Origin of the sequence: Paenalcaligenes hominis, from assembly GCF_011927625.1 — a bacterium.
GTDB classification, from domain to species: domain Bacteria; phylum Pseudomonadota; class Gammaproteobacteria; order Burkholderiales; family Burkholderiaceae_B; genus Paenalcaligenes; species Paenalcaligenes hominis.
Genome location: NZ_JAATIZ010000001.1, coordinates 287,718 through 749,090, shown reverse-complemented (window position 1 = coordinate 749,090; position 461,373 = coordinate 287,718). Strand labels below are relative to the sequence as shown.

441 protein-coding genes, 3 tRNA genes and 5 pseudogenes (2 of these 449 running past the window's edge) are annotated in these 461,373 nt (G+C 48.2%); 164 read left to right on the top strand and 285 right to left on the bottom strand.

The genetic code is table 11. The features are described 5' to 3' along the window. Nucleotides 1-24: the 5' portion of an SDR family oxidoreductase gene (locus GGR41_RS03605; RefSeq protein WP_167660668.1), read on the bottom strand. The gene continues 753 nt to the left of window position 1, outside the view; 24 of the gene's 777 nt are visible here — the first part of the coding sequence; its start codon is at nucleotides 22-24; its stop codon lies off the left edge, out of view. Further along, nucleotides 21-977 (bottom strand): D-2-hydroxyacid dehydrogenase, encoded by a 957-nt coding sequence (locus GGR41_RS03600; RefSeq protein WP_167660667.1) that lies wholly within the window; start codon nucleotides 975-977, stop codon nucleotides 21-23. The genes GGR41_RS03605 and GGR41_RS03600 overlap by 4 nt, the downstream gene beginning before the upstream one ends. A gap of 114 nt (nucleotides 978-1,091) precedes the next feature. Between GGR41_RS03600 and GGR41_RS03595 the strand changes: the two genes are divergently transcribed. After that, nucleotides 1,092-2,987 carry a S9 family peptidase gene (locus tag GGR41_RS03595; RefSeq protein ID WP_167660666.1) on the top strand — a complete coding sequence of 632 codons (1,896 nt, stop codon included), beginning with the start codon at nucleotides 1,092-1,094 and terminating at the stop codon, nucleotides 2,985-2,987. Next, the gene (locus tag GGR41_RS03590; RefSeq protein WP_167660665.1) at nucleotides 2,984-3,595 is read left to right on the top strand and encodes a glutathione S-transferase family protein; all 612 of its coding nucleotides are present in this window, start codon (nucleotides 2,984-2,986) and stop codon (nucleotides 3,593-3,595) included. The genes GGR41_RS03595 and GGR41_RS03590 overlap by 4 nt, the downstream gene beginning before the upstream one ends. Before the next feature lie 37 nt (nucleotides 3,596-3,632). On the opposite strand, the gene GGR41_RS03585 is transcribed toward GGR41_RS03590, so the two are convergent. From GGR41_RS03585 to proC, 6 genes are all read right to left on the bottom strand, one after another. Beyond that, nucleotides 3,633-4,334, bottom strand: a complete 702-nt coding sequence (locus GGR41_RS03585; RefSeq protein WP_149026068.1) for an ABC transporter ATP-binding protein — start codon at nucleotides 4,332-4,334, stop codon at nucleotides 3,633-3,635. Then, on the bottom strand, nucleotides 4,335-5,102 hold the full coding sequence (livG, locus tag GGR41_RS03580; protein ID WP_167660664.1) for a high-affinity branched-chain amino acid ABC transporter ATP-binding protein LivG: 768 nt from the start codon (nucleotides 5,100-5,102) through the stop codon (nucleotides 4,335-4,337). It lies immediately after the preceding gene. Continuing rightward, on the bottom strand, nucleotides 5,103-6,323 hold the full coding sequence (gene livM / locus GGR41_RS03575) for a high-affinity branched-chain amino acid ABC transporter permease LivM (protein ID WP_167660663.1): 1,221 nt from the start codon (nucleotides 6,321-6,323) through the stop codon (nucleotides 5,103-5,105). Continuing rightward, nucleotides 6,323-7,249, bottom strand: a complete 927-nt coding sequence (locus GGR41_RS03570) for an ABC transporter permease subunit (protein WP_077733162.1) — start codon at nucleotides 7,247-7,249, stop codon at nucleotides 6,323-6,325. The genes livM and GGR41_RS03570 overlap by 1 nt, the downstream gene beginning before the upstream one ends. Before the next feature lie 182 nt (nucleotides 7,250-7,431). Next, entirely contained in the window at nucleotides 7,432-7,980 is a 549-nt protein-coding gene (locus tag GGR41_RS03565; RefSeq protein ID WP_167660662.1) for a queuosine precursor transporter, read from the bottom strand. A gap of 11 nt (nucleotides 7,981-7,991) precedes the next feature. Continuing rightward, nucleotides 7,992-8,831 (bottom strand): pyrroline-5-carboxylate reductase, encoded by an 840-nt coding sequence (gene proC / locus GGR41_RS03560; protein WP_167660661.1) that lies wholly within the window; start codon nucleotides 8,829-8,831, stop codon nucleotides 7,992-7,994. Between the two features lie 170 nt (nucleotides 8,832-9,001). On the opposite strand from proC, the gene ugpB reads away from it, so the two are divergent. From ugpB to GGR41_RS03540, 4 genes are all read left to right on the top strand, one after another. Further along, nucleotides 9,002-10,309 carry a sn-glycerol-3-phosphate ABC transporter substrate-binding protein UgpB gene (gene ugpB, locus GGR41_RS03555; RefSeq protein WP_167660660.1) on the top strand — a complete coding sequence of 436 codons (1,308 nt, stop codon included), beginning with the start codon at nucleotides 9,002-9,004 and terminating at the stop codon, nucleotides 10,307-10,309. A 139-nt stretch (nucleotides 10,310-10,448) separates the two neighbouring features. Beyond that, the gene (ugpA, locus tag GGR41_RS03550; protein ID WP_167660659.1) at nucleotides 10,449-11,330 is read left to right on the top strand and encodes a sn-glycerol-3-phosphate ABC transporter permease UgpA; all 882 of its coding nucleotides are present in this window, start codon (nucleotides 10,449-10,451) and stop codon (nucleotides 11,328-11,330) included. An 8-nt stretch (nucleotides 11,331-11,338) separates the two neighbouring features. Beyond that, nucleotides 11,339-12,184, top strand: a complete 846-nt coding sequence (gene ugpE / locus GGR41_RS03545; protein WP_077733165.1) for a sn-glycerol-3-phosphate ABC transporter permease UgpE — start codon at nucleotides 11,339-11,341, stop codon at nucleotides 12,182-12,184. 24 nt (nucleotides 12,185-12,208) lie between these two features. Beyond that, the gene (locus tag GGR41_RS03540; RefSeq protein WP_077733166.1) at nucleotides 12,209-13,294 is read left to right on the top strand and encodes a sn-glycerol-3-phosphate import ATP-binding protein UgpC; all 1,086 of its coding nucleotides are present in this window, start codon (nucleotides 12,209-12,211) and stop codon (nucleotides 13,292-13,294) included. Nucleotides 13,295-13,352: 58 nt separating this feature from the next. Here GGR41_RS03540 and GGR41_RS03535 read toward each other — a convergent pair whose 3' ends face one another. From GGR41_RS03535 to mltG, 5 genes are read right to left on the bottom strand one after another with little or no spacing between them, the layout of a single operon-like run. Beyond that, complete coding sequence (locus tag GGR41_RS03535) at nucleotides 13,353-14,126, bottom strand: ankyrin repeat domain-containing protein (protein WP_167660658.1); 774 nt, start codon at nucleotides 14,124-14,126, stop codon at nucleotides 13,353-13,355. 11 nt (nucleotides 14,127-14,137) lie between these two features. Continuing rightward, nucleotides 14,138-14,908, bottom strand: coding sequence for a TatD family hydrolase (locus GGR41_RS03530; RefSeq protein WP_167660657.1), 771 nt, complete (start codon nucleotides 14,906-14,908; stop codon nucleotides 14,138-14,140). Between the two features lie 13 nt (nucleotides 14,909-14,921). Beyond that, nucleotides 14,922-15,938, bottom strand: coding sequence for a DNA polymerase III subunit delta' (holB, locus tag GGR41_RS03525; RefSeq protein WP_167660656.1), 1,017 nt, complete (start codon nucleotides 15,936-15,938; stop codon nucleotides 14,922-14,924). 7 nt (nucleotides 15,939-15,945) lie between these two features. Then, nucleotides 15,946-16,569 (bottom strand): dTMP kinase, encoded by a 624-nt coding sequence (gene tmk, locus GGR41_RS03520; RefSeq protein ID WP_167660655.1) that lies wholly within the window; start codon nucleotides 16,567-16,569, stop codon nucleotides 15,946-15,948. Between the two features lie 4 nt (nucleotides 16,570-16,573). Then, nucleotides 16,574-17,575 carry an endolytic transglycosylase MltG gene (gene mltG, locus GGR41_RS03515; RefSeq protein WP_167660654.1) on the bottom strand — a complete coding sequence of 334 codons (1,002 nt, stop codon included), beginning with the start codon at nucleotides 17,573-17,575 and terminating at the stop codon, nucleotides 16,574-16,576. Between the two features lie 121 nt (nucleotides 17,576-17,696). On the opposite strand from mltG, the gene ygfZ reads away from it, so the two are divergent. Beyond that, entirely contained in the window at nucleotides 17,697-18,635 is a 939-nt protein-coding gene (ygfZ, locus tag GGR41_RS03510) for a CAF17-like 4Fe-4S cluster assembly/insertion protein YgfZ (RefSeq protein ID WP_167660653.1), read from the top strand. On the opposite strand, the gene GGR41_RS03505 is transcribed toward ygfZ, so the two are convergent. Beyond that, nucleotides 18,636-18,974, bottom strand: a complete 339-nt coding sequence (locus tag GGR41_RS03505; protein WP_167660652.1) for an RnfH family protein — start codon at nucleotides 18,972-18,974, stop codon at nucleotides 18,636-18,638. Nucleotides 18,975-19,000: 26 nt separating this feature from the next. Then, the gene (locus GGR41_RS03500; RefSeq protein WP_077733172.1) at nucleotides 19,001-19,432 is read right to left on the bottom strand and encodes a type II toxin-antitoxin system RatA family toxin; all 432 of its coding nucleotides are present in this window, start codon (nucleotides 19,430-19,432) and stop codon (nucleotides 19,001-19,003) included. Between the two features lie 56 nt (nucleotides 19,433-19,488). Here GGR41_RS03500 and smpB point away from each other — a divergent pair, with 56 nt between their 5' ends. Beyond that, on the top strand, nucleotides 19,489-19,947 hold the full coding sequence (gene smpB / locus GGR41_RS03495; RefSeq protein ID WP_077733173.1) for an SsrA-binding protein SmpB: 459 nt from the start codon (nucleotides 19,489-19,491) through the stop codon (nucleotides 19,945-19,947). Here the strand turns inward: smpB and GGR41_RS03490 are convergent, their stop codons facing one another. Then, nucleotides 19,948-21,252 (bottom strand): NAD(P)/FAD-dependent oxidoreductase, encoded by a 1,305-nt coding sequence (locus GGR41_RS03490; protein ID WP_167660651.1) that lies wholly within the window; start codon nucleotides 21,250-21,252, stop codon nucleotides 19,948-19,950. A 130-nt stretch (nucleotides 21,253-21,382) separates the two neighbouring features. Further along, entirely contained in the window at nucleotides 21,383-23,746 is a 2,364-nt protein-coding gene (ppsA, locus tag GGR41_RS03485; protein ID WP_167660650.1) for a phosphoenolpyruvate synthase, read from the bottom strand. Between the two features lie 143 nt (nucleotides 23,747-23,889). Between ppsA and ppsR the strand changes: the two genes are divergently transcribed. After that, nucleotides 23,890-24,723, top strand: coding sequence for a posphoenolpyruvate synthetase regulatory kinase/phosphorylase PpsR (gene ppsR / locus GGR41_RS03480; protein ID WP_077733175.1), 834 nt, complete (start codon nucleotides 23,890-23,892; stop codon nucleotides 24,721-24,723). Here the strand turns inward: ppsR and GGR41_RS03475 are convergent. The 16 genes from GGR41_RS03475 to rpsB form a co-directional block, all read right to left on the bottom strand. Next, on the bottom strand, nucleotides 24,720-25,508 hold the full coding sequence (locus tag GGR41_RS03475; RefSeq protein ID WP_167660649.1) for a TrmH family RNA methyltransferase: 789 nt from the start codon (nucleotides 25,506-25,508) through the stop codon (nucleotides 24,720-24,722). The genes ppsR and GGR41_RS03475 overlap by 4 nt on opposite strands. Beyond that, nucleotides 25,508-26,110 carry a ribonuclease HII gene (rnhB, locus tag GGR41_RS03470; protein ID WP_167660648.1) on the bottom strand — a complete coding sequence of 201 codons (603 nt, stop codon included), beginning with the start codon at nucleotides 26,108-26,110 and terminating at the stop codon, nucleotides 25,508-25,510. Before rnhB ends, GGR41_RS03475 begins: the two co-directional genes overlap by 1 nt. Beyond that, nucleotides 26,103-27,281, bottom strand: a complete 1,179-nt coding sequence (gene lpxB, locus GGR41_RS03465; RefSeq protein WP_229711149.1) for a lipid-A-disaccharide synthase — start codon at nucleotides 27,279-27,281, stop codon at nucleotides 26,103-26,105. Before lpxB ends, rnhB begins: the two co-directional genes overlap by 8 nt. Continuing rightward, nucleotides 27,278-28,066, bottom strand: a complete 789-nt coding sequence (gene lpxA, locus GGR41_RS03460; protein WP_167660647.1) for an acyl-ACP--UDP-N-acetylglucosamine O-acyltransferase — start codon at nucleotides 28,064-28,066, stop codon at nucleotides 27,278-27,280. The genes lpxB and lpxA overlap by 4 nt, the downstream gene beginning before the upstream one ends. Before the next feature lie 3 nt (nucleotides 28,067-28,069). Next, entirely contained in the window at nucleotides 28,070-28,522 is a 453-nt protein-coding gene (fabZ, locus tag GGR41_RS03455; protein WP_077733177.1) for a 3-hydroxyacyl-ACP dehydratase FabZ, read from the bottom strand. Nucleotides 28,523-28,524: 2 nt separating this feature from the next. After that, entirely contained in the window at nucleotides 28,525-29,625 is a 1,101-nt protein-coding gene (gene lpxD, locus GGR41_RS03450; RefSeq protein WP_167660646.1) for a UDP-3-O-(3-hydroxymyristoyl)glucosamine N-acyltransferase, read from the bottom strand. Between the two features lie 3 nt (nucleotides 29,626-29,628). Beyond that, complete coding sequence (locus GGR41_RS03445) at nucleotides 29,629-30,180, bottom strand: OmpH/Skp family outer membrane protein (RefSeq protein ID WP_077733178.1); 552 nt, start codon at nucleotides 30,178-30,180, stop codon at nucleotides 29,629-29,631. 44 nt (nucleotides 30,181-30,224) lie between these two features. Beyond that, entirely contained in the window at nucleotides 30,225-32,564 is a 2,340-nt protein-coding gene (bamA, locus tag GGR41_RS03440) for an outer membrane protein assembly factor BamA (RefSeq protein ID WP_167660645.1), read from the bottom strand. A gap of 50 nt (nucleotides 32,565-32,614) precedes the next feature. Then, nucleotides 32,615-33,946, bottom strand: a complete 1,332-nt coding sequence (gene rseP / locus GGR41_RS03435; RefSeq protein WP_167660644.1) for an RIP metalloprotease RseP — start codon at nucleotides 33,944-33,946, stop codon at nucleotides 32,615-32,617. 3 nt (nucleotides 33,947-33,949) lie between these two features. Beyond that, nucleotides 33,950-35,155, bottom strand: coding sequence for a 1-deoxy-D-xylulose-5-phosphate reductoisomerase (gene ispC / locus GGR41_RS03430; RefSeq protein ID WP_167660643.1), 1,206 nt, complete (start codon nucleotides 35,153-35,155; stop codon nucleotides 33,950-33,952). A 24-nt stretch (nucleotides 35,156-35,179) separates the two neighbouring features. Beyond that, nucleotides 35,180-36,043, bottom strand: a complete 864-nt coding sequence (locus GGR41_RS03425; protein ID WP_167660642.1) for a phosphatidate cytidylyltransferase — start codon at nucleotides 36,041-36,043, stop codon at nucleotides 35,180-35,182. An 18-nt stretch (nucleotides 36,044-36,061) separates the two neighbouring features. Further along, nucleotides 36,062-36,808, bottom strand: a complete 747-nt coding sequence (locus GGR41_RS03420) for an isoprenyl transferase (protein ID WP_167660641.1) — start codon at nucleotides 36,806-36,808, stop codon at nucleotides 36,062-36,064. A 19-nt stretch (nucleotides 36,809-36,827) separates the two neighbouring features. Further along, nucleotides 36,828-37,388, bottom strand: coding sequence for a ribosome recycling factor (gene frr / locus GGR41_RS03415; RefSeq protein ID WP_077733180.1), 561 nt, complete (start codon nucleotides 37,386-37,388; stop codon nucleotides 36,828-36,830). Nucleotides 37,389-37,401: 13 nt separating this feature from the next. Then, nucleotides 37,402-38,118: a UMP kinase gene (pyrH, locus tag GGR41_RS03410; RefSeq protein WP_167660640.1), complete on the bottom strand. Its 717-nt coding sequence runs from the start codon at nucleotides 38,116-38,118 to the stop codon at nucleotides 37,402-37,404. Nucleotides 38,119-38,220: 102 nt separating this feature from the next. Next, nucleotides 38,221-39,093, bottom strand: coding sequence for a translation elongation factor Ts (gene tsf, locus GGR41_RS03405; protein ID WP_077733182.1), 873 nt, complete (start codon nucleotides 39,091-39,093; stop codon nucleotides 38,221-38,223). 102 nt (nucleotides 39,094-39,195) lie between these two features. Beyond that, nucleotides 39,196-39,960 (bottom strand): 30S ribosomal protein S2, encoded by a 765-nt coding sequence (rpsB, locus tag GGR41_RS03400; protein ID WP_167660639.1) that lies wholly within the window; start codon nucleotides 39,958-39,960, stop codon nucleotides 39,196-39,198. 352 nt (nucleotides 39,961-40,312) lie between these two features. On the opposite strand from rpsB, the gene map reads away from it, so the two are divergent. The 4 genes from map to GGR41_RS03380 are packed head-to-tail and all read left to right on the top strand — an operon-like array spanning nucleotide 40,313 to nucleotide 44,910. Beyond that, a complete protein-coding gene (gene map / locus GGR41_RS03395) occupies nucleotides 40,313-41,128 on the top strand; it encodes a type I methionyl aminopeptidase (RefSeq protein ID WP_077733184.1) in 816 nt (271 codons plus the stop codon). Beyond that, complete coding sequence (locus GGR41_RS03390; protein ID WP_209279721.1) at nucleotides 41,125-43,692, top strand: [protein-PII] uridylyltransferase; 2,568 nt, start codon at nucleotides 41,125-41,127, stop codon at nucleotides 43,690-43,692. Before map ends, GGR41_RS03390 begins: the two co-directional genes overlap by 4 nt. A gap of 19 nt (nucleotides 43,693-43,711) precedes the next feature. Next, complete coding sequence (locus tag GGR41_RS03385; RefSeq protein WP_077733185.1) at nucleotides 43,712-44,428, top strand: MarC family protein; 717 nt, start codon at nucleotides 43,712-43,714, stop codon at nucleotides 44,426-44,428. A 5-nt stretch (nucleotides 44,429-44,433) separates the two neighbouring features. Further along, complete coding sequence (locus tag GGR41_RS03380) at nucleotides 44,434-44,910, top strand: disulfide bond formation protein B (protein ID WP_077733186.1); 477 nt, start codon at nucleotides 44,434-44,436, stop codon at nucleotides 44,908-44,910. Between the two features lie 62 nt (nucleotides 44,911-44,972). Here the strand turns inward: GGR41_RS03380 and purF are convergent, their stop codons facing one another. The 7 genes from purF to aceE all read right to left on the bottom strand — a co-directional run bounded on the left by purF (nucleotide 44,973) and on the right by aceE (nucleotide 55,439). After that, on the bottom strand, nucleotides 44,973-46,412 hold the full coding sequence (gene purF, locus GGR41_RS03375; RefSeq protein ID WP_167660638.1) for an amidophosphoribosyltransferase: 1,440 nt from the start codon (nucleotides 46,410-46,412) through the stop codon (nucleotides 44,973-44,975). A gap of 19 nt (nucleotides 46,413-46,431) precedes the next feature. Then, nucleotides 46,432-46,920, bottom strand: a complete 489-nt coding sequence (locus GGR41_RS03370) for a CvpA family protein (RefSeq protein ID WP_077733188.1) — start codon at nucleotides 46,918-46,920, stop codon at nucleotides 46,432-46,434. Then, nucleotides 46,917-47,714, bottom strand: a complete 798-nt coding sequence (locus GGR41_RS03365) for an SPOR domain-containing protein (protein WP_167660637.1) — start codon at nucleotides 47,712-47,714, stop codon at nucleotides 46,917-46,919. The genes GGR41_RS03370 and GGR41_RS03365 overlap by 4 nt, the downstream gene beginning before the upstream one ends. A 66-nt stretch (nucleotides 47,715-47,780) precedes the next feature. Next, entirely contained in the window at nucleotides 47,781-49,151 is a 1,371-nt protein-coding gene (gene folC, locus GGR41_RS03360) for a bifunctional tetrahydrofolate synthase/dihydrofolate synthase (protein WP_167660636.1), read from the bottom strand. 74 nt (nucleotides 49,152-49,225) lie between these two features. After that, nucleotides 49,226-50,986, bottom strand: coding sequence for a dihydrolipoyl dehydrogenase (gene lpdA, locus GGR41_RS03355; protein WP_167660635.1), 1,761 nt, complete (start codon nucleotides 50,984-50,986; stop codon nucleotides 49,226-49,228). Between the two features lie 11 nt (nucleotides 50,987-50,997). Then, the gene (aceF, locus tag GGR41_RS03350; RefSeq protein WP_167660634.1) at nucleotides 50,998-52,719 is read right to left on the bottom strand and encodes a dihydrolipoyllysine-residue acetyltransferase; all 1,722 of its coding nucleotides are present in this window, start codon (nucleotides 52,717-52,719) and stop codon (nucleotides 50,998-51,000) included. Between the two features lie 14 nt (nucleotides 52,720-52,733). After that, complete coding sequence (gene aceE / locus GGR41_RS03345; RefSeq protein WP_167660633.1) at nucleotides 52,734-55,439, bottom strand: pyruvate dehydrogenase (acetyl-transferring), homodimeric type; 2,706 nt, start codon at nucleotides 55,437-55,439, stop codon at nucleotides 52,734-52,736. 262 nt (nucleotides 55,440-55,701) lie between these two features. On the opposite strand from aceE, the gene GGR41_RS03340 reads away from it, so the two are divergent. From GGR41_RS03340 to GGR41_RS03320, 5 genes are read left to right on the top strand one after another with little or no spacing between them, the layout of a single operon-like run. Next, nucleotides 55,702-57,459 carry a PAS domain-containing sensor histidine kinase gene (locus tag GGR41_RS03340; RefSeq protein ID WP_167660632.1) on the top strand — a complete coding sequence of 586 codons (1,758 nt, stop codon included), beginning with the start codon at nucleotides 55,702-55,704 and terminating at the stop codon, nucleotides 57,457-57,459. 2 nt (nucleotides 57,460-57,461) lie between these two features. Next, nucleotides 57,462-58,085 (top strand): response regulator transcription factor, encoded by a 624-nt coding sequence (locus GGR41_RS03335; RefSeq protein WP_077733192.1) that lies wholly within the window; start codon nucleotides 57,462-57,464, stop codon nucleotides 58,083-58,085. 1 nt (nucleotide 58,086) lies between these two features. Next, a complete protein-coding gene (gene folD, locus GGR41_RS03330; RefSeq protein WP_167660631.1) occupies nucleotides 58,087-58,950 on the top strand; it encodes a bifunctional methylenetetrahydrofolate dehydrogenase/methenyltetrahydrofolate cyclohydrolase FolD in 864 nt (287 codons plus the stop codon). A 17-nt stretch (nucleotides 58,951-58,967) separates the two neighbouring features. Continuing rightward, entirely contained in the window at nucleotides 58,968-61,037 is a 2,070-nt protein-coding gene (locus GGR41_RS03325) for a M3 family metallopeptidase (protein WP_167660779.1), read from the top strand. A 5-nt stretch (nucleotides 61,038-61,042) separates the two neighbouring features. Beyond that, the gene (locus GGR41_RS03320) at nucleotides 61,043-61,624 is read left to right on the top strand and encodes an SCO family protein (protein WP_167660630.1); all 582 of its coding nucleotides are present in this window, start codon (nucleotides 61,043-61,045) and stop codon (nucleotides 61,622-61,624) included. On the opposite strand, the gene GGR41_RS03315 is transcribed toward GGR41_RS03320, so the two are convergent. Both GGR41_RS03315 and GGR41_RS03310 read right to left on the bottom strand, forming a co-directional pair. Then, entirely contained in the window at nucleotides 61,621-63,006 is a 1,386-nt protein-coding gene (locus GGR41_RS03315) for a dihydrolipoyl dehydrogenase (RefSeq protein WP_167660629.1), read from the bottom strand. The genes GGR41_RS03320 and GGR41_RS03315 overlap by 4 nt on opposite strands. A gap of 52 nt (nucleotides 63,007-63,058) precedes the next feature. Then, nucleotides 63,059-63,262 carry a heavy-metal-associated domain-containing protein gene (locus GGR41_RS03310; protein ID WP_077733196.1) on the bottom strand — a complete coding sequence of 68 codons (204 nt, stop codon included), beginning with the start codon at nucleotides 63,260-63,262 and terminating at the stop codon, nucleotides 63,059-63,061. 158 nt (nucleotides 63,263-63,420) lie between these two features. Between GGR41_RS03310 and cueR the strand changes: the two genes are divergently transcribed. Next, on the top strand, nucleotides 63,421-63,819 hold the full coding sequence (gene cueR / locus GGR41_RS03305) for a Cu(I)-responsive transcriptional regulator (RefSeq protein WP_167660628.1): 399 nt from the start codon (nucleotides 63,421-63,423) through the stop codon (nucleotides 63,817-63,819). Between the two features lie 4 nt (nucleotides 63,820-63,823). On the opposite strand, the gene GGR41_RS03300 is transcribed toward cueR, so the two are convergent. The 10 genes from GGR41_RS03300 to GGR41_RS03255 all read right to left on the bottom strand — a co-directional run bounded on the left by GGR41_RS03300 (nucleotide 63,824) and on the right by GGR41_RS03255 (nucleotide 74,972). Next, on the bottom strand, nucleotides 63,824-64,399 hold the full coding sequence (locus GGR41_RS03300) for a nitroreductase family protein (RefSeq protein ID WP_167660627.1): 576 nt from the start codon (nucleotides 64,397-64,399) through the stop codon (nucleotides 63,824-63,826). Between the two features lie 12 nt (nucleotides 64,400-64,411). Beyond that, entirely contained in the window at nucleotides 64,412-65,134 is a 723-nt protein-coding gene (locus GGR41_RS03295; protein WP_167660626.1) for a pyridoxine 5'-phosphate synthase, read from the bottom strand. Nucleotides 65,135-65,142: 8 nt separating this feature from the next. After that, complete coding sequence (locus GGR41_RS03290; RefSeq protein WP_167660625.1) at nucleotides 65,143-66,567, bottom strand: efflux transporter outer membrane subunit; 1,425 nt, start codon at nucleotides 66,565-66,567, stop codon at nucleotides 65,143-65,145. Beyond that, nucleotides 66,564-69,719: a multidrug efflux RND transporter permease subunit gene (locus tag GGR41_RS03285; protein ID WP_167660624.1), complete on the bottom strand. Its 3,156-nt coding sequence runs from the start codon at nucleotides 69,717-69,719 to the stop codon at nucleotides 66,564-66,566. Before GGR41_RS03285 ends, GGR41_RS03290 begins: the two co-directional genes overlap by 4 nt. A 5-nt stretch (nucleotides 69,720-69,724) precedes the next feature. Next, on the bottom strand, nucleotides 69,725-70,921 hold the full coding sequence (locus GGR41_RS03280; protein ID WP_167660623.1) for an efflux RND transporter periplasmic adaptor subunit: 1,197 nt from the start codon (nucleotides 70,919-70,921) through the stop codon (nucleotides 69,725-69,727). A gap of 135 nt (nucleotides 70,922-71,056) precedes the next feature. Continuing rightward, complete coding sequence (locus tag GGR41_RS03275) at nucleotides 71,057-71,851, bottom strand: ABC transporter ATP-binding protein (RefSeq protein ID WP_167660622.1); 795 nt, start codon at nucleotides 71,849-71,851, stop codon at nucleotides 71,057-71,059. Between the two features lie 5 nt (nucleotides 71,852-71,856). Then, complete coding sequence (locus tag GGR41_RS03270) at nucleotides 71,857-72,747, bottom strand: ABC transporter permease (RefSeq protein WP_077733202.1); 891 nt, start codon at nucleotides 72,745-72,747, stop codon at nucleotides 71,857-71,859. Between the two features lie 68 nt (nucleotides 72,748-72,815). After that, the gene (locus GGR41_RS03265; protein ID WP_167660621.1) at nucleotides 72,816-73,784 is read right to left on the bottom strand and encodes an ABC transporter substrate-binding protein; all 969 of its coding nucleotides are present in this window, start codon (nucleotides 73,782-73,784) and stop codon (nucleotides 72,816-72,818) included. 180 nt (nucleotides 73,785-73,964) lie between these two features. Further along, nucleotides 73,965-74,717, bottom strand: a complete 753-nt coding sequence (locus GGR41_RS03260; protein ID WP_167660619.1) for a spermine/spermidine synthase domain-containing protein — start codon at nucleotides 74,715-74,717, stop codon at nucleotides 73,965-73,967. A gap of 108 nt (nucleotides 74,718-74,825) precedes the next feature. Next, a complete protein-coding gene (locus GGR41_RS03255) occupies nucleotides 74,826-74,972 on the bottom strand; it encodes a hypothetical protein (protein WP_159436808.1) in 147 nt (48 codons plus the stop codon). Between the two features lie 225 nt (nucleotides 74,973-75,197). Here GGR41_RS03255 and xth point away from each other — a divergent pair, with 225 nt between their 5' ends. From xth to GGR41_RS03230, 5 genes are read left to right on the top strand one after another with little or no spacing between them, the layout of a single operon-like run. Beyond that, nucleotides 75,198-75,977, top strand: a complete 780-nt coding sequence (xth, locus tag GGR41_RS03250) for an exodeoxyribonuclease III (RefSeq protein WP_167660618.1) — start codon at nucleotides 75,198-75,200, stop codon at nucleotides 75,975-75,977. A gap of 30 nt (nucleotides 75,978-76,007) precedes the next feature. Beyond that, nucleotides 76,008-76,340, top strand: coding sequence for a hypothetical protein (locus GGR41_RS03245; protein WP_167660617.1), 333 nt, complete (start codon nucleotides 76,008-76,010; stop codon nucleotides 76,338-76,340). Between the two features lie 9 nt (nucleotides 76,341-76,349). Continuing rightward, entirely contained in the window at nucleotides 76,350-76,997 is a 648-nt protein-coding gene (gene gmk, locus GGR41_RS03240; RefSeq protein ID WP_167660616.1) for a guanylate kinase, read from the top strand. A 44-nt stretch (nucleotides 76,998-77,041) separates the two neighbouring features. Continuing rightward, complete coding sequence (gene rpoZ / locus GGR41_RS03235; RefSeq protein WP_077733207.1) at nucleotides 77,042-77,245, top strand: DNA-directed RNA polymerase subunit omega; 204 nt, start codon at nucleotides 77,042-77,044, stop codon at nucleotides 77,243-77,245. A 19-nt stretch (nucleotides 77,246-77,264) separates the two neighbouring features. Beyond that, on the top strand, nucleotides 77,265-79,535 hold the full coding sequence (locus GGR41_RS03230) for a RelA/SpoT family protein (RefSeq protein ID WP_167660615.1): 2,271 nt from the start codon (nucleotides 77,265-77,267) through the stop codon (nucleotides 79,533-79,535). Here GGR41_RS03230 and GGR41_RS03225 read toward each other — a convergent pair. The 3 genes from GGR41_RS03225 to GGR41_RS03215 are packed head-to-tail and all read right to left on the bottom strand — an operon-like array spanning nucleotide 79,532 to nucleotide 82,586. After that, nucleotides 79,532-79,885, bottom strand: a complete 354-nt coding sequence (locus tag GGR41_RS03225) for an AzlD domain-containing protein (RefSeq protein ID WP_077733208.1) — start codon at nucleotides 79,883-79,885, stop codon at nucleotides 79,532-79,534. The genes GGR41_RS03230 and GGR41_RS03225 overlap by 4 nt on opposite strands. Beyond that, the gene (locus tag GGR41_RS03220; protein ID WP_244951420.1) at nucleotides 79,882-80,595 is read right to left on the bottom strand and encodes an AzlC family ABC transporter permease; all 714 of its coding nucleotides are present in this window, start codon (nucleotides 80,593-80,595) and stop codon (nucleotides 79,882-79,884) included. Before GGR41_RS03220 ends, GGR41_RS03225 begins: the two co-directional genes overlap by 4 nt. Nucleotides 80,596-80,648: 53 nt before the next feature. After that, nucleotides 80,649-82,586 carry a SurA N-terminal domain-containing protein gene (locus tag GGR41_RS03215; protein ID WP_167660614.1) on the bottom strand — a complete coding sequence of 646 codons (1,938 nt, stop codon included), beginning with the start codon at nucleotides 82,584-82,586 and terminating at the stop codon, nucleotides 80,649-80,651. Nucleotides 82,587-82,743: 157 nt separating this feature from the next. Between GGR41_RS03215 and ugpQ the strand changes: the two genes are divergently transcribed. Beyond that, nucleotides 82,744-83,502 (top strand): glycerophosphodiester phosphodiesterase, encoded by a 759-nt coding sequence (gene ugpQ / locus GGR41_RS03210; protein WP_167660613.1) that lies wholly within the window; start codon nucleotides 82,744-82,746, stop codon nucleotides 83,500-83,502. Between the two features lies 1 nt (nucleotide 83,503). Here the strand turns inward: ugpQ and GGR41_RS03205 are convergent, their stop codons facing one another. Next, entirely contained in the window at nucleotides 83,504-84,238 is a 735-nt protein-coding gene (locus GGR41_RS03205; protein ID WP_149026072.1) for a pseudouridine synthase, read from the bottom strand. Between the two features lie 114 nt (nucleotides 84,239-84,352). On the opposite strand from GGR41_RS03205, the gene GGR41_RS03200 reads away from it, so the two are divergent. Next, the gene (locus GGR41_RS03200) at nucleotides 84,353-85,582 is read left to right on the top strand and encodes an MFS transporter (protein ID WP_167660612.1); all 1,230 of its coding nucleotides are present in this window, start codon (nucleotides 84,353-84,355) and stop codon (nucleotides 85,580-85,582) included. Here the strand turns inward: GGR41_RS03200 and GGR41_RS03195 are convergent. Together GGR41_RS03195 and GGR41_RS03190 are read right to left on the bottom strand one after the other, a co-directional pair. Next, complete coding sequence (locus GGR41_RS03195) at nucleotides 85,579-85,917, bottom strand: P-II family nitrogen regulator (protein WP_077733213.1); 339 nt, start codon at nucleotides 85,915-85,917, stop codon at nucleotides 85,579-85,581. The two genes, GGR41_RS03200 and GGR41_RS03195, sit on opposite strands and share 4 nt — an antisense overlap. Before the next feature lie 40 nt (nucleotides 85,918-85,957). After that, nucleotides 85,958-87,259, bottom strand: coding sequence for a mechanosensitive ion channel family protein (locus GGR41_RS03190; protein ID WP_167660610.1), 1,302 nt, complete (start codon nucleotides 87,257-87,259; stop codon nucleotides 85,958-85,960). Nucleotides 87,260-87,360: 101 nt separating this feature from the next. On the opposite strand from GGR41_RS03190, the gene argH reads away from it, so the two are divergent. Next, complete coding sequence (gene argH / locus GGR41_RS03185) at nucleotides 87,361-88,767, top strand: argininosuccinate lyase (RefSeq protein WP_167660609.1); 1,407 nt, start codon at nucleotides 87,361-87,363, stop codon at nucleotides 88,765-88,767. A 130-nt stretch (nucleotides 88,768-88,897) separates the two neighbouring features. On the opposite strand, the gene rlmD is transcribed toward argH, so the two are convergent. From rlmD to surE, 4 genes are read right to left on the bottom strand one after another with little or no spacing between them, the layout of a single operon-like run. Then, entirely contained in the window at nucleotides 88,898-90,256 is a 1,359-nt protein-coding gene (gene rlmD / locus GGR41_RS03180) for a 23S rRNA (uracil(1939)-C(5))-methyltransferase RlmD (RefSeq protein ID WP_167660608.1), read from the bottom strand. A 21-nt stretch (nucleotides 90,257-90,277) separates the two neighbouring features. Further along, nucleotides 90,278-91,138 (bottom strand): peptidoglycan DD-metalloendopeptidase family protein, encoded by an 861-nt coding sequence (locus GGR41_RS03175; protein WP_167660606.1) that lies wholly within the window; start codon nucleotides 91,136-91,138, stop codon nucleotides 90,278-90,280. Nucleotides 91,139-91,153: 15 nt separating this feature from the next. Continuing rightward, nucleotides 91,154-91,948: a protein-L-isoaspartate(D-aspartate) O-methyltransferase gene (locus GGR41_RS03170; RefSeq protein ID WP_167660605.1), complete on the bottom strand. Its 795-nt coding sequence runs from the start codon at nucleotides 91,946-91,948 to the stop codon at nucleotides 91,154-91,156. A gap of 28 nt (nucleotides 91,949-91,976) precedes the next feature. After that, nucleotides 91,977-92,720: a 5'/3'-nucleotidase SurE gene (gene surE / locus GGR41_RS03165; RefSeq protein ID WP_167660604.1), complete on the bottom strand. Its 744-nt coding sequence runs from the start codon at nucleotides 92,718-92,720 to the stop codon at nucleotides 91,977-91,979. Nucleotides 92,721-92,829: 109 nt separating this feature from the next. Here surE and plsY point away from each other — a divergent pair, with 109 nt between their 5' ends. Then, on the top strand, nucleotides 92,830-93,459 hold the full coding sequence (gene plsY / locus GGR41_RS03160; protein WP_167660603.1) for a glycerol-3-phosphate 1-O-acyltransferase PlsY: 630 nt from the start codon (nucleotides 92,830-92,832) through the stop codon (nucleotides 93,457-93,459). On the opposite strand, the gene tsaD is transcribed toward plsY, so the two are convergent. Then, nucleotides 93,456-94,490 (bottom strand): tRNA (adenosine(37)-N6)-threonylcarbamoyltransferase complex transferase subunit TsaD, encoded by a 1,035-nt coding sequence (tsaD, locus tag GGR41_RS03155; RefSeq protein WP_167660602.1) that lies wholly within the window; start codon nucleotides 94,488-94,490, stop codon nucleotides 93,456-93,458. The two genes, plsY and tsaD, sit on opposite strands and share 4 nt — an antisense overlap. A gap of 93 nt (nucleotides 94,491-94,583) precedes the next feature. On the opposite strand from tsaD, the gene GGR41_RS03150 reads away from it, so the two are divergent. Together GGR41_RS03150 and trxA are read left to right on the top strand one after the other, a co-directional pair. Continuing rightward, on the top strand, nucleotides 94,584-95,876 hold the full coding sequence (locus GGR41_RS03150; protein ID WP_167660601.1) for an NCS2 family permease: 1,293 nt from the start codon (nucleotides 94,584-94,586) through the stop codon (nucleotides 95,874-95,876). A gap of 104 nt (nucleotides 95,877-95,980) precedes the next feature. Beyond that, nucleotides 95,981-96,352: a thioredoxin gene (trxA, locus tag GGR41_RS03145; RefSeq protein WP_167660600.1), complete on the top strand. Its 372-nt coding sequence runs from the start codon at nucleotides 95,981-95,983 to the stop codon at nucleotides 96,350-96,352. Nucleotides 96,353-96,475: 123 nt separating this feature from the next. Here trxA and GGR41_RS03140 read toward each other — a convergent pair whose 3' ends face one another. The 6 genes from GGR41_RS03140 to GGR41_RS03115 form a co-directional block, all read right to left on the bottom strand. Next, nucleotides 96,476-97,831 (bottom strand): alanine/glycine:cation symporter family protein, encoded by a 1,356-nt coding sequence (locus tag GGR41_RS03140; protein WP_167660599.1) that lies wholly within the window; start codon nucleotides 97,829-97,831, stop codon nucleotides 96,476-96,478. 79 nt (nucleotides 97,832-97,910) lie between these two features. Continuing rightward, on the bottom strand, nucleotides 97,911-98,534 hold the full coding sequence (locus GGR41_RS03135) for an IMPACT family protein (protein WP_167660598.1): 624 nt from the start codon (nucleotides 98,532-98,534) through the stop codon (nucleotides 97,911-97,913). Between the two features lie 6 nt (nucleotides 98,535-98,540). Beyond that, nucleotides 98,541-100,145: an ABC-F family ATPase gene (locus tag GGR41_RS03130; protein WP_167660597.1), complete on the bottom strand. Its 1,605-nt coding sequence runs from the start codon at nucleotides 100,143-100,145 to the stop codon at nucleotides 98,541-98,543. Nucleotides 100,146-100,191: 46 nt separating this feature from the next. Further along, a complete protein-coding gene (locus GGR41_RS03125) occupies nucleotides 100,192-101,121 on the bottom strand; it encodes an LD-carboxypeptidase (protein WP_371019566.1) in 930 nt (309 codons plus the stop codon). Between the two features lie 2 nt (nucleotides 101,122-101,123). Next, entirely contained in the window at nucleotides 101,124-101,618 is a 495-nt protein-coding gene (gene tadA, locus GGR41_RS03120; RefSeq protein ID WP_077733223.1) for a tRNA adenosine(34) deaminase TadA, read from the bottom strand. Between the two features lie 115 nt (nucleotides 101,619-101,733). Beyond that, nucleotides 101,734-102,489 carry an SIR2 family NAD-dependent protein deacylase gene (locus tag GGR41_RS03115; protein ID WP_167660595.1) on the bottom strand — a complete coding sequence of 252 codons (756 nt, stop codon included), beginning with the start codon at nucleotides 102,487-102,489 and terminating at the stop codon, nucleotides 101,734-101,736. A gap of 61 nt (nucleotides 102,490-102,550) precedes the next feature. Here GGR41_RS03115 and crcB point away from each other — a divergent pair, with 61 nt between their 5' ends. Next, the gene (gene crcB, locus GGR41_RS03110) at nucleotides 102,551-102,934 is read left to right on the top strand and encodes a fluoride efflux transporter CrcB (RefSeq protein ID WP_167660594.1); all 384 of its coding nucleotides are present in this window, start codon (nucleotides 102,551-102,553) and stop codon (nucleotides 102,932-102,934) included. A 9-nt stretch (nucleotides 102,935-102,943) separates the two neighbouring features. Beyond that, nucleotides 102,944-103,933, top strand: coding sequence for a bile acid:sodium symporter family protein (locus GGR41_RS03105; protein ID WP_167660593.1), 990 nt, complete (start codon nucleotides 102,944-102,946; stop codon nucleotides 103,931-103,933). A gap of 36 nt (nucleotides 103,934-103,969) precedes the next feature. Here GGR41_RS03105 and GGR41_RS03100 read toward each other — a convergent pair whose 3' ends face one another. The 14 genes from GGR41_RS03100 to GGR41_RS03035 form a co-directional block, all read right to left on the bottom strand. Continuing rightward, nucleotides 103,970-104,773, bottom strand: a complete 804-nt coding sequence (locus GGR41_RS03100; RefSeq protein ID WP_167660592.1) for a TlpA disulfide reductase family protein — start codon at nucleotides 104,771-104,773, stop codon at nucleotides 103,970-103,972. A 45-nt stretch (nucleotides 104,774-104,818) separates the two neighbouring features. Next, nucleotides 104,819-105,463, bottom strand: a complete 645-nt coding sequence (locus tag GGR41_RS03095) for a phosphoribosylanthranilate isomerase (RefSeq protein WP_167660591.1) — start codon at nucleotides 105,461-105,463, stop codon at nucleotides 104,819-104,821. Nucleotides 105,464-105,528: 65 nt separating this feature from the next. Next, on the bottom strand, nucleotides 105,529-107,193 hold the full coding sequence (locus GGR41_RS03090; RefSeq protein ID WP_167660777.1) for a TRAP transporter large permease: 1,665 nt from the start codon (nucleotides 107,191-107,193) through the stop codon (nucleotides 105,529-105,531). Continuing rightward, nucleotides 107,193-107,822, bottom strand: a complete 630-nt coding sequence (locus GGR41_RS03085) for a TRAP transporter small permease subunit (protein WP_167660590.1) — start codon at nucleotides 107,820-107,822, stop codon at nucleotides 107,193-107,195. Before GGR41_RS03085 ends, GGR41_RS03090 begins: the two co-directional genes overlap by 1 nt. Nucleotides 107,823-107,924: 102 nt before the next feature. Further along, nucleotides 107,925-108,737: a tRNA pseudouridine(38-40) synthase TruA gene (gene truA / locus GGR41_RS03080; protein WP_167660776.1), complete on the bottom strand. Its 813-nt coding sequence runs from the start codon at nucleotides 108,735-108,737 to the stop codon at nucleotides 107,925-107,927. Between the two features lie 10 nt (nucleotides 108,738-108,747). Next, on the bottom strand, nucleotides 108,748-110,127 hold the full coding sequence (locus tag GGR41_RS03075) for a type IV pilus assembly protein FimV (RefSeq protein ID WP_167660589.1): 1,380 nt from the start codon (nucleotides 110,125-110,127) through the stop codon (nucleotides 108,748-108,750). Between the two features lie 2 nt (nucleotides 110,128-110,129). Then, on the bottom strand, nucleotides 110,130-111,251 hold the full coding sequence (gene asd / locus GGR41_RS03070) for an aspartate-semialdehyde dehydrogenase (protein WP_167660588.1): 1,122 nt from the start codon (nucleotides 111,249-111,251) through the stop codon (nucleotides 110,130-110,132). 28 nt (nucleotides 111,252-111,279) lie between these two features. After that, complete coding sequence (gene leuB, locus GGR41_RS03065) at nucleotides 111,280-112,353, bottom strand: 3-isopropylmalate dehydrogenase (protein WP_167660587.1); 1,074 nt, start codon at nucleotides 112,351-112,353, stop codon at nucleotides 111,280-111,282. An 18-nt stretch (nucleotides 112,354-112,371) separates the two neighbouring features. Further along, nucleotides 112,372-113,022, bottom strand: a complete 651-nt coding sequence (gene leuD / locus GGR41_RS03060) for a 3-isopropylmalate dehydratase small subunit (RefSeq protein WP_077733231.1) — start codon at nucleotides 113,020-113,022, stop codon at nucleotides 112,372-112,374. An 11-nt stretch (nucleotides 113,023-113,033) separates the two neighbouring features. Continuing rightward, complete coding sequence (leuC, locus tag GGR41_RS03055; RefSeq protein ID WP_167660586.1) at nucleotides 113,034-114,437, bottom strand: 3-isopropylmalate dehydratase large subunit; 1,404 nt, start codon at nucleotides 114,435-114,437, stop codon at nucleotides 113,034-113,036. 190 nt (nucleotides 114,438-114,627) lie between these two features. Next, nucleotides 114,628-115,455 (bottom strand): M48 family metallopeptidase, encoded by an 828-nt coding sequence (locus GGR41_RS03050; protein WP_167660585.1) that lies wholly within the window; start codon nucleotides 115,453-115,455, stop codon nucleotides 114,628-114,630. Nucleotides 115,456-115,466: 11 nt separating this feature from the next. Beyond that, nucleotides 115,467-116,543: a chorismate synthase gene (gene aroC, locus GGR41_RS03045; protein WP_077733233.1), complete on the bottom strand. Its 1,077-nt coding sequence runs from the start codon at nucleotides 116,541-116,543 to the stop codon at nucleotides 115,467-115,469. A 68-nt stretch (nucleotides 116,544-116,611) separates the two neighbouring features. Beyond that, nucleotides 116,612-118,075: a protein adenylyltransferase SelO gene (locus GGR41_RS03040; RefSeq protein WP_167660584.1), complete on the bottom strand. Its 1,464-nt coding sequence runs from the start codon at nucleotides 118,073-118,075 to the stop codon at nucleotides 116,612-116,614. 8 nt (nucleotides 118,076-118,083) lie between these two features. After that, nucleotides 118,084-118,470 carry a DUF2069 domain-containing protein gene (locus GGR41_RS03035; RefSeq protein ID WP_077733235.1) on the bottom strand — a complete coding sequence of 129 codons (387 nt, stop codon included), beginning with the start codon at nucleotides 118,468-118,470 and terminating at the stop codon, nucleotides 118,084-118,086. 76 nt (nucleotides 118,471-118,546) lie between these two features. On the opposite strand from GGR41_RS03035, the gene GGR41_RS03030 reads away from it, so the two are divergent. The 3 genes from GGR41_RS03030 to GGR41_RS03020 all read left to right on the top strand — a co-directional run bounded on the left by GGR41_RS03030 (nucleotide 118,547) and on the right by GGR41_RS03020 (nucleotide 121,458). Further along, nucleotides 118,547-119,890, top strand: coding sequence for a YihY family inner membrane protein (locus GGR41_RS03030; RefSeq protein WP_167660583.1), 1,344 nt, complete (start codon nucleotides 118,547-118,549; stop codon nucleotides 119,888-119,890). Further along, entirely contained in the window at nucleotides 119,874-120,326 is a 453-nt protein-coding gene (locus GGR41_RS03025) for a CBS domain-containing protein (RefSeq protein ID WP_167660582.1), read from the top strand. The genes GGR41_RS03030 and GGR41_RS03025 overlap by 17 nt, the downstream gene beginning before the upstream one ends. Nucleotides 120,327-120,390: 64 nt before the next feature. Further along, nucleotides 120,391-121,458, top strand: a complete 1,068-nt coding sequence (locus tag GGR41_RS03020) for an NAD(P)H-dependent flavin oxidoreductase (protein WP_167660581.1) — start codon at nucleotides 120,391-120,393, stop codon at nucleotides 121,456-121,458. Here GGR41_RS03020 and dusA read toward each other — a convergent pair. Further along, a complete protein-coding gene (dusA, locus tag GGR41_RS03015) occupies nucleotides 121,455-122,450 on the bottom strand; it encodes a tRNA dihydrouridine(20/20a) synthase DusA (RefSeq protein ID WP_209279739.1) in 996 nt (331 codons plus the stop codon). The two genes, GGR41_RS03020 and dusA, sit on opposite strands and share 4 nt — an antisense overlap. Before the next feature lie 152 nt (nucleotides 122,451-122,602). Between dusA and GGR41_RS03010 the strand changes: the two genes are divergently transcribed. Next, the gene (locus GGR41_RS03010; RefSeq protein ID WP_167660580.1) at nucleotides 122,603-123,580 is read left to right on the top strand and encodes a homoserine kinase; all 978 of its coding nucleotides are present in this window, start codon (nucleotides 122,603-122,605) and stop codon (nucleotides 123,578-123,580) included. A 3-nt stretch (nucleotides 123,581-123,583) separates the two neighbouring features. Continuing rightward, entirely contained in the window at nucleotides 123,584-124,354 is a 771-nt protein-coding gene (locus GGR41_RS03005; RefSeq protein WP_167660579.1) for a BPSS1780 family membrane protein, read from the top strand. Here the strand turns inward: GGR41_RS03005 and GGR41_RS03000 are convergent. The 10 genes from GGR41_RS03000 to GGR41_RS02955 are packed head-to-tail and all read right to left on the bottom strand — an operon-like array spanning nucleotide 124,335 to nucleotide 133,034. Beyond that, nucleotides 124,335-124,667 (bottom strand): hypothetical protein, encoded by a 333-nt coding sequence (locus tag GGR41_RS03000; protein WP_167660578.1) that lies wholly within the window; start codon nucleotides 124,665-124,667, stop codon nucleotides 124,335-124,337. The two genes, GGR41_RS03005 and GGR41_RS03000, sit on opposite strands and share 20 nt — an antisense overlap. Beyond that, nucleotides 124,652-125,494, bottom strand: a complete 843-nt coding sequence (locus tag GGR41_RS02995; RefSeq protein ID WP_167660577.1) for a type II secretion system F family protein — start codon at nucleotides 125,492-125,494, stop codon at nucleotides 124,652-124,654. Before GGR41_RS02995 ends, GGR41_RS03000 begins: the two co-directional genes overlap by 16 nt. Nucleotides 125,495-125,502: 8 nt before the next feature. After that, a complete protein-coding gene (locus GGR41_RS02990) occupies nucleotides 125,503-126,351 on the bottom strand; it encodes a type II secretion system F family protein (protein WP_167660576.1) in 849 nt (282 codons plus the stop codon). Nucleotides 126,352-126,363: 12 nt separating this feature from the next. After that, nucleotides 126,364-127,950, bottom strand: coding sequence for a TadA family conjugal transfer-associated ATPase (locus GGR41_RS02985; RefSeq protein WP_167660575.1), 1,587 nt, complete (start codon nucleotides 127,948-127,950; stop codon nucleotides 126,364-126,366). Further along, complete coding sequence (locus tag GGR41_RS02980) at nucleotides 127,934-129,307, bottom strand: type II and III secretion system protein family protein (RefSeq protein WP_167660574.1); 1,374 nt, start codon at nucleotides 129,305-129,307, stop codon at nucleotides 127,934-127,936. The genes GGR41_RS02985 and GGR41_RS02980 overlap by 17 nt, the downstream gene beginning before the upstream one ends. Continuing rightward, entirely contained in the window at nucleotides 129,291-130,187 is an 897-nt protein-coding gene (gene cpaB / locus GGR41_RS02975) for a Flp pilus assembly protein CpaB (RefSeq protein ID WP_167660573.1), read from the bottom strand. The genes GGR41_RS02980 and cpaB overlap by 17 nt, the downstream gene beginning before the upstream one ends. 11 nt (nucleotides 130,188-130,198) lie before the next feature. After that, complete coding sequence (locus tag GGR41_RS02970) at nucleotides 130,199-130,825, bottom strand: hypothetical protein (RefSeq protein WP_167660572.1); 627 nt, start codon at nucleotides 130,823-130,825, stop codon at nucleotides 130,199-130,201. Nucleotides 130,826-130,834: 9 nt separating this feature from the next. Continuing rightward, nucleotides 130,835-131,491 (bottom strand): hypothetical protein, encoded by a 657-nt coding sequence (locus tag GGR41_RS02965; protein WP_167660571.1) that lies wholly within the window; start codon nucleotides 131,489-131,491, stop codon nucleotides 130,835-130,837. Next, nucleotides 131,491-132,795, bottom strand: a complete 1,305-nt coding sequence (locus tag GGR41_RS02960; RefSeq protein ID WP_167660570.1) for a hypothetical protein — start codon at nucleotides 132,793-132,795, stop codon at nucleotides 131,491-131,493. Before GGR41_RS02960 ends, GGR41_RS02965 begins: the two co-directional genes overlap by 1 nt. A gap of 2 nt (nucleotides 132,796-132,797) precedes the next feature. Then, nucleotides 132,798-133,034 (bottom strand): hypothetical protein, encoded by a 237-nt coding sequence (locus GGR41_RS02955; RefSeq protein ID WP_077733249.1) that lies wholly within the window; start codon nucleotides 133,032-133,034, stop codon nucleotides 132,798-132,800. 224 nt (nucleotides 133,035-133,258) lie between these two features. Between GGR41_RS02955 and GGR41_RS02950 the strand changes: the two genes are divergently transcribed. After that, the gene (locus tag GGR41_RS02950) at nucleotides 133,259-134,494 is read left to right on the top strand and encodes a tyrosine-type recombinase/integrase (RefSeq protein WP_167660569.1); all 1,236 of its coding nucleotides are present in this window, start codon (nucleotides 133,259-133,261) and stop codon (nucleotides 134,492-134,494) included. A 385-nt stretch (nucleotides 134,495-134,879) separates the two neighbouring features. Here GGR41_RS02950 and GGR41_RS02945 read toward each other — a convergent pair whose 3' ends face one another. The 14 genes from GGR41_RS02945 to GGR41_RS13295 all read right to left on the bottom strand — a co-directional run bounded on the left by GGR41_RS02945 (nucleotide 134,880) and on the right by GGR41_RS13295 (nucleotide 148,121). Beyond that, a complete protein-coding gene (locus GGR41_RS02945; protein ID WP_167660568.1) occupies nucleotides 134,880-135,308 on the bottom strand; it encodes a hypothetical protein in 429 nt (142 codons plus the stop codon). Nucleotides 135,309-135,417: 109 nt separating this feature from the next. After that, complete coding sequence (locus tag GGR41_RS02940; protein WP_167660567.1) at nucleotides 135,418-135,849, bottom strand: hypothetical protein; 432 nt, start codon at nucleotides 135,847-135,849, stop codon at nucleotides 135,418-135,420. A 1-nt stretch (nucleotide 135,850) separates the two neighbouring features. Further along, entirely contained in the window at nucleotides 135,851-136,342 is a 492-nt protein-coding gene (locus tag GGR41_RS02935) for a hypothetical protein (protein WP_167660566.1), read from the bottom strand. Beyond that, entirely contained in the window at nucleotides 136,339-136,557 is a 219-nt protein-coding gene (locus GGR41_RS02930) for a hypothetical protein (RefSeq protein WP_167660565.1), read from the bottom strand. Before GGR41_RS02930 ends, GGR41_RS02935 begins: the two co-directional genes overlap by 4 nt. Before the next feature lie 61 nt (nucleotides 136,558-136,618). Then, nucleotides 136,619-136,942, bottom strand: coding sequence for an MFS transporter (locus GGR41_RS02925; protein WP_167660564.1), 324 nt, complete (start codon nucleotides 136,940-136,942; stop codon nucleotides 136,619-136,621). A gap of 64 nt (nucleotides 136,943-137,006) precedes the next feature. After that, the gene (locus GGR41_RS02920) at nucleotides 137,007-137,297 is read right to left on the bottom strand and encodes a hypothetical protein (protein WP_167660563.1); all 291 of its coding nucleotides are present in this window, start codon (nucleotides 137,295-137,297) and stop codon (nucleotides 137,007-137,009) included. After that, nucleotides 137,294-137,608 carry a hypothetical protein gene (locus tag GGR41_RS02915; protein ID WP_167660562.1) on the bottom strand — a complete coding sequence of 105 codons (315 nt, stop codon included), beginning with the start codon at nucleotides 137,606-137,608 and terminating at the stop codon, nucleotides 137,294-137,296. Before GGR41_RS02915 ends, GGR41_RS02920 begins: the two co-directional genes overlap by 4 nt. After that, nucleotides 137,605-139,308, bottom strand: a complete 1,704-nt coding sequence (locus GGR41_RS02910; protein ID WP_167660561.1) for a phage head spike fiber domain-containing protein — start codon at nucleotides 139,306-139,308, stop codon at nucleotides 137,605-137,607. The genes GGR41_RS02915 and GGR41_RS02910 overlap by 4 nt, the downstream gene beginning before the upstream one ends. A gap of 56 nt (nucleotides 139,309-139,364) precedes the next feature. Then, a complete protein-coding gene (locus tag GGR41_RS02905; RefSeq protein WP_167660560.1) occupies nucleotides 139,365-140,261 on the bottom strand; it encodes a hypothetical protein in 897 nt (298 codons plus the stop codon). Beyond that, the gene (locus GGR41_RS02900) at nucleotides 140,258-146,038 is read right to left on the bottom strand and encodes a phage tail length tape measure family protein (RefSeq protein WP_167660559.1); all 5,781 of its coding nucleotides are present in this window, start codon (nucleotides 146,036-146,038) and stop codon (nucleotides 140,258-140,260) included. The genes GGR41_RS02905 and GGR41_RS02900 overlap by 4 nt, the downstream gene beginning before the upstream one ends. A gap of 57 nt (nucleotides 146,039-146,095) precedes the next feature. Continuing rightward, entirely contained in the window at nucleotides 146,096-146,428 is a 333-nt protein-coding gene (locus GGR41_RS02895) for a hypothetical protein (RefSeq protein ID WP_167660558.1), read from the bottom strand. An 83-nt stretch (nucleotides 146,429-146,511) separates the two neighbouring features. After that, entirely contained in the window at nucleotides 146,512-147,357 is an 846-nt protein-coding gene (locus GGR41_RS02890) for a phage antirepressor KilAC domain-containing protein (protein ID WP_209279718.1), read from the bottom strand. Continuing rightward, a complete protein-coding gene (locus GGR41_RS02885; protein ID WP_167660557.1) occupies nucleotides 147,350-147,910 on the bottom strand; it encodes a hypothetical protein in 561 nt (186 codons plus the stop codon). The genes GGR41_RS02890 and GGR41_RS02885 overlap by 8 nt, the downstream gene beginning before the upstream one ends. After that, nucleotides 147,903-148,121 carry an Arc family DNA-binding protein gene (locus GGR41_RS13295; RefSeq protein ID WP_167660556.1) on the bottom strand — a complete coding sequence of 73 codons (219 nt, stop codon included), beginning with the start codon at nucleotides 148,119-148,121 and terminating at the stop codon, nucleotides 147,903-147,905. The genes GGR41_RS02885 and GGR41_RS13295 overlap by 8 nt, the downstream gene beginning before the upstream one ends. Before the next feature lie 82 nt (nucleotides 148,122-148,203). Between GGR41_RS13295 and GGR41_RS02875 the strand changes: the two genes are divergently transcribed. Beyond that, nucleotides 148,204-148,542 (top strand): Arc family DNA-binding protein, encoded by a 339-nt coding sequence (locus GGR41_RS02875; protein ID WP_167660555.1) that lies wholly within the window; start codon nucleotides 148,204-148,206, stop codon nucleotides 148,540-148,542. A 50-nt stretch (nucleotides 148,543-148,592) separates the two neighbouring features. On the opposite strand, the gene GGR41_RS02870 is transcribed toward GGR41_RS02875, so the two are convergent. Next, nucleotides 148,593-148,940: a hypothetical protein gene (locus tag GGR41_RS02870; RefSeq protein ID WP_167660554.1), complete on the bottom strand. Its 348-nt coding sequence runs from the start codon at nucleotides 148,938-148,940 to the stop codon at nucleotides 148,593-148,595. Between the two features lie 127 nt (nucleotides 148,941-149,067). On the opposite strand from GGR41_RS02870, the gene GGR41_RS02865 reads away from it, so the two are divergent. From GGR41_RS02865 to GGR41_RS02855, 3 genes are all read left to right on the top strand, one after another. Then, nucleotides 149,068-149,409, top strand: a complete 342-nt coding sequence (locus GGR41_RS02865; protein WP_167660553.1) for a type II toxin-antitoxin system RelE/ParE family toxin — start codon at nucleotides 149,068-149,070, stop codon at nucleotides 149,407-149,409. Continuing rightward, the gene (locus GGR41_RS02860; RefSeq protein WP_167660552.1) at nucleotides 149,369-149,707 is read left to right on the top strand and encodes a BrnA antitoxin family protein; all 339 of its coding nucleotides are present in this window, start codon (nucleotides 149,369-149,371) and stop codon (nucleotides 149,705-149,707) included. The genes GGR41_RS02865 and GGR41_RS02860 overlap by 41 nt, the downstream gene beginning before the upstream one ends. A 75-nt stretch (nucleotides 149,708-149,782) precedes the next feature. After that, the gene (locus tag GGR41_RS02855; RefSeq protein WP_209279717.1) at nucleotides 149,783-150,067 is read left to right on the top strand and encodes a HigA family addiction module antitoxin; all 285 of its coding nucleotides are present in this window, start codon (nucleotides 149,783-149,785) and stop codon (nucleotides 150,065-150,067) included. Nucleotides 150,068-150,226: 159 nt separating this feature from the next. Here GGR41_RS02855 and GGR41_RS02850 read toward each other — a convergent pair whose 3' ends face one another. The 21 genes from GGR41_RS02850 to GGR41_RS02750 form a co-directional block, all read right to left on the bottom strand. Next, nucleotides 150,227-150,499 carry a hypothetical protein gene (locus GGR41_RS02850; RefSeq protein ID WP_167660551.1) on the bottom strand — a complete coding sequence of 91 codons (273 nt, stop codon included), beginning with the start codon at nucleotides 150,497-150,499 and terminating at the stop codon, nucleotides 150,227-150,229. A 177-nt stretch (nucleotides 150,500-150,676) separates the two neighbouring features. Beyond that, nucleotides 150,677-151,243, bottom strand: coding sequence for a DUF4760 domain-containing protein (locus tag GGR41_RS02845; RefSeq protein ID WP_167660550.1), 567 nt, complete (start codon nucleotides 151,241-151,243; stop codon nucleotides 150,677-150,679). A 394-nt stretch (nucleotides 151,244-151,637) separates the two neighbouring features. Then, complete coding sequence (locus GGR41_RS02840; RefSeq protein ID WP_167660772.1) at nucleotides 151,638-151,946, bottom strand: DUF1799 domain-containing protein; 309 nt, start codon at nucleotides 151,944-151,946, stop codon at nucleotides 151,638-151,640. A gap of 5 nt (nucleotides 151,947-151,951) precedes the next feature. Further along, nucleotides 151,952-152,269 (bottom strand): phage tail assembly chaperone, encoded by a 318-nt coding sequence (locus GGR41_RS02835; RefSeq protein ID WP_167660549.1) that lies wholly within the window; start codon nucleotides 152,267-152,269, stop codon nucleotides 151,952-151,954. 52 nt (nucleotides 152,270-152,321) lie between these two features. Continuing rightward, the gene (locus GGR41_RS02830; protein ID WP_167660548.1) at nucleotides 152,322-152,969 is read right to left on the bottom strand and encodes a phage tail protein; all 648 of its coding nucleotides are present in this window, start codon (nucleotides 152,967-152,969) and stop codon (nucleotides 152,322-152,324) included. A gap of 64 nt (nucleotides 152,970-153,033) precedes the next feature. Next, the gene (locus GGR41_RS02825; RefSeq protein WP_167660547.1) at nucleotides 153,034-153,429 is read right to left on the bottom strand and encodes a hypothetical protein; all 396 of its coding nucleotides are present in this window, start codon (nucleotides 153,427-153,429) and stop codon (nucleotides 153,034-153,036) included. Beyond that, nucleotides 153,429-154,193: a KilA-N domain-containing protein gene (locus GGR41_RS02820; protein ID WP_167660546.1), complete on the bottom strand. Its 765-nt coding sequence runs from the start codon at nucleotides 154,191-154,193 to the stop codon at nucleotides 153,429-153,431. The genes GGR41_RS02825 and GGR41_RS02820 overlap by 1 nt, the downstream gene beginning before the upstream one ends. A gap of 153 nt (nucleotides 154,194-154,346) precedes the next feature. After that, entirely contained in the window at nucleotides 154,347-154,787 is a 441-nt protein-coding gene (locus GGR41_RS02815) for a hypothetical protein (RefSeq protein WP_167660545.1), read from the bottom strand. After that, nucleotides 154,784-155,194, bottom strand: a complete 411-nt coding sequence (locus GGR41_RS02810; RefSeq protein WP_167660544.1) for a phage tail terminator-like protein — start codon at nucleotides 155,192-155,194, stop codon at nucleotides 154,784-154,786. The genes GGR41_RS02815 and GGR41_RS02810 overlap by 4 nt, the downstream gene beginning before the upstream one ends. Further along, entirely contained in the window at nucleotides 155,191-155,811 is a 621-nt protein-coding gene (locus GGR41_RS02805) for a hypothetical protein (RefSeq protein ID WP_167660543.1), read from the bottom strand. Before GGR41_RS02805 ends, GGR41_RS02810 begins: the two co-directional genes overlap by 4 nt. Then, nucleotides 155,808-156,170, bottom strand: a complete 363-nt coding sequence (locus tag GGR41_RS02800; RefSeq protein ID WP_167660542.1) for a hypothetical protein — start codon at nucleotides 156,168-156,170, stop codon at nucleotides 155,808-155,810. The genes GGR41_RS02805 and GGR41_RS02800 overlap by 4 nt, the downstream gene beginning before the upstream one ends. Further along, a complete protein-coding gene (locus tag GGR41_RS02795; protein WP_167660541.1) occupies nucleotides 156,167-156,400 on the bottom strand; it encodes a hypothetical protein in 234 nt (77 codons plus the stop codon). The genes GGR41_RS02800 and GGR41_RS02795 overlap by 4 nt, the downstream gene beginning before the upstream one ends. 2 nt (nucleotides 156,401-156,402) lie before the next feature. Then, nucleotides 156,403-156,879 carry a DnaT-like ssDNA-binding protein gene (locus GGR41_RS02790; protein ID WP_167660540.1) on the bottom strand — a complete coding sequence of 159 codons (477 nt, stop codon included), beginning with the start codon at nucleotides 156,877-156,879 and terminating at the stop codon, nucleotides 156,403-156,405. Nucleotides 156,880-156,881: 2 nt separating this feature from the next. After that, nucleotides 156,882-157,193, bottom strand: coding sequence for a hypothetical protein (locus GGR41_RS02785; RefSeq protein WP_167660539.1), 312 nt, complete (start codon nucleotides 157,191-157,193; stop codon nucleotides 156,882-156,884). Between the two features lie 55 nt (nucleotides 157,194-157,248). Next, the gene (locus GGR41_RS02780) at nucleotides 157,249-158,205 is read right to left on the bottom strand and encodes a major capsid protein (RefSeq protein WP_167660538.1); all 957 of its coding nucleotides are present in this window, start codon (nucleotides 158,203-158,205) and stop codon (nucleotides 157,249-157,251) included. An 11-nt stretch (nucleotides 158,206-158,216) separates the two neighbouring features. Further along, nucleotides 158,217-158,969 carry a DUF6651 domain-containing protein gene (locus GGR41_RS02775; protein ID WP_167660537.1) on the bottom strand — a complete coding sequence of 251 codons (753 nt, stop codon included), beginning with the start codon at nucleotides 158,967-158,969 and terminating at the stop codon, nucleotides 158,217-158,219. Between the two features lie 129 nt (nucleotides 158,970-159,098). Continuing rightward, nucleotides 159,099-160,157 (bottom strand): hydrogenase nickel incorporation protein HypB, encoded by a 1,059-nt coding sequence (locus tag GGR41_RS02770; protein WP_167660536.1) that lies wholly within the window; start codon nucleotides 160,155-160,157, stop codon nucleotides 159,099-159,101. After that, nucleotides 160,157-161,587: a DUF4055 domain-containing protein gene (locus GGR41_RS02765; RefSeq protein ID WP_167660535.1), complete on the bottom strand. Its 1,431-nt coding sequence runs from the start codon at nucleotides 161,585-161,587 to the stop codon at nucleotides 160,157-160,159. Before GGR41_RS02765 ends, GGR41_RS02770 begins: the two co-directional genes overlap by 1 nt. After that, nucleotides 161,584-162,903 carry a terminase large subunit domain-containing protein gene (locus GGR41_RS02760; RefSeq protein WP_167660534.1) on the bottom strand — a complete coding sequence of 440 codons (1,320 nt, stop codon included), beginning with the start codon at nucleotides 162,901-162,903 and terminating at the stop codon, nucleotides 161,584-161,586. Before GGR41_RS02760 ends, GGR41_RS02765 begins: the two co-directional genes overlap by 4 nt. Then, nucleotides 162,900-163,424, bottom strand: a complete 525-nt coding sequence (locus tag GGR41_RS02755) for an HGGxSTG domain-containing protein (protein ID WP_276509328.1) — start codon at nucleotides 163,422-163,424, stop codon at nucleotides 162,900-162,902. Before GGR41_RS02755 ends, GGR41_RS02760 begins: the two co-directional genes overlap by 4 nt. A gap of 164 nt (nucleotides 163,425-163,588) precedes the next feature. After that, the gene (locus GGR41_RS02750) at nucleotides 163,589-163,798 is read right to left on the bottom strand and encodes a hypothetical protein (RefSeq protein ID WP_167660533.1); all 210 of its coding nucleotides are present in this window, start codon (nucleotides 163,796-163,798) and stop codon (nucleotides 163,589-163,591) included. 584 nt (nucleotides 163,799-164,382) lie between these two features. Between GGR41_RS02750 and GGR41_RS02745 the strand changes: the two genes are divergently transcribed. After that, nucleotides 164,383-164,673, top strand: a complete 291-nt coding sequence (locus GGR41_RS02745; protein WP_167660532.1) for a hypothetical protein — start codon at nucleotides 164,383-164,385, stop codon at nucleotides 164,671-164,673. Nucleotides 164,674-164,684: 11 nt separating this feature from the next. On the opposite strand, the gene GGR41_RS02740 is transcribed toward GGR41_RS02745, so the two are convergent. Then, nucleotides 164,685-164,852 carry a hypothetical protein gene (locus GGR41_RS02740; protein WP_167660531.1) on the bottom strand — a complete coding sequence of 56 codons (168 nt, stop codon included), beginning with the start codon at nucleotides 164,850-164,852 and terminating at the stop codon, nucleotides 164,685-164,687. A 169-nt stretch (nucleotides 164,853-165,021) separates the two neighbouring features. Here GGR41_RS02740 and GGR41_RS02735 point away from each other — a divergent pair, with 169 nt between their 5' ends. The 4 genes from GGR41_RS02735 to GGR41_RS02720 all read left to right on the top strand — a co-directional run bounded on the left by GGR41_RS02735 (nucleotide 165,022) and on the right by GGR41_RS02720 (nucleotide 168,416). After that, nucleotides 165,022-165,600, top strand: coding sequence for a hypothetical protein (locus tag GGR41_RS02735; RefSeq protein ID WP_167660530.1), 579 nt, complete (start codon nucleotides 165,022-165,024; stop codon nucleotides 165,598-165,600). Nucleotides 165,601-165,781: 181 nt separating this feature from the next. Next, a complete protein-coding gene (locus GGR41_RS02730) occupies nucleotides 165,782-166,117 on the top strand; it encodes a hypothetical protein (RefSeq protein WP_167660529.1) in 336 nt (111 codons plus the stop codon). A 25-nt stretch (nucleotides 166,118-166,142) separates the two neighbouring features. After that, nucleotides 166,143-166,508, top strand: a complete 366-nt coding sequence (locus tag GGR41_RS02725) for a hypothetical protein (RefSeq protein ID WP_167660528.1) — start codon at nucleotides 166,143-166,145, stop codon at nucleotides 166,506-166,508. A gap of 138 nt (nucleotides 166,509-166,646) precedes the next feature. Beyond that, complete coding sequence (locus tag GGR41_RS02720) at nucleotides 166,647-168,416, top strand: AAA family ATPase (RefSeq protein ID WP_167660527.1); 1,770 nt, start codon at nucleotides 166,647-166,649, stop codon at nucleotides 168,414-168,416. 239 nt (nucleotides 168,417-168,655) lie between these two features. On the opposite strand, the gene GGR41_RS02715 is transcribed toward GGR41_RS02720, so the two are convergent. The 11 genes from GGR41_RS02715 to GGR41_RS02665 all read right to left on the bottom strand — a co-directional run bounded on the left by GGR41_RS02715 (nucleotide 168,656) and on the right by GGR41_RS02665 (nucleotide 173,604). Then, the gene (locus tag GGR41_RS02715) at nucleotides 168,656-169,042 is read right to left on the bottom strand and encodes a DUF1492 domain-containing protein (protein ID WP_167660526.1); all 387 of its coding nucleotides are present in this window, start codon (nucleotides 169,040-169,042) and stop codon (nucleotides 168,656-168,658) included. Next, nucleotides 169,029-169,196: a hypothetical protein gene (locus tag GGR41_RS02710; RefSeq protein ID WP_167660525.1), complete on the bottom strand. Its 168-nt coding sequence runs from the start codon at nucleotides 169,194-169,196 to the stop codon at nucleotides 169,029-169,031. Before GGR41_RS02710 ends, GGR41_RS02715 begins: the two co-directional genes overlap by 14 nt. A 2-nt stretch (nucleotides 169,197-169,198) precedes the next feature. Then, a complete protein-coding gene (locus GGR41_RS02705; protein ID WP_167660524.1) occupies nucleotides 169,199-169,537 on the bottom strand; it encodes a hypothetical protein in 339 nt (112 codons plus the stop codon). Further along, nucleotides 169,530-169,895 (bottom strand): hypothetical protein, encoded by a 366-nt coding sequence (locus GGR41_RS02700; RefSeq protein WP_167660523.1) that lies wholly within the window; start codon nucleotides 169,893-169,895, stop codon nucleotides 169,530-169,532. Before GGR41_RS02700 ends, GGR41_RS02705 begins: the two co-directional genes overlap by 8 nt. Next, nucleotides 169,882-170,079, bottom strand: a complete 198-nt coding sequence (locus GGR41_RS02695; RefSeq protein WP_167660522.1) for a hypothetical protein — start codon at nucleotides 170,077-170,079, stop codon at nucleotides 169,882-169,884. Before GGR41_RS02695 ends, GGR41_RS02700 begins: the two co-directional genes overlap by 14 nt. Continuing rightward, a complete protein-coding gene (locus tag GGR41_RS02690; protein WP_167660521.1) occupies nucleotides 170,076-170,789 on the bottom strand; it encodes a hypothetical protein in 714 nt (237 codons plus the stop codon). Before GGR41_RS02690 ends, GGR41_RS02695 begins: the two co-directional genes overlap by 4 nt. Beyond that, a complete protein-coding gene (locus GGR41_RS02685) occupies nucleotides 170,767-171,639 on the bottom strand; it encodes a conserved phage C-terminal domain-containing protein (protein WP_167660520.1) in 873 nt (290 codons plus the stop codon). The genes GGR41_RS02690 and GGR41_RS02685 overlap by 23 nt, the downstream gene beginning before the upstream one ends. Continuing rightward, the gene (locus GGR41_RS02680; RefSeq protein WP_244951419.1) at nucleotides 171,636-172,037 is read right to left on the bottom strand and encodes a Ref family recombination enhancement nuclease; all 402 of its coding nucleotides are present in this window, start codon (nucleotides 172,035-172,037) and stop codon (nucleotides 171,636-171,638) included. The genes GGR41_RS02685 and GGR41_RS02680 overlap by 4 nt, the downstream gene beginning before the upstream one ends. An 80-nt stretch (nucleotides 172,038-172,117) precedes the next feature. Then, complete coding sequence (locus tag GGR41_RS02675) at nucleotides 172,118-172,588, bottom strand: DUF1367 family protein (RefSeq protein WP_167660519.1); 471 nt, start codon at nucleotides 172,586-172,588, stop codon at nucleotides 172,118-172,120. Then, complete coding sequence (locus GGR41_RS02670) at nucleotides 172,581-173,108, bottom strand: phage regulatory CII family protein (protein WP_167660518.1); 528 nt, start codon at nucleotides 173,106-173,108, stop codon at nucleotides 172,581-172,583. The genes GGR41_RS02675 and GGR41_RS02670 overlap by 8 nt, the downstream gene beginning before the upstream one ends. Before the next feature lie 214 nt (nucleotides 173,109-173,322). Continuing rightward, entirely contained in the window at nucleotides 173,323-173,604 is a 282-nt protein-coding gene (locus GGR41_RS02665) for a transcriptional regulator (protein ID WP_167660517.1), read from the bottom strand. Nucleotides 173,605-173,748: 144 nt separating this feature from the next. Between GGR41_RS02665 and GGR41_RS02660 the strand changes: the two genes are divergently transcribed. The 3 genes from GGR41_RS02660 to GGR41_RS02650 all read left to right on the top strand — a co-directional run bounded on the left by GGR41_RS02660 (nucleotide 173,749) and on the right by GGR41_RS02650 (nucleotide 175,992). Continuing rightward, nucleotides 173,749-174,522 (top strand): LexA family transcriptional regulator, encoded by a 774-nt coding sequence (locus GGR41_RS02660; protein ID WP_167660516.1) that lies wholly within the window; start codon nucleotides 173,749-173,751, stop codon nucleotides 174,520-174,522. A gap of 73 nt (nucleotides 174,523-174,595) precedes the next feature. Further along, nucleotides 174,596-174,736: a YHYH domain-containing protein gene (locus tag GGR41_RS13290; protein ID WP_167660515.1), complete on the top strand. Its 141-nt coding sequence runs from the start codon at nucleotides 174,596-174,598 to the stop codon at nucleotides 174,734-174,736. A gap of 128 nt (nucleotides 174,737-174,864) precedes the next feature. After that, nucleotides 174,865-175,992 (top strand): beta family protein, encoded by a 1,128-nt coding sequence (locus GGR41_RS02650; RefSeq protein ID WP_167660514.1) that lies wholly within the window; start codon nucleotides 174,865-174,867, stop codon nucleotides 175,990-175,992. On the opposite strand, the gene GGR41_RS02645 is transcribed toward GGR41_RS02650, so the two are convergent. Beyond that, nucleotides 175,965-176,552, bottom strand: coding sequence for a sce7726 family protein (locus tag GGR41_RS02645; protein ID WP_167660513.1), 588 nt, complete (start codon nucleotides 176,550-176,552; stop codon nucleotides 175,965-175,967). The genes GGR41_RS02650 and GGR41_RS02645 overlap by 28 nt on opposite strands. Nucleotides 176,553-178,850: 2,298 nt before the next feature. Between GGR41_RS02645 and GGR41_RS02640 the strand changes: the two genes are divergently transcribed. Next, a tRNA-Arg gene (locus tag GGR41_RS02640) sits at nucleotides 178,851-178,925 on the top strand. Nucleotides 178,926-179,008: 83 nt separating this feature from the next. Here the strand turns inward: GGR41_RS02640 and GGR41_RS02635 are convergent. Further along, entirely contained in the window at nucleotides 179,009-179,218 is a 210-nt protein-coding gene (locus GGR41_RS02635) for a cold-shock protein (RefSeq protein ID WP_167660512.1), read from the bottom strand. Between the two features lie 384 nt (nucleotides 179,219-179,602). On the opposite strand from GGR41_RS02635, the gene GGR41_RS02630 reads away from it, so the two are divergent. The 15 genes from GGR41_RS02630 to GGR41_RS02555 all read left to right on the top strand — a co-directional run bounded on the left by GGR41_RS02630 (nucleotide 179,603) and on the right by GGR41_RS02555 (nucleotide 189,485). Further along, a complete protein-coding gene (locus tag GGR41_RS02630) occupies nucleotides 179,603-179,941 on the top strand; it encodes a hypothetical protein (protein ID WP_167660511.1) in 339 nt (112 codons plus the stop codon). Continuing rightward, on the top strand, nucleotides 179,926-180,144 hold the full coding sequence (locus tag GGR41_RS02625; protein WP_167660510.1) for a hypothetical protein: 219 nt from the start codon (nucleotides 179,926-179,928) through the stop codon (nucleotides 180,142-180,144). The genes GGR41_RS02630 and GGR41_RS02625 overlap by 16 nt, the downstream gene beginning before the upstream one ends. Then, complete coding sequence (locus GGR41_RS02620) at nucleotides 180,122-180,433, top strand: hypothetical protein (RefSeq protein ID WP_167660509.1); 312 nt, start codon at nucleotides 180,122-180,124, stop codon at nucleotides 180,431-180,433. The genes GGR41_RS02625 and GGR41_RS02620 overlap by 23 nt, the downstream gene beginning before the upstream one ends. Then, entirely contained in the window at nucleotides 180,426-181,187 is a 762-nt protein-coding gene (locus GGR41_RS02615) for a recombinase RecT (RefSeq protein ID WP_167660508.1), read from the top strand. Before GGR41_RS02620 ends, GGR41_RS02615 begins: the two co-directional genes overlap by 8 nt. Continuing rightward, nucleotides 181,184-182,776, top strand: coding sequence for a YqaJ viral recombinase family protein (locus GGR41_RS02610; RefSeq protein ID WP_167660507.1), 1,593 nt, complete (start codon nucleotides 181,184-181,186; stop codon nucleotides 182,774-182,776). Before GGR41_RS02615 ends, GGR41_RS02610 begins: the two co-directional genes overlap by 4 nt. After that, nucleotides 182,776-183,294 (top strand): single-stranded DNA-binding protein, encoded by a 519-nt coding sequence (locus GGR41_RS02605; protein ID WP_167660506.1) that lies wholly within the window; start codon nucleotides 182,776-182,778, stop codon nucleotides 183,292-183,294. Before GGR41_RS02610 ends, GGR41_RS02605 begins: the two co-directional genes overlap by 1 nt. 8 nt (nucleotides 183,295-183,302) lie before the next feature. Further along, complete coding sequence (locus GGR41_RS02600) at nucleotides 183,303-184,112, top strand: hypothetical protein (protein ID WP_167660505.1); 810 nt, start codon at nucleotides 183,303-183,305, stop codon at nucleotides 184,110-184,112. 53 nt (nucleotides 184,113-184,165) lie between these two features. Continuing rightward, nucleotides 184,166-184,597 carry a hypothetical protein gene (locus GGR41_RS02595; RefSeq protein ID WP_167660504.1) on the top strand — a complete coding sequence of 144 codons (432 nt, stop codon included), beginning with the start codon at nucleotides 184,166-184,168 and terminating at the stop codon, nucleotides 184,595-184,597. 172 nt (nucleotides 184,598-184,769) lie between these two features. After that, nucleotides 184,770-185,885 carry a hypothetical protein gene (locus GGR41_RS02590; RefSeq protein ID WP_167660503.1) on the top strand — a complete coding sequence of 372 codons (1,116 nt, stop codon included), beginning with the start codon at nucleotides 184,770-184,772 and terminating at the stop codon, nucleotides 185,883-185,885. Beyond that, nucleotides 185,878-186,306 (top strand): DNA-directed RNA polymerase subunit alpha C-terminal domain-containing protein, encoded by a 429-nt coding sequence (locus GGR41_RS02585; protein WP_167660502.1) that lies wholly within the window; start codon nucleotides 185,878-185,880, stop codon nucleotides 186,304-186,306. The genes GGR41_RS02590 and GGR41_RS02585 overlap by 8 nt, the downstream gene beginning before the upstream one ends. 55 nt (nucleotides 186,307-186,361) lie before the next feature. Beyond that, nucleotides 186,362-186,721, top strand: a complete 360-nt coding sequence (locus GGR41_RS02580; protein WP_167660501.1) for a hypothetical protein — start codon at nucleotides 186,362-186,364, stop codon at nucleotides 186,719-186,721. A 13-nt stretch (nucleotides 186,722-186,734) separates the two neighbouring features. After that, nucleotides 186,735-187,628, top strand: a complete 894-nt coding sequence (locus tag GGR41_RS02575; protein ID WP_167660500.1) for a recombination-associated protein RdgC — start codon at nucleotides 186,735-186,737, stop codon at nucleotides 187,626-187,628. Between the two features lie 408 nt (nucleotides 187,629-188,036). Continuing rightward, the gene (locus tag GGR41_RS02565; protein ID WP_167660499.1) at nucleotides 188,037-188,255 is read left to right on the top strand and encodes a hypothetical protein; all 219 of its coding nucleotides are present in this window, start codon (nucleotides 188,037-188,039) and stop codon (nucleotides 188,253-188,255) included. 98 nt (nucleotides 188,256-188,353) lie between these two features. Further along, nucleotides 188,354-188,599: a DUF4224 domain-containing protein gene (locus GGR41_RS02560; RefSeq protein ID WP_077733314.1), complete on the top strand. Its 246-nt coding sequence runs from the start codon at nucleotides 188,354-188,356 to the stop codon at nucleotides 188,597-188,599. 100 nt (nucleotides 188,600-188,699) lie between these two features. Further along, nucleotides 188,700-189,485, top strand: a complete 786-nt coding sequence (locus GGR41_RS02555) for a tyrosine-type recombinase/integrase (RefSeq protein WP_229711158.1) — start codon at nucleotides 188,700-188,702, stop codon at nucleotides 189,483-189,485. A gap of 320 nt (nucleotides 189,486-189,805) precedes the next feature. Here the strand turns inward: GGR41_RS02555 and GGR41_RS02550 are convergent, their stop codons facing one another. From GGR41_RS02550 to GGR41_RS13065, 12 genes are all read right to left on the bottom strand, one after another. Beyond that, nucleotides 189,806-190,495: a fumarylacetoacetate hydrolase family protein gene (locus tag GGR41_RS02550; RefSeq protein ID WP_167660497.1), complete on the bottom strand. Its 690-nt coding sequence runs from the start codon at nucleotides 190,493-190,495 to the stop codon at nucleotides 189,806-189,808. Nucleotide 190,496: 1 nt separating this feature from the next. After that, nucleotides 190,497-191,027 (bottom strand): inorganic diphosphatase, encoded by a 531-nt coding sequence (gene ppa / locus GGR41_RS02545; protein WP_167660496.1) that lies wholly within the window; start codon nucleotides 191,025-191,027, stop codon nucleotides 190,497-190,499. A gap of 25 nt (nucleotides 191,028-191,052) precedes the next feature. Further along, the gene (locus tag GGR41_RS02540) at nucleotides 191,053-192,534 is read right to left on the bottom strand and encodes a heme biosynthesis HemY N-terminal domain-containing protein (protein ID WP_167660495.1); all 1,482 of its coding nucleotides are present in this window, start codon (nucleotides 192,532-192,534) and stop codon (nucleotides 191,053-191,055) included. A 2-nt stretch (nucleotides 192,535-192,536) separates the two neighbouring features. Next, nucleotides 192,537-193,871 carry a uroporphyrinogen-III C-methyltransferase gene (locus tag GGR41_RS02535; protein WP_167660494.1) on the bottom strand — a complete coding sequence of 445 codons (1,335 nt, stop codon included), beginning with the start codon at nucleotides 193,869-193,871 and terminating at the stop codon, nucleotides 192,537-192,539. Between the two features lie 24 nt (nucleotides 193,872-193,895). Continuing rightward, a complete protein-coding gene (locus GGR41_RS02530) occupies nucleotides 193,896-194,684 on the bottom strand; it encodes a uroporphyrinogen-III synthase (RefSeq protein WP_229711179.1) in 789 nt (262 codons plus the stop codon). Between the two features lie 11 nt (nucleotides 194,685-194,695). Next, nucleotides 194,696-195,637: a hydroxymethylbilane synthase gene (gene hemC / locus GGR41_RS02525; RefSeq protein ID WP_167660492.1), complete on the bottom strand. Its 942-nt coding sequence runs from the start codon at nucleotides 195,635-195,637 to the stop codon at nucleotides 194,696-194,698. 1 nt (nucleotide 195,638) lies between these two features. After that, complete coding sequence (locus GGR41_RS13160) at nucleotides 195,639-195,761, bottom strand: hypothetical protein (protein WP_268235109.1); 123 nt, start codon at nucleotides 195,759-195,761, stop codon at nucleotides 195,639-195,641. A gap of 184 nt (nucleotides 195,762-195,945) precedes the next feature. Next, nucleotides 195,946-196,194: a hypothetical protein gene (locus GGR41_RS02520; RefSeq protein WP_077733321.1), complete on the bottom strand. Its 249-nt coding sequence runs from the start codon at nucleotides 196,192-196,194 to the stop codon at nucleotides 195,946-195,948. A gap of 9 nt (nucleotides 196,195-196,203) precedes the next feature. After that, complete coding sequence (locus GGR41_RS02515) at nucleotides 196,204-197,355, bottom strand: Na/Pi symporter (protein ID WP_077733322.1); 1,152 nt, start codon at nucleotides 197,353-197,355, stop codon at nucleotides 196,204-196,206. Nucleotides 197,356-197,696: 341 nt separating this feature from the next. Then, nucleotides 197,697-197,948, bottom strand: a complete 252-nt coding sequence (locus tag GGR41_RS02510; RefSeq protein WP_167660491.1) for a hypothetical protein — start codon at nucleotides 197,946-197,948, stop codon at nucleotides 197,697-197,699. Between the two features lie 202 nt (nucleotides 197,949-198,150). Beyond that, nucleotides 198,151-199,155: an MFS transporter gene (locus GGR41_RS02505; protein ID WP_338112398.1), complete on the bottom strand. Its 1,005-nt coding sequence runs from the start codon at nucleotides 199,153-199,155 to the stop codon at nucleotides 198,151-198,153. Beyond that, complete coding sequence (locus GGR41_RS13065; RefSeq protein WP_229711161.1) at nucleotides 199,091-199,327, bottom strand: hypothetical protein; 237 nt, start codon at nucleotides 199,325-199,327, stop codon at nucleotides 199,091-199,093. Before GGR41_RS13065 ends, GGR41_RS02505 begins: the two co-directional genes overlap by 65 nt. A gap of 90 nt (nucleotides 199,328-199,417) precedes the next feature. Here GGR41_RS13065 and GGR41_RS02500 point away from each other — a divergent pair, with 90 nt between their 5' ends. The 3 genes from GGR41_RS02500 to GGR41_RS02490 all read left to right on the top strand — a co-directional run bounded on the left by GGR41_RS02500 (nucleotide 199,418) and on the right by GGR41_RS02490 (nucleotide 201,998). After that, entirely contained in the window at nucleotides 199,418-200,266 is an 849-nt protein-coding gene (locus GGR41_RS02500; RefSeq protein ID WP_167660490.1) for an AraC family transcriptional regulator, read from the top strand. 147 nt (nucleotides 200,267-200,413) lie between these two features. After that, nucleotides 200,414-200,875: an Ivy family c-type lysozyme inhibitor gene (locus GGR41_RS02495; protein ID WP_167660489.1), complete on the top strand. Its 462-nt coding sequence runs from the start codon at nucleotides 200,414-200,416 to the stop codon at nucleotides 200,873-200,875. A 151-nt stretch (nucleotides 200,876-201,026) separates the two neighbouring features. Beyond that, entirely contained in the window at nucleotides 201,027-201,998 is a 972-nt protein-coding gene (locus GGR41_RS02490) for a 2-hydroxyacid dehydrogenase (protein WP_167660488.1), read from the top strand. A 113-nt stretch (nucleotides 201,999-202,111) separates the two neighbouring features. Here the strand turns inward: GGR41_RS02490 and GGR41_RS02485 are convergent, their stop codons facing one another. Together GGR41_RS02485 and GGR41_RS02480 are read right to left on the bottom strand one after the other, a co-directional pair. Next, a complete protein-coding gene (locus GGR41_RS02485; RefSeq protein WP_167660487.1) occupies nucleotides 202,112-203,143 on the bottom strand; it encodes a methionine synthase in 1,032 nt (343 codons plus the stop codon). Between the two features lie 27 nt (nucleotides 203,144-203,170). Beyond that, nucleotides 203,171-204,148, bottom strand: coding sequence for a DUF1852 domain-containing protein (locus tag GGR41_RS02480; protein ID WP_167660486.1), 978 nt, complete (start codon nucleotides 204,146-204,148; stop codon nucleotides 203,171-203,173). Between the two features lie 304 nt (nucleotides 204,149-204,452). Here GGR41_RS02480 and GGR41_RS02475 point away from each other — a divergent pair, with 304 nt between their 5' ends. Next, complete coding sequence (locus tag GGR41_RS02475) at nucleotides 204,453-205,343, top strand: LysR family transcriptional regulator (protein ID WP_167660485.1); 891 nt, start codon at nucleotides 204,453-204,455, stop codon at nucleotides 205,341-205,343. Between the two features lie 167 nt (nucleotides 205,344-205,510). On the opposite strand, the gene GGR41_RS02470 is transcribed toward GGR41_RS02475, so the two are convergent. From GGR41_RS02470 to GGR41_RS02390, 17 genes and pseudogenes are all read right to left on the bottom strand, one after another. Then, the gene (locus tag GGR41_RS02470; protein ID WP_167660484.1) at nucleotides 205,511-206,074 is read right to left on the bottom strand and encodes a TrbJ/VirB5 family protein; all 564 of its coding nucleotides are present in this window, start codon (nucleotides 206,072-206,074) and stop codon (nucleotides 205,511-205,513) included. Nucleotides 206,075-206,101: 27 nt separating this feature from the next. Next, entirely contained in the window at nucleotides 206,102-206,527 is a 426-nt protein-coding gene (locus GGR41_RS02465; protein WP_167660483.1) for a type II toxin-antitoxin system VapC family toxin, read from the bottom strand. Further along, nucleotides 206,527-206,778 carry a FitA-like ribbon-helix-helix domain-containing protein gene (locus GGR41_RS02460; protein WP_167660482.1) on the bottom strand — a complete coding sequence of 84 codons (252 nt, stop codon included), beginning with the start codon at nucleotides 206,776-206,778 and terminating at the stop codon, nucleotides 206,527-206,529. The genes GGR41_RS02465 and GGR41_RS02460 overlap by 1 nt, the downstream gene beginning before the upstream one ends. A 401-nt stretch (nucleotides 206,779-207,179) precedes the next feature. After that, nucleotides 207,180-207,542 (bottom strand): annotated as a pseudogene (locus GGR41_RS13060) (tyrosine-type recombinase/integrase); the annotation flags it as partial. Between the two features lie 301 nt (nucleotides 207,543-207,843). Further along, the gene (guaA, locus tag GGR41_RS02450) at nucleotides 207,844-209,430 is read right to left on the bottom strand and encodes a glutamine-hydrolyzing GMP synthase (RefSeq protein ID WP_167660481.1); all 1,587 of its coding nucleotides are present in this window, start codon (nucleotides 209,428-209,430) and stop codon (nucleotides 207,844-207,846) included. A gap of 88 nt (nucleotides 209,431-209,518) precedes the next feature. Next, entirely contained in the window at nucleotides 209,519-210,979 is a 1,461-nt protein-coding gene (guaB, locus tag GGR41_RS02445; protein ID WP_167660480.1) for an IMP dehydrogenase, read from the bottom strand. Between the two features lie 42 nt (nucleotides 210,980-211,021). Further along, the gene (gene purL, locus GGR41_RS02440) at nucleotides 211,022-215,080 is read right to left on the bottom strand and encodes a phosphoribosylformylglycinamidine synthase (protein WP_167660479.1); all 4,059 of its coding nucleotides are present in this window, start codon (nucleotides 215,078-215,080) and stop codon (nucleotides 211,022-211,024) included. 122 nt (nucleotides 215,081-215,202) lie between these two features. Further along, nucleotides 215,203-215,781 carry a transcription elongation factor GreB gene (gene greB / locus GGR41_RS02435; RefSeq protein WP_167660478.1) on the bottom strand — a complete coding sequence of 193 codons (579 nt, stop codon included), beginning with the start codon at nucleotides 215,779-215,781 and terminating at the stop codon, nucleotides 215,203-215,205. 33 nt (nucleotides 215,782-215,814) lie between these two features. Continuing rightward, nucleotides 215,815-216,648: a PHP domain-containing protein gene (locus GGR41_RS02430; protein ID WP_167660477.1), complete on the bottom strand. Its 834-nt coding sequence runs from the start codon at nucleotides 216,646-216,648 to the stop codon at nucleotides 215,815-215,817. A 1-nt stretch (nucleotide 216,649) separates the two neighbouring features. Next, nucleotides 216,650-217,570, bottom strand: coding sequence for an alpha/beta fold hydrolase (locus GGR41_RS02425; protein WP_229711163.1), 921 nt, complete (start codon nucleotides 217,568-217,570; stop codon nucleotides 216,650-216,652). Nucleotides 217,571-217,628: 58 nt separating this feature from the next. Further along, nucleotides 217,629-218,921, bottom strand: a complete 1,293-nt coding sequence (locus GGR41_RS02420; protein ID WP_167660476.1) for a dihydrolipoamide acetyltransferase family protein — start codon at nucleotides 218,919-218,921, stop codon at nucleotides 217,629-217,631. Between the two features lie 3 nt (nucleotides 218,922-218,924). Next, nucleotides 218,925-219,947, bottom strand: coding sequence for an alpha-ketoacid dehydrogenase subunit beta (locus tag GGR41_RS02415; RefSeq protein ID WP_167660475.1), 1,023 nt, complete (start codon nucleotides 219,945-219,947; stop codon nucleotides 218,925-218,927). Beyond that, nucleotides 219,944-221,182 (bottom strand): thiamine pyrophosphate-dependent enzyme, encoded by a 1,239-nt coding sequence (locus GGR41_RS02410; protein ID WP_167660474.1) that lies wholly within the window; start codon nucleotides 221,180-221,182, stop codon nucleotides 219,944-219,946. Before GGR41_RS02410 ends, GGR41_RS02415 begins: the two co-directional genes overlap by 4 nt. Nucleotides 221,183-221,301: 119 nt before the next feature. Beyond that, nucleotides 221,302-223,800 carry a DNA internalization-related competence protein ComEC/Rec2 gene (locus GGR41_RS02405; RefSeq protein WP_167660473.1) on the bottom strand — a complete coding sequence of 833 codons (2,499 nt, stop codon included), beginning with the start codon at nucleotides 223,798-223,800 and terminating at the stop codon, nucleotides 221,302-221,304. A gap of 148 nt (nucleotides 223,801-223,948) precedes the next feature. Then, complete coding sequence (locus GGR41_RS02400) at nucleotides 223,949-224,782, bottom strand: TatD family hydrolase (protein ID WP_167660472.1); 834 nt, start codon at nucleotides 224,780-224,782, stop codon at nucleotides 223,949-223,951. After that, entirely contained in the window at nucleotides 224,776-225,462 is a 687-nt protein-coding gene (locus GGR41_RS02395; RefSeq protein ID WP_167660471.1) for an ABC transporter ATP-binding protein, read from the bottom strand. Before GGR41_RS02395 ends, GGR41_RS02400 begins: the two co-directional genes overlap by 7 nt. Next, nucleotides 225,455-226,726, bottom strand: coding sequence for a lipoprotein-releasing ABC transporter permease subunit (locus GGR41_RS02390; RefSeq protein WP_077733341.1), 1,272 nt, complete (start codon nucleotides 226,724-226,726; stop codon nucleotides 225,455-225,457). The genes GGR41_RS02395 and GGR41_RS02390 overlap by 8 nt, the downstream gene beginning before the upstream one ends. Nucleotides 226,727-226,740: 14 nt before the next feature. Here GGR41_RS02390 and GGR41_RS02385 point away from each other — a divergent pair, with 14 nt between their 5' ends. Further along, nucleotides 226,741-227,691, top strand: coding sequence for a hypothetical protein (locus GGR41_RS02385; RefSeq protein ID WP_167660470.1), 951 nt, complete (start codon nucleotides 226,741-226,743; stop codon nucleotides 227,689-227,691). Continuing rightward, nucleotides 227,673-229,376, top strand: a complete 1,704-nt coding sequence (recJ, locus tag GGR41_RS02380) for a single-stranded-DNA-specific exonuclease RecJ (RefSeq protein ID WP_167660469.1) — start codon at nucleotides 227,673-227,675, stop codon at nucleotides 229,374-229,376. The genes GGR41_RS02385 and recJ overlap by 19 nt, the downstream gene beginning before the upstream one ends. Before the next feature lie 44 nt (nucleotides 229,377-229,420). Here recJ and GGR41_RS02375 read toward each other — a convergent pair whose 3' ends face one another. After that, nucleotides 229,421-230,332: a DMT family transporter gene (locus GGR41_RS02375; protein WP_167660468.1), complete on the bottom strand. Its 912-nt coding sequence runs from the start codon at nucleotides 230,330-230,332 to the stop codon at nucleotides 229,421-229,423. A 332-nt stretch (nucleotides 230,333-230,664) separates the two neighbouring features. Here GGR41_RS02375 and infA point away from each other — a divergent pair, with 332 nt between their 5' ends. From infA to lysS, 5 genes are all read left to right on the top strand, one after another. Next, nucleotides 230,665-230,937, top strand: coding sequence for a translation initiation factor IF-1 (gene infA / locus GGR41_RS02370; RefSeq protein ID WP_077733346.1), 273 nt, complete (start codon nucleotides 230,665-230,667; stop codon nucleotides 230,935-230,937). Between the two features lie 107 nt (nucleotides 230,938-231,044). Further along, on the top strand, nucleotides 231,045-232,691 hold the full coding sequence (locus tag GGR41_RS02365; protein ID WP_167660467.1) for a methyl-accepting chemotaxis protein: 1,647 nt from the start codon (nucleotides 231,045-231,047) through the stop codon (nucleotides 232,689-232,691). A gap of 88 nt (nucleotides 232,692-232,779) precedes the next feature. Further along, nucleotides 232,780-233,884, top strand: a protein-coding gene (gene prfB, locus GGR41_RS02360; protein ID WP_209279715.1) for a peptide chain release factor 2 whose coding sequence is annotated in 2 segments (ribosomal slippage) — nucleotides 232,780-232,860 and nucleotides 232,862-233,884 — 1,104 coding nt in all. Because the reading frame shifts where the segments join, the coding sequence is not laid out codon by codon here. A 1-nt stretch (nucleotide 233,885) separates the two neighbouring features. After that, entirely contained in the window at nucleotides 233,886-234,638 is a 753-nt protein-coding gene (locus tag GGR41_RS02355; RefSeq protein WP_229711165.1) for an SDR family NAD(P)-dependent oxidoreductase, read from the top strand. A gap of 11 nt (nucleotides 234,639-234,649) precedes the next feature. Further along, nucleotides 234,650-236,167, top strand: coding sequence for a lysine--tRNA ligase (lysS, locus tag GGR41_RS02350; protein ID WP_167660465.1), 1,518 nt, complete (start codon nucleotides 234,650-234,652; stop codon nucleotides 236,165-236,167). A 64-nt stretch (nucleotides 236,168-236,231) separates the two neighbouring features. On the opposite strand, the gene GGR41_RS02345 is transcribed toward lysS, so the two are convergent. The 6 genes from GGR41_RS02345 to uvrB all read right to left on the bottom strand — a co-directional run bounded on the left by GGR41_RS02345 (nucleotide 236,232) and on the right by uvrB (nucleotide 241,388). After that, the gene (locus tag GGR41_RS02345; protein ID WP_167660464.1) at nucleotides 236,232-236,693 is read right to left on the bottom strand and encodes a MaoC family dehydratase; all 462 of its coding nucleotides are present in this window, start codon (nucleotides 236,691-236,693) and stop codon (nucleotides 236,232-236,234) included. A gap of 85 nt (nucleotides 236,694-236,778) precedes the next feature. Further along, on the bottom strand, nucleotides 236,779-237,102 hold the full coding sequence (locus tag GGR41_RS02340) for a HesB/IscA family protein (protein ID WP_167660463.1): 324 nt from the start codon (nucleotides 237,100-237,102) through the stop codon (nucleotides 236,779-236,781). A gap of 9 nt (nucleotides 237,103-237,111) precedes the next feature. Next, nucleotides 237,112-237,492 carry an iron-sulfur cluster assembly scaffold protein gene (locus tag GGR41_RS02335; RefSeq protein WP_167660462.1) on the bottom strand — a complete coding sequence of 127 codons (381 nt, stop codon included), beginning with the start codon at nucleotides 237,490-237,492 and terminating at the stop codon, nucleotides 237,112-237,114. Nucleotides 237,493-237,502: 10 nt separating this feature from the next. Further along, entirely contained in the window at nucleotides 237,503-238,699 is a 1,197-nt protein-coding gene (locus GGR41_RS02330; protein WP_371020603.1) for an IscS subfamily cysteine desulfurase, read from the bottom strand. Nucleotides 238,700-238,718: 19 nt separating this feature from the next. Next, nucleotides 238,719-239,222, bottom strand: coding sequence for a Fe-S cluster assembly transcription factor (locus GGR41_RS02325; RefSeq protein WP_077733354.1), 504 nt, complete (start codon nucleotides 239,220-239,222; stop codon nucleotides 238,719-238,721). A 138-nt stretch (nucleotides 239,223-239,360) separates the two neighbouring features. After that, nucleotides 239,361-241,388, bottom strand: a complete 2,028-nt coding sequence (uvrB, locus tag GGR41_RS02320) for an excinuclease ABC subunit UvrB (RefSeq protein WP_167660460.1) — start codon at nucleotides 241,386-241,388, stop codon at nucleotides 239,361-239,363. Nucleotides 241,389-241,455: 67 nt separating this feature from the next. Between uvrB and GGR41_RS02315 the strand changes: the two genes are divergently transcribed. After that, a complete protein-coding gene (locus tag GGR41_RS02315) occupies nucleotides 241,456-242,658 on the top strand; it encodes an amino acid aminotransferase (protein WP_167660459.1) in 1,203 nt (400 codons plus the stop codon). A 103-nt stretch (nucleotides 242,659-242,761) separates the two neighbouring features. Further along, nucleotides 242,762-243,385 (top strand): transcriptional repressor LexA, encoded by a 624-nt coding sequence (gene lexA, locus GGR41_RS02310; RefSeq protein WP_167660768.1) that lies wholly within the window; start codon nucleotides 242,762-242,764, stop codon nucleotides 243,383-243,385. Between the two features lie 91 nt (nucleotides 243,386-243,476). Here lexA and lon read toward each other — a convergent pair whose 3' ends face one another. The 4 genes from lon to tig form a co-directional block, all read right to left on the bottom strand. After that, complete coding sequence (gene lon / locus GGR41_RS02305) at nucleotides 243,477-245,909, bottom strand: endopeptidase La (RefSeq protein WP_167660458.1); 2,433 nt, start codon at nucleotides 245,907-245,909, stop codon at nucleotides 243,477-243,479. 150 nt (nucleotides 245,910-246,059) lie between these two features. After that, the gene (clpX, locus tag GGR41_RS02300; protein ID WP_077733358.1) at nucleotides 246,060-247,343 is read right to left on the bottom strand and encodes an ATP-dependent Clp protease ATP-binding subunit ClpX; all 1,284 of its coding nucleotides are present in this window, start codon (nucleotides 247,341-247,343) and stop codon (nucleotides 246,060-246,062) included. An 89-nt stretch (nucleotides 247,344-247,432) separates the two neighbouring features. Next, nucleotides 247,433-248,092 carry an ATP-dependent Clp endopeptidase proteolytic subunit ClpP gene (gene clpP, locus GGR41_RS02295; protein WP_149026085.1) on the bottom strand — a complete coding sequence of 220 codons (660 nt, stop codon included), beginning with the start codon at nucleotides 248,090-248,092 and terminating at the stop codon, nucleotides 247,433-247,435. Then, nucleotides 248,093-249,400, bottom strand: coding sequence for a trigger factor (gene tig, locus GGR41_RS02290; RefSeq protein WP_149026086.1), 1,308 nt, complete (start codon nucleotides 249,398-249,400; stop codon nucleotides 248,093-248,095). A gap of 176 nt (nucleotides 249,401-249,576) precedes the next feature. On the opposite strand from tig, the gene GGR41_RS02285 reads away from it, so the two are divergent. From GGR41_RS02285 to GGR41_RS02235, 11 genes are all read left to right on the top strand, one after another. Next, nucleotides 249,577-250,785 (top strand): CaiB/BaiF CoA transferase family protein, encoded by a 1,209-nt coding sequence (locus tag GGR41_RS02285; RefSeq protein WP_167660457.1) that lies wholly within the window; start codon nucleotides 249,577-249,579, stop codon nucleotides 250,783-250,785. Nucleotides 250,786-250,919: 134 nt separating this feature from the next. Then, nucleotides 250,920-251,004 (top strand) — tRNA-Leu (locus GGR41_RS02280). Between the two features lie 1,548 nt (nucleotides 251,005-252,552). Further along, nucleotides 252,553-253,014, top strand: a complete 462-nt coding sequence (locus GGR41_RS02275; RefSeq protein WP_167660456.1) for a PACE efflux transporter — start codon at nucleotides 252,553-252,555, stop codon at nucleotides 253,012-253,014. A 263-nt stretch (nucleotides 253,015-253,277) separates the two neighbouring features. Continuing rightward, a complete protein-coding gene (locus GGR41_RS02270) occupies nucleotides 253,278-254,285 on the top strand; it encodes a LacI family DNA-binding transcriptional regulator (RefSeq protein ID WP_167660455.1) in 1,008 nt (335 codons plus the stop codon). 22 nt (nucleotides 254,286-254,307) lie between these two features. Next, nucleotides 254,308-255,318 (top strand): ABC transporter substrate-binding protein, encoded by a 1,011-nt coding sequence (locus GGR41_RS02265; protein WP_077733362.1) that lies wholly within the window; start codon nucleotides 254,308-254,310, stop codon nucleotides 255,316-255,318. Between the two features lie 13 nt (nucleotides 255,319-255,331). Beyond that, entirely contained in the window at nucleotides 255,332-256,147 is an 816-nt protein-coding gene (locus GGR41_RS02260; RefSeq protein ID WP_167660454.1) for an ABC transporter permease, read from the top strand. An 8-nt stretch (nucleotides 256,148-256,155) separates the two neighbouring features. Continuing rightward, nucleotides 256,156-256,950: an ABC transporter permease gene (locus tag GGR41_RS02255; RefSeq protein WP_167660453.1), complete on the top strand. Its 795-nt coding sequence runs from the start codon at nucleotides 256,156-256,158 to the stop codon at nucleotides 256,948-256,950. Nucleotides 256,951-256,962: 12 nt separating this feature from the next. Further along, nucleotides 256,963-258,018, top strand: a complete 1,056-nt coding sequence (locus tag GGR41_RS02250) for an ABC transporter ATP-binding protein (protein WP_077734948.1) — start codon at nucleotides 256,963-256,965, stop codon at nucleotides 258,016-258,018. Beyond that, the gene (locus GGR41_RS02245) at nucleotides 258,015-258,854 is read left to right on the top strand and encodes a phosphodiesterase (RefSeq protein WP_167660452.1); all 840 of its coding nucleotides are present in this window, start codon (nucleotides 258,015-258,017) and stop codon (nucleotides 258,852-258,854) included. Before GGR41_RS02250 ends, GGR41_RS02245 begins: the two co-directional genes overlap by 4 nt. 211 nt (nucleotides 258,855-259,065) lie before the next feature. Beyond that, nucleotides 259,066-259,995 carry a 50S ribosomal protein L3 N(5)-glutamine methyltransferase gene (prmB, locus tag GGR41_RS02240; RefSeq protein WP_167660451.1) on the top strand — a complete coding sequence of 310 codons (930 nt, stop codon included), beginning with the start codon at nucleotides 259,066-259,068 and terminating at the stop codon, nucleotides 259,993-259,995. A 12-nt stretch (nucleotides 259,996-260,007) separates the two neighbouring features. Continuing rightward, a complete protein-coding gene (locus GGR41_RS02235) occupies nucleotides 260,008-261,942 on the top strand; it encodes an ATP-binding cassette domain-containing protein (protein ID WP_167660450.1) in 1,935 nt (644 codons plus the stop codon). A 9-nt stretch (nucleotides 261,943-261,951) separates the two neighbouring features. Here the strand turns inward: GGR41_RS02235 and GGR41_RS02230 are convergent, their stop codons facing one another. The 4 genes from GGR41_RS02230 to purN form a co-directional block, all read right to left on the bottom strand. Then, nucleotides 261,952-264,249: a UvrD-helicase domain-containing protein gene (locus GGR41_RS02230; protein WP_167660449.1), complete on the bottom strand. Its 2,298-nt coding sequence runs from the start codon at nucleotides 264,247-264,249 to the stop codon at nucleotides 261,952-261,954. After that, nucleotides 264,246-265,454: a DesA family fatty acid desaturase gene (locus GGR41_RS02225; protein WP_167660448.1), complete on the bottom strand. Its 1,209-nt coding sequence runs from the start codon at nucleotides 265,452-265,454 to the stop codon at nucleotides 264,246-264,248. Before GGR41_RS02225 ends, GGR41_RS02230 begins: the two co-directional genes overlap by 4 nt. 96 nt (nucleotides 265,455-265,550) lie before the next feature. Further along, nucleotides 265,551-266,813: an RsmB/NOP family class I SAM-dependent RNA methyltransferase gene (locus tag GGR41_RS02220; protein WP_167660767.1), complete on the bottom strand. Its 1,263-nt coding sequence runs from the start codon at nucleotides 266,811-266,813 to the stop codon at nucleotides 265,551-265,553. A gap of 98 nt (nucleotides 266,814-266,911) precedes the next feature. Continuing rightward, nucleotides 266,912-267,562 carry a phosphoribosylglycinamide formyltransferase gene (gene purN / locus GGR41_RS02215; RefSeq protein ID WP_167660447.1) on the bottom strand — a complete coding sequence of 217 codons (651 nt, stop codon included), beginning with the start codon at nucleotides 267,560-267,562 and terminating at the stop codon, nucleotides 266,912-266,914. Between the two features lie 41 nt (nucleotides 267,563-267,603). Here purN and GGR41_RS02210 point away from each other — a divergent pair, with 41 nt between their 5' ends. Genes GGR41_RS02210 through dut form a run of 5 tightly spaced genes read left to right on the top strand, consistent with a single transcriptional unit; the run spans nucleotide 267,604 to nucleotide 273,593 of the window. Further along, entirely contained in the window at nucleotides 267,604-268,569 is a 966-nt protein-coding gene (locus GGR41_RS02210) for a bifunctional riboflavin kinase/FAD synthetase (RefSeq protein ID WP_167660446.1), read from the top strand. Beyond that, complete coding sequence (gene ileS, locus GGR41_RS02205) at nucleotides 268,559-271,399, top strand: isoleucine--tRNA ligase (RefSeq protein ID WP_167660445.1); 2,841 nt, start codon at nucleotides 268,559-268,561, stop codon at nucleotides 271,397-271,399. The genes GGR41_RS02210 and ileS overlap by 11 nt, the downstream gene beginning before the upstream one ends. Then, entirely contained in the window at nucleotides 271,392-271,922 is a 531-nt protein-coding gene (gene lspA / locus GGR41_RS02200) for a signal peptidase II (RefSeq protein WP_167660766.1), read from the top strand. Before ileS ends, lspA begins: the two co-directional genes overlap by 8 nt. Before the next feature lies 1 nt (nucleotide 271,923). Next, nucleotides 271,924-273,126, top strand: a complete 1,203-nt coding sequence (gene coaBC / locus GGR41_RS02195) for a bifunctional phosphopantothenoylcysteine decarboxylase/phosphopantothenate--cysteine ligase CoaBC (RefSeq protein ID WP_167660444.1) — start codon at nucleotides 271,924-271,926, stop codon at nucleotides 273,124-273,126. A gap of 17 nt (nucleotides 273,127-273,143) precedes the next feature. Then, entirely contained in the window at nucleotides 273,144-273,593 is a 450-nt protein-coding gene (gene dut, locus GGR41_RS02190) for a dUTP diphosphatase (RefSeq protein WP_167660443.1), read from the top strand. 55 nt (nucleotides 273,594-273,648) lie between these two features. Here dut and GGR41_RS02185 read toward each other — a convergent pair whose 3' ends face one another. Beyond that, on the bottom strand, nucleotides 273,649-274,809 hold the full coding sequence (locus tag GGR41_RS02185) for an RNA-guided endonuclease InsQ/TnpB family protein (RefSeq protein WP_167660442.1): 1,161 nt from the start codon (nucleotides 274,807-274,809) through the stop codon (nucleotides 273,649-273,651). Nucleotides 274,810-274,918: 109 nt separating this feature from the next. Here GGR41_RS02185 and GGR41_RS02180 point away from each other — a divergent pair. After that, nucleotides 274,919-275,126 (top strand): annotated as a pseudogene (locus tag GGR41_RS02180) (transposase); the annotation flags it as partial. A 121-nt stretch (nucleotides 275,127-275,247) separates the two neighbouring features. Here GGR41_RS02180 and clpA read toward each other — a convergent pair. Together clpA and clpS are read right to left on the bottom strand one after the other, a co-directional pair. Continuing rightward, a complete protein-coding gene (clpA, locus tag GGR41_RS02175; protein WP_167660441.1) occupies nucleotides 275,248-277,590 on the bottom strand; it encodes an ATP-dependent Clp protease ATP-binding subunit ClpA in 2,343 nt (780 codons plus the stop codon). 94 nt (nucleotides 277,591-277,684) lie between these two features. Further along, complete coding sequence (gene clpS, locus GGR41_RS02170; RefSeq protein ID WP_167660440.1) at nucleotides 277,685-278,008, bottom strand: ATP-dependent Clp protease adapter ClpS; 324 nt, start codon at nucleotides 278,006-278,008, stop codon at nucleotides 277,685-277,687. Nucleotides 278,009-278,163: 155 nt separating this feature from the next. On the opposite strand from clpS, the gene GGR41_RS02165 reads away from it, so the two are divergent. Next, complete coding sequence (locus GGR41_RS02165; RefSeq protein ID WP_167660439.1) at nucleotides 278,164-278,403, top strand: cold-shock protein; 240 nt, start codon at nucleotides 278,164-278,166, stop codon at nucleotides 278,401-278,403. 79 nt (nucleotides 278,404-278,482) lie between these two features. Further along, on the top strand, nucleotides 278,483-278,884 hold the full coding sequence (locus GGR41_RS02160; protein WP_244951418.1) for a DUF192 domain-containing protein: 402 nt from the start codon (nucleotides 278,483-278,485) through the stop codon (nucleotides 278,882-278,884). A gap of 137 nt (nucleotides 278,885-279,021) precedes the next feature. Here the strand turns inward: GGR41_RS02160 and pcaF are convergent, their stop codons facing one another. From pcaF to xseA, 3 genes are all read right to left on the bottom strand, one after another. Beyond that, on the bottom strand, nucleotides 279,022-280,224 hold the full coding sequence (gene pcaF, locus GGR41_RS02155) for a 3-oxoadipyl-CoA thiolase (RefSeq protein ID WP_167660437.1): 1,203 nt from the start codon (nucleotides 280,222-280,224) through the stop codon (nucleotides 279,022-279,024). Between the two features lie 180 nt (nucleotides 280,225-280,404). Then, entirely contained in the window at nucleotides 280,405-280,983 is a 579-nt protein-coding gene (sodB, locus tag GGR41_RS02150) for a superoxide dismutase [Fe] (RefSeq protein ID WP_077733377.1), read from the bottom strand. 39 nt (nucleotides 280,984-281,022) lie between these two features. Further along, a complete protein-coding gene (xseA, locus tag GGR41_RS02145) occupies nucleotides 281,023-282,360 on the bottom strand; it encodes an exodeoxyribonuclease VII large subunit (RefSeq protein WP_167660436.1) in 1,338 nt (445 codons plus the stop codon). Between the two features lie 185 nt (nucleotides 282,361-282,545). Between xseA and GGR41_RS02140 the strand changes: the two genes are divergently transcribed. The 9 genes from GGR41_RS02140 to rpsT all read left to right on the top strand — a co-directional run bounded on the left by GGR41_RS02140 (nucleotide 282,546) and on the right by rpsT (nucleotide 288,995). After that, nucleotides 282,546-283,148, top strand: a complete 603-nt coding sequence (locus GGR41_RS02140; protein WP_167660435.1) for a MotA/TolQ/ExbB proton channel family protein — start codon at nucleotides 282,546-282,548, stop codon at nucleotides 283,146-283,148. Further along, complete coding sequence (locus GGR41_RS02135) at nucleotides 283,145-283,543, top strand: ExbD/TolR family protein (RefSeq protein ID WP_077733380.1); 399 nt, start codon at nucleotides 283,145-283,147, stop codon at nucleotides 283,541-283,543. The genes GGR41_RS02140 and GGR41_RS02135 overlap by 4 nt, the downstream gene beginning before the upstream one ends. After that, entirely contained in the window at nucleotides 283,540-284,595 is a 1,056-nt protein-coding gene (lpxK, locus tag GGR41_RS02130) for a tetraacyldisaccharide 4'-kinase (protein WP_167660434.1), read from the top strand. Before GGR41_RS02135 ends, lpxK begins: the two co-directional genes overlap by 4 nt. 9 nt (nucleotides 284,596-284,604) lie before the next feature. Continuing rightward, the gene (locus tag GGR41_RS02125) at nucleotides 284,605-284,769 is read left to right on the top strand and encodes a Trm112 family protein (protein ID WP_077733382.1); all 165 of its coding nucleotides are present in this window, start codon (nucleotides 284,605-284,607) and stop codon (nucleotides 284,767-284,769) included. Between the two features lie 2 nt (nucleotides 284,770-284,771). Next, complete coding sequence (gene kdsB, locus GGR41_RS02120; RefSeq protein WP_167660433.1) at nucleotides 284,772-285,536, top strand: 3-deoxy-manno-octulosonate cytidylyltransferase; 765 nt, start codon at nucleotides 284,772-284,774, stop codon at nucleotides 285,534-285,536. Between the two features lie 111 nt (nucleotides 285,537-285,647). Continuing rightward, entirely contained in the window at nucleotides 285,648-286,304 is a 657-nt protein-coding gene (gene adk, locus GGR41_RS02115) for an adenylate kinase (RefSeq protein ID WP_167660432.1), read from the top strand. Between the two features lie 54 nt (nucleotides 286,305-286,358). Next, nucleotides 286,359-287,117 carry a 3-hydroxyacyl-CoA dehydrogenase gene (locus tag GGR41_RS02110; protein WP_077733384.1) on the top strand — a complete coding sequence of 253 codons (759 nt, stop codon included), beginning with the start codon at nucleotides 286,359-286,361 and terminating at the stop codon, nucleotides 287,115-287,117. A 2-nt stretch (nucleotides 287,118-287,119) separates the two neighbouring features. Then, complete coding sequence (gene murJ / locus GGR41_RS02105; protein ID WP_167660431.1) at nucleotides 287,120-288,676, top strand: murein biosynthesis integral membrane protein MurJ; 1,557 nt, start codon at nucleotides 287,120-287,122, stop codon at nucleotides 288,674-288,676. 52 nt (nucleotides 288,677-288,728) lie between these two features. Next, a complete protein-coding gene (rpsT, locus tag GGR41_RS02100; protein ID WP_167660430.1) occupies nucleotides 288,729-288,995 on the top strand; it encodes a 30S ribosomal protein S20 in 267 nt (88 codons plus the stop codon). A gap of 191 nt (nucleotides 288,996-289,186) precedes the next feature. Here the strand turns inward: rpsT and GGR41_RS02095 are convergent, their stop codons facing one another. After that, the gene (locus GGR41_RS02095) at nucleotides 289,187-289,471 is read right to left on the bottom strand and encodes a DUF3579 domain-containing protein (protein ID WP_167660429.1); all 285 of its coding nucleotides are present in this window, start codon (nucleotides 289,469-289,471) and stop codon (nucleotides 289,187-289,189) included. A gap of 176 nt (nucleotides 289,472-289,647) precedes the next feature. Here GGR41_RS02095 and argF point away from each other — a divergent pair, with 176 nt between their 5' ends. Both argF and GGR41_RS02085 read left to right on the top strand, forming a co-directional pair. Beyond that, entirely contained in the window at nucleotides 289,648-290,580 is a 933-nt protein-coding gene (argF, locus tag GGR41_RS02090) for an ornithine carbamoyltransferase (protein WP_167660428.1), read from the top strand. An 87-nt stretch (nucleotides 290,581-290,667) separates the two neighbouring features. Further along, nucleotides 290,668-291,570, top strand: a complete 903-nt coding sequence (locus tag GGR41_RS02085) for an AEC family transporter (protein ID WP_167660427.1) — start codon at nucleotides 290,668-290,670, stop codon at nucleotides 291,568-291,570. Between the two features lie 662 nt (nucleotides 291,571-292,232). Here the strand turns inward: GGR41_RS02085 and argG are convergent. Further along, on the bottom strand, nucleotides 292,233-293,570 hold the full coding sequence (gene argG / locus GGR41_RS02080; protein WP_167660426.1) for an argininosuccinate synthase: 1,338 nt from the start codon (nucleotides 293,568-293,570) through the stop codon (nucleotides 292,233-292,235). Nucleotides 293,571-293,685: 115 nt separating this feature from the next. Here argG and GGR41_RS02075 point away from each other — a divergent pair, with 115 nt between their 5' ends. Further along, nucleotides 293,686-294,075 (top strand): NUDIX hydrolase, encoded by a 390-nt coding sequence (locus GGR41_RS02075; RefSeq protein WP_167660425.1) that lies wholly within the window; start codon nucleotides 293,686-293,688, stop codon nucleotides 294,073-294,075. 12 nt (nucleotides 294,076-294,087) lie between these two features. Next, nucleotides 294,088-294,681 carry a hypothetical protein gene (locus GGR41_RS02070; RefSeq protein WP_167660424.1) on the top strand — a complete coding sequence of 198 codons (594 nt, stop codon included), beginning with the start codon at nucleotides 294,088-294,090 and terminating at the stop codon, nucleotides 294,679-294,681. Between the two features lie 200 nt (nucleotides 294,682-294,881). Here GGR41_RS02070 and GGR41_RS02065 read toward each other — a convergent pair whose 3' ends face one another. From GGR41_RS02065 to GGR41_RS02035, 7 genes are all read right to left on the bottom strand, one after another. Further along, nucleotides 294,882-296,390: a tripartite tricarboxylate transporter permease gene (locus GGR41_RS02065; protein WP_167660423.1), complete on the bottom strand. Its 1,509-nt coding sequence runs from the start codon at nucleotides 296,388-296,390 to the stop codon at nucleotides 294,882-294,884. 10 nt (nucleotides 296,391-296,400) lie between these two features. Next, complete coding sequence (locus GGR41_RS02060; RefSeq protein ID WP_167660422.1) at nucleotides 296,401-296,871, bottom strand: tripartite tricarboxylate transporter TctB family protein; 471 nt, start codon at nucleotides 296,869-296,871, stop codon at nucleotides 296,401-296,403. A gap of 150 nt (nucleotides 296,872-297,021) precedes the next feature. Then, a complete protein-coding gene (locus GGR41_RS02055) occupies nucleotides 297,022-298,386 on the bottom strand; it encodes a sensor histidine kinase (protein WP_167660421.1) in 1,365 nt (454 codons plus the stop codon). Between the two features lie 11 nt (nucleotides 298,387-298,397). After that, a complete protein-coding gene (locus GGR41_RS02050) occupies nucleotides 298,398-299,090 on the bottom strand; it encodes a response regulator transcription factor (RefSeq protein ID WP_077733393.1) in 693 nt (230 codons plus the stop codon). 705 nt (nucleotides 299,091-299,795) lie between these two features. Further along, on the bottom strand, nucleotides 299,796-300,965 hold the full coding sequence (locus GGR41_RS02045) for an NAD(P)H-dependent flavin oxidoreductase (protein ID WP_373868058.1): 1,170 nt from the start codon (nucleotides 300,963-300,965) through the stop codon (nucleotides 299,796-299,798). 113 nt (nucleotides 300,966-301,078) lie between these two features. Continuing rightward, nucleotides 301,079-302,371: an aspartate carbamoyltransferase gene (locus GGR41_RS02040; RefSeq protein WP_167660419.1), complete on the bottom strand. Its 1,293-nt coding sequence runs from the start codon at nucleotides 302,369-302,371 to the stop codon at nucleotides 301,079-301,081. Between the two features lie 101 nt (nucleotides 302,372-302,472). After that, entirely contained in the window at nucleotides 302,473-303,027 is a 555-nt protein-coding gene (locus tag GGR41_RS02035) for a SecDF P1 head subdomain-containing protein (RefSeq protein ID WP_167660418.1), read from the bottom strand. A 339-nt stretch (nucleotides 303,028-303,366) separates the two neighbouring features. Here GGR41_RS02035 and GGR41_RS02030 point away from each other — a divergent pair, with 339 nt between their 5' ends. Together GGR41_RS02030 and GGR41_RS02025 are read left to right on the top strand one after the other, a co-directional pair. Then, entirely contained in the window at nucleotides 303,367-303,858 is a 492-nt protein-coding gene (locus tag GGR41_RS02030; protein ID WP_167660417.1) for a hypothetical protein, read from the top strand. Nucleotides 303,859-303,954: 96 nt separating this feature from the next. Further along, entirely contained in the window at nucleotides 303,955-305,976 is a 2,022-nt protein-coding gene (locus tag GGR41_RS02025) for a ligand-gated channel protein (RefSeq protein WP_167660416.1), read from the top strand. A gap of 34 nt (nucleotides 305,977-306,010) precedes the next feature. On the opposite strand, the gene nagB is transcribed toward GGR41_RS02025, so the two are convergent. Further along, nucleotides 306,011-306,769, bottom strand: a complete 759-nt coding sequence (nagB, locus tag GGR41_RS02020) for a glucosamine-6-phosphate deaminase (RefSeq protein WP_229711256.1) — start codon at nucleotides 306,767-306,769, stop codon at nucleotides 306,011-306,013. Nucleotides 306,770-306,932: 163 nt separating this feature from the next. On the opposite strand from nagB, the gene GGR41_RS02015 reads away from it, so the two are divergent. After that, nucleotides 306,933-314,417, top strand: coding sequence for a type I polyketide synthase (locus GGR41_RS02015; RefSeq protein ID WP_167660415.1), 7,485 nt, complete (start codon nucleotides 306,933-306,935; stop codon nucleotides 314,415-314,417). A 3-nt stretch (nucleotides 314,418-314,420) separates the two neighbouring features. Further along, entirely contained in the window at nucleotides 314,421-315,758 is a 1,338-nt protein-coding gene (locus GGR41_RS02010) for an aminotransferase class I/II-fold pyridoxal phosphate-dependent enzyme (protein ID WP_167660414.1), read from the top strand. 475 nt (nucleotides 315,759-316,233) lie between these two features. Here the strand turns inward: GGR41_RS02010 and kdsA are convergent, their stop codons facing one another. From kdsA to GGR41_RS01990, 4 genes are all read right to left on the bottom strand, one after another. Next, the gene (kdsA, locus tag GGR41_RS02005) at nucleotides 316,234-317,076 is read right to left on the bottom strand and encodes a 3-deoxy-8-phosphooctulonate synthase (protein WP_167660413.1); all 843 of its coding nucleotides are present in this window, start codon (nucleotides 317,074-317,076) and stop codon (nucleotides 316,234-316,236) included. Nucleotides 317,077-317,160: 84 nt separating this feature from the next. Next, nucleotides 317,161-318,729, bottom strand: a complete 1,569-nt coding sequence (locus GGR41_RS02000; protein ID WP_167660412.1) for an LTA synthase family protein — start codon at nucleotides 318,727-318,729, stop codon at nucleotides 317,161-317,163. Further along, a complete protein-coding gene (locus tag GGR41_RS01995) occupies nucleotides 318,719-319,489 on the bottom strand; it encodes an SDR family NAD(P)-dependent oxidoreductase (RefSeq protein ID WP_167660411.1) in 771 nt (256 codons plus the stop codon). Before GGR41_RS01995 ends, GGR41_RS02000 begins: the two co-directional genes overlap by 11 nt. Further along, complete coding sequence (locus tag GGR41_RS01990; protein ID WP_338112374.1) at nucleotides 319,479-320,687, bottom strand: capsule biosynthesis protein; 1,209 nt, start codon at nucleotides 320,685-320,687, stop codon at nucleotides 319,479-319,481. The genes GGR41_RS01995 and GGR41_RS01990 overlap by 11 nt, the downstream gene beginning before the upstream one ends. Before the next feature lie 435 nt (nucleotides 320,688-321,122). Here GGR41_RS01990 and GGR41_RS01985 point away from each other — a divergent pair, with 435 nt between their 5' ends. From GGR41_RS01985 to GGR41_RS01940, 10 genes are all read left to right on the top strand, one after another. Beyond that, nucleotides 321,123-322,085 carry a nitrilase-related carbon-nitrogen hydrolase gene (locus tag GGR41_RS01985; protein WP_167660409.1) on the top strand — a complete coding sequence of 321 codons (963 nt, stop codon included), beginning with the start codon at nucleotides 321,123-321,125 and terminating at the stop codon, nucleotides 322,083-322,085. A gap of 94 nt (nucleotides 322,086-322,179) precedes the next feature. Beyond that, on the top strand, nucleotides 322,180-323,121 hold the full coding sequence (locus GGR41_RS01980) for a DUF6963 family protein (protein ID WP_167660408.1): 942 nt from the start codon (nucleotides 322,180-322,182) through the stop codon (nucleotides 323,119-323,121). Beyond that, nucleotides 323,118-323,825, top strand: coding sequence for a TetR/AcrR family transcriptional regulator (locus GGR41_RS01975; RefSeq protein WP_167660407.1), 708 nt, complete (start codon nucleotides 323,118-323,120; stop codon nucleotides 323,823-323,825). The genes GGR41_RS01980 and GGR41_RS01975 overlap by 4 nt, the downstream gene beginning before the upstream one ends. Then, nucleotides 323,822-325,486 carry a thiamine pyrophosphate-dependent enzyme gene (locus GGR41_RS01970; protein ID WP_167660406.1) on the top strand — a complete coding sequence of 555 codons (1,665 nt, stop codon included), beginning with the start codon at nucleotides 323,822-323,824 and terminating at the stop codon, nucleotides 325,484-325,486. Before GGR41_RS01975 ends, GGR41_RS01970 begins: the two co-directional genes overlap by 4 nt. Nucleotides 325,487-325,488: 2 nt before the next feature. Next, a complete protein-coding gene (locus GGR41_RS01965; protein ID WP_167660405.1) occupies nucleotides 325,489-326,739 on the top strand; it encodes a D-amino acid dehydrogenase in 1,251 nt (416 codons plus the stop codon). Between the two features lie 69 nt (nucleotides 326,740-326,808). After that, a complete protein-coding gene (locus GGR41_RS01960) occupies nucleotides 326,809-328,401 on the top strand; it encodes an ABC transporter substrate-binding protein (RefSeq protein WP_229711254.1) in 1,593 nt (530 codons plus the stop codon). 11 nt (nucleotides 328,402-328,412) lie between these two features. Continuing rightward, entirely contained in the window at nucleotides 328,413-329,354 is a 942-nt protein-coding gene (locus GGR41_RS01955) for an ABC transporter permease (RefSeq protein ID WP_077733407.1), read from the top strand. A gap of 8 nt (nucleotides 329,355-329,362) precedes the next feature. Continuing rightward, nucleotides 329,363-330,208 carry an ABC transporter permease gene (locus tag GGR41_RS01950; RefSeq protein ID WP_077733408.1) on the top strand — a complete coding sequence of 282 codons (846 nt, stop codon included), beginning with the start codon at nucleotides 329,363-329,365 and terminating at the stop codon, nucleotides 330,206-330,208. Beyond that, a complete protein-coding gene (locus GGR41_RS01945) occupies nucleotides 330,208-331,905 on the top strand; it encodes an ABC transporter ATP-binding protein (RefSeq protein WP_167660763.1) in 1,698 nt (565 codons plus the stop codon). Before GGR41_RS01950 ends, GGR41_RS01945 begins: the two co-directional genes overlap by 1 nt. Then, a complete protein-coding gene (locus GGR41_RS01940) occupies nucleotides 331,898-333,358 on the top strand; it encodes an N-acyl-D-amino-acid deacylase family protein (protein WP_167660404.1) in 1,461 nt (486 codons plus the stop codon). The genes GGR41_RS01945 and GGR41_RS01940 overlap by 8 nt, the downstream gene beginning before the upstream one ends. Before the next feature lie 83 nt (nucleotides 333,359-333,441). Here the strand turns inward: GGR41_RS01940 and GGR41_RS01935 are convergent, their stop codons facing one another. Then, on the bottom strand, nucleotides 333,442-335,016 hold the full coding sequence (locus tag GGR41_RS01935) for an ABC transporter substrate-binding protein (protein WP_167660403.1): 1,575 nt from the start codon (nucleotides 335,014-335,016) through the stop codon (nucleotides 333,442-333,444). Between the two features lie 205 nt (nucleotides 335,017-335,221). Between GGR41_RS01935 and GGR41_RS01930 the strand changes: the two genes are divergently transcribed. Both GGR41_RS01930 and GGR41_RS01925 read left to right on the top strand, forming a co-directional pair. Next, the gene (locus GGR41_RS01930) at nucleotides 335,222-336,682 is read left to right on the top strand and encodes an NAD-dependent succinate-semialdehyde dehydrogenase (RefSeq protein WP_167660402.1); all 1,461 of its coding nucleotides are present in this window, start codon (nucleotides 335,222-335,224) and stop codon (nucleotides 336,680-336,682) included. A gap of 176 nt (nucleotides 336,683-336,858) precedes the next feature. Then, nucleotides 336,859-337,161: a hypothetical protein gene (locus GGR41_RS01925; RefSeq protein ID WP_167660401.1), complete on the top strand. Its 303-nt coding sequence runs from the start codon at nucleotides 336,859-336,861 to the stop codon at nucleotides 337,159-337,161. Between the two features lie 427 nt (nucleotides 337,162-337,588). Here GGR41_RS01925 and GGR41_RS01920 read toward each other — a convergent pair whose 3' ends face one another. The 4 genes from GGR41_RS01920 to GGR41_RS01905 form a co-directional block, all read right to left on the bottom strand. Next, entirely contained in the window at nucleotides 337,589-337,885 is a 297-nt protein-coding gene (locus GGR41_RS01920; protein ID WP_167660400.1) for a type II toxin-antitoxin system RelE/ParE family toxin, read from the bottom strand. Next, the gene (locus GGR41_RS01915; RefSeq protein WP_167660399.1) at nucleotides 337,878-338,099 is read right to left on the bottom strand and encodes a TA system antitoxin ParD family protein; all 222 of its coding nucleotides are present in this window, start codon (nucleotides 338,097-338,099) and stop codon (nucleotides 337,878-337,880) included. Before GGR41_RS01915 ends, GGR41_RS01920 begins: the two co-directional genes overlap by 8 nt. A gap of 204 nt (nucleotides 338,100-338,303) precedes the next feature. Continuing rightward, the gene (locus tag GGR41_RS01910; protein WP_167660398.1) at nucleotides 338,304-338,579 is read right to left on the bottom strand and encodes a helix-turn-helix domain-containing protein; all 276 of its coding nucleotides are present in this window, start codon (nucleotides 338,577-338,579) and stop codon (nucleotides 338,304-338,306) included. Between the two features lie 2 nt (nucleotides 338,580-338,581). Then, nucleotides 338,582-338,899, bottom strand: coding sequence for a type II toxin-antitoxin system RelE/ParE family toxin (locus tag GGR41_RS01905; protein WP_167660397.1), 318 nt, complete (start codon nucleotides 338,897-338,899; stop codon nucleotides 338,582-338,584). Nucleotides 338,900-338,959: 60 nt separating this feature from the next. Here GGR41_RS01905 and GGR41_RS13055 point away from each other — a divergent pair. Next, nucleotides 338,960-339,076 (top strand): annotated as a pseudogene (locus GGR41_RS13055) (helix-turn-helix domain-containing protein); the annotation flags it as partial. A gap of 85 nt (nucleotides 339,077-339,161) precedes the next feature. Here the strand turns inward: GGR41_RS13055 and GGR41_RS01900 are convergent. From GGR41_RS01900 to GGR41_RS01880, 5 genes are read right to left on the bottom strand one after another with little or no spacing between them, the layout of a single operon-like run. Further along, nucleotides 339,162-339,926 carry an ABC transporter permease gene (locus tag GGR41_RS01900; RefSeq protein ID WP_167660396.1) on the bottom strand — a complete coding sequence of 255 codons (765 nt, stop codon included), beginning with the start codon at nucleotides 339,924-339,926 and terminating at the stop codon, nucleotides 339,162-339,164. Nucleotide 339,927: 1 nt separating this feature from the next. Further along, nucleotides 339,928-340,707, bottom strand: coding sequence for an ABC transporter ATP-binding protein (locus GGR41_RS01895; protein ID WP_244951417.1), 780 nt, complete (start codon nucleotides 340,705-340,707; stop codon nucleotides 339,928-339,930). Further along, the gene (locus tag GGR41_RS01890; protein ID WP_167660394.1) at nucleotides 340,700-341,710 is read right to left on the bottom strand and encodes an ABC transporter substrate-binding protein; all 1,011 of its coding nucleotides are present in this window, start codon (nucleotides 341,708-341,710) and stop codon (nucleotides 340,700-340,702) included. The genes GGR41_RS01895 and GGR41_RS01890 overlap by 8 nt, the downstream gene beginning before the upstream one ends. Before the next feature lie 47 nt (nucleotides 341,711-341,757). Further along, nucleotides 341,758-342,330 (bottom strand): cupin domain-containing protein, encoded by a 573-nt coding sequence (locus GGR41_RS01885; RefSeq protein ID WP_167660393.1) that lies wholly within the window; start codon nucleotides 342,328-342,330, stop codon nucleotides 341,758-341,760. Between the two features lie 16 nt (nucleotides 342,331-342,346). Then, nucleotides 342,347-343,381 carry a porin gene (locus GGR41_RS01880; protein WP_167660392.1) on the bottom strand — a complete coding sequence of 345 codons (1,035 nt, stop codon included), beginning with the start codon at nucleotides 343,379-343,381 and terminating at the stop codon, nucleotides 342,347-342,349. Between the two features lie 195 nt (nucleotides 343,382-343,576). Here GGR41_RS01880 and GGR41_RS01875 point away from each other — a divergent pair, with 195 nt between their 5' ends. From GGR41_RS01875 to GGR41_RS01865, 3 genes are all read left to right on the top strand, one after another. Beyond that, complete coding sequence (locus GGR41_RS01875) at nucleotides 343,577-344,377, top strand: IclR family transcriptional regulator (protein ID WP_167660391.1); 801 nt, start codon at nucleotides 343,577-343,579, stop codon at nucleotides 344,375-344,377. 318 nt (nucleotides 344,378-344,695) lie between these two features. Beyond that, the gene (locus tag GGR41_RS01870) at nucleotides 344,696-345,931 is read left to right on the top strand and encodes a Zn-dependent hydrolase (protein WP_167660390.1); all 1,236 of its coding nucleotides are present in this window, start codon (nucleotides 344,696-344,698) and stop codon (nucleotides 345,929-345,931) included. Between the two features lie 33 nt (nucleotides 345,932-345,964). Next, nucleotides 345,965-347,389, top strand: coding sequence for a sodium:solute symporter family protein (locus tag GGR41_RS01865; protein WP_167660389.1), 1,425 nt, complete (start codon nucleotides 345,965-345,967; stop codon nucleotides 347,387-347,389). 128 nt (nucleotides 347,390-347,517) lie between these two features. Here the strand turns inward: GGR41_RS01865 and GGR41_RS01860 are convergent, their stop codons facing one another. The 7 genes from GGR41_RS01860 to GGR41_RS01830 form a co-directional block, all read right to left on the bottom strand. Then, nucleotides 347,518-348,192 (bottom strand): TetR/AcrR family transcriptional regulator, encoded by a 675-nt coding sequence (locus GGR41_RS01860; protein WP_167660388.1) that lies wholly within the window; start codon nucleotides 348,190-348,192, stop codon nucleotides 347,518-347,520. Nucleotides 348,193-348,301: 109 nt separating this feature from the next. Beyond that, on the bottom strand, nucleotides 348,302-349,498 hold the full coding sequence (locus GGR41_RS01855; protein WP_167660387.1) for an FAD-dependent monooxygenase: 1,197 nt from the start codon (nucleotides 349,496-349,498) through the stop codon (nucleotides 348,302-348,304). A 99-nt stretch (nucleotides 349,499-349,597) separates the two neighbouring features. Beyond that, entirely contained in the window at nucleotides 349,598-350,572 is a 975-nt protein-coding gene (locus tag GGR41_RS01850; RefSeq protein ID WP_167660386.1) for an asparaginase, read from the bottom strand. Beyond that, nucleotides 350,565-350,936 carry a RidA family protein gene (locus GGR41_RS01845; RefSeq protein ID WP_167660385.1) on the bottom strand — a complete coding sequence of 124 codons (372 nt, stop codon included), beginning with the start codon at nucleotides 350,934-350,936 and terminating at the stop codon, nucleotides 350,565-350,567. Before GGR41_RS01845 ends, GGR41_RS01850 begins: the two co-directional genes overlap by 8 nt. Nucleotides 350,937-350,966: 30 nt before the next feature. Then, on the bottom strand, nucleotides 350,967-352,490 hold the full coding sequence (locus GGR41_RS01840) for a tripartite tricarboxylate transporter permease (RefSeq protein WP_167660384.1): 1,524 nt from the start codon (nucleotides 352,488-352,490) through the stop codon (nucleotides 350,967-350,969). An 8-nt stretch (nucleotides 352,491-352,498) separates the two neighbouring features. Beyond that, entirely contained in the window at nucleotides 352,499-352,969 is a 471-nt protein-coding gene (locus tag GGR41_RS01835; protein ID WP_167660383.1) for a tripartite tricarboxylate transporter TctB family protein, read from the bottom strand. A gap of 80 nt (nucleotides 352,970-353,049) precedes the next feature. Beyond that, nucleotides 353,050-354,033, bottom strand: coding sequence for a tripartite tricarboxylate transporter substrate binding protein (locus GGR41_RS01830; RefSeq protein ID WP_167660382.1), 984 nt, complete (start codon nucleotides 354,031-354,033; stop codon nucleotides 353,050-353,052). A 298-nt stretch (nucleotides 354,034-354,331) separates the two neighbouring features. On the opposite strand from GGR41_RS01830, the gene GGR41_RS01825 reads away from it, so the two are divergent. The 3 genes from GGR41_RS01825 to GGR41_RS01815 are packed head-to-tail and all read left to right on the top strand — an operon-like array spanning nucleotide 354,332 to nucleotide 356,899. Further along, the gene (locus GGR41_RS01825; protein WP_167660381.1) at nucleotides 354,332-355,153 is read left to right on the top strand and encodes an alpha/beta fold hydrolase; all 822 of its coding nucleotides are present in this window, start codon (nucleotides 354,332-354,334) and stop codon (nucleotides 355,151-355,153) included. 30 nt (nucleotides 355,154-355,183) lie between these two features. After that, nucleotides 355,184-356,215 (top strand): 2,5-dihydroxypyridine 5,6-dioxygenase NicX family protein, encoded by a 1,032-nt coding sequence (locus tag GGR41_RS01820; RefSeq protein ID WP_167660380.1) that lies wholly within the window; start codon nucleotides 355,184-355,186, stop codon nucleotides 356,213-356,215. 60 nt (nucleotides 356,216-356,275) lie between these two features. Further along, entirely contained in the window at nucleotides 356,276-356,899 is a 624-nt protein-coding gene (locus GGR41_RS01815) for an N-carbamoylsarcosine amidohydrolase (protein ID WP_167660379.1), read from the top strand. A gap of 174 nt (nucleotides 356,900-357,073) precedes the next feature. Here GGR41_RS01815 and galU read toward each other — a convergent pair whose 3' ends face one another. From galU to GGR41_RS01710, 21 genes are all read right to left on the bottom strand, one after another. Further along, nucleotides 357,074-357,904: a UTP--glucose-1-phosphate uridylyltransferase GalU gene (gene galU, locus GGR41_RS01810; RefSeq protein WP_167660378.1), complete on the bottom strand. Its 831-nt coding sequence runs from the start codon at nucleotides 357,902-357,904 to the stop codon at nucleotides 357,074-357,076. Between the two features lie 126 nt (nucleotides 357,905-358,030). After that, a complete protein-coding gene (locus tag GGR41_RS01805; RefSeq protein WP_167660377.1) occupies nucleotides 358,031-360,058 on the bottom strand; it encodes a glycosyltransferase in 2,028 nt (675 codons plus the stop codon). A gap of 185 nt (nucleotides 360,059-360,243) precedes the next feature. Continuing rightward, a complete protein-coding gene (locus GGR41_RS01800; RefSeq protein ID WP_167660376.1) occupies nucleotides 360,244-361,083 on the bottom strand; it encodes a hypothetical protein in 840 nt (279 codons plus the stop codon). Between the two features lie 37 nt (nucleotides 361,084-361,120). Continuing rightward, on the bottom strand, nucleotides 361,121-362,662 hold the full coding sequence (locus tag GGR41_RS01795) for a heparinase II/III family protein (RefSeq protein WP_167660375.1): 1,542 nt from the start codon (nucleotides 362,660-362,662) through the stop codon (nucleotides 361,121-361,123). 2 nt (nucleotides 362,663-362,664) lie between these two features. Then, entirely contained in the window at nucleotides 362,665-367,683 is a 5,019-nt protein-coding gene (locus GGR41_RS01790; protein WP_167660374.1) for a glycosyltransferase, read from the bottom strand. 32 nt (nucleotides 367,684-367,715) lie between these two features. Next, the gene (gene wecC, locus GGR41_RS01785) at nucleotides 367,716-369,044 is read right to left on the bottom strand and encodes a UDP-N-acetyl-D-mannosamine dehydrogenase (protein WP_167660373.1); all 1,329 of its coding nucleotides are present in this window, start codon (nucleotides 369,042-369,044) and stop codon (nucleotides 367,716-367,718) included. 11 nt (nucleotides 369,045-369,055) lie between these two features. After that, the gene (wecB, locus tag GGR41_RS01780; protein WP_167660372.1) at nucleotides 369,056-370,183 is read right to left on the bottom strand and encodes a non-hydrolyzing UDP-N-acetylglucosamine 2-epimerase; all 1,128 of its coding nucleotides are present in this window, start codon (nucleotides 370,181-370,183) and stop codon (nucleotides 369,056-369,058) included. A 6-nt stretch (nucleotides 370,184-370,189) separates the two neighbouring features. After that, on the bottom strand, nucleotides 370,190-370,471 hold the full coding sequence (locus tag GGR41_RS01775; RefSeq protein WP_167660371.1) for a hypothetical protein: 282 nt from the start codon (nucleotides 370,469-370,471) through the stop codon (nucleotides 370,190-370,192). Between the two features lie 23 nt (nucleotides 370,472-370,494). Then, nucleotides 370,495-373,077, bottom strand: a complete 2,583-nt coding sequence (locus GGR41_RS01770; RefSeq protein ID WP_167660370.1) for a coiled-coil domain-containing protein — start codon at nucleotides 373,075-373,077, stop codon at nucleotides 370,495-370,497. Continuing rightward, a complete protein-coding gene (locus GGR41_RS01765; protein WP_167660369.1) occupies nucleotides 373,064-374,011 on the bottom strand; it encodes a glycosyltransferase family protein in 948 nt (315 codons plus the stop codon). Before GGR41_RS01765 ends, GGR41_RS01770 begins: the two co-directional genes overlap by 14 nt. Nucleotides 374,012-374,013: 2 nt before the next feature. After that, nucleotides 374,014-375,993 (bottom strand): glycosyltransferase family 2 protein, encoded by a 1,980-nt coding sequence (locus GGR41_RS01760; RefSeq protein ID WP_167660368.1) that lies wholly within the window; start codon nucleotides 375,991-375,993, stop codon nucleotides 374,014-374,016. Then, entirely contained in the window at nucleotides 375,990-377,342 is a 1,353-nt protein-coding gene (locus tag GGR41_RS01755) for an alginate O-acetyltransferase AlgX-related protein (protein ID WP_167660367.1), read from the bottom strand. Before GGR41_RS01755 ends, GGR41_RS01760 begins: the two co-directional genes overlap by 4 nt. A 51-nt stretch (nucleotides 377,343-377,393) precedes the next feature. Beyond that, a complete protein-coding gene (locus tag GGR41_RS01750) occupies nucleotides 377,394-378,902 on the bottom strand; it encodes a glycosyltransferase family 2 protein (protein ID WP_167660366.1) in 1,509 nt (502 codons plus the stop codon). A gap of 26 nt (nucleotides 378,903-378,928) precedes the next feature. Beyond that, nucleotides 378,929-380,713, bottom strand: coding sequence for a coiled-coil domain-containing protein (locus GGR41_RS01745; protein WP_167660365.1), 1,785 nt, complete (start codon nucleotides 380,711-380,713; stop codon nucleotides 378,929-378,931). A 32-nt stretch (nucleotides 380,714-380,745) separates the two neighbouring features. Then, complete coding sequence (locus GGR41_RS01740; protein WP_077733440.1) at nucleotides 380,746-381,405, bottom strand: ABC transporter ATP-binding protein; 660 nt, start codon at nucleotides 381,403-381,405, stop codon at nucleotides 380,746-380,748. Between the two features lie 14 nt (nucleotides 381,406-381,419). Then, nucleotides 381,420-382,589: a nucleotide sugar dehydrogenase gene (locus tag GGR41_RS01735; RefSeq protein WP_167660762.1), complete on the bottom strand. Its 1,170-nt coding sequence runs from the start codon at nucleotides 382,587-382,589 to the stop codon at nucleotides 381,420-381,422. A 31-nt stretch (nucleotides 382,590-382,620) separates the two neighbouring features. Then, complete coding sequence (locus tag GGR41_RS01730) at nucleotides 382,621-383,505, bottom strand: ATP-grasp fold amidoligase family protein (RefSeq protein WP_167660364.1); 885 nt, start codon at nucleotides 383,503-383,505, stop codon at nucleotides 382,621-382,623. Continuing rightward, nucleotides 383,502-385,568 carry a glycosyltransferase family 2 protein gene (locus tag GGR41_RS01725; protein ID WP_167660363.1) on the bottom strand — a complete coding sequence of 689 codons (2,067 nt, stop codon included), beginning with the start codon at nucleotides 385,566-385,568 and terminating at the stop codon, nucleotides 383,502-383,504. Before GGR41_RS01725 ends, GGR41_RS01730 begins: the two co-directional genes overlap by 4 nt. 12 nt (nucleotides 385,569-385,580) lie before the next feature. Next, nucleotides 385,581-386,381, bottom strand: a complete 801-nt coding sequence (locus GGR41_RS01720) for an ABC transporter permease (RefSeq protein ID WP_167660362.1) — start codon at nucleotides 386,379-386,381, stop codon at nucleotides 385,581-385,583. Then, entirely contained in the window at nucleotides 386,381-387,496 is a 1,116-nt protein-coding gene (locus tag GGR41_RS01715; RefSeq protein ID WP_167660361.1) for a polysaccharide biosynthesis/export family protein, read from the bottom strand. Before GGR41_RS01715 ends, GGR41_RS01720 begins: the two co-directional genes overlap by 1 nt. Before the next feature lie 3 nt (nucleotides 387,497-387,499). Beyond that, the gene (locus GGR41_RS01710; RefSeq protein ID WP_338112370.1) at nucleotides 387,500-388,498 is read right to left on the bottom strand and encodes a KpsE/RkpR family capsule polysaccharide export protein; all 999 of its coding nucleotides are present in this window, start codon (nucleotides 388,496-388,498) and stop codon (nucleotides 387,500-387,502) included. Between the two features lie 251 nt (nucleotides 388,499-388,749). Here GGR41_RS01710 and GGR41_RS01705 point away from each other — a divergent pair, with 251 nt between their 5' ends. Together GGR41_RS01705 and GGR41_RS01700 are read left to right on the top strand one after the other, a co-directional pair. After that, nucleotides 388,750-389,913: an MFS transporter gene (locus tag GGR41_RS01705; protein ID WP_167660359.1), complete on the top strand. Its 1,164-nt coding sequence runs from the start codon at nucleotides 388,750-388,752 to the stop codon at nucleotides 389,911-389,913. A gap of 174 nt (nucleotides 389,914-390,087) precedes the next feature. Continuing rightward, complete coding sequence (locus GGR41_RS01700) at nucleotides 390,088-390,570, top strand: hypothetical protein (protein WP_167660358.1); 483 nt, start codon at nucleotides 390,088-390,090, stop codon at nucleotides 390,568-390,570. Between the two features lie 49 nt (nucleotides 390,571-390,619). On the opposite strand, the gene GGR41_RS01695 is transcribed toward GGR41_RS01700, so the two are convergent. Beyond that, nucleotides 390,620-391,147, bottom strand: coding sequence for a hypothetical protein (locus GGR41_RS01695; protein ID WP_167660357.1), 528 nt, complete (start codon nucleotides 391,145-391,147; stop codon nucleotides 390,620-390,622). Nucleotides 391,148-391,421: 274 nt separating this feature from the next. On the opposite strand from GGR41_RS01695, the gene GGR41_RS01690 reads away from it, so the two are divergent. Next, nucleotides 391,422-392,234, top strand: coding sequence for an META domain-containing protein (locus GGR41_RS01690; RefSeq protein WP_167660356.1), 813 nt, complete (start codon nucleotides 391,422-391,424; stop codon nucleotides 392,232-392,234). An 11-nt stretch (nucleotides 392,235-392,245) separates the two neighbouring features. Here the strand turns inward: GGR41_RS01690 and GGR41_RS01685 are convergent, their stop codons facing one another. From GGR41_RS01685 to acnA, 3 genes are all read right to left on the bottom strand, one after another. Further along, on the bottom strand, nucleotides 392,246-394,291 hold the full coding sequence (locus tag GGR41_RS01685) for a capsular polysaccharide biosynthesis protein (protein ID WP_188372595.1): 2,046 nt from the start codon (nucleotides 394,289-394,291) through the stop codon (nucleotides 392,246-392,248). A gap of 391 nt (nucleotides 394,292-394,682) precedes the next feature. Continuing rightward, nucleotides 394,683-394,859, bottom strand: coding sequence for a hypothetical protein (locus GGR41_RS01680; protein WP_167660355.1), 177 nt, complete (start codon nucleotides 394,857-394,859; stop codon nucleotides 394,683-394,685). A gap of 278 nt (nucleotides 394,860-395,137) precedes the next feature. Beyond that, nucleotides 395,138-397,786 (bottom strand): aconitate hydratase AcnA, encoded by a 2,649-nt coding sequence (gene acnA / locus GGR41_RS01675; RefSeq protein WP_167660354.1) that lies wholly within the window; start codon nucleotides 397,784-397,786, stop codon nucleotides 395,138-395,140. A 113-nt stretch (nucleotides 397,787-397,899) separates the two neighbouring features. Here acnA and GGR41_RS01670 point away from each other — a divergent pair, with 113 nt between their 5' ends. From GGR41_RS01670 to GGR41_RS01660, 3 genes are read left to right on the top strand one after another with little or no spacing between them, the layout of a single operon-like run. Beyond that, on the top strand, nucleotides 397,900-399,072 hold the full coding sequence (locus GGR41_RS01670; RefSeq protein ID WP_167660353.1) for a 2-methylaconitate cis-trans isomerase PrpF family protein: 1,173 nt from the start codon (nucleotides 397,900-397,902) through the stop codon (nucleotides 399,070-399,072). Continuing rightward, a complete protein-coding gene (gene mgtE, locus GGR41_RS01665) occupies nucleotides 399,057-400,391 on the top strand; it encodes a magnesium transporter (protein ID WP_167660352.1) in 1,335 nt (444 codons plus the stop codon). The genes GGR41_RS01670 and mgtE overlap by 16 nt, the downstream gene beginning before the upstream one ends. A 52-nt stretch (nucleotides 400,392-400,443) precedes the next feature. After that, nucleotides 400,444-401,334: a LysR substrate-binding domain-containing protein gene (locus GGR41_RS01660; RefSeq protein WP_167660351.1), complete on the top strand. Its 891-nt coding sequence runs from the start codon at nucleotides 400,444-400,446 to the stop codon at nucleotides 401,332-401,334. Nucleotides 401,335-401,343: 9 nt separating this feature from the next. On the opposite strand, the gene GGR41_RS01655 is transcribed toward GGR41_RS01660, so the two are convergent. Further along, on the bottom strand, nucleotides 401,344-401,562 hold the full coding sequence (locus tag GGR41_RS01655; RefSeq protein WP_167660350.1) for a hypothetical protein: 219 nt from the start codon (nucleotides 401,560-401,562) through the stop codon (nucleotides 401,344-401,346). A gap of 237 nt (nucleotides 401,563-401,799) precedes the next feature. Between GGR41_RS01655 and GGR41_RS01650 the strand changes: the two genes are divergently transcribed. Both GGR41_RS01650 and GGR41_RS01645 read left to right on the top strand, forming a co-directional pair. Next, a complete protein-coding gene (locus GGR41_RS01650; protein ID WP_167660349.1) occupies nucleotides 401,800-402,087 on the top strand; it encodes a CopG family ribbon-helix-helix protein in 288 nt (95 codons plus the stop codon). Next, nucleotides 402,084-402,374, top strand: a complete 291-nt coding sequence (locus GGR41_RS01645) for a type II toxin-antitoxin system RelE/ParE family toxin (protein WP_209279713.1) — start codon at nucleotides 402,084-402,086, stop codon at nucleotides 402,372-402,374. Before GGR41_RS01650 ends, GGR41_RS01645 begins: the two co-directional genes overlap by 4 nt. Before the next feature lie 135 nt (nucleotides 402,375-402,509). Here GGR41_RS01645 and GGR41_RS13050 read toward each other — a convergent pair. Together GGR41_RS13050 and GGR41_RS01635 are read right to left on the bottom strand one after the other, a co-directional pair. Beyond that, nucleotides 402,510-402,672 (bottom strand): annotated as a pseudogene (locus GGR41_RS13050) (site-specific integrase); the annotation flags it as partial. Between the two features lie 100 nt (nucleotides 402,673-402,772). Next, a tRNA-Ile gene (locus GGR41_RS01635) sits at nucleotides 402,773-402,849 on the bottom strand. A 238-nt stretch (nucleotides 402,850-403,087) separates the two neighbouring features. Here GGR41_RS01635 and GGR41_RS01630 point away from each other — a divergent pair. Further along, complete coding sequence (locus GGR41_RS01630) at nucleotides 403,088-404,182, top strand: acyltransferase family protein (RefSeq protein ID WP_167660348.1); 1,095 nt, start codon at nucleotides 403,088-403,090, stop codon at nucleotides 404,180-404,182. Nucleotides 404,183-404,203: 21 nt separating this feature from the next. On the opposite strand, the gene GGR41_RS01625 is transcribed toward GGR41_RS01630, so the two are convergent. The 6 genes from GGR41_RS01625 to GGR41_RS01600 form a co-directional block, all read right to left on the bottom strand. After that, nucleotides 404,204-404,698 carry an MgtC/SapB family protein gene (locus GGR41_RS01625; RefSeq protein ID WP_167660759.1) on the bottom strand — a complete coding sequence of 165 codons (495 nt, stop codon included), beginning with the start codon at nucleotides 404,696-404,698 and terminating at the stop codon, nucleotides 404,204-404,206. A gap of 329 nt (nucleotides 404,699-405,027) precedes the next feature. Further along, nucleotides 405,028-405,237 carry a cold-shock protein gene (locus GGR41_RS01620; protein WP_167660347.1) on the bottom strand — a complete coding sequence of 70 codons (210 nt, stop codon included), beginning with the start codon at nucleotides 405,235-405,237 and terminating at the stop codon, nucleotides 405,028-405,030. A gap of 136 nt (nucleotides 405,238-405,373) precedes the next feature. Continuing rightward, nucleotides 405,374-405,673 carry a hypothetical protein gene (locus tag GGR41_RS01615; protein ID WP_167660346.1) on the bottom strand — a complete coding sequence of 100 codons (300 nt, stop codon included), beginning with the start codon at nucleotides 405,671-405,673 and terminating at the stop codon, nucleotides 405,374-405,376. 64 nt (nucleotides 405,674-405,737) lie between these two features. Then, nucleotides 405,738-406,499: a class I SAM-dependent methyltransferase gene (locus GGR41_RS01610; RefSeq protein WP_167660345.1), complete on the bottom strand. Its 762-nt coding sequence runs from the start codon at nucleotides 406,497-406,499 to the stop codon at nucleotides 405,738-405,740. A gap of 111 nt (nucleotides 406,500-406,610) precedes the next feature. Continuing rightward, nucleotides 406,611-406,847 (bottom strand): hypothetical protein, encoded by a 237-nt coding sequence (locus tag GGR41_RS01605; protein WP_167660344.1) that lies wholly within the window; start codon nucleotides 406,845-406,847, stop codon nucleotides 406,611-406,613. 65 nt (nucleotides 406,848-406,912) lie between these two features. Next, nucleotides 406,913-407,836, bottom strand: coding sequence for a LysR family transcriptional regulator (locus tag GGR41_RS01600; protein ID WP_167660343.1), 924 nt, complete (start codon nucleotides 407,834-407,836; stop codon nucleotides 406,913-406,915). Nucleotides 407,837-407,947: 111 nt separating this feature from the next. On the opposite strand from GGR41_RS01600, the gene GGR41_RS01595 reads away from it, so the two are divergent. Then, nucleotides 407,948-408,925 (top strand): Bug family tripartite tricarboxylate transporter substrate binding protein, encoded by a 978-nt coding sequence (locus GGR41_RS01595; protein WP_167660342.1) that lies wholly within the window; start codon nucleotides 407,948-407,950, stop codon nucleotides 408,923-408,925. 4 nt (nucleotides 408,926-408,929) lie between these two features. Further along, complete coding sequence (locus GGR41_RS01590) at nucleotides 408,930-410,513, top strand: sulfatase family protein (protein ID WP_167660341.1); 1,584 nt, start codon at nucleotides 408,930-408,932, stop codon at nucleotides 410,511-410,513. A 93-nt stretch (nucleotides 410,514-410,606) separates the two neighbouring features. Here GGR41_RS01590 and GGR41_RS01585 read toward each other — a convergent pair whose 3' ends face one another. From GGR41_RS01585 to GGR41_RS01560, 6 genes are all read right to left on the bottom strand, one after another. Then, complete coding sequence (locus GGR41_RS01585; RefSeq protein ID WP_167660340.1) at nucleotides 410,607-411,803, bottom strand: MFS transporter; 1,197 nt, start codon at nucleotides 411,801-411,803, stop codon at nucleotides 410,607-410,609. Between the two features lie 292 nt (nucleotides 411,804-412,095). Beyond that, nucleotides 412,096-413,397, bottom strand: coding sequence for a TRAP transporter large permease (locus GGR41_RS01580; RefSeq protein WP_167660339.1), 1,302 nt, complete (start codon nucleotides 413,395-413,397; stop codon nucleotides 412,096-412,098). Next, the gene (locus tag GGR41_RS01575; protein WP_167660338.1) at nucleotides 413,397-413,948 is read right to left on the bottom strand and encodes a TRAP transporter small permease; all 552 of its coding nucleotides are present in this window, start codon (nucleotides 413,946-413,948) and stop codon (nucleotides 413,397-413,399) included. The genes GGR41_RS01580 and GGR41_RS01575 overlap by 1 nt, the downstream gene beginning before the upstream one ends. 59 nt (nucleotides 413,949-414,007) lie before the next feature. Then, entirely contained in the window at nucleotides 414,008-414,976 is a 969-nt protein-coding gene (locus GGR41_RS01570; RefSeq protein ID WP_167660337.1) for a TRAP transporter substrate-binding protein, read from the bottom strand. A gap of 94 nt (nucleotides 414,977-415,070) precedes the next feature. Then, nucleotides 415,071-418,730: a hydantoinase B/oxoprolinase family protein gene (locus GGR41_RS01565; protein ID WP_167660336.1), complete on the bottom strand. Its 3,660-nt coding sequence runs from the start codon at nucleotides 418,728-418,730 to the stop codon at nucleotides 415,071-415,073. A 169-nt stretch (nucleotides 418,731-418,899) separates the two neighbouring features. Continuing rightward, nucleotides 418,900-419,835, bottom strand: a complete 936-nt coding sequence (locus GGR41_RS01560) for a LysR family transcriptional regulator (RefSeq protein ID WP_167660335.1) — start codon at nucleotides 419,833-419,835, stop codon at nucleotides 418,900-418,902. A gap of 108 nt (nucleotides 419,836-419,943) precedes the next feature. On the opposite strand from GGR41_RS01560, the gene GGR41_RS01555 reads away from it, so the two are divergent. The 5 genes from GGR41_RS01555 (at nucleotide 419,944) to GGR41_RS01535 (ending at nucleotide 427,168) form a co-directional block, all read left to right on the top strand. Beyond that, nucleotides 419,944-420,618, top strand: a complete 675-nt coding sequence (locus tag GGR41_RS01555; protein ID WP_077733467.1) for a response regulator transcription factor — start codon at nucleotides 419,944-419,946, stop codon at nucleotides 420,616-420,618. Next, nucleotides 420,615-423,074, top strand: coding sequence for a sensor histidine kinase (locus tag GGR41_RS01550; RefSeq protein ID WP_167660334.1), 2,460 nt, complete (start codon nucleotides 420,615-420,617; stop codon nucleotides 423,072-423,074). Before GGR41_RS01555 ends, GGR41_RS01550 begins: the two co-directional genes overlap by 4 nt. Before the next feature lie 86 nt (nucleotides 423,075-423,160). After that, nucleotides 423,161-424,258: an ABC transporter substrate-binding protein gene (locus GGR41_RS01545; RefSeq protein WP_167660333.1), complete on the top strand. Its 1,098-nt coding sequence runs from the start codon at nucleotides 423,161-423,163 to the stop codon at nucleotides 424,256-424,258. 73 nt (nucleotides 424,259-424,331) lie between these two features. Further along, entirely contained in the window at nucleotides 424,332-426,098 is a 1,767-nt protein-coding gene (locus GGR41_RS01540) for an ABC transporter permease (protein WP_167660332.1), read from the top strand. Then, nucleotides 426,095-427,168 carry an ABC transporter ATP-binding protein gene (locus GGR41_RS01535; RefSeq protein ID WP_167660331.1) on the top strand — a complete coding sequence of 358 codons (1,074 nt, stop codon included), beginning with the start codon at nucleotides 426,095-426,097 and terminating at the stop codon, nucleotides 427,166-427,168. Before GGR41_RS01540 ends, GGR41_RS01535 begins: the two co-directional genes overlap by 4 nt. 59 nt (nucleotides 427,169-427,227) lie before the next feature. On the opposite strand, the gene GGR41_RS01530 is transcribed toward GGR41_RS01535, so the two are convergent. Then, nucleotides 427,228-428,001 carry a 3-oxoacyl-ACP reductase gene (locus GGR41_RS01530; RefSeq protein ID WP_167660330.1) on the bottom strand — a complete coding sequence of 258 codons (774 nt, stop codon included), beginning with the start codon at nucleotides 427,999-428,001 and terminating at the stop codon, nucleotides 427,228-427,230. 22 nt (nucleotides 428,002-428,023) lie between these two features. Continuing rightward, entirely contained in the window at nucleotides 428,024-429,514 is a 1,491-nt protein-coding gene (msrAB, locus tag GGR41_RS01525) for a bifunctional peptide-methionine (S)-S-oxide reductase MsrA/peptide-methionine (R)-S-oxide reductase MsrB (protein ID WP_209279711.1), read from the bottom strand. A 403-nt stretch (nucleotides 429,515-429,917) separates the two neighbouring features. On the opposite strand from msrAB, the gene GGR41_RS01520 reads away from it, so the two are divergent. From GGR41_RS01520 to GGR41_RS01510, 3 genes are all read left to right on the top strand, one after another. Continuing rightward, entirely contained in the window at nucleotides 429,918-430,346 is a 429-nt protein-coding gene (locus GGR41_RS01520; RefSeq protein ID WP_167660328.1) for a LexA family protein, read from the top strand. Further along, nucleotides 430,310-431,617 (top strand): Y-family DNA polymerase, encoded by a 1,308-nt coding sequence (locus tag GGR41_RS01515; RefSeq protein WP_167660327.1) that lies wholly within the window; start codon nucleotides 430,310-430,312, stop codon nucleotides 431,615-431,617. Before GGR41_RS01520 ends, GGR41_RS01515 begins: the two co-directional genes overlap by 37 nt. A 67-nt stretch (nucleotides 431,618-431,684) precedes the next feature. Continuing rightward, on the top strand, nucleotides 431,685-431,927 hold the full coding sequence (locus tag GGR41_RS01510) for a hypothetical protein (protein ID WP_077733476.1): 243 nt from the start codon (nucleotides 431,685-431,687) through the stop codon (nucleotides 431,925-431,927). A gap of 80 nt (nucleotides 431,928-432,007) precedes the next feature. Here the strand turns inward: GGR41_RS01510 and GGR41_RS01505 are convergent. Beyond that, nucleotides 432,008-432,263 (bottom strand): annotated as a pseudogene (locus GGR41_RS01505) (transposase); the annotation flags it as partial. 21 nt (nucleotides 432,264-432,284) lie between these two features. Here GGR41_RS01505 and GGR41_RS01500 point away from each other — a divergent pair. Next, nucleotides 432,285-433,505 carry an RNA-guided endonuclease InsQ/TnpB family protein gene (locus GGR41_RS01500; protein ID WP_167660326.1) on the top strand — a complete coding sequence of 407 codons (1,221 nt, stop codon included), beginning with the start codon at nucleotides 432,285-432,287 and terminating at the stop codon, nucleotides 433,503-433,505. 84 nt (nucleotides 433,506-433,589) lie between these two features. On the opposite strand, the gene GGR41_RS01495 is transcribed toward GGR41_RS01500, so the two are convergent. Then, nucleotides 433,590-434,105, bottom strand: coding sequence for a FecR domain-containing protein (locus tag GGR41_RS01495; RefSeq protein WP_167660325.1), 516 nt, complete (start codon nucleotides 434,103-434,105; stop codon nucleotides 433,590-433,592). 352 nt (nucleotides 434,106-434,457) lie between these two features. Between GGR41_RS01495 and GGR41_RS01490 the strand changes: the two genes are divergently transcribed. The 5 genes from GGR41_RS01490 to rlmF all read left to right on the top strand — a co-directional run bounded on the left by GGR41_RS01490 (nucleotide 434,458) and on the right by rlmF (nucleotide 440,604). Beyond that, on the top strand, nucleotides 434,458-434,652 hold the full coding sequence (locus GGR41_RS01490; RefSeq protein ID WP_167660324.1) for a hypothetical protein: 195 nt from the start codon (nucleotides 434,458-434,460) through the stop codon (nucleotides 434,650-434,652). A 308-nt stretch (nucleotides 434,653-434,960) separates the two neighbouring features. After that, complete coding sequence (locus GGR41_RS01485) at nucleotides 434,961-437,537, top strand: ATP-binding protein (RefSeq protein ID WP_167660323.1); 2,577 nt, start codon at nucleotides 434,961-434,963, stop codon at nucleotides 437,535-437,537. After that, nucleotides 437,534-439,318, top strand: coding sequence for an EAL domain-containing response regulator (locus GGR41_RS01480; RefSeq protein ID WP_167660322.1), 1,785 nt, complete (start codon nucleotides 437,534-437,536; stop codon nucleotides 439,316-439,318). Before GGR41_RS01485 ends, GGR41_RS01480 begins: the two co-directional genes overlap by 4 nt. 3 nt (nucleotides 439,319-439,321) lie before the next feature. Beyond that, complete coding sequence (locus GGR41_RS01475) at nucleotides 439,322-439,714, top strand: YchJ family protein (RefSeq protein WP_167660321.1); 393 nt, start codon at nucleotides 439,322-439,324, stop codon at nucleotides 439,712-439,714. A 14-nt stretch (nucleotides 439,715-439,728) separates the two neighbouring features. Further along, nucleotides 439,729-440,604, top strand: coding sequence for a 23S rRNA (adenine(1618)-N(6))-methyltransferase RlmF (gene rlmF, locus GGR41_RS01470; RefSeq protein ID WP_167660320.1), 876 nt, complete (start codon nucleotides 439,729-439,731; stop codon nucleotides 440,602-440,604). A 52-nt stretch (nucleotides 440,605-440,656) separates the two neighbouring features. On the opposite strand, the gene GGR41_RS01465 is transcribed toward rlmF, so the two are convergent. Then, nucleotides 440,657-441,007 carry a DMT family protein gene (locus GGR41_RS01465; protein ID WP_167660319.1) on the bottom strand — a complete coding sequence of 117 codons (351 nt, stop codon included), beginning with the start codon at nucleotides 441,005-441,007 and terminating at the stop codon, nucleotides 440,657-440,659. Between the two features lie 219 nt (nucleotides 441,008-441,226). Here GGR41_RS01465 and GGR41_RS01460 point away from each other — a divergent pair, with 219 nt between their 5' ends. Continuing rightward, a complete protein-coding gene (locus GGR41_RS01460; protein ID WP_209279710.1) occupies nucleotides 441,227-442,381 on the top strand; it encodes an MFS transporter in 1,155 nt (384 codons plus the stop codon). 418 nt (nucleotides 442,382-442,799) lie between these two features. On the opposite strand, the gene GGR41_RS01455 is transcribed toward GGR41_RS01460, so the two are convergent. The 3 genes from GGR41_RS01455 to GGR41_RS01445 are packed head-to-tail and all read right to left on the bottom strand — an operon-like array spanning nucleotide 442,800 to nucleotide 446,430. Continuing rightward, nucleotides 442,800-443,525: an endonuclease gene (locus GGR41_RS01455; RefSeq protein WP_167660318.1), complete on the bottom strand. Its 726-nt coding sequence runs from the start codon at nucleotides 443,523-443,525 to the stop codon at nucleotides 442,800-442,802. 44 nt (nucleotides 443,526-443,569) lie between these two features. Beyond that, on the bottom strand, nucleotides 443,570-444,508 hold the full coding sequence (locus GGR41_RS01450; RefSeq protein WP_167660317.1) for a bile acid:sodium symporter family protein: 939 nt from the start codon (nucleotides 444,506-444,508) through the stop codon (nucleotides 443,570-443,572). Nucleotides 444,509-444,528: 20 nt separating this feature from the next. Then, a complete protein-coding gene (locus GGR41_RS01445; protein WP_167660316.1) occupies nucleotides 444,529-446,430 on the bottom strand; it encodes an FUSC family protein in 1,902 nt (633 codons plus the stop codon). A 197-nt stretch (nucleotides 446,431-446,627) separates the two neighbouring features. On the opposite strand from GGR41_RS01445, the gene GGR41_RS01440 reads away from it, so the two are divergent. Then, the gene (locus tag GGR41_RS01440) at nucleotides 446,628-447,428 is read left to right on the top strand and encodes a BUD32 family EKC/KEOPS complex subunit (protein WP_167660315.1); all 801 of its coding nucleotides are present in this window, start codon (nucleotides 446,628-446,630) and stop codon (nucleotides 447,426-447,428) included. On the opposite strand, the gene GGR41_RS01435 is transcribed toward GGR41_RS01440, so the two are convergent. The 3 genes from GGR41_RS01435 to GGR41_RS01425 form a co-directional block, all read right to left on the bottom strand. Continuing rightward, a complete protein-coding gene (locus GGR41_RS01435) occupies nucleotides 447,402-447,959 on the bottom strand; it encodes a gamma carbonic anhydrase family protein (RefSeq protein WP_167660314.1) in 558 nt (185 codons plus the stop codon). The two genes, GGR41_RS01440 and GGR41_RS01435, sit on opposite strands and share 27 nt — an antisense overlap. Before the next feature lie 144 nt (nucleotides 447,960-448,103). Further along, entirely contained in the window at nucleotides 448,104-449,264 is a 1,161-nt protein-coding gene (locus tag GGR41_RS01430; RefSeq protein ID WP_167660313.1) for a baeRF3 domain-containing protein, read from the bottom strand. Between the two features lie 24 nt (nucleotides 449,265-449,288). Further along, on the bottom strand, nucleotides 449,289-449,603 hold the full coding sequence (locus tag GGR41_RS01425; protein WP_167660312.1) for an HPF/RaiA family ribosome-associated protein: 315 nt from the start codon (nucleotides 449,601-449,603) through the stop codon (nucleotides 449,289-449,291). Nucleotides 449,604-449,826: 223 nt separating this feature from the next. Here GGR41_RS01425 and GGR41_RS01420 point away from each other — a divergent pair, with 223 nt between their 5' ends. After that, nucleotides 449,827-449,991 carry a hypothetical protein gene (locus GGR41_RS01420; RefSeq protein WP_159436826.1) on the top strand — a complete coding sequence of 55 codons (165 nt, stop codon included), beginning with the start codon at nucleotides 449,827-449,829 and terminating at the stop codon, nucleotides 449,989-449,991. 64 nt (nucleotides 449,992-450,055) lie between these two features. Here the strand turns inward: GGR41_RS01420 and GGR41_RS01415 are convergent, their stop codons facing one another. Continuing rightward, complete coding sequence (locus GGR41_RS01415; RefSeq protein ID WP_167660311.1) at nucleotides 450,056-450,631, bottom strand: HdeD family acid-resistance protein; 576 nt, start codon at nucleotides 450,629-450,631, stop codon at nucleotides 450,056-450,058. Nucleotides 450,632-450,817: 186 nt separating this feature from the next. On the opposite strand from GGR41_RS01415, the gene GGR41_RS01410 reads away from it, so the two are divergent. Then, complete coding sequence (locus tag GGR41_RS01410; RefSeq protein WP_167660310.1) at nucleotides 450,818-451,432, top strand: class I SAM-dependent methyltransferase; 615 nt, start codon at nucleotides 450,818-450,820, stop codon at nucleotides 451,430-451,432. A 58-nt stretch (nucleotides 451,433-451,490) separates the two neighbouring features. Here GGR41_RS01410 and GGR41_RS01405 read toward each other — a convergent pair whose 3' ends face one another. The 4 genes from GGR41_RS01405 to GGR41_RS01390 form a co-directional block, all read right to left on the bottom strand. Further along, complete coding sequence (locus GGR41_RS01405; protein ID WP_167660309.1) at nucleotides 451,491-453,563, bottom strand: PhoX family protein; 2,073 nt, start codon at nucleotides 453,561-453,563, stop codon at nucleotides 451,491-451,493. A 176-nt stretch (nucleotides 453,564-453,739) separates the two neighbouring features. Beyond that, a complete protein-coding gene (locus tag GGR41_RS01400; protein WP_229711105.1) occupies nucleotides 453,740-454,120 on the bottom strand; it encodes a DUF4168 domain-containing protein in 381 nt (126 codons plus the stop codon). Nucleotides 454,121-454,287: 167 nt separating this feature from the next. Next, nucleotides 454,288-455,352 (bottom strand): c-type cytochrome, encoded by a 1,065-nt coding sequence (locus tag GGR41_RS01395; protein ID WP_167660308.1) that lies wholly within the window; start codon nucleotides 455,350-455,352, stop codon nucleotides 454,288-454,290. Nucleotides 455,353-455,363: 11 nt separating this feature from the next. Beyond that, on the bottom strand, nucleotides 455,364-456,038 hold the full coding sequence (locus tag GGR41_RS01390; RefSeq protein ID WP_167660307.1) for a c-type cytochrome: 675 nt from the start codon (nucleotides 456,036-456,038) through the stop codon (nucleotides 455,364-455,366). 350 nt (nucleotides 456,039-456,388) lie between these two features. Here GGR41_RS01390 and GGR41_RS01385 point away from each other — a divergent pair, with 350 nt between their 5' ends. Then, on the top strand, nucleotides 456,389-457,543 hold the full coding sequence (locus GGR41_RS01385) for a benzoate/H(+) symporter BenE family transporter (protein ID WP_167660306.1): 1,155 nt from the start codon (nucleotides 456,389-456,391) through the stop codon (nucleotides 457,541-457,543). Nucleotides 457,544-457,607: 64 nt separating this feature from the next. Here GGR41_RS01385 and rpoD read toward each other — a convergent pair whose 3' ends face one another. Beyond that, nucleotides 457,608-459,914: an RNA polymerase sigma factor RpoD gene (gene rpoD / locus GGR41_RS01380; protein WP_229711103.1), complete on the bottom strand. Its 2,307-nt coding sequence runs from the start codon at nucleotides 459,912-459,914 to the stop codon at nucleotides 457,608-457,610. A gap of 270 nt (nucleotides 459,915-460,184) precedes the next feature. Next, nucleotides 460,185-461,373, bottom strand: partial view of a DNA primase gene (gene dnaG, locus GGR41_RS01375; RefSeq protein WP_167660305.1) — the 3' portion only. It continues 692 nt past the right edge of the window; the window shows 1,189 of its 1,881 coding nt (coding positions 693-1,881); its start codon lies off the right edge, out of view; its stop codon occupies nucleotides 460,185-460,187.

Genomic DNA, 461,373 nt, shown 5'->3' with positions numbered 1-461,373 from the left:
AAAATTGGGTGCAAACGAGCTCATGCGCTGACTACCTCATTGAGTACAATGCCCTCGCTATAGGCATTAATAATATTGATCACGACATCTGCCACATGCTGCATGGCCTGAAAAGACGCCCAAGCCACATGGGGCGTCATAATAAAATTCGGTTGACCCATTAAGCGCATATAAGGGTGATCTGCGGCAGGCGGTTCTGTTTCACAGACGTCTATTCCCGCCCCCCGAATTTGATGGTGCTGCAACGCTTGAGCCAATGCCAATGGGTCGATCAACCCCCCTCGTGCTGTATTGATAATTAACGGCTGCTTTTGCATTAGAGCAAACTCGGGCTCGCCCAATAAATGGTGAGTTTGCGCATTAAGGGGGCAATGTAAACTAATCACATCGCTTTGGGCTAAAAAATCAGTAAATGGTACCTGATGATGTTGAGTAGTTCCGTTTTTACGGCCTGCGAAAATCACCTTTAGCCCTAATGCTTGCGCTTTAGTAGCCAGTGCTTGCCCAATACTGCCCGCCCCCACAATGCCTAAAGTAGAACCTGTTAAATCGCGGATCGGATAGTCAAAATAACAAAACTGATTACTTTGTTGCCAACGCCCTGCTGCAACCGAACGGTGGTAATCCAAGACATGTCGCTGGAGCGCAAAAATTAACGCTAGGCAATGCTCAGGCACGGTGGTTGTAGCATAGTTCGACACGTTGCTTACTTGGATACCAAGCTCTTGGCATACAGCAACATCCACATGATTAAAACCCGTCGCGGGTATAGCAATTAATTTAAGTTGCGGTAACTGACGCAGTAGCTCGGCACCTAAGGGGACTTTGTTACTAATAATGATCTCTGCCTGAGCACAACGTGCAAGCAAATCGGATGCGTTGGTTTGATCAAACTCGTGCCATTCGTGTGCCTTTTTTGGCCTATTTAATTGCACCGTTGGTGCTAAGCTTTGTCTATCTAAAAATACTATTTTCATGAGAGTGAATGGGCAACCAAGGCCTCCCCGTCTGCAGTTTTTACTAAGCAACGTGTATGATAAAGCTCTACACCGTGCAATTTTTATCTATCGTAACGTATTTAGGATACCCATATGAATTTTAGTTTGGCGGCACCCCAAGACAGCCCAGCCCCACAGTACGAATTAAGAGATTTTTTCCAAAACCCGCAACGTAGTGCCTATGCGCTATCAGATGATGGGTCTATGCTAGGCTTTTTACAGCCTGTGGTAGTTGAACAAAGCACTCGATTAAATGTATTTGTACAGGCCGTTGAGCAAGGCAAACCTGTCGGGACACCCAAACAAATTAGCTTTGAAACAGAGCGCGATGTGGACGGCTTTTTTTGGAAAGGCCCTCATACTGTGGTGTATGCCAAAGACTTTCATGGTGATGAGAACTATCACGTCTTGGCAGTCAACGCAGAAAGCGGAGCCGTTAAAGACCTGACACCTTTTGATGGCGCTCGTGCAGGCATTCAAGATGACCTCGAAGATGATCCCGATCATTTATTAATTGCCCATAACGCCCGTAACCCAGAGGCGTTTGATGTGTATCGCGTCAATATTCACACAGGTGAACAAACCCAAGTCGCTGAAAACCCTGGCAATATTGTGGGCTGGCAAACTGATCACGCCGGGCGTGTTCGGCTCGCAATTATGAGCGACGGGCTACATACTGTACTTTTATACAGGGCCGATGAAAACTCAGCTTTTACCCCTATCATCCAAACAGACTTTCGCACAGATGTCAGTCCACAGTTTTTTGATAAAAATAACCACAAGTTCTATGCCCTCAGCAACCGAGGTCGAGATACCTCAGCCTTAGTGCTGATTGACCCTGATCACCCCGATGACGAACAGCTTATTTTTGAAAACACAAAATATGATTTGTTAGGGGCTGGCTACTCACGTTTACGTCACATCATTACCGCAGCGTTTTTCGAAGCCGATAAATTGCACTATCATTTTTTTGACGAGATTAGCGCTATTCGTAACGAGCGCCTTAAACAATTGCTGCCTGGTTACGAAATTAGCTTGCAAAGTGCCACACGTGATGAAAAAACCTTTGTGGTCGCTGCGTATAGTGATCGAACTCAAGGCCATCGTTTTATCTATAACGATGATACCCAAAGTCTCTATCACCTAGGCGAGATTAATCCACATCTGAATCCCGCTCACATGGCCCCCATGAAACCCATTCGGTTTATGGCGCGTGATGGTTTGGAAATACACGGCTATTTGACCTTACCCATTGGTGTTGAGGCTCGCGATTTGCCTGTTGTGGTGAATCCGCACGGTGGCCCTTGGGCGCGCGACAGTTGGGGGTTTAACCCCGAGGTGCAGTTTTTAGCTAACCGCGGTTATGCCGTATTGCAAATTAACTTCCGTGGCTCCACCGGTTATGGGCGCCAATTTTGGGAGGCCAGCTTTGGTCAGTGGGGCTTAAGCATGCAAGACGATATCAGCGATGGGGTAGCTTGGCTACTAAAACAGCGTATTGCTGACCCGAGCAAGCTCGCTATTTATGGTGGCAGCTATGGTGGCTACGCCACGCTCATGGCTTTATGTAAGACGCCCGATGTCTATGCCGCTGCCATTGATTACGTTGGGGTGTCCAACTTGCTGACCTTTATGGATACCATTCCTCCTTATTGGCGCCCCCTTCTAGAAAAAATGTACACCATGGTGGGGCACCCCGAGCACGACAAAGCGCGTCTAGAGGCCACGTCCCCTGCTCTAAATGCCCAGCATATTAAGACACCTTTATTTATTGCTCAGGGCGCTCAAGATCCTCGCGTTAATAAAGCCGAAAGCGATCAAATGGTCAATGCACTTAAAGCTCGAGGGGTCGAAGTGGAATACATGGTGAAAGACAATGAAGGTCACGGCTTTCACAATGAAGAAAATAAATTTGAGTTTTACGAACGCATGGAGCAGTTTCTGGACCAGCACTTACAACCTAACCCAAAAAGGAAGACGCACAAATGAAACTCTATTACCTACAAGGCGCATGCTCTTTGGCAGTACATATCGTCTTAGAATGGATTGGTGAGCCGTATGAATCAGAATCCATCGCACGCACAGCACTTAAATCCGAGGCATTTTTAGCGCTAAACCCCGTCGGTTCAGTGCCGGTGCTACGTGATGACGATTTCATTCTGACGCAAAGCACAGCTATCTTGCAGTACTTAGGTGAAAAATACCCTGCAGCAAACCTGGTGGGGTCCGATTTACATTCACGTGCCGAGGTACGCCGTTGGCTAGGCGTAGTGAACTCGGACGTACATCGTTTGTTTGGATTGCTATTTGGCTGGAAAAACTATGTAGCAGAAGCTTGTAAAGACGAGCTCATCGCTGGGGCCAAAACACAACTACAACGCTACTTTGCTCTGTTAAATACCCAGCTACAAGGCAAAAACTATTTAACCGGTACACGCTCTGTGGCGGATGCGTATTTGTGGGTCACTTTACGATGGGCTGGTCTGGTGGGGGTAGATATTAGCCCCTATGTCGAGTTAGTTCGTTTCTACGAACAACTCGGCCTTGATGCTGGGATACAGTCGGCCTTAACCCAAGAAGGACTTTCATTGGCTTAGGTAAAAAAAATCCCAGACCCTCAGGCTGGGATTTTTTCTACGCCCCTAGGTAGGCTTGGCGCACCGCATCGTTACTGAGCAAGTTGATGCCCGTGTCTTCCATAACGACCTTGCCGGTCTCTAATACATAGGCGCGGTCTGCAATGTGCAGCGCTTTGTTTGCATTTTGTTCGACCAAAAACACCGTTACCCCCTCGCTGCGGATGGTTTGAATAATTTCAAAGATTTGATTAATGATGAGCGGTGCCAGACCAAGCGTTGGCTCATCAAGTAAAAGCAAGCGTGGTCGTGTCATCAACGCACGCCCAATGGCCAACATCTGCTGCTCGCCCCCAGACATCGTCCCTGCACGCTGACTCGCTCGCTCTTTTAAACGGGGAAACAGATCGTATACGTGCTGCTCCCCTGCTTCGATTTCGGTTTTACTAAGGAAAAAACCGCCCATCTTTAGGTTCTCAGCCACAGTTAAGTCGGGAAACACACGTCGCCCCTCGGGTGACAAGGCCATGCCACTGCGCATAATCATGTGAGTAGGTTGCTGCGTAATATCGATGCCCTCGAACACAATAGAACCGGAGCTAGCACGGGGTGAACCGCATACTGTCATTAACAGGGTAGTTTTACCGGCCCCATTCGCACCAATAAGCGTAACGATTTCACCTTGATTGACCTTCACACTGACTTGATCTAGGGCTTGAATAGCACCGTAATATGTACTGACCGCATTAAGCTCTAACACTTACTCTTCTCCTAGATAAGCTTTAATCACACGAGGGTCGTTTTGAATAGCAGCGGGTTTGCCTACTGCGATGGGTTTACCGTACTCCATAACCAGAATCTCATCAGAGATCCCCATAACTAAACTCATATCGTGTTCAATCAGTAAAACGGCCACCCCTTTTTCGCTACGCAGCTGATTAATTAAGACCTGCAGATCGCGTTTTTCTTGGGGGTTTAACCCTGCAGCGGGTTCATCTAAGAGCAATAAACGAGGCTGAGTAATCATGCAGCGGGCAATCTCTAGACGCCGTTGATGCCCATACGCCAAATTTCCTGCTTCGCGATTGGCATAAGGGCGTAAATTCATGTAATCCAACCACCAAGCGGCCTGGACTCTGGCCTCTTCTTCGGCGCGACGGTAGGCGGGTGTTTTAAGCAAGCCCGCTAGCAGACGGGTATTTAAGCGTTGATGCTGAGCCACCAGTAGATTTTCAAGCACCGTCAAGTTTTTAAACAACCGCACATTTTGAAAAGTGCGCACCAACCCCATTTGCGCCACTTTATGACTGGGTAAGGCATGGATGGGCGTATCGCCCAGTTGAATATGGCCAGCGGTGGGTTTGTAAAAACCACCAATGCAGTTAAATACCGTGGTTTTACCTGCACCATTTGGACCAATAATGGCAAAGACTTGATCGGACTTGACCTCGAAACTGACGTGGTCTACCGCCAGTAGGCCCCCAAAACGCATGCAGAGATCGGTAACGGTTAATAAAGTTTGACTCATTTATAACTCCACATGAGGACGCTTTACAGGCAATAAGCCTTGGGGTCGCCATGCCATCATTACCACCATGACTAAACCGAAAATCAGCATACGGTACTCAGCAAACTGGCGTGCGATCTCGGGCACGACAGTTAATAAAATGGCCGCAAGAATCACACCCAGTTGTGAACCCATGCCACCTAAAACCACTACCGCTAAAATTAAGGCGGATTCAATAAATGTAAAAGATTCAGGGTTAACAATACCCTGACGCGCTGCGAAAAAAGCGCCCCCAAAGCCGGCAAACATGGCCCCAATAGTAAAGGCTGACAGCTTGATGCCGGTGGGGTTCAGACCCAACGAGCGACATGCAATTTCATCCTCGCGCAAGGCCTCCCAAGCGCGCCCCACGGGCATGCGAACGAGTCGATTAGAGACAAAAAGGGTAATCAACGCCAAAATTAATGCCAAGATATACAAATAAATAATGACATCGACGTTATTAAACTTCCACCCCATCAGATCATGAAAGGTGGTTTCCCCCTCGGGCGCACGACGAGCCATCACATAACCAAAAACGGTGGGCTTAGGGATACCCGCAATGCCATCTGGGCCCCCTGTAATGGGGTACAAGTTAATTAATAACAAACGAATGATTTCGCCAAAGCCTAGCGTCACAATGGCAAGGTAGTCGCCCCGTAAGCGTAGGACAGGAAAGCCCAGTAAATAACCAAACAAGGCGGCCATTGCCCCCGCCATGGGTAAAGACGACCAGAAGCCCCACCCTGCCCAGTGGTAAAGCAGCGCATAGGTATAGGCGCCCACAGCATAAAAGCCGACAAAACCCAGGTCTAATAACCCTGCAAAGCCCACGACAATATTTAAGCCCAGACCTAACATGACATAAATGAGGACAAGAGTAGCAATGTCAATTTCGGCGCGGCCGGCAAAAAATGGCCACACTAAAGCTAGCGCCACAATTAATAACAAGGCGGCTTGGCGTGTTTTATCGTTTATCGTGGGCAAGGTAAGACGGGTTTGCCGCCCAGACAGCCAGCGCGTTAGGTACGGGCGCAGCAACTGGAACACAAAGACCACTGCCATGCCCCACCCGATCATGGGCCAGTCTGACGCTAGGGTAGTTTCCGCACCCACGCGAAGAATTTGAAAGCCAAAAATAGGCGCAATAATAACACCCGCCAATATGGCGGCAAAAAAAGCATTCTGGAATTGTTTGGCCATTAGACTTTTTCCACTTCTGGTTTACCAAGCAAGCCCGTAGGACGGAACAGCAAGATTAAAACTAACAATGCAAATGCCACGATGTCTTTGTATTGCGAAGAGATATAGGCCGCCGCAAAGGTTTCAGCCAAACCAAGAATGACCCCGCCCAGCATAGCGCCTGGAATGCTACCAATACCGCCCAATACGGCTGCGGTAAAGGCCTTGATGCCCGCAATAAAACCAATAAAAGGCGTGAGTTTCCCAATGGCGAGCGCAATCAGCACCCCGCCCACTGCGGCCAGCATCGCCCCCACAATAAAGGTAAAAGAAATAATGCGGCTGGTATCAATCCCCAGCAAATTAGCCATACCGAGATCTTGGGAGCAAGCGCGTGAAGCGCGTCCCATACGCGAATATTTAATATAGAGGCTAAGTAGGGTCATTAATATGACCGTAGTCACAATAATGAGAATGCGCGAATACGGCGCATTAAAAACAAAGTCATCGCCCAATTGAATTTGTAATGCACCCGAGACTAAATTGGGCACGGCCATATCGCGTGCGCCTTGACCCAACGCTACCCAGTTTTGCAAGAAAATGGACATACCAATGGCGGAAATTAAGGGCACTAGCCGTGGACTGCCCCGCAAAGGCGCGTAGGCCACCTTTTCCACGGCGTAGCCATACACAGCGGTAACCAGCGCCGCCACAATCAACATAATGAGAACGATCAGCATGACCGGTATACCGGAACCCACCCCTATTGCTGATAAGGTGACGAGTCCGGTGTAGGCGCCAATCATGTAAATTTCGCCATGGGCAAAGTTAATCATGCCGATGATGCCATAGACCATCGTGTAACCAATGGCTATCAAGGCATAAATAGCGCCTAACGACAGCCCATTAAATAGCTGCTGCACAAGCTGCGGAAGAATATCGGCCATAATAAAATTCCAAAAAGCAAACTAAGTGGCTTGGTAAGCCACCTAATCGCCCATAAACAAAGGGCTGTTGATCTTGTAAAGAGCCAACAGCCTAAAAATTAAGTATTGCGTATTCTGTAACAGTCTTCAAGAATTGTCACTACGTAATAGCCCTAGAGCTTGAGCAGCGATGTGATCTAGGGTTACATATTGGAAGGCCGCGCGATATTCCACATCAGGGCTCTAAATGGTGCCAACATAAACGTGTTCAAACACAATTTAACGGCCAAATCGCCTAGCATTAGTGTTTGCCAAGGCATGTCAGTACCCGCAAATGCCACACTAAAAAAGATAAAGGTATCAACGACTGCACCGGCAATACCCCCTACAAGGGGTGCTTGCCACCAAGAGCGATGCCGTAAACGGTCGAAAAGATAAATATCACATAGCTGCGCCACCAAAAAAGCACTGCCAGAGGCCAACGCAATACGCGGTGTGGCCACAAAAACAGAAATCAGTAAGGCTGCAACAAAGCCGAAATACGCGACGCGTCGTGCTGATTGTGGCCCAAAGCGACGATTCAGTACATCGGCCACCAAAAAGGCAATGGGATAGCTGACCGCCCCCCAGGTGAGCCAATTATTAATGGGGTATTGCACCAGTACATTTGAGGCCACCACAATAATAATCATGGCACCAATAGCCGTGCATAACTGCCCTATGCGCATAGGGTCAAAACGAGAAATAGACATAAGTAAATAAATTAAGAGAACTCTTGGGCTAATTCAGCAGCACGGTGTTGTGCTGCGTCCATTGCTTTCTGAACCAATTCAGAAAAGCCGTTCTGATTAAATACATCTAATGCTGCTGCAGTCGTTCCGCCTTTAGAGGTCACATTATCGCGCAGATGGCTTAAAGGCAATGGAGAGAGTGCGGCCAGTTCAGTAGCACCGCTTAGTGTAGCAAAGGCTAATTTGCGTGCTTGCTCTGGGCTAAGCCCTTGATGCACAGCGCCCGCAATTAAGGCCTCGAGAAATAAAAACACATACGCAGGGCCACTGCCAGACAAAGCGGTTACCGCATCGATAGCTTGGTCGTTGTCTACCCACACAAACTCACCCACTGTTTTAAATACAGTTTCTGCAATGAGCTTGTCATTGGGTTCGACCGCTGCTAATGCCATTAAGCCTGTAGCGCCACATCCGATAAAAGCAGGTGTGTTGGGCATTGCACGAATAACACGCTGATGGGGTTTACCATGCTGTGCTAGCCATTGGGCAATGTTCTGTGCTGCAATACCTGCAGCCACACTGATAATTAACGTATCGTCTTTTACATACGGTTGACACTGCAACAGCACCTCTTTCATGTGTTGCGGTTTGACCGCTACGATCCAGATGCGCTGCTGAGCCAGTTGTTCAGTAACCGTTGCAGCCGTTTGCGTACCCAAGTCTTGCCAGCGTTGACGCACCGTCTCGACTGGATCAATGACTAAGACATCGCTCGCGGCACATCGCTTACCAATTAAACCAGCAGATAAAGCCGAAGCCATATTGCCACCACCAATAAAGGCGAAAGTTAATGTATGCTTTTCATTAATCATTTTTCTATTGTAATCCGAGAAATAAAGGTTGTCGTGTGTGGGTTATTTTATATTGACCAAACAACCGATTAGTGGGTACAGTCACGCCATTGTAATAAACAAGTCATATGCTTAGATTCGTTATCTAAATGACCGTTTATTACTTTCATACACTCTACAGGAGAGCGCTAATGCGTACTACGACATTTACTTTGTCTTTGGCAACTGCAATTGCCATGATGGGTTCGGCTCATGCTGCCACTGAGATCCAGTTCTGGCACTCCATGGAAGGAGCACTTGGGGATCGCGTCAATGAACTAACCGAAAAGTTTAACAAAAGTCAGTCTGACTACGTCATCAAGCCCAGCTACAAAGGCAATTACGGTGAATCCATGAATGCCGGTATTGCTGCATTCCGTGCGGGTAACGCCCCCGATATTTTGCAGGTTTTTGAAGTCGGCACCGCCACCATGATGAACGCCAAAGGCGCGATTCAACCTGTGCAGGAAATGTCTGAAAAAGTTGGCAAGCCCCTAGACCCAAAAAACTTTATTGGCGCTGTAGCAGGCTACTACTCATCGTCTGATGGCAAACTTATTTCCATGCCATTTAACAGCTCCACTCCTGTTTTGTACTACAACAAGGACGCTTTCAAAAAAGCAGGCCTTGACCCAGAAAACCCACCCAAAACATGGGACGAGGTCGCAACCGCTGCCAAAAAAATTCGTGATGCCGGCTACGAGTGCGGTTACACCACCTCCTGGCCTTCCTGGATTTTGCTCGAAAACTTTGCCGCCTGGCACAACCTGCCTTTTGCCAGTGAAGACAACGGCTTTGGCGGTTTGAATGCCCGTCTAGAGACCGATAAACCTCAATTTATCGAGCACTTAACGTTCTTAACGAACATGTCCAAAGAAGGAACGTTTACTTACGGTGGCCGTGGTGATACGTCCAATGCGCTTTTTACTAGCGGTAATTGTGGAATGTTTACCGGCTCCAGTGGTAACCGTGCCAATATTATTAAAACAGGCAAGTTTGAGTTTGGCACCAGCACGCTGCCCTACTACAACACCCTCCCTGATGCGCCGCAAAACTCCATTATTGGCGGTGCTTCACTTTGGGTGTTTGCTAACAAATCCGATGAGACCTATAAAGGGATCACTGATTTCTTCCATTTCCTATCTAGCCCAGAGCAGGCCGCAGCTTGGCACCAAGCCACAGGCTATGTACCCGTCACCACGGATGGCTACCGTTTAACCAAAGAAGCCGGCTACTACGATGAAAACGTAGGCGCAGACGTCGCCGTTAAACAGCTTGATGCGTTGACTACAGAAAACTCACGCGGTGTGCGCTTAGGTTACCTACCGCAAATTCGTGATATTGAAGACGGTGAAATGGAGAAAATCTTCTCTGGTCAAGTCAGCCCAGAGCAAGGTTTAAAAACCATGGTTCAGCGTGGCAATGAACTGCTCGAGCGTTTTGAGAAAAGCGTTAAATAATACGTTAATATAAAAAGCAGTCCTATTGACGAATTTCGTCTACAATTTATGCCGGAATAGGGCTTTACTCCTATTCCGGTCTTTATTTTTTCTCTTATTGTCGTGTGGCTGATCCCACCCGCTTCTTATATGTAATCTTATGGAAAAGCGTGTCGTTTTTAACCATAAAACGCTGCCTTATCTGTTGCTGGCACCACAACTTGCCATTACGGTAATTTTTTTCTTTCTGCCCGCCGGCCAAGCACTATGGCAATCGTTTCACTTAGAAGACCCTTTTGGTCTTAGCTCTGCTTTTGTTGGTTTAGACAACTTTAAAGAGCTTTTTGCGCAAAGCGCATATCTGGAATCATTTAAAATTACAGCCCAGTTTTCGTTATTGGTCGCTGTTGCTGGTTTAGCTATTTCGCTGTTATTAGCCGTGCTAGCTAACCGAGTCATCCGAGGCGCAAATTTCTATAAGACCATGCTGATTTGGCCTTATGCTGTCGCCGCTGCCGTAGCAGGTGTGCTGTGGTTATTTATGTTCTCCCCTTCGGTGGGAATCATTGCTGTCTTTCTGTTTGAGATGGGTGTTAAATGGAACCCTCGCTTAGATGGCAACGACGCCATGCTGTTAGTGGTCATGGCAGCTGTTTGGAAACAAATTTCGTACAACTTTTTGTTTTTCTTGGCTGGACTACAGGCGATACCGCGCTCATTAATTGAGGCCGCGGCCATTGATGGCGCAGGCCCCATGCGTCGCTTTTGGTCAATTGTATTTCCGCTTTTATCCCCCACCACGTTTTTCCTACTTGTGGTCAACGTCATTTACGCGTTTTTCGACACCTTCGCTATTATCGATATTATGACGCAAGGGGGTCCAGGTGAAAGCACATCCATTCTGGTCTATAAAGTCTATAGCGTAGGGTTTAGAGGCTTAGATCTTGGTGCCTCGGCAGCTCAATCGGTAATTCTTATGCTTATCGTTATTGCGCTCACTGTGGTTCAGTTCCGCTTTATTGATCGCCGCGTTAACTACTAGGTCTTGTAATGATTGAACGTCGTCCTCTCTTAGACTTTTTTAGTCACTTTATTTTATTGCTTGGCGTAGCGGTCATTGCTTTTCCGCTCTATTTGACTTTTGTTGCCTCCACTCAGACGGCAGCCGAGGTCGCGCAAGCCCCCATGTCGTTACTGCCAGGCAGTCATTTTTTTGAAAACTACCACCAAGCCTTATTTGGTGCGCCTGGCACGAGTGCGCCACCCGTGTTACGGATGCTGTGGGTCAGTACCGTTATGGCGCTAGTGATTGCTATCGGTAAAATCGCCATTTCCATGATTTCCGCTTTTGCGGTGGTTTATTTTCGCTTTCCTTTACGCATGCTGTTTTTCTGGATGATTTTTGTCACCCTGATGCTGCCGGTCGAGGTACGAATTGCGCCTACTTTCAAAGTCGTGTCTGACTTGGGCATGTTGAACAGCTATGCTGGCTTAACGTTGCCACTGATTGCCTCAGCCACAGCCACTTTTTTGTTTAGACAATTCTTTTTGACCATCCCTGATGAGCTTGTTGAAGCGGCGCGTATTGATGGGGCAGGCCCGATGCGCTTTTTTAAAGACGTGTTGTTGCCTTTATCAAAAACCAGTATTGCCGCCTTGTTCGTTATTCAATTTATTTACGGTTGGAACCAATACCTTTGGCCTTTAATTATCACCACCAACGAAAACATGTACCCCATCGTGATCGGTATTAAGCGTCTGATCTCAGGCGGTGATAGCGTCACCGAATGGAATATCGTGATGGCTACTGCTATGCTCGCTATGATTCCACCTGCTCTAGTGGTCATGTTGATGCAAAAATGGTTTGTAAAAGGTTTAGTGGACTCAGAAAAATAAGCCACGACTCAGGATTTAATAATTATGGCAACTCTTACATTAAATAATGTCACCAAAGTCTATCCCGGCAACATTGAGGTCATCCATGGCATCGACATGGAAGTCCAAGACGGCGAGTTTGTAGTGATTGTAGGCCCTTCGGGTTGTGGTAAATCCACGTTGATGCGTATGGTCGCAGGCTTAGAAAGCATTACCGGTGGGACAATCGCCATTGATGACAAAGTCGTCAATCAACTCGAGCCCGCTGAGCGCGACATTGCGATGGTGTTTCAAAACTATGCGTTGTATCCGCACATGACGGTTTACGACAACATGGCCTACGGATTAAAGATTCGTAAATTTAGCAAAGAAGAAATTCGTGAACGCGTTAATGTCGCAGCACAAATTCTTGAACTATCGCAGTTATTAGACCGACGTCCGCGTCAGTTATCCGGTGGTCAACGTCAACGCGTTGCCATGGGCCGTGCTATTGTACGTGAACCCAAGGTGTTCTTATTTGACGAGCCCCTCTCTAACTTAGACGCCAAGCTTCGGGTACAGATGCGTCTGGAAATTCAGCGCCTACACCAACGTTTAAAAACCACTAGCCTGTATGTCACTCATGACCAAGTCGAGGCCATGACGCTGGCCCAACGCATGATTGTGATGAACAAGGGGGTTGCGGAACAAATTGGCACCCCCATGGAAGTGTTTGAAAAACCAGCCTCTACCTTTGTGGCCAGTTTTATCGGTTCGCCCCCAATGAACTTAATTCCTGTACGCGTCAGTCAAGACGGTACCGTGTATAACGATCGCGATATGGCACTGTTTATTCCAAAGCATCTTGTGCATCCCGCGTTATACGGTAAAAACGTTATCATGGGGTTACGACCCGAGCATGCTCTACTGCACCAAGACGGTTTAACTATCGAGGTGGAGATGATCGAAATTTTGGGTTCAGAGCAATTAATTCATGGGCGTAATGGTGAACATGGGGTGGTGATTCGCACCTCTACCGAAACCAGCAAAGCCAACCCCATCGAGGTGGGGGAATCCATTCAGGTAGGCTTAAACGAGGAATACCGCTTGCATTGGTTTGACGCGGAAACCACCAAACGCATTGATGTGTAACGGTTGTCCATAAAAAAACGATCGCTGATAAAGCGATCGTTTTTTTGTCTTAAGCGAGCTAATCAAATCGCTTTAAGTCAAAATACTTTGAGGTACCTGTGTCTACACTGGGTTCAGGCGTAGCAGGGATGGAAGCACGAGGCGTAGAAGTCGATGCTTCATCAGTCAACCGAATACTATTGGGGCGGCTGTGATCATAACGTTGTTCAAGCTCTCGTAACTGCTCTGCTAAGCGTGTGTTCTGATTGGCCTCAGCCCAATCGGCTGCTGTCAATTGATTTAGGCTACGTACAGTGGGGTCAGCCCCTTTTTGTAAAAGCAGATCCACCATGGGGCGGCTTCCAGAGCGCGCGGCCATCATTAATGCGGTAGAGCCATCTGGAGCAGGCGCATTCACCAATGCGCCGTGTTTAAGTAATAACTGTGCCGTGCTGACATGCCCTTTAGACGCCGCATAGTGTAGAGGCGTCCAGCCTAAGCGTTGCACCTGGGCCCCTTTAGCAATGAGTTGCTCAATGCGTTGGTCTTCACCTAATATGGCCAAATACATTAAGGGCGTTTCATTGTTGGCATTGATGACATTAGGATCAAATTGACGGTGGGCGATAAGTAAATCATACACAGACCAAGATTGGTTCTGGATGGCCCACATCACAGCGGGTAACTCTTCACGACTTTTACTATTTGGGTTTATACCTTGAGCCAAATAATTTAATACCGCCTTAGCGCGGTTATTTTCCACATCTAGCCAAAAAGCATCATCTACGGCGTAGCTGGTATTGACTAACCCGACGCTTAAACCTAAAGCAATAACCCATGAGGAAATGCGCATTGTGTAATCCTTTATAGCGTGTGAGTCTTGGTGAATAACTGATAAAAGTTGTGCGTGCTGGCTTGAGCCACCTGCGCGGCCGATAGGCCCTTGAGCTGGGCAATACGCTCGGCCACATGAACCACCCAAGCAGGTTGATTGGTTTTACCTCGGTACGGCACAGGGGCTAAGTAAGGCGAGTCGGTTTCTATTAATAATCGATCTAACGGCACCTTTTGCGCGACCTCATGCACTTGGTGTGCACTTTTAAAGGTCACAATACCAGAAAGAGAAATATAAAACCCCAAATCTAAGGCCTGCTTGGCGGCGTCCCAGTCCTCGCTAAAGCAATGCATTACGCCACCCACAGTGGAGTCGGCTTCGCGCATGATGGCCAGTGTGTCGGCATAGGCGTTGCGTGTATGGATGATACTGGGTAGACCGCTTTGTTTACTGACCTCAAGGTGCAAGGCAAAACGGCGACGTTGCCAGTCTAAGGGCTCTTCGAGGCGAAAATAATCCAAACCGGTTTCACCAATAGCAATAACTTTAGGATGGCGAGCACGCTCGAATAAATCATCAAAGGTGGGCTCGGGAACCGTGTCGTATCCGGGATGCACGCCTACGGAGGCGTACAAGGCATCATGTGCCTCGACCAATTGAATTAAGCCAGGCCAGTCCTCTAGACACACGCTTACCACCAACGCCTTGTCTACTTGGTGCTGATGCATGGAAGCAAGAACCGAATCAATGTTTGCTGCCAAATCAGGAAAGTCGAGATGACAATGAGAATCTATATACATAATAAATAAGCAACTAAGAGCTAAAGCGATGCTGAGCAATACGCTCTAAAGCAGTGTGTATTAATAGTTTAGCGTTTAATGGGTGCTCGGCTTGCTTTTTTTGTGCAGCAAGCCATTTCCATTGTTGTTGAATGACAGCTAAAGTCAGGTGAGGACTTAGTTGTGCATAGGCCTGAGTTAGACCGGGATAATAACGCGGCGCTAATTTTTGGGCACAAAACTGTAAATCCACATAAAAACGCTGCAAGGTATCTAGCCAGCGCGCCGTCGGTTCCTTTTCAAGTTGATCGGCTAAGGCAATAATGGCCTTAGGCTGGCCTTGAGCCAATCGCTCGGCCAACTGACCTAACCAAAGAGGATACGGCTGCTCTTGGGCGCGAGACAACTGCCAAGCGGCCACCGGCGCCCCCCCTGCTGCTGCCAGCCAATTTTCGGGCTGTTCAAGCTGTTGAGTGCTTAACCAGGCTAACCCTTGGTCAGTACTAGGCGACAGAAGCGGCAGTCGTCTACAACGCGAGATAATCGTGGGTAATAAGGCTTGGTAATTGTGGCTAACCAGTAAAAACACGGTGTTAGCCATGGGCTCTTCAAGTATTTTTAGTAAGGCATTTGCCGAGACATGGTTGAGGCTTTCAGCGGGGTACAAAACCGCTACCCTAAACCCTCCTCGGTGGGTTGCAGTATGAAACCAGTCGGATAAGGTACGCAACTGTTCAATACGAATGTGTTTAGATGGGCTTTTGGTGCTGATGGATTCGGGGTCTTCGTCGAGCTGGTAGGTTTCGGGACGGATCCAACGTAGATCAGGGTGGTTGCCCGAACGTACCCATTGGCACGAGGTACATTGGCCGCAGGCCTGTCCGGCATGCGGTTGCTCGCACAATAAAGCAGCAGCCCCTGCTTTGGCAAACTGAACCTTACCGATACCGGGTGTGCCATGCAATAGCCACGCGTGGGCAAAGCGCTGCGTATCCTGCAGCCATTGCTGGGCGGTAGCCAATTGCCAAGGGTAATACTCTAAAGGAGACATGCTTTTCCTAAATGAACGTATCCATCTGTTGGGCTAACTGCTGTTCAATCACATCAATAGATTGACTGCTATCAATCAGTTTAAAACGCTGTGGAAAACGTTGGGCTCGTAAATGATAGAACTGCTGTGTGCGTATAAAAAAGTCTTCCTCTTCAGTTTCAAAACGGTCCATATCGCGTGTACGACGCAAGCGTTCCTGAGCCAAACGCAAGTCTAAATCAAAGAGCCAGGTATGGTCAGGCTGCAAATGAGGGTGGGTCCATTGTTCAAGCTGTTCAATGGGCTGAGCGCCCAATTGGCGTCCGCCCCCTTGATAGGCAAAGCTTGCATCCGTAAAACGATCACACAGCACCCAATTCCCTGCAGCCAATGCAGGCTCTATGACTTGTTCAATATGTTCATTACGCGCTGCAAACATTAATAACGCTTCGGTTTTTAGGCTCATTGGTGTATATAAAAGCATATCACGTAGCTTTTCTCCGAGCGGTGTTCCCCCTGGCTCGCGCGTCACAACCACTGTGATACCTTTACGTTCCAAATAGCGCGTTATGAAAGGGATATGGGTGCTTTTACCGGCCCCGTCAACCCCTTCCAGAGTGAGAAACAGACCGCGTTGTGATGTAGGATGCATAAAATTAACTTTTATTTAAAATGTATTTACGTACAGCTCGGTTGTGCTCGGTCAAATTACGCGAAAATTCACTGGTGCCATCACCTCGAGACACAAAATACAAAAAATGATGTTGTTCAGGATGTAAGGTCGCCTGCAATGCGGCTTTGCTAGGTGTGGCGATAGGAGTAGGAGGCAAGCCGGTACGTGTATAGGTGTTCCAAGGGGTATCGGTTTGCAGATCACGCTTACGGATTCGTCCTTCGTAAGCGTCACCCATACCGTAAATGACTGTAGGATCGGTTTGTAGCAGCATGCCACGGCGTAAGCGGTTAATGAACACACCAGCGACTCGCTCTCGATCTGCACTATGCCCGGTTTCCTTTTCTACGATAGAAGCTAATATTAAGGCCTCGTAAGGCGTTTTAAGCGGTAAGTCGGGAGCCCGCTCAGCCCACATTTTTTCCAGTAAATCCGTCTGAGCTTGATAGGCGCGACGCAAAATATCGTAATCTGTCGTGCCTGGCACAAACACATAGGTATCGGGGTAAAACAAGCCTTCGGGATGAGTCGCATTGGCACCAAGCTGCGCAAGCAATTCGGCATCACTTAGCTCGGTCAAGGTCTGTTTTACGTGCGAATTTTCGCTAAGCACGGTACGAATTCGCTTGTAGTCCCACCCTTCGATTAAGGTAACTCGGGTTTGGAGCATATCGCCTTGTGCCATACGCTCGAGTAAGGCCCAAAGGGTATCGCCACGCACTGCCTCGTAGGCTCCAGCCTGTAATTGTTTGTCTTTTTCCGTCAGACGAGCCAACCAAACAAACTGATTTTCATCCAAGCTAATCCCTGCCTCGCGCATTTGCCGTGCAATGGCTTTAGGCCCTGAACCTGCTTCAATAATGTAATCAATCCGCTCAGCCTGCATGGGCACTGCACGTTGCATTACCCACCACCACACGCCATAACCGGCAGCAGCGCTGACCAGCATCAGTAAAACCAATAGACCTAACGCTTTTCTTTTCATGCCTAACCAACCTCGTTTACCCTGTTTTTACAGGTGGAATAGCTTTCAAATCAAATCAAGACAGCTATTATATATACAATCCTAAGTAATACTTGTTATACCTTTTTACTGTATTTTTACTATGACTTTTCGTTCTGATTCGCTAGCCCCTCTTGATGACTTAGCGCTGTTGCACATAACGGGTGATGACGCCATCACTTTTTTGCAATCGCAATTAACCAATACTGTTGATGAACTACACGCGGATGAAGCGGTACTAGCAGGTTTTTGCCAAGCTAAAGGCCGTTTACAAGCTACGCTTATTGTATGGCCTGACCCGCAAGACATAACAGCACGCTATATGTTGGTGCATGCCTCTATTGCCGAGACCCTGCGCAAACGTCTTTCTTTATTTTTATTACGAGCCAAAGCTAAAATCACTCTGTGTGATGCGCGTGTGTATGGTCTCACTCATGCCCCTACTACGACATTCGCGTTGCCCCAAACCCGCTTTCCTGTCCAGCTGCATAATGGCTACACATTAATAGGCGCCCCCAACGCTGCCACAGAGCAACCCGCTCGCGCTTGGCTCGTTGATTACAGCGCCGCATCTTCTCTATCAGCCACTGCCAGTCCAGCTGCTTGGGCAGCGGCTGATCTCTACGCCGGGTTAGCCTGGGTTGATGAAAGCAATTATGAATGCTTTTTGCCCCAGGACATTAACTTAGATATTGTGGGCGGGGTCAGCTTTAAAAAGGGCTGTTTTCCTGGTCAAGAAGTCGTAGCGCGTTTGCATTACCGTACCACTGCACGTCGTCGTTCTGCATTAGTTTGGACATCGCAATCCAAGGCATTACCGCTTGCATCGGGCCAAGACATCTTTACTACGGCAGCACCAGATCGCCCATTAGGCCGCATTGTGAATCACGCCTATGACGCCGCACAGGCACGCCATGTGGCCTTAATAGAAGTGCTGATTGAAAATATCGACGAGCAGGCGCTCTATGTGGTGGTGAATGATGAGCCGATAGCACTGGAACTGGGCACACTGCCCTACCGCTGGGAAATAGCCAAGTATTAATTAGCCCCGATTTAAAATCATACTCGCTGCAATACTGGGTTTGCGGCGAGTTTTGCTTTGACTTTGGGTTTGACTACGATGCGCGGCACGACGGCGTCGCGACTCCATCGGGTCAAAAACGAGATCGCGATAGACTTCAAGCCGCTCGCCATTACGTAGCTCGGTTTGTGGCTGACATAACTCGCCAAATAGCCCCATAGCGAGACCTATGGCCTCGGGATGGGCATCATACAAACCACTGCTTTGTAAGGCATCTTGGGCAGTAGAATGAGCAGGAACAGACAAGGTGTGCTGCCAAAGTGTATTTTTTGCCGCAAACACAATTTCAATTGTTATCATAGAGTGTTGTGTGATGTAAAAGAGAGTTAGTCGTAGAGGTCGTGAGCGCGACGCGTAAACGAATCAATAAAGCTATTGGCCACACGATTAAAAATGGGACCTACGACCATCTCTAGGGCACGACTTGAAAAAGCGTACTCCATAATGAACTCTACTTTACAGCCGTCTTCACCCAAGGGCTTAAAATACCAGTCGCCTTTAAGGTCTGAAAATGGACCATCGATTAATAGCAATTGAATATGCTCGGGATACTGATGGGTATTTTGTGTGGTAAAGCTTTGCTTGATTCCAGCAATGCTAATGGTGACTGAGGCTTTCATACCGTGTTCATTATGATCATGTACTTGTGCGCCGCCACACCAAGGCATGAACTCTGGATAACGGGCTACATCGGCCACCAGATCAAACATTTGAGAAGCAGAAAAAGGAACTAATACGGATCGTTTAACAGTATGCATCGATTTGGGTTAGTGAGTAAAATAGATCGATTTTACCTAAAATAGGTTAGAAATTCATGAGTATTGTTGAGAATCGCAAAGCACGGCACGAGTATTTTATTGAAGAGCGCTACGAAGCCGGCTTGGTACTACAAGGCTGGGAAGTCAAAGCTATACGAAGCGGCCATGTTCAACTGGCTGAAAGTTACATTGTGATCCGCGATGGCGAAATTTGGGTCATTGGTATGCACATTAGTCCATTAGCCAATGCATCTACCCACATTGTGCCTGATACTACACGCACCCGTAAACTCTTATTGAAATCCGAAGAGATTAACAAACTCATCGGGCGTGTCGAACAGCGCGGCTACACGCTCGTTCCTTTAAATTTACATTACAGCCGTGGTCGCATAAAAATGGACATAGGCTTAGGTAAAGGGAAAAAGCAACACGACAAACGAGACACAACGCGTGAACGTGACTGGCAACGAGAACAGGAACGTTGGCTCAAACACGACACACGTCGTCGTGATTAATTAATGCAGCTTAATGCGCGGGGCGGAACGCTTCAATAATAACCGCCCCAGCACAATGCTAAACGTACGCATCACCCCCATTACGGCGGCATGGTGCATTAGGTGCAAGCTCATATACATGGTTCGCGCTATCAACCCCTCTACGAACCAGCTCTTGCCCGACAACACCCCCATCAAACTGCCTACCCCTTTAGTGTGGCCTACGGATACGAGCGAGCCGTAGTCTTTGTATTTAAACCCCGCCGGATAACTTTGCCCTCTGAGACGAGCTGTTAATACCTTGTAAAGGTAACTGGCCTGCTGATGCGCTACTTGTGCTCGGGCAGGTAGATAGCCATCTGATCCCACCCATGGGGCTTGAGCACAGTCGCCAATCGCATAAATAGTCGGATTAGCGGTTTCTAATCGTTCGTTGACTACTAACTGATTAATACGATTCGTTTCTAAGCCTAACGTAGACAAAAACGCAGGCGCTTGAATTCCAGCCGCCCAGACACAGAGATCCGAAGCATAACGCTGCCCTGTGGCGTCCAAGAGTTGATCGTGTTGTACTTCAGTGACACGGACCCCCGTACATACTTGAATACCTCGGCTTTCTAAAAGCTGGGTGGCACGTGCCGATAGCTCCGGAGGCAATGCTGCCAAAATTCGATCTGCGCCCTCTAATAATGTAATCGCTAGCTGGCGCTCGGGGGTAAGCGTATTAGCACCATAAAAATGAAAACTGGTGACGGCCTCGGTCAACTCTGCAGCCAGTTCCACACCAGTGGCTCCGCCCCCAACAATAGTAATGTGCAAGGGTTTGGGTGCGGTGTCTGCGGAGCCGCTAAACACAGTTTGTGTTAAGGCATGCAAGAGCTTAAGCCTAAAGTTTTCAGCTTGAGCCGTCGCATCCAGCGTAATCGCATGTTGCTCGGCACCTGCTGTATTAAAAAAATTAGACTTGCTACCCACTGCCACCACCAGTGTGCCGTAGTGAATGTCACGTGCTGGAAATAACTGTTGTCCTGCCTCGTTATAAGCAGGCGCAATATGAATGCATTGTTTGGCTTGGTCTAAGCCCGTTAATGCACCCAATATAAAGGTGAAGTTGCAATCCCGCGCTAGCATAAAATACGACAACCCCTCACGGTGAATGTCTAGTGTACCGGCGGCCACTTCATGCAAAGAAGGTTTCCAAATGTGATCGGTTTCTTTGTCTATTAAATAAACATGTTGGGCGCCATGTTTTCGTCCTAACTTTGCAGCTAGCTCTAGACCTCCTGCGCCACCACCAACAATAACAATGGGAGTGATTGATTCCATACCGTTCCCTCTTCAATGAATCCACACAATAACCGTTAGCTTGCTGCATCGCAACATAATTTGACTAAAGTTGTATAGGGAAAAAAATGCCACTTCGCAAGAAGTGGCATTTTATGATTAAATGTGCAAATTACTTAGCAAGACGCTGCCAAGTATCCACAACCGTATCAGGGTTTAGCGATAAGGATGCAATACCTTCATCACGTAACCATTCAGCTAGGTCAGGATGATCGCTAGGCCCTTGACCGCAAATACCTACGTACTTGCCTGCTTTGCGACACGCTTGAATAGCACGACTCAACATAAATTTCACCGCCGCATCGCGCTCGTCGAAGTCGTCAGCGAGAAGTTCCATACCAGAGTCACGATCTAGACCCAAGGTAAGTTGAGTCATGTCATTAGAACCAATCGAGAAACCATCAAAGTAGTTTAGGAACTCGTCAGCCAAGATTGCATTCGAAGGTACTTCACACATCATGATTAAGCGTAGACCGTTTTTGCCACGTTCTAAACCGTTTTGCGCAAGTAAATTCACCACTTTTTCTGCTTGTGTGAGAGTACGCACAAATGGAATCATAATTTCTACGTTGGTTAAGCCCATTTCGTCACGCACTTTGCGTAAGGCTTCACATTCCATGCGGAAACATTCTTGGAAGTCGTCCGACACGTAACGCGCTGCGCCACGGAAACCCAACATCGGGTTCTCTTCCTCGGGCTCGTAGCGAGAGCCACCGACTAATTTACGGTATTCGTTCGATTTAAAGTCGGACATACGCACGATGACGGGCTTGGGGTAAAACGCTGCCGCTAAAGTGGCTACGCCTTCGGCCAATTTTTCTACAAAGAATGCGCGTGGGCTAGCATAACCGCGTGCGGCTGACTCGACAGCCTTTTTCAAATCAGCATCCACATTGGGGTAATCTAAAACAGCTTTAGGGTGGATAGCAATATTGTTATTAATAATGAATTCAAGACGCGCTAGGCCAACCCCATGGTTTGGAATTTGAGCAAAGTCAAAAGCCAATTGGGGGTTACCGACGTTCATCATGACTTTCATGCCGATCTCTGGCATTTCACCCCAGCTGACCTCTTCGACCTCTGTCTCGAGTAAACCGTCGTAAATACGCCCCTCGTCGCCTTCAGCACACGACACGGTGACCTCTTGGCCTTCTTTTAGGAGATCGGTGGCATTGGCGCACCCTACCACAGCGGGAATGCCTAGCTCGCGCGCAATAATTGCGGCGTGACATGTACGGCCACCACGGTTCGTCACAATTGCCGAAGCTAGCTTCATGACGGGTTCCCAGTTGGGATCCGTCATGTCTGTGACCAACACATCGCCGGCTTGAACATGATGCATCTCGCTCGCATCACCGACCAAGCGCACTTTACCTGAACCAATTTTTTGACCGATAGCACGGCCTGTAACAAGCACATCGCCAGTGGCTTTGAGCTTGTAGCGCTCTTGGACGTCGTTATTACCCAATTGAGACTTAACGGTTTCAGGGCGAGCTTGAAGAATATAAATCTTGCCATCAATACCGTCGCGACCCCATTCAATATCCATGGGACGCTGGTAATGCTCTTCGATGATCATGGCATAGCGCGCTAGCTCGTTGACCTCGTCATCAGACAGAGAGTAACGATTGCGCTCGGACACGGGAACGTCGACAGTGCGAACGGCCTCGCCGCTTTCGCGCTTTTCATCGAACTCCATGCGCAAGAGTTTTGAACCAATGCGACGGCTAATGATGGCATCGTGACCAGCCGCTAGTGTCGGTTTGAAAACATAAAACTCGTCTGGGTTAACCGCACCCTGTACCACGGTTTCCCCTAAGCCGTAGGCAGAGGTAATAAACACTACGTCTTTAAAACCAGACTCGGTGTCGATGGTGAACATGACGCCAGAACTGCCTTTATCGGAACGTACCATGCGTTGCACACCAGCAGAAATTGCGACCTCAGCGTGCTCAAAGCCTTTGTGAACACGATAAGAGATTGCACGATCGTTGTACAACGAAGCAAATACAAGGTGAATTTTTTGTAATACGTCATCAATACCCACTACGTTAAGGTAGCTTTCCTGTTGACCCGCAAACGAGGCATCGGGCAAATCTTCGGCAGTAGCGGAAGAACGCACAGCAAAAGAACCTTTACCGTCAGCATCTAAAGCCGCAAACGCATCGCGAATTTGCTGTTCGAGCGCAGGAGGGAAAGGGGTATCGATAATCCACTGACGAATTTGTGCGCCAGCTTCGGCTAAAGCACGTACATCGTCGGGATCAAAGGTGGTTAAACGGGCTTCAATGCGTTTATCAAGGCCATCTGCTTTAAGAAACTCACGAAAAGCCTCGGCAGTGGTTGCAAAACCACCAGGCACACGCACGCCTGCATTGGCAAGCTGGCTAATCATTTCACCGAGGGACGCGTTTTTTCCACCAACCGTTTCAACGTCGCTCATGCGCAACGTCTCAAAGGGTAATACGTAAGACATAAAAGTCACCTTCAAAAAGTAAAAAGCAAGTTTGTGTAATACATTTAGCTAACTGTATTAGGCAAACCTGCCTTGCTTAGCGCCCCAATGGTTGTTACTCTTTGCGATTGTACCGTTTATCGACCTAGAGTGTGCTATTAAATATGACTACATCGCCAATTAACCGTACTGTGTTCGTGGTTTCTGACAGCACGGGGATTACCGCTGAAACCTTCAGCCATTCGGTTTTATCACAGTTTCAAGAGTTTGAGTTCCAAGCTGTGCGGGTGCCGTTCATCGACACCATTGAAAAAGCCCAAGATGTGACTGTACGCATCAACCGTTGCTTTGAGGAAACAGGAGAAAAACCATTGGTCTTTAGCACCTTGGTGGACCCTAAAATGGCGCGCACGATTGGTTCGGCCAATTGTATTTTTATGGATTTATTTGGCAGCTTTGTGCGCCACATCGAACGCGCACTAGGCACTAAAGCCGATCGGTCTGTGGGTCGCTCACACAGCAATGTAATGTCCAAGCAATACAGTAATCGCATCGAGGCCATTAATTTCAGTTTAGCGCACGATGATGGCCAACTCATTAATGGTCTAGAACAAGCGGATGTAATCTTGGTTGGGGTTTCTCGTTGTGGCAAAACGCCAACAAGTTTATATTTAGCCATGCAATATGGGGTGAAAGCAGCGAATTACCCTTTGATTCCCGATGACTTTGAGCGTGGTGCTTTACCTTTATCGCTTGTGCCTTACAGAAAAAAACTCTTTGGGCTTTCTATTCATCCCGATCGCCTAGCCGAGGTACGCCATGAACGCCGCCCTAATAGTACCTATGCCTCGCTAAAGCAGTGTATTAACGAGGTGGCCGAAGCCGAGCGCTTAATGCGTTTAGAAAATATTCCATGGTTATCTACCACCACACGCTCCATCGAAGAAATTTCCACCAAAATTCTTGATGAAGTGGGCTTAAATAAACGCATCTACTAGACGCGCACCCAATGCAATTGGCGCCGCTGCTCAAACAAGCACACAGCAGCAGCGGCCGCTACATTTAAGGATTCCACCTGCTCAACCTGAGGAATAAAAACGCGCTGTTGGGCTTGCTCGAGTAATTCAGTATGAACCCCTTGCCCCTCATTGCCAAATACCCACGCAATTGGCTGTGCTAAGTCTAGGCGGTACAAAGGTTCTGCGTGCTCTAAAGCCGTAGCATAGATAGGAATCTGCGCTAATTGTATGAACTGAGCACGTTCAATCTGCTCATGGACTTGCATAGCAAAATGCGCCCCTTGTGCGCTACGCAATACTTTTTGTGACCAGGCCCAGGCGCAACCGGGCGACAAAAAAGCGCGGTTGATCCCCGCTGCAGCCATCGTGCGCAACAACGTGCCTACATTGCCGGGGTCTTGAATCCGATCTAAATACACGCAGCTTTGCGTAATGGCTTGAGTTGCGATCGTAGGCGGGGCTTGCACGACCAGCCCAATGCCTTGGCCTTGTTCTACAGAAGACAGTGCTCGCATCAGGGATGGCGTCAAACTCATACAGATACGTTCATCTAAACGTTGTGCAAGCTGTTGGAGTTCATGCTGCTGAGTGAGTCGCTCTGCATCAAATGCCGCCAACACCACCTCGTAGCCCGCATCGAGCCAAGCTTGACTCAGGTGAATGCCCTCGAGCCAGACAAACAACTGACCTTCCGCTTTTTTACCTTGGCTAATACGCACTAATTGTTTGTATTGAGGATTTTCTTTAGATTGAATAAGACGCATTATTTTGCTTGGACTAAATCCCGTACCGGCGCAAAACTGCGACGATGCTCGGGGCAAGGGCCATAATGCAATAAGCGCTCTTTGTGCAGCTTGGTGCCATAGCCTTTATGTTGATCGAATCCATAATGGGGATAGTGTTCATGCATCACCATGCACGCCGCATCGCGGGCTGTTTTTGCAAGAATAGAAGCCGCTGAAATAGCAGGGATAAGGTCATCGCCTTTAATTACTGCCCGTGCTGGAGCGAGCAAATCGGTAGGCACCCGATTACCATCAATTAAAATCAACTCGGGGCTTAAAGCCAATTGCGCACAGGCGCGATGCATGGCTAACAGGGTGGCTTGCAAAATATTGAGCCGATCAATTTCTTCGGTATTCGCACTCGCAATACACCAAGCTAAGGCGTGTTCTTTAATTTGTAAGGCCAATGCATCACGTTTTTTTGCACTGAGCTTTTTGGAATCCATTAACTCTGGAAGCGGTCGCTCTGGATCTAAAATAACGGCAGCCGCAAATACAGGTCCAGCTAAGGGCCCACGACCCGCCTCGTCTACCCCCGCTACGCAGCGATGTTGCTGAAGTAATAGCTCCAAATCAACCATGACGGGCCACCTCTAGGATTTTAGCCGCGGCAATGCGTGGCGTATCTAAGCGTAGGCTGTGGTGAAGCGTCAAAAAACGTTGCGCAACGTGCTGGGACCAAACGCTATCAAACAACGCGCGCTGGGCGGCTTGTGCTAATTTTTCAGGCGTCGCCTCGTCTTGTAATAGCTCAGGCACCACAAAATCTTGAGCAAGTATGTTTGGCAAGCCTACCCAATCCGTTAACGGCCGACTTTGTCCCGATTGCCATGCCATGAGTTTTTTCATTAATGGCGTCAACACATAGGAAATGACCATAGGACGCTTGAACAGCATGGCCTCTAAGGTGGCAGTACCGCTAGCTACTAATAAAGCATCAGCGGCCTCCATGGCTTCCCAAGCGATGGGCCTATCTTGTTGAGAAAGATGAGGCTGGTCAAGCACATGTAAATGCTTAATCGGGTATTGCTGCAAAATCGCATCGAATTCGGCACGGCGCTGCGCATTGACCATGGGTACGACAACAACTAACTCGGGGTGCTGACGTTGCAATATCTGGACGGCCTGTAAGAATCGTGGACTGAGCAGCTGAACCTCACTGCGTCGGCTGCCAGGCAAAACGGCTAATACTGGCCCCTCTGTGTTTAAACCCAAACGTTGTCGTGCTGCAGCTTGATCTGGCTGCAATGGAATGTTTTGCGCTAAGGGATGACCCACACACGTGACAGGCACCCCTTCCTTTTCATATAAAGGCACCTCGAACGGAAACAACACCAGCATATGAGAGACGGCTTGGCGAATTTTATGAATGCGTTCATAGCGCCACGCCCAAATTGATGGCCCCACAAACTGTACAGTGGGAATGCCTAAAGGTCGTAAACGCGACTCCATACGCAAATTAAAATCAGGCGCATCAATCCCTACAAACACATCGGGTTTATTTTTTTTCCAATAATTTAAGCTGCCGTAGAATGTCTGCAATAGTGAAGGAAGCGTTTTGATTGCATCGGCATAGCCAAAAATGCTCAAGGTATCCATGGGATACCTTGACTCAAAACCTCGCTGCACCATTTGAGGCCCACCAATGCCAGTAAAATGGGCGGTGGGCTCTTGAGCTTGAATGCCCGACATGATGCGACTGGCTAGCAAGTCGCCAGAGGGCTCGCCTGCTACCATGGCTATTTGCTTCATGGACGTACAATACCACGCTGTGACAATGCCAGAAATTCAGTCAGCACATGAATGGCAGCTAACTCTACCTCGTTATGCGCTAACTCTGGCATTTGCTGTATGGCTTGCTCTACTGTTAACTGACGACGATACAGTAATTTGTAGGCTTCTTTGATGGCTCGCACAGTGCCTTCGCCAGCGCCACGACGCTTTAAACCTTCGCTATTGACGCCACTGGGTCTAAACGGGTCGCCTGCCCCGATCACGTATGGTGGAATATCCTGTCGTACAGAGCTTGTTCCCCCTACCATTGCATGGGCGCCAATACGCACAAACTGATGAAACGCAGAAGAGCCCCCTAATACTGCCCAGTCACCAATTTGAATATGGCCAGCTAATTGCACGTTGTTCGCAATAATCGTGTGACTACCTATCTGACAATCATGAGCTATGTGCACATACGCCATAATCCAATTGTCATTCCCAACGCGTGTTACGCCGACATCTTGGATAGTGCCCGTGTTAATGGTGACGTATTCCCGCACCATATTGCCATCGCCTATTTCCAAACGGGTGGGCTCACCGGCATATTTTTTGTCTTGGGGCATGCCGCCAATGGAACAAAAGCGGTAAAAATGGTTTGCTTTACCAATCGTAGTGTGCCCATCAATCACACAGTGAGGTCCGATTTTAGTGCCCGCACCCACTGAGACGTGCGGCCCAATAACACTATAAGCCCCCACCTCTACGTCATCCGCCAACACGGCGCCATCAGCGATTAAGGCAGTAGGATGGATAAGACTCATTGATTATTTATCCAAAATACGAATTGCACACATGAGTTTGGCTTCAGCCACCACTTGACCATCGACCAATGCTTTAGCAGTGTATTTACATAATGCTCGGCTAATGCGGTCTGCCACCACCTCTAGGCGCAACTGATCGCCTGGCACCACGGGTTTACGGAAACGGGCTCCGTCTACGCCAACTAAGTAATACGCGATTTTTTGGCTAGCAGGATCAATATCAGCATCGTCTTCAAATGAAAACAAAGCGGCTGCTTGCGCCATGGCCTCGATAATGAGTACACCTGGCATAACGGGATGGTGTGGAAAGTGCCCAGTAAAGAAAGGCTCATTCATACTGACATTTTTTAATGCCACGATGCTTTTTCCGGGTTCCATTTCAATCACACGATCGACTAACAACATCGGATAGCGATGCGGCAAGCGTTCCATGATTTGTTGTATATCGAGTTCCATGCTTATTCCTGCTTAGTGTTGGGTGATTCAACGTCACGCTCGAGTGAGCGTAGGCGTTTACGTAATTGAGAAAGCTGTGAAATCACAGCGGCGTTGTATTGCCATTGTTTATGCTCAGCAAAGGGATATACCCCACTATAACGACCCGTTTTCTTGATGGAGGCCGTGACCGCAGTACCGCCTGATATCTGTACGTCATCTGCAATATGTAAATGACCAGAAATCATGGCTGCACCGCCAATAATGCAACGCGCACCAATATGGGTAGACCCTGCTACCCCTACACAGGCAGCAATAGCGGTGTGATCCCCTACATGCACATTGTGGCCGAGCATAATTTGATTATCGAGTTTGACGCCATTGCCGACAATGGTGTTATCTAAAGCACCACGATCAATGGTGGTATTGGCACCGATTTCTACGTCATCGCCAATATGCACACTACCTAATTGAGCAATTTTAGCCCACCCACCTTGGGGATGTGGCGCAAAGCCGAACCCATCGGCACCGATAACAGCACCTGAATGGATAATGGCGCGATCCCCAACGATAATTTGGTGATAGAGCGTAACCCGAGGGTGAATCAGAGCGTGTTTGCCGATTTGGCTATGCGATCCCACCACACTCCCTGCCCCGAGTCGAGAGCCGTCACCAATTTGAGCATGCGCATCAATGACACAAAATGGCCCTATGCTTACCCCTGCGCCAATTTGTGCGCTTGGATCCACCACCGCACTGGGGTGGATGCCTTGAGGCAAGGCATCAAGACGCGATTGATCAAACCATTGTGCCAATAAGGCATAGAGCAAATAGGGTTGATCAAATAACACCACGGCAAACTGTGGCTGGGCAGGAAGTTGCTGGTAAACGTCAGGAGCCATAATCACAGCCGCTGCATTACACGTCTTGAGTTGATGCTGCAACTGAGGGTTGGACAGGAAGCTGATTTCTTGGGGGGTGGCATGCTCTAGTGAGCCCATTCCTTGGATTGGCAGCTTTGCCGCTGCCTGATCCACCAACTGTGCTTCCATGCCCTGCTGTTTTAAAAAGAGCAATAGCTCGGCCAATGTGGGAGCCTGAGCGGCCTCTAGTAACACAGGCATGAATTAACCACCTAGCGCTTTTAAAACCTCATCGGTAATGTCGACGCGTGGGCTAACGGTAACGGCATCTTGGATAATTAAATCATAGCCTTGCGTTTCAGCGATTTTTTGAATGGCGGCATCGGCTTTATCCACAATGGTAGAAAACTCTTCGTTACGACGACGATTAAAGTCTTCTTGGAACTCGCGACGTTTGCGTTGAAGGTCGGAGTCCAAATCAGCTAACTGACGCTGACGTTTGATGCGCTCGGCTTCGGATAAGGCTGGTGCATCTTTATCAAATTTTTGGGCTTCAGAACGCAATTTGTTGGTGAGGTTTTGCAACTCGTCATCACGACGCTTGAATTCTGAATCGATCTTTGCTTGGGCGGCTTTAGCAGGTTGTGAATCACGCAAAATACGCTCGGTACTGACAAAACCAATTTTAACTTGTGCTTGAACTACCGGTGTAGCGGCCATGGTCACACCTAATGTAGCAGCCAAAAGTAATGCACGATTGCTACGACCCAAATTGTGGGCCATGCGGGTAAGTGTTAATGCGAATTTAGACTTCATGAAAATCCACCTTGCGAAAAATGCTGCAAAAATAATAAGTATGACTAGAACCCAGCACCAATTTGGAACTGGAAGGCTTGTTTGTCGTCGCCCGCTTTGGCGTTTAATGCTCGGCCATAAGACAGCTCGAGTGGCCCGAGTGGAGACTGCCACGAGAAACCTACACCCGCAGCATACCGCCAACCACACGCATCGGATACGCGCTCGTTAGCACGCCCCGCACTGCATCCACCACTGGTATTATCGACACGACCCACATCACCAAATACAAACCAGCGTAGGGTTCGATCTCGCGTTGCACCAGGGAAAGGCAAGTAAAGCTGAGCGGTTCCCACGACGCGACGTGAACCACCTAGATAGTCGCCGGTAAGCGTATCACGCGGACCTAACGAAGCCCCTTCGTAACCGCGTACTGTACCTATACCACCAGCGTAGACAGTTTTAATGACTGGGTAGCTACGACCACCGTACGATTTACCCCAGTCAACTAAGCCATTTAATGCCAACGTGTAATTGGAGCCCAACGGTAAATAGTATTGTTGTTGTGCGCTAAGTAAGTAATAGCGTAAATCTAAGGTGGAGAAGTCGCCAGACAGACGAGTAAAACTACCTTTAGTCGGCGCAATCGCACTATCGCGGGTATCTTTTTCCCAACCCAGGTTAAAAATTACGGCGTTCGTGCTTTTGCCAAACTCTTTTACGAAGTCTTGGTAAGCAATAGGAGTACGTAGCGGATCCATGCGATCAAGGCGGTTGTACTCGTAGCTAGCGCCCATGTAAATCCGATCGTTCTCGGAAATAGGGACACCAAAGTTCAAGCCTGTACCAATCGCGGTTACCTCGTAGTCACCATCAGAGCTGTTGTTGTCATAGGGTGTGGTACGACGATAGTACAATGAGGTGGTTTTGCTAATGCCGTCTTTGGTCCAGTAAGGGTCGGTATGTGCTAACACAGCGGTACGATTAGACTTGCTGGTGTTGACCTGCAATGACAAACTATTGCCACTACCAAAAATGTTGTCTTGGCTAATGCCACCGGACAACATAACCTTATCAGTAGACCCATAGCCCACCCCAAGGTTAATCATACCGGTAGGTTTTTCCTTGACGTCGACTTTTACATCAACCTGATCAATCGTCCCGGGAACCGGTTCTGTGCTGACGTCTACTTCGTTGAAATACCCTAAGCGATCGACACGATCGCGGGATTCGCTGATACTGCCTGCATCGTACCAAGCGGCTTCTTGTTGACGCATTTCACGACGCACCACTTCATCACGCGTGCGTACGTTTCCACCTACCTCGATACGACGCACATAAACACGACGACCTGGGTCAATATAGAACGTTAAATCTGCGGTTTTGGCATCACGATCTAATACTGGGTTTGGGTTGATATTAGCAAAAGCATAACCCAAGCTACCTAGGTAATTGGTGATTGCCTCGACGGTTTGATTGGTTTTCTCTGCAGAAAACACTTGATCGGCTTTAACCGCAATGAGTGGCTCGAGCTGGTCTTGCAGGCCTAATAAATCACCCGCTAGTTTTACGTCTGTTAGGGTATATTGATTACCCTCGTCAATCGTCAATGTAATAAAAATATCTTTGCGATCAGGGGAAATAGAGACTTGGGGCGGCTCGATTTGGACTTCAAGATAGCCTCGGTCTAAATAGTAGGAACGAATACGCTCAATATCGCCCTCGAGTTTTTCGCGCGCATATTTATTGGTACCGGTGTACCACGTCATCATACCGGACGTCGTCAGCTGCATTTCACTAAGCAACGTGCTGGTTTTGATATTGTGATTGCCCACAATATTAATTTCTTTGATTTTCGCTAAATCGCCCTCGAACACATCAAAGCTGATACCCACGCGGTTACGAGGTAAAGGCGTAATAATTGGGCTAATTTCAACGCCATACTTGCCCTTGGTGAGGTACTGCTGTTTAAGCTCGAATTCCGCACGTTCAAGCATAGAACGATCAAAAACACGCCCCTCGCTAAAACCGACCTGGGATAGCGCTTGGGTGATGTTTTTATCGTTGAACTCTCGCATACCATTGAAGGTGATGGAAGCAATAGTGGGACGCTCTTGGACGGTGATGACCAACACGTTGTTTTCCACATCGATTTTTACATCGTTGAAGAAACCACTGGAATACAAGCGCTGTACGGCCTCGCTGGCTTTACCCTCGTCGAAGGTCTCACCTACTTTTACAGGCAAAAACCCAAATACAGCACCGGGGTCAACACGTTGAACACCATTGACTTGGATATCCTGGATCACAAACGGCGTGAAAGCATGGACTAATGGCGCAAGCATAGCGGCTAAGGCAGCCGACACAGCACGCAAAGCAAATGGTTTTTTTCGACTAAATGACATCCTTTGTAGTCCCTGCGTAATCAAAGAAATGAATATTATAAGACATGAGCTTAGTTTAATAACCGATTAAAGTCATTAAAAAATGCCAAAAACGTAAGCGCAGCCAAGAGACTTAGCCCAATACGCTGCCCTATGAGTTTTACCCCATCAGAGACTGGCCGTCCAGTTACTGCTTCGATGGCATAATACAGCAAATGCCCCCCGTCTAACATAGGTATAGGCAAAAGATTAAGTAAACCAATACTAATACTAATTAGCGCTAGAAAATGCAAATAGGCACTTAACCCAATACGCGCGGTCTGCCCGGCATAATCAGCAATAGACACTGGCCCACTGATGTTTTTCACGGATACATCGCCCGTGATCATGCGCCCTACCATCTTTAAAGAAAGCCAAAAGGTGTCAGCAGTCCGACTTAAGCCTTGTTGAATGCTAGCTATAGGGCCATAACGCACTGTAACCATTTCAATGTCAGCACCCAACATAATACCAATACGCCCTACGACCTGTCCTTGTCGGTCTTCATGGGAAGCAACCTGTACGGGCAACTCAAGCCGTTGACCTTGGCGTTCAACCTCTAGTGTTATGGTTTGATTGGCTTGGCTTTTTATCTGTTCAACAAAATACGCTGCATTCACAATAGGTTGGCCATTTAGCGCAATGAGCAAATCATTGGCCTGCAAGCCAGCTTGCGCCGCAGCCGAGCCCTCAACCAGGTCACGGATCTTGGGGGAAGGCGTTGCCAAGCTTAACCCAGTTGCTAACAATGGATCTAGCTCTGGGCTTAAAGAAGACGGTACTAATTGTAAGTAGCGCTCAGCTGGCGTACCAAATTGGTCCGTAACTGTTAGCTGAACCTCGCCTCCTGTTTGTACCGTGTCCATCAACTGCCAACGCAGTTGTGACCAAGACTGAATAGGCGTTTGGTTGACGGCAAGTACGCGATCCCCTGCGGTGACCCCAGCCTGAGCAGCAGGTGTATTGGCTGAAGGAGGCCCTAATAATGGGGCGGGCTCGTTTGTACCCACCACGCCAATTAAGGCATACAGTACCGCAGCTAATAATAAATTCGCTAAAGGGCCTGCGACGGTGATGGCAGCCCGTTGGCCCAACGTCTTCGCATCAAAAGTGGTGGCTTTGTATTCCTCGGAGGCGTGCTCTGAAGTTTGATTGCGCATCATGACATACGCGCCAATGGGTAAAGCCGATACGGCCCATTCGCACCCATTTTTATCAGTGCGCTTAAAAAGAACTTTTCCTATACCTAAAGAAAACCGCTCGACATGGACACCGTAATAGCGAGCCACTAAGTAGTGGCCTAGCTCGTGCACCATCATTAACACGCCTATAGCAACAGCAAACGCAAGCAGAGTGACTACCATAAATTAATGCACAAAAAATAAAGAATGGGCGTAGGACGTGGCCACCTGCCGCGATTGCGCATCTAGGGCAAGCACCGCCTCAATAGAAGCCAAGTCATGGCTGTGTTTTTCAACTTGTTCCATAGTGTGTTCAATAATAGAAGCAATGGCGGTATAGCGAATTTTCTCGTTTAAGAAAAAGTCCACGGCCACTTCATTGGCTGCATTTAAAGCAATACAGGCTGCTTGCGAACTATTTAACGCATCAAAAGCCAATTTTAAACAAGGAAAACGCGCAAAATCAGGAGGCGTAAAATCTAACCGCCCCAATTGCAAGAGATCCATCATCCCTACGCCGCTTGCAATTCGATCTGGATAAGCCAGACCATAAGCAATAGGTGTACGCATATCAGGTTGCCCAAGCTGCGCTAACACCGACCCATCGGTATATTCCACCATGGAATGCACAACGCTTTGTGGGTGAATCATGACCTGAATACGATCAGCAGGCATCGCAAAAAGCCAGTGGGCTTCAATCACCTCTAGCCCTTTATTTAGCATTGTTGCGGAGTCCACTGAAATCTTACGCCCCATCGACCAATTAGGGTGGTTGCATGCTTGATCAGGGGTAACGTTAGCTAACAAGGCGGGGTCAACTTCACGAAAAGGCCCACCCGAAGCGGTAAGAATCAAACGCTCGATGGTTTTATAAGGCGCTAACGGAGCACTAATTTGAGCCTCGGTAGGCAAACACTGATACATGGCATTATGTTCGCTATCAATGGGAAGCAGAACTGCGCCATGATCACGTACTGCTTGCATAAAAATATGGCCCGCAGCAACCAACGACTCTTTATTGGCCAGTAAAATACGTTTTCCAGCCTGTGCTGCCGCTAATGCAGGCTCTAGACAGGCCGCACCAACAATTGCTGCCATCACGGTCGTCACGGCGGTATCTGTGGCCACGCTGATTAAGCCTTCTTTACCTTGGCGAATCTCAGGACAGGGAGCCGAATAATGCCAGGCCTGCTCGAACTGCTTGCGTGCGGCACAGTCGGGAACCACAACCACAGCGGCCTGACAGGCGAAAGCTTGTTGAGCTAGCTCAGTCATACGACTAAAGGCTGTCAACGCGTACACGCTCATCTTATCGGGATGACGAGCTATTACATCTAAGGTGCTCTGACCTATGGACCCAGTTGAGCCGAGTATGCAAACAGATTGAATCATGAAAAAAAGTACGTCATTGAGGGCTTATTTTAAGAGTGCCTGCAGCCACGGCCCTGCCACAAAAGCAGCTAGCGGAGCGACTGGAATCAACGCATCAATGCGATCTAAAACCCCACCATGACCTGGCAAAAGTTGACTGGAATCTTTTACCCCAGCGCGACGCTTTAGTAAAGACTCGAATAAATCGCCTGCGATAGAGAAGAACGTCAAAAATACAGCCAGTACGGCAGCGCCAAACCATGACCAATTATGAATGAGTTCAGCACCAAAAGAGCCGGGCCACAACGCACTGATAAAGATCCAGAGAATGCCCCCCACCACAGCCCCACCGACACCGGCCCACGTTTTGCCCGGGCTCACTTTGGGTGCTAGTTTTCGTTTCCCGAATGCTTTGCCCGTAAAATAGGCGGCGATATCTGCCACCCACACCATCGCCATCATGGATAACAAATACCAAGCACCGCGGTACAACCACATATCCACTAACGCCAACCAAGCAACAGCAAGGCTAAGTACACCAAACAAAGATAAGCCTAACCGGTTTTGTCGCTGCTGGGTTTGTGCGAGCACTAACATTAACCCCACCCCAAGTATCCAATACGCAATAACGGCAGGACTAATTAAGACAAGCGGATTTTTCTGAATCAGGGTTAGGCTAGGATCTGCTATGCGTTGCTGTGCCAACACAAGAGTGCAGAGACCGAACGCAACAGCGGCTACGGCGGGAAGCCAAGATTGCTGACTATAACTAAGTCGCAACCACTCCCATAGGGCGCAACTGGCCATTAAGCATAAAATCAGCACGAGCAACCAAGGGGTGGGAGCAAAGATAGCGCCTACCAACAGCGCAATCAAAATGACGGCTGTAATCACGCGTTGTCTTAACATATAAAACCTAAGTAAGCATTAAAGCTGCGCACTGGTGCGACCAAAACGACGCTCGCGTTGAGCGTACCAGTCAAAAGCAGCCTGTAAGTGATCTGAGCCAAAGTCTGGCCAATAGACCTCGGTAAAATATAGCTCAGTATACGCCAATTGCCACATTAGAAAGTTGGAAAGACGTTGTTCACCGCCCGTACGGATAAACAGATCGGGCTCGGGGGCAAAAGCCATGGATAAATAGGGCGCAAAGGTCTGTTCTTCGATTGCGGCAGGATTGTGAGCGAGCTCGGGCTGATCTTGAAGTAACTGCTTGGTTGCATTGAGAATATCCCAACGCCCGCCGTAGTTCGCCGCAATGGTGAGGTGCAAATGATCGTTTTGAGCGGTTTTGGCCTCGGCTTCGTGAATGAGCTGCCGTAACTGATCATCAAAACGGCTTAAGTCGCCGATCACACGCAAACGCACCCCTTTTTTTTGTAACTTGTGGACTTCTTTTTCAAGGGCCTGGACAAACAAGCGCATGAGTAAAGACACCTCGTCTTCGGGACGGCGCCAGTTTTCTGAACTAAAAGCAAAAAGGGTTAGGTATTTCACACCTGCTTGACCACAACTTTCAACAATACGGCGCACGGTTTGTACGCCTTTCATGTGGCCTGCAGTACGTGGCAACAGGCGTCGGGTAGCCCAACGCCCATTGCCATCCATAATAATTGCTAGATGGCGAGGAACGCCGCTGGTTTCGGGTATAGTCTGAGTAGAACTAAGCTGCATCGCCGCCATCCAGACGGTATTAAACCGTCATAACCTCTGCTTCTTTTTCAGCAATTAATTTGTCAATTTCTGCGACAAATTTATCTGTTAAACGTTGAATGTCGTCCTGAAAACGGCGGTCCTCGTCTTCGGAAATTTCTTTATCTTTAAGTAAACGCTTGGAAGATTCATTCGCATCGCGGCGTAAATTACGCACAGCCACTTTGGAGTCTTCGCCTTCGGCACGCACTAAGCGCGTTAAGTCACGACGGCGCTCTTCGGTCAAAGCAGGCATAGGGACACGAATATTTTCGCCCATAAGAATAGGGTTTAAGCCTAAATCGGAATCGCGGATGGCCTTATCGACGATAGGTGCCATGTGTTTTTCCCAGACCTGAACACTAAGGGTACGAGCGTCGGCCACGGTAATGTTTGCCACTTGACTAAGTGGAACGTCTGAGCCGTAGTACTCTACGCTGACATGATCCAAAATACCAGGTGTAGCACGGCCAGTACGGATTTTGGACAAACTCGTCACTAAGGCTTCGATCGACTTTTTCATTCGATCATCCACTGATGCTTTAATCTCTGAAAGACTCATAACTATTCCTATATTAAACGTGCACTAATGTGCCCTCGTCTTCACCGCACACTGCGCGACTGAGCGCACCGAGCTTATTAATAGAAAACACTTTAATGGGGAGCTTTTGATCGCGACACAATGCAAAAGCCGTCGCATCCATGACCTCGAGGCGACGCACAATAGCCTCGTCAAAGCTGATGCGGGCATAACGTGTTGCACTGGGGTCTTTATTTGGATCAGCACTGTAAATGCCATCAACCTTGGTCGCCTTTAACACAATCTCTGCTCCCATTTCAGCACCACGCAATGCAGCGGCGGTATCCGTAGTAAAGAAAGGATTGCCTGTACCCGCAGCAAAGATCACCACTTTGCCTTCTTCGAGATAACGCAACGCTTTAGGGCGGATATACGGTTCTACCACTTGCTCGATATTTAGAGCCGACTGGACTCGAGCGTCCAAGCCACGATTTTTTAAGGCATCTTGTAAAGCAAGCGAGTTCATTACGGTAGCCATCATACCCATGTAATCGGCTGTGGCACGATCCATGCCTTGGGCGCCGGGCGCGATGCCACGGAAGATATTGCCACCACCAATCACGATGGCAACTTGAACACCAAGATTAGCGACTTCGGAGATTTCTTCAGTCATGCGCATGATGGTTGCGCGGTTAATTCCAAAGGCGTCATCGCCCATTAGCGCTTCGCCAGACAATTTAAGCAAAACGCGCTTATACAAGGGGGTGTTCATGTCTAATTTTCCGAGAGTGAAAACACTAAAAGTATAAAACAGAGCGCAAGGTATTGCCTAGTGGCAACACACCTGCGCTTTGTTAATTGCAACTAAAGTGAATTAGGCGCCAGTTACAGCGGCTACTTCAGCAGCAAAGTCTTCGTTACGACGCTCGATGCCTTCGCCTACCACATAGATAGCGTAGGAGCTGACAGCCGCGTTATTTTCTTTTAGCATTTGCTCAACGCTTTGTTTGTCATTTTTAACAAATGGCTGAGATAACAATGTAACTTCTTTGAGGAATTTGTTGACTGCACCTTCAACCATTTTCTCGACAATGTTCTCTGGCTTGCCGGACTCAGCTGCTTTTTGTGCAGCAACAGAACGCTCGGCTTCGATTTCCTCGGCTGCAACTTGCTCGGCAGATAAAGCGCGAGGCTTCATGGCAGCAACGTGCATAGCTACATCTTTACCTACTTCGTCATCGCCGGAGAAGTCAACAATGACACCAATTTTGCCACTGTGAACGTATTGGGCAAGTTTGGCATCGGTTGCGTACTGTTCGAAACGACGCACAGAAATGTTTTCACCGATTTTGCCTACTAACGCTGTACGTACGCTTTCTACGGTACCATCACGGAAAGGTAGCTCTGCCAAAGCAGCTAAATCTGCCGGTGCTTTTTCTGCAATTAGCTTGGCAATATCATCAACAAAGTTAATGAAATCTTCGTTTTTAGCTACGAAATCGGTTTCACAGTTTACTTCTACGATAGAACCAGTCTTAGCGTCATCAGCAATGTAAACTGTTACGAGACCTTCAGCAGTAATACGGGAAGCCGCTTTGCTGGCTTTGCTACCCAATTTAACGCGTAAAATTTCTTCGGCACGAGCCATATCGCCATCAGCTTCAACTAGAGCGCTTTTGCACTCCATCATTGGCGCGTCAGTTTTCTCGCGCAGTTCTTTAACCATCGATGCTGTAATTTGAGCCACGATTTTCTCCAATTCTATAAAACATGCCCCAGTCAAGACTGGGGCAAGTGTGATATTTAGTCGCGCTATAACTTATAGCGCTTTGCCCCCTAGAAGTAGGGATTACTCTTCGCTGCTGCTTTCTGTCTCTTCGACTTCGACTTCAACGAACTCTTCTTCGCCGCGGATTTCTTCGACCAAACCGCTTAGGGCTTTATTACGGCCTTCGAGAACGGCATCAGCCATACCACGAGCGTATAGAGCAATAGCTTTAGCAGAGTCATCGTTACCAGGAATAACTTTTGCAATGCCATCAGGAGAGTGGTTAGTATCGACCACACCTACTACAGGGATACCTAGTGTTTGAGCTTCGGCAATGGCAATCTTGTGGTAACCCACATCAATGACAAACAAAGCATCAGGCAATTTAGCCATGTCTTTGATACCACCGATGGACTTGTTGAGCTTTTCCATTTCGCGCTCGAACAACAGACCTTCTTTTTTGGTCATGCGCTCTAGAGCGCCTTCAGCCAACTGAACTTCCATGTCTTTTAGACGTTTGATAGAAGCTTTTACAGTCTTGAAGTTGGTCATCATACCACCTAACCAACGGCTGTTTACGTAAGGCATGCCACAACGCTCGGCTTCGGCTGCTACGATTTCACGGGCAGCACGTTTAGTGCCCACGAATAGGATGTTGCCACCACGAGCGGCTAAATCGCTGAGGTATTTTTGCGCCTCGACGAATTGCACAACCGTTTTTTCCAAGTTAATGATATGGATACGGTTACGTTGACCGAAAATGTACTGCTCCATTTTCGGGTTCCAGAAACGGGTTTGGTGACCAAAGTGTACACCAGCCTCTAGCATTTCACGCATTAAAGACATGAGAGTTCTCCAAGGGTTAGTTCTTGCATCTAATCAGTATCTAGTAAGGACTACAGCGTTAAGGCTACGGTTCCAGACACCCTGAGACGATTAAATGCGCGATTTACTGCAAATAAAAGTAAGACGCAGTCAAAAATAGGGTCTGATAAAATCAAGACACCTACGGTGCAACGTATTAAACTAAAGGCTTAATTAGTTGAATAACGTCTATAGCCACGCAGTGCTATTTACATATAGCAGTCTACGAATGGCTTTGATATAAGACCAAGCGCAGCTTTTTTGCTATAGCGTTAATTATGACATACGATAGCCCGTAATTATATTCCCTTTTTACTATTTAACTCAAGCCATTATGAGCAAACTTGTTACCGATCCAACAGATTTGGATAAAATGCGTGCTGCTTGCCAAGCTGCAGCACAAACTTTGGACTACTTAGGTCATTTCATTAAGCCCGGTGTTACTACGGCTGAAATCGACCAACTGTGTAAAGACTACATTCGCGATGTCCTTCACGTGGAGTCAGCAACCGTTGGATACGCACCCCCCGGTCATCCACCTTATCCAGGTGCCGTGTGTACGTCGGTTAACCATGTGATCTGCCACGGTGTGCCCAGCGACAAAAAGCTCAAAAATGGCGACATCATTAATCTAGACGTCACGGTTATTAAAGACGGATGGTTTGGCGATACGAGCCGTATGTACTACGTAGGCGAGCCATCCATTCTTGCCCGTCGTTTAACCGAGGTCACTTATGAATGCATGTGGCTAGGTATAGAGCAAGTTAAGCCCGGCGCAACCTTAGGTGATATTGGCCACGCCATTCAACAGCACGCTGAAAAAAACAACTACTCAGTCGTACGGGAATACTGCGGTCACGGTATCGGTCAAGTTTTCCACCAAGATCCACAAGTCCTGCATTACGGCAAGCCAGGTACTGGCTTAACCTTACAAGCCGGTATGATCTTTACAATCGAACCCATGATCAATGCGGGTAAGCGCGATTTGAAACTGCTTCCTGACCAATGGACAGTTGTCACGCGCGACCGCAGTCTGTCCGCGCAATGGGAGCACTCCATCTTAGTCACCGATACGGGGTACGAAGTGCTTACCGTATCGCCAGAGATGCCTGAACCCCCTGCTTTTGTTACGGGTTTTACTAAAGCATGAGTGTGCGCTCAGACTTAGACCAAATCCGTGATCGCTATGCACTGCAACGTCGTAAAGCGATCGCACGCTTTAGAGCAAGGCCTAAGCCTGAGCATTTGCTGCGGCGCTTAAGCACCTACACCGACCACTGCTTAGGCGACCTGTATGCCCTGTTACCTTTGCCTAAGCACTGCGCTTTAGTCGCAGTTGGGGGCTACGGGCGCCAAGAGTTGTACCCGTTTTCTGATGTGGATGTATTACTCTTACTCGCACAACCTCCTAGCTCTCAGGATACCTTGGAAATAGAAGGCTTTATTGCCGCGCTGTGGGATAGCGGTCTTAAAGTCGCAACTAGCGTCCGCACAATAGATCAATGCATTGAGGTTGCCGAGGCAGACATTGCCACCCAAACTGCACAGCTTGAAGCCCGTTTTATTGCAGGCTACGAGGCCCTTTTTAATGAACTGCAATCCACACTAGCCGAACAGCTCGATATAAAAAACTTTTACGAGGCTAAACTTGCCGAAATGCGCCAACGGCATGCGCATTACCAAAACACGCCTTACGCCCTAGAACCTAACTGCAAAGAGTCACCAGGCGCTTTACGTGACTTACAAGTCTTACTCTGGTTAGCTAAAGCCATGAATCTGGGTCAAACCTGGCGTGAGATTGCGCAAAGTGATTTATTAAGTCACGCCGAAGTACGAGCACTACAACAAGCCACCCAAGCCTTCATGCGCTTACGGATTGAGCTGCATTTATTAACTGGCCGCGCAGAAGACCGTCTTCTTTTCGAGTATCAACCCGCTCTGGCTACGATTTATGGCTTTACCCAGTTAAACGCGCAACGTGCTAGTGAAAAGCTTATGCAGCGCTATTATTGGGCAGCTCGACTAGTGCACCAAATGAACATGATTTTGATGCAAGGCTTAGAGGAATTACTTTTTAGCGCTAGCCCCACTCACATCACCGAGTTAGACGATGATTTTTTAATTCGAAACCAGCGCTTGCACTTGCGTGCCGCTGAACGTCTACCCCAAGACCCAACGTTAATTTTGCGTTGCTTTACCCTTTTGCAACACGATCCCACTATTCAAAGCTTAAGTGCTTACACGTTGCGTGCTCTTTGGCATCACCGTAAGTTAATTGACCAAAAATTTCGCTTAAATCCAGTTAACCAAAGTGCCTTTCTGGCTATTTTGCAAGCACCGCGTGCCGTGTTGCAAAGTCTCAGGCTGATGAATTTGCTTGGACTTTTACCACGTTATATTCCAGAGTTTCGTCATATTGTTGGACAGATGCAGCATGATCTCTTTCATGTCTATACAGTGGACCAACACACACTGATGGTCGTGCGCAATTTGCGACGCTTTAATTTGGCTGAATACACTGACGAGCATCCATTAGCCAGCGAGCTCATGGCGCAGTTTGAGCGCCCTTGGGTGCTTTATATTGCGGCTTTGTTTCACGACATAGCTAAAGGTCGCGGGGGCAACCATTCCGAGCTAGGCGCACACGATGCCCGCGCCTTTTGCCAACGCCATCGCCTGACCAACGAAGACACGGAATTAATTTGCTTTCTTGTGCAAGAACACTTAAGCATGTCTACGGTGGCGCAAAAGCGTGACATCAGTGACCCGGTTGTGGTGCAGACATTTACTGAACACGTGCAAAACTTACGCCGTTTACAAGCTTTGTACTTATTAACGGTAGCCGATATCAAAGGCACCAATCCAGTGATTTGGAATTCATGGAAGGCCAAGTTACTACTGCAACTGTACGAACAAAGCCGTGCAGCCTTACAAGGACACCACCCTGGCACCTCTGAGGTTCTAGCACAACGTAAAGCGCAAGCCTTAAGTGCACTGCTCGGGCAAGGCATTAGCGAAACAGCAGTACAGGCATTATGGGATGTGCTGGATATTAGCTATTTTTTACGTCATGAATGCGATGAAATTATCTGGCATGGCCAAGCCTTACATAGTGCGCTGCTTTATCCCGAACCCGTTATTAAATTACGCACAGTCGGCGCAGGTGAAACCGTACAACTTATGATCTACACGCCAGATCGTGATGATTTATTTATGCATATTTGTGCTTTTTTTGATCAACATCAGCTAAGCGTACAAGACGCCCGCATTTACACCACTTTACACGGCTGGGCCTTAGATAGTTTTATTTTGTTGCTTCCTAGCTATACGCATTACTCAGACCAATGGGCTCAGTCTATTCAACACGCCTTAAGTTGGCATTTACAGCATGCCTCTGATGCCACCCCGGCTAACGAATCGATTTACGTCCAAGCTCAATCCCGGCGCGCTCGCGTTTTTCCTATCCCGGCCACGGTAGACATACAAGCCATGAGCGAGGCCGACAAATGGCGCATCTCTATTGTCTGCGCAGACCGCAGGGGGCTCCTTTATAGCATTGCTCAGGTCTTCACAGCTGAACGCATTCGTTTAAAATCGGCTAAGATCATGACGCTAGGCGAACGCGTGGAAGACACTTTTATTGTCCATAGTGAAGACCTGCATCACAGCATTTTTCATAAACACCTAGAGCGCACCCTTCGAGCCGCTCTTTAACGGAACTGAGCCCGACCCCATGGACTTGAGTCTCTTATTCTCTGATTTCAGCCGCAGTTTTTTATTTACTGTAGCGACGGTATTACCTATTATTAACCCTCCTGCTATTGCCCCTATCTTTTTGGCATTAACCAAAGGGGTTAGCAATGCCGACCGCCAAAAATTAGCAAGTAAATTGGGCACCAATATTTTCTTTATGCTCTTAGCAGCCATGTTATCGGGCAATTTAGTTTTGGAGTTTTTTGGTATTTCACTGCCCATCATTCGTATTGGTGGCGGATTATTAGTGATTGCTACCGCATGGAACTTAGTGAATGCTACCAGCTCTGATACAGAGCAAGCAAAAGACATGGCTGAAGGCTACTCTTGGGCCCGAGTCCAATCCCAAGCTTTTTACCCTTTGACTTTTCCTATGCTGTGCGGCCCAGGCTCGATTGCAGCCACTATTACCGTCGGCGCCACCCTAAGCGACAGCAGTACTATTGGCAGCATCACTAAATTGACCGCTGCAATCTTAGCCCTGGCCGTAGTGGCACTGATTGTATTGTTTTGCTTACGATATGCTGCCCCCATTTTAACGCGGCTAGGCACCAACGGAACGGCTGTTTTAATGCGTCTCTCGGCATTTATCTTGTTATGCCTAGGGGTACAAATTGTCTGGGATGGTTTTTCCGAGGTGACTATTAATCTTTTAGTAGAAGCCGCCAAACACACCACTCAACTTCTCTTTTTATAAGTCTTATGCAGCCCCGTTTCTTTATTTATAGTATTTTTCTTAGCGTAAGCGCACTAGCAGTGGCACTGGTGTCCCAGCACGTATTTGCCATGCGACCTTGTGCTTGGTGTGTATTTCAACGCTTACTTTTAATTGGGGTGCTCGCTTTTTCTATTTTTGGTTATTTAGTAGCCACGTTAAAACAGCGGTTTTTAAGTCTACTCTTTGGTTTGTTAAGCTTATTAACTGCTATAGCAGGTGTGGTGTCCGCTTGGTATCAATATAGTGTCGCTGCCAAGATGTTTTCTTGCGACCTGACGTTTGCGGATCGCTTTATGACCGAATCGGGACTGGAGTCAGCGCTGCCTTGGTTATTTGGTATTTATAGTACTTGCATGGACGCCACTGTGCATGTCTTGGGCCTAGAATATGCGCTTTGGGCGCTATTGCTGTTTGTGGTGCTAGGCGCATTGATGCTGTACGGAATCGTTCGCGGCAACTAAGCTTTTTAACTCAGCCCTTTTGAAAACAGCCACTAGCGTAATCGCCGTGGCTGTTTTTAGTGCTAGTCCTGAGGCAACTGAGGTTGATGTATATCCCCAGTTACATAATCGCCATTAAAACAAGAGGACTCAAACCGGGCAAAGCGGGGATTTAAGTCCCAGAGGGCTTGTTCTAAGTCGGCTAAATCTTGGTAAATTAAACCATCTACGCCTATTTCTGCAGCCACTTGATCAATGGACTTGCCATAGGCAATGAGCTCTTCGCTAGAGGGCATATCAATGCCATAGACATTAGGATAACGCACAGGTGGCGCTGCCGAGGCAAAAAACACTTTATTGGCACCAGCGGAGCGCGCCATTTCTACAATTTCTCGGCTAGTGGTGCCACGCACGATTGAGTCATCCACTAACAATACATTTTTCCCTTTGAACTCCATGGGTATAGCGCTGAGCTTTTGGCGTACAGACCGCTTGCGTACGGCTTGTCCAGGCATAATAAATGTACGACCGATATAGCGGTTTTTAATGAAGCCTTCTCGGTAGTTAAGATTCAATTGTGCGGCTAGCTGCATAGCAGAGGGGCGCGCAGAATCTGGAATGGGCATCACCACATCAATATCGGCAAGGCGTAAGTTTTTAGCGAGCTTATCTCCTAAGTACTCACCCATTTTTAAACGCGCATCGTACACAGAGACGCCATCAATAGTTGAATCGGGTCGAGCAAAATACACATACTCAAACACGCAAGGCGATAACTGGGTTTGCTCTGCACATTGCTGACGTAGAACCTGACCGGCTAAATCAATTAAAATGGCTTCACCTGGGGCCACATCGCCAACCAAATCAAAACCACAACCGGTAACGGCGACTGACTCTGAGGCGAGCATCCACTCGGTACCCTTTGAGCCTTTATTTTCACCTAAACAAAGCGGACGAATACCATTGGGGTCTCGAAAAGCCACTAGACCGTAATGCGCGATTTGCAAAATCACTGCGTAAGCGCCCTTAACGCGGCGATGAACAGCGCGCACAGTATTAAAAATTATTTCCTCGTTGAGCTGTTCGCCTTCGGCCGCACGTTGCAGCTCGTGTGCGAACACATTGAGCAGCACTTCAGAATCTGAGTTAGTGTTAATGTGGCGGCGGTCGATGCTGAAAAGCTCTTGGCGTAATTGTCGCCAATTGCTTAGGTTACCATCGTGCACCAAGCTAATACCGAAAGGGGCACTCACGTAAAATGGCTGCATCTCATCGGCGTTTTCAGCACTGCCTACTGAAGGATAGCGCGTATGACCAATACCACTATTGCCAATTAAATTACGCATATTCCGTGTGCGAAATACATCGCGGACGAGTCCAGGGCCACGGTGTGTATGAAAAAAAGATTGGTTGTAGGTAGTAATTCCTGCTGCGTCTTGGCCGCGGTGTTGCAGTAACAACAAACTATCGTAAATCAATTGATTTACTGGCCCTTGGCCCACGACCCCTACTACTCCTGACATAATGTTTAACCCATAAGATTTAATAAGGTAGCCACGCGGCAATATCGGGTGGCAAATATAATTTTATACGCATTATGAGGTGGATGGCATTTTTTACCAAACTGGATTCAAGCCACCATGACTCTGTGGGCATTTGCGTGTAGCCAGCCACGGTCACTAAGACCAACACTAAAACAATACCGCGAAGCAGCCCAAACATCATGCCAAAACCATGATCTGCAGTGCTTAACCCCGTGCGCTCAATTAAGGCACTTAAGGCCATGTTGATTAAGCCAACGCCTAATAGCGCTAAGATAAAAACAATTAGGTAGGCCACGGCTGAGCGCACTAAGGGGTTGGCCACCCACCCCTCTATCCATAGACTGGCTTGAGGCCCCCACCAGACCGCTGCGGTCGCTGCCACAATATAAGCTACTAGCGACATGAGCTCTTTAATGAGCCCGCGAAATAACCCTAATATGCCGGAAAACCCAATAATAGCCAGGATTAAATAATCAAATTGATTCACTGGCCCGACACAAAGCTGTTTTCATAACCTAAGGAGCGAAGACGTGCTTGAGCAGCTTGGGCGGCTTGACGGCTAGGAAACGGCCCGACTCGTAAACGGTAAGCAGGTTTACCTGAAACCGTAGCGGTCTCTACAAAAGCATTAGATACACCTGAACTGGCAAGCTTAGCGCGACGTGCATCAGCATCGGCTTTAGAGGAGTACGCACCCACCTGAACCACGACAGAGCCTTGTTGCGCACGCTCGGTAGGCGTGGGCTTGCTTGGGGGAACGCGCCCTTCAAGCAACGCCAGCGCAACGGAACCATCGTCAGTGCGCTGTGATGGAGCCGGCTTAGGCTCGGGTTTGGGCGTAGGTTTAGGTTCCGGCTTGGGCTCGGGCTTGGGGGCAGGTTTTGGCTCGGGCTCGGGTTCGGGAAGAACCACTGGATTAATCGTATCACCCACTGCCAAAGGTAACTCGTCCGCAGGCTGGGGCTGAGATTCAATAAGCCCTGGGTCATTGCTGTGATCAATACGGTCAGTGAAAACAGGTTGCTCTAGGCTTTCTGTTAAACGGTATTGTTCCTCAGAAGGCGGGATAATCGAGGGAATAACACTGACTTGCTGCTCTACTTTGGGCTCGGAGTGATCCGTTAATAAAATAGGCACGACCACAATAGCAGTAAGCACAAGCACCACAGCACCAATTAACCGATGCCGCGCCTTATTGCGCATTTCAACTAATTGATCATCGCTAGAAGATCTACCCGTTTTTCTAGGCGTAGCCGTCTCTTTGCGTGAAAACAGTCCCATGTGTAACCTTATGTAAACAAAACTATAGTTATTTTAATCACACGACATGATGGCGTCGTCTGTATGTTATAGGCGTCCTAAATGCTCCAGCACTGGCCCAACTGCAAAAAACGAGCCAAATACTAAAATTCTATCATTAACTGTAGCCAGACCTTGTGCTTTTACAAACCCTTGCACCATGGAATCAGCAGTTAAAATTTCAATTTTTGTTAAGTCGACTTGGTTCAGCACAGGACGCACTTTGGGGCCACTTGCGTTTTCGGCTGGAGCAGTTGGTATTCCTGCATCCACTGCCTCGTGTAAAGCGTGCGCTAATTGTTCAGCCGACAAAGCACGTGGCCCTGTCAAAGGGGCACAGATCCAAAGATCCACCGAAGGCAATAAACGCTGTAACACAGCCTTAACGTCTTTATCTTTAAACATGCCCACCACGGCAATGGTTTTAGACCCAGGCGAAAACGGCATTTGTTGTAAATTTTGTGCCAAAGCACCGGCCGCGTGCGGATTGTGTGCCACGTCTAAAATAACCATAGGCTCGCCGGGCAAAATTTGCATACGCCCTGGCACGACGGCACGCAACAGCCCTTCTCGTATCGCGCTAGCTGGTACGACCAACTGAAAACGCAGCGCTTCGAGTGCTGCCAGCACCGCCGATGCATTAAGTAACTGATTCACACCACGTAAGGCTGGATAGGCCAGCGCAGAACGACGCTGCTCTCTTCCTGCAAACCCCCATTGCTGCGCATCGCCCGAATAGTTAAAGTCCACGCCAAACTGCCACAAATCGGCACCAATTTGCTGCGCGTATTCACTAATTTTGACAGGCGGTACGGGATCAGAACAAATAGCGGGTTTACCAGCACGGAAAATATGCGCTTTTTCCCAGGCAATCTGCTCTCGATCGTTACCTAAATACTCAATATGATCGATATCAACGCTAGTAATAATACTGCAGTCCGCATCGACCAGATTAACGGCATCGAGGCGCCCACCCAAGCCGACCTCTAGCACCATCACATCCACATTTGCCTCGGCGAATACCAATAATGCCGCTAAGGTGGAAAACTCAAAATAACTTAGGCTAATCTGACCACGAGCTGCCTCAATGCGTGCAAACTGCCTTGTGATAAGGGCGTCGTCAGCATTGACGCCATTAAGACGAATACGTTCGTTGTAATGCAAGAGGTGCGGTGATGTATATAACCCTACTTTGTACCCAGCTGCTAACAGTATGGCCTCTAGCATAGCGCACGTGGAGCCTTTGCCATTGGTGCCGCCCACGACTATTTTCACCCCAGGTAGGTCAACTACATGTAATCGGGCTGCTACCGCCTTGATACGGTCTAGGCCCAGATCGATTTCCTGGGGGTGTAGCGTTTCTAGATGGCTGAGCCATTGAGTTAGGCTGCTGTGTTCGTCTAAGACAAGTTGAGTCATGATATCGAAGTAAACAAAAAAAAGCGGTAGGCGCCCATAATAGCACCTACCGCGCAGAATAAAACGACTTAATGCTATTTACGACGTGCCGGGGGTATATCCGTACACGCCCCTAACGAAGCCGCGGCTGCCATACCTACAGATTCGCCCAGAGTTGGATGGGGGTGAATGGTACTGGCAATATCAACTTGATCAGCGCCCATCTCGATGGCTAAGGCAATTTCACTGATTAAATCACCGGCACCCACGCCCACAATACCACCACCAAGAATCCGCTTGGTTTCGGCATCAAAGAGTAGCTTGGTAAAACCTTCGTCGCGATTGTTAGCAATAGCACGACCAGAAGCTTGCCAAGGGAATAAGCCTTTTTCGATGGCTATACCCTGTGCTTTTGCCTCGTCTTCGGTGAGGCCCACCCACGCGACCTCGGGATCGGTATACGCCACGGATGGGATAACGCGAGCATCGAAGAACGACTTCTGGCCAGCAATGACTTCTGCCGCCACATGGGCTTCGTGTACTGCCTTGTGTGCCAACATGGGCTGACCCACAATATCACCAATAGCGTAGATATGCGGTACATTCGTACGCATTTGATTATCGACGGCGATAAACCCACGCTCGTCGACTTGGACGCCGGCTGCATCGGCACCAATTTTCTTGCCATTTGGAATACGGCCTACGGCTTGCAGTACTAAGTCGTAGCGTTGCGGCTCTGATGGTGCACCCTCGCCTTCGAACTGCACCCATATACCGTCTTCTTTGGCTTCAGCGGATACTGTTTTGGTATTTAGCATAACAGCATCAAACCGGTGTTTGTTCATGTTTTGCCAAACTCGAACCAAATCACGGTCAGCGCCCTGCATTAGGCCAGACTGCATTTCCACTACATCTAAGCGAGCCCCTAGCCCGGAGTACACCGTTCCCATTTCTAAGCCAATAATGCCGCCCCCAATAAGGAGCATTCGTTCTGGCACCGATTTGAGCTCAAGTGCTCCAGTGGAGTCCACAACGCGGTCATCGTCAGGCAAAAAGGGTAAATGAACGGCTTGACTACCAGCGGCGATAATGGCGGATTTAAAATTCAGCGCGATCTCACCGTCATCACTTTTGACGTGTAATTGATGAGGACCAGTAAAACGCCCAACTCCCGTTACGACGTCTACCTTGCGGGCTTTTGCCATGCCAGCCAGACCCGTAGTGAGTTTGTTGATGACTTTGTCTTTGTAACCACGCAGTTGGTCTAAATCGACGCGGGCATCACCAAAATGAATGCCCTGATCTTTCAAGCTTTGGGCTGCCTCATAAACGCCTACTGTATGCAGTAACGCTTTAGAAGGAATACACCCTACATTTAAACAGACACCGCCCAAGGTGCTGTAGCGCTCGACTAAAGCCACCTTTAAACCTAGGTCTGCGGCTCTAAACGCCGCTGAATATCCTCCTGGGCCTGAGCCAAGCACCACCACATCATACGCATCGCCAGAGGGAGCCGTCGCCGTTGCCGTAGCACCGGCTGATGCGGATGCGCTTGTGTTAGCTGCAGAATCCGTGTCAGTAGACGGAGTCATCTCTGCGTTAGAGGCAGTACTTGCTTCGCTGCTTTCAAGACGAATCATCACTGTACCTTCAGTGACTTGGTCTCCTACCTTAACCAAGACCTCGGTAACGGTGCCTGCGTGAGAGGAAGGTATTTCCATGGAAGCTTTGTCAGATTCAACAGTAATCACGCTTTGATCGACGGCGACCTCATCGCCAACCTGAACTAGCACCTCAATCACATCGACCTGGTCAAAGTCACCGATGTTGGGTATCACAATATCTTGTGCACTCATAGTCTGCTCCTTTAGAGGACGATGCGACGGAAATCAGCCAGCAACTGGCCTAGATACGCGTTAAATCGTGCCGCAGCGGCGCCATCAATAACACGGTGATCATAGGATAACGACAAAGGCAACATCAGACGTGGCTCAAAGTCTTTGCCATTCCAAATGGGCTGCATGCTTGAACGGGACACGCCTAAAATCGCAACCTCTGGGGCATTGATAATAGGGGTAAAGTCCGTGCCACCAATGCCGCCCAACGAGGAAATCGTGAAACATCCACCTTGCATTTGTGCCGCTGACAATTTGCCATCTCGCGCTAACGCCGCCAACTCGCCTGTTTCGTTGGCAATTTCCATAATACCTTTTTTATCGGCATCTTTAATGACTGGCACCACCAACCCGTTAGGCGTATCGGCAGCAAACCCGATATGGAAATACTTTTTCAAAACGAGGTTATCGCCGTCTAGCGAAGCATTGAACTCGGGGTATTTTTTCAAGGCGGCGACACAAGCTTTAATAATAAAAGCCAGCATGGTTAAACGCGTTGATGCACCGGATTTTTTACCCTCTGCATTTAACTGCTGACGGAACGCTTCTAGCTCCGTAATATCGGCCAAGTCGTTATTGGTGACATGAGGAATCATGACCCAATTACGGTGTAAATTAGCCCCTGAAATTTTCTTGATACGCGATAGCGGCTGGGCCTCTACCTCGCCAAAGCGACTGAAGTCCACCTTGGGCCAAGGTAATACCTGAAAATCACCCGACACCGTGGCTGCGGATGCACCACCTGCAGCGGCAGCCCCACCCGCTAAAGCTTGTTTCACAAAATTGCGTACATCATCAGGCTTAATACGGCCTTTACTGCCTGTACCCGTTACGAGATTTAAATCTACACCTAGCTCACGGGCAAATTTCCGTACCGATGGTGAGGCATGCGGCAAATTGCGTAGCGGCACATTGGCATCAGCAAACGATGAGGTCGGTGATTGACGTTGCGGCGGCACAGAAGCCATTTCACCCGCTGTGGTACTGACTACCGCAGGCGCTGCCGTTTTGGTGGACTCGGCAGGGGCAGACTCAGCTGGTTTAGACGCAGCAGCAGCCTGTGATGCAGCAGCGGCTTTAGGGGCTACATTGGCTTTTTTGTCGGACGACACACTAACAGTTAACTCAAGCAAGTCAGCCCCTTGTGACACCTTATCACCCACTTTCACAAGGACTTTTTGTACAGTACCTGCGTGAGTAGAAGGAACCTCCATAGAGGCTTTTTCTGTCTCAAGCGTAATAATGCTTTGGTCAACTTCGATTTGGTCACCGGCCTCGACTAAAACCTCTATCACATCCACATCGTGTGCATCACCGATGTCGGGCACCTGTACCACAAAGGTCTGCGTACTGTCTTCGGTGCGTGTAGGTTCACTTTGTTCTGCTGCGGCAGCTGTAGCGATTGGCGCAGCGCTTTGTTCGGAGGTGGTCTCGGTGGGAGCGGCCGCGGTGTCCGCTGCACCTAACTCAAGAATTAAAGAGCCTTCACGTACTTTGTCACCTAATTTCACGCTGATGGATTGCACTACGCCAGCATGAGAAGAAGGAATTTCCATAGAAGCTTTATCGGACTCAACCGTAATTAGACTCTGATCGACGTCAACGCTATCGCCTTCTTGAACTAAGATTTCAATAACATCTACATCCTCATCACTACCGATATCGGGAACAATGACTTGAATTGTTTCACTCATGATTATCTCCCCAATTAAACGTGATGTGGGTTAGGTTTATTTGGATCAATCGTGTATTTGTCCATGGCCTCGACCACTTTATCCATGCTGATTTTGCCTTCATCGGCTAAGGCTCGTAACGCACTTAATACGACAAAGTGACGATCTACCTCGAAGTGTGAGCGTAGCTTGGAGCGGAAATCGGAACGGCCATAACCATCGGTACCCAATACACGATAAGTGCGATCCTCTGGCACAAAAGCACGGATTTGATCAGCAAACGTCTTGATGTAATCAGTGGATGCCACAATAGGACCTTCGGTTTGTAGCAACTGTTGTGTCACGTATGGCACAGGAATATCTTTAGCCGTAGGATTTAGCAATGCATAGCGCTCGCAATCTAAGCCTTCGCGGCGTAGCTCGGTAAAGCTCGTCACGCTCCAGACATCGGACCCAATGCCCCAGTCTTTGGCCAATAAGTCTTGCGCTGCAATCACTTCACGCAAAATCGTGCCTGACCCCATCAACTGAACACGGTGCTCACCTTCGACGGATTTAAATTTGTACATCCCACGCAAAATGCCTTCCTCGTCGCCGTCTTTGAGGCCAGGCTGTGCATAGTTTTCATTCATTAGCGTTAGGTAGAAATACACATCCTCTTGGTTTTCTACCATGCGGCGTAAGCCATCCCGTAAGATGACGGCCACCTCGTGCGCAAACGTAGGGTCATACGACACACAGTTGGGGATCACAGAAGCTTGAATGTGGCTTTGACCGTCTTCGTGCTGTAAGCCTTCGCCATTTAACGTGGTGCGTCCCGCTGTACCACCTAATACAAACCCACGCGCTTGCATATCACCTGCTGCCCAAGCCAAGTCACCAAAACGCTGGAAACCAAACATGGAGTAGTAGATGAAGAACGGAATCATGATGCGGTTATTGCTGGAGTATGACGTCGCCGCCGCAATCCATGAGCTAAATGCACCTAATTCATTAATGCCTTCTTGGAGTAACTGCCCATTTTCGACCTCGCGGTAATACATCACCTGATCTTTATCGACCGGGGTGTATTTTTGACCTTCGGGAGCATAAATACCAATTTGACGGAATAAGCCTTCCATCCCGAACGTACGGGACTCATCGGCTAAAATAGGCACGACGCGTGGGCCGAGTTGTTTGTCACGCAACAATTGGTTGAGAAAACGTACAAAAGCCTGCGTGGTAGAAATTTCTCGCCCTTCAGCGGTAGGCTCTAAAATAGCTTTAAAGGCACCTAACTCGGGTGTAGGCAAGTGCTCGTCAGCTTTGACTCGACGCTTGGGCAAGTAGCCCCCTAAAGCTAAACGGTGCTCGTGCAAATATTTCATCTCGGGAGAATCCGGTGCAGGCTTAAAATAAGGCACCTCTTCGAGACGATCATCCGGAATAGGAATATTGAAACGATCGCGGAATTCACGAATGGATTCCACATCTAAACTCTTTTGCTGGTGAGTGGGGTTTTTGGCTTGACCCACTTGCCCCATGCCATAGCCTTTAATGGTTTTAGCTAAAATCACCGTAGGCTGACCCGTATGTTTAGTGGCAGAATCAAACGCCGCAAACACTTTATACGGATCGTGACCACCACGATTTAAGCGCCAGATGTCCTCATCGCTCATGCGACTGACCATTTCTAGCAATTTAGGGTGTTTACCAAAAAAGTGCTCGCGTACATAGGCACCATCATTGGCCTTATAGGCTTGGTACTCGCCGTCAATGGTGTCTTCCATAACCTGACGCAAGATGCCTTCCTTATCACGCGCAAGAAGGGGATCCCAATACCCGCCCCAAATTAACTTAATGACGTTCCAGCCACCACCACGGAATACCCCTTCGAGCTCTTGGATGATTTTACCGTTGCCACGCACAGGACCATCAAGACGCTGCAAATTGCAGTTCACTACAAAAATGAGGTTATCCAGATTTTCGCGAGCGGCTAAACCAATGGCACCTAAAGACTCGGGCTCATCCATCTCGCCGTCACCTAAAAACACCCACACCTTGCGATGCGAGGTGTCTGCAATACCGCGCGCGTGAATGTATTTTAAGAAACGCGCCTGATAGATACCCATTAGAGGGCCTAAACCCATGGAAACCGTGGGGAACTGCCAAAAATCTGGCATTAATTTCGGGTGTGGATACGAAGATAAGCCTTTGCCATCTACCTCTTGGCGGAAATTATCTAACTGCTCTTCGTTAAGACGTCCTTCGAGGTAAGCACGCGCATACATACCCGGTGAGGTGTGACCTTGGAAATAAACCAAATCACCGCCCTCGCCGTTTGCGTCAGCCTTCCAGAAGTGATTTTGGCCACATTCAATCATAGTGGCAAGTGAGGCGAACGAAGCAATGTGCCCACCCAATGACCCGCCATCAGGCGGTGTGACTTGGTTGGCTTTCACTACCATTGCCATGGCGTTCCAACGTATATAAGAGCGAATACGTTCTTCTAGTACGGGATCACCAGGATACTTGGGCTCGAGTCCTACTGGAATTGTGTTCACATAAGCGGTATGTGGAGAATAAGGAATTCGAGAGCCTGAGCGTCGCGCCACATCGGTCAAACGCTCAATAAGATAATGGGCTCGGGCTGGACCTTCACGGTCTAAGACTGCTTCTAAAGCCTCTAACCACTCTTGGGTTTCTAGGGCTTCATCATGACTTTCATTTGCCGAGTTGGGTACTTGATCTAGAGAGGACATAAAGCGTGTCTCCATGAGAATGAATATGAAGTCCGTATCAACAAGTCTTAACTGATTATTTTCACTATACCTTGTTATGTGCCACGAACCGCAAACACAAAACCATTAGCAGGATTATGTTTCAGTTATTCTAGGAAAGAAAACCTAAAGGCTCAAGCAAATTTTCATTTTATGATACGTGTTTTCACAATGTGAAAAAAGCACGGCAACCATTTCCCTGCAATTCCGCTTACAATACGGATTGGTCTTTATCTATGCTGCTATGCCTAATCATTCTAAAAAGTCGTTAATTCCGACCACCTTCTACGAGCAAGCTCGACAAAATCGGCGGGGCTTTTACTGGTTAACGCCTGTTATTGTGCTTGTCTTATACTTATGCGTAATGGGCGCTTTCTTTTGGTTGCAACGGCTCCAAAATGACAGCGTGATGTTTGTTACCATCGATCAAGAAATACGCCAGCAACGATTGTTCTTAGTCGTGCTAGCGCTGTCGCTTGTTATTATATTTAGCTTGCTGGCGCTCTGGCGTTATACGCGGTTTCGTTCTCATGCCGAAGCCGCCCTCATTGCAGAGACAGGCTTTAGGCGCGCTATGGAAAACTCCATGTCTACCGGTATGCGCGTGTTTGATATGTATGGTCGCATTGCTTATGTCAATCCCGCTTTTTGTCGCATGATTGGCTGGAATGAAGCAGATCTAATTGGGCGCACAGCCCCTTTTCCCTATTGGTTAGCGGGTCGCCACCAACAGCATGAAGACATTCTTGAGCTACTTATGTCAGGGCGCACCCCCAGCAGTGGGCTCGAGCTAGAGGCTCAGCGCCGAGACGGTTCGCGTTTTACAGCCCGTATGTATGTATCACCGCTGCGGGCACCAAATGGCGAGCAAATTGGCTGGATGACCTCCATGACGGACATCACCGAACCCAAACGTATTCGTGAGGCCCTCACCGCCGCGCACGAACGCTTTATGACGGTACTCGAAGGCTTAGATGACGCCATCTCTGTGGTGGCGGATACCCCAGAAGGTCTAGAGCTACTCTTTGCAAATCGTACCTACCGTCGTATTTTTGGCGCGCAGGCAAATGGTCATGCTGAACTAATGGGCGGACGCTTAGGTCGGTTTACGGATGAAACCGTTGAGCTTTTTTCATTATCGGCGCAACGCTGGTTCGAGGTCCATCATCGTATGTTGGCATGGACAGATGGACGACGTGTCCGTCTTCAAGTGGCACGCGACATTACTGAGCGTCGCGAGCACGAAGAAGCCTCTCGGGTGCAACAAGAAAAGGCCCAGCTAACTAGCCGCCTAACGACCATGGGAGAAATGGCATCCTCGTTGGCCCACGAGCTAAACCAACCGCTTACGGCTATTAGCAATTACAGTATGGGTGCAGTCGCTATGATAAAATCAGGGCGTTACAACCCTGACACACTAGTGGAAGCATTAGAAAAAGCCGCTCATCAGGCCGAACGCGCTGGCAAAATCATCAGCCGAATTCGCGAGTTTGTAAAACGCAGCGAGCCGCGGCGTCAACAAGTTCCGTTTCTGCCTATCTTAGAAAATGCTGTCGCGTTTGCAGACATTGATGCCCGTAAACGGCAAATAAGCCTAGAGCTTAGCTTGCCTGATCCATTGCCTGACGTCTTTGCTGACCCAATTCTTATCGAGCAAGTTTTATTAAATTTACTTAAAAACGGCATTGAAGCCATGGAGGACAGCGACTATCCTATTTTGCACGTTTATGTTACCCCCCAAGATGGTGACATTGTAGAAATAGCAGTGGTTGACCGAGGCTATGGCCTAAAAGATCCAGAACGTCTTTTTGAGCCGTTTTACAGTACAAAAAGCGAAGGTTTAGGTATGGGGCTAAACATTTGTCGAACCATTATCGAGTCCCATCATGGCCGATTATGGGCTACCGATAATCCAGAGGGTGGCACAATTTTCCGTTTTACCCTCCCTTGCGCTAAGCCCGCAGACCCAAGCCATCTCACTACTCACAACGAGGAGATTTAAGCATGAGCAGTACCCAATTAGCTTGTACTATTTTTATCGTAGATGATGATGAGGCCGTCCGTGACTCGTTGCGCTGGTTGCTTGAGGCCAACGGCTACCGAGTGAAATGCTTTTCCTCGGCAGAAGAATTTTTACAACATTACGACCCCGAACACATCGGCGTGCTTATTGTGGACGTGCGCATGCCGGGAATGAGCGGTCTTGAACTGCAGGAAACGCTCATTGCCCGTAAATCTACTCTACCCATGGTGTTTATTACGGGACATGGCGATGTGCCTATGGCAGTTACCACCATGAAAAAGGGTGCCGTCGATTTTCTTGAAAAGCCATTTAACGAGGCAGACTTACGCACCATCGTAGCACGCATGACTGATCAAGCCATCGAACAGGCTTCTCAAGCTGCTCAACTACGTAGTCACGAGGCGGTGTTATCTCGCCTTACCGCGCGCGAGCAGCAGGTACTTGAGCGCATCGTTGCAGGCCGCCTCAACAAACAAATTGCCGGTGATCTAAATATCAGTATCAAAACGGTAGAGGCGCATCGTGCCAATATCATGGAAAAACTTGAGGTCACTACAGTGGCCGACCTTATGAAAATAGCTTTAGCTAAAACGGGAGAAAACTAATATGAGTTCTAGCAGTGCGCGTCTTATAGATGGTAAAGCCTTAGCGCAGCGCGTTCGATCCGAAGTCGCCGAGCGTGTCACACAACTCAAAGACCAAGGTATTACACCCGGCCTAACCGTAGTATTAGTAGGTGATGATCCTGCTTCACACGTCTATGTGCGAAATAAAGCGTTAGCTTGTGAACAAGCCGGCATGAATTCGAACATTATTCGCTTAGCTGCTGATACCACACAGGCCGACCTGCTCGAACTCATCCATCAACTGAATCACGACAGCTCTGTCCATGGCATTTTGGTCCAGCTGCCCTTACCGGCCGGACTAGACGAACACGCTGTCATTGAAGCGATTGATGCCAATAAAGATGTAGATGGCTTTCATATTAGTAATGCAGGCTTATTATTGACAGGCAAGCCATTATTTCGCCCCTGTACGCCGTATGGGGTAATGAAAATGCTAGAAGATGCTCAGGTTTCCTTGCGGGGAGCCGAAGCCGTTGTTGTAGGCGCTAGCAATATCGTTGGCAAACCCATGGCTTTATTACTACAAGCCGAAGGGGCTACCGTCACCCTCTGTAACAGCAAGACCAAAGATCTTCGCGCTCACACATTACGTGCCGACATCCTTGTGGTTGCGGTGGGCCGTCCCCATATGATTACAGGTGACATGATAAAACCTGGTGCTACGGTGATTGATGTAGGTATTAATCGTCTAGATAACGGCAAGCTAGCCGGTGATGTGGACTTTGATTCTGCTCGCGCTGTGGCAGGTGCTATTACACCAGTACCAGGGGGCGTTGGCCCTATGACCATCGCTATGCTTTTGGTTAATACCGTCGAAGCCGCTGAACGTCTTTTAACCCATTAAATTCAAACGAGTTGTAGATTATGACTAACCCTTTGTTAGCTCCGATTGACCAATTAATTGACTATGCTGCTATTGAGGCCGCTCATATTGAACCGGCTATTAAGCAGTTGCTGGCGCAAGCTCGGTCCGCCGTCGATACCATTGCAAGCCAATCAACAGCCACCTGGGAGTCAACCGTACCGGCCCTGCATGACGCAACCGAGCAGTTGTGGCGCGCTTGGACTATTGTTGGTCATCTCAACTCTGTCATTAACAGCCCCGAGCTACGCGAGGCCAAAACGCAATGCTTGCCATTGATTACTGAGTTTTCAACCTGGCTGGGTCAGCATCATGGTCTCTACCAACAGTACGTGTCTTTGGCTCAAGCCCCTGCTTTTGCCAACTACAATGCTGAACAAAAACGCACCATTGAATTGGCTTTGCGCGATTTTCGTCTGGGGGGTGTAGAGCTCCAAGGCCAAGACCGCGTACGCTACGGGGAAATCTCTGAACAACAAGCGCTTTGCTCGCAGCGCTTTTCAGAAAATGTGCTCGACAGCATGGATCAATGGTCCTTGTATATCACAGACATTGATCAACTTTCTGGTATCCCTGCAGACGTCCTGTCGGCCTTTGCCGAAGCCGCTGCGGCAGAGCAAAAAGAGGGCTGGAAAATCACGCTAAAGATGCCCAGCTATTTGCCAGTAATGCAATATGCTGACAACCGAGAGTTACGCCACACGCTTTACAAAGCCTATGCAACGATTGCATCGGATCAGGCCGAAAAGCCCGAGTTGGATAACTCACGTGTTATTGAAGACCTCTTAGCTTTACGTGCCGAAGAAGCGCAGCTATTGGGCTACAACAGCTTTGCTGAGCTACGCCTAGAAACGCGCATGGCAGATAGCGCCGACGAAGTCATTCGTTTTTTACACGATTTGGCTCAGCGTGCGTTACCTTTTGCACGTCAAGACTTAAATCAGCTCACTGCATATGCGCAGACCTTAGGCATCACCTCGTTTCAACCTTGGGACGCGGCCTATGTATCAGAAAAATTACGCCAAGCCCAATATAACTACTCAGAAGATGAGGTCAAGCAATACTTTACCGAACCACAGGTATTGACTGGGTTATTTGATGTGGCCCAGACCTTATTTGACGTGCGCATTCAAGCTGCCACCCTTTCCACCTGGCACCCAGATGTACGCGCTTACGAGGTGTTTAATGCCCATGATCAACGTATTGGGTATTTATATATTGATTTATACGCTCGCGCCGGCAAACAGGGTGGGGCCTGGGTTAATAGCGAACGGAGTCGGCGTCGAACCGCAACGGGCTTACACTTACCCGTCACCTATTTAATCTGTAATTTTAGTTCGCCTCAAGACGGCAAACCAGCCTTACTCACTCATGATGATGTCATCACGTTATTTCATGAAAGTGGGCACGCTTTGCATAATTTGCTTTCCACCGTAGATGAGCCAGATGTCTCTGCGTTTGCAGCGGTTGAGTGGGACGCGATCGAGCTGCCCTCGCAATTCATGGAAAACTTTTGCTGGGAATACCCCGTGCTCACAACGCTCTCATCCCATGTCAACACGCACGAGCCCCTGCCCTTTGACCTCTATCAAAAACTATTAGCTGCTAAAAACTTCCAAAGCGGCATGCAAATGGTGCGTCAAGTCGAGTTCGCTTTATTTGATATGCTAGTGCATCATCAAAAGCAAGGCTTAGCCATTAGTGAAGTACTCGCTACGCTTGATCAAGTTCGCAAAGAGGTGGCGGTTATTCTTCCCCCAGAGTGGCATCGCTTCCCGCACGCTTTTTCTCATTTATTTGCTGGTGGTTATGGTGCCGGTTATTACAGTTACAAATGGGCAGAGGTCTTATCAGCCGATGCCTACGCCGCGTTCGAGGAAAACGCTGACCTCCTCGAAGACGGCAGTCGTAATACTTTAGACGCCGTCACAGGGCGCTTATTCCGTGACGAGGTATTGGCCATCGGGGGGGTACGTCCTGCTGCCGAAAGTTTTTACGCCTTCAGAGGCCGCCAGCCATCACCTGAGGCCTTATTACGTCACAGCGGGCTTGCCGAAACAACGGTTTAAACACCATGAAACGAATACTGGCTTCTCTTTTTCTCTTACTGGGTCTAAGCCTCGCACAGGTGGGGCTGGCAAACTCGCAGATTCATGCTGTACGCGGCTTTATGCCCGACCTTAAATTCACCTTAATTTCGGCGCACAAACCCGAGTTCACTGAAAAAGATGTACGGGGCAAAGTCGTATTAATGTTTTTTGGCTATGCCAATTGCCCTGACATTTGCCCTACTTCCATGGCACAGCTTGCGGATGTAATGGAAAAATTAGGTAATGATGCAGAAAAAGTACGCATCTTATTTGTTAGTGTGGACCCACACCGTGACACAGCGCCTATGCTGCAAGAGTACGTGGAAAACTTTGATGACCGTTATGCGTTAGGCTTAACAGGAACGCCACAGCAAATTGCAGACTTAGCCCGACGCTACCGCGTCGCCTATCAGATAGAAAAACCACGAGGTGACAACCCCAATGCCTACGAGGTCTCGCACAGTCGCGGCGTATACTTTTTTGACACCAAAGGCAAAGCCCGCTATTTGGCTTCCGACTCCGAGGAAGTGGAAGCCTTAGTGGAAAAGGTGCGCAGCTTGCTTTAGGTGTGGTTTTGGGCTGCGTCACGCAATGCGGTGCGTAGCCCTTCTTCAATAACGGGGTGATAAAACGGCATCGCTAACATCTGCTTGATGGTTAACTGCATTTGTAAGCTCCATGCTAATAAATGCGCTAGGTGTTCAGCAGCAGGCCCTACCATTTCTGCCCCTAAGAAACGCTGACTTTGCTTATCTGCGTAGACCCGTAACAACCCCGCGTTTTTTAATAAAATACGTGACCGGCCTTGGTTAGCAAAATCCACCGCACCAATGCGTATTTGGCTCGACTCGAGCTCAGCATAGCTCTGACCCACTTTTAAGATCTGTGGCTCACTAAATACAATGGCTAAGGGTGCGCGACGGTCTATGGTTTTTGGCTTTTGGGGCCAGTGGGCCGCATTCAACCCAGCTTGGTAGCCATCATCGGTGGCTTCGTGAAGCAATGGGTGTAAGGCGTTCACATCCCCAGCAAAAAACACAGGGGTATGGGTGATATTGAGCGTGTCTTTATCAAATTGCGGCATGCCTTTGTCATCGAGCTGTGCTGAGGTGTTTTCCAGACCGAGGTTGGCTATGTTGGGCTTGCGCCCTGCTGCACTGAGCACAAAATCGGCTTGCACCTGATGCGCTTGACCTTGGCGCCTGTAATGCACAATGACTTGGTCGCCACTGAGCTCTGTACCCGTCACCTGAGTATCAAGCTCTAGCTGCACGGTTTGCCCAACTATTCGTTGCGCATAGCTAAGAACTTTAGGGTCGCTGATACCGGCAATACGCTGACCACGATTTAATACAGTGACCTCAACGCCTAGGCGTTGCAGCGCGATGCCCAGCTCAAGACCAATGACACCAGCCCCCACCACCACAATGCGCTTGGGCAGGTCTTGCCAATAAAATACATCGTCGGTTTGCACCAACCTATCGCCGGCATCGAGAAGCTCCTTGGGAACGAACGCCGAAGAGCCTGTCGCTAAAACCACGCTATTAGTAGTAATGCACGTGTGATCGTCAACCTGTACCGTATGGTCATCAAGCAGCTTTGCTCTACCTTTAAGCTTGTCCTGGGCAGGAAATGAGTCGATATCATTAAGCACAAAGCTGACAAAGCGATCGCGCTCATCCCGCACACGCTGCATGACCGCTTTGCCATCCACCTGCATAGATTTAACGTTAATCCCAAATTTATGACTCTGTGCAACGGTGGCCGCAGTATCTGCTGCTGCAATAAGAAGTTTTGACGGCATACAACCAACCCGAGCGCACGTTGTGCCGTACTGATCGGCCTCTATTAATAACACTCGTTTATTGGCCTTCTTAGCTGTTTTGTATGCTGTCATGCCCGCCGTACCTGCACCAATGACGACAACATCCACCTCGCGTTGTTGCATAAGTCATACCTCGCTTGAGTTTGGGTTTAAAAGTGATCTAAAAAGTAATTGATTAAGCTAACTGGGGGTTAAAGCCAGCCGCTTGCAATTTCATCATGACCTCTTGTGCTTCTACGGTTTCAGCCTCTACAGTTAACCAATGCGTAGTGGTGTCTGCCGTTACTTTTGCTTCAGGAGAAAACGCGTGAATGGCTTCAGTAATCGTTTTAACACAATGACCACATGTCATATCAGGCACGATAAATTCTTTCTTCATTCTGGTATTTCCTTTAAAAGGTAGGTAAATGAGCGCCTACATCATTTATCTAGGCGATCGGTAATAATTCGTTTACTCTAGCCTAACATACCCGCGTTTATTAGCCTCTATTCTAGAGACAACAAAAACCGTTAAGTCGTAAGTAATTGATAAACATCATGAGCATTTATACTATTGGTCAAGCAGCCGCGCACAGCGGTCTAAGCAATAAGCAAATTCGTGATTACGAAAGCAAAGGGTTACTACAGGCCGCACAACGCACAGAAAATGGCTATCGTATGTATAAAGAACACGATTTGCATACATTATTATTTATAGCCCAAGCACGGAAGCTAGGCTTTTCTTTAGAGCAAGTTCGTAATTTATTAATTTTATGGCAAGATCACCATCGCTCGAGTGCCCAAGTAAAACAGCTAGCAGAGCAACATATTCACGAGTTAGAAACTAAAGCATTACAACTTCAGCAAATGGCAGCCACCTTACGTGAACTGGCCCAGCAATGTCACGGTGATGAACGCTCTGATTGCCCAATATTAAAGGGGCTCGAAAGCCCCTAGTTAACTACGATTCGCTAGGTTCCCAAATGGAAACATAGTCGGTCACTGCCGGCCGCTCTTTGGGTTTAAGCGGCTCGGATAAACTACCGATGACCACAAAACCTAAAAATTCGTATTCAAGTGCATCAAACCCTAGCGCCTCGGGTACGCCTTGAGTGTATGTGCCGATTCCTGTGCTCCAAAATGCGCCATAACCCAAGGCATGCACCGCATTTAAGATGTTCATCACGCTGGCCCCTGTCGCTAGCATGCGCTCATGCTCGGGTATACGTTCATTACTGTGGTCTACATAGGAAGCTACAGCTAACACCAGCGGTGCCCGAGCTAACCAGTCGCGCATCGTTTTTTCTTTGGTGGCATTCAGAGGTTTACCCTCTGCCTCTAGGGTCTTAACCGCCAAATCAGTGAGCTGCGCAATGGCATCGCCTTGAATACGTTTAAAACGCCATGGACGTAACCGACCATGATCTGGAGCACACATCGCCGTTGCTAAGATCTGCTGAATTTCTTCTTCAGACGGACCTGGGCCTTGAATTTGCTTTGTCGAGCTACGGCTTAATAAAGTAGATAAAACAGACATAATGCCTCTTGTTTAAGTCGCTGTGCGCAGTAGCGCTTTCATATCGCGAACGGCTTTATCCCAACCATCGAAAACAGCTTGGGCTACCACTGCATGGCCAATATTGAGTTCCGCAATGCCAGGAATAGCTGCGATGGCTTGGACATTCCCATAATGCAAGCCGTGCCCAGCATTAACACGCAAACCCAATTTAATGCCGTGTGCTGCACCCGCTTGGATACGCTCTAACTCATGCTGTGCTGCCGTATCGTCTGCTGCATCGGCGTAAGCCCCCGTATGCAGCTCGATCACCGTAGCGCCGGCGCGATGGGCCGCCTCGATTTGTTCTACACACGCATCAATAAATAACGAAACACGGATACCCTGCTGCTGCAGTTTTTTTACTGCGGCTTGGACAGAGTCAAAATGCGTGATGACATCTAAACCGCCTTCAGTGGTGAGTTCGTTGCGTTTTTCAGGCACCAAACACACGTCTTCAGGTTTAACATCGCAAGCAATATTCAGCATTTCATCAGTAATCGCGCATTCAAGATTCATACGCGTACGAATAGCTTTGCGCATGGCGTACACGTCTGCATCTTGAATGTGACGACGGTCTTCGCGTAAATGCAAAGTGATTAAATCGGCACCGGCGTCTTCGGCTCGAACTGCTGCCAAAATGGGATCAGGATAAGAAGTTAAACGTTGTTGCCTTAAGGTCGCAACATGATCGATATTGACACCTAATTCAATCATTAAAATTCCTATTCAATACTATCTAATTGCCAACCGCCCCCAAGGGCCTTATACAACATAACACGGTTTAACAACGACTCCATACCCGTTTGCACAAATCGCTGTTGCGCGGCGTACAAATTAATTTCAGCAGTTTGTACTTGTAAAAAGCTATCAATCCCAGTTTCATAGCGCAAATTAGCTAAACGTACCGTTTCTGCCGCTGCTTTTTCTGTGGCCCGTAAGGCATTTAACTGCTCGGTATAGGTTTGCTCGCCAGCCAGCGCATCCGCTACCTCTTTAAAGGCGACTTGAATGCTCTTTTCATACGTTGACACGGCAATAGACTGGCGGGCTTTGGCAAGGTCTAAGTTGCCTCTTAGGGCGCCGCCAGAAAAGATGGGTGTACTGATTTGTGGCGCATACTGCCAGAAAGTACGCCCGGAATCAAATAAGGCACCAAGTGAAGGGCTTGCAAAACCTAGCATACCCGTGATGGAGATATTAGGGAAAAAAGCAGCCCGAGCCGCCCCCACGTTAGCATAGGCCGCTTTAAGCTGATGCTCAGCGGCTAAGATATCTGGACGCCGCTCGAGTAAGCTTGAGGGCAAACCCACCGGAATATCGGCTACGACTTGCTCTTTACCAAACGCTGCAGCGGCTGGTAAATCGTCGGGAATCGGTGTACCCACTAATAATGTTAAAGCATTAAACGCTTGCTTTTGCGCTCGCTCCATTTGCTGTGCATCGGCTTTGGCGCTTTCTACTTGCATAATGGCTTGGTTCAGTTCTAGATCAGAGGCGCTTCCTACGTCATAACGCAACTTCACTAACTTGTATGAACGCTCGCGGCTGGCAAAAGTCGATTGCGTTAAGTCGTACAACTGCTCGGCCGTACGCATACGGAAATACGCTTCGGCCAACTGTGCGATAAGATTAATACGCACCGTGCGCTGTGCCTGCTCAGTCGCTAAAAACTGCTCGTAAGCGGCTTCACTTAAATTGCGTATCCGGCCAAAGAAATCCAGCTCAAACGAGGTAGCTGCTACCCCTGCTTGGAAATAGCGGCTGATCGCTGGTGAGTCAGGCCCACCTTGACGTAAATCAGCCGGATTACGTGTTACCTGAGCATTGGCTCCGGCCCCAATAGAGGGAAAGCGATCGCTTTGTACCACCCCAAACTGAGCCTGTGCCTCGGCGATACGATCTACAGCAATACGTAAATCGCGATTATTAACTAATGCCAGCTGGATTAACGCATGCAGCTGAGGATCAGTAAAAAAGGTTTGCCACCCCAATTGGTCCAAAGACGAACTCTCGACGCCGGGGGTGAGGGCATCAAACTGCTCAGCCACGGGTGCAGCTGGGCGCTCGTAGACGGGTGCAAATGAGCACCCCGCTAACACTAACGCAGCAGACAAAGCCGTCAAACTGGTCTTAATACCTACATTCATGCTTTATCTCCTGTGGACTCAATCTCTTTTGCTTGTGCGCCGAGTAGGCGAGGCTTGGTCTTAAAGACTTTAATTACCGCCACAAAGAAGGCAGGCACGAACATCACCGCTAGCGGTGTGGCTGCTAACATACCCCCTACCACGCCTAAACCCACGGCGTTTTGACTGGCCGCCCCTGCCCCAGTGGAAAGCGCTAAAGGTGTCACACCAAGAATAAATGCAAAGGACGTCATGATAATGGGGCGGAAACGCATACGGGCTGCCTCAATGGTGGATTCAATTAAGTCCCCACCTCGAGCCACAGCATCTTTAGCAAATTCAATAATCAAAATAGCATTTTTAGCGGACAAACCAATGACCGTGACCATACCGACTTGGAAATACACGTCATTTGCCATCCCCATCGCGGACACAAGCAGCACAGCACCTAACATACCAAGCGGTACCGCTAACATCACACCTAATGGGATTGCCCAACTCTCGTAAAGAGCCGATAGCAACATAAAGACCACTAAAATAGCCAAACCCATCAAGATTAAGCTTTGGCCTGAAGCTTGAATTTCTTGGTATGACAAACCTGTCCAGTCAAAACCAAAACCGGCTGGCAGTTGAGCCACCAAGCGCTCCATTTCCGCCATGGCCTCGCCCGTGGTGTAACCAGGAGCGGCAGAGCCACCAATACGGATGGATTCATAACTGTTGTAACGCACGACCTGAACGGGAGCCAGCTCAGACTGCGCTGTCACAAAGGTGCTAAGCGGAACCATTTCACCTTGATTGTTTTTGGCGTTCAGTCGTAAGACGTCATCAATATTCATACGGAATCGGTCTTCGGCTTGAACCCAAATATTTTCAACCCAGCCTGCGTTCGTGTACTTACCAATATACGCCCCACCTAATGCCGTGGAAATAAGCTTGGCGGCCTCATCGAAATTTACCCCTTGGGCAGCGGCTTTTTCACGGTCAATGGTGAGACTCCATTGACGACCTGGACTGAGGCCTGTGACACGAGTCTGTGCTAACACGGGGCTTTGAGCAGCCAATTGCAGCAATTGCTGGGTGGCCTCAAGTAAGCGTTCTTGACCTAAACTGGCTCGGTCTTCGAGGCGCATATCAAAGCCGGCCGCGTTACCTAAAGAGCTAATTGCAGGAGGCACTAGAGCAAACACCATTGAATCGGGCAAACCATATAGCAAATTTTGCATGGCTTTGCCAGAAATAGCTCCGGCTGAATCACCCGCTGCTCGACGCTCACTAAAGTCTTTAAGTGTCACAAAAGCAATGGCCGAGTTAAGCCCATTACCGTTGAAGCTAAAGCCTTGAACCGCCACAATATCTTTAACCTGTGGCTGATCTTTAAAGTATTGCTCGACGTGCTCGATGATTTCTACCGTACGGTTTGCCGTAGAGCCAGCAGGCAACTCGATATTCGCCAGCACAAAGCCTTGATCTTCCTCGGGTAAGAACGCCGTCGGCATACGCATGTACGTCCAGCCTAGCAAGACGACAAGAACCAAGTACACCAACATCATGCGACCAACGCCTTTTAAGCTAATACCTATAAAGCGCATATAGCCGTGCGTGATTCTGCCGAAAAAGCGATTAAACAATCCGAAAAATCCGCGCTTTTCTACACCATGCTGCCCTTTAGGAATGGGCTTTAAAATGGTCACGCATAAAGCAGGGGTAAAAGCCAAAGCTAAAAAGCCCGAAAACATTATAGAGACGGCCATGGCCACGGCAAACTGACGGTAAATGACCCCCACTGAGCCAGACATAAAGGCGAGTGGCAAGAACACCACCGTCAGCACCAACGTAATACCCACAATTGCGCCACTAATTTGCGGCATGGCTTTAATGGTGGCTTCTTTGGGGCTTAACCCCTCTTCGGCCATGATGCGCTCGACGTTTTCCACCACCACAATCGCATCATCCACCAAAATACCAATCGCTAGCACCATGGCAAACATAGTCAGTACGTTGATGGAGAAGCCCAAAGCGTTCATAACAGCTAGCGCACCTAAAATAGCAACCGGTACGACTAAGGCAGGAATAATGGTGTAGCGGATGTTTTGTAAAAACACATACATCACAATGAACACCAAGACCAATGCTTCAATTAAAGTATGGACGACCTGCTCAATGGAGGTTTCAATATAAGGAGACGTGTCGTATGGAATATCGTAACGAATGCCAGCAGGGAAGAATTCAGATAGCTCTTCCATTTTGGCTTTAATGCCCTTAGCTGTGGATAACGCATTGGCATCAGGTGCCAACGACACAGCAAACGCCGCGGTGGTGTGACCATTTAAACGCGCACCGAACTGATAGTTATCGGCGCCAACCTCTACGCGGGCCACGTCTTTAAGACGTACTGATGAACCATCGGGGTTGGCGCGCAACACCACATTACCAAACTCTTCAGCAGTACGTAACTGGCCATTCACTACAATAGGTGCCGTCACGCGCTGTGCTTTAGGGTTAGGCGGAGAGCCTAAGATACCCGCAGATACCAATACGTTTTGTTGAGCCAAAGCCGTATTGATTTCAGCCATGCTGAGGTTATAGCTAACGAGCTGTTCGGGATCAACCCAAACCCGCATCGCACGTCCAGCGGCAAACAGCTGAAACTTACCTACGCCTGGCACACGAGATATGGCGTTTTGTACATTGCGCTTAATGTAATCCGCCAGCTCTGTTTGGTCTAAAGTGCCATCAGTTGAAGACACGGCCACCACTAACAAAAAGCCTGCGTTACTTTTTTCAATTTTTAAGCCTTGCTGCACAACTGCTGCAGGCAAGGTAGATGTAATATTAGCCACGCGGTTTTGTATATCAACCTGAGCCATGTCAGGATCTGTACCTGGCTCAAACGTAGCAAGAATATTAGTTTGACCATATGAGTCACTGACCGACTCGTAGTACAAAAGACCAGGCGAACCGTTTAGTTCATTTTCAATCACACTGGCTACACTACTGGCAACGTCTTCGGCAGATGCGCCTGGATAAGTTGCAGTAATGGAAATAGTAGGGGGCGCTACCTCGGGATACTGCGATATAGGCATATTGGGCAAGGATAACAAGCCCAATAAGCTAATGCCCAACGCAACGACCCACGCAAAAATGGGACGATCAATAAAAAACTGTGGCATAAAATTTATCCGTTATCAGCAGTAGTAGAAGCCGCGGGCGTTTCTGAGTCAGCCCCATCCTGCCATGGCATCGGTTGCACTGGTGCGCCAGGACGAATTTTTTGGAAACCCGCAACTATAACGGTCGCCCCAGGCTCTAGCCCTTCGGTCACCATAATACGACCATCGACTTGGCTGCCTAGTTTGACAGGTACGGCTTTAACCACGCCTTCTTCGACCACCATGAGTGAAGCAGCACCACTAGTGGCATATTGCACGGCCTGGGTGGGCACCAATAATGCATTCTCGCTGATTGCTTGTTCTAGGCGTACACGTACAAACATACCTGGTAGTAAATCGTGATTGGGATTGGGAAACAAAGCACGCATATTTAACTGACCGGTTGAAGGATCGACAGCAACCCCAGAAAAAAGCAACTTACCTTGCTCTGCGTACTCGCTGCGATCATCGAAAATCGCTTTAACTGGGGCTTGACCTTGATCATCGGCTTTTAGCTTGCCCTCAGTGATGGCTTTACGTATAGCGAGCACTTCCCCCACGGGACGACTGATGTCCACGTAAAGCTCATCAATGCGCTGAATAGTCGCTAAATGGGTTGCTTGGGTCGCGCTGACTAATGCACCTTTAGTAATTTCAGCTTTGCCTATACGACCACTGATCGGGGCAGTCACTTTGGTATAGCCTAAATTAATGTCTGCCGTTTTCAAGCCAGCTTTAGCTAACTCAATATTGGCCCGGCTTTGTTGCACTTCAGCCATGGCATTGTCGTATTCTTGGCGGCTGATGGCATTTTCTTTAATTAATTTGCCATAGCGCTGTGCTAAGGAGTTGGCTGTTTTAGCCGCTGCCTCTGCGTTTCTTACTTGTGCTAAAGCTTGATCTCGTGCAGCCACATATGGAGCAGAATCAATAGTAAAAAGCAAGTCACCTTCTTTGACTTCGGCGCCTTGTTCAAAGTTGATGGCCTCTACTACCCCATTAACACGAGCGCGAACCTGAGCTTCTTCAATGGCTTCTACACGGCCTGGTAACTCGACAAAAATAGGAGTGACCTCAGGTTGTACCTGCACCACACTTACAGGTATTTTCATGCCCGCCATATCTTGCTGCTGCGGTTTTTCACCACATGCGGCCACTAAAAGTGTGGCCGAAATCAGAACTACACGTAGCGGATGCCACGCCACACGGCGAACATTAGACATGGATTAACTCCTGAGGTTTAGGTAAAACAACATAGTAATGACTTGAACACATACCCAAACTTGTTAATTAAAATTAATAATGATAAGGCAGAAAAACATCGGCGCCGTTATGGCGCCGATGCGAGTAATAAGCAATTAGCCGAGTAATAAAGCATCGTCGGTAATTGTTTCCCCCCTGACCTTTTCAAACATAGCCAGTAAATCGGGGACTTGCAGTCCTTGGCGCTCTGGACCGCTGACATCAAGCACGACTTGGCCTTGATGCAACATAACAGTCCGGTCACCCACCTCAAGGGCTTGCTTCATACTGTGAGTTACCATCATTGTGGTAAGTTGACCTTCAGTTACTATACGCTCGGTCAGCTCAAGTACAAAGTCCGCTGTACGTGGGTCTAGCGCAGCAGTGTGCTCGTCTAACAACAAAATACGTGAAGGTCGCAGCGCTGCCATCAATAAACTAACGGCTTGACGCTGCCCTCCTGATAATAACCCAATTCGATCTGTTAGACGATTTTCCAGACCAAGACCTAATGTTTCTAAACGCCCACGAAATTCATCGCGCATGGAGGCTTTAACCGCCCCACTTAGGCGTCTTGGAATACCCCGACATGACGCTAGCGCCATATTTTCTTCGATGGTTAGATCTTCGCAGGTTCCTGCCATTGGGTCTTGGAAGACGCGAGCCACATATTGGGCTCGATGCCAAACCGGCATGGATGTAACATCAACATCATCGATTAGGATCTTACCTGAGTCGACTTCTTGGTCACCTGATACCGCATTCAAAAATGTGGATTTTCCAGCGCCATTTGAACCAATCACTGTTACAAACTGCCCGCTTGGAATGTCTAGGCTCATGCCACGCAAGGCTTTAGTCTCGATCGGAGTGCCTGGGTTAAATGTTAATTTTAAATGTTGTGCACTGAGCATGGTCTTTATCCTTTTTTACCGGTACGTAAGCGCTTTTTCAGCAGAGGAATCACCAACGCAATGGTGACTAAAACGGCCGTAACAAGGTTGAGATCTTGCGCTTTGAGGCCGATAAAGTCCGCATTAAGTGCTAATGCAATAAAGAAGCGATACAAGACGGCGCCGATAATAACCGCCAAGGTGGCATAGACTAAACGACGTGACGGTAAGATGCTTTCCCCGACAATCACCGCAGCCAAACCAATAACGATCGTACCGATCCCCATTGAGATATCCGCCCCGCCCTGCGATTGCGCAAACAAAGCTCCGGCTAAAGCAACCAATGCATTCGATATGGCCATTCCTAATAAGATCATGCTGCCAGTCGCAACACCTTGGGAGCGCGCCATGCGTGCATTAGAACCGGTAGCGCGCATGGCTAAGCCTTTTTGCGTACCAAAAAACCAATCTAAGCCAAATTTAGCGAGAATCACCACGGCCAATAAAATCAACGGCCGCGCAATATAATCGCTAAGACCATCAGGCTGTAAAATAGAAAATACCGTAGGTTCCATAATAAGCGGCACATTAGGTTTACCCATGATGCGTAAATTAATGGAATACAGCGCAATCATCATCAAAATACTGGCGAGCAAATCCATGATTTTTAGGCGTACATTTAACCAGCCAGTGACCATGCCTGCACAAGCACCAATCAAAGTTGCAATTAAGGTAGCGCTAAACGGATCAAAGCCCTGAGTAATTAATGTAGCGGCGACAGCACCCCCCAAGGGGAAGCTGCCATCAACCGTTAAATCCGGAAAACGTAATATACGAAACGAAATCAGCACACCTAAAGCGACCAAGCCAAAAATTAACCCGATCTCGAGTGCGCCCCAAATAGAATAGATGGACATTGTGTGTCAGCTCATAAAGAAACAGGCGAGCCCCGCGTAAGGGTCGCCTGTTAAACATTTATTTTTATTTACTCAACGATTTTGGTGGCAGACTTGATAAAAGCATCATCTAAGGTCACCCCTTGTTTTGCTGCTGCACCTGGGTTAACGAATAGCTCGAGCTGATCACTGGTTTCAGAAGCCATGTCACCCGGTTTTTCACCCTTAAGAACGCGAACAACCATCTTGCCGGTTTGTACACCTAGGTCGTAGTAATTAACGCCTAATGCCGCAATTGCACCGCGACTTACGCTGTCAGTGTCTGACGCAATTATAGGGATTTTTGAGTCGTTACCTACTTTGACGAGCGCCTCGAATGCAGAGACCACGTTGTTATCCGTATTGGTATAGAACACATCAGCTTTACCTACCAAACTGCGAGCGGCTGCACCCACATCTACGGTACGCGCTGCCGTGGCTTCAACCAAATTCATGTTATTAGCCGATAGTAATTCACGTAAACGCTCAACCACAACCACCGAATTTGCCTCGCCCGGGTTGTAAACCATGCCTACCGTTTTCGCGTCGGGAGCTACCTTTTTGATAAGCTCGAGTTGCTTTTCAAGCACAAGCATGTCTGACACGCCACTGACGTTTGTTTTGGATGGATCCCAAGAGGGAACCAATTGGGCCGCTACGGGATCCGTTACCCCTGAGTACAGCACAGGAATACTTTTGGTCGCAGCGACCACTGCCTGTGCTGAAGGTGTGGAGATAGCGACGATCACATCCGACTTATCACCTACAAATTTGCGCGCAATTTGCGAGGCAATCGCTGTGTTGCCCTGTGCAGTTTGAAACTGCCACTTCAATCCTTTTTCTTCTGTGTAGCCAGCATCTGTTAGTGCTTGTTTAACGCCGTCTCGGATCGAGTCTAATGCAGGGTGCTCAACAATAGAAGAAACGGATACCAACTGTGCAAAGGCAGTGGTAGAGGCGAGTATACTGGCGCTCAAGGCCAAGCCCACTAAGGATTTAAGTGTTTTGTTGCGTTTCATAGTGAAGCTCCTAAACAGTTTTGGGATGCAATAAATGCAATTGCGGTCAAGTCTACCTGCTTTTTTTTAGAGTGGCCTCGGGTAATAACCCTGTTACGCCAGCAAAGAGTCGCCATTTTTTACTACATTTGGACTCAAGCGCTAAAATTGTATCTTTGGCGGGCAAAATTAGCATCAACTTTATGTAGGCTGGGCAGCGAGAATGGCTTTAGCCCACTGACGAGCTGGGATTTTATATACAGTTTGGACGTGTTCAGCGCTTTGCATGAGCGATGCCGCGGTGGTAGCGCCTAAATGGCCACCTTTGAAAGCCAACGCAACAATATTGCCCTCATCAATTTCTGGCAACAATAACACCTGCCCATCAAACGCAGCCATGATGTGGTCTATGTTTTCATCATAGCTATGATGCGCACCAAATAGATTGACGCTCATTATGCCGCGTTCAGCCAATACCGCGTAGCAGTGTTGATAGAAGGCTAAGGAAGAGCACACAGGCCCCTGTGCATGGGCATCGTACAAATCTACCATTAAGGCCGCATAACGCCCTTGATGTTCGGGCGCACAAACCCACTGTGCGGCATCGGCATGATAAATTGTCGAACGAGCATGATCCGGCAAGCGAAAAAAAGTTTTACACATCGCCGTGACACGTGGGTTTAGCTCCACGGTATGAAGGTTTGACGGGGTGTATTTCATGCAAAAACGCAATAAAGAGGCTGCCCCCAATCCCAATATGGCTAACTCGTCTTCGCGCTCCACCTCTTGGAACAGTAACCAGGCCATCATTTGTTGTGTATAGGTCAGTACCAAATCATGGGGGCGACTCATGCGCATTGCCCCTTGAATCCACTCCGTGCCGAAGTGCAAATAACGAATGCCGTCTTCCTCAGAGAGCGTTATGTCATTATTATCAATTACCGAATCAGGCATCGCGTCACCTTACTCCTTGCAGATCCATTCAAAACGGGTATTGTACTCAGTACAAAACAAAACGCGCAGGCATATTGCCTGCGCGTTTAGGTATACGAATACAAAAAGCTAGCTTTTGGCTGTTTTCTTGTTTTCCTGCTCTTGTTCATCAAGCTCGACACGCTCTTCTTGAGTAGCGCGTGCATCGGGTGCAACCCAGTTAAGGGGTTCAATTTCCAATTGCTGGCGACGACGTGTTGGTCGTTTTGTGGCCATGAAACACCTCCTGCTAAAAAATTAAGGGGGTAAGCCCTTTTACCCCCAGCAGAAATCATTATAACTGAAATCAATTAAAAAAACCAATCGATACAATAGTTTAGATAAATAGCAATAATCATGACGAGTGAGAAAACGCGGTCATTGCGCATGGCTCACGGGATATCGGTTATGATTTAGGAGCAGTTTTTTTAACCTAAATGTGTTTTTAATAGGGCTTTAGCAGTGAAATTTGCCACATGGAATGTCAACTCTCTACGTGTACGCTTACCCCAAGTACTGGATTGGCTTGAAACGCATCCCGTTGATGTGTTGTGCTTACAGGAACTCAAACTGCCCCAAGATAAATTTCCTCTTGATGCCTTTAAAGAGCTGGGTTATCAGGCACAATGGGCTGGTCAACCCACCTATAATGGTGTTGCTCTTATTAGTAAAACGGAAGGGACAGAGGTACAACGTAATATCCCAGGGTTCGAGGACCACCAACAACGACTTATTGCAGCCACCTACCCCAGCTCAGCGGGACCAATCCGTGTAATAAGCGCCTACTGCCCTAATGGCCAAGACCTAGATAGCGATAAATACATTTATAAATTAAATTGGTTTGCCGCTTTGCACGACTGGTTACAAGAACAACTCGAACAATATCCCCTACTTGCCATTTTAGGCGACTATAATGTTGCCCCAACCGATTTAGATGTGCATGATCCCAAAAAATGGGAAGGCAAAGTGCATGTATCTGCTCCAGAGCGTGCGGCTTGGCAAAAACTGATCGATTTAGGTCTTCATGATGCCTATCGATTATTTGACCAAGACTCCCCCGGCTTTTCTTGGTGGGACTATCGTCGCGGAGCCTTTAGGCGTGATGCCGGACTGCGTATTGATCACGCGTTAGTATCTAACGCACTCAAACCGCACAGTCAGGCTTGTTACGTAGACAAAGACCCACGCTCCAATGAACAGCCTTCCGATCACACTCCGGTTATTGTGCAATTTAATTTATAACCATTCCAACGCTCACTACGCGGAGGCCTTATGAGCCCAACCAACCACCTTATTGCTACCTTTGATGAAGGCGCTGTGCTGAGCCTTTACTTAGACGATTGCCCTGTGCAAGCTTACGTGGTCGTTAGCGAACCTAACATTGATCTGGTCGCGGATATCGTACCCAAAGAGCGTTTTGAAGCAGATGGCGATATTCACGTAATGGCTGTTGGTCAACCCGAAGACGCCGCAGCCATGATTGAAGACGTCAGTCAAAATATTAACCCTGATGATACCGTCGTCTTTTTGTGTTTAGACAAGGCCACTAAAGACGAGGTGTTGGCACAATTTGGCATTACCCCTGGGCATACCCAGCATCACTAAAGGAGCCTTATGTCCACCATTTCTACCGGCCGTATTTATCTGGTCGCCGCCCCAAGCGGAGCAGGAAAATCCAGCTTGGTTAATGCCCTATTAGCCACTGACCCCAGCATTATGCTGTCTATTTCATGTACCACGCGTCCTATGCGCCCAGGTGAAGAAAACGGCAAACACTACCATTTTATTTCTGTAGACGAATATCACCGTTTGCGCGACAGCAATAACTTACTTGAATCCGCCGAAGTCCATGGTAATTTTTATGGCACCCCTGCCCAGCCTGTACAACGTGCTTTGCAACAGGGGCGCGACGTATTACTCGAAATTGACTGGCAAGGGGCTCGTCAAGTTCGCAAGCATTTTCCTGAAGCCACTGGCATTTTTATTTTGCCGCCCTCGATCGAGGCCTTGGAAGAGCGTTTGCGTAAGCGCGGTCAAGACGATGACAAGGTCATTGCACGCCGTTTATTAGCAGCAGGGGGCGAGATGGCGCACGTGGGAGAGTTCCAATATGCTATTATCAATGATGACTTTGATGTCGCTCTCACTCAGCTGCAGTCCATCATACAGTCGAGTCGGTTGCACACACCAGCCCAAGCGCAACGCCACGCTGAATTATTTAATCAGTTAGGTATTAGCGCTGCAGCCACAGCCGCCTTATAATAAAGATATATTCAATTTATTTACTTACATACAGGTAGACACTTATGGCTCGTATTACGGTCGAAGACTGCTTAAACCAAATTCCAAATCGCTTTAATCTAACCTTGGTAGCGGCGTATCGTGCGCGCGAGCTTGCCCAGGGTCATGAGCCCCGTTTAGAAACCAAAAATAAACCCACTGTCACCGCTTTACGCGAAGTGGCTTCCGGCGCAACCGGTTTGGAAATGCTACGTAAAGTACCTACTTAAGTCGTTACGGAGTCAGGCAATGGCATTTTCTACACTCAAAGGTGCATCGTCCGGTTTACTCGCCGTACTGAAGAAAAGCTCTCGTCTAGGTAGGCGCAAAGCGGCTGTATCAGTACCTAAGCTTGAACCGGCTAAAAATACCATTGCCTCCTTAGCCCCCTTAACGAAAATTATTAACAAATACCTTGATGCTGCAGACGTTGAGCGAGTACGCGAAGCGTATCGTTTAGCCGATGAAGCCCACCTAGGGCAATTCCGCTCAAGTGGCGAACCCTATATTACTCACCCTATTGCGGTGACGGAAATTTGTGCAGGGTGGAAGCTCGATGCTGACTCACTCATGGCTGCACTGCTGCACGATGTGATCGAAGATCAAGACGTCAGCAAACAAGAGCTAGCTGAAAAGTTTGGCACCGATGTAGCGGAAATTGTAGATGGCGTCTCTAAACTTGAACGCCTACAGTTTGAAACCAAAAGCCAACAACAAGCTGAAAGCTTTAGAAAAATGCTGTTGGCCATGTCACGCGATGTCCGCGTCATCTTAATCAAATTGGCTGACCGGCTCCACAACATGCGCACGCTGGACGCAGTCAGTCCAGAAAAACAACGCCGTATTGCTAAAGAAACCCTCGAGATTTACGCACCTATTGCGCATCGCTTAGGTTTAAATGCGCTATTTCGTGAATTACAAGATCGCTGTTTTCAAGCTATTCACCCCAATCGTTACCGTGTTCTACGCAAAGCCCTTTTGGCTGCACGCGGCAACCGGCGTGATGCCTTAGGTAAGATCAGCGATGCCATCAGCACAGCCCTGCCTGCTGCCGGCATCGAAGCTAAAATTTCTGGACGCGAAAAATCGCTTTACAGTATTTTTTGCAAAATGGTAGAGCAAAAAAAATCGTTCTCCGATGTGCTCGATATTTATGGTTTCAGAATTATTGTCCATACGCTGCCCGAGTGCTATCTTGCACTGGGTACCTTGCATCAGCTCTACAAGCCTGTTCCAGGCAAATTCAAAGACTACATAGCCATTCCCAAAATTAATGGTTATCAGTCGTTGCACACCACCTTAACGGGCCCCTACGGCACACCCGTCGAGTTCCAAATCCGAACTCGCGAAATGGATCACGTTGCCGAGGAAGGCGTTGCCTCACATTGGCTCTACAAAGACGAAGATGTCTCTTTAAATGAGCTTCAAAAACGCACGCACCGTTGGCTGCAGTCCTTACTCGATATTCAAAGCCAAACAGGCGATTCCAGTGAGTTCCTAGACCACGTTAAAGTCGACCTCTTCCCTGACGCCGTTTATGTAAACACGCCGCACGGGAAAATCATTTCCCTGCCACGCGGTGCTACCCCTATTGATTTTGCTTATACTATTCACTCTGATATTGGCAATCATGCGGTGGCAGCGAAAATTAACGATGAATACGTTTCTTTACGCAGTGAGCTTAAAAGCGGTGATATGGTGGAAATTATTACTTCGCCTGCAGCTCGCCCCAGCGCTCAATGGTTAAATCATGTCCGAACCGGACGAGCACGCTCTGAAATTCGCCATTATTTGCGTACCGTTCAATACGAAGAGTCCGTGGCATTTGGCCGCCGTCTCTTGAAACAGGCCCTTAGCGATCTAGGCATTGATATGCTTAGCGACGAAGACCCCACTTGGTCTGTATTAATTAAAAGCTCTGGCGCAACCAATCGCGATGAAATCCTCGCCGATATTGGTCTAGGCAAGCGCTTAGCGGCTGTGGTGGCGCGTCGCTTTATTAATGATAATCCTTTACTTAAGACCACCGCCGCCGCTGTGGATGAATTCACCTCTAACGCGCGCGCTCCAGTCGTCATTCAAGGCAACGAGGGCCAAGCCGTTCAGCTAGCACATTGTTGTGGCCCACTGCCTGGCGATGCCATTATTGGTGGCATTCGCATGGGTCATGGTTTGGTAGTTCATATGGCGGATTGCGCTATTGCCCAACGACAGCAAAGTAAAGAACCCGAGCGCTGGATTCCAGTGATTTGGGATACAAAAACCGCTCGTCATTTATCGACCCGTCTAGATGTGACCGTTCTCAATGAGCGGGGTGTACTGGGTCGCATTGCGGCTGCGGTTACCGATGCCGATTCCAATATTTTACATTTAACGATGCCTGATGAAGACAGCAGCGCTACTGCTCTATTGCATTTAACATTGCAAGTTGACAGCCGTAATCACTTAGCTCAAGTCATCCGTACCATGCGCCAAGTGCCTCAGGTACAAAAAATAGCGCGTACCAAAGGCCAAAATTAAAGTTGGTTTTGTAGCATTAGCACTAAACCATACGTTACGACACCTAGTAACGTCGTAAGAATCGCATTTTTTTGCCAGTAACGGCTTAGCATCATACAACCTAGTGCTATGCCGATGCGTAACTCATCGGATTGAGCACTCCAGCGGTAAGCAGCGTCCGTCAATCCCATTAGCGATACCACCAACAAAGCCACAATGGCCGCCGGCCCCAGCGCACTGAGTACGTATTTTACTGCTGGCCGTTGAAATACTGTTTCTAGACTGGCATACCAGCGCATCGGTAAATACCGCAGCAAATACGTTCCAAGCCCTGCTCCGATTAGCAACACAAGCAGCGCACTACTGCTCATACCCTTTTCCTCTTTAATTGAGTGACAAGCGCCCAGCCGCAGCCCACCACCATGCCTATAATCAAACTGGTATGGGCTGCAAAGAACAGACTACTTAACCCAGTGCTTAGCGCAGCGGCAATCAATAGACGCTTGTCAACGCTGTTTATCATGTCGAGTAATAAAGCAAAAAACAAAGCAGGCAACACAAAGGCCAAGCTTTGCTGCAAAATAGGAAAACGACTTAGCCAGTCGCTAGCTAAATAAGCGCCTACCGCCGTGCCTATGACCCAAGAGCTGTACGCCCCCAGTTGTAAGCCGATATACCAGTAAGCTTTAGGCGCAACACGTAGTTGAGATAAACGCGCTCGTGCCGCAGCAAACACCTCATCAGTCAAGCCAAACGCCATCACGGCATAGGGTTTAGGCTCTAAGCTTGTACTGTTAAATTGGCTTAATAACGCGGGCCCATAAAACACATGGCGCAAATTAACGGCAATCACAATAAACACCATGCTCCAGACATCCGTTTGTTGCGCAATTAAAAGCAATAAAATGAATTGGCTGGCTCCTGCATAAATGCATACCGAAATTAATACCGCCATCCAAGGGGCTAAGCCCGCACTTATGGCGGCCACACCAAATGACACAGCCACAGGAAAATAACCCAACATAATGGAACTACTGTCCCACAGCCCCCTACTCACCGCTGATCGCATACGTCGACTCAAAGAAAAAGCCCCTAACAGCCGTTTAGGGGCTTAAAAATTAAAATAACAGCCGATTAATCGATTTCTGTTGCCATGGCTGTTTCCGCGGCGGGCAGCTGTTTTACATTTAATTGTTCACGTAAAGCTGCCATATAGCTGCGCTCTTGGACATCACTCCAAATTTGTTGCAGCTGTGCGTGAATCGCTTCGGAGATAAGAGGATCCAATTCCCCTTTTTCTTGGCCAATTACTTTAACGAGTTGATAGCCCTGATCTAACTCTACCCCCACATACGCAGGCAGCTGGCTGGTATCTACTGCCATCAAGGCGTCAAGACTGGCTTTGGGCATCTGCTCTGGCTGAATGCGACTGACGGCCTGTTCGTTGGAAAACTCAACCTCAGGGGTTTCGCCTGCTTGCAGGCTAGCTAAGAGGGCTTGCCCTGCGCTTTGGGCTGCCGCAACGGCTTTTTCTTGGCGCAGCATTTTTTCTACTTCATCATGAACTTGAGTCAGCTCGGGCACATGGGCAGGTACGAACTCGTTGACACGCACAGCCACAATCGTATCCGATGCAATTTCGACTACGCCAGCATTTTGCTTATCCTGCAGTGATTGAGGTGCATACAAAGCACGACGCACGCGTGGGTCTTCGAGCAGATCTTCGTGTTCGGAGGCTGTGGCTCCTAGTTGCTTAGCATCTAGGACTTGCTCACGCGCTACCCCTTGAGCCTTTAGGATAGGCAAACCCAACGCATCGGCGGCGGCTTGTAAGCTTTCAGGGCTTTCATAAACCATATGCGTTAGCTTAGTCGCCATTTCAGCAAAATTTTCTGCCGCTAATTGTTGACGCACTTCGGTGGTAATTTCGTCTTTTACGGCGTCAAAAGCCTGCCCTTGTTGCGGCTGGTAATCGTTGGCTTTAAAGATATGGTAGCCATCAGGACCTTCTATTACGCCTGAAACCTCGCCTTTCTTTAGGGCAAACACAGCATCTTGAAGTGCTGCAGGCCAATTGCCGTGCGTGATCCACCCGAGCTCGCCACCGCTGTTTGCACTGCCTTTGTCTTGGGAGTGTTCTTTGGCTAGCTCAGCAAACTGAGCGGGATTCGCCTGAGCTTGTTGGGCAAGCTCTTTAGCTTGTTGTTGTACCGATTGATGCTGAGCATTATCTTTACCTGGTTGCAGCAAAATATGGCTGAGATGAATGCGTGCAGGGGAAACGAACCGAGTTTTATTCTGTTCGTAATAGGCTTTTAAATCGTCCTCTTTGACCTCGGCCACGCTCTTAACAGCGGCCTCTTCGTTTAAGAGCACATAATCCACATTGACGTAATCAGGCAAGCGTAAGCTGTCTTGATTGGCTTGATACCAGGTTTGAATTTCTTCGTCAGAAACGGTTTGTTGATCAAGCAGATCTTGAGCACGAATCGTATGCGTTTGGGCGAGACGTGTTTCTACCAACACATTTTCTAGCTCTTTCACAACAAAATCGGGTAGTGTTGCACTTTGAACCACAGGACTAATGACGCGGCTTAGCGCAAGCTCGGCACGCTGTGACTGCTCGAAGTCTTTGCTGTTAATACCTTGTTGAGCTAACAACATGTTGTAGAGCTCGGGGGAAAAGACACCATTTTCCTGAAGATCTGGGTTAGCTGCAATGGCTTGACGTAAAGCCGTATCAGAGACGCTAAAGCGATCTTTCGTAGCAATCTCAATTAACGCTCTGCGATCAACTAATGAGTCAAGTAACTGCTGTTTGGCTGCTGGTGTATCGACAAGAGCCGGGTCAAAACCACCCCCCATTGAGCGTTGAAGCTGATTGAGCTGGTTGCGTCGGGCTAAATCGTATTCTTGGGCCGTGACAGCTTGGTCGCCCACCGTGACGAGATCCTCATCACCTGACACGTAGTTGGTATAGCCGCTGACACCAATCAGCACAAACGATGGCAAAATTAAAACCAATAACACCAACTGCATCAAGCGTTGATGTTTACGAATAAAATTGAACATGAATCACCTATTAGGGGCAGGCTGCATACACACCCTTTGATTAGTTACCTAGCCAAAGAGTTTACCACTTTAGCTGTAATATGCAGCCCCTAAACTAGAGAGCGCGCAGTAAAATACGGTTATTCTACTGTAAACCTTTTACTATTGAACAAGTTTTATGAACCAAATCATGACCCCCTGGCCTTACCCTACCTTAATTGCTCATCGCGGCGCCGGCAAACACGCACCGGAAAACACCTTATCTGCTATGCGGCTAGGTGCTCAGCACGGTTTTTCTATGATGGAGTACGACGTCAAACTGAGCCAAGACGGTGCGCCTATTTTATTGCACGACGATACGATTGACCGCACTTCCAATGCAACAGGTTTAGCCAGCACATACAGTTTGGCTGAGCTACTGCAGTTCGATTTTGGGTCTTGGTTAAAAGCAGACTATGTTGCAGAACCCATTGCTACCTTAGATGCGGTGGCCGCTTTTACTATAGCGCGACATATCCATAGCAATATTGAAATTAAACCCGAAACAGGCTTTGAAGCGGAAACGGGGGCAAAGATTGCACGTTTAGCCCAACAACTTTGGCAACACGCCACGCTGCCACCCCTGCTGTCTTCCTTTTCAGAGGTGTCTCTTGCTGCTGCTAAACTCAGCGCGCCTGAACTACCTCGGGCCTTATTAATCGAGGGCGAAGTACCACACGATGTATTTACACGCTTAGCGGCGTTAGATTGTGTGGCGCTAAATTTAGATCATCACTACACCACGCAAGACATCGTTACCGAAGCCAATGCTAAAGGGTATGCTGTTTGCGTTTGGACCGTGAATGATCCTGCCCGAGCCCGAGAGTTACTGGCGTGGGGTTGCAAAGGCATCTTTACTGACGCCATTGATACCATTACCCCTCAAAAACATTTTTAAATTAAAAAAACCGTTCACCGGGTTTAACGTAGCGCCACTGGCCTTCGGGAAGATCGCCTAGCACTACGTTACCCATGCGCACACGCTTTAAGCCCACTACACGCAAGCCCACCGCTTCACACATACGGCGAATCTGGCGCTTTTTGCCTTCGCGCAATACAAAGCGTAGCTGATCTTGGTTTAGCCAGCTGACTTTAGCCGGACGCAACTCATCGCCATCTAGCATTAAGCCATGATTCAACAATGCCAAACCACGCTCGTCTAGGCTGCCAGTGACACGAACCAAGTATTCCTTATCAATAGGCGAGTCTTCTCCGATGAGTTGACGGGCGATACGACCATCTTGCGTTAAAACCAAAAGACCTTGCGAATCAATATCTAAACGCCCTGCTGGAGCAAGGCCACGTAAATGGGCTGGGTCAAAGCGTGGTGCTTTTTTATCGCGCCCTTTGAATTGGTTATGAGCCTGAATCAATGACACGGCATTTTTATAACCCTTTTCTGCTTGGCCAGACACATAACCCACTGGTTTGTTGAGCACAATGGTGACGCGCTGCGTTTGCTTTTCTCGCGCCGTACGATGCAGAGTAATTTTAGCTAGCGGTGAGGCTTTTTGCCCCAACACCGCCTTTTGGCCGTCAACACTGACCCAACCGCGCTCAATAAAAGCATCGGCTTCACGACGCGAGCACATGCCACGATCGGCCATTATTTTTGAGATGCGAATTTCCATAATCTACTTTTAATTGGCTTATCCCTGTGATGAGTTGGTTTAAGCACTATTGTGGTGAGTTATAGCTTAAAGTTATAACTTTAATTCGAAGCCATTCATTAACCCAAAAAGATTACTATGAACACTTCACGTTTTAGTGGCCCACGCCGTCAAAATGCAAAACTACTGGTGGGGTTGCAAGCCCTAGGTGGTGCTAACCCAGCAGTAGTGGTTGCTTTAGGCGGACTAGTAGGCAGCCAGCTTGCGACCAACCCAGAGCAGGCCACCCTACCCGTTAGTCTTTTTAATTTGGGTCTGGCCTTAGGTATTTTACCTGCCGCATTCTTTATGCGTAAGCTAGGACGGCGCAATGCGTATATTATTGGCTCGTTATTAGGGATTGGAGGTGGTTTTGTGGCTTTTATGGGAGTCACACAAAGCTCTTTCCTGATATTTTGCTTGGGCACTATTTTAGCGGGATTCTACTCCTCATACGTACAAAATTATCGTTTTGCTGCCGCAGACAGCGTAGAAGCCCGATGGCGACCAAAAGTGATTGCTTGGGTAATGTTAGGAGGCTTAGTGGCGGCAGTGCTTGCCACACAAATCATATTGCACACACGCAATCTCTGGCCTGACACGCCTTTTGCTGCTACTTTTTTAGCTCAAGCGGGCTTAGCAGCGTTAGCATTGCCTTTCATTTTTTTCTTGCGTGACGAGCTCATGAGCCCAAGCACTGTGGTAAGTGCGCATCATAATCAGCCAGCACGCCCTTTATCACAGATTTTAAAAAACCCTCGCTTTTTAATTGCTGTCCTGACAGGAATGGTATCGTATAGCCTGATGAGTTTTATGATGACCGCTTCGCCCTTAGCTATGGTTAACGCAGGACATAGCGTAGAAGACTCCACACTGGGGGTGCAGTGGCACATTTTAGCGATGTTTGCGCCCAGCTTTTTCACCTCTAAACTGATTGAACGTTTTGGCAAGATTCCTGTTACGCTAAGCGGCATTGCTCTACTTGGTGGCGCTAGCCTAGCGGCCCTTAGCGGCCTTGAGGTGATGCATTTTTGGCTAAGTCTAATTCTATTAGGGGTGGGCTGGAACTTCAGTTTTATTGGGGCTACCACTCTGGTAACGGATTGCTATCAACCGGCTGAAACCAGCAAAGTTCAAGCCTTTAACGACTTTTTAATTTTTGGTGCAGTGGCCCTGTCGTCTTTTTCCTCGGGGAAACTACTAGCCCACTATGGCTGGAGCCAACTCAACCTATGGAGTTTTCCTGTGATTGGCGTGGTCAGCTTGGCCTTGCTATGGCATGGATATCTGGACCTACGCAAACCGGTATTGCGTTCACCACAGCCTTAAATTGCGGCGGCGCCGGTTTCGCCTGTACGAATGCGAATCACTTGCTCTACAGGCGTGACAAAAATTTTGCCATCGCCAATTTTACCGGTTTGAGCCGCACGGATAATGGCTTCGATCACGGCGTCGCACCGATCTGCTGTCACGATAATATCAAGACGAATTTTAGGTAAAAAATCGACCACGTACTCGGCACCTCGGTACAGTTCGGTATGGCCTTTTTGACGCCCAAAGCCCTTGACCTCTGTGACCGTTAACCCACTGATGTCTAATTCGCTGAGTGCTTCGCGAACCTCATCCAGTTTAAAAGGTTTGATAATGGCGGTGACTTGCTTCATCTTTTCCAATAGCAAAAATAAGTAATGGCATATAGTAGCATTAAGCGTCGCGCAACATCTCTTTTATGCGTTTTAAATCCTCGGTATTCGATTGAAAACCATACCGAAAATCAGAGCCTGCTGGCGCTTGATAAAGACGCAGTCCCATCTCAGGCAAAATAGCCAATAAATGATCAAAAATATCGCCTTGTAAACGCTCGTAATTTACCCAAGCCGTGTCTTGACTAAAACAATACACCTCAATAGGGATACCTTCAGCAGAGGGCTCCATCATACGCACCATCATAATCATATCGGGGTGCACGCCCTGCTTTTGTTTTATATAAGCGTCGGCGTAGGCTCTAAAAGTGCCAATATTGGTTAAACGGCGCTCGTTGACTGGATCCGTGTTTTCTTGAGGCAACTCTTGGTTAAACGCCTGTATATCTTGCTCTTTTTGGTGTAGATACTCGTCTAATAAAGCGAAGCGTTTTAAGTTTTTTAAATCCTCCGCATTCAAAAAGCGCACCGTACTAGCATCAATACGTAGACTGCGTTTAATACGGCGCCCACCGGATTCAAACATATGGCGCCAGTTTTTATAGCTTCCTGAAAACAGTTGGTAAGTGGGAATAGTGGTAACCGTTTTATCCCAATTTTGTACTTTCACTGTATGCAGTGCCATATCAATAACAAAGCCATCTGCACCTGTTTGAGGCATTTCAATCCAGTCTCCTATACGCAGCATGTCATTGGAATTGAGCTGAGAACTAGCAACCACGGATAGCAGTGTGTCTTTGAAAACCAAAAGCAACACCGCCGATAATGCCCCTAGCCCCGATATCATGAGCATAGGAGACCGATCGACTAAAATGGAAATAATCAAGATGCTGGCCACGCCCCAGACCGCTAACCGTGCCACTTGGATATAGCCTTTGGTCGAAGCCTTACTTTGATCTTGGTAGAGGTCTTTTATGTCTTGCCAACACAATAAGAGCCCACTAATTGCTTTAAAAAGAAAGTAACAGACAATGCTTAAGATAACGCGCACTAAAAAATGCAACATGTCTTGGCTTAAGGGCATCATACTGATGCCTGTAGCTGTGATAAGCAAAGGGATAGCCGTAGACAAACTATTAATAATGCGGCGTGCGACCAATAAATCTAGCCATTTGTTTTGCTTCATACGAATCAAGGCCTTGGTCACCACCGAACTCAATACGCGTTGTGTCACACTACGTAATAATATAAACAGCACACATAAAAACAATAGACCAGCTAAGACTTGCATCCATGTCTCGGGCAAATACTGATAAATCCAATCTTTTACAGGCCATGTGCTGACATCTAGGGTGTTTTCCATCAGGGCTCTTCTTTGCTACGTAAATTAAAAATGACAAAACGGGTAGAGGTAAAAAGGTTAACATAGTGCTATTGATTTGATCTTCACTTTACTTATCATCTATGTCTAACTCATCTAATAACCAAAACCAATTTGCGAACAAATCCCAAGCTTGGTCTGCGCGTTTTACAGAACCCGTCTCAGACCTAGTGAAACGATACACTGCCTCTGTCGATTTTGATAAGCGCCTTGCTCTATTTGACATTCAAGGCTCGTTGGCTCATGCCAAAATGCTTGCCACTGTAGGTGTCATCAGTAGTGAAGACCAAGACGCCATCGAACGCGGTATGCAGCAAATCATCGGCGAAATCGAAGCGGACCAATTTGAATGGCTGCTTGATCTAGAAGACGTCCACTTAAACATTGAAAAACGGTTAGTGGAAATTATTGGTGATGCAGGCAAGCGCTTGCACACTGGCCGTTCACGTAATGACCAAGTAGCGACTGACATTCGTCTTTGGTTGCGTAGTGAGATTGATCAAAGCGCAGAACTGCTTGTCGAGCTACAAAAGAACCTAGCCGCCCTGGCTCTAGAGCATGCCGATACGATTCTACCGGGCTTTACCCATTTACAAGTCGCGCAGCCAGTCACTTTTGGCCACCATTTGTTAGCGTACGCAGAAATGTTTAATCGCGATCACGAGCGTCTACTCGACTGCCGCAAGCGTGTTAACCGTCTTCCACTGGGCGCTGCGGCGTTAGCGGGTACCTCATACCCTATTGACCGCGAGCTGACCGCTCAATTGCTCGGCTTTGACGAGGTATGTCGCAACTCGTTGGATGCCGTTTCTGACCGAGACTTTGCAATTGAATTCTGTGCCGCAGCCGCTTTAATCATGACGCATATTTCCCGTTTATCCGAAGAGCTGATCATTTGGATGAGTCCACGCGTCGGTTTTATTGAACTTGCAGACCGCTTTTGCACGGGCAGCTCGATCATGCCCCAAAAGAAAAACCCTGACGTACCTGAATTAGCACGAGGCAAAACCGGTCGTGTTAATGGGCATCTTATTGCCTTATTAACACTAATGAAAGGCCAACCCTTAGCTTACAACAAGGACAACCAAGAAGACAAAGAAGGCTTGTTTGATGCCGCCGATACTATTCGCGACACCCTCACGATTTTCGTTGATATGGTCTCTGGCATTCGTGTGAAAGCCGATGCCATGCGCGCGGCTGCTTTACAAGGCTTTGCCACCGCTACGGATTTGGCCGATTACTTAGTGAAAAAAGGTCTTCCTTTCCGTGATGCGCATGAAACCGTTGCATTAGCGGTACGAGAATGCGAGCAAAAAGGGTGTGACTTAGCTGATTTGTCGCTAGCAGAACTTCAGGCTTTTCACCCTTCAATCGAAGAGGACATTTTTGGTGTGCTTACTCTAGAGGGCTCAGTTGCCGCCCGCAATCACCTAGGTGGCACGGCCCCTGAACGAGTCCGCATTGAGGCACAACGTATTTTAGATAACTAAGCATCGTGGCACCGTCTGCGCTACCTTCGCCCTGCATGACGAGGCTCACCGCGCAGACCATGTAAAAGCCATACTTTCATACCAAAATGCCCCGATAAGTCGGGGCATTTTGATAGCCGATTAGTAGCAGTTAGTCTGCGTCTTCGGCGACAACAGGTTTTAATGGCCCTGTTTGACCGGCCTCGAACACTGCAATGGACTCAATATGACCTGTATGGGGAAACATATTAATCACGCCCGCAGCCTTTAAGTCGTAACCCCCATGGTGTACCAAAATGCCTGCATCTCTAGCTAAGGTGGCTGGATTACACGAGACATACACGATGCGTTTGGGGCGCTCGGCTAAACTGAGTTCTGCATAGGCTTTTGCGACGGCAAACGCCCCATCACGAGGAGGATCAATCAGTACCCGATCAAAATACCCTAATTCTCGCAACCATTCAGCACCCACTTCAAACAAATTTAAGGTGCTAAATTTAGCTTGTTGGCTAAGACCGTGTAATGCCGCTGCCTGCGTTGCGCGTTGAGTCAGTGTGGCACTGCCTTCGATACCTACGACCTCTCTAGCAAAGCGCGCCATCGGCAAACTAAAATTACCTAAGCCGCAAAATAAATCAGCGACACGGTCCTGAGGTTGAATGGCCAGTAGGCGTAAAGCGCGACGAATTAGCTCGCGGTTAATCTGATGATTTACTTGGGTAAAATCCGCTGGTTTGAACGGCATTTTTAAGCCGTAATCAGGCAGATCGTAGTGAAGGCAGTCAGCATCCTCTGGGTTTAATGGGTGTGCTGTCTCTGGGCCTTTAGGTTGTAACCACCAAACAATATTATGCTGCTGGGCAAAGTCACGCAGCACCTGTAAATCAGCTGCGGTCAGTGGCTCCATGTGGCGTAACGTCAAGACGGTACAGGCATCACCCACCGCTAATTCAATCTGTGGAATCCGGTCAGGTCTGGATAAGGTGCTTAGGCTCGTGCGTAACGGGCGCAATAAATCAGAGACATGCTTTGGGATCACCAGACATTGATCCATATCCACGACATAACGGCCATTGCGCTCGCGAAACCCGACGAGCATGCCGCCTTTTTTCTGGACAAAGCGGGCAGAAAAGCGTGCCCTAAACCGGTAGCCAAAGTAGGGGCCGTGCATCGCCGCTAAAAGCTGTTTTGGCTGGACCTTACCAATATGATGGAAGGCGTCCTCTAGGGCGCGCTGTTTAATAGCGACTTGGGCGGTGGGCTCTAGGTGCTGCATTAAGCACCCACCACAAACGCCAAAATTAGGGCACGGTGGCTCGACCCGTTGTGAGGAGGGACGCACCACTTCGACCAATTTAGCACGATCGAAACTGGGCTTCTGACGTGTTATTTGTGCGCGGACGAGCTCACCGGGCAAGGCCCCATCAATAAATACCACCTTACCATCGGCTTGGTGTGCTACACCTCGACCTTCAAGGTCTAAAGACTCTACTTCTAATAAATCGCTCATAGTCGGCGTCACAACAGAAATTTAACGTTCGGGTAAGTAAGATAATGGGTTAACTGGCGTTCCACGACGACGGATCTCAAAATGTAGACGTGGTGACGAGGTATCACTTTGACCTAACGTCGCAATACGTTGACCTTTTTTAATCTCTTGCCCCGTCTTAACGATGAGGGAGTCATTATGGGCATAAGCCGTAATAAACCCGTTGCTATGACCTAGCAAAATGAGGTTACCTAGACCACGCACGCCATTGCCTGCGTACATGACTTTGCCATCGGCCGCGGCGTTCACTGCGTCACCCACATTACCTTCTAAGTCAATCCCTTTTGTGCTGGCCGTGAAACTTTGAATAATTTTCCCGTTGGTGGGCCAGCCCCAACTGATTAAATTCGCATCACTGGCGCGAGGCGATTTGGTCGATACACTGGCTGAACTCGTTGGGCTCGTGCTGCTAGATGTCGTAACAGGAGAGGTCGTGGCTGCGTTTGAGTCTGAACCAGGAACCGGCGTTGTACTAGGCCGTGGCGCAGGCGTGCTGGTTTGCGCGACTTGACTGGCCCCATTAACCACTAACACTTGCCCTACTCGTAGCTGAGACGGATCCGTAATATTATTTGCATTAGCGATGGCTTGAACAGTGGTGCCATGTTGCTGAGCAATTTTATAAAGCGTGTCCCCGACTTGTACGGTGTAATTACCGCCTGCAGTAGATTGAGGTGCACTGGGCGTAGAAGAATGAATATCGGTAATAGGAGCCGGTGTATTAGTGCTACACCCCGATAGCACCAAAGACGTTACCATCGTCCCAGCGACCAACCAGCGGATAGGTTGTCGTATCGATAAAATCGAAGCAGCGGGAGACATAGTCGTACCAGCTTGCTGCATGTTGCTCTCCTAAAGTTAAATTTGCGTTCCCGATTTTAATGGAACAAAACGCACGGTTTCGAGTTCATGACGCTGCCATTGGCTGACGCCGTATCGTCTAATGTAGACTAAACGTTGATATAAATCACCCTCGGGAGCCACTAAACAGCCCCCAATGGCAAGTTGTTCAAGTAGTTGCTTAGGTATTTGAGGGCCGGCTGCGGCCACAATAATGGCATCAAAAGGGGCGGCATCAGGCCAGCCCTGGATACCATCACCGAATTTTAAACGAACTTGCTCTATTACACCTAATTCTTGCAAGTTGCGCTGCGCGAGCTCATAAAGGGGAGCAATCCGCTCTAGAGCAAAGACCTGCGGTATAAGATGCGTTAGTACAGCGGTTTGATAACCGCATCCAGCCCCGATCTCTAAGACTCGTTGTGGCAGGTGGTCTTTTAGGAGCAACGCCACCATACGCGCTACGATCCAGGGTTGGGAAATAGTTTGTCCGTACCCAATTGGCAAAGCATCGTTTTCATAAGCGCGACTGGCTAAACCCTGATCTACAAATACATGACGCGGAACTTGACGCATGGCGTTCAGGACGCACTGGTCTTTAATGCCTGCTAACTCTAGACAACGGATCAAGTGCGCTTGAGCACGTTTTGAGGTTAAACCTAAGTTTTGATTGGCTGCAGGCGTATAAGTCGGTTCGATTTGTGTAGGACTAGGGGAAAACGAAAGAATTTTAGTATTGCTGTTTTTAGATGAAAACATGGGCTCAAACCGACTACGACCGAATCGGTTTAGTGCTTTACTGGTACTAACCATACACTGTTGAGCCCGCGCTTTTTTCATCTTAGCCTTGGATCCATGCTTCGGTACTGGCGAGCTGCTGATGATCGGTTAAATCAAAACGCAACGGCGTGACGGATACCTGCAAATTTTGCGTCGCTCCGAAATCGGTTTCAAGCGCAAAGTCAACGGCCTTTCCTACAGGACCTATCCAATAAATGGGATCACCGTAAGGCGTGGTGCTTTTTACCACGGGCTCGGCAGGATGACGCTTACCTAGGCGCGTTACCGCATAGCCGTTTAACGCTGTAAGCGGAACAGAAGGAATATTAACGTTCAACAAGGTGCCCGGCTCGAGAGGCTGGGTGCGTGTTTTAAGCACAAGCTCGCGAGCTACATGCGCTGCGGTATCTAAATGAGCCCACCCTTTTTCTATTAAAGAGAATGCTAACGCAGGAATACCAAACAAATGGCCTTCCATAGCCGCTGCTACGGTGCCTGAGTACAGAGTATCGTCGCCCATATTAGCCCCGTTATTAATACCCGAAACAATGAGATCGGGCCTGAAATCGAGCAAACCAGTTAATGCAATATGGATACAATCAGAAGGCGTACCATTGACATAATAAAATCCATTATGCGCCTTTTGCACAGATAAAGGTCGGTTTAATGTCAGTGAATTGGAAGAACCACTACAATTACTTTCAGGCGCAATGACTGTAATGTCGCCCAAATCGGCCAGCGCGTGATAGAGCGCCTCGATACCGGGTGCGTTGTAGCCGTCATCATTTGCAATTACTATTTTCATTAGTTAACTCATTATTTTCTAATACGACTAATTGTACCTGTTTTATTTTGATTATTACTTCAGTTCAAGTAGAATCGCGACTCTTAGTCTTTTCTTTACGGATCACGTTATGCTCTGGTTGATTGCTTTACTTACTATAGGCTGCGCGTATGCGCTTGGGTCCCTGCCCTTTGCCGTCATTGTGAGTCGGTTAATGGGCCTAGCCGATCCGCGTACATTTGGTTCAAGTAATCCAGGCGCTACGAATGTGCTGCGTAGTGGGAATAAAAAAGCCGCTGCACTGACGTTGTTGGGTGATTTATTAAAAGGCACCGTAGCGGTTTGTTTAGCTAATTGGGTCAGCACTTATTTTGATTTAAGCAGCTTGGTGGTCGCCGCCAGTGCCATTGCAGTGTTTCTAGGCCATGTCTTTCCTTTTACGCTTGGCTTTAAAGGGGGCAAAGGCGTCGCCACGGCGATAGGAATTCTGATTGCTCTGCAGCCACTTTTGGCCTTGGCTTGTGCCCTAACATGGCTAGCCGTCGCCTATACGTTTAAGTATTCATCTTTAGCCGCCATTGTGGCGGCCCTCTGTGCCCCACTGTATTATTTTCTAGGGGCAAACAGCCTTTGGCCTCTAGATAAGCCGGAAGCGCTAGCCATTGGCGTGCTAAGCGCATTATTATTGTGGCGTCATGCCGCCAATATACAGCGTTTAATGTTGGGCCAAGAAACACGAATTGGTCAGAAAAAGCGCTAGCTGGCTACGTCTTCGAGATCCCAGCGTGGGCGTACTTTAAAGCTGGGGTCCATTTCAGGATGTTGAATCCCCGCTTTAACACGTTGCGCTGCAGCAAAAGCAATCATGGCGCCGTTATCTGTACACAAGCTGACAGGTGGAAAATACACCTGCGCACCCATACGGCGTGTTTCACTAAGCAAATGGTCTCGCAAACGCTGATTCGCCCCGACGCCGCCAGCCACTACTAAACGCTTTAAACCGCTTTGTTTTAAGGCACGTAGCGATTTAATTGCCAATACATCCACAATGGCGGCTTGGGTGGCCGCTGCCAAATCGGCATGATCCTGAGGTGTGACCTGACCTTGGTCTTTTTCCATTTTACGTAGCGCCGTTAGGACTGCCGTTTTTAGTCCACTGAAACTAAAGTCTAAATCCCCGCTGTGCACCATAGGGCGTGGTAAAGCAATGCGCTCTGGGTCCCCTTTTTGGGCTAAGGCCGCTAAGGCGGGACCACCCGGATATGACAGGCCCAAGAGCTTGGCGCTTTTATCAAATGCCTCGCCAGCTGCATCGTCCAAGGTTTCACCTAACAAACGATACTGGCCTACCCCGTCGACTTGCATGATCTGCGTATGCCCCCCCGATACCAACAGAGCCACAAATGGAAAGGTAGGCGCTGGCTGGGCCAACAAAGGCGACAGCAAGTGCCCTTCGAGGTGGTGAATAGGAATAGTTGGTATACCGCGCGCCCACGCCAAGGCATTCGCAAAACTGGCGCCAACCAATAAAGCGCCATTAAGACCAGGCCCAGCGGTATAAGCAATGGCGTCAATGTCATCTAGCGTCATGCCCGCGTCCGCCAAAACTTGCTGGGTTAGCGGGAGTACACGACGTATATGATCGCGTGAGGCCAGCTCGGGCACCACCCCACCAAAAGCACGGTGCATAGCAATTTGACTATGCAAGCCATGGGCAATAAGCCCTTGTTCGGTGCATACAACGGCCACCCCGGTCTCGTCACACGAGCTTTCATATCCAAGTATCTTCATGTTGTTTCTACATCGTGCCATAGCATTCAAGTGTACTTATGGCATAAAATTGCGTGGTTATTCATTTACGTTTATTTCTAAACAGGAAGCCTTATGTTTGAGCGTTTTTTTAAGCTTAACGAACATGGTACCAATGTTAAAACCGAGGTCATGGCAGGTATAACGACCTTTTTAACCATGTCCTACATTATCATTGTGAACCCTAATATTCTGGCCACTACCGGCATGGATCATGGGGCTATTTTCGTAGCGACATGCTTAGCGGCTATTGTGGGTACGTTAATCATGGCCTTTGTGGCGAACTGGCCGATTGGTATGGCTCCTGGTATGGGCTTAAACGCCTTTTTTGCCTTTACTGTGGTGGCGTCTTTAGGCGCTACCTGGCAAGTCGCACTAGGTGCCGTTTTTATTTCCGGCATTATCTTTTTAATTTTAACAGCGACAGGCATTCGTGGGTGGATTATTGCAGGGATTCCTCGTTCATTGCGTGCCGCCATCGCAGCCGGTATTGGTTTATTTTTAGCCATTATCGCTATGATGAATGCCGGCATTGTCGTCGAGCACCCTGCCACTAAGATTGGTATTGGCGATTTAACTCAGCCTGCAGCTATTTTTGCTATTCTCGGTTTTTTCATTATTACCGCCCTAGATGCGCTTAAAGTACGTGGAGCCATTCTGATTGGAATTTTAGCCATCACGGCCTTGGCTACCCTTACTGGTCATAACGACTATCTGGGGATTTTTTCCTTACCCCCTAGCATTGCCCCCACTTTCTTGCAGCTAGATATCGTAGGCGCTTTGCATATGGGACTAGCTCATGTAATTTTAGTCTTGGTGTTAGTAGAGGTTTTTGATGCCACCGGCACCATGTTGGGTGTAGCCAAGCGCGCTAAACTTATTACAGATACCGATACTGGACGTTTAGGTCGTGCTTTATTTGCGGATAGCACAGCGATTGTGGCTGGCTCACTTATCGGCACTAGTAGTACTACCGCCTATGTGGAAAGCGCCTCGGGTGTCCAGGCAGGGGGTCGCACCGGCCTTACAGCGCTCACTATTGCCGCTTGCTTTTTATTGGCACTGCTTTTTGCCCCGCTAGCTAAAATGGTTCCCGCCTATGCCACAGCGCCTGCTTTGTTATATGTAGCAGGCTTAATGCTACGCGAAGTGGCTGAGATTGATTGGGACGACATGACAGAGGCTGCCCCTGCCGCTATTACTGCTATTACCATGCCCTTCACCTACTCGATTGCTAACGGTTTAGCGTTTGGTTTTATCAGCTACGTGGTGATTAAATTACTCACTGGGCAGTTTCGTTCCATTCATCCCGCCACAGCCATCGTGGCCATTTTGTTCATTATTAAATACGCGTTTTATCCTGATTAAGCCTGTATTTATTTATAAAACACGGTACACTATCCCTACTAGGTAGACATCTATACACAAAAAGGCGGCTTTATTAGCCGCCTTTTCATATTCAAGGAAGAATTATGAGCACCGTTGATCTTACTCAAGACACCTTCCAAGCAGCTGTTGAAGGCGATAAAACCTTAATTATCGATTTCTGGGCCCCTTGGTGCGGTCCTTGCCAACAGTTTGCCCCTACTTACGAAGCCGCCGCTGCTAAACACGACGATATTGTGTTTGCCAAAGTAAACACTGAGGAACAAGAGGAATTAGCTGCCGCTATGCGCATTCGCTCAATTCCTACTATTATGGTGTTCCGCGAACGCGTTTTACTATTCCAACATTCCGGTGCTTTAGCCGAATCTCAGCTCGAAGAGCTGATCGAGCAAGTCAAAGCTGTGAATATGGAAGAAGTTCACGCTGAAATTGCAGCACAACAAAACAACCAAGCCTAGACAGACTCATCCATTAGGCCCAAGCCCAGTGTTAAACTGGGCTTTTTACCATCTATCAATAGCTTGGTAATACTAAACGCCCCGTTAATACTTAACGGGGCGTTTGAGTACCAAACAAACTAATTATTTTTGTTCCGCAGGCGACGCAAAATAGGCTTTGGTTAATTTAAAAACCACCGGGCTTAAAAGCAATAAGGCAATTAAGTTAGGAATCGCCATGAGTGCGTTCAAGGTGTCTGCTACCAACCATAAACTACCTAAATCCATACCAGGCAACGTACCAATTGGAATAACAACCACCCAAATCAAACGGAAAGGAAAGTTAGAGCGCTCGCCAAACAAGAACTGAGCACACTTTTCACTGTAAAAACTCCAGCCGATAATAGTGGTAAATGCGAACAAAGCGACACCTATACTGACTATATAGCGCCCCACGGGCCCCAAACCATGAGAAAACGCATGGGCAGACAAGGTGGCACCATTTTCCCCGCTTTGCCACGCCCCTGTTACCACAATCACTAAAGCCGTAATGGTACAAACCACAATCGTATCTAAAAATGTACCGAGCATAGCCACCGTACCCTGACGGATTGGACTATCTGTTTTAGCGGTAGCATGAGCGATAGGAGCACTACCTAGACCGGCCTCGTTGGAAAAAATACCGCGTGCCACACCAAAACGAATCGCTGCCCAAACAGTAGCACCAGCAAAGCCACCCGCTGCGGCGGTAGGATTAAACGCATGATACAAAATTAGGGAAATGGCATCAGGAATGCGATCAATATGAAGGGCTAGCACCAACAATCCGCCCCCTACATAAAACACAGCCATTAAAGGGACAAGTTTTCCTGCCACGTCACCGATACGCTTAATGCCACCTAATAAAACCATTCCAACCAGTAAGGCAATAATAATACCCGTTAACAACGGTGGCACGCTAAAGGCAGACTGCATCACATCAGCGACCGAATGGGCTTGAATGCTATTACCAATGCCAAAGCCCGCAAACATGCCAAAAATAGCAAAAATTACGCCCAACCATTTCCAATTAGGACCTAGGCCATTACGGATGTAATACATAGGGCCACCTACATAATGGCCCTTGGCATCCACCTCGCGAAAATGCACCGCCAGCGTGGCCTCGCAGAACTTAGTGGCCATACCAATTAAAGCAATTAACCACATCCAAAAAATGGCACCTGGACCACCATAGAAAATAGCCGTTGCAACGCCAGCAATATTTCCCGTACCAATCGTCGCTGACAAAGCCGTCATTAAGGCATTAAATGGACTAATGTCTCCTTTTTCGGTGCTGCTGCGACCTTGCCAAAGCATTTTAAATCCGTAACCTAGCTTGCGCTGCGGCATGAATCGCAAACCGAATGTTAAAAACACCCCGGTACCTGCCAGCAACAACAGCATGGGAGGCCCCCATGCGATACCATTGATGATATTAATCCACTCTATTATTTTTTCCACTACGGACCCCTTGAGCTTATAAAAAAAGATCACTTTACAGCGATCTTAAATAAAACAACAAGCCTTTATAGGGAAATCGTCAGGTTTTGCCGTCGTGAAGCGACTGGCTATCTGTTTTTTCTAAGGTAGACCAAAACCCTTGGCCTCGAGTCCAGTTTGAAAAGCCTTCCTCAAAAGCCTGCACTTGATCTAAAGGCAAAGCCAATGTCCACTCTACCCCTGTCGCACCAAATACCTCGCTCAATACCTGTGCTTGATGCTGCGCAAACCGAGAACGTACTAAATCGCTATCACTGTAGTCGCACGAACATTGCACGGTTTGTAACGGCACAATGGGACTTTTAGGTGCTAACCGTAAGCACGACGCGGCCACACCACCATAAGCACGCATAAGGCCGCCCGTTCCTAGTTTGACACCCCCGAACCATCGAATCACCAAGACCACGACCCGGTCGCAATCTTGGCCCTCGATGGCTTGAAGCATAGGACGGCCCGCTGTTCCCCCAGGCTCGCCATCATCATTAAATCGGTACTCATCACCTAGTTTATAAGCCCAACAATTATGGGTGGCATCCGGTACGTGATGAGTTTGAATAAACGCCATCGCCTCTTCAGCACTGCCGATAGGCCCTGCTAAAGCCAAAAACCGACTTTTCTTGATGTCTTCTTCGTATTGATAAAAACCGTCTAATTGATAATGCATACTTATCTAGGCGTGTTGACTGTCACGGTAAGCCAAATAATCATCGTATGAACCGACATAGTCCACAAGCTTGCCATCAGGGAAAATTTCAATAATACGTCCGGCAACGCCCGAAACAAACTCGCGGTCATGGGAAACAAACACCAAGGTTCCTGGGTATTTCTCGAGCGCAATTTGCAACGACTCGATGGACTCCATGTCTAAGTGGTTGGTGGGCTCGTCCATCAATAAAACATTATTGCGTGTCAGCATTAAGCGACCAAAGCTTAGACGATTTTTTTCGCCTCCTGACAACACAGGCACGGATTTTTTAATGTCATCATTAGAGAACAACAACCGCCCTAACACCGATCGTAATGCCTGATCATCGTCGCCGGGTTGGCGATGCTCAAGAAGCCAATCGAATAAATTGACATCTTGCTCAAACTGTTCGGATACATCCTGAGCCATATAGCCTACATCTGCGTTTTCTGCCCAAGTCACTTTACCTGAGTCTGCCTCGAGATCACCTTGTAATAAGCGTAACAAGGTAGTTTTACCGACCCCATTGGCCCCTACAATAGCAATGCGCTCGCCCGCTTCGACGGTAAGATTCAAGTTATGAATAATAGGACGCTCAAAGCGTTTGCTAAGGGCCTCGGTGCTAACCGCCAAACGATGCAAAGGTTTGCTTTGCTCGAAGCGAATATAAGGGTTTTGGCGTGAGGACGGCTTGACCTCTACGGTATCGGCTTTGATACGATCAATTTGTTTGATACGTGAGGTAGCCTGACGCGCTTTAGACTTGTTAGCAGAAAAACGACGCACGAAATCTTGGAGCTCGCCAATGCGCTCTTTAGCCTTGGCATTCGCTTGGGTTAGACGTTCTCGCGCTTGAGCCGAAGCCAACATGTAATCGTCATAGTTACCCGGATAGACCCGAAGCTCGCCATAGTCCAAATCAGCCATGTGCGTACACACTTGATTTAAAAAGTGGCGATCATGACTAATAATAATCATGGTGCTGTCGTAGGAGTTCAACACGTCTTCAAGCCAACGAATAGTATTAATATCTAAGTTATTCGTGGGCTCATCCAGTAACAACACATCAGGATTAGAAAATAAAGCTTGTGCTAACAACACACGTAGTTTCCAACCAGGAGCTAGCTCACTCATTAATAGCTGATGTTGCTCGGTGGGGATCTCCAAACCCAGCAGTAGCTCGCCTGCACGCGACTGCGCGGTATAGCCGTCATACTCGGCAAACACCCCTTCTAGATCGGCAGCGCGCATGTAGTCTTCTTCGGTGGCCTCTAAGTTGGCATAAATGGCATCACGCTCTGTCATGGCTTGCCACATTTCAGTATGGCCCATCATGACGACATCCAACACCGTGTAGTCTTCAAAAGCAAACTGATCTTGACGCAACTTACCTAGCCTTAGCCCAGGGTCTAGCGTGACGTTGCCCGCTGAGGGTTCTAAATCGCCGCCAATAATTTTCATTAACGTAGACTTTCCGGAACCATTGGCACCGATCAAGCCGTACCGGTTACCACCGCCAAACTTGGCGTTAACATTTTCAAATAAAGGTTTTGGACCAAACTGAATGGTCAAATTGGATGTAGTAATCACAACAAAGCGTCTTTCAAAATTAATTAAACCACTCAAAGCCAACGCTTTAGTGATGTTCCTCAATAACCAAATAAGCCATATCGCTTTCAGTGGCTATACCTATTTTTTTACCAATGGGCAGTGTCACTTTGACCTCGGTGTGCCCATAAGGCAGGCCATGCACTACAGGCACCTTGACGGTGCGTCGCAACCACGCGATCACTTGGTTTAAATCAAAACCATTGTCTCGCGGCGCTAATTTATAGTCCGTAAAGTGGCCCAACACAATAGCCTGTTGACGTTGCAACACCCCTGCTTGCCAAAGCTGCATCAGCATACGTTCGATACGATACGGATGCTCGCCCACGTCTTCTAAAAACAAAATTCCTTGATCCACATGTGGGAAATACGGCGTGCCTAATAACGAACACACCATAGCTAAATTACCCCCCCACAGTACGCCACGCGCATCGACAGCATCGGACCCTTCGGACTCGAAGCTTAGGATCTCTAACTGATCTGTCATGGACTCATGAAATAAATCCAATGTGAGGTCATCGGGCTCGGCTACGCCAAAATCAAAGGCCGCGCACGGGCCGGCGTAACTAATAGCACCGGTTTGGGCTAATAACGCATTGTTAAACGCAGTAAAGTCACTGTGCCCAACAAAACGCTTGTGACTATCAGCCACCGCGCGCCAGTTGATAACCGGCAGTAAACGACTGAGGCCGTAACCACCTCGACTCGATAATACGACTTGATGAGGTTGCTCTAGCGCACGATGAATGGCATTCACACGCTGCTCGTCAGTGCCAGCAAAACGTTGAAACCGCGCTAACGCGTCTTGATCAAGGTCGACCTCCCAACCTAAGGCACGCAAATGCTGCTGTGCTAACTCTAGCTGTTCTGCTTTTTCAACGGCGTTGGAGGAAGAAATAATATAAATACCATGGGGCTCATGTCTGCAATGGGCATCGCAAGCATGGGGTGACGTCATTGTCATAATTCACGCTTTTTTTGTTTAGCGAGCAAACGTCGCTCTTTGAAAAAATCTCGTAAGAGTTGAGAGGCTTGGTCTTGGAGCAGACCCGCCTGCACCTGTGTTTGGTGGTTTAACGTGGGATGCTCGTGCAGGCATACTACGCTACCGCATGCCCCTGTTTTAGGATCGGGCGCGGCATACACAACCCGCTCGACTCGAGCATGTAACAACGCCCCAAAGCACATCAGGCAGGGCTCTAGAGTAACGAACAGCTGACTGCCGGGTAATCGGTAATTGGCTGCCGTTGCTGTGGCTTGACGTAAAGCGACTATCTCGGCATGTTGGGTAGGATCAGAACGCGTAATGACCTGATTATAACCCTGACCAAGTAAATGCCCCTGTGCATCAAGTAAAACGGCCCCGACAGGAACCTCGCCATGCTGCCACGCAATCTGGGCCAATTGTAGCGCTAATTGCATAGCCTGAGTATCGGCGGAAGAAAACTCACTCATCCTACGGGTGTCCTTCTGTGTGGCATTGTGCGCGTTTTGCCACACAGCGCAGCCAACAACACAAGCCTAGACCTAAACCAATAATTATAACGAAGCTTTGGGCGGCTCGGTAACTTTACGTATAGCCTAGTGCCTGTACGAGATGCGGCAAGACGGTGGCTGCAGATTGGCGCACATTATAGTCGCTGACTTCGTCAATCGCACTTTCATGGGGGTTTATTTGTATGACTTGGGCCCCCTTTTCTTTAGCCCAATAAGGGATGAGCGCTGCGGGCTGCACCACACCCGACGTACCCACTGCGATGACTAAGTCACAGTTCTCGGCGGCATAGATCGCAGCACGCAAGTCGGCTTCTATTAGGGGCTCGCCAAACCAGACGACACCCGGCCGCACCATACCCTGGCAGAGTGCGCATCGAGGAGGTGCTATACGACGCCCTTCTGCGGGTGCAGGCGTAGCAAGTGGATACAGCGAATAAGGCGTTTTACAGTCAATGCAATACGCTGCATGCAAATTGCCGTGCATATGAATCACATTGTAGCTGCCGGCGCGTTCGTGCAGGTTATCTACGTTTTGTGTCACGATGGTAACAGGGTAATGGGACTGCCATTGTGCAATAGCCACATGCCCTGCATTAGGTACTGCCTGTTCGACACGAGCACGACGCCATTCATACCAACCCCAGACTAGCTCAGGGTCTTTTAAGAACGCTTCGGCCGTGGCCAGCTCTGCTGGGTCATACTGTTGCCATAAACCAACCAAATCATCTCTGAATGTAGGAACACCGCTTTCGGCTGACATGCCTGCACCACTAAATACTACAATCCGACGCGCTTTTTTAATCGTATTAATAATGGGTTCACTAACCATGCTGATTCTCGTTATGATGTAAGCTCTTTATGTATTAACTATTAAAAACCAAGGAGGCAGGTTGCTAAACAGCGGCGTTTTTTTTGTTGCCCTAGGCGGAGCCTGTGGTGCCGTGTTGCGCTGGCTTTTGGGTCTTAGCCTGAACCACCTTTCGCCCGCCTTAGCCATTGGCACCCTCACAGCCAATCTTGTGGGTGCTTTTTTAATGGGCTTAACTGTGGGCGCACTGCATAAAGCCTTGCCCCTATCGCCGGCTTTGCAACTGTTTATTATGACGGGGTTTCTGGGTGGGCTCACCACGTTCTCGTCATTTACCTCTGAAAGCTTCACTTTGCTACATCAAGGCCAACATTTCTATTTTTTCTTTCATTTACTACTACATTTAGTAGGTAGTTTGTTGTGTTTTAGTCTAGGTTGGGTCATTTTTAAATCTTTTAGCTCATAGGTCACCACTATGTACGCCAAATTACGTCTTATTTTTGATAACTTCACGCTTATTTTAATAGGTGTCGTTATTGCCGCAACGGTGTTGCCTGCCGAAGGCAATGGCGCGGTTTTTTTTGAATGGCTCACACGCTTTGCCATTGCCCTGCTTTTCTTTATGCACGGTGCCAAGTTATCGCGTGAAGCCATCATCGCAGGCATGACGCATTGGCGTTTGCATATTTTGGTGTTTGGCTTTACGTTTATTGTTTTCCCTTTGATTGGCTGGATTTTTAAGCCCGTGCTTATTCCTTTGCTGGGTGTGCCTTTAACCATAGGGATGCTGTACTTATGCGCCTTGCCTGGTACAGTACAATCTGCCATTGCCTTTACCTCTATTGCTAAAGGGAATATTCCCGCCGCCGTTTGTAGTGCCTCTGCCTCTAGCCTAATTGGTATTGTTGCCACACCCGTCATTCTTAATATTATGCTAGATGCGAATGCTGGCACAGCAGGGATGGCCGACGCGATTATTGATATTAGCTTGCAGCTATTATTACCGTTTGTGGTGGGCCACCTTTCACGCCCCCTTACTGCGAACTTTATTACTCGGAATTCGCGCTGGTTAAAGAACGTCGATCAAAGCTCTATTTTATTAGTGGTTTACACTGCTTTCAGCTCTTCTGTAGTCAGTGGCCTCTGGTCCCAAGTCCCACCCAATGCACTGCTGGCGTTATGCGTCGTATGTATCGTGCTGCTATTGATCGTTTTGTGGCTAACCCGCTTTTTAGCCCAACGTTTAGGCTTTAACCGCGCTGATGAAATTACCATCATTTTTTGCGCCTCCAAGAAAAGCCTAGCGACTGGCGTTCCGATGGCTCAAGTTTTATTTAGTGGTGCAATGTTAGGGCCAGCTTTGCTACCCATAATGATTTTCCACCAAATTCAATTAATGGCTTGCGCTATGATGGCCAACCAATATGCACTTAAAGCACCCGATGCCGAGCCATCGTATAGTTAAGTTTCCCAGCCCTCATTTTGAGGGCTTTTTTATACACTAGCGCAATCGTTTTATATGGGCGGCTAAGCTGGCTTGGGATAATTCGCCCATACGCATATCCACCACTTGGCCTTGAGTATTAATAAATAATGTCGTGGGTAAGGCTCGGCCTTGAATGCTGTGTAGTAACGTGGATTGACTATCACTTAACACGTGCTCTAGCTCAAGATTTTGTGACTGTAAAAACTGTGTAATCACTTGAATACTTTCGCCTTGGTTCACAAAAACAAAATGCAAATCAGGATGGCGTTTTTGTGCTTCCGCCATGATCGGCATCTCAGCCCGGCACGGTGGGCACCAGCTGGCCCATAAATTCAGTACCAATGGCTTATCAGTGAATGCGTCTAAGTCAATTGGCTGCCCTTGAAGCTGAGTCAAGCGCAATGTCTCTGTATTTATTTGCTGTGGAGCAGGAAAAAAATACGCTGCTAGACTGGCAGTAAATACGCTAAACACAAAGCTAACCCCCACCAATTGAGCAAGGGCTCGTCGCCACGGTTTGTGTTGGTAAGCCTGGTACGCCAATGCCACAAGCAGCACACTTAGGGCTGCTACTAAATGAAAGCCCCCGTCTCGGATATTCGCCACACCCCAAAGGTTTTGCTTGTAGTCATCCCAATACTGCACCACAAAAACCAACCGGCCTACGCCTAATGCCCCCAGCAGTATCCACCAAAGCCACCGCTCTAACCCAAGCTGATAACGCCGATCTAAATACGCGGCCACTACAAACATACAGATAGCACTCAGAAAGCTTACAGCGACTGTGCTTGAGAGTGCTAACGGCCCGATGCTGACCATAGTCTCACCATTTTATTATTAAAAGTAATAAGACCGGTGTAATAATCAGAAGTTCAATGCTTTCATAAAAGCCTGCATTTTAGCGGCATTTTTCATACCAGGTGCGTCTTCTATGGCGCTACTCACATCTAAGGCATACGGATGAATTTGAGTCATTAACTGTGGTAAACGATCAGGTGTTACCCCGCCTGCTAAAATAATTTCAGGCTCGTCTGCTTTGCGGTGCGCTAACACATGCTCTAGAAGCTGTAGATCGAAGCGGGTGCCGCTTCCACCATATGCTGGCGAGTAACTATCAAAAAGCCACGCTTGAGCATTGCTGTAGCGGCGGCACTGTTCAAGGAGTTGCTCTGCGGTTTCTAAGCCAGGAGCACCAACTCGAAACGCACGCATATAGGGATGGTCGAACGATTCGCAATATGCGGGGCTTTCTTCGCCATGAAACTGCAACAAGTCGGGTTTTACGCTGTGCATGACGTCGCGGACAAAAGCCGGCTTTGCATTCACAAAGAGCGCCACACTTTGCACAAAGGCGGGCAAGTGAGCACGCAAATGAGCCGCTTGAGCAATAGACACATAACGCTTGCTTTTCTCGTAAAACACCAAGCCTACTGCATCAGCCCCTGCCTGTACCGCGGCCTTAATATCTTCTGTACGAGTAAAACCACACATTTTCACTCGAGTACGCATAATCACCTCTATGAACCAATAAAAACAGGCTGGAACCCCAGCCTGTCTAACCCTAGATAGCGTTGTTACTGAAATGGATTGCTATCACCGTAACCGTAGCCATCATCACCGTACATACTTTCTGTACCAAATTGAATTTCAGATGGGTCAATTTGGGTTTCCGCTGCTTTGTAGTGAGTGACCATTTGAGGGAAAGCTAAGACGGCAGCCACCATGATAAGCTGAATCACAATAAACGGCACAGACCCCCAGTAGATATCCCCGGTTGTCACACGACGGATGGGCTTGCCTGTAATGTGATCCACGTAATCCTCTTTGGCTGCCACAGAGCGCAAAAAGAATAAAGCGAACCCAAAGGGTGGATGCATAAATGAGGTTTGCATATTAACGGCTAACAACACCCCAAACCAAATGAGATCAATGCCCATTTTATCGGCAACTGGCCCGAGCAATGGCACGATAATAAATGCCAACTCAAAGAAATCTAAGAAAAACGCTAGCACAAAGGTCAGAATACTGACAGCAATCAAAAACCCTAACTCGCCACCAGGCAAGTCAATAAGTAAGCTTTCCACCCATAAGTCGCCGTTAATACCCCGGAAACTAAGACTGAATATAGTCGAGCCCACCAAAATAAAGACCACAAAACACGATAAGCGCGTCGTGGAACCCATAGCTTGTTTCAATTGAGTAAAGGATAAGCGGCGACGTGAAACAGCCATAATAATTGCCCCCACCGCCCCCATTGCTCCCCCTTCAGTCGGGGTCGCTACACCGATGAAAATAGTGCCTAGCACTAAGAAAATGAGGAACAAAGGCGGGATCATCACAAAGGTGACCCGTTCGGCAATCTTAGAAAGCAGGCCTAATTTAAAAAGGTTGTTGATTAAGGCAACCAGAAGTGCAACGCTACCCCAAATTAACAAACCAATGACGATGAGTTCGTCAATAGGTGCACTGAGGTGAGTTTCAAAGTAATACTCGGTACCCAAAAACGCCATAATGGCAGCAATAACAGTCAATACCATCAAGGATTTAAGGCCACGGCTGCCGTCCGGTTCTATATAAACCCGAGCTTCGGGCGGTAAAGCCGGCGCGCTTTTGGGCTTGATAATAGAAAGTATGACCACGTAACTGATATAGGCCAGCGTTAGTATTAAGCCCGGTACAATAGCACCACGATACATGTCACCAATAGAACGACCCAGTTGATCGGCTAAGATGATGAGTACAATTGATGGGGGGATAATTTGCGACAAGGTGCCTGACGCTGCAATCACACCCGTGGCTAAGCGTCGGTCATACCCGTAACGCAACATAATGGGTAAGGAAATTAAGCCCATAGAAATCACCGAGGCGGAAATCACCCCTGTGGTTGCCGCTAACATAGCGCCCACAAATACCACGGCGATGGCAAGCCCGCCCCGGATTGGACCAAATAATTGACCAATGGTATCGAGCAAGTCTTCTGCCATTCCTGACCGTTCGAGAATTAAGCCCATCAGCGTAAAAAATGGCACAGCAAGCAGTGTATCGTTAGCCACGATACCAAAAATACGTTGGGGCAACGCTTGGAACAATGCCGGCTGCATGAGGTTTAGTTCAATAGCCACTAAACCATACAAAATACCGGTAGCCGCTAACGTAAAAGCTACTGGAAAACCTAACAGCAAAAACGCTATGAGGTTAAAAAACATAATAGGCGCTAGATTCGCGATAATGAAATCCATCATACGTCTCCTTGTTGAGCACGTTGACGGTTCTGCTCTAGTGTTTCTTCCGCAATTATCATCATTTCCTCGGTGCTACTGCCCTCTGTTTTTTGTAATGCATCGGCATCAGACAAAGGATCGTTACAGCGCCCCATTAAAAAACCCACACTTCGGATCAAGTGAGAAATACCAGCCAAAATCAATAAGCCAAACCCAACCGGAATGAGTAATTTCACCGGCCAACGGATTAGCCCCCCTGTATTCGATGATTGCTCAAGCAATACATAGGATTTATAAAAATACGGTAGCGAGAGCCAAAACACTAAACCACACGCAGGCAAAAGGAAAAAAACCACCCCTATGATTTCTATGTACACTTGGGTTTTACGACTAAAGCGCTGAGCTAATACATCAACGCGTACGTGCTCATTACGCAAAAAAGTATAGCCGGCTGCCAAAAGAAAAATAGCACCAAACAAATACCATTGCAGTTCTAGCCAAGCGTTAGAACTTACACTGAACACTTTACGAACCACTGCATTGACTGCACTCACCACCACCACAATGAGCGTGAGCCAAGCCACAGCCCCACCGACCGTTTTATTCAGCCGGTCTATCCATGAGGAAATTTTTAATAAAAAAGACATAAGCGTTTATGTAACAAAAGGGGATTCGTAATAGATGCATTCTATCCGCACTGAGTCATGCACTACGGACGCAAACCTGTGAAATTGTGAAGCACATTTAGCTCAAAAGCCATTCCAATTTATACCTAGGAGACTGGAAGAAAGCACTAAAGAGCTTGAGGTAGGTAAGCCAAACTCTGGAGCGTAGTCCACGCCGGCTAAATACAGCCCCTCTGCAGAAAAAGTTGGCGCTGCACGTTTGCGATCTTTATCGCGCAAAAGCTCATCAACCCACGTTGAAGGTTGACGCCCCATTCCTATATAAACCAGTGCCCCCATCAGGTTGCGGATCATATGGTGTAAAAAGGCATTGGCTTCGAACTCGAATACAAACCATGGCGCATGATGATGAATCGTTAGCTGCATTAACGTACGAACCGGACTTGCTGCTTGGCATTCTGCTGAACGAAATGCGCTAAAGTCGTGCGTACCTAATAAACGCTGTGCTGCGTCTTGCATAGCGGCGTAGTTCAGTGGTTGAAACACCCAGCCTACCCGTTGATGCACCAAAGGAGAACGCACGCGTTCGTTACGTAAGACATATACATAACGCCGCCGTTGTGCCGAAAAACGCGCATGAAAATGCTCGGGAACAGCGTGAGCCCATTGCACCGACATACTGGATGGGAGTAAAGCATTTAAGCCCCGTATCCAAGACTCAGGCGTACGCTGGGCAGGTGTTTCTAGGTGTACCACTTGATTTAAGGCGTGCACCCCAGCATCAGTACGACCTGCACACACGGTGCTTACTGGATGGGCTAAAAACTGTTGTAGAACTTTTTCAAGTTGATCTTGTAAAGTACGACCTGACGGCTGGGTTTGCCACCCTTGCCATGCAGAGCCGTCATAACAAAGGCCTAAGGCCATGCGCTGCACTGCAACCACTTTATTTTATTTCCCTAAACTCAACATCATCCGACTGAGGCAGATCATTTTCTGTATTTTTGTCGAGCTTTTCGCGCATACGCACCGCGCTGGGAGAGAGCTCTTCGATAATATCTAACCGACTGGTATTAGTACGACGCAAAAACCAAGCAATAGCTAAAGCAAATAACACCAGTAATGACAGGGCTGCAAGCCACATTGTAGACAGCCAGCTAGAAGAGGCCTGCGCTGTATCCGAATCCCCTGCAACGGGACTGGCTTGAGCCGAGCCAACCTGATTAGCGCTGACCGTTGAGGCGGGCGTAGCAGTGACAACAGCAGATGCCTTGTCTGCGTTGGCATCAGCTGTTTGATTTTGATCGGTTTGAGCTTGGCCAGCATCGTTGGAACCGGCAGTGCCCTCGAGGTGGGCTAAACGTTCAGCACTATAAGCTAGCTCTTGGGCAACCGCTGTTTTTTGATCGGCTTCGACAGTAGAAGGATCGTCAGTAGCAAGCTGTAATCGATCTGTGAGGCTTTGTTCTGCGGACAGCTGAGAATCGACAGGGGCTGATGTCGTTGAGGCCGACATAGGCTCGATAGGTAGACCCTGAGCTAGACGTTGCCGGTAGTCGTCAAACCACTGCAGATGGGTTTGATAAAGTTGACTCGCCTGTTGCGTAGACACAGCAGCAATCTGCTGGGCATCTGGAATGGTTAAGGTAGCCCCTGCCCGTATTAAGTGTAGATTGCCGTGAATAAATGCATGGGGGTTGGCTTCGAGCACAGCCGCCATAAACTGGTGCTGGGAGTACTCATCCGAGCGGTAGTGGCGCGCAATACGCGACAAACTTTGACCGGAGCGCACTTGATAAGTAGGCGCAACCGGTGCGGTAGCTTTGGCAAGAACGGCTGCGCTCGCTGGAACAGCTGCGGTGGATTGAGGCGCTGAAGCGATGGCGCGTGTCTGAGCCAACGCGACTGGCGTAGGCTGCGGCGCCTGTAACACACTGACTTGATGACGTTGTGTTGAGCTATCGGTTTGAATATCGACCAACACATCAATAACGGTCGCTTCGGTACTTTGTGAGGACTCAAGCAGCAACTGTACGGTATTCGCTTGCGTGGCGGGAATGGTTTTTAATCGGAAAGTGGCTAAATCCACAGGCACTGACAAACCTGCCTCTTGCCAAGCTGCGCTGGGTGCAATTCGTGCGGTAAGACTGGCTTGTTCCACCGGGCTAATGTCTTTAATTAAGACAGAAATACGCAAAGGCTGATGCGGCAATGAAGTCACTCTAGAGTGCCCTAACACCGCTGCCTGCGTGCTAAGGGCACCTAACACTGCCGCCGCACCCGCACTCCATAAAATAGCCCGAGTTGGGCGACAGTGTGTAGTCATAGTTAGAGTTCCCCTAAGGCAATACGTAACATGCGACGTAGTGGCTCAGCAGCACCCCATAAAAGTTGATCCCCTACGGTAAAAGCGCTGAGGTAATCGTCGCCCATGGCCAACTTACGCATGCGACCCACAGGAATATCCATAGTGCCAGAGACTGCCACGGGAGTGAGCTCATGCATTGTGCGCTCTCGTTCGTTGGGAATGACTTTAGCCCATGCCGAACCCTGCGCGACCATCTCGTTGATTTCATCCAAAGGGATGGCTTTGGTTAATTTAATAGTAAGGGCTTGGCTATGAGAGCGCATGGCACCGATACGTACACATAACCCATCAACGGGCACATAGTTATCGGCATTGTGACCTAATACCTTGTTAGTTTCTACGCCGCCTTTCCATTCCTCGCGCGACATACCGTTGCCTAAATCTGAGTCAATCCAAGGGATTAAGTTGCCGCCTAAAGGCACACCAAAATGTTGGCGCTCGAGTGCCTCGTCACGCTGCTTGGCTAAGACCAAACGATCGATTTCCAAGATAGCGGCGGCAGGATCGGCCAGTAGCGGTTTGACAGACTGATTGAGTTCACCGTACTGATTGAGTAGCTCGCGCATATGCTGTGCGCCACCCCCTGATGCGGCTTGGTACGTCATGGAGGTCATCCACTCTACGGCATTGTGTTTAAACAGGCCACCTAAACCCATTAACATACAGCTAACCGTGCAGTTACCACCAATGTATTGCTTGATACCTTTGGCTAAGCCTGCATCAATGACATCACGGTTGATGGGATCCAATACAATAATGGAGTTGTCATCCATACGTAGTGTGCTGGCCGCATCAATCCAAATGCCATCCCAACCGGCTTCGCGTAATTTCCCATAGACCTCGGTGGTGTAATCGCCACCTTGAGCAGTCAGGATAATCGGTAGCTTTTTGAGGCTTTCAATGTCGTATGCATCTTGTAATGGACCAGCACCCTCGGCCCACTCTGGGGCTTTACCGCCGGCATTACTTGTAGAAAAGAAAACGGGCTCGAATAACGAAAAATCATTTTCTTCGCGCATACGCTGCATGAGCACAGAGCCCACCATGCCGCGCCAACCGATTAAACCTACTGCTTTTTTCATGAAAAATCACCTAAACAAATAAAATGCGTTAGCCTAATGCACGCAAAACCGCGTCGCCCATCTGAGAGGTGCCCACCACTTGTGTACCTACACTTTGAATATCAGCGGTGCGTAAGCCCTGCTCGAGAACGGCAGCGACAGCGCGCTCGATCTGCTGTGCCTGATCTTCTCTGGCAAGAGAGTAACGTAATAACATAGCAGCAGAAAGAATTGTCGCCAAGGGGTTGGCCTTGTTTTGGCCTGCAATATCAGGTGCTGAACCATGGCTAGGTTCATACAAGCCTTGATTGGAGGCATTTAATGAAGCGGAAGGCAACATACCAATCGACCCAGTCAGCATTGCTGCCTCGTCTGACAAAATATCACCAAAGATATTTCCTGTCACAATCACATCGAATTCTTTTGGTGCACGCACCAACTGCATGGCTGCATTATCCACATACATATGGCTTAATTCTACATCAGGATAGTCCTTAGCGACTTCAATAACGACATCACGCCATAATTGTGAGGTTTCTAACACGTTGGCCTTGTCTACACTGCACAGTTTTTTATTGCGTTTTTGGGCTGCCTCAAAGGCAACACGAGCAATACGGCGAATTTCGGTCTCGGCGTAAAGCATGGTGTCAAACCCTTGTTTATCACCCGCAAACGGGCCGTCTTCTAAAGTACGAACGCCTCGTGGTTGCCCAAAGTAAATATCACCAGTGAGCTCACGAATAATTAAAATATCTAAACCGGAGACAATCTCTGGTTTTAAGCTCGAGGCTTCTGCCAACTGAGGATACAAAATAGCCGGACGAAAGTTTGCAAACAACCCCATAGCCTTACGTAAACCCAAGATGGCTTGCTCGGGTCGTAGCTCGCGCGGCAATGAATCGTACTTCCAATCGCCCACGGCCCCAAATAGAATGGCTGCAGATTGTTGGGCTAACTCAAGCGTTTGTGGCGGTAAAGGATGGCCGTGTAAATCATAGGCGGCCCCCCCTACGGGAGCCTCGACTAAGGTTAAATCGGGTGCAACGGCGCTTAATACGCGTGCGGCTTGAGTCGTAATTTCCTGCCCAATGCCATCACCGGGCAATACAGCTATTTGTGTCATGATAAGTCCTTGATTGTTTTAAGCCAATGCATCTGCCACTAACCAGGGGTGACGCGCTAAACGTTCGGCTTCAAATTGTTTGATTAGGTCTGCTTTTTGTAAGGTGTGGCCGATCTCATCAAGACCGTTGAGCAAGGAGTTTTTACGTGATGCGTCAATCTCGAAATGGAACTCCTCGCCAGATGGACTGATCACGACTTGACGTGCTAGATCAATACGCAATTCGTAACCCGGGAAGGCCTTGACCTCATCAAATAAACGCGCAACTTCGAGTTCAGTTAATACAATGGGTAATAAGCCATTTTTAAAGCTGTTATTAAAGAAAATATCAGCAAAAGAGGGAGCAATAATGGCTCTAAAACCGTACTGCAACAAGGCCCAAGGTGCATGTTCGCGACTGGAACCGCAACCAAAGTTTTTACGTGCTAATAGCACTGAAGCCCCTTGATAGCGCGGCTGGTTTAAAACAAAGTCTGGATTTTTAGGGCGTGCCTCGTTATCCATCCCTGGCTCGCCATGATCCAAATAACGTAACTCATCAAACAAGTTAGGACCAAAGCCTGTGCGCTTAATGGATTTTAAAAACTGTTTAGGAATGATTAAATCGGTGTCGACGTTCTCTCGATCTAAAGGGGCGACTAAACCGGTATGTGTGGTAAATGCTTGCATCGAATTTCCTTTTAGTTGTAGTTACGTACGTCAACAAAATGGCCAGCAATCGCGGCGGCAGCAGCCATCGCTGGGCTAACTAGATGCGTACGCCCCCCCATGCCTTGACGCCCTTCAAAGTTGCGATTAGAGGTAGCAGCACAGCGCTCTCCTGGCTCTAGGCGATCCGCATTCATGGCTAAACACATAGAGCAACCTGGCTCACGCCATTCAAAGCCGGCTTCGATAAAGATTTTATCCAGCCCTTCACGTTCGGCTTGCAATTTCACTAAACCCGAGCCCGGCACAATCATGGCTTGTTTTACATTCGACGCCACTTTACGCCCTCTGGCAACCTGTGCTGCCTCGCGTAGGTCTTCAATGCGAGCATTGGTACAGGAGCCAATAAATACTTTATCAATGCGCACGTCGGTGATGGGTTGCTTTGGGTTCAAGCCCATGTATTCTAAGGCACGGATCATGCCATCACGTTTTACACTGTCTTTTTCTTGATCTGGATCAGGTATGGACTGGGTCACGTTCAATACCATTTCTGGAGAAGTACCCCAAGTGACTTGCGGCGCGATATCGGCAGCATTGAGCTCAATGACACGATCGAACTGGGCATCCGCATCTGAATGCAAAGTGCTCCAGTATTCGACGGCCTGATCCCACATTATGCCTGTGGGCGCATAAGGACGACCACGGAAATAATCAATTGTTTTTTTATCTACTGCTACCAGGCCTGAGCGAGCGCCAGCCTCGATGGCCATATTACAGACGGTCATGCGGCCTTCCATGCTGAGCTCACTAATGGCTTCCCCAGCAAACTCGATGGCATAACCTGTACCACCCGCTGTGCCAATTTGCCCAATAACATACAGAATTAAGTCTTTAGCCGTGCATCCAAAGGGTAATTTACCGTTAACCTTTACCAACATGCTTTTGCTTTTTTTCATTAGCAAGGTTTGTGTAGCTAACGCATGCTCGACTTCAGAGGTGCCAATACCAAAAGCTAAAGCCCCGACAGCACCATGTGTGCTGGTGTGCGAATCACCACACACCACCGTCATACCGGGCAAGGTTGCGCCTTGTTCTGGCCCAATAATATGAACAATACCTTGGCGTTGGTCATTCATATCAAACAGAGTGATACCGAATTTTTTGCAGTTTTTCTCTAGGGTATCTACTTGCAGTTTAGAAATCGGGTCGGCAATGCCATCTATCCGAGACGTTGTTGGCACGTTGTGATCTGCCACGGCCAAGTTCGCACTGACGCGCCAAGGTTTACGTCCAGCTAGCTCAAGGCCTTCGAACGCTTGAGGGCTAGTGACCTCGTGCAACAGCTGACGATCAATATAGATTAAACAGGTGCCATCGTCTTCTTGATGCACCACATGTGAATCAAATAATTTGTCATACAGGGTTTTAGCCATTTGAGTCTCGCCTAAAAAAGTGAATGCGTTTTATTTATTATGCCAAGCTTTTAAGCCGGTACAAGCCCAATAGATATCCTAGTATAAAAAGTAATAGGATTGCATAGTCTGCGACACGCTTTCCTAAGCCTAGATACACCAAGAGCGGCCTAAGCCGCTCTAGAATTACTATCAGCCAACACGCATGAGTTTAACGGCGTCGATTTTGCTCGTAGAGAGGCATTACACGCTCTGCTGCGGTTTGTAATTCGCTAATCCGGCTAGCCGGAGACGGGTGAGTCGATAAGAATTCAGGCGTGCCCCCGCTGCCTAGCGCATTCATTTTTTGCCATAAGCTGACGGCGGCACGTGGGTCGTAACCGGCTCGGGCGGCTAGCTCTACCCCGAGTAGGTCGGCCTCGGTTTCATGCGTGCGGCTATTAGGCAAATTAAACATGACGTCGGTCAGCGTTCCACCTAAATCACCTGCGGCAGAGTTTCCTGTCACAGCAGTCAAAATAGATAGCCCTAAACCCGTGACCATTTGCTGAGACATTTGTTCACGAGCATGTTCACGCAAGGCGTGCGCCATTTCATGACCAATCACAGCAGCCAGTTCATCGTCAGTGGCTTTGGTTTGTTTAATTAAGCCTGAATAAACCGCCATTTTGCCGCCTGGCATGCACCACGCGTTTACCTCGTTACTGTTAATGACATGAATTTCCCAGTTCCACTGCTGTGCATCGGGCCGAAATGTACCAACTTGCTGAATTAAACGCTGAGCAATGGCACGCACCCGTTGGGTTTGAGCGGCATCCACATCTAAGGCTTTTTGAGCGCGTGCCTGACCAATCATTTCTGAGTATTGCTGTAAAGCAGTTTGGTTCAGCTCGGCTTCGGATACAAGACCAGACATATATTGTTTACGCTCAATACCTACTGTGCCAGAGCTTGTGGTGTCTAAGGCGGTACAAGCGACTAACAAACTGGTTACACCAACACCAGCTACTATTTTTATTTTATGAAGCAAAGGAGGCATAGTTTTATTCCTTAACGAGTTAAACCAATATCACCACATTGACCACGTTGACGCAGTAACTGATCCATGATCACAATTGCCAATAAGCTTTCTGCAATAGGGGTAGCACGGATACCAACACAGGGGTCGTGCCGGCCCAAGGTCTGCACCTCGACCGGCTCATTATGTAAATTTACAGACGGCCGTTTGATACGAATGCTTGAGGTAGGTTTAATCGCGAGTGATACCTCAATATTTTGCCCTGTAGTAATGCCACCCAAAATACCGCCCGCATGATTGGTAGCAAAGCCTTCAGGGTAAATGGCATCCCCATGTTCAGAGCCACGCTGTGATACGGATTCAAAACCTGCACCGATTTCTACCCCTTTCACGGCGTTTAAGCCCATCATGGCATAGGCAATTTCTGCATCCATGCGTCCGTATACGGGTTCGCCTAAACCAGTGGGGACATTCTCGGCCACCACTTCAATGCGAGCGCCAATGGAATCACCGTCTTTACGTAATGCATCCATATACGCTTCGAGCTCTGGCACCACCTCGGCATTGGGTGCATAAAACGCATTTTCATTCACAGCATCCCAAGACTGAAAAGGAATCACAATAGGACCAAGTTGGCTCATATAGCCACGGATACGCACTTGGAAGTGCTCTGCTAACCATTTTTTAGCAATCGCCCCCGCTGCTACCGTTGGTGCGGTAAGGCGTGCAGAGGAGCGTCCGCCACCGCGTGGATCACGAATTCCGTACTTTTTCCAATAAGCAAAGTCAGCGTGCCCAGGTCTAAATGTGTCAAGAATATTGCCATAGTCTTTACTGCGCGCATCGGTATTACGAATCAGTAAACTAATCGGTGCACCAGTTGTTTTGCCTTCGTAAACGCCAGAGAGTATTTCCACCTGATCGGCTTCTTGGCGCTGGGTTACGTGGCGTGAGGTACCAGGTCGACGTCGGTCCAGTTCGTACTGGATATCGGCCTCGGAGAGTGCTAGCCCAGGAGGGCATCCATCTACCACTGCCCCAATCGCAGGCCCATGAGATTCCCCAAAGTTCGTAACGCGAAACAAAGTCCCTAAAGTGTTGGCCGCCATAACAAATTAAATCCAAAAATGAGTAAGCTGATTGGGCATAATCATACCCAAATTACTTTGTATAAACACTAAGAAGAACAACTTAAGGCAACAATTTGCTGTTCTGGGCTAGGCGGCTGCATTAAATCCTCAGCCCCCTCCTGCACCTCGAAGGGGTGGCTTAATACTTTGTACAGACGGTCTAGCGGTTTATAGTTACCTTGTTGGGCCGCAATAATGGCCTCTTGGGCAAGATGATTGCGCAACACATACAGCGGATTATGCGCATTCATTTGTTCAATACGGATTTGGGCTGAGTGATGATTCTGTTGACTGCGCAGCACATAACGCTCTAACCACTCGTGTGCTTTGGCGCTGTGATCAAATAACTGTAGCCAAAGCTCGGGTTGAGTTGGGGCCAGTGCTAAATGCCTAAAGCTTAAGGTGAAGTCCGCGTGGTGATCATGCAAAAGCTGCCACCATTCATTAATGAGTTGGCTATCAGTATCAAGCCACGTGTCCCACCCCATTTTTAGCTGCATATTGGCACGGTATTGCTGCAGGTAATCGTGCTCGTACTGCGCTAGTACCGTCTGCAGCTGATCTTCTGTGCAAATATCCAAAAAACAACTGGCTAGACGTGCTAGGTTCCAATGCACGATAGAGGGCTGACGAAACCACGCATAACGCCCCCCAGTGTCAGTGGTGTTTGGCACAAAATCAATCGCAAATTTATCGATAAAAGCATAAGGGCCATAGTCAATGGTAAGGCCAAGTATTGACATGTTGTCTGTATTCATGACGCCATGACAAAAGCCCACGGTTTGCCAATGCGCCACCATTTGGGCACTGCGTCGCACCACGTTGCGTAATAGGTTTTGCACTAGCTCAGCATCAGACTGCAATGCGGGCAAACCGCAATCAGGGTAAAAATGCTCGACCACATAATGCAACAGCTGGCTTAGCTGCTGCGGACGTCCAGCCCAATGCTCAAAGGAACCGAAACGGACAAAGCTGGGCGCAACACGACACACAATCGCAGCCGTTTCAATGGTTTCTCGGTAGACCTTATCGTCAGAGGCCACTAAAGCCAAGGCTTCGGTAGTTGGCACGCCCAGTGCTTTCATCGCATGACTGGCCAAGTATTCGCGTAGGGATGAACGTAACACTGCCCGACCATCGCCCATTCTTGAATAAGGCGTAAGCCCAGAGCCTTTAAGCTGTAGCTCAAGCGGCCCGTGTGCAGTTTCTATGGCTCCTAACAAATGGGCACGCCCATCGCCTAGTTGCCCCGCCCAGTGCCCAAATTGATGCCCACTATAGACCGCGGCTAAGGTCTGGCCAGGTTCAAGCGCTTGATTGCCTGACATGATTGCTAAGAACTCTGCATGCTGTACACACTCGGCGCTAATGCCTAAGCGTTGAGCTAAGTCCATGTTGACATGGAGCAATCGCGGTGCGTTTAAACCTTGAGGATCTAGCCGTGTATAAAATGCACTTCCTAGCTCTGCGTAGGTGTGACTGTAAGTCAACGCGTCGAAACAGCTTTTCATAAAGACTCCTAGCGCAGAGATTGCACTTTTTTATTTTGTTTAGCTGCTTTTTTTGCAGGCCATAAATAAAACATAGCGCACACGTAAAAAATCAAAGACAGCACAATTTCTATACATGCCATTTTCACAGACAATGGGTTTGGGTCGGACCAAGCCCGTGTCACCCCTTCCATAAAATACAATAGCATTAACATCGAGGACCATTGCAATGTATAAACGTTACCTTTTAAGACACCACGTAACGGCAACAGTAAAGGCAAGACTTTAAGCGCTAAGTACGAACCACCGGGGCGTATTGGCGCAATAAAAAGCTCCCAAGCAAGACAAAGAATAATTAAGCCTACGAGCGATAGCGCTGCAAGCCGATACAAAATAGGGTTTAATTGAACATTCATACTGGTATGATCACAGAAAGCAAAGCTTTTATATAAACGACTCGGGTCACTTTTTATTTGCTTGGAGTTTAACGTTATGACAACGCCAGAGCCTAGCGCTCAGTCCACTAGAAAACACACATCGCATACCGCTTGGTTAACTCAGAGTGTCGATACGCTGTTATTTATAGTGACACGAATACTGCAGCGTAACATTACGCAAGTGGCCTCCAGTCTAACCTTTACTACCATTTTAGCCATAGTGCCCTTATTAGCCGTAGTGTTGTCGTTATTCACTGCTTTTCCCCTTTTTGACGACTTTAGGGCGGCGCTCCAAGAATTTTTAAGCTCAACCTTAATGCCAGCGGCTGTGTCCAGCACAGTCATGGAAAACCTCAACCAGTTTGCAGCCAAAGCATCCAGTCTGACAGCCGTCGGTAGCTTATTTTTAATTGTGACATCCATCATGCTGATGTCCACTATCGATCAAACGTTTAATGACATTTGGTATGTCACGGAAAAGCGCCCTTTAATGCATCGTGTTCTGGTGTATTGGGCTATTTTATCTTTAGGGCCCATTTTGGCAGGGGCAAGTATTTGGGCTAGTACTGTATTAGCCCAGGATTCGTTAGGTCATATCAGCACACTGTCATTCCTAAGCTCTTTTGCGCTGTCCTATATCCCTTTTATTTTAACGGCCCTAGCGTTTAGCGCCCTATTTGCCTATGTGCCAAACCGACGTGTTTTGTGGCGTGATGCATTTGTGGGCGGTGTATTTACTACGTTTGCCTTAGAAATCCTTAAATCCGGATTTGCCTTTTATCTAAAACAGTTTCCTACCTACACACTCATTTATGGGGCTTTTGCTACTGTTCCTATTTTCTTAATGTGGGTATATTTATCTTGGTTAGTGGTGTTGGTCGGGGCCAGTCTCGTGGCTATTTTGCCTAATTTGCGCCGTCGAGCATGGACTACATCCAATCACGCTGGCGCCCCGTTTTTAAATGCCTTGTCTGTTTTAGAATTATTGTGGGAGCAACGTAACGCCGTGCCTTCTGGCCTCAACTTACATCAAATTAGCTTACAGTTGCGGCGCGATCCAGCAAACCTACACGAATTACTAAAAAACTTAAAAAAAGACGGGTACGCCGTTAATACCATAGAAAATGAAGACGAACGCTGGGTGCTCAGCTGTGACCCAGCTATTACCCCGTTAGCCCCCTTGGTTGATGCACTGCTTATTGACCGCGCCCAAGCCGATACCCCAGTGGCCCACAGCATAGTTAATCTGATTGATCTTACCGTCGCTAACCCAGACCTTACTTTAGAGTCGCTTTTTTCCGAGCCTAAACAACTCAAAAAGCTCAGCCAATGCTTAGAACATCACGTCTTTACTAGATCAAATCCCTTAGGAGTCACTACACATGCTGAAAGTCAGTGAAATTTTGCGCGTTAAAGGGGATATCCTTTACACCTCTACCCCCGACACCCCCATCAGCACAGCCATAGAAATCATGAGCGAGCAAGATGTGGGCTCGCTGGTCATTATGGATCACGGTGAATTAGTCGGTATGCTCACATTCAGAGAAATCATGCGTCATCTGCATGCGCATGGGACTGATGGGTATAACTACACCATTCGTAGCATTATGAATGATGCCCCTATTAGTGTGACACCCAACACAAGCGCCAACGAAGTGCAACGGTTAATGCTAGCCAAGCACGCGCGCTATCTTCCCGTGATGGATGGCCCACTATTATTAGGCGTTATTTCTTTTTATGATTTAGCCAAAGCCTTAGTCGAAGCAGAGAAGTTTGAAAACAAAATGCTTAAAGCCTACATTCGTGACTGGCCCACCGATAGCCTACCTGACTAATTTCATTCACCTGATAGGCCACTTTTAGCTTGCTCAAAGTGGCTTTTTTTTATAGCGAGTTCTCATGAGTCTCTTAGCGCAAAAATACCAATTATCCGCTCCTATCGTTCAAGCACCAATGGCTGGCGTCAGCACCGTTGAGTTAGCCACGGCTGTGACTCGTGCTGGGGGTATCGGCTCTTTGGGTTTAGGGCATTTAGATATAGAGACCGCGCGCGCTCACATTCAAGCACTCAAACTCGCCACAGACGGACCTATTAACGTTAATTTTTTCTGCCATCAACCTGAAACCCAAAACCTTGAACGCGAGCTACATTGGTTGTATTTATTAACCCCTTATTTCAACGAGTTCGACAGCGCGCCGCCCTCATCCCTTGGCAAAGGCTATGACAGCGCATGGCAGAACCCTGCCTTAATTCAAATGCTCTGCGAAGAAAAACCCACCATTGTGAGCTTTCATTTTGGCCTACCAGAGCCCAGCGCGATCATTCAATTAAAAGCAGCAGGTATCGATATTTGGGGTTGTGCCACTAGCTTAGCGGAAGCTAAGTTTCTAGAACAATCCGGAGTAGACGCTATCATTGCCCAAGGTATAGAAGCTGGCGGTCACCGGGGCTTGTTCAACCCTTTAATTGAATCAGAATTAAGTCTAACGAGCTTATTAGGGCAACTGCATCAACACATTCATTTGCCTCTGATTGCCGCTGGTGGTGTGATGACAGGCGCTCAGGTGGCGGCTGTGCAATTGCAAGGAGCCGATTTAGCTCAACTTGGTACGGCTTTCATTGCTTGCCCAGAATCGGCAGCTGACTCAGCATACCGCGCTGCCTTACTTAGCCAACGTGCCTATGACACGGCTATTACCCCTGTTATTTCAGGGCGGCCCGCGCGTGGCTTACGTAATCGCATGCATACTGAAATTGCGGCTTTGATTGCCGATCTCCCCGCATACCCTGTGGCTTACAATGCCGCTAAAGCGCTGCACCAAGTAGCAAGCGCAGCGGAAAATTATGATTTTGCAGCCCACTGGGCAGGTCAAGGCGCGCCGTTAGCTCGGGCTTTGCCAGCAACTGACTTGTTTAACCAACTGCGTACCGAATACATCCACGCAAAACAACGGTTGGAAGCCTAATTCGCACGCTGCAATTGGTGCCAAGCCTCTAGTAAGACCGTAGCGTCGTTGCGTTCCATTTGAACAGGGTCTGATAAATGGCGCCGCCATTGTCTGGCCCCTTGTTTACCATGCGCCCACCCTAACAGCGCTTTAGTAATCTGACGTGGCCGTGTTCCGGCTTGGATTTCAGCCGATAAATAAGCATGCATGGCGTCTATGACCTCTTCATCACTTAGACGCACCTCATTAGGCCAAATTTGATCATGAATAAGCCCCAAGATGGCTGGTGTGTGCCACGCGGCTCGCCCTAACATCACCCCCTCGAAGTGTTGCAGGTGTTGCATGCTGTCTTCGACAGTGTTGATCCCGCCGTTTAAGACAAAGGTTGCATCAGGAAAATCTTGCGTTAGTTGTGTTGCCATGTCATAGCGTAGCGGCGGTACCTCGCGGTTTTCTTTTGGCGATAAACCTTTAAGGACTGCATTACGAGCATGCACAATAAATACACGAACCCCAGCCTCGTACTGAATGGCGACAAAATCTTTCACAAATTCATAACTATAATCATAGTCTAAGCCCAAGCGGTGTTTTAAGGTCACAGGGATAGAGACCGTGTCTTGCATGGCTTTCACACAGTCAGCCACATGGTGAGCCTGACTCATTAAAATGGCACCAAATGCCCCTTGGAGCACCCGATCCGAAGGGCAGCCGCAGTTCAAGTTAATTTCATCGTAGCCCCACTGCTCGCCCAGCTTTGCACTGTAAGCCAGAGCCTTGGGGTCGCTCCCGCCTAACTGCAACGCCACAGGATGCTCGGACGGATCAAAGCGCAAATGACGACCCACATCACCATATTCCAAAGCGCCTGTGGTGATCATCTCGGTATAAAGGCGCGCTTTAGGGGCCAACAAACGATGAAAATAGCGACAATAACGATCTGTCACATCAATCATAGGAGCAACACAAAGTGCCCAAGGACTGGGGGCTGTTATCTGGCTGGCTTGGCTCATGGCCTGATTTGACTGTAGACTCACAACATACCTATATCTTTATAATCAAAAACCTAAGGTTTGCATTAGGTTTTATACGTGCTCTTTCTTATAATAGCGACTGCTTTTATTGTCACCACTTTTTATTCAATTAATTATTTTAACAACACAAGATGGCTGTTTTTACTACCGTAACCGATGCTGACGCACGCGATTTATTGCAACACTACCATTTAGGAGAGATGGTTTCTTTACGAGGCATCAGCGCCGGTATTGAAAACACCAACTACTTTCTAACCACTACAACGGGCGATTACGTATTGACCTTGTTCGAGGTGTTGACCTATGAGCAATTGCCTTTTTATATAGAGCTGATGCATCATTTAGCCCAAAAAGGCTTGCCTGTGCCTTCACCGCAAACCTTAAAAAATGGTCAGCGTTTGACACGGCTGCATGGTAAACCCTGCGCCATTGTATCGCGTTTAGCAGGCAGCTTTGTACCTGAACCCACAACTCAACATTGTGCGTTAGCCGCCACAACCCTAGCACAAACGCATCTGGCTGCCCAAGATTACCCCTTATTTCAACCTAATCTGCGCAGTCTAAGCTGGTGGGAAAAGACCATTCCGCTTGTGCTGGAGTTTTTAAATCCCACTCAAAAAGCATTATTAGAAAGCAGCCTCAAAGAACAGCAGGTGCTCTTTGCCAGTCCTTTGTATGAAAGCCTGCCCGCCGGCCCCGCGCACTGCGACTTATTCAGAGATAACGTGCTTTTTGCTGGCACTGCTGAAGCCCCTGTGATGGGTGGGTTCATTGATTTTTACTTTGCTGGATGCGATAAATGGCTGTTTGATGTAGCTGTCAGTGTCAACGATTGGTGTATTGTGCGTGACACAGGCGAGTTTCAGCTAGATTTAGTTAAGTCTTGGGTTAGCGCCTATAACGCGATACGTCCTTTTACCCAGGCAGAAAAAGACGCCTGGCCGTTATTACTAGAGGCCGCCGCCTTACGTTTTTGGGTATCACGTTTGTATGATTTTTATCATCCACGCCCAGCGCAAAGCCTCAAGCCGCATGATCCCACCCATTTTGAACGGGTACTAACTCAGCGCAAAGCCACTGTGTACTCACTTGACGAACTACTAGGGTAAGCCATGCAAGCAGCACGACTTTCCGCTGAATACGGTTGGGCCTGGTTGGTTCAGGGTTGGGCATTATTCAAACGCCAGCCCATGACCATGCTTTTCTGGAGCCTAATGACCAGCCTACTAATCAACCTAAGTTACTTAATCCCCATTTTCGGTCAAATTGCTTTAATTATTGCAACACCCGCCATTGGCTTTATTGCGCTGAATGCCTGTGTGCAAATCGAACGCAATCAACCCATGCAATTAGGGATGTGGTTACAACCACTCAAAGACCCGAATGTTAAGAAAGCCATGCTTAAACTGGGCATTAGTTACTTTTTTGTCTGCCTTGCTGCCGGCTTTCTTGCTGTGATGCCATTTAGTCAAACACTGATGGACGTGATGAGTCGTGACGAGGCCGACCCGGCTCTGGTGATGCAAGCAATTCAAGCGCCCATGTATTTGTTTGGGCTGTTTTATGCGGGCATTTCCATCTTATTTTGGCATGCCCCTGCCTTGATGGGCTGGCACGGTATTCCTTTAAAAAAAGCGCTGTTTTACTCGATGGTAGCCTGCTGGCGCACCAAAGGTGCTTTGCTTATTTTTGGTCTGTGTTGGGCCGCTATTTATTTTGGCGCGCAATATCTAGCTAAAGCAATGGTAGCTGTATTTGGGTCATCCTTTGCTTATTTTTTACTTACCCCATTAAATCTTTTCATGATGGCGTATTTGTATAGCTGTTTTTACCCCATTTACCGCAGTGTTTTTGGGCAAAGTGCTATAGAACCCACCGTTTAAATGGAGACGGTGCACAACTAAACGCCACCCACGCTTGGTGGCGTTTTACCTTAGACCCCCAACGCATTTCTAGCACCGCCTTTGCTTTTCGATTAAATAAAATCCGGTTTGGGGCTAAGTAATGCCAAGGGCCTATTGCTGTGTTGTTTACCCCAATAAACCGTACGGCTAAAGGCTGAGTCAGCCCAAAACTGTGCACCGCTTGGCAGCGCTCAAAATACAACATGTGCTGGGGATACGGAAAACGATGCCATCCCCAAAAACGCGCGCCAAAGCCCTGCGCTTGATACACGGTGATTACAGTTGCTGCCATAATTGAAAAAACAAAGGGTACGCAATAACGAAAAAGGTGCATGGGAAAATACACACGACTAATGGCAGCAGCATTTTCACAGGCGCCTCTAGGGCTTGTTTTTCGGCACGTAAAAACCGCTCTTGACGTCTTTGTTGAGCTTGCTGTCTAAGCGCAGGGGCTAGGCGCCCGCCTAATTCTATAGTCTGCTGTAACGCCGCCACAAATGCATACGCCTCGGGCAAATCTACCCGATCGGTGAAGTCCTTAAAGGCTTGCTCTCGGGTTAGGCCGGCACGCATCGACTCAAGTGTCAGTAAAAGTTGCTGCTTTAGTGCCCCATCAGGCAATTCAGCACTGCACATGAAAAGCGCATGCTGTATGCCATGCCCTGCCTCTATGCTTAAGCAAATCAAATCCAGCATAAAAGGGAAATCACGCTGTATGTGCTTTTTTGATTGATGGCGCTGCTGACGCGCTCGAACCAAAGGTAGCGAAAAAACCAAAACAGCTGCCACTATGCCCGTCACTACATAAGCAGGCTGTTGTTTTACTAAAGCCCATACACTGGCCATGCCAAAGCATGCCATAACACCTGCACATTGTTTAGCGAAAAAAGAGTCTGCCAGCTGTGGCTGCTGTGCTGCCGCCCCTAATTCACGTTGTAAATACCAACGATACCGCCATGATAATAATGGTGAACAGATCTGTACCCAGACTAGCCACCAAGGCTGCAGCCATGACACTGATTTAGCCACAGGATGAGCCTGCACCCAAGGCCACCAGACCCCCGCTACAATTAAAAGCATGGCAATGCCGGCGCTACATAGACTTAAAAACCACCACATAACGGCTCCTATAGAGGCACGGTCACCAAACGCTGAATCCACCACACGCCGATTAACTCTAACACTACCATCACCACTAACAAGATTTGTCCAGTACGCTCCTGCCATAACGGTTCAATTAAGCTGGCATCAATCACATACAAAGCCCCGCCGACCAGTGGCGGCAAGAGCACCATAATCCACGCCTGTAAACGCCCCTGAGCCGTTAAGGCATTAATTCGTCCCTCGATGTAAATACGTGTACTGATGGTCTGCGCCATGTTTTCTAAAAGATCAGCTAAGCCGCCACCACTTTGTCCGGCTACTACCAACGCGGATTTAAATAAAGCCGTTGACTCACACTGTGTTCGTCGATGTAACTGCGTAAGGACTTGTGCCAAGCTTAGCCCCATACGCAATTCCTTTAAACACAACTCTAACTCTTGGCGCACGGGCTCTTGGCTGTGTGGGACTAAGCGTTGTAAACCAATACGTAAACTGCTGCCCGCTCGTAAAGCACTGGCAAGGGCCAACATGAAATCTGGAAATTGTTTCTCAAAACGTTCTATTCTTTTTTTGTGCAAATAACGTAAAGAAAGAGGCCAGCTAATTAACACCACCAGCTCTAACACTGCTACTAGCACCATAGGAATGCCTAAGACTACCAACACAATAGCCATACAAAACAATACGGCCCATATCAGGCTCACCACCGCTCGACTTTGAATAAAGACAAATCGAGCGCTGAAAAACTGCTCTGTCTCAGAGGCCATAAAATGTTGGTGCTTTTTGCTTAACCCCCAAAACCATTTGGGCGCTAAAGCCATAATCAGCACAGCACAAACACCGAATAAAACTAGGCTTAGACCTAACCACATGATGACGCTCCGCTACACATAAAACCAAGTTGGATCTAAAGCATCGGGCTGCTTTTCAAAACACGAAGGAAAAATGCCAGTAGCGGTAAAGCATTGCGTGTGCGGGTGGTAGGTAAATAGCTCTTGCATTTGGATGCGTCCTGCCTCCATACCTGTAATTTCACTGATACTAGTAATTAGCCGTTGTCCCTGAGCCAGACGCGTTTGTTGCACGATAATATGAATAGCGGCTGCAATGTGCTCTCGCACTGCATTTAATGGCAGATCCAACCCTGCCATTAAAATAAGGCTCTCTAAACGTGCTAAAGCATCTCGTGGGCTGTTAGCGTGTAACGTAGTTAATGAACCTTCGTGGCCGGTATTCATTGCCCCGAGCATGTCAAAGGCTTCGGGGCCACGACATTCTCCTACTACAATACGATCGGGACGCATACGCAACGCATTGCGCACTAAGTCGCGAATGGTAATCATGCCTTGGCCTTCGGCATTCGCCGGACGCGCCTCAAGACTAACAACGTTTTGTTGCTGCAGCTGCAATTCGGCAGCGTCTTCAATGGTAATGACGCGCTCGTGGGACGGAATAGAGTTGGATAAAATATTCAGTAAGGTAGTTTTGCCGCTACCGGTACCGCCCGCTACCAGAATATTTTTTTTATGGTGTACGCAACGGGCTAAAAAATCGGCCATGGGTAGACTTAGCCCTTGCTTTTGCAGTAGGTCAGCTAAGCGCATGCGATAACGACTAAATTTACGTATGGTTAGCATTGGCCCATGCAAAGCAATAGGCGGAATCACGGCATTCACCCTCGAACCATCAGGCAGCCGTGCGTCAACCATAGGCGAACTCTCATCCAAACGCCGCCCTAAAGGACTGACAATCCGATCCAAAACCGCCATTAAAGCGGCCTCACTACTAAAGCAGTACGGTGTCAGCTCACAACGACCATGACGTTCCACAAAAACCGAGGTCGGCCCGTTAACCATAATTTCAGTAATGTCCTCTTGTTCTAGCAATCGCTCTAGAGGGCCTAAGCCAATGGCTTCATCGAGCACGGTACGCATTAGATCGGTTTTAGAACCCGTAATCACAATGCCCTCACGCTCAATAATTTTCTCTAGGTGCGTATGGGCATGAGCACGCAACTCGGTGTCACTCATATGAGTTAAGGATTGACGACGCAAATCTAAGGCGTCAATCAGCCATTGATGCATGCGGTGCTGAATGGCTACTGATACGGCGCTTGGTTCGTGATGAGTGAACGGTGCTTCGGAATGCGGTGCTGTGGCTAGGTCTTGGGCGTTGAGAGCCTCTATAGCCACTACAGTTACTAAGGCCGTACCAATTAGAATCTGATCTTGAACGTGTAACGGGCCAGCTCGACTAATGCGTTTATGGTTTAAATAGGTTCCACTTAAACTGCCAAAGTCCTCTAGGTAAATGGCTCCGCTCTCTTCGTACAAGCGCGCGTGCTGTCGTGCTACCTTCCACCCTGTTAGCGTCACGTCTTGATCACTGCCTTTACCTAACTGACAGGGTAAATGATGCCATGCGGTATGTTGGCGACCGTCTTGGTACAGGACATTAAGGTGTAACCGCATAGGTGGCCTCCTGTTGCCATTGTGAGCCTTCCCCTTCCCAAGGATTCCAATACGGGAGTTTGGAATGCAGGGTCTGATCGGGTTGCTGAAAAGGGATATTAAGTTCTGTAGGATGCAATTGTTGTTCTATGATGGTGCGGCCTAAGCGCACTCGTTCTTTATTGGTGGGGTGTTCGGCATCCATGACCACTGGCGTGACAAAAATCGCTAATTCAGTTTCGTTACGTTGATAACGCTTGGATTTAAATAATGCCCCCAAAATCGGAATTTGGCCTAAGCCTGGCACAGCTTGATGGGTTTGAGAGATTTCTTGCGAAATAAAGCCAGCTAAGACTAGGGTTTGACCAGACTGCACATTAAACTCTGTACTAGCTCGTCGCGTTTTTAACGAAGGACCTGTAGGAATGGACAAGCTTGGGTCAATTGAGCTGACTTCCACATCTACATGTGAACGTACGGCCCCATGACTTTCCAAATAAGGGGTAATTTTCAACGACACCCCATACGATTTGAACAAGGTCGTCGTGTTTCCGTTGCTGTCGCTAGATGAATAAGGGACCTCGCCCCCAGCCAAAAACTCAGCCGTAGCACCACTGCGTGCTAAAAGCTGTGGCTGCGCTAAAACAACGGCCTGGCCTTGTTGTAACAACGCATTGAGTCGTGCACTGAGCAGAGCATTCAAACCAAAATACCCAGCGAATGCACCCGGCTGAAACGGTACAGGCATCACGACCTGCCCAGGTCGATCAAGCAAACTTTTACTGCCCTGATCCCAGGCTAGGCCAGCATTAAGCCCACCCTCTGATTGCTCAGACCAACGTACGCCTAATTCGCGCAAAAAGTTTTTCGGAATTTCTAATACCTGTACATCTAAAAGCACCATGGATTCCCAAGCTTGGTGATGACTTAAGTCCACAATGGCGTCATAACGTTTTTTTAATTCTTCGAGCTGGGCACGATGATGCGCACTTAACTGATTGCCTTCCACCACCACTTTTTCACCAATTTCAGTCACTTGCAGCTGCGGAATACGTTGCAAGAGTTGTTTGAGTTCAGAGCGCTGATGTTGCTCTACGGGCTCTTGAACATGAATATGGTAGCTTTGGTAATGACCTTGTTTGAACCAAACCGTCAGTGTGCTGGTACCAACATTACGCGCAAAAACCAAGACCTCGTTGTCTTCGGAGGTAACGGCATTAAGTACGTGACCATCCCCTACGGCTACGCGTAACACTTCAGGCAAAGACAAAACGCGCATTTCACCTACTTGCATTTGCCACACCTCTGCGGCGTGGGCTTGGCCTAACCACACCCCCAACACACCAGCGATAACTAACTGACTAATTTTCAACCACATCGAGGCTCTCCTGTATAAAACTTAACTGTGAGGGAGTGTCTACATCGAGCACGGCATTTTTACTTGGTTTAGGTGTGGCCTCAGCACCCCTCACCTGCCGGTGTAATTTATTGCCATAAATAACAGGCACTGACTTATATTCAGACGGGGTAACATGCAGACCAAGTAAACTAGCTAAGTCACCACGAATCCCTTTATTTGAGATGTGGGCATCGTGCGGATTACGTAACATAGCCGTGATCATGCCAGCTTGACGCGCGGCGACGAGCTTGGCGCCTTCTTCGGGGCTTAAGTCAAAGGTAACGGTCGCAAACTGCCCGCCATCAGCCATGTTTGAATCCGTCTGTTCATCGGTAGCGATGACTAAAACACCTTGTAAAAGAGGGGCAGTTATCTTGCGACGCTGATGGTCAAAACTGACATATAGGTCGACCAAATCACCAACGCGTAATAACCCTGCTAAGGAGTTAATTTGGTCTACAGGCATAGTGACCGCACGACGTCCGTCCGCCAAACGCGCTGAAAAACTTGGCTCTGGCTCATATTCGGTATGCACACCCAAAATTAAATCACCGGCTGCAATTTGTGCCCGCAGTACCGTTCCTATCAATACGTTATATTGATTTGGCTCTACGCTATCTTTAGGAATGCTTTGCATAGGAAACTCTCTGATAGCCAGATGGGCTTCTGTAAGTACTGTTCCAGCCTCTAGCGTATAGGCAGCGACTACTCGTGGCACAGTAGGTAACTTTGTTTGCTCAACTAATAAATGGCGCTCTTGCTCTAAATGTTGATACGCAGCCCAGACTGCTAAGGCTCCGCTCAAAACCGAGCTAACCAACCAAATACCAAATTTATGATGTGCAGCTATTTTTTTCATATCAAGGCCTCTTAGGGATGCCACCACAAAATATGCCAAACGCCTTGTCGTGGCTCTTGCCATATCATTAATCGCTCTTGCTTTTTGCTCCACTCACAGGGAGCAGTCAGCACACAGTCTTGTACGCCAGCAATCCAGCCTTGAGCCTGTAAGCGAAGGCGTAAGCGTTGAGCACTTTTTAAAAATGGCCTATGCGCTTGTAATACAACATAACTAGGTGGCTGAGCCTGAGCTTGCATTACCCATTTGTGTTCATAAAGCCCATCAAACACAGCAGGTATTCGTAGCTGCCTGGTTTGAAAGCTCAGGCTTGATAGCCAGCCTGTAGCCTGCTGATGCTGAGCCGTTAAAAATAAAAGAAAATACTGTTCATCAGCAAAAAATTTCACTATCCAGTTAGAGGGCAAAGCCAGTGCGTTTAAATCGTAAGGCAACAAAGTCGGCAGCTGGTTGATTAGCTCAAGCGCAGAGCTTGAGCTTGTGAACGCCTGTCGTTGAATACGCTGCCCTTGCCAGTGCCACTGCTCTATGGGCTGCCACTGTACTGGCCATTGGGTTAAAGCTGGCAGCAGCTGTGCCTGAGCGCCACCGACCACAGCACAACATAACCACAACACCGCACTCATCAACCAGAACATGCCGTTCTCCTAAGGGAGTAAAGAAGGAATGGCATCTCGCCATGGAGCCAACCACTGAGTATTCGGCTCTGCCCGCTGCCAAGCTTGATCTACAGGTCGTAGTCGAGGCCCCCACTGCGAAAAGGCGCCTTTTGAGGCACGATACGCATTAGCCCAAAGCACTGTACTGCCCTGCAATCGCTCTATCATGTGTGCACTTGAGTGAGGAGCCCCTAGCCCCACATCTAAAAGGGTATGACTGGTTAATTGCAAAGCAGGCTGCACTACGGTATGGGGCATCCACCACGCTACCTCCGGCTGATACTGCTTACCATGCTGAGCCAGCGCCCTAAATTGCACTCGCTCTGTGACCCCGAGTAACGCGTCTTGATTTGCTACTACCTCGGGAGCCCAGTTTTTAAGAGGCTGCGTGGAGGAGTGCTGCAGCTGAATTGAATGTGACACAGGACTAAAGAGCCCGGCCATGTACGCAGGATGATAGGCACTAGCCTCTGGGCCGAGTAAATGCGTTTGCGTATACCTAAATGCAGCAAAGCCGGCATGATGTTGTGTCTGAGCTTTTACTTCTTGCCAGCGTTGCAACCACAGTAACGATGGAGCGGCCAATAAAAGTAGTGCACTGACCATCACCATTTCCACCAATGCTTGCCCCTGTTGTGTTTGCATCAGTGCTCTCCTAGTAATTGCTGTAACCGTTGCTCCCATTCACCATGTGCTAAGTTTGCCTGCCAATAAGGTTGAAATAGATTGGCTTTTTGTGCTGCAGGTGCCGATTGATTAGGTGGTGCTTCGTAGGTATTTTTTGCCTCGCTTTGGCTATGAATGACTTGGGCACCTACAGCACGTTGTAAAGCAAGACGTGTCTTAAAACGAAACACAGGAACAGCAAGCTTAGTAGAAAGAAAAGAATACAGTCCCCGACTGGGCCATATCGTTTGGTCACGGCGAGCCCATGCCTGGGCTATTCCATTCGCACTGCCTTCGGTGATATCCCACTGCGTGTGTTCTTGAACCCAACGCCAAAAATCTTGGTGAGAAAAATCGTCTGGGGCAGTGTCGTAATCGTCTGAAACCATTGCATCGCCTTGACCCTGCACCCATGCCCAGCCCATCGCGTACTCACGGTGGTAACAGCCGATCCAACGATTTGACCGTAACGCATGAAAAGATAAGGTGTCTTCGGCCTGCCAATGCCCGTCTGGACTTAACACCGTTGCGCCGCGTCTGCGTAGCTCATGGCGTTTATGGGGGCAACGCGCTTGCACTAACCACTTGTTTTTTGCAGTACTATGCCGTGGTTTCAAAAAATCGTAATAAGACATTAGTTCGGTGAGCCAAGGGCGCCACCCGCTTGCTGTATGCCAACCTAGTACAGTTTGCCAATTGTCTTCGGTAACCTCTAGCTGCATTAGCTGTGGCTGGCTTTGCAATGCGAGCTCGGGGTAGTTTTCATAAAGCACATCCCGTATACGTGCATCACGTTGGCTTGGCATCTGGTTATAAATAGCTTGACTATGAGGTTCAAACACCAAAGGACTAAATTGTTGATGCTGAGCGAAAAGAGCCTGTAGGGATTGCTGTGCCACCCCCGCAGACTGCGCCAACAAGGACGCTTGGTAGCTCAGCCCATAATGTGGTCCAAACATCATGCTAATTAAACTGGCAGGCGGATTTGCCATTTGCACCCGTTGTGCTTGAGTTTGAGCGAACTCGGCCCAAGAAGCCAGCGTCACTAAATGCGCCATAGCAATTTGATGGCCGGTATAAGCACGATTCATATAAGCCGCATAATTAAGCATTTGTGCTTGCAATAACGCCCCACTGTAAGTGGCTGCGTCTAACGCATAGCGTTGACGTAACGCTTGATAATTAATTTGGCCCACGTAAAAAAACTTCAACATAAGTGTGCTAAATACACCTAAAGCAAGTAAGGCCAATACCAGTACCTGTCCTTTTTGATGTGTATTCATGGTTAATTCCCACCCGCTTGTGAGGCGTTGCCCGTGAAGTTTTGTAAGCTTTTGCTTTCAGCCTGAACGGAGCCGAGCTGTGCGGCCTCTTGGGCTTTTTGGGACTCCGCTGTGCCATCCTCCCCGGCTAATTCCTTAGCCATTGCGGCCGTTTGTGACCGAATGACTTGACCGAAGATCTGAAAAACCGCGATGGCAGCCACAGCAATTAAAGCGACGATGATGACGTATTCAGTCAATAGCTAATAAAATTAACCTAACTCATTGATTAAAAATAATAAGTAGGTTTTATTTGTCTAATACCCTTTAGGTTTAGTTGAGCTGCAACACCTTGTTTTCATTGATTACTTAGATCGAGTTTTAGACAAAAACCCAAACCAAAAGGCTAGGTCTTATTATTCTTTTCTGGGCGGTTTAGTACCCTATTTAGTACCCTTAAATAGACAAATAAACAGGTGCCCTTATGTCTCAAAATCAGCTTTCGATTAAGCAGATTGATTCAGCTTTACCTTTAAAAAAAGAATATTTTCTTTCTGATGGAAACGGGCTTCACTTACGGATCCGGCCCGCTGGTGACAAGCTTTGGGTATTCAGATACACCAACCCCTTGGGCAAACAAGTCAAAATCTCACTTGGCCCATACCCTGACACCCCTCTAGAGCTAGCTCGAAAGCTAGTTGTGGAATACAGGGCCAAACTTGCTTTAGGAATAGACCCAAAAAGCATTAAAAACAATGCCCCTAATACTGTTCAAGACCTGTTTAATATTTGGATAGGCGAGGAACTGCCCAACCGTCGCACAGAACGCGGCGTCTATCAAACTCGCATAAGGTTTGCGAAGCACATTCTCTACTACATTGGAGACGCCAAGCTCATATCTCTAAAAAAATCTGATTTTTTAAATGTTTTTATGAGGGTGGTTAATCAAGGATCCAACGCACAAGCAAACCTGCTTCTTCGAGAGATGAGGCAAATGTTTGATTATGCTGTTACCAATGAGTGGCTAGATGCTAATCGAGTGAGGAGCATCAAAAAAGAAGAAGTGGGGGGACCGGAAAATATAGGAACAAGAATTCTTAGTAGAAAAGAAATTCGAGAACTTTGGATCAAGTGTAATCAGAAAACGGGGATTACTTTGCAATGCCATGCATCGATCTGGTTAGCCCTTTCAACCATGGCGCGTATTGAAGAAATAGTTACGGCCGAAGAGCAAGACTTTGATTTGGAAAACAACCGCTGGATTATTCCCGCTAATAAGAATCAATCCAAGCGAGAGCACGTAATCTATCTCTCCCCCTTTGCGCGTCAATACATAGACTTGCTAATCAGCGTACCTAGGGAAGGAAGCTCCTACCTATTCAAAAGCGTACGAAGTACCACTTACACTCGACCCAAAACTATCAATTTCCAAATCTCCCATAGACAAGACTGCGCTGAAACAGGTGATTTAACTAGTAAGCTTAACCCTGAGATTAAGAGCTCATTACGCATATCAGGAGGTCGATGGTCTCATCAAGATTTACGCAGATCAGCTGCCGCGCTAATGAGCTCATTAAAGATACCCTACGAAATTATTGAACAGTGCTTAAATCGGAAGCCAAAGCAGGGGCATATCGCTATATATCAACAAATCAGTCCAGCTGAACAAAGGCATGCCTTTTTGAAGCTTGGTAAAGCGCTTGAGAGGCTAACAAGATAAATCTGACTTAACTGTATAAATAATTAATTATCAATATAGATAGAGCTCACTATGTATGCAATCATCCTTGAAGACGGCCCTACCTCCATCACAGAGCAAGCCAAATTAAAAGCCGAATACCGTTTTCAGCGCGTGCTTGAGGATGCTTTTAGTGGCCCCGAGACTTACTGCACGGCTATCAGACTTGGCGAAGTGCGATGGAGTCAGACAAGTCAGAGTTATCTGAAGATGATAAAGCGCCGGCTAAAAAGTGGATGAATATTGCTAGCAAAGCGCAGCAAGAGGGTTTAGGGGAATGTGAGGCTTATTTTGAGATTCGTATCAATAGATAGAGTGATGCTTTGCAGCGATCCTATATGTGGATCGCTTTTATTCGTGAAAACACTTACTTCGCGTTTCTTCTAGCCTCATTCAGATCAGCAATCGCCTTATCTATATCTAAAGCGCCAATCGCCTGATCTATTGCTACCATATAATTACTATTAGCAATATTTGTACTAGGGGTATCATCCACCAGCGTTGAGTGCCCCATATTGTTAACCGCCACTATGCTGGAATCCGCGCCCTTTACAGAAACAACAGCCCACGTAACAGATTTTCCTCTTACCACCATCGCATTAGCAGATACCAAAAACTCTGCATTAGCAGCCCTCATTTTCTCACAAATCAAATCGTAATTATCATAACCCCAGCCTTGTTTTTTTAACTCATAAAGAACATCCTGCCTGCTATATATTTTAGTAACGCACTGAGAATCCGCATAAAGAGGCGCAGAAAAAACAAGAGCCGCAGTCACAATGGTTTTTTTGAACATACGATTTATCCTTTGGGCTTAAAAAACTTACATTTAGTAAAAAATAAAATTTAACAAAAAACATCAAATGTCACAAGAAAACTCGTTCTTAACATCGCTTATACGCTAGCTAACGAAACGCCTTAACATACCCCTGCAACCCATTCACTTTATCAGCGAGCCTTGCAGCCTCTGCTCCCATTTGCTCATAGTCTCCGATACACTCGATAAGTATCCCGATCCCGTCCGCTCCGGCGTCATTAGGTCCGCTGCCGGGGTCGGAAGCTTGGGCGTTACGTAAGTCGTTGAGCAGCCCGACAATACGAACACGCTGATCAGACACCAGCTTTTGAGCTGCTTCACGCTCGAGCACGGCTTGTCGATATTCTGCGTCTGCCCTATCTTTTTCATACTGCATCCCCTGCTCTATTGCTATTTGAGAAAGCACAGCATTAACTTTCTCAGCGTTAACGCCTTGCTTATATTGATACTGACCATACAGCCAGCCACCAAGAAAAAGAGCCGCTGTAATCGCGGCCCCTATTCCCACTTGCTTTAACATGTCACACCTCTTTTAACGCATCGGCGTAACACACTGTCCATGTGCGTAAATGGGGCTTACCCGGGCGCCACACTCGCATATACAAATCCCATGCGCCTTGCTCATCTCCTAACCGCGGCAAACTTCGTGGATCAGTCCACAGTAATAAACGGGCAAATGCCGCCGCTAAGATTTGATCGTGCTCCAGTTTTTCCCACACGTCTCTGGCATTAGGCTCTACGCCTCGAGCACGACACACAGCCAAAGCATGGTCTTTACTGGCTGCATGAGTCAAAACCCCATGCACCCCACCCATTCGCTCAAACTGCCACCAGCCGCGAGCAGGACCTTTAGCGCCGGGCTTACCTTGCACTAGCTGGTACGTGTGTACGAAGCGGCTTTCCTGCAGACCAATCGCCAACAGCATCACACTGGCTTCTTTGCTGCGCATGCGCTCCGGCAACAAGGAGAAGGCAGGCTCAATCGCTGTTTTTATTACTTCACTTAATTTCATTTATTCCACCATTTTTTAAGACGACACCAGGTCAGACGGTTTTTCAGTAGGATGTGACGCACGCACAACAACGCTAAAGCCACGTTCATCGTGACCTCTGCTGTACGCCCCGCTGAGTACGTCCCGTGCGGTGCAAAAATAACGCCCATCGCTGCCAAAGCAGCTACACCAAAGAGAAACCGACACGTTGGCCCACCTTGAATACGCTTTGACACCGCACACCAAGACGCCCAAATACAAATCAAGAGACACGAAAAAATATTGATATAGATCACCCTATTTCCCCCATCGACTCATGACTAATTGCCAGAAGTCTGATTTCACAATCGCTCTGATAATCGCTTGCGTCACCGTACCGCCAAAAAGCCCCAATAAAAAACCGATGCTGCCGGCATTTGCTGGTGACACTTCTAAATATGTCGCTATCGCCCCAGTCAAGAAGTGCGCAATAACGGCGCCGGCCATCGCAAAGAAAATAAAATCTTTTCGATGCTTTAAGTCTTCTCGACGAAACCAGCTCGCAACGAGAGCCCCGACAAGCCCAGCAATCCCCCACTGAAACGTGTCAGAGACGTCAATAATCCAGCCCCATACGCTCAAGACTGTCTCCTAATAAAAAAAGCCCACTGCAATGGCAATGGGCGTAAAAAAAGCGCGTAGTGCGCTATCTGTTGAGTAGTACTGCTACCAGAAAGACTGCAGCTGTGGGTATTAGTAAATCGAGCTTCGCATCAAGTGACCAACGCCATATGTCTAGCGCTTCATAACCCTTGAGTTGACTTGGGTCCCCGATCTTGTATTCACGCTGCGCGTGTTCTCGACCGAGAAACAGCGCTGTCACAAAGATGGCGCCGACCCAGGCACCGTGCTGCAGGCCTAGGAGATAGAAACCACCCACAAAAAAGCCTTGGATAACCAAGGCTACGATTAGATGCTCTACGTGCGTTCGATTCATAAGATGCCTCCTGCAAAGATTCGCTGAGGTTGGTTGGGAGCTTCGATTATTGGCAGTAGCGCCTCTTGCTCAGCGGTCAAATCAGCGCGTAGGTTGGCGTGATATCCCTCAACCGGCTTAATTTCAGGGTACTCCTCACCCTCTGTATCTAGCAACATGTGGCCGGTTGGTCGGTAAATCGTGCCAACGTAATCAATAGCTACGTCATGGGGTGTGACGGATTCACCATCTATATATGACAAAAGCCCCGCTGATTGCAGGGCTTCATCTATAATTTTCCGGCTATTAGCTCTTAAGAAATAGTCTTTCATGTTGTGAGTTCCTGTAGTTGCTCAGTTGTTAATGCACGCTCGTAAAAAGCGGCTGACTTTAACCACCTATATTTTGATTGAACATGTGTTGCGGGATGCAAATTAGCAAAAATAGCCTCATTTACAACATCCCTATCTGTTTCTATTTCTCTCACAACTCCGTCTGCAGCAACTACTATTTTATCGGGGAAGATACTTACACCCAGTTTTCTCAGGTCTTCCCAGTTACCAGGGATGGTTCGACTCATGTAAGAGCCGTTAGTGTAAATCCGAACCTGAATATTGTTAGAGAAGCCCGCAGCCCAAACCATAATGCCGTTCGTTGGTATATGTCCTGTTCTGCCCTTTCCCCAACTTAATATATAGAGCGTATTGTTATCTATCAGATTTCTTAGTAGCTCTAGGTCTATAACCACAGAACGCAGACGATCTGTTCTTATTGAATTAAGTACGCCGTCTGCCACCGTCACCTGGCTGGCTTCAGTAGGTATGTATGGGGTGGGGGAGATCCCTTCCTCCAACTGCATCCCAAAAACCTCCCATCCCTCACCCTCTTCGAGCATAGATCGGAGGGGCCAGGCTATCGGGGCCCAACTCGTTCCTGTAGTTGCTGCTTTGCCTGTCACCCAGATTCGATAAAACCCATTTCCGGCGGGATCACAGCCAACAAATGTTGCACCAGAACCTTTGCTTATTTGCCCATCAGGCGTTAATCCAACGTTACATTGGGATTCGAACATTTGCTGATGTAAGATAACTCTTATTGGATTATTCGAACTATTACTCGCCAACGGTTTAACATACAAACTAGCTGTGTACATTACCCCCTCTGTGTACTGCTGAACTGTAGCTGTCCTATGAAAATATGGAGAACCTGTAGTGTTCTCAGCTTGCTTAAATAAAGCAGATCTTCCCCAATTAAATGGGCTTTGTCCATAACCTCTAGCTAGAGAGGCGGCTGGGGCAGCGGACCACCCTAAAAAGTCTTTAGATTCCGTAAGTAAATTAGTCCTCACGCCACTTCCCCAAAGCCCTTTATCCGTAAGTACCGGCTCGTCAACACCGTACTCGTTGCCCTCCTCATCCCAATCTAAGCTAGCACGGGTAAACTGAATCCGTGGATCCAAATACTTAGCCCCAGCAAACTGGAAATCCAATATTGGATAGGGTCCATCACCATATTTCAACTGATTCTTCGCAACCCTCAACTGATCTGCCTGATACGCCAAATCCCGCAAAGCCTCTTGCACGTTCGTTGCAATCACAGTAGGCAAGGGGTCTGTAGCTACCGTCGTCGCATGAACGTTCGCGATTTTTTTAGCCTTCTCCTGCCAGTGAAGAGCAGAATACTTTCCTGGCACCACCTCCACATCTTCAGGCGCGTTCGCAAACCTATCTGACAGATCTGAATAATGTCGCGCAGAATACTTTCCAGAAGCCACCACAGACCCCGGCGCTTTATTCGCCCACTCATCAGACCGTGTTGCGCTATTTGCGGAAGCTGTTGCGCTTGCTGCAGCTGCTACAGCTCGGTTATTAGCATCAGAAGCACGGGTATTAACATACGTAGCCACCTCATTCATCTGAACGCGTCGTAGTTCTAAAGACGCTGCATGAGCATACGCCTTATCATCAAAAACCTCCTCGCTGTCTTCCGGCGTTGGCGCAGGAGGATACGGGTCAATCTTCGGTATAGACATACTTTCTCCAATAAAAAAGCCCGCACTAAAGCGGGCTATTTGTAATACTTGAAAACTTAGATAAAACCATCAAACTCAATCGAGCAATCAGACGTCGAAACGTTGGGTACGACAACCTCAAAATGCTTAATGAGACCGTACCCTGTAAACGCTTTAAATGAGTCAGTGGCAATCATCAAAACTGGCACAGAATCCACTTCGCTCATAAAGTCATACACTTGATCGACCTCCGTATTTCTAATCGCTAAATTAAACGTGCTTCGCTTAGATGAACGCCCTTTCCGAATATCGACCTCCCCTGAGTCGGAATCTCTACGCACGCGGCTATAAGACGTAATCCCTGCTCTAGCGCCATACTCTACGCCAATCCCAAATCGACGCTGCTGACCAAGCACAATAAGTCCTACACCCAGTTTTTCACCTCCCTTAATCTCTATGCAAATCTCTGCACGTGGGTAAGACGGCAAACGTAAAAAAAGCGCTTGGTTTCGCGCTTTTCTGTAGCCGTAGTACCAGTGCCACCAACTTGATTGAGGCGTGATCGGATTCACTTTCTGCGTTTTCTCATACACGCCTAATAGCGGGTCCTCGACACGAATTTTTACTTCCGTTGCGCCAGTTAAGTTTAAGATGCCTATTGAGTTCGCAGCACGCCCTGTTTTAATCCGATATGTGATTAAATTAGGTCGCATAGCACGCGAGCTGATTTGATCGTCAAAAGCGCGCCACCGATTCACTACGCCGGGGCTGAGCCATTTATCAGGGTAATTCAGCGGATCATTACCCTGATTTTCATCGGCTAGCGACTCGTAAATGTTGCGCCCAAGGACTACACGAGCGCCAACAGAGTAAGTCTCATCTGGGTCAAAAGGCAGGTAATCATCAACTGGCACGTTCGAGTCAATGAGCATCTCGTCAGTCACCACCACCGGCTTTACGATAACTAAACTCACGCCACCTCCTTTTTAATTTTCACAAAAACTGGATCACTAGGCATCTCCTCAATTCGCACTGGATAATCATCACCCTCCCAACGCTCCAAAACCCGCGCCATGCGCTGCTGCATCGCTATCATAGAGCGCATCATGCTTTCGTACATTTGACGCAGCTGTTGATTCTCGCGAATTAACCCCTGCATCAGACCCGAAATATCTGGCCCCGCTGACATATTGCGCAAGATATCCTGCGTTTTGCTTGCGTTGAAAATGCGGCTCGGGCCTGTCACCTCAAGCTCTGGGCCTAGCTCACCGACGAGACGTAAGCCGCCAAAGTGATCGCCACCGCGTGCATATTTTCGCAACGGCATCTCATGTCTGCCATATTGATCAAAATGCGACTGAGCAAAAGCAAGCATGCCTCGATCACCACCTGCGGCCCCACCGCTTTTCACTTCACGCAGGTAAGCCGTCATGACGTCTTGGTTAGCAGCTAAATACGCCTGCGCTTCTGACGTAACCCCAGGCTTGTGCGTTCGACCTTTGTTTTCACCGGGTTTGTCAGTACGGTTTTCAGCCCAGCCATAGCTGCTGTAATGAAGCTGAGCAAACTTCAAGTAATCAGTCGGTGATGCCCAGCCCTTGGCTACTTCTTCTGCAAAAGACCCTAGTAAACCGGTATTTCCGAGTAAGTAGTTTTTCGCTGCTGCCTGACTTTTAAACTCAAAATCACGTCCGCCGAACGCTTTTGAATTGCTGGGCTCCGGCTTCGCAACCTGTTCTGCTTTCATCGCCACTGCAAGCAAACGCATGCCTTCGTCTAACGACCCCATCGAAGTATTCAAGTCACGCAGCTGCTCGTACTGCGCTTGCATCGTGCCCAACTGACTTTGAATCGTTTCAATTTGCTTAGATGCCAACCGCTCTGCTTCCGTTGCTTTTTGCAAGTGGTCAATCAGCTCTGCAACGCTTTGCGTGCTGAGATCCACGGCTCGCATAGCATCAATTTGAGACTGACTCAAACCGTGCAATGAACTTGTTTCACTCTTAACGCCAAGGATGCCTTGAATCTGCTCACGCGTAAGTCCTTGCAAAGCCAGTGCCTGGGCGTTACCCGACTGCAGCGCAGTAATCTGCGACTCAGATAGCCCTAGCGCTTTGGCCGTTTTCGCATCAACTGACTTCAGTGCTGCAATTTGAGCATCTGTTAGCGATTTAATGACGTTAGCAACGCCTGTGTTTCGGCTTAGCTCTGCCAGCTGCTGAGCAGTTAGTCCGTGGACATTAATAACCTCAGATTTAACGCCAAGGATTCCTTGAATCTGCTCACGCGTTAGGTTCTGCAACACAGCACTGGCGTTGTTACCCGTGCGTAACGCCTCGAGCTGATCTTTAGTAAGGCCCACGCTTGCAGCCGTCTTATCATCAACCGATTTAATCGCAGCAATCTGAGCTTGTGACAAACCCGCAAGTTCGAACGCACGTTTCGTGCCTTCTCGCAATTCCGCAAGTTGGTCTTGCATCACCTGCAGCTGTTGCTCTGCAATCGTCAGTTGTGGCTTAGCTAGTGAATTAATGCTATCTAGCTGATTCGCTAGCACAAGCTGATCGCGCTGACGCTCAAAAATAGAGCCGTAATACCGGTCGTCCAAGTCTGCACGAATGGATCCCACTGCACTACGCAACTTGTCAGCATCTGGAAGAACACCTGTGCTAATCGTATTACCGATAACACGCCAGCCCTCTGCAGACTGCATTTCAAATAGCTTGGCACCGCCACGCAGCTCATTGAGCATGTCCGTTAACATCGAACTCACGGACGTCAGGGAGCTAATCTGCGTGTTCAGCGACTTTTGCAGTGCGTTTGCGACTTTATCTGTGGTCTTAGAGACTTGCTCTAATTCACGGATCTGCTTTTGCGCTAGCTCTTTGAATGCAGACATGAGTTTGTCTACATGGGACCGAGCTGAGTTATACGCTTCTTGCTCTAGGCGCTGACGCTCTTGATACGCCTCCGCCTGACGTCGCTCTAGCTCTGCGTAGTACTGATCTGCAGCGCTAGCAGCACCAAGCAATGCGGCAATAGTGTGCTGATTCGCCTCAGTGACTTCTCCAAGAGAATCTACTAGCTGCCTAAAGCCCTCACGGCTACTGGGCAGCTGTACATTCACAGCACCGAGCGTGTCGACCAGTTGTCTGTGTAGATGCTCTTGGCGCTCTGCTTCTGAGTAAAAGCCCTGGTAAAACGAAGCAACATTTGCTGATAAAGCATCTAAACCGCCAGAGGCCATACCCAAGCCATGCGTCACATCAAACGTGAGGTTTTTCAGATTCTCAAGCGGCATCTGATTAAACGCATCAGATAACGCATTCACCGCACCCACAGTATTGCTAATCTCTGCAACTAAGCCTTGGGCCTGCTCAGCCGTTAAACTGCGCACATCAACACCAGCAAGCATGTCTCGAATGACTTGCGGCATTTCAGTGCCAACGGCTTTCCATGCTTCTAGTGCCGCAAAATGCACCTCAGACTGCAAATTAGCGAACATTTCTTCTGCGGTACCGCTTTTACCGCCAAAGCCGTCGCCTTTTTTGCTAGTGCCAAAATCAACAATTGAACCATCAGCTAACTGAATCGAACCACCGGCAAACGTACCGCCTCGCCCCTTATCCGAGGACTCAAACATCCCGTGGAACCAGGCGGTTTGCGCTTTAGCGCCTACGCCTTCTAGGACCGAGTTAATCGTATCGACAGTCGAGCCAAATAACTGTGTTGCCGCGTCAATTGTTGCTTGGCCACCGTAGCCACCGCTTGGCCCACCTTTTGCCACAGCTTGCCTTGCAGCCAAGTCGTACTGCATGTACGCGCCGTGGCGTGTTTCGCCCTTCATCATGTTATGAGCCATCAGACCAAGCCCTAACACAGCTGCACCGCCCGTTATCCACGGCATCGCAGCAGCAAACGCGCCGCCTGCATTCACAGCACCCATTGACGCACTATAAGCACTATTTGCAATGGTTCCTGTACCTACTTGCGCACCTAGTGACGCGGCGTTCACAGCCCCAAGCTTAACCCCAGTAGCTGAAATGGATCCAAGTGCGCCGGTCATTCCAGAAGCAAAAGACGTCATGGCTGACGAGCCAAATGCCTCCCCTAGTGCGCTTACACCCTTGGCTAAAGAGCTAGTCATGCCGCCTGATATGCCCATATACGCTTGGTTAGCCTTGGTAAGCATATCTATGCCTGTCGCTACGCCGTAGCTACTCGATGCATTGGCCGAGCCCGCTAATCCCAACATGCCACCCACGCCTACCGCCACCTGAGCCACAAAAGGCCGCATGAACATTTTGTAAATTTCATCGGCAACAGCGGTTTTAAATGTAGTGGTAAGCGACTTAGTAAACGATTTCCAACTGTCTTCACCTCGGTTAAGCATGTCTGCAAAACCTTTGCGGAACACATCATCAATGTTTTCAATGGTCTTACGCCACTCTTGCTCGGCCTTTCTCTGCGCCTCATAACCCTCACGAGCGACATCATGCTCGCCGATGGCTTTTACTAGATCCTCGCGCACCACTAGCTGCTCTTTAAGAAGCTTGATTTCCTCTTCGGAACCTTTTTTGCCCTGTAGCTGGGCAATCTGTTCTTTAATACGAGCATTGGTCAGCTCTTCAAACGCAGCCTTACTCATGCCCATAGTGCGAGCTTGGTCGCGAATCCTCTGCGCCTCATCGCGGGTTTTCTCGGTGGACTTTTCTATACCCTCCAAATAACGAAGCCGCTCTTTGGCGGCCTCTTCGGTTAATTTATTGGTGCGTACTAACGCGCCCGCTTGCTCATTAAGTGCGGCAAGCTCCTCCAGTTTGGCCTTATTAGCTGCTTTGGTTTCTTTTGCGGCTAAGTTTCGCAACTGCATCCCGCGACGCTCAAACTCGTTTAATCGAGATACTTGAGCAATTGTGTTTTCTGCAGCTGCGGCAAAATTGTTTTCCTCTTCAATCCGAGCTTTTAAACGAGCAACCTCGGAGGCAAAGGAATTGTTGCCGCTAGATTTTTTCTCATAGCGCTTACGAATCTCTGCTTCCTCTCGATAAAAGGCCTCCATGATCGCTTTATAGCGCTCCGTGCCCTTACCGAGCCCTTCCGTTAACCTATTTACGTTTTCCCGAGCTTTCTGTAGCTCATACTCTAAGGTCTTAGGTTGGTTTTGCTCTAGGTATTTGGTTTGGTCTTGGGACTGCTTGAGTAGTCTATTTCTCTCCTCAACCCTCTTTTGGTCTAGTAGATCAATATTTTTTAATGTCTCTACCGCCTCTTGATGTATCTCAATCTCATTCTTAATTGCTTCGATATTCTCTTTACTTTGATTTATATCTCTTAGGTTAGGCCTACCAGTTTTCTCTCCTGTAGTCACCATCTCCTGTAAAAACGCCTCTTGCTGCCTTAACTCCTCCCTAAGCCCTGCCAAGACATCAGTTATAGGCTCCTCTTTACCTAGATTTGCAATTCCATCAGATATAGTTTGCCACGTACCTTGAATGCTTTTCTTAGCTTGTAGGTATGCGCGCTCTATGGCGCCAATATTTTCAATCACCTCATTGGCACGGATTCCCAGCTGTTCAGAGTGATGGCGCTGAGCTAAGGCCATTGCCTCTTCTTCACGACCCTGCTCTTCTAGCGCACGAACCTGCTCATAAACGGAAAAAGTTAAGTGATGGTACTTATCATTTAGCTCTAGTAACGCAGTAGACGGTGCTTCACCTAAACGAACAAACTCACTTACCGTCTGATCTACAGCCTGCCCAAAAGCCTGTTGCATTTGAATCGATGCAAGCGCTACATCTTCAATTGAATCTGCGGCAATTTTTCCTGTGCGGGCAATCTCCTGAACGGCTTTTGCCGTGTTAGCGGCATAGGTAATGTTCTCGCCAATACTGCGAGACATAGCAGTTAAGCGCTCGGTCGTAGCGCCAGCGGCATTCCCTGTTAACGCCAGTGAACGGTTAAATTCTTGGTTTTCGCGATAGCTTTGGTAGTACATATACCCCAAAGCGCCTACACCAGCCGTTACTGCACCAATACCCATTCCTACGCCAGACAAAGCAATGGAAAGAGCGCCTGAGCTACGGGTAATCTGGAACATAGAGCTTTGCACTTGACCCCAGTTTCCGGATGCTGCAGCACGCCCAAGATTTAATAGGTCTCGCTGTGATTCTCTAGAGTTTAAACCTAGCAGCTTAATCATCTCCGAGGCAAACCCCGCGCCTTCACCGATCTCCTTTAGCTGCTTTTCTACAATATCATTACGCTTTGCGCCTATTTTGGCTAAAGATTCAGCATACTTTTCTGCATCAATCACACCTGCGCGAAATGTCTTGTGTAGCTTCGCCTCTGCGTCGTCAAGCTTATTTAACTTAGCCTCTAGCGGGTCTATTACGGTCAAAAGTTTAGATAGCCCATTACGTAACTTTTCCTGCTCCTCAGCTAACTTACGTGTGCTGTTTCTATTGCGCTCTGCGGCTTGCATTGCCGCCACTTCTGCGCCAGCTGTTTTTGTGTAGGCACGGGCACGCTCAAGAACTTGGCCAATACTACGGCGCTCAGTCGCCTCATTAGCTTTGGCGGCTTTATCTAACTCACTCAGTCGCTTAGCTTGCTGCTTTGTAGCTCCGCCTAGCTTTTCTGCTGCTTTTTCTGCTTCTGCTGAAATTTGCGCCAATTGCTCTAAAGATTTAATGGCAATAACGGTTTCAGAGCTATCTACCGCTAGGTTTAATTTTGCTATATCACTCATGGCGATCTTCCATAAAAAAACCCGCCGGAGTGGCGGGTCAAACATAAACAATTAAAGTTAAGGCAATATTTTTTTAATGCAATCTAGGTATGAGTCATTCTCAAACTCTCGAACGGCTTTAGCTTTACTCTCCTCTCGATTAAACTGAGGCCGCTCATACGCAGCAACAGCTAAGCGCCTCACTAACACGCTATCCTTCCCTAAAATCTCCATCACCTCCTGCATCCTCATGCCATCTTGCCGAGCTTTCATTATGCTACTTGCTAGTTTTTCCGCCGAAGAGCAGAGCTCCAGCCTTTCCTTTTCCGTGGGCAGTTTCTTATTCTCCGCCTGCGCCCCTCCCCAAGCCAAGCCCAACCCAATCGCCACAACAGCTACTGCTTTTCTCATACTCACCTCCGCATTAGTCAATACGAAGATAGTACCAACAAAAACAGCCCGTATAAAACGGGCTACTAAGCGGCTTGGGATTGTTAGCCTCTAGCTTCTAAATAGGCGTTGGTAGCTGGCGGCACACTGCCTGTTGGAGGCATATTCAGCATTTCAGATAGTTTAGCTATCCCCTTTGGCGTAACCATAACCTGTTCTGAAATTTTGCTTTCACCAGTCTCACCATCTATATAAGCATTCACCTTGTGAGTTAAGCGCCCTGTTTGAATATGCTGCTGGTAAGCAGTCCATTGATTGCGCCCTAAGCGGCGATAAATCCACCCAATCGAATGCAGCCAATCGTTAAACTTGCGTGGCTGCTGTTGCAAAATTTTAGCGGCATTGGTTAAAGTCACTGCGCCTTCTGCCTCGGAAATTCGCTCTAACGCCTCAACCTTTGGCGCTTGCTCTTCAACTTTAGTCTCTAGGGCAATAACCTTTTCGCTGTACCCCAATAATGTCTGCCGAAGAACCGAAGGGTCGTTTAACAGCTCCATTGGGTCGCGGTTAACTAGCTCTTTAGCTTGGCGCTCACACTCAATAAAGTATTGTCGAGCCTGTCTGCCTTTCTCATTGCGCTCGACCATAGAAAGCTCTTTAGCCATGTCAATGGAAAGGGCGTACTCCTTGCTGGGCCTGCCTCCTGAGCTTTTCCCCGAAATGGGGGTAAAGTCCTGCCCCTCCACAAATCCATATTGATCTATACGCCCGGCTAGCCACGTATGAAAATCTCTACCAACCTCTAGGAATATATGCAGCTCACGAGCATCAACCGTTTGAATTAACTCGCCATCAATTTCGCGCTGACATAGGTTTAATAACACGCCCATTTGACTGCCCTCCACCCTTGAGTCGACAAGCCCGCCATCTTGTTTAATCAAACTAGACATTTTGCACCTCCGTATCTACAAAGAAGCTATCGCCCCATGAGTCTAATGTGTCGCATAATTCAGCAAAGGTATCGACGCTTGCTGTTAGACTTTTCAAATATCGGCCATATGCTGAGTCTTGAGTTGTTATGGAGTTGTAGGCGCACTCTGCAGCACCGCTTATTCCGTAAAACACTTCATCAAGACCTTTAAACGATTCAAATTTTTCGGTGAGCGCCAACTTAGCGCGCCAAGCTGCTAGTTGCATTACTGACGTTGCATGGCAATCTCCTACTTCACCTGTATCGTAAGGTGAGTCCGAGCCACTGTAATTCACGATCGAATTGAGATGACGGTTAATCATGTTTAATGACATGCGTACAGCCATCTGGAAGATCGGCAATGTCTGCTGTGTTTTAAGCGCCTCAACCTCTTTTTCAAGCGCTGAAACCTTGCGCTTTGCTTCTAAGTACAAAGCGCGCTCTTTGCTTTGCGGCGATTTCGCTACGGTTTTTGGTGCTTCCGCGACGATGCTATCTGTGTTGACAGCGCATACTGTGGTAGAATTAGTCATTATCTGACTCCTTAATTGAAACGTGGGTTTTAGATATCGACGCCCCAGAGCTCTCAACCTCTGTGGCGTTTTCTTTTGCCTGAGCCTTCCACTCCTGTAGAATGCATACAAGCTGGCTATTCATAGATCGGTTATTTAAGCTAGATAAGTCTTTAAGCCAATCTCGAACTTCCCTAGGAAGTCTTAGCGTTAAATTTACGGTATGCTCCATAAGCTCCTCTCGAAAAGACACCAAAATAGTGTCGACAGGTTTGATTATGCAATGACACCATTATGGTGTCAAGGGTTATTTTATGTCTGACAACGATTCAACTATTCGCATCACCTTGAGAATTCCGGCCGACCTACACGAAGACCTTGTGAAAGCAGCCTCTGAGGACAACCGAAGCATGAACGCTGAAATCATCCAAAGGCTGCGAGATTCTTTAGGCAGAGGTTTTGCTGTGCCTACGCATTCAGATCTTACGCATGCCCAGCCTTTGGTTTCGAAAAGCAAAAAAACGGATATAGACCTATACACCTTGGCCGAAGTTTTAGCTAAAACAATTGGGAAATGGGATCCGAAAACCATTGAAAACCTACAAAAAATAACTACCGAAATCACTAAATGGGACCCCGACAAGAAACAGTAGCCCATAAAAAAAACCCGCCGAGCTGGCGGGCATAAAACACAGTTCTTTTATTATCGATCGATGGCTTCTAATGTTCCGCGCACCCCTTGGTCGATGCAGGACTTAAAAGCCTCTCTTAAAGCAGGGTCATCTAACCCTTCAAGTTGGTAGCCCCTCTTGAATGACTCAACAAATGCTGGCGGTAGGTCAGGGCGTCCCCTAAAGAACTCTTCCATCATGTCCTTTAAATGCTTAGACTCATACCCCTTTAGTGTTTGATTTAACTCCTCAAAGCAAAGGTAAGCCTTTGTTTGCATAGCGCCGACCCCTAGCTCAACGCCATCCTCAAAATCATCAGCCTGCACCCCTCCCCAAGCCAAACTCAATCCAATCGCCACAACAGCTATCACTTTTTTCATATCTGCCCCATATTAATTACTCAATAATGAGCCTATGATAGCCAACGAGGAAAGCCCACGCTAGGTGGGCTATGTTTACCAATAAAAAATCATTGATAGCCCATTTAATTGGGTGTACAATTTATTCATGCGTACAGTCATTGAAACCCCGACATTCCAAAAACAAGCCGCTAGCATTTGGTCAAAAGACGAACGCGAAGCTTTTATAGACTGGATTGCTCAAAATCCTGATGCTGGTGACGTTATCCAAGATGCACAAGGAGCCCGTAAAGTTCGGTGGGCCCGAAAAGGGACGGGCAAGAGTGGCGGAGCTAGAATCATTTACTACCACCTTGTCGACGATCAAGTTATTTTGCTGCTCACGGCATACGCCAAGGCAGCGCAAGAGTCTATCAGCCCCAAAGAAATCAAAGATAAACGGAGAAACCATGAAATCCCTCAAAGACCTACAAAACCTAGATCTAGATAAAGTAGCCTCTGCTATTGAGGCAGACGCAGGCCACGCTATACCGGGTCTGCACGAATCCCTAAAACAAGCCAAGGATGGTGATTTCGCTCAGACACATACGCCTGATCAAATCATAGCCCGTCGTCGAGGTAGGCCGGTAGGAAGCAAACAAGCCATCACCAAAGAGGCTGTAAAAATCCGACTTGACGCCGATATTCTTGCCGCACTTCGCTCTAGCGGTGATGGCTGGCAAACTCGCATCAATGACACCCTGCGCGCATCACTTGCCTTAACCGGCAAGGTTTCCCCAAAGCATTGATAACCCAACCAAAGCTGCGTAGTAACGAAAAACGATTTGACTCGCGCTCTACTGTCTCGCTCTAGGAGAAATACCATGCGTATGAACAATCCAGCACACCCAGGTCTCGTGCTACGCGAGTACCTAGGCGATCTAAGTGTTACTGAAGCAGCGTCACGACTAAGTGTGACTCGTGCGGCACTATCTAGAATCCTAAATGGCTCAGCGGGTATCTCTGCTGATATGGCTCTGCGCCTAAAAGATGCCCTAGGCACAAGCGCAGAAATGTGGATCCAGATGCAGGGGCAATATGACTTATGGCAGGCTGAGCAGAAAGAACGGCCAGCCGTAAGGTCATTTCATGAGCCTGCTCACGCTTAGCACAACAAAAAAGCCTCTCGAATTGAGGGGCTCGGTGTCTTTCTGCTTTCTGGTTAGTTAGTAGCGGTAGGATGCAAAAAAGCGCCGAAGGGGCGCTTTGGTTTACTATCAAATACGATAGTCCAAAAGTACATCTAGGCACCGTTGGTCTCCCATGCCTTAAACGCAGGAACCAAACCCTGGGCTCACCTTCTCTCCATTAATGACCGTTTCATCGAAATTAGGAGAGCCTATGGGGTACTCTGTACACTCATATTTAACCGTATTCGGATGCTCGCATTGAGAACACTCTATCTCTGCCTCCCCAGCATAAGTAATCTCCACCCCCATTTGTCTTTCGTCAGATCCCACCTGCTGAACATCAAGCTCTTCATACTCTACGGTTAAGGCCTCATCACAGCCATCGCATTTAAAACTAATCTCATTAGCCATTTAGGGCACCTTCGCTTTTAATTTAGGGTTAATGTTATAAGCATTCTAACTAATTGAGATATTATTCGTGATATGGTTATCCCCACCTAAACAATTTGCAGATCCTGCCGTTATGGGTAAATAATAAAGCCCCCTCACGGGGCTTATCACATACATATAGAGAACTATAGACATTAACTAGCAACGTAACCAGTTTTTGAATTTTTTCGCTACCACCCTAATCATGCCCTTTATGCTCCAAAAATACACAGGCTCTTGCTTTTCCTTATCTAGCTCACACCACCTTTCAGCCATTTGGCAAAAATGATTGTAATAACGGCCATCTTCCTGCTTTTCTTTTATATATGGGTAAAGCTTAGTATGAGTGTCAATAACAAAGCCTCTATATGATCGAAATAGCAACTTCTCGTCATAGACTTTACTATCCACCCCAATTGAAACCCTCTCAAAAGCATTTAAGACAATCCTTATGTCTTTAATTGCCTTGACCTTGTCTTCTGGCTGCCCGTCTAATGTATCAATTTCTGCAAGCTCGGCCAACCACTTCGCGTCTTTGTGTTTTGCTACAGCGGCAACATTAACCATCAACGCATGCATTCTCTCACTAGCTAAGTAGTTGTTTTGCAAATCTATAGAGTTTTTTGCTCTAGCTAGTTTTCTTTGTATTCTTAAGCTAAAAAAAGCAAGTAGTGCTGAAACGACTAATATAGGAAGAGTTGGATGATTTCCTAAGTATTTCCACATATTGTCTCCATAAAAAAAGGCACCTTTCAAAGATGCCTTTTCATTGTAGCTTACAAATTATAAAAATTAGTAGCCGAAATCCTGTTCCATCGCAGCAGCATTAGTGGCCAGTAAATTAATCATATCCTCTCCTTAAGATTAAAACTCTAAGTCCATATGACTTATATATGGGCGCTAACCGCTCAATCAAGCACATCTTGAGAGCCTAACACCCTGCGTTGGGTTAAGAGCTACCATCCTACACCACATGATTGCAACCGGTCAAACATTTACTTCTAGCCTAGCCTTCCTACGAGTAGCCATGCTACTCGTAGGAAGGCTAGGCGTCAACTATTCTATAATTGTCTTTCCAACACCGCCGCATCCAACCCAAACACCGCCGCATCAAGCACCCCTACTCCTTCATAGCCCGTAGCGCTGCCCGCTCCATCACCATCACATCACCAAGCACACGTTTACGTTCTTTTTTAGGCACCCCAAGCTGCTTAATCATCATCGGCAACACGTTATAGTCCAATCCAACCGGCCCATTAAATCCCATTCGCCATTGCGTGCCCATCGCCTGAAAAACCTGCATAGGCAATAGGTTTTCAGGCCAAATCTCTACGACCTCTTGCTCGAAGTCATCAAGCGTTAGGCCAAAAGTAGCAAGCTGAGCAGCCTGCTCTTCTGTTGGCCCTGAGTCGTAGAGGGCTTGCGCAATGGCTTTTAGTTTCCCTCGCGAGCCCCGAAAATCTCACGCCAGTAAGTGTTGGTAATTGCTCGAGCGGCACCACCGTAGTTACTTAACAAAGTCTTTAAATTTTCCTCGTTAAAAGGCTCGCCAATATCCCAGCCCACAACAATCTCTGATACGGCATCAAAGTCTTTTTCTTTTTGGGCGCGCTTAAGAAAATCCTCCACCTCTTCCGCGGTTTTATGCTTAAACTCAACTTTAATTGAAGCCGTTTGCTCACCAGGTATGGCAAATTTCACTGTTGCTTGAAAAGTAGGATTAGGAATAAGAGAAAATACTTTTTTTGACATAGAAAAACCTTAAAAAACAAGAGAAAAGCCCCGCAGTCGCAGGGCTAAAGAATTAAGCAGAGTAACGGTTTACGCGGCCAATAATAGAGTAGCTACCCACTACGGCCATCACCTCACCTTTCGTCATACGCGGGGTTGGGTTCATGGCTGGATAGCCGTTGTAGTACAAGGTAGAACCATTAGGAAGCAATACTTCTAACGCTCGAATATCGCGCTTATCAGCTGCCGCCATCCATGCTTTATACCCAGGCAAAGACTCATCGTCGGCAATATTGATATTGATCGACTGTGCGCTGTACTTTGTAGGAATTTGATTTTCCACATCATCAGCCAAAAACTCATAAGTAGCGTACTGAGGCTCTCCGCCTTGGGCTTCAAATGTGAGAATCTGCTGAATTTCCTCCCATTTCTCGATAACACGAACGCTGCCCACGCCACCACCCGCCTTAAATCGACGAGTGTTTGTGGTATCTGCATTCACTGTCACCTCATCTGCGCTTACTAAATCAGCGCGGAAAACACGGTTGTGAATGCCACTCCAACCGGAATGCATCACAAAAAGATCACCCTCTTTAATGCCATGGCCAGTAGCCAATGTTAAAACCGCTTTTTTAGCGTTAGAAGCCGCAGTAACTGCAATTTCTTCGCCGTATTCAGCTGCTAGTGAAACTAGCGAACCATCAGGTAGTTGAACTGCCATCGTTCTCTCCAAATAAAAAAAACCTGCTCAGATGGCAGGCAATAAAAAACCGCCTATTTGGCGGCTAGTGAAAAGTTGGGTTGTGCCGTTCCACCTCTAGCTGAACGGCTGCGATTTCTGGTGCGATATCCTCCTCTGGGATAGAAAACCCCTCTAGCACAGCGCACCGGACGCCTAAGCAAGCTTGCTGAAAGCTCGGGTACTTATCGGCCCAATCAAGGGCAAATCCTTCCTCGTCGATCTCGTAGCCTAAAGCTTGCCCTATCTCGTCGGTCATGTCGGCAAAGATCAAAAACATGACGTTATCGGGTATAAACACATTGTCATGCAAAGCGGTTTTATTTTTAGTCGCGCTCTTGCGAATGCACGTCTCAATTTCCTTTTCGCTCAACCGAGCGCCGTCGTTTAATAGGGCTAAATGAAAAACGTGGCTCAGAGCATTTACGTAAAACCCTCTCATTACGCCGCCTTTGGGTAGACCATACTTAGCTGCCCTCCCTTTTTAGATACCAGCATCATGCGCGCTTCAAAGTCTTTTAAATCAGCCGATGAGTTAGCGATATTCGTCACAAGAGCGATCTGCTTGTCTAGCAGCTCTTGCCCTCCCTCTGTTAACCATTGATGCATCTTTTCTGATTTATGCTTCCTCTCCTTTAACTCTGCGTGGACATCACTAGGCAGTAGGCAGCCGTATACCCATTTTTCAGTTAGCTGGCCATATAAAGCTGGGGTTCCACCTGAATGACCTGTGTACTTTGTGTGCGTGGCACGAGCTAACGCTTGATAGTAACTAGGAGGAAAGCGCAGCTCCCATTCAGAAGCATCCTCACGCAAAAGTAACGGTAAGAAACTAGTGTTGCCCTCTGCGCGAATGCCGTTGCGGATAATGGCGTCTATTTGCAAATCACACCAAACAGCAAACTTCGCATCTAACCATTGAGCAAATCTAACTGCCAGCTTAGGGTGCAGCCACGTCCCACCTCCACGGTCTATTCGCGCTCTGCTTGTTTTTACATACCCGTGATTACGGGTATCTACAATCCCTGACTCGTTGCCAGTCAAAACCTCGTCCAGCGCTCGAATGTATTCCAGCGTCTCAGCGTTGTCCAGCCAGTGGTCTACGCGCTTTTTGCGCAGCTTCGCCGCCTCAGTCGCATTAAACCAACCGTCTAAATTGAAGCTGCACAAGTGCCCGTCAAAATCATATTTCAGAATCTTGCTCATAGCATTCTCCGCTCTCCTAATGGATACAGGTAGCGCTGGCGGGCAGGCTTAGGAGAAATCACCCGCTTTTCGGTAGCGAGCCTAGCCAACGCTGAAAACAAAAAAGCCCCAATTAAGGGGCTCTAAAACAATAAAACGGGCTATTAACCCGCCCTAAACCTCAACAACTCGACACTGTAGGTCTAACTCGAACCGGTACGCTAAAACGCTAGAACCGTTCAAATTGATTCGACGCCTTGATTTAACTGTTGCTGTAAAATACAGCTCTGTACCGTCCTCATGTGTTATTTGAAATGAATGAACCGGCTTGCGAAAAGCATCGAACAAAAGCTGCTGCCCCTCATTTCCTTTTAATCGCACAACCTCCCATGTCAACGTAGGCAAAATCTCACCTGCCCGCTCTTGGTAGCTATAGTCCAGCCCAATTAGCGACCTAGTAGAAGTCGTATGTTGCTCGGCAATATCACCAGCGTCTCTTAAGCCCTTAATTGGGGTATAACTAAGCCGATTGAACCCAGCTGCATCGTAAGACGCTGGCATGCTCTCGGAGATGCTGACAATGCTGCCAACGGCAAGAGATACTTGCTCTGTCATATCACATCCATCCGATAGTAAGAAGTCAAAGGCATGGCAACAAAACCGTCTTGCAGTAACTTTGGTCCCATGCTCATCACAGCTATGAGCTGCACAAACCCATCAGCCACAGGTAGCCGAAGATTTTTAGGAAAATGTGCAATAATCTGAGACGCTTTCCTTTCTATGTCTCCCATGCCCGCGCCACTAGCCATCACCAGATCAACTTGAAAGACACCTCGATACAGCCTGTGCTGTCCAGCTAAGTCATTACTATCCGAGCTAGCCGGTATAACAAACGCTCGTAAGTGCGACTGCCCAGCAATTGGCTTAAATGCTCTACCCTCCCATGCGATAGGCAGCCCCTCCTCTTTTGCAAAGGCATCAAGCCTTATTTCCAGGGCAGCCCGAATTTGAGATTGCATCATTTAGACGTAACCTCCTTAACAGCGTTATTGACCATCGTTTGAAACTCAGCCACCGTAATGCGCACCATGCCCTGAGGCGCTTGACTAGACCAAGACTCAAACTCCAATCGAGGGCCATAAGGTAGATTGTTGGTGATATTGGCGACTGAGCCTGCATAAATGCTTTCCACTTCTGCGGCTAAGCGCTTTTTGGTTGCAACGCCCTGTGCATCGATCTCATTCAGAATGCCCGTAGCGGGCTGATCTAATGCTATTTGCCAATTAGCTCTAAAGTGACCGCCTATATACCCCTTGGGGCCTCTAATGGGATAAGCCTCAGCCAGTTTTTTCTTACCCAAGCGTCGTGCCTTTTTAATCCCTCGTTTTAGATTACCCGACTTAGTTAAGTTTGCTGGGTCACTCATAATCTGCTGATTGATCTCATCCACCCATAGATTATGAGTTTCACGACCATATTTTGAGTGCTTGTTTACAGCCCAACGCTCTTTATCACCCACTGGGCTACGCTCTACAATCTCCGAAGCTAACTGCAGGACCACAGAGCGCTTCACCTCGTCCATATTTTCCTTGGCTTGCTCAACAAACTGGCTCACTGCTAATGAAAAATTTCCTTTCATCTCACACCTCGCACTTGCACATCGTGCAAAACCACCTTACCCGCAGGTGCTAAAGGTCGAGACACCACAACAGTAAAAAGCGAACCGTTAAAACTCAGCGTGTCGCCTGTTTCTGGCGTGACCGCTAAATCAGGGCTTAAATAAACACGTTGATCCCCCTGCTGAATTAACGAGCCATCTACGTCACGTTGCTCATACTCCAGCATCACGCCTGTAGCGGCATACTCTTGCGTCGCACTTGAGCTAGACCCAGTAGACGGGTCGTAATCACCCTCCACAGTTCGTTTCAGCGCCATTGGCGCCCCATATCGTTTTAACAAACGCTCTGCTGTTGCGGCTGCTCGGTCGTAAATGCTCATGTGATGGGCTCCACGACAACTTCGCCATATACGCGTCTTGTAATAACTCGCTTTTTCCAACGATCTAACCTAACAGGGTCGTCAGCCAACTCAGCTATGCCTTTTCGTCTATTTACCGCGGTCACGTGATTGATCTCAACACCATCCAAATAGACACGTAAAGGAGGTACATTGCCAGCTCTCAGCCAGCCTCGATTGTCTCGCTCAATACTTTGTAGTACTTGCTCCATCTCTATACCCTCTCCACTCGAATGCCTGTTACCTGACCTGTGGCCACCAACGGCCGCAGCAAATCATCAATAAGGGCATATTGCACCTGCCCACCGTTTTTACTCTCTTGGTAGACCGTGATAATTGGCCCAATCGTTTCGCTTTTGACCGCATCAGTAGGTGCTACATCGGTGTATAAGCTCGCGGTTAATGCACGAATAGCCAGCTCACACGTAGCGTCCAATACTCGCTTAATGGGCCAAGGCAGCCCAACGCGAGGCCATTCAAGCGATTGCTCCGGTTTTAGTGGCTGATTCTTGTACCGGTAGCGACTGTCTACATACTGAGTGGCCTGTCGTAGTGCCTTTTCCTTATCAGCTTGGGTTGCTGTAACCCATGCGTCATGCCCCATGCTAGCCATATAAGCATCCGCCTGCTCTATGCTGATATAGCTATCGGCTTGAGCTAGCCCGGTACCATCTTCAACCACTAAAGCCATAATCAGCCCTCCTTAGCCAACTCCAGTAACTGTTGTTTGGTCGCCTTAGCTGCAAACTCGACGCCCTGCTCAGTCAAATGGGCTTTGAGTTCGTCTAGGCTCATGTCGCTTAGCTCTTTTGTGGTTTCAACCGCCTTGTTATCCACTACCTCAACCGACGTGCCTTCTTTTTCATAGGCCTCGGCAATAACAGGATATTCGCCCTCAATAGTCACGTGCTTCGCCCCGTTTTCAGGTTTCAGGAAGTAATCGGGATTGCGAATAGAGAAGCCCTCAGGCAGTCCTGCAACTCGTTTTGTATATAAAAGACGCATTCACGCCTCCATAAAAAAAGGAGCCGAAGCTCCTTGTGACATCAGTGGCTGTAACTTAGGGCTCTACTGGGGCTGCTAAGTCGAGCAGGACGCCGGCAGTCATCTTGTTGCTACCTGCATGCTTCTGCCAGTTAGCGGATGCACCAATCGCTGCAAGCGTTGGGTTAGCGCCGCCTACGGTGTCTTTCCAGCTGTAGCCCATTAACTCCAGATTGAAGGTGCCTTCGCCACGGATACCCATAGCCAAGTTTTCCTCATCGTTAATATCCCAAGTACGGAAACCCGGGGCCTGAGACTCAACTACCTGAATCGCACCACCCTGTAAGCCAAACGCTTTATCGGTCGGCACTTGGTCGGTTACGAGAACAGGCTTACCCAAAGTGCCTGGCAAGCCACCGTAAACCACAATCTCAGACTCGCCATAGATCTGCTTGGTGATTGCGTCGTCAACAATATCGAAGTATGTATCAGAGTTCATAACCCAAAGTGCAATACGACCAAACTTGTCACCGAAGGTGCGCATTCCACGGGTTAACGCTTTGCGCCCGTCTGTCGCAATATTACCCTGAGCCACCATCGCAGCATTACCGCTAATCGCCGCATCCAGTGCCGCCAAAGCGTATTTGAGACGGCCCTCCATGAGCGCATCAGCCATATCTTGACCGATAAGCATGGCGAATTCTTCAGGGGTACGTGCACGACGCTTAAATGCTTCCTCTGTAGAAGCATAAGGACCGTACTTGTACGGACACTTCACGCCCACCGCTTCGCCAGCGCCAATTTTCTTAGGCGTGACCTTGTTTGTTGAGTTCACGTCTCGGTGCTCAATGCTACCACCCACCTTGTAGAACGCTTTTTTATCGAAATCGCCTTCAATGATTTCATTGCGGTATATGATTGCACCGTTTGATGCGGTGTTAAACACATCAAGGTTGTCTTGGAGGCGCTCTAAGTACGCCGTCTGTGCGAGACGGTTATAAATCACCATATCGCTATTAACTGTTGTTGCCATAGGTAAATCCTTTATTTAGAAAGTTTTAAATACGCATCCTGACCATGCTCTTTAATGAACGCGGCCTTGTCCTGTGTATTCATTTCTGAACGCTTAAACGCTTGACCACCATCACCACCTTGTCGAGCGCCACTGCCCGACTGGCCGGAGCCTTTTAAAATCTGGTCTTTGTGGGGGTAAGCGTTAACTAGCACCTCTAGCGCTTCATCAAAGCCTGCTAGAGCGCCTGGGTTTTCACGGCTATAGATCTTTTGTCCATGCCCGTCATAGGCAACCACTTGGCCGTCCTCGATCTTGAATGCCGAGCCAAACGCGGCCTGAACTAAGTCCACAGGAATCGCTAATTTCTCAGACACCAACTTGGAGCGTGAAAACGCACCGCCAATCTTTTCAGCATAGAGTTGTTGCTCTAGCTGCTCTTTGGCTGTTTTGATTTCATCAATCTGGCTTTGATACGCTTTGCTAATTTCCGCTTTCACCTGATCGACTTCACCTGCATCAATTAGCTTTTTGGAATCAAGATTAGCCACGGTACGTAACGCTTCGATGGCAGCTTTAGGGTCTTCAATGCCCTCGAAGGCTTTAACCTGCGCTTCTAGAGCCTGCTTACCCTCGCGGTGCTTTTGTGCTTCGAAATTTAGTCGAGCAATAGTTGCCGTCATTTCAGCCGCATCAAACGCCACCTCTTTACCATCTTCATGTACATACACAGGCTTGCCGTCTTGCAAAACCACGTTGCCGTTTTCATCTAACTTCAATTTCATGTCTGATCCTTTTGGGTATCCACCCATTGCTGTGAGCTATCCAGCTCTAACACCCCGTCTTTCCCGACCGCAGGCAATAAAAAAGCCGCCCTAGTTTCCTAAAGCGGCTTAAATCCATATCGTTTTGTACTACTCGTATTTTTCCCGTAGCTGTTTAAGCGTTAACGGGGTCCCTCGCAAATCCAGTAAATCGGCAAAAGTAATCTTGCCTTCACGCCATAATTCTGCCCGACCTTTACCTAACACCTCCTCTTGAAAGCTTTTGCTTTTACCCTCAAGCCATTGTTCAAAATTCAAATCTGAGCTAACAGGGCCATCCGTACTGGCTCGTTGTGAGCCGCGGAAACCTTGTAGCTTAACCCCGTTAATTTCAATGGGCTTGAGCACGGGCGACTCAATGCTACGACACCCCCAGTGAACAGGAACACCGCCGTTGTACGGCACTTTGTGGCCCACTGGCTTTCCATCCAGTGTCCACTCTAAGCCGTCACGCACTTGGCACTGAATCGTGGTGTGACTATCTAGTGTGCTGACCTGTCGTGTGCCAATCACGATATCGCTGTTTGACTGATACAGCGCTCGGCGGCCAGCTCCTAGTACGGCCTGAACACTGCTATGTACTAAGGAACGTGAGTCGCGCAGTGCCACATCCAGCACTCCTTCACCCGGCAATGACTCATCACTAGGGCCGCGTCCCACCACAGCACGTGCCATCTGCTCTACTGTTAACCCTCGAGCTATCCCAGTACGAACCACCTGAGCAAAACGCTTTTGCACCGTATAAGCTTGGCTTGCCCACCAATCCGTTGACGGTGCGCCTTGTATCAATACATCAGCTGCCTTGAGAGCAATACGCTTAGGCTGCTTTAGGAGTTTTGCGCCAATAGCCGTATTCACCGCTGCAGCCGTGCTCTTTGATGCAATAGGTACCAACGCCTCTAATGCCGCTACCTGCTCTACAGATATAGCGCCATAGCCTTGGTTAATGATTTTAGAGACTTCGCGAATCAGCTTTTCAGCATCACGCTTTGTCCGAATGTCGGCGTTAATCAGTGCTTTACGCACCTCTTTAAGTAAGGCGCGTATTTTGTACTCTAGGTCACTCCACTGGCCGGACGCATAGCGAAGTGAATCGATATTCGCGTCTGTTAACAGCTCGGCAAGCTTACGATCAATGTTATTAGGCATCAGTCACCGCCTTGAGTTTGCTTAAACTCGGCTAACAATCGAGCGATTTCCCCTGACTCTGGTCCATCACTTTCGATCTTGGCTTGCTCCTGCTCCCATGTCGCGTCATCGCTAATTAGACCGCGTCGCTTAGCTTCCTCAAACAAGCCTTGACGACTTAATGCGCCCACGTTGTACATGCCAATCAAAACACCCATGCTTTCAGCGGGCGCACTATCTGGATCAAGGTTAACGTGGACTTGCACATTACCAGGCTTAACAGCCAGCTTCATCCATTCGCCCATTAGCCCTAGCAACTGATCAATACAGTCCTCTAGATTTTGAGCAATCATGCCAAGCCGTGATACCTCTTTGGCGTTTTCCACTTTGGCTTGGGCTGCCGTCATGACGCTAGAGTCAGGCTTAAGCAAGTGGCCACCTGCAATCCGCATCTGCTCCTCAAGGTCTTTGAGGTCATTACGCCCTGACTCAATCGCAGCGCCTGAATGCTCCACGTACTTAATATCACCACCAAGCGGGATATCAATGCCTGATTTAGCCCCAATCACAATACCTGGTTTTTGATTTCCATTTTCATCAAACGTAGGCTGCACGCCAATGGTTGCAAGAATAGGCACACATGCTGTTTCAATCAACGTGTCGAGACTGCTTTGCTTTTGCCAGTGTTTGACGTTTAGCCATGCCAGCTCTAGCAACGGGGGTGTAGCCAACATAAAGCCTGTGCGATTCGCATAGAGCGTGATTAACGGAATCCGATCTAATGTGGTCTTGCCCTGTTTATGCACAAACCAAGCACCATCTTTATTTTTACGGTGAAGCTCATAGCGCCCAATCTCAAGCACACGGATTTGCTCGACCTCTTTCACTCCGTATGGCCCGTCCTCCTCCTCGATCACCTCACGTATGCGCACCTGCGTCAGCACAACACCGCCACCTTGTGTTTCAGAACGCCAGCCTAATATTTGGTCATGTTTAACCAGAACCCCATAAGGCCGGACACCCAAGGCCTTTTCTTCGGCTTGGGTCCTAGCCGTGTTAGGCGGCATATCCACCAATACATGGCTAATCCCGTAACTAATGGCATCATCCATCCAGTCACGAGCAAAAGCATGTAGGTTGCGGTCCTCTGTGTCCACATCCTCAAGTAACACGCGGATCTGCTCGGGCACGCTATCATTAATACCAATAGGCTTCGTAAAAACGCGGCCTACCATGCTATCCACCGCATCCACAAAGGATGGACTTAACGTTGCACGACCCAAACGCTCTTTATAGTCGTCTGGCTCTTCCATGCGTCGCTTTGGTAAATACTTAATGCCTGCCTGACGCATTGCAGCGGTACCACCACGCAAAGCGTCGATCACAGGCCAATTAACGGCCATAGCAGTCAATGCTGGCAGCCTTTGGTCTACAGGTTGTTTGTTGCTCATATTTGTAATGCCCTCTGAATGGCAACTTTCCTATCTAAAGGCCACTCATAATCAATGCAGTAGCCAATTGCGGTAGTAATGTGTTGATATTTGTTTTTATCGTCTTCTTGAAAACTAGAGCCCTCTTTCAACTGGACCGTAGATAAGCCCTTGTCGCACCACTTTGCTGTAACAGGATTCACGTACAAGGAAACAGAGCCATCAGCGCTACGAATCTTGCCTCGCACTGCGTTTTGCCTATCCTTAATAGCAGGGTGTGCTGGTTTAAGTTTGCGAATACACTTCCACCCATTAGCACGTAGCACTTGCTCAATATCCGTATAGTCAGAAGCGTGACCGTGTTTTTCCCCAGCTCTACCCGCCGGGTCCCCATACAAAAAAACCACCTTGTTTTGGTGGTTCTTAAATTTTTCTACAAACTCAATTGCGGACTGCCTTGATACAGCGCTTGTTAAGACAATCTCATCAAGCAGATACAGACTATTGCCACGCCTTACTCCAACTGCCGATGATAGTGGCGTGTAGTTCTGGTCGTGCATCCAAAGCAGGGCCTCATGTGGCTTAATGCGCTCATCCGTATGATTATCCTTTCCATAGTCCTCATAGATTCGACCTGCAGCCGTTTCAAACGATGCCTCAAACTCCTGCCTAAACTGTTTTTCCGACATGGCCCGCTTCATTGCCACAATGACATCATCAGGTAAAATCTCAGCCGACTTCCAGTGAAAAACAGCAAAGTTTGGGTCTTGCCCTGATTCTGCCCTCTGGCATAGGTCGTAGTAATGGTTCAGTCCGTCCGGCACGCCTAGCAGCCATGCCCACGCCCTGTAGTCAGGATTGGTAGGGTTAACTGTGTTTAGGGCTGGTAGTATATTTGCTTCCCATGCATCCGACTTAACGTCAGCGAACTCATCAATGCCGCCACCTGCCCATGGGATACCTTCAATACGCTGTGGCTTGTCTAAGCCAATGACATGAATCTCACTGCCATTTGGTAAATAGATAATGCGATCCGATTCACTAGGCCGCTTTGTATGCAATGACGATAACGTGAATGCCTTTAAATCATCCCAGAAAATCTTCTTCGCCTGGTCATGAGTTGGAGCTGCAGCAAAATACTGACCTATCTCTCTGTTGGCCTGCTTAACCAGAAAACGCTTGAAACGCTCTGTCTTGCCAGACCGTCGACCTGCTGGCACTAAAGGAAAACGAATACCATTTGGCACCGCATCTATTAACGCCAACTGCACAGGGTGATCTTTTAAGGGGTACCAACGCGCTAACTGGCGATCTAGTAGTAAGTTGCCTGTCTTCATGTTGGTAGCTTTTCAATTAACTCGGATAGCAATCCAGCCACATCATCTGAGTGGCCTGCTTTATTAGCAATATCTGCACGTTTTGCCTCTAGGTCACCAATTCGACCCAGTAAGCGATTAATAATATCCTCGTATGGGCGACGCTGACGCTGCACCGTTTTGCTCTTACGTGATGACTCTTCGCCACCTTCGGATTCATCCGCCTGCTCGATAGTAGTCGTGCTTTCCATATCGAGATCCAGTCCACCCTCAGCTTCAGCGGCTCTTTGGGCAATCATCGCCCGACGTAGCTGCAAATGAGCAATCCGAATCGCATTGTCCAGATTGCCAATTTCTACTTGCTCCCATAGCTCTTGCTCGTCTACATCAATTGCATCCGAGTAAATGCCATGGGTTCGGGCATGTTGATTGCCCTTATGTGTCACTGTGGCCTTGCCACCGTGCATGCGACAACGGCCGTTTGTCATAGCCCTGTTTTTGCACGGTAGGCCACTGCGGGTTTTGGCTCCGCAATGTGCCATATCCTTACTCCTCACAGGGTTTGCATGGGGTGTTTTGTTTTTGGGGTGTCTTTAGGTTAATTTACGACCACCGAGAGCGGTAACCGCCTTACGTTTAGTGGTCAGGTTTTATCCATAAAAAACCACCTGTAAAGAGGTGGCAATAAATACTACTAAATAACCTGTTAGATAAGACCTTTAATCGGCACTAGGCCTTTTGAGCTTCTTTTTTCTTTTTCTGGCAGGGGCGTAACTTGAGTCCATGAAATCTTACTCCCTTCCATTGCGTCATCTAAGCACCCATACCAAGCGGTGCCATCGTCCGCTACTGCATAAAACTCAGTTTCATTGTCAGCGCCAGCCAAAGGGGTTAGCTGCACAAATTTCCTAGTCATAAGTATCTCCATGTAACATTGTTATGGAATCTAAGTATAACAACTCAAGAAGCCCTTATGAGGAAGACCGAAATTGCAATCACAATATATGATCTAGAGGTTTATCGATAGCATGCCTCGATTTTTCAACCTCTCCACTAGTAGAGTATTTTTACAAGGCTGCTTATGATAAAAAAAGCAATCGCCAGTTTAAGATAAAAACCCGATGTCCCCTTTCGGAGCAAAAAGCCAATAAGCTCTACGAGTTTCATAAATATAACGCCGCACGTTATAAAAATGATGGATACCGCAGCCAAGCCAAGTATTGACATCAAGAGCATCTTTGGCTCTGTAAATATGATTTGTAGCCATCCTAAAACTAATGCCCCAAAAAACCAAAAACCAAAAATCGCTAAGCAAACACAAAATATAATCTCTATTATTTTTCCCACTACCTGACTCTCAAAAAAACTTTAGACTGAATCATACATAGTGTTATAAAAACAGTCGATCTGAGGAGACACAAAAGTCCATTAGACCTAATAGCGATTTACATTAAGCAACAGTGAGATACATTTAAAGCTCTTCATTTAAAAGGAGCAGAAATGGCTAAATACAAAATAGCTCATGTTAGAGAGCAGGGGCAGCAAATGATTATCGCTCCCCTAGACTCATCCTTTCACAACAAGTCGCAGCAAGCCCAAAGAGAGTTTATGAACGCCTTCCAACTAGCTGCGTCATCTGCAGGGCTGGCAGGATCCGTCGTTCTTATCTGGGAATATGGGAACTCGATTCACTTCATGGCACCGCAACAATGGCATCCTTTTTTCAGGAGCCCTGGAATCTATCAGATGGTTATGTCAAACCTTAACAAAGAGCTGACGATTCGAGTTTAAAAACAATGAAGCTACTCAATTAGCCCCAGCTCGTTTTTAGCAATCAAAACAGCCGACTCAAGAGCTGCAATAATTTCCTTAAGCTTTCCATCTTTACGGTGTGACATAAAAGTCATACCGATTTTTTCGCTTTGAGACCAAATAACCTCACCATTAGTATCAAGTATTCGAACTTGCATAGGTCACTCCATACATAAAAAAACCACCGACTTGCGGTGGCGTAATAAAAAAACTCAAGTAATTGACCCTCAATACAGCAATCCAGCCCCATAAACCCCTACATATAGAGAATATGGAACTGATAGTGAAGTGCTAAAAAAAAGCTTTCAATGTTTACTGGAGAGACCTTTGTTTGAAATAGTTGTTTGCCTTCTCACTGTAATTTCAATTCTTCTGACTGCTGCCCTGTTTTACCTAGGGTACATGTTTTCCCAGCATACTAAGATAAGAAAAATGGCGCTTCAGAAAAGACGACCTAACAGCCCATCAGCCTCCGAGCCTATTCAACAAGAATTTTTGAAAATCTGGCTAGAAAGTTACAAAAGCTTCTTGCTTCACTATGAAAAATTAACAAGTTTTTTACGCATCGTTAATATCGCCTGTATTGGCTTCACTCTTAGCCTAATTGAAAAAGGGAGAATTAAAGTATATGTACCATGGGCCGAACACAGCGAAGTATGGTTCAAAAGTGGCTCTATCTCCCTCTTTGCCTTCGCTTGTGCTCTTTTTATATTGGTGGGCCCTATAGAGGGCTTGGCTCACAACTCTCGAGATACAGCAAACCGTATAGCAAGCGACCTTAAAATGCACGCCTGCAGCTTTGAGTCTCTACCCGTCGTAAGGATTTCAACAAAACATTTCATTTTTTTAGGCTTGTCGTACCTAGCAACATTTGTCGGAATAGGTTTTTTAGTAGCTTCCCTCTAGGCTAAGAGGCCTTTCGGTAACATAAAAGTCCTTTATGCACTTTAGCCTGCTCATGACTAGGCGTGCAACCTGCTTCAGCGGGGATAAACCTTAAAAGCTTACTCACCACAACTCCAATAAAAACCGCCCTTCATAGGGGTGGTATAGTTCTTTCATTGCCAATTAAGCTAAGGGCCCAATTATGACAAACATCTTTCTTTTTACTTTCCCGGGTATTAAGCACAAAAATATCGAAAGGCTAAATTTTACTAAAACTGAAGATGGCTGGAATATATCAGGCACAACCCCTCATAGCGGGAACTGCGACCCAGATGGAGGTCAGCTGCTGATTTTAAATTTTCGACAAAACGATACGTTCTACCCTAATAGGATCGATCTCTTCTTAGAACGCATCTGGCAAGACCTTGAGGACAACTCAATCAATGAGACTCAAGCCCAAGCGAGATTTGATGATTTGGGCGCTTGGCTTAAAGGAGTCAACAGTAGTAAGCCACAATGGAAAGGCTACAACACTTAATTTCCGAATCACCAAAGGAAAAGCTATGTACGACAGAAATGAAGCGCTAAGAATTCTCAAATACCTAAATGGTTTACAGGAGGAGGTAGGCCTCCTAATGAAGCCATTACCGCTCCAAGGTAGAGCAGAGCTCCAGTCTCGGCTTGCAGCTCTAAAAGAAAAAGTGAAAAACGATCATAAAGAGCTAGGTCGGAAATCTACAAAGGGAGGTCTTACTCAAGCCGAACAGTTGTTTCTATCTACCGCCCTCCGACAAATCAACAGCGCCTTCATGATAAGAGCTAACACCACACCCCTCTCACCAAAATGGAACAGAGGGCTGCTGGCTATCGAAGGGGAGGTAAGCTACTTCATTTTCAAAGTCAACGAGCAGCTCGAAAAGGACGCGTAAAAAAGTCCACTCAAAGGCGGGCGCTGTTGCCACATACAGTTTCATTGGTTACCAAAGCGGGTTGAATTAAAAAAACCTAACCATTCAACTAAAACGCAAGTCAATCAAAGTCACTCTTAAGAACACGGATCTCACAGTATGAGTAAATTCCTTCAGGGACTAGCTATTAATAACTATAGAGGAATAGGAACTGCCGAACAGACGTTAGCCCCCCTCTCTAATATAAATCTTTTAATAGGGCCTAACAATTCCGGCAAATCAGCTTTCTTGTCATTTATCTCTGAGCATATCAGCCACTTTAAACCGATCCAGAACTCAATTTCAGCCAAAAGAAACCAGTCTTCACTTAAAAGCACTGATGTCCACCTGAGTGCTTTAAATCAGGAAATGAGCTTTCAAGTTGGGTTTGATCCGACCTCGCTCCGACAAGCAATTGTAGGCAAAACAAATCCTAAATCCCCGTTTACTCGTCAAAAAGAGCAGGCTAGAAATAAAGCCTTTGAGTCGCTAACAACAAACGGGCTGATTTGGCTTTCCTTCTATACTCGATCCCATATGTTTATTGAAAGCAGCGGCATCAAAGGGTTGACTTACCCCCCGCCAAAAAGTGGGGAAAGTGACATCTATCTGCTATGGCAAGCGCTTCATCCAAACAGATCAGGAGGGGACGTTACTGACTGGCTAAACGGAATAATTCAAACTCTTACTGACTTGGCCTGTTTTGCGTTTCCCGCTGTTGCCTACATTCCTGCTATTAGACAAATAGGTGGGCCTAATGAGGCCTACGAAGATATGTCAGGTAAGGGACTAATAGACAAGCTTGCCGAAATTCAGAACCCTAGTCTGGCGGAACGAGAAAAACTTGAAGACTTTCAAAAAATAAACTCCTTTGTTCAGGCGGTAACTGGAGATGTTTCTGCTGCACTAGAAATACCACACGACCGGGAGCATATTCTAGTTCATATGAATAGTCGCCTCCTACCCTTAGACTCGTTAGGCACAGGCATTCATGAAATTATTATGCTTGCGGCCTTCTGCACTTTAGCTAAAGATCAAATAGTGTGTATTGAGGAGCCTGAGATCCACCTTCACCCCACGCTACAGCGAAAGCTTATGAGGTATCTGGCTGCCAAAACATCTAACCAATACTTTATTGCAACACATTCAGCCGTATTGATTGACACCCCTGGCGCTGCTATCTTCCATGTTGCCCTAGACAAGGATAATCAAACCACTATTAAGTCAGCATCCACCCCATCCGAAAGATATGCTATTTGTTCTGATCTAGGGTACAAAGCATCAGATTTAGTTCAAGCCAACTCAGTAATTTGGGTTGAGGGGCCCTCAGACAGGATATACATAAAACATTGGCTCAACGCTATTGATCCAACCTTAACAGAAGGCCTCCATTACTCCATAATGTTTTATGGCGGCAGACTTCTTAATCATCTATCTGCCGATGACTCTGAAATAGATGAGTTCATTAAACTGCAAAAACTAAATAGAAATCTAGCCATCGTCATCGATAGCGACAAAGAATCTGCTAGAAAAAAGATTAACGAAACAAAAAAGCGGATAATTAGAGAGCTTCAATCTTCGGGCGGCATAGCTTGGGTAACGAAAGGCAAAGAAATCGAAAATTACCTATCGGAAAGTCTGCTAACTGAGGCCCTGATGCAGATTTATCCTGAAAAATTCGATGGTCTTTGTAAGACTGGCCCATTTGAGTACGTACTTCCTTTCAAGAACAAGCCAAGCCGGAAGAAGGGAGCAAAACCAATTACAGAAAATCCAGACAAAATAAAAATAGCCAAAGCTATTGCTAATCAAGACGCCGACCTAAATATTCTAGACCTAAAAGAGAAAGTAAATGAGCTAGCGCGTATGATCCAGATGGCCAACGCTTAAAAGCAACACGCATACAGCTAGAGTCTCGTTGAACGATTTTCCCCTTGATCTAGGGCCACGCTATTAGCCGTGCGCACAGCTACGTTCAATCCGAGTGGTATAGAGCAAAAGCCAAGACTCTAGCTGTATACGCAATAGGAAAAACCCCGCATCCGCAGGGCTCACAAAATCGGCTGACAACTCGACAGCCTACGTGTTTTATTATGATTCGGTCTAGACGATATGGCAACGAGTCTAGACTAAATAGATGCTGTAGGCTGTGTATATGTTTCTGGTCGGTGGTACCACATCTTGTGTCCTACTTGCTTCGTAGCAAAATCCAGTCGGAAAAAATACAAAGACCTGGATATACCTAAATCATCCATTTTGGCTTTTGCGGGTCCCGGCTTAACGTAATGAGCGGTAATTACCGCCCTAAAATCAGGGTGTAACTCATTGATCTCTGCATCAAGCCTACACAAATCATCATCTACCAACAGCACATCTGGTTCCGGCACTCTACCTGATCCATCCACCACAACATTATGAAACGCCGACTGACTAGGCAGCCCTAACGCTCTACGGTTCTCCCCACGCTTCCAAGCACCCCACTCACTCAACAGAATCTCGATATTACTTTTGCTCATTCGATGCTGCCCCATTTTTAAACAATTTTTCTAACCCCTCTTTAGCCTTATCAGCCTTATTGTGCTTTTGATTGGCCTCGTACTTGGCTCGCTCTCTACGCACAAAATCCACATGCTTACTTGGGTCGCCATAAAGGAATCTAGGTAGAGCCATCTCTACCCCTCCAACTGCGTAACTAGTACGCCAAAATGACCGCCTAGCTCTTTAGCCCTAGTAACTATTTCGTCAGTCGTTTTTCTTGTCTGTGGTGCAAACTTCAAGAACTCAACCTGATCCACCGCATAAGCAGCATAAAAATTTGCGAATACTTTATTTCCTGCCCTGGCTCTAGCCACCACATGCAAATACCCTTTCTGCTGGGCTTCAAAAACAGCCCTGCGAGCTTGCCCCTCGCTAAGTTGGGTTGCTCGAATGATGTCAAACACAGACATCGGCGCCGACGAAGTTTCTACTACCGATCGCACAAGCTCAGCGTTTTTTTGTGTTCTACGCATGCCCCACCTCCACCAAAACAAATCCTTTCTTCGCCGGATCCAAATCTACGTCAATGACAACAGGTCGAAAAATACTGTCATCCACGCCTAACGCCTTAGCAATGCCATCTAAGTGATGCTTAATCGCTCCATGCATGCCATCCACATCTCTACGTATGCGATTGGGCATGTAAAACGTAATGCGCAACGGCTCTCTTTCCGAAAACCCAACCTTGCGCGTACCTAATGCCGTTTTCGTCAGCATCAAGCCCACAGTTCGTGCTTTCTCCTTTTGCACTTGGAACGTGCCCCAGTGACGACCGCCCTTGGCATTCGGAAATAATGACTTGTGTGGCCACGGCAATTTAATTTCTAGCATCGAGCCACCCCTTACGTTTTTCGATCACATCAGCCTCGGCTTGGCTAAATCGGCTGCACCCATGTTCACGCATTGCTGGGTAGTACGAATGCCGGGCGTCATGACCGCACACGCCACAGCCTCGATGCGCCATCTGCCCTGCATCACGCAAGCTAAAGCTTTTGCACTCAACGCACTGAATCATGCCCCTGCCTCCATGCCTAGCGCAGCTTTAGCCGCGTTAACCGCAAACATCGATTTACCCTCAGGGTTTTCCAAAATACGTTTAGCCCACCGCTTATGGTCTTTGCCGTTGCTTGCCAAAGCATCGCTAGCCATGCTGCTAACCTTGCGTATTTGCGCCTTACCCTCTTCGGTCCGCGCTGGGGCCGGCAAGGCTTCTACCACTGGTGGAATCTCAGGCCATTGCCCTAGTGCCAACTGCTCACCAAAGGCTTTCTCCCAACGGGCTTTAAGCTGTTGGTAGGACTGGTTCATCATTTCGTACTGCCCTACTGCCAAAGCCGCGTAGAAAATGGCTGGGTGGGACCAGTCGCCTGTCTTTCCTGCGCTTCGCGCTTGCATGCCCCGAACTGCTTCAAAAAACGCTACATTCGGCTCTAAATGTGGTCGGCAGGCCTTTAAGAACTCCGGCAAGCTTGGTGGCCAGTTGAACATGCGAATGCAGTTTTTAAGACCAAGCGCTACGTCCTGAGGTGTAATGCGCTCATCTGCAAATGCTTCGGCCCACGCTTCTTTCCAGTTTGAGATAGCAGACACATCACGGAAATTAGCAGTGAATTTACTGGGATAAATGCCATCCAGACGGTTGTACAGGTGATCCATCATCGAGATACCGTCTAGTTTTTCACGAGGCTGTAGCCACACGTTTTCAAATGTCGATAAAACTTGCATCAGTGGCTCCTTGTTGTGCTTGTTGGCGGCTTATGCGATTGCGGTTTATGTACTCCGTTGGGTCGAACCTCCCCGAGCTCTGGCCGTTACTTGCGCCTTTGTTTGGCAATGGCTGCGTGAGTTGTCCCACGTAGTTGTCGTACTTCTTCGGACTGAACAACGTGCTTGGCCGCAAGTACTGCCGCATCTCTGGGTTTTGCAGCCACTCTGAGCATTTGCGGTCAATCACTCGGCACAGCTCATCCTCAGTCGCCCCGGCTTTTAATCGTGAGGCAATCAGACGCATGTGTGAGTCAGCATGACGGAATGCAGATCCGGTTTTCAGGTTTAGGTGGTCAATAACTCGTTTGCAGACTTGAGCTGTGCTATCGGGCTTTTCATCCCCAGGCGCATTGTCGGGCTTGCTCGACAAAGAGTTATTGGTAGATTCTTTTATTGGTATAAAGTCTTTTATTGGTTGTTGTAGGTTTTCCGACTTGTCGGTCGACCGAACTGTGGATTCACCGACTTGTGGGTTTTCCGGCATCTCGGTAATCACTGGCTCAAAATTCACAATAATGCGTCTGCCTGCTAGTTTCCCCGTCTCTTTGCAGCGATTGGCTTCATATTTAATTAAACCTAGTGCCTCTAGATGCGACATGGCTCTTGAGTAGCGGTCACGACCAATACCAAATCGCTTTTGCAACCATGTGCCGACAACAGTCCAGTTGTTATCTTTGGTCTGCAAAAACGTCCAAATAGCCAACGCATCAGGATTAGTGATTGCATCCACGGCTTTATTGCTGATTGTTGAGTACGGCTTCCCGGTAGCGTGAAAGAGCGTTGCAGAGCCTTTTTTAATGGTTGTCATAGCCTCACCCCACCTGCATTACCCAAAGCCTCTACAGCTGCCTCTGGCACGTCATATCCGCCATCACGTAGCAGACCATGACATGTCTGCAGCAAACTTAGCTCAGTACCATACTGCTGCTCAAAACGGGCTTTCCACGGATGCACAGCAATCAATCCTGGCACACCGGTACCATCTTGATGGTGCCCGGCACATAACGGAAGCACGAGCCAATGAGCATGCGGCTTAGTACGCCCATCTATGTGATGAATGCTCACCATCGGCTGATGATTGCCGTCTAGGCGGCAAGCGATACAGCCTAGGCTTGCTAACGCATCGTGATAACGCTTTTGCTCTGCTGTAGCTGGGTTACCTTTCATGCCTTTACTACTCATTTTGGCTTTAGGATTAATTTTCATCGGCTTGCTTAGAGCTGATTTTTTGAAAGGCGTACGCTTCATTGGCTTGCCGCGTTTTAGTGTTGAGTTGTGAGCTTTCATTATTCAAATTCCTGTAAAAGCGATTCCATTGCCTGCCCTGCTGCTACGTCCTCAACGTGAGGCCATAAAAAGCGAGTAGCTTGCGTAGAACGTAAAAAACTCACTGCTTTAGCGTGATGCTCAGCAAACTCCACATCGTCCAAACGGTCGTAAGCGATTGATTTGGGCAGCGCGACCATACGGCCATCAGGCCCAGGCACAAATAAGCAATGCCCTGCGCCGACCTCAACCCAATTACGAAAATCATTTGGGTGAGCAAATTGCTCTTGGTTGTCGAAAACCAAGCCAAGCATGGAAAAGTGACGGCGGTGAAAAGGGCCGCTACGAGGGAAGTGATGCTCAAAGCTAATTGTTTCCCCGAGCCGTAAGTCTTTGAGCTTATTTTTAAACCGTTGATAAGCACGTTGATCTACTGGGGTCAGTCCTTCTAATCGCCCTTGCTCATTAAGGCGTAGTGCAACCTTAGCCATGTCTTCCTATCTCCTTAACTCGCCAACGGGTCACGTTACGGATGACCCGAAAACACAAAACAATCAGCACGCGCGCCTTGGCTACCACGAGCTCACGCTCTTCCTCGGTAACTCGACCGTCTGCTGTAGTACTAGTAATTGCTGAACACATTTCACCTAGCTCAGAGATGGCTTTAAGCCCTTTGCGATTAAGAGCATCAGCCTCATCGTCAAAACCGCCCACAGGCTCAGTAGGCATTTCCACAACACTCAAGCCTAGCTGTTCATTTGCGGCAATCAGCCAGTCTTTAGCTGTGCTGTGGCTGCACACAAAGGCTTGTAACCACTCAGTTAAGAGAAAAGCCATATCCAGATCTAACTGCTCGCCACCTGTTAGTTTCCGACGGAGCGATTCAGGATGGATGGACGTATTACGGCGTTCAGTTAAAAACGCAGCGGCATCATTAATACCGCCTGGTGCCTGACGCACCGAGTTATAAAGCGCATCGCGCCAATTTAAAGAGGAGAATCGTTTTGTCATTGGGCTGAACCCTCGTACATTTCAACGTTTCGCTAACCGCGCTGGCTAACTATGATGAAAATGCCAACTTTCATGCATTGGGAGAACGTTATGTTGAAAATCACACCTGATACGGTGCTAACTAAATTTGAAAAATCTGAGCTTATGGAACGAGCTCTTGATCTAGCGTGTCGTTATTTTGAAAATCCAACCGATGACCACATTGACTGGGTGGCTAATCGGCTGGGGTGGAATTTGCTGCGCGGTGAGACTGAGGCTGGGGCTGTGACGATTCATTGACTACTAGCTCAGGCCAGATCTCATGCCAGTCATTCGGGCGGAGGTCTTTACGAGTAACCGCCCCTTGAGTCAAGCGCTCAATAACAGCGCAGCGCTCCACAGGAACAGGCCGTAGTCCGCGCATCCATTGATAGATATTTGCTATCCCGATATCCATCTCTTGCGCTAGCGCTCGCCTTCTCTCAGGGTTATCTTTTAAATAGGTCTGTATATCCATGAGATAAATAATAGCAAAGCTATTTATTAATAGCAATAGCAATGATAGTTGCCACTATTAATAGCATTGCTAAACTTTGCATAAATAGTAAAGAAGAGGCGTCTTCACTCTCTTTGTAAAAGGGTTGGCGATCTAATAAGCGGAATGGAAGAAAAGGAAATAAGCATGCAAACGGAGATGGCCACTGAAGCTGGACACATCGAACTTGAGGCCCAGAGCCTTAAACGCTTATTCGATGAGCGGGCCAAATTAAGCCAATCGGCTTTTGGGCATGAGTTTGATATCGGAACTCAAGGCATGGTTTCTCAATATCTGCTAGGGAGGAGACCCTTAAACTTAGCCGCAGCAATGAAATTTGCTAGAGGTTTAGGAGTAAGCATCGGTGACTTTAGTCCTCGATTAGCTAGAGAAGCTAGCGAGGCCGCTGCAATGACAAAAGAGCCTCTGCCCCTCCAAGAAATAGAGAGAACGAGATCGGAGAAAAAGAGACGTATCAAGATAGATATCTTAGACGTCACACCCTCAGCAGGACCTGGAGGGGTTCCAGTTGACTACCCCGTAGTTGAGGACTACCTGGAGGTCAACATAGAATGGGCGCAAAAGAATCTCGGAGGGCATCTAAAAGACTTTAGAGTTCTACCTGTATCAGGAGACTCTATGAGCCCTACTATCAATGATGGGGATCTGGTTTTTGTTGACACCTCGGTAAAAGCTTTTGAACGTGAAGGCATTTACGTCATCATCTGGAATGAGCGCCTGCTAATCAAGCGGCTGAGAGTTAATTTTGAAACTAACAAGATAGATATCATCTCAGACAACGTGAGTGGCTATGGGGCGTACTCCATTGATGCAACTAGTGTGAACGATTTACATATTTGCGGGCTAGTCAGACATTGGTGGTCACTTAGAAAGAGTTAAGCTGCAGCCCCTCGTGGGCTTTTTGTTTAGGCTTAAAGTAACAAAAATTATTATTTATTGTGGAGACGTAAGCATGAAAAAACTTTTCGCAGCAGCAACACTAGCAATTCTCTCGCTTAGTTTTGTAGCAGATGATGTTTGGGCGCACTCAGGTCGTACTGATAAGAATGGCTGTCATATGGATAGGAAGGCTGGGACAAGGCACTGTCACTAATCTAAAAGATTAAGGCCTCGTGGGATTTTACTTAGGTCTAAAGTAACGACACATAACGATTTAGAAGTAAATGCGCCATAAGTAGTTTTCTTTCTTAACGGCCGAAGGCCATTACCAAAGGAGTTAGGATGTACATACCATTAATTCAAGCTGCGCAGAATGATGTAAAAGCATTACTTAATCTGGAGGATAGCATTAAAGAAAAAGTCATCCCTCTTATGGATATCTGCGGCAAGGCAGATACCCACATCAGTAACTTTTGCAGCAAATGGCCTGAAAACCATTCTTTTTTTATTGATTGTTCTCCTGTAGGCATCGCTCTAAGCAAAGCCCCTAACCAGCAGCAAGAAAAGCATTTAATAACAGACTTAAATCTTGATGATCCGAGCAATAGTTTTATAGCTAGACAAAACTTTTACCAAGGCCTTAAAGCGATCCATAATAGCATTATCCCTGCGGTATCTTGGGAGGGGGTAAACGCTACCCGAAGAGATGTATCTCGTTTTGCTATAGACCTATTAGCAGACTTTAACGAGATAGCTGTTAGAGTTTGCCTTTGGAATGAAAAGTCAAATCACCTTGCCAACCTTGACTACACAAAAGCAATTTTAGATGCTGTTGATGACCAAGCAAGAGTTTGGTTATTAATAGACCAGGGCCCTCTGGATCACCCTAACGACTTAACGACATCAGCCAAAATCAACGATTACCTAGATGTGATCAACTCAACAGGCTTAAAAGGATGGGCTGTAATAAGCACTTCTTTCCCAGACAAAAGACCAAGCTCCGGCTCTCAACAAACGGCCATCTCAATAGATTTCGGCGCCCAATCCCTGCTTACTACACCTAATACTACCTCTATAAGAGCATATGGGGATTACGCCTCTTCCACTCTAGGCAGCGCCACTGCTTTTGTCATGGGCATGCATATAATTCCTTTTGCCAGTTATTTAAAAGATTTTGAATGGTGGCTTGCTAGAGAAGGCTCAAATATGGAATATGATAAATATATAGATCTCGCTAAGGATCTAGTTGCGCTTCAGCAATTTCAGGGGCCCCACTTTTGTTGGGCAAATGAGCAATATGACCGTATTTCTAAAATCTCTGATCCTGCAAAAAAGGGCTATGGGCATAATGGAACGTGGAATGGGTATAGAGCAAACCAACATATAACTGAAATCATACGTTGTATTGCATTTTATGGATTTCCAGCTCCTTTATCTAGTCCTCAGGATGAGGATTGCGACGATATTTGATATTCCGAATAGCGTCGTTTTAGCGCCTGCAGCACAGCTTCTCTAATTTTCGCCTCCGGAACCTTGTTTAGCATTTCCAGACGAGCTTCAGCGAGGCGCAAGCTTCTTTTTACCTTTTCCCCCGCGCTTACCAGCAATAAATCTACTTCAGATCTCCATAGGAGCTCTGCGTGCGCCTCTAGGCTCTGACTCTTGTTTTCCTTAGCCTCTTCCAGCACTACCACCCCGCCGTAATTATCTAGCACCATCAGGCCCACGCAAGGATTTAAAGCTTCATATGCCTTTTTTAGGTGCCGCGAGTGAACGCAGAGCCAAACCTTGTCAAAAACTGCTAAATAAGCCTTTTGCTGAGTCTCCCAGCGACTCATCCGGTCATTGGAAGACTTGACCTCAAATGCCGTTAGCTGTCCATTTGCTAAAACTAGGTCAGCTCGATTCTTTCGTTCAAAAAAGCACATCTCTGACACGAGAACATCCCCTTTAAGAACTGGCAAATGCGAAACCACCCACCTCCTAAGGGAGTTCGTTAAAAGTGATACTGAATTCAACTGATCACTCATTTTAGCCACTCCTTCAGTCAACATTTAAACTAAGAGCATTATACAGAAGGCATGTAGAAGAGCCAGAATACCTTAATCTTTAGAGCTTCTTTATTGCTACTGCTGACCTACCTTACAGCTGATGAATGACCTCTAGCCCTGCCCTCGCAGGGCTTTTTGCTATATATGCCCGCCCTAGAGCGGGTTTTTTGTGTCTGAGTGAGGCGCATCTTCATTATTAAACAGCAAACTAATAGCAAAGCTCTTTACTTATTTAAATAGCTTTGCTATTATTGATTCAACGCTACACAAAACGACACGCAAAACCAGCCACGGTCGAGCGAATCGGTAGCCTTAGATCTTTAACAATTGGGATAGCAATAGAGGGTGCGCTGGATGCACGCTTGAGGGTTTAGGTGCGAGACGCCTAGCGCCTCGCCTCCTCGGTCAGAGCAAAATAAATGTGAATACGGTCAACGCATAAATAATATTGGCCACGTTCACCTTAATACTTACCGTTACAACCACGTTCTTTTTCATGTTTAGCTCACGAAAAAGCCCGTACCGGTACGGACATTAATCCGTATGTATTTTGTTCGCGCCCTGGCTGGCGCTAGTGATTAGGCTTCTAGAACACCGTCTCACAACACAGCAAAGCATCTCGCCTTGCGGTGTTCGGCTTAACGCTTAATAAACGCATCCGCTAGGCCATCCGGCCGGTCCGAAATCCATCGGGTGCAACTTGCATTTACGCCCCGCCTCACCTTTAGCGGTTTATCAGTCCGCAACTAGAGCTGATGACTCTAGTTCTTCAAGTATAGCTGAAACGCACACCCTCTATTGCTATCCCCTGCGCGTCATAAAACGTTGCCAGCCTTAACTAGTGGTTTAGTTATTGAATGGGCAACCTGCCGACATCCTGCCGGGCAGAAGAAAAACGGACAGAAAACCCCACCTCCTATCAGGCTGTTAGAGTCAGCGTTAAGAGATAGTCCGGGTGGGCTTTCTAGTGATGTATAGCTAGACGCCTAACGCAGTGATGCGCAAACAACGGGACGGCGAGGTAGTCCTTAGTTTATTTTTGATGATTTACGTGGGCGCTCTGCTCTTCTTTTTTAATTTCTAAATATCTATGCTTTTGTGGAGCGCCAATCTAAATCATTGCTTATGACCGGTTCCTTTTAAAAGTGATTGTTGCGTGGAGACCCAATCGTAGTTAACTGGAGCTGGTCACCCTAATTTGTAGTCTTCCGCGAGGCTTTTGCAGGCCTCTTGCATACTAGCTGCGGTACGCGGAAAGCAGCGAACGGTAGTGAATAGTGATTCACAATAAGCGCCAGAGCTAGACAACTTAATTCAAAACATAAAGGGGTTGCCGCGTAAGAGCAGCCCCATCAATTCAGCGGCGGTGTGGATGTTATAGGCACTATGTATGAGTAAAATAAAATCTGAATGCGTGGTATGCGGGGCAGTCTTTTTCGTTAAGCCGTATGAGATAAAGCGAGGAAAAGGTAAATGCTGCTCTCTATCTTGCGCGTCGAGCTTATCAGCAAAAAACAGGGTGTGCCAAAAAGGAGAAAATAACCCCAACTGGAAAGGCGGCATCAGCAAAGACCTTACGGGAAGGCTAAAAGCTAGGAAGAAATATAGAGAAAGCGACCAAGTTAGGTATCTGGCTCATAGGGAGACATATAACGCAATACGCCGTGGAGATCTAGTGAGAGGGGATTGCGAGGTGTGCGGTAAGAGCAAGGTGGACGCGCATCACGACGATTACAGTAAACCGCTGGAAGTAAGGTGGCTGTGCAGAGAGCACCACATGCAACACCACGCTAGATTAGATGAAGAGCAGCTAGGTATCAAGCCCTAGCCCGCTGAATTGATAAGTCTTCACCTATCGGGCTGACATCCTATGTCATTAAAACGGGTTCCCCAAAGCGAGCGATTAGCAATGGGCGGCAGCCATAGCCGTAATGCGGCACTGACATGAGTGCGAGAGTGTGGTTTAGCGTATTACTAGGTTTGGCCCTAAAGGTTATTCTTGGTTTTACGTGGCATGTGACACCTCGGAGAGACGAGGGCTATCAATCGAGACGCAGCAGGCAGTTAGGTGCATCACCTAACAAGATCGTTCCGCAGCCCCTGCAGGCAGTGACCGGTTACGTAAACCCCTCTTAGGTTTGACAGCTAGGAAAGACAAGCCGTCTCGATTGATAGCAAGCGCACTGACTACAGTGTATTTATTGTTATCACGTCTGGGTCTGCTAGTAAGTTGGACGTAAAACAAGTAGCAGCGACTAGCCCGCGTAACGGGCATAAGCGCCCATAGTTAAATGGATATAACTCCCCCCTCCTAAGGGGAGATTGCAGGTTCGATTCCTGCTGGGCGCGCCAAAAAAAATAGGCCAAACCCCATATTCCAAAGGTTTGACCTACTTTATGAATGTGTAGCCCGTTCAATTAGAACGAGCTCAGCATTACGCTATTTCAATTTGTGTTGCTGCTGGGCCTTTTTGACCTGCGGCTTCAACGTAAGAAACGCGTTGATTTTCCTCAAGGGACTTGTAACCGTCCATTTGGATTTCGGAGTGGTGAGCAAAAAGGTCTTTACCACCATCTTCTGGTGCGATAAAACCAAAGCCTTTTTCGTTATTAAACCACTTCACAATACCAATTTGTTTTTTCAAAATAATAAATCCTAAATATAAAACCGGGGAGAAAAGCCCCTACACAACTATCGCACCTATGAGCTTGTAGCGATAGCTTTTTATGCAAAAATCACATAACTACAACAGTTTTTCGGAAACTACGTATATCTCTAGCATGACAAATCTCTTATCCTGTAACGACGTTTATAGGAGGCTGTCATGTCGGATCAAGAAATTATCGAGCTGCTAAAAGCTCTAAGAAAAGATTACACACCCACGGGGCCCATTTATTTCGGACCACCCCAGTAACACCCAGCCCCTACTTAACACCTAGGGGCTTTTTCATACCCAAGGCTAACGGTGCGCAACGCTTAGCTATCAATTCGCCGCAGCAACCGCTGCACACTTCAAAGGATATTCATTATGAACGTCGCTACCCAGCGTGACGCGGTTGACTGTGCGCGTCTGATTTCTATCGTTATGAGTCAAATACACGCTTGCTTGCAAGGAAAGCGTGAGTTTGTGTTTGTCACAACAACACCCCGATTTCGTCCAGTAGCACTGAATCGTCGCGAACCAATCGCTTGTATCCATGAAGCGATGGAGCCCTATGACGTTGGAGATTTACTGCTTTCATTGCGTGACGACATCATGCGAACCCGCCTGTACACAGCGCGCCAAGACGCAATTTCGAATTTTGCTCAATTTACGGTGGATCGTATGACGCAAGCGGAAAAGGATGCCCTATGCGCAAGCATCTGATCTGTTTTCTTGCAGCCCTCGGACTTGTCGCTGTTTATGGCCTAGCAGCCACGTCAGACGTGGATGATCTAGGGCTTACTGCCCAAGCCGTCCAAGAGCAAGCTGACCACATTCAAGCGCTGGTACGCACCAACGAAGCGTATCGCGACTTTTACACATTTAAACCAACCGGAGGTGGCTATGTATCCAGAACCCCGCTTTGATGACCCTTCACGCACAGCTGATTATGGCTATTTTCGATGGGAGCGCGAGCCGGCGCCAAAAATCACAAAAGACACTTTAGCTGATGCCATTGAAACGGGTATTGAGCCTTTGGGCGCGCCTTTCCGTGAGTGGATCCCGGCGTTATTTGAAGGTTGGCGTTTTGATGTCGATATGAACGAAGCGCGTCAAATCTTTAAAGCCATGTTGAATAACGATGAGACCTACGGGCTTGCAATGGACGTTTTAAGTGATGTCGCTTTTGAAAAATATGGAGCGGATTATGAGTAAGCAGTCAGCATTAACCACCTTGGCACAACAGTTAAACATCAATGAGGGCGAGGTACAGAGCCTAGTCACAAACACGCTAATGAAGGCTAAAGACGGCAAGCAGCCAACCAATGAAGAGCTGATTACTTTTCTAGCTATCGCTAGTGAGTACCGCCTTAATCCATTGACTAAGGAAATCTATGCCTTTGCTAACCGGGGTGCTATTCAGCCTATTGTGTCGATTGATGGCTGGTTAAAAATCATCAATCAGCACCCTCAGTTTGACGGCATGGAGTTTGTCGACAATGTAGCAGGCAATAGCAGCCTAGACTCCGTAACTTGCAAAATATACCGGAAAGACCGAAGTCGTCCTACCGAGGTCACTGAATACATGGCTGAATGCAAAGGCGTCTCAGAGCCATGGAAAAGATGGCCGGCACGCATGCTACGACACAAGGCAACAATTCAAGCTGCTCGATATGCTTTTGGGCTGTCTGGAATTGTAGATCCAGACGAGGCCGAGCGCATCCAGTCTAGCGAAGAAAAATACATGGGCGCTGCTCAAACAGTAAAAACAACCGATCAGGTGGCCCAAGCGCTCCCCTACTACCCCGCTGACGGGTTTGAAGAGCAGCTAGCAACATGGCAAAGCTACATTGACGCAGGACGAGCTACGCCTGAGCGAATCATCGCAACGGTTGAGAGCAAATATCAACTTTCCGAAGACCAAAAAGCCGCAATTAATGCTTTAGTATCGAATGAGGTCGCTGCATGAAATACCACAATCTAGCCCAGGGCTCTCAAGAATGGCACGCACTCCGTGCCAGTTTTTTTACTGCATCAGAAGCGCCTGCAATGATGGGCGCTTCTCCGAAAGTCAGCCGCACTGAGCTTTTGCGCATGAAAGCGACTGGTTCAGAGCGCGAGTTTAGTGAATGGGTGCAACGCAATCTATTCGACAAGGGCCATGAATACGAAGCCTTGGCCCGTCCAATTATCGAAGACACGATAGGCGACGAGTTATTTCCAACCACCGGCACCAAAGAGATTGAGGGGTTGTCATTGCTAGCCTCCTTTGATGGCCTAACAATGCTTGGTGACGTCGTGTATGAGCACAAGATGTGGAATGAGTCTTTAGCCCAGGCAGTACGAGATAATGCGCTCTCTGACGAATACAAGTGGCAGCTAGATCAGCAGTTGCTTATCTCAGGCGCAGACAAGGCTATTTTCGTTGTGTCTGATGGGGCACCAGAAAACATGGTTTATATGGAATATCAGCCAGACCAAGAGCGCTTTAGCCGCCTAATCGCCGGGTGGAAGCAGTTTGTCGAGGACTTAGACAACTACACACCTACCGAGCAAAAAGCCGAAGCCATTGGGCGCACACCAGACAACTTGCCGGCCCTACTGATTGAAATGTCTGGCGCTGTCACCTCAAGCAATCTAGCCGAATTTAAGGCGCACGCACTAGAGGCTTTGTCTGACATCAATCGAATTCTTGTTACCGACCAAGACTTTGCTGATGCAGAAAAAACCGTCAAATGGTGTAAAGAGGTTGAGGATAAAATCGCGGCCACAAAGTCGCATGCACTCAGCCAAACCGCTACGATCGAACAAGCCTTTCGGTTAATGGATGACGTTAGCGCTGAGGTTCGTAGCATACGCCTAGAACTAGATAAACTGGTTAAAGCGGAAAAAGAGAACCGCCGTTTACAAATACGACAAGCTGCAGCTGATGATTTTGCCAAACATATTAAAGCCATTAACGACCGCCTTGAAGTTGTAATCCTGCCTGAAATTATTTGTGATATCACGGGCGCAATGAAAGGCAAGCGTACTATTGCTTCATTAGAAGATGCAGCTAATACAGCAATAGCCAATGCCAAGATCGAAGCTAACCAATGGGCTGACAAAATCGAAGAAAACCTAGCTACCATTGCCGAATTAGGCAAAGGCCACCCTTACCTATTCTCTGATCGTCAGCGCCTAGTACAAATGGACGCCAAAGACTTAGCTGAGCTAATTAAGGCTCGTGTTGTGGCTCATGAGGCAACAACCAAAGCTCAAGCCGAGGCTGCTGCTGAAAAAGAGCGCGAGCGTATTCGCTTAGAGGAGCAAGCTAAAGCCCAGGCTGTTGTAGACACCACCAAGCCCGAACAAGTTAGCCCTGCTTTCATCCAGCCTTCAGCTACTGAACCAGCTCCTTGGCACCAAAAAGAGCGGTCCGCTTACGTATCTATCCCTCGCACTGAGTACGAGCTCTTGCTTAAAGACTCGCTGCTCCTAAATGCCTTGCGTAATGCAGGAGTTGATAATTGGGATGGCTGGGATATAGCCGTAGAGTCCATGCAGGAGTCAGCGTAATGGCATCCGTTAACAAAGTAATTTTAGTGGGCAATTTGGGAAAAGACCCTGAAGTCCGATACACAGCCAATGGCATGGCTATGTGCAACCTATCGGTAGCCACCACCCACAACAGCAAAAACCAAGCGGGCGAACGCATCGAGGAGACCGAATGGCATCGAGTCGTTATGTTTAATCGCCTCGCTGAAATCGCAGGTGAGTACCTACGTAAAGGCCGCCCTGTCTACATCGAGGGGCGGCTTAGAACGCGCAAATGGCAGGGCCAAGACGGCCAAGACCGCTACACGACGGAAATCATTGCTGATCAAATGCAAATGCTCGGTGGTCGTGGTGATAGCGATCAAAGCCAAGCCTACCAACAACCCGCCCCACCACAACAACAAAGCTATGCGCAACAGTCTGGTGGGCACACGCGCCAAGCCCAGCATAACTATCAAGCGCCATCATCTGGCACGTCCGACATGGATGGTGATATTCCATTTAACGCTTATTTTGTACGCAATGCTTACTGTATTTAAGGCAAGCTATGAAACAGAACCCCTATCCCGCCCAGTCTTTGCTAGGGAAGATTTTCGATTTATTAAAGATAAAAGAACGCCCGATTACAGTCACTAACACAGCTGTGGTCTTGGGCTCGACTTACGCAGCCGTCTATAGAGCTGTCTACAACGACAAAATCAAAGCCGTTAATTTCGAGCACCGCGATGGTGTGCGGCATATCGCTTTAAATGCAGAATTCAAAAACAAGGAGCCCGAATTGTCTATCAACGAAACAATCCAAGATGTAATGGTTAACGATGTTAGTGAATACGGCCTTCACGTTCACGAAATCGCCCAAAAAGCCCACGCTACTCAACCCGAGGTGAGAGCTTTCATCAAAGAGCAGGTTGGGCTTGGAAACATTGAAGTGAATCCAACTCAAGGTAAGCATGGGCACCGGTATCGCTGGGCGGGTCCAATCAACTCAAGCATTACAGAAGAAATGCTCGTAATCGCAAAAGAGGTTGAGGCTGAATCAATTAGTGAAGCTAAGCTCGATCCGATTGTCGAGGAGGATCTGCCCAGCGATACGCCCGAAACCGCCCAAGAAAAACCCACATTACAGGAATCAAAAGCCATGACCGAAACAACAGCAACCACCGCCCAACCTTTAGCCCCCAAAGTCCGCTACTTAATCGAAGCAGCTAAAGGTAAGCGTGAAACAGCCAATAGCGAAAAAAGTGCTGAACGCATTGCCGAGCGCTTCGCGAACGAAGGGTGTAAGAACATACGAATCAGCATGGTTCTCCCGTTCGCTAAAGTTAGAAAGGGTATTGAGGTGAAGCGAATATGGTAGCCCTACCCTCTTTCGCACAGCATGTAGCAATAAGTCGCGGTAAAGACGAGCCGATGGATCAAGAGACCGTACTGCATGTCACGCTACCCATCAAAATCAACATCGACGCAATCAAGAGGGCTAAAGCAACGCAGCTTCAAGTTTTTGAGTGCTTGGAGTTTTTTAGCTTGTGCTATGGCGCTGTATCTAACGCTTGCGACAAAAGCACAGAGGAAAGCAGGCTCTTGCTTGAGAAGCGCTGCAAAGCGCTTTTTCTTGCTGCAAATACGTCCAGAAAGATACTGCTACGTATAAGAAACAACGAGCCCGCAACGTGTAAGCCCGGGGAAATCACAGCACTAGATGATGGCTTTACAGCAGCCATTGAAGCCCATGAGGCTTTACCAGAGTGGGCTTTTATGCAGTCTGGATATCAGCTGATGCGATACGGAATAAAGCGCAACGAAAAACCAAAGCGAAAAACCAAAAGGAGAAAAAGGAAATGAGTAGGCATAAATCAAAACCCAATCCCCACGCCAAGCAGCCCAAGCTAAAAGACGGCGATAAAGACTGGGCTACTCCATGCTGCAACTGCAACCAGCTGCCTACGGTCTACCCTACTGATCTATGCGGCCCTTGCTGTTGGGGCGAAGCTGATACCGCAGGAGGTAATTGGTAATGACACAACACGTTTTAACTGATGCCGAGATGCACGCTTTAATCTGCGGAAACCCATCCACCATAGGCTTGAGCATTGCCCGTTTAAAAGACTTCATACGCCAAGTTGAAAAGGCTGTAATGGCTAAGCTAGTAGCAGAGCAAGAGCCTATAGCATGGGTACACCCTAACGATCCAACTCGCAGCATTACCCAACACCAAAAAGAAGGAGCAATAAAAGATGGGGGAGCCATAGAGAAAACCACTCGGGTTTTCAGTATCCCCGCGTATGCCCACCCCATGCCCAGCAAACCATACTTGATAGATAAAGACGAGGTTGGTATACGCGAGCTAGTGGCAAGCGCTATTACTGGAACGATTCACGCAGGCTTAGAGGGTGGAGAGGCCCCGCCAATAGGTCATTGGTTGAGTGAGTTTTACGAGTACGGGGCAGCGTATGAGCATATACAGACACAGCTTCAAAAAAATGAAGTAGTTTGCATATCATGCGCAACTAACAAAGCGGCTTGTGTATCAGAAAGCGGGGAAAATGATAGGCAACTAGCTAGGCAACAACCTTGCGGCTGTGTGGTTTGTTATTGCGAAAATCAAGAACGCTGCTTAGGTTGCGGCGCCAAATACTGCGGAACGCATGATGTAGGCGAAATACCAAACCCAGTTTACGTAGACCATATTGCTGACGCCAGCAAAATGGTTGATGCTGATCATATTCCCGACATCGGGCAAATGATAACACCCCTAGCTCAACGCAAAATACAGTCACTGCTTGATAAGGGCGAGTATCGAGTAATCGAAAATGCCACCGTTCTTGTGAACGAAAACGGGCATGCGGCTATCGTAAATAAAGGCGGCGCGTTTTACTGGGTTGATAATGAAGCGCTTGCGCGTGAGTTTGATGGCGTGGGTGTGGGGGTCGATAGCCACCATATTGCGGACATGCGCAAAAAGGTACCGGAGGGGTGGCAGCTGGTACCGGTTGAGCCTATAGAGGAAATGCTAAAAAAGGCTTTTCCTGAGATATTCGATATAGACGGCATATCAAAAAACGATCTAATAGAACGTTACCAAGCCATGCTAGCAGAAGCCCCTAAATATACAGGTGACAGCAATGAATAGTAAGTCGATCCTAGATCTTGGTGTAGCCAGCCTAAGCATCACCCATCGCACTTACAGCCTTCTTTGCACTGAAAACATCTGCAGCGTCGGTGACTTAGTCCGGTTTTCTGAGAGCCAGCTACTGAGGAGTGTAGGGTTTGGCCGTAAATCACTCAATGAAGTCAAGGAGGCGCTTTCCAAGCTTGGCCTTAGGCTGGGCATGGAGGGGCCTATCGAGAAAAGAGAAAAATCAATCGCAGCAGACCACCCTGATAAAACCTTACTTGATGAGTTTGCAATTGCAGCCCTACCTGCGGCTATGAAAATATGCCAGACACTAGAAGACCCTGATGAAGAGTATGGGGAATTTATTGATCGAGTAGCTGAGACCGCTTATGAGCTAGCAGGCGCAATGCTTAAGGAGCGCGCTAAGGCTCGTTAACGGCTCGCTAAGGCTCGTTAACGGCTCGCTAAGGATCGTTCTCGCACTATAACTTATGACTAAACCAATTCTTGTCGTCGCTGTAGGCAATATCGTATCCACAAGCTACAGCACCGGCCCTTATGTAATTACTCGCATAACAGGACCGCATACAACCCCTTCATTTTTGGACGAAATAAGCGGAAACAACGTGCCCTCTGAGCCGCACTACAACGTGACCTGTCAGCTTGTCGATCAACCCAAACGAGGCGACCACTATCTAAATGGGTATCGCTTAGATGGGACTAACGTCTGGAGTGGCGACTGCCTTGTTTTACAAGGGGCTGCAGCGGGACAAATAGAGCTTTTAGATACTTCTCATCAACTGACCCTTCCACCGCCATCACAGCCAGCCCTGCAGCTAGTTTTATTTTGACTATAGGATTTATATGCTATTCAAAAACGCCAAAATATTCCGACTCCACCCTGATTTTAATTACTCAGTGGAGCAAATCACCGAAGCCTTAGAGCGGCGCCCATTCACACCATGTGGCACACAAGAACCAGTCTCAAACGGCTGGTTTTTTGTTGATAGCCAGCCGCTGATTGGCATTGACCAACAAGTGCTTTTGCAAATGCGCACGGAAAAGAAGCTGCTGCCTAGCACTGTTATTAACCAAGTCGCCCGTGAGCGCGCCAAAGACAAAGAAGCCGAACAAGGCTACAAGGTAGGCCGTAAACAAATGAAAGAGCTCAAGGAAGATCTGATTACAGAGCTTTTACCTAAAGCATTCTCAGTACATAAAGACGTGTATGTATGGCTAGACCTTGAGAATCGTTGGCTCGTAGTAGATGCTGCGTCAGATACGCTGGGTGACGAGGTCATGGGCTTATTGGCCAAAACTTTTGCCGTATTTCCGGCGGTACCCATTTATACCGAACAATCACCTGCATCAGCCATGACTGGCTGGCTAGCTAGCTATGAGGTGCCCTACCCATTCTCGATTGACCAAGATGCAGAGCTCAAATCACACAGCGAAAACCGTGCCACTGTGAAGTACGCCAATCACAATCTAGATGGCGATGAGCCAAGACAGCATATAGCCGACGGCAAACAGTGCACACGCTTAGCATTGACATGGGCCGATAAGATTTCCTTTGTTTTAACTGATGGCCTTGAGATTAAACGAATCAACTATACCGATCTTGTTAAAGAGCAGCTAGAAACAGCCCAAGATGAGCATGATGCTTTCTTGGCAGAGTTTACCTTGATGGCGGGTGAATTTAACGGTCTGCTAAATGATCTGATAGAGGCATTAGGAGGTGAGAAGCATGTCATCTAGCATTCAATTCGATGCGCACGGGGTATGCGTTACCACCCTGACTTTCACCCAAACCAAGGCCGCTACTGGACGACGGTAGACCAGCAATTTCTTATTGATAATTACGCCCGTATTGGTCCCGAGGAATGCAGTCTAGCGCTAGGTCGCACGATCCATACCGTTATGCAAAAGGCCTGCTCACTAAGGCAAGCGGGCCTTATGCCAAAAACAACTCGGAAACTGCATTTTGGGCGTCAAATAAGGAGGTCTTTGTGCTGACACTCACTATTTGGCTGCTTATATCCACGTCACCTACTACCGGTGACGTTTTTATTGATGGGCACTTTGATTCGCTGCTGCAGTGCCTGCAAGTGGCCACACAAGAACAAGATTGTATTGAGGGCACTGTCATGCGCCCAAAGGATAGAAATGACACGTAAACGAATCGATGGACCCAAACCCCTGCCCCGACTTCAGCATATTGAACCGGGGCAGTTTTTTACCCTTTTAGAGCCCAAGCAACGGTTCATGCTGCTACGCAAAGATAGTATGTATGGCTATGTAGAAAATGGTCGTATTGGTCTGAGCGCCGAGCTAGATCCGGGCAATATGATTTTTGGAGATGGTAAAGGTTGGAGAGTGAAATGAATATCACATCTGAGGCTTCTAGAGCCGGAAAAGAAACTATTTGGGAACTATTTTTAAAATGGCTAGATAGCCTACCGTTCTAGATAAAAGGAGTTGTTATGTCTACACTTCTACTCTCCCCGAAGGAGGTTGCTGAAATCACAGGGAAAAAGCGGTACCAATCTCAAATAGAAGTGCTGCACGGCATGAGAATCCCTTTCAAAACACGTCCTGACGGCTCATTAGTTGTTCTACGCGCTGTAATAGAAATGGAGTTAGGTTATGCGCCCAAGGAAACAAAACAAACATCTCCCTCCTTGCGTGTACCAAAAGCACGGGGCTTACTACTACGTCAAAAACAATAAATGGACGCGACTGGGGGACAATCTACATGATGCGTTAATAGCATACGCTCGTCACGTAGCTCTGCCTACGGAGGGCGTCCCATCCCTTATAGATAAGGCCATGCCATTTATTCTTGAGAAAGTCTCTGAATCCACGCAAAAGCAATACCTTTACTGTGAGCGCATTTTGAAAGAAATGTTCGCTGAGTTCAGTCCAGCTCAAGTCACGCATGGCACAGTAATCAGAATGATGGATATGTGGCGCCACAGCCCATCCACTGCCAACCGTTTACTCACTGTGCTTAAACAGGTCTTTCAATGGGCGTTAGACCGAGAAATTGTAGATAGAAATCCGTGTGAGTCTGTGCGTCGCATTAGCCAAGAATCCAGAGACCGATTAATCAGTCCTGAGGAGTATCGTCGAATCTATAAAGAGGCCTCCCCCTGGCTACAAGTAACGATGGACTTATGCTACTTAACAGGTCAGCGAATTGGCGATATTTTGCTAATCAAGCATGAGGACTTACAACCAGAAGGCATTTATTTCGAACAAGAAAAAACAGGGCATCGGCTTACCGTAGCTTGGACTGAAGACTTAAAAAATGTGGTCCAGCGCGCTATACAAATCGCTGAAAGCTCAAGAGAAAGCCCTTATCTCCTTCCTACTAAAAAAGGCACTCCAAGATTCCACTCGAATGTTTGGAGACTTTTTAAAGCCGCATGCCGTAGAGCCCAAGTGGATGATGTGACTTTACATGATTTAAGGGCCATGTCCGGAACATATGCCGAAAAACAAGGTTTGGACCCAAGCGCGCTACTCGGTCACACAGATAAAAAAACCACGAGAATTTATCTACGTGATAAAAATGTTAAAGTTGTACTAGGCCCAGAAAAGGCGATCGACTAAAGCTAGGGGACTAGTTTTAAATGTAGGTCAAAAACAAGGAAAAAAGCCTAAAAGTATTAGACAGATTTTAGAATCTTAGACAAAACGTCTTTTTTCTCTTTTTAAATCAATTGGTTGTGAATTGATTAGCTAATCAGTCATCCCCTGACCTGACTGTTTTTGATTTTTTGCTGGCATACTTTCCCTCCTGACAGTTTGAGTCAAGTATGCGCTACCATCGGTTGGTAAAACTATTCGCAGAACTCACAACGGCTAAATTGGTCTTAGTGTAGACACAAAAAAAGCGCCTTCGTGGAGGCGCTTTTTTAAAGGTGAGATAGCTATTTCACGCTGATATGAAGTGGCGTAAAGCCATCAATTTCAGCTCGGAGCTGATCCCCTTTATGAATCGTGCTGACCCCAGCCGGTGTGCCAGTCATGAGGACATCACCCGGCAATAAGGTAATGTAACGAGACAAAAAGGCAATGGCTTCAGCCACTGGCCAAATCATTTGATTTAAATTGCCTTGTTGACGTAGCTCGTCATTAATATAAAGACGTATGTCACCTGAACCCAGCACCTGTGTGGTGGGTGCAATAGGGCCAATAATAGCCGCGGCATCAAAGCTTTTGCCTAGCTCCCAAGGCCGTCCTAGCTCTTTGGCTTGGGCTTGCAGGTCACGGCGAGTCATGTCCAAACCGACAGCATAACCATAAATGGCCTGAGCGGCCTGAGCGGTACTGAGATCACGGCCACCCTGAGCCAGTGCGACGACTAGCTCAACCTCGTGTTGGAGGTTCTTAGTTTGACTGGGGTAAGGCATCACACCTTTGCCGTCTGATCCAATCGGTAAAATGACTTGCGCCGGTTTACAGAAAAAGAAAGGGTCTTCACGTCCACTATGTCCCATCTCCTGGGCATGTTCGGCGTAATTTCGCCCTACGCAAAAGACGCGCTGCACAGGAAAACGAGCCGTGGAATCAACCACTTCTAAGTAACTGGGAGCCGGAGGCGTAAAGACCCAATTCATATTATTCTGCCTTAAAGCGTGCGATGCTGCTGGTGATTTCTTGTTTAGCGGCTTCGGCATCAGCCCAGCCTTGGACTTTAACCCACTTGCCTTTTTCTAGGTCTTTGTAGCGCTCGAAGAAGTGCTGAATACGGTCTAGTTCCTCTTGGGGCAGATCGCTTGGGCTTTGAAGATTACGGTAGGGAGGGTAAAGCTTAGTAACGGGTACGGCTAACACTTTTGCATCGCCACCAGCCTCGTCTTCCATATTGAGTACACCAATAGCACGACATTTAACCACGGCGCCGACTTGGATAGGAAAAGGCGATAGCACGAGTACGTCTACAGGATCGCCGTCTTCGGAAATGGTTTGGGGCACATAACCGTAATTGCAGGGGTAATGCATAGCGGCCAACATAAAGCGATCCACCATGACCACGCCTGTTTTATCATCCACCTCGTATTTAACGGGGTCGGAGTTCATGGGAATTTCTACAACTACATTAAACTCTTCAGGAGCTTTATCGCCGTAACCAATTTTAGTTAAGCTCATTTGTATGCCTTTAATCTTTAGTTAGTTAATTGCGTTTCCGATGGGTGCCATCGGATGTCATGGAGACATCCACCCCTGGTATCGGGGCAGTGTCAAAATACTGATGCTCAGCCTCTTCGTTATTTTCTGACGTGGCTTGTGGGGGCTCGGCCTGAGAGACAGGATCGGCAGCCGCAAACACAGCCGCATCAACGGCACTGGCTGCCACTGGTCTTGTAGTATCGACGTAAGTCGTGTCTTCTGGCAAGGCACCATCGACTAAAGTCGGATCGTCTTGAAGGTCAGCAGCAGGCAATAAGCGCTGCGGCGCCATAATGGGCAAGGCGCCTGCCGTGGCCGCCGCAATGCGCCAATGCTGAATGGCTTCGTCAGGACGCTCTAGTACATCGTAGAGCTGACCAAGCAACGCATGAATACGCAAATCATTCCGAATTGCCATACTCCGTTTAAAGTAATGTTCCGCCTGCCCCCACAGCTGCCCTAGCACACATAAGCGACCTAAAGTAACTAATAATGCCGGGTTATTAGGATGACGTTGCAGCCATTCTTCGGCTTTGGTTAAACGGCGCTTGTACTGCTCTGCTGTGGTGCTGGCATAGAGGTTGAGCAGCTCTGGCTCGGGCTCTTGTTGAATCGCTGCCTCTAAGACACGGGCTGCCTCGTCGAGCTTGCCTGCTTGTGTTAACCATTGGCCAGCCGCTAAGGCGACCTGTTGACGTGTTTTTTCCTCGGTGCGTAAGTCGCCCCAGATCGACTTAAACTGTTCTTCATTAGCCAGCTGTATACGACGCGCAGCAGCATATTCGATGTAATCCAAAGCTTGCTTTTTATCGATGGCACTGCGTCGTAATAATACACGTGTTAACTCATAAACACGCTCTGGGTTATCGAGTTGACGATAAGCGCGTAGCAATAACCGTGTAGCCTGAAAATGCCTAGAGCTAGCGTCTTGGACGGGCTGCAATAAATCAATGGCTTGTTGGGCTAAGCCCTGCTCGAGATACATTTCAGCTGCGGCTGTTGCATACGCCAATTTCAGCTGTGGGTCGTCGCCAGCATTTTGTTGGGCAACGTGTAGGGCTTCGTCACGACGTTGATATTCAGCCAAGTCTTGCGAAGCACGAGCGGAAGCTAAACCAGCTACCAGTTTTGTTTTACGGGATTTGGATTTAGCAAGGAGTTTAGTGAGCTCTTTTTCTGCTTGGGCTGAGCGCCCCTCAAGGATATGGATCCACCCTGTTTGCAACAAGTCTTGGTCGCGACGCTCAGCACGACGATGACGCCATAATCGAAAGCGCCCTGGGCTGCCTGTAAGCCAAGACAACCCATTTAAAAGCATATAGAACACAAAGAACAGCGCAATCAGCGCTATAACGCTGAAAGTGATAGAAAAGCTGATATGCCAAGGCGGCGCAATAATAAGCACGTTCCCACCGTGCTCGCGTAACACCAAAGCCAATGCTACTGCAGCGACAAAAACAAGAAAAGTCCAAATCCATGTACGCATAATTACACCGCCTGCTGAATTCGAGTCAGGTTGACCTTAGCACTATCACCCGGCTCAGAGGAAGAGGCCGGCTCGGTTTCAGTTGACTGTGAGTCAGGAGCTGCCTCGTTGTGGGTGTCAGGCTCGATTGGAGCGGGCTCAGAACCGCGATCAGTATCCTGAGGCAACTCGGAGGTAGGCTCGGGCTCAAAGTCATCCTCAGAACCTTGTTTTAAGCTCTCGATGACAGCTAAGGTGTTATCGATGGTGGGAAGTTTGAGATCAACATCGGTATCGGCTAATTGCGTAGCTAAGGCTAAGGCACGTTGAGTTAATGCTTTGGAGGCATCGAACCGGTCCTCAAGTGCTTTAACAATAAAAGCCATTTCAGACTGCCAAACTTTAGGCTGTTTAGTCATTAGCGCTAATTGAGCCATTGTGATGCGCAAACGTAAGTTCTCGCGTAAACGATCAGCTTGTTCAGGGGAAATTAGCAATGCAGCATTATCATCCACGCGGCGTACACTGACAAATTGCCCTAGATCTTGACGAATACTATTCCAACTTTGCTGGGTGAGATCCGCTGCAGTGCTGAGTACACGCTGCCACCAAGCGGAATCGTCAGCAACAGATGGCGTTGCCGCTGCGGTTTCATCGGCAGCAGTAGCCGAACCATTAGGCTCTGGCGATACGGTGCCAGCCTCTGTGATGTATAAGGGTGCCTGATTGATTAATTCAGTTAATCGTTCGAGCTGAGCGGTTAAGGTAGGTACATCAATGACTTGAGCGGTGCGTAAACGATCTAGATCACCATTTATAGTTTGAATTAGCACAGCAAAATTTTGACGATTGGCTTGGGTGAGCCGAGCCTGGGCAGTTTCTAGCGTTACGATGGCATTGGCGACGCTGCCCCCAACTTGCAACTGTTGTTGGGCCAACGCAGCCAACTGCTCTATGTCGTTTAACAACATAATTTCCGTGCCCGAATCGCTAATGGTCTGTACCGCTGTACTGACATCTTTTAGCTGCTCGAGGGCTTGGGCCAACTGATTGTTTATGCGCTGCAACTGCTGTGCTTGATTTTCCACCTGTGTCAGGGCTTGTTTAGCTGATTGCTCGTTTTTTCCTGCTTGTTGTACCAGAAGCTGCAGTTGCGAGTCGTAATGCTGACTGAGGTGTTGTTGATTGTTTTGGATATACCACACTGCCCCGCCGCCTAAAGCAAGAGCAACCAACGCAGTTAAAAGCACAGGGCCTTTAGCACTTTTGGTTTTCGTTTTAGCAGGCGTGCTTGCTGGGGAAGCTGTTGCTCCAGTGGCTTGCTGCGTCTGATTCGTATTATCGCTTTTCTCTTTCATGACGTAATTGTAATCCGTTAAGCATTATTTGGGCAGCGCCGCTCTAAGCAACGCCTCCTGCATCGCCGTTTGGCTAGGTGCACAGAGCTGAACTTGTTCCTGCATTTGCTCAGGAGTGAAACCACATAACTGTTGAATTTTTTCTGCAATACGCGGATGTATCGCCACAAACCGTGCGTGCTTCCAAGCCGAATCTAATTGTAAACGTACTAGGTTGTCATAGATAGCTTGAGTACTTTCTGAGCTGGTCAAAAGAAAGGTCACTGCTTGGGGTTTTACCAAATCATGTTGTAATTGTATAGCGCTGTCAGCAGACCACACTAAGGGTGAACGCTGATATATGCTACACCGTGTTAATTTTTTCTGAGCTTGTTCCAGTTGTTGACTAAGCCACTCTCGGCCCTGTTGACCTCGGACTAACAACACCTGCTCGAAATGATCTAAGCGCGGCTGTAAAAGCGCCCAAAGCGCTTCGGAGTCTTGGTAGGGATGATCGGCCGGGGGGTGAATAAGATCAAGCTGCGTGGCTAAGCCCGCTTCATAAAAGGGAACGGCGCTCGCTGCCCCAACCGTGGCAATAGCCTGATGGGGTGAGAAAGTTTGGCCTGTGTTTGCCAGCGCCTTTAAGTAAAACCGCACCGCCTGAGCACTAACAAAAATAAGCAACTGGAAATGCTGTGGCGTCAGCTTGGGCGGAAGCTGATCGATGGTTGAGGTGAGGGCTAAGGCGGGTAAGACTAACGGCTTGATACCGTAATGAATAAGCGCCTGCGCCAACGCCTCATTTTTTCCTGCTGGCCGTGTTAGAACCACCGTAGCCAAGACTAGTCCTCGTTTGGCAAACTGTGCTTGGCCAAAATTATATCGGCACCTTGGGCTAAAAGATCTTGCCCTACCACTCTGCCTAAGGCTTCGGCCTCGGCCACAGGACCACGGAGCTCGGCACGATACACCACAGACGCATCGGGCTCGGCAACTAAAGCGCGAATCCAGATTTGGTCGCCATCAAGCTCGGCATAAGCGGCTAAAGGCACCTGGCATGATCCACCTAGAACACGGGTAACAGCGCGCTCGGCCTTAGAACGGGCGGTGGACTGCGCACAAGCGAGTGGCGCTAGCCATGCTTTAAGGTCGGCACGGTCTTCGTGCGTTTCAATCCCTAATGCGCCTTGACCTGCTGAAGGCAGACTATCAACGACATCAATACTTGAACGAATACGTTCGGCCATTTTCAAACGTTTTAGCCCTGCGGTAGCAAGAATAATGGCGTCAAATTCGCCTGCGTCCAGTTTAGCTAGACGCGTATCCAAATTGCCTCGTAAGGGTTTGATCATCAAGTGGGGGTATTTTTCCCGCAACTGTGACTCGCGCCGTAAGCTAGACGTACCCACTACAGCGCCTGCGGGTAGATCGCTTAAGGCCTGATAGTGGTTGGATACAAACGCATCGCGCGGATCATCGCGCTCCATAATGACGGGCAAAGCAAACGGCGCAGGCACATCATAGGGCACATCTTTTAATGAATGCACAGCAAGGTCGGCACGGCCATCTAAAAGAGCCGTTTCGAGCTCTTTAATGAACAAGCCTTTCCCCCCGATTTTAGATAGGCTGCGATCCAAGATACGGTCGCCTTTGGTGCTCATGCTAAGCAGCTGTACATCGCACTCGGGGTAGAGCTGTTGTAAGCGCGCCTGCACGTGTTCGGCTTGCCAAAGCGCTAAACGACTCGCTCGAGTCGCAATCACTAATTTTTTTGGTGTGGACATACTAGCCTGCAAAATAACGTGCAATGGCTGCACCGATTAAACCTAAGGCGGCGAGAATGGCCAACCCTTGTAATAAAGAAAGGCCGCTTTCGCCTTTTTTCTGGGATTTATTGGGGGTACTCATAAAATTTCCTTTACTGTCAGTATTAACACCGCTTTAAGGCGCGAAGTCTAGAGAGACGATCGAGTTATAGCTAACAGAGCTCAAACAATACCGACAGTATAAAACGGATCAAGCCAAAACCCTAACTGCTGCCTACACGGCAACAAAGGTTTTGGCTAGCTAAGTTGTGGTAATACAAGCAGAATCAACGTTTTAAATGCTCGTCGTCTTTACTGCGTAGCTCGTCAAGCAAATGCTGAAAAAAACCTTTTACTTGATGCCATTGCACACCCGTGCGGCTATCAGGTAAACGTAAACGATCAATGGCCTCGTGCTGAGCATCAATTTTTCGACGCGTTAATTCAGCACGGATAGCAGTAATTTGTTCTTGTGCATCATCTAGTATCTGCTTTAACTCTTTGCGAGTCATACCACTGAAATCTTGATTGGGCATCGCAACTCCTTATAACCAAGTGGTCAATGCAATAAGGCACAAAGGCAAAAGCAAAAACACGCCAAAAATCCAAACTGCTGCGTACAGCTTCTTTTTAGAGGCGAGTCGGCTTAAGCGCTCTGCACCACGTAACGGTAACTCTCTCAGAAAAGGTACACCATAAATAAGCGCTACGGCAAAAAAATTATAAAGCACGTGCACCAACGCAATTTGCATGGCTGGCACTTCCATTGGGCCGGTGACTGCCGTCGCCGCTAATAAGGCCGTAATTGTGGTTCCAATATTTGCCCCTAGCATAAAAGGATAAATTTGGCGCAGTGTGAATGTGCCGGCTCCGGCCAAGGGCACCATAAGGCTAGTAGTGGTTGATGAGGATTGCACAAATACGGTGATCAATGTACCGGAAAAGATCCCGGTTAAAGGCCCCTTGCCGATGGCTTTATGCATAACGTCTTTGGCTTTACCGACCATCAGTACACGTAGCAATTTGCCCACATAGGTGATAGATAAAAAGATCAACACCAGACCAACTACTACCATCGCCAACCCAGCATAAGGGCTTGGCAATAACCGCGCGCCTGTCTCAATGCTATCGACTAAAGGCGCCGTCGCAGCACTTACAAAGTTAATACCCGACATGGAAACATTGGCATCACCCACTAACGCATTAGCGACTATCGCAGCAGAGCGCTCTATCAGGCCAAACATAATTTCTAGTGGTAAAAAAATCACCACAGCTAGCAAATTGAAAAAATCATGCACTGTAGCGGCCGCAAAAGCGCGTCTAAATTCATTTTTTTTGCGCATATGGCCGAGACTAACCAAGGTGTTAGTGACGGTGGTACCAATATTTGACCCCATCACCATGGGCACGGCGATGGCAACAGGCAACCCCCCTGCCACCATGCCAACAATTAAGGAGGTGACGGTAGAGGACGACTGAATCAACGCCGTTGCCACAATACCAATCACTAACCCCACATAGGGGTTGGTTGCAAAGGCAAAAAGCTCTTGAGCTCGACCTCCGGTGGCCTCTTGAAAGCCTGTACCGATTAAACTGACCGCACTAATTAAGACATAAATGAGAGCGAGTACGCCTAACCACTGCGGCCATTTATATTTGGCCGTTTTAACTGTATCTAACGAGTCTGCCTGTGACATCCAGCTGTCCTTTTGTAAAGAAAACAACGTACAGGCACAGAGCTAAATGGACTAAAAAGCAGGCGAGTTGCTATATAAGGTCTAAAGCCAATGGTGTGACTGTATAAAATTCCAACCGAATTATACCTGTAGGCTACAAACATAAAATATAAAAAAACATCTATTGCATCTGGGGCTAAAAAACGTTAGTGAAATATTAGTGAAATAATTACTTTTTATTTTGACAGCCCGCCCCGCCCTCAAGGGCGAGGTTTGCCGCGCACTTGATCAATGCGACCATAAAGCAAAAAGGCTAGCGAATAAATCAGCTAGCCTCTTGCATCGACATGGTCACCGTGGGATTAAAATCCGGCGTGCAACTCAAAACCCCATTTTACTTGCTTAGCTTTGCGACCGCGTGTGGTGGCTTGCGCCTCGAAAAACAATTGTGCTTTGCGGTCTATACGTTTAGCAACAGTGACTACGCGATGCCAAATCCCTTGCATACGGTTAGCAGCCAAACCTGTAGAAAGAGTGCTGTCTAATTGAATGCCGTTGGATGCTGCCAAGTTGTAGTTCACCATTTTGAAACCCTTCTTTGTAGAGTTAGTCATCAGTGATTACTATTATAGGGTAAACCCTAGGAAATAGCGAATTTAGGTAGCTAAGTTGTTGTAAAAGCGCGAGTAAACCAACTCATTAAATTTTAACTTTACAGCTATGGCGATTTAACGTTTAAACGTCGCGTTTAGTATTCTCTGCTTCTTTACTATAATCACTCCTTATTAACGAGTTGCCCCTAAAGATCCAGATCAGTTAGTCGTGCAATGTACGCGATCGCCCTGCTAAGCCACCCATCGTAGCCCCTAACACTGCCAGACAAGCAGCCAGCCATAACGGAAGCGTCCACGCCCCTGACCACGTATAAAGAGCCCCTATAACAACAGGACCTGCCGAAGCCAATAAATAACCAATGCATTGCGACATGCCAGATAAAGCGGTTGATTGACTCACACTGTTAGAGCGCAACCCAATAAACGCCAACCCTAAAATAATGCCAGACCCTGTGCCAAAACCAAACAAAACAGCCCAGAGCCAAGCCCACTGCGGCACATAAAGAAACCCAAGTAAGGCCACAGCAGATAACACACACACTATAAAAGCAATACGGCACTGGTCAGGCAAACGACGCAAAAGACTCGCTAAAACCAAACCGGGTACGGCGGTGGCGAGCTGCAATACACCATGGATTGAACCCGCCTCTACTGCCGAATAGCCTGAACTTTTTAATAACACCGGCAACCAACTTATTACTACGTAATAAATCGTTGAGTTCAAACCCAAATACAACGTTACTTGCCAAGCTAATGCACTACGCCATAAGCTAACTTTCTTAACCTCAGTAGCAAGAGCGGAAGAAGTCGATACGGCAGTCATCATTGGCCGCCACCATAAAATCAGAGCAACTATAGGCAAGAAAATAAAACTAAACAGAGCAAGCTGCCACCCAAGTCGCTCTGCAATAGGACTTACTAGGGTCGACGCCAACGCCGCAGCCACACCCATGCTTAATACATAAGCGCCTGTGACTGCTGTGATGTGATGAGAAAAATTGCGCTTAATAAGACTAGGCAACAATACATTTCCCAATGCAATACCAGCACCGATCAAGACGGTACCGCTAAATAGAGCTAGTTGCCCGCCGACTGAGCGGAGGCTAATGCCTAAGGCAATAATGAAAACAGCGCCGAATAAACTACGCTCCAAGCCCATTCGTTGCGCAAGACTTGCGCTTAATGGTGATACCAAAGCAAAAATCAATAACGGCAAAGCCGTAAGAATACCTACTCCGGTAGCGGTTAAAGCCCACTCCAGCTTGAATTTGAGTTAATACTGGAGGCAAGCCTGTAAACGGGGCACGTAAATTGGCGGCAATGAACACCACCCCTAATAATAAAAATACACTACGTTTAGTCAATACCGACTGATTCACTACGTTGAACTCCTTACATCATTATGTATTGACTATACCGCTACGTTGATCTTGTATAATATAGAAATAATGACTGTTTATCGCTAAATTATGACACCCACCTTATCTTTACGTCATTCGTTGAGTGAATTCGACCCAGACACTATTCCTAGACCAGCTGTTGCATTACGTGTAGAGGTGGCACATAACGGCGAAGAACAGCCTGAGCATCAGCACCAAAAAGGCCAATTAATCATGGCACTGCGTGGAGGTGTCACTTGCCAAGTTCCTTCTGCATTATGGATGGTGCCACCTCAACATGCCGTTTGGATCCCAAATCAAATGCCACACAGCAGTTTTGCCACGGCAAATGCAAAAATTTACTTTTTGTTAATTGAGGTAACGGCTGCCTCAATGCCTACCGAATGCTGTACTCTCGCTTTACCACCCCATGTACGTGAAATGATCCGCTACTTGGCTCAGCAAGATCCCCTTTATGAGCTACACAGCGCTACGGCACGGCTTGTTACGGTCCTATTGGAACAGCTGAGCTTATGCGACCGAGAAAGGCTTTGCTTACCTATTTCTACGCATCCTAAAATTCATTTGATGACACAACGGCTGTTAAACGATCCGTCTGATCGCAGCACCTTAGCTAACTGGGCGCAACAATTAGCCATGAGTGACCGGACGTTAGCCCGTCTAATTGTTAAGGAAACGGGATTAAGTTTTGGGAAATGGCGCCAACAGTTGCATCTTTTAATTGCTTTGCAGCTCTTAGCAGCAGGCACGGCCGTTCAAACCGTAGCAGGCCATTTAGGCTACGACTCCGTGACGGCTTTTATTACCATGTTCAAAAAATCACTAGGAAAAGCACCCACGCATTATTTTGCTGCATTGCAGGCCTCGGTCTCAGAACAAAACTTAGCCAGGATTTCAGAGAAAAACTCGCCCCTATAAAACGCTAGCAATACTAGAGCGATGCGGTATGTTTAATGCTAATGAGCTCGCCTTTAAAAACTAAATATCGCGGGTTTAGCGTTGTAACAGCATGGGAAGGGTGTCTCAGTTGCTACTTTTATTTTTTTATGGCCCAAAGGAGCTAAGATGAATAAAAAAATACGCTTAATCAGTCTATTATGCAGTGCTATATGGTTAGCCACACCAATCGCTTACTCAGCAGAAAAATCATTACCCACTTTTGAAAATCAATATCTAAGTGACATCACTGAGCAAAGCAAAGACCTCGCTAAAAGCTATACCAACTTGACCCAAGGCGCATCTAAAACCGCTACGTGGCTGCCCACCTATGGTGTAGCAACGCCAGGGGTTAAAGTATTGGTCAATGAAAAGGAGTACATTGCTTTTGGAGGTTGCGAACCCCATAACTGCCCTAACTCATCTTATGTGGTGGTGCTTGACCCTAGCACTCAGCAATTTATTAAGGGTGCAGTACGCTATGAAACCAAAACGGATGAAGCACCTCATCAAACGCAGTTAGTGTGGCTAGGGGACTATGACGAGGACTTTGTTCCCATCATTTGGAATCAGTTTTACCCAATGAATTAAGTTCACCTATGCGTTATGTATTAGTAAAACCAAGCCAGACCCAAATGAGCCGTCTGACTTTTTTATCCCTTAACAAAAAAGAGTTTGCTAAGCTTAACTAAATTCAAGCAACACACACTTAACCAAAATAATAAATTTATAGGATAGAGCTATGAATGCTGATGCCCCACAGGTCGCGATTACAAGCCGCATTTTTCCTGAATCAATCGCTAAGCTCAAAGCCGCTGGTTTTCGCATTGCTTATAACGATTCAAATCTGCCTTTAGAGCCCGATAAGCTGGTCTGCTTTGCTCATAATGCTAAAGCGCTACTCGTCTCCGCCAGCACTCCAGTCAACGCCGCTCTAATAGAACAGCTGCCTAATTTGCAAGTTATCGCCAATATAGGAGTAGGCTATAACAATATTGATGTGGCGGCAGCGGCAAAACGAGGGATTCAGGTCAGTAACACACCCGATGTATTGACTGAAACTACTGCTGATCTGGCTTGGGCCCTATTATTTACTGCGGCACGTCGCATCAGCGAGTCCGAACGGTGGTTGCGAGAAGGGCACTGGCAGGGTCTAACTCTAGACGGATGGTTAGGTCTAGACATTCATAGCAGCACCTTGGGTATTTTAGGCATGGGCCGTATTGGAAGCGCAGTAGCACGTCGCGCCCAAGGCTTCGGGATGCGTGTGCTGTATCACAACCGCACCCCTTTAGCGCCCGATCAAGCCAACGGTGCAACCTGGGTAGATAAAAACACATTGTTAAGCGAAGCAGACCACCTGATTCTGGTAGTACCGTATTCAGCTCAAACACACCATCTGATTGGCGCGGCGGAATTAGCCCAAATGAAACCCTCAGCTGTGTTGGTTAATATTGCACGCGGTGGCGTAGTGGATGATGTGGCGCTTGCTCATGCCTTAGCAAAAGGACAGATTGCTGCAGCAGGTATAGACGTGTTTGAAAACGAGCCCGCTATTGCCCCCGAGCTATTAGCAGCCCCTAATGCGGTGCTTACACCACATATTGGCAGTGCAACCAAAGCCACACGCTTAGGAATGGTAAATGTGGCCGTCGCCAATCTACTAGACTGGCATGCTGGACAGCGCATGCGCAATCTCATTCACATAAGCTAAACACACGGCATGAGTGACGATCTTTTATTAAAAAGACGTGCTCTCCATGAGACTCAACGAGGCGTAAAAAAACCCGCACGCAGCGGGTTTAAACACACAAAATTTATTTTGTATTATTTATTTAATAACTCTTGACGCACAATATCCGCTCCGGCGCTGAGAGCAAAAAGCTTGCCACGAGCCACATCACGTGGCAATGGTGCCATACCACAGTTTGTGCTGGGGTAAAGTTTATCGGCATCCACAAACTGGAGTGCTTTGCGCAAGGTGTTAGCCACCTCTTCGGCAGTTTCAATGGTGTGTGTCGCTACATCGATAGCACCTACCATCACTTTTTTGCCACGAATCAATTCAATTAAATCCATAGGCACATGCGAGTTTTGGCACTCTAAGGAAATAATATCAATCTTGGACTGTTGCAGTTTAGGGAAGGACTCTTCGTACTGACGCCACTCGGAACCTAACGTTTTTTTCCAGTCGGTATTGGCTTTAATGCCATAGCCATAGCAAATATGCACGGCCGTTTCGCATTTTAGGCCTTCGATAGCACGCTCTAGGGTAGCAATACCCCAGTCGTTGACCTCATCGAAAAACACGTTAAAAGCGGGCTCATCAAACTGAATAATATCGACCCCAGCTGCCTCGAGTTCTTTGGCTTCCTGATTTAGAATTTTGGCGAATTCCCAAGCCAGTTTTTCACGACTTTTGTAATGGTTGTCGTAGAGGGTGTCGATCATGGTCATGGGCCCAGGCAATGCCCATTTAATGGGCTGCTTGGTTTGCTGACGCAAAAATTTTGCGTCCTCGACAAACACAGGCTTAGTCCGTGATACCTCGCCTACTACAGTGGGGACGCTAGCATCGTAGCGATCACGAATGCGCACGGTTTCGCGCTTTTCAAAATCCACACCGTTTAAGTGCTCGATAAATGTTGTCACAAAGTGCTGACGTGTTTGCTCCCCGTCGCTAACAATATCGATACCCGCTAGCTGTTGTTCGTGCAAGGTTAAACGCAATGCATCGTGTTTACCTTCAGTCAGTTCATCACCTTCGAGGCGCCATGGCGACCATAACGTTTCTGGCTGAGCTAACCAAGAAGGTTTAGGTAAACTACCAGCTGTTGACGTGGGTAACAATTTTTTCATAATACAGGACCTTGTTGTTGTAGTAGATTAAAGCGCGTACTGAGCAGCCCATTGCTCTAGGATAGCCTGGTAGGGTTTGATGAAGTGCTCTTCTGTGAATTTGCCCTGCTCGACCGCAAGCTGGCTACGCTCTTCTCTGTCGTAAACAATTTGAGTCAATGAATGGTTTTGATTCGACAAGCTAGGCTGATAGCGCTTTTGGGCTGCTGAATTTGCGTTATAAATCTCTGGACGATAAATTTTCTGGAATGTCTCCATGGTACTGATTGTACTGATCAGCTCGAGGTTTGTGTAATCATTCAACAAATCGCCCTGGTGATAGAAAGCAAACGGCGCGACGCTATTGGGTGGCATAAAATACCGTACCTTTAACCCCATTTTCTCGAAGTACTGATCCGTTGGAGAAAATTCATTTTGCTGGTATTCAATACCTAAAATGGGGTGTTGATTACCGATTTGGTGGTAAATTTTGCTGCAAGCCACGCTTAAGCAAATAACAGGCGGTTTGCTAAAGTACTGTTTATAGGCGGCTGAATTTAAAAAGCATTTAAAAATCTTGCCATGCAAATCACCAAAATTTTCTGGCAAGCTGAATTCCGTTTTATTTTTATTGTATTCAGGCAACACCACACTGAAATCGTAATCGCGCACGTAGGAAGAAAAATTATTGCCAACAATTCCCTCGATACGCGTGTTGTGCTTATGATCCAAAATATTGGTTTTTAGAATTTCAATGGTAGGAAAAGTGCTGCCATTGCCTTCGACATCAATATCAACAGAAATAATCTCTAGCTCAACCGAATACCGATCGCCGTTCGGGTTATCCCAGTTGGCTAAATCATTAAAACGACTGTTAATCATTTTTAAGGTATTGCGCAAGTTTTCTTGGCGACTGGCTCCGCGTGCTAAGTTGGCAAAGTTAGTCGTAGCCCGTGTATTTTGCGACGGCTCGTAATTTTCATCAAAATTGATGCTTTTAATGCTAAAGGTGAATGCGTTATTCATTGTGATCTGAAGCCTTAGTTTTTGAGATAAATCTGAAATGGAATATGTGGTGTCTAGGGTTAAATAAGGGCCTTAACCCTGACGTACTGTTCTATTCATTATTTGGTTATACGACCCGGCCCAAACCCGACGGCTAAATCGTAGAAAGCAACGTCACGCCCCCTTTTACACATCCAAACGGTGACTTGTCGTTCTGTACTGCTCTCAAAAGACAAATGAATAAGTAACGTTTGTATTGTAAGAAAAGCAATCAATGAAGTAAAATGGCTTTATTTCAGCAATCTATGAATTTTACTCATAATATATGTTAGAACGCATTCATCTACTGGTCATCCAACAAGTCGAAAAACAAGGCTCGCTAACGGGTGCTGCCAACGTCCTGCATGTCACCCAATCAGCACTAAGCCACAGCATGAAAAAGCTAGAGCAACAATTAGGGGTAGAAATATGGCGCCGCGAAGGGCGTAGCCTGCAATTAACCCAAGCCGGTCATTATTTATTGGCAGTGGCAAATCGGGTTTTGCCGCAATTAGACCTTGCTGAAGAGCAACTGCTTCAGCTTGCCCAAGGTCAACGTGGCTCATTGCGCATAGGAATGGAATGCCACCCCTGTTATCAGTGGTTACTTAAAATCGTTTCGCCCTATTTAAATGCGTGGCCAGATGTCGATGTAGACGTTAAACAAAAATTTCAATTTGGCGGGATAGGCGCGTTAGTAGATTATGAAATTGATTTACTGGTCACTCCAGACCCCGTCTTTAAACCAGGACTGCGCTTTGAGCCAGTGTTCGACTACGAGCAAGTGCTAGTGGTGGCCAAAGACCACCCTCTGGCTAGCCAACCCCATGTCAACCCCCAAGACCTGATCACAGAAGTATTAATCACCTACCCCGTCGATATTGAACGATTGGATGTCTATAACCAATTTCTACTGCCCGCAGGTATTACCCCTTTGCGTCACAAAACCATTGAAACCACCGATATCATGCTGCAAATGGTAGCTAGCGGCCGAGGCGTTTCTGCCCTACCCCGATGGTTGGTTGAGGAATACGCTCACAAGCTCGACATCACTCCGTTAAGCCTGGGCGCTGACGGCATCGCTAAACATATTTATCTTGGCATTCGCGAAACCGACCATAACATTAACTACCTCCACGCTTTTGTTGAATTGGCGCGTACTACATCGCCGGAATAATCCACGGTTTAAATACCATGTTGGAACGGTGCTTTGCGCTTTTTTCTGCCGATACGTCGCATTTGGGTAGAAATAGAAAAGCCCTGTTAAATCAACATAAAACATAGCGTCTATACAAGGTACATACCCGGTTAATACATAAAAAGGGGAGTTACTCACTCATTGGGCTAGAACGATTTACCTCTGGCCGCCGTGTCACCGCTCGAACTGGATGACGAACCTTCCGAATCGCTGCCACCGCCCACAGCACTAGCAGCAGCACCCATCGCCATGCCTGCCTCTGCCATTCCAGCACCCATGATTGCGCCGGCACCAAAGGAACTACCCTCCGAAGCCACGCCACCACCAGGGATAAAGCCCACCATCACATTAGGAATCGTGTTGATCAGGATCACCAGAACAAGCAACACCACAAAAATTACTAGCAGCTCATCCATTGAGGCTTTAGCAGCAAGATTAGCGTGGTAGCCGTCAATAATAGATACAGCGGTACCTGCCAGTAGCGTCATTGTCATCAGCTTCAATCCAATACCCGCAACGTTTCTAAAGTAGTTCAGCGCCTCGATCATCTTGGTCATGGTCACTTGCGCCTGATCCCAGATATATGCAGCCGGTGCCATAGTGTTTTGCAGTATCAATAGTTGGAATACTCGCATAAATTGGGCAGTGATGTCTGTTGCGAGCGCAACGGCAAGTGCAGTTTTAGCCGCTAAAATACGAATACGATTCATACCGAGCACCTACAGTAAAATAAGTTGTTATTCGTCCTCACTCCAAGGGTTAATAACTTTCAATCCCGCTGCTTCAAACGGGCTGGTATCTCTTGTCGCAACAATAAAACCACCTTCGTGCGCTGTTGCTGCTATTACTGCATCTGCAGCGGCAATGCCACTACCGGACTTTTTAGCAGTTGCAAGTACCTCTGCATAAGCTCTGGTGCATGAGATATCAAATGACAACACTCGCCCTGCAAACAACGGCAACAGCCTTTCTTCAATCCTTGAGCTAAGCAGTTTTTTGCGCTTGCCCTCCGGCATCAGCGCAACGCCTGCACGAATCTCCGCAACGGTCATTGCAGACAAATACAGCGTCTCAAGTGGCTGTTCATTTAGCCAAGCTAAAACACGCTCATCAGGCTTAGCTCGGAACTGTTCAGATAGAACATTTGTATCAAGCAAAATCATTAAAAACTCACAGCCCGTGCCGGTGAGTGGTCGCGTTCAAAACCTGCTGCTTCTTCATCAGTCAGTTTTACTTCGCGCCCGATTTCGCCCAACAAATCCCCCAACTTGACGCGCCCTTCAGGTTTTACTGCTTGCTCAAAAATGGCTAACATTTCCGCCTGGAGTGATCTGCCGTGTTGCGCTGCGCGGACTCGAATCGCTCTATGTACTTCCTCGGGAACGTCCCGAACTGTTACTGCCCGTACTCTCATAATCAAATCCTCCTAATGCAGTCTATGCTTTCAATTATATGAAATGCTTTCAAAGCTGACAAGGACAAGCGCCTTTGAGTTTTTTCTTAGCGGTAGCCGATGGCCTTGCAGAGCAGGATTCAAGTTGAGAGGCGCTGGAAGCTCCACTCTTTAGCTTCGCGAGGCTATTCCATCATGCGATTATTACGAGAAGTGATTGATCTCCCTGTAGCTAGCTACATGGCGACGACTCCTGAATGTCATTCAGGCTTTGCTTCAGGTGTCGGAAAGGGAATGCTTTGTCATTACATTCGAATCTCTAATTGGGTTAGCGTGGGACTGTGGATCTAAGCAGCCAGTAAAACATAATGTAAAATTTTAGCGGTTAAAAATCCCTGACTCAGATTTAGCCCCAGTTCTGTCAGGCAGAAAACGACCCACTGTAGACATTCGCTAGCACTTGAGTTAAGCACGTGGGAGCCAGACTCATGCAAAAGCGTGCTGGCCTTGCGCCGTAAGTCATGCAGCCCAAACTTAGTAAGTGACTTCCCATCTTTCTGCGCTACTTTGTATGTCAGCGTCAGTACCTGATTGAGTGTGGCTCTGCTCATCGGCGCATCAGAGTCGTACCGCGACGGCAATACAAAATCTGAACCACCTGCAAAGGTCTTCAAAGCAATAAAAATATCCAGCGCCTGCTGAGACAAAAACACTAGGTGCGGATTGCGTCGCTTCATTCGCTCCTTTGGAATCGTCCAACGGGCTTCACTAAAATTGATCGCGCTCAATTGCCTAGCGAAAAACCTGAAGCATAATTTTTCGCGCATGAACGGCGGTTGCTGGTACGCCTCAGCCAGAGCGATACCACCGATGCCAGAACGTCCAAAGGTGATGGTCTCCTGCCTTCCGTTGAGCGAGTAGTTGTAGCGGAACGAGATAGTATCAGCTTTAATGCCATGCTCAAACCATGCTTAACGCTTCCTCCAGTTGCCAGATAATGCCCGACATGAAAACCAAAAAGCCCGCAATTACGCGGGCTTCAGAGCATTTACTGCTATTTATTGCCTGACTATACCAGACATGGAATTATTCCCACTCAATCGTCGCAGGTGGTTTGCTGGATACGTCGTAAGTGACGCGATTAATGCCGCGTACTTCGTTGATAATGCGGCCTGAAACACGTTTTAGCAATGAATACGGCAACTCAGCCCAGTCGGCAGTCATGAAATCCGAGGTTTCTACAGCGCGTAGTGCCACCACGTATTCGTAAGTACGGGCGTCACCCATCACGCCAACGCTTTTTACGGGTAGGAATACGGTAAAGGCTTGCGAAGTCAGGTCATACCAGTTTTTGCCTGTGGCTTCGTCAACGGTGTTGCGAAGCTCTTCGATGAAGATGGCATCGGCTTGGCGCAGTAAGTCGGCGTATTCTTTTTTCACTTCACCTAAAATACGCACCCCTAAGCCTGGGCCTGGGAATGGATGACGGTAGACCATTGCGGCAGGTAGACCGAGAGCAATGCCTAGTTTACGTACTTCGTCTTTAAAAAGCTCACGCAGTGGTTCTAGTAATGACAGGTTTAAGGTTTCTGGTAAGCCACCCACGTTGTGGTGCGATTTAATGCCGGTGGCCTTGCCAGATTTGGCTGCGGCTGACTCGATGACATCCGGGTAAATGGTGCCTTGGGCAAGCCATCTGGCATCGGTTTGTTTAGCGGCTTCGGCTTGGAAGATCTCCACAAACTCTTTGCCAATAATTTTGCGCTTGGTTTCAGGGTCGGTGACCCCGGCCAATTTGCCCATGAATTGGTCGCTAGCATCGACGTGAACAATGTTCATACCAAAATGCTCGCCAAACATGGCCATGACCTGTTTGCCTTCGTCTAAACGCAATAAGCCGTGATCAACAAACACACAGGTTAATTGATCGCCAATGGCGCGGTGAATAAGGGCTGCCGCAACCGATGAATCTACTCCACCAGACAGGCCCAAAATAACGCGGTCGGAACCAACTTGCTCACGAATGGAAGCAATGGCTTCTTCGACGTAATCAGGCATGTTCCAGTCGCCATCACAACCGCAGATATCACGCACAAAACGCTGGAAAATAGCTGGGCCCTGTTTAGTATGGGTGACCTCTGGGTGAAACTGCACCCCATAAAAGCGACGGGTTTCATCGGCCATGCCCGCATACGGGCAAGAGGCGGTGGATGCCATCACACTAAACCCTTCGGGCAGCACCGTGACTTGGTCGCCATGGGACATCCAGACATTCAACATGCCGTGACCTTCGGGGGTTTCAAAGTCTTGGATGTCTTTTAAGAGTGCAGTATGACCCTGGGCCCGAACCTGAGCGTGACCGAACTCGCGGCGCTCGGCTTGCTCTGTTTTACCACCCAAATGCAGCGCCATGGCTTGCATGCCATAACAAATGCCCAAAACGGGCACGCCCAAGTCAAATACCGCAGCAGGCACCTGCAGGGCATCGTCAACATAGACAGAGGCGTGACTGCCTGACAAGATCACCCCTTTTAGATTGGGCTGACTGCGTAAGAAGTCATCGCTGACATCGCCCGGATGAATTTCGCAATAAGCACCGGCTTCGCGAACGCGACGTGCAATGAGTTGTGTAACTTGTGAACCGTAGTCAAGAATAAGAATGCGTTGGTGCATGATAACTTTGTAGAGGTAGATGAAAATCGGCCAAGTCGCATGAAGCCACCTGGCCGATTAAAGCATTAAGTACAAAAACTAAACGCGTTTAGTCAGCCCGATAGTTAGGGGCTTCTTTGGTGATTTGCACATCGTGCACATGAGATTCGCGTACACCGGAGGCGGTGATTTCCACGAACTCGGCTTTGTCGTGCAAAGCAGGGATGGATTCTGCACCGCAATAGCCCATTGAAGCACGTACACCACCCACTAATTGGTAAATAATGGCGAGTACAGAGCCTTTGTAAGGCACACGGCCCTCGATGCCTTCGGGAACCAGTTTGTCTGCATTGCTGCCGGCTTCTTGGAAGTAGCGGTCTGCAGAGCCTTCGACCATAGCACCCAAGCTACCCATACCACGGTAGGATTTATAAGAACGACCTTGGTACAAGACCACATCGCCAGGAGCCTCTTCGGTACCGGCAAACATACCGCCCATCATGCAAGCTGATGCACCTGCGGCTAGCGCTTTAGACACGTCGCCAGAAAAACGAATACCACCGTCAGCAATTAAGGGAACACCGGTACCACGTAGGGCTTCGGCCACATCAGCAATAGCGGTGATTTGGGGTACACCCACACCGGCAATAATACGTGTAGTACAAATAGAACCTGGGCCAATACCGACTTTGACGGCGTCAGCCCCGGCCTCGACTAGCGCTAAAGCGGCGGCTGCGGTGGCAATATTGCCCCCAATGACTTGGATATGGGGGTAGTTTTGTTTTACCCAACGTACACGGTCAATGACGCCTTTGGTGTGACCATGTGCAGTGTCAACCACAATTGCGTCTACGCCGGCTTTAGAAAGCAGGTCTACACGCATTTCGGTATCGCCACCAACGCCTACCGCTGCGGCTACACGTAGCTGACCGTGTTGGTCTTTACATGCATTGGGGTGCTCGGTGTTTTTAACGATGTCTTTCACGGTAGCTAAACCACGCAGCTCGAAAGCATCGTTCACAATGAGCACGCGCTCGAGGCGGTGTTTGTGCATTAGAGCCTGGGCTTGTTCGAGGGTAGCGCCCTCGGGCATGGTAATAAGACGCTCTTGGGTTGTCATGACTTCGCGAATGGGAAGCTCGAGGCGATCCTCGAAGCGTAAATCGCGGTTGGTGACAATGCCCACTAGTTTGCCGTTTTCTACCACGGGCAAACCAGAAAAACCGTTTTCTTTTTGTAACTGAATAGCATCCCGCACTTTCATATCAGGGGTGACTGTGATTGGATCAATCACAATACCGAACTCGTGGCGTTTAACACGAGAGACTTCGCGTGCTTGTTGTTCTGCTGAAAGGTTTTTATGGATAACACCGATACCGCCTTCTTGGGCCATGGCAATGGCTAAGCGGGCTTCGGTAACGGTATCCATCGCAGCAGATACTAGGGGGATGTTGATTTTGATGTCGCGCGTAAATTGCGCAGAGAGATCGGTATCGCGAGGTAAGATCTGCGAGTACGCAGGCACTAGCAATACGTCGTCGAATGTGAGAGCTTTTTTGATAAGACGCATGTCTTTATATCCCGTCCAAAACCTGATTATACGCTGATTTTTTTAACCTAGCCAGACACGAGCGTTATAGAACAAACGCATCCACGGTGTTAAACCACCGTTTGTTGCGTCAGCACCACCCGCATCATGAGGCCCCCATTGCTGTGGTGCCCACGACAGCTGCACGTTACGAATCACGCGCTCGGGGTGCGGCATCATAATCGTAAAGCGTCCATCTGCTGTAGTAACCCCTGCAATCCCATTTACGCTACCATTTGGGTTATAGGGGTATTGCTCGGTGCGTTGACCGCGATTATCGGTGTAATGCAAGGCAGAATGAATTGCACTTGCATTGCCTTGGCGTTCAAAATTAGTGTAACCCTCGCCGTGCGACACCACGATAGGCAAACGGGTGCCAGCCATACCTTGAAGGAAAATCGAAGGCGAATCGGCAATTTCCACCGAAGCCAAGCGGGCTTCGTATTTCATGGACTGGTTTGCGGTAAACAAAGGCCAGTTTTCTGCACCGGGAATCATAGGCGCTAAGGCCGCCATCATTTGACAGCCGTTACACACACCTAATGCAAAGGTATCGTTGCGTTGGAAAAACTCAGCAAATTGCTCGTTTAACATATTGTTAAAGCGAATCGTACGTGCCCACCCCTGGCCCGCACCCAATACATCACCATAACTAAAGCCACCGGCTGCCACAATTCCTTTCAAGTCATCTAAACGACGACGGCCGCTGAGAAGATCCGTCATGGGTAGATCAATGACATCGAAGCCTGCTTGGGTAAAGGCCCAAGCCATTTCAAGCTGACTGTTGCTGCCTTGTTCGCGTAACACCGCAATTTTGGGACGCACCCCAGTTTGAATAAATGGCGCCGCAATGTTGTCTTGGGGATTAAAGTTAACCTTGGCCTGCAAACCGGGATTGTCTACGTCATCCCAGATGGCATGTTCTGCCTCTGCACTGACAGGGTTATCACGCAGCAACATCATTTGGTGATTGACGGCTGACCAGGTTTTACCTAGGTCTGCACGAGCCACCTGATAAATACACGCAGCATCGCGGAACACCTCGATGGTGTCGGTATGATTGGGTTTACCGATGACATGAGAGTGTGCGGATAACCCAGCGTCACGTAACTGCTGCAATACCGCGTCGCGTTGATCAGCCGGAACTTGGATAACAGCACCCACCTCTTCGTTAAATAAGGCTTTAAGGGTAAGCTCGTCGCGTTGTACGGCAACTTGCTCGGCACGAATTTTAAAATCGCCCCAGTCGGCCGCATGCGGATCAATCGTAAGCATATCAATATTCATTGAGACACCGGTGTGACCCGTAAAGGCCATTTCAGCCACTGTCGCAAATAGACCGCCGTCTGATTTATCGTGATAGGCCCAAATAAGGCCTTGATCGGCTAAAGAGCGGATGCTTGTAGCAAACGATTTTAATAACTGCGCGTTGGTGAAATCCGGTGCAGCAGTACCGACTTGACTAAATGCATGACACAATACCGAGCCAGCCATGCGTTGTTGCCCCTCGGCTAAATCAATAAAAATTAACACACTGTCTGCATCAGTGCGTAGTTGCGGCGTTAAGGTTTTACGCACATCCGCAACTTGAGCAAACGCCGTGACGACCAAGGAAACCGGTGCCACCACATCGAGCTCTTTGCCGTCTTCTTCCCAAGCAGTACGCATGGAAAGCGAGTCTTTTCCAACAGGAATAGACAAGCCTAATTCCTGACACCACTGACTTACTGCCGTGACTGTATCAAACAAGGCAGCATCTTGCCCTGCTACCCCACACGCAGCCATCCAGTTTGCTGAAAGCTTAACATCGTCGAAACTGCGTACATCACTAGCCAACAGGTTAGTCATGGCCTCAGTGACCGCCATACGACCTGAGGCAGGTGCATCAAAAATAGCAATCGGGCTGCGCTCGCCCATGGCCATGGACTCACCGCGTACTTGCTCGTAATCCGCTAAGGTGACGGCACAATCGGATACGGGAATTTGCCACGGACCCACCAGCTGATCGCGACTACATAAGCCCCCTACGCTACGGTCACCAATAGTGATGAGGTAGTTTTTGTTAGAAACGGTGGGGTGACGCATCACGCGTTGAACGGCTTCGCTTAGCTCGATAGCGGGTAAATCTAACTCGCCTGTAATGGGCTCGAGACGTGTCACATCGCGTACTGTGCGTGGCGCTTTACCTAAGATGACCTCTAGCGGCATATCAACCGGCGCGGGCGTCTGTGCTGCTGGGCTGGGTTCGGCGTATCCAGGGATACCTTCGCCATACGTTACACGTAACTGACGCTCTTCGGTGGCTACACCTACTACGGCCCATAAACAACGCTCACGCTCGGCAATGGCTTTAAAACGATCTAAGTCAGCGGGGTTAATCGCCAATACGTAACGCTCTTGAGACTCATTACACCAAATCTCAGCGGGTGAAAGACCCGATTCCTCTAGGGGCACATGGGTCAGATCAAAAATCGCACCACGTTCTGCGTCATTCACTAGCTCGGGGAATGCATTAGACAAACCACCTGCACCCACATCATGAATGGCAACAATTGGATTGTTTTCGCCTTGCTGCCAACAGCGATCGATGACCTCTTGAGCGCGGCGTTGCATTTCTGGATTGCCACGTTGTACGGAATCAAAATCCAGCTCGGCTAAGTTAACGCCCGAAGTCATACTGGATGCGGCTCCGCCCCCCATGCCAATCCGCATGCCTGGGCCGCCCAATTGAATTAACAAAGCACCGACAGGTAGAGGATCTTTATGGGTTTGACGATCGTCAATGGAACCCAAACCACCTGCAATCATGATGGGTTTATGGTAACCCCAGTGTTGGCCGCCAATGGTTTGCTCAAAGCTACGCATGTAACCAAGCAAATTAGCCCGGCCAAATTCGTTATTGAACGCTGCGCCACCCAACGGGCCGACGGTCATAATATCGAGAGCCGTTGCAATACGATCTGGGAAACCCAAGGAATCGTTATCCCAAGCCTCGGGTAAAGAAGGCAACTGTAAATTAGAAACGGTATACCCCGTTAAACCTGCTTTAGGTTTGGAACCGCGACCAGTAGCGCCCTCGTCACGAATTTCGCCACCTGAGCCTGTACCGGCACCCGGGTACGGCGCAATGGCCGTGGGATGGTTATGCGTTTCGACTTTCATGAGGGTGTGGATCAGACCTTGGTAGGACTGATAGGCCCCTTTGGCATCAGAGTCGGGTAATGAGGCATGAAAAACGCTGGCCTGACCGCCTTCCATGATGGCGGCGTTGTCGGCATAGGCTACGATGGTTTTTTTCGGTTGAGCAGCATGGGTTTCACGGATCATGCCAAATAAGGTTTTGCTTTGCTCAACCCCATCAATTACCCATTGAGCATTAAAGATTTTGTGTCGGCAATGCTCACTATTGGCTTGGGCAAACATCAAAAGCTCCACATCGTGCGGATTACGCCCTAGCTTTTGAAATGCCTCGAATAAATAGTCAACCTCATCTTCTGAGAGAGCCAAACCCATTGTTTGATTGGCTTGAACTAAGGCCTTGATACCTTGGCCTAGAATGTCCACCGACTGCATGGCTTTAGGAGGCAAATCTTGAAACAAAGGTGCCCCATCAAAGTGTTGGTCTACAACACTTTCCGTCATGCGATCGTGTAACTGCGCGGCAATGAGTTGCAACTGATCGGCTTTGATCGTTTTACTACCTAATAAACCACGGGTCGGATCGACCACATAGCGTACACCACGCTCGATACGACGTACGCCATGTAAACCACAATTGCGTGCGATATCAGTGGCTTTGCTGGCCCAGGGCGACACCGTGCCTAAACGCGGAATCACTCTCAATACCAATTGGTCTTTGGTCAGCGACTGGGGGTCATAGGTAGGCAACCCATCATCTAGCAAGGTGGCGAGCTGTTGCTGCTGCTCTGCGCTAAGACCTTCATCTGCTGTCCATACGTAGTATTCGTAGTAAGCGGCGATATGTTGAATAGGTAAACCAAGAGATTGGAAACGCTGGAGAAGACGCTCGCTTTGAAAAGCGGGCAAGGCCGAAGAGCCAGAGAAATAGAGTATTGAGGACACGATGTGAGCCAATGCAAAAGTGTTGTAAATGCACGCTATTTTAACCACAATCCGATGGGATGGGGGTTATTACGCAGTGCTTAATTCGATTTTGGTGTTTTCACACACCTAGATGCTGGTTTTTAGTCGTCATGACTACGTTCTGTGATCTCTGTCGGGTAATGAACCTCTAGAATATCGAGCTCTTGGACACCACCTGGCGTACGTAATGTGACGACATCGCCCTCTTGGGCTTTAAGTAATGCACGCGCCACTGGTGAAATCCAGCTGATTTTTCCATTCAGTGGGTCGGCTTCATCGACCCCTACGATGGTCACGGTGAACTCATTGCCGTCTTGGTCCGCATACACAATCGTGGCCCCAAAAAACACACGGTCTTTGTTGGGCTGCAAGGCAGGGTCTACCACCTCGGCAATTTCAAGGCGCTTAGTAAGAAAACGAATACGTCTGTCTATTTCGCGCAGGCGTTTTTTACCATAGATGTAATCGCCATTTTCAGAGCGATCCCCATTCGAGGCAGCCCATGACACCACCTGGACGACTTCGGGACGCTCGGTATTCAACAAATGCTTTAACTCTGCGCGCAAGGTCTTGTAGCCTTCGACCGTTATGTAGTTTTTTGTTCCTGCGGGTAAGGCCACGGCCTCGGGCACTAAATCGTCATCTTGCTGATCGTCTTCTTTGACAAAGGCTTTACTCATTTTATTACCTCGACATGGCGGCTATAGCGCCTGTTAGCTTAACCAACGATTCCAAACGGGGGTTAACCCAGATGGCAAGTCAGGTAAGCAACCTAAATCTAAACGCCCTTCAGAGGGGCCGTGAAAATCAGACCCCATTGAGGCCTCGAAGCCAAATCGCTTGGCGACCCGAGCGTACTCATTGTACTGATGGGGTGCGTGGCTGCCTGTAACGACCTCGATCCCTACCCCACCGCAGTCTTTAAATGAAGTAAACAAGTGGTCGAACTGCAAGGCATCAAATTCATAGCGTCCTGGGTGCGCAATAATCGCAATGCCACCTGCTAGTTGAATCCATTGCACCGCCTCGGAGAGGGTCGCCCATTGCATAGGCACAAACGCAGGGGCGTGATCACCTAAATACTTAGTGAATACCTCTTGGATGGTCTTGCAATAACCGTGATCAACCAAAAAACGGGCAAAATGCGTGCGTGACACCAGCTCGGGGTTGGTTGCATACGGCACCGCGCCCTCGAGCGCATTGTCGACCCCCATAGCAGCTAAAGCATCGCCAATACGTTGCGCACGTTGCCACCGCCCAGCGCGCACGTAGCGCAGTGAGTCAATCAGGCTTTGTGAGCGATAATCAATACCTAGCCCGACGATGTGCACGGTTTTACCTAAAAAAGTGACTGAAACCTCGACGCCCGGCACAAATGTCATGCCGAGATTCAGGGCCGTTTGCTCTGCCAAAGCCAAACCACTCACCTCGTCATGATCGGTTAAAGCCCAAAGCTCGACTCCGTTTTGGTGAGCACGGTAGGCCACTTGGTCGGGCGCAAGAACGCCATCGGAAACCGTTGAATGACAATGGAGGTCTACGATCATGTTAATCCTTCAGTAAAAACTGTGAGAGCACATGCAGCTGATCCGCTTGCATCAAAGTCGGCGCATGTCCTACCCCGGCGACTTGATAGAAGCCTGCTTTGGGCTGCCGTGTCAGCATTTCATGTGCCGTATCAGGTGATAATAAATCAGAAAACTCCCCCCGTACAATTAAGCAATCGTTTGGCAAGTGCTCGAAAGCATGCCACAAGGTTTGTTGGGCCAACTGGGTTAGCTGCCCATTTTGAGCCTGATCCAGCTCGAGCTGTTGCCGAAAGGCCTCGGCAATGCCGTGATCGTAAGCGTTAACCCAGTGGGAACCTTGCTGCATAAAAACATACCGAGCTAGATGCTCCCATTGTGTGTAGCTGTGGGGACCAAAGCTAGCCCAACGTTTTTGTGCGCCGATGACGGCCTGATGCCACGAGTCGAACCGAGGTTGATCACTAATATACTGAGCGATGCGCGCTAAGCCAGCCGGATCCAGCACAGGCCCCACGTCATTTAAAACAATTTTACCAAACTGCCACGTTGGCACCGTAGTAAATGAAGACGCTGACAACATGCTAGCCACACTGAGCGTAATTAACCCACCCATTGACGTACCCACCCAATCCACGCGTTCCGGTTGTAGGTGTTGCAGCAGAGTTAAGGTGTCTGCCACGTATTGAGGAATGGTGTAATAGCTTGGGTCGGCTAGCCAGTCTGATTTGCCCCTGCCTACGAAATCGGGGCAAATCACTCGGTAATGCGGGCTCAGTGTTTGCGCTAAAGCATCAAAATCGCGCCCAGTGCGCAACAGCCCATGTAGACAAAGTAAAACCTTTGGGTTTTGGGGGTCTCCCCACGCCTTGTAAGCCATCTGATGCACCCCAGCGGGGCTAACGCAGGCAACACGGTGGTCTGTTGAGGCTGGCACTGACATACATAAGTCCTTTATGGAAAAACGGGGCCTTAGCCCCGTTATACCGCATTCAGCTCGACTAATCGACCAGATAAACCTGAGGCTTTTCTAGGAAGGCACGCACAGTTTGAATAAACTCAGCCGCATGCATGCCATCGACAAAACGATGGTCAAACGACGAAGATAAATTCATCATCGTACGAATTTGAATTTGTTCATCGATAACCACGGGCATGCGAATTTGCTTGTTGACCCCTACGATAGCCACCTCGGGCGCATTAATAATTGGGGTAGCCACCACGCCACCCAAAGCCCCCAAGCTGCTTAGCGTAATCGTGGACTTGGCTTTAAGATCGCCCCCACCCGATCGGGCTTTTTGGGCTAAATCTTGGATTTGTGCTGCAATGTCCCAGAGGCTTAACTGCTGAGCATTTTCTAAGACGGGTACCATTAAGCCTTCATCGGTTTGAGTCGCAATGGCAATATGCACTGCATCATATTGGTGCAACACCTGTTGCTCGGCATCATAGCGCGCGTTCACCTCAGGGTGCTTTTGTACCGCTAAACACATAGCCCGCACCAGAAAAGGCAGCAAAGTCAGGCGCCCCCGTTGTTCTGCCCAGTGGTGATTTAATTGCTGACGCCATACCTCGAGCTCGGTCACATCAATGGCTTCTACATAACTAAAATGAGGAATGCTTTGTGATGACTCCAGCATTTTTTTTGCTATTTGACGCCGTAAACCACGCACTGGCACCGTATGAATTGCATCCGTTGCAGCCGAACGAGTCCGCGCACGTGAAGTATCCGAACCCGCCAAATGCTGATCTAAATCAGCATGGGTTAAGTGATTTTTTTGCAGCTGCAGCGCCAACTGTGACAAATCAATAGTCAAGCTGGCTGCTCGCTTGCGCACCGCTGGCGAGGCTTGCACTTTGTGCAACAAACGCTCGTGCGGTGTGGTGGCATGAGACAGCGTAGAGGGCGCAGGCGGTGCCTCGATCGCATTCACCTCGGGGGTTAATGAAGGGATCGAGTGACTGTTTTGCTCCTGAGCTACGGTGGCAATAGAGACGGGCTCGACGGCTGCTGACGTGGGCTGAGGCTCGTCCACCGGAGCCACATTGGCATCAGCCAAGGCTATATCTACCAGATTTGCGCCGACGGCTAATACTTCGCCGGCTGCCCCTCCTAGGGCAGCCACCGTGCCCGCCACCGGAGACGTGATATCCACCGACACCTTATCCGTCATCACACTGGCCACTTTTTGATCTTCTGCTACGGGCTCGTTAACTTGGACAAACCACTCTACGATTTCAACCTCGGTAATACCTTCGCCAATATCGGGGATTTTTATTGTGTAATGTGACATGGCTTATAACTCCTTCATAACTCGTTGATACGCAGCAATGACGCGCTGTGGGCCAGGGAAATAATCCCACTCGTGGGCATGGGGATAGGGGGTGTCCCACCCTGTAACGCGCTCGATGGGCGCCTCTAGATCAAAAAAGCAGTGCTCTTGAACCAATGCAGAAAGCTCGGCACCAAAACCGGAGGTGCGGGTGGCTTCGTGCAAAATCACGCAACGGCCTGTTTTATGCACAGACTGGGCAATGGCTTCCATATCAACCGGCCAAATCGTGCGTAAATCGATGACCTCTGCATCTACCCCCGAGTCAGTAGCTGCTGCCAACGCCACATGCACCATGGTGCCATATGCCAACACGGTGACATCGGCCCCCGCCCGTGCAATAGCGGCTTTATCTAGCGGAGTACGGTAGTAGCCTACTGGCACCTGAGCCAGCTCGTGATCGCGCCAAGACTGCAAGGCACGATCGTAATAGCCATCAAAAGGACCGTTATAAAGACGTTTGGGCTCTAGAAAAATAACGGGATCGGGGCTTTCAATAGCAGCAATCAGCAGCCCTTTGGTATCAATGGGATTAGAGGGCATGACCGTGCGTAAACCAGCAATATGAGTAAAGATGGCCTCGGGGCTTTGGCTATGCGTTTGGCCACCATAAATGCCTCCACCCACAGGCATGCGAATGGTCACAGGCGCCACAAAATCGTTCACCGAACGGTAACGAATGCGTGATAATTCGGAGACGATTTGGTCCATTGCGGGATAAAAATAATCCCCAAACTGAATTTCTACTACGGGTTTTAAGCCATACGCTGCCATACCAATGGCTGTACCCACGATACCGCTTTCCGAAATAGGCGCGTCAAACACACGCTGCGCGCCATATTTAGCCTGCAAGCCCTCAGTAGCACGGAACACGCCCCCAAAATAGCCTACGTCTTGGCCATAAATGACCATGTTGTTATCGCGCTCTAGCATCACATCTAGGGCATCGCGCACCGCTTGCAGCATGCTGAGTGATTGTGTATTCATAGCCCCTCCTTAAATTGCTGTTCTTGTTGTTGTAGGTGCCAAGGCTTTTCAAAATACACATCATCAAACATATGGTTTGCGTGACTACGGTGGGCTTCTTGCATGGTGCCACCAATGGATTCCGCTTTTTTCTGGGCTTCGAGCACCTGTTGCTCGACCTCAGATTGATAAGCGCTATGTTGGTCTTCAGACCAAATACCTAAACCAATAAGGTGTTGCTTTAATCGCGCAATAGGACAACCTAATGGAAAATGCTGCCATTCGTCTGCAGGGCGGTATTTACTGGGGTCATCGGAACTGGAATGCGGCCCGGCTCGATAAGTAACCCATTCAATCAGCGTAGGCCCCCCGTTTTGGCGTGCGCGCTGGGCAGCCCACTGCGAGGCAGCCAAGCACGCCAAAAAGTCGTTGCCGTCAACACGCAAAGAGGCAATGCCCGTCCCTGCGCCACGCGCAGCAAAGGTATTACCAGCCCCACCTGCAATGGCCTGAAAGGTAGAAATCGCCCACTGATTATTTACTACATTTAAAATAACGGGGGCATTGTAAACCTGAGCAAAGGTTAACGCCGTTTGAAAATCGCCTTCGGCTGTGGCCCCATCACCAATCCAAGAGCTAGCAATTTTAGTGTCGCCTTTAATGGCAGAGGCCATCGCCCACCCCACCCCAATCAAAAAACGAGTGGCTAAGTTGCCAGAGATAGAATAGAAGCCGTAGTCTTTATAGGAGTACAACGCTGGCAATTGACGCCCTTTCAGCGGATCGCAGCTATTCGAATACAACTGACACATTAAGTCGGAAATAGGCATGCCTTGAGCCAACAAAATACCTAGCTGACGATACGAAGGAAATTGCATGTCGCCATTCTGTAGCATCATGGTTTGGGCGGTACTGATGGCCTCTTCGCCGTAAGACTGAATATAAAACGTCAACTTTTTTTGCCGTTGGGCATGAAACATGCGTGCATCAAATGCCCGAATCAGCATCATGGTTTTTAAGCCGTGAATAAGTTGACTTGTGTCAATCGTAGGTGCCCAAGGGCCTATGGCTTGACCGTCGTCGTCGAGCACACGTATTAGCCCCTGTGACAAGGCCAGCATTGTGTTGGGTTCAGCTAAAGGATCGGGGCGTGCGGCGGCACCGGCAGGCTGCAAATGCAAATAGGAAAAATCGCTGGGCGCACCCGGTCGGGCAGGCGGCTCGGGCACACGTAGGTGTAGCGGTGTTTGTCTCATGAATACCTCTTGAAAAATCTTTTGGACATTTCAACTACTGGGTTTGTTATGTTGTTACTGAGCCTTGTGGGCTTTAGTTCACTTTAGCGCGCCATCAGAATTATGCAACTCAGGCTGTGCTAGTAATTACCCTTGGTTTGCCTACGAGAAAACGGGTTTTGCCAATACCTTGCATACCGGCTGCGTTGAGAGTGCAGACGTAATGCGTTGTGATGGGAGGTCACGATGACGGCCCCGTCACGATCGGTACGATAAAAATCGGTACCGGCCTGAAGCCAACGTTGTTCTACTTCGGGATGGGGGTGATTAAAACGATTCCACCAACCTACTTGTGCCACAGCAACACTGGCCTGAAGCGCTTCCACCCATAAGGCGCTAGACGAAGTTCTCGAGCCATGATGCCCCACGATCACCACGTCGTAGGGAGCTAAACCAGCCTCAAGCAACTGTTTTTCTTGAGCCACGCCGACATCACCTGTAAGGAGCGCGCGCTGGTGCGTTCCGTGTACCGCTAGCACACAGCTGTGAGCATTTTTATCGGTCGCCTCGGCTTTTTCGTAATGCACTCGGTCTGGCCAGATAAATGCCAGCTCAACGCCATCCACCTGCCACGCCTTGCCGCGCTGACAGGGCTGGGTGGGTAGCGTATCGATTAGAGGTAATGGATCTTTGTGTAAAAGACGGCGCTCACGGTGGAGATGGGCGCGCACATCAAACGAGCTATATATTTGCTGAATAGCCAAGCGCTCTATGACACTTAAGCTTCCCCCCACATGATCTAAGTCCGCATGCGATAAAATTAAGGCGTCTAGGCGCTGTTTACCTAAGCTATGCAAATACGGTACTACCGTGCGCTCGCCTTCGTCACTGTCCCAAGCGCGGCGGATACCGGTGTCATATAAAAACACATGGCGGGCGGTTTCTATTACTACCGCACTGCCTTGGCCTACATCTAGCACATGTAGACGCCACTCCCCGTGTGCTAACGGGGGAGCACGCCAAAATAAGGCCGGTAACAACAGCCCCCACCCGATTACAGACCAGCGCCACGCTTTGGGCCACAACGCCACGCCTACCCCTACCATTGCCAAGGCGACCACCCATGCGGGAGCCCGACTGGCAGGTAAGCTGGCTAAGTCCAATTGGGCCAGCCATTGCGTAGGGACCATTGTTAACTCTAGGCAAAAATGAGTCAGTTGTAATACCCCTTGCGCCGCGCTGTCCCACTGCAGAGCACAACACAATGCAAATAAAAGGGACAAGGGGGTAATAACTAACCCAATCATGGGTATGCCATAGGCGTTCGACAGCGGGGAAACCAAAGACATTTCAAAAAATAAAAACGCTAACGGGGGCAATAATGCCAAACTAATGACGAACTGCCACTGCGTGGCTAACCAACATTGAGCCCACCACTGCCGCCAACGTGACTGACTCGACACAGTAAGAGCCGTGCCAGTCCAGCCCGCGCAGGCCACCAACAACAACACCGCACCGAAAGATAACCAAAACCCACTGGCCAGCACGGACCACGGATCAAACAAAACAATCCCTATCACAGCCCAAGCGACAATAACCGTAATAGACAAGGGCAAACGCAAGCTTAGGCTTACTACCACCACACTAAACATAAAAAAGGTGCGTCGAGCAGGGACCTCCCACCCGGCGATTAAACTGTAAAGCCCCGCTATGATCCACGCTAACCACGCCGCCGCAATAGGAGCAGGATAATGTTGCGCCGCTGAGAACCGACCAATGGCTAAGCGTCGCCAACCCCAAGCAAAAACCCAAGCGCACACACTCGCTAAGAGCGTGACATGGCTGCCGCTGATGGATACCAAATGAGTGAGTCCAGTACGGTTGAACACACGCCAATCATGGGCATGGATGCTCGCCTGATCCCCGATAGATAAGGCTAACACCACACCCCCCCAACGTAATGACTCTAGATAAGGCAACATGGCTTGGCGCAGGCCATAACGCGCACGTTGTGCCCACAAAGCTAGGCTCCATTCCGTGGCTTCACTCGCTAAACGTTGTGGCTCACCCCGTACTTGAGCAATAGCGCGAATGCCTTGAGCAAACACATAGCCCTCGTAATCAAAACCAGCTGGGTTACGTGCCCCATGTGGGGTTTTTAAATACGCTGTGACGGCCCAATGTTGACCGGGGATGAGCTCGGGAAAGTGCTGTGGCTGAGGGGGCACATATGGCCCACGCCACGTACCGCGTGCCCAAACCAAGGCAATTTGCTTGGGGGCTCCGGCAGGATGTGACTGCAACACCGTGGCTGTCACATAGCGGCTATTCGGGCTAAGCCGTGCTAGGCCTTCAATTTGCACCACTAATTTAAAAGGTTGGTTTTCTTCGGCTGCAGGTAATTGCTGTGCTAGGCGCTGTTGGGCTTGATAGTGACTGTTCGTCAAAGCCAGCAAAGCGGCACTGAGCAGAAGACTTAACTGGAACACCCACTGCTGGCTACGGTAACACCATGCCAACCCAAGGCTGAATAAGCCTGCCGTGCCGACAATGGCCAAGATACGTAGACTCCAAAGCTCAGCCCATTGCTGTACCCACACGGTCACCGCCACCATTACTGCCGCTACCCAACGCACCATACTCCTCTCCTTAAAAGAAAAGAGTAATAAAAAAGCCGCCTTACAAGGCGGCTCTGGGCGAAAAAAGACCTAGCGGTATAACCCGTACGTGTTCAACACAGGTGACCTTAAATAGCCGTTGTGCCTAGATGGACGCGGCACTGACCGATTAGGAGTGCGTCTGGCACTGTTGATGCCAGTGGGCTAAGCGCGGTAATACCCGTAAAGCTGTGGCGGTAGTCTGGGCGTGGATGACCGATACGGGCTGCTGACGTAGATCAGCTAAGACTTGGGCGATAGCACCGAGTTCAGAAGGCCGATTGTATTGGTCAGGATGGCGCTTTGCATCTAGCCATGCTGGGCCTATGTCTGGCGCATCGGTTTCAAGCACTAGATGCGTCAAGTCTAGCTCTGTGGCAAGGCGTCGAATTTGCTTGGCACGAGTAAAAGTCATCGCACCGCCAAACCCCAAAGCAAAACCCAAATCAATAAATTGTTGGGCTTGTTGATGGCTGCCATTGAACGCATGGGCAATACCCGAAACAGTGGGGTAACGACGCAAGTATTTTAAAATGTGGTCTTGTGAACGACGTACATGCAGTAAGACGGGTAAATCGAACCGACGAGCCAGTTTAAGTTGAGTCTCGTAAAAGTAGGTTTGCTTTTCAACCATCTCGGGCGTTGTTAACTCGGGCACAAAAAAGTCCAGCCCAATTTCGCCTATGGCCACCAAACGCGGATCAGGCATAGCCTGTTCCAGGCGCTGTTCTAACTCGACTAAATCGGCTTCGGTTGCCTCGGGCACATAAAGCGGGTGGATGCCTAAGGCATACACCAGTTCGACGTGCTGAGTTGCCATGTGCTGCACAAGCGAAAAATTAGCATGCGTCACGGCGGGAATCACAATATGCCGCACGCCATTTGCGCGAGCTTGAGCCACCAGCTCTGCGGTGCTCTCAAGAAAGATCTCAGCATCTAAATGGCAGTGCGTATCGATTAACATCCGTGCAAGACTCCTTGTTCCATATTTAATTGTCTATGAGCCAATGCGGCCAACGCTGGGTCATGCGTCACAATCACAAACGCAATGCCTAGCTCTTGATTCATGGATTGCAATAACTCAAACATAGATTGTGCCGTTTCGCGATCCAAGTTTCCTGTGGGCTCATCGGCCAATACGCAGTCGGGCCGAGTAACGAGCGCACGCGCTAAAGCAATGCGCTGGCGTTCGCCCCCTGAAAGCTGCCCGGGATAATGCAACGCCCGCTGGGCTAGGCCGACCTGCTCGATGAGTTGTAAGGCGTGCTCTCTGGCCTCGGCTCGCGGTACTCGCCGCACAATCAATGGCATCGCCACATTATCTAGCGCCGTAAATTCTGGCAGTAAATGATGAAACTGATACACAAAACCTAAATGACGATTACGTATTTGACTACGGTTTTTCTCATTGAGGCGGTCCGCATTTTGCCCAGCCACCTTTAAGGTGCCCGCGCTGGCTTGATCTAATAAGCCTAACACATGCAGCAGTGTGCTTTTCCCCGAACCCGAAGCGCCCACAATAGCTACCATTTCGCCGGCGTGCACATGCAAATTGACATCACGCAACACATCGACCGTGTTGCCACCATCTATATAGCTGCGTTGGATGTGGTCAGCTTGAATGACTAACTCTTTTTTAATCATGGCGTAATACCTGTGCAGGTTGAAGTTTAGAGGCACGCCAGCTGGGGTACAGCGTTGCTAATAACGACAACACCAATGAGGTGACACCAATAATCACCATATCCATCACAGAGGGGTTAGACGGCATTTGACTAATAAAGTAGATTTGTTGAGGCAAGAACTCTTGACCTGTCAGGTTTTCTAAAAATGGCACGATGACATCAATGTTGTAAGCCACCAGCGCCCCTAAGCTAACACCAATTAGTGTGCCCAACACCCCGATTAATGCCCCTTGGACTAAAAAGATCAGCCCAATGCTTGAGGGGGTAGCCCCAATGGTGCGCAAAATTGCAATGTCACTGCGTTTATCTTTGACCGCCATGACTAAAGAAGACAACAGATTAAACGCTGCCACCGCCACAATTAAGGTTAGGATTAAAAACATCATGCGTTTTTCAGTTTGAACAGCCGCAAACCAGGTTTTGTTATTTTGGGTCCAATCGCTGACATACACACTAAGGGGTAAAGCCATACGCAGTTGCTCGGCCACTTGAGGGGCTTTCTGCATATCGTGGATACGCAAGCGCACGCCACTGTTACCGCTGTCTCTGAAAACACGTGCCGCATCCTCGTAATGGACAAAGGCCAAGGTCGAGTCATATTCATAATGGCCGGATGAGTACAACCCGACTACGGTAAACTGACGCATACGCGGCGCAAAACCAGCTGGCGAAATGCTGCCTTGGGGGGCCATAAGCATTAACGTGTCGCCCTCGCGCACCCCAAGCGTTTGCGCTAACTGCAGACCTAAAATCAAGCCGAACTGCCCTTCTTCAAGACTGTCTAACTGGTTTACTACCATCTGATCAGCGAGCTCTGACACTTGGTGTTCTAAAGCCGGATCAATGCCGCGGATTTGAACCCCATTAATTTTTTCACCGCGCACCAACATAGCCTGTGCCGCCACAAAAGGAGCCGCCCCAGCCACTTGTTTGTTTTCCTCAGCACTGTTCGCTAGAGCCTGCCAATGCGATAATACTTCTTGATGGGATTGGCTACGCACATATAATTCAATATGTGGTAACACCGACAGCATGCGGTCACGAACTTGGGTCTGAAACCCGTTCATCACCGAAAGCACAATAATTAATGCTGCTACCCCTAGGGCAATCCCGGTCATGGAACTGGCCGCTATAAATGACACAAAGCGATCTTTACGCTTAGCCCCCCGACCACTTCGCGCTAAACCTGCGTAACGCGCGCCTACCCAAAACTCATAAAACATAGACTTTACCGTTAATGACTGCTGCTAATTCCTGTATTGTATTAAGTGAAGCGCTGGCTCCGGCTCCGATGGCCGCCGAGCTAATAAAGCACCTCCCTACTTACGCGCCGAACTTAGTTCGCTATTTGGACCAATGCCAAAGTAAAATAGTTCGGCCTGCTCTAGACCAGACTCGTTGTACTGCACTTGAGGCGTGGCAGGTGGAGCAAGCAGGTTTTCCTGCTGCGACAGCAAAGCATAACGCAGCTTTAGCTCTTTTGTTAGCATCCAAGGCAGAAAAAACACCAACCATCGCCCCAGATAAGCCCTTTTGGTTAGCCGAGCTGGTGCACTTAGCCCCCTCTAGAGACGGAGCCGCTTTAATCCCAGCAACAGACTTACAGATTACCCCCGAGCAGAGTCATGAGCTACTTAACGCAGCGCAATTACTCTGCGAAGGCACTGGTTTTCGTCTAGAACCTTGGTCTGCCCACCACTGGCAACTGCATAGTGCAATAGAATTACCTGCCGTGTTTGCTAGCCCAGCACTTGTTAGTCGTAGTGCTGTAAACGACTGGTGGGATCAAAACCCGGCCACCCGAGAATGGCGGCGTTTTGTCAACGAGCTGCAAATGCTGTATTTTAATCATCCTGTGAATCAAGCCCGTCTTCATCACGGTTTACCTCCCATCAACAGTTTATGGCCCGTGGGTGGACTCGCTGGAAATGCGTGGCAACCTCAACCTCGTCCCTATCAGCTGTTTGATACATTGACCGAACCGTATTTACGCCAAGACTGGGGGCTTTGGTTGCAAAGCTTGCAGCAATTAGACCTTGAGCTCAAGACAGAGCTATCCCATCAGCCGGATCTCGTCTTAACTAATACCGAACAGCTATTGATTGCTAGTCCACGACCCACACGTTTTTGGCACCGTTTTATGCAACCCACCTCTACTTGGAGATCACATTGGCTCGTCCAGTCTTAAGTCCTCGTCCCTCACAGCCCGATATCGCAGATCAACTGACTCATGCTGGATTACATCCATTATTAGCACAATTGTTTGCAGCCCGTCACGTCACCGATGTGCAGCAAACGAGCTCCCGTTGGAACGCCTTACTAGCCCCGCATAGCTTGCATGATATTAATAAAGGAACACAGCTATTAGCGGATGCCATAGAGGAACAGCTACGCATTGTTATTGTGGCTGACTACGACTGCGATGGGGCAACTGCGTGTGCCATTGGGATGCGCGCATTAAGTGAAATGGGGGCCGATGTGGATTTTTTCGTCCCCAATCGATTTGAAACAGGATACGGTTTGTCCCCTGAGGTCGTTGAGCTGCTATTGCACCATCCAAACGGTAAACCCGATTTGATCGTCACCGTAGACAACGGCATTGCAAGTGTAGAAGGCGTTGCATTAGCAAACCAACTGGGCATGCAAGTGCTCATTACTGATCACCACTTGCCTGGCGACACCCTTCCTGCTGCGGCAGCTATTATTAACCCCAGCCATCCACAGTGTGCGTTTCCTTCTAAAAATCTTGCTGGCGTTGGCGTTATTTTTTATCTTATGTTGGCTTTACGCGCTGAACTGCGGGAACGCGGCGCATTTGATCTGGAGGACCAGCCCCGTCTTGATCAACTCGCAGACATTCTGGCTTTAGGCACCGTAGCCGATGTGGTTAAACTGGACGCCAATAATCGCTTACTGGTGGCTCAAGGTCTAAAGCAAATTCGTCAAGGCAACGCCCATGCAGGTATTCAAGCCTTATTTGCTATCGCAGGACGACAGCCCCAACTCGCCAATGCGTTTGATTTAGGCTTTGCGGTAGGCCCTCGTATTAATGCAGCTGGACGGCTCGAGGACATGAGTATCGGGATTCGCTGCTTATGCACTGACGACCCACTTGAAGCGATGGAGTTGGCTCAAGAGCTAGACCGTATTAATCAAGCGCGCCGTCAAATTGAAACCCAAATGCATCAAACTGCGCTGCGCTCTGTAGAGCAAATGATGCAAATGGAGCCACGCGCTAGTGTGTGCGTCCATCAGGCTGACTGGCATCAAGGGGTAGTGGGACTGGTGGCTTCCCGATTGAAAGAACGCTACTGGCGCCCTACTATTGCCTTTGCTCCCGGCGATAACGGAGAACTTAAAGGCTCAGGCCGTTCTATTCCTGATGTGCATTTACGCGACGTATTAGATTTAGTATCCAAAAAACACCCCGGATTAATTTTAAAATTTGGGGGACACTCGATGGCAGCAGGCTTAAGTATCCACCAAAACAGCCTAAGGCTATTTGAGCAAGCTTTTGATCAAGCGGTAGTGGAATTCACCGGCAAAACCCAGTTTGATCCTGTCATTGAGCATGACGGATCTTTGGCCGTTGAGTTTATGGATATTCCTACTGCCGCTTTGCTAAGCCAACAAGTCTGGGGGGCCGGTTTCCCTGCGCCTACTTTTGTAGACAGTTTTCGTGTTGTGCATCAACGTGTGCTTAAGGAAAAACATTTGAAACTGCGCGTAGAGCGCGACGGTTTGATCTTTGACGCCATCTGGTTTAATCAAAATCAACCCGTTCACGACCACATTGAAATGGCTTACCGACTGGATGTAAATCACTGGAATGGCCAAAGTCAATTGCAGCTTATGGTGGAGTTTGCCCACTAATACCCCGTGCGCCCTGCGGGACAGGGCGCACTATCTAGCACGTATTAAGCGGGAACGCTAGCTCTGGAGGCGTAGACAATTCCGCCAACGATTAATAAAAAGGCCAGTCCATGATACAGCTCTGGGGCTTGACCTAAAAAAACCAACGACAGCAACGCGGCAAATAACGGCATTAAATTTGCAAAAAAGCCCGCCATAGCCGGCCCTACCCGCTGCACGCCCAGACCCCAGCATCTAAATGCGATAATGGCAGGCCCGACTGCCACGTAAAACAAGGCTAACCCTAACCCCCAGCTCCACTCAATATGCCAATCGGTTAATGCCCACTCGCCAATAGAAAAAGCCCCTGACCACATCACACCAAAGGTAACCTGAGCAAGTAATAAGGTAGACCAGTTTTGTTTCATTTCGGGCTCGTGCCGATCTTGGCTTAAAAGCCAGCTATAAAATGCCCAAACAATCGTGGCGAACACCATATAAATATCGCCAATTACAAAACGAAAATGCACCAATTCGCTAAGATCACCACGAATCAAAATAATCGCCACACCTAAGAGTGACAATAAAGCACCACCTAATTGGCGCAATGAAATAGTGGAATTAAAAAACAAACGCCCAATTAACAGCATCCAAATAGGCATACTGGCATTGACCAGCGTGACATTAATTGGCGAGGAGCTGTGTAGTGCCATGTATTGCATTGCGTTGTATAGGCCGACCCCGAGTAAGCCTAATAACGCATAATGGCGCCAATGACGCCATAACGCACTGCCTGGCCGTAATATCTTGCCCCCAAACAGACACAAAATACCAAACGCAATGAACCACCGAATAAAATTCAATGTAATAGGTGGAATCATCTCGCTGATCACGCGCCCCACTACTGCATTTCCCGCCCATAAAAATGTCGCTATTACCAACAGCAAGACCGCCGAGGGCGTGAGTTTTTGATTCATGTTTTATCCTTGCAGAAGCTATTAAGCGGCTTCGTTCGTGTCTCCGAAACTGAAAATTATATAGAAAGCCATCTGATAAACCTAGGCGTCACCCTAACCTTACATCGTAAGTCCTTGACCAAAAAAGGCTTTTGGCCTATACTATAAATTGCTTAAAGTTGTTTTTCACCTAGGCATGTGCCTACGTCCACTGTCCCATCGGTGCCATAGCACCGGAGCCCAAGGCTCCTCTCTTTTATCGCAGTCAGTACTGCGACAGCGCCCTTGTTTCCTTTAACGAACTTGCATCTCGTTAGAGCATTAGGCTTTTTTAATTTAAAAAGGACTTTATTATGTCAAAAGAAGAACTATTGGAAATGCACGGTTCCGTTACTGAAGTATTACCTGATTCCCGTTATCGTGTTGTATTAGAAAATGGCCACCCTGTGATCGCTTATACAGGCGGCAGAATGCGTCGTCACCATATTCGTATTTTAGCTGGCGATGAAGTGACGCTAGAAATGTCCCCCTATGACCTAACTAAAGGTCGCATTACTTTCCGTCATTTGCCTAAACGCAATAACAACGCCCCTACTGGCGCTAGCAACCACCGTCGTCGTCGCTAAACACTGTTAAATCTTGCTAGCGTTCCTCGAACGCTATGACACGCTGCTGTCATATAAAAATGTAACCATAACCTACTTATTTCGCTTTTTTATTATGGTTATGTGTCATGTCAAAAACGCACTTTACGATTAAGAGCAGTTTTATTGTTTATTTTGTTCTGCTCGTCGTTTTTGCTTTACTTACGTACAGCGCTCTCATCCATTTAACGCGTACTATTACTCAGCTGCAACAGGCTCAAACCACTCGATTCCAAGTGGCGCATAGTATTAATGAGTTTACCTCTATCACTGAAGCCATGGCCCGCGATGCCATGGCTTTTGTTTCAAGCGAGCAGCCCGAGTTCAAACAGCGTTACGAGCAACACGCCTCTGTGTTTCATGGCGCTCCAGATCACCCTCAAAGCCTACGCTACTTAATTCAGACCAGCCCTCTTGCCGAAGCAGAGCAAAAGGGCTTCGAGCAAGCTTATGCGTTAGCTGCCGAGTTAAGCTCCGCTCAGAAAAATGCTCTAGCCATTGCATCAGGGGAGATAGAAGACGACGACGGCACGGTGCGTATTGCTTTGCCCAACACCTTAATGGCACAAGCGCTGTTATTTAACCAGGCCTATCAAGACACCACCCATCAACTCAGCGCGTTACTCGCACAAATTAACCAAAGCCAACGCGAACGAGTAGAGAATGATGTGAATGAGGCCACGCGCAAAAGTCGTAGTGCGTATGGTTTGGCTTTGATCAGCTTATGCGCCATGTTGTTAGGCAGTGGATTAGGTTTATGGCGGCTTTATGGATCCATTCGTCAGCCCTTACGCCAAAGCATGACACAAGCGCGTCGGCTTGCAGCAGGGGACTTACAGGCCCATATTATTCATCAACGTCACGATGAGCTAGGGCAACTACTGCATGCATTAAATGGAATTGGTACAGGCTTGCAACATACACTGCGCACCGTACACCAACATAGTGATGATTTACAACATGCTTCTCAACGCCTAGTCCAAAACCACAGCGATCTACGCGACCTAAGCGAAAAACAAAATCATCAACTTGAAAAGACCGAGCAGACGTGTCAGTTAGTGAGTCACAATATTTTTAACCAAAGCCAGCAAATAGCCCAAGCCCATGAATTGAGTCAACATGCAGCACAGCTTATGCAAGCCGGAAGCCTAAGCTCAGCCCAAATGACTCAAGCTATGCAAGCGATTCAGCAGAGCACGCAACAGATCCGCGGCATTGTAGAGCTGATACAAACCATCTCTTTTCAAACGAATTTATTAGCATTAAATGCCGCCGTTGAAGCAGCGCGCGCCGGCTCAGAAGGCCGAGGCTTTGCGGTAGTCGCTGCAGAGGTGCGGCAACTCGCTCTACGTTCAGCACAAGCCTCGCAAGATATCGAGCGCTTAATCACCACCAATGTTGAGCAAATAGAACGCGGCAGCAGTTCTGCACAGCAGGCCCATAACTTTAGCGAAAAAATAGCGCAGACTATGAATGAAGTGCAAACTATTATGACGCAGGTAGCTTACGGTTTTGCTGAACAAAAAGATCAAGTTACTCACATGCATCAAACCGTCACCGATTTGTCTCGTACTACGAATCAAAAACTAAGACTAATGGACCAAGCGGCACATGAAACCACAGTCCAACTCACTCAGGTACAAGCCTTGCATCAGCTCATTGACTGCTTTTCCTTTAGTTCACAAAAAACGCAAGATGTACACTCCCACCCCACCTCTACGCTCGCTCTTTACTGATTCTTGAATCCATTTTCTGCATAAAGCGTAAAATTCGCTAAAATAGTGCAAATGCATAATAAATCAAATTATTAACCAGGATACAAAGATGGAATCAGAACACATCAATCAAATCGAAGCTCAACTCGAGGATTACCTCGAACGCACCCTCGAACTGCGGAGGTATCTTTGACTACGATGAAAAAGCGCATCGCTTACACGTAGTCAATGCCGAGTTTGAAAACCCTCACATTTGGGATGACCACGAACGCGCTCAAGAGCTTGGGCGTGAGAAAAAAAGCTTAGAAACAGTGGTTCATGGCCTAGATGAAATCCATCAAGGTCTAGTTGATGCCCAAGAGCTGTTTGAGTTAGCTGCTATGGATAATGACGACGACACCTTAATGTCTATTGAGTCTGACATCCACCAATTAGGAAAGCGCATCGAGGAATTTGAATTCCGTCGCATGTTCTCAAACCCTGCTGACAATCTTAATTGCTTCTTAGATATCCAAGCGGGCGCAGGCGGCACCGAAGCCCAAGACTGGGCCTCTATGCTGTTACGCCAATACGTACGTTATGCCGAGCACAAAGACTTTAAAGTCGAAATTCTTGAACAGTCTGATGGCGAGGTCGCAGGCATCAAGTCGGCCACGATTAAAATCGAAGGCGAATACGCTTATGGCTTATTACGCACCGAAACAGGGGTGCATCGTCTTGTACGCAAAAGCCCTTTTGACTCCAATCACGGTCGTCACACCTCATTTAGTAGCGTGTTTGTTTACCCCGAAGTCGATGACTCCTTTGAGATCGAGGTCAACCCCGCCGACTTGCGTGTTGATACCTACCGCGCTAGTGGCGCTGGGGGGCAGCACGTTAACAAAACGGATTCTGCCGTGCGCTTAACGCACGAGCCCACCGGTATTGTAGTGCAGTGTCAAAACGATCGTTCACAGCACCGCAACCGCGCTGAGGCAATGCAAATGCTGAAATCGCGTCTCTTCGAGTTAGAAATGCGCCAACGAATGGCCGAGCAACAAAAACTCGAAGACTCCAAAAGCGATGTAGGCTGGGGTCACCAAATTCGTTCCTATGTGTTGGATCAAAGCCGCATTAAAGACTTACGCACAAACGTGGAAATTTCAAACACGCAGCGTGTACTCGATGGCGATCTGGACCCATTCATTGAAGCTAGCCTCAAACAAGGAGTCTAAATTGATTAATGAGGTCATTGTTATCACGGGCGTATCCCGTGGCTTGGGCTTAGCATTAGCTCAACAGCTTGCTCAGCCACAGCGTCTTGTAATTGGTATTGCGCGCAGTAACAACGCCCAGCTTGCTGCCCATTGTCATGCGCATGATTGCGCCTATCATTTTATTCAAACCGACCTAGCCCTACCCCAAGGCTGCGCTCATGCGGCCCATGCGCTAGGCGAACTGCTGCAGGCCCACCCTCAAGCTCGGTCTTATTGGCTAATTAACAACGCAGGCACTGTCGCGCCCATGGCACAGTCTCATCAGTTGACTGACCCCTATCCCATTGCGCACGCTCTACAATTAAACGTGGGAAGCCTAATCAGTCTTAGCGCTGCCTTCTTAACGCATGCTCCCGCTGCCTCGGATCGCCGCATTTTAAACATCTCTTCCGGTGCAGGACGAGGGCCCGTTCCAGGTTGGGGCGTATACGGTGCGACCAAATCTGCGGTAGACTATTTCACTCAGACCCTAGCCCTTGAACAGCCTCAAGTCCGTACGGTCGCTTTAGCACCCGGGGTCATCGATACCGACATGCAAGCTGATATTCGCCAAACCGAGCCGGAATCTTTCCCCAATCGCGAACGCTTTATCCAGCTTCATCAAAATCAACAACTTGCCTCAGCATCGTTTACTGCTGAACAGATTGCCCGTTATCTTGCGAATGACACATTTGGCACCAAAACCGTCGATGATATTCGCCATTATTTTTAATTGTTTTACTCATGACTTCTACTACTGAGTCAACTCACGTTGACGAAAATCATCTGATCGCAGAGCGTCGTACAAAACTTTCCGCGTTACGCGAGCATGGCAATGCCTACCCAAATGATTACCAGCCTGAGCACCATGCCCAACAATTACACCAGCTTTACGATGACCAAGACAAAGAAACGCTAGCCGCCGCACCTCAGCAAGCCAGCGTGGCTGGTCGTATGATGCTAAAGCGTGTCATGGGCAAAGCCAGCTTTGCTACGCTGCAGGACAGCTCGGGCCGTATTCAAATCTACCTAGATAAAAGCACGCTAGGCGAAGACATCTATGAACAGTTTAAGACGTGGGATATTGGCGATATTCTTGCGGTAAGCGGTGAAATGTTCAAAACCAATAAAGGCGAACTTTCTATTAAAGCGCACGAAATTCGCTTGTTGGTTAAATCACTACGCCCCCTACCAGACAAGTTCCACGGTTTAGCCGATCAAGAGCTACGCTATCGTCAACGCTACGTAGACTTGATCATGAGCGATGACACTCGCACTACATTTTTAGCGCGCAGCAAGGCCATTAACAGCATTCGTCAACATATGGTTGAAGCCGGCTTTCTAGAGGTCGAAACGCCTATGTTGCATCCTATTCCGGGTGGCGCAGCCGCCAAGCCGTTTGTTACGCATCACAATGCGCTCGACATGGAGATGTATTTGCGTATTGCGCCCGAGCTTTATTTAAAACGCTTGGTGGTGGGTGGGTTCGAACGTGTATTTGAAATTAACCGCAACTTCCGCAACGAAGGGGTTAGCCCGCGTCACAACCCCGAGTTCACCATGATGGAGTTTTACGCGGCCTATACTGACTACCACTGGTTAATGGATTTCACCGAAACGCTGATTCGCTCTGCGGCGGTGGCTGCGTGTGGTTCTGCAGAGATCTCTTATCAAGGGGAAGCCTTGCGTTTAGATCAGCCCTTTGATCGACTCACCATTGTAGAAGCCATTCAAAAATACTTCCCTCACTACAGCACAGAACAGCTTAACGACATGGATTTCCTTAAGGCCGAGCTTACGCGTAAAAAAGTCGATATTCATGCACCGGCTTTCTTGCATGCTGGGGTAGGCGCTTTGCAATTGGCTTTGTTTGAAGAAACGGCCGAAGCCAAGCTGTGGCACCCTACTTTCATCGTGGACTACCCTGTCGAGGTCTCACCTCTAGCTCGTGCATCCGATCACGACCCTGCTATTACTGAGCGTTTTGAGCTCTTTATTACAGGCCGTGAAATCGCAAATGGTTTTTCTGAGTTAAACGACCCCGAAGATCAAGCCGCACGTTTCCTTGCCCAAGTCGAAGCCAAAGACGCTGGTGACGAAGAAGCCATGTATTTTGATGCCGATTATATTCGCGCCTTGGAATACGGCATGCCGCCTACAGGTGGCTGTGGTATTGGTATTGATCGTTTAGTCATGCTGCTAACAGATAGCGCCAGTATTCGTGACGTCATCTTATTCCCACATTTACGCCGAGCTGACTAGCCGTCTAAGTCGATCACCTTGATCTCATCCGAACAGCACGCTTTACTTAGCGTGCTGTTTTTTATTAAAGCTCGATATTTTTACGACGTACAACCAGCTTTGACAGCATGCGTTGTACGATAGCGCCGTGTTGATTTTTAGTTAATGATTCGAGCAACACAATGCCTCGGTCTTTTTTAGTGCGCGAGGGGGTAATACTGATGATCTCAGACTGAACATGGAGGATATCGTCAGGGCGTGTGGCCTGAGGCCATGTGACTTCGCAACCAGCACCCACGAGGCCGCCAACAAAAGGGACACTTTCCACTAAGAGTTTCATTGTAATCCCTGCCGTATGCCAACCGCTAGCAGCTAACCCAGCAAAAAAACTCTGTTGGGCTAAAACAGGGTCCGTATGAAAAATCTGAGGGTCAAACTGTTTCGCATAAGCGATAATTTGCTCTGCATCCAAGGCGTGAGTACGACTGGTGTACTGATCGCCTTGCGTTAAATCCTCGAGATAATATTTAGCCCCTGCGTTAGACATAGCAATTCCTATTAGCTAAAACAATAAAAAAGCTGACTACCTGTCTAGAGCGGTAATCAGCTTTTAGTAGAACTAATGCGTCGACCTAGACCGTAAAGGACTCACCACAACCACATGCTGCTTTTTCATTGGGGTTGCGGAATTTAAACATTTCACTTAAGCCTTTACGTTCGTAGTCAATTTGTGTGCCATCGACAAAAGGCAAGCTACGTGGATCCACATACACGCGGATACCTTGGTCTTCGAATACATGATCGTTTTCTGCGGCCTCATCCACGTAGTTGACTTCGTAAGCCATGCCTGAACACCCGGTCAAACGTACACCTAAACGTAGACCTAAACCTGAGCCACGTTTTTCAAGGTGCTTGCTAATGTGTTCAGCGGCTTGAGACGTTAGTGTAATAGACATATGTACCTCTTAGTGTGTAACACTTGCTTCGGCCTGACGCCAAGCAAGTAATAATTGTTCGGCAGCCTCGGAGGCTAGCCAAGCGCAGTGTAATTTAATGCCAGTTAAGCCTAAAGCCGTGACTAAAGGCTGGGTATCAAAGTGTTCGAGCTGATCTACAGGAGTGCCCTCTAATAGCTCGCATACATAGTCGGCCGTGGCGATACATGCCCCACAACCGTATGCCTTGAAACGAGCAGCCTGGATGCGCTGAGCATCGATGGCAATATAGATCTCCATTACAGCACCCTGTTCAGGTGCGCCAACACGGGCTTGCAAAACTTGTTCCCCCTGAAGGGTGCCTGCAAACTGAGGCTGCATAAACCGTGCACGTACAGTATCAGAATACATTATTTATCCTTTAAAGAGCCACTGCCAAGTCGGACTCGCCCTGCCAAACGGGCGATAACGCGCGTAGACGTCGTACCTGGGTGACGATTTCAGATAAAGCGGTATCCAGATCCTGTTGAGTGGTTTGACGACCTAAACTTATTCGTAAAGAACTATGGGCAAGCTGCGGTGAACGTCCGAGAGCCATCAGCACATAGGACGGAGCTAGGCTGGCTGACGTGCAGGCAGAGCCGCTAGAGACAGCTAGACCAGTTAAAGACATCATTAGCGCTTCGCCTTCGATACCTTCAAAACTAATATTCAGATTATTAGGCAGACGGTGTTCGAGTGAGCCGTTAAGATGAATATTAGGAAGCTGGGCCTGTAACTGCTGCCAGAACTGATCGCGCAGGGTTTGAATATGAGCTTGTTCTGTAGCCATTTCCTGTTGGGCTAGCTCGAAGGCCGCCCCCATGCCCACAATTTGATGAGGAGCCAAGGTGCCTGACCTAAAGCCACGCTCGTGCCCGCCCCCATGAATTTGTGCGGCAAGACGAACACGCGGCTTGCGACGTACATAAAGCGCGCCGATCCCTTTTGGGGCATAGAGCTTATGGCCCGAAAATGACATCAAATCGGCCTGAATGGTATCTACATTTAAATCAATTTTACCCGCACCTTGGGCTGCATCAATATGAAAAATAATATTGTGTTCGGCACAGAGTGCCCCGATGCCCTCTAGATCTTGAATGACACCAATTTCATTGTTAGCAGCCATCACAGATACCAAGGTCGTATCAGGACGAATGGCGGCTTTGAGCTGATCGAGGGTGATGAGCCCTTCTGTGTTTACAGCTAGATAGGTAACCTCGAAGCCCTGAGTTTCTAAATAAGCAAAGGTATCGAGTACTGCTTTGTGTTCGGTATTAACGGTAATAAGGTGTTTGCCCTGCTCAGCGTAGGCCAAAGCAGCCCCTTTAATAGCGAGGTTGTTAGACTCGGTTGCCCCGGAAGTCCAAACAATTTCACGCGGATGAGCCTGCACCAACGTTGCTACCTGCACCCGCGCGCGCTCTACGGCTTCTTCGGCGTCCCACCCGTAAGCATGTGTATTTGAGGCCGGATTCCCATACTGGGTAGTTAACCAAGGCATCATTTGCTCTAAGACGCGAGCGTCTAAGGGGGTGGTGGCGGCATAATCTAAATAAACGGGATAGGTAGTAGACAAAACCAACTCCAATAAAAATCTAACAAGTCGCTTGTTCGGGTGTAATACGATGCGTAGGGTGTTGAGTGCTTTGTTGTTGACGCACGGATTCCTCTAATTGTCGCATACGTTGTTGATCAACGAGGTCTTGCAATGAGACCGAATCCAAGTAGTCCACCATTTTACGACTTAATGTGGCCCAAAGCTCGTGGGTCATGCACTGAATGCGATTGCCGTTCTCATCTTTTTCGCAATCGCCCTTGCCACCGCAGTTGGTTGCATCAAGCGGTTCATCTACAGCAAAAATAATATCAGCGACCGTAATATGTCGAGCTAGACGTGCCAAGCTGTACCCACCACCGGGGCCGCGCGTGCTATCTACGAGCTCGTGACGACGCAAGCGACCAAATAATTGCTCTAAGTATGACAAGGATATGCTTTGACGTTCACTAATTTTGGCTAAAGTTACTGGCCCGCTTTGTTGTCGCAGAGCCAAGTCAATCATTGCCGTAACGGCAAAACGTCCTTTAGTGGTTAAACGCATAATCTGTTCCTTGAGAGAAGCTGTTGCTGGCGAGGGATAGCCCTCATACCCGACTAATTTAGTCCAGTATAACAAATACCCATTATTTCAGTAAGGTATTAAGTACTTTTTTTGCATTTTTGTTTTATAAGCACCTGCTTAACTAAGTAAGGCTTGGTCTTTTAAGCGCCGTAACTGATCACGCGTTTGCGCAGCAGCCTCGAACTCTAAGTTTTTCGCTTGATCCATCATTTGTTTTTCTAGGCGTTTTAGTTCGCGCGCCAAGACTTTTTCATCGCGTATCAAATCAAAGTCCAAATCAGCAAGCTCGTTAGATGACACCTGAGCAGGAGCCAATACGCCATCAATTAAATCGCGCACGGCCTTGTTCACACCACGCGCGGTAATACCGTGATCAATATTAAACTGCAATTGCTTTTCACGACGGCGTTCGGTTTCATCCATGGCTTTGCGCATGGACTCTGTAATGCGGTCTGCATATAAAATAGCGTGACCTTTCAAATTTCGAGCTGCACGGCCTATGGTTTGAATAAGACTACGCTCTGAGCGCAGAAAGCCTTCTTTATCAGCGTCCAAAATAGCCACTAATGAGACTTCGGGTATATCTAGCCCCTCGCGTAAGAGGTTAATCCCTACGAGCACATCAAACACACCTAAACGTAGATCGCGAATAATTTCTACACGCTCTACAGTATCAATATCAGAGTGCAAATAACGCACTTTTACGCCGTGCTCCGCCAAAAACGCACTGAGATCCTCTGCCATTTGCTTAGTAAGCGTGGTGATTAGCACCCTTTCTTTTAAGGCGACGCGTTGAGTAATTTCCCCAAATACATCATCAACTTGGGTGGTAGCTGGCCGTACCTCTACGATCGGATCCACCAACCCCGTAGGGCGCACCACTTGCTCTACGACTTGATCAGCATGGGTTTGCTCGTAAGCAGCCGGTGTGGCCGATACAAATACGGTTTGCGGCATACGTTGCTCGAACTCGTCCATTTTTAAAGGCCGGTTGTCGAGTGCCGAGGGGAGTCTAAAACCGAACTGTACTAAGGTCTCCTTGCGTGAGCGGTCGCCTTTGTACATGCCGCCAATTTGTCCCATCGTGACATGGCTTTCATCAATAAACATAATCGCGTTTTTGGGCAAATAATCAATTAAAGTAGGCGGAGGATCGCCTGCTTTAGCGCCAGATAAATGACGCGAATAGTTTTCAATCCCTTTACAAAAACCCAGTTCGTACATCATTTCTAAATCGAAACGAGTGCGTTGCTCTAGGCGTTGGGCTTCGACCAGCATCCCTTGATCAATAAAGTAGGCTAAACGGTCTTTGAGCTCTTCTTTGATCGTTTCAATAGCGCGCAATACGGTCTCGCGTGGTGTCACAAAATGAGAACCGGGATACACCGTAAAACGCACTACCTCTTGAAGCACCTTGCCGGTTAATGGATCAAATAAAGCCAGGCTTTCTATCTCATCATCAAACAAAGTCACACGCAAAGCTTGTTCCGCATTCTCAGCAGGGAAAATATCAATGGTCTCGCCACGCGCTCTGAACATACCCCGCTCGAACTCAGTATCGTTACGCTCATATTGCATCGCTACTAGGCGCGCTAACAGCTCTTGGCGTCCGATTTCATCCCCTTGGCGCAAGGTCAACACCATGGCATGGTAGTCGGCTGGGTTACCTATACCGTAAATGCATGAGACCGACCCCACAATAATGGTGTCAGGGCGCTCAAGTAGGCTTTTCGTCGCAGATAAACGCATCTGCTCGATGTGCTCGTTAATAGACGAGTCTTTCTCGATGAAAAGATCACGTGATGGCACATAGGCCTCGGGCTGGTAGTAATCGTAATACGACACGAAATACTCCACCGCATTTTTAGGAAAGAATTCGCGCATCTCTGCATACAACTGAGCCGCTAGCGTTTTATTCGGTGCCAACACAATAGCAGGCCGACCACTGCGTGCAATAAGGTTGGCCATGGTATAGGTTTTACCCGAACCCGTTACCCCGAGTAAGGTTTGATACATCAAACCATCTGATAAACCCTCGTTTAGCGCCTCAATCGCCGTTGGTTGATCCCCAGCCGGAGCATAGGGTTGATAAAGTTGAAACGGACTATTCGGATACTGAACGAATTGCGGTGTAAAGGTTTGCATACGTCACCCAGATTGATAGATACTCTTATTATCTCATTATTTCTTAGCGCAATTTCTGTTATCTGTTATGAATACCTTGTTTTCACACGTTACTCAAGTTCCACGCGACCCAATTCTAGGGCTCAATGAATTATTCCAAGCGGACGCCCGACCTCATAAAATTAATCTAGGTGTCGGGGTGTATTATGATGAACAAGGGCAAATGCCGTTATTGAACGTCGTCAGAAAAACAGAAAATGACTTAGCAGAGCAAAGCGCTGCCCGAGGGTATTTACCCATCGATGGCATTCCCCATTACAACATGGGTGCGCAACACTTACTATTAGGTAGGGACGCTTTGCCCATTCATCAAGAGCGCGCCGTCACTATTCAAAGCTTAGGCGGTACCGGTGCACTAAAGCTGGGGGCTGATTTCCTTAAAACCGTCGTCCCTGATGCGGTGGTGGCTATTAGCAACCCAAGCTGGGAAAATCACCGCGCTTTATTCGAAAAAGCCGGTTTTACTGTAGTGGACTACCCCTACTACAACGCACAGACTCAAGGCCTCAATATCGAAGGGATGCTTGCGTTCTTACAGCAACTGGCGCCTCAAAGCATAGTGGTGCTTCATGCTTGCTGTCACAACCCCACCGGTATCGACCCTACCTTCGAGCAATGGCAACGTATTGCTCAGGTGCTAAAGGCCAATCAACTGATTCCTTTTATGGACATTGCGTATCAAGGCTTTGGGGCCGGTTTGGACGAGGACGCTAAAGCCGTGCGCTATTTAGCGGATCAAGGCATCCCCATGTTGGTTAGCTCTTCATTTTCTAAGTCCTTTGCCTTGTATGGCGAGCGTGTCGGGGCGCTCACCGTGATAACGAACCATGCCGATGAAAGCCCTAAGGTTTTAAGCCAACTCAAGCGTATGGCGCGTACAAATTACTCTAACCCGCCCACCCACGGGGCACAAATTGTCAACGTGATCCTAAATGACAACCAACGATTTGCCGAATGGGAAACCGAACTCGGCCACATGCGCCAGCGCATTCATGCCATGCGTCACCAACTGGTTACGCAGCTAGCTCAGCACGGTGTACAAAAAGACATGTCATTTATCCTGCAACAACAGGGCATGTTTTCGTATTCAGGCCTAACCCAAGCTCAAGCACAACGTTTACGTGACGAAGACGCGATCTACCTCTTAGATACAGGACGTATTTGCGTAGCAGCACTCAATGAACACAATATTTCTACAGTGGCGGCAGCCATTGCTCGTGTGGTGCAATAAACACCTCGCAAAAACTCAGTGAAACCGGCTTAAAAGCCGGTTTTTCTTGCTTTTTTGTTAGAGATCATTGACAATTAAACTGTATATAACCCCAGTCTATGGTATTGCCGTGAAACTTACTGCCCGCCAACAACAAATCTTCGACTTAATCCGTAGCGAAATTCAGCGCACCGGTTTTCCGCCCACTCGTGCTGAAATTGCAGAGCGCTTTGGTTTTAAATCTGTTAATGCTGCCGAAGACCACCTTAAAGCGCTAGCACGTAAAGGCGCCATTGAATTGGTTTCAGGCACATCTCGCGGTATTCGCCTACTCGTTGATAGCCATACTCCTACAAAAAACTACCAGCTTCCTATTATTGGGCGCGTGGCAGCGGGTCATCCTATTTTGGCGACCGAGCATATTGAGCGTGAAATCGGCGTCGAGCCCTCACTATTTTCCCAAGCTCCCGATTACTTATTACGGGTACGCGGCCTAAGCATGCGCGACGCCGGTATACTCGAAGGCGATCTCTTAGCGGTCAAACGTAGCTCCGAGGCGCGTAATGGTCAAATTGTCGTCGCCCGCTTAGGCGACGAAGTCACCGTGAAACGTTTACAGCGTCAGGGCAAAAAAATTGCTCTTCTGCCAGAAAACCCTGACTTTGAACCCATCATTATCCAAAAGCAAGACGAATTTTCGCTCGAAGGCATTGCTGTGGGTCTCATTCGCGACCAAGCCTTTAATTAACTCTACTCAAAAAATCTTGCCATAAAAAAAGCCATGATACATATCATGGCTTTTTTAGTTCGATCGGGCGCTAACCCGATCGAGATAGGTCTTAGTGCTTAATCACACCGCTGACAGCTGGCGTAGTTTTAGCTGCCACGGCCTCGGCAGTAATACGCGCTAGCTCTTCGTCAGACAACGGAGTTGGCATTTTCTCTAGAGCGACTTCAAGCACCCGATCAATCCAACGTACAGGAATAATTTCCAATGTGTTTTTTACATTGTCGGGGATCTCGGCCAGATCCTTCACATTTTGTTCAGGAATCATTACGGTCTTAATGCCACCGCGCTGAGCCGCAAGAAGTTTTTCTTTTAACCCGCCAATTTCCAGTACCTCGCCACGTAATGTGATTTCACCTGTCATTGCTACATCTGCACGAATAGGAATACCTGTTAGTGAAGACACAATGGCAGTGGTAATGGCAATACCCGCAGAAGGACCATCTTTAGGTGTGGCACCATCCGGAAAGTGAACATGCAAATCACGCTTATCAAAGATAGGATCAGCCACCCCCCATTTTTGAGCACGTGAACGGACCACCGTGCGTGCGGCCTCGACAGACTCTTTCATGACATCGCCAATCGAGCCAGTACGCTGAATAGTCCCTTTACCTGGCATGTCAGCGACCTCGATAGTGAGTAGATCACCACCCACTTCTGTCCAAGCAAGGCCAGTGACTTGACCCACTTTGTTTTCCGTTTCAGCAACACCAAAATCATAACGGCGTACACCAAGGAAATCGCTTAAATTGTCGCTATTCACCACAATGGTCTCGGCTTTAGTGCCTTTGGGCTGCACAAGAAACTTGTGGACGGCTTTACGACAAATCTTGCTGATTTCACGCTCTAGCGAACGCACCCCTGCCTCGCGGGTATAGTAGCGTACGACATCGCGAATGGCTTCTTCGGTGATCTCGAGTTCGCCCTTTTTCACGCCATTGTTAATCATGAGCTTAGGAATCAAGTGCTTAAAGGCAATATTCACTTTTTCGTCTTCGGTGTACCCGGACAACCGAATGACTTCCATACGATCAAGTAACGCAGGTGGGATGTTCAACGTGTTGCTAGTGGCGACAAACATCACATCGGAAAGATCGAAGTCCACCTCGAGGTAATGATCTTGGAAAGTGTGGTTTTGTTCGGGATCCAACACCTCGAGTAAAGCCGAAGACGGGTCGCCACGGAAATCAGCCCCCATCTTGTCGATCTCGTCGAGCAAGAACAACGGGTTACGCACACCCACTTTGCTCATGTTTTGTAGGATTTTACCTGGCATAGAACCAATGTAAGTGCGACGATGACCACGAATCTCGGCTTCATCACGTACACCACCTAAAGCCATACGCACATATTTGCGATTCGTGGCCTTGGCAATAGACTGCCCTAATGAGGTTTTACCCACCCCGGGCGGCCCAACCAAACACAAAATGGGCGCCTTAAGCTTAGAAACGCGCTGCTGTACAGCTAAATACTCGACAATGCGTTCTTTAACCTTTTCAAGGCCATAGTGATCGGCATCCAACACATCTTCAGCATTCGTTAAAGAGTTGTTAATACGACTGCGTTTACGCCAAGGCAGGCCAATTAAGGTGTCGAGGTAATTGCGAACCACGGTGGCCTCTGCCGACATAGGCGACATCATTTTGAGCTTTTTCAGTTCGGCTTCGGCTTTCTTTAGTGCGTCTTTAGGTAACTTGGACTCAGCAATACGCTGCTCAAGTTCTTCGATTTCTGCACCGTCCTCGCCCTCGCCTAGCTCTTTTTGAATGGCTTTAACCTGCTCGTTTAAGTAGTAATCGCGCTGGCTTTTTTCCATTTGTTTTTTAACACGACCACGAATCCGTTTCTCGACCTGCAGAATATCAATTTCTGTCTCGAGTTGGCTGAGTAAGGCTTCGAGGCGCTCAACCACTGGAACGGACTCAAGCATTTGTTGTTTTTGCTCAAGTTTTAATGGCAAGTGCGCTGCCACCGTGTCAGCCAAACGGCTGGCCTCTTCGATCGCATTCAAAGACGTCAAGATTTCCTGAGGAATTTTTTTATTTAATTTGACGTACTGCTCGAATTGAGCGACCACCGCACGACGCAAGGCCTCAGCTTCGGCTGGGGTCTCTGTGGCATTTTCTATTGTAATGGCTTTGCCACTGAAGTGAGTATCGTTGTCGATCACCGCTTCGATCTTGGCACGCTCAACGCCCTCGACCAGAACTTTAACTGTTCCGTCGGGCAGTTTTAACATTTGTAAAATGGATGCCGCACAACCGATTTCATACATATCGTCGGCGGTGGGCTCGTCTTTGCTAGCCGTTTTTTGCGCTACCAATAAAATGGTATTGCCCGACTCCATGGCGAGTTCAAGCGCCTTGATGGAGCGAGGACGTCCAACAAATAAAGGAATCACCATATGTGGGAACACCACCACATCACGTAAAGGCAATAGAGGGAGTTCTGTGGATTCCATAGATAAAATCTGGCTTGCAGACATAGTAATTTCCTTTTAATTACCTTAGACCACAAGGGGAAGCAAGATAGCTTCCCCTTGTGGTTCTAGCTTCTGACTTACAGATTGAGGCGAACTTGGCAATTTCAAGTAGGCGAAACGTAAAAACAGTGCTAACGGATAAATAGATGATGATTAGGCCACGGCATTATCGCCGGAGGCTTGAGTGAGGGCTTCGGCAGCATGCACCACAACGGGTTTAGCAGTGCCTTCGACGGCTTCTTTGGTAAGAATCACTTTGCTAACATCTGTCATTGAGGGAAGGTCGTACATGGTGTCCAACAAGGACTTTTCCACTATAGAACGTAAACCTCGAGCCCCTGTTTTGCGCTTGATGGCAGCTTGAGCTACTGTTTTTAATGCATCGTCTTCGATATCAAGCTCGACGTCTTCCATGCTAAATAGCTGCTGGAATTGTTTAATCAACGCGTTTTTGGGCTCGGTCAAAATACGAATCAACGCCTCTTCGTCTAATTCTTGGAGTGTAGTAACGACTGGTAAGCGCCCCACTAGCTCGGGGATTAGACCAAATTTAATGAGATCCTCGGGCTCGACTTCAGCAAAAAGCTCGCCCACGCCACGTTCGCTGCGCGCACTGACCTTAGCACCAAAACCAATGCCTGATTTTTCTGTGCGGTTTTGAATTACTTTTTCTAAGCCATCGAATGCCCCACCCACAATAAATAAGATATTGGTGGTGTCGACTTGAATAAAGTCTTGATTAGGATGTTTACGACCACCCTGTGGAGGCACAGAAGCCACCGTTCCTTCGATGATTTTTAATAAAGCCTGCTGTACACCCTCGCCTGATACATCGCGTGTAATTGACGGGTTATCAGCCTTACGAGAAATTTTGTCGATTTCATCGATATAGATAATAGCGCGCTGCGCTTTTTCTACATCGTATTCACATGCTTGTAATAGCTTTTGAACTATATTTTCTACGTCCTCGCCCACGTAACCGGCCTCGGTTAAGGTCGTTGCGTCAGCCATGACAAAAGGAACCTTCAGCATGCGAGCTAGCGTTTGTGCAAGCAATGTCTTTCCTGAGCCAGTAGGGCCAATGAGTAAAATATTACTTTTGGAAAGCTCTACATCGCCTGTTAGACCCGAATACTGGATACGTTTGTAGTGGTTATAAACGGCGACGGCTAAGTTGCGCTTGGGCTGATCTTGGCCAATGACGTATTCATCAAGAAACGCTTTGATTTCATGCGGCGTAGGTAACTCGGACCCGATGAGCTCAACAGCACTTTGCTCTTGCTTGTCCTCTAGAATCATCTCATTGCACAAACTAATACACTCATTGCAAATGTAGACTGACCCAGGACCTGAAATAAGCTTCTCTACCTCGCTTTGTGTTTTATTACAAAAAGAGCAGTGGAGCGCTTTATCGTCGGTCGGATGTTTATCGGACATAAATATATAAAATCAAAATAATGCGGCAAGCCGCAGATAGCAGGGATAAGGATGGGAGCGACAAAGCCTAGACTTTGCCGCCATAACCCTTAAATATCGTCGGTACGATGAGTGAGAACTCGGTCTAGTAGACCGTATTCCGTTGCCTCGGCAGCGTCCATAAAACGGTCACGCTCTGTATCGAGTGCGATTTGCTCAATGCTTTGGCCAGTGTTATCAGCCAAAATACGATTGAGGCGTTCGCGTAAGCTTAGGATTTCCTTTGCTTGAATTTGAATATCAGAAGCTTGACCTTGAGCGCCACCCGAAGGCTGATGAATCATGATGCGTGAGTTTGGCAACGCAAAGCGCTTGCCCTTTTGCCCAGAGGACAAAAGAAAAGCGCCCATGCTTGCGGCCATACCCGTACATAAGGTCGACACCTCGGGCTTTACAAACTGCATCGTATCGTAGATAGCCATACCCGCATACACTGACCCACCTGGTGAGTTAATGTAGAGCGAAATATCTTTATCTGGGTTTTCCGACTCTAAGAACAACAATTGCGCCACAATTAAATTGGCGGAATTATCGTTAACGGGCCCAACCAAAAAGATAATGCGCTCACGCAATAAGCGCGAATAAATATCGTAAGAACGCTCTCCGCGGCCAGACTGCTCAACCACAATAGGAACATAGCCGAGGCCAGTAGGCGTTACAGCATGTCCACCATTCATAGATGCATAGAAGTCGATAAAACGAGACGACATTTAGTTATTTCCCATTAATTGCTCAAAATCCACGTCTTCATCAGTCACTTTGGCTTGGGACACAATATGAGCAACCACATTGTCTTCCAATACAATCGCCTCGATCTCAGCACGACGCTGAGCATCGGATAAGTAGAAGCTAATGACCTCTTCAGGCTGTTCGTAGTTTTGGGCGAACTCTTCGATACGAGCACGGACTTGTTCTGGTGTAGCAGATAGCTCGGCGCTTTCTACTAGAGCAGATAACAATAAACCTAAACGTACACGACGCTCTGCTTCGTCCTGGAATACATCCTCGGGGATAGGCATATCATCGGCGTTAGGCAAACCACGCTGTTTGAGCTCTTGGCGAGCCGCAGCAATGCGGTTTTGGATTTCGCTTTGAACTAGAGCTTTAGGCACATCAAAGCTGCTAGCAGCAAGAAGCGCATCCATTACGCTGGCTTTAGTACGTGCGTTAACACGGGCTTTGGCTTCGCGTTCGATGTTAGCGCGAACATCAGCCAATAGGCTTTCGATGTTGCCTTCTTCTTGGCCAAGCTCTTTGGCAAAGTCATCGTTTAACTCGGGCAACACAGGCTCGGCAACTTCAGTGACCTTAATGGTGAACTGAGCGGTTTTGCCAGCGACCTCGGTACCACCGTAGTCTTCGGGGAACTCGAGAGGGAACTCTTTTTCTTCGCCAGCTTTCATACCTAAGGTGGCTTCTTCGAATTCAGGCAACATACGACCTTGGCCTAAAACAAAGGAGAAACCTTCTGCCGTACCACCATCAAAGGCTACGCCATCAATTTCGCCTTTAAAATCTAGGGTAACACGGTCATCGTTTTGGGCTTCGCGGCCATCACGGGCTTCGTAGTTAGCACGCTGCTTGCGGAGAATATCGAGAGTGCGCTCGACTTCGGCATCACCAACGGTGACATCGCTGCGAGTGACCTCTAGGGTGTCTAGTTCGGGCAAGGTGATTTCTGGATACACTTCGAAGGTCGCGCTAAATACCATTTGATCTTCAGCGGCGTCTTCCTTAGGTGTAATAGAAGGTACACCAGCGATGCGCAAACCGCTGTTTTCGATTGCGCTGTCTAATGCTTTGCCTAGTTCATTGTTAATTGCATCGTAACGGATGCTAGGGCCATGGCTGCGCTCTACGATAGATAGAGGGGCCTTTCCTGGGCGAAAACCCTGGATTTTGGCTGTACGCGCCACACGTTTAAGTTGTGCCTGGACTTCTTTTTCGACATCTGCTGTAGAGATAGCCACATCGATTCGGCGCTCCAAACCGGACAGAATTTCAACCTCGGGCTGCATTAGAGACCTATATAAATGAGTAAGTTAACAAAAAATACATATCTTACCGGAAAAAGTTCAAAAAATAACCGGATAGTCCTATAGTTTACTAGTAAGCAAGGTAAAGGTGTCTACTGATTTTTATACCTATATCACTATTTAACTATTTCACTGCGCAAGCGAAGGATTACGTCGTTATGGCAAAACCCTTGTCTGATATACGAGTTTTGGAGTTGGGACAGTTAATTGCAGGACCTTTTGCGGCAAAAATACTTGCGGAATTTGGTGCAGAGGTAATTAAGGTAGAACCCCCTCAAACTGGCGACCCACTACGAAAATGGCGTCTATTACATAAGGGTACATCGGTTTGGTGGGCGGTTCAATCGAGAAACAAACAATCGTTGGCATTAGACCTACGTCAAAAAGAAGCCCAAGATATTGTTAAACAACTCATTACAGAGTGCGATGTACTCGTAGAGAACTTCAAACCCGGTACACTCGAGCAATGGGGTTTAGGTTGGGATGATCTACAAAAAATCAACCCTCAATTAGTCATGTTGCGTGTGTCAGGTTATGGGCAAACAGGCCCTTATAAAGATCGGCCGGGTTTTGGCTTGGTGGGTGAAGCCATGGGCGGTCTGCGCCACCTCAGCGGCGAACCTGGCCGCGCCCCGGTACGGGTAGGCATATCAATTGGCGATTCTTTATCGGCATTACATGGGGTGATAGGCGTTTTACTTGCTCTACGCCAACGGGACAAAGACGGCTTAGGTCAATATATAGACGTAGCACTGTATGAGTCAGTCTTTAATATGATGGAAAGCCTTTTGCCTGAGTACTCTGTATTTAATGAAATACGTCAGCCAGCAGGCAGCGCCCTGCCGGGTATTACACCCAGTAATGCTTATTTAAGTAAAGACCATAAATATGCGCTGATCGCAGGGAATGGGGATAGTATTTTTCAGCGGTTAACACAAGCAATGAGTCGTCCTGATTTAGGCCAAAACCCCCTTTATGCCCATAACGATGGTCGGGCCCGCCATGCCGCAGAGATTGACCAAGCCATTGCAGAATGGGCCAGTCAATATACTCTTGACGAGTTATTGCATCGTTTGCACGAGCATCGTGTACCAGCGGGGTGCGTGTACGATATTGAAGACATCTATCATGATCCCCATTATCAAGCACGCAACATGATTGTTCAGACAGAGCTAGAGGATGGCACCCCCGTCGCCGTTCCTGGTGTGGTACCCAAACTAAGCCGTACGCCCGGCGCAATCACCACTAAGGCCCCACGCTTGGGGCAACACACGGCGCAAATTCTGTCTGACCTTGGCATAGACCCTGAAACCCAGAAAAAATTACTCGAAGCGGGTATTATTGCTACGGAAGATAAAAAAGACTAGACAAAGCGTTTTTTTAGTATTACTATCTATTTTTCGTTGATTGCAGTGCCCATGTGGTTGCAGCACACGAAAAAAAGCTTGACAGTAAAAATTAACTTATATATAATTTTTATCTTTTGGCAGTAAAGAAAAAAGCGAACGTGGCGGAATTGGTAGACGCACCAGATTTAGGTTCTGGCGCCGAGAGGTGTGAGAGTTCGAGTCTCTCCGTTCGCACCAAACATTGAAAGCCGTTGATTTTATGGGATCAAAATCCTTTAAAATCAACGGCTTTTTCGTTTTTGTTCAATCTACTGATAGCCTAATATCAAATATTCAACACCATAGGCCCCAAAAAAGCCCCATAGCACTACGCTGTTTACTAAAAGCCGTCTAGACAATACCTAATAACTAAAAACCTTTTCAATTTATTGCACTTTGGTAGCAGCGGCAGGTAAGGATTACACTCAAAGAAAGAACGGCTTTAGCGCCACGCTATACACCCTACTCTAATAGCAAAGTTTTTTCGGGCAAAACGCATAAAAAAACCTTCCGCCGCAAAAGAGGAAGGGTTATAATAATTAACTATAGCTGGTTTACACCGCAATTGGGCTACGCCCTACTATCTATTTGCCCTAACAAGCAAGGTAGTTTTTTATTCACTTAAATGTAGACAGGTCATGTATCTAGATGACCTAGATAACACCGTCCAATCAATATCTCTTCGTAAGGCCATCGGCATCTTGCTGCCGTATACTAACCGAATGAAATTGTAAAATAGTGTCAGAATATAGGCGTTTTCATTGCAATAAAGTGAAAACCTTGTATACTTACGACCTTTTGTGTCATCTACCAAGCGTTGGATTAGGTGTTACGACTGAGTTGGTGTTAGTGCCCAACTAAAACATTAAAAGTAAAGCCCTACTTTTGTGTCTTCCGAAACCCTGCTATATGGGAGCAGTCGTAACACCTAATCTAGCGCTTTGCGCCAATACGAATCGCTATTTGTTAATCTGCAGCGGTATCTTCTGAGAAAACGCTAGGCATTTACCTAGGATTGTTTTCATCCATCTGAATTTATTTAATACTAGCTGTTAATGACTTTCTATTAGCAGGTATTAGTATTACTAATTCATAGCGATTAAAAGATTGAATACAATCGTACCAAACTCCGTAACAAGTCGCAACAAGCAGATCGAATAATTAACCCTAATTATTTATCTAACAAGAGACTAATTGATTAATGTTAAATTAGTATGAATTCGTATTGCGGTACTTTACCGTTATAAAGTACCCAAGTCGTTTAATATGATATATCTAATCTTTTTTAATTGATTAAACTATACCTTGATCTGCTATGAGCTAGTGTAGGCATAGGCTATTGCTAGCGCAGCAAAGGCCATCTCAACTAAAAAGGCTACACATCAAACAGCATCTTGTCTATTGCTAATAAACCTAATTCTTCTCTTATACCTATCCATAAATAGGAATAAACCCTATTTATTTATTGCTACATTGTCTAAAGTAGTTATTAATTATTTAAATCGCTTTATGTATGGCAACGAACAAGCCTCCTCTGCCCTATAGGGGTTAAATAAGGGGCAAGTGCTCTAGGAAAACGGCCTACCTTTTTGATATACCTATCGCCGTCACCTAAGGCGGGCTTTTGACAGTAGCAACCTCGAGCCGTAGAATAATGGGGCAAGCGGAAACCGCGGCTTGTTAAGGATTTTTACTATGTTTGACCGGGGCGGGCCGGCTCTTTAATCAAGAGTCCCTTTTGGCTCAATGGAGTTTGCATTGATTACGCTTAGTCCCTTTAAACGTCGCTTAACTTACGTTACGGTTTTTGAAATTCTTGCAGTGGTTTTCTCTACGCTTATCTTAATGAATCTAAGCAATAGTGAGGCCCAAGATTCATTACCTGTTGCTATTATGGTGTCAGCAACGGCTGTCATTTGGAATTACACTTACAATACGCTTTTTGAAATGTGGGAACGCCGTCATCAGGTCATGAATCGTAGTTTGCGTCTACGGTGCTTTCATGCAATAGGCTTTGAAGGCGGTTTAATTCTATTTTGTTTACCCATTTATATGCTGTGGTACGGCGTAGGTGTGTGGGAAGCCTTTATCATGGAATCAATCTTATTGGCTTTCTTTTTGGTGTACACGTTTTTATTTACGCTGTGTTTTGATAAATTGTTTACTCTACCCCAACACAGCCTACCCAATACTGCATCCAAGGCCTAAACCCGCATAAAACGCTCTCGCCTCTGTTCTTACAGGGGCTTTTTTACGTCTGCATGGGTTATAGCTATTTTTAATCAGCCGTCACCGAGGCTAGGGATTCCCCCAAGTTAAAGCAAGCCGTTGATTTAAAAGACAATAGACCGTGAACTGTTTATTTATACAACAGTGACATCGACAGTTGTTTACGTATTTTCATTTTTTTGACATAATTTCATGCTTTAATGTAATCGATTACATTTTTACTTAGGCACATCACTAGGCAAATGAACATACAAAAAGTCGCTCAAGCTGCTGGCGTTTCTGTAGCTACGGTATCGCGTACGTTTAACTTTCCCGATAAAGTCTCGGCCACTACTCGCGCCAAAGTTGAAGCCGCTGCAGCGCGCCTTCAGTATGTGCCTAATGCCAGTGCTCGTAGTTTACGCACGCAAAACACACGCACCATTGGGGTGCTGTTACCCACATTAAACAACCCCGTTTTTACTGAATGCCTACAAGGAATTGCAGAAACCGCAGCCGAGCGCGGTTTTTCGATTATGCCTTTCACCACGGCTTATACCCTGGACCAAGAGCTCGAAGCCGTGAAAAAACTCCTTGGGTTTGGTGTAGAGGGCGTCATTTTAGTGGTCTCTGACCCAAAGCATTCGCCTGCGTTAGAGCTACTGCAATCGACAAACATCCCTTATGTGTTGGCATACAACTGGGATCCGGATCATCCGTGTGTTTCTGTGAATAACCAATTGGCTTTTTCTGAGATCGTGGCATTTTTAGCCGATCTGGGTCATCAACATATTGCGATGGTTAGTGGCCAACGTCATGCCTCTGACCGCGCCCAACAGCGTTATGAAGGCTTTGTAAAGGGTATTGAGCAAGCTCGATTACCGCTTTTACCCCTCATTGAAGTGCCATTCATTGATAACGCCGTAGAGGCGATTGCACAAGCACTACAAAAAGAGCGTACGGCAACCGCTTTAGTTTGTTCTAACGATTTAATGGCCATTCGAGCCATCCGTGCGGCTCATTTGTGTGGCTACCAAGTGCCACGCGACATGAGCGTGACTGGTTTTGACGGCGTACGTTTAGGTCAGGACCTTACCCCAAGTCTCACCTCTATCGCACAACCTAACGCCGATATTGGTCGCCATAGCTTAGAGCTTTTAATTCAACACTTAACACAACGCGCTCCTCTGCATGCTAAAGCTAGCCTTTTGTTGACGCACCAGCTTCAACCTGCCGAGTCCAGTGCACCTCCTTTTATACCGCATGACTAAGGTCATTTTTACAGGAATGATTATGCCATCCTTATTGAAACGCCTCGCATACACCAGTGTGATCGGCTTGAGCTTGGGCATCAGCAGTCTACAGGCTCAAACTGCCATTTGTTACAACTGCCCGACCGAATGGGCAGACTGGGGTACTCAACTTCGCGCCATTGAACAGGAAACCGGCGTTAAGATCCCCGCTGACAACAAGAACTCTGGCCAATCGTTGGCTCAATTGGTTGCAGAAAAAGCCAAGCCGGTGGCTGACATCACCTACCTTGGTGTGAGTTTTGCCATTCAAGCCGACAAAGAAGGCGTTTTAGACACGTACCAACCTGCCGGCTGGGACCAAATACCCGCTGACCTGAAAGACCCCGATGGTAAATGGTTTGCTATTCACTCTGGCACGATGGGTTTTATGGTGAATGTAGACGCATTAGACGGCAAACCCGTGCCCCGCTCTTGGGCCGATTTATTAAAGCCTGAATACAACGGACTGATTGGTTACCTAGACCCCACCTCTGCTTTTGTGGGCTACGTGGCTGCCGTGGCGGCTAACACGGCATTAGGCGGTACGCTTGATGATTTCACTCCTGCTTATGAATACTTTCAAGCCTTGCAAGACAATGACCCTATTGTGCCTAAGCAAACCTCTTATGCACGTGTTTTATCGGGCGAAATTGCTATTTTGCTTGACTATGACTTCAACGCCTACCGTGCTAAGTATAAAGATCAAGCCAATGTGGAGTTTGTCATCCCCGAGGAGGGAACGGTGATGGTGCCTTACGTGATCAGTCTGGTTAAAGGCGCTCCGCAAGCAGAAAATGCAAAAAAAGCGCTCGACTTTGTGTTGTCAGACGCGGGCCAGGAAATTTGGGCGCGCGCGTACTTGCGTCCCGTTCGCGCTGATGCTATGCCGGAAGACATCAAAGCCTTATTTATTGATGAAAGTGAGTACAACCGAGCCGTGTCTGTGGATTACGGCAAAATGGCGGACGTTCAACGCTCTTTCTCTGACCAATACCTAAAAGAAGTCCGTTAATTTAGTCTCTCTTATGTCAAGCTCTGCGTTTCATCAAAGTCAACGCACCATTCTATTAGCCTGTCTGGCACCAGCCACCGCTTTTTTTCTGGCTTTTTGGTTGCTGCCCATGGCACGGCTGCTGGCTCTCCCGGCCCAACAAGGTTGGGAGACCTATTTTGTGGTTCTGACGCACTCTCGGTATTTAACCAGCTTGGTTAATACGCTTGTTCTCTCTTTAGTCGTTACCGCTCTTACCCTTGTTTTAGGAGCGACTGTCGGTATTTATTTAGCCCGGACTCCTATTAAAGGCAAAGCCTTTTTGGTTTCACTATTGACCATGCCGCTTTCTTTTCCTGGTGTTATTGTGGGTTTCTTTGTGATTTTACTTGGTGGACGCCAAGGCCCAGTAGCGGATATTTTTCAACAGCTGGGTATGGGTAGAGTCACGTTTGCCTATGGCATGATTGGGCTTTTTCTGGCCTATTTATACTTTTCGCTGCCACGCGCCATTGCCAACTATACCGCGGCCGCTGAGGCCATGGATCCGGCATTGGAAGAAGCCGCTCGTACGCTTAATGCCTCGAAATGGCACATCGTTCGTGATGTATGGATTCCTCAGCTCGCCCCCACTACGGTAGCCAGCGGAGCTGTGATTTTTGCAACCTCAATGGGCGCATTTGGCACAGCCTTTACGCTATCAAGCAAAATAGAAGTCTTGCCTATCTCTATTTATAACGAGTTTACTAACTACGCTAATTTTGCGTTGGCGGCCTCACTGTCTATTGTGTTGGGCTTAATTACCTGGCTCGTGCTGTTTATTGCTCGCATTATGACTGAGAAGAAATAAAGACTGGTATGAAAAACTCACACTCATCACCCTGGCTACGCCTGACCACGTTGTTAGTCTGCCTCTTTATGATTGGCCCACTGTTTTTATCTTTATACGCCGGCTTGGTAAATAACTATGGCGCTGGTTTTAAAAGCGGTTTTACAACACGCTGGCTCCAAGAGGTTTGGTCTATTTATGGGGGTACAGTTGGCTGGTCAATTTTAATTGCCTTGGCTTGTGTACTTGGCACCTTATTGATTGGTGTACCTTGTGCGTATGCATTAGCTCGACACCCCTCGAAGTGGGCGCGCGCCTTTGAGGAGCTTCTGACCTTGCCCGTCGCTGTACCCGGCCTGGCTTCCGCGTTAGCCCTTATTTTGGCTTATGGTCAAATTAGTGCTTTTAGACAAAGCTTTTTGTTCATTTTAGTAGGCCACATTATTTTCACCTTGCCATTTATGGTGCGCGTGGTGGCCTCGGCCTTACAGAAAGACGAACTCTATGCCATCGAAGAAGCAGCAAGAACCTTAGGGGCTTCTTTCTTGCGTCGCTTTATCGGCGTCATCATTCCTGCCGTCTTTCCAGCCATTGTTGCTGGGGCCATGATGGTTTTCACGCTATCAATTGGTGAGTTTAATCTCACTTGGATGTTGCACACACCCTTAACTCGCACATTACCGGTAGGGCTAGCAGATAGCTATGCCTCAATGCGCGTGGAAGTGGGCTCTGCCTATACATTACTCTTTTTTATGGTGATTCTGCCCGTGTTATGGATCATGCAAGCCCTCGCTACTTTTGCGCAAAAAAAATACGGAAATTAAGTCAAAATCATGATGCAACTCGATCGAATTAGCGTTGATATTATTAATAGCGCTAAAACCTACCCGGATGGTACCCAAGGCTTAAAGCCCACAAATCTCCATATTCACCCTGGTGAAGTGCTAGCCTTACTCGGCCCATCAGGCTGCGGTAAAACCACTTTATTACGCATGATTGCTGGATTAGAAAGCGCCGATACAGGCAGCCAAATTCTCTTTGGGGATCAAGATGTTACCGCTAAGCCTGTAGAACAACGTAATGTAGGCATGGTCTTTCAGAGCTACGCTCTATTTCCACAAATGAGTGTGCAAGCCAATATTGGTTATGGCTTAAGCATTCGCGGCGTTCCTGCCGCCGAGCGTAAACAACGCGTCGGTGAACTCGTGGACTTGGTCCATTTAAATGGGATGGAACACAAACGCCCCTCCGAACTATCTGGCGGTCAGCGTCAACGTGTCGCTTTGGCGCGCGCGGTGGCTGTTCGCCCTCGTGTTTTGCTGCTGGACGAACCGCTTGCTGCGTTGGATGCCAAACTTAAAGAAACCCTTCGGGATGAGCTCGCTGACTTGTTACGGCAGCTAGGCATTACGGCTATTCACGTCACCCATGACCAACAAGAAGCCCTTGCTATTGCAGATCGTTTAGCGGTCATGCATGCTGGCCGCATCATGCAAGTAGGCCGTGGCGAAGACCTATATCGTGACCCAAGTCATGCCTTTGTTGCTGAATTTTTAGGTCGAGTGAATCGTATTAGCCGTAGCGCTGATGCCCGTCGTCGTCAGACCATCGAGCTAGGCACATTTACTCAAGCATGTCCCGACGTACTCAAAAACAGCGACACACTTTTTGTGCGCCCGGAAGACATACAACTGACGTTGCCTAACGCCGAGGTAGCGACCGGTAAAATCATTCAACGCACTTTTTTGGGTGAACGCATTGAATTTAAAGTGCAGCTAACCGAAACGCAATCTTTAATGGTAGAAGCTCATAACCAGTGCCCGTATCAGCTAGGCGATACGGTTGGCCTTATTATTCCCCCTACGCGCTTTTTGAATCCTGACGCAGAATGAATCAAACCTTATTAGTACAAATTAGCGATTTACATATTCGTGAACCGGGCCGTTTAGCCTATGGTCGTATTAACACGGCCCCGTATTTAGAAAAGGCCGTAGTAGCCATTAATCGTTTGCCGCAGACGCCAGATGCGGTAGTGATTACGGGTGATTTGACGGACTTTGGCCGCGTTGCCGAGTATGAGCATTTACGTGATCTATTGGCCCCCCTCACTGTACCCGTTTACATGCTGCCAGGTAACCACGATGAACGGCATGTGTTAACTCAATGCTTTCCTCAATTGGATTATTTAGAAAGCACATTAGCTAACCAGTACACTCAATACGTTGTGCCTGTGGGCCCCTTACGTTTGATCGCCCTTGATACCAGTGTTATTGGGCAAAGTAGTGGCGTTCTTTGCGCAGAACGTTTGGCTTGGCTTGAACAAGCATTAATTGATAACGCCGAGCATCCCGTAGTGATTGCTATGCACCATCCACCTTTTAATACCTTGATTGGTCATATGGATCAGATCGGGCTTTTGCAAGGTGGCCCTGAGCTGGAACAATTATTACGTCGTTTTAGCAATATTGAGCGGGTAATTTGCGGTCATTTGCATCGTCCTATTTCTACTCGTTTTGGCGGTACCATTGCTTCGACCTGTCCAGCCCCAGCTCATCAAGTGTGTTTAGACCTCAGCCCCACTGCGGAATCTGCTTGGTGTTTAGAACCACCGGCCATGCAAATTCACGCGTGGGATCATCAAGCCCGCCGCCTGGTGTCTCATTTAGCATTGATTGAAGATTTTGAAGGTCCTTACCCTTTTCATGAGGGTGGGAAACTCATCGACTAATAACAACACCACATGTACTACCCCTGTAAAAGTCGCCTGCTTAGGCCTTTTACTTTAAAGCCGTTATCACTAACGGCTTTTTTTTGTGGTGGCAGTCAAGTTAAGGATTTATGCTCTTAAAACCCAAACCAATACGACGAAGAGAAGCCCGATTAGCGACGGGTTCACTGATATAATAAGAAGTTAATTTTTTCGTTTATACAGGTTTTTTATGAGCGCTACGTCCCATTCATTCTATGCGGAAGCATTTACCGATTTAAGCACGGCACGCGATTTACTACGCTGGGCTTTAAGTCAATTTCACCGCCATGAGCTCAGCTTTGGTCATGGTAGCGACAACCCATCGGACGAAGCCATTTACTTGTTACTGCATACGCTGCATCTCCCATTAGATACCATTGATCCTTTTTTAGATGCCGCTTTAACACGCAGTGAAAAACACCATTTTTTAGATTTAGTGCGACGTCGTTGCGAGGAACGATTACCCGCTGCGTACCTGACTGGCGAGGCTTGGCTCCAAGGTCTGCGCTTTAAAGTCAGCCCAGACTGCATTGTGCCGCGCTCTCCCATTGCCGAACTGCTTAGCACGCAGCTGGCACCTTGGGTCGAAGACCCGATGGCCATTCACTCGGTGCTTGATGTGTGCACGGGTTCAGGATGCTTAGCGATTTTGGCTGCGCTCACTTTCCCCGAAGCTCAGGTAGATGGCGTCGATATCTCCCCCGCTGCACTCGCCATTGCCAAGGAAAACATTGAAACCTACCACCTGACCGAGCGGGTATGTGTGCTGGAAAGTGACTTATACAGCGCAGTAAAAAATAAAAAATACGACCTGATTATCTCTAATCCGCCCTATGTCAACGAAGACTCCATGCACGCCTTGCCCGCCGAATACTTGCACGAGCCACGTATTGCTCTGGCCGGTGGGGATGATGGCATGGACTTAGTACGTATTATTTTGGAGCAAGCCGCTTCCCACCTTAACGAAGGCGGTTTGTTAGTACTAGAAATAGGTAATGAGTACGATCACTTTTGTGCGGCCTTCCCCCAGCTCGACCCGGTCTGGCTCAGCACTGAAACCGCTGACGACCAAATCCTGCTCCTCACTTACGAGCAGTTACAACGCTTTAACCCCAACTAACAGGACTATTACGTGATTCGTGCCACGGATTTAGGTTTACGCCGAGGAACCAAAGTTCTACTCAGCAATACGCAATTTGTTATTAACCCCAAAGAGCGCGTAGGCGTAGTGGGCCGCAATGGTGCGGGCAAATCGACTCTCTTCGCTTTATTCCAGCATCTACTTGATGCGGATAGCGGGACATTAACGATTCCTTCAAGTTGGCGTATTGCCAGTGTCGACCAAGAAATCCGTGAGCGTGATCGACCTGCTCGCGAGTTCGTCATTGACGGCGATGTTCATTTACGCAGTCTTCAAGCGGAACGTGCTGCCACCCCTGATGAACAAGGCGAAGACATTGCGCGCTTAGAAAATGCCCTCATCGAAGCCGATGCATGGACGGCTGCTTCGCGTGCCGAACAACTCTTAGCCGGTCTGGGCTTTAAACCAGATCAGTGGTTATTACCCGTCGGCCAATTTTCCGGCGGTTGGCAAATGCGTATTGCCTTAGCCCGAGCGCTGATGGCGCCTTCTGATTTACTCTTGCTAGACGAGCCCACCAACCACTTAGATTTAGATGCTATGTTGTGGCTAGAGCGTTGGTTACAGTCCTACCCAGGTACCGTATTAACTATTTCCCACGATACCGAGTTTTTAGATGCCGTAAGCACACATATTTTGCATTTTGAGCAGCAGCAACTGACTAAATACCGGGGCAACTACTCGGCTTTTCTAAGCCAACGAGCAGAGCGCTTGCGTCAAGATCAATTAGCTTGGGAAAAACAACAACGCGAAGTGGCGCATTTACAAAGCTTCATTGATCGCTTTAAAGCCAAGGCAACCAAAGCCAAACAAGCGCAAAGCCGGGTCAAAGCACTGGCTAAAATGCAAGAGCTGGCACCCGTTCGATTGGATGGCTCAGTCCAATTTAGCTTGCCCACACCAGAACACATGCCCGACCCCTTGTTACGGCTTATTGAAACCGATCTGGGCTACAGTACACCTGAAAAGAAAATTATCCTACGTCAGGTAAGCGTCGATGTGCGCAGCGGCAGCCGTATTGGTATTCTGGGCATGAACGGCGCAGGCAAAAGTACGCTAATTAAAACACTGGCTGGCGAAATCGCTGCGCTTAATGGCGAGCTCGTTACCTCAGCACGTTTAGAGGTAGGTTACTTTGCTCAGCATCAACTGGATATGATCGAGGCCGAGCTCAGTCCTATTCAACATATGCAACGTATCGCACCCGACGTGCGCGAGCAAGAGCTACGCAATTACCTCGGTCGTTTTGCTTTTAGTGGTGAAATGGCCACCGATACCACGGCAGGTTTTTCCGGTGGCGAAAAGGCGCGTTTGGCTTTAGCCTTAATTGTATGGCACAAGCCGAACTTATTGCTGCTTGATGAACCCACCAACCACCTTGATGTGGAAACTCGTGAAGCCTTGGCGGCCGCCTTGGCCGAGTACGAAGGCAGTGTGTTGGTTGTGTCTCATGATCGACAACTTTTACGTTCTACGGTCGATAACTTTTGGATTGTGGCTGACGGTCAGGTTGCGGAGTTTGATGGCGACCTAGAAGACTACCGCGATTGGCTATTAGGGCGTGCAGCCCAGTTGCGTAGCGCTAAAAACTTATCTAGCGAGACCAATGAAGCTGAACCTACCGTAGATCGCCGTACTCAGCGTCGTCTTGAGGCCGAAGCACGTCAAAAAATGGCTCACTTACGCAAGCCACTCGAGAAAAAGATTCAGCAGCTTGAAAAGCACTTAGAACAACACAAGACACGCCTAATCGAGCTTGACGAATTAATGAGTGACCCCGCATTTTATGGTGACCAATACAAAGAGCAGCGCCCTGCTTTGCTTGCTGAGCACGGCGAGATCAGCAAGCAAATTGATCAACACGAAGAGCAATGGTTGGATTTACTTGAACAAATCGAGCAAATCGAAGCCGAATATAAAGTGTAAGCGTAGCGTTTAGCCGCCGGCTATGATGTCGAGCTTAGCAATACCCAAAGCCAACGTCTTTGTGCCCGCATCACGAAAATGAATCTGAGCCTGCGCCTCGTTGCCGCTACCGCTTAAGGTCAATACGGTGCCATCGCCAAACTTGGCGTGGCGCACACCTTGACCCACACGAAAATGCTGGTCGCCTACAATAAGACCGCTTTTAGCTACGGTTGAAGCCATGCCGCCATTAGAAGCTGGCGCACTGGAGCCATACTGTGCCCGTGCTTTATCCCAAGACGAACCACCTCGACCGAACCCACCTACCCATGAACTGGTTGCCACCGGCGCGGCTTGACGTGGCGTCAACCATTTCACGTTTTCATCGGGCAGCTCATCTAAGAAACGAGAGCGCGTTGCATAGCGCGTTTTCCCATGCAGCATACGACTTTGGGCCAAGGTCACATAGACACGCTTACGGCCCCGAGTGAGAGCCACATACATTAAACGGCGTTCTTCTTCGAGACCGTCTAGCTCTGCCAGACTGTTCTCGTGAGGAAAAAGCCCTTCTTCTAGGCCTGTCACAAACACGGCATCAAACTCGAGCCCTTTAGCGGCATGGATGGTCATGAGTTGAACAGCGGCTTGACCCGCTTGAGCTTGGTTATCGCCGGCCTCGAGTGAAGCATGCGATAAAAAAGCAGCCAGTGGCGACATAGCGGCCAAGACAGCATTGCCATTTTCATCGATGGACTTGGCTTCAGGTGTAACCGGAATACGCCCAGCCACCTCGTCAGCCAAGCCTTCTTCGGTGACAAACATTGCCGCTGCGTTAACTAGCTCTTGTAAGTTCTCGAGGCGATCTGCGCCCTCGCGGTCGGCCTTGTAGTGCTCAAGAAGACCACTGTCGTGCACCACTTGCTCGATCAGCTCGGGTAAGCTCAGCATTTGTGCCTGAGCGGCCAAGTGGTTGATGAGCTCGATAAATTTACCCAAGTTGGTACCGGCACGACCAGTCATATAGGGTACAGACCGGTACAAACTGCAATCGTATTGGCGCGCATAGTCACCCAACTGCTCGATTGAACGTGCCCCAATACCACGGGTGGGGAAGTTCACCACCCGTAGCCACGAGGTGTCATCATTTGGGTTGTCAATTAAACGCAAATAGGCCAAAACATGTTTGACCTCTTGGCGTTCAAAGAAACGTTGTCCACCGTATACCTTGTAAGGGACTGCCGAACTAAAAAGCTGATGCTCAATGACTCGCGACTGGGCGTTACTGCGGTACAGCACGGCGATCTCGTCATGAGGATAGCCATCGCGTAACAAGGCCCGAATTTCCTCGACTACCCATTGCCCTTCGAGGGTATCCGAGGCTTTTTCTACGATGCGTACTGCCTCGCCTTGGCCTGAGTCAGTCCAAAGCTTTTTTCCTAACCGGTCAGCATTGTTAGCAATGAGCGCATTAGCGGCATCTAAGATATGGCCGCTAGAACGATAATTTTGCTCTAGGCGCACCACATTGCCTTTGGCGTAATCCCGCTCAAAGCATTTCATATTGCTGATATCAGCACCTCGAAACGCATAGATGGATTGATCGTCATCCCCCACCGCAAACATGGCGGCGTGATCGCCAGCTAATAAGGTAAGCCACGCATATTGCAATGGGTTAGTGTCTTGGAACTCATCAATCAATATATGCGCAAAACGTTGCTGGTAATGCTGACGCAATGGAACGTTATGCTGCAGGAGCTCGTAGGCCCGTAACAGGAGCTCGGCAAAATCCACCACCCCTTCGCGTTCGCACTGCTGCTGATACAGCTCGTAAATTTCGACTAGACGTCGAGTATGCGGATCAAAGGCCTCAATGCGATCGGGACGTAAGCCTTTTTCTTTTTGTGCATTAATAAAACGTTGCACATCGCGCGGTACGAACTTTTCGTCATCAATACCATTAGCTTTAATCAAGCGCCGGATGGCGGCTAATTGGTCTGCACTGTCTAAAATTTGAAAGCTTTGTACCAACCCGGCGTCTTGGTGATGCAAGCGCAATAAACGATTACAGAGACCGTGAAACGTACCCACCCACATGCCACGTGTATCGATAGGTAATAATGAATTAAGCCGCATCAGCATCTCGCGTGCGGCTTTATTGGTAAATGTAACAGCTAAGAGCGCATAAGGGCTAATGCCCTGCTGCATCAACCACGCCATACGCGTGGTGAGCACTCGGGTTTTACCGCTTCCCGCCCCCGCTAGAATTAGCGTGTGGTGGGCGGGCTGGGTAACGGCTTGAGCTTGTTCTGGATTTAAGCTCTGGATCATGCTGCGTAACGACGCAGACGCAAAGCGAACTGCTCTAGGCTATCAATTCCACTTTGCTGGGCACGATGCACCCAAGCGCGTAAGTCGGTCAAAAGCTGATCGCTGGTCGCGCTGGAACTTTCCCATAGACGGGATAGCTCGACCTGCATTTGTACTACTGTAGAAAGCTTGCCCTCGTCCTCGAGCACTTTTTGTAACTGGGCGCGTTGCTCTTCGTTGAGAACTTGATCACCACGACCAATCCAGTCGCCGCAGCGTCTTAAGAGGGACAACTTGCCGTGGTCGTCTTTGTTTTTAAGACGGACGATTTCTTCGGTAGCGGTTTGGCGAATGACGTCAGCATAGCGCGCTAGAATTTCATAGCGGTGGGTAATGACCCCCTGAAGTGTATCTAGACCGATATCGGCTGACGCGGCTTTATTCGCTGGCTCTAGGCGCAGCTTAGGCGCTACTTTTTTTACATGAGCCAACTTGAAAAAGCGCAAGATGCTGATATAAACCCAACCCAAGTCAAACTCGTACCATTTGCTAGAAAATTTAGCGGACGTTCCATAGGCGTGGTGGTTATTGTGAAGCTCTTCGCCCCCAATAATAATGCCCCATGGAAACACATTCGTACTGGTATCAGGGCTAGCAAAATTGCGGTATCCCAACGCATGGCCAATGCCGTTAACAACCCCGGCCGCCCAGAAAGGAATCCAGGCCATTTGCACGGCCCAAACGGCTAGACCTACTAACCCAAACAGGGCCACATCAATACCCAGCATAATTAAAATGCCCAGGAAATTGTGGCGCGAGTACACATTGCGTTCCATCCAGTCGTCGGGCGTACCATGACCAAAGCGCTTGAGGGTTTCCTCGTTTTTGGCTTCCTCGCGATAGAGCTCAGCACCACGGAAGAAAACCATGCCTAGACCAAAAACCACTGGAGAATGAGGATCGCCTTCGCGTTCGCAACGCGCATGGTGTTTGCGGTGAATGGCAACCCATTCCTTGGTGATCATGCCCGTGGTAAGCCAAAGCCAAAAGCGAAAGAAATGCATCACAGCAGGATGCAAGTCAAGGCCTCGGTGGGCTTGGCTACGATGTAAAAACAACGTTACCGAAATAATAGTAATGTGCGTGACCACTAGGGTGAACAGAACTACCTGCCACCATGACCACTGCAATAGCCCGTCGGCTAGAAAATGAAGAATATTTTGCATAGACCTATTATGGATAAACCATGTGAGTCAATTACAACTAAAGAAATACAGCCATACAGTTTAAGCGCGTGCTGAAAAAACAGTCTTTGCGTTAAGTCAAACTGTGTCTGTTTTTCGCTGTAATACGGCCGCAAAGAAACCATCAGTATGATGATAGTCTGGGCGGAGTTCTAAGTAAGGCCCTGCCATAGTGAGGTCAGGACTACGTGGAGCTATTATAGGATTAACTTCCATAAGCTCAAAGTGGGGATGGTGTTGCAAAAACCAAGTAATTTGTTCTTGGTTCTCTTGGGGCAACACACTACAAGTAGCATAAACTAAACGGCCCCCGGGCGCGACACATTTTGCAGCACGTTCGAGAATTTCACGTTGTATTTGCACATAATGGTCAATATTGGGTGCGTGAAAACGCCATTTAATGTCTGGATTACGACGCAGTGTGCCCGTACCACTGCACGGTGCATCAACAAGGACGCGTTGTGCTTTGCCGTGTAAGCGCTTGATGCGCGTATCATTGGTTTCGGTAATGACTACAGGTACTATATTCGATAAACCGCTGCGTGCAAAGCGCGGTTTAGCACGCGCCAAGCGACTAGCAGAGGTATCAAACGCATACAACCGACCTGTGGAACGCATCAACGCGCCAATTAATAATGTTTTTCCCCCGGCGCCAGCACAAAAATCAATAATCATTTCGCCACGTTTAGGTGCAACTAAAGCGGCTAAAAGCTGACTGCCTTCGTCTTGAACCTCAATTTCACCTTTTTCAAACTGAGGCCAATTTGCCACAAAAGGACGACCACGCAAGCGAATGCCCCATGGAGAATACGCCGTTGCTTTGGGTTTAAAGCGTGCCATTTCCCCTTCGGAGAGCTGGGCTAACACTGTGTCGCGCTCGGCTTTTAATGGATTAACGCGTAAATCGAGCGGGGCCTCGGTATTCAGCGCTGCAGCCAAGGCCTCGGAATCCGGCATAGATAAAATTTGTTGGGCTAACCAATCGGGCAGGCTGTAGCGTTGTGCAAACGGCATTTCCATACCATCTAGGGTAATCACATGCTCGATCCAGCTTTGTTCGCCTGCATCCAACGCCTCGCGTACGTCTTTATCCCAGGTATTGATTAAGCCCAAAATAGCCAAACGTCGGCTGCCTGAACCCACCCCGCTTTCAGCCAAATAACGGTAACGACGTAAATGACGCAACACATCAAACACGGCATTAGTGACCTCGGCTCGATCGCGCCCTCCCATGTTTTTTTGCTTGCGCATCCATTGGGAAAGCACGGCATCGGCGGGGTGCTCCCACTGTAGCACTTGGCCCAATACCTCGGCGACCTGGTCAATGCGTCGAGCAATCATTGAGGCAGGGCTGTATTTTTGTGTGCTTTTTTGGCGCGTCGGCGCCGTTTTTTTACGTGGGGAACGTTGAGTAGACATAAACCAAAAATTGAAAAATATTAAAGCGCGAAGGCGCGATGAGAGACACCGAGTACCTGAACCCTACCATCGTCAAGTCGTTGCACTCGGCCATCAATTAACCACTGAATCACTTCATTATAAACGCGATGCTCTATATCTAATAAGCGTCTTGCTAATTGACTGGCATCGTCATCATGGTGTACAGGCACTATACCTTGGGCGATAATAGGGCCATGGTCTAAGACAGCGGTGACAAAGTGTACGGTACAACCGTGCCATTGCAGCCCGGCATCGATAGCCTGCTGGTGGGTGTTGAGCCCCGGAAATAAAGGCAATAACGAGGGATGGATATTAATTAACCGATCCTCAAATTGCGCTACAAACTCGGGTGTGAGTATACGCATAAAACCAGCTAATAACACATAGTCTGGACGGTATTCATGAATAACAGTGGCTAACTGTGCATCAAACTGTTGGCGATTTGCAAATTGCTTGTGCTCGAGCACATGGGTAGACAACCCATATTGCTCAGCCCACTGAATCCCTTGGGCTTCGGCTTTGTTTGCAATCACTGCTACTACTTCAGCATTTAGCTGTTTATTTTTTATGGTTTCTACTATAGATTGCATAGTAGAGCCGCGTCCCGATATCAGAATGACTATGCGGCATTTTTTATTTGAGTCCGTCAACTTTTGCTCCAACGTTTTTCAAAGACAAATTTGTTTTGCCCGTGAAACCTACTTTTTCCATCTATCGCAACTTGCCTCGCTATAACTCTAGCGCTGCCACTGCACTCACTATTGGTAATTTTGATGGCGTGCACCTTGGCCACCAAGCCATTTTGCATCGTCTACAAAAAGAAGCCCAACGCCGCGATTTGGTGCCCAGCGTCATGACCTTTAGCCCTCATCCGCGTGCTTTTTTTGCTGAGCGAGCGCAACGCCCTGAATTGTACCCTGCTCAGATCAATCCCCTAAGAGATAAATTGCAAAAGCTCGCAGAGCACGGTGCACAACAAATTATTTTGCAGCGCTTTAATCACGCCTTTGCCACCCTTAGCCCCCAACACTTTATTGAAGAGCTGCTTATCAAAGGTTTGCGGGTGCAATGGTTACTGATCGGCGAAGATTTTAAATTTGGTCATAAACGCCAAGGCAATGTTGAGCAGCTTAAAGCCGCTGGTCGCCAGCATGGGTTTGTGGTTGAAAGTATCGAAGATGTGGTGGATCCCGTGGGTCAACGCATTTCCAGCTCTGATGTACGCACGGCGCTTGCCCAAGGTAACTTAGCCGCAGCTCATGCCCATCTAGGCTACAGGTATTGCATTAGTGGCCATGTAATCCACGGCCAAAAACTGGGCCGTACTATTGGCTACCCGACTCTCAACCTAGCGGTACCTCCCCGCTGCGCCGCGCGTACTGGCGTATATATAGTAAAATTACATGGTTTAGCTGATCAGCCAATGGCTGGCGTAGCAAGCCTAGGGGTGCGACCTACTGTAGTAGATGCTGGACGTTTACTACTTGAGGTGCATCTTTTGGACCGTGACGTAAACGCTTACGGTAAACTAGTTAAGGTTGAGTTTCTCCATTTCGTTCGAAACGAAGAAAAATTTCCTGATCTTCAGACAATGATGGCTGCCATCGATAATGATGCCCGCAGCGCTCGTGAGTATTTTGCCTCCCATGGACTATAAAAACACATTAAACCTACCCGAATCCCCTTTTCCAATGCGCGGTAACCTGCCTAAACGCGAGCCCGCTTGGGTTCAAGACTGGCAAGAAAACAACGTTTACGCTGCCATTCGTGCAGCCAGCGCAGGTCGTCCAAAATTTGTTTTGCATGATGGCCCTCCGTATGCAAACGGGTCGATTCACATTGGCCACGCAGTCAACAAAATACTCAAAGACATTATTGTAAAAAGCCGCACCATGGCGGGTTTTGATGCTCAGTATGTCCCTGGCTGGGATTGCCATGGTATGCCCATCGAAGTCCAAATTGAAAAACTTTACGGCAAAAACCTGCCCGTTAAAGAGGTACAAGCCAAAGCCCGCGCCTATGCCTCCGAGCAAATTGACAGCCAACGTAAAGACTTTATTCGTTTAGGCGTGCTTGGCGAGTGGAATAACCCATACCTCACCATGAACTACAGTAACGAAGCCGACGAGCTACGTGTGCTGGGGCGCATCTTAGAAAAAGGCTTTGTCTTCCGTGGCTTAAAGCCTGTGAACTGGTGTTTTGATTGTGGCTCAGCCCTAGCCGAAGCCGAAGTCGAGTACGCGGATCGCACTGACCCTTCCATCCACGTGGCCTTTCCCTTTGCTGACAAAGCCAAAGTGGCTGCGGCGTTTGGTGTGACCGATGTCGCAGACGGCGCTATCGTTATCTGGACCACTACCCCATGGACCATTCCAGCCAACCAAGCGCTCAACGTACACCCTGAATTTGAATACGCGCTCGTTCAGCTTGATCAACCACGCGCCACTGGCAGCACCTTAATTCTAGCTAAAGACTTAGTTGAAAAATGCCTCGAGGAATGGGGGTTAAGCGGCCAGATCCTTGCTACGACTTTAGGTGAAAACCTCGAACACGTAGGCTTTACCCATCCTTTAGCCCAAGCCGACGCGGGCTATCAGCGGGTTTCACCGGTGTATTTAGCCGACTATGTCACGCTGGATTCGGGTACAGGTGTGGTGCACTCCGCCCCTGCTTATGGGGTCGAGGACTTTATCTCCTGCAAATCACACGGCTTAAAAGACGATAACATTCTAAAGCCGGTGTTGGGCAACGGGGTTTACGCGGAATCCTTACCCTTATTTGGCGGGCAATTTATTTTTAAAGCCAATCCCACGATTGTAAAAGCACTAGACGAGGCCGGTACCCTGCTCAAGGCCGTTCAATTCCAGCACAGCTACATGCACTGTTGGCGTCATAAAACTCCGATTATTTACCGGGCTACCAGCCAGTGGTTTGCTGGCATGGATATCGACAACAGCACAGGTCGTAGCTTGCGCGAGATGGCTCTAGAAGCCGTCGATAACACGCAGTTCTATCCCTCATGGGGTCGCGCACGGTTGCACGCCATGATTGCCAACCGTCCCGATTGGACCTTATCGCGTCAACGTCAATGGGGCGTGCCCATGGCTTTCTTTGTTCACAAAGAAACGGGCGAACTGCATCCACGCACTCCTGAGCTCATTGAGCTCATTGCTCAACGCATTGAAAAAGAAGGCATCGAAGCCTGGCAAACCATCGAGCCTGCCGATTTACTGGGCTCCGAGGCCGATCAGTACGAGAAAAACACCGATACACTCGACGTCTGGTTTGACTCTGGCACCACCCACGCCACCGTATTAGGCGGCGATAACGATCCGGGCATTAAAGGCTCTCACGCGTCCGAATTAACTTGGCCAGCCGACTTATACCTCGAAGGCTCTGATCAACACCGTGGTTGGTTTCACTCCTCGCTTTTAACTGGCTGTATGATGTATGGCCGCGCTCCTTACAAAGCCCTGCTAACGCACGGTTTTGTGGTCGATGGCAAAGGGCGCAAGATGAGCAAGTCCGTGGGGAACGTCATCGTTCCTCAAACCATTGCAGACACCTTAGGTGCAGAAATCCTACGCCTCTGGACCGCTGCAACAGACTACTCAGGCGAGCTTTCCATTTCCGATGAAATTCTAAAACGTGTGGTCGAGGCGTATCGTCGTATTCGCAATACGCTTAAATTCTTGCTGGGCAATATTGCCGATTTTGATATTGAAAAAAATGCAATACCTATCGACCGCTTGCTTGAAATTGATCGCTATGCCTTAGGCATGACGGCACAAATGCAAGAACAAGCGCTAGAGCACTACATGAACTACGAGTTCCATCCTATTGTGTCGCGCTTGCAAACCTTCTGCTCCGAGGACTTAGGTGCGTTTTACTTAGACATTCTTAAAGATCGTCTCTACACCACCAAGCCCGATAGCTATGCCCGTCGCTCTGCTCAAACGGCGCTCTACCACATTACGCGCGCGCTATTAAAGCTAATGGCCCCTATTTTGTCTTTTACTGCCGAAGAGGCGTGGAAAGACCTTTACCTAGGTAAAGCACAACCCTTAACGATTTTTACAGAAACCTTCCACACCATTCCGTTGGCTCGCGACAATGCGCCACTGATGGCACAGTGGGAACGTATCCGTGAAATTCGCGCTGAAGTCATGCGTCAGATCGAATTGGTTCGTAGTGCGGGCAAAATTGGCTCTTCTCTAGCTGCCGAAGTTGATATCTATGCACAAGGCGAAGACTATGCCTTATTGGCACAGTTGGCCGACGATTTACGCTTTGCCTTGTTAGTATCACGCGCCACCTTACACAGTGGTGATGAACTGCGTATTGAAGTCACCCCCACCGAGGCTGAAAAATGTGACCGTTGCTGGCATCACAGCAGTGACGTAGGCACTAATGAACAGCACCCCTCTTTATGTGGTCGTTGTATCAGTAACCTCGAAGGCACAGGCGAAGTCCGTGAGCATGCATAGTCCGTCGTCTGCCACACATAAAGCCTCCTCTCCCCAGCGAGGGGGCTTTATTTATTGGCTCTTAATTGCTTTGGGTATTGTGGTATTTGATCAGATCACCAAACAACTGGCAGAACAACACTTTGCGTACGCAGAGCGTTTGGCTGTGTTGCCGTTTTTTGACCTGACTTTGCTCTATAACCCTGGCGCAGCCTTTAGTTTTCTAGCCGATGGCTCGGGCTGGCAACGTTGGTTTTTTACAGGCATTGCGGCTATTGCTACGGTGCTAATTGTGCATTTGCTTCGCAAGCACCCCGAGCAAAAACTCTTTTGTGCATCGTTAAGTCTGATTCTGGGTGGTGCTATTGGCAATGTCATTGATCGTTTGCTGCATTCGCATGTCATTGACTTTTTACTGTTTTATTGGCGAGACGCCTATTTCCCAGCCTTTAACCTAGCGGATATCGGCATCACATGCGGGGCTATTTTGCTGATCGTAGACGAAATACTGCGTATCAGAAAACACAAAAAGACAAAGGAATAGTATGCAACGCTTAGCTCATAAACGGTTAATACTTGGCTTGACGGGTGGCATTGCCTGTTATAAAAGTGCCGAGTTCTTACGTCGTGCCCAAGACCAAGGCGCGCAGTTCGATGTGGTCATGACCGCTGGTGCGCAACAGTTCATTACACCTATTACCTTTAAAGCCCTTTCTGGTCGCCCTGTTCATACCGACCTCTGGGATAACAGCAGCACCGATAACATGGCGCACATCCATCTTAGTCGTGAAGCCGATGCCATTATTATCGCCCCAGCCAGCACGAATTTTATCGCTAAGCTGGCTCAAGGTGTAGCCGATGACTTGTTAAGCACGCTTTGCATAGCGCGTGGCCATTGCCCATTAATTGTGGCTCCTGCCATGAACAAAGAAATGTGGGCGCACCCCGCCACGCAACGCAACCTAGCTCAGCTCCAAGCGGATGGCGTGCATATTATTGGCCCAGGCAGTGGTGACCAAGCGTGTGGTGAAATCGGCGATGGACGCATGCTAGAACCGCATCAACTTTTGGCAGAAACCATTGCCTTTTTTGAGCCCAAAACACTAGCGGGTAAAAAAGTGCTCATTACGGCCGGCCCTACCTCGGAACCGATTGACCCCATCCGTACCATTACCAATCGTTCTTCAGGCAAAATGGGGTATGCCATTGCCGAAGCAGCCTTTCAAGCAGGTGCCGATGTGCACTTAGTGTCTGGCCCTGTCAAGCTCGATAGCCCCTACGGGGTCAAACGAATCAGCGTCGAAAGCGCACGTGAAATGCAAGCGACCGTCATGGGCCTAGCGCCCCATGCCGATGTCTTCATTAGCGTTGCCGCCGTTGCAGACTGGTACGTCAGTAATGCCAGTACGAACAAATTCAAAAAAGACGCTAACCAACAAGCTCCCGCGTTGGAATTTGCACCGAATCCAGATATTTTAGCGGGGGTAGCGGCTATGGATACGTCCGTACGCCCTTATTGTGTTGGCTTTGCTGCGGAAACAGAAAACCTATTAGCATTTGCCGAAGCAAAACGTGTGCGCAAAGCAGTGCCTCTGTTAGTAGCAAACTTAGCTCAAGTTGCCATGGACAAAGACGATACCGAGCTGCTATTGGTACACGAGCAAGGCCATGAACAATGGGCCCCTCAAAGCAAACAAGAAGCCGCCCAACACCTCGTGCAATACATTGCGCGCCAACTTCATTCCTAACCTTTTAAGCCTTACCTATGAAAAGCATTGCCGTTAAAATTTTGGATGCGCGTATTGAAGCGCTGCCTGCCTATGCGACCCCAGGCTCGGCTGGCCTGGACTTACGCGCCTGTATTGACGCTCCCCTAGAGTTGGCCCCAGGCGCTACCCATTTCATTCCTACCGGTTTAGCTATGCATTTAGCAGACCCTAATTACGCTGCAATGGTATTACCTCGATCTGGTTTAGGGCACAAACATGGCATTGTCTTAGGGAATTTAGTCGGCCTAATTGACTCTGACTACCAAGGCCCCTTGATGGTGTCCGTGTGGAATCGCGGCACAGAAAGTTTTACTATTCAGCCTATGGATCGCATTGCACAACTGGTGGTGGTACCTGTTATGCAACCCGAGTTCCATTTAGTTGATGAGTTTGAAACCGCCTCGGCCCGTGGCACAGGTGGGTTTGGCAGCACCGGCAAAAACTAAAGTGCCTCTGGCTTGACATCCTCCCCCGCCTAAAGGCCGGGGATTCCTACGGCACTCAAGGGAGGCGTTGAGCCGTCCCAGAGTCGCTTCGGTGGGTTCCTGCTGCTGGCGGCCTGACTGCACCGCTCACTTCACAGGCGAACTGGGCGTGTCCCGCCCTTAATACATTGATCGCACCAACCACATCGGCGTTTTCCTTAACGCCACATGCTACGCACACAAATTGCGCTTGCGTAGGGCGATTTGATTGACTGCAATGCCCACACTCAGGGCAAGTCTGACTGGTGTAATGCGGGGGCACAGCCACAAGCCAACCTCCTACCCACGCCAGTTTGTACTCTAGCTGACGGCGGAACTCGAACCACCCTTGATCCAAGATGGCTTTATTCAGACCGGACTTAGCCCGAACGTTTCGCCCCGGTTGCTCGGTGGTGCCTGCTGCCGACTGGCTCATGTGGCTTACCTTTAAATCCTCGATACACACCATCGCGTGGTTTTGGCTGATTGTGGTCGTGGCTTTATGCAGGTAGTCGCGGCGGGCGTTGCCGATGCGGGAGTGAATACGCTGGACGCGGGCTTTTGCCTTTTTCCAGTTGTGGCTGAATTTGATTTTGCGGCTTACTGCTTGCTGCGCTTTACGCAGGGCGGTTTCGTGCCGCTTGAAACGGTTGAGCGGTGCATAGTACGTGCCGTCCGATAGCGTGGCAAACCGTGCCACACCCATATCGATGCCAACCGCTGACGTGCCTTGCGGAACCGGTTGCTCGACGTCACGTTCGGTCTGGATGCTGATGAACCATTTGCCTGCCTTATGACTTACGGTGACGTTTTTCACCGTGCCCAGTACCTCGCGACTGTTGCGGTAGCGTACCCAGCCCAGTTTCGGCAGAAAGATACGGCTGTTTTCCTGATCGAGTTGGCAGCCTTGCGGGTAGCGGAAACGGTCTGACTGGCCTTTTTTCTTGAAGCGGGGAAAAGCGGCGCGTTTGGCAAAGAAGTTTTTATAGGCACGTTCTAGGTCTTTAAGCGCTTGCTGCAAACATTGACTTGGCGAGTGTTTCAGCCACTCTGTTTCCTTATCCTTCTTCCAAACGGGCAGGAAATTAGCCAGAACGGTATAGCTGAATTTCGTCGTGCTGTCGGCGGCATAACGGTCTTTTTGCCATGCCAACGCCCTATTGAACACGAAACGACACGCACCAGCAAAGCGGCGCATATCGCGTCGCTGAGCACCGTTGGGCTTGACGTCGTTTCATACTAACAATGATACGTGGCCTAGGGAGAAAAACAACGGCATTCGACGCGGTAGACACTGTGTTTTTAACATGCACGTTCACTTGGTCTTTGTGACAAAGTACCGCCGTGGTGTGTTCACAAAAGACGTGCTGGATGATTCGCAAAAAGAAGCATCCGAGTATTCACAACAAACTATGGGGCGGTGCTCTCTGGTCGCCGAGCTACTTTGCCGGAAGTTGTGGCGGTGCGCCTATCGAGATCGTCCGACAAGACATTGAGCAACAACAGACGCCAAGCGGATATGAAGACGCTAGCGCGTCCGCGCTATTCATCTCCGCCCTAACGGCGGGGTTTTCCGCGCGATTTGATAAAAAAAGCCCAACCAGTCGTGTTGGGCTTTTTCATGGGGTAATGGGTATTAATCAATGAGTTCGGCTTCGGGGTGCTGAGGTTCAGGTTGACCACTGGCTTTGTTGCCAGAGTCCTTGTCGTCAAACACCAAAACCACATTTTTATCGGTATCGAGATCTACCGTTACCATTCCGCCGTTTGTTAGGCGACCAAACAAGAGCTCATCAGCCAATGCCCGACGAATGGTGTCTTGGATAAGACGATGCATAGGTCGTGCCCCCATTTGCGGATCAAAGCCTTGAGCGGCTAAATGCTCGCGAACCGCATCAGTAAAGCTAATGTCCACACGCTTCTCGTGCAACTGCTGCTCGAGCTGAAGCAAGAACTTGTCGACAACACGCAAAATAATGTCGCGTGACAAGGGCGCGAAAGGAATAATGGCATCAAGACGATTACGGAACTCGGGCGTAAATAAACGCTTGATAGCCTCCATTTCGTCTCCGGTTTCGCGTTTGTTTGCAAAGCCAATGGAGTTTTTACTGAGGGCCTCGGCACCGGCATTGGTGGTCATGATAATGATAACATTGCGGAAATCTGCCTTGCGGCCATTGTTATCGGTTAAGGTGCCATGATCCATGACCTGAAGCAGGATGTTATAGACATCGGGGTGGGCTTTTTCAATTTCATCGAGCAGCAGCACACAATGCGGCTGTTTGGTAACGGCTTCCGTTAACAAACCGCCTTGGTCAAAGCCCACATACCCAGGAGGCGCACCAATGAGACGCGACACGGTGTGACGCTCCATGTACTCGGACATATCGAAACGCAATAGCTCGACCCCTAATACATAGGCCAACTGACGAGCGACTTCGGTTTTACCCACACCGGTTGGCCCAGAAAACAGGAATGACCCAATGGGCTTGTCAGGACGACCTAGACCCGAGCGCGTCATTTTAATGGCCGCAGCCAAGGCTTCGATGGCTTTGGATTGCCCAAAGACCACTGTATTGAGATCGCGTTCCAGTGTGGCAAGCTTGTTGCGGTCATCAGAAGAGACATTTTGCGGTGGTATACGCGCGATTTGAGCGACAATGGCCTGAATGTCGGTTTTACTGATGGTTTTCTTTTGGCGTGACACAGGCAACAAGCGTTGAGCCGCGCCGGCCTCGTCGATGACGTCAATGGCTTTATCGGGTAGAAAACGATCGCCAATATGGCGTGCGGATAACTCGGCCGCCGCGGTTAAGGCTGACTGCGTGTAACGTACACCGTGATGCTCTTCGAAATAGGGTTTCAAACCACGTAGGATTTGAATGGTTTCCTCGACGGTAGGTTCGGCCACATCGACTTTTTGAAAGCGACGGGATAAGGCTTGGTCTTTTTCAAAAATACCGCGGAATTCGGTATAAGTGGTCGCCCCTAAGCATTTTAATTGCCCCGACGACAAAGCTGGCTTGAGCAGATTAGAGGCATCCAATGCGCCACCTGAAGCTGAACCTGCACCAATTAAGGTGTGAATTTCATCAATAAATAAAACCGCACCGGGATTACGGTTTAGGTCTTTGAGCACAGCCTTTAGACGCTGTTCAAAATCGCCACGGTATTTTGTGCCGGCTAATAGCGCACCCATATCGAGCGCATACACCACCGTGTTTTGCAGAATCTCGGGGACCTGTTTATTCACAATGCGTAGCGCTAACCCCTCGGCAATCGCGGTTTTACCTACGCCGGCCTCGCCGACCAGTAATGGATTGTTTTTGCGCCGACGACATAGAACCTGTATGACACGTTCGATTTCCTTGTCACGACCAATAAGAGGATCGATGCGACCTTGTTGCGCCAATGCATTGAGGTTGCTAGTGTACTGATCTAGCGGAGACTTCTGGTCTGATGCCCCTGGAGCCGACTGCGCCGCACCTTGGGGCTGCTCAGAAGGAGCCTCTGATTTTTGCGCCATAGGTTGATGCGATGCATTTTTAGCAATGCCATGCGATAAGTAATTCACCACGTCTAAACGGGTGACACCTTGTTGATGTAAGTAGTAGATAGCGTGTGAGTCTTTTTCGCCGTACATAGCCACCAACACGTGAGCACCCGTTACCTCTGTTTTCGTGGTGGAGCTAGAGGACACATGCATAATAGCGCGTTGAATAACACGCTGGAAACCTAAAGTGGGTTGCGTATCAACGTCTTCTGAACCTTCGACCACAGGCGTGTTGTCGGCAATAAACTTACGTAGATGTTGGCGCAGGACAGGAATGTCGACCGCACAAGCGCGAAGCACATCGGCTGCCGCCGCATTGTCTAGTAAGGACAACAGCAAGTGCTCTACCGTGATAAATTCATGGCGAGCGGCACGTGCCTCTACAAAGGCCATGTGTAGACTGACTTCTAATTCTTCGGAGATCATGCATCCTCCTTCACGGTAAATAAGGTTTTAGTAACTTCTATAATAGTGCCAAATACGAATATTTAAAGGCCTTAACCTAAAAATAACACTACTTTCATGCATCTGGCACAGGTTCCATAATACACTTTAAAGGATGCTGCTCGGCTTGGGCCAGCAAATGCACCTGCTGAATCCGTGTCTGGGCGATGTCTTTTGGGTAGACCCCGCAGATACCTCGGCCCTGATAATGAATCGTCAGCATAATGCGTTCCGCCTCGTCCGCACTTTTATGAAATATGCCCATTAGTACCTTAACAACAAATTCCATCGTAGTGAAATCGTCATTAAGCATAATCACCTGAAATAAAGGTGGGGGTTTAATTTCAGTTTTTAGCTCTTCTTTTAACTCATCTTTATTAATTGTGATATTTAAACTCATAACTAAATACTAGGTAATTTCCATAGTTGACTGGTTTAGACTAAATTTAGCATCATATGTTTAGTCCTTGCCGTTAATAATACAACGGCATTTAATTGGATTAATTAGAAATTATCTAAATTTCGTTTTTTTAAATTCGTTAAGAGGCAGTTAGTATGTCTGATACAATTCTCACTAGCGGGGACAGCCCTAAATTATCCGGTACAGTTAAGTGGTTCAACGATGCCAAGGGCTTTGGGTTCATTACCCCTGACCAAGGTGGAGAAGACCTATTTGCACATTTCTCGTCCATTCAGATGAATGGTTTCAAAACCCTAAAAGAAGGCCAGAAAGTCCTTTACGAGGTAGCACAAGGTCCGAAAGGTCAACAAGCGTTGAATATCACTTCAGCCTAACGCCTCTTACGAAAAACAAAACATAATGATACATTTATTTACAGGGCGATATAGCCCTGTTTTTTATTTCCTACTTTCGTTGTCTATTTTATTCACTGTAGCCGATAGTTTTGCAAATGACAGCAAAAAAATAATTAATTTAGAACTAAATTATTATGCTATCTATGCGGAAATAGCTGCAGATGATGAAACGCGTGCCCAAGGTTTAATGTTCAGAGAACAGCTCGCGCCTGACAGTGGGATGCTATTTGTGTTTGAGCAACCCGCCATGCCGTGTTTCTGGATGAAGAACACCCCCCTTAATCTTAGCATTGCCTTTATTACAGACAAGGGCATTATTACTAATATCGAATCCATGCAAGCTCAGCAGTTAGACACCCACTGCCCTACTGAGCCGGTTCGTTACGCATTAGAGATGGAACAGGGATGGTTTGATGGTAAAGCCCAAGCAGGTGATCAAATTCATGGTTTAACGCCTTGATAACCCCTCAAGCCTTTAACTTCTCATAATGAATCACCGCCTGACACCGCCAGCCTGAAGGCCGAGGCGTTACGGTGGCATGGATAAAAAAGGCTCCTAAAATAGGAGCCTATATATACCATGACAGACAATGTGGATTAGACACGCTCTAATAAAATCGCAATGCCTTGCCCCACCCCTATACACATGGTGCACAAGGCATAGCGCCCCCCACTGCGCTGCAGTTGATTAACTGCCGCAAGCACAATGCGGGCACCGCTAGCACCCAGAGGGTGCCCCAAAGCAATGGCGCCCCCATTGATGTTGACGCGTGGGTCGTCATCCGCAAGACCCAAGCCACGTAAGACGGCTAAACCCTGTGAGGCAAACGCTTCGTTCAGTTCAATCACATCGATTTGATCAAGCGTTAAACCGGTTAATTTTAGGAGTTTACGCGTGGCTGGCTCGGGACCAATACCCATAATACGTGGCTCTACCCCTGCATTGACCATAGCAACTACACGCGCTTTAGGTGTAAAACCGTGCCTTTTAGCTGCGGCCTCGGAAGCCAGCACTAGCGCAGCTGCGCCATCGTTTACTCCCGATGCATTGCCTGCGGTAATGGTGCCATCAGCACGTACAAAAGCGCGCAATTTTGTTAAAGCGTCTAGTGTGGTTTCGCGGGGGTGCTCGTCCACGTCTACCCGTAGCGGGTCACCACGACGTTGCGGTACAAATACTGGCGTAATTTCCTCGGCTAAGATGCCGGCGGCTTGCGCGGCGGCAGTGCGCTGTTGACTACGCAAAGCAAAAAGATCTTGGTCAGCACGAGAAATTTGGAATTGGTCCGCCACGTTTTCAGCCGTTTCTGGCATGGAATCTACGCCATACTGCGCTTTAAGTAGTGGATTAATAAAACGCCATCCAATGGTAGTGTCGTACACGGCATTATCACGACTAAAAGCGGCAGTCGCTTTAGGCATTACAAAAGGCGCACGGCTCATGCTTTCTACGCCCCCGGCAAGCATGAGCTCGGCATCGCCCGCACGAATCGCGCGTGCCGCTGAGCCAATGGCATCAATGCCAGAACCACACAAGCGGTTAATCGTCATGCCAGGCACATCAATAGGCAGGCCAGCTAATAACGAGGACATGCGGGCAACGTTGCGGTTGTCTTCACCGGCTTGGTTTGCACAGCCATACAGTACATCATCCACTTGAGCCCAATCGGCATTGGGGTAGCGTTCCATCAGGGCACGCAGAGGGACAGCACCTAGATCATCTGCCCGTACGTGGGCTAAGCTGCCCCCATAACGACCAAAAGGGGTTCGCAAACCATCGCAAATATACGCCTCGCTCATAACGTCTCCAGAAATAATATGATTCAAATTAATTGTATTTTAAGCTTATACAGTATCATTTCACAGAATATCAGCGAAGTGTCCAGCTTATGGGCATATTTGCCCTAAGCACTTTCCCTAGGTTAAGAAAAAGCCCTGCTAAAAAGCAGGGCTATAAACCGACACACTAGGTGTTAGGTCTTAGGCAAAGTTTTTGCTGGCAAAATCCCAGTTGGCTACTGCCCAGAAGTTTTCTAGGTACTGAGGACGGGAGTTGCGTGTGTCGATGTAGTAAGCGTGTTCCCAGACATCACAGGTCAACAAGGCCACGTCATCGGTGGTGAGTGGTGTGTTGGCATTGCTGGTGTTTACGATATCAACCGAACCGTCTGCTTTCTTTACCAACCAAGTCCAGCCAGAACCAAAGTTGCCAGCGGCAGATTTGTTGAATTCGGCTTTGAAGTTGTCAAAGCTGCCCCATTTGGCGTTGATGGCATCAGCTAAAGGACCTGTGGGCTCGCCACCGCCGTTAGGAGACAAGCTGTTCCAGTAGAACGTGTGGTTCCAGACTTGGGCCGCATTGTTGAATACGCCACCCGAAGATTTCTTTACGATGTCTTCGAGGCTATCGTTGGCCATGTCTGTGCCTTCGATTAGGTTATTCAAGTTGGTTACGTAAGTTTGGTGATGTTTACCGTAGTGGTACTCGAGTGTCTCTTTGGAGATATGAGGTGCCAAGGCGTCGAGCGCGTAAGGTAATTCAGGAAGGGTAAAAGCCATGTTTAGTTCCTTCTAAGTTGTGCTAAATAGCGTTATTGTTTAAAGCAAATCGTGCTTTTGTTTTAACTTAACATGCAGGTGACCTTGAGCCAACTGCACATCTAAAGACTCATCAATATGTGTATCGTGGGAGCGTTTAATAATAACCCCATGCTGGTTACGTACAATAGCATAACCACGCTCGAGCACCGCGCTTGGGTTAAGCGCCTGCAAGGTATGCTGGGCCTGTGCCAAGCGATGGCGCTGGGTATGACGTTGCTGCTGCATGGATTGTAGCAAGCGGGCTTGCAAAGCCTGCAGCCTTTGCTGTGCGGGTTGAGTTTGGGGCCGAACACGACCCAAACGGTGACGCACATGCTGCAACTGCTGTTGATGCGATTGCACTGACAACGTTCTGGATAAACGCTGTACTGTATTTTGCCACTGTTGGCGCATATGAGCCAGACGTTGCTGGGGTGACTGTAACCGCCCCGCCGTGTGATCTAAACGCAAGCTTGCTCTGTCTATGATTCTAGCTTGGGCCTGAGCTAAACGGCGTAATACCCCTAACAAATCGGCGTTACTTTGTTGCCAGCTTTGACAACTGAGCTCGGCGGCGGCCGTGGGTGTAGGGGCACGTACATCGGCCACAAAATCAGCAATCGTAAAGTCTGTTTCGTGGCCTACGCCGCTAATCACAGGAATTGGACTGGCATGAATCAGGCGGGCTAAGCGCTCGTCGTTAAAGCTCCAGAGGTCTTCCAAAGTGCCACCTCCTCGCACAAGCAAAATGGTTTGTACAGCCTGATCCGCAATGGCCTGGCCCAACGCAATGCATAGCTGTTCGGCGGCGTCTGCCCCTTGGACAGCTGCCGGATACACATAGACCTCGACATGGGGGGCTCGACGCTGCATGGTGGTAAGCACATCACGCAATGCCGCAGCAGCTAACGAGGTGACGACGCCAATTCGTTTTGGCGTCGCGATTAAAGGCAAGCGTTGCCCCACATCAAACAGGCCTTCTGCATTAAGCTTAGCTTTAATGCGCTCGAACTCGGCATGTAAATCGCCAAGCCCTGCTCGCTCCATGCTATCAACTTGCAATTGAAAATCGCCGCGTGGCTCGTACATGGACACGGCAGCATAAAAGCGATATTTCTCGCCTGTTTTAGGCATAAAGCCTACGCGCACGGCACGCCCTCGAAACATCACTGCTTTTACCGCCGCGCGTTCGTCTTTAATGGTGAAATACCAATGGCCTGAAGCGGCTTGGGTAAAGTTTGAGATCTCGCCCTCGACCCACACACGCCCGATATGCTGGTCAAGCAATTGTGCTACTTGCCGGTTTAACTGGGTGACGGTTAACGTGTTTTGGGATGAGTTAGCGCTAGAATACACTTCAGACCTCCGCCATAAAATGAGCAAAACCTATACAACCTAGCCTTGTGCCGTTGTAATGCGGCTTTGCTCTGTTTTCAGATTGGGTTATCCACACAATCTGTGGATAACACCTAAAGCCTCTATACAGCCGTAGGTTTTCCCTTAAAATAGTGGCTATCTTTGACTAAAGAAAGGAATCGCTTGTGCTGAGCATTATTCAGGCCGCAGGGTGGCCCATTTGGTTTTTATTACTGTGTTCGGTGATTGGGTTGGCTCTTATTATAGAGCGAGCTTTTAGTTTACGCAGTGCCAAAGTGCTTAATCTGACACTGCGCGATCAAGCCTACGAGCTCGCCAAGCACCGCGACATCGTACCCGAACAATTGCAACGCCTGCGTCGAAACAGCGCCCTAGGTCAGCTGTATGCCAGCTTGCTTGAACACCGCAATGAGCCCGAGTTCATACGCCGCCAAGCCGCAGAGGAAGCCGGTTCACAGATTCACTTTCAACTTAACCGGTACTTGCCCGCTTTGGGCACGGTCGCTGTTATTGCCCCATTATTGGGGTTGTTTGGTACGGTGGTCGGTATGATTGAAATTTTTGCCGCGTACTCTCCCCAAGGCAGCGACCCCGCTTTGCTGGCTAATGGTATTGCCATGGCCCTCTACAACACGGGCTTTGGCATTATGATTGCTGTGCCTGCGCTTATTTTTCATCGCTATTACCGCTCGCGCACTGACTACTTGCTCAATAGCCTTGAGGTCGAAGCCGGTCGCTTTAATCGCTTTATAGATCAAATGCAATGAACTTCAGACGCCGACGTCATCACTCCACCGATGATATTGCAGTGGACTTTATCCCTTTGATTGATATTTTGCTGGTAGTGCTAATTTTTATTACCGCCACCACTACCTTTTCACGCGTACAGGAAATACCGGTTAACTTGCCCAGCAGCTCTTCTCAAACTTTGTCCACAGAAAGCCATGTGCTTGCGATTAGTCAAGATGGACAATATGCGTTAGATGGGCGTTTTTTGAGTCAATCCGACAATAGCGTTGCCGAAGCCTTGCTGGCTCTACAAGATAAAACCGCTTTGTTAATCTACGCTGATGCCAATGCGCGCCATTCCTCTGTGATTCACGCCCTCGAAGCAGCCCGTTCGGCGCAATTCGAAAAAATTAGTTTCGCCACCCAAGAATGAGTGCGCGCGCCTATCTAGAACAGTGGTTGCATCGGCAATGGATGAAGCGGGGGCTATTTAGCTGGCTGCTTCGCCCTTTAAGCGGGCTTAGTGCGTTATATATTTATCATAAACGCCAGCAACCACGCCACCCCCTCCCCCGTCAACGCCCACCTATTATTGTGGTGGGTAATATTATTATCGGCGGGGCCGGCAAAACCCCCGTGGTGCTGGCTCTGTGCCGTTATCTACAACAACACGGTTGGACCCCAGGTATTGTCAGTCGGGGTTATGGAGTCACTATTGCTGGTGCCGCCCGCGTAGGTCAAGGTCAACTGGACGCTATGCGTTATGGCGATGAGCCCAGCTTACTGGCTGAACAAAGTGGTGCGCCTATTGCCGTCCATCCTAAACGGGTTCAAGCGGTGCAGGCACTGATGCAGTACTACCCCGAGGTAAACGTCATCATTGCAGACGATGGTTTACAGCATCAGGCTCTGATTAGAGATATTGAAATTGTGGTGCAGGATCAACGCGGCGTGGGAAATGGGCTGGTGTTACCGGCAGGCCCATTACGCGAGCCACCAGAACGGCTTACGCAAGCAGATTGGTTAATCACTCAGACGGTAGCGAATAGTCCTTTGCCTTACACCCCTATCCCAGCTAAGGCTGATCGTTCAGTGCATATGCAGCTTGTTCCTGCCGTTTTTGAACAGCTCAGTACAGGTCAACGTATTGAGGCACCGGCCTGGCTGAAACAGCATCGGACGCAACGCGGTGCCGCTCTGGCAGCCATCGGTCAGCCGCAACGTTTTTTTCAAATGCTGAAAAATTCTGACCTACAACTGGATCAAGAACTGGCCTTTCCTGACCACGGACAGATTCCGGCCTCCATCTTTAGTCAACTAAAGGCGGATTTTCTACTAATTACGGCCAAAGATGCCGTAAAATGTAGCCAAAAGACAGACTCACGTGTTTGGGTAGTCCATGTTGAGCCCCAATTTACACCGGCATCGTGGTTAGATGCCGTGGGTCAACAACTGCAACACATCGCCAACACAACCCCTCACTAGAGAAACACTATGGATTCCAACTTATTAGACGTGCTGGTATGCCCACTTTGCAAAGGCAAACTCGAGCGTAAAAACGACCAGCTTATTTGTCAAAAAGACAAACTGGCTTACCCCATCCGTGATGGCATTCCTATCATGCTGGAAAATGAAGCCACGCCGTTGGCTGAAAAATAACCATGTCTTTTACTGCTATTATTCCGGCGCGTTTGGCTTCGACGCGTCTGCCTAACAAGCCCTTGGCCGATATCATGGGCAAACCCATGATCGTACGCACTGCCGAACAAGTAAAAAAAACGGAAGCCAAAGCCATTTATGTGGCCACCGATAGCATCAAGGTGGTGCAGGCAGTAGAACCCTACGGGTTTCATTCTCTCATCACTCGCGCCGATCACCCCACGGGCACTGACCGGCTAGCTGAGGCCGTTGAGCTATTAGGCCTAGACGATCATGAAATTATCGTTAATATCCAAGGCGACGAGCCGCTTATTCGCCCCGAACTGATCAAAGCCGTTGCCGATGAACTGCATCAGAAGCCCAGCTCGGCTATTGCCACCGTTGCCACGCCGTACACGTCCAGTACAGCGTTTTTTGACCCTAATAGTGTCAAAGTTGTCTGCAGTCTTAGTGGACAAGCCCTGTATTTTTCTCGAGCCCCTATTCCATGGGCTCGCGACGCACTACAACAACACCCCAATACGCTGGCCCAAGGTCTGACGCCCTTGCATCATATTGGCATTTACGCTTACCGCGTTTCGTTTTTGCGCCAATTTCCAAACCTACCGCGCGGTCCTCTCGAGCTCTTCGAGTCTCTCGAGCAGTTGCGTGCCCTAGAAAACGGTTACGCGATTAGCGTTCATGTCACCCCCAATGCCCCTGCATTAGGCGTCGACACCCCGGCAGATTTGGATAAGGTACGCGAATTATTTAAAAATCGGTTATAAACGAGGTTTTGCCTATTCAATTCGAGCCTAAAAAACACCGTCAGAGTGCATTCCTGGGTTCCAATTCGATAGGCTAAATTTATTTTTACAGGTATACAGGAGAATCACATCATGCGCCTGATTTTATTGGGCCCTCCCGGGGCAGGAAAAGGCACCCAAGCCGCTTATATCATCGAAGAATTTGGCATTCCCCAAATTTCCACCGGTGACATGTTGCGCGCAGCCGTTAAGGCACAAACTCCCCTAGGAGTCGAAGCAAAACAAGTGATGGACGCCGGTCAACTGGTCTCTGATGAGCTCATCATCGGCTTAGTACAAGACCGCTTAACTCAATCCGATTGCGAAAGCGGGTATTTGTTCGATGGTTTTCCACGCACAATCCCTCAAGCCGATGCACTGAAAGATGCCAATGTGGCATTGGATTACGTTATTGAAATTGACGTTCCAGCCGATCAAATTATTGAGCGTATCAGTGGCCGTCGTGTTCACCCAGAAAGTGGTCGTTCTTATCATGTCGTCTTCAACCCACCAAAAGTGGAAGGCAAAGACGATGTCACAGGCGAAGACCTCATCCAACGTGATGATGACAAAGAAGAAACCGTTCGCAATCGTCTAGACGTTTACCAAAACCAAACTCGCCCCCTAGTGGATTACTACTCTAGCTGGGCTGCGTCCGGAGACAGCAAAGCACCAAAATACATTCGTATCGAGGGCGTTGGCTCTGTAGACGAAATACGCAATCGCATTATGGCTGCATTAAAAGCCTAATTCGTTGTTTATTCAATCCGGCATCATGCCGGATTTTTCTTATGAGGGTTACCCATGGATATCAAAGATAAGGTCTTTATTGTAACTGGCGGAGCCTCTGGATTAGGTGCGGGCACCGTACGCATGCTGGTTCAACACGGCGCTCAGGTCGTCATTGCCGACATCCAAGACGAAGCCGGTCAACAACTCGCTGACGAGCTAAACCAACACTACATTCATACTGACGTGACTAATGCCGCGGCGGCCCAAGCCGCCGTCGATCACGCGCTTAACTTAGGTCCGCTCTATGGGCTAGTCAATTGCGCGGGCATTGCCCCTGCCGCCCGTATCGTGGGTAAAGAAGCCCCTCACGACCTTAGCCTATTTGACCAGGTGATTTCCATTAACCTCATTGGTACATTTAATATGTGCCGAGTCGCTGCGTTTGCCATGAGCAAAAATACGCCACTCGACACGGGGGAGCGCGGTGTCTTAATTAATACCGCCTCGGTTGCTGCCTACGATGGCCAAATTGGCCAAGCTGCCTATGCCGCAGCCAAAGCCGGCATTGTTGGCATGACGTTGCCTATTGCACGCGACCTTGCCCGTCTAGGGGTGCGTTGTGTTACTATTGCTCCCGGTATTTTTGCCACTCCCATGATTTTCGGTATGCCCCAAGAGGTCCAAGACTCCTTGGCAGCGAATATTCCTTTTCCGTCGCGTTTAGGCCGTCCCGAGGACTACGCCAAACTGGTTTACAGCATTATTGATAATGAAATGATTAATGGTGAAACCATACGCTTAGACGGTGCAATCCGCATGGCCCCTAAATAATTATGAGTTTATTGCGCTCAGCCGCTACGATTAGCAGTCTTACGTTACTATCGCGCATTACAGGTTTAGTGCGCGATATTTTGATTGCGCGCAGCTTTGGGGCTGGGCCACTTAGTGATGCGTTTTGGGTCGCCTTTCGTATTCCAAACTTGTTACGGCGCTTATTTGCCGAAGGCGCGTTTTCACAAGCCTTTGTGCCTATTTTGAATGAAGTGCGCAGTCAAGGCGCGCCCGACGAAGTCAAACGACTACTAGACCGAGTCGCCATAGCCCTAACTAGCGTATTGATGCTGGTGACCCTATTAGGCATGCTAGCCGCCCCATGGGTGGTCAGCGCCATGGCCAGCGGTTTAACCCACGCCGACAAGCAGTCCGAGTTCGAGGCCGCCGTTTGGATGACGCGCACTATGTTTCCCTACATTGTGTGTATGTCATTAGTGGCGTTGGCATCCGGGGTACTCAATACCTGGAGCCGTTTTGCCGTCCCTGCCTTTACGCCTATTTTGTTGAATGTGGCCATGATTTTGGCCAGTGTCTTTGCGGCGCCTTATTTTGACCCGCCCATTTATGCGCTGGCTGCTGGGGTAATGGTAGGAGGCATTGCACAACTTACGGTGCAATGGGTAGCGCTAGCGCGCTTAGGCTTAATGCCTAGTTTATCGTGGCGTGTGCATAAGGCGTGGGCGGACCCGCTCGTCAAACGCGTAGTGAAGCAGATGCTACCCGCTATTTTAGGCGTGTCGGTGGCTCAGCTCTCCTTGTTGATCAATACCAACATTGCAACCTGGCTACAAGCGGGTAGTGTGACCTGGCTGTCCTTTGCGGATCGGTTAATGGAGTTTCCTACTGCCTTATTAGGGGTGGCTCTGGGTACGGTTCTGTTACCTAAGCTGTCAGCGGCCTACGCTGAAGACGAACACGGCAATTACCAGTCTCTATTAGACTGGGGGTTACGTTTAGTGGTTATGTTGGGGGTGCCTGCTGCACTTGGCATGGCGCTACTCAGCGAGGGGCTAGTCGCCACATTATTTAATTACGGTGCCTTTTCTGCCCAAGACGTTCAACACACTCAAACAGCGGTAATTGCTTACTCCGTAGGCTTATTGGCGCTTTTAGCCATCAAAATTCTTGCGCCCGCCTTTTATGCGCGCCAAGACATTAAAACCCCTGTACGTATTGCAATAGTGGTGTTAATTCTGACTCAGGTCTTCAATTTATTTTTAGTGCCTGCCTTGGCCCATGCGGGTTTAGCGCTTTCCATTGGCCTAGGTGCCAGTATTAATGCGCTTTGTTTATTGTTTTTATTGTATAAACGCCACATTTATCGCCCCCAAGCAGGCTGGCTACGGTTTATACTACGGTTATTCCCTGCGCTTGCCGTGATGACCTCTATCTTGCTTGTAGCGAATCAACACCTCGACTGGATCGCTCTGGCACACGCACCGTGGCTACGCGCCTTGTACTTATTTTTACTTGTAGGTATTTGTGCAGCGTGTTACGGTTTTACCCTTATTGTATTTGGCTTTAGACTGCGCGACTTTACAAAGCCGCGCCCCTAATATATAGTATTAGTCTTTGCCAATTAAACCTTTTTCAATTAAATTACTAAATATGGCTAATTCAGCACAAGCACGTAAACGCGCCCGTCAATCCGTCGCGCGTAATTCCCACAACGCCAGCATGCGCTCCATGATGCGCACTGCCATCAAACGCGTACGCCAAGCCATCGAAGCTGGCGACCAAGCCGCTGCTAACGAAGTATTCCGTAAAGCAGCCAGCGCTATTGACCGCGTTGCTGACAAAAATATCATTCACAAAAACAAAGCTGCTCGCCACAAGAGCCGTCTAGCCGCTGCCATCAAGGCAATGGCCGCCTAAATCGGCTAGGTTTAATTGGCCGAGACAGCTTAGCCTTTCATTAGGCAAACATAAAGGGTGCATAGGCACCCTTTTTGTATAGATAATGCTTTGACGTTTTCCTCGTCCCAAGGGGCAAAGCTTGCCGCGCATTTCGATAAAAAAATGCCCGCATTGAACGGGCTTAGACAAAAAAAGCAGCCTAGCTGCTTTTAATCCATTTCCACACCTGTGGTTTGTAAATCGTTGTCTTTGGCAAAACCACACACGAACTTCCACGCTAAGGGTTCGAGGTCGCGTAAACGCGGATCCACCACGACACAACGTACGCCATCAATTAAACGAGGAACCACATACGGGGAGTAAGTAAACGGACCACCGACAGAACCGGCTGGCCTGTACTGAGAAAGCACCCCAGCTAGACGTTCCGCCCAGTCACTGGGTCTAAAGCGTTGACCAGCATTGGTTGTGCCATGAATTACAAGCATTGTCGACATAGAATTCCAAGAATAAACAACTTGTGACTGCAAAAACACCACTGCGACATTGTAGCCTATTGCGCAGAATCCACCTACCTGAATGTGCGCACAGCGCCTTATCACGGGGCTAGGCGTATGCCTGACTTTGCACTATTATATAAAATTGGCTTACATTTTTTTTGCTAAGGTTTAGTATGAACGCTACGGCACCTATACGGCACTATTTACAGTTTAATGATTTATCAAAAGACGAAACGCTTTATTTGCTTAATCGCGCACGCCTTATCAAAGACCGCTTCAAGCGCTACGAGCCACACCTAACATTACACGACCGCACGTTGGCTATGGTGTTTGAAAAAGCCAGTACTCGCACTCGGGTTTCTTTCGAGGCGGGCATGTATCAAATGGGTGGCTCTGTCATCCACCTTACCACAAATGATTCTCAGCTCGGTCGCTCCGAACCCATCGAAGACACCGCTCGTGTGATCTCTCGTATGGTGGATCTCGTCATGATCCGTACCTTTGGCCAAGAACGCATCGAATGTTTTGCCAAACATTCCCGCGTACCTGTTATCAACGGCCTCACCAACGAATACCATCCCTGCCAAATCTTGGCCGATATCTTCACCTTTATCGAGCACCACGGCTCTATCGAAGGCAAAACTGTCGCCTGGATCGGCGATGGCAACAACATGGCTTATACCTGGTTACAGGCAGCGGAAATGCTCGGTTTCACCCTACACATTTCTTCACCCCAAGGCTATACGCTCGACCCGGCCTTAATCGGCAACCCCTCACCCACTACCTTCAAAGAGTTCTCTGACCCCATGGAGGCCTGCAAAGGGGCTCACCTGGTCACGACCGACGTCTGGACCAGTATGGGTTTCGAAGAGGAGAACGAAGTCCGCCGCACTGCTTTTGCTGACTGGTGCGTCGATGCAGATATGATGGCGGTAGCTGCTCCCGACGCTCTTTTTATGCATTGCCTCCCCGCGCACCGCGGCGAAGAGGTGACTGCAGACGTTATTGACGGCCCCCAAAGCGTGGTGTGGGACGAGGCCGAAAACCGCATGCACGTACAAAAAGCCTTGATGGAATTTTTACTTTTAGGCAAACTCGACGCATAAGCCATTGCCGCTCACGACACACCCCAAAACGCAATGGGCTTTTGGGGTGTTTTTTATGCCTGTTCAAGCCATTACCGCCACGCCGCTATGTTCGCCACTTTTTTTCTCATTCTTCCCGACTTTTTACTGATGGCGCTAGGCTTGGTCTTGGTGCGTTTTCGCTTTCTGTTGCCAGACTTTTTTCATGGTGCGGAAAAGCTGGTCTATTACGTGCTTTTCCCGGCTCTACTGTTTTCTTCTATGGCTAAGAGTGAACTTAGCCTACAACAAATTTCTACGCTTGGCCTAGGCACTGCCTTGGTCATTTTGGCTGGTGTTGCCATGACCTATGTGGCTCGCCCTCTACTGCATCCCGATGCACTGCAGCATGCTTCTGTGGCGCAGTGTGGCTACCGGTTTAACTCCTATCTGGCCTTCTCTATTGCTGGCGCCTTAGGAGGTACAGCAGGTTTAAGCGCGATGGCTGTTATTGCTGTGGTTGCCGTGCCTTTAGGCAATATTGCTGCGGTATCAGGCCTTGCACAGGGTGGTAAAAGCGGCAATGTAGTACTCTTGCTTCTTAAAAACCCACTCATTATTGGCACCTTATCTGGTCTGGGATGGAATTTATTAGGATTACCACTGCCAGCAGCCTTGGATGTTACGCTTTCACGTCTGGGCTCCAGTGCATTAGCCTTGGGGTTAATTTGTGTGGGGGCTTCGTTCTCGGTGCATGCACTACAGGGCGCACAACGCTTGGTGAGCTGGATGATTGCCGTAAAGTTGTTGTTTTGCCCTGTGGTTGCATTAGTACTTAATGCTGTCATGCCTTTAAACCCGCTCGAGCAGCAAATGTTATTGTTATTCGCAACGCTACCTACGGCATCAACTACGTATGTGTTAGCGGTCAGGATGGGTGGAGATGGTCGATTAGTGGCCTTGACGATGTCGCTCTGCACACTGTTTGCTGCTGTCACAATGCCGCTGTGGTTAATGATTCGCTATGCGTAGGTTTTTTTGCTATTCCGTTACCGCGCTTTCATAATCAGCCATTCGCTTGGCAGTGCTCACTCGTTGCACTCGCTCCGCGCTGAATCGCTCATGGCTGTTTATGATGCGCAGCTAGGAAAGTGGGGGTTGAGCTGAAAGAAGGTTGCTGATGAGATGATGAAGCGGTTTATACAGGGGTTACTAATGGGGGGCTTAGGATATCTGTCATCGAACTGAAGCAACTACACCCTATCCATTTAACTCCCCTCACCCCAAATCAGCATAACGGTCGAACGGTTCAGCGCGGAGCGAACGCAGTGAGCGAGCACTGCCTAGTGAGAGCGTTAGGCTGAGGTGGGAAGCGAGAGCGTACTGCCTTGTGTTGCTTTTACCATTTCATTGCCGCGCTTTCATAATCAGCCATTCGCTTGGCAGTGCTCACTCGTTGCACTCGCTCCGCGCTGAATCGCTCATGGCTGTTTATGATGCGCAGCTAGGAAAGGTCGGGGTTATTCTGAGATAGGAGCGAGAGCATAGCAAAGCCTCATAGCTGTTTATGACGCACAGCTAAGAAAAGATGGGTTTAGCTTAAGAAAGACAGGTGTGAGAAGCTTGAGCGGAAACACCTAAAGCCGCAACGAACGAAGTGTCCTGCACCTCGCTCGTTGGGAACAGACAAACGATTAGTTATCGTTTTTTAACTGCGGTAACGCGGCACCTTCGGCTGGCGCGAGTAGGCCAGCTTGGGTGTAGGTAAAGAGCTTGTCACGTGTATCGACGATATCAAGATTACGCATGGTGAGCTGACCAATACGATCACGAGGGGTGAAGGTGTCATCGCCCTCTTTTTCCATCGTAAGACGCTCTGGACGGTAGGTAAGGTTGTCAGAGACGGTGTTCATGATGGAGTAGTCGTTGCCACGGCGCAGCTCGATGGTGACCTCGCCAGTGATGGCTCGTGCCACCCAACGCTGGGCGGTTTCACGTAGCATGATGGCTTGGGGGTCAAACCAACGGCCTTGGTACAACAAACGACCTAAGCGCAGACCATTAATGCGGTATTGCTCGATGGTGTCTTCGTTGTGAATACCGGAAACGAGGCGCTCGTAGGCGATATGCAACAACGCCATGCCGGGGGCTTCGTAAATACCGCGGCTCTTGGCTTCGATAATGCGGTTTTCAATTTGATCGCTCATGCCTAAACCGTGACGACCGCCAATGCGGTTGGCTTCGAGGATGAGTTCAACTCTATCCGTGTACTCGACACCGTTTAACGCAACAGGCACCCCTTCGTGGAAGCGGATAGTGACTTCCTCTTTGGCGATTTCCACGTCGTCACGCCAGAATGCTACACCCATAATTGGCTGCACAATATGCATACCCGAATTCAAAAACTCGAGGTCTTTGGCTTCGTGGGTGGCACCCAGCATATTGGAGTCAGTGGAGTAGGCTTTTTCAGCTGACATTTTGTAGTCAAAGCCGTAGTGTGTCATGTACTCGGACATTTCAGAGCGACCACCTAGCTCGTCAATAAACTGCTGATCTAGCCAAGGCTTGTAGATTTGCAGCTGAGGGTTGGTTAATAACCCGTAACGGTAAAAACGCTCGATGTCGTTGCCTTTATAGGTGCTGCCGTCGCCCCAGATGTTGACGTTGTCTTCTTTCATGGCGGCCACAAGCATTGTACCGGTGACAGCACGACCAATAGGTGTGGTGTTGAAATACGTTACACCAGCAGTAGTGATATGAAAGGCACCACTTTGAAGGGCGGCAATACCTTCGGCAGCCAATTGCTGACGGCAGTCAATTAAACGGGCTTTTTCTGCGCCGTATTCAAGCGCTTTTTTAGGAATGGCCTCGTAGTCCGACTCGTCAGGCTGACCCAAGTTAGCTGTATAAGCATAAGGAATCGAGCCTTTGTTACGCATCCACAAAATTGCAGCACTGGTGTCTAGTCCACCAGAGAAAGCGATACCAACCTTTTGGTTGACGGGAATGTTCTCTAGAATAGTCGTCGTCATAATGAGTCCAAATACACAATGTATGAATTAATCCGCCTATTATATCCTCCATTACAAAGGCTTTCAGCAAAGAATGTTATCCTTAGCCCTTTGTTCAACCAAAGTGCTCATGGTCATGCCTGAAATTTACATTGCTGCTGCGATTATTCTTGATCCCTCAGGACACATGTTGCTAGTGCGCAAGAAAAACACCGCGCGCTTTATGCAAGCCGGCGGCAAAATAGAAAAGGATGAGACCCCTTTAGCCGCATTACTCCGTGAAATGCGTGAAGAATTACAAATTGAACCCGATGCGAATCAGATTTTCTACCACGGTCAGTTCCTTGCTGCGGCAGCAAATGAACCCAATCACACGGTGCGCGCCCATATTTACCAATTAACGTGGCATAATCCTATACATATAGCTGCGGAAATAGAGGAAGCCATTTGGATTACGCCGACTTCTGCCTCTACATTACCTTTAGCGCCGCTTACCGAACATATTATTCTTCCGTTATTGATTTAGGCTCCCTAGAGCATGAACACACATACTACTCAAACCACGCATTGCTTTACCTTGCAACAATTACGCGCTGCCACCCAAGCGGGCGGGGTAGCAGGCGTCTCGCTCAAAGCCCAAGGCAGTGGTTTTTTTATTCAAATTCAACTGCGCACCGGTCAAAATGCGGTGCTTGTTACGGCGCGCAGCCGCTCGCCTCGAATGTTTAAAAACCCAGCCCAAGCCTTTGGGGTGTTAAAACGGGTGGGTATCGTGACGGGCAGTTTCGACGTCACGCATTATTCCCCTGAACAACAGCAAACCGATAACGACACCAAGAAAAAAGAAAAAAACACCGTATCGGCTAAAGCGCCTCGTGCCCCTAAAAAGCCTGTGCCCTCTACCCCCGAGCCTGCCCCTGCGGTGGTGGCTTCCGTTGCACCGGTCGTTGCACCTTCAGCTCCGGTTGTGCAAACTACCCCTACCGTCGAGCTGACTCCGGTAGCGGCGGCAGTGGCTACGCCTGCAACCACTCCTCCTCCTGCCCCTGCTGCAGCAGACACTAAAAAAACCCCATCACCCAAGGCCGAGCCATCGACCTCTACATTAGGTGTACAGCAGTCACTGATCTAGTCACACGTGTCTTATGGCGGGCCGCTGTCGCTTATATCTGCTGACACGTTGACGCCCTCCCCGCCCTAAAAGACAGTGTTGTCGTCCACGCTATTCTTGCTCGCCCTAAACGACGAAGCGTTACGCGCATTTTGTTCAATACATCGACCCAATAGCAAAAAGGGGCTTTTACGCCCCTTTTTACTGGTTGCTGCTGCCCTTTAATTAGACTGCACTTTAACTAATCCTTTTCTGCGAATCACACGACGGTAAATTACAAAGCCCACAATAATAAAGGCTACCGTCATGCAGACGCCGCTAATGGGTCGTGTCAAAAACACCGTCATATCACCACGCGACAACAGCAGTGCACGACGGAAGTTTTCCTCTACCATTGGCCCCAACACAATCCCTAATAGCAACGGGGCTGGCTCAAAGCCTAGACGAGAAAAAACAAAACCAAATACCCCAATAGCCAACACAATCCATACGTCAAACAAATTGTTGTTGGCGCTATATACACCTAAGCAAATAAAGAGCAATACCGCAGGGTAAATGAGACGGTAAGGAACAGAGAGTAAACGAACCCACATACCAATGAGTGGGATATTCAATACCAAGAGCAATAAATTCCCAATCCAAAAACTAGCAATCAAGCCCCAGAACACCGTGGGGTGCTCGGTCATTAATTGTGGACCGGGTTGAATATTGTGAATCATCATGGCACCCAACATAAGAGCCATAATGGCATCGCCTGGAATTCCCAGGGTCATTGTCGGAATAAAAGCCGTTTGTGCTGCAGAACTGTTGGCTGACTCGGGCGAAGCCACGCCTTCGATGGCCCCGTGCCCAAAGTTTTTGCTGTTCTTATTGATCTTTTTTTCCATGGCGTACGACATAAAAGAAGCGATCGTACCGCCAGTACCTGGCAAAATCCCAAAAAAGGAACCCACGCCGGCACCACGAAAAATACTGGATAGGGAGCTTTTAAATTCGCCTTTATCAAAGCGCAAAGAACGCCATCCGATTTTCTTGGAGCTGACTACATGCCCTTCACCTAGTCGGTTGGCATTGGAAATAACGTCCGCAATACCGAATAAACCCATCGCCACAGCCACGAGCGCTAGCCCGTCTTGGAGCTCAGGAATATTGAAAGTGAACCGAGAAATGCCCGTGTTAATATCGGTGCCCACCACCCCAAAAATCAAGCCAATAATCACCATTGCCACCCCTTTAATGGGTGAGCCGGTGGTTAAGGTCGAGGCGGCTAACAAACCAAGAAACATGAGTGAAAAATACTCAGCAGGCCCAAACTGGAACGCGACCTCGACCAATAAAGGGCCAAAAGCCATCATTAAGATAATGCCAATGGTCGCCCCCATAAAGGAAGACAGCATCGCGATTAACAAGGCAGAGCCGGCACGGCCTTGACGTGCCATGGGATGGCCATCTAAACACACCACCGCGTGCGAGGGCGTACCAGGCAAATTAAGTAAAATCGTCGTGGTAGCACCGCCGTAGGTCGTCCCGTAATACAAACCCGCCAGCATCATCAGTGCACCGGCAGGATCAATACCATAGGTAATAGGTAAAAGCATGGAAATAGCGGCTAGCGCCCCAATGCCCGGCAACACGCCTATAAGGTTACCCACAAACACCCCGATAAATGAATACATCAGGTTGTGCAGGGTTAAGGCGGTTTCAAAACCAAGAATAATATTATCAAACATGACTAAGCTTTTAACCCCAAGTGAATAACGGCAATTGCATTTGTAAACCGTAATGGAATACGGCTACGGTAAAAGCGGTTAAGGCCACGCCTACGGCCAACGCCACCTTGAAGGTGTTTTTATGATCTGCGAACGCCGCCACAAAGGTTAAGAAAAACGTAGCAGGCACCAAACCACCGTATTTACCTAAAATCGCAAATAACGCGACCGACCCAATCACTAAGCCCCAGGTCGTCAATTGCGCTTTGAGGCTAAGCTTGTCCAAACCATCGTCAGCTCCGGCTCGGTCTAGCTCTGGACTAATCAGCACTAACAGCCCCAGCACCATTAAAATCCCCCCCAACATCAAGGGAAAATAGCCCGGCCCCATTCGTGCTAACGAGCCAATTTGGTAATTTAAGCTGCCTAAAACGGTAGCCATACCGATGAGTACCAGCAACCCACCTGACCAGAGCTCCTTGGCATTAATTTTAAATTTCACTTTTTTCTCACTTTCAAATAGTCGTAGTCAGTACGCAGCACTAAATATAACGACCCCAGCGCAACCAAAGATTACAATTTAGTAATAAAGGCGCAGACCTAGGGTCTTCTACTAGACGAACGGGTTAATTTCCTGCTGTTTCTTTAGGGTTTACACTGAATCAAGGGTGATGCGTATGCCCAAACCGCCAAGCGCAGAACGATAAAACTCGCACTGGCCTTGGTGAAAGTTAACGATACTTAATACGCTGGTCAGCCCCAAACCCGTACCCGGAATATGTTCTGCCACTTGGTCACGGTAAAAATGGGTGCCCAATTTAGCCAAGGATTTATCACTTACGCCAATGCCGTCATCCTCTATTTCAAAAACGGTCAAATAGCCTTTTTTATAAAGCCGCAGCTGGATGAAGGTACGACCGTATTTGCAGGCGTTCTCTAAGAGGTTGCTTAACGCACTGGCTAACAGGTCGGCATCGCCATGCACCTGACAATCGGGGCTGAGCTGAGCGGTTAGCCGCATGGACTTTTCCTCGGCATAGGGACCATATAATGCCACCATGTCCTCGAGCAGCGCACTAAAACTGACGGCCTGTTTGCTTTGTCTATACACCCCCGATTCCAATTCGGAGATCTGCAATAATTTATCGAATAAGGCGGTTAAGGCTTCTAATTCCTCTAGCACGTGCCGAGCTTTTTCCTGTGCTGCCTCTGGCGGCACTGTGTCGTAAGCCAAAGGATACAAATGAGATGTGATCCGCATAATCGGAGTGCGTAAATTATGGGTGATGGTCTCTGATAAATAGCGTACCCCAGTAAGCGACTTTTCTAGATGATCCAACATGAGGTTTAGCTCTTTAATTAATAAATTAAGCTCGTCATCGGTATTTTCTACAGGAATTCGACGTTTGAACTGCCCCGCCCGAATATGCGCTGCCGTGCGTCGAATGACACTGACATTCGAGGCGATTTCAGCCCTAAACCAATAGGTACTAAGCACCACAAAAAACAACCCTGTCACGATGGTGATCAAACTAGCACGGAACATTAGCCCCCGGAATGCGTAAATATCACGTAAGTCTTTACCTACCAATACGATGTCACCGCCCAAGTTCACCCGCTGAAGCTTTGCCTCGAGGCTTCTTCCCTCTTTATGAATCGTCAGATCCGCAATGTAATCACTGCCCTCAAACGCCATGGGGTAATAATCCATATTCCCCACCACTTTACGATCGTTAAGATCCATAAAAAACCATAGATCCGGGGATTGACCTTGAATTTCATAGCGGATGTAGTCGATGACGGCATCACGGCCCTGAGTGGCGTACAAGGCCTCTACACGCTTTGCCATGGTGTTAATTTGTTTGAACTGCTGAGCATGCAATGCCCCCATCACCTGCAAAAAAATAAAGCCCAGCAGAAAAATAATAATCACCAAACCTAAAAAGCCATACAACAAACTAAAGCGCAATGTAAGAGAGGAATTAATGCGCTGTATAAGCCGAGGTAAAAAAAACATAGGCTGACTCGTTAGGCCTCGTGAACAAAACGATACCCCACCCCACGCACAGTATGAATAAAAGCGTGCTCGAAGGGTTTATCGATTTTGTTACGCAAACGGCTGATTTGCACATCTGTAAGATTGGTGTTGGGTTCAAAACGATAGCCCCAGACTTGCTCTAACAACATAGAGCGCGTCACGATTTGGTTTTTATGTTTTATTAAATACACCAATAGCTGCAGCTCTTTGGGCTGAAGCAATATCGTTTTGCCAGCGCGCTCGACTTTTGCGCTTAATAGATCAATGCGCAAATCCCCCACCACGAGTTCCGTGTTGTCTTCGGGTTTTTGCATTGCTACATAGCGTCGGATCAGGACTTCAACTCGCGCTAGCAACTCGGGTAAAGCAAAGGGCTTGACCAGATAGTCGTCTCCCCCTGCTTTTAAACCTCGTACTCTGTCGTCTAAGCCGGATAAGGCGCTGAGCACAAGGACGGGGTAACTTTTATGTAATGAGCGGATCGTCGTAAGAAGGCTTAAGCCGTCGAATTCATCGGGCAACATACGGTCTAGGATGACCAGGCTCCAGTCGTGGTGGAGCAAATGCTCGAGGGCAGTGGCGCCGTCTGCAACCCAAGTGACGTGGTAACCTTGTTTTTCCAAGGCGTGTTGGACAAACTTGGCGTTGACGGTGTCGTCTTCTACGAGCAGGCAGCGGATCACGGTTTACCTTTAAGTTGGGCTTTGAGTTAATGGTATTTTAGCGTAACCACTGCCTGTCGTCTTTTTTAGCTGTCGCGCTTGCTTCACTATTATGCGCTTGCCCCCCCTTTCCTGGCCGTGCGTCATAAACCGCTATGAGCGATTCAGTGCGGAGCGAGTGGAATGAGTGAGCACTGCCAAGCGAATGGCTTCTTATGAAAGCGCGGCAAAGGAATGCCTAAAGCCGGCAACGGAATGGTAAAAGCAGCATAAGTCAGTACGCTCTCGCTCCCACCTCAGCATAACGCTCTCACTAGGCAGTGCTCGCTCACTACGTTCGCTCCGCGCTGAACCGTTCGACCGTTAGTCTGAGTTGGGGTGAAGGGAGTTAAAGTGGCAGGCTGTAGCTGGCTTGATTCGATAACGGATAGTTAAGGCGATGAAAACAGTTAGCTTAGAGACTTTTAGATCAAGACATCCTGAGCCCCCCCATCATTACCCCCCTTTCAGTCCAACCCCCATTTTCCTAGCCGCGCGTCATAAAAAGCCATGAGCGATTCAGCGCGGAGCGAGTGGAACGAGTGAGCACTGCCAAGCGAATGGCTTCTTATGAAAGCGCGGCAAAGGAATGCCTAAAGCCGGCAACGGAATGGTAAAAGTACGGCAACGGAATGCTTAAGGCCCTACAGCAGAATAGCAAAAGAACAGCGACAGCCATCACAGGCGCTAAGCGGTTTGGGTCGAAGACGCAGGAGTAAGTGTGCTGAGCAAATACTCCATCAACTCCCTCACCGGAGCAATACGCTTACCTAAGGGGAGCGCTTCAGAGCCGCGGAAAAAGAGACCGCGGGCCACATCGCCAACCAGCGCATAGGCCAGTTGACGGTCAATGCAAAACTGACCGCTTTTAGCGACACCATCGCGTAAACCACAAAAAGCCAGACAATCAAAACCCTCAGAGCACTCGCGCTCTTTGGCAACCTGCTGCAGTTTGGATTCCTTGTGTAGGTATGCATCCAGCCATGGGGTGCGGACAGCGCGTGCAGGGAGGCCGGCCACACTCATGAAGGTGACAATGTCTTCCGGCTCGGCGTCAATCAATACCTGCTTAAAATTGGGATGCGCATCGCCCTCTTCAGTCACAGCAAACGCACTGCCTAGTTGTACTGCGCTGGCGCCTAAATCTAAAAGCTGCTGAACCTGATGCGGGTCGCTAATTCCTCCGGCTACAATTAAAGGAATCGGTGCAATGCCAAGCTTTTCAAATACAGCGAGGGTTTCTTTGATAGCCACCTCAAACTGATAGTTGGGGCTATCCATTTGTTCTACATGGGCTAAGCCTAGGTGACCGGCGGCAAACTTAGGATTTTCAATCACAATGGCGTCAGGCAACCGGTTTTTACGCATCCATTTACGCAAGACTAACTGAATACCGCGTGCGTCCGAGAGAATGGGAATCAACGCCACATCGGGAAACGCTTCGGTTAAATCGGGTAAATCCAAAGGTAAGCCAGCGCCAACCACGATGGCATCCGCACCGCTTAGGCACGCTTGGCGTACGTATTCTGGATAGGCTTCCACGGCTTTCATGATGTTTACCGCAATTGCCCCCTGCCCTGCTGCCAGTGCTTTAGCGGCGTTAATTTCACGGTCTAGGGCCTCTAAGTTGCAGGCATTGATATTGGCTTTGCTGGGGTCTTCACTGGAGCGAAGCATCAAATCGGGGTGATGGCGGCGTAAATCAACGCTTGAAATGGTGCCCATGCCACCCAGTTTAGCGACGGATCCTGCCAAGCGGTGCGCAGAGATACCCACGCCCATGCCTCCTTGAACGACGGGCAAGACTGACTTGTTTTTGATAGTGAAGCGTTGTGTTTGTAAAGTGTGCACCGCAATGTCCTTCATCAATTACTGAAACTCATGAAGATCTACTATGCCTAGAAAAAAGAACAGCGACCTTAATTTGCATCAAGGTCGCTGCATTTAAATCAAACTATTGGTGTTGTCAGTTAGTACATACCATGAAAAACCGCGTCTTCGGGACCAATATGAGACGGTGGGCTCCAGGTGACATCGCGCATGGAGTGTTGAACCAGATTTTCTACCCCCAGTAACACGGCAAAGATGGCCATGCGTACAGGAATGCCGTTGTCAGCTTGACGGAAAATAGCTAAACGGGGATCGTGATTCAGGTCGATGCTTAGATCGTGGGCGTCTTCGCGGCTATCGCGTGGTAAGGGGTGCATGATAATTACGTCTTCCTTGCCGAAAGTGTCGAGCAAAGCTTTGTTGATTTGGAAATCAGCACTGTAGCCCTCGAGCTGCTCGTCGCTGAAGCGCTCTTTTTGGACACGGGTGGCGTAAATCACGTCTGCCCCTTTGATGTCTGTCATGGAATGGGTTTGTTCCACTACATGATTGCCGCGCTGCGCCACGTGCTCGATGATGTCTTGGGGCATCTCTAAGCCAGGAGGCGAAATTAAGGTAAATTTCAGGCCTTTGTATAACGATAACATTTTCATTAGGGAATGCACTGTGCGACCGTATTTTAAGTCGCCTGTAATGGCAATATGCGAGCCATCCAGCAATTTCCCTAAGCGGGAAAATTCCGTCAGTATCGTGTAGAGGTCAAGTAAAGCTTGGCTGGGGTGCTCTCCGGCGCCGTCTCCACCGTTGACGACAGGAATATTAGTGGCCGCAGCAAATTCGGCCACAGAGCCTTGTTCGGGGTGGCGAATCACCATCGCATCGACGTAGCCGCTCATGACACGGCTAGTGTCGTAAATGGACTCGCCTTTGGCCATGGATGAAAAGGTAAAACCGGTGGTGTCACACACTGAACCACCTAGCCGACAAAACGCCGCACCAAAACTGACTCGAGTCCGGGTACTGGCCTCGAAAAATAAGTTACCTAATACGGCGCCCTCGAGGACGCGGGAGACTTTTTGACGACGGGCAATAGGCTGCATCATGTCTGCAATGCGTACCAGTTCCTCGACGGATTCGCGGGTGAATTGCTCGACGGATAGAAGTTGGTGTTTGCCGTGAATAGCAATGCGGTCGCGTAGTGGACCTCGTTGATTATTTTGTGCGTATTTTTCTAATAAGCTTTCGTTTTCAACAATTTCAGTGACGAAACGCTGTACGACCTCGGGCATACCGCGAAATTCTTGGGAGCCCTCGGGCAGTAACCACGTGTCTAGGGCGCGGCGCTTGACCCCTATACGCGCGGCAAACACGTCGCGTGTTAAATTTAAGCGACGCATTGCATCGCGCAAAAAAACCTGTTGTGAGACAGCCATGAGTTTTATTCCTAACAAACATACGCAATGCGTACATATTAAACCCAAAAGCGCTCAGAACAGGTTTTTTTGTGCAAATGATAAAAATTTACGACAACGAATTATTGGGCGTCTTCGCCTGCAATAATACGAGCGGCCATCATGGCGTTTTCACGTGAACCGACCATGAAGATTAAACGGCCTTCGGTGATGGGCTCGGAATAGCCAGGAATAGCCAATAAGGTGCCATCAACCACTAGCGCTAAACGTTTGTTTGGATTCTGTTGCGTTAAGCGAGTAAGGCGTTCTGCAGCGGCGGAATTTAAGGTTAAGGCCAACAAGCCCTCGCCTGTTTCCGAGGTGCCGGCTTCAACGGTATCAAGGTCGTTGCGCGTTAGGAAAGCTTCGGGTTCAAGATACAACACGTTGCTGGCGTCGATTTGAACTTCAGCCCAGTCCGCATGGGGCTGAGTATCTGCTAGGAACACCAATAAAGGTGCTGCCATTTGAGCCTCGGGTGCTTGGGTTGCATCGGAGGGAGACGCAGGTGTGGTTGCAGGGGCTGTGCCATCTGCCGGGGCCGCTGTACCTGGAGTGGTAGGTGGAGTTTGACATGCCGCCAACGCTAATAACGCCATCGGAGCAAGTAAACGACTAATAAGTTTTAATTTAGGCATAGTTCAGCACCTTCCTCTTATGAAATAGCTTTTTAATGCAACAAGTGTAGCAATATCTTTAAAAGAGCTCTATGGATGATTTATTAAATTAACAATTACTGCCTATTTAAACGCGTATTTAACTAACAATATGTGTCAAATATTTGGAAATTATATCTATTACTTCTCTTGATTAATGCCGTGTATAAGATTATTGCACTTTTCCAGATTCAAACCACAGCATAGCCCTTTAACAATTGCTCACTTGCCCCCACATTGTTATTTATATCAAAGCAGACTACGCTTAACGCTAACATGTTAGTGCGCCTTTTGCTTTGCCTAACTAAGGAAAACCACACTATGCGCCCCACCACTCTTGCTGAACTCGATCAAGCCCGCCAACGCTGTCAAAAATTAGTTTCGCGACGTGCTCTCGTCTCTGCCGCAGCGGCAGTGGTGCCTATTCCGGGCGTAGATGTCAGTACAGACGTGGCCATTTTGTTACAACTCATTCCGGCAATTAATGAAGAGTTCGGTTTAAGCCCTGCCCAAATCAATGCGCTTAGCCCTGAATTAAAAAAAATTGTTATTGTGGGTGGGGCGAACTTTGGGGTGGGCCTGCTGGGTAAAATCATCACCCCACAACTTGTTATTCAGGTACTGCAACGTATAGGCGTAAAAAAATTAGCGGGTAAATACGCCACCAAATACATACCTATAGTGGGTTCTGTCATCGCTTCTACTATTAGTTATGCCGTGCTCCGCAAGGTAGGTAACCAGCATATCAACGAATGTTACACCCTAGCTAAGCGGCTTATTGAGGCTGACAGCACCGCCTTAACAACCCTGTAAATTATCAGGTAATGCTTTATTTTTAACTTAACCTTCTCTATCATTCTTAACGATAATGATTATCATTATAGTTTTGATTGATAATAAGGTTGATACATGAACGCACACCCCTCTCATACAAGATGGCGACTAAGCACGTTATGCCTCGCCCTCTCCGCGGCTATTCCTTTAGCCCATGCCCAAGACAAGCCCGAAAGCGCAGTATCCCAACTGCAAAATATTGTGGTGACCGCCTCCGGTTTTGAACAACTGGTAGAAGACGCGCCCGCCTCAATTAGCGTGATCCCTCGCGAAGAACTTGAGAAAAAAGCCTACCGCGACGTAACCGATGCTTTGCGAGATGTGCCCGGGGTGGTTATTACCGGCGGTGGGAGCTCAAGTGATATTAGTATTCGTGGTATGGCAGCAGGATACACACTGATTTTAATTGACGGCAAACGTGTTAATTCTCGTGAAACACGTCCGAACAGCGATAACGCGGGGATTGAACAGGGTTGGTTGCCTCCAATTGAGGCCATTGATCGCATTGAAGTCGTGCGCGGTCCTATGTCATCGTTATATGGCTCCGAAGCCATGGGCGGAGTGGTTAATATCATCACGCGCAAAATAGCCGACACATGGACTGGGTCGTTGCGTACCGAAGCCACGCTGCAGCAACACTCCGACTCGGGCAATATTTATCAGGGTAATTTTTATGTAGCAGGCCCCATTAAGGAGGGTCTATTGGGTGTACAGATTTCGGGGCAAAAGTCGCACCGTAATGAAGACAAATTTCTACAGGGCTTTAACAAGCAAGACACCCAGTCCGGCAATATTAAATTTACCTTAACGCCTTCGGAAAACCACGACCTGATTGCCGAGGTGGGCCGCACAGATCAAAAACGCATTTCCACCCCGGGAAATACCATTGCTTTGGAAACGTGCGGCCGCAATGGCTGCACCCCTAACGAGGCCTCAGAAAGCAAATACACACGCGATAGTTATGCTCTGACCCATAAGGGGCGTTATGGCAACTTGCAATCGGAATCCTTCATACAACAGGACCGCAACAAAAACCCAGGGCGTAACATGTTCATTAAGAACACCGAGCTAAACTCGCAATGGAATACCACCCTAGGCAACCACCATGTCACGTTTGGGGCGCAGTATCTCAGTGAAAAACTGGAAGACCATGGCAACCAATACAAACCTGAGGTCAGTGATTTATCTCGATATCAATGGGCCGCCTATGCCGAGGACGAATGGGAGTTACATCCTAGTTTTAGCCTAACTAGTGGCTTGCGTCTGACTCACGATGAAAACTACGGCAACCACTGGACCCCTCGCCTGTATGGGGTATGGCACGCCAACGATGAGCTTAGTGTAAAAGCCGGGGTTTCCACTGGCTTTAAAGCGCCTAGCCTGCGGTCTGCCGTCGCAGATTGGGGGCAAATTACCGGAGGTGGTGGCGGTGTACCGGCCGTGATTGTGGGGAACCCCAATCTAAAACCCGAAAAAAGTATCAGCCAGGAAATTGGTTTTATTTGGGATAATCGCGAAAACCTAAACCTAGGATTAACCTTTTTTAATACCCAGTTTAAAGACAAGATCTCTGAAGTACGTCGTTGTACCGACCCCGACGGCCTACCGACCTGCCATGTAATACCAGGCGACCAAGGCTATAAATTCATCAGCGACCGCGTCAACGTAGACAAAGCTGTTATGCGTGGTATAGAAGCCGTAGCCAGCTGGAATATTACGGACGACTTGCTATTAAGCAGCAACTACACCTTTACGCATTCCAAACAAAAAAGCGGGGACTTCAGCGGTAGGCCCTTGAACAAAATGCCCAAACATATGTTCAACAGCACCTTAGACTGGGATTACAGCCCAGAGCTAAACCTGTGGACACGGGTTAACTTTCGCGGCAAAAGTTCAGACTACTTAAGTCGAACCTCGATGAGTGAAGGCACCCCATCCTTTACTTTCGTAGACATGGGCTTGGGCTATAAAATTAGTAAAAACACGCACGTGGGTGTGGGGGTTTACAACGTTTTTGATAAGCGTGTCACCACTGACACCCATGAGGCCGTTTATGATGGTCGTCGTTATTGGGCCCAGCTGACCGTGGGCTTTTAATACCACGGCAGCGTAAACGAAACAGCGTGGTGGTTTATACAGCCACGCCCTTGTTAAAAGCAGCGGCTGGCAAATGCTGAGCGGCTGCCTCATCCACCAAAATACGCACATTGGGGTGCGTTTTTAAAATAGACGCTGGCAAAGATTCATCGACGGCGCTGTGGTAGAGATCTGCCATAATTTGCGCCTTGTTTTCCCCCGTAGCTAGCAATAAAATTTGTTTAGCTAACATTATGTCGCCCAAGCCTAAAGTAATTGCCCGCGTCGGCATTTGGGACTTATCTGCAAAAAAACGGCTGTTATCTAACCGTGTTTGTGGCGAAAGGTCTACAACATGTACTTGACTGTCGAACGATGTGCCTGGCTCGTTAAAGCCTATATGCCCATTGGTGCCAATACCTAACAACTGCCAATCAATACCACCTAGCTGCTGAATTAAATTGTGATAGTGGGCACATTGTTGATCAAGACTGTCACATAAGCCATCAGGCAAATGAACCCGCTCTGGACTAAATGGCACTAAATCAAACAATTGCTGCTGCATATAGTAATGGTAACTTTGTGGATGCTCTGCGCCTAAGCCAATATACTCATCTAAATTAAAGGTAGATAATTGGTCCAGTGCAAGCTGCTGGTGACGCACTTGACGCACGAACTCTTTGTAGACGGGCTCCATGGTGCTGCCTGTGGCTAGGCCTAACACGGCCTTGGGATTGCGTTGAATTAATGCAACCCATTCGGCAGTCACATAGTCGGCTATGGCTTGGGGGCAAGTAAAGCGATAGAACATCATTCGTTTCAGTCTATATTAAGAATAAACACGTATTATTAATCAAAATTTCGTTACCGTGTGTATTTTTATCTAGCTATACATTAATTACTTAGCCCTATTAAATGTGCGATAATGTTAGATTCGCCCAATTAGCGTTTGTTATAGATAAATTAGATAAGTAAACATGGTTAAAAAAGTCGCTGTTATCGGATTTTCATTTCGTTTGCCCCAGCAAACTAATCAAAAGAATTACTGGGACAAACTTCTTGCAGGGCTGGACCTCGTTACACATGTCGCTCCCGATCGTTGGAGTTTCGACACCTACCTACACCCAAGCAAGCAAAACCCAGGCACCAGCTACACCATGGCTGCCGGCTCATTGGGCGATATTAGCCAGTTTGACGCGCAGTTTTTTGGGATATCCCCACGTGAAGCCGAGCTTATGGACCCGCAACAACGGGTCTTATTGCATTTAGCCTGGGAAGCCATTGAACACGCTGGGATCGCGCCGTCCGCATTACGCGGGCGTGACGTGGGCGTCTATGTGGGGCTATCAAGCAGCGACTATGCTTACCGCATGGCAGACGACATTCAAGCTGTTGACTCTTCAACCGCCACCGGCAATACCGCCAGTATTGCCGCCAACCGCTTATCGTATGCGCTAGATTTACGTGGGCCCAGTATGTCCTTAGACACCGCCTGCTCCTCGTCCTTGGTAGCGTTCCATCAGGCTTGTTTATCCATTCGCTCGGGCGAAACCAACATGGCATTGGCTGGCGGTATCAGTTTGCATCTGCACCCTTATGGGTTTGTGGGCTTTTCTAAAGCGTCCATGCTGTCGCCTACTGGCCGTTGTCAGGTATTTGATGCGTCGGGCGATGGCTACGTGCGCTCTGAGGGCGGCGGCTTGTTTTTATTAAAAGACTACGACCAAGCCATCGCCGATGGCGATCGAATCCTAGCAGTAGTTGTTAACAGTGGCGTTAACACCGACGGCCACAAACAAGGGATTACGGTCCCCAACCACCTTAGCCAAGCACAGCTTATTCAACGTACCATGAACGCTGTTGGGCTTAATGCCGATGATTTGCACTACGTCGAAGCCCATGGTACGGGCACAGCCATTGGCGACCCCATTGAAACGCGTGCCTTAGGCATCGCGCTAGGCCAAGACCGCGCCCAACCGCTGCCTATTGGCTCAGTAAAAAGCAACATGGGCCACTTAGAAACGGCCTCGGGGGCAGCAGGCTTAATTAAGCTGCTGTATGCATTTAAACATCGCCAAGTTCCCGCCACCATAGGCATCAAAGAACTAAACCCGCACATTGATTTTGTGGATCTTAATCTAGAGGTTAATCAAAGCCCTTTAAGCTTGCCCGTAGACCAAACTTTGCGCATGAGCATTAACTCGTTTGGCTTTGGTGGCTCGAATGCCCATATTATTTTAGAAAGCGCCCCCCCTACGTGCGAACCACAGCCTGTGGTTACTACTCAGCCCCTGCCCCTGCTTTTAAGCGCTAAAAGCGCAGAAAGCCTGCACAGCTACGCTAACGAACTGGCTGACTTTATTGAAAATGAGGGACATACAAACCTGTACGATGTGGCGTACCAACTATACAAACGGCGCGAGTTGCACCCTCAGCGCACCGTGTTGTGGGCCCAGACACCGGCCCAAGCCCTTGATCAATTAAGGGCTTTTTCTCAAAAACAAGCCAACTGGGCTCCGGTAGTGGCTCAGCCTTTAACCAAAGGCGACCAACCGGTTTTTGTGTTTTCGGGCAATGGCTCACAGTGGGAAGGCATGGGTCGGGCCCTATTAGAGCACCCGGTCTTTTTGAAAGCCATCCAAAGCATTGATACGCATTTTGCTAAGTACAGCACCTTGTCGCTGGAGCGCACCCTACGCGATACCGAAAAAACAGGTCAATACGCCCATACCGATGTGGCGCAACCCGCGCTGTTTGCTTTTCAAGTGGGTTTGGTTGCGTTGTTCGAGCACTATGGTGTGCGCCCAGCCGCAGTAATAGGTCACAGTGTGGGTGAAGTCGCGGCGGCGTGGGCCTGTGGCGCACTCAGCCTAGAACAAGCCGTCCAAGTTATTTTTGAGCGCAGTCGCCTTCAGGAAACCACCAAGGGCCAAGGCCAAATGACCGCAGTCAATGTCAGCGCCGACCAAATGCTAGCCTTAATTGCCGAGCACCAATTGCACCACCAAATCAGTCTAGCTGGTGCTAATAGCAGCACAGGCTGCACCATTGCAGGCCCCAGTGCCGCACTGGATCAGTTTGAACCACAACTTAAAGCTCAGGGCATTCGCTTCAAACGTTTGGATCTCGATTATGCGTTTCACAGTCCAGCTATGGATCCCATTCGCACCGAATTACTCCAGCGTTTAGCCGACCTAAAGCCACAAGCCAGTCGCATCCCCATGTATTCAGTCGTTAAAGGCAAAGTGATTGATGGTCAAACGTTGGATGCTACATACTGGTGGGACAATATCCGCGAACCCGTTCTGTTTGAACCTGCGATTCAGTCATTGGTGGCCGACCAGTTTGATCTATATATTGAAATTGGTCCACATCCTGTATTGCGTAATTATGTACAACAGGCGTGTCGCGATGCGGACCTAACAGCGCAGACGCTGATGCTCTGCCAGCGCCATAAAGAGCAACTAGAAAAAGTACAGCAGCGTATTGTAGAGGTTAAGCTGCTGGCCCCCACCCCCGATTTTGATGCCGCCTTTCCTTGTGTGGGGCAGTTTGTTGACTTGCCCCATTACGCGTGGGAACTGGAATCATATTGGCATCCTGTCACCCCCGAAGCCTACGACTTAATTCATCGTCACAAACTGCACCCCTTATTAGGGTACGCTCAGCCCCAACAAGACCATGCTTGGGAAAATCAGCTCGATACCCTGCTGTATCCCTATTTAGGCGAACACGTAGTGGGTGATGCCGTGCTTTTACCGGGCGCCGCGTTTTTAGAAATTGCTTTAGCCGCAGCTAAAGAGCACTACCAAAGCCACCATATTGCATTAGAAAACCTCACTATCAGTGCGCCATTAGTATTGCAAGAGCAACCCGCAAAAAAAGTACGAGTGCAAATCGATGAAACCGACGGCCGTTTGGTATTACGCAGTAAAACCTTGGCCCAGGACGAAAGCTGGACAGAGCACGCCCAAGCTCGGGTTGTTCAAGCCGCCAACCATCACTGGCAACACAGCGATCCTTTACACCTACCCGAACGGGCCGCCGACTTTAGTGGTGCCGAACACTACGCTCTGACTCAGCAGGTAGGCCTTAACTATGGACCGCATTTTAGTGCAATCCAACAAGGCTGGCATCTTGACGAGCAAACCATCCTTTCTGAACTGCAAGGTGACGATTACGTCGCACAAGACCTAGCTCAGTACCTACTGCATCCGGGTCTAGTCGATAGCTGCTTTCAATCCATTATTCACTTGCTAGTGGATCATCCACTTTTTGGTAAAGGGGTGGCTTTTGTTCCAGTACAACTTGAACACGCCTATGTACGCACAGACCTAGGTCGCATCCGCTATGCACGCACGCAGTTTTTACGCTTAAACCCGCATTCTTTGTGCGCCAACTTTGATTTTTATAATGCAGACGGGATACATCTGGCTCACCTAAGCGAGGTGCGCTTTAGAACGGCACGCCTGCAAAGTGCTGAACCTATTGAGCTAAGCTACTTAGATTATCAGCTTAGCCCTCGTCCCTTAACGCACACCCAAGCCCAATTTAAGACAGATGCTCTAGCCCAGCATTTGCAACACAGCTTTGATGTGATCGCTAGCTCGGCCAACTACGAACGGGTAGCTACCGAAATTGACCCTTTGCTTAATAGTCTGGCCGACCTCTACAGCAAAGAGGCGGTCTGGCAGTACCATCAACAACACCCCATCAATCGCGCCGCTTTAGCTCAACTCCAACACGAGCAACCAGAGCGCCATGCTATGCTCGCGTTAATGTTATTACGCCTAGAGCAGACCGAAGAGGTGGCGTGGCATAACGACGAACTACAAATTACTGCCCCCGAGCTGAACCCTAACGACGTCTGGTTTGAGTTATCTCGTGATTATAGCGACGCGTTTGCCTTGTTCCTTGTAGTGGCTCGAGTCGGCATGCACTTGCACGAAGCGCTAGTAGGTCAACACCAGCTTCATACGCTACGTGGCGCAACAGTGAGTCAGCCTAAACTTATAGAGGCTAGCCTAGGGGCGCACCAGCCATTAGCATTGCAACATCAATTGGCTCTGCATTTACAACAGCAAAGTCAGCAGCTACCTGCTGGACAGCGCCTACGTATTGTGGAAATCGCCCAGCAACAGCCTTGGTTTGCCGAACAAGCTCTGCATGAACTAGATGCCAATCAGTGCGACTACACTTTCTGGGACACCCACAACGATGCCTTAGAAAAAGCACAGAGCCTACAACACGAGTATCCTGCTCTCCATTGTGATGTACTCCAAGCCGATGCTTTGCCTACAGCAGGCTTTGATGTGGTTTTAATTAGTGGGGATTTTGACAGCATTCAACAAGCCGATCTCGCACTACTGGCCGCCGAACACGCCTTAGTAGACGATGGCACCTTGATGGTTTTTAGTCTGCATGCCAGTTACTGGCACTCTTTTATCCATTTAGATCAGCCTCAGCAGGGGCTTTTACCACAAGCCTACTGGCAACAACGCCTAGCACACAGCTATTTCAATGTGCAACACACACTGGAATTAGATGAAAACGCCCCTAGCGCCTATTGCCTGCTTGCTACTAAGACGGCCTCAGCAACGCCAACGGAAACCACAACTGAAGCCACTGCAGCACAGCAATGGTATGTATTAGCAGACACCCCTACTGGCGTGGCGCTTGCCGAACAGCTCACGCAGCATCTAGGGGCAGAGCACGTTATCTGTCGTACTCACTGGGATCTGGATGCGCTGCAGCCCGATCAGACTATTATTTACTTAGGCGGCCTGCAAAACGAAAGCGCTCCAGCGTTGGATGTACAGCAACAACGCTGCGCACAGCTAGCGCAATTAGTACAGCAACACCCCTACCAAAATCAAGCACTGTGGGTGGTGTGTACTAATGCAACGCCTTATGCAGTTGCTCCGCTCAGCGCGCAGTCTAGCCGTTTAAGCCAACTTAACGATGCCAGCACGTGGGGTTTTGTGCGCACGCTAATGAATGAATCCGATCGCCTACAAGTGAAAGCCGTGGATTTTGCGTGGTTAGACTCGACCGAGGCGATTGAACAAACTGCACACTGGTTGCACGATGAGCTAATCGCTCAAAGCAAAGAACAAGAAGTGGTATACAGTGCAACAGGCCAGCGCTACGCTCCACGCTTGCAGTTAGTTGAAGCGCCCAATGCCAACAAAAACACAGACCATCAAAGTGTACGTCTGGAGTTTAGCTACCCAGGCCAATTACGCAATTTACGTTGGCAACAGGTTAGCCTACCTGCACTTCAAGACCAAGACATTAAAGTGCGTATCCACGCAACGGGGCTTAACTTTCGGGATGTCATGTATACCTTGGGTATGCTTTCGGATGAAGCGGTTGAGCATGGTTTTGCTGGTGCTTCGTTAGGGCTAGAGTTTGCTGGGGTAGTCGAGTCAGTTGGAACTGGCGTCACTGACTACAAGCCAGGGGACCGAGTTGTTGGCTTTGGCTCACACAGTTTTGGTACCTACAGCATTAGCAGCAGCAGTGCCATGGCGCCATTGCCTGACTTTATTCAGTACGAAGCCGCCGCTACCATTCCTAGTACCTTCTTTACGGTGTACTACGCACTGAAGCACTTAGCCCACCTAGAAGCCGGCGAACGTGTGTTAATTCACGGCGCGGCAGGTGGCGTGGGTATAGCCGCCATTCAGCTTGCGACGTATCTAGGGGCAGAGATTTATGCGACGGCAAGCTCGCCCGAAAAACGTGATTTCTTACGTTTAATGGGTGTAAAGCACATCTACGATTCACGCTCTTTAGCTTTTGCCGATGACATCTTGCACGATACTGAAGGTGAAGGCGTGGATGTGGTGTTGAACTCGTTAGCAGGCGAAGCCGTTAATCGCAACCTACAAGTGCTACGTCCTTTTGGCCGTTTTCTTGAACTGGGCAAGCGCGACTTTTACCAAAACTCGCGCATTGGCTTACGCCCATTCCGCAATAACATTAGTTACTTTGGCATTGATGCTGACCAGCTTATGCAGGCCAAGCCAGCCCTGACTCAACGCTTGTTCCGCGAGGTCATGAGCCTAATGGCTGATGGGCAGCTCGCCCCTTTACCGTATCAGGCGTTTGATGCAAACCATATCGTGGACGCATTCCGCTATATGCAGCAAGCCCGCCAAATCGGTAAGATCGTGGTGACCTACGAGCAACCGCTACGTCATGTGCATGCGCCTGCGCTTACCAGCACACTGCAATTACGCGCCGATGCAACCTATGTGATTACGGGTGGCTTAGGTGGCTTTGGCTTACGCACCGCACAATGGTTAGTAGAAAAAGGCGCTCAACATCTACTGCTGCTTAGTCGACGTGGTGCCAGTAGCGAAGAAGCCACTCAGGCTTTGGCTGACTTCAAGGCTCAAGGTATTAATGCACAGGCCCTGGCCTGTGATGTGACGCAGGCCACAGACGTGGCAGCCGCTTTTGCCTATGCCGCAGCACACCTGCCCCCAATCAAAGGGATTATTCATGCCGCTACCGTCATTGACGACGCCTTGATTATGAACCTTAGCGAAGAACAAATTCGTCGAGTCTTAGAGCCTAAGATCAAAGGCGCTTGGCATTTACACGAGCACAGCCTACAACTGGCTGAGCCCTTGGATTTGTTTGTGGTGTATTCGTCTGCCACCACACTATTTGGTAACTTAGGTCAAAGTAACTATGTTGCAGCCAATCACTGGCTAGAGGCGTTGATGGGCTTGCGTCTACAGCAAGGGCTAGCAGCAACTAATGTACGTTGGGGGGCCATTGACGATGTGGGCTTTTTAGCGCGTCACAATCAAATTAAAGACGCGCTTAAAGACCGCATGGGTGGCGCGGCGCTACCCGCTGCCTTGGCCTTAGAGGCGTTAGAAGCCATGCTAGTGCATCAGCGCTCACATCTGGGGGTCATGGAATTAGATTGGAATGCCTTAGACCGCTTCCTGCCTACCGCCAGCAGCCCAAAATTCAGTGCTATGGCGCACTTAGCCTCCGAGTCAGAGCACGATGGTCAACGTGAAAACTGGTCTGAGCTGCTTGCCACCCTTAGCCCAGAAGCCTTACAAGAGCACGTCACGCAAATCATTAAAAGTGAAGTCAGTGAGATTCTACGTCTGCCCGTACCCCGTATTGATGCGCAACAATCTATTTACGATATGGGTTTAGACTCTCTGTTAGGTGTGGAGTTAGTCTTGGCCTTAGAAAACCGCTTTGGTGTGCGTATCCCTGTTATGTCTTTAAGCGAAAGCCCAACCATTGAACGTCTTTCGTTAAAGCTGATTGACTTACTTCAAGGCACCCATACCGAAAGTGGTCTAAGCGACAACATCCAACAAATCGTAGCGCAACACAACATTGACGTCAGCGCTGAAGCCATTGCCGAAGCCGCCCAACAATTAGAGTCGGATTTGCAGCAACCCCAGTCGCGTCTATTGCATTAATTTATGACAGAGCCAACCAAAAAACCCGGCCTTGCTGGCCAATTGAAACAAAAACTGATCCAACAAGGGCTAGAGCGCAAACTCAATAAAACGCAAAACGTGCCCTTGCGGGACCGGATCCAACAACAACTGGGCCCGCACATTCCGGAAAAGTTTTACCGTTTCCATCTACTGCCTGAGTACCAACAACTGCGCATCATGGACCAAGGTGCGCAGCAATTGGGGGTTAGCAGCCCGTTTTTCAAAATACACGAGGGCAGTGCTGGTGCCACCAGTCGCATTGGTGGGCACGATTACATTAACTTTTCCAGTTATGACTACTTAGGGCTGGCTCAACACCCTGCTGTGCGGCAAGCCGCTAAAGACGCCATTGACCAGTACGGCACCTCCGTATCAGCCAGCCGTATTGTGTCGGGCGAGCGCCCCATTCACCGCGAGCTTGAACAGCGTATTGCACAGGCCTATGGCACGGATGCGGCTTTGGTGTTTGTCAGTGGACATGCCACCAACGTCTCTACCATTGGGCATTTATTTAATCCGCGCGATCTGGTGATCCACGATGAGCTGATTCATAACAGCGTGCTCCAAGGCATTCAACTGTCTGGTGCGCATCGCCTGCCCTTTAAGCACAATGACTGGGCTCAAGTCGAACAAATCCTGCAGCAACAACGCCATCAATTTGAAAAAGTGCTGATCGTGGTCGAAGGTCTCTACAGCATGGATGGCGACTATCCTGATTTGGCTGAGTTCATTCGCATTAAACAAGAGCACTATTGCTTTTTAATGGTGGACGAAGCGCACTCCTTTGGCGTGATGGGCACGCAAGGTAAGGGTTTGGCTGAGCACTTGGGTTTGTCGACCCGTGATGTGGACATTTGGATGGGAACCTGCAGTAAAGCCCTAGCAAGTTGCGGTGGCTTTATTGCCGGGGAAAGTGCACTGATTGAGCATTTAAAATGCTTAGCGCCAGGTTTTTTATACAGTGTGGGCATGGCGCCTACGTTGGCAGCCAGTGCGTTGGCGTCATTGGACGTAATGCAAAAAGAGCCGGATCGCTTACGCCGTCTGCAGCACAATAGCCAGTACTTTTTACAGCAAGCACGCGCCGCTGGTCTGGATACGGGTTTAAGTCAAGGCTATGCGATTGTGCCTATTATTGTGGGCAGCTCAATTCGCGCGGCGCAGCTTTCTGCCCAGCTATTTGAGCAAGGGGTGAATGTGCAGCCGATTTTGTATCCTGCCGTGCCAGAGGCGCAGGCGCGCTTACGCTTCTTTATTAGCTGCGAGCATACGCAAGCGCAGATTGATGAGACGGTTCACAAAATGAAGGGCTTATTATAGTCAAGTGTTTGTGCGTCATAAACAGCTATGAGCGATTCAGCGCGGAGCGAGTGCAACGAGCGAGCACTGCCTAGCGAATGGCTGATTATGAAAGCGCGGCAACGGAATGGTAAAAGCAGACCAAGTTAGTTTGCTCTCGCATCCCACCTCAGTCTAACGCTCTCACTAGGCAGTGCTCACTCACTACGTTCGCTCCGCGCTGAACCGTTCGACCGTTAGTATGAGTTGGGGTGAGGGGAGTTAAAGTGGCAGGCTTGTAGTTGACCTAGAAGCCTTTAGATCAAGACGTCCTGAGCCCCCCATTATTAACCCCCTTTCAGTCCAACCCCCACTTTCCTCGCCACGCGTCATAAACAGCTATGAGCGATTCAGCGCGGAGCGAGTGCAACGAGCGAGCACTGCCTAGCGAATGGCTGATTATGAAAGCGCAGCAATGAAATGGTAAAAGCCCGGCAGTGGAATAACAAAAGCAAGATTAGGAAATAGCTAAGGGCTCAAAATTTTTCACTACGTCGTCGATGGCTTTGACCTGAGTTAAAAAGGGTTCAAGTAGGGAGAGAGGTAAAGCGCTAGGACCGTCGCATTTGGCTTGGTCGGGGTTGGGGTGCGCTTCAAGGAACAAGCCGGCCAATTTAGTGGCCATGCCAGCGTGAGCGAGCTCGACAATTTGCTGACGACGGCCGCCTGAGGCCGGGTCATTAGGATTACGTTGTTGTAAGGCATGGGTGACGTCAAAAATCACAGGGTGATTGTGGGTGACTTGCTTCATGACGCTAAAGCCCAGCATATCGACGACGAGATTGTCATACCCAAAGCAGGTGCCGCGATCGCAGAGGATCAGTTGATCGTTGCCTGCCTCTTTAAACTTTTCAACGATGTGTGCGGTTTGGGATGGGCTTAAAAACTGGGGCTTTTTGATGTTAATGACTTTTTGGGTTTTGGCTAGGGCCACCACCAAGTCTGTTTGGCGCGCTAAAAAGGCGGGTAATTGCAGTACATCCACGTGTTTAGCCACTATTTCAGCTTGATAGGGTTCGTGCACATCCGTAATGATAGGCACACCAAACTGTTGGCGCACTGCATCAAAAATCTGCATGCCTTTTTCTAGGCCGACTCCGCGGAAGGAGTGAATTGAAGAGCGGTTCGCTTTATCAAAGGAGGCTTTGAACACTAGCGGGATATTAAGCTTTTGGGTGACCTCAACAAAATGCTGGCATACCTGTAAAGTTTGCTCTGTGTCTTCTAATACATTTAGCCCACCAAACAGCACAAAGGGCAGGTGGTTGGCGACGTGAAGGTTTTGTATTTGAACAATCATCGTATCCCTTTAGGCATGACCTACGCATGCCATATGTAATAAGTTAGTTAATACGCCGCTAGGCGTGTGTCTATACGACGGATATTAACGGTGTTGACGCGAGCTAGCACTGATTTCCTTTGGCGCTTGGCCCGTAGTCAGCCCAGAGTCTGCATTAAAGCCCATAAACGATAGAAACGCGGGCCCTAACTGGGCTGCAGTCAGGCTATCGCTTACAGAGGCCTGGGGATGATCTACCGTGCTGTCGGTACGCCATAAAAGGTAATCAGTGCTGCCGTCCGGCTCGCCTAATTGTTGATAGACGCCACTCATAATAGGCACATGGTCACCAAACATACACAGCCCCGCTGGGCGTGGGGAAGCAGCTAGAGCCTGCTGCAACTGCTGCAATAGCTGATCGGTATGTTGAATATGGCGCACATAGGGAAGCAAATCCTCGGCCCCCTTGGGAACGGGCTGTTGCATCAACGCCTTGGCCTCGTTGGCGCTGACGGTTTCCCAATGCAAAGGCCCATGATTTTCCATGGTAATAACATGCACAAACACCGGCTGCTCTGTGTGTGCTTGCACCAGTTCGGTGACTTTGCGCCCTAGGGCCGCATCCGACACATAGGCCCCAAAATAATCGTCTTTAGTAAACGCACGAATATCAATGAACTCATCAAAACCTAACAACGGCATGGCGGTATTACGACGATAAAACGAGGCCGCATACGGATGCACACAAATGGTTTTATAACCTATGGATCGTAAATAATGCGCTAGGCTGGGTACACAATGCTTTGCTAAACGACGATACGGGTTGAATTGGTGTACGCCCAATAACGAGGGCTCTAGCCCTGACAACACCGCGTATTCCGTGCGTACGGTATTTGCCCCCCACGATGGTACCTGCAGCACACCGCACTGCCCCGCTGCAGCCATCTGATCAAACTGCGCTAGCACCTGCGGCTGTATGTAGTCTGCATAATAACGACGCGGATCAAAAAAGGATTCGCTTTGCAATAGCACCAAATGCGGTAACACAGCAGGAGACTGCCAAGCCTGCGCAAAAGGGGCTTGCTGGTGCAAGTCTAATACCTGACGCTCGGCCTGCGCATAGCGCCACAAAGCAGGCGTAAAGCCCATTTGCTGTATATCGGCACTAGGCTGCCAACTGGGTTGAGCACGAGCTAGCGCGCCACCTAAAAGCAGAGCTACCGCCCCCGCCCCAGCAAACAACAGCACGGCGGTGGGCCACTGACTGTAAGCCGACTCAAAATAAAACGCCAGTGCCGCTGCCGCACCATAAATGGCAAAACCCAACACCGTATTAGCTATACCAAAAAAAGGTAAATACAACCGAGGGTGCTTGATGGCATCCCAAAAATACTCGGTATCGGTATAAAAAAAGGGTTCGCGTAAAAAACGCTGCTTCATATTGCTAATAATAATCAACAGCAACTGCAGACCAAGCAAATTAAACAGGGCAAACCAAGGACGTTGAAACAACAACATCTCGAAAGCAAAGCCCATCAACCACAACCCGGCATGTACACAGAAATGTCGCAGATGACGCATCAGGCGCGGACGCGGCTTGACCGCATAATCCAACACTAGCGATACCTTGTAACCCAACATCGCCAAAGCAATTAGGGCAAAATTAATGCTCATAATCTAAACGACGCAAAATCCATGCGGAAACCGAAGGGTGCAACACGCTTAACCCCCAAGTGCCAAAATTCAAAGGAAACGGAAAACTAATACGTGGCGGATTTTTACGCAGACGCTTTTGAATGTAGGCGGCAGCCTTGGGGGCAGCCCATAAAAACGGCTTTGGTCCAGGCATGTCTTCACACATTTTAGAGCTGACATAGCCTGGCATGACAACGGTCAAACGTACACCCTGAGGAGCCAACCAGTCGCGCATGCCCTCGCCATACACTTTTACCGCGGCTTTGCTTGCGCTATAGCTGGGCGTAACAGGCAAGCCTCTATAGGCAGCTAACGAACTCATCAGCACTATTTGCCCCTGCGCTCGAGCGCGCATACTAGGCAGCACCCCATGCACGGTCGCAAACACGGCGTCCACATTAATCCGTAGCAACTGACGAATCTCGTCCCACTGCTCGCCGGCATTGTCCTCGCCATGATTAATGTTGACGCCCGCATTGGCAAACACCAAATCCACGGGGCGCTGCGCACAAAAATCCATTAACCACGTGCGCCAGCCCTCGGTATCGCTTAAATCAAAACGCACGGTTTCCACCTGCGCCCCTAGCTGTTGACATGCCTGCTGAATGCCGACTAATAGATCGGGATTACGCCCTTGCAACACTAAAAACACACCCGGTGCGGCATACGCAATGGCCAAGGCGCGCCCGATGCCTCCGGTAGCGCCTGTAATTAAAACCGTCTGAGGTTTAGGGGACATAATTCATCTCGATAAAAGACTGAGGCGCCAACAGTGCTGGCACCGCCTGCTGCACAGCCATACGCATACCTGCTGAGGTATAAAAACCACCATTTAGCTGCGTCGCATGAATCACCACATTACGAAAATGGTGAAATAAATTCATATTAGGGCGCTGTGAATCGCACCAAAACTGATCCAACGCGCCGTCGTAGCTTAGCCCCGCTATATCGTAAATGGCCTCGCCAAGCACTTTAGTAGGTAAAGCATGGTAGAGCGCTGAAGCCCCCACCGTACTATTGACAGTGACCACCCCAGTGGCTTGCCCCAATAGGGTTGGCATGGCCCCCGTCTGCAAAAACACCACACGATCAGCAAGATCATAGTGCTGCGCCAAGGCAGACGCATTTTTTTCATGATTAACTAGCCCCATATCTAGCGGGTGGTTTTTAATCACCAATACCGTGTCAGATGGCGCATGCTGCGCAAAGGACGCCAACACGGTATCCATGACCTGATACATGTTTTCAAAAGGCGAGTGACAGCGAATTTGCGCGTCGGAGTCCAACTGCAAAGGCAATAAATAAAATGCTTTGTCTTGGGCTAAAAAACGCCCAATGGTTTTGCTGTCTTGGGCTTGGCGCCGCACTATGCTTTGTTTGATCTGCTTTGCCAAATACGGCCAGTATTCCTGCCATGCCGTATGTGGGGCATGGTATTGGTACTGCGGAAACTGCCAACGATTAGCCAAGCTACAGAAATGGTAGGCCACATCAAACCAAGCGCGCATATAAAACGACGACCTAAACGATAAGCCATTACGGTAATTTGGCACCAACGGCCCCCACTCCTGATACCACAAGGGGTCTTTGGGTAACGCTGAGTTAGCATTGACACCGCCCCGCTCTAGCGTAAACCAATAGGGACGAAAATACCCCTCTTCAAACACATGAACCCGCACCCCCAACTGCTTTGCAATCTGGATGGCGGCTTGATGTACGGGACGCTCGTCACCGAACAACACCACATCGGTCACCGTGTGTGTTCTATAGAACTCGGCCACAAAAGCCGTCATTTGGTCCGCCGGCAACGTACAGCTATGCGCATTACCATTGCGACGCCAAAATACCTTGTCACCCACCGTAAAATTTAACCGCAATACACCATGCCCTTGTTTTTTCAAGGCCTCGGCCAAATCAGCAAAAAAGGGCGAATTCACGCCCTGAAGAAAAAGAAATTGGTGATTCACGTAACTAATTTATAAAAGCAACTCTACATTAAGACGGCTATTTTACGTCTTTTCGTAGTTAATTAGGGGTTAATGAAGCTAAGTTTTACGGAATCACGCTTTTGCTTGACATCAAGATGAAATAAAAAGCGCCCACCCCGCTTTTTTATCTGACACCCATACGCGAGCAAAGCCTTGTCTAGCCTGCCTTAAACGATAAAACCTGAATTTTCTAATTGTAGGTAGAATGAATTAGCCTAAGCGTTAGCCTCAGAGATCTGTGCTTGATACGGTAGGTTTGTCGGTCGACCTGTGAGCGGTGATAACCAGCCAATGGGGCCCCACCCCAAAAAAAGCAAATCCCTAAAGGCTAAAGCGCCTGGTGAAGCTGTATTACTCGTAACCACTCAACCACAGAAGAGAACAATGACACCTGTAATCACGATAGCTGGCGCTCAGATGGGAGCCACGCAAAAAAACGATACCCGAGAAAGCGTGGCCCAACGCATGCAGCATCTTATAGAGCAAGCCGCTAAACGAGGCGCGCAATTGATCGTCTTTCCTGAGCTTTGTTTAACGCCTTTCTTTCCACGCTGGTATTACGAAACGTTGGAAGAAGCCGACCAATGGTTTGAAGACCAATGGCCACCGCGAGGACTTGAAAACGCACTACAAAAAGCCAAAGACCTAAATATTATGGTCCAGATTTCCTACGCCGAAAAAACCTTGGACAACCACCGCTACAACACAGCTAGTCTTATTTCTAGCGCCGGCGAACACCTTATGAAATACCGCAAGATCCACCTGCCCGGCCATGCCGACTATATTCCCGAACGCCCTTTACAACACTTAGAAAAACGGTATTTTGAAGTTGGAAACTTGGGTTTTCCGGTAGAGCGTTTTTATTTAGAAAACGTAGGCGAATTCAACCTTGGGATGCTGCTTTGCAACGATAGACGATGGCCCGAAGCATGGCGCGTTTTAGGTTTACAAGAAGTGGATATTGTATTGATTGGCTATAACACGCCTGTAGCAAACCTTGATGTTACCCACCATCAGCCCCCACATCTAAAAGTCATGCAATCTAACCTAAGCGTGCAAGCCGGCTGTTATCAAAACAACTGCTTTGGTGTGTCCGTTGCCAAAGCAGGCGTTGAAGACGGTCACGCTATGTTTGGTAGCTCCATTATCGTCAACCCCTTTGGGGAAATTATTGCGCGCTCCTCGACGTGGCACGATGAGCTCATCATTGCCGACTGCGACTTATCCTTGTGCCAAGTAAATCGCGCTTCTACCTTTAACTTTGAAGCCCATCGCCGTCCCGAGCACTATCAGCGTATCGTCGAGCAAACTGGCAGCATTCGTCCCAAAAAAGTCGTTCAAGCTTAAGGGAATTTACTAATAAAACTCGACTACTCATACCTGCTACATGATGCTAGCATTTAAATGTGACCACTTGGTCACCTTTATGGAGCATAATGGCATGACGATAGGAATAGCTGCTGTAGGGCCTCACGCTGTATCGGTAGTGATAGATGCTTTACGCGCTACAGAAACCCTTGGTGCGGGGGCCATCGGCGGCTTTGCGGTACTAACCGTTATGGATCACAACGGCGTCACTCACTCTTGTGAAACGCAAGAGGGTGGCTCTACACAACTAGTAATCCCAGACTCATGGCTAGGCTATGAGCGTGCGGCTCTTATTTCTAGTGGTCCTCATCGCCCTACCCCGCTTAGCCAGTTTTTAGCTAGTCAAAACCACGTAGGTCTTGTCACCGGGCATCGCCTGCCCAACCGTGAAGTCAATGGCGCACCGCTTAATAAAACGGCTTTACAGCAATTAGCGCTGGGGCAAACCGCGCAGGAAGCGGTCACTATTGCGTTAGATGCCGACCCCGAGTGTGATGCAGGTTTAATTGCGTTAAGCGCAACCGGTGCACTTGCCTTGGCAAACAGTGCTCGGGTTCAAAGACGGCTTGATGTGTATACCGCAATGCATCAGCATGGCGACAGCAGCATAGCGTTGCTGATGAACTCAATTGCTTTTCCTGCCGTTGTAATGCGTACAGATCCGGCAACCTTAGTCGCTCAAATCGCGAGTCAGCGCTTCAATGCGCAAACTGCACCGGCCACGTTTTCTTTGGTGTCTATTGATGCACATTGCCAGTTAACCCAAGCAGACCATGACGTAATCGTAGTCCACGCCAGCGCCCGACGTGTACTGCGTATTGTTAGTGCTGATCAGTCGTTAAGTAATGCACGTGGACGCCGCACCATCATTCAAAACGGCACACCAGTGGTAGACACCGAAGGCGCTTTTCTAGGCGTAAGTTACAACGACGTCATCGCCAACGTAACCCTTTGTGCCTTAGACCCGCAGACCCATTTTTCGTCCTTAGGACTTGTTATAGGACCGCAACCATGACCTTATCCCGCAGAGAAAAAACAGAACAACGAATTATGCAAGCGCTTGAAGATCAAATACGCGCAACCGGGATGGTGGGAGTGGGCATAAACGCTATTGCAGAGCGCGCAGGGGTTAGCAAAGAACTGATTTACCGATACTTTGATGGACTGCCGGGCTTAATGATGCAATGGATGAAAAACCAAGACTTCTGGACCAGCAACTCCTCAACCCTCCGCGACCCTAGTGCAGAAACCAACACTCCTAAAGAGCTCATTTTAAAGATGCTGCGGGCGCAAATTAGCGCTTTGCAAGACAACGATGCGCTTAAAGAAATACGTAGATGGGAATTAATCGAACGCAATGAGGTCAGCGGCCAGCTGGCTGAGCGTCGTGAAATGGCGGCGCGCCCTTTTATTGACGAGCTAGCTGCCTTGAACGATGAAATGGACGTGCCTGCCATGGTGAGTGTGATGTTGGCTGGCGTATTGTATTTGTCCTTACGCGCCAAAACGGAAAGTCAGTTTTTGGGGGTGCCATTGCGTACCTCCGAGGGCTGGAAACGCATTGATAACGCACTCATCCAACTGACTCAAAGCCTGCCAGCGGAATTCCAAAACACCACGTTAAAAGAATTACGAGCTCATCACCCCCAGACAGAGACCAATGTAAAAAATCCCTCTGGCTCTGACTCACTACCCAAACATAATGAGGCATCAGAATGACAATTCGCGCAGCAGATTTATTAGTGCAATGCTTAGTCGCTCATGGGATTGACCATGTTTATTGTGTACCCGGTGAAAGCTACCTAAGCGTTTTAGACAGTTTAGTGGATGAGCAGAGTATTCAGGTGATCACCTGCAGACACGAAGGGGGAGCAGGTTTTATGGCACTAGGCGATATGCGATTACGTACAACGCCAGCAGTATTAATGGTCAGTCGTGGCCCGGGGTGCATGAATGCCGCCATTGCCATTCACTCGGCGCAACAAGATGCGGCGCCACTGGTGGTTTTTATTGGTCAAGCCGAACGAGAAAACCTACGACGTGACGCCTTTCAAGGCATGAACTATGAACGCGTATTTGTAGATGTAGCCAAGTGGGTGGTCGAAGTGAACGACCCTAATCAGCTAGCCGATACGGTGTGTATGGCATTTAAAATAGCACAGGCGGGTACGCCAGGCCCTGTGGTCATTTCGTTGCCGGAAGACATGCTAGAAGAACACTGTAACAGTGCGGCTTTCTACCCAAGACAGGTAGTCAAAAGCACATTGACTTTGGCAGATACCGAAGCCATTTTACAAAGTCTATCTACAGCCAAACACCCCTTAATCATAGCGGGTGGCCTACTCAAAAGCCAAGACGGCAAAGCGGCGTTACTGCAGTTTGCCGAGCAGTTTTCATTACCCGTTGCCACTACAGTGCGTCATGCCGATCTGTTCCCTAATGGCCATCCATTGTTTGCAGGTCATCTTACTGTAGGCTTACCTGCCGATTTGGCTACGATCTACGAAAAAATAGACTTAATTATTGCCGTAGGCACACGTCTGGGCGATGTTACTACTCAATCGTTTGCTTTTCCCGCCGCCCCTAAAGCGGCACAAAAACTGATTCATATTTGGCCCGATGCAGAAGTTGTAGGACGGTATAGACAGACGGATATTGGTATAGCGGCTGACCCAACCAGTGTACTGCGTAGCTTATGCCAAAATGCAGCGCCAACCACGGCATGGAATGAGTGGACCGCTCAATTGCACACCACAGTAAGTGAACTGCGCCACTGGCAGACCCGACCTGATGCGGAGGATGGCGTTATTTTTGGCAATATCGTGGCTCAAGCAGACCAAATGCTACCCGAAGACGCCATTCTTTGTTTGGATGCTGGGAATTTTGGTGGGTGGGTACAACGCTTATTTCGATTTTCCCCTACGCGAAAACTGATTGGTCCGTCCTCTGGTGCAATGGGCTATGGTGTTCCTGCTGCCGTCGCTTGCGCATTACTAGAGCCAGAAAAAAAGGTGGTGTGTTTTGTGGGCGACGGCGGTTTTCTTATGACCGGCAGCGAACTGGCCACGGCTCAACAGTTTGGTGCAGCCCCCATTATTATCATTTCAGATAACAGCGCCTACGGCACCATCCGCATGCACCAAGAGCTGCATTTTCCAAAACGTAAAAGTGCTACAACGTTGCTGAATCCCGATTTTGTCGCTATGGCAACCGCCTATGGTGCTAATGCTTTTCTAGTAGAGCAAAGCGATCAGTTTGCCTCTGCGCTGGAGCAAGCCTTACACAGCAATCAGCTGTGTGTGATTGTGGTACGCACCAGTCTAGAGCACATCTCTGTAAACGCTACCATTTCACAACTACGCCACGTCGACTCGGAATAACCATGACCCATTTTCTTGTTATTGGTGCAGGAATTGTTGGCTTGGCCACGGCTTATGAGCTACGGCAAAAAGGCTTTGAGGTGACTGTGGTCGAGGCTCAGTCTCAAGCTGGCCAAGAAACCAGCAAGGCGAATGGCGCTCAGCTTAGTTACAGTTTTGTGAGCCCCTTAGCCAGCCCTGCAGTCGTCAAGTCACTGCATAAGCTACTGCTAGACCGTCATGGCGCGCTACGTATTCGCCCCCATGCAGACGGCCAACAACTTCACTGGTTATGGCACTTTCTAAAGGCCTGCTCTGCCTCTAAAAGCCGTCAAACCTCTGAAGACCTACTGCACTTAGGCGCCCTCAGCAAAGACGTCTTAACCGCCCTACTGCAGCAGCACCCAATTGCGTTCTCGCATAACCAAAACGGCAAGCTCCTTGTGTTTGAATCCAGCGCTGCGCTTGCCGATGCGCGAATTCAAGCTGAGTTTTTGCGTAGCCATGGTGTCACACAAACCGAATTAACGGTAGAACAAACCTGCGCGCTAGAACCCAGCCTGCATCCCATTAAACACCGCATCCACGGCGCCATTTTCACTCCATCCGAGCAAGCAGGCGACTGTGAAGCCCTATGCCTTGGGCTTAGTGAGGTCTTAGCGAAGCAAGGCGTTAACTTTCGCTATAACACGCCCTTAACTCGCTTGGAAACTACTCCAACCGGAGGTATTCAAGCCTATACGCATCAGGAAGCTATACCAGCAGACGCTATCGTACTGGCCAATGGTATGGGGGCCCAAGCCCTAGCAAAAAACGTAGGTCTAAATCTGGGCATTTATCCATTACGTGGCTACTCATTGACGTATGCCGTCAACGATACTAGTGGCGCACCACAAACCAGCGTTAGCGACATACGAAACAAGGTTGTTTATGCACGGATCGGTGACAAGCTTCGTGTGGCTGGCATGATCGATATTGGTATTAATGACCCACAAACTATAGAAGACCGCACTCACACCTTAAAAGCACAAGTACAGGAATTTTTGCCCGCCTTAAAACCTTTGCATTCCCCTGTTTTTTGGAGTGGGCAGCGTCCGGCCCGTCCTGATAGTAAACCCGTGATCGGACGCACCTCCATCCCCAACCTGTTTGTGAATGCAGGCCATGGTGCGCTTGGCTTTACTCTTGCTTTTGGTTCAGCACGTTTATTAGCCGATGCAGTAGCCCAAAGCACCCAACCCCATTCACAGCTTGCTGCACGTTTTGAATTATAAAAATAGACCTTTTTATTACCCAGCTGCTCTACACACTACGCAGACTGGAGTAAGCCCTAGGAGACAAACATGAACACACACTACAAAAGACATTTTATGGTCCCCAATGTAGTCAAACACATCACCACTGCAGCTTTACTTTCGTTGCCGATCTTAGCCTCGGCCACTACAGTGACAGCGGTGATGCATGCTGACTTACGCGTCATGGATCCTATATTTAGCACCGCCTTTTTAACACGCGATCATGGGTATATGATCTACGACACCCTATTAGGGATGGACGAAGAGTTTAAAATACGCCCCCAAATGGCCGACTGGAAAGTCAGTGAAGATGAAAAGCAGTACACATTTTCCTTACGGGAGGGTCTACGTTGGCACGATGGTACACCGGTCACCTCTGAGGACTGCATTGCCTCAATTAACCGTTGGATGAGTGTGGACTCCACCGGCCAAGTCTTAAAGTCAATGATCACCACCATAGAGGCCATTGATGACAACACATTTACCATCACTTTAGCCGAACCCAGCGGACTCTTACTCTCAGGTCTAGCCAAGCTCAGCTCCAGACCTGCTTTTATGATGCCTAAAACCATCGCAGAGACGCCTGGGAGCCAAGCCATCACCAAACTGATTGGTTCGGGTCCGTTTAAGTTTGTCAGCGAAGAGTTCCGACCTGGCGTAAAAGTGGTGTATGCGAAAAATACCGACTACGTGCCACGCGCGGAGCCCGCTAGCTGGACCTCGGGCGGTAAAACCGTGAATGTGGACCGCGTTGAATGGGTCACCATGCCCGACCCCATGACGGGGGTGAATGCATTGCTTAATGGTGAAGTCGATCTACTGCAACAGGTGCCGTTGGACTTGCTACCCTTGCTTGAAACAAATAACGAAATAAAAGTAGACACCATCGACGAACTAGGTAACTGGACATATCTACGCTTTAATCACTTACACCCACCGTTTGACAACCCGCTTATACGTCAAGCAGCTATGTTAGCCATTGACCAGCAACAAGTGTTGGATGCATTAATAGGCAACGCGGATTATGCTCAACCCTGCGCTGCTGTATTGGGTTGTGGCAACCCATTTGAAAGCGACTACCGCCAAGACGACATCATTAAACCGCAATTGGACAAAGCCAAAGCGCTACTTCAGGAAGCGGGCTACGACAACACCCCCGTGGTCATTTTGCATCCTACAGATATGGCAACTGTTTCTGCACAACCTGTAGTGGTAGCCGATGCACTGCGTAAAGCCGGCTTTACCGTGCAGTTAAAAACCATGGATTGGCAAAGTGTAGTCATGCAACAAGGCAATCAGGCTGCGCCAACCGAAGGGGGGTGGAACATTTTTTCTACGTACTCCACGTTAGCTACCAGTGGCGACCCCTTTGGCAATACAACACTGGCAGCAAATGGCAAACAGGCTTGGGCCGGTTGGCCTGATGTGCCTGAAATAGAAGCACTGCGCAAGCAGTTTGCGCTTGCGTCAAGCGAAGCAGACCGGAAACGCATTGCTTTAAAGATCAACGAGCTGGCTCTTGACCAAGGCGTGGTTATGCCCTTGGGTCAATTTACTATTCCTGCTGCTTATCTCTCTACGCTGCGTGACGTCCCGCATTCGCCTATCACTGCCTTTTGGTCTTTAACCAAATCTAATTAGGGAGCACATTTATGCTGGCCTATATCGCACGCCGTATCGTAACGACGATTCCAGTCGTCGTCATGGTCGCCATCGTGATCTTTGCTTTATTACGCCTTACCCCTGGTGACCCGGCGGCCATCATTGCTGGAGACGACGCGTCACCCGCCCAACTAGAAGCCATACGGATTCAGATGGGGTTAAATTTGCCTATTTATGAGCAGTTTTTCCAATGGACAAGCGATCTGCTAAAAGGCAACTTAGGCACTTCATTATTATCGAATACGCCTGTGACCGCTCTAATTGCCGATCGCATGGGACCTACCATTGCCTTAGCCATCGCCACTCTTAGCTTTACCCTGCTTATTGCCATCCCTATTGGCGTCATTGCCGCTTGGCGTCATGGCAAAATTACCGACCGCTTTGTCATGATCCTCTCGGTATTAGGTTTTTCGATCCCTACTTTTGTGGTGGGTTATCTCTTGATCTATATATTCTCGATGAAGCTAGGGTGGTTTCCTGTACAAGGCTATCGCGACCTCAGCAGTGGCTTTTATGAGTTCGCTAGACGGCTAACTTTACCCACCATTGCACTGAGTGCAGTGTATACCGCTTTAATTGCTCGTATTACTCGAAGTAGTGTTATTGAGGTCATGAATGAGGATTTCGTTCGCACGGCACGGGCTAAAGGCGTAAAAGAAAGCACAGTGCTATTACGGCATGCATTACGTAATGCAGCCGTGCCTATTGTGACAGTAATAGGTATTGGCGCTGCCTCATTGATTGGTGGAGTTGTAGTGACTGAATCCGTATTTAATATTCCAGGCTTAGGGCGCTTAGTGGTTGAAGCGGTACTAGCCCGCGACTATCCCATTATTCAGGGCGTGATCTTGCTGTTCTCACTCACCTATATCGTCATCAACTTAATTGTTGATGTGCTCTACACCGTCTTTGACCCACGTATCACTTACTAGGAGCAGTGATGACTGAACGAACGCTTCTCACAGGTTTACTGCGTCGCTTATTAAGCCCCACTGCTTTTACGGCTTGCTTCTTATTAGTGCTTGTAATTGTGATGGCTTTATTAGCGCCATGGTTGGGAACCTCTGACCCTACACAAATTAATCCCGCTTCTCGACTTGCCCCTATCGGTGCCGAACATTGGCTTGGCAGTGACGCTTTTGGGCGTGATATTTATTCTCGTGTGATCTACGGTGCGCGGGTTTCTATTATTGTTGGCCTTGGAGCTGCCTCTCTTAGCCTACTTTTTGGTTTATTTATTGGTATTTTAGCTGGCTACTTTCGGGTGTTTGATGCCATCATCATGCGCATCATGGACGGCATTATGGCTATTCCAAGTATTTTATTAGCCATCTCACTAGTAGCATTGACTGGTGGTAGCCTACTCACTGTCTTAGTAGCCATCGTCATCCCCGAAGTGCCACGTGTTGTACGATTAGTCCGAGGCGTCATTTTATCGATTCGACATGAACCGTATGTTGAGGCCGCTGTCACTCTGGGCACCCGGACTCCACGCATTATTTTCCGCCATATTATTCCTAACACTTGGGCACCTTTGATTGTGCAAGGTACCTATATCTTTGCCTCGGCTATTTTAATTGAGTCCACTCTCAGCTTTTTAGGCGCTGGGCTACCGCCGGAAATACCCTCATGGGGCAATATGATGGCCGATGGCCGCATGTTCTTTCAGCTTTACCCAGGCTTAGTTTTATACCCAGGCATATTCCTAGCGCTTACTTTATTAAGCGTCAATATATTGGGCGATATTTTGCGCGATGAACTTGATCCTAAAATGGTGAAAAAATGATGAATGCAGCACACTCCTCGCAAGCTTCAGATGATAACGCCGTCTTAAAGATTGAAAACCTTTGGGTCAAAATCGCCAATAAAGACGAAAACAGCTATGCAATTTCAGATATTTCTTTTTCCGTTCATCCCGGTGAAACCGTTTGTTTAGTAGGAGAATCCGGCTCTGGAAAATCCGTGACCTCGCTTGCAACCATGGGGTTGTTAGCGAAATCTGAACTGTATTGCAGCCAAGGAAAAATTTGGTTAGATGGTGAAGACTTGCTCAACGCCACCCCCTCTCGTATACGCGCTTTACGTGCCTCTAAGATGGCGATGATTTTTCAGGAGCCCATGACAGCACTAAACCCTGTAGAACGTGTCGGTCCACAGGTAGAGGAAGTCCTTAAAGCCCATGGTATAGGGAACCCCTCACAACGTAAGCAACAAGTGTTAGAGATGTTCGAGGCGGTGCATCTTCCTGACCCAAAGAAAATGTATTCTGCTTACCCCCACCAATTATCAGGGGGGCAACGACAACGTATTGTGATCAGCATGGCGTTGATCTTAAAACCTCGTCTATTAATTGCCGACGAACCCACTACTGCGCTAGACGTTACAACACAAAAACAGATTTTGGCGCTTATACGAGAACTACAAGAAAAACAAAATACGGCCGTGTTATTTATTACGCACGACTTTGGCGTTGTAGCCGAGTTTTCTGACCGAATAGTGGTTATGAATCGAGGCAAAATGGTGGAAACGGGCACCCGCGACGCTATCTTAAGTAACCCCACTCAAGACTACACACGTATGCTGGTTTCCTCTGTGCCAAGCTTAATACCGAGTGAGGCGCGCGCCATTGCTCCAGATCCCATTCTGCGTGTAATCGACCTAAACAAAACCTATGAAGAAAAACATTTTCTCGCCCCTAACCGCAGTGTAGTGGCCGCTGACAATGTATCTTTCACCCTAAACAGAGGAGAAATCGTGGGTATTGTGGGGGAATCAGGCTCTGGAAAATCATCGGTAGCACGTTGTATTATGCGTCTAATTGAACCCTCCTCCGGACTTATCCAATTAGGCGATAGCGACCTAGCCAAAGCTAAAGGCGAAGCCCTACGGGATCTGCGTCAACGACTGCAAATTGTTTTCCAAGACCCGTATCGCTCATTAAATCCACGACTACGGATACACGATGCATTACTTGAAGGAATGGAAAACTTTGGTATTCCTAAAGCAGAGCGCGACAGACGGATTGCCATGTTGTTGGATTGGGTAGGCATGGATACGTCGGCATTAGAACGTTATCCACATCAATTTTCTGGTGGCCAACGTCAACGCTTATGCATAGCTCGCGCCTTGGCATTAGAGCCAGACGTGCTCGTCGCTGATGAAGCCGTGTCTGCTCTAGACGTATCCGTACAGTCACAAGTCCTCAAACTTCTTGACGATATGCGCCAGCGCATGGGAATCGCTGTGTTATTTATTACTCATGATTTACGCGTGGCAGCTCAAATTTGTGATCAAATTCTTGTCATGCAGCGTGGTGTAGTTGTTGAGGCGGGTCGCGCTGAAGAAATACTTGTCAACCCTCAGCACTCTTACACCCAAAGCCTAATTGAAGCCGCTCCTGGTCGTCATTGGGACTTCCAGAATTTCAGGCCTGTTGATACGGCCACCTCTATGAATCATCAAAGCGAGAGTCTCAATGTCTAAGCACGCAGATTTAATTATTCGCCATGCAGAAGTCGTGGACGGCACCGGGCGCGCCCGGTTTGCAGCTGATGTGGTCGTCAAAGAAGACCGTATTGTTATGGTGGGAGACGCCACTAATTGGACCGCAGAAAATGACCTCAATGCTGAAGGCCTATTGGTTACACCTGGCTTCATAGACACCCATACTCACGATGATCGCGTTATGCTCTCTAACGGAGCTATGTTGCCAAAAATCACTCAAGGGGTCACCACAGTTATTACTGGTAATTGTGGTATTTCACTGGCGCCTACCCCTCGACCTATGACACCGCCCATCACGCCCCCGATGAATTTACTAGACGGCGAAGGTATTTGGTTTAAGTATCCTACCTTTGCCAGCTATATAGCAGCATTAGGCGAATCACCACCAACGACCAATAGTGCTTTATTAGTAGGGCATACTACCTTGCGCATTGCCGTGATGTCAGACTTTAACCGTCCTGCTACTCCAGACGAAATCACAGCAATGAAAGCATTGTTAGTCGAGGCTATGAAAGCAGGTGCAATTGGGTTATCTACGGGACTAGCTTATGAGCCTGCCTTTTTATCAAGCACAGAAGAGATCATTGAGTTAGCTAAAGTAGCAAGTCAGTACGGTGGCCTTTACTGTACACACCTACGCGACGAAGGTGATGAAGTCATGGAGGCATTAGAAGAAGCATTTTTAATTGGGCGCGAGGCGGACTTACCAGTGGTTATCTCGCATCACAAAGTCGCAGGCAAGCAAAACTTTGGCCGCTCTTCTGAAACTTTAGCTTTTATTGAAAAGCAAATGGCTTTACAACCGATTTGCTTAGACTGCTATCCTTACTCTGCCTCCTCTACCGTCCTTGCTGCAAAAGCTGCCGCTTCCGCATTAAAAGTCACAGTCACTTGGTCTGTTCCCCACCCCACTATGGCAGGGCGTGAGCTTGCAGACATTGTTAAAGAGTGGGAAACAACTCAAGAGGACGCTATTAAGCGACTGTCGCCTGCCGGTGCTATCTACCACCGCATGGACGAAGCGGATGTATCGAGAATTTTGGCTTTTAAAGATACGATGATTGGCTCTGACGGCCTCCCTCATGACGAAGTACCACACCCTAGACTGTGGGGCAGTTTTCCTCGAGTACTTGGGCATTACTCACGCGACAGAGGCCTATTCAGTTTTGAGAAAGCCATTAAAAAAATGACTGGGTTAAGTGCTGAAAAATTTGGCTTAAAAGACAGAGGCGTAATACGCGAAGGCGCCTTTGCTGACCTAGTTATTTTAAATGCGGAAACGGTTGCAGAAGGCTCAAGCTTTGCACACCCTACTATTCCAGCAATTGGTATTGAGACCGTCATTGTGAACGGTAAAATAGCTTGGAAAGATGGAGCCGTAACAAGCGCACGTCCCGGAAGAGTATTACAAAGAGCACCAAGCGTAAGTTAAGCTCACCCTGTGTTAACACCTTAAAGAAAGTCATCGCTTGTCTTTAAGGTGTAGTACACAGACTTTCTTTATTAATTTAAAACTTAGCTATTTTTTTCGAGTCCCCAAAATACAGTGATCGGGGCTTCAGGGATATTTTGTAGCGTATTTCTAAAGGCTGCGGGGGTGCGAAACTGCCCTAATGGCACAATCACGCCTTCGTCCACTACGAATTCCTGAATTTTAGCAGCAGTAGCTTGTTTGCTTTGATCATCGGTCGCACGCGCATACTCTAAACGCAAAGCCTCGATTTCAGGCACGTCAGGCCAACCAAACCAAGCATCTTTACCATTGGCTGCAATAGTTGTGTTAGCAAACGGGTCGCCTGACGCTGCAACAATACCGTAAGTCGCAAAAATACCCCACCCGCCTTGCGCTGGCTCGTTTGCATTGGAGCGTCTCGTGACGACTGACTGCCAATCCATGGATTGCATATCAACAGTAAAGCCAGCGGCTTTTAATGCTGAGGCAATAACCACTGGCTGAGGCGAAGCCATCACATGATCAGTGGGGTGCAAGAGAACTACCGGCGTGCCATCATAGCTGGCCTCAGCCAACAGCTCTTTTGCTTTTTTGGCATTTGCCGAAATAATCATTTCTTTGCCGTAATCGGTCGCATTGGGTGTACCACAACCAAAAGGAGAAGCACACGTTGAATAGTAATCAGCGTTACCCACTAAAGCTTTCATAACGTCTTCTTGGCCTACAGCGTACATAGCAGCCTGGCGTACGAGTTTATTATCGAATGGCGGGTGCTTATGATTGAAACGATAATAGCTCCAGTTTCCTAAAGGATCGATCACCTTAGCAGTTATCCCAGGCATATTTTCCACTAAAGGCAATAAATCAAAAGGAAACTTTTCTATAAAATCGACCTCTTCATTAATTAAAGCATTCGCACTCGTCATTGCGTCAGGCATGCTTACCCATTCGACTCGATCTACATTCACCTGCTTGCCACCCGAAGTCCAGTCAGCAGGCTCGTCACGAGGCACATAATCGGTATTTTTTTCATAAACCACCTTAACGCCAGGGCGAAACTCAGACTGCACAAACTTAAACGGGCCAGAGCCGATCATTTCGCTAACAGCTTTTTCGTTAGCTTCTTCTACGATACGTTTAGGCATCATAAAGGCAGGACGAGAGCTGATTTTTGCTAAGCTATCAAGCATAAGGCTAGTCGCTTCGGTTAAGTGAAGCTCAAACACCTGGTCATCCACTATTTTGGTATCAGCTAAAAAGTCTTTTAATACAGGCCCTGTGTTGTCGTTATCTAGCCAGCGTTTAATTGACGCAATGCAGTCCTCAGACGTGACCGGTGTGCCATCGTGCCATTTCAAGCCATCACGCAATGTAAACCGGTACACCTTTCCGTCATCCAACACCTCCCAATCCGCCATTTGCGGCTGCACCTTGAAATTTGAATCAATGCCTACTAAGGTATCGTAGATCATGTAACCATGCTCACGAGTGATAAAAGCGGTACTTTGTATCGGGTCCATCATACGCAAACCCGAGTGCATCACCGCTGTTACGGTTTGCGCACTGGCTACCGTCATCCCCGTTGTGGCGGTGAACAACATTGCCCCCACGAGTCTTTTATTTCGCAGTATATTCATACCTATCCCCAGCTGAAAAATGTAAAAAGGAGCCATTTTCAAACTTAAATGTGACCACATGGTCACACTACAGATTAGCAGGCTTTGGGAAAGCCGCAATTAGTACAAACCTGCGCCTAATCTTGGCTTGGGCCTTGTCAAAAAAGCAGCTCATCCCCTAAGTCTGTGTTGTTGATGCTTATTAATTATTATTTAGAGACAAACTATGCCCCATACCACGGAACATTTTTTACGCAACGCCAACCTAATTAACGGAGAATGGGTACATGCGGACTCGGCTGACACCATCGCCGTCACCAACCCAGCAGATAACACGGTATTAGGCCATATACCGCGTTCAGGCAAAGCCGAAACACAACGTGCTATCGCAGCGGCCAGTGCCGCCCTAACCGAATGGCGTCGTACCTCGCCTGCTACGCGTGCCCAATTGCTACGCGACCTCCACGACGTTATTTTAAAAAACCAAAAAGTTCTGGCCGAGCTCTTAACCCTAGAGCAAGGTAAACCTCTTGCCGAAGCCATGGCAGAAGTCGCGTCCTCGGCAGCCTATGTACTTTGGTTTGCCGAAGAAGCACGTCGGATATATGGCGATGTCGTCCCTAGCCCATGGACCAGCAGAAAAATCCTAGTCACTAAAGAACCCGTGGGCGTAGTTGCCGCCATTACACCGTGGAACTTCCCTTCGTCGATGCTGGCACGCAAACTGGCCCCAGCCCTAGCCGCCGGCTGCACCATTGTGGTCAAGCCCGCCACTCAAACCCCCTACTCAGGCATTGCTTGGGGCATCCTCTGCGAAGAAGTCGGCATTCCTAAAGGCGTGGTCAACATCATTACTGGCTCAGCCTCTGAAATTGGCGATGAGCTTTGTGCTAACCCGGCTGTTAATAAAATTACCTTTACGGGCTCGACCCCAGTAGGAAAAATCCTCTTAAAAAAAGCTGCCGACACAGTCAAAAAAGTATCTATGGAGCTAGGCGGCAACGCCCCGTTTATTGTGTTTGATGATGCCGATATCGAGCTCGCCGTTGAAGGCGCTATCAACACTAAATTTCGTAACTCTGGCCAAACCTGCGTATGCACCAACCGCTTTCTAGTACAAAAAGGCATTTACGATGAATTTGTCACCCGCTTTGCAGCACACGTAAACCAACTAAAAGTAGGCAACGGACTAGAAAAGGGGACCCAACAAGGCCCGCTGATTGATGAAAAAGCCATTGCTAAAGTCGAAGCCTTTATTGCCGACGCCACGGCAAAAGGCGGAAAAATCACCGCAGGCGGAAAACGCCATGCGCTAGGGGGCCTATTCTTCGAGCCTACTGTTATCTCGAACGTAGACCCCTCTATGTCTTTTTTCAAAGAAGAAATTTTTGGCCCGATCGCTCCTATTTATTCTTTTGACACCGAAGCAGAAGCCATTCAAATCGCCAACGACACCGAATACGGCTTAGCGTGTTATTTTTATACTTCTAGTCTCGGCCGCAGCTTCCGTGTTATGGATGCGCTGCACTATGGCATGGTAGGCATTAACGAAGGCCTGATCACCGCTGTAGAGGCCCCCTTTGGCGGCTTTAAAGAATCCGGCATGGGCAAGGAAGGCGGCCGACAAGGCATAGAGGAATACATAGAAAGCAAATACGTGTGCATAGGTGGACTTGGCCTAGACTAAAGACACAAATCCCATCGCCTTAGAAAATTAGCCCCTACCATCGGGGGCTAATTTATTGCCTTCTGCTTTTTAAAGCCAAATAAGCAGAGGAAATAGTGATCTTGTTTAGAAAAATGCACATTGCAATTATAGGTAGAATAGAGCTAACGCATTCATCGATCTAAAAAGGAAAACACATGGGCACCGTTAGCATCTGGCATTACTACTTTGGGTTTATGGGGCTTAGCTTTTTTTGGGGCGTGCTGGCCTGGCTGGTTGGCGCCTTTTTAACCGGCTATGTCGCCAAAGAAAAAGGCTATTCCTTTGGGGCTTGGTTAATTGGTGGCCTACTGTTCCCGGGCATTACTTTATTGGCTGCTGTTGGACTTCCTACCAAATGGCTTGCACAAGCGCAGCCTAAAGAGCGCACTGTTACCCCTGTGCCTACAGCAGAAACAACAGAAAAAAACGAGCCGTATATTACTGTGGATACGATTTGATGGTTTGACTGTCTGTTGGCACTCATTTACGGTTGAGGCGCATTAATACCAATAAGTGTATATCTTGGTGTGCCTTGACCTACAGTGACCAACTTGCAGTCTATTTTTGATTCATTAAAAAGCCATTCCTGATAAATTGAGTCTATATCTTTAAGTTCGGGGCTTATTTTTCCTTTAATTATTTTATCAGTCTGACTAATTTTAAACTCAAACACTTTTGAGGCAGGTAAAACACCTAGCAAAATACCATTAAAACTTTGCTTTTGCTCTAAAATATTACCGTCTTTAAGGTGTTGAGCAGCCTGACTTAATTGCTCTAAGCTGTTGAACTGAAAATTATGCTTGCCAAAACTAAGGCCGCACCAAGCTTTGTTTTTTTCTAGCTGCTCTAGAAATGGTAGGTTGGGATTAGGGCTGAATGGCTGAGTTATTTATTAATGCTAGACTTAATATCTCTATAGAAATTTTCGTGGCTGCCTACATGTAATAATTCTAATGAAACAGCACCATCTTGGTAGCTGTAGCCTAATAAGGTGAGTTGCTTCACCATTTGAAACTTGTAAACACGCAGAAAAACGAGATCGCCTTTTTTCTGCTCACCCAATAGAGGATCAGCCATTATTGTTTTAATGGCTTGATCTAACTCTTTTTTTTGATTTTTCTGTAAACGCTTAACTGCCTTCTTAAAAGTAGGTGTCTGTAAGACCTGAATAATTTTAGTCAAAGCGGTAAACCTCTAACTCTCCTGCCTCTTTTTCAGCCTGAGCAATAATAGCTTGTTGAACAAATTCATAGGGTAGATCAGGATTGTCCTCCATCATTTTGCCTATTTTTGCCCAATGCTCAATTTGTTTGGGAGTAGTTCGGTTTAAGGCTTTACCCATGATTTCTGCTTTATCAAATAAAATTTGATCAATACGAATACTTGTAGTTGCCATAATTAACTCCTGTGTGACTTATGCACCTATTGTAGCATTACGCTACTATTGATGCAATATGCTTCGTGCGCGTGGCTTAAGTGCCCGCTTCGGCCTGCTTGAGACTCGTCATGACCTGACTGTCGGTGTAACGAGACTTTTTCATTGAATTTCCTATTCGGGAAACTTTACGTTATAGCACTGCGGTTTAGTGGGGGAATTACCTTACCGCCTTACTGACTGCAGCGTTAACTCAAACCCACAAGCATGCGCATACTTAACTAAAGTCTGCCAACTAGGATTACTATTACCACGCTCTAAACGACTAATATTACTTTTCTGTGTTTGCATACGTTTAGCGACTTCTTCTTGCGTTAAGCCAGCCTGACTACGCATAGTAAGTAGCTGGTTAATGAAGGCAAACTCTTCCGTAAGTTTTTCATATTCAGCTTTAACTTCAAGATTCTCTAATGCTCTTTGCTTTAAGTTGTGTAAGCTCATGATTAACCAACCTCTTTTTGACGTTTTCTAGCTAAATCTAGCTCTTTTTTAGGTGTTTTTTGAGATTTTTTTACAAAGGCATGCAAAACGTAAATACGTTTACCTTTTAAATAACAAAATAGGCCTCGACCAATACCCTCCTGCGCTTTAGCTCGTATTTCAAATAAGCCCTCGCCTAAAGACTCCGTGTGCGGTGGTCCTAAATTGGTTCCATGCTTTTCTATTAGCTCCAAAAGTTTGATCATTCGAGCTTGAATTTTAGGAGGCATGTCTAAAATCTCATCTTCAACACCTGTATAAAAATCAATTTTCCAGATCATTTATTACCTCTTTCTTGTTATCAAATATGATAACACAAGTAATTTAATGGCTGCTACACTTTGAAACAAGCTAAAGCCTGTACGCCGATTCCAGAGTTATGCTGTATGCATGGCATGAGCAATGCAACGTTTTATAAGTGGCGTGAAAAATACGGTCTTATGAATACTTCCGTAATGTAAAAATATAAGCGCCCGGTTAACACATTTTAACCGGGCGCTTACGCCTTAAAGATACGTCACCTTAAAAAGCAAGATAGATAGTTTAATGCTTTGCTGTTTGTGCTGACTCATGCCAAGGTATAACCACTTTACGCAAAGACCCCACTGCAAAATAAAGAACAAAACCAATCATAGCCAGCAGAATCACCACAGCAAATAAAGTATCAACCTCTAAATCTTGCAATTTGATCGTAGCCAAATAGCCCAGTCCTCGGGACCCAGCAACAAACTCAGACACAACGGCCCCAATAATAGCCAGCACAATCGCCATTTCCATACCCGTCAAAATATACGGCAAGGATGCTGGAACAACTAACAATCGGAACCTCTGCCAAGACGTAGCACGGCCTACATGAAATACCTCGATTAATCCTGTATCTACCGATTTAGCCCCTAAATAACTATTTGAAAAAACAGGAAAAAAGGCTAATAAGGCAGAGATAATGATTTTTGACTCAATACCAAACCCAAACCACAGAATAAACAAAGGAATCAAAGCGACTTTAGGTGTTAGCTGTAGTGCAATCACAAAAGGCTTAAATATTCTATCTAAAAGGTCAATACGACCTAGCAACTGCCCAAGTACGGTTCCCAAAATTACAGCTATACAAAAGCCGCCCAAACACTCTACCAAGGTGGTATAAATATGGTAGTAGGTATCATCACGCTGCATTAATCTGACTAACGCAGATAGCACATCTTCTGGAGGTGGCAGCACCAAAGGTGACACCTCGAAGAAAAACACATACCCTTTCCAAAGTAAGAAGAAAACAATTATTGAAATAATTGGAATGAAATGTCGGCTCACTTTATATCTCCAGGTGATGACGTAATTCATCACAAAACCGCATAAACTCCGGATCACTTAAAAACTTGGTACGTGGTCGATCTAATGTAATTGGGATTTCAGCTACTACCCGCCCAGGCCGAGCTGACATCACTAGGACTCGATCCGCTAAATGCACCGCTTCACTAATAGAATGTGTAATCAAAAATGCACCAAACTTTTGGTTCATCCAAATGGCCTCTGCATCAGCAATGATTTTTTCCCGCGTTAATGCATCTAAGGCCCCAAAAGGTTCATCCAGTAATAACAAGCTGGGTTTTGAAAACAAAGCACGAGCAAATGAGGCGCGTTGTCTCATCCCTCCGGACAACTCAGAGGGTCTTTTTTCCTCAAACCCTTTCAAGCCGACCATCTCACATAAAAACGTTGCTCTTTGCTCATCCTCTGCCGTGACGCTGCCTTGCATTAGCTTGGGCAAAAGAATATTTTTTTGGATGGTTAACCAAGGCAATAAACGATGCTCTTGAAACGCAACACCTATACCTGAATCGTTATTGACCTCTTTAGATAAACGGACCTCGCCTTGGGTAGGCTGCTCTAAGCCGCACAATAAACGCAACAACGTGGACTTCCCACAGCCTGAAGGGCCAATAACAGCCACAAACTCACCATCAGCAATAAACTGATTAATGTGCTCTAAGGCAATAACAGGCCCAGTGCGTGTTTCAAAATGCTTGCTTACATTATCAAAAACGACGACTTTTTGGCGTTCCTCTTGATGGGTCTTGTTTTGATCAGACAAGGCTTGCCTCCCAAAGGCTGTTGTCATACAGACGACGAGAAGTTTTTTTCATCAGACCAGCCTCAACGAGCAACTGCTGACCTTGTTCCCATTGCTCTGGAACATTACGTAAGATGTTGTCTTTACCTTGAGCTAGCCATAATTCTCGGTTGCCCTTCAAATCACTCAAAGCAATATTGGTTTGGTCTATACCGGGCACATCATATTTACTTCCAATAAGACGAATCACTTCTAGCAAATCTTGATCATCCATATCCATCATTTGCAAAAGAGCCTCGCGTACTCCTTTTAAAAAAGCCAAATGTTGCGCGTGGTTTACTTCCAAATCAGACTCACGAGCTACATACACCTGACCCGGTACACCATCATCTACACTCATAACATGCAGTGGATAATCAGCAGCACGTAATCGGGAAACGGTGCTGACATTACCAAAAAAGGCGTCAATGCGACCAGCCTCTATCATGGCAAATGAAGCTGGGCCATCAGCTACTCGCTCTCTTTTCACTCGCTTGGGATCTACCCCTGCTTTTGCAAGCATCAGGTTCAAGGTCGCTTCCATAGAGCCACCAAAAGAAGCTAAACCTATGATTTTCCCCTCTAATTCACTTACTTTATGAACCGCTTTTTTTTCTGACGAAATCACCACAAAAGGCGAGACTTGAGCAATGGTGGCAAAGGCAATAACATCGGAGTTTTCTTGCGCTCGAGCCGCCATGTAATTAGCGCCTCCGGTACGGCCACTATCCACTTGTTTTGCCGCAGTTAACTGAATGACCTGCCCAGCCCCACGTCCTACTTCAACTTTTACATCTAAGCCTAATTTTTGAAAAATACCGGCTGCACTCGGATATAAGACTGGAGCAAACGCCAGTGATAAAGTAATCGGAGTCAAATAAGTGTAAACACCAGCTGCCTGAGAAAAAGCGACATGTGAAGCAAAAGGCAAGCCTAATACACCAACAGTACCTAAACTATTAATCAGAAATTTTCTGCGGTCCATAACAAGTCTCCTACTATTTAAATTTTCTTTCCCACTATTTATGCAATCTAAATCCGCGCTTTTTTTGCAATAGTTAAGGGATGATCTTCAGGATATTCAGGTAAGTCGGGACGATTTGCCCCCAACATGACGCACATTAGCGCCTCCTCTTGGCTTTCATTACGTAACCCCCTATAAACTCCTGGTGGTACGGAAATGACATCCCGTTCCTTTAATACTAGTTCGCACGACTCGCCTCTGTACTCTAAAAAGAGTCGTATAGAGTCCCCTCGCAAAATAAAGAAGGCTTCTTCTACATCGTGATGCACGTGCAAGGGCCCTTCACAGCCAGCCGGAAGAATCATGGTAGAAAAAGTAAAATGCTCTGCGGGGATCGCGTTATCGTCCTGTGTTACGCCCGCAGCCCCTGTCCCAATGTAGCGAGTTTGAGCTCTTTTATAGATTGGGTTTACATCCGCCTGCCAACCTAGAGCGTCCCAATCGTATTGCCGAGTGCTCTTACGAGCCACCCGCGTTTCCATCCACTCTAATAAACTCTTATTTTTAGGCCGCTTCCAACTTTCAAACAAAGGGTTTTCCTGCTCAGGAACAGGGGTATTTTTCACTTTGGATTCACTCATTTTTCTCTCGTTTAGTTTAAAAAGAATGTTGTATGCCCATTCCTAGCTGATGCTTGCTGTGATTGGTTAACGTACTATGATTGCGTACCTGAAACGTATTTCCCATGGCATACAAATGGGTGCGCTTAGAGAGCCTGTAACGATATGCAGCAGCGAAACCATGGTTTTTCGATAAAGTAGCGCGCTGATAGCTCAGCATAGCTGTACCTACTTTTCCAGTAGGTATGGAAACACCTAGACTATAAGCACGATCTCGATCGTTACCGGCAGCTATATAACCTATTGCAGGATTTTTATTTATTTTTCTCTGCTCATTAAAACCAGCAAAAATCCTTACAATCTCAAAATCATACGAAAGAGCTAATTGATAGTTTTGAGAATTTCTCAAATTCGAATTCTTTTTGGCATAAAGTTGGTCATAAGTTAAAGCAGCTCGGAATGGCCCTTTGCTATAGCGCAGGCCAGTAGTTAACACACGATTATTATTAGAGTTACCACTTTGCTGACTATCCTCGGTAGAGAAACTGTATCCAACCCCTAGCTCTATCCCTCCAATTACGGGTGTTAAATAGGTAACAGCATTGTTAATGCGGCCATCCGGGCCATAATCCCCGCTTTTATAACCAAATGTTGACCCGACTGAGTTGCCTGACCATGCCACCCCAAAAGGGCTAGCTATAAAAGGGGTCCAGGAATAACCAAATACAGTTTGTCGCCCTAAACGTAGCTCACCAATCTCACCTTTCAATCCTAGAGTGGCTTGACGTCCAAACAGTCTGCCTTGGGTATGCGTCCCCGTTGTAGTCAAAAATCCGCCCTCTAGAGTGAAGGTTACCGAATAACCATTACCTATATCTTCACTCCCCCTTACGCCAAAACGTGACTGGCCCGCAATACCACTTGCTACACCAAAGTTTCTAGAACCGTTTACTGCTTTGTCATAACGTAAACCGCTATCAATTACCCCATACAACTCCACGGTATTGCTATGCGCATAGGCTGTTGTTGCAATGAGCGCCAAAAAAACTCCTACGCTAGTTCTTAATAACATGCCCCCTCCCATGATTATTCTCATAATTTTGTTCCATATATGAATCAATGATTTATACTAGAAACAAATTGAGTATAGGTACGTTCCAAGCTTAAAACAAATGGGGAAAAACCCTTTGCAAAGCAAAACACCTACCAGCTTGCTTCACCCTATACTTACCTCAAGAAAAACTTAATTTGAACGTTAGAGAGAACCATGACCGAGTCCTTCTCAAGATCATCCCAAAATCGTTACTCTGTTCCTGGATTGGAGCGAGGTCTACGCTTATTGTCAGAATTTAATAGGCATGACCAAGTACTCGCTGCACCAGAACTAGCCAAGCGCTTAGGTCTTCCGCGTACTACTACATTTCGCTTGCTCAACACCTTAGAAAGCTTAGGCTTTGTTAAACGAGTTGAAGGGGGACATAGCTACAAATTAGGAATGGCCATTCTTAGACTAGGGTTTGAATATTTAGCTTCTTTAGAGCTAACAGAGCTAGGTCAGCCCTTATTAGAGAAAGTCAGAAACGAGACTGGATTATCTTGCAATTTAGCAATCCGAGATGAAGATCAAGTAGTAATTATTGGCAAGGTAGCAGCGCCCACCCCTTTTGTAAGCACAGTACACGTAGGCACTCGTTTACCTGCACATGCCACGTTATTAGGGCGCGTTTTACTAAGCGACATGCAGCTAACCGACTTGCAACGTTTATACCCCGAGGACCATTTAGAAAAATTTTCTGAGCGCACACCAAAATCGGTGGAAGCTTTATATAAGCTAATCCAACAAGACGCTAAAAATGGCTATGGATTGGATGAAGGTTACTTTGAACCAGAGGTGGCCAGTGCTGCTGTAGCTGTACGGGATAAAAAAAATGAGCTTGTCGCTGCTCTAGGCGTAACTATTCCAATTAGCTATAGGAATAAAGGGGCGGTTAATTATCAAGAGCTAGTCGCTATTATAGAAAGCGCTGCACAAGAGCTGTCACAACTTTTAGGTTATCAATCTCCTTGACATCCTCCCCACCCTAAACGGCGAGGTTTTGCGTGCTATCTAAAAAAAACCATACTTATTTTTATCTACCACTGGTTATGAATACGCATCATATCGTAAGCATCAAAAAGCGAATTAGAAAAAAGCCATAAAACCTATTGCCAATGATTGATAACACCTCTCAAAAACAAAAGAACCACCTATCTCAATTTTTGATACAAAAAAAGCTTATTTATGAAATTTAAGGTGGTTAACCCTAATTGCTAGGCCGATCCTAGGGCTCCTACCATTAATCAAGTACCATTTTTTAATGCAAAAATACTACAAGGATGAGACAGCATGCAAAAAACAGTGGTAGTTAATCAAGAGAGGTTATGGAGTCGCTTAATGGAAATGGCGAAAATTGGGGCCACTCCATTAGGAGGCAGCTGCCGTTTAGCCTTAACAGAAGAAGACAGACAAGGACGAGATCTGTTCATCGAATGGTCTAAAGCATTGGGATGCGACATCAAGATCGACCGCATGGGAAATATCTTTGCAATTAGACCTGGAAAAGACCCTAAGCGCTTACCAGTCTCCTGTGGCAGCCACCTTGACACTCAACCTCATGGAGGAAAATTTGATGGTGTATACGGTGTCTTAGCTGGCTTGGAAGTTTTTGCCACATTGAACGAAAACAATATTGAAACCGCTTCTCCATTACAAGTATGTGTATGGACTAATGAAGAAGGCTCGCGTTTCTCTCCCCCTATGATCTCTTCGGGCGTATACGGAGGGGTTTATGAACTAGATTATGCTTTAGGCCGAGTAGATGAAGAAGGTATTACACTCGGAGAAGCATTAGAAAAGATTAGTTATAAAGGCGAAATCGACTGCGGCAGCAATCAAATGGGAGCTTTTATTGAGGTTCATATAGAGCAAGGTCCTATTTTAGAAAGAAACTCAGAAACAATTGGCGTCGTAACTGGGGTCCAAGGCTCTAGGTGGTATCAAGTTTGGTTTGAAGGTAGAGATGCCCATACAGGTTCTACACCTATGGCGGGAAGACAAGATGCACTATTAAGCGCAGCGCATGCTATTGCAAAGATTAAGGAAATTGCGCTAGACCATGCGCCTGATGCAGTCGCAACAGTAGGACGAATCGAAGCTTACCCTAATTCTCATAATACGATCCCAGGCAAAGTCTTTTTTACTGTAGACATGAGAAATCCAGAGGAAGAGACGTTGGATCAAATGGAAAAACAGTTATATCAAGTCATTGAAGCAGCAGCAAAAAAAGAATCAAATGATTTTAAAATAGAGGTTATTTCCAAAACACCACCCATTAAATTTAATGACAACTGTATAGAAATCATCGAAAAAGCCACGAGAAAATGCAATTTAAAACATAGGAGAATGATATCCGGAGCAGGTCACGATGCGTGTCATATTTCAAAAGTAGCGCCAACCGCTATGATATTTATTCCTTGTGCAGAGGGAATTAGTCATAATGAAACCGAAAGTGCTACGAAAGAGGATTTGGCAGCAGGTACTCAAATTCTTCTAGAAACATTAGTTGAATTAGCAGACCAATAAAACTATATATTCTCGGTATCTTAGGAGCATAAAATGGGATGGTATTTAACGTATGTAATTCTCTATTTTTCGTTTATGTTTGCCGTAGGAATATATTATTTCACAAAGATAAAAACCTTTGATGAATACTTAATTGCTGGCTGGAATATGAGCTTCCTAAATATTACAGGAACCATAATAAGCACTTGGTGTGGAGCAGCTGTATTTATCGGTTGGGTTGGGATGGGTTTTACGGTAGGTTTATCTGGATTCTTTAAATTTGCCTTACCTGGAATTTTATTTAGCCTAATTCTAGTCTGGTTTTTTAGTAAACCGCTTAGAAGACAAAAACTTTATACTTTGGCTGATTTGTTTAGTGAAAGATTCGGAACGGCTGCAGGAGTTTTCCCATCCATCTTTTCTGCTTTTGTTTACTCTGTACCTACCACAGCATTACAGATAGTAGGAATGAGTACTGTTTTTAATATTATTTTTGGAATTTCTATAACTCATGCCTTAATTCTCTCTTTTGCTTTAATTTTAGGTTTTACGATTCTTGGGGGGTTGGTTGCCACGATTGTTACTGATGCTATCCAGAGTGTGATTGTTATTCTAGGCATTATTGTACTTGCTATTGCTAGTGTTAAATATGCAGGGGGACTAGGACAAGCGATAGCTAACACGCCAAATGAATATGTTTCGCCTTTAGGTGCAAATGGTTTAAGTGATGTGCTGATTTTTGCCTTAACAGTGGGTCCATTTTACTTAGTTTGGCAATCCACTTGGCAGAGGATTTTTGCCTCTAAGAATGAAAGTGTTGCCATCAAAGCAGGCATGACAGGCTTTTCAATTGCTTTAGCAGTATCTCTACTTCCTTTTACAATAGGCGTCATTGCACGACAATTTGTTCCTTTAGATATGCGTCCAGATTTAGTTTTCTCTTATGTTACTTTTGAGCTACTATCACCTGAAATTGGAGGAATAGTCATTGTTGGGCTTTTAGCCGCTTTGATGACAGGAGCTGATTCCTTTATATTGCAGGGCAGCTCTAACTTAGCTCAGGATTTTTATCACAGATTAATTAACCCTGGCGCAACAGAGTCTCAAAAGCTTAATGTAGCCCGTTTAAGTGTTGTAATTATTTCTGTATTGGCTTTGATTGTTGCTTACTTCATAAACGACATCGTTGCTCTTTACCAATGGGCATTAAGACTTACAGCTACTACTTTAGTCGTCCCCTTCTTAGCTGTTATGTTCTGGAAAAAGGCCACAGGAAAAGGCTGTGTCACCAGTATGCTCCTTGCTTCTCTGGTCACCATTTTTTGGCCTTATCTAGGAACACATATCGATCCAGTTTTTCCAGGTTTTTTATCTTCTTTACTTAGTTTATGGATTGTAAGCACTTTCAGTGGCCGCTCGAAAAATGAGCACGTAGCAGCTGTGTATTGGGAGGACTTACCCTCTGCTAAACGAGAGTAAAATTTATATTTTGCTCGTTACTTTTATTCTTAGCGCCTTACGGCGCTTTTTTGATCCGGTTTTGTGGATTGCTTTATACATCAAAACTTGCGCGAGCTAAGTCGCTTTATAACGACTTAGCCCCTTACTTATTTTTTAGGGGCTGTGCCCATAAACCCACCTGAAACAAAAGCTGTCACTTGTTTAGCTAGCTCATCCGTATCATCTGGGTTACAAAGGCCGCCACTAATTTCCTCTAGACGATTCGTATCAGAGGCTGCATATAAATAGGCCCCGACCGTTAAGATATAGCGCCAGTAGATAACCTCTGGGGGAGTATCAGGAAGTGCAGCGATCAACGCGTCGGTGTACGCTTCGGTTGCCTCTTGGTACAGCTTGCGACGCAAAACAAACGCATACTCTGACGGCTCCATGTGTAACCAAGACTGTAGTTTTAAATACCGTCTTGTCGCTGGGGTTCGGCGCATTTCAGTGATGGGAATTAGGAAAGCTTTGACTAGATCTTCGGCTGTAGGCGGTGTGTCTTGAGATAAAAGACTTTTTAACCGCTCCATACGGTCCTTAGTAATGGCTTCTCCTCGTGAAAGGAGCAATGCTTCGATTAAGCCTAGCTTGGACTCAAAATAATAATTGATCAGCGAGGTGGTTGTTTTTGCTTTTTGCGCCACCTCTCTAAGAGGAGCGGAAAACCCTTTCTCAGCAAAAACATGCTCAGCTGCGGTTAATATTCCTTCACGTGTATGCGTAACTCCTTCTGGTCGACCAGGGCGTCTTGGCTTACTTTTTTGTTCAACAGAAAACATAGTTTAAATTAGTTATTATCAGCAATAAAACAGAATGAAAGTCATTAAGCTTAAGAAGACCAGATGAGAGAAAGAGATGGATCAAAACGCCGACCCATCTCTAGAAAAATTATGCTATTTCAAAATCAGTCGCATTATATTCATACACCCAATTTGCTTTAATACCACCTGCGTGCGGATCACGTTTTTGCTGCTCTTGATACGCACGATCACGCTCTTCGAGTTCCTCTCGGGAAGACACGTGGTAGGTACGTCCGCGTTCTCTGGCCTCAAGCTGTACTCGGCTGGTTCGGGGTATTCTCTCCGCTTCATAGTGCTCTAACGCTTTGGTCAGATCGTCTGGGCATTGAGCTAAAGCGCTAGCTAAAACATAAGCGTCCTCGATCGCCATCGCTGCCCCCTGAGATAGAAAAGGTAACATAGGGTGTGCCGCATCACCTAATAACGTTATTCGACCTTTAGTCCAAGTTTCGCTTGGGTCTCGGTCAAACAAGCCCCACCGGTAGACCTCTTGAGCATCTTCAAATAAATGTATCAGATTATCATGCCAACCTTCAAAATCCGCTAACATTTCCTCTCGGGTGCTGCGTGCGTTCCACGATTCCTCTACCCACTCTTCCGTTTCTTTAACCGCTACAATATTGACCTCTTTCCCACCACTTACGTAATAGGTCACTACGTGGCCTTTGGGGCCTAGCCAGAATGAGGATTCCGGTGTTACATACGAAGGCATTTGCTCGAAAGGCACTAAAGCACGGTAGCACATGTGCCCTGTAAAGCTGGGTTTGTCCTCACCAAATAAATGCGTTCGTATAACAGATCGTACCCCATCAGCCCCTATCAGTAAATCCGCCTCAAACTCAGAGCCGTCGGCAAACTCAGCAATAACCTTGTCGCCTTCTTGGCGTGCACCTACACATACCTTAGAAAAACTGACTTCTGAGTCACCTATCTTTTTAGTGAGAATACGATGTAAGTCGGCCCGATGGACATGATAAAAATCGGCGCCGTACAGGTCAGGGCATACCTCTTTTAAAGGAATGCGAAACAACTCCCTTGCATTCTCCCAGTTTCTGCCTACCAAGGCCTCTGGCAGAAAGCCTATTTCCTTTAAGTCCTCTGCAAGACCCAGCTCGTTTAGCACTTTGACAGCGTTTGGGGTAACTTGAATACCCGCCCCAATTTCACCAAACTCAGCGGCTCGCTCAAAAATATGGGTTTTCATCCCTTTTTGCTGCAAAGCGGCAGCCACCGCTACGCCCCCAATACCACCACCAATAATTGCAATCTTCATGCTTTTGCTCATCTTGAATTTCCTTTTATCCACAATAATTAATTTTACGTACAAATAATTTAAATCATAAAAAAATCAGCGTTTTTATGCGCCTCTTTCAAATAAAGGTATTTAATAGACCTGATAAAACATGTGCTTAATCTCCTCTCTGTTCTTGTTTTGAGCTAATAACACGATTAACAATAAGCGAGCCTTTAAAGGGCATAAATAACCTGCAGGTAATAACCCGTGGCGTAAAAGATCCCTTTCTGACCCTGGAAACCCGTAGGTTTGGGTATGCACCTTGCCTTTAGGCACGCGCGTGGCTAACACCACTGGCATTTTTTGAGCTAAGTCTGCTACGGGTTTGACCCATCTCTCGGGCAGGTGGCCTGCTCCGGTCGCCTCGATGACCAGGCCTTCGTAGCCTAACGCAGCGGCAGACTCTAGGAGTCTTGCGTCTTCGCCTAAGCTGGCTTTAATAAGACCCACTGCAGGGAAGGCTCTCTCGATAGAACTCGAGTTAGGAAAGCCAGGTAAACACGGCAAGGACGTGATGGTGACAACTCCTTCACTAATAAAGCCTATTGGCCCTACCTCGTACGACTCAAACGCCCCTAACGAACTGGTATGCGTTTTTGCCACGAAATACGGCGAATGAATTTCCTCATTTAAAGCAACCACTACGCCTACATGACGAGCGCTCTTGGCGCTGGCAATAAGAAAAGCATTCAGTAAATTAGCTGGACCGTCACTGCTTACGGCATCTGCTCCTCTCATCGCCCCTGTCACCACGATGGGTTTATCTAAACGGGTCAATAAACTAAGCAGAAAAGCCGTCTCCTCGATCGTATCCGTGCCTTGGGCCAACACGATGGCATCTACTTTTTCTAAGGCGCTATTGATTAGCTGGGCCATGCTGTGGATTAACTCCAAATCAAGTGACGCACCAGGCATCATCGGCGTCTGATACGTGATGACTTCGATATCACTTAATTGCGGCAGGGTTTGAAGCAAGCTCGAAGCGCCTAGCTTTGGGATTTGCCCCTGGGCGCTTTGCTCCATACTGATCGTCCCGCCCAACGAGATAAAACCGACTTTAGTCATACGTCGATGAATCCTTAGCTGCTGCGATTGCACCGATCTCTACTTTAAACTCGGGCGAAGTTAGCGTAGCACCTACTGTAATACGTGCTGGTTTATTTTCTGGATCGATCCAGTCTTCCCACACCGCATTTAGCACATCAAAATCCCCCACATCGGCTAAAGACACCGAAACAGATAATAATGAAGCTCGTGAACAGCCCACACTGGACAAAATGGTATCGATTAAATGTAGCACCTCTTTAACTTGGGCCTCAAAGCCCTGTGTTAATGTCTGTTGGGGAACCTGCCCAGAGATATACACCACGCCGTTATGAACGACGGCTTTAGACATACGCGGCCCCATTCCCACCCTTTTTATCGTCATACTGCCTCCTGTTTTTTTGCCTTTAAATGACTATGCACTTGCTATTTTTGCGCTATGGCCCTTTAAGCCGGCTCTTGCTCTTTTTATCAAAGGCGGCGCAACAATCGCTAAAACAATGGCCACAATCAAAGCCAAACTTAGCGGACGGGTAAAAAACAAACTATAGTCCCCATCACCCAACATAATGGCGCGTCGGAAATTTGTTTCAATCATGGGCCCCAGCACCACCCCAAGAATGATGGGCGCAGGATAAATACCGACCTTTTTAAGTAAATAACCGACAAACCCAGCAGTAACGGCGATGCCCACATCAAAAATACTATTTTGGATGGAGTACGCGCCTAAAATACACAAGACCATAATGGCTGGCAGCACGAGGTATCTAGGCAAAGCAATCAGTCGCGCAAAAGGTCGGGCTAATAACAAACCAAAAATCAACATGAACACCAATGCCACCATGTAGCCTAAATAAATACCGGACACAATCTCGGGGGCTTTGGTAAACAAAGAAGGACCTGGGGCAAGACCATGAATCATCAAGGCCCCTATTAAAACAGCCGTCATCGGGTCGCCAGGAATGCCTAAGGTCATCATGGGAACCAAGGCCCCACCTACACTGGCATTGGCTGCAGAGGTTGCAGCAGTTAACCCCTCTACAGACCCTTTGCCGTACTCCTCTGGATGCTTAGATGTTCGCTTGGATAAGCCATAAGCAGCGATGGTGGCCACTGATGCCCCTGCCCCAGGCAGCACACCGATGCCGACGCCTAATAGGCTACTTTGGATCAGCGATTTACCGCATCGCAATACGGACCCAACGGAAGAAAAAATCTTTCCTATCTTTTGTTTAATAGCCGGTCTTTCGGATTCCTCGAGTTGACTAAAAATCTCGGAGAAGCCAAACAACCCCACCATAAAAACAATCATATCGATGCCGCCAGCCAAGTCATCCGAGTTGAATGCTAAGCGTGGGTAGGCCGTCATTACGTCCGCGCCAACACACGCAATAAGCAAACCAATAACACCGCCGATCAGCCCTCTTAGCATAGTGGACTCGTTAATGAGCGCGATCATTGTGAGAGCAAACAAGCCTAAAAGAGCAAACTCCCACGTGCCAAAATAACTAGCAAGGCTAACTAAAAAGGGAGAAAAACCAATAAGAAAGATTAGACCTATCAGCCCACCTAATACTGAAGCCACCGTACTGACTCCGATAGCTCGACCTGCCTCGCCTTTTTTCGTCATTGGATACCCATCAAAGCCAGTTGCTATAGAAGATGGCGTACCGGGTATATTGACCAAGATCGAGGTTAAGTCCCCCGCGTAAACGGAAGAAATAAAAACCGCTATCAGAAAAACAATCGCCTCGCTGGGCAAGAGCCCGAATGTAAGAGGAGTAAAAATAGCGAGTGCCATGGTTGAGGAAAGCCCAGGCAAGGCACCAAAAGCTAAACCAACTAATGTCCCTAACGCTATATACAATAACGACGCTGGCGTAAACACATGGCCAACGCCAGCATCAAACACATGAAAAAAATTAGCGAAGATATCCATTTTTATACTCAATTAAACAAAGAGTGGGGTAAGCGACGCCCCGCAAAATCTTCGAAAGCTGTAGCTAAAAGCAAAGGCAAAGCAATAGAAACCACAATTAGTACGATGAGGCTTCGGGGTTGCACTTCTTTCCAGTTATAAAGGGTCAAAGCCGCCCCCAAACTTAAACCTGATGCCGTTAAACGAAACCCTAAAACATCTAAAAAACCAATAGCCGCCCCTAGCAGAACCAAAAATATAAGGGCTCTGATTACCACCCCTTTTTGTACATGTAAGGTGTGGGGTTGTTTTTCAAAAAACAGACCTATGGCCAAAATCGCGAGTAGACTTGCTAACAACTTGGGGTAAAAACCAGGAGGCCCACCAGAAGACCAAGGCACGTCGGGGTACGAGGCACTATCTAGAAATATAAATGCTATGCATGCGACTAACACCAGAATAAGAAGCACATCAGCCCATCTATTCTTAATAAACTGCATGAATCACCTAGATCAATGAGTATTGCACCAGCCGAGGCCTTAGTAAGTCACCCCACTAAGGCTCGGAAAACAAAGAGGAATTATTTGGTGGCCTTTAGACCGAGGCGATCTATAAGTGCCTCGTAACGAGGATTCCAGTCAGCCAACATAGCCTCTAACTCCTGAGAGTTTTTAAAGTCAGGCACAATAAAAAACTTGCTTAGTTGCTCTTTCAAGCTCTGGTCTTGGAACGCTTTTTCTAAAGCGGCCTCCCACGCTTGAACCACCTCTTTAGGTGCATCAGCAGAAATAAAAATAGCACCGGCTAAGTCACCGTCCTCAAAATCTACCCCTTGCTCGGCAAAAGTCGGAATGGCTTTGTGCAAATCATCTGCTTTCATTTGTGACACCGCAATAGGGCGTAACTTGCCAGCCTCGATTTGCTGACTGACGGCAATTAAAGGCATCATGACCGCATCGATTTCTTCATTTAATAAAGCGGTCACTGCGCTCGCATCCCCCTCGTAGGGAACGTGACGTACTTTGGCTCCGGTCATTTCTGCAAACGCGGCGGTAGAAATGTGATCGCCTGAACCATGCCCGGCATGACCGAACGTCAGCGGCTTGTCTTTAGACGCCTTAATAAAATCATCCAGCGTCTGAATGTCAGAAGAAGCATTTACGGTCAACACCACAGGGGATGAATACAGCAGTGCCACAGGTTGGTACTTCTCGAGTTCAAACGCGGGGATACGCGCCCACTGAGAAATCAAATGACTGGTCGACAACACGCCAACGCTATAGCCTTTTTTATCCCGTAATAGACTGCGAGCACCAATAATGCCGCCAGCGCCTGGTTTGTTTTCTACCACCACAGGCACATCGAACTCCTTGGCTAAATACGGTGCCCAGATACGAGTGGCTGCGTCAGTTCTGCCCCCGGGCGCCCACGTCACCACTAGCATGACCTCGCGGTCAGGGAAAGATACAGCCGGTGCAGCCGCAACCACCGCCGGCGCCCCAGCCATAAAAAGACTAGAACAGAACATCGCTGTCGTAGCAGCAATCTTAGAAAAAAAACGCATGAAAAGTCTCCTGAAGAAGTTTTATAAGTATCAACTTTTTATATTTAAAACGTATGCAGCAGCTAGACGACTCGGCAAGCCATCTGAAATTTATTATATGAACAAACAATTAAATAGTGCAAAGCCAAATAGAAAAAAAAGGGAAAACCCTCATATTCCCTCACTTTGCAGCAGAATCCCGCCTCGTGCGCTTGCGTTCATACTGAACGATGCTATTATTAAAAGACCGTTCAAATAATAAATTACCCACAGCTTGAACGTTCCCTTCACCTTCCCTTTAGGAGACAACACTTTGACAATGACGCACTACGGCGCGAATGTTCATGCGAACGGCATTCGCCAGCACTACCTCTATTTCGGCATGGATCAGGCTAAGGCCACCACAACCCAAAACCTCATCATTATTCCTGGCATCACTAGCCCTGCCATCACTTGGGCTTTTGTAGGAACGCAACTGGGGCGCCATTTCAACACCTATATCGTAGATGTCCGCGGGCGCGGCCTTTCTGAACAATCAGAGCAATTGGATTATGGGGTAGACGCCCAAGCAAAAGATGTGATTGACTTCACCGCGCAGCTAGGACTAAAAAATTTCATTCTATTAGGGCACTCTATGGGCGCACGCATAGCGGCGCGAGCAGCTCGCCAACAGCTTCCTGGCCTAGAGCGCCTTATCCTCGTGGACCCGCCAGTGTCTGGCCCCGACCGACGCCCTTACCCTGCCAATCTCTCTTGGTATGTAGACTCCATGAAAGCCGCCCGCAAAGGCTGCAGCGCAGAGGATATGCGTGCCTACTGCCCAAGCTGGACCGACGAACAGCTGGCATTACGTGCCGAATGGTTACACACCTGCGATGAACGCGCGGTGATAGAGAGTTTTAACGATTTTCATACAGAAGATTTCCACTCTGATCTACCGTCTCTACAAATCCCTACTTTATTAATGAGTGCAGAGCACGGCGATGTGATTCGCGATGAAGACGTACAGGAAATCACCTCGCTTGCCCCATCTATTACGGCTGTTTGCGTAGCTAATGCTGGGCACATGATTCCATGGGATAACGAAGCCGGCTTTTATGCCGCATTGGGCGAGTTTCTACAAGTCGATTTCGCTTCCTAAATGTTTTAATTCGCTGTTAAGGAGACACATATGGCAGTAAGCAATCACCAACTATTAGACGCATGGCTGCAAGTCCTGCACCTTTCCGAATTAAAGAAAGGCCAAACCGTCACCGTCTTGACTAACTCGACCAGCCACCCCCAAACCGTGGAAATGGCACTTATGGCAGCCCACTCATTTGGTGCCATAGTAAATAAATTAGAGCTACCGCACGTTAATGCAGAAAAATCGCTTAGCCGCGACCCGCTGGCCTACTTAGGTGCTACACCATTAGCCAACAACCCAGCAGCCATTGCCATGCTCAAAGAGAGTGACTTAGTCTTAGACCTAATGACCCTCTTATTCTCTAATGAACAAGTAGAGATTTTAAAAAGCGGCACCAAAATTCTACTGGCCATTGAACCCCCTGAGATTCTCGTACGTACCGTCCCCACCCAAGCCGATCGAGAGCGGGTCAAACGGCATGCAGCCCGCTTAACTGGCGCCAAAACAATGACAGTCACCTCTAAAGCGGGCACAAACATGCGCTTTCCATTAGGCGAATTCCCCGTAGTCAGCGAGTATGGATTTGTGGACGAACCAGGACGTTGGGATCATTGGCCCAGCGGCTTTCTCTTTACCTTCCCTAACGAAGGGGGCAGCACAGGTACGATTGTCATCGACGAAGGGGATATTCTGTTGCCTCAGAAATCCTACGCTAAAGAAAAAATCATACTCACCGTCGAAAATGGCTATGCCACCAAAATAGAAGGCGGCATTGATGCCCAACTACTGGCTGAATACATGAGCACCTTTAACGACCCCGAAGGCTATGCCATTTCTCATATTGGATGGGGCTTACAGCCACGCTGCCACTGGTCCACCCTAAGCCTATACGATCGCGAGCAAACCATTGGCATGGATGCCCGAGCCTACGAAGGCAACTTCCTGTTTTCACTGGGCCCAAATAACGAAGCCGGTGGCAGCCGCACCACAGCCTGCCACATTGATATTCCTTTACGCCATTGCACCGTCTGCTTAGATGGCGAAGAAGTGGTGCGCGAAGGAAAAGTACTGGATTAAAACCCAACAACCCTCGGCTCTTTTCTGATTCATTTTATTTTTACAACGGAATCCCTCGATATGAGTGAGACAAGTATTTACTCTTTACAAGGCTTTGGTGGAAAACTGGACCCCCTACCCCCGTACGGCTTGGTCATTATTGATTTTGTGAATGGTTTTGCGGCCCCCAACACCTTTGGAGGCGGCAACATAGCCCAAGCCATCACGAACACCGTGCCTTTGTTAGCCTTTGCACGACAACACAACTGGCCCATTGCCCATACACGCATTGTATTTGCTGACGATGGCGCTGATCATAATGTTTTTAGCCTAAAAGTCCCCACTATGCTGGGACTAACAGAAGACAACCCCAACAGCCATATTGTCCCAGAACTAGCACCCAAACCGGGGGAATTAGTGGTAAGAAAAACCGTACCCTCTGCGTTTTTTGGTACCTCGCTGGCGGCTTGGCTAACCCAGCGAGGTGTCAAAACCCTACTCGTAGCCGGCGCCGTCACAAGCGGCTGTATCCGCGCTAGCGTTGTGGATGCCATGCAGCTAGGCTTTCGGCCCTTTGTGATCTCGGATTGCGTAGGCGACCGCGCTCTGGCCCCTCATGAGGCTAACTTATTTGATATGAAAGAGAAATATGCCACGGTGATAAGTAGGGATGAGGTGATGGAAAGTATAAAAGGGAGTAGATAAAATTAGCTTCCCTTAAATAACCCATAACTTTATAAGAAGCCATTTATAAAGTTATGGATCCCATCAAAAGGCGCAGGCATCATCCAAGTTATTTTAATTATTCCATTGTCTTTGGATTACAGCTTAATAAGTGCCTTTTCTAAATAAACCATTTTAATTATTAATATATTAATACTAAAAATCATGATACTTTTTTCCGTAAGCCACTGTGGCCTGGAAAAAACCTGCCTTGCTGCCACAATCGTAACGCGTACCTTCGTAGCGCATACCAAATACGGGCTTGTCGCTCAACATCAAGGAAATTGCATCAGTTAACTGAATTTCCCCTCCTTTACCTGGCTGTGTGCGCTCTAAATAATTAAAAATCTCTGGCTCAAACACATAACGGCCTACTACAGCATCACAGCTAGGGGCTTGCTGAGGGATTGGTTTCTCAACAATCGACGTGATCGCTGTCACTTGAGCATCGACTTTGGAGCCTGCAATAATCCCATACTTATCAGTTTCAGTAGGGTCCACCGTTTGCACAGCCAAAATACTACCATTGTACTGATGCGCCGCATCAACCAGCTGACGAACAACTGCTACGTCAGAATCAATCAAATCATCGGCTAATATTACTGCAAAAGGCTCATTGCCTACGGCAGGCTTTGCACATAGTACCGCATGGCCTAAACCTAAAGGCTCACCTTGACGAATATAAATACAACTCACATTTTTAGGTAAAATACCGCGCACACAATCAAGCAACTCATTTTTAGCTTTGCTTTCTAATTCCGCCTCTAACTCTGGAAGTCGATCAAAGTGATCTTCAATGGCTCGTTTATTACGTCCCGTAATAAAAATCAGCTCTGTAATACCAGCAGCCACAGCTTCTTCTACTGCATATTGAATTAAAGGCTTGTCAATTATAGGGAGCATTTCTTTTGGCATCGCCTTTGTAGCAGGCAAGAAGCGGGTTCCCAAGCCCGCTACGGGGAAAACAGCTTTACGGATTGGTTTCATTTTGATTTTTCAAAACATTTAAATAATTATAATAGTCATATTAGATAAGTGCTTGCAGGCTTTTCAATAAAGTGAAAATCAAATAAGCACTTCACCCTATGAACAAAAAAATCAAGCTATAGAGAGCTATCCCCTAAGAGAATCATTGGGTAACGAAAAATCTAACCCAATCACTCGCTCGGAGTAAATCTCATTGCCATCAACAGAAACTGGCTGTTCTTGTATAGAGGACACAACATGATCTGATAACCTAATACGTCTTAAACGTCCCAATCCTTTTTCTAATGGAAGGTAATCCAACTCGAAGCCATAATCCTTAGCCCAGCGCTCACAAATATCTTGTTCCTCTTGGCGAGTTGTGTCGTCCATCCATACCTCCGCATGCACAGACAATTGACTAGCTAAGGTCGGTAAAGCTGGATAACGACTGTATAAACATGTTGCCCCAGGTAGACCACCCACCCACAGCAAATCGATATTATGGACACCCTCCAACAGTGAAACTGAATACCAGCGAGAGACCTTCTCAGCATCTGCAGGGTTCAGGTGTTCGCCCTCCCAGGCTTCCAGCTCGCCAATCCGCAGATCGACCCAGTCTTCCAGAGACTCCGCTTGCAGCGTGCTAAGAGTTTGGGCCCCGTAGTAGTGGCTATGCTCTATGGAGATAAGCTTGCCTATACCATTTTGGCGCAGGGCATCGGCAATCACTAGCGTAGAAGCACCGCTACCGAACTCGACAATGATTCGGGGACGTGTAGCCATGATGTGCGTCTGCAAGTGCAGCAACACGTCAGGAGAGGTCGCCCAACCCCGCAACGGAGGCAGCTGGCCCTTAATCCTCAAGCGTCGCTGCAGCCAAGAGAGGCTTTCCAGCTGTGCGTAGAGACGATTCTGAACAATGAGCAGGTCACGAGTGATCTTGGCTGCATTTTCTTTGCTCACAGCTAACAGTTTTTTTTCGAGCTGCTCAATATTATCTTCTGATTTCGTATCAATCTTCTTATTTTTTAATATTGCTAAACTATTTTCTACACCGGACGCCTCCGAAACGCTTCCTCCCTTACCTAGCGCATGAGACAAGATGACGAGACGATAAACACCCAACAGTTGCTCATGCACTTTCTGAGCATCAAAAAACTGTTGGATTATCTTAATACCGAAAGCACCGAGACCCGCTCGATAGCTTTTCGAGGTCAGGAGGCTACTCAGATCACTGTGCACCATTTCAGGCTTGTAGTCCCTGTGCTGATTCCCCACGCCGCCAAAGTTAGAATATACACCTTGCTGCCAAGTATTCGCGTTTACTAAACCACAGTAGCTCTTGCTGCCCACAGCAATAACGGGTACTCCGCAACTCATAGCCTCTAAAGCACAACGCCCAGGCGCAAAGACAAAGTCACTCGATTGATAAGCGCTGCGGAGTACCTCATCTTCAAGCCACCCTCTAAACTCGATAGTATTACCACCACGAACGACTTCCAAGCGGGATCGGAACGACTCCGTTTGTGTACCATCGCCTACAACAACCCAAGTTATCTCTCCTGAGTAATGTTTGCCAGCATACTCAACAGCATCGCAAAAGACATCTAAAATGAAGTCTTTGTCTTTATCGAGACGTGATACTAAAGCAGCCTTCAGCTTTCCCTCGTTACTTTGGGGCTTATCTAGGAGCGGCTGAAAAAAATCCGTATCGGGAACATTAGGCACTACTTGAAATTTTTCTGGGCTTCCCGCTTTCTCATTCAGCAAATAATCACGGACACCCGATGACACTGTTAACACTGTCGATACTTTATCAATATAACGAGGTAGGTTGTCAGTATATTTGCCATGAAACGTTAGCACTAAGGGCACGTCTAACTGTTCAGCTAATGCTAAACCGAACTTACGAGAAGCAAAGGGATGCGCATGTACCAAATCAACTGAGTCAGCAGCATGAAGCTTCAAAGCCTCATTAATTGTGGCATTAAGATCTGTGTAATCCGTTCGAATAACCCCAATACAATAATTTGCCAGCGAGTCAGAAAATGAACCAGCGGGACAAACAATCGTGGCTTTATGACCATAGTTGACCAAGAATCGAGCAGCTGCGAGAACATTCTCGTGCAGTCCTCCGTGTGAAGCTTTAAAAAAAACCGGTATTACAACATGCACGACCCAACCCCTATACTTTTACAACACAGCCTAGCCTACAGCCACATTAATTCTGTTCTCTTGGAGTAGCTCAATCAATTAACAGCTACCCAATCTCTAAGGAAAAACTCACGAAAGTGATTACACCGCGAAATGTCCACTAAATATGCCTCGTCCATCCTCAGGAGTCCTGTACATCCTAGGTGCTACCTATTTATTGCCGGATTGCAAGACTTAGATAAAATAGTTTCTATTATTTTTCTGGTGTCTTTTCGCGACGGAGGGGAGTGACCTGTAGCCGGATCTGCATAGGAAATTAAATTTATTTTACCAGCCACCAAAACAAGAGAATCCAGATTTACTAAATTATCTTGGACTTCACTTTTATGCACTATCTGAGGATGATTTATTAAGAGCTGGCCAGCATGATTAATAACATGATGATCATCACAAGAATTCTGAAATATATAATATTTCTTGCATCCAGAAGATATCTTTTCTTCATCGACGCTAAAACTAAACCTTTTATCTTCAGCACCTATTTCAGAAAAGGAAAAACCATAACTATATTTAAGCATAGGTTCTAATCTATGCCTAAGATATCGAGCAAGGTAAACTTGAGGATTGATCACTACCACTATTATATTATCAACATATTCAGAAGCTTTCAGAGCAGAAAAACCACCTGCTGAAGATCCAAAGAAAAAAACCTCAATATTTACAATGCCGAGCATCGCCTTAATTTTATTAATTAACTCAGGAACAGCGGTTACAGGACAGAACTCGCCGCGTCTTCCCTGAAACCACCCGGTAGAAATGTCATTTTCTTCATTAATCGTGGGATCAGATAATGAAATACAGTGCATTGCACTGGAATAGTCAACTAACCAACTAAACCTTTGATATTGAACAGCACCTTTTTCCCTATTATAAGCACCAGGAAAAAAAATAGCCAATTTCGATGTTGGACTTTTGCTTTCTTCATAATAAAAACTAAACTCACCATTAGCTACGCTAACTTTATTCTCGCCAGCCTTTAACTTCATACTATCTCCAGCACTCAAAAACTTTCATTAGCTAAAATTAACGTTCAAGATTTATGCGCCATTCACAAAACTCACCAGAGCTTAAAATAGCCTCAAAAACCCATGCTGGCTCAATTACACCATACTCTCTCGAGAGGCCAAAATCATTTCTCTTTAAAGTCACTTGACATGCACCATACAAAGTAACCTTCACACCCGAAGCTGGATCATGCAAAATATATCCAGCACCATTTTTATCGACTTTAAGGGAACCATTAAATTTTAGACGCGATGCATATAGGCCTTGCTCTCTATAAGCGATGTCTCTAATTAAAAGATAGTTTCCGGGACAATAATTTATATGACGAACATAAGCACCGTTTTTTTTATCATAAAACGCAACTGAAAAAGTAATTTTTTCCTCGTCATAACATAATCCAAGTTTGTATGACCCAGAATGAGAGAGTTTAACATCTGTAGGATGTAATGTTGTAGGGTATGAATCAATCACACCGTGCGAAATTGCCGAAACCACTCTGTCACGTTCTACTGATTTTCCGTAGATGTACTTCCCAGGATCCGAAAGAAACTGCACGCCTTTATACCAAAAAACAATCTGCCCTACATCAGCATGCTTATGCACATAGCTATGCCCAGAAAATGTTGTAGCGAAATAGTCTGGTTTTTCCATATTATTTCTAACAACCAGGAGACCATCTTCAGACATATCTTTGACGAAATGATCACCACTATTGCTTTTTATTGAAGCTTTCGAGTTAATAGTGCTAGGCCATTTCGATCGTGATGAGGTATCCCCAAAAGTAGCCAAACGGCCATCAGGCATAGCTAACCATTTTCTTATACTATTAGCTTTCTTTAATACACTCAACGGAAGCGACTGAGAGAACAGTTCGTCAAGCTTAAGCCTTTCAATCAAGTTTAAAACGAAGAAGTGATACTCAGGAGAGTTCTCGGTATGCAAACCGTTTTTAGTGAATTGAGAGCCCATGATCCTATCAAATCGATCGTTAGCATACGCCATGGCACTATTATCTTGAAGATAAGAAGCAAGTAATGCTAGACCATGGAGTTGAAAGATGCCATGGTTGCCCTTATGCAGATTCTTGTCTTTTGTTAGGAAGCTAACATGCTCTTTTGCCAGCTCATCTAGGCAAAAAGCGAGCCTATTGAGCTCATCAGAAGAAAAATGGTTTTTTGCCTCTTTTGTCACGGACAAATAGAACGCGATACGTGCCGCCCTGATCCCCGCCGACATGTCATACCACGAGTAATCAGAGGTGCCATGTTTTTTAACATGAAACCTATACCAGTCTTCAACGATAGGAAATGTCTTTCTTAAAGCATCAAAACTGCCGGTTTCAAAATACTCACGGAGCCACTTATCCCCCATCCTCCAACAGTGGAGCTGAAAACACCAATTAGAGTCGTTATGAGGATTTTGCGCCCAATCAAAAGGAACCCTAATCTTAAAAACCGGAGTTCCTTTTCGCAAACATGCTTCATCATCAGCCAGTGACGCTAACAGCTTTTTATCAATCCCTGAAAGCAAGTCATAGTTATAAAAATCAAGATTTTTCACTATTAAAGGTCCACAAGTTTAGTGTCAAATTCATCGGCCTCAACTTTGACTTGAGGGTTCGAGATGAAGTAGTCATCAGACTCCCCCCAAGTATGACCTCCTCCAGAAGCCCTAAACTGGATAAAATTGAACGGATCGGCTGCATAGATCTTGTATTTTTTCTCAATGACATTCTTGAGGAAAGAACTATCCTCACCGGTGTTTCGGCTCTCGAATCCTATTTCATCAAACACCGATTTCTTAATCACAAAGGTTGGGCCCGCGACAAAATTAAATTCCATATGCCTCTGACCAGGGAATCTGCGTATTAGTTTATTACTTCCAGAGAGATACATGAAGACCTCCCGCTTCCCTACCATTGCATAGTCCCCAAATGAGAAGGGAATCAGCATGTCAGACAGGTAATGCTCAAAATAGAAGTCATCATCATCCATCTTGGCAATGTAATCGCCTTTCGCCAACCCGGCTGCGGCATTAAACCTTTGACCAAGAGTCTTGTCGGAGTTGTCCTCGACTAGCTCTATCCTCTTGGCATTTTTTACTTTGCTATGGAGTAATGACTGTAGCTTCTCAACGTCCTGCGATGAGAAGTCCTGCAACCAAAGAATCAGCTCTAGGTTTTTATGATTTTGACGGGCTACATTTTCAACAAAGCGTTCACTCATGTGGGGTCTTCTGGTACAGGTCACGATACTAACAAGAGGTTCCGACAGGTTTTCTTTATAGCCGAGAGATTTCCTTATTTCCTGATACCGATGCGCATAGGTATGTTTTTTCATCACCTCACGATAACCAAGGTGTGATGTTCTATCCCAATAGTGTTCATCCGTCAGTAGCTTCTCGATGATCTCGTTAGCCTCTTGGGCATCGTTCGCCATATGGACGATACCTGAGAACTGCTCTTCAATCGCACGGGAGGGTGTAGACACAACAGGTGTACCACATGCCAGCAGCTCATAGACACGCCGAGACATCATCGTAGGCGAGTCGACAATAGTGTTTACATTCAAGAACACCTTAAACTGTTTATAGAGCTTCACTACCTCATCAAAGGGAACCGAGTCTCTGATGTAAGGCTGAAACTCTTCCGGGAATTTATATCTTTCGTTGTCCAGCTTGGAGAAACGGTCGTAGATAGCACCTTTGAACTCAATGATTGAAGGGAGAAGCGCATGCATTTGCCGCTTCCGTTCATCGTGACCTACACTGTAATAAGAGCCTGCGAAGCATACAGACTCAGGCTCAAAGCGAAATCTCCCAGAAGGGTTACAAATATTTTGCTGTGCCGCAAAAGGCACTGCATAAACCTCAGCCCCCGGAACGTCCCTCTTGTATTCTGGAACCTTGTTTGAGTCTGTGGTAAATATTACATCGGCATACTTGGCAATAGGCAAAAACTTCTCATAGTGCATCGGATCTTCTTTATTCCAGAAAAGAAGCGGCATTTTTTCTTTCACCTTCGGAAGAAGGTCCAGCAATGCTTTCGAGTTTTTATGCTTCAACCCTGGAGAAGTGAAGGCATACTGCCAAGCCCCCCTATTACCTTTCCAACAGCTTTCTATAAAGCAAAAATCTGCTTTGGAAGCCCTAACCTGATCACCATACTGGTTTCGACTGACCAAGTATTGCTTAAACTCGTACTTCCAGCACTCCTCAGATATTTCGTCAAGAATAGAAATAGCCGAGAGGGTTTTATCCGGATTTTTGATACTAAGCGCGCGCTTCGTCATGCTCGCTCTTGCACTGGATGCATCACTTATTACCTCTTCGATGAATCCAGCATAGCGGTTGCTCACATGCTTCCAGGTCCGTTGGCTCTCTATCCAACTACGGGCGGCCTGGCCTAGACGCTTGCGCTCCTCGGGGCTGTTGATCAGCGCCAGCAGGGCATCAGACAGAGCCTTGGCGCTGTCCTTGGTGAACAGTCGCGCACGCTCACCGTTCGGACCGGCCATAGTGGTGTGCGGGGAGACATCCGAGAGCACCAGGGCCTTGCCCATAGCCATGGCTTCAAGCGGTTTGAGGGCAGAGACCATTTCGGTAACCGCCGACGAGAGCCGTGGGATGGGCAGGATATCCATACAAGATAGATAGCGCGGCACCTGCTCGAAGGGCACGCGACCAATAAAGCGGCACTCTCCTTCAATGCCTAGCGCTTTTGCCTTGGCCTTGACGGTTTCAATCACCCTGCCATCGCCCACCAGCACAAAGGTAAAGACCTGGCCGATCTTCTTGAGGGTAGCCATGGCCTCCATCAGCAGTTCCAGACCCTCGTAGGCTACAGCGCTACCCGCATAGCCGATCACGGGAACGTCAGGTTTGAGCTTGAGCTCCTTGACAATGGCGGTATCCGCGGCCATGGGCTGGAAGCGCTCTGCGTTAACCGCGTTAGGCACCACTCCGATGCGCTCTCGGGGCACGCCCCAGTTGGCCAGCTCGTCAGCCAGCTCTTCAGTAAGGGTAATCACCAGATCCGCTTCGAGCGCTGCCTGCTGCTCCAGCTCACGCATCAACTGATAGCGTTCTGAGCCGGCCCACCCCGGCTGAATGGAAGCTTGGGTGACTTCCCACAAGCCGCGCACTTCATAGACGAACGGCAGGCCCAGACGACGCGCTGCTATGAGTGCCGGTAATGCCGTAATATGATTCGAGGCCGCAGCAATGGCTTCAGCTCCGAATTTTCTAGCCTCACTTTCAAAATGATCCGCCGTATTTCTCAAATACTCATCTAAAGCGGTATCTGCTAACCGAGTTCCGTCAGCCGCTACGTAAGTGACTCCCTCCAGCTCAGCCTTACCATTCTTCTGATCAAGACCAGAAACTCCCGCATCCCATGGGAACCCTAGCCGCGTAGTAACCCGCACCTTGAATCCTGATTGCTGCAAACCAACTGCGACGCCATGTGAACGTGTAGAGTAACCATTGGTTGTGTATGGAACTGATTGGTGCAAACAATACAATACATGCTTAGGTTGAGTAGAGGTAGCAATAGCAGGGCGGCGTAAAGGCACATGAAACCCACCCTGCAACCGAGAAAATCCTTGCAACTTTTTCAGCAAGTTAAGCTGACTTTTACCATGAAGTTTCCCACTTTGGTGCAACACTTCCATGACTTGCAGTGGCTCTTTCAGCCTTCCTTCATCGTTATACCACTGGCTAGCCGTGACATAGCTTACTTGGCTACCATCCTTTAGACTGCTTTCTTCAGATGCAGCCGTGCTGACTGGCTTCACGGAAAGTTCGTTGACGAAAACCTTTTCCCCATGCTTTATTTTAAAACAACACAGCCCCACCTGAATCCCAAAAACACCTTCAGGCACAGTCAAGGAGTGCTGCTTTTTAAGCGCTGCACCAGTATCCGGGAGATATTTAAAGCTGGCATGGAAGTAGCTTGACTTTGACATACCTTCAAAGGGCTTATCGGCCATCTCTCCCTTACTATCCAAGCCCTTAAGCAACAGAACGGCTTTTCGCCAATCTTTTTCCTTGATGTTAAGAAACTTCGTTGCAACGCATATCTCTAACCTCTGGCCTGGTTGTACCGGTATGTGATACCAAATAGGTGTACTACTTCCTGGCAAAACGACAGGAATAGCGTGGTGAAACTCACCGGTACCTGGCTTAACGTCAGTTGCAAAAACAGCTTGCGACTCAACAGCCGGTTTCTTCATAGGCGTCGCAGTAGCAGCCTTGGTTGCTGCTTGCAACTTTATCGACTCGGTCGGCTTGGCTTGCGCCTCAACTATCACCTTCTGCCCCATAGCACTCCCCTCCCCCTTCAGCGCCTTCACCATCAGCTCGGTATACGCGGAGAGCAGCTGCTCAGCACTCGGCTTCGGCCCAGGCAGCTTCAGTGACCTCTGAAGGGCTGTGGTCAGGCTTTTGGTACTGCCAGCCTCGAAACTCAACACGCCGTCGTATTTGGCAGCGTACTCGGCCAGCGGCTCCACATCCGAGACCACCAGTCGCTTGCTGTAGACCAGGGCCTCGGCGGCTTTCATGGGCGGCACCAGCTTACACACCGCCAGGGGCTTGCGGGGAATCACCACCGCATCCAACAGGGCGTAGTAGTCCACCACTTGGGCATGGGGCACCCGTCCGACCTGAATCAGCCACGGAGGGGCTGTCTTGAGACCGGCATCGGCTAGGTAGACAGCTGAATCACCTATGAGGGGCTGGCTATCCCCCACCAGTAGCAGCTTGAGTTTTTCGCCGTTTTGCACCAGTTCGGTGCAGGCATCGAGCAGTAGATCCAGACCTTCATAGGCGCTGAGGCTACCCACATAGCCAATCACCTTATCCCCAGCATTAATGCCAAGTTTTCGTTGCAACTCAGGGTCTGCTGGTTTTATTTCGGGTAGTTCACTCACACCGTTGGACACTAGCTGAATTTTGTTTGTCTCTACGCCTCTGCGCACCAACTCATCTTTCATGGGTTGGTTTAAAGTAAAGACGTGTACTGCCTGCTGCGCTACAAAGGTATCTCGTTCTTGTTCTTTTTTAAATGCCGCTGTGTTCGCGTAACCAGGTTCACGCGCATCTTTAGATAACTCCCAAAATCCGCGCACCTCATTATAAAAAGGCAAGCCTAAACGTTGTGCTGCTACCCACGCGGGTAAACCCACTTTGTAATTTGAGGCGGCAATCACCACTTCGGGTCTGTACACTTTGAACAGCTCTATATAGCGTTGAACGTCGTTCTCTAGTTCAGCTACTTCGTCACGGCTATCCGCAGTTTGGCGCGTATGGATATAACGCACTCCTTTTACTTTTACCTCTGGCGCTATCTGAATGGAACGTGTCTTGTCTACGCTCCATGGCCTACCTGGGCGTACAAAACACAAGGTCTCAAAACCGTGCTCATTTAATGCCTGCGCAATGCCTTGGGTTCGTACCGCATAGCCATTGCTGGCATAGCTTTGCCCATGGCTCACTACATACGCAATACGTTTAGGAATAGATAAAAAAGGCGCGCAAGCCTGCTGTGCAAGGTCTTGCGCGTGTAAAAGAAGAGAATCCATACAACGCCTACTTAAAACACCACAAAATTAACTTAAGCCACCAGCTCTAAGCTATCGCTCTTTACCCCTGAGGGTAATGCTTCTAATAGCCCTACCGCATCAATTACCGCAGAGGTTTTTAACGCCTGCAAGTTTAGCTGCGTCATAAACACACTGTGTTTGACTAGCACGCAAACCACATCGGCATCTGCCACGGCTGTCTCTGTGGTACTTAAGTGAATAGACGCTGCACTTAAGCTAGCTGGCAACTGCTCAATATTTGGTTCGACCACATGCACCTCACATCCTAACTGAGCAATTTGCTCTACGATATGCAAGGCGGGGCTTTCACGTAAGTCATCAATATCTGGTTTAAATGCAATGCCTAAACACGCTACTTTGATGTCTTTGCGGGCTTTTTCAGGGTGTTGGGTGTGTGCTTTTTCTAGTTCCTCTTTTACCCGACCTAATAACCACTGGGGTTTGCTGTCGTTTACTTGACGTGCAGTACGGATTAGTTTGGCATGCTCGGGGCAGGCATCGACAATAAACCATGGGTCGACCGCAATACAATGTCCCCCGACGCCAGCGCCCGGCTGAAGAATGTCAACACGTGGGTGACGGTTTGCTAAGGAAATTAATTCCCACACGTTAATGTCTAGCTCGTGGCATATCAAAGATAACTCATTCGCAAACGCGATATTGACATCTCTGAAGCTATTTTCTGTTAGTTTGGCTAGCTCTGCTGTGCGCGCGGTGGTGCTAATGCATTCCCCCTCTACCACGACTTTGTAGAGTTCGCAGGCTAGCTGTGCACATTTGGCTGTCATACCGCCAATCACGCGGTCATTTTCTACTAGCTCGCGTACGACTTGGCCGGGCAACACGCGCTCTGGGCAATGCGCAATACGAATATCAGAGTCTTCACCATGCGTTTGCGGAAAGGTTAAATCTGGACGGGCTTCGGCTAGCCATTGCGCCATTTTTTCTGTCGCACCAACTGGTACCGTGGACTCGAGCACAACCAAATTGCCCGGTTGCAGTACCGCTGCTAAGGCTTTACTGGCGGCTTCAATATACTTTAAATCGGCAGTATGGCTTTGATCGGCTTCGTTATAAATAAAGGGGCTAGGCACTGCCATTAAAAACGCATCGGCAGGCTCTGGCTGCGTAACTGCTTTTAAATAGCCCTCCGTAACAGCTGCCTGCACCAATTCCTCTAGGTGGGGCTCAACGATGTGGATTTTGCCCTGATTAATGGTGTCTACAGCGTGTTGGCTGACGTCAACCCCAATAATTTTTTTCTTGCGTGATGCAAACACGGCGGCGGTAGGCAAGCCAATATAGCCCAACCCAATAACGGAAATGGTTTCAAAACTCATAACTTTTACTCTTACAAAACAGAATTATCGATTAAAAAATCACGAATACGCTGACATGCCAACCCATCCCCATACGGGTTATGCGCTTGACTCATACGTTCGTAAGCGGTGCCGTCCGTTAACAACCGCGTTAGTTCTTGTGTAATTTGGTCTATATGGGTTCCTACTAATTTAACAGTCCCCGCTTCCACTGCCTCTGGGCGCTCGGTGGTGTCGCGCATCACCAAGACAGGTTTACCTAACGAGGGGGCTTCCTCTTGGATACCACCCGAGTCTGTTAAAATAATGTGAGCCTTGTTCATCAAATACACAAAGGGCAAGTAGTCCTGTGGCTCAATTAAATGAATGCTAGGACTTTGTCGTAAAAGCCGATTGACTGGCTCTTGAACATTGGGGTTCAGGTGCACCGGGTACACAATTTGCACTTCAGGGTGCTGCTCGGCTGTCTGGACCAGTGCCTGACAAATGCGCTCGAAACCGCCCCCAAAGCTTTCACGACGGTGCCCCGTGACCAAAATCAGCTTTTTAGTGCTATCTAAAAAGTCGAAGCGCTGCGCTAGCTCCGCCACCAAGTCGGTGTCATTTTCTATTTTTTCTTTTACCTGCAGCAAGGCATCAATGACGGTGTTGCCCGTGACCACAATGGTGTTGTCTTTTACGCCTTCTGCCAAAAGGTTTTGGCGCGATGCAGAGGTGGGGGCAAAGTGCAACGTGGTGATGGCCCCCGTTAAACAACGATTGCCCTCTTCGGGCCACGGCGAATACATATTGCCTGTGCGTAACCCGGCCTCAATATGCCCCACTGGAATTTGCTGATAATAGGCCGCCAATGCCGTCGCAAAGGTAGTCGCCGTATCACCATGCACCAAAACCATATCTGGCTTGAACTCGGCCAAAACTGTTTTTAAGCCTTGCAAGATACCCGTAGTGATATCGCTAAGATCCTGGCCGGGTTTCATGATATTTAGGTCATAATCAGGCTGTAGATTAAACAGCTGTAAAACCTGATCTAGCATTTCGCGGTGCTGCGCAGTAACGCAAACCTTTGCCTCAAAGCGCGCATCTTCAGCTAATTGTAAAGCGAGGGGGGCCATTTTAATGGCCTCGGGGCGGGTGCCAAACACCGTTAAAATTTTCATTACGACTTACCTTTTATCTACTAATTGATACTCAAGCTCTTGGCAACGGGTGTAGTAGTGCTCTAGTAGCGCCTGAGTCTGTGCTAACTGAACGGCTTCAGGTGAATGGACTACAGCGGCCACCTGCGCTTTGCCTAAGCGCAATTCACACAACTGGACGTTTTTAGCAAACAAGTGCGCCCCATAGCGGTCTGCAGCCTGTTGATAGCAGGCTTTTGCTTGCGCGTAGTCGCCGGCTTTAAAGTGCGCCATGGCTTGTTGCACAATAGAATCGTTATTCCTAGTCATTGTGTTTTACCTTATCCCTATTGCTAGGGTGTTACAGTGATCCAAAGGGCGCCTTTATCTGCCTCTAGCGTTTTTTCTTGCCACTCTAAGCCTCGCTCTGCACACAGTTCACGCCAGTGTTGCACCACGTGTTGCTCGCCATCGCGCAAGCTATCGTCCAACATAATATCCACGTGCTTTGAGGAAAAATACTGCAGCACCTGCGCCAAGGCAGGGGCGCGCACCAGAGGATCTGATTTAGGGCTAAATGGGCCATCGACCAAAACCAAAATACGCGCGGCGCGGCCCTCGTATAATTGGGCTACACGTGCTAATTGGTTTTCGCAGTCATAGAATAACGCCGCCTGATCTGCTTGCTGGCTAAACCGTGAGGGCACTAAAGGCGCTAAGACCAGTTCGACTACCCCGCTTAACCCCTGCGAAGCCAAAAGCTGTTTACTTTGCTGGAAATGGTTTTTATCTTGTTCAAAACTGAGAATACGACGCGGGAGCTCGTAATTTTCCAAACCTCGTGCTTGGTGCATTGCCTGACGCCCTGTTTTAGCTACAGGTGTGTCCACGTCTTGGTAGTTTAATTGCAGCTCTTCTGCATACCCATTGTTATGGCGCTGCATTTGCTGGCTGATGACTTTTGCCATTAATGCCGTTGACGTGCCACTGCCGAACTCAATAATTAAGTCATAGCTATGTTGCTCTAGGGCCTGCACCAAATGACTCGCCACATCCGCACCAATCGCCCACCCCCCGAATGCCAAAGGCTGCTCGCCGCTTTCTAGGTAATGCTGTAAGCCCAGCACGGATTGGTAGTGTTGGCGTTGCTGCACAAACGAACGGGTCACATGTTTGCCCAATGCATTGGTGGCTTGTTGAATTTGTGCGGTTTGCTGAGCAAATAACTGATTCATGCGATCTTCAATCTGAGCAAAGCCTACCTCGGCGGTAGTCTGAGTTTTAACTAGCAGTGCATTTTCTTGGCTTAGCTGCTGCGTTTTTTCTTGTTCTTTTTTTAGCTCTTGCTCTAACTCCATCACTTGCTTTTTACGGCTTGCGAACCATTCTTTTGTTTTTTGTAGTTCTTCTTGAGTGCCCTGTAGTTCCGCTTGTACTTTTTCTACTTCTTTATTTTTCTTTTCAGCGTCTGCCTGTGCGCGAGTTAAATCGCTTTGCAACGCAGCCAATTGTTGCGCTGCTTGTTCTTTTTGTTGGGCTAGTTCGTCGTTGGCTCTTTTTATCGCTTGAACATGAGCATCAACGGTAGCCTGCAAAGCTGCGTTTTGCTTGGCTAACTCGGCTTTTTCTTTTTCTAGCTGCGTCTGGCGTGTTTCCGCACTTTTTTGCGCTAATTGGGCTTGAGTGAGCTCTTCTTGCAGAGTTCCTTGCTGCACTAGCTGCTCTTTGGCCTTCTGTAGATCCTGAGCATGAGCCTGAACTGTAGCCTGTAAAGTTGAGTTTTGCTTTGCTAGCTCGGCTTTTTCTTTTTCTAACTGTGCCTGCAATGTTTCTGCACTTTTTTGAGCCAATTGGGCTTGAGTGAGCTCCTCTTGCAGAGTTCCTTGCTGCACTAGCTGCTCTTTGGCCTTCTGTAGACCCTGAGCATGAGCCTGAACGGTAGCCTGCAAAGCTGAGTTTTGCTTGGCTAACTCGGTTTTTTCTTTTTCTAGCTGCGCCTGGCGTGTTTCTGCACTTTTTTGAGCTAATTGGGTTTGAGTGAGTTCTTCTTGCAGAGTTACTTGCTGCACTAGCTGCTCTTTGGCTTTCTGTAGATCCTGAGCATGAGCCTGAACGGTAGCCTGCAAAGCTGCATTTTGCTTGGCTAACTCGGTTTTTTCATTTTCTAGCTGTGCCTGGCGTATTTCTGCACTTTTCTGGGCTAATTGGGTTTGAGTGAGTTCCTCTTGCAGAGCATTGACGGTGTATTCCGCGTGACTATGCTGTTCGGCTAGCTCTGTTTCTATTTGTTCGAACTGCTGCTGCAAACGCTGTAGCTCGTCTTTTAATGGGTCGCGCTGCAGCAGCCATTCGCCCCAGTCAGAGTCGATGGCTTTAGTGCTCTTTAGCTCGTAGCCCGCGTCCTCGAGTTTTTTTACTAGTTGGGATGCTGGCTCTGCCCCTTCGTAGAGGGGCTCTATACTGGCTTTAAGGCTAATACTTAGGAAACATTCTAGTTGATCACTTTGCAACAAGGCATCAACCAAATCGGCCTCTTCGCCAGCGGCCGCAATAATCAAATGCGCTTTTTGCTCTGGGCTAGGCCCATAATGGTTGACTATCTGCGCTAAGCGGCATGTGACGACTGTATAGCGCTGAGCCAACTGCAAGCCTGGAAAGATCTGTTTTAAACCAGTAGGCTGACGCAGACTGGCCAAACCGGAAATAGTGTAATCGTACAACTCGGAAAGCTCTGCCCTTTCCGTTATGGCACTTTCTACTACTTTTACTTGAGGAAACTTTCGGCTACGTAGCCGTAACTGGTTCGCAAGAACGGGGTGTGGTTCTATTAATACGATTGACGCAAAACCTTGGTTAACCCAATTTTCTAATTCCGTCGCCTGACCGGCACCTATATGTATAAGAGTAGAAATACCTGAGAGTTTAGACGACATCATTCTTATTTACGCTATTTAAAATATACTGACTATTTATTACGGTTTCCTGCGCCTTTTTTAACATTTCCTGACGCATTTTTTCATTTTCAATTAATTCTATTATGCTTTTCACCCATATTTCTTTATCCATGGGTAATAAATAACCATTTAATTGGTGTTTAATAATAGAACCATATACAAAATGGTTTGTATAAATCCCTACTGCACCAGCATGAGTGATATCAAAGACCTTGGTAACCGAGCGAGCTTGGTTGAATGGCGTATCGAGTAATGGGGCCAACCCAATACACCGATTGGAAGAGCTAATTAAAGAGCGATAACTATACCACGACATAGGGTGCAATACGTGAACTCGGTCTGTATTTTTAAAGAGTTTTCGTATTTTTTTTGCACCAATTATTTCGAAATTTAAATTAGGTTTTAGTTTCAATACTTGTTCTATTACAGGTACTAGCCATTGAATTTCGGCTTCATGCGAGGCAGACCCGTGGTAGAAAATGGTGTAGTGTTCTGTGATGTTTGTATAGGGGCTTTGGGGGGGCACATAGGTGGGATTCCAATCTTGATATTTTTGCATTAACCATGGAGTGGACACCCATAGTTGCACCTCCATGTTTTTTAGCCACTTTTTATGCCTAGCGGCATAGATATATAGTTTCCATTGATAACGAAACGGTAAGCCTTTATGTGTAGATGTATCCAGCACATCATCATCCATAAAAAACACAATATTGGGCCGGCTTGGCGCGGCTAACCGCTGTAAATACCGCCGCCATTTTGAATTAATATAACGAATAAAAACCAGTGTATCGGTGGCATCAAACTCTAGTTGGCTAGGGTCGTCATCCCAGTGGATGTCGTGATCGTGTGATCGCGCAGCAAAGTAAAAGTCCGAGGTCGGATTCGGCCCAGAATGAATTAAGTACGTAGGCATGTTTAGCTCCAGGGCCAATCAATTCGCGGTACTTTAGATAAACTAAAGTCAGGCTGGGATCCATTCAAATTTGGGTTGTAATACGGGTCGCCTGTATGAATCACTGGCCAGCGTTTACGCATGTAGTTGGCTTCAGCTTGGGCTCTGGCCTTTTTGACAGGGTCATCGTCCTTGCCCCGTGAAACCGATTCGTAGTGGTAAAGCTCAGCATAAGGTGTATACACCACGTTATAACCCGCTTCTCTAACACGTAAACAATAGTCCACGTCATTAAAAGCCACTTTTAAATGTTCCTCGTTTAGCCCACCTAGTTGCTCGTAAAGCCTTTTAGGGGTTACCAAGCACGCGGCGGTAACGGCAGAAAGGTCCTGTGCAGCCATGGCTCGACCCATATAGCCTAGGTCTTCTTGTTCTAAAACCCCATGCAAATGCGTGGCACACCCCCCTACCCCAACCACATCGCCGGCATGTTGCACGCGCCCATCCGCATAATAGAGCCGCGCACCAACCACACCGACTTTTTCTTGGGCTAACCGAGAAACCATTTCCTCTAGCCAGTCTGGTGAAATGACCTCGGTGTCATTGTTTAACAAACAGATCACACTGCCTTTGGCTTGCTTTACCGCAAAGTTATTGACTGCCGAATAGTTAAAGGGGTAGTCATAGCTTATAACGCGAACATGGGGATGCTGAGCAACCAGCTGCTGAAAATACGCCAACGTTTGCGGATCCTCACTTTGGTTATCCACAATAATAATTTCGTAATTTTGCCATTGCGTTATACGCACAATACTTTCCACACAAGGCTGCAAAAAATGCAACATGTCACGAGTTGGGATAATAATGCTGACCAATGGCGTTGGCTGTGGTGCCGCATAGCGCACACGTACTACTCCGGTCTTATCCAGCTGCACTTCTGCTTGGATGCCAGAACGCTGTAAATGCGTAGAAAGTACCTGCACATGTTGACTGGCATCCATTAACGCTCTATTTGACGGTGCAGACCAAAGCAAAGCTGGGATATGCCCAATTTGGGCTGAGGCCTGTGCTCCTATCTCTAACAACAATCCATAAACGGAAAAATCGTGGGCGTGATAGCGACAATTTTCTTCATACGCCGTTTTTTTTACCCACACCACCTCGCCCACATAAGCAGTACTGTATTGCAACTCCAGCGACCAGTCTGGCTTAAAATAAGGCGTTTTCATTTCACCTTGAGCCGTGTGGTGATCGTGATCACTGTAAATGCAGTCAAGGTCGGGCTGCTGCTGTTGTTGCCACAAAAACCAAGCCACCGCCCACGGTCGCAGAACACAACCCGCTTTCATATGCAGCACATAATGTGTGGTGATTTCAGGCACCTGCTGTCGCCAAATCAGAGGCTCACAAGCAAAGCCCTCTTGGGCATGTACAGATGTTAGGCTTTGTTCTATTTCTATTGCCGAAGCGCTTCTGGCATCAATTACCACGCTATAGCTAGAGTGCCTTGGCAACCTTGCTTTAAATCGTTGAATTGCCTTTTTATGTGAAGGCTGTAATTGCCAATACCGTGCTAACCACTGTGCATAGTCAGGAGCTGGGTAATGATAACGAAAAGAGCTAAGTAATCGATACCCTTGGTAAAACGAGCGTTTTAATGCGGGCATAAAGCCCATACGGCGTCGCAAACTGGCGGGCATAATATGCCACATAAAGGCCACTCGGTGCCACATCCAGTAATAAGCCTGGGCTACCGAGATCGTCTGGATCTGAACCGGTTCATCCGTACCTTGCCCGTCCACATGAATGTCAACTCGAAGTAGCTGCTGCCCTGCACTTAAACGCACTACCTCAAACAACCTGCCTTTATGAGTAACGGACAAGGGCAAGCGTTGTAGCTGGCTGTGATCTTGGTAAATCAACTCGGCGTGAATACCACTGTGTCTAACAGGCAACTGCGCTTGTATTAAAAACCACTGCGCTGAAAACGATGAAAAACTCATAGCACAGGTAAATAGAGGTCTAGACCCAGCTGAGCAATCAGTTCGCTCCCCTCTGGTTTTTCTATGACGGTTAATGCTTCTTTTTGCTCGGCAGTTAAGGCGCGGCTTTTCTGTTTGACTGTAGCGCTAACACTATGCTCAAAGGTCGGAGGCCGCACCATAAAACGTGCATTCGTTTGGGCAATTACATAAGTGGGCTGCGTGGCATTTAACATCGCTAAATCAATATGTCCTGCCGTATGGGCCACCAGCACACGTTGGAAGATTCGACACAAATAACTTAATAAAGAATAACTGGACGAGGAACCAAAAACCAGACAAAGCGCATCGTGTAATGCATTGTGATTTTGCATCAAGACCACACGGCCAAAATTAGGCAGCGCGTTATCAAATACCACCCATTTTTTGTAATGCATGCCTGTCAAAAAAGAGGCAGGCTGAGAAAACGGTGGTGTGAGTTTATTGCCCAAATCACCCACATGTTCACGTGTTTGATAGGTGTCTTGGACAAATACGGCTTGCACCTCGCAACCATCTAAGCCCAAACGTTGCGCTACCGATTCCACGACACGCTGCGCCCCCTGATGCGTCCAATGGGTGTCTGTTTTGTAATACGACGCATCTCCCAACGCTTGGAGCTCTTGGGTAGGGTACAAGTACATGTCTGACGGCATCTGCGCAAACACCTCATCAAATAAACCCGAGGCTGCAGCTTGGTACGGGTAATAGTGGCTAAGCACACTTTCTTTGGTAGGCGCAATTAAAAACAAGGCACGGTTATCCCAGACCGCCATGTGTGTTTGCCAGTCTTGAATGTAGCGCTGCCAATCCGCCAAGCACTTTTTACTTAGCCGCAACAGCCCACGATGCTGATCTACACTGAAATTCGTATCGTTATCTAAAAACAGCCAATCCTGATGGCCCTGCAACACTTTCAGAGGCTCTGGCTCCGCGTCATTTTCCGGTGTTGCCACGGGTAAGCTCAAATCAATCAACGCATAGCTTTGATCATTAATATGCAGCCGCAATTGCAATTTTGTGCCCGACAAAGGCAAAGCAAGGCGAAAGCCACACTGTTCTTGGGCCTGAGCATGCTTAAACGTCGACACCACATCCGGTCGATTCCGATCTAAAGGTATACAACGCTCTAGTTGTTCGTTTAGCTTTACGCTTAAATACGGCGGTTGCTTTAAGTCACGATACACCTGCGGCTTTACTAACACCCAACCTTGTACTACCCAGCCTGTTTTTTCTTTGGGTTGACCGTGCTCGGTACTGGGATAATCCAGATGGTATTTCCATACGGGTGACGAAGCGGCGGTACTGCGCCACCATTTTTTAATATTCAACACATATTCCTGAAAAATAGGCCAAAATCAACGCGTAGGCTAGCCTGACCATTACGAATGATCGGGCTTGCGTAACATTCTAGCGTCAACCTCAAAAACACGGGTATCCATGTGTTGCGGCATGTAGAGATACTGCTTTTTTAGGCAGCTTTCATGCCAGCGGTGATAGGCTTTGCTGTAATCGTGTCTCAAGCCTGAAAAAATAGTAAAAATATGCGTAGCAGAGCGCTGCGTTAAGGAGTCTTCACGCACGCGCCCAAAGGCAAGCGGTAACCCCGGGTGCACTTCGTAAACAGCAGCGGCGCCATAGGCTTTAAGCACCCGATAGTAATACTCGGTATCCGCACTACACACCACGTCATCCCAAAAGCCTAATTCGTTAAATACAGCTCGGCGCATTAGTAACGACGACACATTGCGATGCACCAAACCGTTCCAATCCTCTGGCGAAGACCAGTTACCTAGTTGTAAATCGTCGCTGGCACGTACCCAATGTGACAACGTCACTTGTAACGCGGGCTGCTGTAATAAAGGACGCAACTGCTGCTCAATTTTCTGAGGATGAGACCAGTCATCGCTATCGTGCACAGTAATAAACTGGCCCTGACTTTGCGCTAAACCCACATTACGGGCGTGATATGCCCCTTTATTTAGGGCTTGTGCGATTAAGCGAATACGTGGGTCTTGTAGTGCAAGCTCTGCCACCAAGGCGGCCGTGTTGTCACTAGAGGCATCATCTACGACGAGAATCTCTAAGTAAGACCACGTCTGTGCCTGCAGCCCTTTTAAGGTCGTCAGAATCGTTTTTTCAGCATTATAAGCAGGGACGATCACGCTAACTAAAGGCGGGGGCTCAACGCTCAGGAAGTCGTTACTGGTCGTGCGTAATAACCCCGTACTTTGTAACCCATCAAACAAACTCTGATCTCCAAGAGGATGACTACATACCCCCATTAAGCCAGCGGCATCATAATGTTGATTTAGCTCTTTCCAGTGCAGTGCATGATCTTTAGGTTGGGCTAAATGATTCATACGCGTTAAGATCAGTTCTACCCGGTCGCCATAGCGAGCCTTTAGCTGCTCCAGATATGCCAATGTATGAGGTGTATTTTTTTGCTTAGCCAAGACCTCTACCCACAATAAATGCGGAGCCATCAGGCCAGGCATGGGTCGGGCAGAACCTACATAGAACGACAAGGCTTGATGTACCTGCTGCCACTGCCCCAGTGCCGCATACCAACGAGCTAAAAACCACGCTGCACTTGTTTTTTCTGCCTCATTGCTACTTTGAGTTAACTGCCACAGTTGCTGCTCAGCCTGCGATTGCGTGGCCTCTGCCCACACCAGCGCTTCGGCTTGCACCGCTTTCAGTTGACAAGGCCAACGGCCCTCTTGATAACCGTGGTGATAAAAATGCTCCCAGGCAGGCATACCCGCCTGCGCTACATCGGCATAGGTCGCTAAATAGTAGTCACTATCAAAATAAGGCGGTGCCACAGGAAGCTGTGGTTTTTGTAGGCCTTTCTTTTTTTTAAATACTGAGGCAATACGGCTGAGCATCGCTTTGTTTATCCTTTCCCTAATTACTAAGGATGGGGCTGACGCCCTTCTGCTTGACCATTGCGCAAGAAATGCCATAACGGGTTAATACCGGTGATGGCCACATCCGGGTTTGATTCAAGGTAAAAACTGGAATCAAAATAAGGGGAAGGATTTCGTCCCTCAAAACCGCCTAAACGTATGTAGTGCAATGCAGGGTTAGCAGACTGCACAGGATCCTGCGCTACATCGGGATACTGCTGCAAATACCACTGCGCATCAAACCAAGGACTTTGCACAATGTGTTGGGCTCGCTCTTTGTCTTTACGCAGAGCGTCACGTCGCGCTTTTCGAGCAGCACGACGCTCAAAGAACGATCTGGGTGGAACGGTATGCTCAGGCTCGTGTACACGTACCTCAGAAACCACTACCAAATCGGTACTGGACTCTTTGTTATGATCAAGTACCACAGGCACTTGACGGTCAGGCGCCGTAGTTGCGTCTTTATCTTTTAGGTAAATTCGCTCTAACTCCTCTTGATGCGAATGAAGCTGCTGCAACAATAAAGTATTTTCAGCGCCCAGCTCTTTTTGTAGAGCAAGCGATGTCTCTTTAGCCAACATCAGGGTTTCTAACTCTGCTTGTACCGTAAGCAGCTGCTCTATTACAAGCTGGTTTTCTTGAGCGAGTGCATTTTTTTCTAGCTGTAGCTCTACAACTTTCTTCTCTGATTGATCAACGTCACTTTGTGCAGTATGTAGCTGAGCTTTTAGCTCGATCAATTGTGCATTCAACGTTGTTTTTTCTGCCTGAAGCTGCTCTTGATTAGCCTGATTTGATGCTAACTCTTCGGCCAGTTTCGTTTCTAAAGCTGTAATTTTCTTAAGCTGTGTCTGCGAGTTGCGCTCTAGGGCTACGAATTTTTGATGAGTTTGCCTTAGCTGGGAAAGCTCTTGTTCCGTGTTTTGCAGCGCTAAGGATTTTTTTTCTAGCTCCTCTTGGGCGACAAAAAGCTGCTCTAACACCAACTGGTTTTCTTGACCTAATGTATTTTTTTGCTCTTGGGCCACAGAAAGCTGCTGTAAAACCGACTGATTTTCTTGAAGCAGGTTTTGTTTTTCCTCATGCTGCGCGGCTAGTTTGGTCTGAGTGTATGCCAGTTCTTTTTCAAAAGCTGAAGCTGATTGTAATTGTCGCAATACAGCCAATGCCCCTACAGAGTCGGAATCAGGGGCAGCTGAGCTTTCGCTTGTTAAAGGCCAAGTCATCGCTTTTGTATATTGAACAACCTGAGCTAAGTCGGGGTCTTGTAAAAGTATTTGTTGGGCTAGCGTAGACGCCCACGGTTTAGCAGCATCATGCACCACAACATCCACTGCAGCAGTATCTAGCGTAGACACCCCATGTTGCTTGCATACCTCTACAAAGTGATGAGGGTGGCTTAGTACCTGACTTAAATCAAACAAAAGCGTTTGCTTACGATGCATACGATAGAAGTCTTGCAATGCAAGCAGATTGGTTTTCCACTGCTCTAATGCCTCGGCTATATCGTGATCTGTCGTGATCAACCCAGTTAAAAGCTGAGGTAAATCACTGTAGAACAAGATCACTTTCTGTTGTGGGTACTGCGTGAGCTCTTGGGCAAGTAATTGTAGTTGCTCTGTGCTTTGTAAAACCACACTGTAAGGCTGAGCTAACGCCTGACGCAATGTATCTTGAGTCAAATTTAACTCTATGGCCCGAGCTTGGCCCTCGTTAAAGCCCACCACAGCTAGTACCGGCAGCGCTTCTATCCAATTACAGTAGGCTCCCGCCCCAAGTACCAATGACATGCAACTTTCCTTGTTTTTCATTAACCCAATTTTTACAGGTTATCGTAATAATCAATACCAGCTTCAATATCTTCAAAAAAATGCACGTGCCCTTTTTCAAGCACCAGCACCATATCACACATATCCCGCACTTGGCTCATACTATGCGTGACCATAATAATATTGGCTTTACCTATTTTTTCATCAAAAGCGGCGCGGGCTTTACGTTTAAAATGGGCATCCCCTACTGCCATGGCCTCGTCGACCAGATAATAATCAAAATCAAACGCCAAGCTAATACCAAATGAGACGCGACTGCGCATCCCTGAGGAATACGTACTAGAAGGCGAATCAAAATACTTGCCTATTTCAGCAAACTGCTCGACAAAATCGACTTTTTCACGTAATGCCTCGCCTGAAAACCCCTGTACCCGAGCCACAAACTGCGCATTTTGTCTGCCTGTTAATGAGCCCTGAAACCCACCTCGTAGCCCTACAGGCCAAGAAATACGTTTATCGGAAATGATTTTGCCGCTGTCTGGCGCATCTACACCCGATAAAATATTCATTAGCGTTGATTTACCGGCACCGTTTTTCCCTATGATTGCCAAGTTACGCCCAGCAGGAATGGTAAAAGACAAGTTTTTAAATACAAATGACCGGCCTGTCTTGTGGTGCAGGTAAGATTTGGTTAGGTTTTGAATTTCAATCATCGTTTGATTCCATTTTAAGAATCGCTACCGAATAAGTCTCTAGTATAAACTTTTTCTTTTACATCACTGAGCTCGTCGCTAAACCTATTTGCGACAATCACGTCGACCTTTTCTTTAAAAACAGATAAATCGTTAATCACTTGGGAATTAAAAAAATGGGGCTCGTTTAGTGTAGGCTCATACACTAAAACCTCTATGCCTTTGGCTTTAATGCGTTTCATAATCCCTTGGATACTAGACGACCTAAAGTTATCCGAGCCAGCCTTCATCACTAAACGGTAAAAACCCACTACCTTTGGTGCCTTATTTAAAATATCGTCAGCAACGAAGTCTTTACGGGTACGGTTTGAGTTCACAATGGCCGACATTAAATCTTGAGGGGTATGCGAATAATTGGCCAATAATTGCTTTGTGTCCTTTGGCAAACAGTAGCCACCGTAACCAAACGAGGGGTTATTATAATGAGAACCAATACGTGTATCCAAACATACACCCTGAATAATTTCACGCGTGTTTAGCTGGTGCGCTAACGCATAACTATCGAGCTCATTAAAAAAAGCGACCCGCATAGCTAAATACGTATTAGCAAATAGCTTGATGGCCTCTGCCTCGGTATTATTAGTTAGTAATACATCGGTAGAGTCATTTAAAGCCGCATGGGTAAACAAGGTAGCTATTTGTTCAGCTCTGGCGGATTTTTCTCCGACAATAACACGTGAAGGGTATAAACAATCATGCAGCGCATGTCCCTCTCGTAAAAACTCGGGTGAAAAAATAATATTTTCTGTTGAGTAAGTTTTTTTTAGTTTTTCGGTAAAACCAACTGGCACAGTGGATTTAATTACTATAAGTGCCTGCTTATTCACACCTAATACATTCTGCACTACTTTTTCTACAGATGAGGTATCAAAAAAATTGTCTTTGGGATCGTAATTTGTTGGTGTGGCAATAATCACCAAATCTGCATCTACATAAGCCTGAGCAAAATCTGTGGTGGCATGTAGATCTAATTCCTTGTTTTGCAAATAGTCTTCGATTTCCTTATCTGCTAAAGGGGAAAGTCTTTTATTTAGCAAACCCACTTTCGCCGTATCAATATCTACCGCAACAACGCGATGATATTGCGCTAACAATACAGCATTAGCTAACCCTACATACCCAATTCCTACTACTGCAATTTTCATTTTATTCACACTATAATTTCTCTAGGGTGAGCTAATAAATAACTCTACACACTTTCCCTTTTAATTTAACCTCATACGGCACAGTTAAAAGTGGAATGTCTTGCTGCACTTTTTGATAGGCCAGCCGCCAGTAACGGCCTAGCTCTAACTCAAAGCTATCTGAAAAATAATACATACGTTGAAACCACGGGCCGCCTGGTGTATGCGTTAGCTCGCCTAAAATGGCCCCATCCGGAGTGGCGTAACAATCCACGGAAATGAATGTCGCTTTTAATTTTTTTGTTAGGTCAGAGGCTAAACGTAGCATTTGATCCGCACACTCAGGCACACGGGGTATCGCTGCAGGCTGTTGCGCATGGCTAGACGCCTGAACACGATCATCCTTAATCACGTTGAACTGCCCATCGAAAAAGCAAAACCGGGCCGGCGTATAGTTTCGATCCACTTGTAAAATAAACTCGACCCGATCATAAAAAGTAAATAGCTTATAGTCCAACGGAATGATGTTTTTAGCTTCTTCGTCAATCACCCGTTGCTCAATAAAAAAAGTTATCTTTTTATTACGTTTAGCTTCTAGCTCTAAGGCTGCTTGAATAATCTGCTCTTCAGATACTACACGCTGGCTTTTTACGTCATAAAACAAATGAAGCCCCATAATTTTATGAAGCACATATACGCCTTCGCTAGACCACAACCCCTCTGCCTTCAGCACAAAAGCGTCTGCATTGACGCTATCTAACTTGATCTTGCTTGCCGAATCAAAACGCCCAAGTACTTTTGGGCAGGCAAAACCATGTTTTTCCGCGTACTGCTGTAGTTTCAGCTTTCCTATCCTAGAGGCGGGCTTTTCAATGCCGCTCCATCGCAATGCGCTAAAATCCGACCAAGTAAGGGGCACACGTTGCGTCATTTTCATACTGAGTTAGGCCTGTTTTCGAGTAGTTGCCACGACTCTGATTTATTCCATAAAGGATAAGCATCTAGAGGATAGTGAACTAATGAGTTATTGGTTAAGTAGTAATCTACTGCCTCGATGGGCTGACCGCTGACTATAGGCTCAACGTTAGGCCTGCCTACCAACTCAAAATACAACGCACACAGTTTACGCTCGGCATGACCGAACGCGGGCCAGTGAAATAAAGCGACTTTTTTATGTGGATGCGTTTGAATGAGTTTGGCCGCTGCTAACACGTCTGCTAAATTGGAATAATCACCTGCAACGCATAGATCGTAATGTTCTGGACCTGTCTGTTTACGCCACATAGGTATGGGAGCATTAAACGCGCGTTGTGCGTCGGCTGCTGGCAAAGACAACACAGCAGACTGACTATGCCACCACTCGGCAATCTGTCTATAAATATGCCGCAAGCCAAAGTAGACCGTACGCACATGCGTTGCTTTGGTGCGTGTCAATGAAGACGCCTCATCCAGGGCAAAAGCGAGTGGTAGTTCGGGATGAATTTTAGCAAAAGAGTCTTTGCCGTAGTGTGCCTGCATTCGCCAGATATACTCTGTATCGCCCCCAACACGCACTTGATCCCATTCACCTAGCGTCTCTTTCACCTCTTTTCTAAACATAAATGAAGAGTGACTCCAATGCGTTATGCGGTTTTCGGGACGCCAGTTTTGAGTAAAACAGAGATCAGCAGTAACTCGAGCCCAGTGAGTGACACACCCCATTACCCTTGGGTGTTGCGTTAAATACATCACCTGAAGAGCAATTTTTTGTGGGTGCGACCAATCATCACTATCGTGAGTGGTAATAAAATCGCCGGTAGCCCTGTGTAAACCATAATTACGAGCTGCATAGGCCCCCCCATTAACTGAAACTTGCAATGCTTTGACCCTGTGATCTTTTTGTTCTAGTTTTTTTAAAACAGCATAGGTCTCATCCGTAGAGCAATCATCAACCGCAATAATTTCCAAATTCACATAGCTCTGCGCAAGCAATGACTCGATAGCCGTTTCGATCTGGTGCTGTGCATTGTATATGGGCAGTATGATCGATACTTTTTGATCGCCATTTACAGCCGGTGTTGGCTGCCCTTGAATCGTAGCTAAGCCCAACGACTTCTCTGCTGTTTTCAACTGCAGCCCAGTCAAACCGTGTAAGGTAAAAGCTTGATTAATGAGCTGTAAGCGAGCGGCATCGTCAGATGCTGAGTTAGCTAAGGCCAACATAGCATCGGCATCTTGGGGAAAAAGGTCTAGGTAGCGCCTAAGCAATTTATACGCTGCTGCTTTTTGCTGAGTTAACACCAAACAAAAATACTGCAAGTACCATCTTTCTTTACGAAGGCTATTCACAGCCCCGAGCTGCTCCATAGCATTGCCTAATGCCAATGCCTTTTGGTAGTCACCCGTAAAATAATACCAGCGGGCTACATGCCACATAGCCCACCAGCGTGTATGGGCATCAAGCTCGGTATTCGTTGCTATAGAATGCAATTCTATTAGGGCGGTAGCTGAGTGCCCGCCCCAGAGCTGTGCACTTAAATCTATGTCTTTTCTATTAGACTCTTCTTTTTCTTTATGATGTTTTGGTAATAGGTAATCAATGAGCGGGCTGCGTGGTCTAAGTGCTTTTCTATGGGTTTGGTTGGTAGCCTGCTTAGATGCAAATTGGGCACTGGGCTCGTAGCCTAACGCCCAACCCAAAGCTAGATAATGCAATGCAGCAGGCACATCTGCGGGCAGCCCCAGATCGACCTGACTTTTATAAAACGGCTCGTCAAATAAAGCGGTAAACTGCATTAACTCCATGGCGGCATTTAAAGAAATAGCATGCTGGCGACTAAATAACTCTTTTAGCACGGCTTGCCTTTTCTCCGCAGCCACACGTCGCAAGGCTAAATCCAAATTAAACGCATACGATTTAAACTCTGGGTTTGCCAAAAAAAGCCGTTGATAAAGCTCGATGGCCTTGTCGTGGTTCTTGTTAATCAAATGCTGATTAGCTTGAAGTAATAAGTTTCCCATTAAACCAAGACCTTAACGGCTTAATAAATAATCTTTACGTACCCTATAAAGACCTAAGGCCAAAAATAACATAATTATTGTTACAGAAATGGGATAGCTATAACTAATGCCGGGTGTTTCTGGATGCATTAAAAATACACTGGTACGGATGTTATCAATAATGTGTAGAAAGGGATTCCACAACAGCCATGGTAAAAACTGCTGCGGCAAACTCCAAATAGGAAAGATCACACCCGATATAAAATACAACGGCATAAAGAGTAATCGAATAAAAGTAGCCGAATTTGGCATGACCTGCACAATCACACAAAAAAACATGCCTAATGAAAATGCAAACAAAATGCCTATCGCTAAACTAGCAATCCACCGCAAAGGGTACGCCACACTTACGTCATAGCCAAACCAAAAGCCCAATATAAAAACTAAAATGGCATATACCGCCGAGTAAATCATGAGCTCGACCAAAAGCCGCGCTACAAAGGTATCAAAGATTTTTATATTAGGATATGCGAAAAGCGCTCGGTTAGCTGAAACCGTATCCATAAAGCGCAAAGCAATATTGCGCATTAAAAAAAACGGCACAATCCCTGTTAATAACCACACAGGAAAATCCATACCCGGAACTGTTCGTAGCCGAATTACCGTGAACATAAACATCATAAAAGCGATGTGTATCATCGGCTCGAACAAAACCCAAAACGCGCCCATACGTCGGCTACCAAAGCGCGTCTGGAACTCTCTTAGCATTAGTGCAAAGATAACGGCTTTAGTAATTTGCCATGAGCTGCGTTTAGTACGGCTTACAGCATTCATTACAGATTCCCAACCGTTCTACCTAAGACCAACACCTGAATAATGGGCGAGATCAGTTTTTGGAACTCATACGCATGGGCATTGGTGACGTACACGGCGTCTTCGGGGTGAACGAGGAACTGGCGCGCTAGGAACATAGCGGTGGGGTCGCGCATGTCGAGATGAAACACCAATGGTTTTACCTCGGACACGACGCGATTGCTTTCGCTGTCGTAGGCAATACTTTCTGGTAGGCGGAAGATAAACACACCACGTGCGTCAGCCTTGGCCTCGTTCAAGCCCCCTACACTGCCCAATACCTCGAGCAAGCTGGGGCTTTGGGATGGGAAATCGTGCAAACCCGGGGTGTTGACGGCGCCCATGGCCACAAAGCGTTTACGTGCGCGTTCGACCACAATTTCCGCATTGGGTGGCACAGGTTGGTTAAGACCATTGAGTAATTCTTGGTAGCTAAAGCGTTGCGCTGTTTTACCGGTGCGCACCACCACATCCACTAAATACGGCTCGAGTTTGGGACCGCCGGCTTCATTGATGGCGTCTAGCAGGGTTAATGGCCCCTGCAAGGTGGAAAATCGGCCTGGTTTGTTCACGTCGCCAGCCACCAAGACTGAGCCCGCTAAATCACCCACTAAGCTTACATGGACCTGAGGAGAGGTGGTATAGCGCGCGATTTTTTTCAGGATGAGGTCTTCGGTTTGCGTTAGGCTTAGACCGCTGACCTTGATACGCCCGGCATAAGGCAATGAAATCATGCCTTTTGCATTGACACGTACTGCGTCAAATACCGTCCCACCTACTGCCAATGGCGCAAACAAGGCCCCTTCTTCCGCACTGTCGGCCATCATGACTTTCAGTACATCGCCGGTCACTAAAGTGAGCTCGGGCAAGGCGGTTGCAGAGACCTCGGGACGTGGTGTGGGCAACGCTGGGCGCATGTACGGCGCAATGGTTTGCGCTGACAGGCTGACTAAGCGGTAATTGGCGTCTTCTGCGGCGGCATCGCTTGTTATTGTACTTTTGGTTGGGCCAGCCCCTGAAAAAATACTGCTGGCACATCCGCTTAACGCCGTTGCCAAGGCTATCGATCCAATCAACTTAATGGTTAGGGATTTCATGTTTTACTCTCGGTGATCTTCGATAGAGGCCAAAACAAATCGTGTAATGCCATACAGCAAACACAAGGCAATAAAGATAGTAATTAGGTTATAAATGCGGCGTGGGTAGACGGGGTCTTCCGGCATATTGGGCTGCACCACGCTAACTAAGCTGCGTATTTTTTTACTGGCCTCGAGTTTGGCATTTTCTACTACGGCTATGCTGGTTTTATAAAATTCCTCGGCAATAGCCACATCAATTTCATGGCGACGGTATTCGGCTGCCACCACGTTTAATTTATCGCCCGCCCCGGCTGAAATTAAGCGCTGGTTTTCTGCCTGCAACTGCTGCTCTAGGGCGCGGATACGACTGCGTTGCGCACGCACCTGTGGCGAGCTGCCGTCTAGAGTGGCTGTTAGCGTTTTTAGGCGGGCATTTTCTTTCACAATCTCGGACTCGAGATTGGCAATGATGGTAGCGCGCGAGATGGCCGTGGCCTCTGCATTCAGTAGATTGCTGCGGCGTTGAAATGATAACATGGCTACTTTACTTTCTTCGTACCGATTCGTAGCATCGACTAATTCATTTTCCGCAAAGTTTAATTGATCTTTTGCAATTTTTTGTGATATTTCATTTACAAAACGTTCACTTTTTTCCAAAATCAGTTTCAATGTACTTTCCGCAAATTCGGGCGTTAAGGCTTGAACATCCACTAAAAGCAAACCGGTGGTTTCATCGTAGGTGGCTTTGACTAAACGCTGGTAGAATTTCACCCTGTCCTCGAGTGGGGCGTCTGCACTCAGCCAGTAAATGGGGTCGTTTAAGCGCCCAGAAAAGTGTTCAGACCATTGGTTTTCTTGCTCTAGGTACTGCAGCATGTCGGGCGAGGTAATGTATTCACGTAGGTACAAGGTTTCCTCGCGGGATACAGGATCTATACTGCTCATTAACAGTGCTAGCCCGGGAATACTGGCTTGGGAGCTACTTTCAGCTTGGCGTACTACCACTTGAGCCGAACTCACATATCGATTTGATGCAAAAAAAGCATAATAAAGAATTGCGATGATCATTGGCACGATTATTATAAAAAGTGACAATGATTTGGTTTTGATTTTCATTTTAAAATTTCTTTATTTACGTAATGACTAAACACTTAGAGCTGCAAAGAAGCCAACATTCTATTCTAACCGAAGCCAAAGCTCCACAGCTAAGTACATGTTGTGTTATTTGTATCAAATCCCCTCTATCCTTTTCTTAATTGCAGTGCCTATCTATGTCTTCTAAGCCCTTTTCGTTGTTTTGGGCCATCCTCGCCCTCGCCCTTGGTGGTTTTGGTATTGGTACGGGCGAGTTTGTGATTATGGGTCTGTTGCCGGATGCGGCCTCAGATTTAGCTATCAGTATTCCCCAAGCCGGTCATTTAATCAGTGCCTACGCATTGGGTGTAGTGATTGGCGCGCCGCTATTAGCTGTGCTGGGTGCACGTATTCCGCAGCGTCGTTTTTTAGTCTGGCTCATGGTGTTTTTTGCTGTGGCTAATTTTGTGAGTGCGATGGCGCCGACTTACCACAGTATGTTGGTGGCGCGTTTTGTGACGGGTTTTCCACATGGGACGTATTTTGGGGTGGCAGCCTTGGTAGCGGCTAATTTAGTGGGCCAAGGCAAACGCACTCAGGCCATTGGACTAGTGATGCTGGGTTTGACGGTAGCCACCTTAATCGGGGTGCCGTTAGCAGCGGCGTTAGGCCAGTGGCTAAGCTGGCGTGCTGCTTTTGTTTTTGTAGGCGTGGTTGGTGTGCTGAGCTTTTTAATGGTGGCGCGCTGCGTACCCTATATTCCGGCTAATGACCACGCCAGTCCTTTGCTAGAGCTAACTGCATTAAAAAATAAGCAGGTCTGGATCACTTTAGGTATTGGGGCGATTGGTTTTGGGGGGCTGTTTGCGGTGTTTAGCTATGTAAAACCCACTATGATGCAACTAGCTGGCCTAGGCGAGCAAACCATTCCTTGGGTGTTGGCCTTATTCGGCGTGGGCATGATTGCTGGTAACTTGGTCGGTGCAAGATTAGCCGACTGGCATTTAAGCAAAACCATCCGCGGTATTTTATGGTGGGGGGTGTTGGTACTCAGCGCCTTTTACTGGACCTCGCACCATCCCATTTTAGGCCCTATCAATATTTTACTGATTGGTACGCTGGTGGCGCTAGGCCCAGCCCTGCAAGCGCGTTTGATGGATGTAGCCGGTGAGGCGCAGACCTTGGCCGCTGCGTTAAACCATTCGGCGTTTAATGCGGCCAATGCCTTAGGGGCCTGGCTGGGTGGTGTGGCCATTAGTGCAGGGCTAGGTTGGGACTCAACGGCCTACGTGGGCGCACTGTTTGCCCTGGGTGGCATCGCCATGCACAGTTGGGCGCGGCGCATAGCGCGTTCGGCCTAATGCACACGTTGGGTGGCAATCAAAGTGCGCGAACCTGCACCTATTGAGTGTTCGGCCTAATGCACACGCTGTGGTCGCACAGGTTCATCGGGTGGTAGAGATCGCTGGGCACAGCTACCTTTTCGTAGCTGTTGCAGGTATGCTTTGTGGATCATTCACTCTTTGGTTTGTGTTATGGCCTCTTCAACCTCTTCTTTGTCTGTACGCTTGCGTCAACTGGTTTGCTTAATTTATTTTGTAGGTGGCTGGGTAGGCTTGTATTATTTACTGCCTCAATTGGGCTTGTTTACCACCAGTTGGTTAGCGTTGACGTTGTTTGGTTTGTTAGTTTTTCAAAACCTAGTCGCCATTGGCGGGTCGGTGATGTTCTGGAAAAACGACCCCAAAGGGGCTGAATGGCTTTATTGGCTATCGTGGACCAGTGTCCCTGTGTTTAGCTCTGCCTTAATTTCCTACCACAGTATTATTGGTCTAGGTATTGTGCCGTTGATTCGCCTAGAGCCAGATAACTACGGGGCAGACATTCTTTTTCGTTGGGGGTACGCAGGGGTATTTAAATGGTTTCCCACGTTGGATCTATACCAACTGGGCTTTAACCTAATCCCCCTGATTTTTATTGCTATTTTGCGACAATATCTGCCCCGCGCTGCCGACTAGCTGCCTGCATCGGAAAACGCGGAACGACCTATTGTTTAGGCCAGGAATATCACAAGCTGCGTACTGCAGAGATATTCGCGGTTTTAAACCATTCCTCGACCTGTACGGTTTGTGTGGCATTGCGCGAGTGCACAATCAGCGACCAACGCCCTTGGCGCTTGGCCTCTTTCACGCCTTGGATCACCATAAGGTGGTCAGGGCGCAAGGTTAAAAAGCCACCTAGCAATAAACCGCCACTGGTAAACACAAATAAGAAAGGGATCACACTAACAACGGGCGATGACACAATCATCGGGATGCCAGACCAGTACAACCCTGCCCACAGCCCCAACCCCACTAGGAAACCAAGGATCCCAAATAACGTATGGGCTCGAATCGCGGTCTGAAAAATGCCCTTGGACTCGGGTTCGATCTTTCGGCTGTAACGCCGGTCATGAGGGGCCACGACCGTGATCTGGTTTGGATCATAGCCCGTCTGCTCCAACGCGGTTTTACATTGCTCTAACTCCGATTGGGTGTCAAAGACGGCCAGAAATTTAGTATTAGACTGCTCACCAGATATAGGATTTGTGCTCATGTATGCTCTCCTAATGTGTGCTGCGAATAACGAAGTCCATCTCAATCCACTATACGCTTTGATAAAAACCTATCCGCTTAAAATGCAAGCAAGGGTTACGAAGTACGTCTTGCAAGGCGGCGTCTAAGCACTTGAATGCGCGTTTTATTTTTAAATCGCTGGCTTGACTTGTTACATTTAGATGGAATCTGACCTTTAAAAAGCGTCAAGTTACATTGCTTTTCAGCGCTAGCCCTTGGAAAATGAAGTGGTTACAAACCCATAAGGACATGCTATGAAACGCAAATTAACTTTTTTAACCGCAGCATTTGCTACCGCCGGGCTTGCCGCTTGCAGCGCTCCCTCTACGACTGTAATGACTGACTCAGGAAAAAAAGTCACGCTAAGTCCTGCCGAGACTATTCAAGCGTATCACTGGGATTTAGTAAATGTGGTGGAGCCAGATGGCGCCAGTAAAAATGTAGGCAAGACCCTTGACCACCCATTGACGCTGACTTTCTTAGATGATGTGGTGGCGTTACAAAACCTATGTAATAACCTAAACGCGTCGTACAACCTACAGGAAAACAGCATTGCCTTTTCACAGGTGGTAGGCACTATGAAAATGTGTAATGACCCCGAGTTAATGCAATACGAGCAAGAGGTCGCTCGCCTATTACCTACTGCTAGCACCTGGTCTTTAGCCACGACCGACCAAACAGCCCAAGACGCCCCCGCCCCTGTGCTTAGCCTACACTTTGACAACGGGCAAATTTGGAGTTTTGCTGGGAAACAAACCAACGAAGCTAAATACGGTGGCCAAGCAGAAATGGTTTTCCTCGAGGTTTCGCCCACCCCCGAGATGTGCCCCCAAAGCGGCAATATGTGTTTAAAAGTACGCCCAGTACATTATGACCAAAACGGCGTCGCTACGGGTACTGGCGATTGGATCTTATTCCAACCTAATGCGATCGAGGGTTACGAACATGTTAATGGCGTAGGGACTATTGTTCGCACTAAACGCTATGCCATCCCGAACGCGCCGGCTGGCAGCGCAACGGATGCGTATGTGTTAGATATGGTGGTGCAGTCCAACACCGGTCTGTAACGCGTTTTCATTTAGCTACGAAGCAACTGCCATAGTGCAGTTGCTTTGCGTTTTTTATTATTAAACCACCCCGGCGCTGCAGCGCTATTTTTTTGTTGATCCGCCTGCTGACTTAGCCAAGCCAACACCGACTCGGGTGCTGCAAAGCCGCTTGTGCCAATTTTACATGGCATGCTGTAACGGGGATACTGAAAAATGGTGGTGTACACCAGCTGAGCTAGGCTTAGCTTACGCTGCCGATGCGGCAAGGCGTAATGGTCGTATGTCAGCCCCCATCCCGCATAAAAGGGCCCGCCATAGCAATGCACGACTTTACCGTGTAACAACGCCTCGAAGCCCGTTAACGACGTCATCGTGTGGACTTCGTCGGCCAACCGCAAACACTCCACAATATTGGCATTAACCACCACGTGATCCACCTGGTGCGCGAGCACTTCGGGCGGCACATGCCCTTTGCGATTGCCCACTACGACATCAGGGTGAGGTTTATAAATGATGTAGGCATCAGGACACTGCTGGCGCACTGCCGTAATAAGCTGGGCGTTGGTTTGGATCACTGGCGAGCCATATTGCACCGAGGCATCGTCCTCGACCTGCCCCGGGATCAACACAATACGTTTGGACTGATTAGTGACTTGGATGCTTTGCCCACCTAAGTTGTATTTACTAAGGCCTTTTTGGGTAAAGGCGGTGATGTAATCCAAGGCGTGTTGCTCTTGGGCTGCTGTCCATTGTCCCTGCAATAGCATCTGCTCTAGATCACTTTGGGAATGGGGATCGTAGTACATGCCGGAACGATCCACCACCAACGACAAAGGTCGGAATAAATCGGACCCTAAGCCCACCGAGCGTACAAATCCGTCCTCCATCCGCCAATGTGGGAGGTTTTTTTGCTGTGCCAACTGCTGCGCCTGCATGAGGTCGCGACTGCCCCATGTCACTAGCTTGGCATCAGCGGCCAATGTCATACGATTCAATTTAGCCAATGACGGCACAAACACGAGCCGATTGGTGTGCGCACGCAAAAAAGGCCTAACCGTGGCCTGCTTCCAAAAACTCATGCCGATGCAATATAGCGTTCCGCTCAGCTGTTGCGCCGCATCTCTATTGCGCACTAGCCATGGCATCACGTCCATAATGGTGCCAGCACAACCTAAATCAGGATGCAGGTAGCGCACGTACTGCAAATACGCCGCCGCAAAGAGCTGCCATACCGCTTTAGGCGTAGGGCGACGCGCTTGCAGCAGCTGGTGATCGGGGTGTCGGTCGCGCGTGACGCCCCACCCCGCATACCACGGCAGCCCAAAGCACTGCACGGGCTTGTCCAGCATTAAGGCCTCAAAGCCCATTTGAGAGGTGTACACATACACGTGATCCACTTGGGACAACAACGGCAACGGGGCGCAGTCTTTAGCCCAAATTAAAACGCGTGGGTGCGCTAATAATGGGTGATCTGTTAAGTAGCCCTGCTTTTTACCCGTCAGCACATCGGGGTGCGTTTTTACTATGATTTGCGCGGTGGGATGGTCATGGAGCGCGGCGTCTAGCATGGCGACGACCCCGTCTTCACCGCCCCCGTTCACCACCGACATATCACCCCGTGTTTGATCTACCACGAGCACGCGGTGGGTGAAGTCAGCCGGCAAGGCAGGTAACGCCATGGCTGGCGCATGGTTGTATTTAGAAAGCTGGTGCTGCACCAAATACGCTTGTGCCGTTTGAGCCTGGCGTTTTAGCTCGTGATCCTCCGCCCGCGTTTGCGCAATGAGCTGTTCTAATTTTGATGGGTGACGCGCATCGTAATAAATACCTATCTCATCCACCACCATGGACAAGGGCGCCGCCCCGTTCACGCCTAAGTCTACCGAACGCAAAAAGCCGTCTTCTAGCGCAACATACGGTAAGCCATGTTTGCGCGCATACGCTCGCGCTTTGACCGTCGTGGGGCGCTGTCCCCAGCCTAGTACGATGGTAGGGCCTAGGTGGTCTAGGTCGGCTAAAAATTCGGTTAGGAAGGGCAGCTTACGTAGGGCTTTGGAGGAGTAGATGTACTTCACGCGTGGGGGCTCGTTGTTACTGTTTTGCTATTAATCGTTTACAGTCCTGTCTTGCTCTGTGCTTTCATTGGACAGTTTTACTTTCAGCAGATGGCTATTCTGTTTTGCTCTGTGCTTTCATGATCATCGATTCGCTTGGCAGTGCTCGCTCGCTGCGCTCGCTCCGCGCTGAATCGCTCATCGTTGTTCATGACGCACAGGCTAAGAATATAGCACTTTACCATCGGTGTTACGCTCTGATTCAAGTTAGTCCCTCTTCAGCCCACCTCAGAATAACGCTCGAACGGTTCAGCGCGGAGCGAACGTAGTGAGCGAGCACTGCCTAGTGAGAGTGTTATCTGAGACGGGCAGCGGGAGGAGTAAGGCACACAGCACAAGACACTAGTCGCATCTACCCAATGGCTGCCTGATCGTTGCGAGCTAGCAATGCGTCAGGCTGAGGATGGCTGGGGACTTGCTGTTGATCGTTTACAAGTCTGGTTTGCTTTGTGCTTTCATGATCATCGATTCGCTTGGCAGTGCTCGCTCGCTGCGCTCGCTCCGCGCTGAATCGCTCATCGGTGTTCATGACGCACAGGCTAAGGATGAAGGCTTTGCCATCGGTGTTACGCTCTGATTCAAGTTGTTCCCCCTTCAGTCCGTCTCAGAATACCACTCGAACGGTTCAGCGCGGAGCGAACGTAGTGAGCGAGCACTGCCTAGTGAGAGTGTTATCTGAGACGGACAGCATGAGGAATACTACCTGCCAAAGAAAGACAAATGTGAAAGCGCTATCTGAGGTGGGCAGCGTGAGGGCTAAGGCACACAGCACAAGACTCCAGCCTCAAGCCAGCGCTCAACAAAGCATCACAAATAACTACGCCACACACGCGGCAGAATACCGCCGTGCTTCCAGTACTCGACATCCTCTACGGTATCTAAACGCGCCACGAGTGGCACAGAAAGTACCGAGCCGTCCAACCGATGCACGCGTAGCTCCACTTCGGAATGCACGCCTAAATCATTCTCCAGTCCGATCACATCAAAGACTTCCGAACCATCTAGGCCTAAGTCATCAATCTCTGTGCCGGCTTTAAACTGCAGCGGCAAAACGCCCATGCCGACTAGGTTGGTACGGTGGATGCGTTCAAAACTTTCAGCGACGACGGCTTTCACCCCCAACAAGGCAACGCCTTTGGCAGCGGAATCGCGCGAGGAGCCACAGCCGTAGTTTTTGCCGGCGAGAATAATAAGGTCTTGTTGGCGTTCTAGGTAGATTTCAGCGGCATCAAACACGCGCATTTGTTTGCCTTCGGGCATTAAGCGCGTGATGCCTCCTTCGATGCCGGGCGTCATTTTGTTGCGCAGGCGAATGTTAGCAAAGGTGGCGCGCATCACTATCTCGTGGTTGGCGCGGCGCGTGGTGTAGTTGTTGAAGTCTTTTTGTGCTACGCCGTGTGCGAGTAGGTAATCGGCGGCGGGTGTACCTAGGCTAATGGCTCCGGACGGCGAGATGTGATCGGTGGTGATGGAGTCACCTAGGATGACCAATGGGCGCAGATGGGTAAGGTCTTGGGTAGGTAGCGGTTCGCGGCTAAGCCCATCAAAGTAAGGGGGCTTTTTAATGTAATTGCTATCAGGGTTCCAAGTAAAGGTGGCCCCCGGCGCCGAGGCCAAGGCATCCCATTGCGGCCCACCATCGTATAGCTCGCTATAGCGATGAATAAATAGCTCTCTGTCGTAAGCCGTACCAACCAAGGCGGCAATCTCGGCGGCGCTAGGCCAAATATCACGTAAGTACACTGGGTTACCGTGCTCGTCTTTACCCAAGGCGTCACGTACCACATCAATATTCATGGAGCCGGCAATCGCGTAAACCACCACTAACGCGGGGGAAGCCAAGTAATTGGCCCGCACGCTGGGATGAATGCGCCCATCAAAGTTACGGTTACCAGACAGCACGGCGGTGGTGACTACGTCGTGCTCGGCAATGGTTTTAGCAATGGCGGGCGGTAACGGCCCCGACCCCCCGTTACAGGTGGTGCAGCCAAAACCGGCTATGTTAAAGCCCAGCTGATCTAGGGCGTCTTGGAGGCCGGCTTTTTGCAAAATGTCTGCTGTGACTTGGCTGCCTGGCACTAGCGAGGTCTTGACCCACGGCTTGCTAAATAGCCCTTTTTCTATGGCCTTTTTTGCTACCAGACCTGCGGCCATCATGTTGGTGGGGTTGGCTGTGTTCGTACACGACGTAATAGCGGCAATCACCACATCGCCATCGCGTAGATCAAACTCCTCGCCCTGAACGGGATAAATTTGTTCTAAATCGACGGGACGGCCGGCGATACGTTGGTGGTGATGCTCGAACTCCATGACCGCGTGATCTAAGTCAAAGCGGTCCTCGGGATTGCTAGGGCCAGACAGGCTAGGAGCAATGGTGTCCAGATCGATGCTGAGCGTGCTGTCAAACACCGGATCGGGCGTATTGGCATCGCGCCAAAGGTGTTGGGCTTTGTTGTACTGCTCGACCAAGGCAATTTGCTCGGCGCTGTGGCCGGTGGTGTGCATGTAATCTAACGTGTGCTGATCCGTAGGGAAAAAGACCACGGTAGCGCCGTATTCGGGTGCCATGTTGGCAATCATGCCGCGATCGCCAATGGACAACTGATCTAAGCCCTCGCCGTAAAACTCGATGAATTTTCCGACTACCCCCAGTTCACGCAGTTTTTCTGTAATAGCTAATACCAAGTCGGTGGGCAAGACGCCATCGCGTAACTTGCCTTTGAGCTGAATGCCCACGACTTCGGGTAATGGCATGCTGACCGGCAAGCCCACCATCACGGCTTCGGCCTCGATGCCCCCTACCCCCCACCCTAAAATCCCAATGCCATTTACCATGGGCGTATGGCTGTCAGTGCCTACGCAGCTATCGGGGTACAGCCACGGTGTGTCGGCGTTTTTATCATCGTGCCATACCACCTGCCCTAAATGCTCGAGGTGCAACTGATGCATAATGCCTTTACCAGGCGGGATCACACTGACCCCTTCAAAGTTCGCCCCACACCAACGTAAAAACTCAAACCGCTCGCCATTACGCTCGAACTCGCGTCGCAAATTTATTTCTGCCGCTAAGGGGTTGGCCCAACTGTCGACTTGTAAGGAATGATCAATGACCACATCCGTCGCTACGGTAGGACGTACCCGAGACGCATCGCCCCCAGCCTCGTATACGGCTTCGCGCATAGCCACCATATCCAACAGCATCACTAAACCTAAAATGTCATGACCAAATACACGTGCCGGATAAAAGCTAATGCCTGCATCCACCTGCCGCTGCCTAATCGCGTCGAATTCGGCCTGAGCGGTATCACCAGTACGTAATCCATGCCGCACCACGCTTTCTAATAAAATGCGTAAGGAAAAGGGCAAGGTGTGAAGCTGTTCAATGGAATGAATGGGGGCGTAGGAGTACGCTTTACCGTTAATGTGCAACTGAGGATACGTTGACTGTGGCTGCATGGAGTACGCTCTCTAAAGAATGGAAGGTGACCGTTGGAAGTAATTCACTGTGTTTTACCTTCTGACTTGAATACAATTCATATAATTAAGACACTTTACCAAAGGAGAGACCCATGTCCCAAATTTCTATTGATGCCGTGTTCATGCGGGGGGGTACAAGCAAAGCGTTAATGATTCAACCCAAAAGCTTGCCTAGCCAGCGCGAGGACTGGGACCCGCTCTTTTGTGCGGCCATGGGCACACCTGACCCGTATGGGCGGCAATTAAATGGTATGGGCGGTGGTGTATCGTCACTATCTAAAATATGCATTGTGGGGCCGTCCTCGCACCCTGATGCCGATGTGGACTACACCTTTGGTCAGGTCGCTATTAAAGAGCGCAAGGTCAGCTACCAAGGCAACTGCGGCAACATGAGTTCCGCTGTGGGTCCTTTTGCGGTGGATCAAGGGCTGGTCGCGGCCCATGGCGACACCACCACCGTGCGTATTTACAATACCAACACGAAAAAAATCATTCACAGCACCTTTGCTACCCCCAATGGGCAAACACAATACGCCGGGGAACTCAGTATTCCTGGGGTGGGCGGTACGGGTTCACCCATAAAACTCGAGTTCATTGAACCAGGCGGCGCCACTACGGGTCAGCTGCTGCCTACAGGTCAAGTTAAAAACACCCTGTCTATTCCCGAGCTAGGCGACCTCGAAGTCTCGATGGTGGATGCTGCTAATGCCGCTGTGTTTGTGCGTGCAGCCGATATTGGTTTGACGGGACTTGAGCTACCTGACGAGCTAGAGCGCCGTCCCGAGATGTTAGCTAAGCTCGAGCTAATCCGCACTCATGCGTCAGTCGCCATGGGGATCACGCCCGATCTTGAAACAGCCAAAACGGTTACGCTTGTTCCTTTTGTGGCCTTTGTGAGTGCAGCACAAGACAACCCGACCTTATCTGGCGAGGTCGTGCGCACTAGCGACATGGATATCGTCGCGCGGGTTATTTCCAGTGGCCAACCTCACCGCGCCCTGCCCCTGACTGTGTCCCTGTGTACTGCCGTGGCGGCACGGATTACAGGCACAGTAGTGGCCGATCTGTTATCACCCGAGGTTCGCACTGATGCGGCCTTACGTTTGGGCATGCCCTCTGGTGTGCTCACTGTCGATGCCTCTGTCCATCAAAACCAAGGACACTGGCACGCTCACTCTGGCGCCTTTTATCGCACCGCCAATCGTCTATTCGAAGGACGCGTTTGGATTAACCAGGACGATATCAAACCATGTTTGCCTCTATAAAAAAATTACAATCTTTTGATCACGTTGCTGATGCAGTCAGTTATTTAAACCAGTTAAAAAGCGCTGAAGCGCTAAAACTGGCGGCACAGTTGGATGCAGAAACTCTGATTAACTTGCTGGAAAGCCCCGAGCTAAAACATAGTCATGAGATCACCTTACTGTTGATCAGCAGTGGCCGCGCCGATGTGCTTGACTGCCTTGCCGAAGACCGCATGGCGGATCTAATGACCGGGTTTAATCCCCATGTGCAGCAACAAGGTTTAGCTTTACTCAGCCCATCTAGCAAAGCCTCGATTTTGCGGTTGATGAGCTACCCCCAAGGCACGGCGGGCAGCATTATGACCACCGAATTCATTCAAGCCCCTATGACGTGGACGGTAGCTCAAACGTTGCAACATATTCGTGAAGTGGAAAGCACACGGGAAACGGTCTATGCCATTTATGTGGTGGATATCTATAACCGCTTGCAGTTTGTGTTGCCGCTACGTCAATTGGTCATTGCCGATGCCGAGCAGCCCCTGACCGAATTGTGGACAGGGCAGACGCCGGTAATGGTCGACCCGTATACCGATCGCGAAGAGGTCGCGCGCCTAATTCGTCTGTATAACTTTTTAGCTTTACCCGTGGTGGATGATGACGAGCATGTGGTGGGCATCGTGACCGTGGATGATGTGATTGACGCCCTCATGGACGAGGCGGCCGAAGACTTAGGTCGCTTTGGTGGGGGTGAGCATATTGGTAAGCCCTATCTGGATGTGGGCTTTGGTACCATGGTGCGCAAACGCGGAGGCTGGCTCGCTATTTTATTTTTAGGGGAAATGCTAACGGCTAGCGCCATGCAATTTTATGAAATGGAATTGGAAAAAGCCGTGGTCTTAGCCATGTTTATTCCACTTATTATGAGCTCGGGCGGTAACTCAGGGTCGCAAGCTACATCGCTTTTAATTCGTGGCTTAGCCTTGGGCGAAGTGAAATTAAAAGATTGGTGGCGCGTCATTTTACGTGAATTCCCCACCGGCTTTGTGCTGGGTGCAGGACTAGGTGCTATTGGTTTTTTGCGTATTGTTGCCTGGCAATATCTGGGCATTTATGACTATGGCGAACACTATGCCTTGCTCGGCTTTACGATTTGGGCCTCGCTGATTGGTATTGTGTGTTTTGGTTCTAGTCTGGGCTCGATGCTGCCCTTTCTGTTGCAACGCTTTAACTTTGACCCGGCCAGCGCCTCGGCTCCGTTGGTAGCAACGCTGGTTGACGTACTGGGGCTGGTCATTTATTTCTCGGTGGCTGCGCTGATTTTAACGGGCACGATTCTTTAATATTTCCCCGTCCTAAACGACGGGGATTTACACGCTATTTTGGTAAACGGTTATGAATCTACGCCAGCTGACCCCCTCTATGCCTTTGTTGGTGGCCTTCGAGGCCGCCGCAAAGCATGAAAGTTATACCTTGGCGGCCCAAGAGCTTTTTCTAACGCAAAGCGCCATCAGCAAACAAATCCAACAGTTGGAACGCCACCTAGGGGTCAAGCTGTTCCAACGCGTTGGGCGCCATGTGGAACTGACCACGGCAGGACGCAAGTATTATGGGGAAATAAAAGACGCCCTCGACCGTATCCGTCGCGCCAGCCTGCAGGCCATGACCTCGGACACGCGTGATCACACCTTGCATCTCGCCACCCTGCCTACCTTCGGTTCTAAATGGCTACTGCCTAGCTTGCATGATTTTTATGCGCACAATGCCCACATCACCCTACATATTCACTCCCGCATCGGGCCCGTGGATTTTAGTGATCAAGAAATTGACGCTGCCATTACGGTGGGCTCGGGCAACTGGCCGAGTTTGATTGCTCACCCCATTCAAAACGAGCAGTTAATTGCTATTGTAAGCCCCGAAAAGGCGGAATCCCACGCGCTAACTAAAGAATGGGTCGCCCAACAAAGTCTATTGACCGTCGCCAGCAACCCTGATGCGTGGCACGACTGGTTTTTGTATAACGAGCTTGACCCCCATACCATGCACCCAGGGCCTAGCTTTGAGCTGACCTCGCACCTCACACAGGCCGTGCATGCCGGCTTGGGCGTTGGCTTGGTGCCGCATATTTTGGTGAAAGATGAAATTGCTCGGGGCGAGCTAGTGGCTATAGGTACACCGCGCCAAAGTTTGCGCAGCTACTATTTGGTGTACCCACCCCAACACGCCACCCTGCCTGCGTTGGTGGCGTTTAAGGAGTGGGTGTTGAGTTTAAAAAGCCCAGATTAGACCGAACACCTAAGCCGTCACGTGAACCTGTGTGCCCACTGCGCCCGAGTGCGCTAGCGGCTGAGGCCCGGTTTTGGGTGTCACAGCGGCGGCATCTAGCAAGCTCATGATGGTTTGCTCTTGGTTAGCTAATACCTTTTTTAAGAGCAAGTTATCTTTTTCTTGGGCTAAGGCGTGGCCCTGAAGGGCAATGGATGCACTGACAACGGATTCAACTGAACCAGACATGAAATGGCTCCTTTGTGATTTATAGATAAAGCAACGGCTTACCTTACATCGTAACACGGTGCCTGGGGGTTGTAGCTGGACTAATTATCTAAAACTGATGCATGTACTACTACTGTACTGCTGGTGATAACAAATTTCGGTACAGCCCTCCGTCTAGTAATGAAGAAAATCTGATCCAGACGAGTTCAATCGGAAGTGCTACACTGTACTATACACGTAACACATAGAGGTGATGCCATGAGTGATGCTACTTTTACTTTCCGTGTTGATAAAGGCTTGAAGGCTGAGTTTGCTAATGCCGCCAAAGCCCATGATCGTACCGGAGCTCAGCTTCTTCGCGACTTCATGCGCAGTTATGTAGCCCAGCAGGAGGAAACGCAGCAGTATGATGCTTGGCTAGCGAAAAAGGTCGAGCAATCCCGAGCCTCTGCCGAGGCTGGCAACCTGATTCCCGCTTCTGATGTCGAGGCTCGCTTTGCCGCCCGCCGCGCAGCGACCCGCGCCCGCATGGCTGCCTCTGAATGATAGAGCTGCTATGGACGCCTGAAGCTGTCAGAGATCGTGAAAGTATTTACGACTACATCGAAGAAGACAACCCGCTTGCTGCCCTAGCTCTTGATGAGCTGATAGCACAGAAGACAGCTGTTCTCCAAGACTTCCCGAGAATGGGACGGCCTGGGAGAATCGTGGGCACCTTTGAGCTGGTCGTTCATAACAGTTATATGGTTGTGTATGACATTGTGGAAAGGCAGGTGCGAATATTGAATGTCGTGCATACGACGCGGCAGTGGCCGCTGCTACACAATAAGTAATCTGTCGAGCCCTTCGGAAAGCAAAGACACGCAGTCTCAATCGCAAAGTCGACGATTACCTTTTGGTGGTGTTTTATGTTTTTTTTAGCCTTACTACGCGTCGATTAAGATCTACCTGCCCTACGTAAGGTTGTTATCGGTGAGGTAGCGCATCAGGGCTGCCTCGATAGTGTTCAGACGCTGCTCTTTGAATATAGACACCACGTACCATTTCATCCTCGATACGGCGTGCCCAACCTTCGGCATCACGTTTAGTTCTGAAAGTTTTGGCTGTGGTAGGCCATCCGGTTTTTCGAATGACGGCTTTCTAAGTGCCTGAAGGGATCTTAACAATTGTAGCCATCGGGCCACTCGTGCTCATGTACTGCCACTGTACCGAAATGCTAAATAAGAGAAAATGGTGGGCCCAGCTGGACTTGAACCAGCGACCAACGGATTATGAGTCCGCTGCTCTAACCAACTGAGCTATAGGCCCTTTGATGAACGACATCAAAGACGTGATTATGACATAGTTTATTCGGTTTTGGCTAGACTCCTTTGCATTGCCCACGCTTGTTAGCGTTTTATTCGTCTTGTAATGAATTACTAAGAGACAATGCCAATCGGCTTATCTAGGCAATGACTCGTAACCTATCGTGCTTTTTGGCTTACGTGCCTGTGCTACGGTAAAAGTCGTTCTTATACGCTTTACAGTGCTACAGGTAGGAGGCTGCATGATTAAGAGTGTGCATTATCTGCGTGGATTAGCAGCATTGCTGGTGGTCTTTTTTCATTTTCGGTATTACCTAAATGATTATTATGCGCATTCACGTTTGGGCGATTTGCTATTTGCTAATGGCGCATTTGGCGTTGATCTATTCTTTATTATTAGCGGCTTCATTATTTGTTATGCCACGCAGCGCCCTGAGCCGAAACCCTTAGTTTCGTATGCGTTAAAGCGTATTTTCCGCATTTATCCCCTTCTTATTGTTAGCCTAGTGGTGTTTTATTTGCTTTTTGGGGATAACAACACCTCGGTGCTGCGCTCGTTATTGCCCTTGCACGCGGATTACTCCCAATCAGGGCCCTTTTTTGGCTACAACATGCTTAGCCCGGTCTGGACCCTGACCTATGAGATTTTCTTTTACGGGCTGTTTTTCATTGGTTTAATGCTGTCACAGCGCTATAGAAAAGTCTTGGTATTAGGGTTGATTATGGCGGTGTTTGTTGCCTCGCAGCTTGCTGTAAACCAAGAACTAGAGCTGTCAGCCTATACCCAATTTGATTACACATCTAATGCATTACTGCAGCCACTGATTGCCTTGGTGTCCTCGCCCATGCTGCTAGAGTTTGGTTATGGGATCATTTTGTATATGGTGTTTCAGTCGTTGCCAGAGTGGTCAGCACCTACGCAGCGCCGGCTACTGCCTTGGGTGATATTGCTAGCGGTATTAGCGGCCATCGCCCTATATTTACCTAGCTTTTATGGTCATGGCCCATTGAAATGGGGCTTGGCCGCCTGGGTCTTATTATTTGCGGCCTTGCTCTATGAGCGCATTCAAGGCATCCCTACCCTGCCCGTTTTGCATTTCTTAGGCGACATTTCCTTTTCCCTGTACCTCACACACATCATTATGATTAAAGTGATTCGTAAGTACGGCTGGGACTTTGGCCTAGAAGGCGGCGCTGCATTTATATGGGCGGTAGTGGCTTCTCTGGTTGTAGCCACTGTGCTGTTCTATGTAGTAGAAAAAAATGCCATTGTAGTGTGCCGCAAGCTGCTGCAACGCGTTAATACGGCATCGGCGAGGCAGGTGGTTTATGCTTAGGGCACTCGGGGTTAATTCTGTCTATTTTTCATTATTTGGTAGCTGTCTTTTCTCCAGCCCTCCCAACACAGCCAACACAAACAAAGCCACTACTGTACTAGCGACGGCAGTGGCTTCGCGCCCATAGCCAGCGGCAATCCCTACTGCCGCCGCCACCCATATACTGGCCGCTGTGGTCAGCCCAGCCACGATGTGCTCTTTTTCTTGTTTTAGGATGGCTCCTGCCCCAAGAAAACCAATGCCCGAGATAATGCCTTGCATGACGCGGCTGGCGTCAGCTGTGGTCATGTCGCCGGTAACAGGGACTAAAATGAAAATGGCAGCCCCTAGGGCAACGAGCATGTGGGTGCGTAGCCCAGCGTCTTTGCCGCGGCGCTCGCGTTCGTAGCCAATCGCTGCCCCTAATAGTGCGGCCACGCTTAGCCTAACCCCAATGACGGTGGCCTCTTTCATATCGGCAATATCAGAGAACTCATGAATTATGGTTTGCCATACATCTGCGAGTAGTGACATGATGCTATCCCTATTTTGGTTACGTTATAGGATCAGGATGAAATAATCGTTTTTCTATCTCATTCACTTTGCTGATTACTATACCTGGCAAGATGACAGTGGATATATCTGCATTAAAATTTAATTATTAGCAGTCGTAACACTGGATGCATTCTAAATACTATTTTTTGTCTTGGCTGATACAGGGGAAAACATCAGCAGAGCGCAGTTAAATACCAAGCTTTTATGTGTAGGGTTTAGGGCTAAGATCAGAACTTAAAACAAAAAAAAACCGAACTCATCACAAGTTCGGTTTTTTGTTTAACGGCGTCTTTAAAAGACGCTAGGCTTAATTAAGCGACTTCAATTTGTGTGGCGCAAGGTCCTTTCTGACCACTGCCTACTACAAAAGAAACGCGTTGATTTTCGTCAAGTGACTTGTAACCAGCCCCTTGGATTTCTGAGTGGTGAGCGAAGAGGTCTTTGCCGCCGTCTTCAGGCATGATGAACCCAAAGCCTTTTTCATTATTAAACCACTTCACAATACCGAATGTCTTTTTCAATGTAGATCCTAAATATAAAAACGGGAAACATATCCCTTCATCTACATTGACAGGAACGAGGCAATAAAGCGAGCGCTGTTACAATTTAGTTGATAAACACGACAAACTTATAGAACGCCATCCTGTAATTATCAGCCTAACGTTTAAACCACGCGACGAGTCCAGCCACTAAAAATACCGCCACAGTAGGAACAAAAAAATCGAGCTGCGCATCCAGTGACCATCGCCACAAGTCTAAGGCCTCGTACCCCACTAACTGGCTGGGATCCCCTATTTTGTATTCGCGTTGGGCATGCTCTCGGCCTAAAAACAATGCCGTGACAAAAAAAGCACCATACCACACACCATCGGGTCGTTTTAAGGCGTTAAAACCCAACACGAACAGACCCTGAATCACCAGACCAATGATTAAGTGTTCTAGATGCGTGATGTTCATTGTGTAGGCAACACAGGGTGGTTTGCGGTAATAGTTTGGGTGGTTTTACTTTGATTTTTTGCTCTTAAAACCATTCGAGCTCTGGATTTTTTGCATCCGCCTCGAAGCTTAGTACCATGTACTGAGGCTGATCACTGTCATGGGTTTGCACACGCAGATCTAAACGCGCGCCATTAAGTGTGCATTCGACAAGTTGCGCTGGCTCGTCATCGACCCATACTTCGCCTATGACGTCTTGGTATTTTTGCTGAAGCTCTAGGTGATAAATGCAGCCATCTACCCCTTCCCATTGCCATGTACCTTCGACCTTTGCTGGGATAACCCATTTGTAAAGCGTGATGCCGCCTAGGCTTTCTTCGACGTCCGCCCGCCAGTCGCCCATGTCAAAGGCGTGAGACACAATGCGTGTGCCAGGGCGTAGCTCGTTAAGAAGCCGAGGGCGTAGCATGACGTTGACGGAGTCCATCAAATACATCGTCACCACCGAAGCAGAGCTAAAGTCAGCTTTAAACAGATCTTCCTCGAGAAAGTCGACTAAATGTTCGACCCGAGCATGCGCTGCGTCCTCCATGGCCTCAGATACACGTAAGGGATCAAGCTCGACGCCTATGGCACGTATGCCAAATTTCTGTGCTGCGGTAATCACAATACGACCATCGCCCGCCCCTAGATCATAGAGCGTATCCGTTTTCTTGATGTCGACGAGCCTTAGCATGGCCGCAATCAGGGCATCGTCTGTTGGCACAAAGGGGACATCTAGAAAAAATTTAGGCTCGATCGAATACCCATCTAGATCATCCATATCGTCCATCAAATCACTAAACAAAAGCGGCTCCTAAAGCTGGTAAGTACGCTGACTGAGTCTGAGCCCAGCCTACTCTAAGCCCATGAAAAGTCAGCTATTTACCATAGCACAAAACACCATTTTATTGCATTTTTACCACCAACTGCCGCGGCGCTTTATCTTGCGCGCGGACGCCTTATTGAGTTCTTTAGCGCGTTGTTCGGCATAGGCTTCTTCATCGTATTCATACGCCCCCTCGTACATACAGCTTTGTGGGTTCAGTTTGCATTGATAGCGTTGTGTTTGGGTGGTTGATTTAGGGCTAGATGCGCAACCCGCTAATAGAAAGAGCACTAGACCTAAGCCTGCCCATATCGTGGTTTGTCTCATGAATTGACCTTAAAACTGGGCATTAAACATGCAATGAATGAGAGTACCACTATAACAAACACGGTTTAATACGCACTAAAAAGTTGGCGCATTAAGCCGAGTGCTAGCTCTAATGGAGGTGTTTTTACTTTCTCTTTACGCGTTAGGACCTGAATGGTGCCAAAGTTCACATGAGTGTCAATAGGAAAAATGGTGAGCGCTTGCTGCTGCACAAAGTGTTCTGCCAACATGCGCGGCATCACCCCCACCCAGGGATGCTGATTAAGCAAAGCCACTGTTGCCAAGGTAGCGTTGGATTGAATGTGGTGTTGCGGTAAGGGGAGCTCCAAGCGGCTAAACATCATTTGAATGTGTTCCTGTAACACGGAGTCTTTGGGTGGCAATACCCACCAATGGTGCAGCAAATCACCCAGCTCAAATTGTGACGCATGTGGGGCTAAGGACTGCTGGCTGCCGCACACCACACAGGCCGGGTCCTCGTATAAAAATAATGCCTCTAGGTGGCTTGAGTCCACATGCGCTGAGGTGCGGCCAATCACACAGTCCAATTCATTGTTTTCTAGCTGTTCAATCAGACTGGTGAGCAAGCCCTCGTGCAAGGCGATATTCAATTTGGGCTGAGCTGCCACCAACGCACTGATTAACTGTGGGGCAATATGCACCGTGGCCGAGGGCAAAATGCCAACGTTAAGCAAGCGTTGGTCTTGTAGAGCGATGGCATCTAGCTCTAGAGCTAAGCGCTGTGCCGCCCCCGCTTGATTTTTAGCATAGTTGATGACAATTTCCCCAAGCTCGGTGGGCTGCATACCGGTACCACTACGTTGAAATAGGGTGTAACCCAGGCTGCTTTCCATTTGCGCTAATGCTTTAGAGGCGGCAGGCTGGCTCATGTGTAGCGCCAAAGCGGCCTGACCTAGATGGCGTGTTTTATCAAGAGTGAGTAATAACTGAATATGACGCTTTTTTAAATAGGTGGCAGCAATGTGCATAGCTGGGGTTATATATAAATAGTTATGGATTCGCTAATTTTATTCATTTTACATTTAAACCCTAGCACGCGACACTGTAAAAAATCATAAAACAACGACTATCCAGGAGACATGATGCGATACCTACGCACGCTTTTTACCCCCTGTGCTCTAGTAAGTCTGGCTTGCTCCATGCCAGCTTGGGCACAAGCCGACTTTCCTACCAAAGCCATTACTATCGTTGTGCCTTACGCTGCCGGCGGCGCCTCGGATGTAGCAACACGTCTGATTGCCGAGCAAATGAGCAAAGAGTCCGGCTACACTTTTATTGTAGAAAATAAGCCTGGTGCTGGCGGTAGTCTGGCTGCCAACTATGTGGCACGCGCTAAACCAGATGGCTACACCTTACTTTTGGGCACCTCTAACACCCATGGCATTAATTCCTACATTTACCCTAACTTGTCCTATGACCCAATCACAAGTTTTGAGCCAGTCGGCATGATGGTAGAAACCGTTGTGGTGCTGTTGGGTGGGGCGAATTTTCCTGCCGATAACCTAGAGCAAACCATTGAAGAGCTTGCGAAACAGCCTGATCACTACAGCTACGCGTCACCAGGCGTGGGTTCGGTGCATCATTTAGCTATGTCATTACTGAATACTACACAACGGCTTGATGTAATGCATGTGCCCTACCGCGGCGCAGGTCCGGCCATGGTGGACTTAGTTGCTGGAACTGTGCCCCTTATGGTGGGCGGAATTGCTCCAGCCCGCTCGTATATTGAATCGGGCCAAGTTAAATTACTTGGGGTTGCTAACAACCGTCACTTTAACTCCGTACCCGGCACGGCTCAGTATTTTAGTGAGATCGCCCCTGAAACAGCGGTGAGTTCATGGTTAGGCTTGTTTGCTCCAGCTCAAACACCTGAAGCAATTGTTGATGATTTAACTAAAAGCGTAGACAAAGCCCTGCAATCTGCCTCTTTGCAACGGGCTTTAGAGGAGCACGGCCTACAAGCACAGTATCAGTCACCCACCGACTTTAAACAAACCCTAACTGCCGATATGGAATTTTGGCGTAAAGCCGTCGAATCGGCAGATGTAGAGATGTAATCGTATGCCTGCTCAGCCTTTGAATTTCTTATTGATTATTACCGATCAACAACGCGCCGATCATTTAGGCTGTTATGGCAACAGCGTCGTGCAAACGCCAAATATTGATGCCCTGGCACAAAAAGGCATGCGTTTTGAGAATATGCATGTGGCAACGCCGATTTGTATGCCAAATCGAGCTAGCCTAATGACGGGGCGCTACCCCTCAGTGCATGGTGCACGCCATAACGGCATTCCTTTGTCGTTGCGCTCGGCTACTTTTGTAAACACCTTACGTGAAGCAGGCTATCAGACCGCGTTGGTGGGTAAAGCCCATTTACAAAATATGACCAATATTGCCCCCAGTTGGCCTGTGAATCCTCTAGACCGTCATCAACGCGAAGCTCGTGAACCCGAGTCCGGTAATTACGATCAAGAAAAACGTCATTTATGGCTGAATCAAGACGACTATGATTTAGAGTATCCCTACTACGGCTTTGAACAAGCCAAACTGGTGGATGACCACAGTGATGATGTGCATGGGCATTATCGTTATTGGTTGCGTACGCATCACCCAGAGTTTGAAGCGCTGATTGGGCCGGAACCCGCTACTCCTGCGCCCGATTATGAGTTAACCGCTATTCGTCAGGCTTGGCGCACTCGTATTCCTGAAGAGTTATACCCTAGCGCTTATATTGCTGATCAAACTATGGAGTATTTAAATACATTTGCTCAAAGCCAAGCGCCTTTTTTTATGCAATGCTCTTTTCCCGATCCGCATCATCCTTTTACGCCCCCAGGTAAGTACTGGGATATGTATGACCCCGAGCAAATGGAGCTACCGCCCTCTTTTTACTCTGATCATACTCCGCCACCCCATGTGCAGTGGTTGCGTAACCAGCGTGATACCGGCCAAGCCATTAAACACACGCCGGCTATTTTCGCTTGCTCTGAACGCGAAGCCAAAGAAGCGCTTGCCCTAAACTATGGCTCTATTTCCAATATTGATCATCAGATTGGTCGCGTTTTAGCCGAGCTAGAGCGTTTAGGCTTAGCTAAAAATACGGTGGTGATTTTTACCAGTGACCATGGCGACTATTTAGGCGATCATCAACTATTATTAAAAGGGCCCATTCATTATCGCAGTGTCACGCGAGTGCCTTTTATTTGGTGTGATCCCCAGCAGTGTACTTCTTCCGACCACACAGGAAGCTTAAGCAGTACCATTGATATTGCACCGACTATTTTAGCGCGTGCGGGCTTGGAGCCATTTAATGGTATCCAAGGTCAAAGCCTTTTACCCCTGATCACTGGCGCAACCCAACGCCTACGTGAAGCCCTAATGATTGAAGAAGAGGGACAACGTGTGATCTTAGGCTTTGATACGCGTATTCGCTGCCGCACGTTGCTAACGGAGCAATACCGTTTGACCATCTACGATGGCGTAGAGTGGGGGGAAATGTATGACCTACATGCCGATCCACACGAGCTGGTTAATCTGTGGGGGCAGGCGCACACCGCTACGCTCCAGGCCAGTCTTATGCAGCAATTAACCTATTTAATGCTAAATCATGTGGATACCTCCCCATACCCTACGGCTCAGGCGTAGTGCCACGTAAAAAGGCTAGGGTAAACCTAGCCTTTTTTGGTTTTTGCTCATGACACACCGCCCCCGTCTTGAGCGGTGTGCCGTAGGGGATTTCTACTTTTTACTTAGCAGCCACACTAGCACCAGCCCCACCACCGCAAAGGATACCGTTGCCGTCCATGCCCACTGCCAACCACCCAAGCTATTCACGGCCAAGGCTACAGCGGGTGGGCCAAAAAACTGCCCTAATGATGAAAGCTGCTGCACCCAACCCACGGTAGACGAGGTGGTCTGCGGGCTAGGCGCCACGTTTACTGCTAAATAAAAACACGTAGCAGGGATAAGCCCCCCTACAGCAGAAAAGGTTAAAATTGCTAGAAACTGCCACAGCAGCCCAATCTTTACCCCAAACGCTAAAACGGCACACACCATCATGGTAGTAAAGCCAAAAAATAATAACTGCTGTGGAGCAATTTTTTTCTGGAGTAGCCGCCCTGCCCCTAAATTTCCTAAGATATTAGCCCCTGCCACCATCCCTGTTAGAAAGCCTGCTAGCGTTCCAGAAATATCCCCTGCAATATAAAACGTAGGTAAAAAACCAATCACCCCGGCCCATTGGGCGGCATACACACAAAAGACCAAGGCCACTAACCACACCTTTTTGGTGCGCAGCGTAAGGCTGACCATGTTCAATAGCGCATGGTCATTGGTACGCGATGCGTTGGCTGAACGCGAATCTGCAGGAATAATCAACCCTGCTAGCACCGTCATAAACAGGCTTAGTCCGCCTAAAATTAACCATAAAAAACGCCATGACCCCAAAGTTAAAAACCAGGAACCTGCCAGTAAGGTAATGACTGCTCCCATGGGCATGTAGCACCCCCATAGTCCCATAACCTGGCTTAACTGTTGTGGTGCCACAAGGCGCTTTATGAGCGCGGGTACAGGTAACACCACCATTAAAAAGCCACACCCCTCTAAAGCCCGACATAGCAGCACCACACTCTTATGATCAGTCAAGGTGCTAGCAATAGAGCCCAGAACCAAGATGCTCATCCCAATCACAATGCAACGCTTTAAGCCTATACGTTCAGCAAATAGGCCAATAATTAACCCTAAACTCATGCCCCCTATTTGCACACTAGAAAGTAAAAAGCCAGACTCAACTAGACTGAGCTGTAATTCGTTCTGTAAAGCGGGTAAAGCAGGGGCAAGTTTCCATACATGTAAGGCGGCACTGATGCCAACTATCACTAAAAACAACGCAATCTGAAACGGTGAAAGCCCCACTTTAGCCTGAGATAAGCCCATAAAAATACCTATTGATGCCGCACGCTGTGCGTAAAAACCAAGATGAAGCGCCAGACAGCGCTAGCTATTGTTGTAACGGGTCTAGTTGGCCTTTTGCACCCTATGCGTCTCCTTTTTGTATTTTTCGTTATTTTTTTGTCCTGTAGCTTGAAAAGGTTTACCACAAATTATGGGCAATGCGAACCACAGCACGACGACTTTTAAGCGTATTGTCCATGGGTTAGTGAAGCCATATGAAAAAACCCGATTCTACCGTGGTTGAATCGGGTTTAACTAGCAGGAACTGATGACATTAGTTGTACATCAGCTCGGGCAAGGTCAAAATAATTTGCGGAAAAATAATCACTAACAATACCCCTAGCACCAACATCAGGAAAAACGGAAATGACGCTTTAGATAAGTAAACAATATCACGCCCCGTCATGCCCTGTAATACAAACAGGTTTAGTCCAACAGGTGGAGTGATCTGAGCCATTTCGACCACCAACACCAAATACAAGCCAAACCAAATGGGATCAATCCCCACTGCTTGAACGGCAGGCAACAAAATCGCCGTGGTTAGGACCACAATGGAAATACCATCTAAAAAACTACCTAAAACAATAAAAAAGACGGTCAGTACAGCTAATAAGGCATACGGACTCATGCCCATGTCACTGATCCAACGTGCTAAGTTCATAGGGATATTGGAATACCCCATGGCAATGGTTAAAAACGCCGAGCCAGCCAAAATAAAAGCAATCATTGACGAGGACAAGAGCGCCGCCATTAGGCTTTCTTTGAACGTTTTCCAGTTTAAGTCACCAAACGCCCAGCTTAAGAGCAATGCCAACACTACCCCTACGGCGGCTGAGTCGGTTGGGCTAGCAATACCGGTGTAAATGGAACCCATTACCCCTAGAATTAACAAAGTCACTGGCAATAACGTGCGGGTAGCTTTAATTTTTTCTTTGAAACTAAGGGGTGGGTCTTTAGCGGGAACTTTGTCAGGATGACGGGCCGACCAAATGGCCACATAGCCCATAAACAAACCGATCATCATGACGCCCGGCAAGACGCCAGCGACAAACAAGCGGGCAATAGAAATTTCAGCCGCTACGCCATACACAATTAAAATAATGGAAGGCGGAATTAATAACCCCAAGGTACCCGAACCAGAAATCGTCCCTAAAATAAGCTTTTCATCGTAGCCGCGTGCTTTGAGCTCAGGCACAGTGACTTTGGCAACGGTGGCACAGGTCGCGGCGGACGAGCCACTGACGGCGGCAAAGATCCCCGAGGCTAAAATGCCCACATGCCCTAGGCCCCCCGGCAACGAACGCATCCACGGTGCCAAGCCTGTAAATAAGTCTTTAGACATTCTGGAACGAAAGAGAATTTCCCCCATCCAGATAAATAATGGCAACGCCGCCAACGACCACTCGGCCGATGAGCTCCAAATGTTTGTCGCTAATACGTTGACCAATGGGGCATTTGAAAACAACAAAATGCCGACTACCCCTGTCACAAACAAAGATACCGACACCCAAACCCCTAAGGCTAAACAGCCAATCAGGGTAAAAACCATAATAAGTGACAGGCCAACATCAGACATTACATGACCTCCTCGACAGGATCTATAGCACGCAATGCTGTAGACTGTTTATATCGCAGCATGTCAACCAAAGTATCTAGCGCTGAAATAAAAAAAACGATAGCACCCAACGCTAAAACACTTTGGGGTATCCACAAGGGCAAACGCACTAAGCCTGTAGCTGTGTCGCCCCACATCCACGACTGCCATGCTAAATCCACCAAGCTATAACTGATCAACGCCCCCAGCAAGGTTCCTATAAAGGCTACCAAAGTGAGGGTATAACGACGCGCAGCAGGTTTAAGCGCGGTTTCAATTAAAGTGACGCGTATATGTGCGGCTTTTCTAAAGCCCAACCCCAGGGATAAAAATGTCGTAAAACCCAATGCATACCCAGAAAACTGTGCGTACGATGGGATCAAAAACCCATAGCTCTTGCCTATAAGATGCAGTGCTATAAAGTCGATGGTATTCAACATCACTTGCCCAAAGACTATAAGCATAATCATGAACAAAGAGAATGCCGCCACAGCCCCACTTAGCCCATATAACCGATCGAGACTTTTGCGCATTGAGATTCCTTACACAACGTGGCGCAGCCGAACCGACTGCGCCTCTATTTTTTTACTAATTATTGCTGGAAAGCGTTAATAATGGTTTCGCCTTCTTTGCCGGCCTCTTTACTCCATTCAGCAGCCATTTTTTGACCGACTTCGAGTAAAGCAGCACGTAGCTCATCACTACCCGAGCTCACTTTAATGCCGTTGTCTTCGAGCAGCTTGGTTTGTTTGACACGCTCTTCACGTGAGCGCTCCCAACCGCGTTTTTCTGCTTTGGCGGCGGCGTCCAACACCACTTTCTTGGTCTCGTCGTCGAGTGCATCAAAGCTGCGCTTGTTCACGACCACCACGTTTTTAGGCAAGAAAGCAGCCACATCGTAGTAATGGCTAAGGAAGTCCCAAGCACTGGAGTTCACCCCGGTAGATGCCGAGGTAATCATGGCGTTGACGCGGCCTGTGCTAAAGGCTTGAGCTAAGTCAGCGGCCTCAATTTGCGTTGGCACCGCGCCTGAAAGCTGCGCTAAACGCTCGGTTTGAGGGCTGTAGGCACGCATGCGCAAACCTTTTAAGTCATCAATAGTGTTGATTTCACGGTCGGTGTACATCCCTTGTGGCGGCCAAGCCACCGAGTACAACAACTGCATATTTTGCCGACCGAGTAGGTCTTCAAGATAGGGTTTAGTGATTTCATACAACTTTTCGGAGTCCTCGTAAGACACCGCTAGGAAAGGCACAGAATCCACAGCAAAGATGGGGTTTTCATTGGCCAGACCGGAAATAATGAACTCGCCTGTTTCTACTTGGCGGGAACGCACCGCATTTTTTAGCTCGCCCGGACGAATTAATGAACCGTTGGCATGGACCGTGATATCGAGTTTGCCATCCGTTGCGTCTTTAATCTCATTCACGAACTCTTGAATGTTGACGGTGTGAAAGTTCGTTTCTGGGTAGGCCGTTGCCATGCGCCACGATTCTGCGTGGGCAGCTGTCATGGAACAGGCAACCACTGCGGCTGCAGTCATGTATTGATGTAGTTTCATAATTCCTCCGTGAGGGACTTAATCTGAGATTAAGGTCATTCTTTTTTAATTAATAAATCACAAACAAAAACAGTGTTTATAGCCCAAGTAGAAATTAATTGCTTTGACCAAAGCCACCCCCACCTGGAGTATGAATCACAAACACATCCCCTGCTTTCATTTGTACTGAAGCGGTTGCACCAAGTGATTCTGTGGAACCGTCGGCGCGCTCCACGTAATTAGACCCAACCTCGGCGGGTTGGCCTCCTGCTGCCCCAAAAGGAGCGATACGACGACGATTAGCCAAAATAGAAGCCGTCATCGGTGTTAAAAAGCGAATACGACGGGTGCCGCCATTGCCACCTACCCCTTGGCCTAAGCCCCCACTGTCTGGGCGAATGGAAAACTCTTCGAGCACAACCGGATAGCGCCACTCAAGGATTTCTGGGTCGGTTAATCGAGAGTTAGTCATGTGGGTTTGCACCACGTCAGTACCATCAAATACCTCGTGTGTGCCATCGGTATGTAGGATCATCCCTGCGCCCGAGCCCCCGGCAATGGTTTCATAGTATTGGTACTGCTCATCGCCAAAGGTAAAGTTGTTCATGGTGCCTTGCGAAGCCGCCATTACCCCCAATGCCCCATATAGCGCATCAGTAATACACTGCGAGGTTTCCACGTTGCCTGCTACCGTAGCGGCAGGATAAGACGGATTGAGCATACATCCTTCGGGGATGATGACCTCGATAGGTTTTAAGCACCCCTGGTTCATGGGAATTTCATCGTTAACCAAGGTGCGGAATACATATAACACGGCGGCTAGGCACACAGCCTTGGGGGCATTAAAGTTGCTCTCAAGCTGTGCCGAGGTGCCGGTAAAGTCGACGGTGGCGCCACGCTGGGCTTTGTTCACCCGAACAGCTACCTCGATGTGCGCCCCGTTGTCGAGCTCGTAACGGAAATGCCCGTCTTGAAGCACATCAATCACACGACGCACGGATTCCTCGGCGTTGTTTTGTACATGTTGCATGTAAGCCTGCACCACGTCTAGGCCGAACGTTTGCACCATGCGGTGTAACTCCTGTGCGCCTTTTTCATTGGCAGCAATCTGAGCGCGTAAGTCGGCGAGGTTTTGGCTGATATTGCGCGCGGGGTACGGACCGCTTTGCAGTAATTCGCTTAGGGCGTCGGCCCGCATTTCGCCTTTTTCTACCAGTTTGAAATTATCAATCAGCACGCCTTCGTCCATTACCGTTTTGCTATCAGGGGGCATGGAGCCAGGTGTGAGCCCCCCTACATCGGCATGGTGACCACGCGATGCCACAAAGAATAGTATCTCTGTTTGGGCATCGTTAAAAATAGGGGTCACTACCGTAATATCGGGTAAATGGGTACCACCGTTATACGGGTCATTAAGCACATAGGTATCACCCGGGCGCATTTGGCCTGCGTTTTTCTGAATCACGGCTTTAATACTTTCGCCCATAGAGCCTAAGTGCACGGGCATGTGCGGTGCATTAGCAATTAAATTACCTTCGGCATCGAACAGCGCACAAGAAAAGTCGAGGCGTTCTTTAATATTGACTGAGAACGCCGTATTCGCCAGCGTCGCCCCCATTTGCTCGGCAATGGACATAAAGAGGTTATTAAAGATTTCGAGCATCACCGGGTCTACATCGGTGCCGATGGCGACTTGTTTGGCTTTGGGTTTGACTCGGCTTAAGAGCATTTCCCCTGCACTTAAGACATCCAGCTGCCATTCGGGTTCAATAATTGTGGTGCCATTTTGATCAAACACAATGGCTGGCCCCACCACACGATTGCCCGCGACCAATTTATCGCGGTTATAGACAGGGGTCGCTTGCGTGGTGTCATGGGTGAACATGGCAACAGTGGCTTCGGGGGTATCCGCCACAACGGGATCCAAATCGGCGGCAGAACGGGCGAGCTCCTCGCCACTTTGACCAATCACTTCTACTGATGCAGCCTCTACAATCAGTTTCTTATCGCGCATTAAAAAGCTATAGCGCTGCAGGTAACCTTCGTTAAATTGCTCTTGCATGGCTTCAATTGAAGCAAAGTCCACTACCAATGCGGAGTCCGTGCCATCGTAACGCACCAATAAACGTGGCAATACCTGCAATTGTGTTGGGTCTACGCCTTGCGCCACGACTTCGGCAGCCGCCTGCTCTGTTAATTCGGCCAAGCGTGCTTCACAAGCGCCAAGATTTTCTGCTTTGAGCTCTACCTCCATGCTGATCTCTCGCATGGCCGTGATATCGGCTAGGCCCATGCCATAGGCAGATAACACCCCCGCAAAAGGATGGATAAGCACGCGGCTCATGCCTAACGCATCGGCGACCAAACACGCATGCTGGCCCCCTGCCCCGCCAAAAGAGACTAGGGTGTACTTGCTGACGTCGTAGCCCCGCTCAATGGAGATTTTCTTTACGGCGTTGGCCATATTGGCGACCGCAATCTGAATAAACCCCTCGGCAATTTGCTCGGGGCTGGACTCAACCCCAGTTTGCGCGGCGATCTCTGCCGCCATGGCGTTAAATTTTTCTTGGACTAATTTCACATCCAAGGGTTGGTCGGCCTGCGGGCCAAAAATATGTGGGAAGAATTGCGGTTGCAACTTGCCTAGCATGACATTGCAATCGGTAACGGTTAGCGGCCCGCCATTGCGGTAGGCCACCGGCCCAGGGTAAGCGCCCGCCGAATGAGGCCCTACGCGCATACGATGCCCATCAAAATGCACAATCGAGCCGCCACCAGCAGCCACGGTGTGAATATTCATCATGGGAGCACGTAACCGCACCCCCGCCACGACCGTTTCAAACACACGCTCAAAGTGGCCCCCATAGTGGGAGACGTCGGTGGAGGTACCGCCCATATCAAAACCAATTAATTGATCTGAACCTACGGCGGCGGCAATGCGTGCCATGCCAACAATACCGCCAGCTGGCCCCGATAAAATGGCGTCTTTACCCTGAAAATGTTCAGCGGCAGTTAAGCCCCCATTGGATTGCATGAACATCAGACGGACTTGATCCAGTTCACTGGCGACGCGATTCACGTACCGGCGTAGTACGGGAGATAAGTACGCGTCCACAACAGTGGTGTCGCCGCGCCCAATCAGCTTCATTAAGGCGCTGACCTGGTGAGAAACAGAAATCTGCTCAAAGCCGATTTCCTTGGCCCACTCGGCAATATGGAGTTCGTGCTCGTGGTAACGATACGCATGCATCAATACGATGGCGAGAGCGCGATAACCGGCGTTATACGCGGTTTGTAATTGGTGTTTCACTTGAGCCGGCTCTAGGGCTTTTTCCACGGTGCCATCCGCCAACACACGCTCGTGTACTTCTTCGACACGACCATACAGCAACTCGGGTTTGACGATGTGGCGATTAAATAACTGAGGGCGCGCCTGATACCCAATATTTAGCGCATCTTTAAACCCTGCGGTAATGAATAACACCGTGTCATCGCCCTTGCGCTCTAGCAGCGCATTGGTCGCTACGGTAGTACCCATTTTGACCGCAGCAATGCGATCCGTTGGAATAGGTTGCTCGGCGGTAATACCTAATAAATGTCGAATTCCCGCCAATGCCGCATCGGCATACTGCTCGGGATTATCAGATAACAACTTGTGTGTGACTAGATTGCCTTCGGGACTTTTGGCGACGATATCCGTAAAGGTACCGCCTCGATCAACCCAAAACTGCCATTGAGGTGTTGTTGTGTGTGTGCTATCTGTAGAGCGCTGCATGATGAACCCTATAAAAACCTAAACCGTATCTTAGTGTGCGTAGCTAGCACGCAGACATCAAGCAACTAATTACTGGTTTAATTGATAAGTAAAAGTTATCAATTGACAAGGCAAGTATTAACAATGCCTGTACCGGTCAGATCAACACAAGAATGGGGATAAACCCCAATTAGCCTACAAACACGAATCCATCACTGGCTGTAACAATATCAGAATGATTCTGAGCGTACTGATCCATCACCTTTAAACTCAGGTCAATCACGGTAGAAATCGTGGCATAGACGGGCTCGGGACGCCAGCTAACGACTAGATGCATGACTTCGAGTACAGGCAATTGACGTACCGCTTTAAATTGAGCACGTCGCGCTTCGGAGAGCAACAAGGTAGCGGGCATTAGCCCTATGCATTGCCCTGTGCGCAGTAACTGCAAGGCAGCCTCGATGGATGAGGCAAAGTGAATACGGGAAGGCTCATTTAAGCCATGCTGTTCTACTAACTCTAATAGTTGCAAATGAGGCTGCGAATACCGTGGAAAGGTCACTATGGTCCAGTCTTGAATAACCTGAGCAAGCGTTGTCGGTAAGCTAGCCGCATCCTGTGCCACTAACCAGCGCATTTGGTATTTACCCAAAGGGGCGTTGCGGATGTTTTTATCAATAACGGGATGCGTTTGTAATGCGACGTCGATCAAACCACTTTTAAGCAAACCATGTAGCCGCCGGCTCGACTCGACGGTAATTTCCAGCTCGACATTGGGGTGATGCGCTTGCAACTGCGCCAGAAACTCGCCAAACCACGTGTACACAATGGTTTCCATCACACCTACACGTACACGACCTCGTAGCTCGGCGGGAGCCGATAAGTCCAAACGTAACGCTTGCTCGGCTTTTAATAGAGCTTCGGCATGATGCAATAAGGTTTTGCCTGCGCCACTTAACCGCATTTGTCGCCCTTGACGCACAAAGAGCTTGGTCTGCAGGTCTGTTTCCAACGCGGTCATCCGCCCAGAAACAGCAGCTTGCGTTAAGTGCAGCTTGCTCGCTGTCGCCCTAAAGCTACCCAGCCGGGCTACCCAAACAAAGGTTTCTAAAAACCGCAAATTCACGACGACTCCTAAACAGGGGCGTTTACTTTTATGGCGCTAGCGAGGATTACCCCTAGTGTCCTCATGGCGTGGGCCTCATAAAATCATACTCCACAACTAAAGGTAAGCATGCGTATATTATTAATTGAAGATCATCCCGAACTGGGGGCGGTTATCCAACGGCGTTTGCAACGTGCTGGTCATGTAGTGGAATGGGTCACCACGGGCAGCGCGGCATTGCAATACATTGAGCATGGCTCGTGGGATGTATTGTTGCTGGATATTATGCTGCCCGAGCACGATGGCTTTTCCATTCTCGAGTCGCTGCGCCAACAACATATTACTACGCCCGTGTTGGTGATGACGGCACGCACAGAAATCGAAGACAAAGTCAGTATGCTTGATTTGGGGGCGGATGATTACTTAGTGAAACCCTTTGATTTGCGCGAGCTCGAGGCGCGTATTCGCGCCTTACATCGGCGTCCTTTAGGCCAAGCCTCCAACACCTATATGGTAGGGGCTTTGCAAGTCGACAGTAAAAGCCGTCGTCTTAGCGTAAATGACCAGAGTGTGGATTTTGGAATTCGCGAGTTTTGTTTGCTAGAGCTGTTACTCAGCCGGTTAGACCATACCGTTTCCAAAGAACGGTTGGTGATGCAGCTCTTTAATTTTGATGAGGAAGCGTCCACCAACGCCGTCGAGCTTCATATTTCACGGCTACGCCGTAAACTGCAACCCCTACAGCTCGAAATCCAAACCATTCGCGGCGTAGGGTATAGCGCTAATTTCATACCGCCCCCATGACGCCACGTACCCATTTATCTATTAAGAAAAATATTTTAGGCGCTGCCCTCTTTTTACTTTTGCTGTGTTCACTCGTCTTTAGCTGGGTGACCTACCAACAATCCACCCAAGCCGCCCAACGTACCTACGATCAACTGCTTAGTGCGTCGGCCCTGACCATTGCGAATGCGATTCAACAAGATGCGGGCGAGTTGCAAGTGGAAATCCCCTTTGCAGCAATGACGTTGCTGCCTCAAAATGAGCGCTTGTTTTTTGCTGTGCGCCATCAAAATCAAGTCATAGCGGGGTACGATGACTTGGCGTTTGCCTTGCCCCTCGTGCACAGTACTACCCCTAGCTTTATGACCATGCCGTATAAAGACACCACGGTGCGTGTGGTCAGCGTGGGACGCTTTACAACGGGCTCAGCCGCTAGCTCGGGCTGGACCACCATATATGTCGCCGAAACACTCTCTACGCGCGACGCATTAAGTACGCAGTTATTTTTGCAGGGTTTACGGCCTCTGTTTTTATTAGTGGGCGTTACCTTTTTATTGATCTTGTTTAGTATTCGGTATGCGCTAAGCCCATTGGCGCAGATAGAGCAAGCTATCGAAGCCCGCTCCCCCACCAATTTAGAGCCCATTCGTACGCCCGCCCCGATTGAGATTCATGGCTTAATCAGCACCTTAAACAGCTTTATTCAGCGCCTAAGCAAGGCCCTCACCACCCAGCAGCATTTTGTGGCCGAGGCGGCCCATCAAATCCGCACCCCATTAGCTTTACTCCAAGCCCAAACGGAAGACGCTCTTGAAGAAAACGATCCGGTTCAGCGCGAGCTCACCCTGCATGCTATTCATCGTCATAGCCAAGATCTAAGCCAACTGGTGCATCAGCTTTTAATGCATGCCACCATTACCCACCGCCAAGACACCACCGAGCATCAACGTATTCGAGTGCCTGATTTAATTCGTGATTCGTGCCAACGCTTGCTTGAAGAACAAAAATCGCGTTTGCGTATTCATATTACGCCCCCGGCTCAGCGCCTACAGATAGACGGTGACCAAATTGCCTTACGGGAGATGGTGCGTAACCTCATCGAAAACGCGCTGCTATATAGCTTGGAGGCGGTAGAAATTTGGGTGTATGTCAATTATGAAAAGCAAGTGGTTATTGATATTCAAGACCGAGGCCCAGGTTTAAGCGCTGAAGAAAAACAGCATGTCACCACCCGCTTTTTCCGTGGTCAAAGCAGTGCGAATACGATTGGTTCAGGCTTAGGCATGAGCATTGCCGCCCAAGTGATTGCGCATCATCATGGGGCCTTGCATTTACGTGACCGTCGCAGCGGCAGTGGCTTGACAGTGCGGGTGCAATTGCCTGCGGTAGCCACTACGCCTATTCAAGGTGGATTAGGCACCGGGCTGATTGCCGCCGTGCTAGCCCTTGGGTTATTTTTGCCTAGCCATGACACGCAGGCCACGACGCACCGGTATGCCCTAGATGGCGCCACCACCCCTTTACGCATTGCAGGGCCGACGGATACCGCTATTTTCGGCTCGCTAGCCCAAGCGTTTATTGAGCGTCATCCGCAGCTTGCTATCCATTACACCGAAATTGACACCCAAGAACTCTATCACCAAGTCAGCACCCATCAATTAACTGACATTGATTTAATTATCAGCTCGGCCACCGATCTACAGGTACGGCTTGTTAATGATGGCCATGCCCAGGCGTATCATTCCGATCTCACTACTGCTCTGCCCGACTGGGCTAAATGGCGTAATAAAATTTTTGGCTTTACGCTAGAGCCCATTGTATTGGTGTATCAGACTCAATTGCCCGATCACTATAAAGCCAAAACCCGGGCCGAGTTTTTACAGCACATCGAAGACCAGCCCCAGTTCTGGCGCGACCGTATTGGCACCTACGATATTGAGCACAGTGGATTAGGCTATTTGTTGGCGGTATTTGACGAGCGCCTGTCTTCTAATTTTTGGGGAATGACCAATGCACTGGGACGCGTGGGAGCAAAACTCTACACCAGTACGGCTGGAATTTTGGACGGGGTGGATTCGGGCGAGCTGTATGCAGGCTATAACGTTCTGGGTTCTTACGCCCTTGCCAAACAACAAGCGGGGGCAGCCATTGAGGTAGTGATCCCCGACGACTATGTATTGGTGTTTTCACGCACCGCTTTTATTCATAAAAACAGCCCGCAGCCGCATTATGCTGGGCTGTTTATCGATTACCTCCTTTCCGATGCAGGCCAGCAGCATATTGCCCAACAAGCTCAACTGGGTTCATTAATTAAAAATCGCGACAACAGTTGGCCCGAAGAGCATTTATACGAGTCGCTGATTGCCCCCATTCAACCCATTCGTATTGCCCCCAGTCTGTTAGCGGGGCTCGATCGCACCCGCAAAAAACGATTTATTCAAAACTGGATTCGCCTGATTACCGACACGCCCCCTTAACCCTTCCATGACAGGTTGATGACAGCAAGCCAATAGATAATAGAGATGAGTCATACCCATTACCACAATAACTATTGGAGACATTCATGAAAAAATCGCTATCGTTCAGTACGTTAAGCTTGGCTGTGGCCAGTGTGTTTGCGGCCTCTGCCGCATGGGCGGTCACGCCGGATTCGTATCCTGACAGCTACAAGGAGTTAACCACCGCTGCCGAAAAACAAGGCAAGGTCATTGTTTATTCCACCACTGATACCAAAGCGGCGGATCCGTTGCTTAAAGCCTTTGAGCAGCAGTTCCCTGGCATCAAGGTGGAATACCACGACATGAACAGCACCGAGCTGTACAACCGCTTCATCAGTGAACAAGCATCGGGCGCAAACAGTGCAGACATTGTATGGAGCTCGGCCATGGACTCGGCCATGCAGCTAGCCACCCAATACGCCGCCGAATACACCTCGCCAGAAACCCCTTCCTTACCGGACTGGGCCTCATGGAATAGCCGTGCTTATGGCACCACATTTGAGCCCACGGCTTTTATTTACAATACACGCTTAATCAAAGCCGAAGAGGTGCCTACTTCTCATGAGGGTCTAGCTAAACTTGTATCTGACAACACGGATCGTTTCCGTAATAAAGTCACGACCTACGACATTGAAAAGTCTGCCGTGGGTTACATGCTAGCGGCTCAAGACAGCATTCATAACAAGACCTACCTCGATTTTATTAAAGGCGTCGGGTCAGCCAACTTGGTATTACAGTCATCCACCGGCACCATGATGGAACGCGTTTCTTCTGGTGAAAACCTAATTGGCTATAACATCCTTGGCTCCTACGCCGAGACCCGTGCCCGCACGGACACCTCCATCGGTGTGGCCTACCCCGAGGACTACACGCTAGTGCTGTCACGCATCGCCTTTATTAGCGAGCGTGCGCACAACCCCGAAGCCGCCCGTGTATTTCTAGACTTTATGCTCTCTAACAATGGCCAAAACGTATTAGCCAATCAATCTGATTTGGCCTCTATACGTGCTGACGTCGAAGGTGACAACGATTTGGATGGCATGGAGAAAAAACTCGGTAAAGCCATCACACCTATCCCCGTTAGCGATAGCTTACTCAAATTCCTCGAACCCAAAGAGCGCCTCGAGTTCATTAAAAACTGGCGCGCTGCCGCAAACAAATAAGCCCTTAACGCTTTATGTATTAACGAAAACCACCCCAACCCTGCGTTGGGTTGGTTTTCTTTAGGAGCTTTTCATGCGCACCCTGCAACACACTTGGCAACGCATGCCACGCTTTGTGGTGGTTTTGCTGACGGCTTTGGCTATTTATTTGCCACTTAGCCTCATTGTTTATCAAAGTTTTTTAGATCAACCTTTTTTCGCCCCCAACAAATCATTGGGGCTGGATGCGTTTCGATTTATTTTTGACGACCCTGACTTTTATAAAGCCTTACGCAGTGGGTTTTATATGGCATTTGGGTTGGCCATTATTTCTATTCCCCTAGGGGGCGTATTGGCGTTTTTGATTACCCGCACCGACTTGCCCGGGCGGCGTTGGCTCGAGCCGCTGATCTTAGTGCCCATTTTTGTTTCGCCTATGGTGCTAGGTTTTGGCTATATTGTGGCGGCGGGCCCAGTGGGCTTTTTTTCCGTGTGGACCCAAGAGCTCATTGGCTCTGTTCCTTGGAACGTGTATTCGTTTACCAGTATTGTCATTATTGCGGGGCTTACTCATGTACCGCATGCGTATTTGTATATTTCTGCTGCCTTGCGCAGCATGGGCTCAGATGTAGAAGAAGCCGCACGTGTAGCGGGGGCTAACCCATGGCAAGTCATGCGCACGGTCAGTTTGCCTATGGTGCGCCCTGCTATTTTATATGCCACGGTACTGCTCTTTTTCCTGGGGCTTGAGGTCTTTGGCTTGGTGCTGGTACTGGGTGACCCCGAAGGCAACCTCGTCTTAGCTACGTATTTATACAAACTAACAAACAAGCTTGGGATTCCGTCTTATCACCTGATGGCGGCTGTAGCCATGGTGTTAATTGCCATGACCATTCCTCTGGTGATGCTGCAACGTCGGCTCATGCATAATGCGAACCGCTTTGTCACCTTGAAAGGCAAAGCCACGCAAGCCCGTGTTTTACCACTTGGGCGTTGGCGTTGGGTTGCAGCTTTAGTGGTGGGTATCTGGCTTTTCCTCGCTATTATTTTGCCTTTGTCTGGCATTGTGTTGCGCGCCTTTGTTTCCAACTGGGGCTTTGGCGTATCACTGTTTGATGTGTTGTCTGTGAATGCGTTTACTCAGGTTTTCTCGCAAACCAATTTAATGCGTGCCATTTTAAACTCGGTTCTCATTGGCGTATTTGGGGGTGCCTTAGCCGTGGCTGCCTATACCTTTATTGGTTTGGCTATGCACCGTAAACCCGATAACGTGACACGCTTTTTGGATTACAGCGTGCTTGTACCCCGTGCCGTACCCGGTTTATTAGCCGGTTTGGCTTTCTTATGGGTGTTTTTATTTGTGCCTATGTGGCTAGAGGGCGCACTCACCAAAGGGTGGTTGTCGTTTTTGCCCTTTAAAGACACGATCAAAGCCGTGTTCATTGACCCAATACGTACGCTGCGCAGCACTATTTTTAGTGTGTGGCTCGCCTATAGCGTGGTGTGGATGGCGTATGGCTTGCGATTGATTTCCTCTACGTTGCTACAGGTTGGCCCTGAGCTTGAGGAGGCAGCGCGCAGCGCCGGTGCTAAGCCTTCCCAAGTCACACGCCACATTACGATTCCATTAGCTCGTTTTGGCTTAATCAGCTCGTGGCTCTTGATGTTTTTAATCTTTGAGCGTGAGTATTCCACTGGGGTGTATTTGCTTACCCCCGGCACAGAAACCATTGGGTCTATGTTGGTGTCTTTATGGGCCACGGGTGCCATTGATATTGTGGCTGCCCTTTCCTTTATTAATATTGTTTTAGTTGTTATCGGCTTAGCCATAGCATTACGCTTTGGAGTGAAATTACGATGAGTGAGTTAATAGTTAATAACATCCATCTTGCTTACGGGGACAACCCCGTTTTAAAAGGGGTGTCGCTCAGCATTGCTAAAGGCGAAGTGGTTTCACTGCTCGGCGCGTCAGGGAGTGGAAAAACTACCTTGCTTCGTGCTGTGGCCGGGCTCGAGCAACCGCATACCGGCTCCATCCACATCTCGAACAACACCGTTTATGACAGCGCACAAAAACTTGAGGTCGCCGCCGAACAACGTAATCTGGGTTTGGTCTTTCAATCGTACGCCCTCTGGCCCCACAAAACGGTGTTTGACAATGTGGCCTACCCGTTGCAATTGCGCAAGGAAAGCAAAAGCCACATTAAAGAGAAAGTCGATGCGGTGTTAGACCAGCTCGGGCTAGGTGGTTTACAAAGTCGCTATCCCAACCAGTTATCAGGCGGTCAGCAACAACGCGTCGCGATTGCACGAGCTTTGGTGTATAACCCACCCGTGATGCTGCTTGATGAACCCCTGTCTAACTTAGACGCCAAACTGCGTGAGGAAGCCCGTTCGTTTTTACGTGAACTGATTCTAGAGCTGAACATTTCTGCCTTGTTGGTCACACACGACCAACACGAGGCCATGGCTATCTCGGATCGTATTTTGCTGTTAAACCAAGGCACTATCGAACAGCAAGGCACACCCGAAGCCATTTATAGTCGGCCAGAAACGCTTTATACGGCGGAGTTCATGGGCAGTAACAACCGGCTGCCAGCCAAGGTGATACGCACTGAAGGCCATCAGGCAGAATTAGACTTTTACGGTCATCGGTTGTGGGGCAGTACTCAACATGACTTAGCCCCAGACAGCATGGCACAAGCCGTCTGTCGCGTGGAGCAAGCTATCGTGCATGAACACGCTGTGCCAAATAGCTTAGCACTTAACCTTAGCACCAGCATGTACCTAGGCGATAAGTGGGAATACGTGTTTCGTCATACCTACGAAGATACCCACACTCAGCTGCGTGCGTTTGGCTCTAAGCCATTAGGGCCCGGGCGCTACTTTGTCGAGTTCCCTACCGAGCAACTTTGGGTCTACGCTGGCTAAAAAAAACCTCTGCCCTTAACACATCAGTTAATGGCAGAGGTGCTAGGTCTAGACGACGGTTAACCTTTAACTAGGCCTCCATCCACAATCAAGTTTTGGCCTGTCACAGCGCTTGACCACGGGCTAGCAAATAGCAACGCAGCCTGTGCAAACTCGTGCGGAGTGGTGACGCGTCGCAATGGCGTACTGGCCGCAATCAAATCAAAGACGGCCTCGGGGGTGGCCGCCGAGGCATCCGTGGTTCGCAATAATCCGCCAGAAATCATATTGACATTAATGCCGTATTCGCCGAGCTCATGCGCCAAGGTGCGCGTTAGAGAAAGTAAGGCGGCTTTGGCTGCGGTGTAATCGTGATAAGGCACCACTGGGTTTTGGAACAGATTGGTACCGATATTGATGACTCGCCCAAAGCCAGCCGCTTTCATCCCAGGCAATGCGGCTTGAACCGTGTGCAAGGCTCCCGCCACAATGCCATGCATTTGCTGATGCAAATTATGCCACGTCAACGTGTCCACATGCGGACGTGCATCCCCATTGAATTCAAAAGTGGGCAACGCATTGTTCACAATGGTGGTGCAAGGGGCTTGAAAATGCGCTTGCGCTGCGGTCAGCATAGCCTGGACTTGAGCCACATCGGTGACATCCGCTTGATAAGCAAATGCCTGCTGAGGGTGGGCAGCGACCAGACGTTGCGCTGCCTCGGCACTTTGAAAGTAATTTACAATCACGCGTGCGCCCTGCTCGAGAAACACACGCGATAACTCGGCGCCCAGCCCTCGGGCTGCACCGGTAATTAACACCACTTGTTGCTCTAAGGGTATAGAGGTAGACATAAGGCTCCTTGAAATTAAGCGGTTATTGAACCAAATCCAACCACGGCGCGTAGCCCTGTGCTGTCATCTGAGCCGCAGGAATAAAGCGCAAACTAGCCCCATTGATGCAATATCGCAAACCGCCTCGGTCTTTGGGCCCATCTGGGAAAACATGGCCCAAGTGCGAATCCGCTAACGCGCTACGCACCTCGATACGACGCATGTTGTAGCTTAAGTCCTCGTGCTCGGTCACGGCATCAGGGCGAATGGGCTTCACAAAGCTGGGCCAACCGCACCCTGAATCGTATTTATCCGTAGAACTAAATAAGGGCTCGCCACTGACCCGATCCACGTACAAGCCGGGCTCAAAGAGGGCATCGTACTCATGACTAAAAGCGCGCTCGGTGCCACTTTGTTGGGTGACTTGGTATTCTAATGAGCTTAGCTGCTGGCGCAACTGGTCGGCTGACGGTTTCGTAAATTGTTTAGGATCAAACACGGGTGTAACGGCTGCGGGTGCAGCTAATGGCTTGTTAGCTAAGTTTAAATCCACATGGCAATAGCCATTCGGGTTTTTAGTTAAATAGTCTTGATGGTAGTCCTCGGCCTCGTAGAAATGGGTAAGCGCTTCGTTTTCTACCACGATGGGCTGACGGTATTCAGCTTGTAATTGCGCCAACGCCGCTTGCGCTACGGCTTGGTCGGCGGGGTCTGTGCTGTAAATGCCTGTACGATACTGCGTACCACGATCATTGCCTTGTTTGTTTAAGGTAGTGGGATCAATAATGCGGAAGAAATGCCAAAGAATATCGTGCAAACTGATGATGTTTGGGTCATAGACCACTTTGACGGTTTCAGCATGACCCGTGTTGCGGTAAATAACGTCTTCGTAACGGGGATTAGCCGTGGTGCCATTTGCATAACCCGACACCGCATCCACTACCCCATTAATGCGTTCAAAATAGGCTTCTACGCCCCAGAAACACCCACCCGCTAGGTAAATGGTTTTGCTTTGGGCGGCGCTGGCAGGTTGGGCTTTGGCTTGCGGCGCAACGACTTGGGCGGCCTTTAAGTCGGCCTGAGGGTCAAGCACCAGCTGTTGGGCTTGGCTATAGGTAATAGACCCTTTGACTACGCGCTGTACCGTGCCATCGGTACCGATCACCGCCCAGCTGGGATAACCGCGCACCCCTAATTGTTGAACTAGGTGCCCTTCGGTATCCATCAATACGGGGAGCTGCTGGTACGGTAAGCCTTGAAACCACGCTTCGAAATCAGCACGGTTTTTTTCACCCAGTTGACCGGGCGATACCACCGTTACTAAATTAGCGTCTAAATTGGCCTGTTTTACCCAGCTTTCGGTCATTTCCAGTTCGGATAAGCATAGTGGGCACCAACTAGCCCAGAGCTTGACCAATGTGGGTTTGTTGGGGTCTAACACAACTGTTTCGGCTCCTAGATGGGGAAGTTGCTGCAGTGAGGTATAAAGTGCATCGGTTGATGCCTGAGCTTGTACAGAGGATGAAGTAAACATAAAGCACCACGCTAAAAAAGCACTCACGATTTTTAGACTAATGAGTGGGAAAGATAAAGCACGCCTCATAGGGATGTTCCTGCAAAATTTGCTTGGCATTTATTGGGTTATGGCACATGGATTGTAGCTTGTCAAACTAGGTCAATCGATGTGTGTAGAGTGGCGCTGTACATTGCAAAAGCGATGGCGCTCTGCCTAGCGCGCTCGACCAGAACCTATTTTACTGCGGCCGCCTCTATTACATAGACTGTCTGACGCAGACGATGGTTCCATAATAGTTAATGAATTATGAGGCTCTCTGCCTTGTCGTAAAGCTCAAGGTGTACACCCCGGTCAGGTTAAGGCTTGACCTTCAGAGAAAAAGCCCTAAAATACTGTATAAACAAACAGTTATTTTTACGCCATGACACCGCAACCCTTTGATGCCTCTACCCGTTCGCTTTGGTTTGTATCGGCCACCGTCCAAGGCGGCTTCCCTAGCCCTGCCGAAGACTTTTACCAGCCACGTGTAGACCTCAATACGCTGCTCATTCGTCAGCCCGAAGCCACTTTTTTTATGCGTATTCGCGGCACATCAATGCGCGATATGGGTATTGATGATGGCGACTATGTCATTATCGATCGCTCCCTAACGCCCAAACACGGCAACCTAGTCGTCGCTATTATCGATAACGAATTCACGCTGAAACAACTCTACCAAAAACACAATCGACTTCAGTTGCTTAGCGCTAATCCTGACTTTGCTCCTATCGAGCTCAAAGACCAACAACAGCTTCACATTTGGGGGGTGGTGACATGGACATTCAAAAAACACCATCACGTATTGCCTTAGTCGATGGCAATAGTTTTTATTGCTCATGCGAACGTGTGCTTCAACCCCAGTATGCCCAACGCCCATTGGTCGTGTTATCTAATAATGATGGCTGCGCCATCGCACGTACCGCCGAAGCCAAAGCCCTAGGCATACGCATGGGTGCGCCTTGGTTCCAAATTCAACATCTCGTGCAGCAACATGGCTTAATCGTGCGTTCCGCCAATTTCAGTTTATATGGCGATATAAGCCAACGCATGATGAGCATTTTTTCTCAGTTCACGCCTCATCAGGAAATCTACTCCATTGACGAGTCCTTTCTTGATCTCAGTGGTCAGCCCCAATCAGGGCGCGAACTGGGTCTAGCTATTCAACAACGAACCTGGCGCTGGATTGGGATCCCTACTTCTGTCGGTATTGGCGCCACCAAAACCCTTGCCAAGGTAGCCAATCATCTTGCTAAACAACTGCCCCGCCTTCAGGGTGTGTGCGATCTTAGCCCTTTAGACCCACCCGCTCTGTGGCGGGCGTTACGCCATGTGGCCGTCGGCGATGTGTGGGGCATTGGCCACCAGCTGGGGCCTAAACTGCATGCCTTAGGCATCCACACGGCAGCTGACTTAGCTCAAACCTCGTCCCAGTGGCTACAGCGGCGCTTTTCTATTGTGTTGGCGCAAACCGCCCAAGAGCTCGCCGGGGTGCCTTGTCTGGATTTAGACGTATTACCTGCCCCTCGCCAGCAAGTCATGTGTTCGCGTTCTTTCGGCGATGCCGTGTATACCAAGGCCGATCTCGCCCAAGCACTTGCTACCTTTACCACTCGTGCCGCTGAAAAGCTGCGGCTGCAACACAGTCAAACCCAAGCCGTGTATGTGTTTATACGCAGTGGCCGCTATCACAACGGGCCGCCGTATGCGGGCTCGTTGGTGGTACCTTTGCTGCACCCCACCCAAAGCACATTGCAATTACTGCGTGTGGTGCACCATGCCCTTGACCGTATTTATCAGCCGGGCATTCGTTATGCGAAGGCGGGTGTGTGTTTGCTGGAACTCAGCCCCTATCAGCCCACCCCACGGCAAGGTCAGTTGTTTTCCACCCAAACGTCCTGTGCCAACTCGCACCACAAACTCATGCAAACCCTTGATCAGATCAATCTACGTTATGGGCAAAATCGTATTGGGCCGGCCTCCACGCTGGTACAGCGCCCTGCACCGTGGCAAATGCGTCAGCACTTCAAAAGCCCTAACTTCACCACTGACTGGAATCAACTGGCCATACTGAATTGTAATTAGCCTGAGCTTAACTCTAGATTTACCTATAGAATAGAACGCTCTATTATCCTTTCAAGGAGACTAATGCATGCGTTCATTATTTGGAATTCTGGATCATATTATTCAGCAGGCTCCCGACGAACAACACGCCACTGCCACCTTAAATGATGTAGACGCTATTGTTCGTCTAGCAGAGAAAATGGATATGGAAATAGATAGCGACCAAGCCATTAGTATCCAGCAAACCGGGCTTGAATGGTTGAAACATTACTCTCAAGGTGCTAATTGGGATCAATGCCGTGAAAAGGCCCAACTAACATTGGATAATTAAATCTTTTATCAGACTGCGCGGAAAACCCCGCCGTTCAGGGCGGAGATGAATAGCGCGGACGCGCTAGCGTCTTCGTATCCGCTTGGCGTCTGTTGTTGCTCAATGTCTTGTCGGACGATCTCGATAGTCGCACCGCCACAACTTCCGGCAAAGTAGCTAGGCGACCAGAGAGCACCGCCCCATAATTTGTTGTGAATACTCGGATGCTTCTTTTTGCGAATCATCCAGCACGTCTTTAGTGAACACACCACGGCGGTACTTTGTCACAAAGACCAAGTGAACGTGCATGTTAAAAACACAGTGTCTACCGCGTCTAATGGCGTTGTTTTTCTTCATAGACTACGTATAATTTTTAGCATGAAACGATTGCAAGCCTATCAATACGAGCTCACGCCTAACGGCGCTCAGCGACGCGATATGCGCCGCTTTGCCGGTGCGTGTCGTTTCGTGTTCAATAGGGCGTTAGCGTGGCAAAAAGACCGTTATGCCGCCGACAGCACGACGAAATTCAGCTATACCGTTCTGGCTAATTTCCTGCCCGTTTGGAAGAAGGATAAGGAAACCGAATGGCTGAAACAATCGCCAAGTCAATGTTTGCAGCAAGCGCTTAAAGACCTCGAGCGTGCCTACAAGAATTTCTTTGCCAAACGCGCAGCTTTTCCCCGCTTCAAGAAAAAAGGCCAGTCAGACCGTTTCCGCTACCCGCAAGGCTGCCAACTCGATCAGGAAAACAGCCGTATCTTTCTGCCGAAACTGGGCTGGGTACGCTACCGCAACAGTCGCGAGGTACTGGGCACGGTGAAAAACGTCACCGTGAGTCATAAGGCAGGCAAATGGTTCATCAGCATCCAGACCGAACGTGACGTCGAGCAACCGGCTCCGCAAGGAACGTCAGCGGTTGGCATCGACATGGGCATCGCCCGCTTTGCCACGCTCTCAGACGGCACCTACTACGCACCCCTTAATAGCTTTAAGAAGCACGAAGTTGCATTGCGTAAAGCACAACAAGCATTAAGCCGCAAAATCAAATTCAGCCACAACTGGGAGAAGGCAAAAACCCGCGTCCAGCGTATTCACTCCCGCATCGGCAACGCCCGCCGCGACTACCTACATAAAGCCACGACCACAATCAGCCAAAACCACGCGATGGTGTGTATTGAGGACTTAAAGGTAAGCCACATGAGCAAGTCGGCAGCAGGCACAACCGAGCAACCGGGGCGAAACGTTCGGGCCAAGTCCGGTCTGAATAAAGCCATCTTGGATCAAGGCTGGTTCGAGTTCCGCCGTCAGCTAGACTACAAACTGGCGTGGACAGGGGGTTGGCTTGTCGCTGTACCCCCGCACTACACCAGTCAGACCTGCCCTGAGTGTGGGCATTGCCATAAAGCAAATCGTCCTACGCAAACGCAGTTCCGATGTGTTGAGTGTGGTGTCGAGGAAAACGCCGATCTTGTCGGCGCAATCAATGTTTTAAGGGCGGGACACGCCCGATTCGCCTGTGAAGTGAGTGGTGCAGTCAGGCCGCCAGCAGCAGGAACCCACCGAAGCGACATAGAGGCGGCTCAATGCCTCCCTTGAGCGCCGTAGGAATCCCTGCCCTTTAGGGCGGAGAGGATGTCAATAAATTACGTCAATATTTTCTTCATTTACAGCAGAAAAGAGTTATTCAGGCAGGGGCCACGTAAAACGCTGCCCTGCCTGCAGCTGATAGTGTTTGGGCCACCAGCGGCCCACGACTAACTGCGCTGCACCCGCCACGAGTTGAACGTCTATTCGGTTATGACTGGGGTTGTGTTTGGCAATAACGTGTGCGCCCTGCGTGTGTATATGCACCGGCCCCATCCTAAGCTGAAAGGGGCGATCAGTGTGGGGCTGAACGACAACCTGTGCCGTGCCAGAGACCAGCTCTGCAGTACGCCGGCGCTCAAAGAGCCGTACCTGCATGACGCCGTGTTGGTGTAGTTGCACGGTGGTGCCATCAGGCAAGTGATAGCCCGCAGCAGTATGTGGTGTAGTGTAAAAAGTATGAAAATAAGGCTGCGTGCTTTGATAACTATAAAAACCTAATAACGCAATAAAACCCGCCCCTGCCAATACTAGCACCCAATGCAGCCAAACCCAGCGCTTTGTCGCCATAGCCTGTTGCACACGTGAACCACTTAATAAAGACTCGAACATAACTACACTGCCTATTTGATGCCACCTCGTTCCGAAAAAGCACCACAGATCTCTTAACCCATCCATCGAAAAATGAAACTAAATACTACTGGGGTTCAATCCTGCTGTGCATAATGACCTACGAATGCAATGACAGCCTATTAGAGAATAAGCTTATGTTAATTTTATTAAAGTACAAGTGAATAACGTTGCCTTTAATTATTTTAAGGATAAAATAATCACTACATTAATAATTAAATATTAACTAATTCAATAAAATACACAGCAACATTTTTATTATTTACTAATATAAATTCTCAATGTGTTCTGTAGGGCTGCGTTTAATTTATTATTTATTAGGCTTGAGTCAACCATGCATAGACGGCAAATGCCTTGTGCTTTGATCTGTAATGACTGTAATTGGAAAAAATATATTCCTAGCAGTCCTGATACCCCCTCTGCTCGTCTTCACTACCGGCAGTGTCCAGAGTGCGCTACAGAAAATATTCGTACAGTCGTAGGTTTGAATCTTCCTCACTTACTTTGGCGCTTAAAGCAAACCAAATAAATACGCGCCAATCATTACAACTTTTATCAGTTTAGTATTGGTTTTTGCTTCGTTAGAGCCCAAAACTAAGCATATTTTTTCATTTAATTGGCTCACCCCCATACCAATGGATACAACTTTAGCCCTTAGATGCATTTGAATCAGGTGGGTTTCTAGGTATAAGTAAAGATCAGACTTTAAAACTAGTGAAATACTAGTAATAATAATGAATAAGAAATAAATAGAAAAAATTTATTGCCTTTTACCTTGCACAGAACACCGATTACTCCTAATCTCATAGGATCGGTTCGTACCCATACGAGGCGTTTATGTCACTCGAGCCTACTCTTACGCTACTGCCATCTCCCGAGCCAGCCTTAGCACTTCCTTTAGGCACTGAATTAGCTTTTACAAACTTAGCCCAGTTGGCTGCCTCGGTGTTTCAGTTGTCCTATGCTTGGATCTGTGTACGCAATTATGACCAATTTGTCCTTAAAGCTATTCATGGTTTAGAGCAAACCGAGTTAACGTTTTCGTTATCTTTATGTCAAAACACACTCAATACTGGTCAGCTTCACGTTTTTTACGACGCCTACCGTCAACTCGACGCTGACTCTTCGCTGTTAAAAATCGCCCCCCCTTTGCTTTTTTATGCCAGTGCTCCTTTACGCAAACCCTGCGGTCAAGTCATTGGCAGCCTCGTGGTATGCGATGCGCAGGTACCGTTGTGGGATGCCACAAAAAAACAGCAGTTGCTTTTGTTGGCTAGCCAAGCCGAGCACCTCTTGCTTTTCGAGCACCATTACACCGAGTTTCTGCAGCTACAACAAAGCTATTTACACGTAGCCTCTAGTGCCTCTGCCGCTGTACCCCATGCTGCCAAAGGGGTGATGCAGCTTAGCTCTCAAGGCCATATCCAGTATCTGAATGATTACGTGCTGCAGCTTTTAGGCTACACACAGCAAGAGCTTGAGGGTCGGTCTTTAACACAGCTCTTGTACGACGTGACGGCCACCTCAATGCCCTTAGACCTCAACACAGACTTAACTGCTCTTGCTATAGGGCGTACGCTTGAATTGCGTCATAAAAACGGCAGTGCGCTTCCCGTTCAAATTAAATCCTACCCTTTACACGCTTTTGGTGATCAGCCTCATGCGTTTATGCTGGTCGTCAATGACCTACGTGAAGTCTTAACCCAACAAGAACATCAACGTCAAGAGCGCAACTTACTGCACGTGCTGCATCGGGGCTTAACCGACTATAAAGCCCTGTTATCGGGCAACAAGCTTTGGTCTTTTTTAAAAGAGGCGCTTAAGCAACTGACTCACAGCGAATATGCCCTGATTGGCGAAGTGGTGCATCAATCTGATGGCACCATGGCACTAAAAGTGCATGCCATCAGCAGCCTACCTGAAAGTCCTGAGTCCCAAGCCTTAATGCAACAACTGCGTCAAGACAACATGCTTTTGCATTCTGATAACAACTTGCTGGCCAATGTCTTTAGACAAGGGCAGATTGTGATTCATAATGAAATGAATGCCACTACGAACCAGCACGCCTTGCCTATGGGTCATGCCGTGCTAAGTCGTTATTTAGGTGTACCCATTTACGATAATGGGCAAGTCATTGGTATGTATGCTATTGCCAATAGTCCACGCCCTTATGATCAAGATCTAGTGCAATGGCTCGAACCATTTACCTCTACCTGCGCCTTGCTGATTAATCTTTACCGACAATTTACCGAGCAACAGCGCATTCACGAGGAACTGCGTCAAGCCAAAGAAATTGCCGAGCAAGCCAGTCAAGCCAAAAGCGATTTTCTTTCTGTGATGAGCCACGAGCTACGCACACCGCTTAATGCCGTATTGGGTTTTGCTCAGTTACTGAGTAATGGTCGCAACACACTCACCGAACGCCAACAGCGTCAAGTCACCCAAATCACCGGTAATGGTCAACATTTGCTGAGTCTGATCAACGAGCTATTAGACTTGGCCCAAATTGAGGCCGGCCACACACAAGTGCGCATGGAAGCCGTTCCGGTCGATTCCGTACTCAACGAGGCGCTAGAAGCCATCCAAGTTTCCACCGAAGCGCAAAAAATCCGGGTGTATGTGCATATGGACTGCGCGCCCGAGTCCTACGTAAGGGCCGATGCACTACGGCTAAAACAAATCCTGCTAAACCTACTAAGCAACGCCGTCAAATACAACAAACCGCAAGGTGCTATTACTATACGGTGTACGCAACACCAAGACCGTTTACGTATCAGTATTAAAGATACTGGCATAGGGATAGAGCGGCGCTATTTCAAAGACATCTTCGAGCCATTTAACCGTCTCTCTTTAAAGCAAACTCAAGTCGAAGGCGCTGGGGTGGGCTTGGCGCTTACGCATAAGCTCATTCAACTTTTGCGCAGTGAAATCCATGTGGAGTCCACGGTAGGCCAAGGCAGCGAGTTTTGGTTTGAGTTACCACTATGGCAAGACGCCTCCGCCCCCTCTGATTTTACGGCCTCTACCGTGCCAACCCAACGTGTACTTCTTATTGATAGCGACGCCGATGCGCCGCACACCCTGGATTTACTACAAGGCGAATTACCTGACGTCGCCTTCCATTATGCTAGCTCAGCAGCAATGGGCTTCGAACTGGCCTGCTCACAACCTTTTGCTCTTATCTTACTTAATATTGATCTACGCGATATGGAGGGGTTCCAATTTTACCGGCTACTACAGCAAAATGCGCTGACGTCACACCTGCCTATTACCCTATTACTTAGCCATGCCGATCCTATTTTATTGGCACGCGCTCAAAAAGCAGAAAGTAATGGTTTTTTTATTAAACCCTATCCTATGTTGAACCTCTGTGCGCATATTCAACGTATCCTTCAAACGGAGACTGAATCATGATGTATTCAGGCGTATTTTACGAGGCCGACATTTTGGTAGTGGATGACAACGCTGTCAATGTAGAGGTCGTACTACACTTACTCGAAGACGTTGGGTATGTGAATGCCGAAGGCATGACGAATCCGCTCTTAGTTGAACAACGGGTTCGCACCCAACGGCCCGATCTTATTTTGTTGGATTTACGCATGCCGACTATTGGTGGGCTGGAATTACTGTACCGACTTAAAAAAGAACACAACGAGCTCTTGCCGCCAGTCATTATTCTTAGTGCTTTGACCGACGAAGCTACGCGCATTCAAGCCCTTAGCCTAGGTGCTCAAGACTTTTTAAGCAAACCATTCAATCACATTGAAGTCATACAGCGTATTCACAACACCCTGCACTTACAGCGCTTGATCAAAGAACGCACCCAAAAAAATATTGAGCTAGAAACGGTAGTCCAGGCCCGTACCCACGAGCTCAGCCAACTTTCTCGTCAGGACCCTGTCACCGCTTTGCCTAATCGAGTGGTTATTCTGGAAACGCTAGATCAGCTTTTACAGCACTCTCTCTCTACCTTTACCTTTTTTATCGCCTTAGAAGGCCTTGAAGAGCTCGCCAGTTTGCATGGCTATGAAATCGCTGACGAAGCCTGCCGTCTACTTGCCAACAACATTCAAATGGCAGGAGAGTCTTTTATTCAACAACTTGGTGTCTGGTCTTCAAGTCAATGGGTTGTATTAATTACAGGCGATGAAGACACGCTTAATACGGCACAGTTAGCTCAGCACCTTATTGAAACGATCCACACGCCCTTGTACTTGAAGCAACTTAAGCTGCATGTACGCGCCAAGATAGGGGTTAGTGGATCCGTGGTGCAGAGCACGCCTGAACGTCTTATCCGCCAAGCCGCTTTGGCGGTGCCGCACCAAGAGGGCGGTTGGCAAATTTACAGCAAATCCATCGAAGGTGCGTTGTTACGCAAAGTGCAGCTGCGCGATGCCCTCCACCAAGCTATCGAACGGGATGAGTTTTATTTACTCTATCAGCCCCAAATTCACTTACAAAGCCGAAGAATTATCGGCGTAGAAGCTCTATTACGCTGGGAGCACCCTTCTCTGGGTCGCGTTATGCCCTCAGAATTTATTCCCGCTGCTGAAAGTAGCGGCGATATCATCACCATAGGAAAGTGGGTGATTCAACAAGCCATTGCCGCCCTAAGCCGTTGGCGTGATCAAGACCATGTGCCACGGGATTTCACCATAGCGGTAAATGTCTCCAGTATGCAATTAGTTCAGCCCGATTTTGCGCATTGGCTCATTAAAGCTATTCAGCAATCGGATCTGCCTACCGCTGCCCTCAAGCTAGAAATTACCGAGTCAGACTTAATGCTGGATATGGAGATGGCACTTAAACAACTGAATCGATTAAATGCGGCAGGCTTTAGGATAGCCATTGATGATTTTGGTACTGGCTATTCTTCTTTGGCTTATCTAAAATCGCTACCTGCACATATTCTTAAAATTGATCGCGCCTTTATTTCTGAGTTACAGCGAAATATCCAAGATCAACGCATTACCGGAACTATTGTTGATATGGCTCGGCATTTGCGCTTTACCACTATTGCCGAAGGGGTAGATGAGCCGGAACAGTTGCAGCTTTTACAAGAAATGGGTTGCGATATGGTGCAAGGTTTTCTTTTTGCGCCCCCATTATCTGAGCCGGTTCTGCTTAAAATGATTCAAGAACAGCCTAAAGGAATGGTACCTTTTCCTGCTGTGACGTCTTTTATAGAGAAATAACTTATGAGCTTACAGTGTCCTTGTCAGAGCGCTTTGTTGTATGAACAGTGTTGCGCACGTTGGCATACTGGGGACTCTTACCTTCAGGCTCCTAGCGCTGAACTTTTAATGCGGTCGCGCTACAGCGCTTTTGTCTTAGATAAACTCGATTATTTGCTTGCCACGTGGCACCCAAGCACCCGTCCGCAATCCCTAGAGGCTAATCCGCCTAATTTAAAATGGTTAGGCCTAGAAATCCGCAATCACTGTACAGCCGATAGCCAGCATCACTATGTCGAGTTTGTCGCTCGCAATCGTTTTGCTGGGCGCGCTACCCGTCTGCATGAAATCAGTCACTTTATTCATGAAAATGGACAGTGGTTTTATGTAGACGGCGAGTTTATCGAACGTCCTTAACTAGCATTGTATTTATGTCGTTATTCCACCCCCGCAACCGCCACACTGGGCGTTATGATTTTGATCGGCTCTATGCTGCCTGCCCCGAACTAAAACATTACACCCGTCTTAATCCAGCCGGACGCTATACCATTGATTTTGCTGATCCAGTTGCAGTCAAATTGCTTAATCGTGCGCTTTTACATACCGATTATGGCGTTAGCTTTTGGGATATTCCCGAAGGGTATTTGTGCCCACCTATTCCAGGTCGAGCTGACTATATACACGGCATCGCCGATTTATTAAGCCAGGGCTCCACGACACCGATTCCTACGGGGTCTACCGTACGGTTATTAGATATTGGAGTAGGCGCTAATTTAATTTATCCTTTGATCGGTCAAGCCGAGTACCAATGGTCTTTTGTGGGGGCTGATATTGACCGGACTGCGCTTAATGCCGCGCAATGCCTGATTGATGCTAACCGCTTACAAAAAAAGATCCAATTGCGTGTTCAACCAGACCCAACTCATTTGTTTCAGTCAGTGATTCAACCTAAAGACTATTTTGCCGCCACACTCTGCAATCCCCCTTTTTTTCACTCCGCGGAACAAGCGCAATTACAAAATCAACGCAAATGGAAAAACTTAGGTAAAAAAAACGAGCAGCGTAATTTTGGTGGGCAAAGTAATGAGTTATGGTGTCCAGGTGGTGAAGCCGCTTTTATTGGGCGTATGATTGAAGAAAGCGTGCTCTTTGCTAAACAAGTCGGCTGGTTTACTACGCTTGTATCCAGAGAAAATAATTTAGACCCTATCTATAAACAGCTAAAAGCGGTGCGCACTAAGGAAATCCAGACGGTAGACATGGCACAGGGACAAAAGAAAAGCCGCTTTGTGGCGTGGCGTTTCTAGGGCGCAGGCAGGCGTTTACGAAAAGGCGAGTGGTTTGCTCGCCTTTATTTCGTTAGCTAAATGGGCCTTTAAAAATAAAAAAAGCCCCTGCAAAAATAAATGCAAAGCCAATGACGTGGTTAAGGGTAAAACTTTCTTTTAAGTACCAAACAGAGAAAAAAGCAAAGACCACTAAGGTAATAACTTCCTGGATGGTTTTTAATTCCGCTGCACTGTAAACGGCGTGCCCTATACGGTTCGCAGGTACAGCCAAACAATATTCAAATAAAGCCACTCCCCAGCTAATTAAAACCACTTTAGTGAGTGCACTTTGGGGAAATTTTAAATGACCATACCATGCTATGGTCATAAATACGTTTGAGCAAAGCAAGAGTAGGATCGGGCTAATTTTCTGTATCCACATAATTAATTCAAGAGCATCGGTTTTTTTATTTGGCGCGGTTTACTGGCCTAATACCCAAAATGTGGTATTGATGGCACGTTAAACACCTAGTATTAGTGTTTACCATGATAAAATGGCTTTTTCGTTCTAAGCGGCCTGTTTTTCATGCACACCCCTTCCCTACACTCAAAACTGGTTTCACATATACAGTCTAACTCGTACCTTTGGGTTTGCTTTGCCATGATTGTCGGTGTCATGGGTACCGCTTTAGCTAGTCCGTTATACCCCCTTTACCAACAGGCTTGGCAGCTCAGCACCGGCGCCATCACTATTTTATACGTAGTGTATATGGCATCTGCTCTTAGCAGCCTTTTATTTTTAGGCCGCATCAGTGATCAGCGTGGGTTTATTATTGTGCTGCGTGGGGGCCTCATTCTGGTCACAACGGGCATTGTGTTCTCAACCCTTGCTTGGGACTACTGGTCTTTTATGCTTAGCCGCATTGCCATTGGCCTGGCCTCAAGCCTTATTGTGACCTCGGCTTCCATCGGGCTTACCAAGTTAAATCGCTCTAAAGACTTACAACGTGCTGCCGCTACCTCCAGCTTATTAATTGCGTTTGGGTTTGGATTGGGCCCAGTTATTGGCGGCCTCATTGCACAGTGGCTGCCCTATCCATTACGCAGCAGTTATATTCCCTCGATTATCATGGGGCTGATGGCTATTTATGCCTTGTTTATTGTCCCTAATCATGCTCCCTCGGTGTCTGTTAATGCACCTCGCAAAGCTTTCTGGCGGCCTAGTTTATACATACCCGCCGGTGCCCAACGCTTACCCTTTTTAATTGGTGCGCTCAACGCCTTTACCGCTTTTGCCATGTTTAGCTTATTTGCTTCTTTGGCGCCCAGTTTTATGAATAGTATGGTGCCTTGGCATGGGCCAGCCGTCAGCGGGCTCTCTATTGGCGTCATCCTTTTCTTGTCCTCAGGCTTTCAGCTGTTGGTACGTCAATGGCCGTTAAAACGTAACTTGATCATCGGGCTAAGCAGTTTTTTTATCAGCAATATTCTATTAGCGCTTAATACTCAGCATGCTTCGCCGTGGCTGTTCATTTCTTGTTTGTTGCTATTGGCATTAGGACATGGCTTGTGCTTAATAGGTGGCATGAGCATTGTGAATCGCGTGGCTTTACCCGAACACCGTGCAGCCACTACTTCCAGTTACTTGGTTATTGCCTACTTTGGTGCCATTATTCCTATCCTAGGGATGGGTTACTTAGCCGATCAATTTAGTATGACAACAGCCTTATTTAGTTTTTGTTTTAGCCTAAGCAGTTTTTCTGCTGTGCTCTTATTTTTCACTATCCGTAAGGTGAAAATACCGCATCAATTATGACAGAGGTGTTAATTTCTATACAAAGAACCTCGGTTGCGCCATTAATGCGGTTTTGCGCCATATCTCCACAACTTATTCACAAGGTTATCCACAGCTTTTGGGGATAACTTTGTCGTATCAAGTGTCTTTTTTTTCTCACCCATATCTTGACAAATCAAGAAAGTAAAACTATTTAGCTTTGCTATAAAAACCACATACTTTTTTAAGCAAAGCCATAAAAATGATTGTAATCAAGCACTTATGGAAAAAATAAAAAAGAGCGCTGCCTGCACTTGTTTAATTTGATGTACTCAATTAAGTCAGCCAAAGCCTTGTTTACTGCGGCCTTCCTGTGCGTGACGGCGGAATTATCCACCTCGTGGGAAAAAGATATCCACTTTTTTTAGTTGACTTTTTTAAAGCCTTAATTTCTTAATTTTTAGCGACAGATACGGTCAATTAAGTTGGGCTGTGATACAAAAGGATTAGTGTTGCCTTGAATAGCAGCGACGCGTTGATTACGAATTTGCTCCCAACGATCGACCGGATACGCCTTGGCCCAAACACAATATAAACGGCGTTCCTGAGCGCTTAAATTAAGCCGGTATTCATTGACCATATAAAAGGTAATGCGGGCAATTTTACCGCGCACCTGTTCGGGAGGCTGGACGCGACGTGCTTTAAAGTCGACCAACATGCCACACTGCCCATACATGCGTGGTGGGGACTGAGTCCATACGCTAAACCTAAAGTTGCCTCGATCGTTGTTGACCTCGCCAATGGCGGGCACAAGGTTATGCATATCGCCTTCGGCTTTGGCATAGACGGCATCATTTTTAGAGCAATTTGCTCGACCCCCGTTTTGCCAACATTGGCGCTGATGGCCAATTGCCCAAGCAGGCACTACGTGCTCCCATTCGACGCGCCCTGCACGCCGCGGGTCTTTACGAATACGGTATCCACATGAATTTAAATCCACGGTTTTGTCCGTATAAGAACAGCCGCAGTAAAAGGTTTGGTTTAAGCCATTAAACACCTGAGGCAATAAGGTTTTGGCACGGTTGAAATTGCGATGGCCCACTTCATTTTTGCGAGTAACAAGATCTGCCGCTAAACTGGGACCAACTAGACAAAAAAATAAAAAGACGGTGACTAAGCGTTTCATAGCGCTTAGTTTAACCGTCTTTAGCTAGGAAGGTAAAAACTTAACTAGGACTCATCTGTTTTTCCAGCCCAATAGGTCGCTAATAAAGGCCCTGAGATATTGTGCCAGAAGCTAAATATCGCGCTGGGCACGGCAGTAACGGGGCTGGCGGCAAAATGTAAACCAGCTAGCGCAACACCTAAACCTGAGTTTTGCATACCAACTTCGATCGCCACGGCTTTGCGGTCAGCATAGCTAAGATTAAACACACGCGCTGCCGTATACCCCAGTAAAAAGCCTAAGCCATTATGAAGGATAACCACAGCAAAAATTAGCAAGCCGGATTGAATGATGTTGGTCTTGCTGACGGCCACAACGGCAGCTACGATCAGCACAATAGAGACCACGGAAACTAAAGGCATGACCTCACTGTAGTTTTCTGCTTTGGCCCCCAAAATCATGCGCGTGATAAGACCTAGCAAAATAGGAAATAACACGATTTTCAGTACAGATATCAGCATAGCGGACGCATTAATCTCTAGCCACTGGCTCGCTAATAAATAGAAAATAGCAGGTGTTAGTACCGGAGCCAATACCGTCGATACGGCGGTACAGCTTACGGATAAAGCCGTGTTACCGCGCGCCAAAAATGTCATGACGTTAGAAGCCGTACCACCCGGGCAGCACCCAACCAAAATGACCCCTACCGCGATCTCGGGTGGCAAGTTAAATAACTTCGCCAAACCGTAGGCTAGCAACGGCATAATCCCAAACTGAGCAACGGTGCCAATAAATACCGCTTTAGGGTGTTTAAGTACCCCTTTAAAATCGGCGACAGTCATGGTGACACCCATGCCGAACATCACAATCCCCAACAACCACGGAATGTATTTAGCAAGGGGCGCATACACACTGGGGCTCATAAAAGCCAACGCCGCCAAGAGCAACACCCAAAACGCAAAGGTTTTTTGTACAAAGCGACTAATACGAATTAAGAAAAGCATAGGTAACCCAAAAAAATAAATTATTGACCCGGGGTTTGTTGCCAAAATAGCAAAACGGGTTTGGCTTCTACAAGCGCATCTGCCATATCGTATAAAGCATCTGCAAGCGTAGCGTCATCAAGCTGCGCCGCCACACGTAATAAGACTTGTTGACTGTGATCAGGGTGATGAGCAAAGTCTGCCAATGCAGATAATACAACTGAATGGTCAAAATTTGAATTTTTAGCCGCTGCTGAGAGCCGTTGCCAAGCAATTAAGCCATAGCCTAGGTTAAATAGCCCCAAACTGCCTGTTGGTGTGTCTGATCCCATCCATTGTGATAAGCGCAAGATATGTCGCGCCATCCGCGCCCGCCACTGCCCTACGGGCTGTGCCTGCGCAGAGGACAGAATGCTTTGCACTGTTTTAATCATCTCACCAATTAAAAAGCGCGCCCATTTATCGGAATGTTGGGTCAATAATTTGTAAGCACCGCAAGTTAATACCACACCCGCTATTAATGCACTGGCGCCTTGCAGCACCACATCGATAGACGCCGTTGGCCCACCCAGCTGACTGACAATCAAAAAACACATAATGGCATCCAAAGCATAATTAGCAATAGAAGGAATCACACGCCCTATGCCTGCCAATACCACAAAAGGGATTAAGCTTATGCAGACCGCCACGGGGGTAATGAAATAGGGTTGCAAGCCGATCCGATAAAAGGCCGCCACCACTGCCCCTATACATGCGCCTGTCATAACAAAGCGAATAAAGGCTTGAGGGCGCGGCATAGAGCCTAGAATCATAGAGAAAATACAAATGCCTGTCGCTGCGAGCTCAAAGGCCACATTTTGCGTGAAGTAAACGGCCAAGGAAGAAGTGAGTGCAGCGCCCCCTGCAATGAGAGCTGCGCGTCGGGCTAATACCCAATTACGTGCTGGCTCGAATCGGCGTACTGATACGCCCTTGCGCCACCAGGGATAGCTTTCAGCAAATAAGGCTGCCTCGGCGCGAGCCACTTGACCAAGGGCTCGCCGTAACCGAGCCAGACTAACTTTATCTGGATAGCGCTCGGGCGCTTGACGGCGAATCGGCTCTAGCGCTTGACCAACCTTAAAACGCTGCACGACATCTTCGAGCTGTTGCAGTGCCGCCGGACTGATCACCATGCCGCGCTGAATTTGATAATGTAAATGCTGAGCTGCCGCCACCGTTTCCAAGGTAGCAAATAACAGTGCCTCGACATAAGCATTGCGTTTATGCCCATCTACGGAACCTGCAGCCATGCTGACTGTTTGTGCCTCGAGCGCCGATAGATCTAAGTGAATTTGACTGAGTTTTTGCTGCCATTGCTTTGGATTTTGACTGGTCAGTAACAGCAACGCTGTTTCGGCGGCATCTACCGCTAGCGTCCGTACTTTTAAATAAAACTCATCCCGTGCGCTTTTGGGTGTACCAAAACCTGTAATTAAGGTAGTGACGCTGACCCCGATTAGGGTGCATTGCACGCGCGCCCACGCCAACTGCATACCGTCTTCAAAATACAGTAAAGCGGGCATCACCACCACAGCAATGGTAATACCGAGCATAAGCGCCATGTAACTGCGCACTCCGTGCAAACTATGCAATAAGCCAATGCTACAAAAAACAGCCAATGCCATCCATACCGGCTGCCAAAGGGTTGGGCTGAAGCTAATGATGAGTAGCCCTATTAGGGCACCGGCCCCAGTACCCACCAGGCGATAAAAAGCACGTTCAAACACCAAGCCCCGCGTGGCTTGAGCCAATACCCAAACGGGCATGGCCGCCCAATAGGCGTGCTCCACCCCCAGTACGGTTGCAATAACAAAGGAAAGCCATGAAGACAAGGCTAATAAAAAAGCATGGCGCCATGCCGTTTTATCTAAGGCTGTCAAAGCCGCAAACAGAGAGCTCATAATTACCTTAATTAAAGAGATCAATAGGGATGACTGTCACACCCTCGCACTTACAGTCTATGCTGCACTCGACCAGATAGATGTTAAAACATCGTGCTTGATTCATTTGTAGCGAAATACCCATCCATGTTGCCCCTTGATTGACTTTACATACATTTTGGGCGATAACGGTTGAGTTACATTTTGTTTTGCCATTCATGAGTTTTTACTTTCCCTCATCCCATCGTTTGGCGCTTCAGGAACAGATTCAATCACTAGGCGCTCACTCACTGTCTACCCCAATGACAATCGAGGTAGATGGGCGCTTGTACGTGGTTAAGTTTAACCGACGCGAATCCGGTCGGTGGTGGCGTGAAAGTCTCAGTGCAGCCCTATGCGGTGTGCTTTTTGGGGTATGGGTAAAACCGTCTGCTTTACGCGCTGGCGACACCGCCTACGAGGCTCAGCGTTTAACCCACCTACGGCACCACCACATTGCTGTACCCAACGTATTTTTACAACACAATGATTACATTGTGATGGAACACGCCGGGCAGTCAGTCGAAGCCTTACTGACCCAAGCCGATCAGCGCGATGCCTTACTGATTCCTATTATGCAAAGCTTGGTTGATTTACACGAAGCTGGCCAGTGGCATGGTGGCGCGCAGGTGCGCAACCTAACATTAAAAGATAATCAATTACACCGCGTTGATTTTGAAGAAAAAACAGGCGATGTCCTGCCTTTGCATTTAGCCCAAGCTTATGATCTTTTGCTGTGTTTTAATTCACTCACCAAATATTTGGCTTTTGATATCGAATTAGGTGAAAAACTGTTGAGGCATTATTTAACACGGCGTCATCAGCCTGCACTGCAGCAGACTTTACAGCGCGTATTAACGCTTTTGCTTAAACTTAAAGCTACCTCGCATTGGTTCACGCAAAAACAGCGTCATCGCTCGGACTTACAACGTACGCTATTTTTCACTACGGTCTTAGAGCGCACCCTGGCTAGATATTGATTCAGCCAAATACTCGTCTTTTAGTCTTACGTAGTTGCTCGCTGTATAGGAAAAAAACGCTTTTTCCTCGGTACGTAAAGCACGTACCGCTTTAGCAGGACTGCCTACATATAAATAGCCCGACTCAAGCCGCTTGCCCGGTGGTACTACGCTACCCGCCCCTAAAATGACTTCGTCTTCAATGACAGCGCCATCCATAACAATGCTGCCCATGCCCACCAAAATGCGGTTGCCTAGCGTACACCCATGCAAAATGACTTTGTGGCCTACCGTTACCTCATCCCCAATAGTTAAAGCAAAACCATCTGGATTAAACGGCCCTGCATGGGTAATATGCAGTACACTGCCATCCTGAATGCTACAGCGTGCGCCAATGCGAATGCGATGCATATCACCCCGAATCACCGCAGCAGGCCATACTGAGCCGTCGTCGCCCATCTGCACATCACCAATCACAATGGCACTGGGGTCAACCCAAACACGTTGACCAAACTGAGGGGTATACGTTTTAAAACGACGCACTGCTTGCATAACAATTCCTTTAAAGACGATGACTTTAGCTGTTAACTCTATTGTAATAGCGTTAAGCCACGTCGCTGCGCGCCACCGTTTTTTATGACAAAAAAAGCGCAAAACCCCGCTAAAGGGCTTTGCGCAGCGTTAAGGCAAACGTAATCAGTAGCGATAAATCGCTGCAATACCAGTTTGCGTAGGCATGTATTGGCTAGGCACCACCATCACTTTACCACCACGACGCACCACCATTTCGGCGACGTCATCTAAGACATCTTCGACGTCTGGCGCATCAAAATTGGGTTGGTATTGAATCGTCTGCGTTTCTCGGCAGACTCGGCCTGCGATGCGTTGATCGGCATCGACTAGTAATGTATCGACCCGATCCTCTAGGGTAGCAGGCAAAATTAAATCCAAATTGTCCGAGGCCAGACCCGTGCCGTGGTCTTTCTTAAAACGCGCTACGACGTCTTGAACACGTTGAGCCGCCACAGGCTGCATGATTTCCCAAGCGCGTTGGCTAAGTTGTTGTACAGTTAAGGCGCCCGGATCGATGCTGATACCCTGCTCGACCAGATGCGTATTACGCGAGACCTTTCTGAAAATGCCTTGGTGCTCGGGTAAACATACAAGCAGTAACGGCAAGCCGCTATGTTGGCTAACATGATCCGTTACGGCTTTATCCACAACACGGAAAAAACGCTCTACTTCGGCATCGGTCTCGTCTTTACGGGTGGTGTGTACTTGCCCCATGGCAGGGGCAGGATCCGTGGCGGGACCAAGGTTATAGGCATTGGGCCGATTAAACTCTAGAATTTGATCTGGATCGAGGGCTTTTTCAATGGTGTCTGGGAAAGCCTGTTCGAAAATTAAGCTGTCTAAGCCGTCACGGTTGCCTTCATACAGGGCGACGGTGGCTCGTGATAAACATAAGACTTGGTAACGGTCTTGGGTTTGTAGCTGACGCAATAAGGGTTTGAGGTGCCAAGAGTCAGAAACAACCGCAAAGTCAGGCGTAGGCCGCTGTAAATGAAACACCTTAAAGGAATGCTCGTTTGACAATACGACTAGACCATCTAAGGTATGCTGCCAAAAATCGGTATTGTCCGCCAAATCATAATACGGTTTTAATAATGATTGCGTTTCGATTTTTGGGTACGTAGATTTAAGTGAATTTTCTAAGTCTTTCACTAAATTTTTAAAACGTATCACGTCTTGGGCATTTTCGGGGTGACTACGATGAGTGGCCTGATATAAAGACAAACACGGGCCCTCTTGTTTTTGGAATAATTCTGTTAATTCATGTGTATTTAAGTTAGACATACGTTCTCCTAAATAGCATAAAAATTATTTGGAATTGGCTTTTGCTATGGCCGTGTTTAAGGCTCGATTTAATTGTCGAGCGGCTTCGGTAATAGCCAGATGTATGTCAGGCGCTTTGTGCTCAGCACTTAAGGGGTTGAGGCCAGCGGGCCGGGCTTCGATCAAGCAGCGTTTGTCTGCTGCCCCGCTTTTGCCACTGTTTACATCAGATAAATGCAGCTCTACACGCGTTAGGTGCTGCTGTTGATGTTTTAACTCTTGCTCGATAATTGCTGTTGCACGTTCGCGCAATTCCGTGCTGCTTTGGATATGACTGTCAGTATTGATTTGAATCTGCATAATTTCTCCATAGATAATTAGCACACCACACACTTAGCTGTCGTCGTCCCCTTTGTCATTCCATCATAACCTAAATACATTTATGTGCCAGTCCACGATGTAACATTTAACTAAGCTATTGTTTTAATACATTTATTAACACAACCCCACATTGCTTTTTGATATATAAAATGATATAATGAATATTCCTTTGCCATTAAAAATAGAATATAAAGGAGTTTCTATGTTTAAAAATATGTTGCCTATCGAGGCCAACGTTCAGCAAAATCCCGACCTTAATCGGCACCTGCACCATTCCGCTTATACGCCACTGGCGACAGCATTACTCGCTGGCGCATCACGCGTCCGATCCTCTTTGCGCCGCATCTCAACTAAAGCCAAAAACTAAGGTCTTTGGCTCAATAAAAAAACCGCCGTAGCGGTTTTTTTATTATGAGTCGTCTATTTCTATGTTACTGCATAAGGCGACGCATACGACGTAGGGCTATACCTAACCACAACATACTCCAGCCTTGGAAAAGCAAGTCAATACCTAAAATCATGCCCAGTAACCACAACCCAATGCTAGGCCATTGCAAAGCAATCAATAAACCTGTTACTAAGCTAATTACCCCGCTAAAAGCTAACCAAAGCCATCCCTCTTGGCCTCGGTTCATTAACCAAATACCTAAACGAAGCACGCCAACCCCAATTAACGTGGCACCCAATAGTAAGGTGAGTATTTCTGCTCCAGCAATAGGGTTTTGAATCACCATCCCGCCCGCAACAATATAAAGCAAACCCACCAACGTCCACCAAAAAAATCCACCTAAAGAACGTAACGTCCAAGCATGAATTAACTGGGCTACCCCTCCGATAAACATCAACACACCAATCACAATCACACTGGTCAAGGTAGCCATTACCGCATACGTTAATGCTCCCATCCCGAGCATAATAAGCACAACGCCTAGAGCCAAAAACCAGCCCCAACGAGGATATAAGTTTTTAGAATGATCGACTACATCACTGATTTTGGTATTAACCATGGATTTGCCTTTATATGTAATGATTTCGTTTTCGTTAAACACTATTTAATTAAAACAAGATGAGGTATTTTGTCTTAAATGGGTATCCTTTTCTGTAAGGTAACATTTACCTACTGCGCATGTAGCACTAACAAAAAGGGGTTCTGCCTTAGTCACCGTCCTATCCCTCTTTATATTAATTAAACCATGAATCGAAACACAGATACTTTTTGGCATAAAAAATTTGACCAATCCGAGTATTTCTATGGTCAAGATCCCAATGATTTTTTACGTGAGACGGCCACCCATTTGCCCCGAGGAGGACGTGTATTATCGTTAGGCGAAGGTGAAGGTCGCAATGCTGTATATTTGGCTGAACTTGGCTTTCAAGTTACTGCTTTAGATAACGCTCCGTCCGGTCTAGAGAAAGTCACCCGCCTAGCTCAGAACAAAAATGTCACCGTCACTACGCTCTGGGCAGATTTAGCTGATTATGTGTTTGAGCCTTGCGCTTGGGATGGCATTATCAGTATTTTTTGTCACTTGCCTCCGGCTGTTCGACAGCGGGTGCATACCCAAATTCCTCAAGCTCTGACGGCAAATGGCGTGTTTTTACTTGAAGCGTATACGCCTAAACAACTTGATTACAAGACAGGCGGGCCCAGCAATATAGCTCTTCTTTATCAGGCTCGCACCTTAGCGGCGGAGCTACAACCGTTAGCTTTTACGCGCTTAGTAGAAACAGAGCGCTACATTCATGAGGGTCAAGGCCACCAAGGTCAGTCAGCCGTAGTTCAAGTCATTGCGACCCAATCCACCTAAACAAATGGCCCACTGCCTACATCGCACTGGGCCACTTGTTTTTATCACGAAGCCTAAGCTACGCGCCGACTATGCCACCGTCTTCACGCCAAATCACGACTGTAGCCGGACGCGGACGTTGCGCTTGTTTACCATCAGGCCATGTCGATACCGCAGTAGGTGTGGCTTGCGACTCCGCAACGGACAAGCCTTCGCCTGGGTGCTGAATATTTATAAATACATAGCGTTGGTCTGGAGTCCATGTGATGCCAGTCACCTCGCACCCTTTTGGTCCCACCATGAAGCGATGCACGGCCTTAGACGTTGGATCGGCAATCAACATACTGTTGTTGCCCTGGCCTTCGTACTCGTTACTGTTGCTGTAATTGCCATCGGTCTGAATCCATAAACGACCCTGCGCATCAAAAGCTAAACCATCTGGACTATTAAACGTATTTTCTGGCGTGATGCTATCTGAACCACAACGCAAATCACCTGCTGGATAACGATTAGGGTTACCTGCTAATATAAAAATATCCCACTCGAATTGCAACGCAGTTGGGTCGCCCCCTTGTTCACGCCAACGTATAATTTGACCGTATTTGTTTTCCTCACGAGGGTTGGGGCCATCTGCTGCGGGATGCTTTAACCCATTAGGCCAACGCTCTTTATCTGAACCACGATGGCTATTATTGGTCAAGGTGACATAAACTTCTTGTGTCTGAGGGTGTACAGCCACCCATTCCGGCCTATCCATTGGGGTTGCTCCCACTGCATCTGCGGCTTGGCGCGTTTTGATCAGCAACTCTCCCATATCAGAAAACATATCCCCTAAGGTTTTACCTCCAGCAATGGGAGTCTCTAGCTGCAATGGTATCCATTGGCCTTGACCGGCAAGGTCCTGCGCATGGGCATTTTCAGCAGCAAATTTTGCCACATATAACGTGCCCTCATCTAACAGCAAGCGGTTCAACGCTGGTGTCTCGGCATTAAACGCATTTTTGGATACGAATTTATATAAGTACTCGCTGCGTTGATCATCCCCCATGTACACCACCACGCGTTGGTCAGGCGCTAATGTCCATGCCGCATTTTCGTGTTTAAAGCGCCCCAATGCGGTTAATTTCTTTGGCGCGGAGTGCGGGTCAAACGGGTCGATTTCCACAATCCAGCCAAAGCGATTGGCTTCATTGGGCTCTTGGGTCCAATCAAAACGGGGGTCATGCGTATCCCATTTGTAATCATCGCTAGACACCTTGGCACTGCCTTTATAACGCTGTAGATGGGCTTGGGTCGCCGCATCGGGATAAGCCACCTGATCAGGATCTAGGGTGCCTACACCAAAGTAGTCGGTAAAATTTTCTTCACAGGTTAAATACGTATTCCACGGTGTCCAGCCATTGCCACAGTTACCAAATGTCCCCTTGGCCCACGTCCCTGTTGGGTCGGCTGTGGTTTGCATTAAAGGATGGCCAGCCGCAGGGCCTACGACTTGCATAAGGGTGTTGGCATGAATACTACGATTAAAAGGTGAATCAAGCACAGGCTCCCACTGTCCGTCCTTTAAACGAATATGGACGACGGAAGCCCCTTGAGCATGCTGTGATTTACGCACCCAATCCTCATTCCACTGCGCATTGCCCGGCTCCACCCCTTTAGGAAAGAAATAATGCGGTGTAATGTATTCATGGTTAGTGACTAGCAAGCCTTCTGTACTACTTTTTGGGGTGCCCTTCGGTGCATCAATGGGGAAAAAATGCATCCCATCATGGTTGTAACCGACTTGCTGGGCTTGGGCTGCGCCGCCTTCACTGGCGTCACCTTTAAATTGGGGGGAATGCGTAAATAATGGATCGCCCCAACGATTAATCACTTGATGTCTATAACCCTTAGGTAAAACAAGGGCGTCTGTTGTTGATGGGCCTAACGGCTCGAAAGCAAATGAAATGGCTTGAGCTAAAGGCTGTTGTTTTAATGTGGGCGAGCCTTGAGCTGATAAAGAGGTCGCACCTAAACCTAAAAAACCTAGCGCACTTGCTCCTAAACCCGTCTTTAAAAAGCGACGCCGACTTGAGAGCTGATCGACCACCTCATTAAAAGAGGGTGTTTGGCACGGGTTACTTGCTATATCATCCCAATCCTGCTGGCTCATGTGACTTCCTATTAAATTGCATGTTCTAGAGCAACAACGCTCACACGTTTATTATGATGACTAAGGCGTATTGCGTAGTCATGACAGGAAGATGGCAGCTTTATGACAGCCTGTAGAGCCAATGAAAACAGCACTGCTAAAGCAGTGCTGCGGGGATCATCCAGCCTTCGCTAGCATTATTGCATAGTAGAAATACGACTTTCGACTTGCTGGCGTAGTTGGTCATCTTGTTGGATAGCCAAACTAATACCGTTGTAGTCCTCTACACTCAGGCCACGCTCTGTCACTTTGGACACCATTTTCTCGTCTGCCTCTTGCATAAGTTGCATACGTTGGTCGTCATTATTGGCCGACTCCAACTTAGGCTGATACTCGGCCGCAATCATAGCCACTTGCTGAGCAGCCGCTGCATATTGATCAATCTGTTGTTCGGTTGGCTGAATGATCTCAGGAGCTGGAGGAACTGCCCCGGTGGTTTGGGCAAAGGCCAGTGGTCCGGCAGTTAAGCCCATACTTATTGCAGCCGCGGCGAGGAATCCTTTAACTTTTCCTGTCATTTCAGTTTCTCCTTTAATGATTAGGGTAGTTACTATCATGGGCCAAGACGTAAAGCCCTTCAAGTTACGAGGCGTTAAAGGCTGTGAGCTTCTTTAAAGGGAAAAAGATAAAAAAAGCCGCACACCTTTTTGTGTACGGCCTTTTTAGTACAGCACCTATTACGGTCTTACTCGGCTTTTTTACCACCCGTAAAGTCGCGAGAGCGTAGGATTTCAGGCTTTAAGAAATCTTTATGGCCCGCATTATCGTGATCACCCAAGATCTTGCCATCCATTTCAGTGCCATATAAGGTGTGTTTATGGAATGTATCTAAATACATTTCACGTGTTTCCTTAATGTCACCCGTGTAACGAGGATCCTGTGGACGCTCACGGCTGTCTACGTATTGCGCAATGTCCCAAGCATCTTGATCTGACAAAGAGTTTGGTTTACCCAAAGGCATATTGTGCTTGGTAAAGCCTGCCAATGTGAACACACGCGCAATCCCTGCGCCCCAGTTATAGGAATCATCGCCCCACAGCGCTGGGAAAATGACCTTATCGCCGTCTTTTTTACCGGCACCGTCTTCACCGTGACAAATGGCACAGTTAGCCTCGTAGGCGACTTTACCGCGCACGGCATCGGGTGCATTTTCTGGCTCGCCAGGACGCGGGAAACCACGACCGTAGATTTTATCTTTGGCAAACATCGGCACGCCTGTCGCTAACCACTGATGGTAGAGCGAAAGCGCCAACATGTCATCGCTACCGTACTCTAGAGGCTTACCGTTCATTGAATAGGTAAAGCACCCCACAATACGCTCTTCCAGATTATTCACATGGCCGTTCTTACCACGATAAGCCGGTAAATCGATGGCAGCAGGCCACACAGGACCGCCATACGGCATTGTGCCTTCGGCCATGTGACAGCTAGAGCAATTCATGTTATTAAACACGTTTTTGCCACGTAGCTGCTGAGTATTAACAAATAAATCGTGACCACGACGAATGGCTTCTTTCATCTTGGGATGTAAATCAGAAGCCTCAAGGTCTTCCATGGTAGGAGGAATATGGACAAGCTCCTCGTCTTTAGGCAACGGTGCGCCCTGTACCATTTGACTCACGCGTTCACGCTCTTCGTCTGTTAGGTCTTTGCCTAGCTTAGTCAACGGAGCGGCACTGACCGTACCGATACCCATAGCAAATGCTCCTGCTACGGCCACGGGTAGAAACTTTTTAAAAATCATGTTCATTGTGTGTCCCCTTACTCTTGACCTTTAGCTGGCTGAGCCGCTAACCATGCCGATACCGCAGCAATATCATTTTCGTCCATGCGTTTAGCAATGGTCGCCATTAATTCTTGGGGATCATTCTTACGTGTGCCGTCTTGCCACGCTTTAATTTGTTGAGCAATGTAGCCAGGATGCTGCCCTGCTAACGCAGGGAACACGGAGCCATTGCCTTGGTTACCTACGCCATGACAGGTCGTACAGGCAACAATATAACGGCTCCAATCCCCATGAGTCGCTAGCTTTTCACCGTGACTGAGTACCGCCTCGTCCACGGCGGGGGGAGTGTTGGCTTTAACAGGCAGACTGGCGTAGTAGCTGGCTACATCTACCATTTGCTCATCATTAAGCATATTGGCAAAAGCTAACATCGATGCGTTATTGCGTGAGCCGTCTTTGAATGCTTTTAATTGGGCTACGATGTAATCGCGATCTAAACCAGCTAAACGTGGCCAGGATTCCCCACCTGGAATGTTCATGCCACTACCATCGGCTTGGTGACACGCTACACAAGTGGTAGAGCTCGCCTTGCCACGCTCGATGGCTTCAGCATCAAGTCCCTCTGCCACCGCAGGAGACATGGCCGCTGATAGGCCTACCGCTGCCAGCATACTGACAAACGGGAGTCGAGAAAATTTATTTCGAGTCATATCCAAACTCACTAAAGAGTATTAACAAACGCTAAATTGCGCCCCATACAATTAAATTTTATATGCTTATTACTATTTAGCCAAATAGAATGCCAAAATCGTTCTGAATATATGGATTTGTACGTAGCTATCATGACTTAGCAGCTAGAAAGTATGTATACATCAAACCAATATTAAAACGTGTTCATAATTAACTAGTTGACATCCTCCTCGGCCTAAAGGACAAGGCTTTCCACGCATTTCGCATCTTTTTTATTTCACCCATAGTTTTTCTTAATGTAAGCTATTCAATTTCTCTCTATTTACTTACCTGCGGTAATTTCTTTTAAGATAGCCCCCTCGCGATTGCTATGAAACTCTCTTTGTCTCACTCCTCTCTCACAGCTGGCTTTCTGGCTGTTTTGGTTGGTTACACCAGCTCCATCGCTATTGTGTTGCAGGCCGCGCAAAGCGCTGGCGCCTCTGCAGCCCAGCTAAACTCTGCGATGTTAGTGCTAGGTCTGGGGGTGGGAGGCGGCACCATCGTGCTGTCCTTACTCACGCGTGTTCCTATTTTGCTCGCCTGGTCTACCCCTGGGGCCGCATTACTTGCTACCTCGTTACACACGTATTCGTATGCAGAAGCCATCGGCATCTTTATTTTTGCTTCGGCGCTGATGGTGTTAGTGGGGCTCAGTGGTTTATTCCATCGCTTTAGTCGATGGATCCCCCCTCACCTCGCTGCCGCTATGTTGGCGGGCATCTTAGTGCATTTTGGTATTGCACTTTTTAATGTGGATAAAAGTGCCCAGGCGCTCGTGGGTGTTATGCTCTTGGCCTACTTAGTGGTTCGTTGGATTTGGCCGCGTCTGGCAATCATCGCTACGTTGACTGCCGGCATTCTTTTTTTAAGCGCTCAAGGTGCGTGGCATAGCGAAAGCATCAGCTGGCAATGGGCTTTGCCTAGATGGCAGACTCCTGTTTGGAATAGCGCTGCGCTATTAGGGGTGGGTGTGCCTTTATTTTTAGTGACACTCAGCTCGCAAAATTTACCTGGCGTGGCGATGATTCAAAGTTTTGGGTATCAACCGCGCCTCTCACCTATTATTACCGTAACGGGTTTACTTGGGGTCGTGTTTGCCCCTTTTGGTGGCTTTGCTTATAACCTTGCTGCCATCTCCGCTGCTTTATGTCTTAGCCCAGAAGCCGACCCTAACCCTGAAAACCGTTACAAAGCAACGGTATTTGCAGGCGGCCTGTATGTACTGTGCGGTTTATTAGGGGCGACGATTATTGGGATTTTCTACGTATTACCTGCCCCGTTTATTACGGCTTTAGCCGGCATTGCCTTGATCAGCACCTTAAGCCAAAGCTTTGCAAGTGCGTTCGAAAAAGAAGACCAACGCGAAAGCACGCTATTCACTTTTTTAGTGACTGCATCGGGTTTAAGCTTTTTTAATGTGGGTAGTGCGTTTTGGGGGTTAGTACTGGGGCTGTTAATTCATTATGCCCGACCACGCTCTTGACTTAACTCGACAAAAAAACGGCACCCACAAATGGGCGCCGTTTTCTTGCCTAGGGCAAAGGAAATTATTTTCCTTCGAGGAAGGACTTCAGCTTATCGGCTCGGCTTGGATGACGTAATTTACGTAAAGCTTTGGCCTCAATTTGACGAATGCGCTCGCGCGTTACGTCAAACTGTTTACCGACCTCTTCGAGCGTTTGGTCAGTGCTCATTTCAATACCAAAACGCATGCGTAGTACTTTGGCCTCGCGGGGTGTCAACGAGTCGAGTACGTCTTTCACCACATCACGCATAGAACCATGTAACGCAGAATCGGAAGGAGACACGGTGTTGGTGTCTTCAATAAAGTCGCCTAAGTGGGAATCGTCATCGTCACCGATAGGCGTTTCCATAGAAATAGGCTCTTTAGCGATTTTTAAAATCTTGCGGACACGGTCTTCGGGCAAGTCCATCTTTTGTGCCAAGGTGGCAGGATCAGGCTCTACCCCTGTTTCTTGCAAAATTTGGCGGTTGATGCGATTCATTTTGTTGATGGTTTCAATCATATGAACCGGAATACGGATGGTACGCGCCTGATCGGCAATAGAACGAGTAATTGCCTGACGAATCCACCATGTCGCGTAGGTAGAGAACTTGTAACCACGACGGTACTCGAACTTGTCTACCGCTTTCATCAACCCAATGTTGCCCTCTTGGATAAGATCCAAGAACTGCAAGCCACGGTTGGTGTATTTTTTCGCAATAGAAATCACCAAACGTAAATTAGCCTCGGTCATGTCGCGTTTGGCTTTACGGGCTTTGGCTTCGCCGTTAAGCATGCGTTTGTTGGCTTCCTTGAGGTCTGTCAAAGGCAAGACCACGCTAGCTTGGATCTCGAGCAGCTTTTCCTGAATTTCGTGGATAGCCGGCACATAACGCTCTAGGATTTCCGCATAAGGCGGGTTTGCTGCCAGTTCGTTCGTGACCCACTCGAGGTTCGTTTCGTTACCGGGGAAACTCTTGATAAAGTGCGAACGAGGCATTTCAGCACGCGTCACACAAATTTGTAGAATCTCGCGCTCTAGGGCACGCACCTCGGCCACACGTTCACGCATCGTATCAGCCAGCTTTTCCACCATCTTGGCGGTAAAGCGAATACCCATGAATTCGTTAAGAATGTTTTCTTTGGCCTGAATATAGCCTGGGCTGCGATACCCTTCGGACTCGAAGGCCACGCGCATTTTCTCGAACCAGTCTTGGATCACATCAAATTTTTTGAGTGATTTAGTACGCAGGTATTCCAGCTGTTTGCTGCTCATGCCACCGGCAGGGCCTTCGTCGTCCTCGTCGGTTACCCCCGAGCCGGCGTATTCCTCGCCTTCGTCATCAATTAAGCCATCTACGACCTCATCAATACTGAGCGACTCGTTACGCACCTCGTTGATATAGGCCAGTACCTCGTTCACTGTAGTAGGACATGCGGCAATGGCCATGATCATGTGCTTAAGGCCGTCTTCGATTCGCTTGGCAATTTCAATTTCGCCTTCACGTGTCAAAAGCTCGACAGACCCCATTTCGCGCATGTACATACGAACCGGATCAGTGGTGCGCCCAAAGTCAGAATCAACGGTAGTCAAAGCCGCTTCGGCCTCGTCATCGACATCATCGTCGCTGGAAGCAAGAGGCGCGTTATCGCTCATGAGTAAGGTTTCAGCGTCAGGGGCCTGATCGTAAACCGAAATACCCATATCGCTGAACGTACCAATAATGCCATCGATGGCCTCGGCATCGACCAAGTCATCAGGCAAATGGTCGTTGATCTCGCCGTAAGTGAGGTAGCCGCGTTCTTTGCCTAGCTTAATTAAGGCTTTAAGGCGATTACGACGTGCTTCTTGTTCTTCGGGAGTGAGCTGACCGCGCCCACCAAACACATCGCGAGTACCGCGTTTGGAACCTTTTTTCACCGGTTTTAGATCTGGAATGACCTCATCACTTTCTTCGATGTGATCGTCATCATCAAACGTGGTGGTTTTTGCCGGGCGACCACGGCGCGCTGCGGGCGCATCTGCGGCCTTAGCCACAGCTTTTTTTGCCGCTTTTTTGGCGGCTTTTTTAACGGCCTTTTTTACTGCTTTTTTCGCTACAGTGCTGACCTCGTCATCGGCTGCATCGTCTACCGCCTCAGCAGGAGCTGCTTTTTTAGCCGCTACTTTTTTTACAGCTACTTTCTTGACCGCTTTTTTAACTGCTTTTTTTGCCGCTTTTTTGGCTACGGCAGTGTCTTGCGATTCGTTAAGTGCTGCGTCGACGTTGACAGAGGTGCTGTCCGAATCGGAAGCTGCTGCCATCGTTACAGAACGAGTTGTCGCTTTCTTGCCAGTCGATTGAGTCATATTGAATCCCATTGACGCAAAACACCGTAACGGTGTGAAGTTAACTGAATAACACCGCACTTTTTAAAAGTAAAACAAACGTACAAACCCCTGTTGCGCCTTATCATTTCAACCCTTGTCTCTGTTCACAAGGTCATTTACTGCAATCAAGTTGTGTTATCCGTCTGAGATATAAAGCCAGTTGGGCCTTTTAAAATGCGTGTAGCTATTCCTTAAAAATCGTAGCACACGATATAAAAAGTCTGTGCTAAACCTAATATTTTACTGTAGTTAAACAGATGGTGCAGTAAGCAGCTGCGCTAAACGTCGGCTTAAGTCTTGATAGCGTTGTCTAGAGGCTGCATCCGGCAAACCTGCTGCCACCAAGGCCGACTGTTCGTGTTTGATCACATCGATCTCGACCCGACGCAGCGCCCCATCCCACTCTGCTTGAAGTTTGAGGTTCTCATCGTCTTTAATGAGCTCTGCCGTTACACCGTGCAGCACATGCGCTAGCTCTGAGTCGGGCTCAACGGCTTGTAATAGCGCTGCGATATGCTGTGCTTGGGTCTCATGAATAATTACCATAAGCTCATGCACTAAGACTAAGGTGGGGCTTTGTACAATAATTTCAAGGGTTTCGTGGCTTACGCTTTGCGCTAAACTGGGCTGTGATGCTAACAGCGTCAACAACCGTTTTGCTATCGGTGTAACTGTACGAGACTTAGACCCCAAACTGCTTGTACTCCGTGAGCGCTGCGAGGTAGCGCGTCGTGGACGCGAGCCACTTTGCGTTACGGTTGCAGGACTAGCCGCCGTATCAGACGGCGTCACCGTCGCAATAAAAGCGGGCTCCTCACGTCGCGTCGCACTGCTAGCCTGGCTTTGTAATACACGTAACTGCAATTCATCTATTGTTAAGCGCACTAATTGAGCAAACTCTTGCTCAATCTGCGTGCTTAGTGTGCAGTCGGGCAAGGTGCTTAATAAAGGTAGAGCCTCGTGTACACAGGCCGCCCGCCCTTCAGCCTCGTCCAAATTATGGCGTGCACTGAGCTCATCCAACATAAAAGTGGACAAGGCAGCCGACTGCTTTGCCTCGTCACGAAATACATCGGCCCCAAACTCACGCACATAGGAGTCTGGATCGTGCTCGGGGGGCAAAAATAAAAAGCGCATTGACACGTCATCGCGCAGTTGTGGCAAACACGTGGTTAGCGCGCGCCAAGCAGCACGTCGACCGGCCTTATCCCCATCAAAACAAAAAATGATGCGATCACTAGCGCGCATCAGATGACGAATATGGTGTTCTGTCGTGGCTGTCCCTAAGGTGGCCACTGCATTATTGAGACCTTGTTGCGAGAGGGCGACTACGTCCATGTAGCCTTCAACCACTGTCACAAAGCCTTCTTGACGAATACCTTGTCTGTTTTCCCATAGCCCATAGAGCTCGTGACTTTTGGAAAACAACGGGGTTTCA

Excerpts from the sequence above, each read along its gene's own strand:
- GGR41_RS03600 (WP_167660667.1), bottom strand. The coding sequence starts at position 977 with ATGAAAATAGTATTTTTAGATAGACAAAGCTTAGCACCAACGGTGCAA.
- GGR41_RS03595 (WP_167660666.1), top strand. The coding sequence starts at position 1,092 with ATGAATTTTAGTTTGGCGGCACCCCAAGACAGCCCAGCCCCACAGTAC.
- GGR41_RS03590 (WP_167660665.1), top strand. The coding sequence starts at position 2,984 with ATGAAACTCTATTACCTACAAGGCGCATGCTCTTTGGCAGTACATATC.
- livG (WP_167660664.1), bottom strand. The coding sequence starts at position 5,102 with ATGAGTCAAACTTTATTAACCGTTACCGATCTCTGCATGCGTTTTGGG.
- livM (WP_167660663.1), bottom strand. The coding sequence starts at position 6,323 with ATGGCCAAACAATTCCAGAATGCTTTTTTTGCCGCCATATTGGCGGGT.
- GGR41_RS03570 (WP_077733162.1), bottom strand. The coding sequence starts at position 7,249 with ATGGCCGATATTCTTCCGCAGCTTGTGCAGCAGCTATTTAATGGGCTG.
- GGR41_RS03565 (WP_167660662.1), bottom strand. The coding sequence starts at position 7,980 with ATGTCTATTTCTCGTTTTGACCCTATGCGCATAGGGCAGTTATGCACG.
- proC (WP_167660661.1), bottom strand. The coding sequence starts at position 8,831 with ATGATTAATGAAAAGCATACATTAACTTTCGCCTTTATTGGTGGTGGC.
- ugpB (WP_167660660.1), top strand. The coding sequence starts at position 9,002 with ATGCGTACTACGACATTTACTTTGTCTTTGGCAACTGCAATTGCCATG.
- ugpA (WP_167660659.1), top strand. The coding sequence starts at position 10,449 with ATGGAAAAGCGTGTCGTTTTTAACCATAAAACGCTGCCTTATCTGTTG.
- ugpE (WP_077733165.1), top strand. The coding sequence starts at position 11,339 with ATGATTGAACGTCGTCCTCTCTTAGACTTTTTTAGTCACTTTATTTTA.
- GGR41_RS03540 (WP_077733166.1), top strand. The coding sequence starts at position 12,209 with ATGGCAACTCTTACATTAAATAATGTCACCAAAGTCTATCCCGGCAAC.
- GGR41_RS03535 (WP_167660658.1), bottom strand. The coding sequence starts at position 14,126 with ATGCGCATTTCCTCATGGGTTATTGCTTTAGGTTTAAGCGTCGGGTTA.
- GGR41_RS03530 (WP_167660657.1), bottom strand. The coding sequence starts at position 14,908 with ATGTATATAGATTCTCATTGTCATCTCGACTTTCCTGATTTGGCAGCA.
- holB (WP_167660656.1), bottom strand. The coding sequence starts at position 15,938 with ATGTCTCCTTTAGAGTATTACCCTTGGCAATTGGCTACCGCCCAGCAA.
- tmk (WP_167660655.1), bottom strand. The coding sequence starts at position 16,569 with ATGCATCCTACATCACAACGCGGTCTGTTTCTCACTCTGGAAGGGGTT.
- mltG (WP_167660654.1), bottom strand. The coding sequence starts at position 17,575 with ATGAAAAGAAAAGCGTTAGGTCTATTGGTTTTACTGATGCTGGTCAGC.
- ygfZ (WP_167660653.1), top strand. The coding sequence starts at position 17,697 with ATGACTTTTCGTTCTGATTCGCTAGCCCCTCTTGATGACTTAGCGCTG.
- GGR41_RS03505 (WP_167660652.1), bottom strand. The coding sequence starts at position 18,974 with ATGATAACAATTGAAATTGTGTTTGCGGCAAAAAATACACTTTGGCAG.
- GGR41_RS03500 (WP_077733172.1), bottom strand. The coding sequence starts at position 19,432 with ATGCATACTGTTAAACGATCCGTATTAGTTCCTTTTTCTGCTTCTCAA.
- smpB (WP_077733173.1), top strand. The coding sequence starts at position 19,489 with ATGAGTATTGTTGAGAATCGCAAAGCACGGCACGAGTATTTTATTGAA.
- GGR41_RS03490 (WP_167660651.1), bottom strand. The coding sequence starts at position 21,252 with ATGGAATCAATCACTCCCATTGTTATTGTTGGTGGTGGCGCAGGAGGT.
- ppsA (WP_167660650.1), bottom strand. The coding sequence starts at position 23,746 with ATGTCTTACGTATTACCCTTTGAGACGTTGCGCATGAGCGACGTTGAA.
- ppsR (WP_077733175.1), top strand. The coding sequence starts at position 23,890 with ATGACTACATCGCCAATTAACCGTACTGTGTTCGTGGTTTCTGACAGC.
- GGR41_RS03475 (WP_167660649.1), bottom strand. The coding sequence starts at position 25,508 with ATGCGTCTTATTCAATCTAAAGAAAATCCTCAATACAAACAATTAGTG.
- rnhB (WP_167660648.1), bottom strand. The coding sequence starts at position 26,110 with ATGGTTGATTTGGAGCTATTACTTCAGCAACATCGCTGCGTAGCGGGG.
- lpxB (WP_229711149.1), bottom strand. The coding sequence starts at position 27,281 with ATGAAGCAAATAGCCATGGTAGCAGGCGAGCCCTCTGGCGACTTGCTA.
- lpxA (WP_167660647.1), bottom strand. The coding sequence starts at position 28,066 with ATGAGTCTTATCCATCCTACTGCCTTAATCGCTGATGGCGCCGTGTTG.
- fabZ (WP_077733177.1), bottom strand. The coding sequence starts at position 28,522 with ATGGAACTCGATATACAACAAATCATGGAACGCTTGCCGCATCGCTAT.
- lpxD (WP_167660646.1), bottom strand. The coding sequence starts at position 29,625 with ATGCCTGTGTTACTAGAGGCCGCTCAGGCTCCCACATTGGCCGAGCTA.
- GGR41_RS03445 (WP_077733178.1), bottom strand. The coding sequence starts at position 30,180 with ATGAAGTCTAAATTCGCATTAACACTTACCCGCATGGCCCACAATTTG.
- bamA (WP_167660645.1), bottom strand. The coding sequence starts at position 32,564 with ATGTCATTTAGTCGAAAAAAACCATTTGCTTTGCGTGCTGTGTCGGCT.
- rseP (WP_167660644.1), bottom strand. The coding sequence starts at position 33,946 with ATGGTAGTCACTCTGCTTGCGTTTGCTGTTGCTATAGGCGTGTTAATG.
- ispC (WP_167660643.1), bottom strand. The coding sequence starts at position 35,155 with ATGATTCAATCTGTTTGCATACTCGGCTCAACTGGGTCCATAGGTCAG.
- GGR41_RS03425 (WP_167660642.1), bottom strand. The coding sequence starts at position 36,043 with ATGTTAAGACAACGCGTGATTACAGCCGTCATTTTGATTGCGCTGTTG.
- GGR41_RS03420 (WP_167660641.1), bottom strand. The coding sequence starts at position 36,808 with ATGCAGCTTAGTTCTACTCAGACTATACCCGAAACCAGCGGCGTTCCT.
- frr (WP_077733180.1), bottom strand. The coding sequence starts at position 37,388 with ATGAGTCTTTCAGAGATTAAAGCATCAGTGGATGATCGAATGAAAAAG.
- pyrH (WP_167660640.1), bottom strand. The coding sequence starts at position 38,118 with ATGAACACCCCCTTGTATAAGCGCGTTTTGCTTAAATTGTCTGGCGAA.
- rpsB (WP_167660639.1), bottom strand. The coding sequence starts at position 39,960 with ATGTCTTTAATGCGTGAAATGCTAGAGGCTGGTGTACACTTTGGTCAC.
- map (WP_077733184.1), top strand. The coding sequence starts at position 40,313 with ATGAGCAAACTTGTTACCGATCCAACAGATTTGGATAAAATGCGTGCT.
- GGR41_RS03390 (WP_209279721.1), top strand. The coding sequence starts at position 41,125 with ATGAGTGTGCGCTCAGACTTAGACCAAATCCGTGATCGCTATGCACTG.
- GGR41_RS03385 (WP_077733185.1), top strand. The coding sequence starts at position 43,712 with ATGGACTTGAGTCTCTTATTCTCTGATTTCAGCCGCAGTTTTTTATTT.
- GGR41_RS03380 (WP_077733186.1), top strand. The coding sequence starts at position 44,434 with ATGCAGCCCCGTTTCTTTATTTATAGTATTTTTCTTAGCGTAAGCGCA.
- purF (WP_167660638.1), bottom strand. The coding sequence starts at position 46,412 with ATGTCAGGAGTAGTAGGGGTCGTGGGCCAAGGGCCAGTAAATCAATTG.
- GGR41_RS03365 (WP_167660637.1), bottom strand. The coding sequence starts at position 47,714 with ATGGGACTGTTTTCACGCAAAGAGACGGCTACGCCTAGAAAAACGGGT.
- folC (WP_167660636.1), bottom strand. The coding sequence starts at position 49,151 with ATGACTCAACTTGTCTTAGACGAACACAGCAGCCTAACTCAATGGCTC.
- lpdA (WP_167660635.1), bottom strand. The coding sequence starts at position 50,986 with ATGAGTGCACAAGATATTGTGATACCCAACATCGGTGACTTTGACCAG.
- aceF (WP_167660634.1), bottom strand. The coding sequence starts at position 52,719 with ATGAGTGAAACAATTCAAGTCATTGTTCCCGATATCGGTAGTGATGAG.
- aceE (WP_167660633.1), bottom strand. The coding sequence starts at position 55,439 with ATGTCCTCTCTAGATCAAGTACCCAACTCGGCAAATGAAAGTCATGAT.
- GGR41_RS03340 (WP_167660632.1), top strand. The coding sequence starts at position 55,702 with ATGCCTAATCATTCTAAAAAGTCGTTAATTCCGACCACCTTCTACGAG.
- GGR41_RS03335 (WP_077733192.1), top strand. The coding sequence starts at position 57,462 with ATGAGCAGTACCCAATTAGCTTGTACTATTTTTATCGTAGATGATGAT.
- folD (WP_167660631.1), top strand. The coding sequence starts at position 58,087 with ATGAGTTCTAGCAGTGCGCGTCTTATAGATGGTAAAGCCTTAGCGCAG.
- GGR41_RS03320 (WP_167660630.1), top strand. The coding sequence starts at position 61,043 with ATGAAACGAATACTGGCTTCTCTTTTTCTCTTACTGGGTCTAAGCCTC.
- GGR41_RS03315 (WP_167660629.1), bottom strand. The coding sequence starts at position 63,006 with ATGCAACAACGCGAGGTGGATGTTGTCGTCATTGGTGCAGGTACGGCG.
- GGR41_RS03310 (WP_077733196.1), bottom strand. The coding sequence starts at position 63,262 with ATGAAGAAAGAATTTATCGTGCCTGATATGACATGTGGTCATTGTGTT.
- cueR (WP_167660628.1), top strand. The coding sequence starts at position 63,421 with ATGAGCATTTATACTATTGGTCAAGCAGCCGCGCACAGCGGTCTAAGC.
- GGR41_RS03300 (WP_167660627.1), bottom strand. The coding sequence starts at position 64,399 with ATGTCTGTTTTATCTACTTTATTAAGCCGTAGCTCGACAAAGCAAATT.
- GGR41_RS03295 (WP_167660626.1), bottom strand. The coding sequence starts at position 65,134 with ATGATTGAATTAGGTGTCAATATCGATCATGTTGCGACCTTAAGGCAA.
- GGR41_RS03290 (WP_167660625.1), bottom strand. The coding sequence starts at position 66,567 with ATGAATGTAGGTATTAAGACCAGTTTGACGGCTTTGTCTGCTGCGTTA.
- GGR41_RS03285 (WP_167660624.1), bottom strand. The coding sequence starts at position 69,719 with ATGCCACAGTTTTTTATTGATCGTCCCATTTTTGCGTGGGTCGTTGCG.
- GGR41_RS03280 (WP_167660623.1), bottom strand. The coding sequence starts at position 70,921 with ATGTCTAATGTTCGCCGTGTGGCGTGGCATCCGCTACGTGTAGTTCTG.
- GGR41_RS03275 (WP_167660622.1), bottom strand. The coding sequence starts at position 71,851 with ATGCTCAGTGCACAACATTTAAAATTAACATTTAACCCAGGCACTCCG.
- GGR41_RS03270 (WP_077733202.1), bottom strand. The coding sequence starts at position 72,747 with ATGTCCATCTATTCTATTTGGGGCGCACTCGAGATCGGGTTAATTTTT.
- GGR41_RS03265 (WP_167660621.1), bottom strand. The coding sequence starts at position 73,784 with ATGAAACGCAACAAAACACTTAAATCCTTAGTGGGCTTGGCCTTGAGC.
- GGR41_RS03260 (WP_167660619.1), bottom strand. The coding sequence starts at position 74,717 with ATGCCTGATTCGGTAATTGATAATAATGACATAACGCTCTCTGAGGAA.
- GGR41_RS03255 (WP_159436808.1), bottom strand. The coding sequence starts at position 74,972 with ATGGCCACAAAACGACCAACACGTCGTCGCCAGCAATTGGAAATTGAA.
- GGR41_RS03245 (WP_167660617.1), top strand. The coding sequence starts at position 76,008 with ATGAGCCCAACCAACCACCTTATTGCTACCTTTGATGAAGGCGCTGTG.
- gmk (WP_167660616.1), top strand. The coding sequence starts at position 76,350 with ATGTCCACCATTTCTACCGGCCGTATTTATCTGGTCGCCGCCCCAAGC.
- rpoZ (WP_077733207.1), top strand. The coding sequence starts at position 77,042 with ATGGCTCGTATTACGGTCGAAGACTGCTTAAACCAAATTCCAAATCGC.
- GGR41_RS03230 (WP_167660615.1), top strand. The coding sequence starts at position 77,265 with ATGGCATTTTCTACACTCAAAGGTGCATCGTCCGGTTTACTCGCCGTA.
- GGR41_RS03225 (WP_077733208.1), bottom strand. The coding sequence starts at position 79,885 with ATGAGCAGTAGTGCGCTGCTTGTGTTGCTAATCGGAGCAGGGCTTGGA.
- GGR41_RS03215 (WP_167660614.1), bottom strand. The coding sequence starts at position 82,586 with ATGTTCAATTTTATTCGTAAACATCAACGCTTGATGCAGTTGGTGTTA.
- ugpQ (WP_167660613.1), top strand. The coding sequence starts at position 82,744 with ATGAACCAAATCATGACCCCCTGGCCTTACCCTACCTTAATTGCTCAT.
- GGR41_RS03200 (WP_167660612.1), top strand. The coding sequence starts at position 84,353 with ATGAACACTTCACGTTTTAGTGGCCCACGCCGTCAAAATGCAAAACTA.
- GGR41_RS03195 (WP_077733213.1), bottom strand. The coding sequence starts at position 85,917 with ATGAAGCAAGTCACCGCCATTATCAAACCTTTTAAACTGGATGAGGTT.
- GGR41_RS03190 (WP_167660610.1), bottom strand. The coding sequence starts at position 87,259 with ATGGAAAACACCCTAGATGTCAGCACATGGCCTGTAAAAGATTGGATT.
- argH (WP_167660609.1), top strand. The coding sequence starts at position 87,361 with ATGTCTAACTCATCTAATAACCAAAACCAATTTGCGAACAAATCCCAA.
- rlmD (WP_167660608.1), bottom strand. The coding sequence starts at position 90,256 with ATGAGCGATTTATTAGAAGTAGAGTCTTTAGACCTTGAAGGTCGAGGT.
- GGR41_RS03175 (WP_167660606.1), bottom strand. The coding sequence starts at position 91,138 with ATGCAGCAAGCTGGTACGACTATGTCTCCCGCTGCTTCGATTTTATCG.
- GGR41_RS03170 (WP_167660605.1), bottom strand. The coding sequence starts at position 91,948 with ATGGTTAGTACCAGTAAAGCACTAAACCGATTCGGTCGTAGTCGGTTT.
- surE (WP_167660604.1), bottom strand. The coding sequence starts at position 92,720 with ATGAAAATAGTAATTGCAAATGATGACGGCTACAACGCACCCGGTATC.
- plsY (WP_167660603.1), top strand. The coding sequence starts at position 92,830 with ATGCTCTGGTTGATTGCTTTACTTACTATAGGCTGCGCGTATGCGCTT.
- tsaD (WP_167660602.1), bottom strand. The coding sequence starts at position 94,490 with ATGAAGATACTTGGATATGAAAGCTCGTGTGACGAGACCGGGGTGGCC.
- GGR41_RS03150 (WP_167660601.1), top strand. The coding sequence starts at position 94,584 with ATGTTTGAGCGTTTTTTTAAGCTTAACGAACATGGTACCAATGTTAAA.
- trxA (WP_167660600.1), top strand. The coding sequence starts at position 95,981 with ATGAGCACCGTTGATCTTACTCAAGACACCTTCCAAGCAGCTGTTGAA.
- GGR41_RS03135 (WP_167660598.1), bottom strand. The coding sequence starts at position 98,534 with ATGCATTATCAATTAGACGGTTTTTATCAATACGAAGAAGACATCAAG.
- GGR41_RS03125 (WP_371019566.1), bottom strand. The coding sequence starts at position 101,121 with ATGACGTCACCCCATGCTTGCGATGCCCATTGCAGACATGAGCCCCAT.
- tadA (WP_077733223.1), bottom strand. The coding sequence starts at position 101,618 with ATGAGTGAGTTTTCTTCCGCCGATACTCAGGCTATGCAATTAGCGCTA.
- GGR41_RS03115 (WP_167660595.1), bottom strand. The coding sequence starts at position 102,489 with ATGGTTAGTGAACCCATTATTAATACGATTAAAAAAGCGCGTCGGATT.
- GGR41_RS03105 (WP_167660593.1), top strand. The coding sequence starts at position 102,944 with ATGTACGCCAAATTACGTCTTATTTTTGATAACTTCACGCTTATTTTA.
- GGR41_RS03100 (WP_167660592.1), bottom strand. The coding sequence starts at position 104,773 with ATGGTCAGCATCGGGCCGTTAGCACTCTCAAGCACAGTCGCTGTAAGC.
- GGR41_RS03095 (WP_167660591.1), bottom strand. The coding sequence starts at position 105,463 with ATGCGTACTCGAGTGAAAATGTGTGGTTTTACTCGTACAGAAGATATT.
- GGR41_RS03090 (WP_167660777.1), bottom strand. The coding sequence starts at position 107,193 with ATGGATTTCATTATCGCGAATCTAGCGCCTATTATGTTTTTTAACCTC.
- GGR41_RS03085 (WP_167660590.1), bottom strand. The coding sequence starts at position 107,822 with ATGTCTTTTTTATTAAAAATTTCCTCATGGATAGACCGGCTGAATAAA.
- GGR41_RS03075 (WP_167660589.1), bottom strand. The coding sequence starts at position 110,127 with ATGACTACACACTGTCGCCCAACTCGGGCTATTTTATGGAGTGCGGGT.
- asd (WP_167660588.1), bottom strand. The coding sequence starts at position 111,251 with ATGAAAAAAGCAGTAGGTTTAATCGGTTGGCGCGGCATGGTGGGCTCT.
- leuB (WP_167660587.1), bottom strand. The coding sequence starts at position 112,353 with ATGACACAAATAGCTGTATTGCCCGGTGATGGCATTGGGCAGGAAATT.
- leuD (WP_077733231.1), bottom strand. The coding sequence starts at position 113,022 with ATGCAAGCATTTACCACACATACCGGTTTAGTCGCCCCTTTAGATCGA.
- leuC (WP_167660586.1), bottom strand. The coding sequence starts at position 114,437 with ATGGCTAAAACCCTGTATGACAAATTATTTGATTCACATGTGGTGCAT.
- GGR41_RS03050 (WP_167660585.1), bottom strand. The coding sequence starts at position 115,455 with ATGCCTCCTTTGCTTCATAAAATAAAAATAGTAGCTGGTGTTGGTGTA.
- aroC (WP_077733233.1), bottom strand. The coding sequence starts at position 116,543 with ATGGCGGCCAACACTTTAGGGACTTTGTTTCGCGTTACGAACTTTGGG.
- GGR41_RS03040 (WP_167660584.1), bottom strand. The coding sequence starts at position 118,075 with ATGAAAAGCTGTTTCGACGCGTTGACTTACAGTCACACCTACGCAGAG.
- GGR41_RS03035 (WP_077733235.1), bottom strand. The coding sequence starts at position 118,470 with ATGAATGTTCAATTAAACCCTATTTTGTATCGGCTTGCAGCGCTATCG.
- GGR41_RS03030 (WP_167660583.1), top strand. The coding sequence starts at position 118,547 with ATGACAACGCCAGAGCCTAGCGCTCAGTCCACTAGAAAACACACATCG.
- GGR41_RS03025 (WP_167660582.1), top strand. The coding sequence starts at position 119,874 with ATGCTGAAAGTCAGTGAAATTTTGCGCGTTAAAGGGGATATCCTTTAC.
- GGR41_RS03020 (WP_167660581.1), top strand. The coding sequence starts at position 120,391 with ATGAGTCTCTTAGCGCAAAAATACCAATTATCCGCTCCTATCGTTCAA.
- dusA (WP_209279739.1), bottom strand. The coding sequence starts at position 122,450 with ATGAGCCAAGCCAGCCAGATAACAGCCCCCAGTCCTTGGGCACTTTGT.
- GGR41_RS03010 (WP_167660580.1), top strand. The coding sequence starts at position 122,603 with ATGGCTGTTTTTACTACCGTAACCGATGCTGACGCACGCGATTTATTG.
- GGR41_RS03005 (WP_167660579.1), top strand. The coding sequence starts at position 123,584 with ATGCAAGCAGCACGACTTTCCGCTGAATACGGTTGGGCCTGGTTGGTT.
- GGR41_RS03000 (WP_167660578.1), bottom strand. The coding sequence starts at position 124,667 with ATGGCAGCAACTGTAATCACCGTGTATCAAGCGCAGGGCTTTGGCGCG.
- GGR41_RS02995 (WP_167660577.1), bottom strand. The coding sequence starts at position 125,494 with ATGTGGTGGTTTTTAAGTCTATGTAGCGCCGGCATTGCCATGCTTTTA.
- GGR41_RS02990 (WP_167660576.1), bottom strand. The coding sequence starts at position 126,351 with ATGTGGTTAGGTCTAAGCCTAGTTTTATTCGGTGTTTGTGCTGTGCTG.
- GGR41_RS02985 (WP_167660575.1), bottom strand. The coding sequence starts at position 127,950 with ATGCGGTTACACCTTAATGTCCTGTACCAAGACGGTCGCCAACATACC.
- GGR41_RS02980 (WP_167660574.1), bottom strand. The coding sequence starts at position 129,307 with ATGTGGTTGAAAATTAGTCAGTTAGTTATCGCTGGTGTGTTGGGGGTG.
- cpaB (WP_167660573.1), bottom strand. The coding sequence starts at position 130,187 with ATGAAAAAAATAGCTGCACATCATAAATTTGGTATTTGGTTGGTTAGC.
- GGR41_RS02970 (WP_167660572.1), bottom strand. The coding sequence starts at position 130,825 with ATGTTCTGGTTGATGAGTGCGGTGTTGTGGTTATGTTGTGCTGTGGTC.
- GGR41_RS02965 (WP_167660571.1), bottom strand. The coding sequence starts at position 131,491 with ATGCAAACACAACAGGGGCAAGCATTGGTGGAAATGGTGATGGTCAGT.
- GGR41_RS02960 (WP_167660570.1), bottom strand. The coding sequence starts at position 132,795 with ATGAATACACATCAAAAAGGACAGGTACTGGTATTGGCCTTACTTGCT.
- GGR41_RS02950 (WP_167660569.1), top strand. The coding sequence starts at position 133,259 with ATGTCTCAAAATCAGCTTTCGATTAAGCAGATTGATTCAGCTTTACCT.
- GGR41_RS02945 (WP_167660568.1), bottom strand. The coding sequence starts at position 135,308 with ATGTTCAAAAAAACCATTGTGACTGCGGCTCTTGTTTTTTCTGCGCCT.
- GGR41_RS02940 (WP_167660567.1), bottom strand. The coding sequence starts at position 135,849 with ATGTTAAAGCAAGTGGGAATAGGGGCCGCGATTACAGCGGCTCTTTTT.
- GGR41_RS02935 (WP_167660566.1), bottom strand. The coding sequence starts at position 136,342 with ATGAAATTAAGTGAAGTAATAAAAACAGCGATTGAGCCTGCCTTCTCC.
- GGR41_RS02920 (WP_167660563.1), bottom strand. The coding sequence starts at position 137,297 with ATGAATCGAACGCACGTAGAGCATCTAATCGTAGCCTTGGTTATCCAA.
- GGR41_RS02915 (WP_167660562.1), bottom strand. The coding sequence starts at position 137,608 with ATGAAAGACTATTTCTTAAGAGCTAATAGCCGGAAAATTATAGATGAA.
- GGR41_RS02910 (WP_167660561.1), bottom strand. The coding sequence starts at position 139,308 with ATGTCTATACCGAAGATTGACCCGTATCCTCCTGCGCCAACGCCGGAA.
- GGR41_RS02900 (WP_167660559.1), bottom strand. The coding sequence starts at position 146,038 with ATGAGTGATATAGCAAAATTAAACCTAGCGGTAGATAGCTCTGAAACC.
- GGR41_RS02895 (WP_167660558.1), bottom strand. The coding sequence starts at position 146,428 with ATGAGAAAAGCAGTAGCTGTTGTGGCGATTGGGTTGGGCTTGGCTTGG.
- GGR41_RS02890 (WP_209279718.1), bottom strand. The coding sequence starts at position 147,357 with ATGTCTAGTTTGATTAAACAAGATGGCGGGCTTGTCGACTCAAGGGTG.
- GGR41_RS02885 (WP_167660557.1), bottom strand. The coding sequence starts at position 147,910 with ATGACTAATTCTACCACAGTATGCGCTGTCAACACAGATAGCATCGTC.
- GGR41_RS13295 (WP_167660556.1), bottom strand. The coding sequence starts at position 148,121 with ATGGAGCATACCGTAAATTTAACGCTAAGACTTCCTAGGGAAGTTCGA.
- GGR41_RS02875 (WP_167660555.1), top strand. The coding sequence starts at position 148,204 with ATGTCTGACAACGATTCAACTATTCGCATCACCTTGAGAATTCCGGCC.
- GGR41_RS02870 (WP_167660554.1), bottom strand. The coding sequence starts at position 148,940 with ATGAAAAAAGTGATAGCTGTTGTGGCGATTGGATTGAGTTTGGCTTGG.
- GGR41_RS02865 (WP_167660553.1), top strand. The coding sequence starts at position 149,068 with ATGCGTACAGTCATTGAAACCCCGACATTCCAAAAACAAGCCGCTAGC.
- GGR41_RS02860 (WP_167660552.1), top strand. The coding sequence starts at position 149,369 with ATGAAATCCCTCAAAGACCTACAAAACCTAGATCTAGATAAAGTAGCC.
- GGR41_RS02855 (WP_209279717.1), top strand. The coding sequence starts at position 149,783 with ATGCGTATGAACAATCCAGCACACCCAGGTCTCGTGCTACGCGAGTAC.
- GGR41_RS02850 (WP_167660551.1), bottom strand. The coding sequence starts at position 150,499 with ATGGCTAATGAGATTAGTTTTAAATGCGATGGCTGTGATGAGGCCTTA.
- GGR41_RS02845 (WP_167660550.1), bottom strand. The coding sequence starts at position 151,243 with ATGTGGAAATACTTAGGAAATCATCCAACTCTTCCTATATTAGTCGTT.
- GGR41_RS02835 (WP_167660549.1), bottom strand. The coding sequence starts at position 152,269 with ATGTCAAAAAAAGTATTTTCTCTTATTCCTAATCCTACTTTTCAAGCA.
- GGR41_RS02830 (WP_167660548.1), bottom strand. The coding sequence starts at position 152,969 with ATGGCAGTTCAACTACCTGATGGTTCGCTAGTTTCACTAGCAGCTGAA.
- GGR41_RS02825 (WP_167660547.1), bottom strand. The coding sequence starts at position 153,429 with ATGAGAGGGTTTTACGTAAATGCTCTGAGCCACGTTTTTCATTTAGCC.
- GGR41_RS02820 (WP_167660546.1), bottom strand. The coding sequence starts at position 154,193 with ATGAGCAAGATTCTGAAATATGATTTTGACGGGCACTTGTGCAGCTTC.
- GGR41_RS02815 (WP_167660545.1), bottom strand. The coding sequence starts at position 154,787 with ATGACAGAGCAAGTATCTCTTGCCGTTGGCAGCATTGTCAGCATCTCC.
- GGR41_RS02810 (WP_167660544.1), bottom strand. The coding sequence starts at position 155,194 with ATGATGCAATCTCAAATTCGGGCTGCCCTGGAAATAAGGCTTGATGCC.
- GGR41_RS02805 (WP_167660543.1), bottom strand. The coding sequence starts at position 155,811 with ATGAAAGGAAATTTTTCATTAGCAGTGAGCCAGTTTGTTGAGCAAGCC.
- GGR41_RS02800 (WP_167660542.1), bottom strand. The coding sequence starts at position 156,170 with ATGAGCATTTACGACCGAGCAGCCGCAACAGCAGAGCGTTTGTTAAAA.
- GGR41_RS02795 (WP_167660541.1), bottom strand. The coding sequence starts at position 156,400 with ATGGAGCAAGTACTACAAAGTATTGAGCGAGACAATCGAGGCTGGCTG.
- GGR41_RS02790 (WP_167660540.1), bottom strand. The coding sequence starts at position 156,879 with ATGGCTTTAGTGGTTGAAGATGGTACCGGGCTAGCTCAAGCCGATAGC.
- GGR41_RS02785 (WP_167660539.1), bottom strand. The coding sequence starts at position 157,193 with ATGCGTCTTTTATATACAAAACGAGTTGCAGGACTGCCTGAGGGCTTC.
- GGR41_RS02780 (WP_167660538.1), bottom strand. The coding sequence starts at position 158,205 with ATGGCAACAACAGTTAATAGCGATATGGTGATTTATAACCGTCTCGCA.
- GGR41_RS02775 (WP_167660537.1), bottom strand. The coding sequence starts at position 158,969 with ATGAAATTGAAGTTAGATGAAAACGGCAACGTGGTTTTGCAAGACGGC.
- GGR41_RS02770 (WP_167660536.1), bottom strand. The coding sequence starts at position 160,157 with ATGCCTAATAACATTGATCGTAAGCTTGCCGAGCTGTTAACAGACGCG.
- GGR41_RS02765 (WP_167660535.1), bottom strand. The coding sequence starts at position 161,587 with ATGAGCAACAAACAACCTGTAGACCAAAGGCTGCCAGCATTGACTGCT.
- GGR41_RS02760 (WP_167660534.1), bottom strand. The coding sequence starts at position 162,903 with ATGAAGACAGGCAACTTACTACTAGATCGCCAGTTAGCGCGTTGGTAC.
- GGR41_RS02755 (WP_276509328.1), bottom strand. The coding sequence starts at position 163,424 with ATGGCACATTGCGGAGCCAAAACCCGCAGTGGCCTACCGTGCAAAAAC.
- GGR41_RS02750 (WP_167660533.1), bottom strand. The coding sequence starts at position 163,798 with ATGACTAGGAAATTTGTGCAGCTAACCCCTTTGGCTGGCGCTGACAAT.
- GGR41_RS02745 (WP_167660532.1), top strand. The coding sequence starts at position 164,383 with ATGGCTAAATACAAAATAGCTCATGTTAGAGAGCAGGGGCAGCAAATG.
- GGR41_RS02740 (WP_167660531.1), bottom strand. The coding sequence starts at position 164,852 with ATGCAAGTTCGAATACTTGATACTAATGGTGAGGTTATTTGGTCTCAA.
- GGR41_RS02730 (WP_167660529.1), top strand. The coding sequence starts at position 165,782 with ATGACAAACATCTTTCTTTTTACTTTCCCGGGTATTAAGCACAAAAAT.
- GGR41_RS02725 (WP_167660528.1), top strand. The coding sequence starts at position 166,143 with ATGTACGACAGAAATGAAGCGCTAAGAATTCTCAAATACCTAAATGGT.
- GGR41_RS02720 (WP_167660527.1), top strand. The coding sequence starts at position 166,647 with ATGAGTAAATTCCTTCAGGGACTAGCTATTAATAACTATAGAGGAATA.
- GGR41_RS02715 (WP_167660526.1), bottom strand. The coding sequence starts at position 169,042 with ATGAGCAAAAGTAATATCGAGATTCTGTTGAGTGAGTGGGGTGCTTGG.
- GGR41_RS02710 (WP_167660525.1), bottom strand. The coding sequence starts at position 169,196 with ATGGCTCTACCTAGATTCCTTTATGGCGACCCAAGTAAGCATGTGGAT.
- GGR41_RS02705 (WP_167660524.1), bottom strand. The coding sequence starts at position 169,537 with ATGCGTAGAACACAAAAAAACGCTGAGCTTGTGCGATCGGTAGTAGAA.
- GGR41_RS02700 (WP_167660523.1), bottom strand. The coding sequence starts at position 169,895 with ATGCTAGAAATTAAATTGCCGTGGCCACACAAGTCATTATTTCCGAAT.
- GGR41_RS02695 (WP_167660522.1), bottom strand. The coding sequence starts at position 170,079 with ATGATTCAGTGCGTTGAGTGCAAAAGCTTTAGCTTGCGTGATGCAGGG.
- GGR41_RS02690 (WP_167660521.1), bottom strand. The coding sequence starts at position 170,789 with ATGCAAGTTTTATCGACATTTGAAAACGTGTGGCTACAGCCTCGTGAA.
- GGR41_RS02685 (WP_167660520.1), bottom strand. The coding sequence starts at position 171,639 with ATGACAACCATTAAAAAAGGCTCTGCAACGCTCTTTCACGCTACCGGG.
- GGR41_RS02680 (WP_244951419.1), bottom strand. The coding sequence starts at position 172,037 with ATGAAAATTAATCCTAAAGCCAAAATGAGTAGTAAAGGCATGAAAGGT.
- GGR41_RS02675 (WP_167660519.1), bottom strand. The coding sequence starts at position 172,588 with ATGGCTAAGGTTGCACTACGCCTTAATGAGCAAGGGCGATTAGAAGGA.
- GGR41_RS02670 (WP_167660518.1), bottom strand. The coding sequence starts at position 173,108 with ATGACAAAACGATTCTCCTCTTTAAATTGGCGCGATGCGCTTTATAAC.
- GGR41_RS02665 (WP_167660517.1), bottom strand. The coding sequence starts at position 173,604 with ATGGATATACAGACCTATTTAAAAGATAACCCTGAGAGAAGGCGAGCG.
- GGR41_RS02660 (WP_167660516.1), top strand. The coding sequence starts at position 173,749 with ATGGAAGAAAAGGAAATAAGCATGCAAACGGAGATGGCCACTGAAGCT.
- GGR41_RS13290 (WP_167660515.1), top strand. The coding sequence starts at position 174,596 with ATGAAAAAACTTTTCGCAGCAGCAACACTAGCAATTCTCTCGCTTAGT.
- GGR41_RS02650 (WP_167660514.1), top strand. The coding sequence starts at position 174,865 with ATGTACATACCATTAATTCAAGCTGCGCAGAATGATGTAAAAGCATTA.
- GGR41_RS02645 (WP_167660513.1), bottom strand. The coding sequence starts at position 176,552 with ATGAGTGATCAGTTGAATTCAGTATCACTTTTAACGAACTCCCTTAGG.
- GGR41_RS02630 (WP_167660511.1), top strand. The coding sequence starts at position 179,603 with ATGAACGTCGCTACCCAGCGTGACGCGGTTGACTGTGCGCGTCTGATT.
- GGR41_RS02625 (WP_167660510.1), top strand. The coding sequence starts at position 179,926 with ATGCGCAAGCATCTGATCTGTTTTCTTGCAGCCCTCGGACTTGTCGCT.
- GGR41_RS02620 (WP_167660509.1), top strand. The coding sequence starts at position 180,122 with ATGTATCCAGAACCCCGCTTTGATGACCCTTCACGCACAGCTGATTAT.
- GGR41_RS02615 (WP_167660508.1), top strand. The coding sequence starts at position 180,426 with ATGAGTAAGCAGTCAGCATTAACCACCTTGGCACAACAGTTAAACATC.
- GGR41_RS02610 (WP_167660507.1), top strand. The coding sequence starts at position 181,184 with ATGAAATACCACAATCTAGCCCAGGGCTCTCAAGAATGGCACGCACTC.
- GGR41_RS02605 (WP_167660506.1), top strand. The coding sequence starts at position 182,776 with ATGGCATCCGTTAACAAAGTAATTTTAGTGGGCAATTTGGGAAAAGAC.
- GGR41_RS02600 (WP_167660505.1), top strand. The coding sequence starts at position 183,303 with ATGAAACAGAACCCCTATCCCGCCCAGTCTTTGCTAGGGAAGATTTTC.
- GGR41_RS02595 (WP_167660504.1), top strand. The coding sequence starts at position 184,166 with ATGGATCAAGAGACCGTACTGCATGTCACGCTACCCATCAAAATCAAC.
- GGR41_RS02590 (WP_167660503.1), top strand. The coding sequence starts at position 184,770 with ATGACACAACACGTTTTAACTGATGCCGAGATGCACGCTTTAATCTGC.
- GGR41_RS02585 (WP_167660502.1), top strand. The coding sequence starts at position 185,878 with ATGAATAGTAAGTCGATCCTAGATCTTGGTGTAGCCAGCCTAAGCATC.
- GGR41_RS02580 (WP_167660501.1), top strand. The coding sequence starts at position 186,362 with ATGACTAAACCAATTCTTGTCGTCGCTGTAGGCAATATCGTATCCACA.
- GGR41_RS02575 (WP_167660500.1), top strand. The coding sequence starts at position 186,735 with ATGCTATTCAAAAACGCCAAAATATTCCGACTCCACCCTGATTTTAAT.
- GGR41_RS02565 (WP_167660499.1), top strand. The coding sequence starts at position 188,037 with ATGACACGTAAACGAATCGATGGACCCAAACCCCTGCCCCGACTTCAG.
- GGR41_RS02560 (WP_077733314.1), top strand. The coding sequence starts at position 188,354 with ATGTCTACACTTCTACTCTCCCCGAAGGAGGTTGCTGAAATCACAGGG.
- GGR41_RS02555 (WP_229711158.1), top strand. The coding sequence starts at position 188,700 with ATGCCATTTATTCTTGAGAAAGTCTCTGAATCCACGCAAAAGCAATAC.
- GGR41_RS02550 (WP_167660497.1), bottom strand. The coding sequence starts at position 190,495 with ATGAATTGGGTCTTTACGCCTCCGGCTCCCAGTTACTTAGAAGTGGTT.
- ppa (WP_167660496.1), bottom strand. The coding sequence starts at position 191,027 with ATGAGCTTAACTAAAATTGGTTACGGCGATAAAGCTCCTGAAGAGTTT.
- GGR41_RS02540 (WP_167660495.1), bottom strand. The coding sequence starts at position 192,534 with ATGCGTACATGGATTTGGACTTTTCTTGTTTTTGTCGCTGCAGTAGCA.
- GGR41_RS02535 (WP_167660494.1), bottom strand. The coding sequence starts at position 193,871 with ATGAAAGAGAAAAGCGATAATACGAATCAGACGCAGCAAGCCACTGGA.
- hemC (WP_167660492.1), bottom strand. The coding sequence starts at position 195,637 with ATGTCCACACCAAAAAAATTAGTGATTGCGACTCGAGCGAGTCGTTTA.
- GGR41_RS13160 (WP_268235109.1), bottom strand. The coding sequence starts at position 195,761 with ATGAGTACCCCCAATAAATCCCAGAAAAAAGGCGAAAGCGGCCTTTCT.
- GGR41_RS02520 (WP_077733321.1), bottom strand. The coding sequence starts at position 196,194 with ATGCCCAATCAAGATTTCAGTGGTATGACTCGCAAAGAGTTAAAGCAG.
- GGR41_RS02515 (WP_077733322.1), bottom strand. The coding sequence starts at position 197,355 with ATGTCACAGGCAGACTCGTTAGATACAGTTAAAACGGCCAAATATAAA.
- GGR41_RS02510 (WP_167660491.1), bottom strand. The coding sequence starts at position 197,948 with ATGACTAACTCTACAAAGAAGGGTTTCAAAATGGTGAACTACAACTTG.
- GGR41_RS02500 (WP_167660490.1), top strand. The coding sequence starts at position 199,418 with ATGACACCCACCTTATCTTTACGTCATTCGTTGAGTGAATTCGACCCA.
- GGR41_RS02495 (WP_167660489.1), top strand. The coding sequence starts at position 200,414 with ATGAATAAAAAAATACGCTTAATCAGTCTATTATGCAGTGCTATATGG.
- GGR41_RS02490 (WP_167660488.1), top strand. The coding sequence starts at position 201,027 with ATGAATGCTGATGCCCCACAGGTCGCGATTACAAGCCGCATTTTTCCT.
- GGR41_RS02485 (WP_167660487.1), bottom strand. The coding sequence starts at position 203,143 with ATGAAAAAATTGTTACCCACGTCAACAGCTGGTAGTTTACCTAAACCT.
- GGR41_RS02480 (WP_167660486.1), bottom strand. The coding sequence starts at position 204,148 with ATGAATAACGCATTCACCTTTAGCATTAAAAGCATCAATTTTGATGAA.
- GGR41_RS02475 (WP_167660485.1), top strand. The coding sequence starts at position 204,453 with ATGTTAGAACGCATTCATCTACTGGTCATCCAACAAGTCGAAAAACAA.
- GGR41_RS02470 (WP_167660484.1), bottom strand. The coding sequence starts at position 206,074 with ATGAATCGTATTCGTATTTTAGCGGCTAAAACTGCACTTGCCGTTGCG.
- GGR41_RS02465 (WP_167660483.1), bottom strand. The coding sequence starts at position 206,527 with ATGATTTTGCTTGATACAAATGTTCTATCTGAACAGTTCCGAGCTAAG.
- GGR41_RS02460 (WP_167660482.1), bottom strand. The coding sequence starts at position 206,778 with ATGAGAGTACGGGCAGTAACAGTTCGGGACGTTCCCGAGGAAGTACAT.
- guaA (WP_167660481.1), bottom strand. The coding sequence starts at position 209,430 with ATGCACCAACGCATTCTTATTCTTGACTACGGTTCACAAGTTACACAA.
- guaB (WP_167660480.1), bottom strand. The coding sequence starts at position 210,979 with ATGCGTCTTATCAAAAAAGCTCTCACATTCGACGACGTATTGCTAGTG.
- greB (WP_167660478.1), bottom strand. The coding sequence starts at position 215,781 with ATGAGTAAAGCCTTTGTCAAAGAAGACGATCAGCAAGATGACGATTTA.
- GGR41_RS02430 (WP_167660477.1), bottom strand. The coding sequence starts at position 216,648 with ATGATCGTAGACCTCCATTGTCATTCAACGGTTTCCGATGGCGTTCTT.
- GGR41_RS02425 (WP_229711163.1), bottom strand. The coding sequence starts at position 217,570 with ATGTCAGTGCCAGCCTCAACAGACCACCGTGTTGCCTGCGTTAGCCCC.
- GGR41_RS02420 (WP_167660476.1), bottom strand. The coding sequence starts at position 218,921 with ATGTCACATTACACAATAAAAATCCCCGATATTGGCGAAGGTATTACC.
- GGR41_RS02415 (WP_167660475.1), bottom strand. The coding sequence starts at position 219,947 with ATGAATACACAATCACTCAGCATGCTGCAAGCGGTGCGCGATGCCCTA.
- GGR41_RS02410 (WP_167660474.1), bottom strand. The coding sequence starts at position 221,182 with ATGAGACAAACACCGCTACACCTACGTGTGCCCGAGCCGCCTGCCCGA.
- GGR41_RS02405 (WP_167660473.1), bottom strand. The coding sequence starts at position 223,800 with ATGGTGCGTTGGGTAGCGGCAGTAATGGTGGCGGTGACCGTGTGGGTA.
- GGR41_RS02400 (WP_167660472.1), bottom strand. The coding sequence starts at position 224,782 with ATGTTAATCGATACGCACTGCCATTTAGATGCTGAGATCTTTCTTGAG.
- GGR41_RS02395 (WP_167660471.1), bottom strand. The coding sequence starts at position 225,462 with ATGATTAAAAAAGAGTTAGTCATTCAAGCTGACCACATCCAACGCAGC.
- GGR41_RS02390 (WP_077733341.1), bottom strand. The coding sequence starts at position 226,726 with ATGTTTTATGAGTTTTGGGTAGGCGCGCGTTACGCAGGTTTAGCGCGA.
- GGR41_RS02385 (WP_167660470.1), top strand. The coding sequence starts at position 226,741 with ATGACTGCTGCTAATTCCTGTATTGTATTAAGTGAAGCGCTGGCTCCG.
- GGR41_RS02375 (WP_167660468.1), bottom strand. The coding sequence starts at position 230,332 with ATGAATCAAAAACTCACGCCCTCGGCGGTCTTGCTGTTGGTAATAGCG.
- infA (WP_077733346.1), top strand. The coding sequence starts at position 230,665 with ATGTCAAAAGAAGAACTATTGGAAATGCACGGTTCCGTTACTGAAGTA.
- GGR41_RS02365 (WP_167660467.1), top strand. The coding sequence starts at position 231,045 with ATGTCAAAAACGCACTTTACGATTAAGAGCAGTTTTATTGTTTATTTT.
- lysS (WP_167660465.1), top strand. The coding sequence starts at position 234,650 with ATGACTTCTACTACTGAGTCAACTCACGTTGACGAAAATCATCTGATC.
- GGR41_RS02345 (WP_167660464.1), bottom strand. The coding sequence starts at position 236,693 with ATGTCTAACGCAGGGGCTAAATATTATCTCGAGGATTTAACGCAAGGC.
- GGR41_RS02340 (WP_167660463.1), bottom strand. The coding sequence starts at position 237,102 with ATGTCTATTACACTAACGTCTCAAGCCGCTGAACACATTAGCAAGCAC.
- GGR41_RS02335 (WP_167660462.1), bottom strand. The coding sequence starts at position 237,492 with ATGTATTCTGATACTGTACGTGCACGGTTTATGCAGCCTCAGTTTGCA.
- GGR41_RS02325 (WP_077733354.1), bottom strand. The coding sequence starts at position 239,222 with ATGCGTTTAACCACTAAAGGACGTTTTGCCGTTACGGCAATGATTGAC.
- uvrB (WP_167660460.1), bottom strand. The coding sequence starts at position 241,388 with ATGCAAACCTTTACACCGCAATTCGTTCAGTATCCGAATAGTCCGTTT.
- GGR41_RS02315 (WP_167660459.1), top strand. The coding sequence starts at position 241,456 with ATGAATACCTTGTTTTCACACGTTACTCAAGTTCCACGCGACCCAATT.
- lon (WP_167660458.1), bottom strand. The coding sequence starts at position 245,909 with ATGTCTGCAAGCCAGATTTTATCTATGGAATCCACAGAACTCCCTCTA.
- clpX (WP_077733358.1), bottom strand. The coding sequence starts at position 247,343 with ATGTCCGATAAACATCCGACCGACGATAAAGCGCTCCACTGCTCTTTT.
- clpP (WP_149026085.1), bottom strand. The coding sequence starts at position 248,092 with ATGTCGTCTCGTTTTATCGACTTCTATGCATCTATGAATGGTGGACAT.
- tig (WP_149026086.1), bottom strand. The coding sequence starts at position 249,400 with ATGCAGCCCGAGGTTGAAATTCTGTCCGGTTTGGAGCGCCGAATCGAT.
- GGR41_RS02285 (WP_167660457.1), top strand. The coding sequence starts at position 249,577 with ATGGCAAAACCCTTGTCTGATATACGAGTTTTGGAGTTGGGACAGTTA.
- GGR41_RS02275 (WP_167660456.1), top strand. The coding sequence starts at position 252,553 with ATGGAGTTTGCATTGATTACGCTTAGTCCCTTTAAACGTCGCTTAACT.
- GGR41_RS02270 (WP_167660455.1), top strand. The coding sequence starts at position 253,278 with ATGAACATACAAAAAGTCGCTCAAGCTGCTGGCGTTTCTGTAGCTACG.
- GGR41_RS02265 (WP_077733362.1), top strand. The coding sequence starts at position 254,308 with ATGCCATCCTTATTGAAACGCCTCGCATACACCAGTGTGATCGGCTTG.
- GGR41_RS02260 (WP_167660454.1), top strand. The coding sequence starts at position 255,332 with ATGTCAAGCTCTGCGTTTCATCAAAGTCAACGCACCATTCTATTAGCC.
- GGR41_RS02255 (WP_167660453.1), top strand. The coding sequence starts at position 256,156 with ATGAAAAACTCACACTCATCACCCTGGCTACGCCTGACCACGTTGTTA.
- GGR41_RS02250 (WP_077734948.1), top strand. The coding sequence starts at position 256,963 with ATGCAACTCGATCGAATTAGCGTTGATATTATTAATAGCGCTAAAACC.
- GGR41_RS02245 (WP_167660452.1), top strand. The coding sequence starts at position 258,015 with ATGAATCAAACCTTATTAGTACAAATTAGCGATTTACATATTCGTGAA.
- prmB (WP_167660451.1), top strand. The coding sequence starts at position 259,066 with ATGAGCGCTACGTCCCATTCATTCTATGCGGAAGCATTTACCGATTTA.
- GGR41_RS02230 (WP_167660449.1), bottom strand. The coding sequence starts at position 264,249 with ATGATCCAGAGCTTAAATCCAGAACAAGCTCAAGCCGTTACCCAGCCC.
- GGR41_RS02225 (WP_167660448.1), bottom strand. The coding sequence starts at position 265,454 with ATGCAAAATATTCTTCATTTTCTAGCCGACGGGCTATTGCAGTGGTCA.
- GGR41_RS02220 (WP_167660767.1), bottom strand. The coding sequence starts at position 266,813 with ATGATTGCTCGACGCATTGACCAGGTCGCCGAGGTATTGGGCCAAGTG.
- ileS (WP_167660445.1), top strand. The coding sequence starts at position 268,559 with ATGGACTATAAAAACACATTAAACCTACCCGAATCCCCTTTTCCAATG.
- lspA (WP_167660766.1), top strand. The coding sequence starts at position 271,392 with ATGCATAGTCCGTCGTCTGCCACACATAAAGCCTCCTCTCCCCAGCGA.
- coaBC (WP_167660444.1), top strand. The coding sequence starts at position 271,924 with ATGCAACGCTTAGCTCATAAACGGTTAATACTTGGCTTGACGGGTGGC.
- dut (WP_167660443.1), top strand. The coding sequence starts at position 273,144 with ATGAAAAGCATTGCCGTTAAAATTTTGGATGCGCGTATTGAAGCGCTG.
- GGR41_RS02185 (WP_167660442.1), bottom strand. The coding sequence starts at position 274,809 with ATGCGCCGCTTTGCTGGTGCGTGTCGTTTCGTGTTCAATAGGGCGTTG.
- clpA (WP_167660441.1), bottom strand. The coding sequence starts at position 277,590 with ATGATCTCCGAAGAATTAGAAGTCAGTCTACACATGGCCTTTGTAGAG.
- clpS (WP_167660440.1), bottom strand. The coding sequence starts at position 278,008 with ATGAGTTTAAATATCACAATTAATAAAGATGAGTTAAAAGAAGAGCTA.
- GGR41_RS02165 (WP_167660439.1), top strand. The coding sequence starts at position 278,164 with ATGTCTGATACAATTCTCACTAGCGGGGACAGCCCTAAATTATCCGGT.
- pcaF (WP_167660437.1), bottom strand. The coding sequence starts at position 280,224 with ATGAGCGAGGCGTATATTTGCGATGGTTTGCGAACCCCTTTTGGTCGT.
- sodB (WP_077733377.1), bottom strand. The coding sequence starts at position 280,983 with ATGGCTTTTACCCTTCCTGAATTACCTTACGCGCTCGACGCCTTGGCA.
- GGR41_RS02135 (WP_077733380.1), top strand. The coding sequence starts at position 283,145 with ATGAACTTCAGACGCCGACGTCATCACTCCACCGATGATATTGCAGTG.
- lpxK (WP_167660434.1), top strand. The coding sequence starts at position 283,540 with ATGAGTGCGCGCGCCTATCTAGAACAGTGGTTGCATCGGCAATGGATG.
- GGR41_RS02125 (WP_077733382.1), top strand. The coding sequence starts at position 284,605 with ATGGATTCCAACTTATTAGACGTGCTGGTATGCCCACTTTGCAAAGGC.
- kdsB (WP_167660433.1), top strand. The coding sequence starts at position 284,772 with ATGTCTTTTACTGCTATTATTCCGGCGCGTTTGGCTTCGACGCGTCTG.
- adk (WP_167660432.1), top strand. The coding sequence starts at position 285,648 with ATGCGCCTGATTTTATTGGGCCCTCCCGGGGCAGGAAAAGGCACCCAA.
- GGR41_RS02110 (WP_077733384.1), top strand. The coding sequence starts at position 286,359 with ATGGATATCAAAGATAAGGTCTTTATTGTAACTGGCGGAGCCTCTGGA.
- murJ (WP_167660431.1), top strand. The coding sequence starts at position 287,120 with ATGAGTTTATTGCGCTCAGCCGCTACGATTAGCAGTCTTACGTTACTA.
- rpsT (WP_167660430.1), top strand. The coding sequence starts at position 288,729 with ATGGCTAATTCAGCACAAGCACGTAAACGCGCCCGTCAATCCGTCGCG.
- GGR41_RS02095 (WP_167660429.1), bottom strand. The coding sequence starts at position 289,471 with ATGTCGACAATGCTTGTAATTCATGGCACAACCAATGCTGGTCAACGC.
- argF (WP_167660428.1), top strand. The coding sequence starts at position 289,648 with ATGAACGCTACGGCACCTATACGGCACTATTTACAGTTTAATGATTTA.
- GGR41_RS02085 (WP_167660427.1), top strand. The coding sequence starts at position 290,668 with ATGTTCGCCACTTTTTTTCTCATTCTTCCCGACTTTTTACTGATGGCG.
- argG (WP_167660426.1), bottom strand. The coding sequence starts at position 293,570 with ATGACGACGACTATTCTAGAGAACATTCCCGTCAACCAAAAGGTTGGT.
- GGR41_RS02075 (WP_167660425.1), top strand. The coding sequence starts at position 293,686 with ATGCCTGAAATTTACATTGCTGCTGCGATTATTCTTGATCCCTCAGGA.
- GGR41_RS02070 (WP_167660424.1), top strand. The coding sequence starts at position 294,088 with ATGAACACACATACTACTCAAACCACGCATTGCTTTACCTTGCAACAA.
- GGR41_RS02065 (WP_167660423.1), bottom strand. The coding sequence starts at position 296,390 with ATGTTTGATAATATTATTCTTGGTTTTGAAACCGCCTTAACCCTGCAC.
- GGR41_RS02055 (WP_167660421.1), bottom strand. The coding sequence starts at position 298,386 with ATGTTTTTTTTACCTCGGCTTATACAGCGCATTAATTCCTCTCTTACA.
- GGR41_RS02040 (WP_167660419.1), bottom strand. The coding sequence starts at position 302,371 with ATGGCTGTCTCACAACAGGTTTTTTTGCGCGATGCAATGCGTCGCTTA.
- GGR41_RS02035 (WP_167660418.1), bottom strand. The coding sequence starts at position 303,027 with ATGCCTAAATTAAAACTTATTAGTCGTTTACTTGCTCCGATGGCGTTA.
- GGR41_RS02030 (WP_167660417.1), top strand. The coding sequence starts at position 303,367 with ATGCGCCCCACCACTCTTGCTGAACTCGATCAAGCCCGCCAACGCTGT.
- GGR41_RS02025 (WP_167660416.1), top strand. The coding sequence starts at position 303,955 with ATGAACGCACACCCCTCTCATACAAGATGGCGACTAAGCACGTTATGC.
- nagB (WP_229711256.1), bottom strand. The coding sequence starts at position 306,769 with ATGATGTTCTATCGCTTTACTTGCCCCCAAGCCATAGCCGACTATGTG.
- GGR41_RS02015 (WP_167660415.1), top strand. The coding sequence starts at position 306,933 with ATGGTTAAAAAAGTCGCTGTTATCGGATTTTCATTTCGTTTGCCCCAG.
- GGR41_RS02010 (WP_167660414.1), top strand. The coding sequence starts at position 314,421 with ATGACAGAGCCAACCAAAAAACCCGGCCTTGCTGGCCAATTGAAACAA.
- kdsA (WP_167660413.1), bottom strand. The coding sequence starts at position 317,076 with ATGATTGTTCAAATACAAAACCTTCACGTCGCCAACCACCTGCCCTTT.
- GGR41_RS02000 (WP_167660412.1), bottom strand. The coding sequence starts at position 318,729 with ATGAGCATTAATTTTGCCCTAATTGCTTTGGCGATGTTGGGTTACAAG.
- GGR41_RS01995 (WP_167660411.1), bottom strand. The coding sequence starts at position 319,489 with ATGTCCCCTAAACCTCAGACGGTTTTAATTACAGGCGCTACCGGAGGC.
- GGR41_RS01985 (WP_167660409.1), top strand. The coding sequence starts at position 321,123 with ATGACACCTGTAATCACGATAGCTGGCGCTCAGATGGGAGCCACGCAA.
- GGR41_RS01980 (WP_167660408.1), top strand. The coding sequence starts at position 322,180 with ATGACGATAGGAATAGCTGCTGTAGGGCCTCACGCTGTATCGGTAGTG.
- GGR41_RS01975 (WP_167660407.1), top strand. The coding sequence starts at position 323,118 with ATGACCTTATCCCGCAGAGAAAAAACAGAACAACGAATTATGCAAGCG.
- GGR41_RS01970 (WP_167660406.1), top strand. The coding sequence starts at position 323,822 with ATGACAATTCGCGCAGCAGATTTATTAGTGCAATGCTTAGTCGCTCAT.
- GGR41_RS01965 (WP_167660405.1), top strand. The coding sequence starts at position 325,489 with ATGACCCATTTTCTTGTTATTGGTGCAGGAATTGTTGGCTTGGCCACG.
- GGR41_RS01960 (WP_229711254.1), top strand. The coding sequence starts at position 326,809 with ATGAACACACACTACAAAAGACATTTTATGGTCCCCAATGTAGTCAAA.
- GGR41_RS01955 (WP_077733407.1), top strand. The coding sequence starts at position 328,413 with ATGCTGGCCTATATCGCACGCCGTATCGTAACGACGATTCCAGTCGTC.
- GGR41_RS01950 (WP_077733408.1), top strand. The coding sequence starts at position 329,363 with ATGACTGAACGAACGCTTCTCACAGGTTTACTGCGTCGCTTATTAAGC.
- GGR41_RS01945 (WP_167660763.1), top strand. The coding sequence starts at position 330,208 with ATGAATGCAGCACACTCCTCGCAAGCTTCAGATGATAACGCCGTCTTA.
- GGR41_RS01940 (WP_167660404.1), top strand. The coding sequence starts at position 331,898 with ATGTCTAAGCACGCAGATTTAATTATTCGCCATGCAGAAGTCGTGGAC.
- GGR41_RS01935 (WP_167660403.1), bottom strand. The coding sequence starts at position 335,016 with ATGAATATACTGCGAAATAAAAGACTCGTGGGGGCAATGTTGTTCACC.
- GGR41_RS01930 (WP_167660402.1), top strand. The coding sequence starts at position 335,222 with ATGCCCCATACCACGGAACATTTTTTACGCAACGCCAACCTAATTAAC.
- GGR41_RS01925 (WP_167660401.1), top strand. The coding sequence starts at position 336,859 with ATGGGCACCGTTAGCATCTGGCATTACTACTTTGGGTTTATGGGGCTT.
- GGR41_RS01915 (WP_167660399.1), bottom strand. The coding sequence starts at position 338,099 with ATGGCAACTACAAGTATTCGTATTGATCAAATTTTATTTGATAAAGCA.
- GGR41_RS01910 (WP_167660398.1), bottom strand. The coding sequence starts at position 338,579 with ATGAGCTTACACAACTTAAAGCAAAGAGCATTAGAGAATCTTGAAGTT.
- GGR41_RS01905 (WP_167660397.1), bottom strand. The coding sequence starts at position 338,899 with ATGATCTGGAAAATTGATTTTTATACAGGTGTTGAAGATGAGATTTTA.
- GGR41_RS01890 (WP_167660394.1), bottom strand. The coding sequence starts at position 341,710 with ATGGACCGCAGAAAATTTCTGATTAATAGTTTAGGTACTGTTGGTGTA.
- GGR41_RS01885 (WP_167660393.1), bottom strand. The coding sequence starts at position 342,330 with ATGAGTGAATCCAAAGTGAAAAATACCCCTGTTCCTGAGCAGGAAAAC.
- GGR41_RS01880 (WP_167660392.1), bottom strand. The coding sequence starts at position 343,381 with ATGTTATTAAGAACTAGCGTAGGAGTTTTTTTGGCGCTCATTGCAACA.
- GGR41_RS01875 (WP_167660391.1), top strand. The coding sequence starts at position 343,577 with ATGACCGAGTCCTTCTCAAGATCATCCCAAAATCGTTACTCTGTTCCT.
- GGR41_RS01870 (WP_167660390.1), top strand. The coding sequence starts at position 344,696 with ATGCAAAAAACAGTGGTAGTTAATCAAGAGAGGTTATGGAGTCGCTTA.
- GGR41_RS01865 (WP_167660389.1), top strand. The coding sequence starts at position 345,965 with ATGGGATGGTATTTAACGTATGTAATTCTCTATTTTTCGTTTATGTTT.
- GGR41_RS01860 (WP_167660388.1), bottom strand. The coding sequence starts at position 348,192 with ATGTTTTCTGTTGAACAAAAAAGTAAGCCAAGACGCCCTGGTCGACCA.
- GGR41_RS01855 (WP_167660387.1), bottom strand. The coding sequence starts at position 349,498 with ATGAGCAAAAGCATGAAGATTGCAATTATTGGTGGTGGTATTGGGGGC.
- GGR41_RS01850 (WP_167660386.1), bottom strand. The coding sequence starts at position 350,572 with ATGACTAAAGTCGGTTTTATCTCGTTGGGCGGGACGATCAGTATGGAG.
- GGR41_RS01845 (WP_167660385.1), bottom strand. The coding sequence starts at position 350,936 with ATGACGATAAAAAGGGTGGGAATGGGGCCGCGTATGTCTAAAGCCGTC.
- GGR41_RS01840 (WP_167660384.1), bottom strand. The coding sequence starts at position 352,490 with ATGGATATCTTCGCTAATTTTTTTCATGTGTTTGATGCTGGCGTTGGC.
- GGR41_RS01835 (WP_167660383.1), bottom strand. The coding sequence starts at position 352,969 with ATGCAGTTTATTAAGAATAGATGGGCTGATGTGCTTCTTATTCTGGTG.
- GGR41_RS01830 (WP_167660382.1), bottom strand. The coding sequence starts at position 354,033 with ATGCGTTTTTTTTCTAAGATTGCTGCTACGACAGCGATGTTCTGTTCT.
- GGR41_RS01825 (WP_167660381.1), top strand. The coding sequence starts at position 354,332 with ATGACGCACTACGGCGCGAATGTTCATGCGAACGGCATTCGCCAGCAC.
- GGR41_RS01820 (WP_167660380.1), top strand. The coding sequence starts at position 355,184 with ATGGCAGTAAGCAATCACCAACTATTAGACGCATGGCTGCAAGTCCTG.
- GGR41_RS01815 (WP_167660379.1), top strand. The coding sequence starts at position 356,276 with ATGAGTGAGACAAGTATTTACTCTTTACAAGGCTTTGGTGGAAAACTG.
- galU (WP_167660378.1), bottom strand. The coding sequence starts at position 357,904 with ATGAAACCAATCCGTAAAGCTGTTTTCCCCGTAGCGGGCTTGGGAACC.
- GGR41_RS01800 (WP_167660376.1), bottom strand. The coding sequence starts at position 361,083 with ATGAAGTTAAAGGCTGGCGAGAATAAAGTTAGCGTAGCTAATGGTGAG.
- GGR41_RS01790 (WP_167660374.1), bottom strand. The coding sequence starts at position 367,683 with ATGGATTCTCTTCTTTTACACGCGCAAGACCTTGCACAGCAGGCTTGC.
- wecC (WP_167660373.1), bottom strand. The coding sequence starts at position 369,044 with ATGAGTTTTGAAACCATTTCCGTTATTGGGTTGGGCTATATTGGCTTG.
- wecB (WP_167660372.1), bottom strand. The coding sequence starts at position 370,183 with ATGAAAATTTTAACGGTGTTTGGCACCCGCCCCGAGGCCATTAAAATG.
- GGR41_RS01775 (WP_167660371.1), bottom strand. The coding sequence starts at position 370,471 with ATGACTAGGAATAACGATTCTATTGTGCAACAAGCCATGGCGCACTTT.
- GGR41_RS01770 (WP_167660370.1), bottom strand. The coding sequence starts at position 373,077 with ATGATGTCGTCTAAACTCTCAGGTATTTCTACTCTTATACATATAGGT.
- GGR41_RS01765 (WP_167660369.1), bottom strand. The coding sequence starts at position 374,011 with ATGCCTACGTACTTAATTCATTCTGGGCCGAATCCGACCTCGGACTTT.
- GGR41_RS01760 (WP_167660368.1), bottom strand. The coding sequence starts at position 375,993 with ATGAGTTTTTCATCGTTTTCAGCGCAGTGGTTTTTAATACAAGCGCAG.
- GGR41_RS01750 (WP_167660366.1), bottom strand. The coding sequence starts at position 378,902 with ATGCTCAGCCGTATTGCCTCAGTATTTAAAAAAAAGAAAGGCCTACAA.
- GGR41_RS01745 (WP_167660365.1), bottom strand. The coding sequence starts at position 380,713 with ATGTCATTGGTACTTGGGGCGGGAGCCTACTGTAATTGGATAGAAGCG.
- GGR41_RS01740 (WP_077733440.1), bottom strand. The coding sequence starts at position 381,405 with ATGATTGAAATTCAAAACCTAACCAAATCTTACCTGCACCACAAGACA.
- GGR41_RS01735 (WP_167660762.1), bottom strand. The coding sequence starts at position 382,589 with ATGAAAATTGCAGTAGTAGGAATTGGGTATGTAGGGTTAGCTAATGCT.
- GGR41_RS01730 (WP_167660364.1), bottom strand. The coding sequence starts at position 383,505 with ATGAAAATGACGCAACGTGTGCCCCTTACTTGGTCGGATTTTAGCGCA.
- GGR41_RS01725 (WP_167660363.1), bottom strand. The coding sequence starts at position 385,568 with ATGGGAAACTTATTACTTCAAGCTAATCAGCATTTGATTAACAAGAAC.
- GGR41_RS01720 (WP_167660362.1), bottom strand. The coding sequence starts at position 386,381 with ATGAATGCTGTAAGCCGTACTAAACGCAGCTCATGGCAAATTACTAAA.
- GGR41_RS01715 (WP_167660361.1), bottom strand. The coding sequence starts at position 387,496 with ATGAAATCCCTAACCATTAAGTTGATTGGATCGATAGCCTTGGCAACG.
- GGR41_RS01705 (WP_167660359.1), top strand. The coding sequence starts at position 388,750 with ATGTCTTCTAAGCCCTTTTCGTTGTTTTGGGCCATCCTCGCCCTCGCC.
- GGR41_RS01700 (WP_167660358.1), top strand. The coding sequence starts at position 390,088 with ATGGCCTCTTCAACCTCTTCTTTGTCTGTACGCTTGCGTCAACTGGTT.
- GGR41_RS01695 (WP_167660357.1), bottom strand. The coding sequence starts at position 391,147 with ATGAGCACAAATCCTATATCTGGTGAGCAGTCTAATACTAAATTTCTG.
- GGR41_RS01690 (WP_167660356.1), top strand. The coding sequence starts at position 391,422 with ATGAAACGCAAATTAACTTTTTTAACCGCAGCATTTGCTACCGCCGGG.
- GGR41_RS01680 (WP_167660355.1), bottom strand. The coding sequence starts at position 394,859 with ATGAACACCGATGAGCGATTCAGCGCGGAGCGAGCGCAGCGAGCGAGC.
- acnA (WP_167660354.1), bottom strand. The coding sequence starts at position 397,786 with ATGCAGCCACAGTCAACGTATCCTCAGTTGCACATTAACGGTAAAGCG.
- GGR41_RS01670 (WP_167660353.1), top strand. The coding sequence starts at position 397,900 with ATGTCCCAAATTTCTATTGATGCCGTGTTCATGCGGGGGGGTACAAGC.
- mgtE (WP_167660352.1), top strand. The coding sequence starts at position 399,057 with ATGTTTGCCTCTATAAAAAAATTACAATCTTTTGATCACGTTGCTGAT.
- GGR41_RS01660 (WP_167660351.1), top strand. The coding sequence starts at position 400,444 with ATGAATCTACGCCAGCTGACCCCCTCTATGCCTTTGTTGGTGGCCTTC.
- GGR41_RS01655 (WP_167660350.1), bottom strand. The coding sequence starts at position 401,562 with ATGTCTGGTTCAGTTGAATCCGTTGTCAGTGCATCCATTGCCCTTCAG.
- GGR41_RS01650 (WP_167660349.1), top strand. The coding sequence starts at position 401,800 with ATGAGTGATGCTACTTTTACTTTCCGTGTTGATAAAGGCTTGAAGGCT.
- GGR41_RS01645 (WP_209279713.1), top strand. The coding sequence starts at position 402,084 with ATGATAGAGCTGCTATGGACGCCTGAAGCTGTCAGAGATCGTGAAAGT.
- GGR41_RS01630 (WP_167660348.1), top strand. The coding sequence starts at position 403,088 with ATGATTAAGAGTGTGCATTATCTGCGTGGATTAGCAGCATTGCTGGTG.
- GGR41_RS01615 (WP_167660346.1), bottom strand. The coding sequence starts at position 405,673 with ATGAACATCACGCATCTAGAACACTTAATCATTGGTCTGGTGATTCAG.
- GGR41_RS01605 (WP_167660344.1), bottom strand. The coding sequence starts at position 406,847 with ATGAGACAAACCACGATATGGGCAGGCTTAGGTCTAGTGCTCTTTCTA.
- GGR41_RS01600 (WP_167660343.1), bottom strand. The coding sequence starts at position 407,836 with ATGCACATTGCTGCCACCTATTTAAAAAAGCGTCATATTCAGTTATTA.
- GGR41_RS01595 (WP_167660342.1), top strand. The coding sequence starts at position 407,948 with ATGATGCGATACCTACGCACGCTTTTTACCCCCTGTGCTCTAGTAAGT.
- GGR41_RS01590 (WP_167660341.1), top strand. The coding sequence starts at position 408,930 with ATGCCTGCTCAGCCTTTGAATTTCTTATTGATTATTACCGATCAACAA.
- GGR41_RS01585 (WP_167660340.1), bottom strand. The coding sequence starts at position 411,803 with ATGGGCTTATCTCAGGCTAAAGTGGGGCTTTCACCGTTTCAGATTGCG.
- GGR41_RS01580 (WP_167660339.1), bottom strand. The coding sequence starts at position 413,397 with ATGTCTGATGTTGGCCTGTCACTTATTATGGTTTTTACCCTGATTGGC.
- GGR41_RS01575 (WP_167660338.1), bottom strand. The coding sequence starts at position 413,948 with ATGCGCAAAAGTCTCGATCGGTTATATGGGCTAAGTGGGGCTGTGGCG.
- GGR41_RS01570 (WP_167660337.1), bottom strand. The coding sequence starts at position 414,976 with ATGAAACTACATCAATACATGACTGCAGCCGCAGTGGTTGCCTGTTCC.
- GGR41_RS01565 (WP_167660336.1), bottom strand. The coding sequence starts at position 418,730 with ATGCAGCGCTCTACAGATAGCACACACACAACAACACCTCAATGGCAG.
- GGR41_RS01555 (WP_077733467.1), top strand. The coding sequence starts at position 419,944 with ATGCGTATATTATTAATTGAAGATCATCCCGAACTGGGGGCGGTTATC.
- GGR41_RS01550 (WP_167660334.1), top strand. The coding sequence starts at position 420,615 with ATGACGCCACGTACCCATTTATCTATTAAGAAAAATATTTTAGGCGCT.
- GGR41_RS01545 (WP_167660333.1), top strand. The coding sequence starts at position 423,161 with ATGAAAAAATCGCTATCGTTCAGTACGTTAAGCTTGGCTGTGGCCAGT.
- GGR41_RS01540 (WP_167660332.1), top strand. The coding sequence starts at position 424,332 with ATGCGCACCCTGCAACACACTTGGCAACGCATGCCACGCTTTGTGGTG.
- GGR41_RS01535 (WP_167660331.1), top strand. The coding sequence starts at position 426,095 with ATGAGTGAGTTAATAGTTAATAACATCCATCTTGCTTACGGGGACAAC.
- GGR41_RS01530 (WP_167660330.1), bottom strand. The coding sequence starts at position 428,001 with ATGTCTACCTCTATACCCTTAGAGCAACAAGTGGTGTTAATTACCGGT.
- msrAB (WP_209279711.1), bottom strand. The coding sequence starts at position 429,514 with ATGTTTACTTCATCCTCTGTACAAGCTCAGGCATCAACCGATGCACTT.
- GGR41_RS01520 (WP_167660328.1), top strand. The coding sequence starts at position 429,918 with ATGACACCGCAACCCTTTGATGCCTCTACCCGTTCGCTTTGGTTTGTA.
- GGR41_RS01515 (WP_167660327.1), top strand. The coding sequence starts at position 430,310 with ATGGACATTCAAAAAACACCATCACGTATTGCCTTAGTCGATGGCAAT.
- GGR41_RS01510 (WP_077733476.1), top strand. The coding sequence starts at position 431,685 with ATGCGTTCATTATTTGGAATTCTGGATCATATTATTCAGCAGGCTCCC.
- GGR41_RS01500 (WP_167660326.1), top strand. The coding sequence starts at position 432,285 with ATGAAACGATTGCAAGCCTATCAATACGAGCTCACGCCTAACGGCGCT.
- GGR41_RS01495 (WP_167660325.1), bottom strand. The coding sequence starts at position 434,105 with ATGTTCGAGTCTTTATTAAGTGGTTCACGTGTGCAACAGGCTATGGCG.
- GGR41_RS01490 (WP_167660324.1), top strand. The coding sequence starts at position 434,458 with ATGCATAGACGGCAAATGCCTTGTGCTTTGATCTGTAATGACTGTAAT.
- GGR41_RS01485 (WP_167660323.1), top strand. The coding sequence starts at position 434,961 with ATGTCACTCGAGCCTACTCTTACGCTACTGCCATCTCCCGAGCCAGCC.
- GGR41_RS01480 (WP_167660322.1), top strand. The coding sequence starts at position 437,534 with ATGATGTATTCAGGCGTATTTTACGAGGCCGACATTTTGGTAGTGGAT.
- GGR41_RS01475 (WP_167660321.1), top strand. The coding sequence starts at position 439,322 with ATGAGCTTACAGTGTCCTTGTCAGAGCGCTTTGTTGTATGAACAGTGT.
- rlmF (WP_167660320.1), top strand. The coding sequence starts at position 439,729 with ATGTCGTTATTCCACCCCCGCAACCGCCACACTGGGCGTTATGATTTT.
- GGR41_RS01465 (WP_167660319.1), bottom strand. The coding sequence starts at position 441,007 with ATGTGGATACAGAAAATTAGCCCGATCCTACTCTTGCTTTGCTCAAAC.
- GGR41_RS01460 (WP_209279710.1), top strand. The coding sequence starts at position 441,227 with ATGATTGTCGGTGTCATGGGTACCGCTTTAGCTAGTCCGTTATACCCC.
- GGR41_RS01455 (WP_167660318.1), bottom strand. The coding sequence starts at position 443,525 with ATGAAACGCTTAGTCACCGTCTTTTTATTTTTTTGTCTAGTTGGTCCC.
- GGR41_RS01450 (WP_167660317.1), bottom strand. The coding sequence starts at position 444,508 with ATGCTTTTCTTAATTCGTATTAGTCGCTTTGTACAAAAAACCTTTGCG.
- GGR41_RS01445 (WP_167660316.1), bottom strand. The coding sequence starts at position 446,430 with ATGAGCTCTCTGTTTGCGGCTTTGACAGCCTTAGATAAAACGGCATGG.
- GGR41_RS01440 (WP_167660315.1), top strand. The coding sequence starts at position 446,628 with ATGAGTTTTTACTTTCCCTCATCCCATCGTTTGGCGCTTCAGGAACAG.
- GGR41_RS01435 (WP_167660314.1), bottom strand. The coding sequence starts at position 447,959 with ATGCAAGCAGTGCGTCGTTTTAAAACGTATACCCCTCAGTTTGGTCAA.
- GGR41_RS01430 (WP_167660313.1), bottom strand. The coding sequence starts at position 449,264 with ATGTCTAACTTAAATACACATGAATTAACAGAATTATTCCAAAAACAA.
- GGR41_RS01425 (WP_167660312.1), bottom strand. The coding sequence starts at position 449,603 with ATGCAGATTCAAATCAATACTGACAGTCATATCCAAAGCAGCACGGAA.
- GGR41_RS01420 (WP_159436826.1), top strand. The coding sequence starts at position 449,827 with ATGTTTAAAAATATGTTGCCTATCGAGGCCAACGTTCAGCAAAATCCC.
- GGR41_RS01415 (WP_167660311.1), bottom strand. The coding sequence starts at position 450,631 with ATGGTTAATACCAAAATCAGTGATGTAGTCGATCATTCTAAAAACTTA.
- GGR41_RS01410 (WP_167660310.1), top strand. The coding sequence starts at position 450,818 with ATGAATCGAAACACAGATACTTTTTGGCATAAAAAATTTGACCAATCC.
- GGR41_RS01405 (WP_167660309.1), bottom strand. The coding sequence starts at position 453,563 with ATGAGCCAGCAGGATTGGGATGATATAGCAAGTAACCCGTGCCAAACA.
- GGR41_RS01400 (WP_229711105.1), bottom strand. The coding sequence starts at position 454,120 with ATGACAGGAAAAGTTAAAGGATTCCTCGCCGCGGCTGCAATAAGTATG.
- GGR41_RS01395 (WP_167660308.1), bottom strand. The coding sequence starts at position 455,352 with ATGAACATGATTTTTAAAAAGTTTCTACCCGTGGCCGTAGCAGGAGCA.
- GGR41_RS01390 (WP_167660307.1), bottom strand. The coding sequence starts at position 456,038 with ATGACTCGAAATAAATTTTCTCGACTCCCGTTTGTCAGTATGCTGGCA.
- GGR41_RS01385 (WP_167660306.1), top strand. The coding sequence starts at position 456,389 with ATGAAACTCTCTTTGTCTCACTCCTCTCTCACAGCTGGCTTTCTGGCT.
- rpoD (WP_229711103.1), bottom strand. The coding sequence starts at position 459,914 with ATGACTCAATCGACTGGCAAGAAAGCGACAACTCGTTCTGTAACGATG.